Consider the following 443524-nt stretch of genomic DNA (forward strand, 5'->3'; position numbering starts at 1 on the left):
CGAGGACGACGGCGGCCAGGGCGAAGACGGACGTGCGAGGCATGGCGGCGAGCTCCTAAACGGGTGCGGGCGGCCGGGTCACGGCCGCCACCCATTGTCGCCGACCTCACCTCCGGAGCCCGTCCAGGGGTGAGGTCGACACGGCGGGTTCCTGCTCAGACGTCGGTGATCCGCAGGCCCGCGTGGGCCTTGTAGCGGCGGTTGACCGAGATCAGGTTGGCCACCAGCGCCTCCACCTGGTGGGCGTTGCGCAGCCGGCCCGCGTAGACGCCGCGCATCCCGGGGATGCGGGCGGCCAGGCCGCGGACGACGTCGGTGGCCTCCCGGTCGTCCCCGAGCACCATGACGTCGGTGTCGATGGTCTCCACCGACTCGTCCTGGAGCAGCACCGCCGAGAGGTGGTGGAACGCCGCGGTGACCCGGGAGTCCGGCAGCAGCGCGGCGGCCTGCTGGGCGGCGCTGCCCTCCTCCGGCTTCAGCGCGTACGCGCCCTGCTTGTCGAAGCCCAGCGGGTTGACGCAGTCGACGACGATCCTGCCCGCGAGCTCCTCGCGCAGCGCCGTCAGGGTGGCGGCGTGGCCGTCCCACGGGACCGCGATGATCACCACGTCGCTCTCCCGGGCGACGGTGGCGTTGTCGGCGCCGCGCACGCCGTGGCCCAGCTCGGCCGCCGAGGCCCCGGCCCGGGCGGCGTCGCGGGAGCCGATGATCACCTGCTGGCCGGCCTTGGCCAGCCGCAGGGCCAGGCCCCGCCCCTGGTCGCCGGTGCCGCCGAGGACACCGACCACCAGCTGCGAGACGTCCGGCACCTCGTGGGCCGGGTTCGTCACTGAATCGAGGGAAGTCATGGGCCGATCCTGCCAAATCCCCGGCCCGGCGGGACATCCTGGCCCGCATGGACGCGGTGAGAGTTTCGGCACTCCGGGAACGGCTGACGGGAACGGGCTGGCTGGAGGCGGTCGGCGGCTTCGCCGGGGCGCTGCGCCGCTCGGTGGAACGGCGCGGGGCGAGCGGGCTGCTGCTGGTCGGCACCGAGGCGTACGAGCCCTGGCACCTGGCCGCCCACCTGGACGACGAGGCCGCCTGGTCGGACGTCCCCCGGCTGGCACCGACCCTGCTGCGGCACCGACCGCCGGCCGACGCCCCCGCCCACCTGACGCACGACCTGCGGCGGCTGACCGAGGCCGGGCGCGGCGCCACCGTGCTGGTGGTGGTCCCCGAGGCGGTCGGCGCCCCGCTGCTGGAGCGGGTGCACGACGCCCGGCGGCAGGGGGCGACGGTGCTGGCGCTGGACGGGGGCGCCCCGGCCGGGTGCCGCGGGCTCGTCGGCCCTGACGGAGACGGCGCGCCCGGCGGGCCCGCCGACGCCGGCGGCCTGGGCGAACTCCGCGAGCTCGCCCACGAGCGGCTGACCGTCGGCACCGCCGCCGAGCAGCCCTTCGACCTCGCCCAGCACCTGGTCAGCCTCGCCGCCGGGCAGCGGGCCGGCCGCCGCTCCGTCCTGGACCGGCTCGCCGCGCTCGCCGGGCGGCTGACCTCGACGCCCGAGATCAGCCGCTGGTAGCCGGCCGCCGGCCCACCGGGCGGTCGAAAACCCTTTGCGGGAAGGGCGACCGCCGTCCGAGGATGACGGTTCGTGAACGACGACGAACCCCCGCATCCCCCCGTGCCCGGGCGCGCCCGGAAGCTGCTGGGCTCACTGACGCCCGACCTGTCCCCCTGGCGCGCCTCGCGCGACTTCCGCTACCTGTGGACCTCCGGCTGCGTCACCAGCTTCGGCAGCTTCCTGACCCTCGTCGCCGTGCCCACATGTCGCGGGTAAGGGATCTACCGAACACCAAAAAGCCCCGTTGCGCTGCGTAACCAGCGAACGGGGCTCGTGGGTTCTGGGCTACTCCTCGCCCTCCCCGGGCTCGGGATCGCCACTATCGCCGGGCGGCGGCGGCAGCGGGTTGCGGTTCCACAGCGCGGACTCCACTGCCTCCCGCATGAGGCCTTCCATCTCCTCGAAGTACGGCTTGACCTCTTCGGGAAGGCCCTCCCCATTGACGACGAAGGTCGTGCAGTGAGGCGCCTCGAGGCGCGCCACCAAGCGGCCGTTCGGCAGGTGGTCTACCACCTCTATCCGCACAATGGGCGATCGGTCATTGAGGTGCGGCACACGGCCCCCTTCATCTGAGGCTCCGCCACGTGAGGGCATGGCGGAACCAGGGTGCATACGTAGGCGCCCCCAGGCGGTTTCGACATCATGCCGCGCACCACTGACATCCGCTAGATGCGGAGGTGATGAATCCTCATGTACTCGAACCGTGGCCGGGCCTCCGCGAAAACATTTCGGCGATCTGAGCCAGCTCGCGCCGGCCCGTCTCGTCCAGTTCGCCCATACGGTCGACAACCGCACGCACAGTCCCGTCCGCAGACCAGACCGCATCGTCTTCGACATCAAGGAACTGCCGCGCGGCGGCCCGGGCCACGGTCTGATACGAGAGCTGCAGGCCGAGCGCCAGAGCCGCGATGCGCTCCCGGCGGGGGATGTCCCGGAGCTGGCCATTCTCAAGTCGGGTGACCCAGGACGAGGACATCGAGGGGTCCCCGGAGGCTGCGGCCAGCTGGGCCATTGACAGGCCCAACTCCTCGCGCCGGCTCTTGCACAGTCGGGAGAGTTCGCCCCGCTTCACGTCGGTCATGACAGTCATCATCTCTCTACCCCTCGTGGTCGCGTCTACCTGATGGCGCACACATCTCACTGGGCGCACTGGTCATCGTGGCGCGTACTCCACGCCGGGGACAAATTGTCTATCTCACGGGAGTGGCGCGCTAGGGCGCATTGAGGCATGTGGTCGTGTTCACGCCACTCCCGCGCCGATCCGCCAATGCCACTCCCATGGAGTAGACAAGCCGCTCCCGCAGTGCAATGCTTAACCCACTCCCACAGGGGAGCGATTCGCTGCAGGAGGACAACCGACGTGTCCAACACCCTCACGGTGCGCTTCCAGCTCAGGTCTTCCGAACTACTGCGCACGCTCATGCAGCACACGGGAGATGGAACGCGCACCACCACCCGAGAGCTCGCCCAGGTAGCTGGCGTCCATCACAGCTTCGTTGGAAAGCTCCTGATCGGCGCGCAGGAGACCGCAACCGCCGAGGTAGCGGGCGCTATCGCCGACCGCATCGGGGTGGACCTGCTCATTCTCTGGGCCCCGGCCGAGCGCACGACAGCAAGCCGGGCGCTCACCTCGGTACAGAAGGAGGCCAGCTGATGGCCGACCTGTTCGCGATCTACGGGCCCCCGACGCCCGAGCAGGCGAGGCGCCTGGTCCTGCTGCTCGGCCTCCTGCCTCAGCAACAGGAACCGGAGCTCCAGCAGGACTCGCGGCCTCCCAAGTGTGAGCCCGAAGCCGCCTGAGCCACCCCTGACATGGGTCGGGCCTCCGCCCGGCAGCCCGGTCGCACCCGGATGCCGCCCGCGAAGGCCCAGCGGCCCACCACCACACGAACAGCAAGAAGGAGAGGTGGACCTGTGTCCATCATGCCCTACCGCTTCCCGGAGACCGATACCCCGGTCCGGGTGGCGATGACCAACGAGGAGCCGTGGTTCGTTGCGGCCGACGTCGCCACCGTCCTCGGCTACTCCGCTACCTCGGCGATGACCAGGACGCTGGCGGACGACGAGAAGGGTGTGCAGAGTCTGCACACCCCTGGCGGCGAGCAGCAGTTCGTCGTCATCAACGAGCCCGGCCTGTACAGCGCAATCCTGCGGAGCCGCGTCGATGGCGCTCAGCGGTTCAAGCGCTGGGTGACGCACGAGGTTCTGCCGTCGATCCGCCGTACGGGCTCGTACTCGGTGGCGCCGGTCGTGCCGGTGCTGCCGGACATGGCGACGCCGGAGGGGCGTCGGGCGGTGGCTGCCGCGCTGCTGGCGGCGGCGGACCGGGAGATCGAGCTGAACGAGCGGGTCGCGGAGCTGGAGCCGAAGGCGCTCGCTCACGACACGTACCTCGCGGCTCGTGAGGGCGACGTGCTGGTGCGGCAGGCGGCGAAGCTGCTCGGCTGGCGTGAGCGGGACCTGCGGACGTTCCTCGTGGACGAGCACCTGGTGTACCGCCGGCAGGCGGTGTGCGGTGCCAGCCTGTGGGACTTCTACGCGCAGTTCGCGGGGCACTTCACGGCGACGGAGACCGTGGTGACGCACTCGTGGGGGGAGTGCGCGCACTACACGCTGCACGTGACGCCGCGGGGCATGGAGCTGATCCAGAAGCGGATCGCGAAGCGGCAGGCGGAGATGCGCGACGCGATCGGCGGTGCGGCGTGACGGGGCAGGAGTTGGACACGCTGATCGACTCGCTGGTCGAGGAGTTGGCGGTGCCGGTCGTGCAGCTGGTCATGGACGACCCGTGGTTGGAGACGCTGTGCGGGCCGCTGCCGGCGCTGCCGTCCTGGTCGCCGCAGACGGTCGCGCTGGTCGCCGAGTACGAGGCGCGGACGGGCGGTGCCCGGTGAGCGCGCCGGGGGTGATGTCGCTGCAGGAGGCGGCGGATGCCGGCCTGTTGGAGGGGTCGCTGATCGTCGCGGCCCAGCGGGTGGTGGATCGGGCGAACGCCCTGCAGGCCCGTCCGGGCGCGTTCATGGAGTCGGTGGAGGCTGCGCGGCTGTTCGGGTCGATGCAGGCGACGATCGAGGGTCTGGTGCACGAGCTGTGCGTGGCCAAGCTGCAGGTTGCCGGGCTGGAGCGGGTGTTGGGCTCGGGGGTGGCGGCGTGATGGCCGGCGAGTTGCCGGTGCGCCGGGAGATGGCCGCCGAGGTCGACCTGATGGAGCGGTTCATGGACCTCTACGGCGACGACCTGTGGGGGTGGCCGGAGGACGTGCAGTTGCGGTACGCGGCCGAGGTGGCCCGTCTGCGGGAGCGGTGGCTGCGGGGTGAGGTCCAGTGATCGCCCTGATCGGCCTGCTGGTCGGCGCGTTCGTGCTGCTGCTGTGGGCGGACTGGCGGGCTCGTCGCCGGGTGCGTCCGGTGCGGGCCGCCGAGGTGACGCCGGAGCAGATCCGCTACGTGTCCGCCCGTCGCGACAAGGAGAACAACCGATGAGCGTGACCAAGACGTTCTGGACGCCGACCAGCAGCATCGACTACTACACCAGCGGCATCGGAACGCTGATGTTCCGCATGGACAAGCACCCGTTCGGCGCGGACGAGTTCCACATCGAGCAGCCGCCGGGCATGCGCACCGCCGACATGCTCAAGGTCGCCGACAGCCTCCTCGCGGGCGTCCAGGAGTGGCGCGACTCCATCGCTGCCGCGGCCGGCAAGGAGGCCGCGCGATGACGATCACCGAGCTGCCGGGGCGCCTGGCCCCGGCTGCCGGGCCCATCATCACCGAGCCTGGCGTCTACGAGATGACCAACGAGCAGTACCACGCGGACCCGGTGCCGGGTGGCTCCCTCTCGTCGACCGGTGCCCGCCGGCTGCTGGAGTGCCCCGCGAAGTTCCGCTGGGAGCAGGACCACCGGCAGGCCCCGAAGGCGGAGTTCGATTTCGGGACGGCCGCACACCAGGAGGTCCTCGGCCGGGGTGATGGCATCGTGGTGGTCGACGCGGACTCGTGGCGGACGAACGCGGCGAAGGCCGCCGCCGACGAGGCCCGGGCGCGGGGCATGGTGCCGCTGCTGCCGCGGGACTACGCGGTGGTGCAGGCGATGGCCGATGCGATCCGCCGCCACCCGATCGCGGGTCCGCTGTTCAGCGGCGCCGGCGTCGCGGAGGAGTCCCTGTTCTGGCGGGACGAGGCCACCGGGGTGTGGCGGCGGGCCCGTCCGGACTGGCGGGTCGGCCGGATCCTGGCCGACTACAAGACCACGACGGACGCCTCCGACGAGGCGATCTCGAAGACCATCCTGAACTACGGCTACCACCTGCAGGGCGACTGGTACCGGGCCGGTGCCCGCGCTCTCGGCCTGATCGAGGAGCCCGCGTTCCTGCTGGTCTTTCAGGAGAAGGCGGCACCGTACCTGGTGCACGTGGTCGAGATGACCGCGGTGACCCTGCGGATCGGCCACCACCGCAACCGGCAGGCCCTGGCCCTGTACCGCGAGTGCGTGGAGTCCGGGTACTGGCCCGGCTACGGCGAGACCCAGCCCGGCCTCGTGTCGCTTCCCCCGTGGGCCGAGAAGAGCGAACTGGAGAGCATGCAGTGACCGACATCGCTGTTCGTGAAGCGCAGCCCGTGGCGACCGTTGTGGAGCCGCCGGCCGAGAGCGTGCTGATGGCGTGGGCTCGTGAGGCCCAGCAGGCGGAGCGGATCGCCACCAACCTGGCGAACACGTCGTTCGTTCCGGCGTCGTTGCGGGGGAAGCCGGCCGAGATCACCGCGGCGATCCTCGCGGGGATCGAGCTGGGTCTTCAGCCGATGGCGACGCTGCGGTCGATGGACGTCATCCAGGGCACGCCGGCGCTGAGGGCGCACGCGATGCGTGGCCTGGTGCAGTCCCACGGTCACGAGGTCGAGCTGGTCGAGTCGACGCCGCAGATCTGCCGGATGCGCGGCCGCCGGCTCGGTGCCGACGGCTGGCAGGAGGTGACGTGGACGATCGAGCGGGCCCAGCAGCTCGGGCTGACCGGTAAGGACCAGTGGAAGAAGCAGCCCGGCACCATGCTGATCGCCCGGGCGACGGGTGAGATCTGCCGGCTGATCGCCTCGGACGTGCTGTACGCGATGCCGTACGCCTCGGAGGAACTGCGCTCCGACGTTGCGGAGGCGGTCGTGCAGAGCGCCCGCGTCACCCTCGCGGAGATCACCGGCGCGACGCCGGCCGCGGCTCAGGCCGAACCGTCCGACCCGTGGGCCGACGTTGAGTACGACGCCCCGGTCGAGGAGCCGCACCTGCCCGCGTGGCCGCAGGTTGGGGGTGCGGAGTGAGCTGGTGGACGGATGAGTGCCTGGCGGTGGACCTGGAGACCACTGGCCTGAACGTCGAGTCCGACCGAATCGTGTCGGCGGCGACCGCGTGGTGCGTGCGCGGGGTGCCGTTCGAGACCCGGACGTGGCTGGCGGACGCCGGCCGGCAGCCGATCCCGGCCGAGGCAACGGCCGTGCACGGGATCACGACCCGGCACGCGCACCGGTACGGGCAGCCCGCGGGTCAGGTTGCGCACGCTGTCGCGGGCTTGGTCTCGGTGGCCGCCGATGACCAGGCGGCGGTGGTCGTGGCGAACGCCCCGTTCGACCTGACGGTGATCGCCTCCGAGCTCTACAGGGCCTCCTACAAGGCACCTGAGGTACACCCGCGTTGGCCGATGATGGTCCTGGACCCGCTGCTGCTCGACTGGAAGCTCGACCCGGTCCGTGAGGGCCGTCGGCGGCTGGAGGACCTGTGCAGGCACTACGAGGTCGAGCACGAGGGCCCGCATCGGGCTGACGCCGACGCGGCTGCTGCGGCTGCGGTGATGTACCGAATCGTCGGGCACTTTCCGCAGCTGCAGGCCATGACGTTGGCCGAGGTCCACGAGGCGCAGGTCGGCTGGGCGGCGGAGCGGGCGGCGGCTCGGCAGGCGTACAAGCGGAGCCACGGCGACCCGACCGCGGTGGTCGACGGCTCGTGGCCGCTGATCCCCCGGCAGGGGGTGGCGTCGTGACCCCCGAGGAGAACGGCGCCCTCGTGGAACGCCTGATGCCGGTCGCGGCCCGCATTGCCTGCGTCGTCAACGGCGACGGTGACCGGCACGACATCGAGCACCACACCCGTCGCCTGGACCGGCAGGGCCTGCTCGCCGTGATCGTGATCCTCGCCGCCATGGTCGATCCCGACGCCTCAGTTGAGGACGCGCTCGGGTTCATCACCTGGGATGAGCACGGCCGACCCGCGCCGCCGGTCGTGACCGGGCCCCGGTTGCGGATCCGCAGTCTCGCTGCGGACGTCGAGCCACCGGCGGGCCTCGGGGCTGAGCGGGTGCTGCTGTCCGAGCGGATGCAGCTCGCCCGTGAGATCCACCTCGGACAGGGCTACACGATGACGGAGACCGCGCGGCAGCTGGGCGTGGATCCGGACACGGTTCGGAAGTGGTCGGGGCGGTGGGCGGCATGAGCGACGACCTCGACTGGCGCCAGCGGGCGCTGTGCAGCTCGGACCCGGACGGCTGGTTCCCGGAGGAGATTCGTCCTGCGGCGGCAAGGCTCTTCGCTGTTGAGGCGGCGAAGGCCGGATGCCGAAGCTGCCCGGTCCGGCGCGAGTGCGGGACGCAGGCCCTGCGGCTGGAGTCGGGGGTCCCGGCGGACATGCGGTTCGGTGTGCGCGGGGCGATGACCCCGGCCGAGCGGGCCGCGGCCGATCCGGTCGTGCAGGCCCGGAAGCGGGTGGCGGCGTGACGGCGCGGCGGTACACGGATCCGGCGGAGCGGGCGGAGGCGTACAGCGTCTCGCTGGTGGCCCCGCCGCTGCCGGAGGCGACGCTGGCGGCGGCCCGCCGCTACCTCGAGGGCATGGCCCGCGACAAGGCCGACCTGGCCCTGCTGCTGGCCGCGCTCGGCCTCGACCAGGCTCCGGCGTGATCTGCGGCCAGTGGCTGCCCGCGGTGCGCGAGTACTGCAGGCAGCCGGCCCGGCCCTACATCCCGGGGCCCCGCTGCCCCGACCACACACCGGCCGCACAGGCCGGGCGCCCCGAACCACCAGACCCCAAGGAGTGCCAACGATGAGCACCACCCCGATCCGCGCCGCCGAGCTGGCGGCCAGCCTCACCCGTGTCCGCCCGCACGTCAGCCGGGACACCGAGCTCGACGCCCTCAACGCCATTCGCATCGAGGCCAGCAACAACTACCTCTTCACCATCGCCACCGACCGGTACACCTTCGCCATCAACCGGGTCGAGACCGTCGGCAACGGCCCGTGGGCGGCCCACCTCCGCCGGGACGACGTGCCTGTCGTCGTGGCGTGGCTGGAGCGCCTCAACCCGGGCGCCGTCGTCGAGATCGGCACCGAGACCGTCGACGACGACACCGTCATTGTGCTGCAGTCGCTCGTCGGCTCGATGCGGGTGCCCGACAAGACGTCGAACCGCCGGCACTTCCCCGACTGGAGGAAGCTGGCGCGCGACATCCTGCAGAAGCCCCAGAAGGACGCCGGGTTCACCGGCTTCAACAGCAGCTACCTGGCCCGGTTCAAGGGCATCGGCCCGGCGCTCCACGCGTGGCAGGACGGCCCGCGGTCGCCGCTGGTGCTGGCCGAGGAGAGCGGCAGCTTCATCGGCTTCGTGATACCGGCCCACAGCGGCGAGAACCGCGACAGCGTGGTGGAGAAGTGGCTGGCGCCGCTTCGCCGGACCGACGCCATGGTCATGGGCGCGCGCTACGACCTGACGGCCACCTGGACGGACCGACACGGCGACCCGTGGCAGTACTCCGGCCAGGACGGCGAGCACGGCGTGCCGCTGATGGAGTTCGTCGGCATCGACGACGACCCGTGGCTCCTCAGCAGGGTCATCTCCGAGTTCGGGCCGCTCACCCGCGCCGAGGCCTGACCCGCTGTCTGCCTGGGGTGGGGTGACCGTCCCCCGCCCCAGGCCACCAACCCCCGACCGCACAACGACCGGAGACCAGCACATGGCCGAGAAGGACCGGCGCACTTACGTCCGTGTCCACGATGGGCTGACGGACCACCCGAAGATCGTGGAGGTGGGCGGGGAAGCTGCGTGGCTGTACGTCAGCGCGCTCTGCTACTCGTCTCGTCAGTTGACCGACGGCCTGGTTCCGAAGCGTCTGATCCGGCGGCTGACCGACGGAAGCAACCCTGAAGCAAATGCTTCGGCACTGCTTCGCGTTGGCTTGCTTCACGAGGGCGAACACGACTGCGCGCGATGCCCTGTCGGAGGCCCCGACGTGTACGTCGTGCACGACTACCTCGAGCACCAGAGGTCGGCTTCGGAGGTCGCCGCGCTCCGAGAGAAGCGTTCCGCCGCAGGTCAGCGCGGTGGAAAGCGTTCCGGGGAGTCCCGTCGGGCCGCCTCGCAGGCCGAAGCAAACGGTGAAGCAAACGCGAAGCAAGTGCTGAAGCAAACGCGAAGCAAAACCGAAGCAGAGACAGAGACAGAGACAGAGGTAGAAGAAGTACTACGTACTTCTTCACGTGCGCGCCGCAAGGCCGGCCACGATGAGCCGCCGAGGGCCGACGTCGAACGCGTCTGCCGGGCCCTCGCCGACGCCGTCGAAGCCAACGGCTCCAAACGGCCCACCATCACCGACCGGTGGCGCACCTCCGCCCGACTGCTGCTCGACAAGGACGGCCGCACCGTCGAACAGGTCCTCGGCGCCATCGAGTGGTCGCAGTCCTCCGAGTTCTGGCGCGGCGTCGTCCTGTCGATGCCCAAGCTCCGCGACAAGTACGACCAGATGCGCCTCCAGGCCACCCGCAACCAGCAGCCGCCCGGCAGCAGCCTCGCCACCACCGGCGCCCAGAGCCACCTGTCCGGCACCGACGCCCGCATCGCCGAGCACTACGACCTCATGCAGCAACTCCTCGCCGAAGGGAGCAACTAGTGGACCGCCTTGGTGCAGCTGAGCTTCTTATCCACGCCGCCGCGTTCGATAACCGGAAGCCGTCCATGGCCGCCAGCACGGCCTGGGCGGATGCGCTCAAGGACATCCCGGCCGACGCTGACGCCCACGCGGCGGTCGCCCGCTTCTACTCCAAGCCCTCCCGTGACGGCGACCTCGACGGAACCCGGTGGATCCAGCCCCACCACGTCCGGGCCCTCCGCAAGGAGATCCGCGCCGAGCGCACCCCGGAGGTCGACAGCATCATCTACCCGGCCCTCCCGGGCGAGACCGGCGCCCAGTTCGTAGAGCGTCGCCGCCAGCAGATCGCCGCCATCGCCGACGGCCGCATCGAACCCGAGATCAACCGGCAGCTCAAGGGTGGCCCGCACCCGTCCGTCGCCAATGCCCTTGCCGGCGTGGGCTCCATGCCCGACCACGTACGCGAAGCCCTCGCCGACACCATGCCTGGCCGCAAGGCCCGCGAGGAAGCCCGCCTTCGCGGTGACGACGACGCCCTCACGGTTCCGTGCCCCTGGTGCCGTTCCGCCGCCGGCGACCCCTGCAAGCGCCGCCGCAGCGGGACGGCAGGCAAGGCCGGTACCTGGTTCCGCCGCGAGCGCCCCCACCCCGGCCGGATCGACGCCGCAGCCATAGCGGCCCGCGACTGCCCTACCTGCCACGCCGCAACGGGCGCGCCGTGCACCAGGCCCGACGGCCGCATCTACGACGGCGCCCACCCCAGCCGCCTCGACGCCTCGCGGGCCGCGTGATGGGTGCCCCGATGCCCGCCGGCCTCCGCCGCCACCGCGACCGCCCGCCCGAGTGGGCCATCCCCTGCCCCGTCCCCAACTGCCGCGCCAAGGCCGGCACCCCCTGCCACACCCCCACCGGCCGCCGCCTCACCGCCGACAGCCACCCCAGTCGCGCCGACGCCTGGCTCATCCACCAGACCACCCAACCCGCCGCCTGAGGAGACCACCATGCCGCGCCCCCGTCCCAGATGGACGCTCACCCGGGAGAACCTCACCGAGCTCATGGACCTCATCGAGCCGTCCAAGCCGCACTACAAGTCCCGCACGCCCGCTGGCCCGTACGACCTCAGCGTCGAGATTGACGGTCTCACGATCCTCGCCCACCGCGGCCTGCCCCGGGCCGTGGCGCGCTTCGGCGACACCATCACCCAGGCCGCCGGCAGCTGGACCGTCACCCCCGCCGAGGAGACCAGCCGATGAGCGACCTGACCGCCGCGGCCTGGAACGACCGCTACCCGCCCGGCACCCCGGTCACCGCCTACCCCGGCGTCCGACCCGAGTACGCCGCCGAGATCGGCCTCACCGACTACACCCGCCTGGAGACCCGCACCCGCTCTGCCGCCTGGAACCTCGGCCACGGCACCCCGGTCGTCGCCGTCGACGGGTACGCCGGCGGCATCTCCCTCGAACACATCGACCTGCGTGACGCCCAGGAGAGCGCCCGATGAACCAGCAGAGCCAGCCGAGCTACCAGAGCGCCCTCGATGCCGTCCACACCCACTGCGACGTGTGCGACAAGTGCCACACCGCCCGGCGAAGCGGCGCATGGACAACGGTCGCCTGCAGCACCGGGAGGCGCCTTCGGCGAGCCGCCCTAGCTGCCTGGCGGAACAAGCCATGAGACTCCGCTCCGCCCGCTCCGCCGTCGACCACGTCAGCAATCACTACCGCGCCTTCAACCTCAAACCGCTCTACGCCGACCAACCCGGCGGCAACGGCCGACACATCGGCTGGACGTTCCAGATCGCAGGTACTCAGCGCGCCCATGGCTGGGTCCTCACCAGCGGCACCGCCTGCCACGGCCCGGTCCTCGGAGGCCGGGAGTTCGCCGCTGCCGAAGGCCGAATCACCGCCAACCACGAGCAGGAGACCACCCGATGAACCAGCCCCAGCCCGCACCGCCCGACCGCCTGATCATCGAGGTCTGCCGCGACGGGTGGACCAAGAAGCTGCAGATCAACATCGCCAAGGTCGACAAGAACGGCTGCGGCCACGGTTACCGGCTCGCCGGCCCGAAATTCAACGGCAGCAGCACGGGCCTGCTGAAGACCGAACTCGACGAGCGGGACGCCAGTGAGATCCGCTCCTACCTCGACGCCGTGTTCCCGCAGGCGTCCACCCCGCCCCCGTCCGCCGAGGACGTCCCCACCCTGGTTGCCCGGGTCCGGGAGCTGGAGGCCGAGAACGAGCGGCTCCGCGACGTCCTGAAGCGCACCCAAACCCTCGCCAAGATGGACCCGCCCACCTGCGCCGGCTGCGGCCACCTCGAATCCGCCCACGACCCGGCCAACGAGCGCGAGTGCATCGCCTCCGCCGCCCAGATCTGGGACTGCTCCTGCAACCTGTACGTCCCCTGCCACCCGGAGCCCACCACCTGACGGCCCCGTGCGCGGCCAGGACCGGACCCCTACCGGCCGCGCACGGCCCCAGGCACCCCGAGTTCCACCACAACGCCCACAGGCCCCCAGACGAGCCGCCACGCCAGCCGAGGAGCACCCATGGCCACCGTTCACGCCGCTGATCCCATCCCTACCAGCCCCAGTGGCCTAGCCGGCCTCATGTGGGAGCTGGAGCAGAACACCAAGACCGGCGAGCCCGACCCCTGCATCGCTCTGTGGGAGCGCCTGCACGCGCAGGAGGGCTACGACGTGCCGCCCCGCTCTGGGCCGCCGCCTGCGCCCACTACGACCACGACCACGACGACACCGAGGCCTGACCATCCCGACGGCCAGCACCCACCGGCCGCCACGCACACCCACCACGGAGACCCGATGACCAAGCGCACCGCCCGCGAGGAGATCGAGCGAGCGTTCCACGTCTCGTTCAAGTTGCCCGACCAGGCCGCCGAGCTCCTCGACGCCTACCGCGCCGAGGTCCTCGCCGAGGCCGCCGACCACCTCGACCGGATCGCCGACGAGGTCGAGGCCAAGGTCGCCGCCTACTACGGCCCGGCCTCCGGCATCGGCCCCGGATCCGCCGGCCACGTCCGAATGGACGCCCAGACGATCCGCGCCCTGGCCGGCATCAAGCCCACCGAGGACCCGATCATCGCCAACTGGGACCACGCCGTCATCCACCCCGACGACCCGGCCGAGCCGACCATCGTCTGCTGCCGCACCGACAACGGCCAGCCCGTCGCCCTGGTCCTCGACCCCGAGCACCGCGAGGCCCTCGGCCTGCAGCTCGTCGACCCCGACGGGCAGTGACCATGAAGCTCCCCGAACGTCCCTGGAACGGCCGCTACATCCTCGACGCCTACTCCTGCGCCGGCGGCGCCACCATGGGCTACTACCTCGCCGGCTACCGCGTCATCGCCGTCGACATCGACGACCAGCCCAACCACCCCGGGAACCTCTGGCCCGGCCAGGAGATCCGGTTCATCCGCGCCGACGCCGTCGAGTACATCCGCCAGTACGGCACCGCGTTCCACGCCATCCACACCAGCCCGCCATGCCAGCACGACTGCACCCTCACCGCGGGCACCAACGCCCACCTGCGCGGCCAGTACGCCGACCTGCTCGAACCCACCCGCGCCGCACTGGAGTCGACCGGCCGCCCGTACGTGATCGAGCAGCCGCCCGGCCGCGCCTCCCGCCGCATGCGGGTCGACCTCACCCTGTGCGGCGAGCAGTTCGGTCTGCGCGTCATCCGCCACAGGAACTTCGAGGCTGGCGGAGGACTCGTGCTTGACCAGCCGTCCCACGTTCCGCACCGCGGACGCGTCGCCGGCATGCGCCACGGAGTCTGGTACGAGGGCCCGTACTTCGCCGTCTACGGCGAGGGCGGCGGCAAGGGCAGCATCGCCCAGTGGCAGGACGCCATGGGCATGCACTGGACCAGCGTCCGCCGCGAGATCGCCGAGGCCATCCCCCCGGCCTACACCGAGTTCATCGGCCGGCAGCTCGCCGACCACCTCGCCGCCATACCCGCGGCCGCCTGACACCCCGTTGACGCCCGTCAGCCACCCGCCCCGGCCTGCCGCCCACCAGCGGCAGGCCCCACCCCGAAGGAGCACCCGTGACCGACCACCTCGCCGACCTGCTCGCCGCTGCAGCCACCCGGCTCCGCGCCGCCGCCACCGAGGCCACCCACAACGACCGCACCACCTGGCAGCTCGGCCACACCCTCGGCACCCGGACCGCCGTCGTCCTCGACGACCCCGACAAGCCCACCGTACTGATCGAGACGTACGCCGAGCGCCTGGAGCGCGTGAACGCCTACCTGGCGCTGGTCGGCCCCGCCACCGGCCTCGCGGTCGCCGACTGGCTGGCACAGGCGGCCCGTACCCACCGGGCGGCCGAGTCCGCGGCACGACGGGTCTGGCGAGAGGACGGCGAAGACGACCGAGCCGCGTTCGTCGCTGAGCGCACCGACCACCACGCCCTCGCGGTGGCCCGCGCGGTGCTCGGCCAGGACGGCGGCCAGCAGCAGTGATCGCCCTCGTCGCCCTCGCCGTCGGCGGCCCCGCCAGCCTCGTCGGCATCTACTGGCTCGGCGCCATCCGAGCCGAGACCGCCGAAGCACACCACGCGGCCGCCGAACAAGCCCGAGTCGACGCCGAGTTCATCCGCATCGTCACCACGGAGTACCAGCTGTGACCCCGACCGCCGAACAGCTCGACCACCTCATCGGCCACACCGCCAACCACGCCCTCACCCCCGAGGAGCACGCCGCCCTCCGCGCCGGAGTCGCCGAACTCACCGAGCAGCGCGACACCGCCCGCGCCGGGGCCCTGGAGCGAGCCGCCCTTCTGGAGCACGCCCGCGACCTGCTGGAGCCCTTCGGCGGCCACGGCGACGCCTGGCCCGACATCACCCCGGCCATCGAGGCACTGATCGCCCGGGCCACGCAGGCCGAGGCCCGCATCGCCGCCGTCCGGGCGCTAGCTGCCGACATGCGCACCTGGTGCTCGCCCCACGGCATCGCAGCCGACTACGCCGACCGCATCGACGCCGCCCTCGGCGGGCCCGAGCCCGCCCAGCCGTAGCGCTTCGCCCCGCACCCCCAACCCCCCGCACCACCCCGCACCCCCAACCCCCCGCACCACCCCGCCCGACGCCCAGGAGCCACCATGAGCACCCACACCGACCTCACCCACATCGCCACCCAGTGGCCCACGCTCCGCGAGCTCCTCCAGGCCCGCACCCCCCGCACCTGGCCGCCGGCCGGACGCATGGCCGACCACCAGCGCAACCTCGACGACACCACCGACGACACCGAAGCCCTCGCCCAGCAGGCCGCCATCGAGCGCGCCGAGCGCACCGCCCTCGCCCCCGGCGAGCGCCCCGCCCCGCTCCGCGTCGGCGCCCTCGACACCATCCTCGACATCGAGGCCGACCTCCTCGCCCTCGCCGACGGCATCGCCTCCGCCATCCAGCGGCCCGCGTTCACCGTCCGAGCCGCCAGCCCCGACGACACCATCGCCCGCGACATCGCCCTCATCGGCCTCCGCGACGCCCAGGACCCCCGCCGCTGGTCGTTCACCGCCGCCGGCCGCACCGGCGTCCAGGCGGCCACCTGGCTCGCCGCCCGCCTCGGCCCCGCCACCGGGCCGTTCCGCGCGCTCACCGGCGTCCAGCTCGACCAGCTCGCCTCCGACGTCGCCGCGGTCCGCCGCCGCGTCGACCGACTCCTCGACGGCCGCCCCGCCAACGGCGCCCACGCGACCGGCCGGCAGTGCGAGTGCGGCGGCGAGTTCCAGGTCACCAGCGGTCAGGACGACTTCGTCATCGGCTGCCCCAACTGCCGATCGTCCTGGACCGGCACGGCCCTCCTCAACGGCCTCACCGGCGCCGCCTGAAACCCACCCACCGTGAGGGCGCTCACGCCCACGCCGTGAGCGCCCTCACCCACCCGGAGACCACCACCATGAGCCCCCTCACCATCGGCGCCTGGCACGAGGCCGAACTCCACGGCATCGCCGGCCCCTGGACCATCCACGGCCACGCCACCATCCTGAACGTCACCACCGCCCCCGACGGCACCCAGCACACGACCATCGAGGTCAGCACCCCCGGCAGCCGACACACCAGCCCTCACTACGCCTACGCCACCGGCACCGTGAACACGCTCACCGACGGCCGGATCGAGCTCACGGACGTCATCACCCCCCAGCCCGGGCCCAGCCGCATCGTGCTCAGCGCCCAGCCCGAATGTCTCCTAGGCGAAGCCGTCGCCGCCTACCACCACCCCCGCGCCGTGAACACGCTCACGGCCTGGCAGCCGATCCCCGACGACGACAGCCCCCTCGACGTGAGCGCCCTCACGGCCCTCGCCCGAGCCACCCAGCGCGCCGCAGACGCCCGGGAGGCCGGCGCCGAACGCGACCGCCTCGTCCTCCGCCTCGACGCCGGCGGCGTCCCCCGCGACCTCATCGCCCGCACCATCGGCCGCGACCCCTCCCGGATCGCCCAGCTCCGCCGCCGCTCGATAGCCGCTTGACGAATCACCAACCGGTGATCCACACTGGCCCCACGTCCGGCGTGCCCGGACACCAGACCACCGAGAGCCCCACGGCCGAACAGCAGCCGTGGGGCTCTCGCATTCAGATCAGCACAGCGCCAACCCCGCGTTGATCACCCCGCCGATGTCCACCTTCAGCCCGTTTCCTAGCACCAGGTCGTCAGCCCACACCGGGAACGGCTTCGGATACCTGGCCTGCGCAGTACCGTTCACGCCGTACTCGCGACCGCCCACCTCGAACGTCACCATCTGCCCCGGCCGGCACCGCAACGTCCCCGACTCCACGATGAACGGCCACGGGCTGATCCCCGACGTCCGCGTGACGAAGCGCTCGTGCGACCCCGCGACGGGCGCCCCCTGCACCGGCGCCAGCGTCGCCCGCCCCGTAGGCATCGACGACACCACCGACCGCACCGTCGGATACGACGACGGAGCATCGTCACCACTGCCGTCCGACCCCATGTACCAGAACAACGCGAAGAGCACGAGCACCGCGCACCCCAACCCCGCCTGGGCATTGTCCTTCCGCCGCTTCGCCTGCTCGCGGATCTCCCGCGGCGTCAACTCGTCGTCCACGCTTCCTCCCCACTGAGGCGGCTCAGCGTAGAGGCAGGTGATCACCGTGGCCAGACGCCGAGCACTCACCGTCTGCTCCACACCCGGCTGCCCCGAGCTCACCGACAGCGGCCGCTGCCCCGCACACCGAGCCGCCGCCGAACGCGCCCGCGGCACCCGCACCCAACGCGGCTACGGCACCGGCCACCAACGCCGGTTCCGGCCGGGCGTCCTCGCCCGCGATCCTGTCTGCGTCCTCTGCAAGCAGGCGCCCAGCCAGCACGCCGACCACTACCCGCTGTCCCGCCGCGACCTCGTCGCCGCCGGCCACGACCCCGACGACCCAATCCACGGCCGCGGCCTCTGCCACCCCTGCCACAGCCGCGAGACCGCAGCACACCAGCCCGGAGGATGGAACGCATGAGCGCCTACCTCGACCAACTCACCCGACAGCGCGACGAAGCACTGCAGCAACTTCGCGATACCGAGAGGGCCCGGGACGGCGCTTACCGCGAGCGCGCCCACCTCGTCGCCTGGCTCGCCGCCCTCTACCCCGCCGTCCTCGTCCCGGCCCCGGATGTCGAGGAGGACGGCTGGTGCATCGCCTACCTCAGGGTCGGCGACCACCAGCTCTCCTGGCACATCGCCCCCACCGACGCCGGCCTCTTCGACCACGTCGAACGGGTCAGCCTCGACGACGCCAGGGCCCAGTGGGATGGCCACACCACCGAGCAGAAGTACGAGACGATCCGCCTCCTACCCGCCACTACTGACAGTCACTGACCCCTGGGGGGTGACCCCCTCCCGCCAGGCCAGCGGGACCCGCGGGGGAGGTAGCTCGCGGCGTGTACGGGTCTGGGAGTTTCCAGTGGCCCCTTTCAGTAACCGAGCGTGACCTTGCGAGGAGGTGATCCGGCATGGCTGGTGTCGGCCCCACGCCGAGCCCGAACCGGCGACGGCGCAACGGAGACCCGGTCGAGGGCACGGTGCTTCCGGCGGGCGGATTCACCGGCCCGGCGCCGGACCTGCCCGGCGGCCACGACTACGACTCCCGCACGCTGTCCTGGTACGACACCTGGAAGCGCTCGCCGCAGGCCGCGACATTCCTCCCGACAGACTGGCAGCGCCTGCACATGCTGGCCCAGTTGGTCGAGGCCTTCTGGGAGGAGCCGAAGAAGGAGTTGCTCGCAGAAATTCGGCTGAACGAGGCGGCCCTGGGCGGCACCGCGGCGGACCGCATGCGGCTGCGCTGGTCGCTCGGCTCTGCCGAGGTTGGCAAGGGCTCGGCGCGGGCCGCCGAACGCGCGGCCGCCCGCCGCAGCACCGGGGACGTGCGCGACAGGCTCCGGGCGGTCGGTGACGAATGAGGCGGCCCGGCGTCCGGCGCTCCCTCGGGTACGCCGTCGCCGACTGGATCGAGTACTACCTTCTCCACGGTCCCGGCGACGTGCAGGGTCAGCCGATCGAGCTGGACGTCGAGATCCTGCACTTCCTGGCGTGCACGTACGCGATCGACGGCCAGGGCCGTCGTCGCTTCGACGAGGTGCTGCTGTCCCGCGCGAAGGGCCGCGCGAAGTCGGAGATCGCCGGTGCGATCGCGTGCGCCGAGGCTCTGGCGCCGGTGCGCTTCGACCACTGGGCCGAGCCGGGCGAGGTCTCCGACTGGGGCTACGAGTACGCGCCCGGCGAGCCGGTCGGACGGCCAGTCACCTACCCGTTCATCCGCTGCCTGGCCACCGAGGAGACCCAGGCCGGGAACACCTACGCCAACATCACCTACATGCTCGCGCACAGCGAGCGGATCGCCGAGGACTACCCCGGCATCGACATCGGCAAGGACTGGCAAAGCTCGACCCGGGTGTTCCTGCCGGACGGCGGGGAGATCCGGCCCTCGACCGCCAGCTCGGCCGCGAAGGACGGCGGCAAGGAGTCGTTCTCCGTCGCGGACGAGACGCACCTGTACGTGCTGCCCGAGCTGCGGGACATGTACGAGACGGTCGAGCGCAACACGATGAAGCGCAAGGCCGCCGAGCCGTGGTTCCTGCAGACCTCGACGATGTACGCGATCGGCGAGGACTCCATCGCCGAACGGACCCACCGCAACCACCGGGCGGGCAAGGCGCCGCGGCTGTACTTCGACCACAAGCAGGCGCCCGCCGCGTTGCTGGAGGACGAGGCGTACGACGACCCGGCCCAGCTCAAGGCCGGCCTGATCGCCGCGTACGGGCCGTTCGCCGCGCACATGGACCTGGACCGGATGGTGGTCCTGGCCCACAAGCCCACCCAGGACCGGGCCAAGTTCCGCCGCTACTTCCTCAACCTGCCCGTTTCCCTTTCGGAAACGTGGCTGTCCAGGCACCTGTGGGAGCGATGCGCGCTGCCGCAGGAGGTCGACCTGGGCGAGCTGATCACGGTCGGCTTCGATGGCAGCGACCACGACGACTGCACGGCGATCACCGCGTGCCGGGTGTCCGACGGCTACGTCTTCACCCCGACCTTCCCGGACGGGCGGCCGATGATCTGGACGAAGTGGGACGACGGCGACCCGGACGCCTGGCGGGTGCCGCGCGCCGAGGTTCGGGCCGGCATGACGCACGTCTTCGACACCTACCGGGTCGCGCGGGCGTACGGAGACCCGCCGGACTGGCGCGACGAGTGCGACGCCTGGTCCGAGGAGTTCGGCGAGGAGACCTTCCTCATCTTCGAGACCAGGGTCGCGACCCGCATGTGCCCGGCCCTGGACCGGTTCAAGACCTCGGTCCTGGCGGGCGAGCTCACCCACGACGGCCACCCGACGATGGCCGAGCACGTCGGCAACGCCAAGCCAGCCCGCCGCCCGGGCGGGCTGATCGCGATCACCAAGCCGGCCCCGGACCGGAAGATCGACAGCGCGGTGACCGCCGCGCTCGCGGTCGAGGCCCGCGCCGACCACCTACGCCACGAGGCCTCCCACGGCGGCGGATCGTCCTCGTTCACCGGCTACTGACCCAGGAGGTGCGCATGCCCGTTTCCGAGCAGGAGGCGCTTCGGATCACCCGGGTCTTGGAGGAGCAACTCCTTCAGCGGCAGGCCGACATCACCATCTCCAACGAGTTCTACCGCGGCAAGAGCGAGCGCCTCGCCTTCGCCTCAGACCGTTTCCGGGCCGCGTTCGGCGGCCTGTTCGCCGGTTTCAGCGACAACTGGTGCCAGGTGGTGTGCGACGCGCCGGCCGAGCGGATGACGCCGCTCGGCTTCCGCTTCGGCGCCGGCCCCGACGGCGAGCCGGCGGCCGCCGACCGCGAGGCCCAGCGGATCTGGCAGGCCAACGGCATGGACGCCTGGGCCCGCATCGCCCACACGGAGATGATGGTCAAGTCCCGTGCGATGGTGCTGGTCTGGGCGGAGAACCCGGACGACAACGAGACCGAGCCCGAGATCACCGTCGAGGACGCCACACAGTGCATCGTGGCGTACGAGCCGGGCAACCGGCGCCGGCGCAAGGCCGCGCTGAAGCTCTGGGACGGCGACGACGGGTACAGCTACGCGACGCTGTACCTGCCGGACCAGATCTGGAAGTGGCGCCGCTCGGCGGCCGCCTCCCGGCTCATCCTGCCGTCCAGCGCCACCGTCGCCACGTGGTCGCCGCGCGCCGTCGGCAAGCTGGACCAGGCCGTCATCGACAACCCGCTCGGCCGGGTGCCGATGCTGGAACTCGTCAACCGCCAGCGCCTGGTGGACCCGCCGTCGCCCGAGCACGAGCAGGTCATGCCGCTGCAGCGGGCGGTCAACAAGCTGGTCGTCGACATGCTGGTCGCCGCCGAGGCCGGCGCGTTCCCGGCCCGCTGGGGCACCGGCATCGACCTGCCGAAGGATCCGCGCACCGGGCAGGAGATCGACGACCCGGAGATGTGGCGCCTGTCGGTTTCCAAAATGCTCCGCGCGAGCTCGCCGGACGCGAAGTTCGGGAACTTCCAGGCCGCCGACCTGCGCAACTTCGTGACCGGCATCGAGATGCTGATCGAGCACGTCGGGGCGCTGTCCCGCACGCCGCCCAGCTACATGACCGGCAAGCTCGTCAACGTCAACGCCGAGACCCTTGCCGAGGGGGCGGCCGGCCTGGTCGCCAAGACCAAGGACAAGACGACCTTCACCGGCGAGACGTGGGAGGAGGCCATGCGGCTCGCCTTCCTGGTCAAGGGCGACACCCAACGCGGTAGCGACCCGCTGGCCGAGACGGTCTGGGGCAGCGTCGAGTACCGCACCGAGGCCCAGCACGTCGACGCCGTCCTGAAGAAGAAGGCGCTCGGGGTGCCGTGGCGCCAGCTGATGGAGGACCTCGGCTACACCCCGACCCAGATCGACCGCATGGAGGCGATGCTGGAGCAGGACGCCAACCGGGCCGCGCGGGCCCTGGCGTTCTCCGGGGTTGACGACCAGGGCGCGCTCACCGCCGCCGGGGCCGCCAGCCAGGACCAGCCGGTCCCGGCGTGACGGGCCCGGACCCGGTCGCCGAGCGCCGGGCGGCCCGCCAACGAGCGCTTGCCGCGCGGGCGGTGGCGTCCGCAGACGCCCTATGGGCCCGGGTCGACCCGCGGCGCATCCGGGACTCCTGGAACGCGCTGGCCGACCCGATGCTCGCCGCCCTGGCCACCGCCCAGCAGGCCAGCGCCGACGGCGCCCAGGCCTACGTCACCGGCGTGGTCACCGCGGCCGGAGCGACGCCGGACCCGGCCGGAACCCTCGACACCCGGGCGTTCGCGGGCCGGGCCGCCGACGGCCGCCCCCTGGCGTCGCTGCTCGAACGCCCGGCCGTCACGGCACTGACCCAGGTTGCCGCCGGCGCCCCGGCCGACGTGGCCCTGCGCGCGGGCCGCTCCCAGCTGCTGACGATCGTCACCTCCGAGGTCGCCGACGCTGGTCGGCAGGCCACCGGCGTCGCGATCGTCGGGGACCGCACCTGCACCGGCTACGTGCGCGTGATCAGCGGCGGCGCCTGCTCGCGGTGCGTCGTCCTGGCCGGCGCCGTCTACGGCAGCCGGACCGCGTTCCTGCGCCACCCGCACTGCCACTGCATCCACGAACCCACCGTGCGCGGCCGCAAGGCCGCCGCGCACCTGGAGCCGCGCCGCTACTTCGACGGCCTGAGCCGGGCCGAGCAGGACCGGCGGTTCGGCGAGGCCGGCGCCCGGGCGATCCGGGACGGCGCCGACCTCGGGCAGGTGGTCAACGCCCGCCGCAAGGGCGCGATGTACACCACCCGGGACGGCTTCAGGGCCACCCGCGAGGGCACCACCCGCCGCGGCACCTTCAACCAGCGCGAGCGGGCCCGCGCCGCCGCGGCAGGCCGCGCGCCGATCGCCCGCCCCGTACGGCTCATGCCGGAGGAGATCTACCGCCTGGCCGCGACCCGCGACGAGGCGATCGAACTCCTACGCCGGTACGCCTACCTGCGATGACCCCGGGCGGCGCGATGCCGCCCACGACACCACGGAGAGCGCGATGCTCGACACCACCCTGCCCACGCACGCCCTGACCGGCCTGCTCGCCGTCGGCTGGCGCAAGGCCCGCCCGGGCGAGGACGGCCCGCAGCCGATCTGGCCCATCCGCGGCGGCGACGGCACCGGCGACGACGACCAGGGCGATGACGGCCAGCAGGATGACGACACCAAGGACACCGACGACGACCAGGACGACGACCGCGACGGCGGCGACCAGGACGACGACAAGGACCTCGGTGACGCCGGCAAGAAGGCCCTGCGCGAACTGCGCAAGGAGAACCGGGCCCTGCGGGCCCAGATCCGCCAGGGCGCCCAGCAGCAGAGCGGCCGTACGCCGTCCAAGAAGGACGGCGACGGAGACGACGCGGAGGCCCTGCGCGAGCAGGCCCGCGAGGAGGCCCGCGCCGAGGTGTGGACCGAGCGCGTCGAGGCCGCCGCGATCGCGGCCGCCGCCGGCCGCCTCGCCAACCCCCAGCTCGCCGCCCGCCTCCTCGACCTCACCGACATCCCGAAGACCGACAAGGGCCGCCCCGACCGCGACGCGATCAACGAGCTGATCGACGAGCTCCTCGAGGACGAGCCCTACCTGGCCGCGCAGTCCGCGAAGGACACGGACCGGCGATTCCAGGGCGGCGCCGACGGCGGCGCCCGCAAGCCCCCCACCAAGCGCGCGGCCAGCCTCGGCGAGGCAGTCGCCGCCCGTCTGGCCGCCCAGAGCGGCCGATAGGAGACACCCATGCCCGTGACCCTCGCCCAGGCGAAGCTCAACGCGACCGACGACATCGACCGGACCGTCATCGACGAGTTCGCGAAGTCGTCCTTCCTGCTCGACAACATGACCTTCGACGACGTCGTCAACGTCGGCGGCTCCGGCGGCACTCTGACCTACGGCTACATGCGCCTGATCACCCAGGCCAACGCCGACTTCCGCGCGATCAACAGCGAGTACGTCCCCGGCGAGGTCACCAAGCAGCAGTACACGGTCGACCTGAAGCCCCTCGGCGGGTCCTTCCAGATCGACCGCGTCCTGAACGCCATCGCACGGGCCGCCGAAACGACACTGCAGATGCAGCAGAAGATCAAGGCCGCCCGCGCCAAGTTCGCCGACGCCGTCATCAACGGCGACACCGCGGTGGACGCCAACGGCTTCGACGGCCTGTCCAAGATCCTCACCGGCAGCTCCACCGAGTACCTGCCGCTCGGCAACGGCGTGGCCACCGGATACGTCGACTGGACCACGGTCAGCGACAAGGCCACCGCACTGGCCGCACTCCGGCACGTCGACACCTGGCTGTCCACCATGGACGAGGCGCCCGGCGCGATCCTCGGCAACAAGAAGACTTTGGCACTTTTTAAGACCCTGGCGATCTGGACCGACCAGTACGACAAGACCCAGGACGCCTTCGGCCGGCCCGTCGACCGCTACAACGGCATCCCCCTGGTCAACCCCGGCGCCAAGGCCGGCAGCAACAACGACGTCATCGGCCTGGTGACCCGCGACCCCGACGCCGGCGGCGCGGGCGGCAACATCACCAACCTCGGAGACCTCTACGCGATCAGGTTCGGCCTGGACGGCTTCCACGGCGTCTCCATGGCCGGCCAGCCGCTGGTGACCTCCTGGATGCCCGACTTCAGCACCGCCGGCGCCGTCAAGACGGGCGAAGTCGAACTCGGCCCGGTCGCCGTGGTCCTCAAGGCCACCAAGGCCGCCGCCGTCTTCCGCAACATCAAGTCCGCCTGACCGAGAGGAGACCAGCGTGGCCACCATCCGTACGCCCGTGCCCGGCTACACCGGGCCGGGCCCCGGCGGCGTCCACTTCATGGACGGCACCGCCGAGACCGACGACGAGGCCGTCATCGGCTACTGCCGCGGCGCCGGCTACGAGGTCGACGGCGAGGTCCTCAACCCCCTGCGGCCCGTCGCGTCCACCGTGGACGCCCGGGACGTCACGGTGCGGCGCGTCGGCGCCGCGCTGCGGGACGCCGCCGTCGACCCGCGCGACGGCGACCACCAGGCGCCCACCGGCGCCGGTGAGGGAGACCCCCACGGCCCGGCCGTGGTCGCCCCCGGCCTGATCGCCCCGTCCCCGACGGCCCCGAAGGAGGCCCCCTCTCCCACCGAGGAGGGCACCGGCGCGCTCCAGCGCCCGGTGCAGGCCGCGTCCGTCGCCGAGTGGCGGGCCTGGGCGCTCGCCCAGACCAACGAGGACGACGAGGCCGGGCGGGCCGAGATCGAGAAGGCGACCAAGGCGGAGCTGATCAAGGCGTACGGGGCCCAGGGAGGCTGACATGGTGCTGGGGCCGTTCGCCTCGGTGGCCGACCTGATGGCCCGGATGCCGCCCGACCGGGTGCTGAGCGTCGAGGAGCAGGCCCAGGCCGAGCGGCTCCTCGGCGACGCCGCCCACCTGATCCGCATGACCGCCGGCTACCAGCAGATCAGCCGCGTCGACAACGACACCGTCACCCTGCGCGGCTCCGGCGCCCCGCACCTGAAGCTCCCGCAGCGCCCGGTGCTCACGGTCACCGCGGTCGCCGGGCTCAGCGCGGGCCAATGGGAGTGGGACGGCGGCGACAAGATCACCCGCCTCGACGGCTGCGTGTGGCGGGGCGCCACCACCGTCACCTACTCCCACGGCCTCGACGAGGACGAGCCCGCCTACCAGGTCGCCCGGTCGGTGTCCTGCGACGCCGTCAAGCGGGTGCTGCTCAACCCCACGATGATCCGCTCGCACCAGGTGGACGACTTCTCCGAGACCCTCGCGGACGCCCGGGCCTCCCTGCTCGACGGCGAGGCCGAGACGATCCGGCAGGCCTTCGCCGGGCCGGGCTGGGGGGTGGCGGGATGACCACCGAAGCCGCCGCGTTGGTGGCCGGCCGGGCCATGGCCGAGGCCCGGATGCGGGAGACCGGCCGCCTCACCCGACCCGGCCCGGACGTCTACAACCCGGCCACCGGCGAGACGACCACGTCCTCGACCCTGCTCTACACGGGCAAGGCCCGGGTCAAGCCGGCCCAGGCGGTGCCCGAGGGCGTCCAGGCCGAACAGCGCGAAGTGGTGCTCTCCCGGTACGACATCGCGCTGCCCTTCGCCGCCGTCCCGGCGAGCCGGATCGTCCCCGGCGACACCTTCACCGTCGACACCAGCCCCGACCCCCGCATGCCCGGTCTCATCCTGCACGTGACCGGCGTCAACTACAGCGCCACGGCGACCGCCTGGCGGCTCAGCGCGGAGGTGCGGTCGTGAGCATCGACATCTCCGGGCTCGAGGCCCTGGTCGCCGACCTGGCCCGCGTGCCGGCCGAACTGGACCAGCGGACCCGGCAGGTGCTGTCCCGGGGCGCGCTGAACATCAAGCGCGACTGGGCGGCCAACGCCCGCTCGTCCAGCGGCCGGTACGCGCCGCACTACCCCCGCTCGATCTCCTACGACCCGCCGACGGTCGGGCCCGCCGGCGCCTTCGTGGTGATCGGCCCGGACAAGGGCGCCGCGCAAGGCGCGCTCGGCAACCTGCTGGAGTTCGGCAGCAGCAGGAACCCGCCGCACAACGACGGCGGCAGGGCACTGGCCGCCGAGGAACCGCGGCTCGTTGCCGCAGTCGAGCAGCTCGCCCGGGACCTACTGTGAGCACCCCGGTCCCCGAGGACCTGCCGCACGTCCTGGCCGCGAAGGCTGCGATCGAGGCCACCGGCGTCACGGTGTACCTAGGCGGCGCCCCCGCTGGGACCGCCCTGCCCAAGGCCTACGTGGTGCTGTACCCGTCGCCGGGCATCGAGACCGCGGTCTCGCTCGCCGACGACCGCACCGGCCTCGATCTGCCGCTGCAGGCCACGGCGGTCGCCACCACGCCGGAGGGCGCGGTCGGTACGGCCGGGCGCGTCCGCCGCGGCCTCGCCGCCGCCCTGGTGGTGGACGGCCGGGCGTGCTGGCGGCCCGAGCCCGTCGGCGGCCCGCCGCTGCAGCGCGACGACGACGTCACCCCGCCCTGCTGGTACCTGCCGGTGCAGTACCGGCTCCGATCCATCACCTCTTGAGGAGGCCCCCATGGCCACCCTGTCCACCCAGGCCGTCTCCATCGCCGGCCTCGGCCCGACCTACTCTGCCGCCGCCGGCGGAGGCGACAAGGTCGCCTGCTCCGAGCGGACGTTCGTTCACGTGAAGAACGGCGGCGGCAGCCCGATCACCGTCACGCTCACCGCCACCGGCAGCGTGCGCGGCCAGACCGTCACCTCGCCGACCGTCTCGGTCCCGGCGAGTGGCGAGCGCATGATCGGCCCCCTCACCGCCGACCTCTTCGCCGGCGCCACCGACGGCCTCGCCGCCATCGGCTACTCCAGCACGACCACCGTGACCATCGCCGCGCTCCGCATCTGACCCACCCCGCCAACCCCCGTTCAGGGGGCACCACATGCCCAGGAGGGCCCCATGGACCTGATCTCCGACGGCAAGACCCGGGCCACCTGGGCCGCGTCGATCGCCAACCCGAACGCCCCCACCGCCGCCGAGTGCAACGGCGGCATCGACCTCACCGTCCGCCTCACCCCGGACGGGCTCAAGGTCGACCCCACCACCGCCGACGTCGACACCAGCTCGCTGGCCTCGACGTTCGACACCGCCGAGGTCGGCCGAGTCAAGTACGACGCCGAGCTGACCGTGAAGAGGGGAACGACCCCCGCCGAGGACCTGCCGTACAGCACGCTGGTCTACGGCGTGCACGGCTACCTCGTCATCCGCCGCGGTCTCGACTTCGCCACCGCCTACGCGGCCGGCCAGCAGGTCGAGGTGTACCCGATGGTGTGCGGCGAGCGGCAGAACAAGGCACCGGCGGCCAATGAGGTCATGAAGTTCATGGTCCCGCTGAAGGTCACGACCGCCCCGTCCACGAACGCGCTGGTGGCCTGATGGACATCGAGGACGTCATCAAGGGCAGCAGCCTGCGCGAGACCACGGTGCCGCTGTGCCTGGCCGGACAGCTGCAGGGCGAGTACGAGGCCCTGGAACGGCAGCTCACCGACCCGGCCGCGCTGGTCGGCGACTCCCTCGCCGGAAGCCCGAGGACCGCCGTCGCCTCCCGCATGGAGGAACTGCGCGCCGAGATGGCCGAGCACCTGGTCGAGTTCAGGTTCCGGGCCCTGCCCCACGAGGCGTGGTCCGACCTGCTCGCCGCCCACCCCGGTGGTGAGGGGCGGGCGTTCGACCCGGCCACGTTCGGCCCGGCTGCGGTCGCGGCGTGCGCCGTCGAGCCGGCCATGACGGTCGAGCAGTACCAGCGGCTCGCCGAGAAGCTGTCCTTCGGCCAGCAGGAGGCGCTCCTCGATGCGGTGTGGGAGCTCAACACCCAGGTGGTCCGCGCGGTCCCTTTCTCTCTGCTCGCCTCCGCGACCGTAGCGGGCCTTGGCGGCGAGAAGTAGAGGCGGCCCGCGCCTGGGGCGTGCCCCGCAGCGTCTTCCTCGGCCGGGCACCCGCGCCCGGGGAGCCGCTGTGGACCGCCGCCGACCGGGCCTGGGCACTGGCCCTGCTCGCGGTCGAGGACGAGACGTGCCGCGGCTGCGGCCAGCCGATCGGCGAGGCCACCAGCCCCGACAGCGAGGGCCGGTGGGAGGCCGAGGTGATCCGCTGTCACGCCTGCACCACCGCCTCAACGACCACCGCCCGCTTCCAACAGGATGGCGGCGACACACAGGGCGTCCACGTCCACGTCCACCGCAGGGAGGAGCCCCGTGGCCGACCGTAGCGTCACCGTGCGCCTGGGCGTGGACAACTCGTCTGCCCGCCGGGCCACCACCCAGTCCGAGGCCGACTTCCGCCGACTTGCCCAGGCCGCGACCGTCTCGGCAGCCGAGCAGCAGAACGCCTTCCAGCGCGCCTCCACGGCCGAGCAGTCGTCCTTCGAGCGCACCGCCGCCGTCGCCCGCACCGCCGGCCGGGCCACGCAGGAGGCCATGGCCGCCACCACCGTGAGCGTGGGGCGCCTGGCGGCCGCCGCCGAGGAGGTCCCGGCCACCTTCGCCAGCGCGGCCGCGATCTCCTCGCGCGCCATGGGCGAGATGGCCGCTTCCGCGCAGGCCACCGCCACCACCGTCGCCTCGGCGGAGACCCGCATGTCGGAGGCGACCGCCGCCTCGGCGGCCGGCATCCGCGGGTCGCTGGCGATGCGGCTGGCCGCTGCCGAGGCCGTCGTGGCCCAGGAAGCCGCGATGGCCTCGGCCACCACCGCCTCGGCAGCGGCATCCTCGCAGCAGGCCGGCTCGTTCAGCCGTGCGGCAGCGTCGGGCGACCACGCCGAGAAGGTCTTCGGCGGCGTCCGCACGGCTGGGCTGCTGATGCTGGGCATGTTCGCCGCAGCCGTCATCGCCGCGGCCCGGTTCGAGAAGGCCATGAGCGGCGTCGCGGCGGTCGCGGACGCGACCGAGCAGCAGATGGGCAAGCTCCGCGAGGCGGCGCTCATCGCGGGCCGCGACACCGCGTTCAGCGCATCCCAGGCCGCCGAAGCCGAAGCCGAACTGGCGAAAGCTGGCGTGTCGGTGGACGACATCCTCTCCGGCGCGCTCAAGGGGTCGCTCGGCCTCGCGGCTGCCGGACAGCTGGACCTCGCCGAGGCCGCCACGATCTCCGCGCAGGCGATGAACACGTTCAAGCTCAAGGGCGCCGACGTCTCACACATCGCCGACGTGCTCGCGGCAGGCGCGAACAAGAGCGCCGCTGACGTGCACGGCCTGGGCGAATCCTTGCGCATGGGCGGGCTGTTGGCCCAGCAGACCGGCCTCTCCCTCGAGGACACCGTCGGCGTCCTCAGCGCGTTCGCCGACAGGGCGCTCATCGGCTCCGACGCGGGCACCTCACTCAAGACGATGTTGCAGCGTCTGGTGCCCCAGTCGGACGAGGCCAAGGGCATCATGGACCAGCTCGGCTTCTCCGCCTACGACGCCAGCGGGCAGTTCGTCGGCCTGACCAAGCTCGCCGGCAACCTGAGGTCGTCGTTCTCGAACCTCACCCCCGAGGCGCGCAACGCAGCCATGGCGACCATTTTCGGCTCGGACTCGGTGCGCGCGGCAACGATCCTGTACGAGCTCGGCGCCGACGGTGTCGACCGCTACCGCACCGCTGTGAACGACCAGGGCGCCGCCAGCCGCATGGCGGCGGTCCAGATGGACAACCTGGCGGGCGACATCGAGCAGTTGGGCGGCAGCCTCGAGGTCGCGCTGATCTCCGGCGGCACCGCGGCCACCGAGGTCCTGCGGGACCTGGTGCAGTGGGTCACGCAGATGATCAACGCGTGGTCCCAGCTACCCAGCTGGCTGCAGACCGGAACCATCGCCCTGTTCGGCATCGGCGGTGCGCTGGCGCTCGTCGCCGGCGGCCTGATGCTGATCCTCCCGAAGATTGCGGCGTTCCGGGCCTCACTGCTCAGCCTGGCGGAGACGATGCCGATCCTGGCCGGCGCCGCCGGCCGCTTCACCTCGTTCATGTTCGGGCCGTGGGGTGCGGCACTCGGCATCGCCACCACGGCCCTGGCACTCTTCGGGCTATCCACGGTCGACGCGAAGGCGGAGGTCCAGGGCCTGACCGAGGCCGTCAAGGCGGACTCGAACGCGGTCGGCGCCAACGTGCGCGCCTGGCTGGCCCACCGGCTGGAGACCGATGGCGTCCTCAAGTCCGCCAAGCTGTTGGGGATCTCGACTGCCGATCTGACGGAGGCGATTCTCGGCAGCGCCGACGCGGTCGCCCGGGTCAACTCCCAACTGGAGCCGTACCTGCGGCAGGTCGAGGGCGTCGAGGAGGCGTCCACCGACGCCGGCCACGGCGAAGCGAAGTGGGCGGAGTCGCTCCGCAACGTCAACTCCGCTCTGACCGGGCTGTCTCCGGAGATCAACGGCGCGGTGGAGGCGGCCAAGCGCGAAGCGGAGGCCGCCGGCGGCGCCGCAGGCGCCACCAAGGGCCTGGGCGCCGCGGCGCAGACGACCGCCGCCGACATTGCCGACACCCGCACCGCGGTCGAAAAGCTGACCGACTCGCTGGACACGCTGAACGGCAAGAACGTCTCGGCGACGAAGGCGAACATCGCGATGCAGTCGGCGCTGGCCGACCTGAAGGACAAGGTCGCGGAGAACGGCACCGAGCTCGACATCCACAGCCAGAAGGGGCGGGAGAACAAGTCCGCGATCCTGGATGCCGCGTCGGCCGCGCAAGCCCACGCGAAGGCCGTCATGGAGCAGACCAACTCCAGCGAGCAGGCGGTCGCCGTGTTCGGCCAGGACGTCGAGGCCCTCAAGCGGGTCATGGCCCAGGCCGGGTTCACGCAGCAGCAGATCGAGTCCCTGACCTCGGCCTACGCGGCGGTGCCCCCGACCGTGACGACCAAGGTCAGCGACCCGGGAGCCCTGCAGACCATCGCGGACCTGCAGGAGGTCAAGCGCAAGGTTGAGGACGTCCCGCCCGGGAAGAGCATCACCATCCGGGCGCCGTCGGCCGAGGCGATCCAGGACCTGCGGGCGATCGGGTACACGGTCGACGTGCTGCCCGGCGGCAAAGACGTCAAGGTCACGGTTCCGACGAACGATGCCGTCAACGGGACCGCGCGCATCCAGCAGGCGATCAACGGGATTCAGGGCCGCACCGTGACCGTCGGCGTGTCCTACGTCGGCGCGGCCAGCATGCACCAGTTCGGCGACAAGCCCGAAGAGCGAGCCAACGGCGGCATCACGCGGTACGCCGCCGGCGGGATTCGGGCGGCAGCGTCCGGCCTGTCAGCACGCGAGGCGATGATGTCGTCCCGGCCGATCCTGTGGGCCGAGGCTGGGCCGGAGGCCTACATTCCGCTGGACCCGGCCAGGCGCGTCCGGTCGATGTCCCTGCTGGCCGAGGTCGCCGGGATCTTCGGGCAGCAGCTCATCCCCGCGGCCCCGACGGCCAGCCAGCTGATCCCGGCCCGGCAGCTCGCCGCCCCGGTGGCGGCCGCGCGGGCGGGCGGCGGCGACCGCATCACCTACATCACCCTCCACGGCGCCAAGCAGACCGGCTACGAGCAACTCGCGGACCTGCAGCGGCACCAGGAGTTCGTCACCTGACAGGAGGGGTGCTGATGGCCGGTTACCCGCCGGGCCTGGTGCTCGGCCGCCGGGTCACGCTCGGCTCGCTGCAGCTGGGCGTCGTGGACGGTGCGGGGGTGGCGTGGACGGTGGCCCCGGACGGCCTCAAGGGCTGGTCCGGGTCTGCCGTCCGCGCGCAGTACAGCGACCGGGAGGCAGACCACGGCGCGTGGGCGGGGCCGACGTACCTGGGCGCGCGGGTGATCACCGTGGCGGGCACCGTCACCGCGCCGTCCCTGTCCGCCCTGGACGCGGCCGCCGAGCAGCTGTACGCGGCGGCCGCGATCACGGACACGCTGCTGACCGTGGCCGAGACCGTCCCCAAACAGGCCACCGTCCGCCGGTCGGGCGAAGTGCTGCTGGAGTACGTGACCGACCGGGTCGCCCGGTACAGCATGCTGCTGACCGCGGCGGACCCGCGCCGGTACGCGACAACGCTGCAGTCCCAGTCCACCGGCCTGCCGGTGGCCGGGGGCGGCCTCACGCTGCCGATCACACTGCCGCTGGTCATCACGGCCGGCGGCTCCCCGGGAACGCTGACCCTGAGCAACGCCGGGACGATCGCGACCCGGCCGACGTTCACGATCACCGGGCCCGTGCCCGGCTTCGTGCTGCTGGTGCAGTACGCCTCCGGAGAGGTCCGGCAGCTCACCTACACCGACGCCCTGCTCGCCGGCGACGTCCTCGTCATCGACACCGACGCCCACACCGCCACCCTCAACGGCACCGCGTCCAGGCGCCGTTACCTCGCGGGCGCCTGGCCTGAAATCCCTGCCGGGCAGAGCGTCACCGTCCAGTGGACGTCTGCCGGCACGTCCCCCGCTGCTCTGCTGACCGCCACCGCGCGCTCGGCCTGGATGTGAGGAGGCCCAGTTGCCTACCGATCCGCTGTGGCTTCCCTCGACCTCCTACGACGAGACCGAGCTCCGCAAGATGGACCTGCCGTTCGTCATGTCGGATGGCACCTCGCTGGGGGCCCGTCCCGGTATTCGGCCGGGTGACCCGGGGCTGACCGTCTCCCTCAGCGGCACCACGATCAACGTCAGCGCGGGGCCCGCGGTGCTGTGGCGGGCCGGGCAGGGCCTGTACCGGGCCCAGATGCCGGCCACCAGCCCGGGAACGCTGGCCGCCGCGAACGCGACGTGGAGCCGCATCGATCTGGTGTACCTGCGGGTGTGGGACACCGCCGTGGACGGCACCGGCCTCCGTAGAGCCGACGTGGTCTACCTGCCGGGCGTCGCCTCGGCCGCCCCGGCCGCCCCGGTCCCGGGAGCGACCGAGATCTACCTGCCGCTGGCCACCATCACCGTGCCGTCCACGGGCAGCGGCGGCACCGGCGCCGCGACGGTCTCCAGCGCCGTCCGGCAGTTGACCGTCGCCCCGGGCGGCATCCTGCCCGTCTCCTCCGCGGCCGACATCGCCCTCGCCGGCGTGCACATCGGCCAGGCCCGGTTCAACACCGTCCGGATGGTGCCCGAGTACTGGACTGGCACGGTCTGGCAGGCCCAGGGCGACTTCGTGAACCACACCCCGACCTGGGGAGCCAGCCTGATCGCCCCGATCCTGGGCAACGGGGGTCTGATCAGCCGCTGGTCGCGCGTGGGACGGCAAATCACCTGGATGGGAAGCCTCATCCTCGGCAGCACGTCGTCCGGCGGCGACGGGGTCTGGAGCATGAGCGCGCCCGTCCAGGCGGCCGCCAACGGCATCGGGATCCAGCTCGGCCCCGCCGAGTACCTCAACAGCGGGGACAACGAGTACCTGGGCGTCGTCCAGCTCGGCGGCGGCAGCACGGCCGCCGGGTTCCGGGTCAAGACCGGTGCCGGCAGCGGCTCAAGCGGCACCGTCTCCAACACCGTGCCGGTCAACGCCAGTTCCAACAGCCAGGTCCACTGGAACATCACCTACGAGGCGGCGAACTAGGTGGGCCCGGTCGAACTCACCTGGCTCGGCTGCGACCTCCGGACGGGCGCGATCGCGGAGGAGCTGCGGTCGCTGACGCCGTCGGGCGCCCTGTCGCGGCGGCTCGGCGCGGTCACCAGCGCCCAGCTCGACCTGGTGCTCTCCGGCGCCCCGGCCGGCTGGGAGTCCGCGACCGACCCGGGCCGGACCCTGCTGGTCGCCGTCGACACCGCCACCGCCGCGCCCGTGTGGACCGGCCTGGCGCTGGCGCGGGAGGGCGGCTCCGGGAACGTGGTCCAGGTCGGCGCGGCCACCCCCGAGGCCTACCTCGACCGCCGGTACCCCGGCGACTACACCGCCACCGCCACCGACCAGGCCAGCGTGATCGCCGCGCTCGCCGCACCGGCGCTGAGCGGGGGCCCGCCGATCGTCCTGGACACCACCGCCACCGGCACCCTGATCGACTACCGGACCGCCGATGCCGACGACCGCACGATCCTGTCGTACCTGCAGGAGATCGCCGCCATGTCGGGGGGCCCGGAGTGGACCATCGACACCGTGTGGGCGGACGCCGCCCAGACCCGGATCCAGCTCGTCCTGCGGATCGGGCCGACCATCGGCGCTGTCGGCCCGCAGCCGGAGCCGGTGTTCGACCTGCCGGGCTGCATTTCCGAGTACCGGGTCGCCGAGTCGTACGAGCAGCACCGCGGCGCCACGTCGGTGATCGCCCGCGGTGACCGGGCCGACGGGGTCCGCGCGACCAGCAGCACCCACACCGCCTCCGGGCTGATCGCGGCGGGCTGGCCGCTGTGGGAGCGCCGCTGGTCCCCGGCCCAGGGCCTGACCGACGTCGACCTGTTGGAGCGGCACGCCACCGAGGCGCTGGCCCTGATGGGCACCGGCAGCCGGGCCTGGTCGGTCACCGCCACAGCGTCCCAGGCCCCGCGCGTGGGCTCCGCGTGGGGCCTGGGCGACAGCGTCCGCATCGCCATCGACCGCAGCCCCCGGCACCCGGCCGGCACCGACCTCGTGGCCCGCGCGTACGCGTGGGAACTCGACCCGCGCGCCGACCGGCTGTCCCCGATCCTCCTGGAGGACGTGTGAGTACCCGTCTCGACCAGCTGCCGCACGGCCACAACTGGCTGGCCACGAAGGTCCGCGAGCTGGAGACCACCATCGCCCAACTGCGGGCCCAGCAACCGGACATGGCCGCCGCTGACGGTCTGCTCGCGCCGCAGGACGTGGACTCCACCCGGTGGCCGCAGACGACCAGCAGCGCGTACGCGACGGTCGCGCGCTGCTACAACGTGGCTTGGAAGCCCGGGATCCGCGTGATGGTGGCGACCACGGCGGGCGTCGGCACCACCGGCAACGTCCGCGTCCTCGTCAACGGCACGGTGCTGGGCGCCGCCGTCCCGGCCGGCCGGGCCCTCGACGTCACCGCCGCCCTTCCGCCGTCGGCCCCGATCGGCTCCCAGTACCTGCTGACCGTCGAGGCCGCCCGTACGTCCGGCAGCGGCACCGTCGCCGCCCAGGTCCAGCTCATCCGCGCAGTCGACTAGGAGACCTCTTGCGCTTCGTCAACACCGTCCGCGCCGACAACGCCACCCAGCTCGCCGAGCGGCTGCTGCCGTTCGCACTGGACGAGTACCGCGCCGGCCGGGCCGGCCAGTGGTCGGCCCCGTCGGCCGGCCAGCCGCAGCTTCCGGTGGAGCTGTGGTTGCTGGCCGTGCCCCGGATCAGCTCCGACCCCGGGGAGTGGACGATCTACGGTCTCACCTCGGACGAGGACATCCCGGGCTGGCCGTACCAGACCGGCTACTACACCGGCGGGGTGCGGCACCCGCGCGACATCGCGGCCGCCCTGGCCGCCGCCGGCCACCAGGTCATGCTCCGCCACTACGCGTCGTTCGGTGTGACCTGCACCGACCAGGCCGTCCCGCTCACCTGACCACCCACTACCCAGGAGGCCTGATGGCCTGGTACCCCGGAGCCCAGCGCATGGAGCTCCAACCCGAGTCCGACGATCAGCCAGCGATCGTCCCCACGCAGCTCATCTTCCACAGCATCGCGGCGCCGTGGACGCCTGGTCGGACGTACGAGTTCTGGCGCGACTCGACCAATCTGGAGTCGCACTTCGGGGTCGGCTACGACGGGTCCGCCGCCCAGTACATCGGCACCCAGACCCGCGCGGACGCCAACGTGGCGGCCAACCGTCGGCCGGACGGCACCGGCGCCGTGAGCATCGAGACCGCGGCGGACAACGACAACTCCGACCCGTGGACGGACGCGCAGATCGCCACGCTGATCCGGATCGGCGTGTGGATGCACCAGACGCACGGCATCCCGCTGAGGGTCTGCCGCACCGCGTCCGACCCGGGGTTCGGCTACCACCGACTCCACCCGGAGTGGTCCGGCGGCGGCACCGAGTGCCCCGGCGACGCCCGGGTCCGCCAGTTCACCGACCGCGTCATGCCGGGGATCATCGCGGCCGCGAACGGCCAGACCCCGCCCACCACTTCCCCCACCCCCGATCAGGAGGACGACGTGACCGCCGACGAACTGTTCAACACCCGGGTCCCGGAGGCAACGCTGCCCAACGGCTACGTGCCCCGGTTCATCGAGCTGGTCGAGGGCGGGGGCCAGGCGAACGACCTGATCAAGCAGCTCCGCAACGACCTGCCGGAGATCGTGCGATCGGTGCTGTCGGAGCCGATGCCCGAGTACGCAGCCCTGCCCGGCGGATACCGGCCGAGCCTGTCCGAGGCCATCAACGGCGCGAAGACTGCGGACGACCGGCTCGCCGAGCTCACCGGCATGGTGCAGTCGCTGGCCGCCTCCGTGGACCAGCTCAAGGCTCAGTTCACGGGGGGGAACAGCTGATGCGCGACTCGACTCGCAGGACCATCCGCACCACGGTGCAGACCGCTCTCTCGCTCGCTGCGGCGGCCCCGCTGATCGTGGACGCGGCCGGCATCCCGCAGACCGCGTGGGGAGTCGGCGCCGGGCTGGCGGTCGCGGCCGGCATCACCAGGGTGATGGCCCTGCCGGTGGTGGACCGGATGCTGCCGCGCTGGCTGCGGTCTGCGCCGGACCTGGACGCCGACGCGCTTCGTCAGGCGGTGCGTGAGTGACCAGCCCGCCGCCGGACGCCGGGGTGTACATCAGCCCGGCTCAGACCCATGCGGAGGTGAGGCGGATCGCTGATGGTCAGATCCGCATGGAGTCCAAGCTGGACGCGATCCTCAGCGACCAGCGTGAGCACCGGGAGACGATCGCCGACCACGAGACGCGCCTTCGCACCCAGGAGCGGACTGCGTTGACGGAGTCCGACGTTTCCGGCCTTCGGACCGACGTTGAGGCGCTGAAGCGCAACCGGTGGCCGATGGCGACGATCGGTGTGCTCGGTGGCCTCGCCGGTACGGTCGTGGCCGTGATTGCCCTGTTCCGCCTCTGAACCACCACGCCCCCGCTCTCCTTCGGGAGGGCGGGGGCTTCGTCGTGTTCAGGGGCTGTCGCCCACCCACCGCCACACGCCGTGCTCGTCCGGCCGGTACCAGGACCGGCCGCCGGGCCCGTAGGCGCTGCGGGTGCTGATGAGGGCGGTGCCGGGGTCGGGATCGTGCGGGTCGACGACGGCCTGCTCGCCGTCCAGCGGGCCGCCGTGCAGCTCAACCGTGTCCCAGGAGTCCATTCGGACATGATGCCCGAGGCTCAGGCCGTGCCGCCGTCGAGCGCTTCCTTCGCGGCGTTGAGGGACTGCTGCCAGAACTCCTGGTGCTGGCCGGCCTGGCGCCGCTCCTCCCAGAACGGGTGGGCGTGCAGCGCGGCAGCGGCGGTCAGGTACTCCGCGCGGGCGGCCTCGACGTCCGCGCCGGTCTCCCGCGCCGTCGTCATCGCCCGGTCCGCGCGCAGAGCGGCGACGTGGAGGGGCAACAGGTCGGCGGAGAGATCCAGGTCAGCCATGCCGCCATCGTACGACCAGCATCGGACAGCACAGGTCAGGCGGCGGTCAGAGTCCGCGCACGCTCGGCGAAGTCGGCGACCAGGCGGTGCCGACCGAAGGGCTCCATCCGCCGTTGCAGGTCGACCACCGCTTCGATGGCGCGGGACGACTTGACCTTCCCGGCGAGGGAGAGCGTCCGTAGGCCGGCGGCGTGGGCCTGCTCGAGGTCGCGGCGCTGGAGGTGGGTGGAGGCGAGCGCGGCCTGGGAGAGAGCTCCGCGGCGGGCTCGGTTCTGCTGGCGGGCGTGGTCGATGCTCAGCTTGGCGTGCTCGGCTGCTGCGGCATGGTCGCCGACGTCCCGCAGGGTCATGGCGTGCTCGCCGTGGAGGTAGGCCGGATCGATGAACAGCGCCCACTCCTGCTCGGAGTCGGGGTGGATGCGTTCGGCGGCAGCCTCGGACTGAGCAACGGCCTGGGTGGCGGCGGCCTTGTCGCCCATCGCAGCGAGCGCCCGGCCTTCGAGGGCCCACAGGTCGGCGAGCGCGGCGGCCGAGGAGCCGCGGAGGCCATGCCGGCCGGACTGGGCCAGCCTCAGGCCCTCTTCGGGGTGGCCGAGGAGGGTGGCCTGATCGGCCATTCCAGCCAGGACGTGCGCCCCGAGGGGGACGTTCGCTGACTCCTGGGCGAGGCGGAGGGACTGGATGAGGTAGCGCTGGGCGGTGCCGTGCTCGCCGTTGTCGTAGGCCATCCACCCGAGGAGGTAGGTCTGCTCGGCTGCTGCCTCGCACAGGGCTCGGCGGACATCGTCGTCCTGCGGCCGGCGGAGGAGCGGGTAGACGTGGACGTTCATGTAGGCCGCAAGGATCAGTCGGCCGCTGCCGCCGCCCTGGAAGATGTCGATCTTCTGGAACTCGCCGAACATGTTCTTCACGGCGGTGACGTCCTCGAGCCGGACGCGCGGTCCGGGCTCCGGTTCCTGATCGAGGGTGGCGAGGAGCCAGTCCCGGGACGGCCCGGTGGCGGCGACGGCGGCGAACGGTGCGGCGGCAAGGAAACGGCGGCGGTCCACGTCTGCTCTCCCCAGGTCAGAGACGGTTTCCACCGTAACGGCCCAGTCCCGGTTGTACAGCAGCGAGCGGTCCTCGGCCGGGCTCTCGCCGAGTCCGAGTTCGAGGGATGTGACCCGATATCCGACTTTGGCGGAGACGACGTCAGCGATGATTCCCGGCAGCGGCCGACGTGGCTGCATTCCCTGGAGCCACCGTCGTACGGCGGTGGCGTCGGGAGCGATCTGCGGATATCCGGCCTGCTGAGCTGCGGCCTTGACGCGGCGAGCCAACTCGGCGTTGCTCAGGTCCGCGCGCGCCAGCCACTCGGCGAGCCGGGCGTTCGGCGTCTTCGTCGTCGTCATGCCCTCGTCCTACCCTCGTCCGCCACCTGGTGCAGAAGTGCCACCCTGTGCCACCCCCCAGGCGCTTACCGTCGGGTGATCGCGGGTCGACTCTTGGTGGTGATGGTAGTCCCAGCGCTCAAGGAGGGGGCCCGTGTTGACGGCCACCGAACGCCCGCCGCTGTCGTTAGCGGCCTGGACGTGGATCGACTCAACGCCTGATGGGCTGGTCAGCTTCATGTTGATCACCCCGGCACGCGCTGACGCCCCAGGGCTCCGACCCATCGCCTCGCGCGCTGGCCTGGCCACGCCGGACCTGCCCCTGCCATCGCCCGGGATCCGCATCGTCCTCAACGGCCAGGACGCGCTTGTTCTCCTGCCGCACACGGATGGCGCGCTGAGGATCTCCGCTGACGAGGGCTGGGCCGACTTCGCCCGCCGCGGCGGCACCATCGTCCTCCTCATGGGACAGCGCTACCTCGCCCCCGCCGCCCGCCGGATCGAGGTCGAGGAGTACCTGCAGCAGGCGGTGCTTGCGCGCCAGCTCTGGCTCGGCAAGACCACCCTGGCCGCCGACTACACCGACCAACAGCGTCGAGGCGAGGCCTGCATCGTCTGCGAGCACACGGAGCCTCCGCTGCAGCCAGCCGGCCACGCGTACACCGCAACGTCTGGCGCCCCACTGGGCTGGCCGGTCGTCGCGCACCCCTCATGCACCACGGAGGCCTGATGTACGACTACGACGCAGACGATGATGCCGAGGGCCGACGGTTCAACCCGCAGAGCGACGCGTGGCAGTTGGCCGTTGCCGGCGTGGCGGAGATGTACAGCCGTATGCGCCGGAAGTCCCCGCCCGCCCCACAGGAAGCGACGGCGCCGGAACCGGCGACCGTGCCGGAGGTGGAGCAGTGAGCGCCGGCCGTCGCGCCCCCGTTTCTGTGGCCGACCTGTTCCCTCGACCCGTGCTGCCCCAGGCACGCCCCCGCTGTTCCGTGTGCGCCGCCCTGGCCGAAGCCCACGCCGAGGCGGAGCGGGAGTTCGACCGCTCCGCCGCGGTCGACGTGCGCATCCGGATGCGCCGGCACCAGGACGACAAGCACCGGTGATCCACGGCCTGCGGGCCCGCCATCGCGGGGCCGGGTTAGCACTGCCGCCACACACCACTGGTCCACCCTGCGGTACCACCGCAGGACCGAACCCAGCCAAGGAGCAGAGCATGAGCGACGACGCCGAGATGGACGCCTTCATCGACCAGCTGGATGCGGTCGGGGCCGCGGTCGCGGAGTACCGCAGCGCGACGACCGATCAGGGGCGAGACGAGGCCAACGCGCACATCGACGCGGCCACGGAGAACCTCAGGAAGGGGTGAGCGCCCCGGCCGATCTACCCGTAGAACAGGCGCCAGGTCCCGACGCCGAGCACATGGGCCATGGCGGTGAGGTCGTCCAGGTTGGGCGGCGTGGCTCCCCGTTCCCAGCTGGAGACGGACTGTCGATCGCGACCGATGAGTTCGGCGAGCTTCTCCTGGCTCAGGCCCTGCTGGCGGCGTAAGTAGCGCAAGCGGTCGCCGACTCTGCGGCGTTCTTGCAGCTGAAGTGGGGTAGGACGGCCGTACACCCGTCGACACTGGTGCGGCCCAGATCAAAAGTCTGTATGACCAAACCGACAGTGACTCGTCCATGCGTTCGATCTATGATTCGTGCGCTTCCAGACTCCCCGGCCACACGTCCCCCAGGCGGGGCCGGGGAAGAGCCCGGCCCCGTGGTGCACCACGGGGCCGGTGCTACTTCTTGCGGGGCACGAGTCGTTCCGGGTCGAAGAACTTCTTGCCCTCCTTGGACCGGGTGACCGTGAACCCGGGGGTGACCGCTACAGCCACCTCGCGCCGCGCCTGGGCCGTGAGTTTCGCCCATCCGCTGGCAGGATCTGCGAGTAGCGGGCGAACAATCCCTGGCAGGGCAGATGTTGCCAGGCTCCTACTCTGCTCCAGGCGTTCGGCGATGATGGCCCGAGCTTCCTGGTATTCGGCGAAGGTCATCTCCCGCCTCGCCCACATGCCCGCCAACTCCTTCAGCTGCTGTTCATCGGCGGCCGCATCGGACCGCGCACCCGCGATGGAGGACTCGGAGACCGTATCTCGAAGCCTCGCCAGAACAACCGGATTGGCCAGGTAGGCCAGCAGCTGCCGTTCGACCTCGGCCTCGGTCTTCTCGGCATTGATGGCGATGCCGCCGCAGCCGCCCTTAGGGGTGGCGCACCAGTACTCGCCTCCCCATCCAGTCAGCCGGCTCTCGCACATGCTGCAGAAGAGCAGGCCGGTGAGCCAGCGCTTGAAGGTCTGCCGTCCGCGCCGACGGTGTCCCATGTGGTTGGTGATCGCCGCCTGCAGTTCGTCCCAGAGCCCGCGCTTGATGATCGCTGGCCACGCAGCCTGGCCGACGACCTCTCCCCGGAAGACCCGCAGTCCGGCAATCCGGGGGCCAGTCAGGATGGACTCGACGGATCGCTCGCGCCAACGTTCTGCGCTCACGGGGCGTGGGCCGTTGGCGTTGAGGTAGTTGGCCACGTTGTAGTAGCTGGCGCCGTCCATGACCATCTGGGCCATTGTCCTGATCGCGGCGGCCTCGTCCGCCTTGATGGTCATGCCGTCGCGTTCGTAGCCGAAGCGGCGGGCCCCTCCGCCGCCTGGTCGGCCCTGCTTGGCGAGCTCTTCGTGCTTGCGGGCGACGCGGCGACTCGTGTCTCTGCTGCTCTTGTTGGCCACAGCGACCATGACGCGAGCCATCGTGATGTCCGCATCCGTATCGAGACGCAGCGATCCGGTGACCGAGGTGACCGGAACGTGCTGTTGCTCGACGAGGTCGATGAGGTCTTCAAGATCTCGTGGGTCGCGAGTGTATCGATCGAGGTCGTAGGCCATGAGGCCATCGCGCTCGCCGCTCGCGAGGAGGGAGAGAGAGCGCCGCAGCCCAGGACGCACCACTCGGAGGGCCGTTGTGCCGTCGGGCAGCTTGACCCGGCGCCTCTTGAACGCCGACGTGTCGTTCTCGACGATGACCTCGGCGATCCCCCAGCCGATGCGATCGGCATGCACCCGGCCATCAGCCTCCTGTCGACCGACACCGAGGCCTTCGCCCTCACGGTCGTCCGAAATCCGAACAAGCAGGATGGCATGCTGCGGCTTCCTCATGACGCTACCTTACGCCCTACACGTGGGAGTGCCGATGCAGATCAAGGAACTCACCGACTCCTCCCTCGCGGTCGGCCTGATCGGCGCCGTCGAGCTCGTCCCGCTGATCGTCTTCGGCCTCTGGGGCGGCGCCCTCGCCGACGCCATGGACCGCCGGAAGCTGGTGCTGCGCGCCGAGGCCGCGCTCGGCCTGCTGGCCGGGCTGCTGCTGCTCAACGCCCTGCTGCCGCACCCGCTGCTCTGGCCGATCTACCTGGTCGCCGCGCTGGTCGCGGCCGCCGACGGCCTCCAGCGCCCGGCACTGGACTCGCTCACCCCGCGGATCGTCCCGCACCAGCACCTGACCGCCGCGTTCGCGCTCAAGTCGCTGTACCACAACGCCGCTTCGGTGGCCGGGCCGGCGCTGGCCGGCGTCGTGGTGGCCTTCGCCGGGGTGCAGACCGCGTACGCGCTGGACATCCTCAGCTTCGCCCTCTCGCTGCTGCTGCTCGTCCGGATCAAGGCGGTGCCGCCGCCCACCGGCGCCGAACGGCCGTCCGTGCGGGCCGTGCTCACCGGCGTCCGCTACGCGTGGAGCCGCAAGGACCTGCTCGGCACCTACGCGATCGACACCTGCGCCATGCTGTTCGCCTACCCGGTGGCCGTCTTCCCCTTCCTGGCCGCCGAGTTGGGGGCGGACTGGGCGCTCGGCCCCATGTACGCGGCCTCCGCCCTCGGCGCCCTGCTGGTCGGCGCGACCAGCGGCTGGACCTCCCGCGTGCACCGGCACGGGCGGCTGCTGGTCGCCGCCGCCGTCGGCTGGGGCGGGGCGATGGCGCTCGCCGGGCTGTCCGGGCACATCGGGCTGGTGCTGCTCGGCCTGGCGCTGGCCGGCGGCGCCGACGAGATCAGCGGGCTCGCCCGCTCGACGATGTGGAACCAGTCCATCCCGGACGAGGTGCGCGGCCGGATGGCCGGCGTCGAACTGCTCAGCTACTCCGTCGGCCCGCAGCTCGGCCAGGTCCGGGCCGGCACCATGGCCGGGCTGGTCGGCGTGCGCGCCGCCGTCTGGACCGGCGGCCTCGCCTGCGTGGTCGCCGTGCTCGCGGTCGCCGCCACCCTGCCGAAGCTGCTCGCCTACGACGACCGCACCGACCCGCACGCCGCCGCCGTGCGCGCCGAGCACGAACGCGCCGCCCGGGAGGCCGCCGCCGCGGTGTGACAGACTCCGGCCCATGGCAGTCGGGGGATGGCGGAAGTGGGCGGGCGTGGTGCTCGTCCTGACCGTGCTGGCCGGCATCGCGGTCGGCTGGCTGTTCCGGCCGGACGACCGGCCCGTGCGGTCCGCGGCACAGGCGGTCCGGACCACCGGCGGGCCACCACCCGGCCCCCAGGTGCCCGGCCCCCAGGCACCGGCTCCCCAGGCGCCGGGCCCGCGGGTGCCGGACCCGCGGGCGCTGGCCGACTCCCCCGAGGTGGTCGCCGCCGGCCGGGCGCTCGGCGCCGAGATCGACCGCCGGCTGGCCTCGCTCCTCCCCGCCCTCTCCGGCGCCGAGGTGATCGGTGAGGGCGTCCGGGACGGCTGCGCCGTCGGGCCGAGCCGCTCCGACGGCTCCGGCACCCACTGGCCGGCCGCCGAGTGCCACCGACAGGTCGTCAAGTACCTGGCGGTGGCGGGCGATCCGCAGCAGATCCGGTCCCGCTGGGAGCCCGCGCTGACCGCCCAGGGCGCCAGGTCCGCCGACACCAACGCCTCGCCCCGCCCGGGCGAGGAGCTCTGGTACGGGTTCCCCCGGGACGGCCGCGCCGACCTGCTCGGGGTACGCCTGGGCTTCGACGGGCGGAAGGGCCCCGAGGTCGCCGCCACCCCCGGCCTGAACGTCCCACGGCCGCGGTCGCCCGACGACGGTGCGGCGGCCTGGGCGGACCGGGGCTCCCGCCCTCCGGAGCCGCACGACCAGGCGGCCGCCCGGGCCTTCGCGAGCGGGCGGCGCCTCGTCGTGCTGGAGGTCTCGGAGCAGTACTTCACCGGCCCCGAGCCGGGCTGACCGCCGGGCCCCGGCCACCGGCTCCGGGCTCCCGGCTCCCGACCTCCCGCCCGCCGGCTCCCGGCCCCCGCCCGCCCCCGCCCTCGACTACTCGGTCCCGTCCTTCGGCCGGTCGCTCCAGCGCGGGTCGTTCTGCCACTCACGGTTGCGCTCGTCCGCGATCCGCAGGGCCTGGCCGGCCTCCTCCGGGCTGGCGTACGGGCCCAGGCGGTCCTTCGCCGGGCACTCCGGGCCCTCCTCGACCTTGTCGTGCTTGATGCAGTAGAACCACTCGCCGGGTTTGCCGGTCGGCTTGCGGTTGAATCCGAGGGGCATCGCGCTCTCCCGTTCAGAAGGCCAGAAGGATGGGTCGGTACCGATCATTCCCCGCCGGGAGCGGGGTCGCACACCGCCCGGGGCCGGTCCGGCCCGGCGACTAGACTCGCCGCATGGCTCTCGTACCCGGCATCCAGTCCCCCACCCGCAAGGTCCCGGCGCACATCGCGCGCCCCGAGTACGTCGGCAAGCCGGCGCCGACGCCGTACACCGGGCCCGAGGTGCAGACCGCCGAGACGATCGAGAAGATGCGGATCGCGGGCGGGATCGCCGCCCGGGCGATGGAGGAGGCGGCCAAGCTGATCGCCCCCGGCGTCACCACCGACGCGCTGGACGCCGTCGCCCACACCTACATGTGCGACCACGGCGCCTACCCGTCCGACCTCGGCTACCGGGGCTTCCCCAAGTCCGTCTGCACCTCGATCAACGAGGTCATCTGCCACGGCATCCCGGACTCGACGGTGCTCCAGGACGGCGACATCGTCAACATCGACGCCACCGCGTACATCCACGGGGTGCACGGCGACCTCAACGCCACCTACCTGGTCGGCGACGTGGACGAGGAGTCCCGGTTGCTGGTCGAGCGCACCCGGGAATCCCTCGACCGGGCGATCAAGGCGGTCAAGCCGGGGCGCCAGATCAACGTCATCGGACGGGTCATCGAGTCCTACGCCAAGCGCTTCGGCTACGGCGTGGTGCGGGACTTCACCGGACACGGCATCAACACGTCGTTCCACTCCGGCCTGATCATCCCGCACTACGACAGCGACCGGGCCACCGAGGTGATCAAGCCGGGCATGACCTTCACCATCGAGCCGATGCTGACCCTGGGCACCTACGACTACGAGATCTGGGCGGACGGCTGGACGGTCGTCACCAAGGACCGCAAGCGCACCGCCCAGTTCGAACACACCCTGGTGGTCACGGCGGACGGCGCGGAGATCCTCACCCTGCCGTAGGCCCGCGGCTTCGCGGCGCCGTGAAGCCGCGCCGCCGCGAAGCCGCGCCGCCCCGGTGGGCGCCCTAGCCGATCAGCCACTGCTCCTCGGCGACGGCGCCCACCTCGGTACAGGCGTCGGTGAGCACGTCCAGCACGCGCAGCGGGTCCGGCAGTGGCTGCTCGGGCCCGCGCAGCCACCGCACCCGGGAGCCGTCCGGCAGCGCGGCCGGCGGCAGCAGGGTGTACGAGCCGCGGCAGTGCCAGCGCAGGCCGGGGTGCTCGGACATGGTGTCCGGGGTGGAGTCGAGCGCGCTCGGCCACCACTCGTCCTCGTCCTGCGGGGTGCCCCGGGTGGCCGTGAAGAACAGGTAGCGGTCCTCGCCGACGGCGGCGACCGGGCCCTCGACGCCCCCCGCGGTCAGCCGCTCCAGCGCCAGCCGTCCGGCCTCCGCCGGGACGTCCAGCACGTCGTGCACCCGGCCGGTGGCGGTGATGAAGTTGGCCTGCGGGTCCCGGGCGAGCCAGCGGGAGAGCTGCTCGGGGTCGGTGGTGGCCTGGGTCTGCCAGGCGAAGGAGACCGGGTGCTGGGCCGGCGCCGGACACGCCACCCGGTCACAGGAACACCGGTAGCCGGCCGGGTGGGCGGCGGGCGCGAGCGGGAATCCGGCGCGCACCGCGCCGAGCAGCTGATCGAGTCCGGCGGCCGGGCCGTCCGAGCCCCCCGCTCGCTGACGATCACGCTTCTGCCACCAGGTCGTCCACCTGCTGCCGGCTTCCATCGGGCCCCTTCCGCGCAACTGCCGTGCCTGGTGCGACACAGCGTTCGACGTACCACTCCGACGCAACGCACGGCGCCCCCGGCTGCTTCCCGGAGTGCTCGGCCCTGTCGTCCGCGCCCTGCCGGCCGTGGCCCGGGGTCACCGGACGGCCGACGCCCGGGTCACGGTACGCAGTCGCGGCAGCACGCTGTCCGCGCCAAATCGGCCGGAGGGCGCGCGGATTCGCGCCTCGCCCGGCCCGTACGGGCCCGCTGACCCGGGGTGGACCCCGAGGGCGTAACAGGAAGGATAAGGGTGCGGAGGGCTTCCGGATGACCGGGGGCGGTGCCTCTCCGGTCACACTCGCGGTGACGCCCGGGGCGCACCCCGGGCACACTCCCGGCACGCCGCCCTCACGCGACCCGCCGCCCGCCGTCCCCTCCGGGAGCCCCCGGTCGCCCCGCCGCGCCCCCTCCGGCGCCCCCGACCTGGCCGGTCCCCTGGGACGTCCGCGGAGGTGAGACCCTGGAGGGATGAAGAGCGCGGACACCGCATTCGTCGGCGGCCCCCTGGACGGAACGATCCTCCCGATCCCGCTGGGGCCGTTGCTCGGCGTGCCCAAGAAGTACAAGGTCCCGGTCCCCGCGCACGGCGAGGCCCCCGCGCGCACACTGGTGTACGTCCGGAGCAAGCAGGTTCGGGGCCTGAGCTGGTTCTGGCGCTACGAGTACGACGAGGCGGCCTCGGGCTGACGGCCGTCTCCTCCCTCCGCAGTCTCCCCCGGGAGGTCGGCATGGCGAGGACGGTGCGGCACCCGAGGAGCCGCCCCCGGGCGGCGGCGCACCACAACCGGCAGGTGGCCGCCGCCACCGGGGTGCTGCTCCTGGCGGTGTGCCTCTACAGCGTGGTCATCGAGCCGGACGCCTGGCTCTGGTTCGGCTGGGCGGTGCTGCTGCTGGTGTGCGTGGCGCTGTTCGCCGTCCGGCCGTAGGCCGTCCGCCGGGCCGCCCCGGCGGCCGCACCGCCCGTCCCGCTCTTCCGCCGCGGGGCCTCCCCCGGCCCCTGGCAGGTCAGTCATCCTCCGCGAGGATGAGGTACAGCTTCTTGCGGGCCTCGGTCAGCACCGTGAGGCCCTTGGCGCGCTGCGCCTCGGTGCCGGTGGCCATGACCTGGCGGATCGCCTGGTCGACGGCGGCGAGCGCCTGGCCGACCTCCTGGACGGCCTCCCAGTCGACCTCCCGGCCGGCCTCCGCCCACGGCTCGGCCGGCCCGGCGTCGGCCTCGGCCCGGCCCGCCTCGGTGAGCGAGACCAGCCGCTTGCCGCCGACCTCCTCCGCCGTGATCAGGCCCTCCTCCTCCAGCAGTTGGAGGTTGGGGTAGATCGACCCGGGGCTGGGCCGCCAGGCCCCGCCGGTCCGCTCGGCGATCTCGGCGATCATCTCGTAGCCGTGCATCGGCCGCTCCTTGAGCAGCGCCAGCAGCGAGGCCCGGACGTCACCGCGCCGGGCCCGCCCGCCGCGCCGCCCGTGCGGGCCCCCGCGGCGGCCGCCGTGCCCGCCGAAGCCGTGCCCGTACGGGCCGCCCATCGGCCGGCCGGGGCCGCCGAACGGCGGGCCGAACCCGCCGAACGCCTCCCGGCCCTCGGCGCCCTCCCCGGGCATGCCCCGGAAGTCCGGGCCCGGGCCGCGGCGCCGCCCCCCACCGCCACCGCCACGCGGGTCCTCCCAGCGGAAGCGCCGTCCTTGACGTTCTGAGCGCATCGCGCCCACCTCCTCGAATCGCTGAGGTTCAACGAGGCAGTCGAGTCACTGTCTCGATAGTTCGACGATATATCGGTGACTGTCGCTCGTCAACGGATTCCGACACGCCCACGGAGCACGGCGCATCCCCCGTCCAGCCGCTACGGTGACGGGCATGGCCGCAGAACGAGACCTCGCGACACTGCTGCGCGGGATGAGCCCGCAGCTCAACCCGGGGCGGTACGTCTACTGCACGCTCCCCGCGCGGGTGCCCGCCGGCATGCGACCGGTGGTGACCGTCGCCGAGCCCGAGGGGGTGACGATGGTGGTCGCCCAGGAGGAGGCGGACGCGCTCGGACTGCGCTACGAGTACGTGGCGGCCTGGATCACACTGCGGATCCACTCGGCGCTGGAGGCCGTCGGACTGACCGCCGCCGTGTCCGGCCGGCTCGCCGAGGAGGGCATCAGCTGCAACGTGGTGGCCGGCTTCCACCACGACCACCTGTTCGTCGCCGCCGACGACGCCGACCGCGCCGTCCGCGCCCTGGAGGACCTCGCCGCCCGCTCCGCCTGACGCCCTCGCCGAGTGGCCGTCTCCCTCGCCGCCTCCAACACTGGAAGTGACCGCGCGGCCACCCCTGGCCGCCCCACCGGAAGGAGACGGCCGCCATGGCCATCTGCGTCACCTGCGGCAACGACTACTGGCTGGCCTTCGAGATCAAGACGGTCACCGGCGACACCTACACCTTCGACAGCTTCGAATGCGCCATGGAGAAGCTCGCCCCGCGCTGCGAACAGTGCGACGTCCGCATCGTCGGGCACGGCGTCGAAGTGGCCGGCATGTTCTTCTGCTGCGCCAACTGCGCCCGCGTCAACGGCGGGCTCGGCGAGCAGATCCGCGACGCCGTCGGCGCGCACCCCGCCTGACCCGGCGGAGGGGGAAAGGGGGCGGAAGAGTCGGCCTGTACGCCGGGTTCTGTCTCCCGGGTTGCTCGCGCGGCCCGGGGAGGCGGCCATCCATCTAGGGCTGCCGTTGCCGACAGCCTCGTGCGGTCCACCCGCGGACTCGGGCGAGCAGCCTTCAGACGTCCGCGCACGGTGCCCGAGGGCACCGATCTTGACCTTGCTCCAGGTGGGGTTTACCTAGCCGGCCGGGTCACCCCGGTCGCTGGTGGTCTCTTACACCACCGTTTCACCCTTACCCACCACGCGAAGCGGTGGGCGGTCTGTTTTCTGTGGCACTGTCCCGCGGGTCACCCCGGGTGGGCGTTACCCACCACCCTGCTCTGTGGAGCCCGGACGTTCCTCGGCGGGTCTGGGACCCGTCGCGACCGCCCGGCCGGCTCTTCCGCCGTAGTGGTCATCGTAGCCGCTCGGGCGGCGCCTCCCGCACACCGGCCCGGACGGCCGGCGGCTCGGCGCCGAGTCGGGCGGCCACCCGGGCCGCCGTCGCGCCCGCCCGGTCGGTGGTGGTGGCCAGGCCGAGGGCGAGGACGGCGCCGCCGAGGCCGACCAGGATCCACCAGCCGGCGTGGCTGGCCGGGGCGAAGCCGGTCGCCACCGGCCCGGCCACGGCCGAGGTGACGACCGTGCCGATCACCGCCACGCCCAGCGACTGGCCGACCTGACGGCTGGTCGAGGCGACCGCGGCCGCCACGCCCGCCTGGGCGCGCGGCATCCCGGCGACGGCGGCGTTGGTGACCGGCGCGTTCACCAGGCCGAAGCCGAAGCCGAACAGCCCGTACGCGGCCAGCAGCAGCGCCGGCGGGGAGTCGGCGGCGAGCCGGGTGAGCAGCAGGCCGCTCGCGGCGAGGCCGAGCCCGGACGCGACCAGCGGCAGGCGCGGGCCCCGGCCGGCGACGATCCGCCCGGACAGCGGCGCGCAGACCAGCATCATCCCGGCCATCGGCAGCGTCCACAGGCCGGCCTCGACCGGGCCGTAGTGGCGGACGTCCTGGAGGTAGAGGGTGTTGAGGAAGAGGAAGCCGCCGAGCGCGGCGAAGGCGCAGACCGCGGTGACGGTGGCGCCGGTGAACGGCGCGCTGGCGAAGAACCGCGGGTCCACCAGCGGCTCGGCCACCCGCCGCTCCCAGAGCGGGAAGGCGGTCAGCGCGGCCACGGCGGTCGCGGCCAGGGTGAGGATCAGCGGGGAGGTCCAGCCGTTGGCCGGGCCCTCGATGATCGCGGCGGTGCCGCAGCCGAGCAGCACGATCATCAGCAGCTGCCCCACCGGGTCCAGTCGGCGCGGCCGGGGCGCGCGGGACTCCGGGACGTAGCGGGCGGTCAGCGCGATGGCGACGAGCGCCACCGGGACGTTGATCAGGAAGATCGACGGCCAGCCGGCGCTGTCCACCAGGAAGCCGCCGAGCAGCGGGCCGAGCGCCATCGAGATGCCGACCACGCCGCCCCAGACGCCGATCGCCCGGGCCCGTTCCTTCGGGTCGGTGAAGGTGTTGGCGATGATCGACATCGCCACCGGGTTGAGCATCGAGCCGCCCACCGCCTGGAGCGCCCGGAACGCCACCAGCCAGCCCAGGCCGGGCGCCTGGCTGCACAGCAGCGAGCCCAGCGCGAAGCAGACCAGGCCGGTCTGGAACACCCGGCGGCGGCCGAAGCGGTCGGCCACCGAGCCGAACAGCATCAGCAGCGAGGCCAGCACCAGGGTGTAGGCGGCGGTGATCCACTGCAGCCCGGACGCCGGGGCGTCCAGGTCGCGCTGGATCACCGGCAGGGCGATGTTCACCACGGTGTTGTCGAGGCCGACGATGAACAGGCTCAGGCAGCAGATCGCCAGGACGAGCAGGCGGTGGCGGCGCCCGGGGGCTGGCGCGGGCGCGGGCGCGGCGGCGGCGGCGCGGGACTGGGGGTCGGGCACGGACCGATCCTCCCACCGCGGGGCGGGCCGGGGCGGATGGGCGGCGCGTCCGGGTGGCGCGTCCGGGCGGCGCGTCCGGGTGGCGCGTCCGGGTGGCGCTCCCCTTACGGTGGCGGCGCCTGGACCGCGGTGAAGCGGACGGTCCGGGTGAGCGGGTCGGCCGTCGTCAGCCGGACGTCGATCACCCGGCCGAGCGGCAGCCCGCCGGCCGGTCCGTCGCAGCGGGCCCGGACGGCCGGGTCGCGCAGCTGGACGGTGCCGGAGCCGGGCCGCTTCCCGTCCACGTCGACGACCACCGCGGCGAAGTCCTCGCCCTCCCGGCCGGCCAGCAGCTCCGCCTCCACCAGGTCCACGCAGGCCCGTTCGACCTCTCCGGCGCGGCGGTCCCCGCTCGCCATCAGCGCCGGGAGCGCCGGCAGCGCCTCGCGCGCCCAGTCCGGCACGTCCTCCCCGGCCGCCACCGCCGCGCAGACCTCCTGGGCGAAGCGGTCGCCGAGCCGGCGCAGCGGCGCGGTGCAGTGCGCGTACGGGGCGGCGAGCGCGGCGTGGCCCGGCTCGGCGGGGGCGGGCAGGCCGCGGGACTCGTCGAAGGCGTGGTAGCCGGCGCCGCGCAGCAGACCCGTGCAGGCGTTGAGGAAGGCGGCGTTGAGCGGGACCTCCGGGTCCAGCGAGCGGATCAGCTCGGGGTACGGCACGGCCTGCGGCCAGTCGACGTCCAGCGCGGCGGCGATCCGGCGCAGCCGCTCGTACCCGGCGGCGGGCGCGGCGGGCAGGGTGCGCAGCAGGCCGACGCCGGCGTCCAGCATCAGCTCGGCCGCCGCCATGCCGGTGAGCAGGGAGATCTGGGCGTTCCAGCCGTCGGCGGGGCCGGGGGCGCGGTAGCCGAGGACGTAGCCGTGCAGGGTCTCCTCGACCTCCTGCTCCGGCACCGGCAGGCTGATGCCGCCGCGGGCGCGCTCCTGCTCCTCGCGCAGCCGTCCGACGGTGGCGAGCAGGCCGAGCTGCTCGTCGGCGCCGCCGACCGCCACCGCGCGCTCGACGGCGGCGTAGTCCAGGCGGCGGTGCGAGCGGACCAGGGCGCGGCGCAGGTCGGCCAGGACGACGGCGCCGTCGGCGTCCAGGTCGAGCTGCCAGAGCAGGGCGGGGCGGGGCTCGCCGGGCAGCAGGCTGGCGGCGTCCTCGGAGATCCGGGCGGGGTGCAGCGGGACCCGGTGGTCGGGGAAGTAGAGGGTCTCGACCCGGCGGCGGGCCTCGGTGTCGATCGCGCCGCCGGGGTGGACGAAGGCGGCGACGTCGGCGATCGCGTAGTGCACCCGGTAGCCGCCGCCGGGGCGGTGGGCGAGGTGCATGGCCTGGTCGAGGTCGCGGGAGCCGGGCGGGTCGACGGTGAACAGCGGCAGGTCGGTGGCGTCGTGCTCGGGCAGCCGGGGGCGCTCGGCCGCCTCCTCCGCCTCGGCGAGCACGGCCTGCGGCCACTCGGTGTGGATCTCCAGGCGGGTGCGGAGCTCGGCCAGCTCGGTGTTGATCCGGGCGGAGTCGGCGGCCTTGACGCGCAGTTTTCGGCGAGGCATGCCCGCCAGGGTAGAGCGGGACCGGGTGGTTCCGGACGGAGGCTCAACGCCCGGTGGGGACTTCGAACCGCGCCGCGCTGGTGCCCGGGCGCGCGGCGTCGGGCGCGGGAGGTGCGCGGCGTCGGGCGCGGCAGGTGCCCGGGCGCGCGGCGTCGGGCGCGGGAGGTGCGCGGGCGGGAGGTGCGGAAGGCGCGCGGCGGGGTGTGCGCGGCGGGCGCAGTAGGGTTGCCGGGTTCGTCCGCACACGTTGTTGAGGAGTCCGCTGTGCTGGTGCTTTTGCCGCCCTCGGAGGGCAAGGCCGGGTCCGGGGACGGCGGGCCGGTGGCCCTGGACCGGCTGTCGCTGCCCGGGCTGACGGCGGCGCGCGGCGCGGTGCTGGAGGCGCTGGTGGACCTGTGCCGGGGCGACGAGGACACCGCCGCCGAGGTGCTCGGCCTCTCCCCCGGCCTGCGCGGCGAGATCGCCAAGAACGCCGGGCTGCCGACGGCCGGCGCCCGCCCGGCGGGCGAGGTGTACACCGGGGTGCTGTTCGACAACCTCGGCCTGGCCACCCTGGACACCGCCGCGTACGACCGGGCGGAGCGCTCGCTGCTGATCTTCTCCGGTCTCTGGGGCGCCGTGCGGATCTCCGACCGGATCCCGTCCTACCGCTGCTCGATGGGCGTCAAGCTCCCGGGGCTGGGGGCGCTCGGGCCGTACTGGCGGAGCGCGACGGCCTCCGTGCTCCCCGAGGTCGCGGACGGGCTGGTGCTGGACCTGCGCAGCTCCGCCTACGCGGCGGCCTGGAAGCCGGCCGGCGAGGTGGCCGCCCGGACCGCGACCGTCCGGGTGCTCCAGGAGCGGAACGGCAAGCGCACCGTGGTCAGCCACTTCAACAAGGCGACCAAGGGGCGGATCGTCCGGGACCTGCTGGTCACCGGTGCCGAGCCGAAGACCCCGGGCGAGCTGATGGACGCCCTGCTGGAGCTGGGCCACCGGGTGGAGCCGGCGGCGGAGGGCACCGCCCGCAGGCCGTGGCAGCTGGACGTGGTGGTCACCGACGTGCACTGACCGGCTGCCCCGGCGGGGTCAGCGCAGGTGCGAGGTGTCGTTGAGCAGCCGCAGCGAGGCGTTGCCGTCCGCGTAGTACTGGACGGCGCAGACCGAGGCGGCGGCCAGCTCCATCCGGTACATCGAGTCCGGCGGGGCGCCGAGCGCCAGCCGGACCAGGGTCTTGATCGGGCTGACGTGCGAGACCACCAGCACGGTCTTCCCCGCGTACCGGGCGAGGATCTTGTCCCGGGCGACGCCGACCCGGTGGGTGAGCGCGGTGAAGCTCTCCCCGCCGCCGGTCGGCCTGGCCTTGGCGGAGCCCAGCCAGGCGGTCAGGTCGTCCGGGTACCGCTCCCGCACCTCGGCGAAGGTCAGGCCCTCCCAGTCGCCGAAGTCGACCTCGCGCAGCCCGTCCTCGTACCGGACCTCCAGGCCGAGCCGGGCGGCGACGGTCTCGGCGGTCTGCCGGGTGCGGCGCATCGGGGAGGCGACCACCGCCTGGACGCTGCCGCGCGCGGCCAGCGCCTCGGCGGCCCGCTCGGCCTGCCAGCGGCCCTTGTCGGAGAGCTCCGGGTCGGTGCCGCCGCTGCCGGAGAACCGCTTCTCCGGGGTGAGCGGGGTCTCGCCGTGGCGCAGCAGGACGAAGGTGGTCGGGGTGCCGAGGTCGGCCGGGGCGGCCCAGCCGGCCTTGGGGGCGGCGGTCTCCAGCGGGGGTTCCTCGACGGCGGCGGCCGGCTTGCGGGGCTCCCACGCGCGCCCGGCCTTGCCCGCGTCCATCGCCTCGTTGGCCAGCCGGTCGGCGTCCTTGTTCCGCTCGCGCGGGATCCAGGTGTACGTGACCCGGCCGCGCGGGAAGACGGTGCGCGCCTCGGCGGCGAGCGGCTGCATGCCGGGGTGCTTGATCTTCCAGCGCCCGGACATCTGCTCGACGACGAGCTTGGAGTCCATCCGGACGTCCACCGAGGCGTCCGGGTCCAGCTCGCGGGCCGCCTCGAGCCCGGCGATCAGACCCTTGTACTCGGCCACGTTGTTGGTGGCGTGGCCGATGAACCCGGCGGCCTCGGCGACGATCTGCCCGGTGTCCCCGTCCCGGACCACCGCGCCGTAGCCGGCCGGCCCCGGGTTGCCCCGGGACCCGCCGTCAGCCTCGACGATGAAGCGCGCCGTCACCGGCTCAGACGCCCGAGTCGGAGGTGCGGACCAGGATCCGCGAGCAGTTCTCGCAACGGACCACCTTGTCGGCCGGCTCGGCCTTGATGGCGTTCAGCTCGGTGATCGAGAACTCGGTGCGGCAGCCCTCGCAGCGGCGCTGGTAGAGGCGGGCCGCGCCGACGCCCCCCTGGGTCTCGCGCAGCTTGGCGTAGACCTTCAGCAGGTCGGCCGGGATGACGGCGGCGATGGTCTCGCGGTCGCGCCTGACCTTGTCGGCCTCCGCGTCGATCTCGGCGAAGGCGGCGTCGCGGCGGGCCTCGGCCTCCTTGAGCACGACGGTGGAGTGCTCCAGGCGGGCGGACAGCTCCTCGACCCGGGTGACGGCGCTCTCCTGGCGCTCCATGATCTCCAGCACGACCTCCTCCAGGTCGCCCTGGCGCTTGGCGAGCGAGCCGATCTCGTGCTGGAGGTTCTCCAGGTCCTTCGGCGAGGTGATCGCGCCGGAGTCCAGGCGCTGCTGGTTGCGGGCGGCACGGGAGCGGACCTGCTCGACGTCCTGCTCGGCCTTGGTCAGCTCGCGGGCGGTGTCGCCCTTCTGGGCCTCGGCGGCGACGACGAGGTCCTTGAGCGCGGTGTGGTCGGCGGTGGCCTTCTCGATCTCGGCGTGCTCGGGCAGGCTCCGGCGCCGGTGGGCCAGCTGGTCGAGCTTCGAGTCGATGGCCTGGAGGTCGAGCAGGCGGATCTGGTCGGCGGGCGCGGCGTTCAAGCGGGGAGCTCCTGTGAATCGGGTCAGGCGGTGAAGGACATGGGGGCGTGCGCGGTCCACGGGTCGGTGACCCGGTGGGAGACCTTGGTCTCCACGGTCCAGCCGCGCTTGTCGGCGGCGGCCCGCAGGGCCCGCTCGGCCAGGGTGAGCCAGGGCCACTCGGTGGCCCAGTGGGCGGCGTCGAGCAGCGCGACGGGAGCCGCCTCGGCGGCCTCGGAGGCCGGGTGGTGACGCAGGTCGGCGGTCAGGTAGGCGTCCACGCCGGCCGACCGGACGTCGGCGAAGAAGCTGTCGCCCGAGCCGCCGCACACCGCGACCCGGCTGACCAGCCGGTTCGGGTCGCCGGAGACGCGGACGCCGGCGGCGGTGGCCGGCAGGCCCTTCGCCACCTGGGCGGCGAAGGCGGAGAGGGTCAGCGGAGGCTCCAGCAGGCCGATCCGGCCGGTGCCGCGGCGGCCCAGCGGGTCGGTCGGGTCCGGTACCAGCGGGCCGGTCACCCGCAGGCCCACCGCTTCGGCGAGCGCGTCCGAGACGCCGGGGTCGGCGTGGTCGGCGTTGGTGTGGGCGACGTGCAGGGCGATGCCGTTGGTGATCAGCGTGTGCACCACCCGGCCCTTGAAGGTGGTGGCGGCGACGCTGGTGGTGCCGCGCAGGTAGAGGGGGTGGTGGGTGACCACGAGGTCGGCGCCCCACTCCACGGCCTCGTCGACGACCGCCTGGACGGGGTCGACGGCGAACAGGACGCGGCCGACCTCGGCCTGAGGGTCTCCGCAGACCAGGCCGACGGCGTCCCAGGACTCCGCCCACTGCGGCGGGTAGACCTCGTCGAGCGCGGTGATGACGTCGGACAGTTTCGGCACCTGTCGAGACTACCGTGCGCGCGGGGGCGGTCGGGCCTCGGCCGTTCGGCAGGCGGCCGGGGGATCCCTCGCGGCCGTTCGGACGGGGGAGCTGCGGACGTACGGGTGCGCGTCAACCCGCGGCGGGCGGCGCCCGGCCGGGCCCGCGCGTTCCGTACCCGGCCGCGCGCCGGGCGGCCGTTACTCACAGCAGGGTTCTCGCACGAATTCGAAACCACGCCTTGATCACCCTTATGAGTGAAGTGACCGGCTCTGCGTTGAGGCGCCGGTTGGCTCGAAAGTAACTTCACTCCTGCGAACGGGAGTTGCCCTGGCGGCAGCCACGACCAGGGGTCGGGCGGCCACCGCGCCGGGCCGGACGGGATCCGGCCGAGCGCTCCCGCCCCGGGGCGGCGCCGTCGCTCCCCCCGGGAGGTCCGATCAGGCCGGGCCGCCGACCGGGTGCCCCGAGCAGTGGGTACCCGGGCGGCGGCGGAGACGAAGGGATGTGGTGGCGGATGGGAGCGGGCACATCGCTGCGTACGGCCGGGCGCGGAGGAGCGGTGGGGCGCGGAGCGGGCGCGGAGGGTTCGTGGCCGAAGACGGCGCGGGCGGCCCTGTCCGGCGCCGGAGGCCGGGGAGACGGCGGCGGCTGGGACGTCACCGTCGGCGGCTTCTGGTGCACGGCCCGGCCGTCCGGGGCTCCGCCGCTGCCGGAGCGGGGGTGGCAGCTCCGGGTGAGCGCGGCGCCGGCGGCGGGCGAGGCGGTGCTCTCGGCGGTGGTCCGGGTGCTCGCCGCGGACCCGTGCGGCTTCCGGTTCGCCGCCGGGCAGGAGTGCCTGAGCGTGCTCGACTCCGGTACGGACGAGCCGGGTTCGACGGGCGCGTTCATCACCGTCCACCCGGCGGACGATGCCCAGTTCCAGCGGCTGGCGGCCGAGCTGGACCGGGCCACCGCCGGGCTGCCGGGGCCGGTGCTGCCCGCCGACCGGCCGTACCGGGCCGGGAGCCGGGTGCACTACCGGTACGGCGCGTTCGCGCCGCCGGCTGAGCCGGGCGACGACGGGGAGCACCGCCCGGTGCCACGCCGGCCGGGCGGGGAGCGGGGCGAGGACGCGCGCGGGAGGTCGTACCGGACGCCGGGGCGGGGTCGGCTTCCGTTCGGCGCTTCGGGTGCGGAGGCGGTTACGGCCGCGGGCGCGACGGCGGGCGCGACGGCCGGCCCGGGTACGGCCGCGGGCTCGGGCGCTGCCGCGGCCGCCACACGTCGGCGCCGGGGCGGAGCGCTGCCGGCCGGGCGGTACGCGGTGACCGCCGTCGTCCGGCAGTGCGCGCAGGGCGGGGTGTTCCTCGGCCGGGAGGCGTCGGGCGGCGCCGAGGTCGTGGTCAAGCAGGCCCGGGCGCACCCGGCGGCCGGCCGGGCCGGCGCCGACGCCCGCGACGCGCTGCGGCACGAGGCCGCCCTGCTGGCCCGGCTGGCGGGGCAGGGCGTGGCGCCGCGCGCCGTCGAACTGATCGAGCAGGAGGACTCCGTCTTCCTGGTGCAGGAACGAATCGCCGGGCAGCCCCTGGACGGCTGGGTGGCCGCCCGGCTGCGGCGCGACGACGGCCCGGGCGTCGACTGGGCCGAGGCCGGACCGGTGGCGCACGGCCTGCTCGACCTGGTCGAGCGGGTGCACGCCCAGCGGCTGGTACTGCGCGGCCTCTCCCCCGGCAACGTCATGGTCCGCCCGGACGGCACCCTGCGGCTGGTCGGCCTCGGCCTCGCCGTCGAGGCCGGACGGCCCGCCGGCCCGGCCGGCACCCCCGGCTACCGCGCCCCCGAGCACGGGCCCGGCCGGCTCGCCCCCGCCCGCAGCCGCGTCGCCGACCCGGCCGTCGACCTGTACGCGCTCGGCGGGCTGCTCTTCCTGCTGGCCACCGGCCACGACCCGCTGCTGCCGGAGGACCTCCCGCGGGCCCGTCCGGTCCCCGAACGCCTCGGCCGCTGGCTCGCCCTCGCGGCCCGCACCGGCGGGACGGCGCGCCGGCTGGCGCCGGTGGTCCTCGGGCTGCGGGCCGAGCAGCCGCGGCAGCGGTGGGGGACGGCCCGGGTACGGGCGGCGCTGCGCGAGGACTCCCCGGGCCGCACCGACGCCACCCGGCCCGGCGGCAACCCCGGCACCGCCTCCCGCTCCGACGCGGCGGGCCCGTCGGCCGTCCCGCCGCGGCCGCGGCTCGGCGGCCCCCGGCGCCGGCCGGCCCCCGCGCCACCGGCCGTACGCCGGTCCCCGTCCGACACCACCGGGGTGAGCGGAGCATGAACGTGGCCACCCGCACCATGACCCAGGCCCTGCGCCGGCTGGGCTTCGCCTTCGCCGCCGACGGCAGCCACGCCGCCTGCCTCGCCTCCTCCGCCGACAGCGGCTGGTACGTGGAGAGCTGGCGGCTGCCGCAGGACGGCGGTCCCGCCACGCCGACCGCCCTGCCGCTGCCCGGCAACCGCTCGGAGAGCCCGCGCTCACAGCTGGTCGCCCTGCCGGACGGCTCGGTGCTGGCCTGCCGGCACGACGGCGAGCGGCACGACCTGGTCCGCCTCCACCCCGGCGAGCACGGCACCGTGGAGCAGCCGTCGGGCTCGCTGCGGATGGCCGGGCTGCGGGTCCTGCCGCTCCCGGTCCGGGCCGGGGCCGGCCCGCGGACGCCGGTGGCGGTCGCGCTCGGCAGCGACACCCGCCCGGCGACCACCGTCTGGCTGGTGCGCGCGGACGGCAGCGAACCCGAGCAGATCGCCGAGCTCCCGGGGCTGCACGGCGGCGGCACCTGGCTGGACCGTACCGGGGCGCTGCTCGCGCTGGACCGGGTGCACGCGGGCCGGGTCCGCAGCGTGGTGCTCGACCTGCGCGGCGGCTCCGCCACCCCGCTGCTGGAGATCGGCCCGGACAGCAACGACCGCCTGGTGCTGTTCGACCCGGACAGCCGGTTCGCGATGGTGCGCAGCGACGCGCCCGGCACCGACCGGCTCGGCTGGGGCGTCCTCGGCGCCGGGGAGCCGCTGCGGTTCCCGGAGTGCCTGCACGTGGCGGGCATGCTCCTGCGGCCGGTCGCGCTGCGGGTGGCGGCGGACGGCCCGCGGGTCGCGGTGCAGATCGACCACGGCGCGGGCTCGGCGCTCGCCCTGTGGCGGCCCGCGGCCGGGCGGCTGGACCGGCTGCCGGTACCGCCCGGACGGCTCGGCGCGGTCGGGCACTGGGGCGAGGCGGGGCTGCGGCTGCCGTACTCCTCGCCCGACCACCCGACGGCGCTGGCCACCCTCGACGTGGACGCGCTGCTGGCGCACGGCCCGCTGCCGGCCGCCACCGGCCCGATGCCGCTGCCGCTGCAACTCGCGCCGCTGGCCTCGGGCTTGCCCGGCCCGTGGCGGGACACCGTGCCGCCCTGGCAGCCCGGCGGGGTGCGGCCGGTGAGGGCCGAGCCGCCCGGCTGGCGGCTGGACGGCAGCACCCCGCCCGGGGACGGCGGCCGCTGGCAGCCCGCGCAGAGCCTCGAACTGGCGGGCCCGGCCGGCCCGTTGGAGGCCGTGGTGTACGGCGGGGACACCTGGCTGAGCAGCCCGCACCTGGTGCTGGCGCTGCACGGCGGCCCGGCGGACGCCTGGCGGCTGGAGTTCGACCCGGCGCTGCAGCGGATGGCCGCCGAGGGGCTGGCGGTCGTCGCGCCGAACCAGCGCGGCTCCACCGGCTACGGCGTAGCGCACGCGCTGGCCATCCGGGGCGCCTGGGGCGGGCCCGACCTGGACGACGTCCTCCACCTGCTGGACGGCATCGCGGGCCAGCGCGCCGCTCTCGGCCTGGAGCCGCCGGCCCTCTTCGGGGTCAGCTACGGCGCCTTCCTGGCGCTGCTGGCGGCCGCGCACGCACCGGCCGAGCAGGTCGCCCGCTGCGCGGTGGTCGCGCCGTTCCTGTCCGGTGCCCGGCTGCTGGCCGAGGCGGCGCCGCCCGTGGGGGCGCTGACCACCCGGCTGGGCGGCGGCGAGCCGATCGCCGACGCCCGCGGACCGCGCGACGTGCTGCGGCTCGCGCACCGGCTGAGCGCGCCGCTGCTGGTGGTGCACGGCAACCGGGACGAGGTCGTGCCGGTGAGCCAGTCCCGGTCGCTGCGGCACGAGCTGCTGCGGATCGGCCGGGTCGAGGGCGAGGACTTCCGCTACGTGGAGGCGGCCGGCTCCGGGCACGAGGTGCTCGCCGACGAGGGCGCCGCCGTGCTGCACGAGCTGCTGGCCGCGTTCCTGCGGACCGGTCGGCCGGGCTGATCCGCCGCCCGCGGCCCCGGACGGTCGGCGCCCCGCTCGGCTGGGGCCCGGCGCGGCCCGGCGGAACGGCTGGGGCTCGGCGGCCCGGCTGGGGTCCGAACGGCCCGCACGGCTTGCTGGGCGATCCGGGTGAACTCTCCGCACCCGGGCGCCAGTTGCCGGCCCCGGTACGGACCGGCGCGTCCCCCGCCCCGGCCGTGGGTGCCGGGCGGGACGGCCTGCCGTCCGGGCGCTGCCGCGCGGGAGCCGGGCCGGGCGGAGTGCCGCCGCCGGCCCGCTGCCGGGCCCCCGACCACCCCGGGACTCGCGTGATGATCTCGATAGGATCTCGCCCGCCCCGGCCGTTATGGTGGCCGGGGCACGGGCCGTGATCACCGGCCCGGGCGCGTACCGAGCACCCGATCGGGGACCCGACCGTGCGCCACCGGCGCCGGCCGGGCGCCGATGACCCGCACCCTCCGCACGGAAAAGACGATTCTCATGTCCGACACCCTCACCGACACCACCGGACCCGCGGTCACCGGGACCGACGCCGACGAGAAGACGGCCAAGGTCACCGCGTCGCACGGCCGCCACCGCGGTGGCTCCGCCGCCGACGACCGCCCGGAGTCCGACCCGCACGGCCGCCACCGCGCGGCCGGCGCGCGGGGCTGACCGCACCGGCACCGGGGCCACCGGGGCACCGCAGAGCGGGCACCGCACCCGAGGGCCCGCCGGGAGAGTCCGTACTCTCCCGGCGGGCCCTCGGCGCATCCCTGCCCCCTGGCACCCCGGGCCGCGACGCGGAACCCGCGACCCGCGAGGCCCGGTCCGCCGTCAGTCCATCGTCACGACCGTCCGCAGCGCCTCGCCGCTGCGCATCTGCGCGATCGCCTCGTTGACGTCCGCGAGCCCCACCCGGTGGGTGACCATGCCGTCGAGGTCCACCCGCCCGGCCCGCCAGAGGTCCACGACCAGCCCGAGGGTGCGCGCCACCGTCGCCCCGCCGTACAGCGACGGCAGCAGGCGCTTCTCGTTGAAGAACAGCTCGCCCATGGTGAACTGCGCGAGGTCGTCCTGCGCGCCCGCGCCGATGACCACCACCGCGCCGCCGCGCCGGGCGGCCTCGTAGCCGGCCCGGACGGTGGACGCGCGGCCGACGGCCTCGAAGACGTGGTCGAAGCCGCCGCCGGGCAGCCTCTTGGCCACCGCCCTCAGCTCCTCGGGCGCGATCGCCTCGGTGGCGCCGAAGGCCAGGGCGCGCTCGCGGCGCGAGGCGACCGGGTCGACGACGGTGATCCGGGCGGCGCCGCAGACCCGGGCGCCCTGCACGGTGGCCACGCCGACCCCGCCCGCGCCGATCACCGCGACCGAGGCGCCGGGCTCGACCCGGGCGGTGTTCACCGCGGCGCCGATGCCCGTGGTCACCCCGCAGCCGATCAGCGCGGCGGCCTCGTACGGGAGGTCGGCGGGCACCTTGACGACGGCGTTCGCCGCGACCACGACCTCCTCGGCGAAGGCGCCGGTGCCGTAGAAGCCGGAGGCGTCCAGCCCACCCCCGGCGATCCGGAACCCGGGGGCGCCGAGGCCGCGCAGGCTGGCGACGCACAGGTGGCCGCGGTCCCGCCGGCAGTGGTCGCAGTGGCCGCAGGGGGCCATCCAGCAGAGCACCACGCGGTCGCCGACGGCGAGGCCGGTGACGCCCTCGCCGACCTCCACCACGTCCCCGGCACCTTCGTGCCCGGGAACGAACGGGGCGGGCTGCGGCAGCACGCCGCTCATCGCGGAGAGGTCCGAGTGGCAGAGGCTGGCGGCGCGCATCCGGACCCGTACGGTGCCCGGCCCGAAGCCCACGGCCGTCACGTCCTCGCGGACGTCGAGGGTCTCCTGGCCGGTCTTGTGCAGGACGGCTGCGCGCATGGTGCTGCTCCCGGGGTGCCTGGTGTGTTCCTCGGATCCGACGGTCGCGCCGATTCTGGCACGGGCGGCGCGGCGCGACTAGAACGCGTTCCACAACGTCCGACCGGCAGGACTGTACGAATCCGCTGTCCTTCCAGTGCCGGACCACGCCATGATCACCGACGTGTCGACACCTCCGCTGACGTCCCCGCCGACGTCCCCCGCGCAACCCGCACAGCCCGCAGAGTCCTCGGAGTCCGCCCACGGCGCGCCCTGCCCCCGCTGCGGTGAAGCGCTGACCGCCGATCCGCGCTTCACCGCCTGGTGCCCGGCCTGCGACTGGAACCTGGTCCCCGGCCAGGACGCCGCCCCCGGACCCACCCGGCGCGAGCGGGCCGCCGCCGCCCGCTCCGACCGGCTGTTCGAGGAACAGGCCGACGGCCGGCCCTCCCCCACCGCCCGCCGCGACTGGCTGCTGGCCTCCGCCGCCGCCGGCCTGGTCCACCTCCTCACCCTCACGCTGTTCTGCCTGGGTGCCTGGCTGCTCGTCACCGGCACCACCGTGCAGCGCTGCATCGGTGCGGTCGTCCTGGTGATCGACCTCGCGTTGCGGCCCCGGCTGGGCCGGGTGCCGCGCGACGAGACCGTCCTCGACCGCGCCGCGGCGCCGGCGCTGTACGGGCTGGCCGACCGGGTGGCCGCCGAGATCGGCGCCGCGCCGGCGCACGTCATCCTGGTCACCGACGACTTCAACGCCTCGTACGGGCTGGTCGGGCTGCGCCGCCGGCCGGTCCTCACGCTCGGCCTGCCGCTCTGGGAGACGCTGGACGACCGGCAGCGGATCGCCCTGCTCGGCCATGAGTTCGGCCACCACGTCAACGGCGACCACCGGCGCTCGTTCTGGCTGCACAGCGCGGTCTCGGCGCTCGCGGCCTGGTACGCCATGGCGCGGGGCGGCCGGGGCCGCGGCTGGGGGACGTCGGTCGAGTCCGGTGATCCGGGCCCGCGCTTCGACGGAACGCCGTTGCTGATCAAGCTCGGTGCGATCATCGGCATGGCCCTGATGCGGGCGGTCGCCTGGCTGATGTACCAGGGCCTGCTGCTGTTCGACCGGCTCACCTCCCGGGCCGGCCAGCAGGCCGAGTACCGCGCGGACGCCCTCGCCGTCCGGGTCGGCGGCAGCGAGGCGGCCCGCGGCATGCTCGCCGCGCTCATGCTGGGCGGGCCGGTGGGCACCGCCGTCGGCCGGATCCGCGCCGAGGAGCGCCGGCGTCCGCGCGTGGTCCGGCGCGGCCGGGGCCGCGGCGCCGGGCCGTCCGAGCAGGGCGCGAATCCGGTGCCGGCCGCCCCGGAGCTGCTCTGGGACCGGATGCGCGAGCACCTCGCGTCCGTCCCGGCGGCCGAACACGAGCGCCTGCTCCGGCTGAGCGCCCGCGACCGGGCCGCCGTGGACTCCTCCCACCCGCCGACCCACCTGCGGATCGCCCTGGTCGACCGCGCCGGGGCCCGGCCCGCCGCCGTCACGGCCACCGCCGCCGAGACCGGGGCGATCGCCGCCGAGCTGGCCCCGCACCGCACCCGGATCGCCACCGACCTGCTCGCCGGCTGAGCCCGTGCCGGACGGGAGGCCCGGCCGCGCGCTTCCGGCCGCCACGTCCGCGCGGCACCGGACGCCCGGCCGCGCCACGGGACCCCCGGGCCGTGGCCCGCGGCCTGGCACCGCGCGGCCCGGCACCGCGCGACCCGGCGCCACCGCCCCCGCTACCGTCGAGTAGGGTCCGTGCACGTCCGTCCCCCGCCCACCCCCGAGGAGCACCACATGTCCGACCTGCTGCTGAGCGCCGAACCGGCGCCCGAGGTGCTGGCGGCGTTCGAGGGGGCCACCGGTTTCATGCCGGTGGACGAGGGGCTCGCGCTGTACGCGGCGGCGGTGGCGGCGGCCCGGGCCACCGGCCTGCCGGTGCTGGAGATCGGCACCTACTGCGGCCGCTCGGCGATCCTGCTCGCGGCGGCGGCCCGGGAGGCCGGGACGGTCGCGCTGACCGTCGACCACCACCGCGGCTCGGAGGAGCAGCAGCCCGGCTGGGAGTACCACGACCCGACGCTGGTCGACCCCGAGGTCGGGCTGATGGACACCCTGCCGCGGTTCCGCCGCGCCCTGCACGCCGCCGGGCTGGAGGAGCACGTGGTGGCGCTGGTCGGCCGCTCGCCGCGGATCGCCGCGCTGTGGGGGCGCCCGCTGGGCCTGGTGTTCATCGACGGCGGCCACACCGACGAGCACGCGACCGGCGACTACGAGGGCTGGGTGCCGCACCTGGCGCCGGAGGGCCTGCTGGTGGTGCACGACGTCTTCCCGGACCCGGCGGACGGCGGCCAGGCCCCGTACCGGGTGTACCTGCGGGCGCTGGCCGAGGGCTTCGAGGAGGTCTCGGTGACCGGCTCCCTGCGCGTCCTGCGCCGCACCGCCCGGTAGCCCGTCCGGTCCCGCCGCCCCGCGCCGGTGCCCTAACGTCGTGCCGGGGCTGCCGGGCAGGGGTTCGAACGGTACGGTGGCGCGCAGCACCAGGCAGAGCATCGGCGGACGGTGGGGGCCAGCAGCGACATGACGGACCAGCAGAACAGCGCTCCGGCGGTCTGGGACCCCACCGCGCGCGGCGGCGCCGGCGGCTGGGTGCGCGGCCCGCAGCGTCCGGCCGACCCGCAGCCCGCCCCGGGCGCCCCGGCCCCCGCCGACCAGCCGGCCGCCGCGCCCCTGCCGCCCGCGACGCCGGAGTCCGCCGCCCGCCCCGGCCCGATGGCCCCGCCGCCCGCGCCCGGCGGCGTCGGCGACCAGGGCCCGCCGCTGGGCGCCCGCCCGTACCTGGCCGCCTCGCCCGGCTACGACCCGCCGACCGCCCGGCTGTTCCCCGGCGCCACCCCGCCGCCGCCGGCCGCCCCGCCCGCGGCCACGCCGTTCCCCTCCCACGCGGGCCCGCAGGCCCGGGCGCCGCAGCAGGCGCCCGGCCACGACTACCTCCTGCGGCCGCCCGCCGCCCCGCCGCAGCCCCCGTACGGCCGGCCCGACCATCCGACCGGCCCCGGGGACGAGGAGGACCGGCCGGCCAACCGCAGGGCCCCGCTGCTGATCGGCTTCGCGGTGCTCCTGGTGCTGGCGATCGGCGGCGGCCTGCTGTTCGCCGCCCGGAGCGGCGACGAGGAGGACCGGGCCGCTCCCGCCCCGACCGCCGCCCCGGCGACCGGCTCCGACAACCTGCCGCCCGCCCCCGCGCCCACGGGGACGGACGGCGCGCCGAGCGCCGCCGCGAGCGCGTCCGGCGCCCCCGCCGGCACGCCGTCCCCGACCGCGACCGGCCCCGGTCCGGGCGCCAAGGCCCAGGCCCAGGCGCTGGACAGCCTGCTCAGCGAGGGCGAGAACGCCAAGGCCCCGATCGGCAGCGCCGTCGCCAAGGTGACCAGCTGCCCGCCCAAGGCCGACATCGAGAGCGCCGCGCAGACCTTCGACAACGGCGCGACCCAGCGGGCCGCCCTGCTGACCAAGCTCTCCCAGCTGACCGTCACGGACGTGCCGGGCGGTGTCGACGCGGTGAACTCGCTGAAGTCCGCCTGGCAGCTGTCGGCCGACATCGACAAGGCGTACGCGACCTGGGCGCGCGCCGTCGCCGCCCAGGGCTGCACCGGCAGGGCCCCGGCCACCCCGGACAAGAAGCGCGCGGACGAGCTCAACCCGCAGGCCACCCAGGCGAAGACGGACTTCATGAACAAGTGGAACGCGATCGCGAAGAGCTACGGTCTCACTCCGCGCACCCAGGACAGGATCTGACCGACCCGTGACCGGTTCCGCCCCCCGACCGCCCCGCCGCTCCGCCCTGCTGCGCGCCACCACGGCCGCGGCCGTGGCCGTTCCGCTCTGCACCGCGGGCTGGTTCGGCTGGCGGGCCCTCGACCACTCCGATCCGGCGGGCGCCTCGGCGACCGCGACCGCGGCGGCCGCCCCGGCTGGCCCGGCCACGACGGCCCCGACGGCCACGGACCGACCGGGCCCCGCCGACGGGACGACCGCCCCGCCGCTCAGCCCTCCGGTCGCGCCGCCGCCGTCCACCGCGCCCGCCGCGGCGCAGACCCCGCCCGCCGGTGGCGCCGGCACCGCCACCAGCCTGGCCGGCCGCACCGTCCTGCTCGACCCCGGCCACAACCCGGGCAACTCCGCGCACACCGCCGAGATCAACCGTCGGGTGGACATCGGCAACGCCCGCAAGGAGTGCGACACCACCGGCACCGAGACCGACGCCGGCTACACCGAGGCCGAGTACACCCTGGACGTCTCCCGGCGGGCCCGCGCCATCCTGGCCTCCCGGGGCGCCACGGTGGTGCTGGTCCAGGACGGCGACCGCCCCTGGGGCCCGTGCATCGACCAGCGCGCCCGCGCGGGCGCCGACGCGCACGCCGACGTCGCGCTCTCGGTGCACGGGGACGGCGGCCCGGCGGCCGGCCGCGGGTTCCACGTGATCATGCCCGGCCGGGTGGTCGCCGGAAAGGCCGACACCACGGCGATCGTCGAACCCTCCCACCGGCTCGGCCTCCTGCTGCGCGACCGGTTCCGCGCCGCCACCGGCGAGCCGTACGCGGACTACGTCGCCGAGGACGGCCTGGACACCCGCTCCGACCTGGGCGGTCTCAACCTCTCCACCGTCCCCAAGGTGTTCATCGAGTGCGGTAACATGCGCAACTCGACGGACGCGCAACGGATGACGGACCCTCAGTGGCGCCAGCAGGCGGCCCAGGGGATCGCCGACGCACTGACCGCGTTCCTGACGACCCAAGAGAAGGCCGAAGAGCGACACGGGAGTTGAACCGCACACCCCCGGAGGACGACGCTCCGCCCGGACCGCACGGTTTGCAACGACTTCGCCCCATTCCCGGTCCCGCCGTGCACCGGCAGGACGGTTGGGCCTAGGCTTCTGGTCCGTTCGGGAGTTTCGGCCGGTCGGCCCGACCGCACGAATTACCGTCCACGACACGTCAACGAGGGGAACGTTAGTGAATCTGCGCGCTCTCACCAGGGGAGACGCCGCCGTCGCAGGCGCGGCCGTCCTGCTCTTCATCGCCTCCTTCCTGCCCTACCTGACCGCTGACTGCAGCGGCCGGTTCTGTGCGGACGCCTCAAAGAACGCGTGGAGCACGGACCTGTTCCCCGTCCTGCCCTCGATCTACCTGCTCGGCATCGTCGCCGCCGTGCTGATCCTGGTGCAGCGCTTCCAGGGCCAGGCCGCGACCAACCGTCAGGTGCTCGGTCTGCGGCTGGACCAGTGGGGCATCGCCTTCTCCGTCGCGGCGCTGTGGACCTCGGTCTGGTCGCTGGGCGCCAGCCCCTACGGTTCGAGCGTCAGCCACGGCTTCGGCGCCTGGCTCGGCTTCATCGCGCTGATCGTGCTGGCCGGCGCGGCCGCCGCGAGCCCCCTGGTGCCCGCCCTGAAGGCCCCGCTGGCCTCCGACCGCCCGGCGGCCGTCCCCGGCCAGTACGGCTACCCGGGCCAGCCCGGCCACCCGGGCGCGCCCGGCCAGTACGGCTACCCGGCCCAGGGCCAGGACCCGGCGTACGGCGCCGCCCAGGGCGGCTACGGCTACCCGGGCGCCGGCCAGCCGCAGCCCGGCCAGCCGGTCCAGGCCGCCCAGCCGCACGATGCCGCCGCCCCGGCCGCGCAGCAGGCTGCCGCCCCGGCGTCGGACTTCCAGCCGTTCTGGTTCGCCGTCCCGGCGCCGCGCCAGCTGGCCCCGAAGGACAACCCGGCCGGCGCCCCGGTCGGCGAGGTCGTGCCCGGTACCTGGTACCTGGCCGTCGAGCAGCGCGGCGCCGCGCTGGTCGCGCAGCTGCCGGACGGCAGCCAGGGCGTGCTGGCCGACACCACGGGCATCCAGCGCGGCTGACCTCCTCGGACGCACACCGCGAAGGGGCGGGACCGGTTCTCCGGTCCCGCCCCTTCCGTCCGTGCTCCCGGCTCAGCAGCAGTCCTGGACCACCAGCCCGGCGGGCAGCTGCTCCCCGCCGAAGACCGCGACCGTGGCCGGGTCCCCGCCGAGCGCGGCCACCGCGAGCAGCAGCGCCCCGGCCGTCCAGGTGGTGCGCTCCTCCGGCCAGATCGCGTCGTCCTCGAACACGTACCCGGTCCAGTACGAGCCGTCCTCGTGCCGCAGGTGCTTCTGGATCCAGCGCAGGATGTCCACCGCGCGGTCGGACTGGCCGATCGCCCAGAGCGCGAGGGCCAGCTCGGCGCTCTCCCCGCCGGTCACCCACGGGCGGTCGCTGACGCAGCGCACGCCGAGGCCGGGGACGACGAAGCGCTCCCAGTCCCGCTCGATCCGGGCCAGCGCCGCCTCGCCGCGCAGGCCGGTGCCGAGCACCGGGTAGTACCAGTCCATCGAGTAGCGGCCCTTGTCCAGGAACCGCTCGGGGTGGTGGGAGACGGCGTGCCCCAGCCGGCCGGCCGCGAGCTCCCAGTCGGGCTGCGGCTCCTCCAGGTACTCGGCGACGGCCAGGCCGCAGCGCAGCGCGTGCAGGATGCTGGACGAGCCGGTGAGCAGCGCCTCGTCGGTGGCGGCGCCGTCCTCGTCGACCCGCCAGGCGATCGGGCCGCCCGGCAGCCGCAGCCCGACGATGAAGTCCAGGGCGCGCCGGACGACCGGCCAGATCCACTCCAGGAAGGCGTCGTCGCCGGTGCTGAGGTGGTGGTGCCAGACCCCGACCGCGATGTACGCGCAGAAGTTGCTCTCCTTGGCCCGGTCGGTGACCACGCCGTCGGTGTAGGCCGCGTACCAGGAGCCGTCCGGGTTCTGGGTGGCGGCGAGCCAGCGGTAGGCGGCCTCGGCGGCGGCGTGCTCGCCGGCCGTGTCGAGGGCCATCGCCGCCTCGGTGTGGTCCCAGGGGTCGAGGTGGTGGCCGGCGAACCACGGGATGGCGCCGTCCGGGCGCTGCTCGGCCAGGATGCTGCGCACGGTGTCGGCGGCCTGCTCGGCGTCGAGCACCCCGTCGAGCAGCAGCACCTCGGGGACGGCGGCGGTCATGCCGCCCCGCCCGGCGCGCGGTTGGGCTTGGCGGCGTACGCCACGAAGCTCTTGCCGATCACCGGGTTGAGCGCCCGCTCGGCGGCCTTGGTGAGACTGCTGATCACCGGCGTGCCGACGATGTCCCAGACCAGCAGCTTGTGGTACGCCTTGACCGGCAGCGCCTTGTCGTTGTCCACGCCGACCGCGCACTTGATCCACCAGTACGGCGAGTGCAGCGCGTGCGCGTGGTGGGTGCCGTACGGCTCCAGGCCGGCGTCCTTGAGCTTGCCGAGCAGCTCGTCGCCCCGGTAGATCCGGATGTGGCCGCCCTCGACCTCGTGGTACTCGTCGGACAGCGCCCAGCAGATCTTCTCCGGCAGCCAGCGCGGCACGGTGACGGCGAGCAGGCCGCCCGGCTTGAGGACCCGGAACATCTCGTTGAGCACGCCCTTGTCGTCCGGGATGTGCTCCATCACCTCGGAGATGATGATCTTGTCGAAGTACTCGTCCTCGAACGGCAGCGCCAGCGCGTTGCCCTCCATCGCGACCGCCGACGCGCCCTCCGGGGCCTCACCGGCCTGCTCCATCGCCGCGAACCACTTCGTGACCTCGGCGATCTCCTCGGCGTTCTGGTCGAGGGCGATCACGTTGGCGCCGCGGCGGTAGCACTCGAACGCGTGCCGGCCCCCGCCGCAGCCCAGGTCGAGCACCCGGTCGCCGGGGGCGAGCGGGAAGCGCGAGAAATCGACGGTCAGCACTGCTGGACTCCCATTCCTATTGCTACCAAGCGTCCTTGACGCTTCGTCAGGCCTTCTTTCGGCACGTCGTGCTGCGCCGGACGGACCCGACCCGCCGTCACCGGCCGGGCGGCCGACCGGCGACCCGGCACCGCCTAGGCCACGTACCGCCAGCCCGGCCCCGAGCGGGCCCGGGCGCCGGCGCCGGTGGCGATCGCCGCCCGGTAGGCCTCGGCGGTCAGCTCGGCGGCCCGCTCCCAGGTGAACCGGGCGAGCACCCGCTGCCGTCCGGCCGCGCCGAGCCCGGCCCGCAGCTCCGGGTCGTCCAGCAGCCGGCCGAGCGCGGCGGCCAGTGCGTCCGCCTCCCCCGGCGGCACCGCCAGGCAGGTCTCCCCGTCCGGGCCGGCCACCTCGGGGATCGCCCCGCCGGTGGTGGCGACCAGCGGGGTGCCGGTGGCCATCGCCTCGGCGGCGGGCAGCGAGAAGCCCTCGTAGAGCGAGGGGACGCAGGCGACCTCGGCCGAGCGGTACAGGTCGACCAGCTCCCCGTCGGTCAGCCCGCTGCGGAACTCGATGTGCTCCGCCAGCCCGAAGCGGCGCACCGCCTTGGCCACCGGCCCGTCGTCCTTCTGCGGCTTGCCGACCACCACCAGGTGGGCGTCCCGCTCGGTGCGGACCTTGGCGAGCGCCTCGACCAGGAAGACCAGGCCCTTCAGCGGGACGTCCGCGCTGGAGGTGGTGACGATCCGGCCCGGGACGCGCGCGGTCCGCGCCGAGGGCGACCAGAGCCGGGTGTCGGCACCGACCGGGACCACCGAGATCGCGCCCGGCGCGACGCCCAGGTGCTCGGCGATCTCGCGCTGCGAAGTGCCGGAGACGGTGATCACGTGGTCCAGCCGGGCGGCGACCCGGCGCTGCATCCGGGTGAAGGCGTACCAGCGGCGCAGCGAGAGCCGCTTGACCCGGGTGGTGGCGGCGTCCAGCTCCAGCTGCCGGTCCACGGTGATCGGGTGGTGGATCGTGGTGACCAGCGGGAAGCCGTGCCGGGCCAGGCCGAGCAGGCCGTAGCCGAGGGTCTGGTTGTCGTGCACCACGTCGTAGCGGCCCTTGTGGGCGGCCAGGTACCGGCGGGCGCGCAGCGAGAAGGTGAGCGGCTCGGGGAAGCCGCCGGTGCGCATGGTGGCGAACTCCAGCAGGTCCACCGGGCCGCGGAACTCGCCGCGGGCCGGGGTGCGGAAGGGGTCGTCGGCGCGGTAGAGGTCCAGGCTGGGCAGCTCGACCAGGCGCACCGAGCCGGGGCCCTCGACCTCGTCCAGCACCGGGAAGGGCTGGGCGCCGATCACGTCCACGTGGTGACCGAGCCTGGCCAGCTCCCGGGAGAGGTGCCGTACGTACACGCCCTGACCGCCGCAGAAGGGGTCACCGCGGTACGACAGCAGGGCAATCCGCAGCGGCTGCGCGGTCATCCTGGGCCCTCTTCTCTAGCTGCTATCGGTGCTGCCGGTCGTGCTTCCGGTCGCTAAAGTAGATCAGGTTTCAGTGGCCGGGGAACTCGTCGTCGACCACGTGAACAATGAGAGACCTCGAAGATACCGGCCCGTAGCTTTACCTCAGGAGCCAGGGCCGGTGATTCCCACCACGCCGGATCCTGCCGACCATGTGGAGCACCCCGCCACTCTCGCCCGCCCGGGAGCACCCTTGCCGCCACTCTCTCCTCCGACGACGCCGCCGCTCTCCCCGCCCGGCGAGCCGCCGCTGACCGCACGCCAGGCCGAACGGCGCCGGCGCATCCTGCGGGCCGCCACCGCGCTGGCGGTGCGGGGCGGGTACGAGGCGGTGCAGATGCGGGAGGTCGCGGAGAGCGCGCAGGTCGCCCTCGGCACCCTCTACCGGTACTTCCCGTCCAAGGTGCACCTGCTGGTGGCGGTGATGCTGGAGCAGTTGCAGGGCCTCCACGAGCACATCCGGCGGCACCCGCCGACCGACCAGGAACCGGCCCCGCGGGTCGCCGACACCCTCACCCGGGCCTTCCACGCGCTGCAGCGCGAGCCGCTGCTGGCGGAGGCGATGGTCCGGGCGCTGTCCTTCGCGGACCGCTCGGTCGGGGCCGAGGTGGACCAGGTCAGCGTCGCCACCGGACAGCTCATCCTGGACGCGATCGGCCAGTCCGGACCGCCCACCGAGAGCCAGCGCGCGGCGGTGCGGGTGATCGAGCACACCTGGCACTCGGCGCTGGTCGCCTGGCTCTCCGGGCGCGCCTCGATCGCCGAGGTCCGGGCCGACCTGCACACCGCGGCCCGGCTGCTCACGCTGCCGTGAGCGGCCGGCCGGGCGCCGCCGACTGGAACCTGTTCCTGCCGTGGCCCGGGCCGCTCGGACGCTCCGGCGGCCGGCGGTTCCCTGGCGCGGCGGCCGGCTGTTCCCGGGCGGGGCGGCCGGCGGTTCCCGCGCGCGGCGGTGGCTGGACGGTCAGGCCGCTCCGGCGGCTGGACGCTCCCGGCGCCGCGGCGGCTAGAGTCGACGGGCAGCACAACTCCATCCCGCTCCTCCCCCGGGGAAAGCCGGTGCGAATCCGGCGCTGACCCGCAGCCGTGAGTCCGGCGCCGCCCTCGGCCGCCCGGGCGAGTCGGAGCGCCCGGGGGCGGGGCGAGCGGCCAGGCCGGACGCACCCGCCCGGCACCGTCGAGGACTACGGAACGGCCCCGCCCGGGCCACCACCGCTCACCGAAAGGCACACCCGCACCATGCTGACCGCCGCCCGCCTGGGCGCCGCCGCCCTGTCCGCCGCGCTGCTCACCGGCCTCGCCGCCGGGCCGGCCCTCGCCGACAGCCCCGCGCCGACCACCGCCGCCGTCCCCGAGGGGCTGTACGGCAAGAGCGACCCGACGTACGACGGCGTCTGGCGTCAGTCGCTGGCACTCACCGCCCTGACGGCGGCCAAGGTGACCCCGGCCGACTCGGCCGTCGGCTGGCTCACCGGGCAGCAGTGCGAGGACGGCGGCTGGCCCTCCTACCGGGCGCCCGGCGCGGCCTGCGACCCGAAGACCGAGGACAGCAACGCCACCGCCGTCGCCGTCCAGGCGCTGGTCGCCCTCGGCGGGCACCAGGAGGCCGTCGACAAGGGCGTCGCCTGGCTCAAGGCCAACCAGAACGCCGACGGCAGCTGGGCCTACAACCCCGGCAGCCCGGGCGACGCCAACTCCACCGGCCTCGCCGTCAACGCGCTGTTCGCCGCCAGGACCGACCCGGCGGGCGTCGCCAAGGCCGGCCGGTCCGCCTTCGACGGGCTCGCCCTGTTCCAGCTCGGCTGCGCCGCCCCCGCCGACCAGCGCGGCGCCTTCGCCTACCAGCCCGACCCGGCCGGCGGCGCCCTCACCCCGAACGCCCTCGCCAGCGGCCAGGCCGCGCTCGCCGCCGGCGGCGGCCACCTGCCGGTCGCCACCTCGGTGCACGCCGACGCCGCGCCCAAGGCCCTCACCTGCGCCTCCGACGCCGCGGCCGCCGCGGCCCCCGTCCCGCACGCGGACTCCGGCGAGGCCGCCGGCGCCTACCTCACCGCCCAGCTCGCGGCCAACGGCGGCCACCTCAGCCTGGTCACCCCGGGCGCCGAGCCGAAGCCCGACTACACCGCGACCGCCTGGGCCGCCCTCTCCCTCGTCCAGAGCGGCCACCCCCAGCAGGCCGCCGGCGCCGTCGACTGGCTCGCCGAGGAGGGCGCCACCTGGACCAAGGGCGGCACCGACGCCGGCGCCACCGCCACCCTGCTGCTGGTCTCCCAGGCCGCCCACCGCGACACCGCCGCCCTGACCGGCCGGCTCACCGCCCTCGGCCCGGCGCCCAAGGCCGCCGCGGCCTCCGCGGCGGCGACGTCCGCCCCGGCGGAGAAGAAGGACGACGGCGGCATCGGCCAGTACTGGCTGATCGGCGTCGGCCTCCTCGTCGGCATCGGCGGCGGCCTCCTGCTCAGCCTCCAGCGCAAGCGCAACCCGCACCTCTGATGCGCCCCGCACCCCGCCCCGTACTCCTCCCCGCCCTGCCCCAGCGCGTCCTGCACCCCGCCGTCGGCGCCGCCCGGCCCGGCCGTGCGGCCCGCCGGCCCCGGCGGGCCGTCGCCGCGCTGCTCCTCCCCCTCCTCGGGGCGGTGCTGCTGGTCGTCTCCGCCGCGCCCGCGCAGGCGGCCGGGTACCGGTACTGGTCGTTCTGGCGCGGCGTCGAGGGCGGCGGCTGGACGTACCAGCAGCAGGGGCCCGCCGTCGCCGTGCCGCCGGACGGGTCGGTGGACGGGTGGCGGTTCGCGCTCAGCCCTGACGGCGGGCAGGACGCCGCGAAGCCGCGTACGGGCGGGAGCTTCGCGGAGCTCTGCGCGGGCACGCCCGCCCAGGAGGGGCGCAAGCGGGTGGCGGTCGTGCTGGACTTCGGGACCGCCGAGGACGCGGGTACGTCCGACGCCGGTCCGTCCAACGCCGGTCCGTCCGCCGCCGGTCCGGCGCCGGAGCAGCGCACGGCCTGCGCCAGCGTCACGCCCCGCGCCAGCTCGGCCGAGGTGCTGGCCGCCGTCGCCCCGCCGCTGCGCTACGACTCCAACGGGCTGCTGTGCGCCATCGCCGGGTACCCGAAGGCGGGCTGCGGCGACCAGGTCGCGGCGGGCGCCGCCCAGCCGGACACCGGCGGCGGCTCCGCCGACCACGGCAGCGGCCCGGACGTCGGCCTGATCGCCGGCGGCGCGCTGGTCGCCGTCCTCGCCGGCGGCGCCGTCTGGCAGGCGCGCCGCCGCCGTCACTCCTAGCCCCCACCCAGGACAGCACCGTGAGCAGCACCGCCCGTAGCACCCGACCGCCCACCGGACCCCGCCAACTGCACCCCGGGGCCTGGTGGTTGTGGGCGCTCGGGCTGGGCGCGGCGGCCACCAGGACCACCAACCCGGCGATCCTGCTGCTGCTCACCGCCGTCGCCGGGTATGTGGTCGCGGCCCGGCGCGGCGACGCGCCCTGGTCGCGGTCGTACGGGGCGTTCCTGCGGCTGGGCCTGCTGGTGCTCGGCATCCGGCTGGTGTTCGCGGTCTTCCTCGGCTCCCCGGTCCCCGGCACCCATGTGCTGTTCACCCTGCCCGAAGTCCCCCTCCCCACCTGGGCGCAGGGCGTGCGGATCGGCGGCCGGGTCACCGTCGAGGGCCTGCTCGCGGCGCTGTACGACGGACTGCGGCTGGCCACCCTGCTGGTCTGCGTCGGCGCCGCCAACTCCCTGGCCAGCCCGGCCCGGCTGCTGCGCGCCCTGCCCGGCGCGCTCTACGAGGCGGGCGTCGCCGTCGTCGTGGCGATGACCTTCGCGCCGAACCTGGTCGCGGACGTCCGCCGGCTGCGCGCCGCGCGACGCCTGCGCGGCCGCACCGACAGGGGCGTCGCGGCCGTGCTGCGCGTCGGACTCCCGGTGCTGGAGGGCGCGTTGGAGCGGTCCGTCGCGCTGGCCGCCGCGATGGACACCCGGGGCTTCGGCCGCACCGCCGACGTCCCGCGCCGGCTCGCCCGGGCGACGGCCGCGCTCACCCTGGCCGGACTGCTCGGGGTCTGCCTGGCCGCGTACGGGCTGCTGACGGCCGGCGGCGCGGGCTGGGCGCTGCCCGTCCTGCTGCTCGGCCTGGCCGCCGCCTTCGCCGGACTGCTGCTCGGCGGCCGACGCTCCGTCAGGAGTCGCTACCGGCCCGACCCGTGGGCCCTGCCGGAGTGGCTGACCGCCGGCTCCGGGGCCGCAGTGGCGACCCTCACCACCTACCTGGCCGCGCAGGACCCGGCCGCCTTCGCCCCCACCGTCGTCCCGCCGACCGTCCCCGCGCTGCCCCTGGCCGCCGTGCTGACCGTCCTGCTCGGCCTGGTACCGGCGTTCGCCGCCCCGACCCCGCCCCGGAGGGCATCGTGATCACCTTCGAGCAGGTCTCCGTCCGGTACGCGGACTCCGCCGCGCCCGTGCTGAACGGCGTCGACCTCACCGTCCCCGAGGGCGAACTCTGCCTGCTGGTGGGCCCGTCCGGCTCCGGCAAGTCCACCCTGCTGGGGACGGTCAGCGGCCTGGTACCGCACTTCACCGGCGGGGTGCTGCACGGCCGGGTCACCGTCGGCGGCCGGGACACCCGCGAGCACCGGCCGCGCGAACTCGCCGACCTGGTCGGCACGGTGGGGCAGGACCCGCTGGCGCACTTCGTCACCGACACGGTGGAGGACGAACTCGCCTACGGCATGGAGTCGCTGGGCCTGCCGGGCGACGTGATGCGCCGCCGGGTCGAGGAGACCCTCGACCTGCTCGGTCTCGCCGACCTGCGCGACCGCCCGCTCGGCTCCCTCTCCGGCGGCCAGCAGCAGCGCGTCGCGATCGGTTCCGTGCTCACCGTGCACCCGCGCGTCCTGGTCCTGGACGAGCCCACCTCGGCGCTCGACCCGGGCGCGGCCGAGGAGGTGCTGTCCGTCCTCCAGCGGCTGGTGCACGACCTCGGCACCACCGTGCTGATGGCCGAACACCGGCTGGAGCGGGTCGTCCAGTACGCCGACCAGGTGCTGCTGCTCACCCCGGACGCGCCCCCGCTGCTGGGCGAACCGGCCGAGGTGATGGCGCACTCCCCGGTGCACCCGCCGGTGGTCGGCCTCGGCCGGCTCGCGGGCTGGCGGCCGCTGCCGCTCTCGGTGCGCGACGCGCGCCGCAGGGCCGCACCGCTGCGCGCCGAACTCGACGGCCGGACGCCCGCCGCCGCCGGTGCGTCGTCCGGTACCCCCGTCGCCGTTGCCGACCGCCTCGCCGTCCGGCGCGGCCCGGTGCCCGCGCTGCGCGGCGTGGACCTCGCGCTCCGTCCCGGCGAGATCACCGCCCTGATGGGCCGCAACGGCGCCGGCAAGTCCACCCTGCTGGGCAGCCTGGTCGGCCTGCACGCCCCCGCCTCCGGCCGCGTCGAGGTCGGCGGCCGCACCCCGCACCGCACCCGCCCCGCCGAACTGATCCGCGAGGTCGGCCTCGTCCCGCAGGACCCGCGCGACCTGCTGTACGGCGAGTCGGTCGCCGCCGAGTGCGCCGCGGCCGACGGTGACGCGGGCGCCGCCGCCGGCACCTGCCGGGCCCTGGTCGAACGCCTGCTGCCCGGCATCGCCGACGACACCCACCCGCGCGACCTCTCCGAGGGGCAGCGGCTCACCCTCGCCCTCTCCGTCGTGCTCACCGCCCGGCCCCCGCTGCTGCTCCTGGACGAGCCGACCCGCGGCCTCGACTACGCCGCCAAGGCCCGGCTGGTGGAGATCCTGCGCGGCCTGGCGGCGGAGGACCACGCCGTGCTGCTCGCCACCCACGACGTCGAGCTGGCCGCCGAGCTCGCCCACCGCACGGTGATCCTGGCCGAGGGCGAGATCGTCGCCGACGGACCGACGGCCGAGGTCGTCGTCTCCTCCCCGGCGTTCGCCCCCCAGGTGTCCAAGGTGCTGGCGCCCGGGCCGTGGCTCACCGTCGGGCAGGTCGCGGAGGCGCTGGGCGCATGAGCACTCGTCCCGTCCCGCTGGGGCGCCGTTCCGTCGCGGCGCTGCTGGCCGTCACCTTCGTCGGCATCGCCGCCTTCGGCTGGCCGCTGCTCGCGTCGACCGAGTCGGCGCTGGTCGGGCACTCGGCGGACGCGCCGTGGCTGTTCGCGCTGCTGTTGCCGCTGCTGCTCGCCGTGGTCGTCGCCCAGATCTCCGAGGGCCGCTCGGCGGGCGGCGGGGCACCGGGGCTGGACGCCAAGTCCGTGGCCCTGCTGGGCGTGCTGGCGGCGGCGGGCGCGGCACTGCGGCCGCTCGGCGCGGGGACGGCGGGGCTGGAGCCGATGTTCTTCCTGATGGTGCTTTCCGGGCGGGTGCTCGGACCGGGCTTCGGCTTCGTGCTCGGCTCGCTGTCGATGTTCGCCTCCGCGCTGCTCACGGGCGGGGTGGGGCCGTGGCTGCCGTTCCAGATGCTCGCCATGGGGTGGGTCTGCCTGGGCGCCGGGCTGCTGCCGGGGTCTGCTTCCCTGCGCGGCCGCCGCGAACTCGCGCTCCTCGCGGGGTACGGAGCAGTGGCCTCCCTGCTCTACGGCACGATCATGAACCTCCAGGGCTGGCCGTACATCGGCGGCCTGGCCGGCTCCATCTCCTTCGTGCCGGGCGACCCGCTGCCCGACAACCTGGTCCGCTTCGCGGCGTACTGCCTGACCACGTCGCTGGGTTGGGACCTGCCCCGGGCCGCACTCACGGTCGTCCTGTGCCTCACCCTCGGCACCCCCGTCCTGCGCGCCCTGCGCCGCACGACCCGTCGCGCCGCCTTCGACGCCCCGGTCACCTTCCACCCGCCGGAGCGCTAACGGCAACCCCCGCACACCTGCCCTGCGGTGGCGACGGGCCGCCCGCACATCCCGCTCCGCCCGGGGCACTCGTGCCTTCGCGGGCCGTCACCCCCTTGCCGGGGTTTAGGCACCATCGGCACCTTCGCGATCCGCGCTGCCACGATCGCCCCCACGCTGTGCGTGACCCTGTCCGGCAGCGGAGCCGCGATGATCCCCGCCAGCGCGTCCCGCGTCCACCCACCCGCGAGCAACCCCTCCACCCGCGCGGCCTGGTCGCACAGCGGCTTCCCCGCCAGCGCCATCCGGGGCTCCCGGCGCCCGAGTTCGAGCAGCAGCGCCATGCCCGCCGTCAACTTCTCCGGGGGACGGACGGAAGGCTCTTCCACGTCCTTGGTTTTCAGTTCCTTGGAAGGGCTTCCCACCTTCCCGCCGCCTGGCACCCCAGGTCCGGGCCCACCGGCGGCCGGAGGCGCGGGAAGCGGCGGCATCGCATGCGCGGCCTTCCCGTTCGTCACCGGCACCTCATGAACCGAAACGACCGTCCGCACCTGACCAGTGAGCGGATCCCGCAGCGTCCGTCGGACGTAGTGCCCGGCCGCCTCCAACTCCCGCAGCGCGCGGGAGACGGTGGCCCGCCCCTCCACGCTCTTCGCCGCGAGCGTGCGGACGTCCTCCCGTGCCCCGTCCGGCAGGCTGAGGAGGTAGCTCAGCAACCCGCGCGCCGCCCAACTCAGCGAGTGCTTACGGACGACGTGGCCGTTGTCCAGGATCGTGTACCCGGGGGCATGCCGGGGGATACGATGAATCTGCATCGTGGAGCTCTTCTCTCCTGGTGCCGAACCCCGGGGTGTTGGCGCACCGCCGGGGTAACTTCTGCTCACTCACCGAGCGCCCTTCGAGCGACCCGGCATCGCAATCTTCACCGTAATGCCGTAACGCCCCATCAAACGCCGCTCCACATCACCCATCCGGGCGGCGCAAGCGCGCACCCGGGGGCGCGTCCCACAGCACACGCGCCCGCGATCGCCCTGCACCGAATTCCACCGCCCGCTACCTCGCCGCACCCACCCACCCCGCCATCGCGCAGGTCGTCCGCGACGCCGTCTTCCTCGAGAATCAGCGAAGGGGTGAGCATCGCTGGGCCCGCGCGGCCCGGCGCGGGCCCAGCCCACCGGAATCAGCTCGTGACGTGCGCCTGCGGCCTGCCACGGGCGCCCACCTGGAGCACCGCGCGTTCCTGGCGTAGCGTTGCCTCCTTCCTCAGGAGGCGAGTTGAGCGAGATCATCCTCATGTCCGACCCGAAGGTGGCCGCGGTCCCCGTCGGGGAGCGCGGCGAGCAGCTGTTGGACGTACGGGGCGGCAGTGGGCTGCTGGTCGACGGGCGCAAGCAGGACGACGACGGCGCCTTCGCGCGGCTGCGGGCCGGGGTGGTCGAGCGGCTGCTCGACGCGCAGGCGGCGCTGCCGGACGGGCTGCGGCTGCTGTTCGTGGAGGGCTACCGGCCGCCGGAGCTGCAGAGCCGTTACTTCGACGAGTACGCCGCCGAGTTGCGGGCCGCTAACCCCGACTGGCCGGACGGGCGGATCAGGTCGGCGACGAGCCGGTACGTGTCGCCGCCGGAGATCGCGCCGCACAGTGCCGGGGCCGCCGTCGACCTCACCCTCGTCGACTCCGACGGCCGCGAGCTCGACCTCGGCACCAGGGTCAACGCCAGCCCCGAGGAGAGCGCCGGGGCCTGCTACACCCACGCCGAGAACATCGGCGCGCAGGCCCGGGCCAACCGGCGGCTGCTCAGCGACGCCCTGGCCGGCGCCGGGCTCGTCAACTACCCCACCGAGTGGTGGCACTGGTCGTACGGCGACCGCTACTGGGCGCTGGCCACCGGCGCCCCGGCCGCGCTCTACGGGCCGGCGCAGCGGTAGCCGACACGACACGCGGTCCGCGGAGTGCCGAGCGGGCCCGCGGCCCCGGGGCCAAGATGGCGTCGACACCGCCGCCTGCCCGAGGAGCAGCGAGATGACCGAGCAGCACGCCGAGCGACTCCCCGCCGTCGCCGTCGCGATCGTGGTCAAGGACGGCCGGGTGCTGATGGTGCGTCGGCGGGTCGCCGAGGGCGGGCTGTCCTGGCAGTTTCCGGCCGGGGAGGTCGAGCCGGACGAGTCCCCGGAGGACGCGGCCGTCCGCGAGACCGCGGAGGAGACCGGCCTCCACGTCGCCGCCGCCCGGCTGCTCGGCGAGCGAGAGCATCCGCAGAACGGGCGGCGGATGGCGTACACGGCCTGCGAGGTGGTCGGCGGCACCGCCACGGTGGTGGACTCCGACGAACTGGACCGGGTGGTCTGGGCCTCCCGCGCCGAACTCGCCGAGTACGTCCCGTTCCCGCTGTTCCCGCCGGTCCAGGAGTACCTGGACGGCACGCTCGCCGGCTAGGGCACGGCGGACTCGCGTGGGAAGTCGGCCCGTCCGACTTCCCACTCAAGAGCATCAGCGCCGGGGCCCGAAACTCGTCCCCGGGGTAGGGACGTTCGGACGGGAGACCGCTCGCCGCCGCTTCGGAAGGACACGCGTGACACCCGCGCACGGAGCCCCGTCCGGCCACGACCACGCCCTTCCGCGGGCTCGCCGCCCGGGTCGGGAGCCGGTCACCGACGAGACGGTGGCCCGGCTGAGGGTCCTGGCCCGCACCGACCCCGCCTCGGGCCTGCCCGCGCTGGCCGAGGCGCTGCGGGGCCGGGCCTACGGCGAGCCCCGGCCCCGGCCCGAGGAGGCCGTCCCGTTCCTGGAGGAGTCCGCCGCCATCTACCGCACCCTGGTCGCCGACGGCGGCACCGAACACCTGGGCGCCGCCGCCAACGCCCTCGCCTCCCTCGCACTGAAGTGCTCCCTGGCCCACGCCGACGGCCTCGCCCTCGCCGCCCGGCAGGAGGCGGCCGACCTGGCCTCGCGCGCCGAAGCGGCCCGGCCGGTGCCGGACCTCGGCCGGGCCGCCGTCCTGCGCGCCGACCTCGCCCACGCGCTCGCCGAGGCGGGTCGGTTCGACGAGGCCGTGGACGCCGCCCGCGCGGTGGCCGCCCGCTCCCGGGCGGTGACCGAGCCCGGCGGGAGCGACCTGACGCGGCGTCTGCTCGACCTCACGGTGCTGCTCCGCCTCGCGGGCCGCACCGAGGAGGCCGTCGCCGTCGAGCACGAGGCCCTCGCCTGGCTGCACGAGGGCCGTACGGAGCCGGACCGCGGCCCCGTACCCGCCCTGCGCGCCGCCGGCGCCGCGCTGTGGTTCGCCGACCTCGGCGACCCCGCGCAGGGCCGCCTCCTGCTCGCGGAGGCCGCCCGCGCCTGCGAGCGTCTGCCCGGCCGCGGCGAGCGGGGCGACTTCGGCTTCCTCGAAGGCCTGCGGGCCGACCTGTTCGCCCGCTCCGGTGTCCGGGACGAACAGGCCGCGGCCGACGCCCCGGACCCGCTCGCGCTCGGCATCGACCCGAGCCGACACCTCCAGCCCGTGCTGGGCCTGAGCTTCCACCACTGGTCCTTCAGCCTCCGCGACTCCTTCCGGGACGGACTGGTCGTCCTCGCGCGGGCCGTCGAGGCGATCACGGGCGTTCCCGAGCAGACCGACCGCCTCCCTGACGAGGACGACCTGCCCGAGCACACCGACGGCCGGTCGCCCCTGCCGGACGACCCCGGTCTGCTCGCCGCCTTCGGCACACTCACCCGGCGGCTCGACCTGCGCCGGGCGGTCCTGGGGGTGCATCCGGCCTCCTACACCCGCACCGCGCTCCCCCCGGCTGCGGCGGAGCGTCCACATCGAGCGGCGCCTCCACGCGACGGACCCCGCCGCCGGCACCCGGCGCCTGGTCAGGGCACTCACCGACCTGGCCATGGCACAACTCGTCCACGGCGACCACGCCGACGCGATCGCCACCCTGCACGAGGTCCACGCGCTCGCCGGCTGACCGGCGCACTCAGCCGCCGATGCCCGTGCCGGCCCCGAACTTGCCGCCGCGGGAGGCGAGTTCCTTGAGCACGACCCCGCCGCGCCCGGCGAGGTGCGAGCGCCGCAGGCTGTCGTCGCGCCGGGTGAACTGGGCCACCGCGGCGCCCCGCCCGAGGGTGACGGCCCGGGCGACGTAGCGCGGGGTGTACGGCGCGGGCGTGCGGCCGGCGAGCAGGCGGCGCAGGTTGTCCACGGCGCGGACGGCCTGCGGGCCGGCGAGCGCGCAGGCGAAGCGGGCGCCGGGGACGGCCGCGTAGTCGCCGATGACGAAGATCCGCTCGTCGTCGACGCTGCGCAGGGTCGCGTCCACGGCCGCGCGGCCGTCCCCGTCGACGGTGAGGCCGCTGCGGGCGGCGAGGTCGGGGACGCCCGACACGATCGCCCACAGGGTCAGGTCGGAGGGGAGCGCCACGCCCGACCCCAGGTGCACCGCGCCGTCGGCGGCCCGCACCAGGCTGTCGTCCACCACCTCGATACCCAGGGCCGTCAGCCCGTCCCGTACCTTCCGGTGCGCCCGGTCGGTGAAGTCCGCGGCCACCGCCCGTCCAACGATCCGCACCCGCAGGTCCGGCCGCGCCTCGGCGATCTCGGCCGCCGTCTCGATCCCGGTCGCACCGCCGCCGACCACCGTGACCGCGCTCCCGGCGGGCAGCGCGGCCAGCGCGGTCCGGGCCCGCTCCGCGCCCTCCCAGCTGCCCACCGGGACGGTGCCCGGCACCGGCCGCACCGTGCTGCCCGTGGCGAGGAACGCCCAGTCGAAGGGGAGGCCCGTCCCGTCGTCCAGGGTGACGACGCCGTCGCCGATCCGCTCGACGGTGCCGACCCTCAGCGCGGCCCCCGCCCGGAGCATCGACGCGATCGGCGTCGCGGCGGCGTCCGTCCCCGCGATCCGCTGGTGCAGCCGTACCCGCTCCACGAAGTCCGGGCGCGGGTTGACCACCGTCACCTCGGCCGCCCGCACCTTCCTCGCGACCCGGTTCGCCGCGAGCATGCCCGCGTAGCCGGCGCCCACCACGACCACCTTCATCTCCGCTACCGCCTTCATCTCGGCCTCCTGCCGGTGCTGCGTCCGTCCGTTCGGGCAGGAGATGCCGGCCGGCCGCCCGGCGTGACACCGATCCCGGCACAGGACCGGAATGAGACAGGTCACACGGCGCGGGGTGTCACGGACCGGGGCGCTCCGGCGTCCTGTGGGAGGCACCAGCCGACCGGAGGGAGACCCGAGATGAGCGGCGTACACGCGGACGACCACCGCCCCGACCCGGCCACCGAGGCCTTCGTCGCCCACCGCAACCTGCTGTTCACCGTCGCCTACGAGATGCTCGGCTCGGCGGTGGACACCGAGGACGTCCTCCAGGAGGCCTGGCTGCGCTGGGTGGGCGTCGACCTCGACACGGTGCGGGACCGGCGCGCCTACCTGGTCCGGATCACCACCCGGCAGGCGCTCGGACGGCTGCGCGCGATCGGCCGGCGCAAGGAGTCGTACGTCGGCCCGTGGCTGCCCGAGCCGCTGCTCACCTCGCCGGACGTCGCCGAGCAGGTCGAGCTGGCGGACAGCATCTCGATGGCGATGATGACGGTCCTGGAGACCCTCGCGCCCACCGAGCGGGCGGTGTTCGTGCTGCGCGAGGTGTTCGGCCTCGGGTACCAGGAGATCGCGGAGGCCGTCGACAGGACGCCGGTCACGGTCCGCCAGATCGCCCACCGGGCCCGGGCCCACGTCGCCGCCCGCCGGCCGCGCGGCACCGTCTCGGCCGAGGAGGCCCGCACCGCCATCGCCGCCTTCCAACGGGCCGTCGAGACCGGCGACCTGCAGCAGCTGCTGGACCTCCTCGCTCCCGACGTGGTCGCCCTGAGCGACGGCGGCGGCATCAAGCAGGCCATGCCCCGGCCCACCGTCGGCGCCGGCCCGGTGGGCCGCCTGCTGGCCGCCGGCGTGGCGGTGTGGGGGCCGCTGGGGACGTGCGAGCCGGCCCAGGTCAACGGGCACCCGGCGCTGGTCATGCGGATCGACGGGGAGATCGACCTGGTGGTGGCGATGCGGATCGAGGAGGGGCGGATCACCGGCATCTACTCGGTGCGCAACCCGGAGAAGCTGACCCACATGGAGCGCGAGACGGCGGTGAGCCTCTGAGCCCCTCCCGGAAACCTCCGGAACCCTCTGGAGCACACCGGGCCCTTCGCCACCTCCTCCCCCGTACGCTGTCCCGCAGCACCGGGAACGAGGGCGTTCGGGGGAGCAGTGGAACTAGGTCAGTTGCGCGCCTTCGAGGCCGTCGTCACCCACCGCACGGTCACCGGCGCGGCCGGGGCGCTCGGGCTCACCCCGTCCGCCGTCACCGAGCGGGTCCGCACCCTCGAACTCAGCCTCGGCACCGGCCTGTTCGACCGGGCCGGGCGCGAGCTGACCCTCACCCCGGCCGGTGAACGGTTGCTGCCCTGGGCCCGGCGGCTGCTCGACCAGGCCGAGCAGGCCCGCCGCGAGGTCGTCGTCACCCGGGCCCGCCTGCGGCTCGGCGTCCTGGCGGCCGTCGCCGCCACCCAGGTCCCGGCCGTCCTCGCCCGCCTCACCGACCGCCGGCCGGACCTGGACATATCCCTGCACACCGACACCTCCCGGGACGCCCTGCTCGACGGCGTCGCCGCCGGAGCCCTGGACGCCGCGCTCGTCCTCGACGCCCCCGGCCCGCTCGGCGCCCTCGGCTTCCCCCTGCCGCCCGCCCCGCTCGACCACCTCGACGTCCAGGACGTCCCACTCGCCCTGGTGGCCGCCCCCACCCACCCGCTGGCCCGCGTCGGCGCCCTCACCCGCGAGGCCCTCCGCGGCCACCGCCTCCTCGTCAACTCCCCCGCCTGCTCCTTCCACCTCGCGGGCGAACGCCTCCTCGGCCACCACGTCCGACGCCTGCGCACCGGCGCCGTGCCCGTCACCCGAGCCTGCGCCGAACAGGGCCTCGGCATCGCCCTCCTCCCCGCCCACGCCGTCCACGCCCACCTCACCGCCGGCACCCTCGTCCGCCTCCCCCTCGACCCCCCGCCCCTCCACCTCCGCCTCCTCTGGCGCACCGACCACGCGCCCCTCCCCCTCGGCGCCGCCCTCGCCTGAACGGCCCGGGCCCGCACACAGCAGCGCGCCCCGGGGCTCCGAAAGCCCCGGGGCGCGCAACCGCCATACGGACGTCAGGCCTTGGGGCCCGTGGACTGGACGACCTCGAAGGACCAGAGGGTGGAGCCGGTGGCGGCGGGCCGCTTGGGGGCCTCGCCGGAGGGGCCGTTCTGGTGGGCGGACTTCATCGGGCCCTCCATCCAGGCCTTGAAGTCCTCCTCGCTGCGCCAGCGGGTGTAGACGAGGTACTGGTCGGTGCCCTCGACGGGCCGGAGGAGCTCGAACCACTCGAAGCCGTCCGAGTTCTCCACCGCGCCGGCCCGGGAGGCGAAGCGCTGCTCCAGCACCTCGCGCTGCTCGGCCGGCACCGTCAGGACGTTGATCTTGACGACGCTACTCACATGACACCTCTCATCGTTAGGCCCGCTACCTGGGCACTTAATCTTGACCACGTGCGAGCAGTCTCCTACATACGACAGTCAAAGAAGCGTGAGGACGACTCGCAGGCTTCGCCGGCTGCCCAGCGAACGAAGACCGAAGCCCTGATCGTCGCGAAGGGCTGGGAGAACAACGGCCACTTCGAAGACGTCGGCAAGTCGGGTTGGGACCCCAACGTCACTCGGCCCGGGTTCGAGGAGATGATGGCGGCCGTCCGTGCTGGGCAGGTTGACGCCGTGGTCGTGTTCTCCCTCTCCCGCCTCACGAGGCAAGGTGCCTTGGAGGCCATGAAGATCAACGAGGAACTGGCCCGGTACGGTGTGCGCCTGGTCTCGGTCGAAGAGCCCTATCTCGACACCTCCACGCCGATGGGCGTTGCGATCTTCGGTCTGATCGCCGCACTGGCCCAGCAGGAATCCGACTTGAAGTCCGCCTACGTCACGGCGACCAAGGAGACGCTACGCGCGGCCGGGAGCCACGTCTCCGGCATCCCGCCCTACGGTTTCCGGACGGTCCGGGAGCAGCGCGGCGACCTGTCCGTGATGCGGCTGGTCCCCGATCCGGTCGAAGCACCGCACGTGCGCGACATGGCCCGCTGGGCCGCCGATGGCCTGTCCGCCGGAGACATAGCGCGCCAGCTCACCAAGGCGAACGTACCGACGAAGGTGACCACGCTGGGCGACAAGGGCACCAAGCGCCTTGAAGCACGCCGCGCGAACGGCTCGTCCAAGAGCCTCGCTGGCCCCGGGTGGACGACCTCCACCGTTCTGCGCATCCTCCGAGACCCCCGGCTCGCCGGGTACGCCATGGTCTGGGAAGGCCGGAAGCCGCGCACGAAGGACGAGGACGGCAACGTGGTCCCCGGCACACAGGGCAAGCGGACCGTTCTGCGCGGAGACGACGGCTCTCCCGTGGTGTCGCACGAAGGCATCATCACCGCTGTGGAGTGGTGGGCTCTCCAGGAGATCCTGGACGGCCGAACGAAGGTCGTCGCCCGCTCCGGCCGTCGTGTCCCGACGCTGCTCGCCGGCCACGGGATGCTGTTCTGCGATGTCTGCGGTTCGGTCATGGTGGCGGACAAGAGGGGCGACGACGAGAACCCGAAGGCCTACTACAAGTGCAACCGCCCCGCCGGTGTCATCCCCGGGCATGGTGGCCTGGTCATCGACGCAACGGCTGCGGACCATGAGGTGGCCAGCTCCGTGTGGGCGCGCCTGATGGCCATGGACCCCGCGGACGAGGACGACGCCGAGTGGCTGATGGAAGCTGCCCGCCGATTCACCCGCCAGCAGCAGGACCCGACTCATGATGCCGAACGGGCTGCGTCAGAAGCCGAGTTGGTTCACGTCCGGGAGGCCCTTCGCACGCTTTACCAGGACCGGCAGGAAGGTCTGTACGTCGGCGAGACCGGCAAGCGGATATTCGCCGAATCGGTCGCCCGACTGACTGCGCACGAGGAACGCGTATCCGCGCGGGTCGAAGAGTTCCGATCGGCAAGCAACCGAACCGTCACGATCCCGATGGACTGGACAACCCCTGACAGCGACCCGATCGGAGACGGCTCAACCTGGTCAGGCATGTCCCTTGAGCGCAAGCGGGAGTTCCTGTCGCTGTTCGTGGACTCGGTCCGGATCACCAAGGCGATAGGCAGGGGTCGGAACGCGAACACCCAGGACCGTGTAGTCATCAGGTGGGCCAAGAAGCCGTCCACTGACTAACACCAAAGGGGGCCAGTGCCCCTCTTGGGTCTTTCCCAGCCGCGCTTGGCTCCAGCGGCCAAGCGGGGCTTCTTCATGCCCGCAGACGGCCGTCCAGGAACGTGCTGGCTGCTCGGTCCCGCACCCTCCCCAGCGACAGGCAGGCAGCGATGGGGTGACGAGGTGACGTTCGAGGGCTCTGTTTCAGGTTCTTCTATGTGTGCGTGTGTCTAAGAGAAACCAAAACTGACCCTTCGAACGTCACCCCGTCACCCTTGGCACCGGGCAGGACATCGTCCCCCTCTTCTACTCCCGGGAGAAGGAACAGGGACAGTCCGGGCGGCGCCGTTCGGCGGGCCACGGGAATCCCTCCCCCTCTTCTACTGCCGGGAGGTGGGCCGGGGCGGGCCGGATGGGCCCCTCGGCTAGCAGTGGGAATCCTATGCGCTCCCGACACAACAGGGGCAGGAGGCAGGCAGCCGTGCCACGCTCTACCCTTCAGGCCGTCCTGGCCCGGCCTACAGCGGCGAGAGACGTGGCGGGGTGGTGGTTCTCTCCTATTTTTTAGAACACATAGAAAAAATATAGAGAAAGAAGAACTGGGACCACTCTCGCCACCTCGCCACCCACCCCGATCGGGAACCCCATGCTCCCTACTACAACCGGGAGAGAAACCAGCCGAGCACGGGGGGCCGGAAACCACTGCTCCCTACTACTACCGAGGGCGGGTTACCGCGCACCCATCCCGCACGGGGTACTCGGCGGACCGAGTGCCTGCCCTCGGAGCAGCGTCGCCCGTGCACCACGCACCCCGTTTGGGGTGGCCGCCGGAGTCGTGCGGCGACGTGCGGGGGACTGAGCCGCCAGGACGCCCAAGAGGGGTGACGGCTCGGTCCCCACTGTGTCCGGACCGGCTCCGATTCGGCGAGGACGACCACCAGGCCCACAACCCCCGCGGCAGGGGGTACGCGGACACGACCCCACGGGGCGCTGTTCGCGGAGATCCCGAGTTCGAGCCTCGGGGTGGGCACCTTCGCCACATGACGCGATGCACAGAGATCGTGGTCTTCGACCTGATGCAACTGACCACCGAGGGGGTGCCGTGCGCTGTATCGACTGCACGGAGCCGGCGACCCACCGGGGACGCTGCGAGGCCCATCACAGGACCTACGAAGCCCGCCCCTCGGTCCGTGCCCGCCGCCGGCTGCTGGTCCTGGTGGCACGTCGCCACAGTGGGGCGGAACGGCTTCGACGGCGGGTCGATCGGTCGGGTTCCGCGGTGTGCGGGTTGTGCGGCGAGGACTTCCCCGCCGAGCTGGTCGACGTGGACCACCGAGCACCGCTTGCCCTCGGGGGCGAGGACACCGACGACAGCGTGTGGCCGCTCTGCCGTCCGTGCCACAAGGCGAAGACCCGTACCGACATCGGGATCTCGGCACCGCAACCTTTGGATTGCCCTATTTCTCGGAGATGGACCATAGGGCATCTTTCAGCCTCTCTGGGTGATTTGATGCTGAACCTGCAAAGCTGACTGCGGGAATCATGAACGCTCCGAATACGCCAGCGACGGTCAGAGCGATTAGAATTTCTGCGCCCCAAGAGGTTTTTGTTTCGAGGGTGATCCAATAAAAGCTCCTCGCGCTGGCTCCAGCCAACCAGCCGAGGCACACATATTCGGCGAGGATAACGCAAGCGGAATACGCATAGGTGATAATGCTGGCAGCTCTCCACCACTTTACTTCCAAGTCGGTCTGCCTAAGGTAAATTGCTTGGGGGGAGCTACAGGGATAAGTCGCTGTCGTTGCGGATGGACTTGCCAGGGAAAGCGCGAAATTCACCTTTCCATCGAGGGATCTTTCAACAGCTCGAATCTGAACTGCCATTGCGATGGATGCTGCCGGAAGAATGACAGAGCACTGCCGGGCCAGCTCGTTCGTCATGTGCACAATCGCATATTGCGGCTTGTGGCCCGCCGCCACCACTGGAGGTGCCCCATGCCCCGAAGACCCCGCCCCCCGTGCTCGGCGCCCGGGTGTCCTGAGCTGACCGCCCGTGGTGGCCGCTGTCCGAAGCACCAGCGCGAGGCAGAGCAGCAGCGAGGCAGTGCGGCGGAGCGCGGCTACGACTCCCGGCGCTGGGCCCGGGTCCGGCGTGCCTACATCTACGCGCACCCCTGGTGCCTGTTGTGCAGGCGGCCGGCTGTGGTCGCCGACCACTACCCGGAGTCGCGCCGCTCGCTGCTCGCCCGAGGTGTCGAAGACCCGGACGCGTGGTCGCGTCTGCGTCCGCTGTGCACGCAGTGTCACAACCGTGAGACCGCCACCCACCAGCCGGGCGGATGGGCGGCTGAGCGGGTCAAGCCGATCACAGGTCTCTGACCTGCGAGTTCACCCAGGGGGGTGACTCCCTCCCCTCCTGGCCCTGACCGGCAGGGAGGGAAAAAATCGCATGGCCGATTAGAACATTTCGGTGGAGATTGCAATGCGCAATCTGGCCCCTTGATGGGCCGAATCACCAGAATGCGGCGGCATTGCCTGGCCCCAACTCGCCTATTGCCTACGGAAGTTGGAATGCTCCCGCATGTGCATGGCCACAGTCATGCCGGGACCTGGCAACGATTCCGAGATCTGGGGCTGATTACCCCGGAATCAAGTTAAAGAAATTCTGCAATTAGGAGATTCAATCATGGCCCTTACCCTTGCCGAATCCGCGAAGCTCTCCACGGAAGATCTTCAGCGTGGCGTGATCGAAACTTTCGTTCAGGAGTCGCCCATTCTTGATCGCCTCTCCCTCATTGAGACCGAGGGGACGGCGTATCGGTACAATGAGGAGTCCGAGCTTCCCGGGGTTTCCTTCCGCGCTGTCAATGAGGCGTACCCTGAGAGCGTGGGTGCGGTGAACTCCCGCATCGAGACTCTCGCCATTCTCGGCGGTGACTCCGATGTGGACAAGTTTCTCGTACATACTCGCGGCGATATCAACGACCAGCGGGCAATTCAGGAGACGCTGAAGGTCAAGGCCGCTTCGCTGCATTTCTCGGACCAGTTCTTCAACGGCGATACCGCTGTGAACCCGAAGGGGCTTGACGGCCTGCGTAAGCGCCTGATCGGGCGGCAGGTGATCGATGCCAAGGGAGTTGGTCCGGTTGCCAACGGCTATGACTTCTTTGACGCACTCGACGCGCTGACTGCGCAGGTTCGTGGCATCAGCGGGCAGAACGGCGCGCTGTACATGAATGCGGCGATCCTGGCGAAGATCCCTTCCGGGTTCCGCCGGCTCGGTGGTGCGGAGCTGCTGACGTCCGAGATCTACGGCAAGAAGGCCACCATGTGGAACGGCGTTCCGATGCTCGACCCCGGCCAGAAGCTCGACGGTACCGACATCCTCCCGCTCACGGCCGGTACCGGAGGCAACGAGACCGGCGACATTTACGCGGTCCGGTTCGGCGCCAGCGAGGCGGATGCGGGTGTCACTGGTCTGACGAACGGCGGCATTCAGGTGACCGACCTCGGCGAGGCGCACGACAAGCCCGTATACCGGACGCGAATCGAGTTTTACTGCGGCATCGCGCTGTTCGGCGGCAAGGCCGCGGCACGCCTGGTGAACGTCCTCGCTGGCTGATCTGATGGCATGACAAAGAGGCCCCCGTCCCTACTTCCCTTGCGGGTTGTGGGGGCGGGGGCCTCTTTGCGTTCTTGGTCGATCTACGGCGTGTACTCGTAGCCGATGGTAAAATGGGCGGGCAGGCAAGACTCCGTGTACTCAATCACACCTTCGTCGTCCGACCAACGGTGGACGAGCGCCAGGATCGAGCTGCCGACCGGCACTGCCAGGGCGGCGGCTTCTCGCTGGTCCGCGGTTCGCGCGTGCATGTCGTCGCGTGCCGCTGTGATGGTTCGGCCTGTGGCTTCGAGGACCCTTGCTGTGATCCCGTCGTTCCGTCCAGGCGCAGTGTTGAGCAAGTCGGGCACTAGTGCAGCGAAGTGCGCGGGATACCAAGACACCGCGAAGAGGGTTCGCGACTTGCCGCGCCCAGCGATGTACTCACGACGCACCAGTTGGGCCCCGTGCTCCAGGTCGAACAAGTCCGCCACATAGAGCGGCGGGATGACGATTTCGGCAGCCGTCACACGGCTGGTTTCGCCGTCCATGAAGCTGGACTGCACCCTCTGTACCCGGGCAAGGCGATCACGACTGCTGGCGCTCACGCGCGGGTCGTCCGCGACGAACGTTCCACGCGGTGACGTGCGCAGATAGCCCTCCACCTGGAGGTGCTGAAGTGCACGGCTGACCGTGGCCACGGCGACGTTCCAGCGGCCGGCGATCTCCTTGTTGCTGGGCAGCTTTGCGCCCGGCTCCAGCTCTCCCGAGAGGATTCGCTGGCGGTAGTGATCCGCGATCACTGACCACGTCTTCGGCGTCTTGCTCGGCACGTTCGCTCGCTTCCGCTCGGTGGACAATACCCCGCTTGAGCAGACTAGTTCACTCGGAACCGTAGCGGCTGAACTAGGCCACTCTTCATGCTGGACTAGTTCACTGACTGGCCGTCGGTTACGCGGTGACCAGCCCTGTTTCGAGGGAGCACATATGCAGGACACAGAGAACAAGTGCCCGAACGGCGACGAGATCCGCCCGGACCCTCCGGACCCGGACGGCATCGCCACGTGGAAGTGCGAGTGCGGGTACTTCGGCTACCTGCTGCCGCATGACTTCACGGCGACGCACCCAGACGAGACACGGCTTCAGGTCTGCGGCCGGAAGCGGCTCACCCGCGTACCCGCCCCGGTCATGGCGTGAAGGCTCGATCCTGGGGCCGGCTGTGGCTCCACCGGATTACTCACCCGGCGGTCGCGCTTCAGATGCTCTGGGGCTTGCACCTTCAATTCGCCTGGCCCGTCACGATGTTCAGCCAGCGACGGCGCCAGATCATCCGTACCGAACGCACCCACGCGACCCCCCGGCACGTGGAACTTCGCACGGGCCCCGATTGACCCACCTCAGAACTCCCGTCCCGGGCGCGCTGTCATGGCTGACGTTGCACTCGGGATGGGTTCCAACTCCCGTACCGCGCCGTGGGGCTGGACCGTGGCGACGACACCGGTACGGGAAGGGTGGTCCCGTCCGTACGCGCAACAACCCCCGTCGTGGGCGGGCGGGGCCACCACCACCTGAAGACGCCCGGGGTTGCTCCCCGGGTTGGGCCGGTCCCCCTTGTTCTGACACAACGGCCGGGGGACCGGCCCCAAGACTCCCGCCCCGGGTGGTTGTCCATTCCGGCCCGGGGCGGTCCATCTGCCCGACCACTATCAACGGGAACAACCATGGTGCACAAGGACATGCAGCAGCAGCCGCCGCGCCGGATCGGGGCGCTGGTGTTGATCACCGACCCGGATCAACGGGTCTTGCTGGTGGAGCCCACCTACCGGCCCGGTTTTCAGCTGCCCGGCGGCGCCGTCCACCAGGGCGAGCAGGTCGCCGACGCTGCGGCGCGCGAACTCGCCGAGGAAACCGGGCTGAGCCGAATCATCACCCACCACCTGGGCGTCGACCAGATCCCGGCGAACCCGTCGACCGGGGCGTGCGAGGGGTTCAACATCATCTGTGACGGCGGGGAGGCGACCCCCTTGGAACGGCGCCTCCTGGTCGATCAGGGCGTGCCGGTCGGGGTGACGAAGGAGATCAGCGGTCATCGGTGGGTGGCGCTCAAAGAGCTGGACGACGTCACGGAGCCCTACATGGCGCAACGCATCCGGGTCGCCATGGGCATCCGCAACGCCGGGCTTCGTCAGCCGTTGCTGTACATCGGCCAGCCGGCGGACGAACGCCACAGCGCGTGATCGGCGGCGAGACGTCCGGTGGGGGCTTCAACCCCACGGGCAAGGCGTGGCGTGCCGAGTACTGGTTTCGCGGTGAGCCCGGTGTTCCCGGAGTGGTCGCGGGTGGCTCTGACGTCCACGGCTTCGTCGCCAAGCACGAGTTCGTTCCGTTGGCCGTGCACCTGATTTCGGAGATGGCCCGGCGGTGGTGGACGCTGGACGTTCCCTGCGAAGTGAGCAATCTCGGGGAGATCCTTCTTCGCCACGCGCAGCAGGTCGCCCAGGCGCACGGCCGGTGGAAGTACCGTCCGGACGTGTCCCCGGAGTGGGCGGACGTCACCGTGACGTACCACCCCGCCGACTGAGCCCATGGCGACGAAGAAGCGGCGGCCCGGTGAGCTGAGGTTCGAGGGTGCCGTTTACACCGGCGGGAACGGCGCGACGTGCCAGTGCCCCCAGTCCGACAAGTGCGTTCTGCGGCTCCAACTTCCTCCGCCGGACGGGAGCTTCCTCGACGGTCAGCTTCGTCGGTGGACAGTCGTCAGCCGGAATCAGTCCGCCGACCCGGTTACCGGGACGATCAAGAACACGACCATCGTGATCGAGCTGGTCACCGCCAGCGTCCCGGTTAGGCGCACGTACACGTGCGCGGGTCCGGTGAAGGTGGAGAACCGCTACGACCGTCAGCGCCCTGGAAAGCCCCCCAGGGCCCGAAGCTGACGGGCCACAAAAGCCCCCGCTCCGGCCGTCATCCATGGCAGGCAGTCGACCGGAGCGGGTTCCGCAACACCGCACGGCCCGGACGCCAAAAGGTGTCCGGCACTCCGCACGATGTGAGGAGACACCAGTATGACCCTGCCCGACCGTCCGGCCGGTACCGCCGGTCCCGACGTGCGCTCGTTGCTCGACCCGGTGGAGTTCAACGGGGTCGTGTTCACCGTGCTGGACAACAACCCCAAGATGGCCACCGACACGGCCGAGCGCATCGTGACCGAAGCGCTGAAGTTCGTCGCCACTGCCCGCGCGTTCCCCACGGTGCGGATCACCCCGTCCAACGTCGTGGATGAGGGGTGGCACGCGCTCGTTCTGCACACCCGTCTCTACGCCGATCTGTGTGACCGGCTCGGCGGGTTCGTCCACCACTACCCCGAGCGCCCCGACCCGGAGCGCCACGACGAAGCCGCCTTGGTGCGGACGGTCGCGCTCATCGAAGAGGCCGGCTACACCCCCGACCGCGAGCTGTGGACGGGACCGACCCGCGCTCTGGTGGCCGTGGCCGCGAACTGCTCCCACACCCCGGTGCCTGGCGGGTGCGGACCGATCAACCCCGGCGGATGCGCCTCGCACTGCAACGGCGGTGGCGGCGGAGGCGAAGCCCACTAACCTGGGCACACCGAGACGAGAGGGCGGGACGCGTGGACGAGAACGAAGCCCAGCAAGTAGCCAACACCCTTAAGGAGTTGGGAATTCGGGGGATCGTCTCCCCCGAAGACGTCGACAACCCGGACGGGCGTTGGCGGGTGTACGACAGCACCGACCCCGACACCCGCCGGGATATCACGGACGAAGCGCTGACAGTCGCGGCGGTTCGGTCCCGGCAGTCCGGTCCGGCGCGAGGATTCGTCGTCCCGAGGTCCCGCTAGTCAGCCCTCGAACCGGCCCCGTCCGGGTTCGCCTGGGCGGGGCTTCGGTCCGACGGGGCTCCTCCTGGGACGGCCAGGGCGTTTATGTGAGTGGCTTGACACATTCGTTGATCTTGACGACGGACATGGCGCGCTCCTTCTGCTCCGGTGACTGCGTACGGGAGCAGTCTGCTACACCTCACGGGCGGGCGGCCCGCAGGTGTCGGCAGCCGTCCGGGCACGGGCAGCCGGCGGGGGCGGCGTGGGGATCAGGCGATCCACGGCGGGAGGACCCGCTGGTCGTCACGCGGGGCGAGGGCGCAGGCGCCCTCGGGGGTGCGGGCGTCGGGGTTGTAGGCGTAAGCGGGGGACGGGGAGGCGACGACGGCGGTGAAGCCGGTGTCGGTGGCGATCTGGCGGGCGGCGTCGGCGGGAAGGACGACGGTGTCCCCCGCGGCGAGGGCGAAGGCCTCTCCCGCCAGGTCGACCCGGGCGGTGCCGGTGAGCAGGGTCCAGACCTGCTCGGTGTCCATGGCGTGCAGCGGGCCCCGGGCGTCGGCGGCCATGTCGACGTGCCAGACGGCGAGGGCGGTGGATCCCTGGGTGGGCGAGGCGTAGGTGGTCATGACGCCGTTCGGGGTCGCGGTGCGGCGGGCGTCGGTCCGACGGATCACGGGCATGGTGAAGGAACCCCCTAAGATGGACAATGAAGTTGTCTATATAGTCAATGAGGTTGTCCATCGTGTCAAGTGAACCGTCCCCGCCGGGTTTTGAGCTGCCGCTGCGCCTGCTGCTCGCCTTCCGGACGATCATCGACGAGCTGCACGAACGCATCGCCCGCCAGGGCCATCCCGACCTGCGCCCGATGCACGGCTTCGTCTTCCAGGCGATCGGCCCCCAGGGCACCACCGCCTCCGAACTCGGCCGCCGCCTCGGCGTCTCCAAGCAGGCGGCCGGCAAGACCGTCGACCAGCTGGAGCAGCTCGGCTACGTCGCGCGCGTCGCCGATCCGACCGACACCCGGCGCAAGCTGGTCCGGCTCACCGAGCGCGGGGTGGACTGCCTGATCCGTTCGGCGCGGATCTTCGACGAGCTGCGCGAGGAGTGGTCGGAGGTCCTCGGCGAGGAGCAGCTGCGCGCGGTGGAGGACGGCCTGCGCCGGCTCGCCCCCGGCGACCCGTTCCGGTTCGACACCCCGCGCTGGTTCGGTGCGCCGTAGCGGACCGAACGCCTCGGCACGGTCAGGACTTGGGCAGTCCACGGGTCGCGAGGGCCTGGTTCTTGTACGCCTCCACGCCGGTGATCTCGGCGCCGAACCAGTCCGGCGCCGAGAACGCCCGGGCCTCGGCCTCCGAGCCGAACTCGACCTCGGCGGTGCGCAGCCCGGCCAACTCCCCCTGGTAGACGTCCGCGTGGACCGTGACGCCGGACGCGTCGAAGGTGTAGCGGTCCTTGACCAGCCGGGCGCCCTCGGTGGCCGGCCAGAGCCCGGTGAACTCCTCTTCCCCGAGCTCGCGTTCCACCTCGATCCGGACGGGGGACCCCGCCGCGGACGAGGCGCCGCGCTTGACGCCGAGGACGCGGCTGCCGCCGATCCGCCGCAGCCGCACCTCCGTCCCGTCGTCCTTGATCGCGATGTACCCCTGCTCGATGTGCTGCCGCACCGCCGTCTCCGGCGGTTCGAAGGCCTCCAGCAGGAACTTGCGCTCGATCTCGAACGGCATGCCGCACCATCCCTTCCCGGTCGCACCGAGCGGCCGGTTCGCACCGAGCGGCCCGTCGAGTCGTCGAGCCGTCCGGACGAACCCGTCGGGCCGTCAGAAGGACCGCCCCTCGCCACGGTACGGCCGCTCCGGCCCCGCCAGGTCCGGCCGGTCGCGCCGGTCCGAGCAGAGCGAGGAGCTGAGCCGGTTCAGCAGCCCGGCCAGCTCGGCGTACTTCTGCTCGTCCCAGTCCCCCAGCAGCTCGGCGAGCTGGGTGCGCCGGGCGGCGACCAGCCGCAGCGCCGCCGCCTCCCCCGGTTCGGTGAGCCGCAGCGGCAGCCGCCCGACCCGCGCCGCCAGCCCCCGGCCCTCCACCTCCCGGACGGCCTCCTCGATGACGGCGACCGGGACGATCCGCCGCTCGGCGAGTTCGACCGGCTCCACCGAGCCGTGCTGGTGCATCTGGAGCAGCAGCCAGCTGGAGGCGGGCCGCAGGTCCAGCCCGGCGGACTCGGTGATCCGGCGGAAGAGGTCGCGCCGGGCCTCACGGCTGTTCAGCACCGACAGCGCGCGGGCGATCTCGTCCAGCGAGGTGCGCTCGACCGGGTTGACCCCGATGGACTCGCTCAGGTCGGGCGCGGTGACGGTGGAGCGCAGCTTCTGTTCGCGCAGGAACAGCGACAGCACGAAGGCGACCACCGCGACCGGCACCGCGTACAGGAACACCCGGGTGATCGACTCGGCGTACGCGTGGTAGACCCCCGGCTGGACGGCGGCCGGCAGCCGGGGGATGACCCGCGGGTCGGCGGTGATGACCTCCGGCCGGAAGCCGGGCGGCAACGGCACCCCCGCCAGGGCGTCGGCGAGCCGGCCGCGCAGCCCGTTCGCGAAGACCGTCCCGAAGACGGAGACGCCGAAGGAGGCCCCGATGGAACGGAAGAAGGTGGCGCCCGCGGTGGCCACGCCGAGGTCCTCGTAGCCGACCGAGTTCTGCACGATCAGCACCAGCACCTGCATCACCAGGCCCAGCCCGAGGCCGAAGACCAGGAAGTAGCCGCTCATCTCGGCGGTGCCGCTGTGCTCGTCCAGCCGGGAGAGCAGCAGCAGCCCGACGGTGGTCACGGCCGTCCCGGCGATCGGGAAGATCCGGTAGTGGCCGGTGCGGGCGACGATCTGGCCGGAGCCGATCGAGGTGAGCAGCATGCCGAGCACCATCGGCAGCATGTGGATGCCGGACATGGTGGGCGAGACCTGCTGGACCACCTGGAGGAAGGTCGGCAGGTAGGTGAGCGCGCCGAACATCGCGAAGCCGACCACGAAGGAGATCACCGCGACCAGGCTGAACGTCCGGGAGCGGAACAGCCGCAGCGGCAGCACCGGCTCCGCCGCCGTCCGCTCGACCCGGACGAAGGCGACCAGCAGCACCAGGCCGAGCGCACCGAGGCCGACGATCTGCCAGGACGCCCAGGCCCAGGTGGTCCCGCCGAGCGAGGTCATCAGCACCAGGCAGGTGGCGACGGAGGCGATCAGCACGGTGCCCAGGTAGTCGATCCGGTGCTCGCGCCGGACCTCCACCCCGTGCAGCACCGCCGCGATCACCACCAGGGCGACGGCGCCGATCGGCAGGTTGACGTAGAACACCCAGCGCCAGCTGAGGTGGTCGACGAACACCCCGCCGAGCAGCGGCCCGAGCACGCTGGTGACGCCGAACACGGCGCCGAACAGGCCCTGGTAGCGACCGCGGTCCCGGGGGGCCACGAGGTCGCCGACGATCGCCTGGGAGAGCACCATCAGCCCGCCGCCGCCCAGGCCCTGGAGCGCGCGGAAGGCGATCAGCTCGCCCATGTTCTGGGCGATCCCGCACAGCACCGAGCCGAGCAGGAAGATCACGATGGAGGCCTGGAAGAAGCGCTTCCGGCCGTACATGTCGCCGAGCTTGCCCCACAGCGGGGTCGCGGCGGTGGAGGCCAGCAGGTAGGCGGTCACCACCCAGGAGAGGTGCTCCAGGCCGCCGAGGTCGCTGACGATGGTCGGCAGCGCGGTGGAGACGATGGTCTGGTCGAGGGCGGCCAGCAGCATCGCCAGCAGCAGGGCGCCGATCGGCACCCAGAGGTTGGGGACGGTGACCGCCGGCGGGCCGCTCGCGCCCGTGGCGCTCCGGCCGGACCCGGCGCGCGGATCCGTCGTCATGGCGTCTCCAGGGGCATCACGGCACCTCCGCGGACGTCCACGGCACCCGCGCGGGCGTCATCGCGTCTCCGTCGGCATCACGACGTCTCCGTGGGCATGGCGTCTCCAGGGGGTCGCGGGCCCGTCGCCCGGGCCGTGCGGATGATCACTCCCAGCTCACCGCGCTGGTCGGTTCGTCCCGATTCGTTCCGTCGGGTCGAACCGAGCGTAAGCGCCGGGGACGACCGCCGCGCCCCGGGCGTTCCCCGAGGGGCCAACCGGCACCAACCGGCACAACACCCCCGCCGGCGGACGGACGCCCCTGTCCACCCTTCGGGCGGTCCTGCATAATCAGGCGCGATCGTGCGCCCCGGTCCGCCCGGAACGTGCGCCGAACGACCGAACGACCGCCCGCGGAGCCGACGCGGAACCGACGCGAAACCGAGGAGGACCGGCCGATGCCGGACCAGCACTGCCCGACGTGCGGCACCGCACGCTCCACCGGGTGCGGCTGCGTCCCGGACCCGAGCCTCACCGAGACCGCCGTCCTGCCCCACCTCGAAGGGCCGCTGGTCCGCCCGTACGTCCCGCAGACCGCCGACCAGGTGGCCGACGAGGCCCACCCGAACGCGCCCGTGGTGGACCCGTTCGCGACCACGGTGCTGCCGCCCGTCCCCCAGGGACGGCCCGGGCCGCCGGCCGCTCCCCCGCTCGGACCGGACGCGGACGCGTACGCCACCACGGTGCTGCCGCCCGCCGCCCCGGGTCAGGGCTCGTTCGGGCCGGACGCCGGCGCCTACCCGGACGGCGGCTACCCGGAAGCCCACGCCACCACCGTGCTGCCGCCGGTCCCGCCCGCCGGGCCGGGCGGGTACCCGGGGGCCGCGCAGCCGCAGCCACCGATGCCGGGGCCGGGACCGGACGCCGACGAGATCGGCCTCTTCCGCTTCGGCCCGGGCCCGGACTTCGGGTCGGGCCCGGACTTCGGGCCGGGCCCCGGCCCGGGCGCGGGCTCCGGACGGACCCCGGGCTCGCCCGGGCCGCAGGCCGGCGGCGGCCGGGCCGCCAGACGGGCGGCCGAGCAGGCCGACCGGCGGCCGCTCGCCCAGCGCAAGGGGCTGCTCGCCGGGGTCGGTGCCGCCCTGGTGGCGCTCACCATCGGCGTCGCCTACGCCGTGACGCCCTCCGCCGAGCCGCCGGCCGAGCAGTCCCGACCGCTGCCGACCAGCACCCTGGCGCCCGCGCCGGTGGACCCGCCCTCCCTGGCGGCGCCCGCCCCCAGCGCGGCGGCGCCGACCAGCGAGGCACCGAGCCCGACGGCCACCGCCACCCGCAAGCCGAGCCCGACCAGGACGGCCACCCCGACGCCGACCCCCACGCCGACGACGCCGCCTCCTCCCCCGGTCCAGCCGCCCGCGCCGGCCCCCGTCCCGACGCCGACGCCCACCCCCACGCCCACCCCGACGCCCACCCCTCGGCTGCTCCAGCTCGGGATGAACGGGCCGGACGTCAAGGACATGCAGCAGCGCTTGTACGCCGCCGAGTGCGGATTCGTCGACAAGTCGATCATCACCGGCACCTTCGACTACTGGACCCAGTCGGTGCTCAGCAGCTACCAGCGGGAGAACCGGATCAAGGGCGAGAACGGCGTCTACGGTCCCAAGACCCAGGCCGTCCTCACCGCCGACCCGGGCTGCTGACCCCCGCTCGTACGAAGGGGCGGCGGCCGCCCACCGGCGGCCACCGCCCCACTCGTCACCCCGCGGCCGTCAGCCGGTGATCGCCCCGAAGATGCTGATGCCCGCCAGCACCACCATGATCGTCGCCGCCACCCGGACGATCAGCTTCATCGGCACGTGCTTGAGCAGCTTCTGCCCGCCCACGATGGCGATCCCGCCGACCGCGCACAGCGCCAGCCAGGAGCCGAGGCCGACGGCCAGCGGGTCCGCGTACTTGGCCGCCAGGTTGGCGGTCATGATCTGGGTCAGGTCGCCGAACTCGGCGATCGCGACGACCACGAAGCTGGCCCCGGCCACCTTCCAGAAGCTGTTCGAGGACGGCTCCTTGGCCGCGTGCTCGTCGTCGTCCCCGCCGTGGAACAGCAGCATCGCCGCGCCGACCAGGAACAGCACGCCGGTGACGCCCTCCACCCAGCGGTGCGGAAGCAGCGAGAGCAGCTGCCCGGCGACGAGCGCGAGGCCCACTTGGAGGGCGAAGGCGGCGGCGATGCCCGCGAAGACGTAGCTCGCACGGTACTTGGTGCCGAGCACCAGGCTGGCCAGCGCGGTCTTGTCCGGCAGTTCGGCCAGGAAGATGACGCCGAAGGTCAACGCGGCAACGGTAGGACTCATCAGAGGTTTCCTCGGTCGGGCTGCCCGGCCACCGCAGCTCCGTCAGGGGACGCTTCGGCCCGACAGCACTGGTCATGGTCACAGCACTGCGGCCGAAGGTCTCGCCGGCAACGCCCTGTCGAGCGATGCCCCGGGCGCCGGGCCCCTGGGGGCCAGTATGTCGACGGTCCGGTGGAGGGCTACTCCCCTTCAACGACGCCAAGCGTACCCGACGGCGTGAGCCGGCCGGTCCCAGCAGGCCGCCCCCACCCGAGGCCCCCTGCCCGCCGCCGCTACCCGCCGCCCCCGTCCGCCCCGGGCGCGACCAGTCCGCGGCCGACCAGCTCCAGGACCACCACGATCGCCACCGACTCCACCGCCAGCAGCCCGATCAGCACGAACAGCTGCACCGCCCCCGCCTGGACCGGCGAGGCCCCGCCCAGCAGCATCCCGACGAACGCCCCGGGCAGGGTGACCAGGCCGACCGTCCGGGTCTGGTCCAGCGCCGGGACGAGCGAGGTCGCCGCCGCCGTCCGGCAGATCTCCAGCCGGGCGTCGCGCTCCTCGAAGCCGAGCGCCAGCGCGGCCTCCACCTCGCCGCGCCGCAGCCGCAACTCGTCCAGGGCCCGCCGCCCGGCCAGCGAGGTCGCGGTGAGCGCGCCGCCGATCAGGATGCCCGCGACCGGGATGAGGGACAGGCCCCGGGCCGGCAGCAGCCCGACGCCCAGCAGCAGGGCCAGCACCGGCAGCACCCCCGCGCCGATCGGGGCGGCCGCCCAGACCCAGGCCGGGCCCGGGGTCATCCGCCGCCCGGCGGTGCGCACCGCGACCGAGAACATCAGCACCACGAACAGCGCCGACCACCAGAGCGAACCGACCACCCAGGTGATCACCGCGGCGACGGCGGCCAGCTGCACCACCGCGCGCAGCCCGGCCCGCAGCACCGCGTGCCCGTGGCCGAGCAGGCCCCACCCGGCCACCGCGACGGCGGCCGGCAGCAGCACGGCCGTGACCACCCCGAGCACCGGGGTGACCGGCAGCAGCTGCCCGCCGGAGGCCGCCAGGTCCGCGGGGAGCATCAGGTCCGGCCCGTCGGGCAGATCCAGGCCATCGGCCGAGCCCGTCAGATCCAGCTGGTGAACCACATCCGGTCCTGCCAGGACGACATCGGGATCACCTCCGCCGTGTACAGCGGGTAGAAGAACGCGAAGCAGCCGACGATCGCGAGCACGACCGCCCCGGCCCCGATCGCCCCGATCCGGCGGCGCCCGGGGCCGCATCCGGCCGGGCCGAGCATCGCCCCGAGCATCTGGGCGACGGCCAGGCACAGGAACGGCACCAGCACGACCATGTAGAAGGAGAAGATCGTCCGCTCCTGGTACCGGAACCAGGGCAGGTAGATCCCGGCCACCGCGCACAGCACCGCGCCCGAGCGCCAGTCCCGCCGGAAGAACCAGCGCCACAGCAGGTAGACCAGCGCGAAGCAGGCCGCCCACCAGAGGAACGGCGTGCCGAGGCCGAGGATCTGCGCCGCGCAGCCGCCCGAGGAGGTGCAGCCGCGCTGCCCGGCCGGGACCTGCTCCCAGTACATCGAGACCGGGCGGCCGTCGACCAGCCAGGCGAAGGGATTGGACTGGTAGGTGTGCGGGGTGCTCAGACCGGTGTTGAAGTCGTACATCTGCGAGTGGTAGTGCCACAGGCTGCGCAGCGGCGCGGGCACCCAGCTCATCGGGATCTGCGGCAGCGGGATGCCCAGGACGCTGTCCGGGGAGAGCCCGGCGCGCCCGTCGGCCCAGTGCCGGTCGTAGCCGCCCCCGCCGTTGGCGCCGGTACCGCCGGTGGCCAGCCAGCCGCTCCAGGCGCCGACGTACACCACCGCGGCGGAGCCGACCATGGCGAGGAAGGCGGGCACGGCGTCCCGGCGCAGCATGGAGCGCCAGGGGCGGCGGGCGCCGGCGCCGCGGCGGCCGGAACCGTCCCACAGGACGGTGAGGACGCCGAGGGCGGCGAGGATCGGTGCGCCGTTCCACTTGACGGCGCAGGCGGCGCCGAGGAACACCCCGGCGGCGATCCGCCATGGGCGCCACCCCAGCCGGACGGTGTCGCCGCCGGCGGCCTCGGCGACGCGGGCGAGCCGGGCGCGGGCGTGGTCGCGGTCGATCAGCAGGCTGCCGAAGGCGGCGAGCACGAAGAACATCTGGATGCCGTCGAGCAGGCCGACCCGGCTCATCACCAGCTGGAGGCCGTCCACCGACATCAGCAGCGCGGCGGTGCAGCCGACCAGGGTGGAGCCGAAGAGGCGGCGGCCGATCCGGGCCAGCATCAGCACGGTGACGGTGCCGAGCAGGGCGGTCATGAACCGCCAGCCGAAGGGGTCCAGTCCGAACAGCTGCTCGCCGATCGCCATCACCCATTTGCCGAGCGGCGGGTGCGCGATGAACTCGGGTGCGGAGGTCAGCGGGATGGACTGGGGGACGGACAGGATGTCGGCGTTGGCGTGGTCGGGCCAGGTGCCCTCATAGCCCTGCTGGAGCAGCGACCAGGCGTCCTTGGGGTAGTACGTCTCGTCGAAGACGAAGGAGCCCGGGTGGCCGAGGTCCCAGAACCGCAGCAGGCCGGCGAAGAGCGCGACGGCGACCGGTCCGAGCCAGCCCGCGTGGTCGGCCGCCCAGCGGACCAGGCCGCCGCGCGGGGCCGGTGCCGGGGCGGCGGGGGCCGGGGCCGCCGGTGGGTGCGTGAGCGCCGCTTGCGTCATAGCCTCGCCGATTCGCCTGTCTGCTCTGCCCGGGGCCTGGCTCCGCCCGGGTCGTGCCGCCCCGGCCGGGGCAGGGCGGTCGACAGCCACTGACACTATGTGGCGGTGCCCGCGAAGCCAAGCGCGACGGGCGCCGACCAGGTGACCTGGTCGGCGCCCGTTTCGAACGCCCGGACGGGCCGTTCCGCTACGCGGCGGTCTGCAGCTCCCGGACCGGGACGGCGCGGACCACGACCGGCGCCGCGTTGTCCTGCTCCGGCGTGAGGTACGGGCGCAGCCGCAGCGCCATGACGACGATCAGCAGCGTGGAGCCCGCCATGGCCGCCAGGTAGAGCGCCCAGGTGCCGGAGCCGACCAGCAGCACGCCGACGGCCGGGCCGACCGCGATCGCTATCTGCTTCACCAGGGCGTACCCGGCGTTGTAGGTGCCGAGCAGCCGGGCCGGGGCGAGGTCCGCGACGATCGGGCCCATGGTGGGCGCGAGCAGCGACTCGCCGACGCCGAAGAGGGCGTAGATCGAGACGATGGCGACCGTGGCAGCCATGGTCTCGGTCCGGATCAGGCCGGCCACCAGGGCCATCGCCCAGGCGCCGAGCCAGACCAGGCCGGCCGCGGCCATCGCGGTGGTGCGGCGGCGGCGCGCGGTGATCCGCACCATGAACATCTGCAGCACCACGATGGTCAGCGCGTTGGCGCCGATCGCGAAGCCCAGGGTGGAGGGCGCGGTGCCGACGGTGTCGGTGGCGAAGGCCGCGACGCCGGACTCGAACTGGCCGTAGCAGGTGAAGAAGATCAGCCCGGCGAGCAGGCAGAGCCGCAGCATCGCCTTGTCGGCGACCAGCGCGCGCAGCCCCGTCGGGCCGTCGGCCTTGCCCTGGACGACGCTCAGCTGGACCAGGGGCATCCGGGCGGTGCCGGTGACCAGGGCGAGGCCGAGGAACGTCGCCGCCTCGATGGTGAACAGCCGGGTGAGGCTGGCCGGGTCGGAGACGTCCACGATCTGCCCGCCGACCAGCGCACCGATGCCCATGCCCAGGTTGACCAGGGTGAACTGGAGCGCGAAGGCGTGCGAGCGGGTGGCCGCCGTGGAGCAGCGGACGATCATCGTGGCCAGCGCCGGCTGGCAGGTGGTGACGCCCGCGCCGAACAGGAAGGAGGAGACCAGCAGGGCCGGGGTGCCGGTGGCGTGGCCGAAGGCGAACGCGCCGGTGGCGGCGAGCGCCGTACCGGCCAGCAGCACCGGGCGGGGGCCGTACCTGTCGATGCCGCGGCCGGTGAACGGGAGGACGGCGAGGGCCGCCAGCGCGAAGACGGTGAACACCATCCCGGCCGCCAGCGAACCCAGCCCGCGCACCTGGTCCACGTACACGAACATGTACGGCATCGTGAACCCGCTGCCGAACGCGCTGAGCGCGTTGCCGATCTGGACGCGGCGCAGCGGGCCGCCCGCTCCACGCCGCTGCTGCCTCTGCTGCTTCACCGTGCCGGTCACCGTGCACATCCCTTCCTGGTTTCAACTGGATACTCTTAAGTCCAGAAGATTTCAGAGCTAAAGTTTGACGAAATAAAGTCTTAGCACCGGAAGAGTGCGGAGTCAAAGGCTTAAGGGGTGCACGCTCGTGGGAGACTGGTCCGCATGACTACGGACAAGCCGCGGCCGGCTGCCGGCCAGCCCGCCCCGGCCACCCCCCTGGAGTTCGGCATCGCCGAGCAGGTGGCCCTCTACCAGCGGGAGTTCCCCACCGTCGACCCCCAGGTGGAGACGATCGTGCAGACCCTCAACCGGGTCTCCCGGCGGATGGGCGTGGCGTACGACCGGCAGCTGACTGTGCTCGGAATCACCTCCGCCGAGTGGGAGGTGCTCAAGGCCCTGGTGGTCTCCGGCAGCCCGTACCGGCTGGGCCCGGGCGAGCTGGCCAAGCGGCTCGGACTCACCCCGGCGGCGATGACGCACCGGATCGACCGGATGGTGGCCGACGGCCTGGTCACCCGGGACCGGGACGAGACCAACCGGGTGCGGGTGATCATCGAGCTCACCGAGACCGGCCGCGACAAGTGGCTGGAGTCGATGCGGATGGCGGCGGTGTTCGAGGAGGAACTGCTCCAGGACGTCGTGGGCGAGGAGCGCACCGCGCTCTGCGCGACGCTGGGCCGGATGCTGCGGCGGATCGAGGAGAGCCAGCCGGACGCGCTCGGGCGCACCGACGACCTGGTCTGACGCCGGCGGGCCGACACTCCGACGCGCCGGAGCGCCGGAGCGTGCGGGCCCCGCGCGGGCCCCGGGAACGCGAACGGGTCCGGCCCGCCGGGAGGAGGTTCCTCCCGGCGGGCCGGACCCGTCGCTTCAGGTGCTGCGAGGATCCGTCAGGCCCTCGGCGGTCCGTCGGTCGTCAGCAGGGGCCGTTGTCGGTCCAGACGCCCCACTGGCCGCTCAGGCTCGGGTCGTCGCCCTTGGTCCACCACTTGTTGGTGTAGTAGTGGCCCTTCCACGAGACCTTGGTGCCGCCGGCCGCGTAGGTGGTGTTCGCGTCCCAGCTCGGGGCGGCCGGGCAGGAGCTCGGGGTGCCGGTCGGGGTCCCGGTGGGGGTGGTGGTCGGCGTGCCCGTGGGGGTGCTGGTGGGCGTGCCGGTCGGGGTGCCGGTGGGCGTGCCGGTCGGGGTCGGGGTCGGCGTGCCGGTCGGCGGGGCCGGGCAGGCGGAGGCCGAGCCGTTGGTGGCGCTCACCATCTTGTCGAACAGACCGGTCCTGGTGCCCAGGTCGTACAGCGAGAAGGCGAAGGAGCCGCCGAGGCCGTTGCAGTGTGCGTAGTCGATCTTGGCCTGGATCGACTTGGCGTCCTCACCGCTCCAGAAGGTGTTGCCGTCGTAGAAGTACGTGGTCTTCGCGTCGTCGTCCCAGAAGGTCTTGGACGGGTTGTCGACGAAGCCCGCGAGCTCCTTGAACATCTGGATGCCGGGGACGTTGCCGGACATCGCCGCGCCGGCCGCCGGCTGGGTGGCGGGCTGGAACAGGCCGTGCTTGCCGTTGTCCTTCACTCCGGTCCAACCGCGGTAGTAGAACGGCACACCCATGTTGATCTTGTTGGCGGGGAAGCCGCCGGGGATGCCGTACTCCTTGTCACCGGCGGTCCAGGCCTTGATCGCGTTGTCGATCGAGTACTTCCCGTTGCCCGGCTTGGCCGGGGTTGACGGGTCGTTCGGGCCCGAGTACAGCGGCGCCTGGTGGTTGGTCGGCCCCTGCGGGTCCCAGCCGCCGTGCATGTCATAGGTCATGACGTCGAGGAAGGTCAGGTACTGACCGATCTTGTCCGTCTCGACGTTCATGATCTTGTCCTGGCCGGCGCCGACCGCCGCCGACAGGGCGTAGGTCTTGCCGTCGGTCTTGCCCTGCGCGTCCAGCTGGGTGCGGAACTCCTTCAGCAGCGCGGTGAAGTTCTGCTTGTCGGCCGGGCTGGAGATGTTGCCGGTGTGGCCGCCGCCGCCCGGGTACTCCCAGTCGAGGTCGACGCCGTCGAAGATCCCGGCGGCGGAGCCGGGGCCGCCGTAGCCGGCCTCGCTGGGCAGGTTGCCCTTGATGAACATGTCGATGCAGGACGACACCAGGTGCTTGCGCGAGGCGTCCGTGGCGGAGGCCGGCGAGAAGAACTTGGAGTAGGTCCAACCGCCCAGCGAGATCAGGACCTTGAGGTTGGGGTTCTTCGCCTTCAGCTTCTTCAGCTGGTTGAAGTTGCCCGCGATCGGCTGGTTCCAGACGTCGCCGACGCCGTCGACCGAGATGTCCGCGCCGAAGCTCTTCTGGTAGTCGGCGAACGCGTCGCCCGCGCCGTCACCAGCGTTGGGGTTGTTGTCGTTCGTGTCGGCGGCCTTGGTGGCCTCGAAACACCCCAGGTCGGTCGGGTGGATGTTGGCGAACGAGTAGATCAGGTAGTCCAGGTTCTTGGCGACGCCGGTGTCCTGGATCGTCTTGGGGTAGTACGCGTTCGCGTAGATCGACCACTGGTCGAAGTAGGCGACCTTGATGCCGCCGCTGGTGGCGGGCGCGCCGGTGGAGTTGGTGGTCGCGGCGTTGGCGGCGACGCCGCCGGACAGCGCGAGGCCGGCGCCGAGCAGCAGGGAGGCGGTGGTGCCGGCCGCGATGGCGGCCAGGCTCTTGGGGTGGCGTCGGCGGCCGCCCTGCGGGGCCGGGGCCCCGGCCCTTTCAATGCGTGAGCGCAGCATGGGTGCGTGACTCCTGGTTGTGGGGGTACCCGTCGGCCCGGGGGCACGCGTCCGGGGTGGGGCCGGACGACCGGGACATGACAGGCATGGGTGGGGAATCGAGCGGATCAGACCATGACGGACTACCGGGATGTGCCGAACCGGCGCCCGCGGCACACGGCCGCTGACGCCGGTTCAGGGGCTCCCTGCACCTGGGCAATAAAAATGGACTAGACCAACTCAACCGTCAAGGGGGGCTGCCGGGCCTTGAGACCCGCTTAAGGTTCCACCCCCGCGCTGAGCTGGGCGGCTGCGCGCGGAGTCCGCACCTGAGTTCGGGTGCCGGAGCCGGGAGTGCCGGAGCCGGATGCCGGACTCAGTAGCGGACGGCGTTGGCGACCTCGGCCTTGACCGTGCCGGAGAGGCTCCGGTTGGCGTGCGCGGTGGCCTGGGCGCTCTGCCCTGCGGCCACGTCCGGGACGGTCACCGCGGTCGCGTCCAGCACCTTGCCGGACTCGTCGGTGAAGTCCAGCTGGATCACGTACCGGTACGACTGCCGGCCGTGGTTGGTGACGGTCAGCGGCACCTGCGGCTTGCCGTCCGACCCGGTCTCCACCGCCCCCGCGGTGACGTCCCCCTTGGCGTCCAGCCCGCCCTTGATCCCGGCGACGGCCGAGGAGGCCGACGACACCGCCGCCGAGGCCTGCGCCTCCGCCGAGGCGATCGCCGCCCCCGCCCCGCCGGCCGCCGACGCCAGCGCCGAGGCCGCCGCACTCGCGCCCTTCTCCACCGCCGCCGCGGCCGAGGAGGCCACGCTGCTCCCGCTCTTGCCGGAGGAGCAGCCCCCGAGCGCCGCCGCGCCGGCCACCGCCACGGCCAACACCCCTGCCACCGCGCACCGTCGGTGGCGCAGCGGCGGTGCGTCCAGGTCCTGCGCGGTGGTCCTCGGCGGGGTCGGGGAGCCCGGGCCGGTCTTCGGGCCCGCCTCCGCGGGGCGGAGACGGGCCCGGGCGCGGGCGAGCGGCTGGCGGTCCATGCGGTCCCTCGTTTCCGGTCGGCACCGGGCTGCCCGGCACACCTCCCGCCCACCCTCCGAGGGCCGGTGGACCGCCGCCAGCAGGGCTGCTGCCTCCGGGTGACGCGGCCGCGGACGGGTCCGGTGCCGCCCTGGAGGGCCACTGGGGCCTGCCTCGAACTCCCGCCGTGCGCCCGGGCGCCAGGAAGAGCCCGGAGCCCTAGGAGAGCCCGGAGCCCTAGGAGAGCCCGGAGCCCTCCTGCGAGTCCGCCTCCACCGCGGCCCGCTCCTCGCGCAGCCGCACCAGGTGCCGGCGCCGCGCCACCACCCCGTACGCCCCGGCGGCGCTCGCCACGAAGGACGCCAGGCCGACCCACGGCCGGTCGAAGACGTGGCCGGTCAGGTGGTCCAGCGAGTACCGGCCGGCCCCGGCCAGGCCGATCGCCAGCCCGGTCGCGCCGAGGAAGGCCGGGTACTCGTAGCCGCCGGACATCGCGAAGAAGCCGGCCGGGGCGTGCACGGACACCGCGCCCGCCATCGTCCCGGCCACCACCGCGCCGGCCGCCGGGGTGGCCAGCCCGGCCACCAGCAGCGCGCCGCCGCCCGCCTCGCCGAGACCGGCCGCGAGCGCGCTCTGCCGGGCGGGGTGGAAGCCCATGTGCTCCATGGCCTCGGTGGTGGCCTCCAGGCCGCCGCCCCCGAACCAGCCGAACAGCTTCTGGGTGCCGTGCGCGATCAGCACTCCGCCGACCGCGCTGCGCAGGGCCAGCAGGCCCAGGTCCTTACGGTTCAGGCACATCTCGCATCCTCGTTTCCGCGGCGGCGTGGACCTGCTCGGTGGCGGTCCTGTCTCCATAGCAACCGAGAGCGCCCACCGCTTCGAGCCGGGGCCGCCATCCGGGCGAATCCGCCGCCGGCCAGGAATGAACCGTCCGGCGAGAAGATTCACGCCACGCCCGACCGCGGGGGCGTGGCGGACCGGCCACCCGGAGGCCCGCGGCCATGCTTGGCCCATGTTCGTCTTCAACCTGAGCAGCGCCTTCATCACCTTCTTCGCCGTGGTCGGCCCGCCGAAGACCCTGTTGTCCTTCGCCCGGCTGGCCGGGACCCGGAGCAACCTGGAGCTGCGGCGGCTGGCGGCGCTGAGCACGGCCATCTCGGCGGTGATCGGCCTGGTACTCGGCTTCGGGGCCGACGAACTGACCACCCTGTTCCACATCAGCGACCAGTCGCTCCAGCTCGCGGGCGGGGCGATCTTCTTCGTCTACGCCGTCGCGCTGGTCTTCGGCGTCCACCTCGGTTCGGACGGCGACGAGGACGAGCACCTGGCGAACCCACTGGTGGACGGCATCCGCGAACTGCTGCTGCCGTACATCGCCAGCCCGCTCGCCGTCACGGCCGTCCTGGTCGCCTCGCTCAACCAGGACGACTGGGGGTGGAAGGCCGCCGTCGCCGGGGCGTACGTGGCCGTCGCGGTGATCAACTACCTCTGCGTGGCGGTGCTCGCGCCGCTGATGCGACGCACCCACCGCACGTCGCTGGAGGTGCTGTCGCGGCTGCTCGGGATGCTGCTGGCGGCGGTCGGCGTGGAACTGTTCCTGGAGGGCCTGGCCGGGCTGGGGGTGCACCTTCCGGCCGGGCACTGAGCCCGCCGGGCCGCCCGCCGGTCGGTCAGCCGGTCAGCCCTCCTGTCAGCCCTCCTGTCAGCCCGCCGCGAGGCGGGCCAGCACCTCGCCGATCCGCTCCCGCACCAGCGGGTCGGCGACCAGCCCGTCCGGGCCGACGGCCCCGCGTGCCGGCGGCAGCCGGACGCAGGCCTCGTCCAGCACGGCCGCGCCGGTGTAGCCGAGGACGGCGCGCAGGGTGGCCTCGGCCCCCTGGCCGCGCCCCGGGCCGGCGGCGTTGATCCAGCCGGTCGGCTTGTCCGAGATCTCGATGCCGCCGACCGTCCAGTCCAGCAGGTTCTTGAACGCGCCCGGCAGCGTCCCGGCGTACTCGGGGGTGCAGACCAGCAGCGCGTCGGCCGCCCCGATCGCGGCCCGCAGCGCGGCCACCGGCTCCGGCAGCGGGTCGGTGTCGAGGTCCGGGTTGAAGTGCGGCAGCCCGGCCAGTCCGTCGTAGTACGTGGTCCGCAGCCCCGGAGTGGCGGCGGCCACCGCGGCCGCGGTGCGCAGCACGGTCTCGTTGGTGGATCCGGCCCGCAGGCTCCCGGGCAGCAGCAGGATGTGGCGCTCGTTCGGCATGCCGGGAACCTACTCCCTGACGTCCGCGTCAAGGCCGGCGCGCCGGCCGGCCCCGGCGCGACGACGCGGCGGCGGTCAGCGCGGCGGCACCACGGGCCGCCAGGGCACCGGGCTGGAGAGGATCATCGAGCTGGACGGCTGGCCGTAGCGGCCGAGCCGGTCGCACACCCCCTCGAACTCGGCCATCGACGACACCGCGACGAGCAGCACGCAGCACGCCCCGCCGGTGACCCGGTGCAGCTGCACCACCTCCGGCCAGGTCGGCACCTCCGGGTCGCGCAGCACGCAGCGCGGGCCGTAGCACTGGATCTGGACCAGCGCGGTGATCGGCAGCCCTGCCCTGGTGAGGTCCACGTGGGCGTGGTAGCCGCTGATCACCCCCTCGGACTCCAGCCGGCGGACCCGTTCGGCCACCGCGGGTGCGGACAGGCTCACCCGGCGGGAGAGTTCGTTGTACGAGAGCCGGGCGTCGGCCTGGAGCTCGGCGAGCAGACGACGGTCGACGGCGTCCAAGGCGACCTCCCGGGTGGTCGGGATCAAGGGATTTCCGTTCGTAAAGCGAATCGGCGCAACGCCTCGCGAACGACAGCTCCGAACGCGGTTGCGATGCCCGTCGACCATTCAAGCGGGGGGCACCGCCGCCGCACAATGGGCACCCGGTGGAACCCGGCAGTCCGGCTGGATCACCGGACCGGGCGACGGGGCCCGGAGGATCAGGAGGCATCGGGTATGGGGCACGACACGGTGGAGACGCCCAAGCTGTCGTTCGGTCGCGGCGGAGCACCGGGCCGAGGGACCCCGTACGCCCAGTACGCGCGCCTGGACGAACTGCACGGCCTGCAGCACCCGCGCAGCGAGGAGCCCGCCGAGCTGTCGTTCATCGTCACCACCCAGGTGATGGAGCTGCTGTTCGACCTGCTGCGGCACGAGTGGACGCTCGCCGGGCAGGCGCTGCGCGAGGACGACCTGACCGCCGCGCTGGCCGCGCTGCGCCGGGGCACCCACGTGCAGGACGTCCTGGTGGAGTCCTGGGACCTGCTGGCCACCATGACCCCGCACGAGTTCAACTCCTTCCGCGCGCTGTTCGGCGAGGCCTCCGGCTTCCAGTCCTCCGCCTTCCTGCGGCTGGAGTTCCTGCTCGGCAACAAGAACGCCGCACTGCTGAACATGTACGACGGGATGCCCGGCACCCAGGCCGAGCTGGCCGAGGCGCTGCGCTCCCCCGGCCTGTACGACGAGGCGCTGGCCCTGCTGGCGCGCCGCGGCCTCGCCCCCCGGCAGGCCCCCTCCGAGCGGCGGTACCAGCCGTCCGCGGAGGTCGAGGCGGCCTGGCGGCGGGTCTACACCGAGCCGGAGTTCGCCGCGCTCCAGCCGCTCGCCGAGGCCCTGCTGGACGTGGCCGAGCGGGTCACCCGATGGCGCCAGCGGCACCTCTCGGCGGTCAAGCGGACGATGGGCGGCAAGCCCGGCTCGGGCGGCTCCAGCGGGCTGACCTGGCTGCGCAAGTCGGCCGAGCAGGACGTGTTCCCGGAGCTGTGGACGGTCCGGGACGGGCTGTGACGGCGGAGACGGACATGACGGCCACGGCGGCTGCGACGGCCGCGACGGCGGTGGCGGGCACTTCGGGAACGGGACGGGCCGGACACACGGATGACGAGGAAGGGACGGGCATGACCACGCGCGAGGAATGCGAGGCGCTGGACGCCGTCGACCCGCTGGCGGCGTTCCGCAAGGAGTTCGCCCTGCCGGACGGAGTGATCTACCTGGACGGCAACTCGCTGGGCGCGCTGCCGGTGCGCACGCCCGAGCGGGTGCGCCAGGTGGTCGAGGAGGAGTGGGGCCGGGAGCTGATCCGCAGCTGGAACGACGCCGGCTGGTTCGAGCAGCCGTACCGGCTGGGACGGCGGATCGCACCGCTGATCGGCGCCGGTCCGGCGCAGGTGGTCGTCTGCGACACCACCTCGGTCAACCTGTTCAAGGTGCTGTCGGCCGCGCTGCGGCTGCGCCCGGGCCGGCGCACGGTGCTCGGCGACGCCGAGGCCTTCCCGACCGACCTGTACATCGCCGAGGGCGTGACCGGCCTGGTCGAGGGCGCGCGCAGCACGCTGATCCGCCCCGAGGAGCTGGACCGCCACCTGGACGGGGACGTCGCCGCGGTCGTCCTCTCGCACGTGGACTACCGCACCGGCGAGCTGCTGGACGTGCCCGGCATCACCGCCCGGGTCCGGGCCGCGGGCGCCCTGATGATCTGGGACGTGTGCCACTCGGTGGGCGCGCTGCCGATCGAACTCGACGCCGCGGGAGCGGACTTCGCGGTCGGCTGCACCTACAAGTACCTGAACGGCGGCCCCGGCTCACCGGCCTTCCTGTACGTCGCCGAGCGGCACCTGGCGGCCGGCCCGCTCCAGCCGCTGAGCGGCTGGTTCGGCCACGCCCGGCCGTTCGCCTTCGAGCCCGGGTACGACCCGAAGCCGGGCATCGGCCGGTTCCTGACCAGCTCGCCCTCGCTGCTCGGCCAGGCCGCCCTCGGCGCCTCGCTGGACGTCTGGGAGCGGGTCGACCTGGCGGCGGTCCGGGCGAAGAGCCTGGCGCTGACCGACCTGTTCGTCTCGCTGACCGAGCGGCTGGACGGCATCGAGGTGGTGACCCCGCGCGAGCACGCCCGGCGCGGCAGCCAGGTCGCGCTGCGGCACGCCGACGGCTACCCGGTGGTGCAGGCGCTGATCGAACGCGGGGTGATCGGCGACTTCCGGGCGCCGGACCTGATGCGCTTCGGCTTCACGCCGCTCTACCTCTCGTACACCGAGGTCTGGGACGCCGCCCGGCAGTTGGCCGAGGTGCTGGAGACCGGTGAGTGGCGGGCGGAGCGCTTCTCCCGCCGGGGCGAGGTGACGTAGGGCGCGCCCGGTGGATCCCTGCCGTGCACCCGGCAGGGATCCGCGGGACGCGCCCCGGCCCCCGGGCACCGGTGGCGCGCTCCTCCTTCGAGAGGAACCGGCCTGCGCGGGGCGTCAGTTCGTCAGCTCCTCGACCAGCGCGCGGTAGACCGCGAAGGCCGGCTTGGGCGTGTAGTCGTCGCGCAGCAGGCCGAAGTGCGGGAACGGTCCGGCGCCCGCGCTGTCCGCGTCGCGCAGGGCGAAGAACGCGTAGCCGGCGACGTTGAGTTCGGCGGCGAGCCCGGCGACCGTCCGGACCACCTCCGCCACCACCTCGGCCTGCCGCGCCTCGCTGCGCCCGGGGCCGGTGGGCCAGCCGTTCTCGCAGATCCGCAGCGGGACGCCGGGCCCGATCCCGGCCCGCGGCAACGTGTCCCGGCGGAACCCGGTGAGCACCGCCCGTACCGCGTCGGCGAGTCGACCGGGCGGGACGGGGCGGAAGACGTCCGGGAAGAAGTCCAGGCCGACGTAATCCAGGGCCCGGTGGAAGCGCTCGTCGGCGAGCCGGCCGAGCTCGGGCCAGAAGGTGTCCGCGGGGTCGAAGGAGGGCACCGCGTTGAAGCCGACGGCCAGCCGGTCGAATCCGTGGGCCAGCGCCTCCTCCTTGGCCGCGACCACGCCCTCGACCAGCGCCCGGCGGACGTTGGGGATGCTGCCGTCCACGGGCGGGAGGTCGAGGTTGGGCTCCTCGCAGATCTGCAGCAGGGCGAGGCGGTGCCCCTCGGTCCGGACCGTCCGCCGGACGAAGTCCAGCCAGCCCGCCAACTCCCCGCCGCGCTCCCGGTACTGGACCACCAGGTCGAGCCGGCGGCCCTCGACGGCGTACCGCTCGGGCCGCTCCGGGGTGTGCTCGCCGCCCGGGTACGAGCGGTAGGCGCGGACCAGGAACTCCGCCGCGCCGCCCTGGAGCAGGCGCAGGGCGGCGGTGATCCGGGCCGGGTCGTCGGGGCGGGCGGGCGTGATCACACCGGTGTCGTCACCGGCCGCCCCGCCGGGGTAGATGCCGAAGGTGAAGGTCATGCCGCCACCGTAGCCGATATTTTTGGTGTCACTGCAAGTTTGGAGTGACACCACGATCTACGGATAGAATCCGGCCATGGGACTTCGCGAACTCAAGAAGCAGCAGACCCGGGAGCTGCTGTCCGACACCGCCATGGGCCTGTTCGCCGAGCGCGGGTTCGACCGGGTCACGGTGGTCGAGGTGGCCCGGGCCGCCGGGGTCTCGCCGAACACGGTCTTCAACTACTTCCCGACCAAGGAGGACCTCTTCTTCGACCGGCAGGAGGAGGTGGTCGCCCACCTGGCCGCCGTGGTCCGGCACCGCCCGGCGGGCAGCACGGCCGTGGACGCCGTCCGGGACGACCTGCTGACCGCCTTCGCGAACGCGGAGCCGACGGTCGGGCTGGACCCGGGGATGGCGGCGTTCTGGCGGATCGTCGAGGACAGCGCCGCCCTGCGGGCCCGGCTGCTGGAGCTCGGCGAACGGGCCGAGGCGGCGCTCGCGGCCGCCCTGGCCGAGGAGTCGGGGGCCGCACCGGAGGACCCCCTCCCCCGGATCGTGGCCGGAGCCGTCGCGGGGGCGCACCGGGCCGTCCTCGGCGAGGTCCGGCGGGCCGTGGTGGCCGGGGAGCCCGCCGAGACCGTGCGGACCCGGGTGGAGGCGGCGGTGGACCGCGCCTTCGGGCTGCTCGGCTCGGGCCTCGCCCACTACCCGGGCGAGCGGTAGCCGGCCGGAGCCGGGGAACGGGGCGGCGGCGCGGATGGAAGCGGAAGCGGCGCAGGCCACCCGGTCGGTTCGACCCGGGCGGCCTGCGCCGCTGTTCGGCTGCTCGACCGTTCAGCTGCTCGACTGTTCGGCTGTTCAGTGCCTCGGCGCCTCGGCGCCTCCGCCGTACGGTCCGTCAGCTGTGGCGACCGCGACGGCGGGCGGCCAGCACGGCCAGACCGCCGAGGCCGAGCAGGCCGACGCCCGCCAGGCCGAGGACCACCGAGGCGTTGCCCGCGCCGGTGGAGGGCAGCTCACCGCCGCCACCGGGGTGGGGGCTGGTCGGATCCCCGGTCGGGCGGTGGCTGGTCGGGGCCGCACTCGACGTCGTCGCGGTCGCCGACGGCGAGGTCGGCGCGGACGAGGTGGGCGTCGGGCCCGGCGAGGTCGGGCCCGGCGAGGTCGGGCCCGGCGAGGTCGATGACGGGGCCGTCGGCGATGGGAACGTCGGACCCGGCGACGTCGGGGAGGGGGACGGCGTCGGCGAGGTCGGCGACGGGCTGGGCGTCACGGCGCAGTCCGGCAGGTCGCCGTCGAACGGGTAGCTGTGGATCTCGTAGCCGCCGGTGCCGGTGTGGATCAGGTTGCCCGCGAGGTACACCCGGCCGTTCATGCCCGGCTGGGCGATCGTCGTGGTGCCGCTCGGATTGCCGGCCATGACCGAGCCCTGGAACTGGGCGCTGCCGAGGATCCGCGCCGAGCTCGCGGTCGGGAAGTTGTACACCAGCTTGGAGCGCAGCTCGGTGGTCCGGTCGCCCGCCAGACCGGTACCGGTGTAGGTGTTGATGACCGGGCTGTCCCCGAGCATGTTCACCACGACGGTGGCGCCGGCCGGGATGCCGTCGAAGACCAGGCCGATCTGCCCACCGGTCGGCGACGCGAGGCTCCGGGTGACGTTGAAGACCTGCCTCATGCTGGTCCCGTCCCCGGTGAAGGTCGCCTCGTTGGCGGTGACCGCGACGGTGCCGGTCGCGGCGGCCCGGCCGACGCAGTCGGAGACCTCCTGGATCCGGGCCGGCACCGACCGGTAGGGCACGACGGCGTCCGGGTCCTGGATCGACTCGCCCGTCGGGTCGATGCTCACGGTGCCGGTGACCGGGCCGGCGTGGCGCAGGTTGCCGAACGCCGGGCCGTGCGAGTCGCTGCCGCCGATCAGGACGCTGTTGCCGGTCCTGACGTCGACGTCGCCGCCGGTGGTCACGAAGTCGCTGCCGTTCGGCGGCACCACGCGAGAGCCGACGCCGACGACGCCCATGTTGTAGACGCCGCCGCCGTTCTTGTCGACGGTCAGCTTCCCCAGCGTGACGATCTTGCCCTCGGCCTCCGCAGCCCGGCCGTTCACGGTGTAGTCGCCGCCGGTGAAGACGTTGACGGCGGCGTCCCGGCCGGGGAAGTCGCCGTTGTGCGGCGGCGGCCAGGCACTGGGGCAGTCGGACCCGGAGCAGGCACCCGGCGGCGGGGCCAGCGGAGCGGCCGAACCGGTCGTCAGCACCGCGGCCAGCGGCAGCGCGGCGACGGCGGTCGCCACGGCGACCCGGCCGGCCCGGCGCCCGGGCGCGGCCGGGGTCCTCGCGGCGGCGGTCCTGTGATCCGACGAACCGGTGACCTGACCCATCGACAATTCCTCCGTGCGTGAGAAAGGAGCAGGCCCGGACGGACTGCCGCGTTCCGTGCCATCTGCCGGCGATCCAGCAGATCCGGGACATCAAACCTTAAATCGGACTATTCACACCTTACAGATCCTCAGTTCGGAGCTGAAATTCATCCGTACGGAGCAGCGATCGCCCGGGCAAGCGGGAGTTTGGCGGCAGGCCCTTGGGCCTGCCGCCAAACTCCCGTCGTTCGCCCGGAGGGCGGGCGGGGCGGCGTTGGGGTGCGTGCATCGCAAGGCGGAGGAGGGAGCCACTGCGGTGGGGGCACCTCCCGGCCGGAGGCTGGGGGCCATTGGCGACCGACGACAACGCGGCGAGGTGCGTGCCCTGGCGCCGCCCCGCAAACGGGAGTTTGGCGGCAGGCCCTAGGTTGGACGCATGACCACCGAGGCCCAGGAACAGAGCGCGCCGCTCGTCGCCGTCGCGTCCGCCGACGCCGTACTGCGGCACCCCGAGGCGGGCGAACACCTGCTGACCGACCTGGAACGGGAGCGCGCCGCGCGCTTCCGGCACGAGTCCGGGCGGATCGACTTCACCGCCGGGCACCTGCTGGTCCGGCTCTGCGCCGCCCGGCTGCTCGGCGTTCCGGTGGCCGGCCTCGTCCTCGCCCAGCAGTGCCCGGACTGCGGGCTCGCCGACCACGGCAAGCCCTACCTGCCGGACCACCCCGGGGTGCACGTGAGCCTGTCGCACACCCGGGGCGTGGTCGCCGCCGGTGCCGGGTTCCAGCCGGTCGGGGTGGACGTCGAGCTGTCCGCCCGGGGCGGCTCGCTGCGCTCGGTCGCCCGTCGGGTGCTCGCCCCGGCGGAGCTGGCCCTCGTCGAGGCCGACGCGGAGCCGGAGCAGGCGTTCCTGCGGCTCTGGGTGCGCAAGGAGTCGCTGATCAAGATCGGCCGGGCCAGCCTGGACACCCTCGGCCGGGTCGACCTCTCCGGGCTGCCGCTGTCCGTCCCGCCGGGCGCACCGCTGCGCAGCCGGTGGGAGGACCTGCACCTGCTCGACTGGGCCGACCCGGAGCACGCCGCCGCCGTCGCGGCCGTCAGCACCGCCCCGGCCCGGATCGTGGAGCTCACCACGGCGGGCTGAGCACCGGGGCCGGGGGCGGCCCCCGGCGCCCACCCGCGCGGTGGGCCGGTGGATAAGCGGTGTTAGCGTGCCTCGTCGTGGGCACGTCGAACGCGCGTGCCCGCCGACCAGCTGCCCACCGGATTCAAGAGGGTGCCCCCGCCATGGCCAAGTTGCTGCTGAGCCTGCACGTCCTCGTGTCGGTCCTGTTCATAGGCCCGGTCGCGGTGGCCGTCAGCATGTTCCCCCGCCGGGCGAAGGCCGCGCTGGCAGCCGGCGGTCCGGACCGGGCCTCCGACGCCGGTGTGCTGCGGGTGCTGCACCGGATCACCCAGGTCTACGCGCTGCTCGGGGTCGCGGTGCCGGTGCTGGGCATCGGCCTGGCCCAGGTGATGGACGTGCTCGGGCAGTCCTGGGTGATCGTCTCGATGGTGCTGACCGCGGTCGCCGCGCTCGCGCTGCTGCTCTTCGTGCTGCCCGGCCAGCAGGCCGCCGTGGACGCGCTCGAACTCGACCCGTCGGACGAGCAGCACGCCAAGGCCGTCAGCGGCCTGAAGACGCTGCCGATGACCGCCGGGGTGTTCAACCTGCTGTGGGCCGTGGTCGTGGTGCTCATGGTCGTCCGCCCGGGGTCGAGCACCGGCGTCTGACCCCGCTCTCCGGATCCCCGCTGACCACCGCCGCGGGTCACCGCGGGTCCCCGCTGGTCCCCGTCGCCCCCTCCCGTCGACCGGGCTCGTTCGAGTACCGTCCTGGGCCATGACGATCATGGCGGGCATGGGCAGCCCGACGGGAACCGGTGTCGGCCCGCTGCTGCGGGGCTGGCGGGAACGACGGCAACTCAGCCAGCTGGAACTGGCGCTGCGGGCGGACTCCTCGACCCGCCACCTCAGCTTCGTCGAGAACGGCCGCTCCCGGCCCAGCCGGGAGCTGGTGCTGCGGCTCGCCGAGCAGCTGGACGTGCCGGTGCGCGAGCGCAACACCCTGCTACTGGCGGCCGGTTACGCCCCGCACTACCCCGAGACGCCGCTGGACGACCCGTCGATGGCCGCGCTGCGCGCGGGGCTGGAACGGCTGCTGGCCGCCCACGACCCGTACCCGGCGGTCGTGGTCGACGGGTCCTTCCGGGTGCTGGCGGCCAACCGCTCGCTCGGGCTGCTGATGGACGGCGTCGCCCCGCACCTGCTGGAGCCGCCGTTCAACGCGATCCGGGTGACCCTGCACCCGGACGGGCTGGCACCGCGCATCGTCAACCTCCGGCAGTGGCGGCAGCACCTGCTGGAGCGGATGGAACGGCAGCTGGAGCTGGTCCGCGCCGAGCCGCTGCGCCGGCTGTACGAGGAGGTCCGCGGCTACCCCGAACCGGCCGGGGACCAGGGCGACGGGCCGGCCGAGGAAGGGCCCGGCGCCGACGACTTCCCGTTCGCGCTGCCGCTGCGGATCCGGTACGAGGGGCGGGTGCTCTCCTTCCTCTCCACCATCGCGACCTTCAACACGCCGCTGGACGTCACCGTCTCCGAGCTGGCCATGGAGACCTTCCTACCGGCCGACGCGGAGACGGTGCGGTTCCTACAGGCGGTGGTCGGGCCGGAGCGGTAGCCCGGGGCTCGGTCTGCGCCCGGCACTCAGCCCCGCGCCTCAGCCCCGCGCCTCAGTCCCGCTCCTCGGTCCTGCTCCTCAGCCCCGCTCCTCAGTCCCGCGTCCGGGCCTCTCGCCGCAGGGCGGTGATCTGGAGGACGGCGAACAGGGCCACGGTCCCGGCCTGCAGCGGGATCCAGACGAGCCCGGCGGTGGTCGGCTCCAGCCACAGCTCCATCGCGACCAGGCTGAGCACCACCCAGGCCAGGTTGAGGTCGACCACCGCCCGCACCCCGAACACCGGCGGCTGCCGCCGGGCGGCGAGCGCGCCCACCGCGAACGCGTACCCGAGGAGGAAGAGCCCGACGTCGACCAGGGTGGCGCGGCCGGCGCCGAGCAGCTCGCCGAGCGGGCCGGAGAAGGCCAGGTAGGCCAGGCCGTTGCCGCCGGTGACCAGCGCGTCCAGGACGAGCGTGCCGCGCACCGTCCACGGCGAGAAGGCGGAACCGGGCCGGGCGGGCGTGAGGGTGTTCGCGTGGGCGGACATGGCGGATCGCCTCCTGTCGGGGGTGGGAGCCCGGGGCCGTGGCGGCCTCACCGGGTGGCTCCACCCTGCCCGGTGGGGCGGCGGGCGTCGATTACCCCGCAGGTAACGCCCGGTCCGGTCCGCCGGGCATCCGGCGGACCGGCCTGGTGCCGCACCCGTGGTCGGCGGCGCCGCGGGTGCCGCGGGTGCCGCCGAGACCGCAGGTGCCGCAGAGACCGCGGACGGTCAGCCGACCACCGGGGCGGGGAGTCCGAACAGGGCGGCCGCGTTGTCGTGGCAGACCGCCCGCAGCCACTCCTCCCCCAGCCCCAGCCCGGCCAGCGCCTCCAGCTGGTGGACGTACCGGTAGGGGATGTTGGGGAAGTCGCTCCCGAGCAGGACACGGTCCCGGAGCCCGCGCAGGCGCGGCAGTTCCTCCTGCGGGAACGGGGCGTCGGCCTCGGCGAAGTCGGTGAACGCGATGGTGGTGTCCAGCCGGACGGCCGGGTGGCGCTCGGCCAGGTCGAGGAAGTCGCGGTACTCGGGCATCCCGAGGTGGGCGACCACCAGGACCAGGCCGGGGTGCCGCTCCAGCACCGCGCCGATCGGGCCGGGGCCGGTGAACTTGCCCGGCACCGGCCCGGACCCGCAGTGGGTGACCACCGGGGTGCCGGTCTCGGCGAGCAGCCCCCACACCCCGTCCAGCAGCGGGTCCGCCGGGTCGTAACCGCCGACCTGGAGGTGCGCCTTGAACACCCGGGCGCCGTCCTCGATGGCCCGGGCCACGTAGCCCGGCGCCTCGGGCTCGGGGAAGAAGGTCGCGGTGTGCAGGCACTCGGGGGTGCGGGCGGCGAAGTCGGCGGCCCAGGCGTTCAGCCAGCCGGCCATGCCCGGCTTGTGCGGGTAGAGCATCGACGTGAACGCCCGGACGCCGAAGTCCCGCAGTCGCCGGACCCGTTGCTCCTCGGCCTCGCGGTAGGTGATCGGCCAGGGGCGGTTCACCAGCGGGCCGGCCGCGTCGAAGTACGCCCACACCTTGTCGAGGACGTTCTTCGGCATGAAGTGGGTGTGCACGTCGATCAGCCCGGGCAGGCCGAGCGACCGCCAGAACCTCCGTACGCCGTCGGCCTCCTGACCGCTCACGCGATCACCGGGCGGGCGCGGTCGATGACGGCCCCGGTGTCGACCCCGGCCGGCAGGGTGCCGAAGGCCCCGCCGTGGTCGCCGCCCAGCCGGCTCGCGCAGAAGGCGTCGGCCACCGCCGGGCTGCCGTACCGGACCAGCAGCGAGCCCTGGAAGGCCAGCGCCATCGACTCGACCAGTCGGCGGGTGCGGTACTCCAGGTCCCCCGGGTCGGTCAGCTCCTTGCGCAGTGCGGCGACGGCCGCGTCCAGCCGGCGGTCCGCGCCCGCGGCGGCGTCGAGTTCGCCGAGGAAGGCCTCGACGGTCTCCGGGCGCTTGGCCATGGCGCGCAGCGCGTCCAGGGCGGCGACGTTGCCGGAGCCCTCCCAGATCGACACCAGCGGCGCCTCCCGGTAGAGCCGGGGCATCCCGGACTCCTCCACGTAGCCGTTGCCGCCCAGGCACTCCAGCGCCTCGGCGGAGTGCGCCGGACCGCGCTTGCACACCCAGTACTTGGCCACCGCCAGGCCCAGCCGCCGGACCAGCGCCTCGGTCCCGTCCCCGGCGAGGGCCCGGTCGGTGGCCTGGGCGAGCCGCATGGCGACGATCGTGGCCGCCTCGGACTCCACCACCAGGTCCGCGAGCACGTTGCGCATCAGCGGCTGGTCGACCAGCGCCCTGCCGAACGCCCGCCGGTGCAGGGCGTGGTGGACCGCGCGGGTGGCGCCGTAGCGCATGCCGGAGGCCGCGCCGACGGTGCAGTCCAGGCGGGTCATGTTGACCATCTCGATGATGGTCGGGACGCCCCGGCCCTCCTCGCCGACCAGCCAGCCGACCGCGCCGTCGTACTCCAGCTCGGCGGAGGCGTTGGACTTGTTGCCGAGCTTGTCCTTCAGCCGCATCAGCTGCAGGCGGTTGCGGCTGCCGTCCGGCAGGACCCTCGGCAGCGCGAAGCAGCTGAGGCCGCCCGGCGCCTGGGCCAGCGTCAGGAAGAGGTCGGACATCGGCGCCGAGGTGAACCACTTGTGGCCGGTGAGCCGGTAGGTGCCGTCCGACTGCGGAGCGGCGGTGGTGGTGTTGGTGCGGACGTCCGAGCCGCCCTGCTTCTCGGTCATCGACATGCCGGCGATCAGCCCGCGCTTGGTGCGCGGCTCGCGCAGCCCGAAGTCGTACTCCCGGGCGGCCAGCAGCGGCTCCAGCTCGGCGGCCAGCGCGGGGTTGGCGCGCAGGGCCGGGACGGCGGCGTAGGTCATCGAAACCGGGCAGGTGTGGCCGGCCTCGACCTGGCCCCAGACGAAGAACCTGGCGGCGCGGGCGGCGTGGGCCCCGGGGCGCTCGTCGCGCCAGGGCGCGGCGTGCAGGCCGTACGAGACGGCGGTGCGCATCAGCTCGTGCCAGGACGGGTGGAACTCGACCTCGTCGATCCGGTGGCCGAAGCGGTCGTGGGTGCGCAGCACCGGCGGGTTCTCGTTGGCCAGCCGGCCCCACTCGGCGGCCTGCTCGGAACCGGCCAGCCGGCCCAGCTCGCGCAGCTCGGGCTCGGCCCAGCCGGCGCCGGCCCGCTGGAGGGCGGCGAGCAGGGTGGGGTCGGCGGCGGTGTCGTGTCCGTACGGCAGGGGCACCTGGTTGGTGACCTCATGCGTCGCTGTCATCGCGTCCTCCCAGGGCACGCAGGGTGAAGGAGACCAGGGCGGGGACCACCGTGGTGGTGTCGCTCGGCGGGTTGTCGCCGGGGCTGCTGTCGCTCGGGGGGCTGTCGCCGGGGCTGCTGTCGCTCGTTGGGTTGTCGCTGGGGCTGCTGTCGCGCCGTTCGGGATCGGCTTCGAGCGTCGTGGCCGGTGTGGTCCGTGCGGCCGGTGCGGCCGGTGTGACCGGGGCGGCGGCCAGTGGGCCGGCCAGGGCCTCGCCGACCGCTCCGACCAGGGCGGCGGCGGTCAGTACCGGGTCCTGCTCGGGCAGTTCGCCGCTCGCCACGGCGGCGGCGATCTCGGTGGCGATGACGTCCCGGAACGCCCGCCGGAACACCAGGCGCTCCTCGTCCACGACCGCGTCGGCCGGCTCGACCAGCAGCGCGTACGCCAGCCGGGGCGCGCGCAGGGCGCGGGCGGCGAAGGTCTCGACCACGGCGGCGATCCGCCGCTGCGGGGTGTCCCGGACGGCCACCGCCGCGTTGACCGCGTCGATCTCGTGGGTGACCACCCGGCGGAACAGCTGCACCGACAGGTCGGCCTTGCCGGAGAAGTGCTGGTAGAGGCTGCCGGTGGCGATCCCGGCGCGGTCCGCTACGGCGGCCATCGTGCAGCCGCCGTAGCCGCGCTCGGCGAGCAGGCCGACCGCCGACTGGAGGACCGCTTCACGCTGGGCGTCCAGGCGGGCTTGTACGGCGGGGGTGCGTCGGTAGGCCATGGAAGCATTGAAGCACTGATTCACTGCTTCGGGGAGGGGGTGGACAGGCCCGGTCGGGCGGCACTCGCGGAACGCGCGAGGAGGCCGCCCCGGGAACGCGGGGCGACCTCCTCCTCATTGCTCCGTGCCGCGGCCCTGCCGCGCGAGCGCTACAGCGGGCGGCGCTCCTGCTCCAGGCGCCGGCCCTCGACGTCCAGCGGGCCGAACTCGGCGCCCGCCTGCGGCGACTTGGTGAGCGAGCGGGCGGCGTTCGGGTCGCTCAGACCGGCCCACTCCAGCACCTTGGCGACGGCCTGCGCCGACTGGGCGGCGGGCAGCTGCTCGATCTTGGAGCCGTGGTTGCCGCCGGGCACGGTGTAGACGTAGCTGTCCTCGCTGCCCCGGCCGAGGCGGAACGGCTTGGCGCCCCACGGGTCGTTGCCGCCGTAGACGTACATGATCCGCTCGCCCTCGCGCTTCACCCAGCGGTCGATGTCGGGCATCGCGTTCCGGTTGAAGACGGTCGGGATCTCCTTCGGCACGAAGGTGCGGACCGAATAGAGCTCCTTGTAGTCGTAGTGCAGCACGCCGTCGAGGTGCGACACGTCGAAGAACGGCGCGCCCAGCTCGGTGGCGGCCTGGTAGTAGTACGCGGTGTACTTCGCCAGCGACTGGTCGCTGTTGCCGGTGATGCCGGACTGCGCGTCGAACCAGGCGTACAGCTCGTCGTCGGTCGCGGTGGCGGCCACCGGGACCTTGGCGCAGTCGGCCTCCAGGCTGTACTGCCAGAACGCCCAGACCACGTCCAGCACGCCGGCCTCGTACGCACGGTCCGGGGTGCCGAGGGTCTTGAAGGTGGAACCGGCCGCCTGGTTGTCGGCGACGTAGCGGGCCTCCAGGCGGTCGCGGCGCACCAGCAGCTCACGCTGGGCGGCGTTCAGCCTGGCCCGGCACTCGGGGGTGCCGACGGTGCGGAAGAACTCGCTGTAGGGCTCGGAGTCGTTGACGTTGGTGTTGTTCGGCGCGACGTAGGCGATCGTGCCGGACACGTCGTCCGGGTAGAAGCGGCGGAAGTAGGTGGAGGACATGCCGCCCTTGCTGGCGCCGGTGGACAGCCACTCCTCCTGGTAGATCCGCTTGAGCGCGGTCACCAGCCGGTGCGAGTCCGCGGCGCCCTGGCGGATGCCGGCCTTCGACCAGTCCGCCGGCTCCGGGCGGGAGGGGGTGAAGAACCGGTACTCGATGGACACCTGGTTGCCGTCCACCAGCCGGGTCGGCTCGGTGCGGGACGGGTTGGTGCCCAGGGTGTAGCCGTTGGTGTAGAAGACGGTCGGGCGGTCGTAGCCGCGGTGCAGCAGGCTGAAGCGCTGCTGGAAGGTGCCCAGCCAGGGCCGGAAGTGGTCGATCGGCTGGGTGTAGGTGGCGAGGAAGTAGCGGTGACCGGTGGTGGTCGGCTTCTCCTCGGTGATGGTCACCCCGGGGATCGCCGCCAGGCGGTCCTTGATGTCGGCGGTCGGGTCGTCGGCGGGGCTGCGGCCGTGGCGGGACGCCTCGCTCTGCGCGTCCTGGCCCCCCTGGGCGCTCTGGCCGTCGGCGGCGGACGCCGGACTCGCCAGGCCGCCGATCGCGAGCAGCGGTATCAGCAGGGCGGAAGCCAGCAGCCTTCTCACGGTGGTGGTCATCAACTCTCCATCTGTTCAACTGGTATGACTGCCGCCTGCCGGAACGGCCGGGCGGCGTGGGTGGTGCGGCGGCCGACCGATGGACGGCCGAATGGGCCACCCGCTGTTCGCGGATGGCCCATCGGGGAAAAAGTGCTGGTCAGTGGGGTTGCCCTGGCCGCTCGGGGTGCCCTGGCCGTCTTACGGGCGGGGCAGGGTGCACCCGGGGAGGGTAAGGTCGAAGCGGTTGCCGGCGGCGAAGCAGGCCGGGATCCCGTAGGTCTCCTGGGCGTAGCCGATGCCCTGGCGGACCGTCACCGCGCCGTTCTGGTCCACCTCGCACGGGTTGTCCATGGTGCAGCGCTCGCCGTTCTCGTTGATCGTGTTGTTGACGGCGACCACCTGGCCGGTCGAGGCGTCGACCACCGGCGAGCCGGAGGTGCCGCCGATCACGTTGCAGGTGGACGTGTAGCGGACCGAGTCCTTGAAGGTCCAGTCGGCTTCCTTCAACCGGTAGGCGAAGCCGTCGACCGAGCAGGAGTAGATCTTCTTCCAGTAGCCGGAGACGACCCGGATCGAGGTGCCCTGGACCGGGTGGGTGGCGGCGATGGTCAACGGGGCGATCCCGTACCGGGACTGGATCGAGGCGTAGGTGGTGTTCAGCTGGTAGATCGACACGTCGGTGTCGGTCATCGCGCCGTAGACGATCTTGGTGGCGCGCAGGGTTCCGACGCCGCTGCCGCTCCCGTTGAGCAGGGTGAAGGACCGGCTGGAGGTCCGGTTGAGGACCACCTCGCCCGGGCCGGGCATGCCGGTCTCCAGGCAGTGGCCGTTGGAGAGCACGAGGGCCGGGTCGCTCGCGGCCGAGCCGGGCATCCGCACCAGCGAGCCGGAGCAGTTGCTGAGTGCGACCGTCCCGGCGAAGTTGACGGCGGCAACGGGCTCGGCGACCGGCTTGGTCGCGGGGGCTGCGGCCTGGGCCGGGACGGCTCCGACGAGGGCGGTGGCCCCGGCCACCAGGAGCGTCGCGACCGTGCCTATGAGCGGCTTCTTCATGAGAGACCTCTCGGTGTGGGGGGTCCACGGGTGGGGGTCCACCAAAGCTGTCGCGGACATGACCCACTGTCAAGAGTCAAGGCGATACCAAGAACCGCTCAAGCCGCATTGGCCGGTTACCGCCGACGCCCGGCTCGGGGTCCGCGGCGGCGCGGAGCACGGCGGCGCGGAGCACGGCGACGCGGAGCGCGGCCTGCGGCTCGGGGCGGCGCGGCGGCGCGGCCTGCGGCTCGGGGCGTGCGACCCCTGCATCTGGCTCGGCGCGCGGCCTGCGGCCCCGGGCGCCGCCCGGGGGAGCGGCTCGGGCGGCCGTCGCAGGGCCGTCAACTCCCCTGCCGGTACGGTCAACCGGCCTGCCAGTACTCCCGGCCGCGACTGATCAGGCGCAGCTGGAGGCGCGCGGTGGCGGCGATCCGCCGACCCCGGGCCGGGTCCGCCTCCAGCGCCTCCAGGAAGGCGGCGGCCGTGGAGACCATGTGGTCGACGTACAGCTCGGCGAGCATCCGCAGGTCCTGCTCGCTCCACCCCCGCGACACCGGCTGCAGCGCCAGGGCGGCTCCCACCTCGGCGGCGAAGCGGCCGAGTTCGGCGTCGATCGCCTCGCGCACCTGCCGTACCCCGCCGTGCCGCTCGCGCGCCAGGAAGCGGACGTGCCCCCGGTTCTCCCGGACGTGCCGTTCGATCACGTCCACCGCACGGTCGATCAGCTCCTCGGCGTCGCCGGCCTCGGCGAGCACGGAGCGGATCATGACGTGCAGGCTGGCCAGCGACTCCTCGACCAGCGCCACCCCGAGGGCGGCGAGGTCGGGGAAGTGCCGGTAGAAGGCGGCCGGGGAGAGCCCCGCCTCGCGGGTGACCTCGCGGACGCCCAGGCTCGCCAGGTTCTGATCGGCCAACAGGTGCAGCCCGGCGTCGAGCAGGGCCCGGCGGCTCTGCAGCTTCTGGGCCTGTCTGGCCCCAACGGTGTGACTCACGCCATTCAGTAAACAATCGTTTGCTGAACTTGGCCAGTCGTCGTACAGTGGGACCGAAGTCAGTGAACAGTTGTCAACCGAAATCGGCGCAGTCCCAGCCGCAACCGAAGGAGTCAGCCGTGATCCTGTTCTCCGCCCTGGTCGCCATGGGCATCCTGATCGGCACCGCCGCCCACACCTCGCTCCCGGTCTTCCTCGTCGCCTCCGCCGGCATCACCGCCTGGCTGCTCGCCTTCGGCGCCCGCGAGGGCATCTCCCGCCTCCGGCACCGCTGACCCGGCCGCCCCGCCGACCGCACCCGCGGCCACTCCACAGAGAGGACCCGCACCACCATGAGCACCGTCACCGACCGTACCGCCGTCGACCGTCCCACCCTCGGCCGCCAGGGCGTCGGCCGCCTGCGGAGCAGCGGGCAGGAGACCACCGCACCGGAGACCACGGCAGAGGAAGCCGCGGCAGAGGAAACCGCGGCGCAGGAGACCGCCCGTCAGGGCACTGCCGACGCCGACGGCCTGGCCGTCGCCTCCTTCCTCCTCGGCCTGCCCGGCCTGCTGCTGTTCAACATCGTCCTCGGACCGATCGCCATCACCCTGGGCACCCTGGCGCTGGTCCGCGGCACCAGCCGACGCGGCCGCGCCCTCCTCGGCCTGTCCCTCGGCATCGCCTCGCTGGTGATCCTCGCCGTCACCACCGCCACCTCCCACGGGGTGCTCATCGACATCGGTTCCTGACCCGCCTCCCTTCCGTTCCTGGCACCCCGTCCGACCGTTTCGAACGACTGATCCCGTCAACCCGCCCCGCCCGCCCGGCCCGCCACGTAGGGTGGGGCCCATCGGCCGGGCGACCTCAGGGGGCAGGAGTGACTACGGAGAACCGCAGCGACGCACAGCCGGAACGACCCACCCCGACGGGTGGACGGCTGCTCGCCGTGAGCGATCTGCACATCTCCTACCAGGAGAACCGCGACCTGGTGGAGAAGCTCCAGCCGTCCCACCCCGGCGACTGGCTGCTCGTCGCCGGTGACGTCGCCGAGCTCACCACCAGCATCGAGTGGGCCCTCGGTCTGCTCGCCGAACGCTTCGCCCGGGTGGTGTGGGTGCCCGGCAACCACGAGCTGTGGACCCACCCCGAGGACCCTGTCCAGCTGCGCGGGGTGGCCCGCTACGAGCACCTGGTGGAGCGCTGCCGCCGGCTCGGCGTGGTGACCCCGGAGGACCCGTACCCGGTCTGGGAGGGCCCCGGCGGACCGGTCCGCATCGTCCCGCTCTTCCTCCTCTACGACTACACCTTCCGCGCCCCGGGCACGACCACCAAGGAGGCCTCCCTGGCGGCCGCCTACGAGAGCGGCATCGTCTGCGCGGACGAGCGGATGCTCTACCCGGACCCGTTCCCGGACCGTGACTCCTGGTGCCGGGAGCGCGTCCGGCTGACCGAGAAGCGGCTGGCGGAGTGCGACCCGGACGTCCCGCTCGTCTTCGTCAACCACTACCCGCTGGTCCGCCAGCCCACCGAGATCCTCTGGTACCCCGAGTTCGCCCAGTGGTGCGGGACCGAGCTGACCGCCGACTGGCACACCCGGTACAACACCGCGGCGATGATCTACGGTCACCTCCACATCCCGCGCCGGACCACCTACGACGGCGTCCCGTTCACGGAGGTCTCGCTCGGCTACCCGCGCGAGTGGCGCAAGCGCGGGCTGCCGGACCCGCTGCTGCGCGAGGTCTTCCCGCAGTCGGCGGTCTGAGCCTGCCGTCCACCCGCACCTCCTGATCCGCCTTCCGGCGGCCCGGCTCCGCTACACCTTCACCTGCCGGGCCGCCACATCCCGTTCGGCCGCTTCCCGTTCCGCATCGGCCCGTTCTGCCTCGGCCCGCTCTGTCGCCGTCCGGTCCACCACCTCCTACTCCGTCGCTATCGCCCGCAGGACGTCCAGCCGCGCCGCCCGGCCCGCCGGGCGGAGTCCGGCCACCGCGCCCGCCAATAGCCCGGCCGCCAGGACCACGGCCAGCTGCAGCGGCGGTATCGCGAACGATCCCGTTCCCGCGCTGTCCGAGGCCCGCACCAGGGCCCAGCCGAGGAAGGCTCCGAGCCCCAGCCCGCCGACCGTCCCGAAGGCCGCCACCAGCACCGACTCCCAGCGCACCATGCCGCGCAGCTGAGCTCTGGTCTGGCCGACCGCCCGCAGCAGCCCCAGCTCCCTGGTCCGCTCGTGCACCGCCAGCGTCAGGGTGTTGGCGATGCCCAGGAGGGCGATCAGCACCGCCAGCGCCAGCAGCGCGTAGACCACCGAGAGCATCGTGTCGACGCCGGAGGCCGCGCTCTTCGCGTACTCGGCGCGGTCCTGCACCTGCGGACTGCCGTACGGGACCAGTGCCCGTTCCACCGCCGCCTTGCCCTCGGCGGCCGGGACGCCGTCGCGCAGCCCGACCGCGACCATGGTGTCCGCGTCCTGCCCCCGGTGCGGGGCCCAGGCCTGTCGGGTCATCAGGTAGTCGCCGGCCAGGCTGCCGCCCTCGTACAGGGCGCGGATGGTGAACGGGCCGCTCGCGCCGTCGGTGAACCCCACGGTGACGGACTGTCCGAGCCGCCAGCCGTGCTGCTGCGCCTCGCTGCGCGAGACCGCCAGCCCGTCCGTCCCGAGCGCGGCCAGTGAGCCGTCCACCCGGCCGAGGTCGACGATGCCGGACAGCCGGGCGGGATCGGTGACGTCCAGCGTCCGACCGTGCCCGTCGATCCGGGCCACGCCCCGGCCGAGCCCGACGGTCTGCCGCACCTCGGGCAGGGCCGCCAGGGCGTCCGCCACCTTGGGGCTGATCCCGCTGCCGCCGGCCCCGAACGAGGCGGTGGTGACGGCGAGATCGCCGACGAAGGACTTGCTCACGGTGTCGTCCAGGGTGGCCTTGATCGAGGCCCCGAAGACGGTGAACAGCGTGACCACCGCGACACCGATCATCAGCGCGCTCGCGGTGGCCGCCGTCCGGCGCGGATTGCGGGCCGCGTTGCGCCGGGCGAGCACCCCGGAGACTCCGCGCAGCCTGGGCAGCGGCGCCCCCAGCGTCCGTACCGCGAACGCCGCGGCGACCGGGCCGAGCACCACCGTGCCGGCCAGCACCGCGAGTGCCCCGACCGCGGTCAGCAGCACGGACGGTCCGTCGGTCGCACCGAGGACGGCCACCGGTACGCCCCCGGCCAGCAGCAGGCCGCCCAGCACCACCCGGACGGCTCCCGAGCGCCCCTGCGCCGCCCGGTCGACTCCGGTGTCCCGCAAGGCCGCCAGCGGGGCCGTCCGCCCGGCCCGGACGGCCGGCAGCAGCGCGGAGCCCACCGCGACCAGCGTGCCGACCAGCAGCGGCAGCAGGACGGCGGCCGTACTGATCACCATGCCGCCGGTCGGCAGCGTGAAGCCGAGCGCGGAGAAGAGCGCCTTGAGCCCGGCGGCCACGCCGATCCCGCCCAGCAGGCCGCCGAGCGAGGCCAGCAGGCCGACCGCCAGCGCCTCCGCCAAGGTCGCCCCGAGCACCTGGCCGCGCACCGCGCCGAGCGCCCGCAGCAGCGCGTTCTCCCTGGTCCGCTGGGCGACCACGATCGCGAAGGTGTTGTGGATGGTGAACGTCGCCACCAGCAGCGCGATCCCGGCGAAGACCAGCAGCAGCGTGGTGAACATGGTCAGGAACCGCCCGGACAGCAGCTGGGTGGACTCCTGGGTGGCCGCCGTGCCGGTGATCGCCTGGACGCCGGCGGGCAGTCGCGGGGTGATCCGGTCGACCAGCTCCCGCTGGGAGACCCCGCCCGCCGCGCGGACCTGGATCGAGCTGGCCTGCCCCTCGCCCTTGGGCGTGAGGTACCGCTCGGCGTCCGCGAAGGTCATCGCGGTGAAGGTGCTCGGCCCCATGCCGTCCGCGGCCGCCCCGAAGGTGGCGATGCCGACGACGGTGACCGGCACCGGATCCGGGGTGCGCAGCACGGTGGCGGAGCCGAGGTGCAGCCCGCCCGCCTTCGCCGCGCCCCGGTTCACCACGACCTCGCCCGGGGCGGCCGGCGCCCGGCCCTCGGCCAGCCGGTACGGGTTGAGCCGGCCGTCCGCCAGCCAGTTGCCCGCCAGGGTGGGCGGGCCCTGGCCGCCGATGGGCTTGCCGTTGCTCCCGATGAGCTGGCCGGCGCCCTGGACGGACGGCTCGGCGGCCGCCACTCCGGGCACCGTGCGCAGCCGGTCGGCGAGCGCGGCCGCCACCGGCGCCCGCACCCCGCCGGCCGTGCCCGCCGAGTCCAGCACGTCGGCGCTGCGGACCACGACGTCGGTGCCGGCGTTGGCGTCGGCGAAGAGGGTGTCGAAGTTGGCCCGCAGGGTGTCGCCGAGCACCATCGTGCCGGTCAGGAAGCTCACCCCCAGCAGGATGGACAGGAGGGTGCCGGCCAGCCGCCGCTTGTGGGCGCGCAGCGAGCGCAGGCTGAGCCGGAGCGGGACGGTGTTCATGCCCGCCCCCGTTCGAAGGCCTTCATCCGGTCCAGCACGAGGGCGGAGGTGGGCTGCCGCATCCGGTCGACCAGCCGCCCGTCGGCGAGGAAGAGCGCCTCGTCGGCCCAGCCCGCGGCCGTCGGGTCGTGGGTGACCATGACCACGGCCCGGCCCATCTCGTCCACCGCCCGGCGCAGCAGGCCGAGCACCTCGCCGCCGCTGCGGGAGTCGAGGTTGCCGGTCGGCTCGTCGGCGAAGACCACCTGCGGCCGCCCGGCGAGCGCCCGGGCCACGGCGACCCGCTGCTGCTGGCCGCCGGAGAGCTCGCTCGGGCGGTGCCGCAGGCGGTCCCCCAGGCCCACCACGTCGACCAGTGCCTCCAGCCAGGCCCGGTCGGGGGCGGCCCCGGCCAGGTCGAGCGGGAGGGTGATGTTCTCCAGGACGGTGAGAGTGGGCACCAGGTTGAAGGCCTGGAACACGAAGCCGATCCGCTCCCGGCGCAGCAGGGTGAGCCGCCGGTCGCCGAGCGGGCCGAGTTCGGTGTCGCCGATCCAGGCGCTGCCGGCGGTGAGCGTGTCCAGCCCGGCCGCGCAGTGCATCAGGGTGGACTTGCCCGAACCGGACGGGCCCATGATGGCGGTGAACCGCCCGGCCGGGAACTCCACCGTCACGTGGTCCAGCGCCCGGACCTCGGTGCCGCCGACGCCGTAGGTCTTCACGGCGTCGGCGACCCGGGCGGCGGCGCCCCGTACGACGTCCAGGGTGGTCACCTGGCGCCACCTCCCCCGGCGTCGCCACGCGGCGGCTCGCTGAGCACGGCCCGCTTGGCGCGGTACTCCTCGGCGTCGATGTCGCCCTCGGCGTAGCGGCGGCCCAGGACGGCCAGCGGATGCTCCGCCACGGCCCCGGACCCGGCCCCGGACCCGAACCCGCAGCCGTGCCGCCGCCAGACCGTGCGGCGCAGCACCGCGATCACCAGGACCACCACGGCGATCCAGACCAGCGGGATCAGCAGGATCCACGGGCCGGGGCCGTGCCAGTCGGCCAGCTGGGTGTACATGGTGGTTCAACTCCTCGGTGGTGGGCTTCCAGGACCTCGGGTGGTTCCCGAGGTGCCTAGAGCGTCCCGCCGTGGAGCCTCATCACGCGTCCTACCAGCAGCGACAGTTGGGATACTCCCGGGAGAGTAGGAGCCCTCCGCGACACGCCGGGCCGGAAGTAGCGCCCGCACCGCGAAGCCCCGAAGCCACCACCCCGCCCCCCGACCGCCACCGACCGCAACCGCAAGCGCGCGGAAGCCGCTCAGCCCAGCCAGCCCGGCCGCACCAGCCCCGACTCGTAGGCCAGCACCACCAGTTGCGCCCGGTCCCGCGCACCGAGCTTCAGCATCGCCCGGCTGACGTGCGTCTTCGCCGTCAGCGGACTGACCACCAGCCGCCGGGCGATCTCCTCGTTGGACAGCCCCATCCCGACCAGCGCCAGCACCTCGCGCTCCCGCTCAGTCAGCATCGAGACGTCCGAGAGCCCCTCCGGCACCGCCTCGGGCGCCTTCGACCGGGCGGCGAACTCGCCGATCAGCCGCCTGGTGACCCCCGGCGAGAGCAGCGCGTCCCCCGCGACGGCGACCCGGATCGCCCGCAGCAGGTCGGCCGGCTCGGTGTCCTTCACCAGGAAGCCCGCCGCCCCCGAGCGCAGCGCCTCGAAGACGTACTCGTCCAGCTCGAAGGTGGTCAGCACGACCACCCGCACGGAGGACAGCGCCTGGTCCTCGGCGATCCTCCTGGTCGCCTCCAGCCCGTCCATCCGCGGCATCCGGATGTCCATCAGCACGACGTCCGGCACGAGTTCGCGGGCGAGCCGCAGCGCGGCCTCGCCGTCGTCCGCCTCGCCGACCACCGTGAGGTCGTCCTGGAGGTCCAGCAGGGCCCGGAAGCCCGCCCTGACCAGCAGTTGGTCATCCGCCAGCAGTACCCGAATCAATCGCTCTCCGCCTTCGGTGTCGGCAGCTCCGCCCGGACCCGGAAGCCGCCGTCGGGCAGCGGCCCCGCGGTGATGGTGCCACCGAACGCCGCCGCGCGTTCCCGCATCCCGACCAGCCCGCTGCCCGATCCGCCCGCGTCACCGAGCACCGCGGGCCCCGGGTCCTCCACCCGGACGACCAGCACGGCCGGGTCCGTCCAGTCCAGCACCACGACCGCCTGCCGGGCCGCCGAGTGCCGCACGACGTTGGTGAGCGCCTCCTGGACGATCCGGAAGGCGGCGAGGTCGACGGTGGCGGACAGCGCGCGCCGTGTGCCGCGCTCCTGCACCTCCGCCTCCAGGCCCACCCGGTCCGCCTGCTCGGCGAGTTCGTCCAGCCGGTCCAGCCCCGGGGCCGGCCCGCGCGGCGCCGCTCCGGGCCCGCGCAGCGTCGCGAGCACCTGGCGGACCTCGCCGAGCGCCTCCTTGCTGGTCGACTTGATGGTGACCAGCGCGCTGCGGGCCTCCTCCGGCCGCCGGTCGAGCAGCGCCAGCGCGGCCCCCGCCTGGACGTTGATCAGCGACAGGCTGTGCGCCAGGATGTCGTGCAACTCCCGGGCCATCCTGAGCCGTTCCTCGTTGGCCCGGCGCTCCTCCAGCTGCTGCCGGTAGGCCCGGTGGGCGGCGATCCGCTCGCGCCGGAACCGGACCAGCTCGCCCCCCGCCATCACCAGCAGCAGCCAGGCCAGCAGCCCGAGCTCCTGCGGCCAGACGCTGCCGGACGGCGGGGCCGCGCGCTGCCAGCTCTCCGGCAGCACGAAGGTGCCCAGCAGGTGCACCAGGTAGACCCCGCCCACGCCGGCCCAGGCCGCCCGGCGGTGGCCGGACCCGATCGCCACGCAGCAGGCGACCAGCCAGCTCAGGAAGGCCGGCCCGTACGGGTACCCGCCGGCCAGGTACCCGGCGGTGACGGCCGAGGTGCCGGCCACCACCGCGACCGGCCACCGGTCGCGCAGCACCAGCAGGGCCGGCCCGAGCAGCAGCAGCAGGTAGCCGAAGGCGTCCAGCGGAACCCGCCCGTGCTGGTTGTGCGCGGCGAAGGTCGAGCCGACCACCTGGGCCACCGCGGCCACCGCCGCCACCCCGAGCGGGTAGCCCGCCTTGGCCGCGCGCACCCACGGGGGACGCCACGGCTCGGGCGGCTCCTCCGGTGACTGCGCCGCCGAGGGCGGCTCGGGCGGCGGGGACGTGGGCGGCATCATGCCCACAAGCTAGACCGGCGCCGCGTCCCCGCGCGTCCTCCACCAGTGGCGTTCGGGCGTACTCCCGCTGGAGTACGCCCGCAGCTGTTCGCCGTCAGCCCTGTGCGGCGGCCGAGGCGGCCCCGGCCTCCGCCTCCTCGAAAGTCGCCGACGCCTCCGGCCGCGCCAGCGTGACCACCAGCTCCCCGTCGCTCACGTCCGCGATCAGCGTGTCCCCCTCCCGCACCGAGCCGTCCAGCAGCAGGTTGGAGATCCGGTTGTCCAGCTCCGACTGGATCGTCCGGCGCAGCGGCCGGGCTCCGAACTCCGGCTGGTAGCCCCGGTTGACCAGGTACTCCTTGGCCGCCTCGGTGACGTCCAGCTGGACGTCCTGGGCCCGTAGCCGGCGCCGGCTGCGCTCCAGCAGCAGGTCGACCACCGACAGCAGGTCCTTCCGGGTGAGCGCGTGGAAGACGATCACCTCGTCGATCCGGTTGAGGAACTCCGGCCGGAACTGCTGCCGCAGGTCGCGCATCAGGTCGTCCCGGATCTCGTCCACGTTCCCCGCGTGGTCGAGGATCCGCTGCGAGCCGATGTTGCTGGTCATGATCACCACGGTGTTGCGGAAGTCGACCGTACGCCCCTGGGAGTCGGTCAGCCGCCCGTCGTCCAACACCTGGAGCAGCAAGTTGAAGACGTCCGGGTGGGCCTTCTCCACCTCGTCGAAGAGCAGCACGCTGTACGGCTTGCGGCGCACCGCCTCGGTCAGCTGCCCGGCCTCCTCGTAGCCGACGTACCCGGGCGGGGAGCCGACCAGCCGGGAGACGGTGTGCTTCTCCTGGAACTCGCTCATGTCGAAGCGGATCATCCGGTCCGGGTCGCCGAACAGCAGCGCCGCCAGCGCCTTCGCCAGCTCGGTCTTGCCGACGCCGGTCGGCCCGAGGAAGAGGAAGGAGCCGGTCGGCCGCTCCGGGTCGCCCATCCCCGCCCGGCCGCGGCGCACCGCCTGGGCGACGGCGGTGACCGCCTCCTCCTGGCCGATCACCTTCTCGTGCAGGTGCTCCTCCAGCTTGAGCAGCCGCTCCTTCTCGGTCGCGTTCAGCTCCGCCACGGGGATGCCGGTCCGGGAGGAGAGCACCTGCGCGATGTCGTCGGCCGTCACGTCGACGACCTCCTCGCGGGCCTCGGCGGTCGCCGCCAGCTCGTCCTCGGTCTGCCTCAGCTCGGTCTTCAGGTTGGCGGCCCGGACGAACTCCTCGTCCGCGACGGCCTCGTCCAGCTCGCGCCTCAGCTTGGTGATCCGGTCCTGCACCCCGGTCGCCTCGGTGGACCCGCTCAGACTGCGCAGCCGGACCCGGGCGCCGGCCTGGTCCAGGAGGTCGATCGCCTTGTCCGGCAGGAAGCGGTCGCTGACGTACCGGTCGGAGAGCGTCGCCGCCGCGTCCAGCGCCTCGTCGGTGAACCGCACCTGGTGGTGCGCCTCGTACGCGTCGCGCAGCCCCCGGAGGATCTCGACCGTCTCCTCGACGCTCGGCTCGGGCACCAGCACCGGCTGGAAGCGGCGCTCCAGCGCGGCGTCCTTCTCCACGTGCTTTCGGTACTCGTCCAGGGTGGTCGCGCCGACCACGCTCAACTCGCCGCGCGCCAAGGCCGGTTTGAGGATGTTGCCGGCGTCCATCGAACCCTCGCCGCCGCCCGCGCCGACCACGGTGTGCAGCTCGTCCAGGAACAGGATCACGCTCTTCTCGGCCGCGGTGACCTCGTCGATCACGTTCTTCAGCCGCTCCTCGAACTCGCCCCGGTACTTGGAGCCGGCCACCAGCGCGGTCAGGTCGAGCGTCACCACCCGCTTCTCCTTGAGGCTCTGCGGCACGTCCCCGGAGACGATCCGCTGGGCCAGGCCCTCGACGATCGCGGTCTTGCCGACGCCCGGCTCGCCGATCAGCACCGGATTGTTCTTGGTCCGCCGGGAGAGGATCTCGACGGTCTGCTCGATCTCCTCGGCCCGCCCGACCACCGGGTCCAACCGGCCCGAGCGCGCCTCCTCGGTGAGGTCGCGCCCGTACTCGTCCAGCGTCGGCGTCTCGCTCGGGTGGGCGCCCGTGCTGCTGCGCTCGCCGCCGGTGCCGCGCCCCTCCAGCACCGACTTCAGCGCGTCCTGCGAGGGCGCCGCGTTGCGCAGCGCCACCCCCGCGCCCGAGCGCTCCTGGTCGAGCAGCGCGCCGAGGATGTGCTCCGGGCCGATGTACGAGGCTCCGACCGCCTGCGAGCGGGCGTGCGCGGCGAGCAGCGCGCGCTTCGCCGAGGGGGTGAGCGCCGGCCGGCCGTCCACCCCGTCGGCGGTGCCGGACGGCAGCGCGTGCTCCAGGTCCCCGGAGAGCCGGTCCGGGTCGATGCCGGCCCGTTCCAGCATCCGGCGCGAGGGGTCCACCCGGGTGGCCGCCCAGGCCAGGTGCGCGGTGTCCAGGTCACTGGAGCCGTCCTCGGCCGCCCGCCGGGCGGCCAGCGCGAGCAGTTCCTGCGAGGACTCGCTGAGCAGCCGCCCGATCGGCACCCGCTGCACGGCGGGCGGGGACGCCAGCGGGCTCATCCCGAAGAACCGGCTGAGCAGATCGGAGAACGGATCGTTCGATCCGAACGGGGGGATGGTCACGGCGATTCACCTCTCCCAAGCGGTTTGCAGCCACACAAACACAGGCCGCACCGGCTCGCCTGTCGGGCCGACGGGGGCCGTCACGCGGAGTGCCCGGGCCGCACTGCTCCCGGTCGTACGGCGAGGGGAGCATGCCCGCCCGGAGCCTGCTCCCCCGGTTGTACGGGTCCCGCCCTCACCCGGTGACCTGCTCCAGCAGCACACCGCCGCTGTACGTCACCGCCATCGCCAGCAGCCCGCCCACGACGTTGCGCAGGACCGCCCGGGCCGGACCGGCACCCCCCAATCGGGCGCTCGCCCACCCCGACAGGGTCAGCGCGGCCACCACCGACACCACCGTCACCAGCAGCCGCCAGGACTCCGGCGGCAGCAGCACCGCCAACAGCGGCACCAGCGCGCCCAGCGTGAACGCCGCCGCGCTGGCCAGCGCCGCCTCCCAGGGGTTGGTCAACACGTCCGGATCGATGCCGAGTTCGGTCTGCGCGTGGGCGGCCAGCGCGTCCCGCTCGGTCAGCGCCGCCGCCACCTCCCGGGCCAGGTCGTCCTCCAGCCCGCTGCCCCGGTAGTAGTCGGTCAGCTCGTCGAGCTCCCCCTCCGGGTCCTCCGTGAGCTCCCGCCGCTCCCGCGCCAACGCGGCCCGCTCGGTGTCCCGTTGGGTGCTGACCGACACGTACTCACCGGCCGCCATCGACATCGCCCCCGCCAGCAGCCCGGCCAACCCGGCCGCGAGCAGCACCGTCCGGGAACCCTCCGCGCCCGCCACCCCGGTCACCAGACCGGCCGTCGACACCACGCCGTCGTTGGCCCCCAGCACGGCCGCCCGCAGCCAGTTCAGCCGCGACGACAACTCCGCCCGCGACCCCCCGGCCTGCTCAGCCATCCACCCACCGCCTCAGGGGTCCGCCCGCTCCCCCGATCCTCGCCCGCCCCCCCGGGGCCCCGCCACCCCCGGCCTGTCCACCAGGCCGCCCAGAGCCTCCCCCTCAACAGCGGCGCCCGCACCACCGGCACCCCACCGGCTAGGGCCTTTCTTTTGGATCAGCGGGCGGACCAGATGAAGATGCCGGCGATGTGGAGTCCGGCTTGGAAGACGGTCGCGGTCTTCTCGTAGCGGGTGGCCAGGCCACGCCAGTTCTTCAGGCGGTTGATGCACCGCTCGACGGTGTTGCGCTGCTTGTAGGCCTCGCGGTCGAAGGCCGGTGGCCGGCCGCCGGCTCGGCCTCTGCGCTTGCGGTTGGCGATCTGGTCGGCCGGCTGCGGGATCACCGTTCGGATCCCGCGCCTGCGCAGGTGCTCGCGGATCGCCCGTGACGAGTAGACCCGGTCCGCCAGGACCACGAGGGGCCGGGTGCGTGGCCGGCCGATCGTTCTGGGCACACGCAGGTCGGCCATGACGTGCTCGAACGCGGGCGCATCGCCGGCCTGGCCGGGCGTGAGGTGGAAGCACAGCGGGCGACAGCGGCCGTCCGCCGCGAGGTGGATCTTGGTGGTCAGCCCGCCGCGTGAGCGTCCGATGGCGTGGTGGGCGGGTTCGCCGGACGGGGCCCCCTTTGGCGGGCCCCGGCCGCGTTCTCGTGCGCGCGCACGATCGTGGAGTCGACCGAGACGATCCAGTCCAGGTCACCCTCGGCGTCGGCCTGGGCGAGCAGGGCGGTGAAGACCCGCTCCCAGGTGCCGTCGATCGCCCAGTTCCGAAGGCGGGTGTAGACGCCCTTCCAGGAGCCGTACTCGGCGGGCAGGTGCACCCACTGCGAGCCGGTCTGGAACTTCCGGGCGATCGCGTCGATCACCTGCCGGTGATCGCGCCACCGCCCGCCCCGCTTCGGCGTCCGGTCCGGCAACAACGGCTCTATTCGCGCCCACTGCGCGTCAGTCAACGGCACGACCGGACCAACGATCCGATGATCGGAAAGAAACGCCCTAGACCAGCACCGGTGCCAGCACGCGCCGCAGGTCCTCCGGCCCCCGGTAGCGCACCCCGGTCATGCCCAGCGCCACCGCCGCGTCCACGTTCTCCTGCCGGTCGTCCACGAACAGGCACCGCTCCGGCGCCACCCCGGCCCGCTCGGCGGCGATCTCGTAGATCCGCCGCTCCGGTTTGGCACTGCCCACCCGGGAGCTGTTCACCACCTCGTCCGCCAGGTCCGTCAGCCCCAGCAGCGCCAGGTCCTCGTCCAGCCACACCGTCGCATTGGTCACCAGCACCACCGGGCAGTGCTCCCGCACCCGCCGCAGCATCCCCACCACCACCTCGTCCGCCCGGAACGGCGCGTTCGCGAACGCCTCCGCCAGCCCGCGCGCCTGCGCCCACGTCACCCGCCCGGCCAGCCCCCGCGCGATCGAGTCCACCCACTCGGCCCTCCCGATCCGCCCGAGCAACAACGGCCCGTCGTTCTCCGGCGCGAACCCGACCGCCGCCGTACTCCCCTCCCCCATCCCCGCCGCCCGCTCCAACGCCGCCACCCGGTCCCCGTCGAAGAACCGGATCACCCCGTCCACATCACACAGCACCGCATCGAACGCCCTGGTCATCAGCACCCCCCATCCCTACCACCGCCCCACCCACCCCGACAGCCCCACCAACGTGACCCCGAGGGAATCCCCCACCGCCGCGACCTCGCCGCCGCCGGCCGAAACGCCGAGAACGACCGAGGGCCGGTCCAGGAGGGTGTGCACCTCCCGGACGACCCTCGGTCGGTGGGCGCGGAGACGGGCCACAACAGCACCCAGGCGGCGCTGATTTACCAGCAAATGCAGCGACCGGGATCGCGCCATCGCCGACGGGCTGGGGGTGTGGAAACGATCAAGGGCCAGTTCGGGAGGATGCTGCCTCCGAACTGGCCCTTCGTGTCGGTGGGCGCGGACGGTTTCGAACCGCCGACATCTGCTTTGTAAGAGCAGCGCTCTACCACTGAGCTACGCGCCCCCGGTCGTGGCCCGGTGGGCGCACGACGAGAGCCTAGGGTACCTGGTCCCGAGGGGTGGTGTGGGACAGGTGGCGGGTGAGGGGGTGGGCCGGGTGGGCGGGGCTTGGGGTGGATGGGGCGGGAGGGGGTGACGGGCGGGTGGGGGGATCGGGGAGAATGGGGCCGGATCAGCGGGTCGGAGCAGGGAGCGCGCAGTGACGGTGGCCGGCGGGAGCGGGCGGGGGCGGCGTCGGGCGGGGAGTGCGTTGGCGGACGCGTTGGTGTTGCCGGTGGTGCTGGCCGGTGCGCTGGCGGCGGTGGGGCTGGCCTCGGCCGGGAGCAGCGGCTGGTGGGGGCGGCGCGGCGGCGGTGAGGGCGGACGGGCGCAGGCCCGGGAGGCCCGGGCGGCGGCCCAGGAGGCGTTCTACGAGCTGGAGGAGACCCAGCGCGAGGTGCAGCTCGCGGTGGAGACGGTCCGCGCGGCCGAGGAGGGCCAGACGGTACAGCGCGCGCTGGCCGACCTGGCGGCGATCTCCGGCCGGGTCGACCAGGTGACCGTGAACTACCTGGCCGCGCTCGACGCCCACAACCTGGACAGCGAGACCCTGGACGCGGGCGCGGCCGCGCAGGCCCGGCGCCAGCTGGAGGACGCGAAGGGCCAGCTCGGCTCGGCCCGCTCGGAGCTGAACGACTTCCTGCGGCGCCTGCAGCCGACCGTCGAGCACGCCGAGCAGCAGCTGATGCGGGTCACCCCGGCGGTCGAGCAGGCCAAGCGCGCGTTGCTGGCCGCCACCACCGCGCTGGACGAGGCGCGCGGCGCCGGCCTGCGGGCGGACGACCTGGCGGCCCGGCTGGCCGAACTGGCGCCCGAGCTCGGTCGGCTGAACGAGGGCCCGGCCCGGCACGGGGTCGCGGACACCCTGCGGCGCGCGGACGACGTGAAGCAGCGCGCCGAGGCGATCGCCGCCGACGCCGGACAGCTGCCGGAGCGGGCGCGGGAGATCGACCGGCGGCTGGCGAGCCTGCGGACCCGCATCCAGGCGCTGGAGACCAAGGCCGAGACGGTCGCGCCCGCCCTGAGCGAACTGCGCCGCCGGTTCACCACCGCCTGCTGGCAGGACCTCCAGCGGGTGCCGGACCAGGTCGCGGAAACCGGGCGCGCCGCCGAGCGCAAGCTCGCCGAGGCCGCCCGGGCCCGGGACGAGCAGCGCTGGGCGGACGCCACCGGTGCGATCGGGACGGTCCGCGCGCTGCTGGAGACCGCCGACGGCTCGGTGGCCGCGGTGAACGACCGGCTGCGGCAGCTGAACGAGGTGCAGCACGACCCCCACAAGGAGATCGAGCGCGCCCGCTTCGCGATCCGGGACGCGCAGCGGCTGGCGATGGCCGGCCGCAGCGCGCCGGACCCTCGGCACGCCGCCCCGCTGGACGAGGCGGTGGCCCGGCTGGACCGGGCGGTGGCCGCGCTGGAGGAGGCCGGCCGGCACCCCGACTACTGGCACTTCCTGACCGAGCTCGCGGCGGTGCGGGACACCTCGGCACGGGTGATCGAACTGATCCGCGAGGACCTCGGCGGCCACCGGTAGGACGAGAAGGGGAATGGAGTAGAGGGAGAAGGGGGGAGGAGGAGAAGGGGGAAGCAGGAGGAGGGGGACCCGGCGGGCACCCGGCTGGGTACTCTGCCGGTATGCCTCGTTACGACTTCCGCTGCCGCTCCTGCGGCGCCACCTTCGAGCTCCGCCGTCCGATGGCCCAGGCCAACGACCCCGCCGTCTGCCCGCAGGGCCACGAGGACACCGTGAAGCTGCTGTCCACCGTCGCCGTCACGGGCGGCGCGACCGCCGCCCAGCAGGCCCCCGCCGCCGGGGGCGGGGGCGGTTGCTGCGGCGGCGGCTGCTGCGGCTGAGCGGGGGCCGCCCCGGTCAGACCCCGACCGGCAGGGCCGCCGCCCCGGCCAGGAACCGCCGGACGATCTCCTCCCCCGCCGTCACCCCCACCTCCGTGAGGGCGGTGACGCCGGGGGCCGTCCAGCCGCTGTCGGCGAGCTCGCCGTGCCCGGGGCGCCAGCCGGCGTCGGCCGCGAGCAGCAGGTCGGCGTCGAGCAGCGAGTCCCCGGCCGCCAGCACCGTGTCGGCACCGCTGCGCCGGACGACCTCGGCCAGTGCGGCGCTCTTGGTGAGCGGCGCGGGCACCGCGTACACCTTGCGGCCCTGCAGGGAGACCGTCCAACCGCGCTCGGCGCACCAGCCGGTCAGTTCGGCCAGCCAGCCCTCGGGCAGCGCGGCGCGCTCGACCACCAGGTAGGCGAACAGCTCGTCGGCGACCTGCCGCTTGTGGGTCCACTCCGGGTCGGCGCACAGGGCGAGCCGCCGGGTCACCTCCTCCAGCGGGGCCGAGCCGGCGGCGATCCGCGCGGTGATCTCGGCCCGCCAGTCGCGGTCCGGCACGCCGTCCACCAGCAGCTGTCCGCCGTTGGCGCAGATCGCGTACGCGGGGACCCAGTCCGGCGTCGGGCCGGGCAGCTTGACCCGTCCGTACTGCTCGGGCGTCCGGGTGGTGGCCGGGACGAAGCAGGCCTGCCGGGCGAGTTCGGTGAGCAGCTCGGCGGCCCGTTCGGTCATGAAGGACAGCGGCCGCCCCTGGTACACCTCGACGCAGAGCAGCCGCGGCGCGAGCCGGTCGGGCGCGGCCAGGGCCATGGCCCGCTCGGAGTAGATCAGCGTCCGGTCGAGGTCGCTCGCCACCAGAACACCCATCAGGATTCCCTCCCCGTAGTCTCGGGCACGGCGTGCCCGTCCGTCACAACCCGCCCGTCCGTCACAGCCCGCCCGTCCGTGACGGCCCGCCCGTCGCCACCGATCGCCCCGCGGCTGTAGCGGGGGTGGATCAGGCCGACGCAGGTGTACGGCAGCCCGTCCACCTCCTCGACCTCGACGCCGCGCTGGGCGGCGAGCAGCCGGACGTGGTCGAGGTCGGCACCGGCGCCGCGCCGGGCGAGGATCCGCCAGGGGACCCGGCGCAGCAGCACCCGGGTGGTCTCGCCGACGCCGGGCTTGACCAGGTTGACGTTGTCGATGCCGTACTCGGCGCTGATCCGCTCGACGGCGGCCCAGCCCGCCCAGTCGGGCGTCCGGTGCGGGTCGGCGGCGAGCCGGTCGGCGCCCTCGACCGCCGCGGCCCGGACCTCGCCGAAGCGGGCGGCCACCGCGTCCAGGAAGGCCGCCGAGACGTCGCTCCCGGCGAGTTCGGCGTAGTGCTTGGCGCCGTGGAAGTCGTCCGGCCCGATCAGCCCGGCCCGCAGCACGGTGCGCGAAACCAGCCCGGAGACCGTGGAGTTGAGGCAGGCGGACGGGATCAGGAAGTCGTCCCGGGTGCCGTACGTCCGCACGCAGCGGCCCGGGTCGGCGAGCACCGCGAGGTCCGGGTCGAAGTCGGTGCCGGCCAAGGCGTCGGCGAGTTCTCGGGTGATCGCGCCCTTGCCGGTCCAGCCGTCCACGAACACCACGTCCCGCGCGCGGTGGTGGGCCGCCAGGTACCGCAGCGCGACCGGGTCTATGCCGCGGCCGCGCACGATCGAGACGGCGTAGTGCGGTACGGACAGGCCGTGCGCGAAGGCGAGCCAGCGGCGGATCAGGATGCCGACGGGCGTGCCGGCCCGGGCCAGCGAGGCGAGCACCAGGCCGGGGCCGCGCTCGCGCAGCAGGGTCTCGGCGACGGTGCCCACGGCGAGCGCGATCCGGCCGGCGGAGCCGCGCAGCGCCTCGTGGAACAGCGCCTGGTACCCGGGGCCGGGCTGGTATTCCACCGGCAGCGACTCGGCGTAGTGCGCGCCGCCGCTCTGGACGGCCTCCTCGCGCTCCTCGGTCGGGGCTTCGAGCGCGACCCCGGAGAGGTCCTTGAGCAGCCAGGCCACCTCCTCGGCCGGGTACGAGGAGAACGCCGGCCCGTACAACGGCGCGGGGAGCACGACCGGCGCCGACGCAGACGAAGACGAGGACGAAGACGAGGACGACGGCACGGGCAGCGAGGCGGCCGCCCCGGGCACCGGCCGGTGCGAGGGCAGCACGGCGAGCACCACCCGGTCGGTCACCCGCCGCAGCTGTCCGAGCAGCGCGCGCTCGCCCTCGTGCAGCGCCGGGGTGTCGGCCACGTCGTCCACCACCAGCACCACGGCGTCGAACCGCCGCGCCGGGTCGCTGCCGGGGGCGACGTTGTACGCGTAGCGCTCGGGCGAGCCGCCGTCCTGCGGGTCGTCGTGGGCGGGGAAGGCGAGCCGGGTGCGGATGGCGTAGCCGGGGTCGTCCACCGCCAGGACGGGCGAGCGGGTGGTGGTGGAGAACCGGACGCGGTCGCCGCCGAGCCGCTCGCCGAGGGCGTCGGCCAGGCGCAGCGGCGCGTACATCAGCTCCTCGAAGCCGAGCACCAGCACCCGCCGCGCACCGGCGGGCAGGGCTTCGGCCAACTGCCCGGCCAGCCGGGGGAGTACGGCGTCCAGCCGGGCGCGGTCGCGCGCGGTGAAGCCGTGCCGGCCGCCGTCCGGGAGCCCGGCGGGCCAGTCCAGCCCGACCCTGACCAGCGGCGCGGCGGCGGCCGCCGAAGGCCCGACCTCCGGAGTGACGGCGCCCGCCTCCGCGATCAGCCGCTCGGCCCGGTCCAGCAGGTCCGCCGGCAGCTCGACGCCGCCGCTCGCGGTGGCCACCAGGTCCAGTCGGACGCCGAGTTCGGCGGCGGTCCGGTCGAGCCGCCGCCGGTCGGCCGCGGAGCGCAGGTCCACCAGGGCGACCACCACGTAGTGCCCGCGCGGGTGGCGGGCGTGCAGTTCGCGGATGGTGTTGAGCACCGTCTGCCCGGTCGAGAACTCGTCGTCCACCAGCACCAGCGGTCCGTTCCCGGCGAGGAGGCCGGGGTCGGCCGGGAGCAGCAGGTGCGAGGTGGCGTGCGAGTGCTCCTCCTCGAAGCCGCCGACCGGGGTGATGCCGGGCACCGGGCGGCGGGTGGAGTGCAGGTAGGGGGCGTCCAGGCCGTCGGCGACGCTGTGGCCGAGGCCGGTGGCGGTCTCCGCGTAGCCGAGCACGACGGCCCGGGCAGCCGCCTCCGCCCCGAGCAGCTCGCGGACCCGTCGGCCGAGTTCGAGCCCGGCGCCGTGGACCACCGAGGGCCGCTGCGGGACGTGCTTGCCGAGCACGTTGGAGACCAGCAGGTGGGCGCGCTTGCGGTTCTCCCGGAGGGCCAGGCCGACGAGTTCGGGGAGCCGCGCGGAGCCGGTCAGCGCGATCCCGGCCCGGTCGGCGACCCAGCGGCCGGTCCACGTCTGCGGTGTTGCTGTCACTGCTGGTCCTGCCTTCGATGGTGCGATGGTGCGTTCGTCATATCCGCGCTACGGAAACCGGGGGAAACGGCTCGGATTCGACCACGGGAACAATCAGCCGTCCGGAAGACGGTCGCACGGAAGCGGACCGTCCGAGCGCCGGCCACACGGGCGCCGACCGTCCAAGCGCCGGCAACACGGGAGCCGGCCACGCGGAAGCCGGCCACACGGGACTCGGCCGTCCGGGAGTCAGTCGCACAGACAGGCCGACAGCAGTTCCGCAAAGCTCACGTCCTCCCGGGCCACCCCGAACACCTCCGCCCGCAGGAGTACCCGCTCCGCCCAGGCCCGGTGCGGCCTGGCCTCGTTCATCTTGTTGGTGTACGCCGAGCGCAGCACCCCGCCGCCGTCCTGCTCCTGCCGGAGGATGTCCCGGGCGTCGCAGTACTCCTCGTGCGTGACCACGGAGAGGGCGTGCACGGCCGGAACGTGGCTGGGGTGGATGCAGGTCTTGCCGAGCAGGCCGTTGGCCCGGTCGAGTTCGACCTCCCGGATCAGCCCGTCCAGGTCGTGGTCGATGATCCGCCGGCGGACCTCCTCCCCGGAGGCCCGGAGGGCTCCGGCCCCGGCGGGCACCGAGGCCCCGGTGAACGGGGTCCGGCGCAGCTGCGGCTTGAACATCCGCTCCTGCACCGGGAAGTACTCCCAGACCGGCCCGGTGACGGTGTACCCGGTGCCGTCCGCCCGGCCGAGCACGTTGACCACGTCCCCGATCACCGCCGCGACCAGCGCCACGTCGTACGCGGTGAGGTCGGGCGAGCGCCGCAGCCCGTACGCGGAGCAGAGGTCGGTGACGCCGAGCCGGACGGCGAGCACCCGCTCGCGGTGGCCGGCGAGCAGTTCGGCGATGCCGAAGAGCTGGTCCCGCCTGGTCTCCAGGTGGGCGAGTTCGGGCGACTCCAGGACGGGCATGGCGAACAGCCGCCGCCCGGTCGCGGCCTCGGCGGCGGCCAGCGCGGCCAGGTACTCGCCGCCGTTCGCGGGGGTGAACTTCGGCAGCACGAAGCCGCTGAGCAGTTCGACGGCCGGTCCGAGGCGCTCGGCCAGGTCGAGGATCTGGGCGGCGGCACGGACCCTGATGAAGAGGAGGGGATGGCTCTGTGTACAGTCGGTGAAATCCTTGACCAGGTCATTCAACTGCTCGACCAGGTTCCGCTCGCCCGCGTCCACCTCGTGGTCGGCGATCGCGTCCTCCAGGCAGAGCACCATCGACACCACGCCCCGACCAGCCAGTTTACGGATGTCGGCGGCCAGCGCCGGCCTGGTGGCCGGGCTGTACAGGGTGCCGCCGAGGGCGGTGGCGAGCACCGACGGTTCGCTCCGCGCGGTGAACGGGCGCGGCTGTTCCAGGAAGAGCCGGCCGCGTACGTCCTCGGCGAGGTGGCCGAAATGGCGCAAGGTGCTCTCCTCCAGGAAGTGGACCGGCCCCCGGCCCGTTGCCGACGACACCCTGGTCAACCGGCCGACCGGGCGCCATGGTTCCCGGGCACGCCTCCGCCGGACGCCCCTCCGTCGAACCCCCGGGGACCTTTCGACCGCCCATGGTACGGACGGGATCCGGCCGGTCCCGGTTCCCTGGCACTGAACTCCCGGAACATCCCGGTCCACTTCGACGATCATGGTCGCGGCGGGTCCGGACCTCGGAAACGACGGCGGCAAACCTCGGAAAGCGCAAGTCTTGGCAAAGTCCGACCCGGCGCGGACCGGTCCGGTCACGTTGTCCGAAGGGGTGGCGAACAGGCAGGATGGTCGGCTATGACGCACGTGATGGCCAAGGGCGCCAACATCGCACTGCCGGCGGCGGCGGTCCGCGCCGTGCTGCGCTGGAGCGCCACGCCCGGTGCGCCGGACGTGGACGCTTCCGCGCTGCTGCTCGGTGCCACCGGCAAGGTCCGCTCGGACGCCGACTTCGTCTTCTACAACCAGCCCCGCCACCCCTCCGGACTGGTCCGCCACCTGCCCAAGCAGCAGACCTCCGGCGGCGCCGAGATCATCGACACGGTCGAGGTCGAGCTGGGCAAGCTGCCCGCCGACGTGGACCGCGTGGTGCTGGCCGGCTCCTCCGAGGGTGGGCCGTTCCGTTCGGTGCCGGGGCTGCGCCTGCTGCTCTTCGACGCCACGGCCGGCGAGGGCGCGCCCGCGCTCGCCGAGTTCCGGATCGAGGACGCCGAGAACGTCACCGCCCTGGTCGCCGGCGAGCTGTACCGCCGCTCCGGGGCCTGGAAGTTCCGCGCGATCGGCCAGGGCTACACCTCCGGGCTGATCGGACTCGCCACCGACTTCGGCATCACCGTGGACGACGCGGAGGCCGACCCGGCGGCGGCCCGGGCGACCGGCTCCACCGCCACCCCGTCCGCCGGCATGCTCGACCCGCGCAGCATGCCGCTGCCGGACCCTCGCCCGACCACCCCCGAGCCGGGCACCTTCACGCTGGCCCCGGCCGTCCCGCAGGCACCGCCCGCCCAGCCCCCGGCCGCCACCCCGGCACCAGTCCCGGCCACCGCTCCGGCGGCACCGGCCCCGGCCGCCGCCGCGAGCGCGTCGCCCGCGCCGACGACCCCGCCGCCGCCGCCCACGGCCCCGCCGACCATGCCCCCGCCGCCCACCGTTCCCCCGGGCCACCAGCCCGGCACCGGCTACGGCTACCCCCAGCAGCCGACCCCGGGGTACGGCTACCCCCAGCAGCAGCCCACCGGCGGCTACGGCTACCCGCAGCCGGGCACCGGCCAGCAGCCCTACCAGCAGCAGCCGGGCGGTTACGGCTACCCCCAGCCGAACCAGCCCGCCCCGCAGCAGCAGCAGCGCCCCGCGGGCTACGGCTACCCGCAGCCCGGCACCGGCCAGCAGCCGCCCGTCCCACCGCAGCCCGTCCAGCCGCAGCCGCCGACGGCCCAGCCCCCGGCGGCCACCGGCGAGGAGTTCGCGCTGCCCCCGCAGGGCCCGCAGTTCCAGCCCCGCTGACGCCCCCGGCGGGGCCGCCCGGCGATCCCGGCCCCGCCGGCCCCGGAACCCGAAGCCGCACCCGCACCAGGCCCCGCCGCGGGACCACCGACCCCCGTCAGTCGCTCTTGTACCCGCGCTGCCACTGCATCCCGAACCCGTACAGCCGGTCGATGTCCGCCTGGAACCCGTTGACGTACCGCACCTCGCGGCGCACCGTCAGCTGGTTGTCCCCCGCGTTCTCGATCAGCACCACCGCGCAGGAGCGCGCCGCCCGGGCCCGCTCGTCCAGCTTGATCTCGATCCGCGGCCCGGTCTGCGGCACGATCGTGATCACCGCGTTCGACTGTTCGAAGGCCGGCGTGCCGTCGTAGATGTAGACGAAGATCAGCAGCCGCTTGAACTTGTCCTTCTTCTCCAGGTTGACGTACATCGTCTCGCCGGACGGCGCCCCGTACTGGTCGTCGCCGCTGAGCTTGACGTACGGCGCGTTCTGGAGGTCGCCGAACAGCCCGCCGAGCGGCTGCACCACGCCCGTGCTCCCGTCCGAGAGCTCGTACATGCAGGCCAGGTCGAGGTCGACGTTCGTCGGCTCGCTGCCCTGCGGCGAGTCCGGCTCCAGCGGCCGCAGGATCCGCGGACTGAAGAACCGTTTGACGGAGTCCCGGGCGCTCGGCCGGGCGCCGCCCCCGGCGGTCATCGTCCAGTGCAGGTTGACGTAGAGGTAGCCGGTGGTGGCCGCCGACCCGGTGATCGCGTGCTGCGGGGACGACTTGGTGAGTATGACCTTGTGCTGACCCCCGGGGTTGTCGAAGGTGTAGCTCCTGTCCCCGCGCAGGTACTCCCAGATCGAGACCATGCAGTCCTCTCCCCCTGCTCCCGCCAGGCGTTCTGACGGTCCGCCGACCAATGATCGGGCATCGGCCCGGCCGTCGGATACCCCGTCCGGGCCCTCCGCTACCCAACCGGGCCGCACCGGCGGGTCGATTGGCCGGAGGAAGCCGCCCTCCCGTAACATGCCGCCACTTCGGACGCGATATCGTCTAGCCGCACAGGTGTCCCGTCCGCCCCTGCGCGGTCGCGGCGGGCACGCCGTGCGGCGACGAACGATCCGTCAGGCGGTGCCCGCGCGGCGGGTCCTGACCGCCTGTGTCGCGCTGTGATCCTGTCCCCTGCGGAAACCCGAGGCCCGACCCGCAATGAACCTGACCTCCATACAGCTGGTCTGGACCGTCGTCGGCGGCGCAGCCCTGCTGTTCGTCGCCGTCCTGATGGCGACACTGCGCTTCAAGAGCTCGAAGAAGGACGAGTCCGGCGACTCCTGGGAGCGCAGCGAGGAGCGCCGCCGGCGCAAGGAGATGATCTACGGCATCTCCTCGTACACGCTGCTGTTCTGCTGTGCCGGTGTCGCCGCCGCCCTCTCCTTCCACGGCCTGGTCGGCTTCGGCAAGGAGAACCTGGGCCTGTCCAACGGCTGGGAGTACCTCGTCCCGTTCGGTCTGGACGGCGCCGCGATGTTCTGCTCGGTGCTCGCCGTCCGCGAGGCCAGCCACGGTGACGCCGCGCTCGGCTCGCGCCTGCTGGTCTGGGTGTTCGCGATCGCCTCGGCGTGGTTCAACTGGGTGCACGCCCCGCGCGGCGTGTCGCACGACGGCGCCCCGCAGTTCTTCTCCGGCATGTCGATCTCGGCGGCGATCCTGTTCGACCGGGCGCTGAAGCAGACCCGCAAGGCCGCGCTGCGCGAGCAGGGCCTGGTGCCGCGTCCGCTGCCGCAGATCCGCATCGTCCGCTGGCTGCGGGCCCCGCGCGAGACCTACGCGGCCTGGTCGCTGATGCTGCTGGAGAACGTCCGCAGCCTGGACGAGGCGGTCGAGGAGGTGCGCGAGGAGCGTCAGGCGAAGCTGGACGCCAAGGCCCGCGCCCGTACCGCCGACCGCCGCGAGCGGGCCGAGCTGAAGGCCATCTCCCGCCAGGGCGGCATGCTCTCCCGGGGCCGCGGCGGCCGCCAGGTGCCCGCCCTCACGGCTGCCGGAGACGGCCCGAGCGCTACGGAGCCTGCCCTAGCCGCGGAGTCCGAAGCCACCGCCTCGGCCTCCTCGCCGTACTCGGCCTCCTCCTCGTCGTACCCGTCCTCGCACCGGTCCTCCGACCCGTTCGAGCCGGCCGCCCTGGACGCCGGGCGCCGCCCGCGCGCCGCCGTCGGCTCCTCGTACTCGTCGTACTCGTCCTCCCTGTCCTCCTCGTCCTCCTCGTCCTCCTCGGCCTCCGGAACCGGGTCGTCCCGCAGCGACTCGACCGTCGACCTGACGGCCGACGACGACACCCTCTCGATGCCGAAGCTGGACTCGCTGGAGCGCAAGCTGCGCGCGATCGAGCAGCAGCTCGGCTGACCCCGGCACCCCACGGGTACGACCGGGGACACGCGAACGGCCGCCTCCGGGGATCCCCGGAGGCGGCCGTTCCGTCTGCCCTGCGGACTACTTGCCGCTGCCGACCAGCTCCGGTTCCTCGTCCGCGCCCTCACGCCGGTTGCGCAGGATCGACGAGCCGAGCGCCAGCCCGATGAAGGCCACGCCGATCAGGCCGGTGACGATCTCCGGGATGTGGTACTTGATCCCGACCAGCAGGATCACCGCCAGCGCGCCGATCGCGTAGTGGGCGCCGTGCTCCAGGTAGACGTAGTCGTCCAGGGTGCCCTTGCGGACCAGGAAGACGGTCAGCGAGCGGATGTACATCGCGCCGATGCCGAGGCCCAGGGTGATCTGGAAGATGTCGCTGGAGATGGCGAACGCGCCGACCACGCCGTCGAAGGAGAACGAGGCGTCCAGGACCTCCAGGTAGAGGAAGAGGAAGAACGCGGCCTTGCCGCCGACCTGGACGATCGACTTGCCGGACTTCTCCGCCTCCTCCTCGCGCTCCTCCTCGGCCTCCAGGCCCGACTCGAAGATCGAGGAGAGGCCGTTGACGGCGAGGTAGGTGACCAGGCCGAGGACGCCGGCGAGCAGCACGGTCTCCGCGTGCTCCTCGGCGAAGAAGTTGGAGGCGAGCAGCAGGGCGACCAGGGCGACGACGCTGGAGAAGGCCTCCAGCTTGCCGACCTTCTCCAGCGGGCGCTCGATCCAGGCCAGCCAGTTGTAGTCCTTCTCCTCGAAGATGAAGTCGAGGAAGATCATCAGCAGGAAGACGCCGCCGAAGGCCGCGATGGCCGGGTTGGCCGCCTCCAGGTACTGGCCGTAGGTGAGGCCGTCGTGGGTCTTGTCGGAATGCAGCGCGAGGTCGATGACCGTCGTGGGGGTGAGCTTGGCGGTGAGGCCGACGACCAGCAGCGGGAAGACCAGGCGCATGCCGAAGACCGCGATGAGCACGCCGACGGTCAGGAAGATCTTCTGCCAGTACGGGTTCATCCGCTTCAACACCGTGGCGTTGACCACCGCGTTGTCGAACGACAGGGAGATCTCCAGGATGGAGAGGATCAGCACGATGCCGAAGCCTTGGGCTCCCCAGAGCAGTCCGGCCGCGACCAGGCCGATGGCGGTGATCGCGAACGACCAGCCGAATGTGCGGAGGAACACGGGAGTTGACTACCTTTCGGGTTCTGGCCGTGCCGGGGGCGGCCTCGTCCCCGAGACGCCCTGACCGGGCCTCGCCCGGTCAGGTCACCCCCGCACTGCCCTCTGTTCTCATGATCGGGTCGGGTGCGACAAGTCCGATTTCCGCCCTTACTGTACGTTCACGCCGAAGTCGAGCGCGATGCCGCGCAGGCCGGAGGCGTACCCCTGGCCCACCGCGCGGAACTTCCACTCGCCCGCGTAGCGGTACAGCTCACCGAAGATCATCGCAGTCTCGCTGGACGCGTCCTCGGACAGGTCGTAGCGGGCGATCTCCTGGCCGTCGACCGAGTTGACGACCCGGATGTAGGCGTTGCGGACCTGCCCGAAGTTCTGGAGCCGCGCCTCGGCCTCGTAGATCGAGACCGCGAAGATCACCTTGTCGGCCTGCGCCGGGACGAGGTCCAGGTTGACCAGGACCACCTCGTCGTCACCCGTGTCGTCGCCGCCGGTGAGGTTGTCGCCCTGGTGCTCCACCGAGCCCTCGGGGCTCTTGAGGTTGTTGTAGAAGACGAAGTACTCGTCGCCGAGCACTCGCCCGCCGCCGCAGAGCAGGGCGCTCGCGTCGAGGTCGAACGGGGCGCCCGTGGTCGAACGGGCCGACCAGCCGAGGCCGATCTGGACCTGCGTCAGGTTCGGCGCGGCCTTGGTGAGCGAGACGTTGCCGCCCTTGGCGAGCGTGACCACCATGACGTTCTTCCTCCCTTGCTTCTCCCGGGGCGCCATCCAGGTGTATCCCCCGCGGCCCCGGCCGACCGGCTGCGGTCGGCTGAACTTCCTGAACTCACCCATCCTCGCAGCGCGACGGGCCGGCGCCGCACCGGGGCGGACGGAGCCGGGGCGGCCCCGGACCGCGGAGGTCCGGGGCCGCCCCGGGGGGAACGGCGCGAAGCCCGCGCCGCAGGGCGCCGGCGGCGGCTCAGACGTTGACGCCGAAGTCCTGCGCGATGCCGCGCAGACCGGAGGCGTAGCCCTGGCCGATGGCGCGGAACTTCCACTCGGCGCCGTTGCGGTACAGCTCGCCGAAGACCATCGCGGTCTCGGTGGAGGCGTCCTCGGAGAGGTCGTAGCGCGCCAGCTCCGTGTTGTCGGCCTGGTTCACCACGCGGATGAACGCGTTGCGCACCTGGCCGAAGTTCTGGCCGCGGGTCTCGGCGTCGTAGATCGACACCGGGAAGACGATCTTCTCCACGTCCGCCGGCACGCCGACCAGGCTGACCTTGATCGCCTCGTCGTCGCCCTCGCCCTCGCCGGTCAGGTTGTCGCCGGTGTGCTCGACCGAGCCGTCCGGGCTCTTCAGGTTGTTGAAGAACACGAAGTTGCCGTCCGAGGTGACCTTGCCCTGGGCGTTGCACAGCAGGGCGCTGGCGTCCAGGTCGAAGTCCGCGCCGGTGGTGGTCCGGACGTCCCAGCCCAGGCCGACGACCACGGCCGTGAGGCCCGGCGCCTCCTTGGTGAGCGAGACGTTGCCGCCCTTGCTGAGGCTGACTCCCACTAGTCCTCCAAGAATCGGGAGGCACGCCCAGTGGTGCCCCCGGTGGTGCGGTCCCGGGGCGTCGGGAGGCCCATCGGCTCCCGCACCCCACCCCGCCAACGGCCCGAGCGTAGTACGGGGTTCCCGTCCGCACCCCTGATCAGGCCGGACACGTCCCCACGGCACCCGGCCGGCGGGTGCGGCGGAGGCGTTCCGGACCGTCCTGGGCCCCGGCGGGGGCCTCAGAGCGCCGCGAGGACCTTCAGGTACTCCTGCTCGTCCCGGGCGTCCGGGAGGCCGTTGACGACGCTCCAGCGCACCGTGCCCGCGGTGTCGATCACGAAGGTGCCGCGCAGCGGGCAGCCCCGCTCCTCGTCCAGGACGCCGTACGCCCGGGCGACCTCGCCGTGCGGCCAGAAGTCGGCCAGCAGCGGGAACTCCAGGCCCTCCCGGTCGGCGAGGACCCGCTGGGAGAACTGCGAGTCGCAGGAGAGGCCGAGCACCTGCACGGTGTCGTTCTGCAGGGCCGCCAGCTCCCGCTGGATCGCGCCCAGCTCACCGGTGCAGACGCCGGTGAAGGCGAACGGGTAGAAGACCAGGACGACGTTCTTCGCGCCGCGGAGGTCGGAGAGCCGGACGGACTCGCCGTGCTGGTTGTTGAGCTCGAAGTCCGGAGCCGGGGAGCCGACCTCGATGGCCATGAACGGGACCTTTCTGACGCGACCGCGCCGCGCGGCGGGCGCGGCAGGGCACATCCTCGCATTCGTTTACGGCGGTTCGGCCGAACGGATGAGGCGGGCAGCCGCGGCCCGGTCCGTTCGCCGTCCGCGAACGCCCCGGCGGGCCGTCCTGGGCACCGGCCCGCGTGGGGCCGACCACGGCCCGCCAGCCGGCCGGCCGGGCGCCGGACATGCGGCGGGCCCCGCCGGAGGGATTCCTCCGACGGGGCCCGGCGCGGGGGCTTCAGAGCCCGCTCAGCGCTTGCCGCCCTTCGCCGTGGACTTGGTCGCGAGCCGGGTGGCCGCCCAGTCCTTGACGATGTTGATCGAGCTGGTCTGGGAGAGGCCCGCGGTCTTGGCCGCGTCGCTGATGTCGGAGGCCTCGATGTGGCCGTCGCGCCCGGTCTTGGGCGTCATCAGCCAGATCAGGCCGCCCTCGGCGAGGTACTCCAGCGCGTCGACGAGGGCGTCGGTGAGGTCCCCGTCGTCGTCGCGGTGCCACAGCAGAACGGCGTCGGCGACGTCGTCGTAGTCCTCGTCGACGAGATCCGTCCCGGTGAGCTCCTCGATTCCCTCGCGGAGCTCCTGGTCAGTGTCGTCGTCGTACCCCAGCTCCTGGATGATCTGGCCCTCTTCGAAGCCGAGACGGGTCGCCGGGTTGGACTTGTCCGCGGGGTCCGCGGTCGCGCTCACGGGAATAACCTCCAGTATTCGGCTCGGCGTCCATGCCGAGGCTGTGGCCGTAGTCCACACGGGCGCGGCGGTTCGCGCAAGTACCCGACCCCCGATCCCCTCCAAAGGTTGACGTGCCACACCGGGACACGCCGCGCGGCGTGGCGGGAATCACACCGATTTGCCCTTTTCCGCGTCGTCCGAGGATGCTTCGGGTGGTCCCGGCCCACAGGCCGTACGCGTGCCCGAGATGCGAACGGCATTCGGGGTCCGCGCGTGCGCGGGCGTAGAGTCTCCTGTTGGCCCTCACCCCGGCCGCCCGCCATCGGGCGGACGGGACACCAGGTCGGACCACCTCTTTTCGTAACACCCGGGGGTGTGCGGAGCGGACGAAGACGCCCGCGCCGCGCGCCGCCAGACCGGACCGCCCACCGGGCGGAACGGTTACCGATCGGTAGAGATGACGGATCTCCGAGCGCGGTAGCACGATGGAGGCGGCGCGACACACCTCAGTTTCGACCGACAGTGAAGGAACAGCGTGGCTTCCGGATCCGATCGCAACCCGATCATCATTGGCGGCCTTCCGAGTCAGGTCCCGGACTTCGATCCCGAGGAGACCGCGGAATGGCTGGAGTCGCTCGACGCGGCCATCGACGAGCGGGGGCGTGAGCGCGCCCGCTACCTGATGCTGCGGCTGATCGAGCGCGCCCGCGAGAAGCGTGTCGCCGTGCCCGAGATGCGCAGCACGGACTACGTCAACACCATCGCGACCAAGGACGAGCCGTTCTTCCCCGGCAACGAGGAGATCGAGCGCAAGATCCTCAACGCGACCCGGTGGAACGCGGCCGTCATGGTCTCCCGGGCGCAGCGCCCGGGCATCGGTGTCGGTGGCCACATCGCCACCTTCGCCTCCTCCGCGTCGCTGTACGACGTCGGCTTCAACTACTTCTTCCGCGGCAAGGACGCCGAGGGCGAGTCCGGCGACCAGGTCTTCTTCCAGGGCCACGCCTCCCCCGGCATCTACGCCCGCGCCTTCCTGCTGGACCGGCTCACCGAGCAGCAGCTCGACGCGTTCCGCCAGGAGAAGTCGAAGGCCCCGTACGGCCTCTCCAGCTACCCGCACCCGCGGCTGATGCCGGACTTCTGGGAGTTCCCGACCGTCTCGATGGGCCTCGGCCCGCTCGGCGCGATCTACCAGGCCCGGATGAACCGCTACCTGGAGCACCGCGGCATCAAGGACACCTCCGACTCGCAGGTCTACGCCTTCCTGGGCGACGGCGAGATGGACGAGCCCGAGTCGCTCGGCCAGCTGTCGCTGGCCGCCCGCGAGGGCCTGGACAACCTGACCTTCGTGGTCAACTGCAACCTGCAGCGCCTGGACGGCCCGGTCCGCGGCAACGGCAAGATCATCCAGGAGCTGGAGTCGCAGTTCCGCGGCGCCGGCTGGAACGTGATCAAGCTGGTCTGGGACCGCAGCTGGGACCCGCTGCTCGCGCAGGACCGCGACGGCATCCTGGTGAACAAGCTGAACACCACGGTGGACGGCCAGTTCCAGACCTACGCCACCGAGACCGGCGCGTACATCCGCGAGCACTTCTTCGGCGGCGACCTGCGCCTGCGCGCCATGGTCGAGAACATGACCGACCAGCAGATCCAGCACCTGGGTCGCGGCGGCCACGACCACAAGAAGATCTACGCGGCGTTCAAGGCGGCCCGCGAGCACAAGGGCCAGCCGACGGTCATCCTCGCCCAGACGGTCAAGGGCTGGACGCTGGGCCCCAACTTCGAGGGCCGCAACGCCACCCACCAGATGAAGAAGCTGACGGTCGAGGACCTGAAGCGCTTCCGCGACCGGCTGCACCTGCCGATCACCGACAAGCAGCTCGAGGACGGCCTCCCGCCGTACTACCACCCGGGCCGCGACTCGGAGGAGATCCAGTACATGCACGACCGCCGGGAGGAGCTCGGCGGCTACGTGCCGACCCGCAAGGTCCGCCCGCGGAAGCTGGAGCTGCCCGGCGACGACGCGTACAAGGCGGTCAAGAAGGGCTCCGGCAACCAGACCATCGCCACCACCATGGCGTTCGTCCGGCTGCTCAAGGACCTCATGCGGGACAAGGGCATCGGCAACCGCTTCGTGCCGATCGCGCCGGACGAGTACCGCACCTTCGGCATGGACTCGCTCTTCCCGTCGGCGAAGATCTACAACCCGCTCGGCCAGACCTACGAGTCGGTCGACCGGGAGCTGCTCCTCGCCTACAAGGAGTCGCCGACCGGCCAGATGCTGCACGACGGCATCTCCGAGGCGGGCTGTACCGCCTCGCTGATCGCCGCCGGCTCGTCCTACGCCACCCACGGCGAGCCGCTGATCCCGGTGTACGTCTTCTACTCGATGTTCGGGTTCCAGCGCACCGGCGACCAGTTCTGGCAGATGGCCGACCAGCTGGCCCGCGGCTTCGTGCTCGGCGCCACCGCCGGCCGCACCACGCTGACCGGTGAGGGCCTCCAGCACGCCGACGGCCACTCGCACCTGCTGGCCTCGACCAACCCCGGCGTGGTGGCCTACGACCCGGCGTACGGCTTCGAGATCGCGCACATCGTCCAGGACGGTCTGCGCCGGATGTACGGCTCCAGCGCCGAGCACCCGCACGGCGAGGACGTGTTCTACTACCTCACCGTCTACAACGAGCCGATCAAGATGCCGGCCGAGCCCGAGAACGTGGACGTCGAGGGCATCCTCAAGGGCCTGCACAAGTACGCGCCGGGCACCGCCGGCCAGATCCCGGCCCAGATCCTCGCCTCCGGCGTGGCCGTGCCGTGGGCCCTGGAGGCCCAGCGCATCCTCGCCGAGGAGTGGAACGTCAAGGCCGACGTCTGGTCCGCGACCTCCTGGAACGAGCTGCGCCGCGACGCGGTGGAGGCCGAGGAGTTCAACCTGCTGCACCCCGAGGAGCAGCAGCGCGTGCCGTACGTCACCCAGAAGCTCCAGGGCTCCGAGGGCCCGGTCGTCGCGGTGTCCGACTGGATGCGCGCGGTGCCGGACCAGATCGCCCGCTGGGTGCCGGGTCAGTACCAGTCGCTGGGCGCCGACGGCTTCGGCTTCGCCGACACCCGTGGCGCGGCCCGTCGCTTCTTCCACATCGACGCGCAGTCGGTCGTCCTGGCGGTGCTCACCGAGCTCGCCAAGCAGGGCCGGATCGACCGCTCGGCGCTGAAGGACGCGATCGACCGCTACCAGCTGCTGGACGTGGCCGCGGCCGACCCGGGCGCCGCCGGCGGCGACGCCTGATCACCCGCTGGAACTGAAGGGCCGGACTCCCACCGGGGGTCCGGCCCTTCGGCGTCCGCCGTGACTTGACCCTCTCACCGGTGTGAGGTCCTAGGGTCGGCGGCATGACGAGCGACACGAAGGCCGACGGCACGACGAACGACACGAAGGCCGGCGCCGTGCCGGGCGGGACGGGGCCCGGGCCCTCCGGGCGCCACCCCGAACCCGCCGACGGCGCGGGCGAGTTCAACCGCCGGGTGATCGCCGGGTTCCGGAGGGACGGGGGCGTGGTCGGCGGCGATCTCGCCGACGCCACGCTGCTCCTGCTCACCGTGGTCGGCGCCCGCAGCGGGGAGCCGCGCACCACCCCGCTGGTCTACCTGGCGGACGGCGAGCGGCTGGTGGTCTTCGCCTCCAACGGCGGCAGCGCGACGCACCCGGCCTGGTACCGCAACCTGGTCGCGACGCCGGAGGTCACCGTCGAGGTCGGCACCGAGCGCTACCCGGCGCTCGCGGCAGTCATCGACCCGGCCGAGCACGAGGCGCTCTGGGCCCGCCAGATCGCCGCCCAGCCCCAGTTCGCCGGCTTCCGCACGGAGGCCCGCACCGTCCCGCTGGTGGCGCTCACCCGCGTCTGACCGGCGGGGGCACCGCGCACGGGAACCACGACGGCCCCGGACTCCAGCGAGTCCGGGGCCGTGGCGTCGCGCCGCCGTGGCGTTGCGGGGCCGTGGCGTTGCGGGGCCGTCGCGTCGCGCCCCGCCGGGGCGGTGCGCGGGGCGCGTCGCGGGGGGCCGTCAGATGTGCACGGCCGGGCCCGCGTCGGTGGTGCCGCGGCGGGTGAGCAGGCCGAGCACGGCGGCGGCGAAGGCCACCACGGAGGCCACCGCGAAGGCGAGCGACATGCCGCTCACGAAGGACTCGTGGACGGCGCCGGCCATCGCGTCCACCACCTGCTGCGGGGTGCCGGCCGGGGCCGGCGGGGCTATGCCGAGCTGGGCGGCCTGCTTGAGGCCCTCGCCCGCCTCGCCCTCGACCGGCGGCAGGCCGGCCGCGGCCCAGTTGCCCGGCAGCACGTCGCCGACCTTGGCGGCCATCAGCGCGCCCAGCACGGCGGTGCCGAGGCTGCCGCCGACCTGCATCGCGGCCTGCTGGAGGCCGCCGGCCACGCCGGACAGCTCCATCGGGGCGTTGCCGACGATCACCTCGGTGGCACCCACCATGACCGGGCTGATGCCGAGGCCCATCAGGACGAACCAGAGCGACATCACGCCGTTGCCCGAGCCGGTGTCCAGGGTGGACATGCCGAACATCGCGGCGGTGGTGATCAGCATGCCGGCCACGATCGGGATCCGCGGGCCCAGCTTGCCGATCGCCAGGCCGGCCAGCGGCGAGCCGACGATCATCATGCCGGTCATCGGCAGCAGGTGGACGCCGGCCTCGACCGGCTTCATCCCGTGCACGTTCTGGAGGTAGAAGGTCACGAAGAAGATCGCGCCGAAGAACGCGAAGGCCATCAGCACCATCAGCAGCACGCCCGCCGACAGCGGCACCGAGCGGAACAGGCTGAGCGGGATCAGCGGCTCGCGGGCCTTGCCCTGCCAGAGCGCGAACAGCACCATCAGGACCACCGCGCCGCCCAGGAACAGCAGCGTCCTGCCGTCGCCCCAGCCCCACTCGGGCGCCTTGATGATGCCGAAGACCAGCGCGAACATGCCCACCGAGAGCAGCGCGATGCCGGGCAGGTCGAAGGACCTGGCGGCGTTCTCGGCCCGGACGTCCTTGAGGATCCACACGCCCAGCGCCAGCGCGATCAGGCCGACCGGGATGTTGATGAAGAACACCGACTCCCAGTTGACGTGCTCGACCAGCAGGCCGCCGACGATCGGGCCGGCCGCGGTGGAGGCGCCGATCACGCCGCCCCAGATGCCGATCGCCATGTTGAGCTTCTCGGCCGGGAAGGCCCCGCGCAGCAGGCCGAGCGCGGCCGGCTGGAGCAGCGCGCCGAACAGGCCCTGGAGGACCCGGAAGACGATCACGGTCTGGATGTTGCCGGCGAAGCCGATCGCGGCCGAGGTGGCGGCGAAGCCCACCGCGCCGACCAGGAAGGTGGTCTTGTGGCCGAAGCGGTCACCGATCTTGCCGGCGGTGATCAGGAAGACCGCCAGGGCCAGCAGGTAGCCGCTGGTGACCCACTGGATGTCGGCGGGCGCCGCGTGCAGCTTCTCCTGGATCACCGGGTTGGCGATGGCCACGATCGTGCCGTCCAGCGCGACCATCATGACGCCGACCGCGACGGTCAGCAGGGTCAGCCAGGGGTGCCCCTTGAGGCCGCCCCCCGACGGCGGGTTCGGCGGCGACGGTGCGTCCGCCTCGGAGTTCTTGACGACGGACTGGCTCATCTGGGCCCTCCGGGGGCGTGGCTGGGTGCGGGACGTGGTCGTGGCGCCCCGGCCCACCCGTCCCCACAGGTGCCCCGGCCCGACGGGCGCCACTCCGGGCAGATTATGTCAGCTACTGACATTCGGCAAACAGTGACTTCTGGCCACTACTGACATTTGTCAGAGCGCTAAGGTTGTGCTCCCACCCGCCACACCCAGCGCTCCGGAAGGCCCCCGCCATGGCCGCTCACACCCCCCGTACCACCGACGCCCCGGCGGGCCCCGGGCGCACGCCCGGGCTGCGCGAGCGCAAGAAGCAGCAGACCCGGTACGCCCTGATCCAGGCCGCCCACCTGCTCTTCCTCCGCCAGGGCTTCGCCCGCACCACCGTCGACGAGATCGCCTCCGCCGTCGACGTCTCCCAGCGCACCTTCTTCCGCTACTTCGCCAACAAGGACGAGGTCGCGCTCGCCGTGATGGCCGTGGCCGAGGACTACTTCATCGAGTGCCTGCGCCGCCGCCCGGCCGAGGAACCCCCGCTCCAGGCCCTGCGCGCCTCGATCGTCAAGGCCTGGCGCGACCTCGGCAGCGAGGAGACCGCCGGCCCCGGTTCGATCCACAGCGCCCTCGAACTCATGCGGATGATCGAGGAGACGCCCCCGCTGCTCGCCGCCCACCTGCGCCGGGTCACCGAACAGGAGCGGCTGGTGGTCCAGGTGCTCGCCGAACGCGAGGGACTGGACCCGGCCGAGGACCTCCGCCCGGCCGTGCTCGCCGCCGTCTTCGGCAGCCTGCTGCGCTCGGCCCACCTGTCCTGGAGCGCCGAGCACGAACCCGCCGGCCCCGAGGGCATGGTCGCCGTCATCGAGCGCTACTTCGACCAGCTCGGCCCGGCCCTGGCCGGCCACTGGCGCGACCCCTCCTGAGGCCCCCGCGGGGCCCGTCGGCGCACCCGTGTCATACCGGGGTATCACCCGACACCCCGGTACCACCCGGAAGTTCGGGCTCCAGTGCGATGCCCGGCGGGCCCCGCCCTCCTAGGCTGGCCCGCGATGAAGAACCTCACCGCCGCCGACCTCCGCCCGTACGGCCGCCGCCTGCTGCGCGCCTTCCGACACCACCTCACCACCCCGAGCGGCGGCCACACCCCGCTGCTCGGGGAGTCGCCCCGGCCCTGGCTGCGCCGGCTGCCGTACGCCGTCGCCCTCGCCCTGCTGTCCTCGCTGATCCCCACCGGGATCGCCGTCCTGGTCGAGACCTTCGGCCTGGTGCTGCCGGTGGCCGGCGCGCTCACCGTCGCCCAGACCGTCCCGCTGCTGCTCGCCATCACCCGGCCGCTGGCCGCCTGGTGGATCAGCGCGGCCACCCTGGTCACCACCGCCGCCATCACCGCTCGCTACGACATGGCCGGTGGCACCTGGCCGTGGAACGCGCCGATGATCCTCGCGTACATCTTCCTGCTGTTCGCCCTGGCGCTGCGGGAGAGCCGGGCCACCCTGGTCTCCGTCTGGCTGGCCACCGTCGCGCTCACCGCGCTCACCACCACGCTGGGCCTGCCCCGCTCCGGCGACGGCACCACCATGCTGCTGATCGCGCTCAGCGGCGCCGCGCTGCTGCTCGGCTGGGCCGTCCGGGACCGCGCCGAGGCGCGCCGGCTGCTCACCGAGCAGGAGCACATCAGCGAGGTCGAGCGCGAACGGCGTACCCTGCTGGAGGAACGCGCCCGGATCGCACGGGAGTTGCACGACGTGGTGGCGCACCACATGTCGGTCATCGCGGTGCAGGCGGCCAGCGCGCCGTACCGGATCACCGGGGTGCCGGACGACGCCGCCGAGGAGTTCAGCGCGATAGCCGGCACCGCCCGCGAGTCGCTGGCCGAGATGCGCCGACTGCTCGGCGTGCTGCGCAGCGAGGAGTCCGGCGGGGAGAAGGCCCCCCAGCCCGGGGTCGGCCAACTCGCCCAGCTGGTCGAGACGGTGGGTCGGGCCGGGGTGCCGGCCGAACTCACGGTGGAGCCGGGCACGGCGGACCTGGTGCCGCAGGCCGTCGGCCTGTCCGCCTACCGGATCGTGCAGGAGGCGCTGGCCAACGTGGTGCGGCACGCCCCCGGCGCGCGGACCTGGGTGTCGCTGACCACGGACGGCCCGGCGCTGCTGGTGACGGTGGTCAACGCGCCGCCCCCGGAGCGCACCGAGTCGCTGGAGGCCTCGGTCGAGGGCACCGGACAGGGGCTGGTCGGAATGCGGGAACGCGTCCGGCTGGTCGATGGCAGGCTGGACACCGGCCCGCTGCCGGACGGCGGCTTCAAGGTGGCCGCCGTCCTGCCCCTCGACCCTCCAGACACCCCCCGGGAGACCACCGCATGACCATCCGCGTGATCATCGTCGACGACCAGGCCATGGTGCGCGCGGGCTTCGCGGCCCTGCTCAACGCCCAGAGCGACATCGACGTGGTGGGGGACGCGGCGGACGGCGCCCAGGCCCTGGAGGTCAACGGACGCACCCACCCGGACCTGGTGCTGATGGACGTCCGGATGCCCGTCATGGACGGCCTGGAGGCGGCCCGGCGGCTGCTCGACCCGGCCGTGCCCGGCGCCCACCGGCCCAAGGTGCTGATGCTGACCACCTTCGACGTGGACGACTACGTGTACGAGGCGCTGCGCGCCGGGGCCAGCGGCTTCCTGCTCAAGGACGCCCCGCCGGCCGACCTGATCGCCGCGGTCCGGGTGGTCGCGGCCGGCGAGGCGCTGCTCGCCCCCTCGGTGACCCGCCGGCTGATCGAGGACTTCGCCCGCACCCGCCCGGTCAGGCGCCGCGACCCCAAGGTGCGGCTCAACGGCCTGACGCCGCGCGAGACCGAGGTGCTGGGGCTGATCGCCCGCGGCCTGTCCAACCAGGAGATAGCCGCCGAACTGGTGCTCGCCGAGCAGACCGTCAAGACCCACATCGGGCGCATCCTCGCCAAGCTCGGCCTGCGCGACCGTGCCCAGGCGGTGGTCCTGGCCTACGAGTCCGGGCTGGTGGCCCCCGGCCAGTAGGGGGGTTGCCCCCACCCCGGCGACCCCCCTCGCGACCGGGGGAAATCCTCCTGATACCCCGGTAGCACACGGGAGTTGGCCCCGCGGAGTGACGTCCGCGGGGCCGTCGCATTCCTACCTTCCTCCTCGTCGGAAGCCGAACCGAGTCGGCGGCCGAACGGACGAGGGGGAGCAGGGACATGCGCAAGTTTCGGGTCAGGCGGGCGATCGCCGCCACCGCGGTGGCGCTGGGGGTCGCGCTCGGCGCGGGCGGCTGGGCCGCCGACACCCAGACCCCCGTCACCGGCCCGCCGCCCGGCAGCGCCGCCTGGGCGGCGGACACCTCGCTCGGCCTGCGGCTGCCCGACCCGGCCACCGCCGCGCCGGCCCGAGTGGCCGCGTTCTTCGCCGGGTTGGGCCCGGGCCGGCAGGACGCCCTGGCCGTCCGCCACCCGCTGGTGGTCGGCAACCTGGACGGCGCCCCGATCGCCCTGCGCTACCGGGCCAACGCCCTGGCCCTGACCGCCGAGCGCACCCGCGAACTCGCCCGGGCCGCCGACCCCGCCCTCACCCCGCAGGACCACGAGGCCGCCCGCACCCGTGCCGAGCGCTACCGCGCCCTGCTGGACGGCGGCCGGCAGGTCCTCGCCTTCGACCCGCGCGGCCGCGGCCAGGTCGCCGAGGTGTACGGCGACCTCGCCGCCGCCCGCCGCACCGCCGTGGTCGTCCCCGGCTCGGACATCGACCTGCTCCGCTTCGACCGCACCGCCAACCCGTACGGCACCCCCGCCGGGATGGCCCGCGCGCTCCTGGACGCCACCGACCGGCAGACCGCCGTGATCGCCTGGGCCGGCTACACCACCCCGCTCGGCGTCGGCCCGGACGCCGCCACCGAGGACCTGGCCCGGGCCGGCGCCCCCCGCCTCACCCGGCTGCTCGACGGACTCGCCGTCACCACCCGCCCGCAGGCCCCGCCCACCCTGTTCTGCCACAGCTACGGCTCGGTGGTCTGCGGCCTGGCCCGCCCCACCCCCGCGCAGGCCTCCGGCGTGGTGGTGCTCGGCTCGCCCGGCATGGGCGTCGGCTCGGCCGCCGACCTCGACCCGGGCGTCCCGCTCTGGGCCACCGCCCGCAACGGCTCCGACTGGATCGGCGACGTGCCCAACGTCCGGCTGTTCGGCCTCGGCCACGGCGCCGACCCGACCGCCGCCGGCTTCGGCGCCCGCCCGCTGCCCGCCACCGGATCCCACGGCCACAACGGCTACTTCGCCCCCGGCACCGCCTCCCTCGCCGCCTACGCCGCCGTCGCGCTCGGCCGCGCCTGACCGCCCGCACCGGAAGGAGCACCACCATGACCAGCACCCTCACCACCCGGCCCCGCCCCACCCGGGCCCGCACCACGGAGCCCCGCACCCCCCGGCCGCTCACCGCCCTGCGCCGCGCCGCCGCCGCGGTCGACGCCAAGACCCCGGCCGACCGCGACCGCGCCCTGGACGGGCTGCGCGCCCTCGCCCTGCTCGCCGTTCCGGTCGGCCACTGGATGCTCGGCGGCTTCACCCGCACCCCCGACGGCGTCCTGCACAACGCCAGCCCGCTCTCCACCCTCGGCTTCTTCGCCCCGCTCAGCTGGGTGCTGCAGATGCTCGGGGTGTTCTTCCTGGTCGGCGGCCACTCCTCGGTCCGCTCGCTGGAGCGGGCCCGGGCCAGGGGCGTCACCTACGGCGGCTGGCTGCGGGCCCGTACGGTCCGGCTGCTGCGCCCGGTGCTCGGCGTGACGGCCGTCTGGGCGGCGCTGGTCCCGCTGCTGCCCGCGCTCGGCGTCCCCGCGGACACCCTGCGCACCGGCGCCACCCTGGTGGTGCAGCCGCTCTGGTACATCGGCGTCTACCTGGGGCTGACCGCGCTCACCCCGCTCTGCGTGGCCGCCGGGCGCCGGCTGGGCGGCTGGTCGGCGGGCCTGCTGGTGGCCTCGGTCGCCGCCGTCGACCTGCTGCGCTACGGGCCGTGGGCCGGGGCGGTGCCGTCCTGGGTCGCGCTGCTGAACATCCTGCCGGGCTGGCTGTTCGGGTACCAGCTGGGCGTGCTCTGGGCGCAGGGCCGGCTCGGCCGCCCGGCGGCCCGGGTGCTGCTGCTCGGCGGCGGCGCGCTGTTCGCCGCGCTGCTGCTGGTCTTCCACTACCCGGCCAGCATGGTCGGCGTGCCCGGGGCCGCCCGGACCAACTCGCACCCGCCGTCCCTGCTGGTGCTCGCCCTGGCCGCGTTCCAGTGCGGCGCCGCGGTGCTGCTGCGGGAGCGGCTGGGCCGGCTGCTGACCCGCCGTCCGCTGCTCTGGCTGCCGGTCGTGGTGGTCAACCTGTCGGCGATGACGATCTTCTGCTGGCACCAGAGCGCGATGCTCGCGGTCGCCGTGCCCGGCGCGGCGGCCCTGGGCGCCGTCCCGGGGCTGACCACCGCGCCGGACTCGCTCGGCTGGGTGGCCGCCCGGCTGGCGCTGCTGCCGCTGTTCGGCGCCGTGCTGGTGGCGATCGGCTGGTTCACCCGCGGGTTCGACGGCCCGTGGACGGCCTTCTCCCGGGGCGGCAAGGCGCTGGCCGGGGCCGGGGCGGCGCTGTTCGCGGCGTACGCGCTGGGCGTGGTGTGACGATCCGCCGGGCGTGACCGCTCCGAGGGGGCGTGGGCCGATCGGTCCGCGCCCCCTCGGCCGTCGCCACCCGTCCCCGGTGCGCCCCGCAGCGCGCCGGGGGCGCGGTGTCGGTGCCCTGCTCTACCCTGCCGCCATGGTGACGTTCGACGAGTTCCGTGCGATGGCGCTGGCCCTGCCGGAGGCCGCCCAGGAGCCGACCTGGGACATCGAAACGCTGCGGGTCCGCGGCCGGATCTTCGCGATGGGCGCGCCCGACGGGGACCGCGTCACCGTCAAGGCCTCCCCCGAGGACCAGGCCGAACTGCTCGCCTCCGAACCCGAGGTGTTCTCCTCCGCCCCGTACGTCGGACGGCACGGCTGGGTGAGCGTCCGGCTGGACCGGGTGGACCGGGACGAGCTGGGCGACCTGGTCACCGAGGCCTGGCGGCGGACGGCGCCGAAGCGCCTGGTCCGCGAATTCGACGCCTGAGTGCGACCCGCCGGTCCGGTCGCACCGGGGTGGGTGCGGACCACCGCCCGAACCACTGGGAGACGTCGCAAGGACACCCCCGGTTCATGTGATCCATCCCACAGTTTAGGCGTTCCCGCCACCCCTTCGGGCCCCCTAGGCTTGCGCAGGGAAGTCAACAGGTTTATCGCACCCTCCGGGCACCGCCCGCGAAACGGTGACGGGCCCAAGGGAGTTGGTGCGGTGCGCAACCGTCGGCGCTGGAAGCGGGTACTGGTCGGGGCGTTCGCCGGTTGCGCGGTGCTCGCCGACGCCGGAGCCTCCGCCGCCGCGGCCGCGGTCTCCTCCGAACAGCTGGCGATCTCCACGCCTCCGGCCGGCAGCACCGCCTGGGTCGAGGACCACTCCTTCGGCCGCTCCCTGCCCGACCCGGCCACCACCACCCCGGCCGCCGCCGCGGCGTTCTTCGCCTCGCTCGCGCCCACCGAACTGGACCGGCTGATCCAGGCGTACCCGCTGGTCGTCGGCAACTACGACGGCGCCCCGCTGGACCTGCGCTACCGCGCCAACAAGCTCGCCCTGGCCGCCGAGCGCGACCGGGCCCGGGCCCGCGCCGCCGACCACCGACTGGACGCCGACACCCGCGCCCTGGCCGTCTCCCGCGCCAACGACGTCGAGCACCTGCTCGCCCCCGACCGGCAGGTCCTGGCCTTCGACCCGCGCGGCCGCGGCCTGGTCACCGAGGTGTGGGGCGACCTCGCCGACGCCGAGCGGATCTCGGTGCTCGTCCCCGGCTCGGACGCCGACCTCGGCCACCACGACCAGGCGGTCGAGCCGCTGCGCTCCCCGGCCGGCATGGCCCGTGCCCTCCACGCCGAGGAGCGCCGCCAGGCCCCCGGCACCCGGACCGCCGTGATCTCCTGGACCGGCTACGTCACCCCCTCCGGCCTCGGCCCGGACGCCGCCACCTCCCGGCTCGCCGACGTCGCCGCCCCCCGGCTGGAGCGGCTGCTCGCCGGGCTGAAGGAGACCACCCGCCCCGACGCGCCGCCGTCGCTGCTCTGCCACTCCTACGGCTCGGTGGTCTGCGGCACCGCCGCCCCGGACATCCCGCGCGCGGCCGCCTCGCCGTCCGACACCTCCGGCATCACCGACCTGGTGGTCTTCGGCAGCCCCGGCATGGGCGTGCAGAGCACCACCGAGCTGGGCGCCGGCGTGCACGTCTGGGCCACCCGCAACCCCAGCGACTGGATCGGCAACGTGCCGTTCCTGGAGGTCGGCGGGCTCGGCCACGGCGCCGACCCGACGGCGGGCGGCTTCGGCTCCGAGCAGATCTCCTCGGCCCGCGCGGCCGGCCACAACGGCTACTTCGCCGCGGGCACCGACAGCCTGCGCAACTTCGCGGCGATCTCCCTCGGCCACTACCAGGACGTGGTCCGGGCCGCTCCCGACTCCTGAGCCGGGCCGACCCGACCCGACCGGACGGACCGGGGCTAGCCCGACTGGTCCTGGTACAGCCGCAGCGCGTCCGCCGCCGCCCGGACCAGCTCGCGCCGGGCGGCCGGCGGGGCCAGCACCTCGACGTCCGCGCCGAAGGCCAGCAGCGACCGGACGGCCGCCGGCGCCGGGAAGACCATCGTCACCTCGGCCCACTCCTCGACCGGCCCGGCGCCCGGTTCCGGCGGCGGCGCGGTGACCCGGCCGCCGTGGATGCGCAGGAACATGTCCAGCCGTCCGCGCCGGACCCGCACCCGCACCGGCACGTCCACCGGCAGCCGCTCCACCTGCTCGCGCAGCACCGCCCAGACGTCGCCGAGCCCGACCCCGGCCCGGCGGCGCACCGACTCCTCGGTGGTCTCGGCGGCCAGCACCCGGTCGGCCCGGAACAGCCGCGGCTCACCGTGCAGGTCGGCCACCAGGTACCAGACCGCGGCCTTGCTCACCAGCCCGTACGGGTCGACGGTGTACTCCACCGGCGCGGGCGTGCCGCTGTGCCGGTAGCGCAGCCGCAGCCGCCGGTCGGCGAAGACGGCGTACTGCAGCTCGCCCAGGTCCGGCCCGGCGGCGGAGCCGGCCGCGCCGGGCGTCTGCATCCAGCGGGCCGGGTCGACCAGGATCCGTTCGCTGGTCCGCTCCGCGGCCGGCCGGTGCGGGGCCGGCAGCGCCGCCATCACCTTGCGCAGCGCCGAGCCGAGCGCGCCGTCCAGCCCGAGGTCGCTGTGCGCCCCCTGGGCGGAGAGCACGAACAGCGCCCTGGCCTCGTCCGCGGTCAGCCCGGTGACGTCGGTCCGGTAGCCGGGCAGCAGACCGATGCCGCCGTGCCGCCCGCGCTCGGTGAACACCGGCACCCCGGCGGCGGAGAGCGACTCGACGTCGCGGTAGATGGTGCGGACGGACACCTCCAGCCGCTCGGCGAGTTCGGTGGCGGGCACCCGGCCGCGGGTCTGGAGCAGCAGGAGGATCGAGAGCAGGCGGTCTGCCTTCATGTCCCAATGATCCCAGTAATCCTGACGGTAGTTGTCAGGTTTCGCTGGGAGATTGCGTTCCGAGCCCGAAAAACCACCCGACACCAGGGAGTTGAGCGCCATGACCGCCGTCCAGGATGCCCGACCGCAGTACCAGGCCGCCCTCGACCAGCTGGAGAAGCTGTTCGCCACCGTCACCCCGGCCGACCTCGACCGGCCCACCCCCTGCACCGAGTTCACCCTGCGTCAGCTGCTGAACCACGTGGTCGGCGGCATGCACCGGTTCGCGTACATGGGCGAGGGCGGCCGCGCCGGGGACGTCGTGGCCGCCGTCGAGGACCCCTCGGACGAGGGCTGGCCGGCCGCGCTGGGCCGGGCCCGCGCCCGGGTGACGGCCGCCTGGGCGGACGACGCCAAGCTCGGCCGCCCGACCGTCGCCCCCTGGGGCGAGGTGCCCGGCGCGATCGCGGTGGGCGGCTACCTGATGGAACTGGTGACCCACTCCTGGGACATCGCCACCGCGCTCGGCGGCGGCTTCGCGCTGGACGACGACCTGTCGCGGACCGCGCTGGGCATCGCGCAGTCCGTGCTGCCGGACGGGCAGCGGCCGCCGGGCGGCCCGTTCGGCGACGTCCGGCCGGTCGCCGAGGACGCCGACGTGCACGCCCGGCTGGCCGCCTGGATGGGCCGGTCGGTCTGACCCCGCCGGTCGGTCTGACCCCGCCGGACGGCCCGGGGGAGCCACCGCCCCCGGGCCGCCGGTGCCCGCTACTCGCGCGCCGCCGAGGTGGAGCTCATGTCCGCGTAGCGGCTCCCCGCCACCCGGCCGGCCACCGGCTCCAGCAGCGCCAGCTCCTCGGCGGTCAGCCGCAGCGTCGCCGCCGCGGTGTTCTCGGCGAGCCGGGCGCGCTTGCGGGTGCCCGGGATCGGCACGACGGCCAGCCCGTGCACCTCGGCCCGCTGGTGCACCCAGGCCAGCGCGACCTGGGCGAGCGTCACGCCGTGGGCCGCCGCGATCCGCCGCAGCGGGTCGAGCAGCTCGCCGTTGGCGGCCGCGTTGTCGCCGGTGAAGCGCGGGTGGTTGCGGCGGTAGTCGTCCGCCGAGAGCTCCTCGGCGTCCTGGAAGGCGCCGGTCAGGAAGCCCCGCCCGAGCGGCGAGTACGGCACGAAGGCGACGCCCAGCTCCGCCGCGGCCGGCACCGCGGTGCGCTCGACGTCGCGGGCGAACACCGACCACTCGGACTGGAGCGCGGCGATCGGGTGGATCGCGTGCGCCTCGCGCAGCTCGGCACCCGTCACCTCGGACAGGCCGAGGTGGCGCACCTTGCCGGCCTCCACCAGCTCGGCCATGGCGCCGACCGAGTCGGCCAGCGGCACGGCCGGGTCGCGGCGGTGCATGTAGTACAGGTCGATCACGTCCACGCCCAGGCGGCGCAGCGAGGCGTCCACCGCGGTGCGGATGTACGCCGGGTCGTTGCTGATGCCGCGGACGGAGTTGTCCTCCGCCGAGCGCACGATGGCGAACTTGGTGGCGAGCACCACCTTGTCCCGGTTGGCCCGGACGAAGGGGCCGATCAGCTCCTCGTTGTGGCCGGAGCCGTACATGTCGGCGGTGTCGAAGAGGGTGACGCCGGTCTCCAGCGCGGCGTCCAGGGTGGCGAGCGCCTCGTCGGCGTCGGTGGGGCCGTAGAACTCGCTCATGCCCATGCAGCCGAGGCCCTGGACGCCCACCAGCGGGCCCCGGTGCCGAGTTCGACGGTGGGAAGGACGGTCTGAGTCATGCGCTCTGCGCTTCCTCTCCATGGATGTTCCGGTGTTGGACCGGGGCGCCGGTGAGGTCGGCGACCTTCCCGGCGTAGAGGTCGATCTTGTGGTCGAGGACGGCGAGGGTGGCCTGGAGGTCCACGATCCGCTGCCGGACCTCCTCGCGCTGGGCCTCCAGGAGCTGCTGCCGCTCCGGGTAGGTCCGCTCGCCCTGGCGGGCCATGTCCACGTACCTGAGCATGTCCGCCACCGACATGCCGGTCAGCCGCAGCCGGCCCAGGAAGGCCAGCCGGTGCAGGTCGGCGTCGCAGTAGCGGCGCTGGCCGCCCGCCGCCCGGTCGACCGGGTCCAGCAGGCCGATCCGCTCGTACCAGCGCAGGGTGTGGGCGGTCAGCCCGCTCGCCGCGGCGACCTCGCTGATGGTGTGCCTCGGCGTCCGGTCCGGGTCGCCGGTCGGGCGGCTGAACACCTCGGTGCAGCTGCGCCGGTCGATCTCGATGCGTGCGGGTGCGGCCATCGCTCGTCTTCCCCCTGTCCTGTGCGACGTGGACGACGCTACCGAGTTGGAGTGCACTCCAAGCAAGCCCGACATCCGGGTGGCTTCGCCACCACGTTCTCCGGCGGATTTCCCGGCGACTACAGTCGGACCCCATGGAGAGCTTGCGGATGATCGAGAACTGGCCGGTGCCCCACGCCGCGGCGGCCGTGGTCCGGGGGACGGACGGCGCGGTACTGGCCGCGCACGGGCCGCAGCAGCACCTGTTCCCGCTCGCCTCGGTGACCAAGCTGCTCACCTCGTACGCGGCGCTGGTCGCCGTCGAGGAGGGCGTGTTCGAGCTGGACGACCCGGCCGGGCCGCCCGGGTCGACCGTCCGCCACCTGCTCGCCCACACCTCCGGCCTGGGCTTCGACGAGGACCGGGTGTTCGCCGAGCCCGGCAACCGCCGGCTCTACTCCAACGCGGGCTTCGACACGCTGGCCCGGGCGCTGTCCGCGGCCGCCGGGATCGAGTTCTCCCGCTACGTCGCCGAGGCGGTGTTCCAGCCGCTGGGCATGTCGGACACCCTGATCCACACCGCGCACAAGTCCCCGGCCGGCGCCGGCGGCCTGTCCACCGTCGCCGACCTCACCCGGTTCGCCGCCGAGCTGCAGGCGCCGAAGCTGCTGGACCCGTCCACCCTCCGGCAGGCCACCCGCGAGGTCGCCTTCCCCGGCACCAGCGGGGTGCTGCCCGGCTACGGCCACCGGCGCCCGAACGACTGGGGGCTCGGCTTCGAGATCCGCGACGGCAAGAGCCCGCACTGGACCGGCACCGCCAACTCCCCCGGGACCTTCGGGCACTTCGGCCAGTCCGGCACCTTCCTGTGGGTCGACCCGCGGGCGGGCGCGGCCTGCGTCGCGCTCACCGACCGGGACTTCGGGCCGTGGGCGGTCGAGGCCTGGCCGGCCTTCTCGGACGCGGTGCTCGACGAACTGGCCCGCTGACGGGCCCGTCGTCGGACCCGCGCCCGCGGGACGACGCGGGGAGTCCGACGACAGGGCTCAGCCGTACGAGACCGGCGAGTGCATCTCCCAGAGCAGGAGTTCGGCGCCGGTCCCACCCGCCGCCGGGTCGGCGAAGGCGTCGCCGGTGATCCGCACGCTGTCGCCCGGGACCATCGAGCGGCCCGCACCCTTGGGTCCCGGCACGGTGCGGTAGCCGAGCGAGCCGGCCGTCAGGTGCGCGTACCGCCAGGGCGCCTCGGGCAGCCGGGGCAGCGGCTGCCACGGCCCGGCGGTGGCCAGCCAGAGCGCGGCGTCGCCGCGGCGCAGCCGCAGGGCGTCCGTCCCGGCGTCGCGCTCCAGCCCGGAGGCGAGCAGCGTCAACCCGCCGTCCGCCGGTTCCACCTTGCGCAGGCCGTACGCGGGGGGCGCGTCGAACTCGTCCGGCTGGAGCCACATCTGGACGAAGCGGACCGGCCCGGTGGCGCCGCCGACGTTGCGCTCGGTGTGGGTGACCCCGGATCCGGCGCTGAGGTGCTGGACCATCCCCGGGCGGACCACCCCGCTGTGGCCGTGCGAGTCCCGGTGGGCCAGCGCGCCCTCCAGCACCCAGGTGAGGATCTCGGTGTCCCGGTGCTTGTGCTCCTCGAACCCGGCGCCGGGGGCGAGGAGTTCCTCGTTGCACGCGAGCAGCGCGCCGAAGTGGGTGTTCTTCGGGTCGTAGTGGCCGGAGAAGGAGAAGGCGTGCCTGGACTCGACGCCCTCGGCCGGGGCGGAACGGTAGCGCTCGGCGGTGCGGCGCAGGTCGGCACGGGGGCGGTCGGCGGCTTCGGTCACGCCTCCCACCGTAGTGGCTGGGGCGCGGGGTGTGACCCTTGCCACCGCGCCGCTCCGCCGGGGGGTGTGCACGAGCAGTCACTCACGTGAGGCAGTCTTGTCCTTGTGCCAGCCGCTTCCGCGAACTCCAAGAGCGAACCCAGCCCCAGCCCCGCAGCCGAACCGGCCGGGAAGAGCCCGGCCGCCCGGCCGGTCCGTGACCGCCCGGGCCGTGCGGCACCCCGTCTGACCGCGCAGGAGCGCAGAACCGCCGCCGAGCGCGCCGAGCGCCGGGCGGCGACGCTCAAGCGGCTGGAGAAGTCCTCCGGGAAGCTGGCCACCGCCGCGATCTCGCGGATGGACGACCAGCTCGGCTGGTACCGGCGGATGCCGCCGGAGCACCGGTCCTGGATCGGTCTGGTCGCCCAGGCCGGCATCGCCGCCTTCACCGAGTGGTACCGCCACCCCGAGTCCGCGAAGGCGATCTCCACCGACGTCTTCGGCACCGCCCCGCGCGAGCTGACCAGGGCGATCACCCTGCGCCAGACCGTCGAGCTGATCCGCACCACGATCGAGGTGATGGAGGAGGCCATCGAGGAGGTGGCCGCCCCCGGCGACGAGGCGGACATGCGCGAGTCGGTGCTGGTCTACGCCCGGGAGATCGCCTTCGCCACCGCCCAGGTGTACGCCCAGGCTGCCGAGGCGCGCGGCGCCTGGGACGCCCGGCTGGAGGCGCTGGTGGTCAACTCGCTGCTGTCCGGCGACGCCGACGAGGGCGTGCTCTCCCGCGCCGCGGCACTCGGCTGGGGCCAGCCCAGCCAGATCCGGGTGGTGGTGGGCAGCGCGCCGGACGGCGACAGCGAGCTGGTGGTGGAGGCGATCCGCCGGGCCGCCCGGTACGCCAAGCTGAACGTGCTGACCGGGGTGCTGGGCAAGCGCCTGGTGGTCGTGGTCGGCGGCGACAAGGAGCCGGTGCAGGCGGCCCGGGCGCTGATCGGCCAGTTCGCGCCGGGCCCCGTGGTGGTCGGCCCGACCGTTCCCGACCTGCTCTCCGCGACCCGCTCGGCCCACGCCGCCGCGGCCGGCCTGCGCGCCTGCGCGGCCTGGCCGGACGCCCCCCGCCCGGTGCTGGCCGACGACCTGCTGCCCGAGCGGGCGCTCGCCGGCGACCAGGCCGCGCGCCGTCAGCTGGTGGAGGAGATCTACACACCGCTGGACGAGGCCGGCTCCGCGCTGCTGGAGACGCTGAGTGTCTACCTGGAGCAGGCCTCCTCGCTGGAGGGCGCGGCCCGGATGCTCTTCGTCCACCCCAACACGGTGCGCTACCGGCTGCGACGTGTGACTGACGTCACGGGGTACGCCCCCTCCGACGTACGTTCGGCGTTCACTCTGCGGATCGCGTTGGCCCTCGGCCGACTGGGCGGCGTGGGGGAGCCCGGCTGAGCCGGAGTGTAGGGACCATACAATCCCGGATGGTTTTCTTCGTTACCGTCGCCTACCCGCCCCTGGGCGCCTGGCGAGAGAGGGTTGAACCGTGCTCGTAATCGTCGCCCCTGGACAGGGTGCCCAGTCCCCCGGTTTCCTCAGCCCCTGGTTGGAGCTCGACGGCGTCGCCGACCGCCTGCGCGGCTGGTCGGACGTCGCCGGGCTCGACCTGGTGCACGCCGGTACCGAGGCGTCCGCCGAGGAGATCAAGGACACCGCCGTCGCCCAGCCGCTGCTGGTCGCCGCCGGTCTGGTGACCGCCCGGGCGCTGTTCCCGGACGAGGACGCCGCCCGCAAGCTGGTCGGCGCCGTGGCCGGCCACAGCGTCGGTGAGATCACCGCCGCCGCCGGCGCCGGGGTGCTCACCGCCCACGACGCGCTGACCTTCGTGCGCGAGCGCGGCCGGGCCATGGCCGAGGCCGCCGCCGTCACCGAGACCGGCATGCTCGCCGTGCTCGGCGGCGAGCCGGAGGAGGTCGCGGCGAAGCTCGCCGAGCACGGCCTGACCCCGGCCAACAACAACGGCGGCGGCCAGATCGTCGCCGCCGGCACGCTGGCCCAGCTGGAGGCGCTGAAGGCGGACCCGCCGGCCCGCGCCAAGCTGATCGCCCTCAAGGTGGCCGGTGCCTTCCACACCGAGCACATGGCCCCGGGCGTCAAGCGGCTGGCCGAGCTGGCCCCGACGCTGACGGCGGCCGACCCGCAGGTCCGCTACGTCTCCAACAAGGACGGCGCGGTCGTGGACTCCGGTGCCGAGGTGCTCGCGCGCCTGGTGTCGCAGGTCTCCAACCCGGTCCGCTGGGACCTCTGCATGGAGACCATCGGGCAGCTGGGCGCGACGGCCGTGATCGAGCTGTCCCCCGCCGGCACCCTCACCGGGCTGCTCAAGCGCAACCTCAAGGGTGTGGCCACGCTCGCCCTCAAGACCCCCGCCGATCTGGACAAGGCCCGCGAGCTCGTTGCGGAGCACGGCGGTCAGGAGCAGGAGACCCAGGCATGACCAAGCCCCAGATCCGCCCGGTGAGCGGCGCGCAGTACTCGCGCATCCTCGGCGTCGGCGGCTACCGCCCGGTCCGGGTGATCCCCAACTCCGAGGTCCTGGAGTGGATCGACTCCTCGGACGAGTGGATCCGCACCCGCAGCGGGATCGCCGAGCGCCGCTGGGCCGGCCCGGAGGAGTCCGTCGCCGAGATGTCGGTCCAGGCCGCCGGCAAGGCCATCGCCCAGGCCGGGATCTCCCCCGACCAGATCGGCGGCGTGATCGTCTCGACCGTCTCGCACCTCAAGCAGACCCCCGCGATCGCCACCGAGATCTCCGAGCGGCTCGGCTGCGGCACCGCCCCGGCCTTCGACATCTCGGCCGCCTGCGCCGGCTTCGGCTACGGCCTGGGCCTGGCCGACGGCATGATCCGCGGCGGCAACGCCGAGTACGTGCTGGTCATCGGCGTCGAGCGGCTCAGCGACCTGACCGACACCTCGGACCGCTCCACCGCCTTCATCTTCGGCGACGGCGCCGGCGCCGCGATCGTCGGCCCGTCCGACACCCCCGGCATCGGCAAGCTGATCTGGGGCTCGGACGGCTCGCAGGCCGACCTCATCACCCAGACCCAGGCCTGGGACACCGCCTTCGCCAAGTCCGACGCGATCAACGGCGCGGGCGAGGAGGCCAAGTGGCCGGCCCTGCGGATGGACGGCCAGCCGGTCTTCCGCTGGGCCGTGTGGGAGATGGCCAAGGTGGCCCAGCAGGCGCTGGACGCCGCCGGGATCACCGCCGACCAGCTCGGTGCGTTCATCCCCCACCAGGCCAACATGCGGATCACGGATGCCATGATCAAGGCGCTCAAGCTGCCGGAGTCGGTGCCCGTCGCCCGCGACATCGCCGAGACCGGCAACACCTCCGCGGCCTCCATCCCGCTGGCGATGGAACGCATGCTGGAGAGCGGTGAGGCCCACAGCGGGGACCTGGCCCTGATCATCGGGTTCGGGGCGGGTCTCGTGTACGCCGCGGCAGTCGTTACTCTCCCCTAGGCGCATTCGCCCGATTCACAAGCCTGTGTCCGGCCGCCGGCCGGACGCGTTCAACACCGAAGAGGAGCAGCCAGTATGGCTACCAAGGACGAGGTCCTGGAAGGTCTCGCCGAGATCGTCAACGAGATCGCCGGTATCCCGACCGAGGACGTCCAGCTCGACAAGTCCTTCACCGATGACCTGGACGTCGACTCGCTGTCCATGGTCGAGGTCGTCGTGGCCGCCGAGGAGCGCTTCGACGTCAAGATCCCGGACGACGAGGTCAAGAACCTGAAGACCGTGGGCGACGCGGTGGAGTACATCCTCAACGCCTGAGCGATCGACTCGTTCGACCCGGTCGGCCCGTCCGGCGTCCCGTACGCCGGCCCGGACCGACCCGTCGGCCGGGCTCGTCGAGCCTGGCCGACCACTCCGGCCGGGACGCCCTCACCGGGGCGCCCGGCCGGGCCCATCCTCGGCACGCCGCCGACCCCCTGCCACACGTGAGAGAAGAAGAAACCAGTGACCGCTGAAAACCGCACCGTGGTCGTCACGGGTATCGGCGCCTTCACGCCGCTGGGCGCCGACGCCGCCAGCACCTGGGAGAACCTGGTTGCCGGTGAGTCCGGCGTGGCGGCCCTGACCGAGGAGTGGGCCGAGGACCTGCCGGTGAAGATCGCGGCGAGGGCCGCCGTCGAGCCGGGCGAGATCCTGCCCCGCCCGCTGGCCCGCAAGCTGGACCGTTCGGCCCAGTTCGCGCTGATCGCCGCCCGCGAGGCCTGGGCCGACGCCGGCTACGAGACCCCCGCCACCGACGAGTCCTCCAAGCTCGCCCCCGAGCGCCTGGGCGCCGTCATCGCCTCCGGCATCGGCGGCGTGACCACCCTGCTCGACCAGTACGACGTGCTGAAGGCGAAGGGCGCCCGCAAGGTCTCCCCGCACACCGTCCCGATGCTGATGCCCAACTCCCCGGCGGCCAACGTCGGCCTGGAGGTCGGCGCCCGCGCGGGCGTGCACACCCCCGTCTCCGCCTGTGCCTCCGGCGCCGAGGCGATCGGCTACGCGATCGAGATGATCCGCACCGGCCGCGCCGACGTCGTGGTGGCCGGCGGCACCGAGGCGGCGATCCACCCGCTGCCGATCGCCGCGTTCGCCAACATGATGGCGATGTCCAAGAACAACGACGAGCCCCGGCGGGCCTCCCGCCCGTACGACAAGGCCCGCGACGGCTTCGTCCTGGGCGAGGGCGCCGGCGTGGTCGTGCTGGAGTCGATCGAGCACGCCGAGGCGCGCGGCGCCCGGATCTACTGCGAGGCCGTGGGCCAGGGCCTGTCCTCGGACGCCCACCACATCGCCCAGCCCGAGCCGACCGGCGCCGGCGTGGCCCGCGCGCTGGCCGACCTGTTCGAGCGCAACGAGCTGGACAAGGCCGAGATCGTGCACGTCAACGCGCACGCCACCTCGACCCCGCAGGGCGACACCGCCGAGCTGAAGGCGCTGCGCAAGGAGCTGGGCGACGACCTCGACCACATCGCCGTCTCGGCCACCAAGTCGATGACCGGTCACCTGCTGGGCGGCGCCGGCGGCATCGAGACCGTCGCCACCGTGCTGGCCCTGCACCACCGGCTCGCCCCGCCGACCATCAACGTGGACGAGCTGGACGACGACGTGGACGCCGACATCGTCCGCGACGAGGCCCGCAAGCTGCCCGAGGGCCGGATCGCCGCGCTGAACAACTCGTTCGGCTTCGGCGGCCACAACGTGGTGCTGGCCTTCCGCACCCGCTGACGCCCGCGTCGAAGGGGCCGTCGCTCGCCGTGAGCGCCGGCCCCTTCGTCGTACCCGCTTGGTCTCAGACCACCTGGTGCAGCCAGCGCACCGGTGCGCCCTCGCCCGCGTAGCGGAACGGCTCCAGCTCGTCGTCCCAGGGCTTGCCGAGCAGCCGGGCGACCTCGGCCTCCAGGTCGGCGCCCTCGCTGCGGGCGCGCACCAGGACGGCGCGCAGCCGGTCCTCGGGGATCAGGATGTCGCCGTGGATGCCCGTGACGGCGTGGAAGATGCCGAGCGAGGGCGTGCTGCTGTACCGCTCCCCCTCCGCCGTGGCGCAGGGCTCGCTGGTCACCTCGTACCGCATCAGCTGCCAGCCGCGCAGCGCGGAGGCCAGCTTCGAAGCCGTACCGGGCTCCCCCTGCCAGGAGAGCTCGGCACGCCAGTGCCCGGGTGCGGCCGGCTGGCGGATCCAGTCCAGGCTCACCCGCACATTGAGCACCCCGGCGACGGCCCACTCGACGTGCGGGCACAGCGCGCGGGGCGCGGAGTGGACGTACAGAACTCCACGTGTCGTCACCGGGACCTCCAGGCTGTGGACGAGGGTCGCCTTCCCCAGCTGCCTCGTGCCTGCAGTTGATCCGCAGTTACCCACGTTAGCCGACATTAAGCTACTAAAATCGAGCAAAACGGACAGGCTTTCGCTCAATGCTAGTCGAATCCTCAACGAGGTCTACCCCTCGGCCGGATCTCTCCCCCGAACGGCCCCATCGTCGGCGGGACCACCGTACCGCGCGGCGCCGCACGGTGGATGACGCACTTTCGGATCCGACCGGAATGCGGTAGTGCGGCCGGGGCGCCCGCGCCCGACCGCGAACCGTCCACAGCGGACCGCCCCGCCGCCCGGTCGGGGCGGCGGGGCGGTCAGCGCTCCTGACGGTCCGTCAGCCGTCCAGGCGGACGACCATCTTGCCGGTGTTGACACCGCGCAGCAGGTCGAGGAAGGCCTCGGCGGCGTTCTCGAAACCGTCCACCACCGTCTCCTCGGTGCGCAGTTCACCGGACGCCAGCCAGCCGGCCACCTCCGCGACGAACTGCGGCTGGAGCCCGGCGTGGTCGCGCACCAGCATGCCCTCCAGCCGCAGCCGCTTGCCGATGGCCAGCGCGAGGTTGCGCGGGGCGGCGGGGGCGGTGGTCTCGTTGTACTGGGCGATCGCGCCGCAGAGCACCGCACGGCCGTGCACGTTCAGCGCGCCGATCGCGGCCTCCAGGTGGTCGCCGCCGACGTTGTCGAAGTAGAGGTCGATGCCCTCCAGGGCGGCCTCGGCGAGCTGCTGGGCGACCGGGGCGTCCTTGTAGTTGAAGGCCGCGTCGAAGCCGTACTCGTCCACCAGCTTGGCCACCTTCTCCGCCGAGCCGGCCGAACCGACCACCAGCGAGGCACCCTTGAGCTTGGCGATCTGGCCGACCAGCGAGCCGACCGCGCCGGCCGCGCCGGAGACGAAGACCCGGTCGCCCTCCTTGAGGCCGCCGACGGCGAGCAGGCCGGCGTAGGCGGTCAGGCCCGGCATGCCGAGCACGCCGAGGTAGGCGGAGAGCGGGGCGGCGGCCGGGTCGACCTTGACCGCGTGCGCGGCGTCCAGGGTGGCGTACTCGCGCCAGCCGAGGCCGTGCAGCACCGCGTCGCCCGGGGCGAAGCCCTCGGCCCCGGAGGCGACGACGTAGCCGACCGCGCCGCCGTCCATGGCCTGGCCCAGCTGGAACGGCGGGACGTACGACTTCACGTCGTTCATCCGGCCCCTCATGTACGGGTCCACCGAGAGGTAGGCGTTGCGGACCAGGATCTCGCCCGGACCCGGGGTCCGGACCGGGGCCTCGACCAGGGCGAAGTCGGCCGGCACCGGCCAGCCCTGGGGGCGGGCGGCGAGGTGCCATTCACGGGCGGTCGCGGGGGCGGCGGTCTGCTCTGCCATCGGGGGCTCCTTGCGGTTCGGGTGCGGGATTCGCCGCGCGGCCGGGCTCCGGACCCGGATATTCCCGCGCGGTTCAGGTGCATGAAAGGTTGAGCAACTGAAGTAACGATGGGCATGAAAGGTTCACCTTGTCAACTTTTCAGGTAGACTCTGGGCCATGGAGACTCAGCCGATCGAGGACGCCACGCCGCAGCCCGACGAGATCACCCGCGAGGTCGTCGACCTGATGGCCAACCTGGTCGCGCTGTTCCACCGCGAGTACGAGGACGCCGCCGCCGCCCGCTCGCTCACCGGCGCCCAGGCCAAGGTGCTCGCCCTGCTGCGGCGCGGGCCGATGCCGATGCGACAGATCGCCCAGACCCTCAGCTGCGAGCCGTCCAACATCACCGGCATCGTCGACCGGCTGGAATCCCGCGGCTTCGTCACCCGCGAGGCCGACCGGCACGACCGCCGGGTCAAGCTGGTCGCCGCCACCGACACCGGCTCGGCCGCCTCCGAGGAGCTGCGCGAGTCGCTGAACTTCGCCCGCGAGCCGCTGGCCGCGCTCGGCCCGGACGAGCGGACGGCCCTGCGCGACCTGCTCCGGCGGATGCTGGCGGGCGCCTCCGGCCCCGGGGCGTGACCAGCATCACAGGCTCCGGGGGCTGTCCGCGGGCCCCTCGGGGGTAACCGAACCGCCTCCCGGAACGTCTAACGTTCGAACATCGAACGCGAGAGACCTGAGGACGGGGGGCACGGAGGATGAGCAGCAGTACGCGCCGGCGCCGCTACCTGCGGACCGCCATCGGCCTGGCCGCCGTACTGGTGCTGTCGGTCGTGGGTGCCGGGGCGTGGTTCTACCACCGGCTGGACAACAACATCACCACCTTCGACCCGGGCGGCGTCGCCACCGAGCGCCCGCCGGCCCCCGTCCCGGCCACCCCGGGCGCCTCCGTCCCGGTCAACGTGCTGCTGCTCGGTTCGGACACCCGCGAGGCGGGCAACGACTCGCTGGGCGGCGGCGACGAGGGCGTGGGCCACTCGGACACCGCGATCCTGGTGCACGTCTACGCCGACCACAAGCACGCCGTCGGCGTCTCGATCCCCCGCGACACCCTGGTCACCATCCCGTCCTGCAAGCTGCCGAACGGCACCTGGACGACGCCGAAGACCGACCAGATGTTCAACTCCGCCTTCACCGTGGGCCTGGCCCCCAACGGCAACCCGGCCTGCACCCAGAACACCGTCGAGAAGCTCACCGGGCTGCGGATCGACCACACCGTCGTGGTCGACTTCAAGGGGGCGGCCGCGATGTCCGACGCGGTGGGCGGCGTGGAGGCCTGTGTGCCCAACGACGTCGACCAGTACGGCATACACCTCAAGAAGGGCCTCCAGAAGCTCTCCGGCCAGTCCGCGGTGGACTACCTGCGGATCCGCCACGGCCTCGGCGACAACTCGGACATAGGCCGGATGAAGCGCCAGCAGGCCTTCCTCTCCTCGATGATCAAGAAGGTGCAGGGCCAGGGCTTCTCGCTGCCCACCCTGCTGCCGCTGGCCGACGCGGCCACCAAGTCGCTCACCGTGGACGAGGGGCTGGGCACCGCGATGAAGCTGGTGGACTTCGCCCGCTCGATCGAGGACATCAAGCTCTCCGACGTCACCTTCGTCACCGCCCCCTGGCGCTTCGCCGGCGACCGGGTGCGGCTCGTCCAGCCGGACGCCGACACCCTCTGGAAGCTGCTGCGCGAGGACCGCACCCTGGACGGGCAGAGCACCTCCGGGACGGGCCAGGTGACCTCCTCCCCCACCGCCGGTCCGGGTGCCGCGACCGCCCCGGGCGCCCCGTCCACCCCGCTCACGCCGGAGCAGGCCGCGGTGCCGGTCACCGTGGTGAACGGGGTCGGCACGCCCGGCCTGGCCGGCTCCGGCGCCGAGACGCTCAAGGCGCGCGGCTTCCACAACGTCACGCTCGGCCCCAACTCCCCCGGGCAGCAGGCCACCCGGGTCGCCTACGACCCCGCGCTGAAGGCCGCCGCCGACCAGGTCGCGGCGCTCTTCCCCGGCGCCAAGGCGGTCGAGGAGCCCGGCTCGGAGGCGATCACCGTGACCCTCGGCGCCGACTACCGCGCGGCGGGCACCCGGATCGACTCGGCGGCCGCCCCGAGCCCGGAGCCCGGAGCCCCGGCCGGTGCCGCGGCGGGCGCCACCCCGGGCAGCACCCCCGGCGCCCTCCCGAGCGGCGTCCCCACCGGCATAGCGGAGAACACCCGCAACGCCGACACCGACCCGTGCGCCAACCTGACCTTCGGCTGATCCGGCCTTGGGCCGATCCGACCGTCGGCCGGTCGGCTCCGGGTCCGGCCGGCCGCTACTCGGGGTCCGGCAGGCCGGTGACCACGGCGGTCAGCCGGGTGCCGCGCGGGAAGGCGCCCGCCGCCGCCAGGTCGGCCAGCGCGGCGAGCAGCTTGGCGACGTAGCGGCGCTCCAGCGGGACGCCGTGGCGGCGCTCGAACCGCTCGGCGAAGCCGGCCAGCTCGGCCGGGACCCTGCCGTAGCCGCCGCCGTGGTGCCCGTGGTCGATCCGCCAGTTGTCGAAGTCGCGTCCGTAGGCCGCCCGGTGCAGCCGGGCGACCTCCGCCTCCAGGTAGCCCTCGCCGCCGCGCAGCACGGCGACGCCGAGCGCCCGGGCGCCCGCCGGCAGGCCGGCCGCGATGCCGGCCAGGGTGCCGCCGGTGCCGACCGGGCAGCAGACCACGTCCCGCTCGCCGAGACCGGGCAGTTCGGCCGGGATCGCGGCCGCGCCGACGGCGGCCAGGGCGTTGGAGCCGCCCTCCGGGAGCACCAGGCAGGGGCCCCAGCGGCGGAGCAGGGCGTCCGCGCCGGGCTCCCCGCCGGCCCGGCCGGTGGCCTCCCGGTACTCGGCCCGGGTCAGGAACTCCAGCCGCATCCCGGCCGCCTCGGCGGCCCGCAGCGACCAGTTGCGCGGCCGGTCGGCCAGCTCCTCGCCGCGGACCAGCCCGACGCTCTCCAGTCCGAGCGCCCCGGCGGCGGCCGCGACGGCCCGCAGGTGGGTCGAGTAGGCGCCGCCGAAGGTCAGCAGCCGGGTGTGGCCGCGCTCCACGGCGGCGGCCAGGTTGGGCGCCAGCTTGCGCCACTTGTTGCCGGGGACGGTCGGGTGCAGCAGGTCGTCCCGCTTCAGCCGCAGCTCCACCCCGGCGCGGGCGAAGGCCTCGTCGGCGCAGTCCACCAGCGGGGTCGGCAGCAGCGCGGGTTCGAGCATCCGGCCAGCTTACGCGGGCCGCGAACGGCGGGCCCGGCCGCCGGAAGCGGCGGCCGGGCAGGTGGGACGGGCCGGTCGGCCGGGTGCCCGGGAGGGGCCGGTCAGCCCGCCCCTCCGTCCGCGCTCTGCGCGTTGACGGCCCGGCGCAGGGCGCGCGGGACGGGGCCGGCGGCGGGTGCCAGCTTGTCGATCCGGCCGCGGAACTCCCGGCGCTGGCGCCATGTCAGGGCCGAGCCCAGCCGGGCGGCGTCGACCAGCGCGACCAGGGCCGCGTCCGCCGGGTCGACCCGGCTGAACGGGCCGGTCAGCGCCGCCGCGACACCCGCCGCCAGCGCCTTGCGCACCCGGGGCTCCCGCAAGGTGACCCGCACGACCGGGAAGAGCCCGAGCACCCGGTGCTGCTCGACCCGGATCCGGCCGGCGGCCTCGAGCCCGTCGCGGACCACCCGGGCCGAGGCCGCCCGGCGCCCGATCCAGGTCTTCCAACTGCGTCGCCTCTCCTGACGGATCTGCTCCAGCAGCGCGGCCGAGAGCGGGTCGAGGCCGTCCGCCGCGCCGTCCACGCCGACCGGGTGCCGGCCGTCGTCGCGGATCAGCCCGCGGCGGAGGAGTTCGGTGAGCGCCGCCGCCCGCACGGCCAGGTCGAGGTGGAGGGCGGCGGTGACGCGCCCCCGCTCGGGGTCGTAGGCCAGCAGGTACAGCTTCTCGGGAAGGGTGGCGGGCAGGTCCATGTCGGTCTCCGCAAGGTCTCGTGGGCCCGGCCGCCGGGTCAGCTCGGCTCTGAGCCACCGGGTTCGGGGCCGTCCTCGGCCGGGTTCTCCCCGGCCGGGCCGTCCTCGGCCGGGCTCTGCTTGGGTGGGCGTCCGCGCCGGGGAAGCCGGGCCGCGCCACCGGGCATCCGGCCCGCGTCGGTGAGGGCCCGGCGGAGCAGGAACTCGATCTGCGCGTTGGTGCTGCGCAGGTCGTCCGCGGCCCATCGGGCGAGCGCGTCGTGAACTGAAGGGTCCAGTCGCAGCAGGAGCTTCTTCCGTTCCGTCGCCAAGGCCTCGCCTTACTGGTAGAGGGAGCCCGTGTTCACGACGGGCTGGGTGCCGCGTTCGCCGCAGAGCACCACCAGGAGGTTGCTCACCATGGCGGCCTTGCGCTCCTCGTCCAGCTCCACGACATCGCGTTCGGCGAGCCGTTCCAGCGCCTCCTCGACCATGCCGACGGCGCCCTCGACGATCAGCCTGCGCGCCGCGACCACGGCCCCGGCCTGCTGGCGCTGGAGCATCACCTGGGCGACCTCCGGAGCGTACGCGAGCCTGGTGATCCGGGACTCGACGACCCGCACTCCGGCCGAGGCGACCCGGGCGGCGATCTCCGCGGAGAGCATCCGGGCGACCTCGTCCGCGCCGTCGCGCAGCGACAACTGGCCCTCGTGGTGGGCGTCGTACGGGTAGCTGGTGGCGATGTGCCGCACGGCCGTCTCGGTCTGGATGGCGACGAAGTCGGCGTAGTCGTCCACCTCGAACATCGCCATCGCGGTGTCCTCGACCTGCCAGACCACCACGGCGGCGATCTCGATCGGGTTGCCGTCCGCGTCGTTGACCTTGGTGGTCTCGGTCTCGTGGTTGCGGATCCGCAGCGATATGTGCCGGCGGTTGGTGAACGGGTTCAGCCAGGTCAGGCCCTCGGAGCGGACGGTGCCCCGGTAGTTCCCGAGCAGCTGCACCACCCGGGCCTGGCCGGGCGAGACCACGGTCAGCCCGAACGTCAGCAGCAGCGAGCCGAGCACCAGCAGCGGTCCGACGACCACCAGGGCGATGCCCAGACCGCTCGTCCTCCCGGCCAGTTGGGCCGCGCCGACGACGGTCGAGCCGATCCCGGCGAGCAGGCCGAGCAGCGAGCCGCCGAGCACCGGCAGACCGGCCGCCCCGGTGATGACCCGTTCGGTGATCTTGGGGACCGGGAGGTCCAGCACAGGGCCGTCCTCGACGGCGAAAGGCTGTGTGGTCATGGGAGCGACTCCTTCGACGAGCATCCGCATCCGATGGCAAAGTGATATCACTTTTTCGCCGCAGAACGCCAGGGACGGGCACGGGGACGCGTGGACGGACGGCCGCCGAGGGGCGGTGGAAGGCGGTCGGGATCCGCCGGGGCCGATGCCCACGGGCGGGTGAATTCCGGCGCGCCACCCGGGAAAGGCAGTGGCCGCGGCCTAGACTCTGCGACGTCGCAGGAGGTGGGAGAGGTGGCGGGGCTCCGGCCCGACGGCCCGCCCGCGGAGGGTCGTACGACGCTCGTCGCACGCCGAGAAGGTGGGGCGGGTGGGACTCGAACCCACGACCAAGGGATTATGAGTCCTGCGGCCGCTTTAACCAGGGTTCGTCACCTTCCCCTGATTCTCCCTGTTTTCCCAGGTCAGAGACCCTGAGGCAACCTCTGGCCGCATCCGGCTTTCACTGGCTTTCACGGCCCTTCACTGGCGCCATGTCCACTGAATGTCCACTGAAAAGCGGGTCCAACAGGGACGCGCACAGGGAGCGGTTCACCGACCTGCGTCTGCTGTCTACCCAGAAGTGGGTTCCAAGGGATACCCCAACCGAGGCAAACGACTACGGCCGACCAAGCTGCTAGCTAGTGCAGCCGAACCCCCGGCGCACTCCGCACACCGATGATCATACCGGTGCAGGTCCGGCCTCGGAATGACTCAGTCCTCTACCTGAGGGCATGTCCGGCGGTGGCCGGGTGGTCGGCCCTTGAAAGGCATGGACCGGAAGGGCCCGGCCTTTATCGTTCCACGCCGGGTCTCGGCCAGGAGAACCGCTCGCCCTGGACTGGGTTGGTCGCCGACGTCTCGCCCGCGCCTTCGAGGCCACTCACTACGTTCCCGGGCCGCACTCGCCGCGTGACCCGAGGAGGTAGCCGAGCGCGACTTTCACAAGCTTGGGCGCATCGCCGAGTTCACGGCGCTCCAGCGCGGAGTCGCCGCCTGCGGCAGCCGCCAGCGGGCCGGCCTGGTTCGATTCGTACGCCGCAGGCAGCTTGTACGCGGCAAGCCGCCGAAGGGCTTCCTCGGGCAGTCACGTCGCGGCCAGCTCCGGGAACACCCCGCTCCCCGGGCGCCCCGTGTTCATCGGAGCCTTGTAGTTCAGCCAGCTCCAGGCATCGATCAGGATCGAGCGCAGGCCCACAGGCGCCCCCGCGAAGTCGGCCCCACGCCAGGTAACACCCTAAGACCTCATGAAGGTCGATAGCACAGGAAAATGACTTTGTCCCAGGAACAGCCGAGATGGCTGCCACGGCGCCGGGCGGGCGGTCGACTTCCATAGGATCGACCCAATGCACGAGCCGGAGGTGACGGAACTGTCCCCCGCAGTGCGGCCCGTGTAATCCCTACTCATCAGAGTAGGCACGACCGCGCCACACTGCGGAGGACAGCATGACAAGGCACCGCAAACCCGGGCCGGGCAGGTGGTACCCCGAACCGAAGAACGTGTGGATCTTGATGCGGATCCTGATCTGGATCTACACCATCACCCGTTCTTAGGTTCTGTTCGACAGGCCGCCCCACGTTTTTGGCAGAACCGGGCGGCCCTCCGCTCCCCCTGGCACCTCGTGTCGGGGGGAGCGGCACTTAAGGGGCTCTTGTGGCGAAGAGCCGGTCTCATAGATTTAAGTCATCGAAACCAGCGCCAACGCTACCGCCCCCACGGGCGCGCCGCGAGCAAATCGTGGAGCAGTTGACATAGGCGCGGCCGGTGCAGTATTGGCAAAATGGCCATTTTCGCACGACGGCACAGACCGTCCGCGTCTCGGTGCCTCCGGCCTCTACCGTTCCGGCGCTTGGAAGACGCGGCCCGCCTCGAAGGCGTTCCGGTCCAACGCGCGCTGCCGGTCGGGGCGCAGCTTCGCCCACTCCGCCGCGCACAGGTCACGGGACCGGACCTCGCCCCGCTGGACGATGGTCAGCTGGGCGAGGCGGCCGGCCGCCGTGGACTCCTGCTGCCAGCGGTCCCACGCCGGTGTGCCCGGCTCAGGCGCGGCCGCCGCGGGTTCGCTCTCCGGCCAGATCAGCCACGCTGCGCCACCGCCGACAGCCAGGACCCCTGCCACCGCTGCGGCTACGAACCGCCCCCTCAGCTTCATGATCTCGACGCTACCAGCGGCCAGCCGTGCAGCCCGGCGCTACGGCGCACCAAGGCTGGAGGTCGGCGCAGCCTGCGCCTCCTCGGCGATGTCGAGGCGCCGCATCAGCCAGCTGGCGAGCACCAGGGTCTCTGCCGCCTCGGCAAGCTCGTCGGCCTCGTCCGGGCCGTGCGCGCGGGGGTTCCGGAGCGCCTGCATCACGCCGCTGAAGATCGCGGCCATGCCGCGCTGCTCACTCTTCAGGTTCGCGTCCGACGACCGCGTCACGGTGATCCTCACGTTCGGGGGACTGAGCGCCGCACCCATCAGATCGTGGCCGTTGCTCGTCAGGCCGGTCAGCTGCTGGACTCGGTGCTCGACCTCCTTGTAAGCAGCCAGCACTGCAAAGGCGTACTCACCACTGTTGATCCGGCTCGCGGCAACCTCCGCGATTCTCGGGTGCAGGGCGCAGGTGAAGGCGAGTTCAGGCGCCGGGGCAGGGTCGGGCTCCACCGCCGCAGGTCGCAGGAGCTCCTCCACGGTCAGGGCCTCCGGGCGGCCGATGAGCTCCTGGCGGCGCTTCCAGTACCCCACCAGGTCGCTGGGGTCGATCCCCGCGTACTTCCTGACCCGCTTGTTGAACGACAGCTCCCAACCCATCATGCCGTCTGCCCGGCTGAGCCCGGTCGACCACGGCTCGGCAGCGGCGGCATACGCCGCAAGTGCCACCTGAAGCGGGGCGACGGTCCTCCGGTCCCGGCCGACCATGAAGGCCTTGTAGTCGATCACGAGCCTGGTCCCCTGCTGGCCGACCGGGGCGGGCGCCCAGTTCCGTTCGATCTCGACCGCCTGCTGGAGGAGCAGGAGCATCCCCCGAAGTGCGACGCCGGCCTCGGCGCAATTCGCCATACCGGCGGCGGTGAGCTGGACCTGCTGCTGGTCCTGCAGCGCGTGGCGCATTCCCGCGTCGATGCCGCACACCAGGTCGGGAGGCAGTTGCTGGATCGCCTTCTCCGTGTCGATGCCCTTCTGGTACAACGCTCGGTCGAGGTCGTCGAAGGTGGGCCACTGACCGCCCTCGGAGAACCAGGCCCAGACCGTCTCCAGCAGTTCGAACCCGTCCTCGCCCTCCGGGCGCGGCATCCCCTCTGGAGCCGTGATGCGCATGTTCCCCACCTGTCGCTCGTCCCGTGCTGGACGGCAGGGTATCCGTCAACCGGACCGGGATGCACCGTGATTCACCGCCGTCCGGAGAGCCGCTGGTCGTCGGCCTTCCGCGGCGGCGGCATGCTCAGGTCGAGGAGAAGATCCCACACCGCCCAGACAGACGAGTCCAGCAGGTCGGGCGAGTCCTCCGTCTCCCCAAGACCCACGAAGGTGGTCTGCTGCCCCTCCAGCTCCGCGAAGAGCCGGACCGGTCCGACGTAGTGCGCCCGCGCCTGCTCGTACACCTGCGCCACCGGCGCCGACCGGGCGCGCTTGCCGCGAGTCGCGTGCACGATCCGCCAGTTCACGGTCGGGACGACCTCCATCAGCAGCGCCGGCAGGTAGTCACCGCCGTTGTTCGCCTCGATGACGACGCAGTCCGCCTTGTGCTGGTGGTACAGCTCGGCCGCGCGCCGCATCGACGCCGTCGGGGTGTGGCGGCCCTGCTCGGCGTGCAGGAGGTAGGCGTGCGGTCGACTGTCGCCGTAGGTCGATAGGTTAGGGATGCCACGGCCGGCGGCGGTGAACGTGGTCTGGTCCGCGTTCTCATGGCTCTTCGTCGCCGGGTCGATCGAGACGACGACCCGGTCCAGCTCGGGAACGTTTCTCGGCGTGGAGGCCGAAGCCCTCGACCTCGGACATAGACCCCTTCACGGGCGCCTTCGACGTCTTCCAGGTCCTCTCGGTGGTCAGGCGGCGGGCTGGTGGGTGGGGATGCCTTGGCGGAGGCGGGCGTCTTCGGTGAACAGGCGCAGGATCGTTTCGTCGTCGACGGGTGTGGTGTTGCGGGTGTGGGTGTGGTTGGTCCAGGTGCCGTTGGTGCGTTCCCAGATGACCTTGTCGTGGACGACGTGGTCGCCGTCGGTGAAGGCGGCGGGCACTTGGGGGTAGGGGATTTTGGGGAGGGTGTTGGGGTCGACGTGGCGGTGGGCGATGACGGGGACGAGGGTGCTGCCGCTGTGGGACAAGGTGGTGGGGAATTTCCACCAGGTGTCGGGCAGGCTGGTCATGGGGCCGCGGGTGGGCGGGGTGACGGTGCGGGTGGTGCGTCGGTATTCGCCCCGGCCTCGGTGCCGGATGCTGGTGACGACGGACTCGTGGCCGGTGGCGGTGTGCACGATGACGTCGCCGCGGCGTAGGAGGCGGGCGGGGAGGTCCATGACGCCGTAGGCGCCGATCCGGCGTTCGGGGTGGCGGGCGGCCGGGCTGTAGGGCCAGTTGGTGACGTAGGTGGCGATGGTGTCGACGAGTTCGGTGACGGCCTTGGCCGGGTTGTTGCGGCGGTCGAGTCTGCGGTCGACGAGGGTGATCTGCTCCTGGGGGAGGGCGTTGTTGGGGTCGCCGAGGTAGTGGATGGCGTGGAGGCCGCCGATCCCGGCGGCGTCGCGGTCGACGGTGGCGTGGTTGTCGGTGGTCCAGATGACGGTGTTGTCGGGGAGCGTGACGGCGACCCAGGAGGTGTCGGAGGAGGCGTGACCGCCGCAGGTGGTGGTGATGCCGTGCTGGTGGAGGCCGGTGGTGATCAGTTCGCGCAGGGTGTTCACGATGGGTTCCTAGGCTGGCCCCGGGGGAGGTGGGGGTGCTCCCCCGGGTGGGTGTGGTTCGGGTGGCGGGGTGGTTCGAGGGTGGTGTTGGCGGGTCGGTGGGCTGCGGCCGGTTCCGGGGGGCGGGTTAGTTCTGGTTGGTGGATGCGCTGCTGGTCTTGCGGGTGCGGGGCGTGCTGGTGCGGGTGGTCGTCTTCTTCTCGGCGGTGACCTTGGTCGTTGCTTTGCGGGCGGCGGCGGGCTTGGTGCCGGCGGTTTTGGTGGCGGTCTTGCGGGCTCGGGTCGGCTTGTCGGCCGGGGTTCGGGGCGCGGTGGCCGCGCGCTTGCGGGGGGTCTTGGCGTTCGGCTTGAGGGTGTCGGAGGGCTGTGCGGGTGTGGGGCCGGTGGGAATGTCGGTCTCGCTCGCGTCCGGGGTCGTCGGCGCAGGGGCGGCCGGGTCGGTGGTGTCGGCGGGCTTGGGGTTGTATGGGTCGGATTCGGTCGGTGCCGAGGTGTCCGGCTGGTTGGTGGTGGTCTCCCAGGGGCGGTGGCCGACGTAGAGGGGCGCGTCGTCGAAGGTGGGCAGCAGGTCGCGGAGGAGCGTGGCGTGGATGAGCTCGGCCGGGTCGCCGTCGAGGCCGTGGAGGTGCATGACGGCGTGGTAGCTGCTGCCGGGAGGGAGGGCGCCGCGCCGGGCGGGCTGGGTCCCCTTCGGGCGGCGGCCGGGGGCGGTGGCCCAGAGCTGGAGGGTCACGCCGTCGAGTCGGATTCGGGCGCCGATGCTTCGGCCTTCGTGGTTGCTGAGGCGCTGGACGCCGGGGTCGTCACCGGGGCGGGGGCTGGGGGTGTAGCCATCGAGGCGGGTTGCGAGGTCCTGGAAGGTAATGGAGAGGGTGGTGGTGGTGAGCAGCATGGTGTGGTCCCTTCGTGGGTGGGGTGAACCCAACCCATATATTTTAGATTTTATACTCATTTAGGGCAGTGTTATCGGCTTGCCCATCCGGCCCCGCTGGGCTCAGGCTTGGATTTCTCTCGCGAGCGACCCCCCTCCATGGAGCCCCTCCTTCATGTTTCTATTTTATACTCAATCACATGGGCTGTCTACTCCTCTTCCCGTGGTCAGGCCACCTTGTCCGCCACGACTCCGGCGAGCATCGCCTCTGCCTTGCCGACGGCGGCGATCATCGTCGCGCCGCCGAGCAGGTTGTCCCGGTGCCTGAAGATAGCGGCCTTCTCCGCCAGGGCGAGGCGCTCGGTGTCGCCCTCGGCGAGCACGTCCCCGCACCAGACGGTAGTGTTCGGGCCGAGTCCCCAGAGGATCACGTTGACGGCCGCGCCAGCTGCGGCGATCGGGTCGATGTCGTTCAGGTGCCAGCGGCAGGTTGCCGGGTCGATCCGGTGCTCGCGCAGGACCTGGGCTGCGGCGCGGGTCATCCCGCCGGTGCCGCCTGCGGGGTCGCAGAGGCTGTACCCGGGCTGGACATCGGAGCAGTCGCCGAGCTGCATGCGGGCCATGAGCTCGCAGACCTCCGGCGGAGTGTGGTACTCCCCCAGCGCCTCCCTGGAGCCCTCGCTGCGCAGCGTGGTGACCATCCAGGACATCAGGTCGCACTCGGCGAGGTCGTAGGGGTCGCTGGAGCCGGTGACGGTGAACAGGCCGCTTGTGATCGCGGCGTGGGCGACGGCCCGTACGCAGGCGAGTTCGTGCTTGCTCAAGGCCTCTTCCGTCCAGGAGGCGATCGGCGCGGCCCGGTGGACGAGGTCGGGGCGGCGCATCCACCAGTGGGCCCAGCATTCGCGAATCAGACGGAGAAGGTCGGTGGGGCTCAGGCCGAGCATCCAGTCGGCCTGCTTCGGGGCATCCGGGCCCTTGAGGGGCCACAGCGCGAGGGCCGCGACCACGCCGACGGGGATCTCCATCCGACTTCCGCCGTGGTGGCTGTGCCACGCGCGGCTAGCGGCCTCGGCTATGCGCTGCGCCGCCTCGTGCGCTCGGACGCCGGACGGCACCGGGAAGGTCCGGAGCTTCGACTTCGGCGCGGACGGGGGCGCCGGCGGGGCGGCTTCCAGGCTGGGGAGGGCCACGGGGGCCAAGTGCGCGAGGGCGGTTCGCCGGTCGGCGGCGGGCGCAGCCGCGATGCGCAGCCGGGGCTGCGCCTGGGCCGGGCGGGGCTCCTCGTCGTCGAGTTGGGCGAACAGGTCGAGCTGTTGAGACCGCTTCATGATGGTTTGTCCTCTGTTGTTGGGAATGGAGAGGCCCGGCCGGTGGGCTGCGGCCGGCCGGGCCGCGTGGATGTGCTGGGGAGGGGTTCAGGCGGCGGAGCCTTCCTGCGCCGGGCCTATCCGGCAGGGGATCCGGGCTCCGCCTGCTCCAGGGTCCCGGAGCCGCTGCTCGTGCTGTTCGGCGGCGATGAGGCGAGTGTCGAGCTGGGCGTCGGGCAGGCGCCGGATGGCCGGCCGGGCCTTGCCGCAGGCTGCGGCGACGCGCTGCTCGTCGCCGCTGATCACGGCGAGCCGCCATGTGCCTGCCGGGCGATGGCCATTCCCGCGAGGCCCCTGCGGTGGAACGGGGTGGCCTGGTCGAGGGCGGCGGGCCGGGCGTCGTCGGGTGTCCGGTCGCTGCCGCTGCTGGGGAGGGACCCGGGGTTGGCGGGGCTCTGGGCCCCGGCTCTGCTCGGCGTGGAGCGGTTCAGGGCGTGCGGGCGGTCAGGGCGTTGCGGTGGACGATCACGTCGAGGCGGGGCGGTTCCCCCGCAGGGTGCCCGGGCCGGCGAGGGAGAGCACGGTGTCGGTCAGGGTGGTGGCCATGGGGGGGTTCGGGCTTGGTCATGGTGTGCTCCGTCGGTGGTGCCGCTCAGTGGTGGAGGTGAGGGTTGTCGGCGACCACGTCGCCGACGAGGTCGGCGATGTGGTCGACGTCGCGGAGGTCTCCGGCGTGGTGCAGCGCGGTGTGGAACAGGTCGGGGTAGTGGAAGTGGGCGACGAGGTCGAAGTACTGGGTGATGTCGAGGGCGAGCAGGTGGTAGGGGCGGCGGGCCCAGGAGACCGTGGTTGCCAGCTGGAGGAGCGTGCCGGTGGCCATGACGAGTTCGGGGCACGCCGCGTGGCCCACGATCGTCCGCACCACCTCGGTCAGGTGCTGGTCGGGGACGAAGCAGAGTTCCTCGGCGAGGGTGTGGTCGGTTCGGGTGTTGCTGGCGGGCATGGCGGTGTGGCCTTTCGGGACTGGTGGGGAGGGGTGGTCGTGGCCCGGCCGCCGCGGGCGGCCGGGCCGGGTGGTCACGGGTTGAGCTGCGGGTCGTCGATCAGGGCGACGGCGATTCCCGAGGCGACCTCGGTGATGCGGTCGGCGTCGGCGTCCAGTGCGAGGCAGTGCCGGTACAGGTCGGCGTAGTAGCGGTTCCAGACGAGTTCGTGGAACTGGGTGAAGGTCAGGTCCCGAAAGGCGTCGGGCCGGACGGTCCAGCCGACGGTGATGGCGTGCTCGACCATGGTGAAGGCGTTGTTGGCGCCCCGGAGACTGAAGGAGTCGGCCGAGGTGATGGCGTCGAGGATGGCGGCTTCGTGGTGCTCGGGGCCCCGCATCATGACGGTGCCGAGGTAGCTCATGGAGTCGATGCTTCCGAGGATGGTCATGGTGTTCTCCGATCGATAGTTAGCCCGGGGCCGCTGCCTCGGGCCGGGTGGGTTGGTCAGGCGGTGAGGTAGTCGAGGACGGTGAGAGAGAAGTCCCGCGGGAGGGCGCCGGGGCCGGCGTCGCGGCTGGTGGCGTAGTTCTCGGCGAGGGCGAGGGTGTCGAGGACGGCGTCCTCGCGGTCGGGGCGGGCCAGGAGCCGGGCGACCGCGTCGAGCGCGAGAGCGGCGGCGGAGAGGGTGAGGCGATGGATGTCCTGCTCAGAGCGGGCGGCGCGGGAGCGGGCGAGGCTGGCGTAGTGGCGGGCCTCTTCGGCAGCGGCGGTGAGCGCGTTCATGGTGATTCCCTCCCTGGCGGGTGGGGGCCTCTCCCCCTCCCCTTATGTTTAGATTCTATACTCATTAAGGATGGGGGTCCACTCCGCCGGGAAGTTCTCGACGGGTAACCGCTGCTACATTTCCGCAGGCCAGAGCTTCGGCGACGCCGCCACGAGAGCAGCGGCACGGCCAGTGCGCTCCCCGAATTCACTCATCCACCAGGAAGAACCCCGAGCCAGGCCGACGATCGCGCACCCAGCAGCAGTACGACCTCGACCCCCCTCCGGATAGCGGCCGTCCGCACCGCGACCTTCAGCAGCTCGTCGATCAGCGCCGCACGCGAGGGACATCGCACGCCCCAGCAACGCCCGCGCGGGCACCTTGAACCTCGCGATCCGGGATCCCGCCGGTTCACGGGCAGTCCTTGGGCACTGAAGGCATGGACATGATCGAAGGCTCAAGATTCGCTCAACTCCCTATCGGCTAGACGAGGTTCGTGTGAGGATCTGAAGGTCCCTAACCGGGGCTTTCATGAAGGGGGAGATCTAATGCGCATACGTCGAACTGTCTCAGTTCTGGCAATGTCGGCAGCAGTCGTGATGGGGGGCGCGGTCGGCGCCAATGCGGCCACCGTTCCGGCGGTCAACTACGGCCAGTGCGATTACGACGGTCCCGCGGGCTGCACCGACTACTTCCAGCCGACCCGTGAGGCTTGCGAGGGTGTGGTGGCATGGTGGAATACCGGCTACCGCGGTGACGCCTACTTCGCCTACAAGTACCGCACGTGTACGACCAAGTTCGCTGGCGGTTTGGGCGGCCGGGGCTGATCTGACGTTCCGGGGGAAGGGCGCGTGACTTCAGCTCTTCCCCCGGAATAGCTTGGACGCGTGTGCTCGCCCACGGGCGAGCACACGCCTAAGCCGTCGACGCCAGTCGGCGCGATTCGCATCGAGACAAGGAGGGATGCTTTGGGGGTTGTTATTGCGCTCATGGCCGGGCTTGTGGCAGCAGTTGCCTCTGCCGTTGTCGTCCTGGTCCGCCGTGACCGGTCGCGTGGCGGATTCTCCAAGGATCCCGCCGGCTTCCTCATCGAACAGCAGCGCACCGTACAGGCTCGCCATCTACGCGGCACCTATTCCAGTCAAGCTGTCCACCACGGAACCGGCATGGCATCGGACGACCTGTACAAGCACTACCACTAGAGGCGGCCGGACATGGCACGCGGATTCCGGTTCCTCGCGGTGGCAGTGCTGTTGGGTGGACTCTGCCCAGCCTCCTCCGCAGCTCCGGCGGGCGCCGACGCCCTGCCCTGGCCCTTGCGAACCCTGAATGCCGCCTCTGCGTGGAAGAACTCCACCGGTGCGGGTGTGATCATCGCCCTGGTCGACAGCGGAGTACAGGCGGACGCCGCGCTGACCGGACGTCGCCTGCCGGCCATGGACTTCACCGATTCAGGCACCCCCGAGACCGACGATGACCAGGTGGTATCCCACGGCACCATGATGGCGGCTCTGATCAACGGTGCCCAGGGCCTTCCTGGTCTGGCACCCGACGCCACCATCCTGCCGCTGAAAGCGATCACTTCCAACCCCAAGGCCACGGCCCAGGGGGACGCTGCGGCGATCCGGTACGCGGCAGACAATGGAGCGAAGGTCCTCAACCTCTCGTTCGGCCTTCCTGGTTCGCTGGACCCGTGGCGGGACGCGGTGCAGTATGCGCTGAGCAAGGACGTCGTCGTCGTCGCGGCCGCCGGGAACTCGGGTTCCTACAGGTCCCCCATCAGCTATCCGGCGGCCTACGAGGGTGTCCTGGCGGTCAGCGCCATCACGTCCGACGGGCACCTGTCCCCGCTGTCCACGTGGGGCCCCGGGCTCGGGATCTCGGCACCAGGCGCATCCATGCCGCTCTACAGCCGGGGATGCGCCGACACCACCACGGCCTTCGCCATCTGCACCGGAGACGGCGGTACCAGCGCGGCTACCGCCTACACCTCCGCCGCCGTCGCCCTGCTTCGTTCCGCGCACCCGGACTGGGACGCCCGGCGCGTCATCGCCCATCTGCGTGAGACCGCACGACCACCCCACGACGACGTTGAAAAGTACGGGTCGGGAATCCTTGCCCCCGACCTCGCACTTGCCCGGCCTGACACGAACGGACCCCTGTAGCTGACAACATCCTGCCGGGTGGGACAGGCCCACGCTCAACCCAACCGCCGTCTCCACCAATTCCTGGGTGGCCTGGTAGCGGTAGGACTCGGTGCCGGTCTGGATCAGCGTGCAGCGGAAGGTGATCCGGTCGGCGATGGCCGCGCAGAGGCGGGCGTCGCCGAAGGTGGGATCCATCTCGGCGGCAAGCTTTCTTCCACCAATTCCCGCCTACGCCAGACCAGTTGAATCGCTCGCCGTGGGCCGTTGCATCTGTGGCCACGCGACGCCGGGCCCTGACCCCGGATGTTGGACACCAGAGACACTTGGATCTTGATGGTCCGGGTGGACAGGAGTCCTGCACAGATGGTGATGAAGCACTACCCGCCGCAGTTCAAGGTGGACGCGGTCGCGTTGTACCGGTCCCGGCCGGGGGCGACGATCAAGTCGGTCGCCGAGGACCTCGGGGTGAACACCGAGACCCTGCGCAACTGGATTCGGACCGCCGACGGACGCCGTCCCGCCTCGCACTCGGCGGCCGGGGCTCTCGCGGCGGTTCCGGCCGCTGACGCGGTGCAGGCCGAGCTGGCGGCCGCGCGCAAGAGGATCCGCGAGCTGGAGGAGGAGCGCGACATCCTGCGCAAGGCCGCCCGGTATTTCGCAGGGGAGACGCGCTGGTGAACCGCTGCCAGTTCGTTGCCGACCACCAGCGCCGCTACGGCGTCAAGCGGTTGTGCCAGGTCCTGGGCATCGCCCGGTCCAGCTTCTACTACTGGCAGACCACCGCCCCCGACCGCGCCGCCCGGCAGGCCGCGGACGCCGAGGTCACCGCGCGGATACGCGCGGTCCACGCCGCCTCGGACGGCACCTACGGCGTCCCGCGCGTCACGGCCGAGCTCCGCGACCAGGGCGACGTCGTGAACCACAAGAAGGTCGCCCGGCTGATGAACGCCGCCCAGATCGCCGGGCTGCGGCTGCGGCGCAAGCACCGCACCACCATCGCGGACCCCGCCGCGGCGAAGGCCCCGGACCTGGTCGGCCGCGACTTCACCGCCGAGCAGCCCAACCGGAAGTACGTCGGCGACATCACGTATCTGCCGGTCGGCGGCGGCAAGTTCTGCTATCTCGCGACCGTGATCGACCTGTGCTCGCGCCGGCTGGCCGGCTGGGCAATCGCCGACCACATGCGCGCCGAGCTGGTCATCGACGCCCTGGCCGCGGCCGAGCGGACCCGCGGCAGCCTGCACGGGGCGGTGATGCACACCGATCACGGCTCCCAGTACAGCAGCAGGGTCTTCGCCGAGGCCTGCCGCCGGGCCGGCGTCCGGCAGTCGATGAGCGCGGTCGGGTCCAGCGCTGACAACGCGCTCGCGGAGAGCTTCAACGCGACGGCGAAACGCGAGACCCTCCAAGGCCGAAAGAGCTGGTCAAGCGAGCGCGAGGCCCGCCTGGAGCTCTTCCGCTGGCTCCACCGCTACAACACAGTCCGCCGCCACAGCAGCCTCGGATACCGCAGCCCGATCGCCTACGAGACCGCCCTCAGCACAACATCAACTACACTCGCCCAAGCCGCATAACCCCGTGTCCAACATCCGGGGTCAGGGCCCGCCTGCGAGAGCGCGACGGTGCTGTTCGGGTAGGACGGCCACGGGGTGGCCGAGCCAGTCGCGGCCCATGTGCGCGAGGACGGCAGCGTCCGCCTTGTCGTACCGTCCTGGGCCTTCGCACTCCAGGCCGTACCGTTCGGCAACGAGGTCGCGAACCATGCCCTTCGCCACCCGCGCGCGCACCTGCTTGGGGTGGTCCTTGGCCGGGTTGGCGACCCCGCACGCGTAGATCTTCAGCGAGGCCGGCGGAACCTGGGCGTAGGGGATCCCGCTCTCCCACAGCATCTGGGTCACCATCCACCACAGCCCCCCGAGCTCATGGTGCCCGGCCTGCGCGCCGTGCCCGTAGGCCGCCCCTTCGAGGACGACGAGGTCCGCGCGCCGGACCCGGTCGGTGATCTCCCGCTTGTGCCAGTCCAGTCGGGGGTGGCCTCGCAGGTTCCTGGGCCGCAGGGCGTCGGCCCAGTCCACGCCGGCGATGCCGGTGGAGGTAAGGGACAGGTCGAGGCCGATGACCAGAGGGGTGGACCCCTTTGGTGTGCTCGCGATGCTCGCGGTGTTCATTCGGGTTCGTGCTTCCTTGCTGGTGACTGGTGGGCCGCGACCGGCCCCATCCCGGGCGGCGGTGGTACTGCTGAGGTGGTGCGGGCCGGGTCCGGCCGCGGCGTGGGCGGGCTCCGGCCGCACGCCCTCAGCGGTCGCTGGTCGCCGTCAGCCCCTCCCCTTCGGGCCGGTCGGGGTGTTCGTCCGCTGCCGGGGCTTCGGAGGCGGGAGGGTCGCGGCACGGGTCAGGCCGCGATCGCGAGGGTCAGCTGCTCCTGCGCCGGTTCGGTCTCCGGCTCGGCCTGCGGCGGAGAGTCGAAGGCTGCCTGGCAGGGATCGCACGGCTGCTCCCCGACGACGCGGTGCCGCTCGTGGCCTGCGACACTGCCGCAGATGCCGCGGGGCTTGCCGGGCAGGGGCAGGTCGAGGTCGTCGACGCCGTCGACGGTGCCGATGACCTCACCGCCCAGCCACAGGCGGCCGCCGGCGACGCCGTCGAACTTCGATGGGTGGGGGCGGGTCTGGCGGATGCACATGGCCCGGTGCGGGCAGGGCACGCACTTGGGCATGACCGGCGTGCACATCTCGATCAGGTCGCCCTTGTTCGCCCAGCCGCCTTCGGCGGGGCTGAAGAGGGGGTCGCGGTAGCACTCGGGAGTGAAGACGTCGGTGTCGGGCAGGGCGATGAACACGGGCTTGGTGGTCCTTGTCGGTGGGTGCCCTGTCCGGCCGCCCCGGAAGGGGGGCGAGGCGGCCGGGCAGGAGTTCAGGGGCGGTCGGCGGGTCGCCGGTGGAGGCGCAGCAGGATGAGGCGGCGGCTCGGGTCGTGGCACACGCAGGTGACGTAGTCCTCCAGGAGCGGGCTGCCGTCCCAGCCGCCGGCGCCTTCGCAGTGGCGGCATTCCGGGTCGGGGGCCTGCGCGAGGACGAGGGCTCGGCGTGGTGGCGGGTCCAGGCGAAGGCGCCACCGCGGCCGGGGGCCGGTCACAGGACTTCCAGCAGCTGGCGGCCGATCCAGTGGGCGACGTTGCAGGACACCGCGTTGCCCGCTTGCATCGTCTGTTCGGCGCCGGTGCCCAGGACGATGTAGTCGTCAGGGAACCGCTGCCCGGCCAGCTGCTCCTTGGGCTTCAGCATTCTGAACCAGCAGTCCTCGATGCTCTCCGCGGTGACGACGACCGCCGCCGAGTCCCGGGTGGACAGGGCGTGGAGCGGGTAGCCGGCGTGCTTGGCGGTGGCCTTGCGGTACGGGACGACCAGGGTGTTGCGGTCGCGGGGGTCGACGCGGCCTCCCGGCATGACGAGGCCGTGGTGGTTGCCCTGCGCGCTGACCGTGGAGATCGGGGCGTGCACCGAGGAGGTGGAGGCGTTGTTGCGGAATTCCACGATGTACGGGGCGGTGAGGAGGGCTTCGGACTCGCGGGTGGTGCGGGTCCGTAGCGGCTGCTCCGCCGGATACGGTTCGGTGTTCCAGCTGCCGCCGACCGGCACGATCAGCGCCTCGCCCTGCTTGGTGCTGCGGGTCGGCATCGGCCGCTCCGTGACCGCGTAGGCCCGGTCTCCGCCGTCCTTACCGTGGGTGAGGGTGATCGAGTACGGCTCGTACGGGTACTTCGCGCGGCCGGCTTCGATGCGCTGCATGGTGGTGTCGGCGAGCTTCCTGCTGCGGGAGCCGATGCGCTGGCCGAGGTCGGTCCAGTCGATGGCCGCGCTGGCCGGACGCACCCACGGTTCGACGAGGGCGTGGCGGCAGCGCGTGTTGGGGCAGCGGTAGTCGTACTGCTTGCTGTACTTGCCGATCGTGATCTTCGGGTCTCGCCAGGTCTGGACGGCGTTGACCTGCTTGGCGCACTCGAAGCACCACGCCGCCGGGGACGGGGTGAGGTTGGGCTTGCGCATGCCGCGGCGGGTGAACGTGATGTAGATGCGATCGCGCCACTGGGGGGCACGCAGGTTGCTCTCGTCGCCGATGTGCGCTGAACTCACGGATATGATCTGGTAGTTGTAGCCGAGGGCCTTCATCGCGGCTATCCATGCCGTGAACAGGACCCAGTCGGTCGCGAATTCGAGCACGTTCTCCACGACGATCGCCCGGTAGCGGTGGACCTCGGCGGCCCGTACGACGCACCACGCCGTGACCCGGGTCTTCTCGAACGCGGCGTCGGGCAGGACTTTGAACTCGTCGTCGCCGTCGAGGAGGTCGAGCTGCGGGGTCTCTCGGCGGCGGCCGCCGGCGGGGCTGATCTCGGTGCAGATCACCGACGCCCACAGCACGTCGGTTCTGGGCAGGTAGCGCATCGGCATGCCGGAGACGTCGACGCACAGGTGGTCGGCCCGGCTGTGGTTGGCGGCGTGCGTCTCCAGCGCAAGGGCCCAGTGGTTCACGCCCAGGGCGAGTTCAAGCCCTGCCTCGACAAGGCCTGTCGAGGAGCCGCCGGCACCGCACAAGAAGTCGGTGAAGGTGATGGACACGGGGGCTCCTCTCAGTTCTCGGCGCCGTCGGTCGCGGGTCGGGTGGGCGGGCAGGTCGGTTCGGGGCTGCCGTTGCCGGGGCGGCCGGGGTGGGTCCTGGTCGCGAGATGCGAGCGGTTGGCTGCCTGGGGCACGTCGGGCGGAGACGGGGTGTTGTCGGGGGTGGGCATGCGGAGTCCAAGAGGTGATGGCGGGCTCATAGTTGATAGCCCATACAAGTCGAGGGAAGGGGTGCTCAGGTCCGGCGGGCGATGCCGTCGTGGCCGGCGGGGAGGCGCAGAACGTTCAGCCCCAAGGGCGCTGGTGTCGAAGCGGCGGTCCTGGTCGTCGTCAGCGGCGCCGGCAGATCGGATGAGGTGGAAGTGCACCGCCATGGCGGGGGCCTTCGGGTTCAGTTGGAGCGCAGGCCGGCGTGATCGCCGGCCGCGTGGAGGAAGTCGATCCAGGGGTCCCATTCATCGATGAGGGCGCTTACGGCGGCCCGCTCGTCGCGGGGGGCTCGCTGGTGGGCGGCGAGGGCTGCGGTGATCTCGGCGGGGGCGATCAGCCAATTCTCGCCAGTGGCGAGCTTGTGGCGGGGGATGCCGGCCGGGTTGGGGATGCGTGCCGTCAAGATTCCGTGGAGCGTCGCTGCGGCGGCGTCCTGTGAGTGTGCGGGCAGGACCTCGCCGGTGAGGGCGAGGGCACTTTCGTGGGCGCTGGCCGCGAGGGTGAACATCTGGCCGTGCAGGTCCTGGATCATGCCGAGGCGGTCCATGGCGCGCACGACGCGGGCGTGGGTGAAGTGGTCCAGGAAGTAGGTGACGGTGGGGTCGGACAGTTCGAGCTGGTAGGCCCTGCCCATGGCGCTCTCCATAGGGGGTGAGGTCGGGTGATAGGTCCCCGGGCCCGGCGTCGGGCCGGGTCCGGGGTGGTGTGGTGTTCAGGGGCGCTTGCGGGCGCGGAAGGCGGTGCGGACTGCCCAGAGGGGCAGGGTGAAGGCGGCGACGCTCAGGGCGAGGGAGAGGGCCTTGATGGTGGTCACGGGCTGTCGCGCTCCCGGCTTGTCGGTGGCGTAGGCGGTCGTCGTGGTGGCGAGGTCGGCGTGTCCGAGGTGAGCGGCGCACACTCTTGTTGGGCCCGCGGGGGACCAGATGGGCGGGACGGGCGGGCTCGCCCAGAACAGTTCCGTGAAGCGCAGGGGCAGCTCGGGGCCGTCGTCGTGCGGCTGGTCGCCGCCGGGGTCAGCCACGGGCATTCGCCGTCCGCGCGGGGCACTGCGGCGCGGTGAAGAGCCGGAGGCTGGCCAGGTAGACGCCGTGCGCGTCGCCGATCTTGATGCCGTCCGCGATCTGCTGGCCGAGCTGGTCCTCCTCCTCCCGGGTTTGCGGGTGAGTGAAGCGGCAGACGCATGGGCCGTGGGTGGCTTCGCTGGTGTAGGCGAGTTCGGCAAGGGTCATCTGGACGACCCGGGTGTGGTCGCGGTCGGCGAGCGCGTAGCGGGGCCAGTCGGGGCTCAGGTGCTGCTGGGTGAACTCGGCGGGCAGGCTTCGTGCGACCGCCCAGGCGTATCGGGCGGCTTCCCTGTTCGCGCTCGGGAAGGCCTTCCTGATCTCGTAGGCCGCGGGGCCGTGACCGTGGATCGTGGTGACGGTGACGACGACGGGGTGGCTGTGGGGGCCGGTCAGCAGGGCTTGTTCTCGCGCTCCGAGGTAGGTGTCGATGGCGACCAGGAGCGGGGAGAGAAGAGCGCCGTTGAGGAGGTCGGTCCCGTCCGGGGTGGAGTCGTACACGGTGTCGCGGACGGTCGGGTTGTCGCCGCTGCCCCTGATCGCCCGCCAGGCGATGGCGGTGTCGATGTCGTCGGGGAGGTCTCCGATCTCGTCGCCGGTGTCGATTCGCAGGTAGCTGCCGTCGGGCAGTTCGGCGGTGATCGCCTCGGTGTCGCCGTCGGAGGTGATGTCGGTGACGAAGCCGCGGCGACGCAACGCGGAGATCAGGGGACCGAAGGCCTTGTAGCGGGCCTGCCAGTCGGGGTCCGTGACGCGGGGATGGGTGGGCAGTGGCGCGAAGGTCATCAGGGGCTCCAAGAGGTCGTGTCGGCCGGTGGGGTCAGGTGAGGCGCAGGAGGCGGGTCAGGAGGCCGCGTCGTCGGGTGCGGGTGGGCTTCGGGGAGGGTGGGGGCGGCAGGTAGCGGGCGATGGCGTCGAGGACGGGGTTGGGGTTGGTGCCGAGGTGGTGGTGGTCGCCGAGGAGGGTGGAGTCGTAGATGACGGCTCGCTGGCCGGTGGGGAGGGTTCGGGTGATCTGCCAGCCGGTGGCGCCGCTGGGCTTGCGGGCGGCGGCTCCTCCGATGCCGTCGTCGGTGACGGCCAGGAGCGCGCCGTCGGGCAGGTGCAGGTGCAGGCTTGCGTGTCGGCCTTGGGCGGCGAGGTGGAAGGGGATGCCGGCCCGGCGGGCGAGGTCGGTGATCGGCTGGTAGGTGTCGGCGAGGGCGGGGGTGTCGAGAGGTGGCACGCTTCCTCCATTCATGACGTGGAACTCTTTCATGATTTCCCATACAAGTCGGGAGCGGCCGGGGGTGCGAGCCCCGGCCGCGAGGGGGCTAGGCGGCGCGCTCGGCGGAGTGCCGGTCGGACCAGGCGGTGAGCATGGTGGCCATTGCGCGGAGCTGGGCGGCGAGGCGCCGGGCGTTTCGGATGTCGAACTGGTTGGGCTCGGCGGGCAGTTCATGGCGGCGATGGCCGAGGAGGTCGAGGAAGTCGTCGACGCGGTTGGACAGTTCGGCCGCAGGGGCGTCGGCGGCATCCCGGTCGGGGGCGGCGTTGACGCTCTGGGCGAGGGTGGCGAGCTGGTCGAGTTCGTCGTCGATCTCTTCGTTCTCGGCACGCTCGGTGGCGATGGTGCGGACGAGCGGGTCGAGGATGCTGGAGTAGTCGAGGGCATAGGTGGGGCGCCCCTGGTTGTCCTTGACGGCGATGAGCGTGGGCAGCATGTCGATTCCCTTCGTCTGGGGGCTTCCCCCTCTTCGTGTTTAAATTCTATACTCATTAAATGGGGGACACAAGCTCCGCCAGGCAGTTACCTATTCGTGATATTTGGCGCGTTGGCGCGCCGCCCTGACCGCCTCGAACGCCTCCCGTCTCGCCGACTGCACCGCGTCCGAGCCGGCCTCCGCCTGCTCTCGCCGCACCTGGGCGTCCCTTCGGAAGCCGTCCAGCCACTCCTGCTCCCGATGCCTCTGCGCCGCCGCACGGTCCCGCTCCTCTGCCTGCCGCTGTGCCCGGGCGCTGGTTCCGCAGGCCCGGCAGTTCGCCGCGACCTTCCGGTGACGCGAGCACGGCCGCACCTGCGACTCCGCCCGATCCGCCGGCTCCCCCGCGGCGCCAGCCGTGGGGGGTAGGGGGGTAGGTGGGACGTAGGTAGGAGAAGGAAAGGAAGGGGTTCCCCCAGGGGAACCTGGTGGGTTTCCCTGGGGCGACGTGTTGGGTTCCCCCGGGGGAACCTTCGGCCCCGGTGGAGGTGGGTTCCCTTCGGGTGACCCACGGCGCTCGGCCGCCCGAAGTTCCCGCTCCTCGATGTCGCGGGAGGTACGCGCCGGGGCCGCCGGGGCAGCACGCGAGGTCCGGGGCCGTGCCAGGCGAGGGTTGCGCGGCGCGGCGACCGCCGCCCGCTGACGCTCGCCCAGCTCGTCTCTGTCGGGGATGCTCGGCACACCGGACGGGAACACGCGGTAGAGGGCTGCCCGGCCGGGCTTGCCGACCTCCACGCGCTCCACCAGGCCCCTCGCCACCAGGTTGGTGACCAGGGTGATTGTGCGCTTCTCCGACACGCCGGTCCATGCAACCATGCGGCGCAGGCCGGGACGCGCCAGGCGGCTCTCGTCGTCCGCGCTGTCGCAGATCTTCATCAGCGCCAGCTTCTCGGCGGGGTTCTTGCCGATCACCTCCGGCGGCAGGTATGCGGCGGCGACCATCAGTTGTATCGACATGCGGGGCTCCCCCTCGGCGGCACGGTGCGAACTGGTGCTGCACCGCGCTCACTTGGGGGCCGCCTTGACCTCGATCCGGCGGGCGCCCTTCTTCACGACCCTGCGCGTGGGCACCGCGAGGCCAGCGGTCACGAGGGCTTTCACCATGCGGTCCGCGTCGGGGACCATCGGTATCGGCGCGCCGAGGTCGTCGAACAGCTCGATCATGGCGCGCACGTCCGGCTCCTCCACCTCCTTGTCCTCGCCCCGCCACGCCAGGACGTTGCGCCCGTACGTCCCCGCTTCGGCGCCGTCGACGGCCTTGCGCACGAACTTCTTGATCCGGTCGGCCTCCGCCCAGTCCTTGTGCGCGCTGGCGTAGTCCGCCAGGTGCACCGCCACGTCCTCGCGGTTGTGCACGATGTTGGCCTGTACCGGCCGCCCGGGCGCCGGCACGCCCCAGCAGGCCGTCGCGAACGGGCAGTAGTCGCACACGGTGTCGATGCCGGGCCCGTAGAACGAGCGGGGGGCCTGGTCGGGATGCTCGGTCTCGGTGATCCGCTCCAGCCACCACACCGCCTCTTCGGCGATCTCCGGGTCGTAGGGGAACTCCTGGATGAACTCCTCGCCGGAGTCGCGGGAGATGAACCGCATCCGCACCCGTTCGACGTCGATCGGGCCGAGCCGGGCCAGGACCCGCTGGCCGTCCACGTCAGCGAAGCCGCCGGTGCGCAGCAGTCGCACATAGGTCATGACCTGCCGCAGCTCTCCGGCAGTCGCGCCGTAGCGCCGCACCTCGTCCCAGCGGTAGATGGTGCGGGTCTTGATGTCCTCCACGGTGTTCACGTCCGCGGCGACCTTGGGACGCAGGCGGCGCGGGAGCTGGCGGGCGGTGGCCCGGTCGAGCTGGACGATGTCGATGCTGCCGCGGATCGCCGCCGAGGTGACCCGCTTCTCGACGAGCCAGCCGAACTCGCGGCGGGCGGCGGTGGTCAGGCCTTCGTGGATGTAGGTGCCGAGCATCGCGGCCGGGCTGACGACGTGGTCGGACGGCTCCCAGCCGTGGTGGATGTACGCGGCGCGACGCTCGCACACGAGGTCGGACGCGCCGAGCTGGCGCTGCCGGGAGCGCGGTCGGGCCTGGTCGACGGCGTCGGCCGCGACCCAGATGGACGGCGACTCCGGTAGGTCGAGGACGGGGGTGGACATGGGTGTACTGCTCCAAGAGGTCGTGACGGCACGGAGGCCCGCGAGGGGCGGGGCCGTCGGCAGGAGGGCACGCCGAGGTGCCAGCGCGGCTGCGGTGTGCGGCGTGCCGGCCGGGGTACGGTGCGCGTGGGTGACGACGGGGCCGGGCTCCTGGCGAGGAAGCCCGGCCGTGTCGGTCAGGCCGCGGCTGGGGTCTCGCCCACGATTTCGGCGTCGGCTTCGGCCTGCTGTGCCTCGGCGGCGGCACGCAGGCGGGCGGCGTCGCTCTCCGGGACGTCGTCGATGCCGGCCTTCGGGGCGGCGAGTTCGGCGGCACGCGCCTTGACCGCCCCTCGGACGGTGTGCCACTCCATCTCGGACAGGCCGGTCTTCGACCCGGCGTCCAGCTCGTCCCACAGCTTCAGGCAGGCGTCGCGGTCGTCGGCGGCGGCGATGCGCTCCATCCACGGCCCGGTTCGGTCGCCAACCAGGACGGGCATCTGGCGGGGCTGACTGGCGGTGGAGCAGCCGAGCAGGTCGAACACCAGCCGCTCGATGGTGAAGTCGGGCAACTGCATGGGCTTGCCGCTCTCAACGCGGAACTTGAGGGTACGGGCCTTGACGAGCTCAGGAATCTGGTCGCGCCGCATCCGCACCCACATCGTGACGTCGAAACAGAGGTCCTTCTGCGCAGCGACCTTCCACTCGCGCACGGGACGGCGCCGGTCGTCCAGCAGGGGCTGGCCGTCCTCGTTCGTCGCCGAGATCTCCTTACCCCTGGCCAGCATGATCGCCACGCCGGGGAACGTCTGCATGGCGCGGATGACCCGGTCCCAGCGGTTGACGGAGTCGTTCCACAGGTTGCGGGTGACGTCGATGTTCGCGTCGGGGTCGTCGCGCAGCTTGTCCCGGTTGCGCTTGGAGCGGCGGGCCCGGGCGTGTGCCCAGTCGGACAGCATCCGCCACAGGGCGGTGCCGGAGTCGACGATGAGCACGACCGGGGGCTCGCCGGCTGCGGCGGCCCGCCGGGCTTCCTCCTTGACGGCCTCAACCTGCTCGGCGATGTCCACGTAACTGCCGTCGTGCTCGATCACTTCGAACCTGGCGCCGGGGATCGCCCCGTACTCGTCGGCGGTTCCCTCGGACAGGTCGAGGACGTAGCAACTGCCGACACGTTCGGACTTCGTGAACTCGATGGCCGTATAGGACTTTCCGGCGCCTTCCTCGCCTTCCAGCAAGATGAAGGGGAAGGGGATGACGCAGGTGGGCTGGCGGGACTTGATCTTTGGTGGCACGGGTGGTTCTCCAAGAGGTCATGACAGTGCGGTGCTTCAATCCGTACGCAGGGCACGGACTTCGATGCGCGGTGCCCACTCGGGGTGAAGCTCGATGAGTAGGCGGGCGTAGCGCGACCTGAAGTCGTTGTTCAGCCGGAAGTCGCCGTCGGATCCAAGGGTGGCGCGGCCGTAGGAGTAGCGGACGAGCTCGAAGAGCATGCCGAGGCTGATCGTGGCGAAGCGCGCTTCGATGCACTCCGCGGTGAGCCGCTCCAGCTCGGTGAGGACCCACGGGTTCGCCCCATGGAACTGCTCGAACCGTTCCTGGATCGTCCCCGCGCGGGGCGTCCCGGCTGTGGGCACGACGATGCGGCGGACGGTTTCCAGGCCAGGCAGGTGGTCCTGAGTGACAGCGGACACGGCGCTCTCTCCCCTCAACTTGATGGGGATACTAAGCATGAGTTCCCATACAAGTCGAATTTCCGACCATCCCTCTTCATGGAGAGGGATGTCGGGCGACCTCCACTGCGGCGGCGAGCGCACCCCCATGAGCGACCCCCATTTTGGGGGCAGGCCCCTCGCCTGCCCTCTTGTTTGTATTTTATACTCATACATGGAGGTGGTCAACTGCGGTCAGCTCTTCTTCTTGATCCCCCTCGTGAGGATCTTCGATCCGGGGCCGTCGTACCGGCCGCTCTTGAGCGCCTCCACGACCTCGCCATTGATCTCGGGAGTCTTGCTCTTGATCTTGGAGAAGCGGTCCGTGCTCTCCAGGCCGTCGGTGGCGCTGCTCAGCAACCACAGCGGCGAGCCCGACAGGGACCAGTCCGGCCCCGGGAACGCGCTCGCCTTGATCGCGGCGCTCAGTCGGGGCAGGAACGCCGCGGGATCCTCATCGAGGATGGCGACGATCTCCTGCTGGCCGACGATCGGCGGCAGGTCGGCACGCTGCACCGTCAGCGCGGACACGAGACCACGCCCCGGAGACTGTTCCTCCACCAGTTGCTCGACGACCGTCATGTTCGGCTCCTTCGGGCGCGCGAACCTCTCGCCCTGGGCCACCGCGAATCCCAACGTCCAGTAGGCTCGGCCGCTGACGATCACCGCTTCGCTGTAGTCCAGCTGCCCGCGCTGGATCCACTGCGCGACGTTGCGGGCCGTCCCGTCGTAGATCGCGCTGAACTCCTGCTGGCCGACGAGCACCGGCTTCCTCTTGACGCTCACTTCCGCCACTCCCTGCCATCGTGAAAAGTGAGTATTAAGACTATGCCCAGGCTGTGGAAAACCTGGTATCGAGCCCCGGTGATAGAGTATGAAGTCCAAGAGGTCGGGCCCCCATTCCGCAAGGAACGGGGGCCCAACTTGTTCTCGGCTGGCGCCGGCCTTCGGCCGTTATCGGCTCACCCCGTCACGGGGCAGGTAACTCGTGGACGTGGCGCCTTCCAGAGGCTCCGTCCGGCCGGACCGACTGTCACCGGCAGGTGCCACGCCGCCACCCCTACTGGGGCAGCACGGCCTTCACCACCGGGTAGGACGGAGGCTTGGCGTAGCCGAGCAGCCAGCCCCACCGGGGCGACAGGTAGTGCTCCGCCGCCCGGAACACCGCGTAGTAGACGAAGGACACCAGCGGTACCAGGACGCCGGCGAGGGCGGTGGCGTCGATGTCGAGGCCATAGCGGGCGGCGGCGGCCACCAGCCAGCCCGCCAGGGCGGGCACGCCGGTGCGCAGCAGGGACAGGTAGAAGTTCACCGAGCTCCTCTCGGTTGCGGGGGTATCAGTCAGGACCACAGACGGCTCCAGGTGGACGGGCCGGGCAGGCCGTCCGCATCGCCACCGCCCCAGCCCTGCGCGCGCTGGAACGCGGCGACGTTCGCCCGGTCGGCTTCGCCCCAGGACCGCGACGGGCCGACCTTGTAGGCGCCGCCGAAACCCTTGCGCACGAGCTGCTGCCCGAGGGCCAGGATCGAGTCGTTCACCCGGCCGGGCCCGAAGGCGTCCCGGCCGGGGAACGACGGCGGGCCGGACGGCTGCGGGGCGGGCCCGTTGCCGAGGCGGGCGGCAACGCGGGCGCGGAAGTCACCCATGTCGATGCCGCGCGGGTCCGGCTTGCCCGGCTGCCACTCCTTGTGGCCGATGACGGACCGCTCAGACCAGCCGTGCGCCCGGCACACCGCGGCGGCGGCCCGCACCATCGACTCGACCTGCCCGCCCGGCCAGCCCTCGGCCCCCGTCCCGCTGTTGACGCACTCGAAGCCATAGAAGCGCGAGTTGCCATCGGTGTTGGCCTGGTCGGCCGGAGGCAGGGCCCGCTCGGCGATGACGGCCCGCAGAACGTCCCCATCGCCCGCGCCGGCGTGGTTGGTCCGGCCGTAGCCGACCAGGTGCACGCCGCCGTCGCGGTCGATGACGCCATGGCACAACGGGCCCGGCAGGCCGTCGTAGCCGTCGCGGCAGATCTGCACGGAGCTGTCAGTGCCGGAGGTGGCGGTGTGGTGGATCACGATGCCGTGCACCGGACCCCACGCGCCCTTGTGGTTGCGGTTGTGTGCGCGCCAGTCACCGACTTCGGTGACGGAAAGCCCCTCGCCGCGAAGGGCGTTGAGGAAGGCGTCGACACTCAGAGGCGTTGCCAAGATGTGGTTCGCGTTTCTCCCCCGCGCACCATGGTCATGTACTGCTGTCCAACCGGCCCCGCCCGGCCGGTCTACGCGTGGCTGCCTTTCGACAGCAGCCACAGCTGGAGTGCGGCGACGACGAGCGGCGCGATGAACGCGCCGATCATCCACCGCCGGGTGGCGGCTGCAGCGTCCTCGGTGGTCTGCCGGGCACGGACCTCGGCTGCGAGATCCCGCTCCAGGCCGGCGAGCCGTTGATCCACCAGCCGCTGGTCCGACTGGTACACGTCCTTGGTCACCGCCTGCTCGATCCGGCCGGCCAAGACTTGAAGATCACCGCGCAGGTCCTCCCGGAGCCCGGCCATGCCGTCGCGCTGGTCCTCGCGGAGCTGGAGGAGAGCGCGCTGAAGCTCCCACAGGGTGGGCTCGGCGGTCGGCGGCACGGTCAACGGGAAACTCCTGAGCGGCACCCCCGCACCGACAACCATCCTAGGGCCGCCGAGTGACGGTCCCGGATGGAATGCTGTGCGGCACCGAGCAGGGCGAGAACTCCCGGAGGTACAGGTCACCATGAAGGTGGGCGTCACCACTACCACTGCCCGACAGATCGGGGACGGACTTTGGCGGGCTGCGGACGTGCTGCGCCGCCTTGCCACCCATGAAGGCGACGGGGTCGAAACTCCTCTCACTCGGATGCGGGCGGACGAACAGCAGATCCTCAGGATGCTGAACCCGGACGACAAGGTCCGTCTCGCCTACGCGGTCGACGGAGACCGGGCGGCGATCACTGGATACGATCTCGGGGATGGATGGGCCCCCCTTCCCCTTCTGGACATCCCTTTTCAGCAGTCACCTGACCAGGTCGGGCTGATCGAGTCCGAGGGCCGCATCCACGTCGTGTCCGCCAGTTCTGAGGGCGCAGGCACTCTGGAAGGCGCCGATCTCCTCGAACTCATTCGGCTCCGAACGTACGGGGCCGGCGGTTGGCAGGAGCGAGTCCGCGAGCTTGAGGACCTGATCAACGACCCCAAGGTCGAGGAGCTCGCACTCCAGCAGTTCTTCGAAGCCAATCCCGAGTTCCTCCTCGGTGACGCCTACGAGCGGGCGATCCCTCACCTGTACCTCCCGCTTGAGGGGCAGCGGTTCTTGCAGCCGGACTTCGGACTCCGCCCCCACAACCCGAATGCCCTCGGGGACCTGCTGGACCTGAAGCTTCCACAGGCGAAGCTACTGACTGGCATACCAGCCCGACGGAAGCTGTCTGCCAAGGTTGCAGACGCTGCCGCCCAGATGCGGACCTACCAGCGGTACTTCAACGACCCTGCAAAGCGCGACGCGATCAGGCAGCGGTACGACACCCGGTTCTACCTCCCCAGGCTGTTCGTCGTCATCGGACGACGGGCCGACGTGGACCCGATCGACCTGCGCGATGCGGAGTCAGGCTCCCACGGGTTGCAACTCGTCACGTATGACGACGTGCTTGAGCGCGTCCGGTCGAAGGGCAATGCGGTGGAGGGACATTGAGCTGGTGCGGTCCAGGACCTCTAAGTCGAGCCGGTAGGCAACTCGATCTTTCCGTGGCTGATCCAGTCTTTGGGAAGCCATCGGATCGAACGCTCTGCAGCTCGCACAGCGGTCCTGGAGCGGAGCGAGGGCTGACCAAGACGGACGGCCTTCGCCTCGTGGCGGCGGCTGGGTGGTGCAGCAAGTGGGCCCTGACCCCGGATGTTGGACACCAGAGACACTTGGATCTTGATGGTCCGGGTGGACAGGAGTCCTGCACAGATGGTGATGAAGCACTACCCGCCGCAGTTCAAGGTGGACGCGGTCGCGTTGTACCGGTCCCGGCCGGGGGCGACGATCAAGTCGGTCGCCGAGGACCTCGGGGTGAACACCGAGACCCTGCGCAACTGGATTCGGACCGCCGACGGACGCCGTCCCGCCTCGCACTCGGCGGCCGGGGCTCTCGCGGCGGTTCCGGCCGCTGACGCGGTGCAGGCCGAGCTGGCGGCCGCGCGCAAGAGGATCCGCGAGCTGGAGGAGGAGCGCGACATCCTGCGCAAGGCCGCCCGGTATTTCGCAGGGGAGACGCGCTGGTGAACCGCTGCCAGTTCGTTGCCGACCACCAGCGCCGCTACGGCGTCAAGCGGTTGTGCCAGGTCCTGGGCATCGCCCGGTCCAGCTTCTACTACTGGCAGACCACCGCCCCCGACCGCGCCGCCCGGCAGGCCGCGGACGCCGAGGTCACCGCGCGGATACGCGCGGTCCACGCCGCCTCGGACGGCACCTACGGCGTCCCGCGCGTCACGGCCGAGCTCCGCGACCAGGGCGACGTCGTGAACCACAAGAAGGTCGCCCGGCTGATGAACGCCGCCCAGATCGCCGGGCTGCGGCTGCGGCGCAAGCACCGCACCACCATCGCGGACCCCGCCGCGGCGAAGGCCCCGGACCTGGTCGGCCGCGACTTCACCGCCGAGCAGCCCAACCGGAAGTACGTCGGCGACATCACGTATCTGCCGGTCGGCGGCGGCAAGTTCTGCTATCTCGCGACCGTGATCGACCTGTGCTCGCGCCGGCTGGCCGGCTGGGCAATCGCCGACCACATGCGCGCCGAGCTGGTCATCGACGCCCTGGCCGCGGCCGAGCGGACCCGCGGCAGCCTGCACGGGGCGGTGATGCACACCGATCACGGCTCCCAGTACAGCAGCAGGGTCTTCGCCGAGGCCTGCCGCCGGGCCGGCGTCCGGCAGTCGATGAGCGCGGTCGGGTCCAGCGCTGACAACGCGCTCGCGGAGAGCTTCAACGCGACGGCGAAACGCGAGACCCTCCAAGGCCGAAAGAGCTGGTCAAGCGAGCGCGAGGCCCGCCTGGAGCTCTTCCGCTGGCTCCACCGCTACAACACAGTCCGCCGCCACAGCAGCCTCGGATACCGCAGCCCGATCGCCTACGAGACCGCCCTCAGCACAACATCAACTACACTCGCCCAAGCCGCATAACCCCGTGTCCAACATCCGGGGTCAGGGCCCAGTCGGCCGCCCGCGTCGGCACCAGATCGTGAACCGGCAGCGTCCAAACGGGCATCGGGCCTAGCGGTACGCGGCGGACCCGGCTCCTGGGAAAGAGGGGGCCGGACCCGCCGGCTCCAGCACAACTGTCGTCAGTCGATGCTGGACCACTCGACACCGCTGAAGGAGATCCAGCCGCCGAACGACCCGGTCGCGGTCCAGACCTCCAGGTTGCCGTTCGGTTGGAGGAAGAGCGTCGCGGCTGCCGGGTCGGCAGCGGAGACGGTGAAGACTTCGCCGATCTTGGGGCGCAGTGCGGGGTCGTCGATGACGGCGACGACCCCTCCGCCGAAACCTGCCGGTACGGCCGCGATTCCGCGCAGCATCACTGTACCGTCGGGCCTCTTCTTGAGCCCGACCGGGCGCCAGCCGGCGAGCGAGGTACAGCCGTTCTGGAACGTCGGTGTCGTCCACACCGCCGACTCCACCCTGACCACGCCGCTGGTGACGACGACGTCCCCGCCCTGGACGCGGACTCCGGTGCTGCTCTGCAGCAGCATCCCGCCCGCCAGCGCCCTGACGGTCAGGCCGGTCTTGTCGAGGTAGGTGGCGGCGACCTGGTCGACGAGCTGCACGATGTGCTGGGAGCAGCTGAGCAGCTGGATCGCCGACTTGGCGTTGTCCTGGCGCCGGGCGGTGGCGATGACCGACGCCTCGACGGAACCCGACGTCGTTCCGGCGGTGGTGGTGACGGAAGCGCCGCCGGACTGCCAGCCGCCGACGGCTTCCAGCGTGGCACGGCCCTGGGGCGCGTATCCGGCGTCCGGGCCGCCCGCGGACAGCACGAGGCGGCTGGTGTGGGCCCCGTCTGGTGTCACCTGCGGGCTGGACAGGGTGCTGCTCGGCGCGCTTCCGTCGGGGGTGTCCTGGACGTTGGCGGTCAGCCGGGCCGGCGCCCGCTCGGCGGAGGCACCCGAGTAGAGAAGGGTGGACGGGGCGGAGGTGCCGTTCACCGGGTCGGTCGGGATCAGTACGACCCTTCGGCCGGTCGTGCCGGTCTGCAGGGTGCCGCCGGTGACGGTGCCGCCGGTGATGGTGACGCCCTTGATGGTCCGGCCGTCGATGGCGTCGGCGGACAGCGCGGCGGCGGTGATCGCCCCCGCGGCGAGCTTGTCGGCCGTGATCGAGTTGGCGGCGAGCTTGTCGGCCGTGACCGACATGGCCTTGAGCTCCCTACCGGTCACCGAGTCCGCGGCGAGCTTCCCCGCCACCACGGAGTCGGCGGCGAGCTTCGCCGCGGTCACTGAGTTGGAGGCGATCTTCGAGGCGGTGACCGCGCTGGCGGCGAGCTGCCCGGCCGTGACGGCGCCGGCGGCGAGGTTCGCGGTCGTTACGGCCCCTGCGGCGAGTTCACCGGTGCTGATCGCTGCGGCGGCGATCTCCCGCGCGGTGATGGCGTCTGCGGCGATCGTGCCCAGGGTGACCGCGTCGGCGGCGAGCTTCCCCGCGACAACGGCCGCTTCGCCGAGCTTCGCCGCGGTCACGGCGGCGTCGGTGAGCGCCTTCTCGTCGATCGCCCCGGCGGCGACCTTCGCGGCGGTCACGACGTCGTCGGCGAGCTGAAGTTCACCCACGATGCCGGCCAGGACTTCCTGGGCAACGACCGGGGCAGGCCCGGCGGTCGCGGTGCCGGACGGCGTCGATGCCTTGCCGGAGGTGGTGCGCGCCACCAGGGCGACCCACACCGGCACGGTGGTGGGCACGGTGACGGTGCCGCCCTGCGGGGTGGCGATGGTGGTGACGAGGGTGGCGGGCGACGGCACGAACAGCGCGGTGGTTGAGGCGTGGACCTCGACGTGGGCCAGGTCCAGGGGGCTGACTGCCCCGTCGGCGAAGCCTCCGTTCCAGGTGACGCGGACGCCACCGAGGGCCGCGGCCGCGGTCGGCGCGCGCGGCGTGGGAGGGACGGGCCCGTTGACGGCGGTGATGCCCGTGGTGCCGTCGGGCTGCTGGCCGATGATGGCACGGAGCCGGCCGCCGGACGTGACGGTGAGGGCGCCGTCGTCGATGCTGCTGTGGACGAGCCGGGAGGAGCGGGACAGTTCGAGCAGGGCCGTCTCCAGCGTCGCGATGCGCGTCGCGAGGGCGTCCAGGGCGGTGGGCACGGTTCAGGCTCCGGTCGTGTAGGCGCGGTCGAGGCGCAGCGTGGCGGTTTCGGGCTGGTCGCCTTCGGCGGGGCGCAGTGTCCAGCCGGTGATGCGGCACCAGCCGGCGAAGTCGGCCCACTGGTCGTGGAGGGTGACCTGCACGTCGTCGCCGATCCGCCAGGAGCCGATCGGCGCGGCGGGGTGGTCGACGACGGTGATCTCCTCGACGGTGGCGAGCTGCTGGCGGCGGGCTCGTTCGGCGCGGGCGATCTGCGCGAGAGCGGCGGGGTCGGTGACCGAGGGCCGGTCGAGGACGTGTTCGAGACGCAGTCGACCGTCGCGGACCGCGTCCACCGCCCGGACCTTCGCCGAGCCGTCGCCGGCGCCCAGGGCGATGACGACCTGCGCGTAGTCGTCGGCGCTGCTGGTGATCGGCTCTGGCTCGATGACGTTGACGCCGGAAGCGAAGTGCAGGTCGGTGCGGCGCGTGCCCAGGCGGGGCCAGGCGACGAGGATGTGCCGTCCGGGCCGTTCCCCTTCCCAGGCGACGGTCTCCGTCCACTCCGGGCCGCCGTCGAGGGCGGTGGCGTCCCGGATCACCCCGGACAGGGCCGGGGCTTCCCACTCCTTGGTGGTGTAGGGGTGTTCGGCGTCGCCCAGGCGGGCGGGGCAGCCGCCGGGCGGCAGGTCGACGCGCACGCCCAGGTCGCCGTCGGGCTGCTCCTGGAGGTAGGCCCAGGTGTCGGCGATGACCTGGCACGGGTCGGCGCCGGTGTAGGGGCCGCGGCCACCGAGGTTGCCGTGCAGGTCGTGCCGCCGGGTCAGGTAGGCACCGAACCCGGCGGCCTCCAGCTGGAGGGCAGGGCCCTCGGGCTTCGCTGACCAGATCTGGCCGCCCCATACGAGTTGCTGGTCGCGCACCGCCCACGCCAGTACGGTGCCGGCCTCCGCCTGCGCGGGTGCCAGGTGCGCGAACCGGGGGTCGAGGGTGGCGCACAACTGGCCGGGCCCATTGCGTTCGTAGCCGAACGCGACGCCGGACAGCGGCAGGTCCCACGCGAGGACCTCGCCCGTGAGGGCGTGGGTCGTGAAGTACCGGTAGACGGCTCCGGGCATCAGTAGGTGCTCTCCACGAAGTCGACGGCGGCGTGCATCACTGTCGTTCCTGTGAGGGCCACGTTGCCGCTCGTGTCGAGCCGGATGGCCTGGACGGCGAGGGACTGCGTGGTGCCGCGCTGGTCTTCCCGGAACCGGTAGCGGTCCACGATGGTGATGGACTCCCGCGACACCACCGTCAGGGCGTCGGTGTCGAGATAGGAATCCGAACCCGGGCCGCCGCCGAGCACGTTCCGGAAGCCGACATTCACCGATCCTGCTACGCGCAGGCCGTGGAGGCTGGTGGTGACAGATGCTTCCGTGGCCCAGGACGGGATGTCGATGTCGACCTTCGCACCGGCGGACGCCGGCCAGTCCTGCCAGGTCGCCATCCCGGGGACCGAGGAGTCGTCGAACCCGAGGACGGTGCGGACCTGGTGCTGCTGGCGGGGGTTGGCGATCCGGCGCAGGTCGGTGATCATCGCGTCGGTGATCGTCTGGCAGTTCGGCGGCTGGGTGATCCTGGCCAGCGGAATCGCGGTCATGCCGGGCGGCGGCGCGTCGGTGTTCAGCGAGACACCGGGGATGACGTGGAAGTAGCCGACCTCGTCCTTCGCGGGGTCCCGCGAGCCTTCGTACTCGGGGTCTTCGATTCGCAGGCACAGGAGATCGGTTCGGCCGGTGGCGCCGGTCGGGGCGATCGGCACGAGGTGGTCGCCGGTGTTGGCCTGCGTGTAGGAGCCCTGGCCCCAGGTCGCGCCCGCGATGATCGCGGAGCCGTTGCCGACGCGCACGCCGGGCCCTGGGGTGGTGGTGGAGCGGACCTTGAGGTCGCCGCCCAGGGTGATGCCCTGGGAGCCGTTGGACAGGTCCTTCACCATCATGCGAAGGGCGCGTGCCGGGTGGGTGCCGCCCGTGATCATCAGGGGCGGCTGGATGAGCGTCATTGCTTGGTCTGCTTCCGTGCGAGGGGTTACAGGGAGGAGGAGGCGTCGCGCCAGGTGAGGGCGAGGCGAGATGTGCCGGTGGCGTCCTGAGCGGTCCAGCGGACCTCGGAGCGGCCCGGGCCGATGGCGAAGGCGTCGAGGCGGCTCGCTCGGGTGAGGGCTCCGGCGGCGGACCCGAGACCGTTGCGGATCACGGTGCGGATGCCGGGCCGAGTTTCGATGTCGATCGTCTCGCCGTCACCGAGGACGACGGCCAACTCCAAGGTGGCGTCCGCCCCTTCGATCCACACCTTCGGGTTGACGACGGGGCCGGTGATGCGGACCGAAGGCCATGTGGGCCGGTTGCCGGTGTTGAGGGCCCAGCCGGGCCGGGCCTTCGGGTCGGCGGTGCCGGTGGTCATCGGGGCGCGCAGCGGCGCGCCGAAGCCCTGGCCGCGATGGGCGGACACGTCGAGCCCCAGGTTCAGGCCGGACGGGGTGTCGGCGTACCAGGCCGGGTCGAGCGCCACGAAGGTGACGTGGATGGGGATCCAGCCGTGCACGGCGTCGGCGAGGCTGACGGCTTCGACGCCGGCCAGGCGCCCGTACTGGCGGCGTACCGGCTGGCCGGGCCTGCGGATGCGCAGCATGTCGAAGGCGCCCGGGGTGAGGCGAACCGTGGTGTCGGCGGCCCGCTCCAGTTCGGCGAGCCGGTCGAGCGCCGCGCCGGGGTTGCCGGGGGTGCGGATGCCCGCGGTGATGCGCAGGGTGCGCGGAGCGTAGGTGTCCCGGCCCGGGTAGTTGCCGTCTTCTCCGGCTATGGGCCGGTCCCCGGTGCGCCGTTCCGGGGTGCCGATGCCGTCGATGTCCTCGATGAGCACGTCGGTGCCGTGGCCGATGAGGACGCCTCCGACGTCGATCTGCCAGTCGGCCAGCTGGGTGGTGTCGGTGGCCATCAGGCGCGACCTCCCCGCTGGAGGTGGCGCACTCGGCGCATCACCGCGTCGGCGACCTGTTCGCCGCTGACGTTGGCGCCGGTGACGCTGATCGTCATCGAGCCGACCAGCGGCGCCGGGGCGTTGTCCCGCACGAGGACGGCCGTCGCGGCGGCCGGGCGGGCGGGGACGAGCTTCGTCGCGGCGGGCCGGGACGTCCGCGCGATGTGCGCGGTGGCGATGCCGCCGTCAGCGAAGTGCCGCTGCTCGCCGTACAAGACGGTGCCGCCGAACCGGCGGGCGGTCTCCTCCAGGATCGCCTTGGAGCGGGCACGCTTCGCCGGGGCGAGGGGGATGTAGCTCTCCCCCAAAGTCTCCGGCTCCGCCATCACCCGCCAGGTGCCAGCGGGGACGATCTCCGCGACATGGTTCTCCGGGCCACGCGGAGCCCGAAGCCGCCCGTCGCGAATGCCGCCGTTGGCGTAGAACTCGACGATGCCGCCGTCCGCCTGGACCGCCGCGAACGGCGAGTCCCAGGCGCCGCCGTTGAAGTTGGCCGCACCCTTCGGAGAGAGGATCACCGGGATGTCGATCCTCGACGGGGCGTTGACGTTGACGCTGATGGTCTTCGAGCCGGGGATGGACTTCACCGACGCGCCGATGGAGTTCAGCTGCGCCTCGACGGCCGCCATGTCTCCGGACAGCAGCGCGGAGGTGAGGGCCTGCGCGGCCGCGGCGCCCTTCTGCTGGGACACCTGCGCGATCAGTGTCAGCATCGACGACCATTCGGCGTTCGCCGCACCGCCCGCGGTTTTGAACGCCCCGATCACGGCGGACAGGTCGGGGGCGTCGATCGGCTGCTTGGCGCCCCAAATCGTTTTGATCATGTCCATCGCGGCGTTGATGTCGCCTGCGAGCAGCGCCTGAGCGAACGCCTTCGCGCTGTCGAGGCCCTTGAGGCCGGCGATCTGGGTGACCAGGTCGAGGCCGGTGGACAGTTCGGTGCGGGAGGCCTCCGCTCCGGCCCGCGCGGCGTTCGTCATGTCGGTGACGGCCATCTGCTGCATCAGGCGGCCGAACGCGGCGACGTCGTCGGTCTCCGCCGCGCTGGCCCACGCCCTGGCCGTGTCCTTGCCATACTTCTCGGCGATCATCGGGACCTGCTCCAGGCCTGCCCGGTAGGCGTTGGTGGAGCGGGCGGCGCCCTCGGTGACGATCGACTCGAGCTCGTCGGCGACCTGCGTCTGCCCGTTCTTCAGCTGGCCGACGAGCTCGGCGAGCATCCCGGAGCTGGCGACCCCGAGCTTGCTGAAGTGATCGGCGAGGTCGAGGCGACCTTGGACGGCAAGCTCGGACAGGTTCTTCTGGAAGTCGCGCTGCGCCTGGAGCTGGCGGCGCATCTCCCCCATGTAGTCGTCCAGCCCTGCCTTGGCGACCTGGGTCAGCTCGGTGAGCTGCTGCGCGGCTCCGGTCTTCCCGGCCTTGAGGTTGGCGACGAGTTCGTGCGCCATGCCGGCGCTGGCGTCGCCCAGCTTCGCGAAGTGGTCGGCGAGCGGCCCGAAGCCCGCAGAGGTCAGCTCTTCCAGGTCCCGCTGGAAGCCCTTCTGGGCTCCGGCCTGCTCGGTAAGGGCCTTGATGTAGCCGGATGCCGAGGTCTTGGCGAGGTCGAGCTGCATGGCACCGGCACGGCTGGACGAGGCGACGCGGTCCTGCGCGGCTTTGAACGCGTCGGCGGGTTCGACGATGGAGGCCATGACCTTGGCCATGTTCTTCATCTCGTCGGTCCACTTGGGCGTGCCGTTCTTGTCGGTCGGCAGCGCCATCGACGGCGACCACACGTCGAGGTTGGCCTGCACCGACGCCTTGACCTTGGCGTTGACGACGTCCATGGCGGTGGCCTGCTCAGCGTCGGCCTTGATCGCGTCGGACCAGGACTGGCGCCGGTCGCTGAGGATCTTCTTCGCCTTGTCGAAGCTGGCGTCGTACCCGCCGAGGTCGGGGTTCCACGACTTCGCCTTCGCCAGGTCCAGCTTGTCGTTGAGCTGGGCGAGCTTGTCGCCGCCGCTCATGAGACCGTCGATGACCTCGGTCATCTCCAGCCCGGCGGCTTTCAGCTTCTTCATGTCGTCGGAGTTCGCGAGGGACTGCGCGAGGGCACGCATGCCCGCGCCGACGTCGTGCTGCTCCCGTTCGGCGCGCAGTGCCTGGGTGAGGTCGTCGGTGACGGCCTTCGCTTTCTGCTTCGACGAGGAGTAGGCGGCGTAGCCGAGCACGCCCAGGGCGAGGACTCCGGTGAGGCCGGTGACGGCCAGGCTGGTGCCGCGCAGGATCGCGGGCAGCATGGAGCCGCCGGCCTGCGCTTCGGTGACGGCGGTGCGGAACGCCGTGAGCTGGGTGGACAGTTGGGCGATCCCGGCGCGGGTGACCAGGGCGACGGCGCCGAGCGCCACGAGGACGCCGATCGTGGACTTCACCCCGGGCGGCAGGGAGTTGAAGGCGTTGGCGACGATCGACGCGTCCTCGGCAAGGGCCTGGAGTACGGGCAGCAGGACTCGAGCGATGTCCATGCCCAGCGCGGCGGCCCGGTTTCGGAACAGGTCCCACTGACCGGCGGTGGTGTTCATCTGGATCGCGTAGGCGCGCTGGGTGGCGTCCGCGCGGTTCACCGCGATGGCGATGCCCTCGTAGGTGTCGGCGTAGTTCCGGCCGTCGGCAGCGGCCAAGGCCAGAACGGCGCGGACAGCTCTGATGTCCTTGAACAGGTTGACCGTTGCCTCGGCTTGGCCTCCGGTCGCCGCGTTGACCTTGCCCATGACGGCGTACAGGCCGTCCTGCTGGATGGCGCTGGCCGCAGACTCGTAGCCGAGGCTTTTGAAGAGCCCGCCCAGTTCCTTCGTCGGCTTCATGAGCCTGGTCATCAGCATGTTCAGGCTGGTGGCGGACTCGGCCGCGGGGATGCCCGCCAGGGTGATCGCCGCGAGGGCAGCGGACACGTCCTCGAAGGAAACGCCTGCAGCGGCGGCCATCGGGACGACATCGCCGAGCTGCATGCTCAGCTCTTCGAACGAAATGACACCCTTATTGACGGTTTCGAACATAATGTCCATCACGTCGGTGGCCTTCGACGCGGGCATGCCGTACGCCTTCAGGACGCCCAGCAGGCCCGTCGCGGCGGTCTCCGTACTGGTCAGACCGGCGGAGGCACCCATCGCCGACACCCGCAGGATCCCCATGGCCTCCGCGCCGTCGAACCCGGTCGACACGATCTGATACAGGCCCTGCGCCAACTGGCTCGCGGTCTGCGGAAGTTCGGTCGACATCCGCACGATCTCGTCCGTGAACGCGCGAACGTTCCGGCCGTCGATCTGCTCACTGATCGTGAGGACGTTGGCCATCTCCCGCTCCAGGCGGATCGCCCCGACAGCGCCGGCGGCCAGCACCGCGCCGAGGGCGAACCCGCCGGCGACCCAGCCGGACATTCGGGACGCCGTGGCGGCCTGCGCGGCCGCGACGGCCTCGGTCTGAGCGCGGCCGACCTCGGCGGCGGCCACAGCAGCACGCCTCGCGGCCTGCTCCTCGGTGGCGGCGAGCGAGGTGCGGGCCTGCGCCGCGGCGACCCCGGCCTGCGCCGCGGTGGCGCTAGTGCGCTCGGCCAGCCCGGCGGCACGGGCGGCACTCTCCTGAGCGGCGGCGACCCGGGCCGCCTGCACCGCCTGCGCTTCGGCGGCGCGGGCCGCGGACGCGGAAGCGGCTTCGGAGGTGCGCTGCGCCGCGACGGCGCCCGCGCCGGTGGCGGCCTGGGCGCGGGCGGCCATCGTCTGCGCGACTTCCTGGGCGCGGATCGCCCGGGTCGTCGCCTCGATCGCCGCCGCGTGCTCGGCCTCGGCGCGGGCGGCGGCCTGGGAGGCCACCACCTGGGCGCGGCCGGCACGCTCGGCGGCGGCGGTCGCCGCCTGCTGCGCAGCCGCGGAGCGTTCCGTGGCCTCCCGGACGGCGGCCTGGGAGACGGCGGCCTGCTGCGCGGCAGCGACCTGGGCGCGGCCGAGCCGGGCCGCGGCCGCCTCAACCCGCTCCAACTCGGTTCTTGTCGAAGCGAGTTGGCCGTCGAACTGCCTGAGCTGCTGCGCGCCGCCGCGCAGCCCAGCGGTCAACTGCGGGAACGAAGCCTGCAGCTGGACGTAGAGGGTGTAGGCGCCGGACACCCGGCTGCTCCTAACTGGACTGTTTGATCAGCCCGATGCGCACCCCGCGCCCCTCGGCCCCTTCCGGGACCTGCTCCGACTCCATCTCGATCAACTCGCAGCCCAGGCAGCGGCTGGTCTGCGCCACGTAGGCGTGCCGGTTACCGCCCTGCTGCTCGTCCCACTCGGCGCTCCGCGTGCCGCACCCACCGCACACGTCGCGCTGCCACGCGGCCCACGCCAGCGCCTTCGCCCGGTCCAGCGCGCTCCACCGGCCGTCACCCGCTCCCATCAGCTGCGAGTGCGGGATCCGGTAGGCCTCGCACAGCTCCATCTCCGCGCGAAGCTGCGGGTCGGCCTCTAGCCTTTTCCCAGGTCAACCCGGATCTGCTGGTTGACGGCGAGCGCCCCGGTGAACAGCACCTTCGCGTCGGAATCGGACCATTCGTCCAGCAGGACCTGGGCGTCCTCCACCGTCATCCCGTCAACCTCGGCGCCGGTCTCATCCCGCTCGACGTGGGACGCGGCGACCAACGCAGCCGGGAACGTCTCGACGTTGTACTGCATGCCGTGATCGGCCTGCTCCTCCGTCGGCGCGTGCGCCTTGAGCAGCGCCTCCCACGCCGGCCTCGGCAGCGCCCGGAACGTCAGCGATACGGTGGCGTCGGCGAGGGCCTGCTCGGCAGTCGCCAGGACCGAGCGGGCGATGACGACCTGCGGGTGCGCCTCCGTGAAGGCGTCCACCGCGGCATCGTCGACGCCCTGACCGGCTGCGGCGGTGCGGGCCGCCGCGCGGGCCTGCGCCACCTTCATCTGCGCGTCGGTGACGGCGAGCTGCGCCGCGTCGTCGTCGCAGACGGACACCGTGCGCTCCGGTAGGGCCCGCGAACGGAGCCGGGCCATCTTGGCGCGCCAGTGCGCGTCCCGGGCGACCGCCTGAACGGGCGGTTCCACCGTGGTGGTCGTCATCGCCCGCCCCTCAGCCCGCGGCGGCGGCCGGAACCGGCGCGTCGAGGGTCGGCAGGTCGCTGATGCTGAACGAGACCTTGAACTTCGCGGCCTCGGCGCCGGCGCTGTACGACGGCGCGCGGCTGCCCACCCGCACCGGGAAGACGTCCAGGCTCTTGGACTGGGGGACATCGCCCTTGCGGAGGATGCAGACGTAGCCGACGGTGTCCTTCGAGAGCAGGGTCTCGATGGCGTCACCGCTCAGGTCCTCGTAGAAGGTCAGGGAGCTGTTCGCGGCCTTGTCCTCACCCGGGATGGAGGTCGCGAACTTCGCGCCGAGGTCCGGGGTTTCGATCGGGGAGTTCTCCAGGCTCCAGCCTTCGATGTCGGACACCTGCCGGGACAGGTCGGTGCCCGCGGTCAGCTCCTGGCGGGTCGGGATGTTAGTCGCCGCCGCAATCGTGCGGACAAAAACTATCTTGGTGATGCCGCGGCGCATGTACCGCTGCTGCGTGGATGCCACGCTGGACTCGCATTTCCGGGGACACGATCACCCGGAAAGCGTGCGCCGCCGGAGACCCGTCCCCTCGTCGCACCACCCGACTTCGGGGCGGCGGAAGGGAGTCGGCCCGTACCGGTGGTCGGGCGTCCGTGCGGGGGTCTCCACGGTGAGATGCCGCCGAAGCCGGCGGCGGGTTCAGCTGTCAGGTGTCGTCACGTGCAGCAGGAACCGCGAGATGTAACTGTATACGCCGTTGGCGACGGACTGCCCGTCCTCCTTGTCGATCTCCCGGCCGATGACGGCGTGCCCGGCCGGGGCGATGGGCGTCGCGAAGCCGCCCTTCGGGCTCGCGCCCAGGACCGCCGTCCGGACCTTGTCGGCCATCCACTCCGCCTGCTCGCCGGTCGTCGCGACCGAGGTCACCTGGTACAGGAGCCTGCCGTCACCGGCCTGGTCGCCGAACGGCGGCCCGGATGCGGTCCCGCCCAGCGGATACAGCACCGTGTACGGGATCGCGTTGCCCGTCGGCTTGTCGGCCGCCGTCGGCGCCGCCCCGTACCCGCAGCTACGGCCGGTCGCCGCGGCTATCGCGTCCCGCAGCGCCGTCGACACCACTCGTCCCTGAACCGGCATCTACTCGTCCTCCTCTTCGTCTTCTCCCGCGTCGTCGCCCAGCCGGCACGCCGTGATCTGCCCGGCCAGGTCGAGGTCGGCGTAGCGCAGCATCCCGGCCCGGTCCCACACCGGCATGTCCACCGGCGACGTCTCCAGATACAAGCCCAGCTCCCCCGACTCCTCGTTCACGACCTCCAACAGGAACACCGCCCGGGACAGCAGCCCGGCGCCCTGCGCCCGCAGCACCCCGGCCACGGCCCGGTGGATGTCGTCGGTCAGCGGCCGGTTCATCCCGACACCACCGCCTGCGCGACCCGCGCCATCGAGGCGAGGAACAGCGGCTCGACACGCTGCACAGCTGGGCCAACGTGCGGAAGCGGTGGCTGGTGGTACACCCGGCCGAGGCTGTCCGCCCCGGAGAAGCCGTACTCCAGACGCGGGCCCTGCGGGCGGGCGGTTCCGACGACGGCTTCCACGCCGGTGGGGGTGGCGTGGACCTCCGTCGTCCAGGAGCGCCGGTAGTCGCCGGTCTGAACTCCCGGGCCCGGGCGCCCCGACGCGCCGGCGCGGATCGCGGTCTCCAGAATCATCGCGTGATGCCGCACCACCGCAGTCGCCGCAGGCAAAGCGACGGCGGCCCGCGACTCCAGCTGCGCGGCCAACGCACCAGCGTTGCTGGCTACCTGGGCCATCAGCCATTCACCGCCTCGTGCTCGCCGAACTGCCGCACTCCGAGAGCCCACTCGGTGAGTTGGGCGAGCAGCGCGCGGGTGAACTCGTGCGGACCGCCGTCGAGCAGGTCGTGCCGCGCGAGGACAGCACGCTCGGTCTCCACCGGATCGAGGGCGCGCAGGAACACGGCCGCCGAGGGGCCCGCGTCCGGGGCCTCGCCGACGACGACGCGCGCCGTGCCCTCCCACTCGGGCACGGCGGTCGGGCGCAGCAGCAGCTGGAGCTCCGGCAGCTGCCCGGCAATGTGCCGCAGCTCGTACGAGCGAACCTGGTCCGCGATGTCGTGACCGTCGATCTCCAAACGGGCGGTCGGGCCCGTGGCCTTGATGTGGAGATACGGCTGCTCAGGAAGGTTGATGGGAGTCATGGACTTGATCGTAGAAGCCGCGATGGACACCGCGCCCGCCACTGGCTGGCCTTCTCGGGCTCCCCCGTAAACCGGAGTGAAAGATTCACCAGAATGAGCGCAAGAGGTGCTTTTCGGAGGCAATTTGAGCAACATCCAGCCAGGTACAGACCGTCTATGCGCCGCCGACCCCATCGTCTGCCTACGGTCGTCCCCGAGAGCGGCGGATCTGTCCGCACTGGGCGCGACCGTCTATAGCGCCGCTCTGGGGGGTGAACCATGATTCTGCGTCGCGTGATCACGACGATCACCACGCTCGCTGCCCTTTGCACCATTGGAGTGGGCACCTCGGCTGCACAGCAGGAAAAAGGGGAAGTGCAAACTGCACCGGTCCTGAAGCCGGTCCGTCACGGATACCAGCCGGTACCTGGGCCCACCCAGGCCTTCGCCGCCGTAGCGCCGGAAGCCTGCGCAGCCCCTACTGAAGGGAGAACGTCGGCCTGCCTCACCCCGACCAGCCCGGATCACTTGCCGTCGATCGACGCTATAGCTTCGAAGGCCCTGGCGGCAGGCGGCACACCTATCCCTGAATGGTGCACCAAGAACGCCTTCAATGGGCGCCTCGCGACTCGCACCGAGGTATGCGAGATTGCCAGCCTGACCTACACCACCTCCAGGGAAATCAACGGTACGGTCACGAAAACCGGCGAGGCCTATCTCGTGACAACCAACTACCAATTCTCTGACACCGGACTCGACTACTGGGGTCACCAAATCCAGATCGGGGCCGCCGCCGGCTGGGGCGACGCTCTCAACGGCACCATCGAGGGCCTGGCCTACGCCAACGACATGTGCACCACCAAGAAATACGAATTCCCGGCACAGGGCATCTCGCCGGTTCAGACCACCCGGCTCGGAGAAGCATTCTTCGAGACCGTCGCTGTCGCCCCCGGCGCTATCGGCCACTGCACAACATCATGGCAGGTCACCGCACGCAACGCCGGATACAACGACACCACAACGACCTACCACAACGGCGACTTCCGGTGCGACAACGCGACCGCGGGAAACCCCCGTGTTGGGTGCGTCGTGCCGTGGTACGCCTCACCCGTGTTCTACAGCCGCTCGGCTACCCCGTCGCTGGCCAGCCACGTCGAGCAAGCCCAGACGTCCGGCCTGCCCGGCGCCACCTTCGACAACCCCCTGCACCGCACCACCAGCGAAACAATAATCAACACCAACCGGGACCTGGCCTGCGGTGATGCGCCCAGCATCACGGGGTACAGCTGCGACGAGTATCCACTCGCCTCAACCTACGAGGGGCTGAGCGCCGGGGGGACCCGCCGGACCTTCGACGGATGCAACTTCAACCTCCCTGCCGAGACAGGCCTCGTAGGCGTCAGCGTCTGCATGATCCCTGCAACTGAGAACAACTCCCAGGGCGGGACCATGTCACAGTTCTACCGCTCGGAGCGTGTTCTCGACTTTGATCCTTACCGGGTCATAGTCACGAGCTGACTACCGCTGTGAGGCTGTCCGCGGCACAGCTGGAACGCGCCGCGGACAGCCCCTGATCTGATCCATCCGCCACACCCATCAAAAGCACGTAGGCTGAAAGCACTACGTCATGACGGGAGTTGCGATGTCGATGGACTGGTTTCGCGTCCGAGCGGTCGACCACTCGATCAACGTGTCGGACAACGGTTGGATCCCAGTAGACACATCGGACTACTCCACCGGCTTGATCATCCAGATGTCCGCTGGCGCACGGATCTGCACCGGGATCGACACCGGGCCAGTCCGAGTCCAGGCATCAACGCACAACGCCCGACCGCAACTACCAACCGGCATGAACGATGCCTGGTCAGAGATCGTTGAGGCCAGCGTCTTCTCTCCACAAGGCAACCTACGAGTGGACTCCCCTGCCGACGGGCCGATCCCCGGTCTCCCTACCCTCAGCTCATCCGGCCCCGGCTGGTACCGGATGCGGGTATGCGCCCGAGGCCGCGACACGGCATTCGACCAAGTCCGCGAGGAGCCTGTCGAGGACTACCTCCTCATGGCGTGGCCCGAAGACCCGTCACCAGCAGTAATTCTTCAGTCGAAGGACCAGTGCGGACTGGGCCTGCGAGCTTCAGCCTCAACCACGACGCCCACACTCGCGCCCCCGGAAGCCGAACACGCTGCAGCAGTCGCCGCCCAGCAGGACCACCGGGCGGCGCTCAGGCGCAGACTCCAGGACGCCTTTGCCCCTTCCGATCGCCCCTCGGCCGCAGAGTTCAATAAAACGTCCCCGACCACGCTTCAAGAGCCTGCCGCTCCCCCGGCCAACTGGCGGCCAGGTCGGTAAGCTAGCTCTCACCCCATTTGTGACATTGAAGTAGTCGCCAGGATACAGGCCGGGGCCGCCTCCAAGGAGACTTGCCGGATCGCGGCGCGGGGTCTCGGCGAGACCGCGGACATCCCTCCGCTTGATTCCTGCGATCCGCCAGACACAGGGCGGTAAACCGGAGAGAATCAGGTCATGAGCCAATTACCACCGCTCTCACTGGAGCTTGAGAGGCAGCGCATCGAGTACTTGCAGCTTCTCCGCGCCGGGAGGCTCTCGCCGCACTCGCTTCCAGCGGTGGCATCCGCGGTGGAGAGGGCTGTCCTCGCACGCGCATGGGCTCGGACCCGGGATCCCGTCGAGGGCATTGGGAGCCGGATCTACGTCCTCTCCGTGGCAGGGACACACGGGCGAGTCAAAGTCGGAAGAGCGAGCAACGTCCGGGACCGCATTGCCACTCATTTGAATGAATACCATTGCAACGGCCATGGGCTCGTCGATGCGTGGATTTCAAATCCGCTGTTCAATGCCGTCCACATAGAGGCAGCCATGCACAAGATCATGAGAATTATCCACCGGCCGAGCTACCGGCGGGAAGAGTATCCGGACGGCAACTTCGACCGCGTTTGCTCACTCGCAGCCGACTTGGATGTGAAGCACAGTCTCACTGAAGAGCAGATTGAATTTCACCGATGGGAACAGCAGGAGCGTAAAAAGAAGGCGAGCGAAGAGCTCCTTCATGAATTGAGCGGCAAATCGGGCATTCCGTCGACCTTGGTGAAGTCGCCGGAGACCGTCCACAGTCGAGGGGCTGGCGGCGGTGCAACGACCGACTAGCCTCGATCTTTCGTGACGGTCCGTCGGTTCGCCGGCGGGCCGTTTCGGTTTGTGAGGCTGGTGGTGGGCATGCGGATTGCCCGACTGTCGCGCCGGGTGAGCGCCGGGTTCCACGGCTCCGGGTGGTGGGGCTGGTCGTCGGGATGGGGTTACCGCTGGTCAGCCGGGGTTCGGCAGGGCCTGCAGGCGCTCGAACGCGGTGATGATCACGTCGGTCCAGGGCCAGTGGCGGGCGAGGCGGAGGTAGCGGCTGCGGCCGGTGGTGACGAGCTGGGCGGCGGCTGAGAACAGCCGCAGCCGTAGCCGCTTGGGTTCCCAGCGTCGTGGATCGCCGGTCAGGGCGAGCATCGGCATCCAGGCCAGCAGGTCGAGCGCGAGCTGGACGATCTCCAGCCAGACCCGGTTCTGCGCGGCGTCATGAAGGGGGAGGTTGCGCAGACCGGTAGCCCTGGCGGCGCGGATCCGGTCCTCGGCCCGGGCCCGCCGGCGGTGCCGAAGCTCCAGGGCGGCGATCGGGGTGCCGGTGGTGTTGGTGGCGAAGCAGGTCAGCCGCATCCCGTCGGCGTCGGTGAACCGCAACTGCGCTCCCGGGTGCGGTCGTTCCTTGCGCACGATCAGCCGCATCCCTGCCGGCCAGCCGCCCAGGGCGTCGCCGGCGAGTTCGGCGACCCAGGCGCCGTCGCGGACCTGCCCGTCGGGTTCGACCGCCGGCGTCCAGGCCGTGGCCGGCACCAGCAACACGGCCTGGTGGACGGCGTCGGTGATGGTCATGCCGACGGAGTAGGACAGCCATCGCCCGCGTGCGGCGAGCCAGTTCACGAACTCGTGGGTGCCGCCGCCGGAGTCCGTGCGGACGAGGGTGTGCCGTCCGCGCCGGTACTTCTTCGGCAGCTGGCCCAGCGCGAGCCGGGCGGCCTCGATGTGGTCGGCAGCGGTATTGCTGCCCGCGTTCCCTCGCCGCAGCAGACCCGCCACCGGCTCCCCGGACCCCGCCGCCCCGTGGTCGACGAACGCCATGAGCGGGTGATGGCCGTAGGTTTTCTTCCAGGTCGCGGCCGCTGCCTCCTTGTCGGAGTGCGCGATGACGAGCACCCCGTCGATGTCTACGACCACCTGCCCGTCCGCGTCCGGGGCCGCCTGCCCGGCCAGCTTCCACACCCGTTCGCGGACATCGGCCCGCGCCCGTCGGATCGCCGCGAGCGCACGGGGACCGGCCGAGGCCAGCGCGTCGACGAGCCGCGAGACGGTCGGATCGGAGGCGACCGGCCCGAACACGCCGGGCTCGGCCCGCAGCACGCCGACATCGGCCAGGCAGTCGCCGCCCAGGGCCACTGCAAGCGCGACATCCAGCAGGACCTTGCCCGGATCGTGCACCGCCCGGGGCTTGCGCCATGGCTCGAGCGCCTCGGATACCGCGGTATCGAGTCCGGACCTGCGGATCGTCTCCACCAGCAAGACCCCGCCGGCCTGGGAGACCACCCCGTTACCGCCACCCGAGACCCGGACACGCGGGTACGACCCGCTATGGTGACTCACCTGGGAAGTGCCTCCGACAGTGGCAGGAACAAGGACCTCGACAATTCTCATTCTTGCTGGTCAGAGGCACTTTCTACTTTCCTGACCACCCGTCGGACAGTCCGCTTCGTGCATCCCCTCCAGCACGCCAACAGTGGTGTACTGCGGCGGCAACACCGCCCACCAATCCCAGTCTGCGCCTAGCAATGCACGGTCCGCGACTGCAGGAGCGCAAGCACCGAGCGCCAACCGCACAGCACAATCAGACTGCCGTCGGCGCTCGCCCCGCAGGCGCTATTGCGCACTGCCTGAGATGCTGAAGAGGAATGGTGCCGATGATTGACACAACGCTTGCTGACACGGCGTGGGTGCGTCCCGGCCTGGCTAAAGCATCCAGGCTGATACCTGACTGCAACTTCGCGAACTCCACGTAGTCAAGCACCCGGCTGCCGGTCTGCAGAACCGTTCCAAGCGAGGTGCAATTCAAATGTCAACACTGTCCAACAGTCGCGCCTACGGCATTGACGAAGTCATGCAACTTGAGGCGTCGCTCGCAGCGTCCTTGCCTGAACCCGGGGCTGCCGAGACCGTCTGCACAGCGGCCCTGGATCGCCTCCAGGCTGACGCCAGCCGCCGGCAGACACAGTTCAAGCGCGATGCCGAGCTCTTGCGTCCCGTCGCGGACCGCTTGCTGGAGGTCCCGGGCCTGAAGGATGCTTCAGGCCCTATTCGCGCCGACCAAAGAAGCCGGATCGAGACCAAGGCTAAGACCATAACCTCCACCCCGGAATACCTTCCGGCACTCGAAGCGCAGTTCGACGGAAATACTAACTCTGCCGTGAAAACGCCGCCATACGATGGCCAGTTTATCAACACCGGGTCCCACTCGTTCGTCACCGCCCATGACGGACAGTTTGAGATGTCTTTGAATGGAATCGGACTTTCAACCTCGGCTGCCCTGACCATGGGATCATGGTTCTTCACTCCCGTCAACGACTTCGCCTTGCAGCTCACGACTAATATCTGGTTCAACCGAGACTGGCATCAGGATGCGATGGGCTTTGTGGCGCACAGTCATTTCTCGACCGTATTCATGATCTGGGACGACACCGTCAAGCAATTCCTTCCGACGTCCCCCGTGGGGCCGAGTTGGGACGACGGCGTGGGCTGGTTCGAATCTCACGGTGACCACAGAGAGAACGAGTGGGTCGTCGCCGAGACAACTTTCCCGGCCACGGCTGGCCACTGGTACTTCATTCAGGTGTCGCTCTCCGCTTCGGTCGACGCCGAACGCGGCCCCTTGGCTGAATCCGATTCACTGATTCATGTGTGGGGATTCGTTCCGTACCTGATGCTGGGCCCCTATCTCTAACCTCGATTCCTTCGTGACGGTCCATCGGTTCTCATGAGTTCTAGTGGCCCTTACGACGCCCCAGCTCAGGGATGCAGTGGAATTCGATATCCGTGCCCGCTCGGCCACCCAGGGGTAGGGCCGTTTCAAAGTCAATGCCGGATGGCCGCGCTCCTCCGGACAGGGCCAGCTTCCTGGCCTGCCTGCAATCCAAAGAATTAAGAAATTCGTCGATGCGCTGACTGTGCTCGCCGATGTCCGAAATGCCGAGAGCGATGCTCACGGGCACACCACGGATCAGGCCACGGGGCGGTCGGCGCGCGGAGTTGATGACCGCAATCAAGAACGGTGAGCAGTTCGACACGGAGTCCGGTCTGCCGGCGTCCGAGCTGCGGAAGAAGACCGAGGGAACCTGGTTCGAGCATGCGGTGAAGTTCGCGGAGGTGAAGTGGAAGGGTTCATCGGCGAAGAGCCGAGCGGCACGTGCTGACGCGCTCGCCACCATCACCCCCGCGCTCGTGACCGACCATCGGGGCGCTCCCGATCGCCGCGTGCTCCGCCGGGCGTTGTCCTGCTGGGCGTTCAACTTCTCGGAACACCAACCGGAACAGCCCGAGGAAATCAGGGAAGCCCTGGCCTGGCTGGAGCGGAAGTCCGTCCAGATCGGCCAGTTGGAGGACCCCGACACCATCCGGCGTGCTCTGGACGCTCTGTCGCAGTTGCCGAACGGGGTCCGCGACGGGGGTAGCGGCAGGGCGGCGTCGTTCAGGGGTTCTGTCCGGTTTGATCACGTGATGCCGAGGGTGGCGAGCGGTCGGGTGGGGTTCTGGGCCCACGACCATCTCTGCCGCCCGCCGGTGCGGGGCGAAGACAAGAGCGTCGGCGAGCGGCCAGGGCCGCGCGCCTTGATGGGCGTAAAGCCGCAAGAGTGCGCCAACTAGCCTGCCCTGCAAGGTTCCTAGGCGGGGCACTCCATCGGCTCTCACCCGCCGACGTCCCCGAATCCCCACGACTCCCCACGCAACCTGGCACGGCCACCCGCCTGAGAGACCACCCCGGCACCACCCGAGACCCGGACACGCGGGTACGACCCGCTGCGCTGACTCACCTGGGAAGTGCTTCCGACAGTGGCAGGAACAAGGACCTCAACAATCCTCATTCTTACTGGTCAGAGGCACTTTCTGAATTCCTGACCACCCGTCGGACAGCCGGCTTCGTGAAAGCGCGAGGCTAGCGCGCAGGCTGACGCACCGTTCGGCGCCAGTCTGCGTGCCAGGCTCTACGGCGCTACGACCTCGTCGAGGCGGGTGGTCCGGGCGACCTCCACGGTGCTGGCCTCCCCGGGGTCGAGGGCCTGCCAGGTCCGACCGACGGTGCCGGCCTCCGGCGACTTCGCGGCGACGACGGTCACCAGGTCGCCGCGCTGCGGCAGCGGCGCGGACAGCGGGATGACGAGCCCGTACCAGGAGGCGTTGTCCTCCAGCCACCGGCCGCCGACGAGGTGCTCGACCGCGGCAAGGCCGTGCGCGGACAGCACCGCGCCGGCGCCTTCCCAGACCATGGTCGTCGGAGTGGGCCCCACCAGCCCGGTGTCGATGTCCAGGACGGGGGTACCGGTCGGCCTACTGATCCGCACAGTGTCGACCATGACGGTGGTCTCCATGGTGTGGCGGACGACGTCGAGGGCCACGGGGGTGCTCACGCCGCCACGCCTCCGGCCTTCTCGATGCGCATCCAGGTCCGGCGGACCACCGACAGGCCGCCGGACTCCCCCGGGTCCAGCACCTTGAACACCCGGCCGACGGCGCCCGGGTCCGTGCTCTCCACGATCGTCACGGTGTCGCCCTCGGAGGCGACCGGCGCAGACAACGAGCTGAACAACAGGTAGCGGCCGTCGCCGTCATCCTTGTACGGCTGGCCTTCCAGGCGCAGCACGATCCCCGGCCCGCCGGAGGCACGGTGCAGGCCGGGGCCCTCGTACTTCACGACGTCGGGGCCCGGCACGTACTGGCCGGTGTTCGGGTCGAAGATCTGCGGGCCGGTCGAGCCGATCCGAATCTTCTCCGTCAGGAGCAGCCGCTCGACGATGGCGGCGACGCCGCCGGAATCGGGCATGGCGGTGCCGGGATCTGTGGTGGGGGTGGTCATGATCCGAGCCTAGGAACCGCGGCGGACACTGCCGGCGGACCGCCGCCCTCCCCACGGGGCCGGGCGAAGTGCCCTCCCGTACTGTTCGCTTGCCGACGGCAGGCTGGTAGCCTTCCGTTCGCGTAACTGCCACAGACAGTACTGCGGTGCGGCCCGGGGTCAGGGCCCAGCAACGCACGGGGGCGATCAGATGGGCGTAGTTCTTCCTGACGAGCTGGCCTGGCTCCTTGACCTTATCGGCGTCCACTGGCCGAACGTGGACGAGGACGACTTCAACGAGATGGCGACCGGTCTGCGCACCTTCGCCACCGAAGTCGACAACGGCCGCGCCGGTACAGTCGTCGCCGTCCAACGGATGCTCGCCGAGAACATCGGGCCCGCCACCAAGGCGTTCGAGGCGCACTGGAACAAGCTCAACGGCAAGCACCTGCATAACCTCGCCGAGGGTGCACGGATGCTGGCCACCGCCCTTGACGGTGTCGCCCTCGTGATCGCCGGCGCGAAGGGCGCCGCGATCGTGCAGTTGGGCATCCTCTCCGGTGAGGTGATCGCCGCTCAGGCAGCAGCGCCGCTCACCCTTGGCCTGTCGGAGTTCGGCGCCCTGGGCGCGACGCAGGTCACCCGGATCGCGGTGAAGAAGCTCCTCAAGGAGGCGGAGGAGCAGATCGTGGCCCAGCTCATGGAGGTCGCGAAGGCTCCGATCATGAACGCCCTCACGGGCATGGCGGCAGATCTCGCGATTCAAGCTGTCAGTATTTCCGCCGGCGCCCAGGACGGCGTGAATTGGAAATCTGTGGCCAGCTCAGGCGCCGAGGGCGCCAAGAACACTGATCTCGGCGCGGCAGTGACAGGGGGCGGGCATGACGGACATCCGGCATAACCACGAGGAGACCGCGCAACTCGCGCAGCGCATGGGCGCACACGCGGACCACCTTGAGACCACAGCCGGTGGACACACCCACCGCGTCACGAACAAGCTGAAGAAGGTCCGGGGAAAAGACCCGCTGGCAAACGCCGCAGCTAACGCCGCGGAACAGATCATGAATGTCATCCGGAAAGCCGAGAAAGACCTTCATCAGCATCTTCGGGTTGTCCAGCAGGGCCTGGAGCACACGTCGAGGAACCACCACCAGAACGACAAGCGGCTCGCCACTATGCTGGCCAACATTCACAACCGATCAGAAGCCCAGGTGGCGGCGCTCAGAGCGGACTCCAGCAGGGCCCAGGGGCCGGATCCGTCCAAGCCCCCGGTCACGGTGCCGATCCAGTGGAAGCCGGCGATGGACCGGTCCGCGTTCGCGTGGAAAGCCCAGAGCCTCGCCGGAGCCAGCCGAAGAGGCGAGACCTACCGGGCCACCTCAAAGGTGATGCGGGACACTGAAATCACAAAGCAGTACAAGGGCGCCCTGATTCACCTCATCCACAAGAACAATAAGGATAATCCCGAACTCGCCCAGAAGGCCGCCGATGTCGCCCACAAGATGCAGCCTGATCACGTGATCGACCTGCAAGCGGGTGGACGGGATCACTGGGAAAACCTTAGAATGCTCGAAAAAGAGACCAACTTCGACGTCGGAACTAAACAGCTCTGGCAAACCATCAGACCTGTCCCCGACGGAACACCGATCAAGATAAAAGTGAAATGGAAATGACGGACATCGCCAGCACGACGGCGCTACTGCGCAACGTCCTCGCCGAGCACCAGACAGACCTGGAACTGTGGGACCCCTCCATCCCCGCCGGCGCCGACGCCCACGCCATCCCCCAGGAGACCCCCCACGGCGTCGCCGAGCTGCTCCGCGCGTCCGACGGCCTCTACCTCGACCACTCCACGAGGCTGTTCGAAGCCAGCGAAATCATGGACCGGCAGTTCCCTGAAGGCCTGGAGGACGCCGAACTGCCCGACGGATCCTCCTTGGAGGACGCGTCTCGGTTCTTCTTCTTCGGCCTGGCCCGCGAGAACCCGCTGCTCGTCGACCGGGACGGGACCGTTTGGCGAATCCCCGACGACGGCTCCCTCTGGTACACCGGCTGCCGCCTGGAACAGATCGCGGGCAGCATCGACGAGTTCTTCCAGACCTGGGTAGCCTCCCCCCGCTTCCAAGACCTCGCCGGCCTCGACCCCGACGACCTGGACAACAGCCACTGGTACCAGCTGCTGCGACTCAGCGGCCTCGCCGCGTAACCTCTGCCTGAACCACCTGACCGCCCGAGGAGCACCGTGGCCACGCACGCAGAACTCGCGAAGCTGTTCAGCCCCCAAGGGGTGATCACGCTCCCCCGCGAGGAAGCCGTCCGGAACAACCTGCCGGACGCCGACGTCGACGCCCTCGCAGACGTCGGCCTGCCCGCCCACCTCGACGCCCTTTTCACGATCGACGTCACCGGCGAACCCCGTGCGTTCACCCTGGTCCCGATCGACACCGGCGACGCAGTCGTCAACGTGCTGTGCCTCGGCGGCCCCCCCGCCGCCGTCGACGGCCGATTCTGCCTCGACCTGGAGGACGGCTACGTCATCCTGCTCCAGCTCGGAGAGCAGCCCGCCGCCGAGATCGTCAACACCACGCTCGCGCAGTTCACCGATTTCCTGTACCGCATCGGCCTGCGCTACGAGCACCTCCACGGCAAGAGCGACGAAGACGCCGACCACTACACCCGCACACTCCGCGACTATCTCTTCCGCAAGGACCCCCAGGCCTTCGCCGCCGACGACACCTGGTGGAGCATGGTCTTCGACCACCTCCTCGGCAAGGACCTCCAGGCCTGAACCCCAAACCGGCCAACACGGCGCGCACAGCTAGCATCGGCGCCATGAGCAGCAGCGCCCCTTGCGCAGCAGCCGGCACATGGCCGGTGTGCGGCCACGAAGACCCGACCAGCCCCCGCGGCGGCCCGGGTGCCGGCCGTTGCGTGCGCCTGCCCGGGCACCGTGAACGCGCCGACGGCACCGGTCCGCTCATCCACCACGATGGCGTCCGCGAGTGGGAGCAGCAGCCCGACCAGCCGTGGTGGGCCGAACTCGGCCTCGGCGACGACGGCTGATCCCGCCTGCCGGGCGGACGCGGTCAGGTGAGCGTGGAAGGCCTGGGGTAGCCCTTCCGCTCGCAAGTAGCCGCCTCTTCATCGAGGTAGGCCAGGGCGCCCGCGTACCCGTGGGCGTCCAGCAGCATGACCGTGGTGCAGACCGCGATCATGTGGATGCGATCCAGGAAACATAGGCTGGCCATCGCTTTGGCGAAGCCGACCTCCCGAGCGGCAACCCGGCGTACGGCGGCTGTCGTCGCGAACTCGGACTCCGGTGGCGCCAGGGCCGCCACCTGATCGAGGTCTCGTACGTTCATGGGCGGCTCCCCGAGATCGCCGAGCAGATCGTCGTAAGACAAGACCAGCAGGGCGAGTACGAACTCCAGCCGGCCCGTGTCCAGGCCTTCAAGGCACGCTGCGACCTGAGCCCGGTCCCTCGTCACGTAGGCCCGCACCACGTCGATCCCACGCCACTTCGCGTCCACCATCCATGGGTGGCCTATCTCTGTCACGCCTCCATCTCTACCGGACTCACGAAGGCGCTGGAGGCGTTTCAGGGCTGGTTCACCAGTTCGGGGCAGCAGGAACACCTCGGCTCCCTTAACCCGGCACAATGCCCGGCCGCGAGGCCTCGGCCCACCTACCGGACGGTGCTGCCTGAAGCCCGTTTCGGACAGTTACCTATGGGGACAGTAAGCGGCCATCGGCGACCCTTTCTGCTGCGGCGTGGCGGACCTCCCTGCCGCTGCTGTCTGGTTGCCTCGACGATGCCGAGGCGGCGCATCAGCCAACTCGCCAAGACCAGCTTCTGCTCCGCCTCGTCACGGACATGTGACTGGTCAGCGCCATGAGTGCGGGGGAAGCGCCGTCCAGCTCGGCCCCGAACGGCGTCAGCGGCCCTTGTCGGACGACGAGCTGGAGGCATCCGGCGACGTGGCGGACCTGAGCCAGTCAATGCGAGAGGGTCGGTCGCGCAACGACGGCCGAGTCCGCACAGGGCAGGCCCTGGTTCTCGGTGAAGACGGCGTCGCGGACGGTGTCGGCGATGGTGAGGTGGGTGGGCGCGTCGAGGTAGAGGAGGGTGGAGCCGAGGGGGGTGATGTCGTGCTCGTCGACGAGGTCACGCAGGAGGCGCGGCAGGTCGTCAAGGTCCCCGGGAAGTCGGGGCAGATCGAAGGACGGCGCCATGCGGGCGACGGCGTTGCGGGCCTTCACCAGGTTGATCCTCGGCTCCTGAAGGGTGGCCTTGGCCAGATAGTAGGAGACGGGCTGGAGCGCCCAGGCCAGTGCCGTGTGCGCGCTGCCGACGTCAGGACCGGGCGGATCGAAGGCCACGGGACCGAGTCCGAGGCCGTCGCACAGCCACTCGGGCCGCATGCTGGTCCGGTAGTGCGCGTGGCCGGCCGCCTGGAACGCCGCGAGGGTGGTGACGGCAGCCGTCGCCTCGATCTGGAAGGCGTCGGCGATGCGCTGGAGAACCGGCTGCAGCACCGCGCGGGCGGCCGGGGCATCGGCCGCAGTGGCGACGACGGGCACCAGGTCGAGGTCGGAGGTAACGCGTCCACTGCGCCCGGTGCGGTGGTCGCCTCGGGCAAGGGAGCCAGATAGCGCGACGGACATGCCGGGGGTGGCGTGGAACTCGCGGGCCAGCTGGCGCAGGAGGTGGGGCAGGTCGTGGGAGTTCACGGCGTTCCTCGGGTGTCGGCGACGGCGGTGAAGTCGGCGTGGGGGCCGTGGCGCTTCTCGGCCTCGGTGAAGGCCTCCAGCGCGGCGGTGAGCAGCGGCAGGTCGCCCAGCAGGGTTCGGGCGTAGTCGAGGTCCTTGATCATGTGGCGGATGGCGAAGTCCGGGTCCTCGTAGGCGCCGGCTTGGATCCGGGGGAGTTTCTGGGCTGCGAGGGTGGCCATCCAGCCGTCGGTGGTGACGATGCGCGCGGCCTCGGCGTAGTCGGCACCGAGGTGGCGTGGCAGCTGCCGTGCGAACTCCCCTGCGGCGTGGAGGAGCGCGGCTCCCCAGGCGTTGAAGATCAGCTTGAAGCGCGCCGGGTTTCCGGGACGGGCGAAGGTGTAGCGGTGGCGGGTGAAGGCCGCCAGTGCGCGGTCCGCGGCGTCGTGAGCGGCGGGGGCGTGGAGGAACGCGGACAGGGTGCCAGCCCGGGCGCCAGGGCGGGAGCCGGTCACAGGGCACTCCCAGGGGATGCCGCCGAGGGCGGCGATCTCCTGATGCCACTGTTCGGCGCGCTCGGGGCTGATGGTGGACAGGTCCAGGCACGCCGGGTGGTGCTCGGTGACCGCGGCGGTGACGTGCTCGTGGGTCCAGAAGGCGTGTTGGCGACCGTCGGTCTCGAAGCAGCCGATGATCAGGTCGGGACGGGCGGCGACGACTTGGGCCGGGTTGACGAGGGGGATCGCAGGGTGGGGTGCTTGGGTGAGGTGGCGGCTGGCGAGGGCCACCCGGGTGTCGGGCAGGGCTGCGAGGTGGGGCAGGATGCCCGAGGTCAGTGCCCCGTAGCCGGCGACGACGATCGTCGTCGCCGGCCGGGGCGCATGTGAGGCAGGTGTCATCACTCGTCCTTGAGGATGGTGGGGCGGATCTCGATCCAGGCGAGGGCGGCGGCGATGCCTTCCTGGAGGCTGTACTCGGGGGTCCAGCCCAGCAGGGTGCGGGCACGGTCGATGGCGGGGTAAGCGCCCGCGATGTCACCGGGCCGCGGGTCGGCGAGGTGGTGGGAGAGCGGTTTGCCGGTGACGTCCTCGAACGCGCGGATGAGCTCGAAGACGGTGGTGCCGTTGCCGGAGCCAAGGTTGATGGGCAGGTAACGCGGGCCGCTCTCCGGTACGACGGTGTCGAAGCGGCGCACCGCCGCGATGTGGGCCCGGGCCAGGTCCTGGATGTGGACGTAGTCGCGGATGCCGGAGCCGTCGCGGGTGGGCCAGTTCGTGCCGGTGACCGGGTACGGTTCGCCGGCGAGGTAGCGGTCGATCATGACGCCGAGGGCGTGGGTGGGCCTGGTGGTCTGAAGCCCGGTGCGTAGCTTGGGGTCGGCGCCGATCGGGTTGAAGTAGCGCAGGGTGATGACGCGCAGCGGGGATCCGCCGGTGATGTCCTCCAACGCGCCTTCGAAGGCGGCCTTGGTGCGGGCGTACGGGGACAGCGGCCGGAGGGGGGCGTCTTCGGTGATGGCCTGGCCGGAGTCGTAGATCGCGGCCGACCCGGAGAACACCAGCCGGTGGCAGCCGTTGCGCAGCAGGTGGTTGACCAGGGCCAGGCCCTTGGTGACGTTGGTGTCGTAGTAGCCGATCGGGTCGGCGACCGACTCGGGGACGACGATGCGGGCGGCGCAGCCGATGGTGGCCTCGATGTCGGGGTGGTCGCGGAAGATCCGGTCGACCAAGCCGCCGTCGGCGATGTCGCCCCGGTAGAAGGTTCGGCCGGTGACGAACTCGGGCCGCCCGGTGGACAGGTCATCCAGGATGACGGGTTCGATGCCTTCGTCCAGGCAGGTGCTGGCGACGGTGGAACCGATGAATCCGGCGCCACCGGCGATGAGAACCTTGGTCATGTTTTCTCCCAAGTCGCTTTCCGTGCCCTGGAGTTGGGAACGGCGCGCGCAGCCTAGCAGCGATTGGCATGGTTAGTCGCGTTTGCCCCGTTCGACCGGTACGTGGTGGTTGACGGGGCGGTAGAGGCACCAGACCATCGTGGGCTGGAACTCGTGCAGGACGACAAGTCCGGCCTGTTGGACGACGTCGACCGAGCCGATGCAGCCTTCGACGCAGCCCTCGACGACCTGGCGCACGGCCAGAGGCTTGGCGTCGACGTAGCGGTGGTCGGCTCCCGGGAGATAGCGGTCGGCGAACGCCTTGGTCGCCGGGTGGAGTGCCAGGGTGCGGGGCCGCTGCACCGAGGGCGCGACGGCCAGGCACATCCGCTTGGTCGGCGACTCCCACACCCGGACGATCTCGATCTTGCCGAGGTGGCGGAAGTGGAGGTCCACCCAGAGGTCGGAGACCTCGTTGCCCGGTCGGTGCCGCTCGGCGTAGCCGGCCGCGACCATCGCGTGGCAGCCCTCGGTGATCGCGGTCTGCACGGCCAGCTCGAAGGACGGTGCGAGGACGACGTTCCCGAAGTGCCGTCGGGCTTCGGCCTCCGCGTCGGTGCCCTCCGGCCCGAGGGTGGCCACGGCCTGCGCGGGGCCGCCGATGCGCAGGATCCGGCCGGTGGGCCGGGGGCGGCGTTCCAGTGTCCCGGACATGCCGCGGCGAAGGAGGAGTCGGGTGGTCACGGTGAGGGCCTCCAGTTCGGGGTTGTCGGAGAGGGCTTGCCGCGGGAACCAGGCTGCGGCGGCGCCGAGGTCAGGGCGCCGGTCAGGGTGCGCGCGTCGTCGCCGAAGATGGCGGTCTGCGGGTGTCAGGGGGCGCGTCCATGGCACCCGTGGTGCCGGGCCGCGCCTCAGGGACGGGCGCTGTCGTCCTCGGTGGCGGCCTCCGTGACGGCCTCCTTGTGGCGGGTGAGCCACTGCGTCGGGTCCCTCAGGTCGGTGGCGGTCGGGTACAGGGCCTCGCGTCCCAGCGCCAGGCGCAGCAGCGGGTTCCCGCCGGCGCGGACGAGGGCTGCTGCGAACCGCTCCCCCTGGTCGACCTGCCGGGCGTTCGCCGGGTTGGCAGGGTCGGCGCGCAGCTGGGTGTAGAGGTCGCTGGGCCGCGGCTCGTCGGGCAGGGGCCCGGTCACGGCGTGTCCGCACAGGGCCGTGGCGACGAGACGTTCGACGTGCTGGCCGTACCCGGGGACCAGGGCGGCTGGCCTGCGTCGTCGGTGGGGTGGCAGTGTGCTGTCCAGTGCGGCGCACCTGAGTTGGGCCCAGGCCAGTTCGGGGTAGCAGGCGTACTGCGCCAGCGCGGTCAGCTGGTTGGCGAAGACGGTGATGAGCTGGCGGCTGGTGGGGTGCAGGTGCTGGTCGTAGACCTCGGGGATGATGGTCAGCTCGGGCTGTGCCGCGTCGTGGATGATGACCGCCGCCCGGCAGAGCGGGTAGAGGTGTCGGGCGGCCGTGCGGGCGGCGGCGCGGGCTTCGTCGGCCAGCGCGGGCGCGAGCTTCACCGCGTCGGTGTCGGCGGGCAGGCCGGCGATGGCGAGGCGGGTCAGGTACGCGTTGTGCTCGGCCTGCCGGTCGACGTACAGATCGGGGGTCACGGCGCGTACGACGACGCGGGCGGGCAGCGGGAAGGCGGACAGGTCCGTCACGTACGGGGCAGCGGCTTCGACCAGGGCGGCGTAGCGGCCGAGGTCAGCCGGTTCGAGGTGCGCGTCGTTGCGGTAGCGGAAGTCGGTCACGGGCGGTTCACTTCGCGGTCGGTCAGGAACGGGTGGCGGCGGGGTGGCCGGGGCGGCCGGTCGGCAGGGAGTCGGCGCCAATCAGGCGCAGGGCGGGCAGGCGGGAGCGTCCTTCTTCGGTGAGGTGCAGGAGGGTCCAGCCGTGCCAGACCGCGGCGCGGGCGAGTAGGCCGTCGTGGCGGCGTTCCACGGCCCGTGTCATCTCCCCGGGGGTGGCGAGGTAGGCGGTGGTGGTCTTCGGTGCTCCGGGCAGGGCGGCGGCCACGAGCCGCGCGGGGTTGGGGCCGCCGGGAGCGTGGACCTCGGCGCGCAGGCCGCCGCCGTACAGGGTGGTGGTGGAGAGGTACAGGCGGGGGTGGCCGCCGGTGGCGGCGGTCAGGGTCGGCTCGTCGGTGAGGTCGGCCAGCAGCAGCACGGGCAGACCGGTGCGGGTGACAAGGTCGCGCGCGCGGTCGCCCACCGTGCTCGTCGGCCGCGGGGCAGCGGCGGTCACTGTGCGGCCTGCGCTGCGGCGCGGGAGGCGGGCAGCCAGCCCCAGGGGGCGGGAGGGAAGGGGTGGGTGAGGACGGTGGCCAGGCGCCGGTCGGCCTCGTCCTGAAGCTCGGGCTCGGTGCGGGCGCACTCGGCGATGTAGAGCCACGCGGCGATGCCGAAGACCGGGGTCATCAGGCGGTAGGCGTCGTCGGCGGTGACGTCCTCGCCATAGGAGCGCACGAACTCCTCGTACCGCTCCGGCGGTGTGCCGTAGGCGTCGCGCGCCCACGCGGCGGCGGCCTGGTCCCATTGCCTGGGCCCGGTCGCGGTGCGCTCGAAGTCGATCAGTGCGGGACCGTCCGACGTCAGGATGCAGTTCGTCGGGGTCGCGTCGCCGTGGATCACGCACAGAGGGCCCCAGGGTGCGGCGCGCCACGCCTTGCGGGTGTCGGCCAGCACCGCGCGCAGGTGCCGCTCCTGGTCGGGGGCGAGTGTGTCCGGCGGCAGGTCGCGGATGCGCCCGGCCAGGGTTCTGCACGGGTCGAACCGGGTCAGGCCCAGGCCTGCGGGCACGGGCAGGGCGTGCAGGCGCCGCAGGACGCCGGCGAGGTCGGCCGGGCCGGGCGGGCGGTCGCCCAGGTCCTCGGCGAAGCCGACCTGGAGGTGGTAGCGACCGGAGTGGGTCAGCGGGTAGGTGGAGTTGCCGACGGGGCGCGGGGCCCGGATCCCGTTGTGGAGGAGCCACCTGGCGATCCGGGTGTCACGGACGGCCGTCTCGAAGGCGGTGCCCGGGGCCCACACTTTGGCGACGGCCCCGGACTTGGGCAGGCACCACGTGTGATGGGGGCCAGCTTGCAGGAGGACGGCTCCTCGCGGGTCGAGGCCGTTGCGCCGGGCCGTGGCGATGACCGCGGCGCAGCTTTCGTCGGGAGTCACGATGCACCTTCTGGAGAGGACGGGGTTGGAGGGCGCGGGGCCGCTCCCGGGTCGGGGGCCGGCTGGGCGTGCGGGGATGCGGTTTCCGGTGACGCGGTGGGTGACGGCGGCGGTGCTGGGAAGGCGGGCGGGCGATCCCGCGTCACCGGTCACAGAGCGACGCCGAGACGCGTGGCCGCGTTGGTGACGGCCTTGAGGTCGGACGGACTGCCCGCGTAGAACTGGCGGGCGAAGCTCAGGAGTTCGGTGGCCTGTTGCCGGTGGCCGCGGCTGGCGGCCAGTTCGCCGGACCACAGCAGGACGCGGCCCTGCCACAGGTGGGCCCTGTCGGTGACGAAGTGGTTCATCGCCTCGGCGTACGCCGTCTCGGCGGGGCCGGGCGATCCCCGCAGAGCGAGGATGCGGCCCTCCCACGCCCGGGCGCGGCCGGCGTTCAGACCGTCGCCGACGCAGGTCAGTTCCTGGTAGGCGTCGCGTAGGTGCGCGAGCGCGGTGTCGTCCTCGCCGAGATCGTGGAGGGCAGCGGCCAGCGCCACCCTGATGACGCCGGTGTCGCGGACGTTGTCCAGCGCGGAGCGCCGGTTCAGCGCCTCGGTCAGGTAGACGTGCGCGAGTCCCGGGTTGCCGGATTCATGGGTCGCGACGCCGAGGTCGTTCAGGTGCTGTGCCTGGGCGACGGCGTCTTGGTCTTCCGCGGCGAGCGCGAGGGCCGCGCCGCAGTCCTCGATGGCGCCGCCGTACTCGCCCGTCGCGCGCCGCACGGTGGCTCGCGCACCGAACAGCTCACGCAAGAGGAACCGGCCGCCGGGGTCGGGCGCGGTCCGGGCGAGGCGTTGGGCGGCGGGGATCGCGAGTTCGTATGTCAACTGCCACAGCGCGTAGGGGCGCTGGCGCAGCAGCCACGGCCACCAGGCATGGGCGAGGTGCGTGGTGATGTCGTCGAGGCCGTGACGGGTGGAGGTCTCCAGGGCGGTGCGCAGGTGGGTGTCGCAGTGTGCGAACCAGGCCAGGGCCTGCCGCTTGTCGGTGAGGTCGGCGCGGTGGGCCGGCGGGTGGCGCAGGTACGGCTCGACGCTGCGGCGGAAGGGGTGCAGGGTGCGGGAGGCCGCGTGGGCCTCGGCCAGCAGCCAGTCCAGGGCGCGGCGACGGATGGTGTCGACCTCGTCGGCGCCATCCGTCCGTCGGCTCAGGGCGGCGGCTCGGCGGCGGCCGCCCGCGCTGGTGAAGTAGTAGTGCCCGTCACCGTTGTCGGCCGGGTGGATGAGACCGGCCTGCGTGAGGGAGGTCAGGTGGCCGTAGGTGGCCGACGGGTCGAGGGCGGTGGCCGCGCCCGCCATCGCGGCGTCGATCCGGGTGCCGGGCAGCGGCAGCGCACCGAGGGCCCGGTAGACGCGGGCGGTTTCCGGGGCGAGGGCCTGGTAGGTCTGGGCGACGGCTGCGGTCAAGACGGTCTCCAACGGTGTGCCCGGCGGTGTGGTCTGGAGGGTGAACGGACGCCCTGCGGCCAGGTGGGCGCCGGCGAGGGCGAGGGCCAGCGGCACGCCGCGGCAGGTGGCGGCGAGGGCCGCGAGGTCGGACGTGGCACCCGCTTCTCCGGCGGTGGCCGCGAGGAGTTGGTGGGAGGCGTCCGGTGGTAGCGGCCCAAGCGCCCGGTGGTGGGCGCCGTCGGCCAGCAGGCCGGCCAGCGGGCGGCGGGACGTGATGACGACCAGCGACCCGTCGGCGGGCATCAATGCCCGCACTTGCTCGTCGTCGGCGGCGTTGTCCATCAGGACCGCCACCGGCCGGGAGGCGGTGAGTGTACGCAGCAGGGCGCGGGCTTCCTCGGGGTCGGCGGGCGGCTGGGTGATGCCCAGGGCTCGCAGCCAACGAGCGGTGACGTCGTCCGGGTGGGTGGGGCTGGCGGTGGTGTGGGCTCCGAGGTCGGCGAAGAGCTGGCCGCCGGGCGGATGGCCGTGCTGGTGGAGCGTGTGCAGGGCGAGGGTGGTCTTGCCGATGCCCGCCGGGCCGGTGAGCAGCACCGGAATCGGGGCGTCTTGGCGCAGGACTTCGGCGAGGGCGGCGGTCAGGTCCTCGCGGTCCACCATCGGGCGGCGCCGAGGCAGTTGGCGCGGCACTGGGGGCGGGGGCGGGGTGTGTAGGGTGATGCCGCCGAACACGGTGTGGGCCTGTACCGTCGCCCCGAAGACCGTGGCGCCCGTGATCGAGTTGTGGGTCACCACGGAGCCGTCCCCGGGAGGTCTCCGGCGCGAAGGCGCGCTCGTCCGGCGCCCGGCCCGGTGGCGTGGGTGGCGATCTCCTCCAGGCACACGAGCGTCACACACACGCGGCGCACCAGGTCCAGCGCCGACCAGTGCTCGCCCTGCCGCAGCGCCGAGTCGGCGTCGTGGAGTTGGTGGGCCAGCATGGTCAGCAGAACGGGCCGCGGGCCGTCGCCTTCGGTACGGCGCAGTCGGCAGGCGGTGACCTCCAGTGCCTCTGCGAGCCGCTCCACCGATGGATCAGCCAGGTGCGGGCCGCCCAGGCGCGACACTTCGTCGGCGATCCGGTCGAGTGAGACTCCCAGCGGAAGCAGCGGCACGCCGTTCGCGAACGGCACACTCCCCAGCTTCTTCGCGGCCCATAACTGAAGGACCTCGAAGCACGGACCGTCGGTTGTCACCGGTGCTCTCCTGTATCGGCGCGAGATGGGGAGGTGTGTCGGGGGCGGGAGGTTCACGGGGGCGGGTCTGTCACCCGGCCGCGGCGAGCGGGCTGTGGGAGAGGGCCAGGGCTTCGGCGAGGCGGTGCGGATTGGTGAGCACCGCGCAGTGGCCCGGCAGCGCCCTCGGGGGGCGCAACCACCGGCGCCCGACCGCCCGCCTGCCGGGCGAGGGGCACATGACCACCGGTGGCGGGTCCTGGCCCGGGCCGATCAGCTCGACGTCGCCCCTCTGCGGCACAGGCGGGGCACCGGGCACGAAGACGTCGACGACGCCGGCCCACTCGTCGACGATCACCGGGCCGACCAGCTCGGGAGCGTGCGCGACCAGCACGGCGATGGCGGCTCGGCCCAGCGGTTCCGGTATTCGTACTACCGCGGCGGAGGTTCCGAGCGGAACGGGGACTGCGTGACCGTGTGCCCAGGCCAGCCAGGTACCTCCGGGGTCACGGGTGAGCCCGGCAATCCAGCGCATGCCCTCGATCACCTGACGCAAGTGGGTTTGTGGAACGAAAGGGGTGGGTGTCATCTCGGTCTCTGTGTCGAGTAGTTGGTTGGCGGCCCGGCGTGCGGGGCTGGTGCTTCCGGCCTCGGGCATGCGGGGCCCGCCCGGGGCGACTTCGCCGTGTGGCCGTGACCGGCGCTCCCCCGGTGGTGATCGGGGGCAGGCGGCCGTGGTTCCTCGTTGCCGACCGCGAGCTGTTCGGCGGTCGGCAACGGGGTCCTCGGGTGCCCGCGTGGCGGGCCTTCCGTCAGGGGCGTTCAGGGGTGAGTTGCCCGGCCGCCCCTCGCCGGGGGGACTTGGGAGCGGCCGGGCAGCTGCTGCCTTCCCGCTGTGCGGGCAATGGGAAGGCTGCAGCATGGGCGCCGGGGCCGAAGTCGTGGTCGGCCCCGTTGCGCGGCCGCCGCCGGAGGCGGGCCGCGCCTGCCCTCGACAGGGCGGTGTGAGCCCGGCTGGCCTACCGGCGGGGGCGGAGGCCAGCCGGGAGCTGGGTGGTGGGCTCCGGCGCATGCCGGGTCTGCGGGCGCCGGCTACGCGGCGGTGCGCCCCCTGTGGCGCCGGCTCGGCCAGTGCCGCCTGGCCGCACCCTTGCGGGCGAAAACCGGCACGGAGCCCAGGCCCCGCGTCGGGGCCGGTATGACGGACTCCGGTGGCACTTCCGCCGTCGTGGCGGTGACCTCGCCGAAGGCCCTCGATTCCAGTTCCACGTTGACGTCGAACCAGACCGACCAGCCGGTGGGAGTCCCCCGGGCGTCGAGGCGCTGGTGCCAACCGACGTCCTCGGCGTAGCCGATGGCAACGGTGATCCCTCGGCCGCCGAGCGCGGTCAGGTCCTCGGCTCGACTGCCCATGTCGGGCACCGTTACACACGGGTCGGTGACGGTGATCCGAAGCCGGCCAGTCTGGAGGTCGAGGTCGCCCTCGATCAGCAACTCGGCGTCGAGGGCGGCGCGTTCAGCGCCGTACTTCACCGCGTTGTCGACGAACTCGGATGCACACAGGCGGACGGTGTACGCCTGGTCGGAAGTGAGGGCGACCCCGCAGAGGCTCCTCACCCGTTCGAGGAGCAGGTTGCGGATGGCGCCCGCCGAGGCGGTTCTCAGCGGGGTCTTGATCTGTAGGACACGGCGGTACATGGCAGATCCTCCGGGCTGTGCATGGGCAGATGTTCCCGGGCCGTTGGCGAGGGTGTTGGCTCGCGGCGGTCATCGCGTGTTCACAGAGACTCGCTGCACCGGACCGGGGAGGCAAACAGAAGAAATTGCTGGTCTGGAATGAAGTTGCTGATTTGCACGCGCCCGTTTGCCGAACCAGTAAGTATTTACTGCTTTTGACGTTCAGTCAGTAACGCTCGACAGCTAAGCTGCCTACAGATGGCAGAGATGAGGTGAACCATGAGCCACGGACCGTCCTGTGCAGCGCGCATCCGGGCCAACGCCGCGGCAGCCGGATGGACGGCTGACGAGACGGTGAGCCTGATCGTTGAGTGCTGCGAGGTGACACTTCTGCGCGGCCACCGGCTCGCAAGAGGGTGGACGCGCCAGCAGGCCGTCAAAAAGCTAGTCGCCCTGTGCGACGAACTGGCACTCAACCGCCCCAGCTTGGATGCCGAGCAACTGGGCGCGTGGGAACGAAGCGCCCGCGTGCCTCGCGCTCAAACCATCGATCTGCTGTGCCGCCTCTATCAAACCGACGCAGAAGGGCTGGGATTCACCGGCGGCTACCGAACGGGCACACACGCCTCGGCGACCGCGTTCTCGCCGCCCACCCCGCCAGGTACTCTGCCAGCGAGGCGTCCAGCCATGACCGCGCCGCTTGGGCCCAGTGACCCGCTCGATGCCGCGGCCCGTTTCCATCGGCGCGCCATTGAACGCACGCTGGCCAGCACGACGCTCACTACGGGTGAGCTGGAGTCTCTTGACGGAAAGCTCTTCGCCCTGAGGCGCGACTACATCTTCGATCCACCCATGGTGATGCTGGCCCGGTTGCTGAACACCGTGGAGGAGGTCCGGCAATACTCCGAGGAGAGGCAGCCGGCGCTCGTCCAGGTTCGGCTGTCCGAGATGATCGCGGTGCTGTCCACTCTGATCGCGGACTCGCTGATGAAACTGGGACGGCGGGAGCACGCCGAGGATTGGTATGGGACCGCCAAGTCGGCTGCGGATGACAGCGGCAATCGCGAACTGCGGACACGAGTGCGGGTGCAAGCAGCAATGCTGCCCTTCTACTACGGGCCCTTGGCCGAGGCGGCAGCCCTCACTCACGAGGCCGTGCTTCTCAACCGTGGGCGGCCGTCCGCAACGGGAGCGTTCGCCGCTGCGGCAGACGCGCGGATCAAGGCCCGTCAGGGAGATGTCGAAGGCGCTCGCGCCGCAATCGCGCAGGCCCGCGCACTGTTCGAGCGCACCCCGCAAGCCGCCCCGGAAGACGACGCCTGGGCATTCCCCTACCGCCGACTCCAGCTGTACCTGTCTGGCGCCTTCACCGCACTCGGAGATACGGTGCACGCCGGCCGGGCCCAAGAGGAGGCGCTGCGCTTGTACCCCGACCACACTGGCATCGACCCGGCGCGGGCCCTGACCCCGGATGTTGGACACCAGAGACACTTGGATCTTGATGGTCCGGGTGGACAGGAGTCCTGCACAGATGGTGATGAAGCACTACCCGCCGCAGTTCAAGGTGGACGCGGTCGCGTTGTACCGGTCCCGGCCGGGGGCGACGATCAAGTCGGTCGCCGAGGACCTCGGGGTGAACACCGAGACCCTGCGCAACTGGATTCGGACCGCCGACGGACGCCGTCCCGCCTCGCACTCGGCGGCCGGGGCTCTCGCGGCGGTTCCGGCCGCTGACGCGGTGCAGGCCGAGCTGGCGGCCGCGCGCAAGAGGATCCGCGAGCTGGAGGAGGAGCGCGACATCCTGCGCAAGGCCGCCCGGTATTTCGCAGGGGAGACGCGCTGGTGAACCGCTGCCAGTTCGTTGCCGACCACCAGCGCCGCTACGGCGTCAAGCGGTTGTGCCAGGTCCTGGGCATCGCCCGGTCCAGCTTCTACTACTGGCAGACCACCGCCCCCGACCGCGCCGCCCGGCAGGCCGCGGACGCCGAGGTCACCGCGCGGATACGCGCGGTCCACGCCGCCTCGGACGGCACCTACGGCGTCCCGCGCGTCACGGCCGAGCTCCGCGACCAGGGCGACGTCGTGAACCACAAGAAGGTCGCCCGGCTGATGAACGCCGCCCAGATCGCCGGGCTGCGGCTGCGGCGCAAGCACCGCACCACCATCGCGGACCCCGCCGCGGCGAAGGCCCCGGACCTGGTCGGCCGCGACTTCACCGCCGAGCAGCCCAACCGGAAGTACGTCGGCGACATCACGTATCTGCCGGTCGGCGGCGGCAAGTTCTGCTATCTCGCGACCGTGATCGACCTGTGCTCGCGCCGGCTGGCCGGCTGGGCAATCGCCGACCACATGCGCGCCGAGCTGGTCATCGACGCCCTGGCCGCGGCCGAGCGGACCCGCGGCAGCCTGCACGGGGCGGTGATGCACACCGATCACGGCTCCCAGTACAGCAGCAGGGTCTTCGCCGAGGCCTGCCGCCGGGCCGGCGTCCGGCAGTCGATGAGCGCGGTCGGGTCCAGCGCTGACAACGCGCTCGCGGAGAGCTTCAACGCGACGGCGAAACGCGAGACCCTCCAAGGCCGAAAGAGCTGGTCAAGCGAGCGCGAGGCCCGCCTGGAGCTCTTCCGCTGGCTCCACCGCTACAACACAGTCCGCCGCCACAGCAGCCTCGGATACCGCAGCCCGATCGCCTACGAGACCGCCCTCAGCACAACATCAACTACACTCGCCCAAGCCGCATAACCCCGTGTCCAACATCCGGGGTCAGGGCCCCGCTGCTGCGTCTGGAACAGGCCATGTGCCTCGTTCGCCAGCGAAGCGTATCCGAGGCCTGCCAGCTGGCCAGGGACACCTACTTGGCGGTGCCCGAGGACCACCGCACTCAGATCCTCGGCGCCCGCGCAGCGGATATCATCAAGATAACGCCGCGGGAAGTGCGGCCCCGTGCGGCTCGAGAACTCGGCGAACTTCTCGCTCTCCCACTCGGCCGGACGTGACAGATAGTTGCCCTGCCAGGCAGCCTGGCAAGTATGAGTGCTCCGGTTGTCCGGATCGGCGGCTTCGCCGAATCCGACGTTGTCACAGTCCTCAACGCCGCATGCGACCAAGCCGGGCTTGACCCGGCCGGTGCGGAGATGTTGCGCGGCCACACCAACGCCGTCTACCTGCTGCCGGCCGCCGGGGCGGTCGCCAAGATTGCGAGAGCGGGCACGCCCCTGCAGAGCGTCCGCCGTACGGTCCAGCTCGTTCGGTGGCTCACCAGCATGAACTTTCCGACCGTCGAGTTGCTGCGGGTGCAGCAGCCGGTAGTGGTCTCCGGTCATGCCGTGACGTTCTGGCAGTACCTCCCCCAGCACCGGCCGGTTCCGGCCGCGTACCTTGCCGCTCCGCTGCGTCTTCTTCACAGCCTTCCGATGCCTCCCTTCGAGGTTCGCCCCGTCGACACCGCCGGGGCAATCAGGCAGTCGATCTCGGCGATCAGCGCGTTGCCGCCGGAGCATCTTGCTTTCCTGGCGGGCCGGTTGAACGAACTGGAAGCGGATCTCGCCCAGGTGCAGTACGTCCTACCTCCTGGGCTAGTGCAGGGTGACCCTCAGCACCGGAATGCCCTGCACTGCGGAAACGCTGCGGTCCTGTGCGACTGGGACACCGCATGCGTCGGGCAGCCTGAACTCGACCTCGTCACAGTCGAGATCCACTGTCGCCGCTTCGGCTACGGCCGCTCCCACTACCGCGACTTCGCCGACGGATACGGCTTCGATGTGACGTCGTGGCAGGGCTTTCCCGTGCTGTCCGGGCTCCGGGAGCTGCGGATGATCACGACGAATGCCAAACGGGCAACCGTCGGCAGCTCGACTCTCGCTGAGGTGTGTCGCCGGATCGAAGGTCTACGCTCCAGCGACGACGAGCTCCACTGGAACATCCTCTGATCCAACAGCTGGCCGATACTGCCTGACGCGCTGCCTAGACCGAGCTGCCGGGGAACTGTCGTGCGATCTCGATGGCGAGCGCGCCGCGCTGTTCCTTCTCCGCCGGATAGATGCCGCGCAGGGCCGCGAGGATGCCGTTGCGGTCGGTGGTCGGGTTGATCACGCGGGGGTCTTCGTGGTCGAGGAGTGCGACGAAGTCCGGGTAGCGGTCGACGCGGACGACGGCGCAGGCAACCGGACTGGCGTCGTCGGTGCGGAAGGAGATGCGGTCGCCGGGCCTGATCGCGGTCTTGGCCGGGCTGGCGGTTCGGACTTCGACGGTCTTCTCCCCGGAGGCGACGAGGCGGTGGTACTCGGGCAGGAGGTGCAGGTCGTGCGTCGCGCCGGAGGCACGGGAGTCGGGCAGGGCGCGGCGGGCGATCCGGTCCAGGTGCGCGCGGAAGACCGTCGCCGCCTGCGGGGTGCGGCTGCGCAGCGCGACCATGGCGGTGATGATCACGTCGCACAGCTCGGCCTGGACGTCGGCTTCGGTGTGGCTGCGGCCCTTGCGCGGGTTGGTGCCGAGCACCCCGGCGAGGGCTTCGGTGACTTCGCCGACCTCCTCACTGAGTTTGAGGATGCGCATCAGCTGTTCCTGTTCGGCCGGCAGGGCGGCGTTGGCGTCGTGCCATTCGACGAGCCGGGCAACGGTGTCCCAGGGGTACGTCACGGGCTTTCTCCTTACGGGCCGGAGCTGCCCGTCGCGGTGTGGACGGGGCAGCCGGGTCGTAATCGACCGTAGCGGCTAGGTCACTCAGGGTGGCGCACGGTTGCGAGTAGTTGCGTGCCGTCACTGGTGGCGTTTGAGTGCGGAGGCGATCCTGTGCCGTGCCGCGTGTCCGAACAGCGCCATCTCGGCGAAGGTGGCGAACGCGTCGGCGTACATGGCGATCTCGTGAGGTTGGGTCAGTCGGAGGTGGCCGCTGATCAGTTCGACGGAGGTCTGCGTGTCGTCGAACATGTAGAAGTCCTCGGCCGGGGAGCGGCGTCGGCCGGTGTGGATGGGAATGATGCCGAGGCTCACGGTGGGTCTGGTGCTGAACTCGATGAGGGTCCCGAGCTGGCTAGCCATCGTCGCGGCGTCAGCAACGGAGCCATGGAGTACCGATTCCTCGATCACAACCGCAAAGGTGCGGCGGCCATGGTGCAGCATGGCCTGGCGGTCCATCCGGGCGTCAACGGCGGCTTCGACGTCGTCGGCCGTGTTGCGGGCACGCTGCACCGCGGTGAGGACTGCCCGGGTGTACTCGCGGGTCTGGAGCATCCCGGGCAGCACGCGGTGTGCGTACACACGGAAGTGCCGGGTGCGGCGGTACAGGTCGAGGACGGAGTCCTGGGCGTGGCGCAGGCCGGTCTTCTCCAGGCGGCGCCACTCGACGTACATGGAGTCCACGGCGCGGGAGGCCGCGATCAGGTCATCTGCCTGGCCGGGTGCGTTGCAGGCCCGACACCAGGCGCGGATGTCGGCGTCGGAGGGGCCTGCCTTTCCGTCCTGGATGCGGGACGTCTTGGCGGGGTGCCAGCCGCAGCGTCGGGAGAGTTCGCGGCCGGTGATTCCGGCGTCCCGGCGCAGGTCACGCAGCCGCTCGGCCAAGGCCTTGCGGGCGGCGATGACGCTGGAGGAGGGGGTGTAGGAGGGCACGGAGGTCAGCTGGTGGTGGGCGCGGCGGGTCCTCGCTGCCGGTCAGAAGGTGAACTGGTCGTGCGGGAGCGCGCGGGTCCAGACGTCGTCGAACGCCCGCGAGCACAGGGCGACCGCGGCGGGGTCGTCCGTGAGCTCCCCGCCGAGGGAGTCGCCGTCGCCGTTGAAGTGGCCCCAGCGCACCAGGCGATCGTCGAACAGCCAGAAGTCGTTGCCAGGCAACGCGATCAGCGACGCGTCCTTGCGAGGCAGCCAGCGGACCTGCTCGCCGGCCACCACGTTCGGGAACGTCACGTCGTACTCGTAGCGGATGTACTCGCTCGGAGGCATCGACACGATCCGGGCGCGCCGGACCTCCACTCCGCGTCCGACGGCCTCGGCGATGACGTCGAGCCAGGGCCGCCACCACGAGGAACGGTCACTGGGGTTGACCCGGTGCCCTGCCCTCCAGGCGTCGAGTGCGGGGTCGTTCTGCGTGTATCCGTCACGCATCTCCAGGTGAACGGCCGTCCGTACCGTGGCCTTCAGCAGCTCGTCGATCCGCGCCGCGCTCGGCGACATCGCACGCCTCCCTCAACGCCCGCACCATCCGTACGGGCACCCTGAACACGCCCTCGTGATCCGGGATTCGGCCGGTTCGCCGGCACTCCTCGACCGTGCCGTCATCGGCCGTCCAACCTTGGATCACGAGGTCCGAGTTCTCCTCGTCGACCCACACCGTCGGCGACTCGCCGTCCGGGCTGTCCGGGTCCTTCGCAATGAACCGTAGCCGCATGACCTTCCCCATCGCCGAGAGGTTGCGAGAAGTTGTGCCGGTCGCCATCGTCTCCCGCCGACGGTCGGCCTGTCAGGTACATCGACATCCTGTGGGCCTTTGGACCGTACGGCGGGCAGGAGGCGGTGACAAGGTGGCGAAGCGGTCTCCCCTGCGAACGGGTCAGCAGGCCCCGCTCGTGCCTCGTAGCCGCGGTGACCTTCCCGGTGATCCACAGTGCGCAACTTCTCGCAACCTCGTTGAGCCACACACTGGTTGACTCGTAATTTCGGAAAGCCGCCGGGCAGCGCCCGACGCCACCAGGTACCCCAACAGCAGTTGGAGGAAGCATGGTAACCGCAGTTGCACTCGCCGCCCCGATCCTCGGCCCGCTCCGGAACGTGCGCGACCACGTCCCCACCGATCTGTGGGACAAGCAGATCGGTCTCCTGATGCGCGACTACCCGTACGACTCGGTCATGGCCGCCCGCGTCCTCGGACAGGGCTACGCCTACTTGCTGACCGCGATGGCCCACCGCGGCGAGCAGCTGAGCCTCGGCCCCAGCTCGCTGGTCGACATCGGCGTCCACACGATCATCCTGGACACCGTCGCCTACGCCGAACTCTGCCGGGCCCACAACGACGGCCAGTTCCTGCACCACGTGCCGGCCGTCGAGTTCAAGAACGACGGCACCGTCCTGCGCACCGCCCAGCTCATCGCCGCCGATGGCTGGGACGTGGACTTGCCGCTGTGGGCGGACTCCGCGAAGTGCAGCCCCTGTCACCCGGGCAACGACTCGCACTGACAGGAGGATTGCGGTGGGCCCGGCCGGGCCGGGCCCACCATGACGCGGTCGGGTGGTCTTCGGTCAAATTCCTGCGGCCGGACGCACCGGGTACCAGGATGACCTGGGTGAAGACCACCTCCCCCGCCCAAGGCACAGCGCCAGACCTGTGGCACCACTACGGCCGCACCCGCGCCAGCACCGACCGGTCCGTCCCCGGTTCCTTCTCCTGGGTCTGGGCTCAGGACGGAGGTCCGGGGGCCGAGGCACTGGGTGACCTCACCGGCCTCGTCGTGGCCGACCTCGGCGCGGGCGCCGCGCGGCACGCCGCTCACCTCGCCACCCACCATTGCCCGGCCCGGGTCGACGCCATCGACGCCTCCCCCGCCCAGTACGCCATGGCCCGTGACCTCTACGGTCACCTCGCGCCCCGCCTGCGCCCGGTGCTTGCCGACGTGGCCACGCACCTGGACGGGCGCCAGCTCGAGTACGACGTCGTCTACTCCGTGTTCGGCGCCGCCGACTTCACCGACCCCCGCCTGCTGCTGCCGGCGGCGGCCCGCGCACTGCGCCCCGGCGGGCTGTTCGCCGCCTCCACCCTGGGGCACTACCTCAGTGGAGCTCCCGCCGAGCCGGACGCGGTGCACGCCGACATCCCGGCCCTCGCACCAGACGGCACTCCAACGACGATGCGTCGCTGGGTCCTCCAGGAGCACGTCTGGACAAAGCTCTTGTACGACGCCGGGTTCACCGCGATCAGCATCGATCGGATTCCTCCTGCGGCTGCTGGTGCCCGCTCGGCCGACACGCTGCTCATCCTTGCCCACCGCCAGCCGTGAGCGCCGCGTGTCACTGATCGGTTGTGAGCCAGAATCGGCGGCTGCACCGCGGGTGGGAAATCGGCCATTCTGCGGCGTCCTCGATGGTGCGCGGGGTCTGCGTGGCCTTGTCCGGGTCGGCGTGGCTGGTCCAGCCGCAGTCGTATCCGTCGAGGACGTGGATGTGCTGGATGCCGTACTCACGGGCGGCGTTGAGGGTGCCGGCGTTGTAGGCGACGGCGGAGCGGGTGAGGACGGCGGCTTCGGCCCAGGCACGGACGGGCATGCGGGTACCGTTTCGGTAGACGATGCGGTCGAGGCGGTAGGCCGCGGCGAGCCGGTCGGCGAGGGCCCTGGCGGCGGCCGCAGCTCCGGCGCGGTCGACGGCGAGGAGCGGCAGGTCGTGGCGGGCGGCGGCCCGGGCGGACCGGTAGAAGGCACCCGCCGTCCGGACGGCCTCCTGCGAGCGGTACAGCAGTTCGCCGTAAGTGTCGGCGCTCAGTGCCCGCACGGCGTCCTGGTGGGCCGGTGTCCACGTGAAGGTGCGGCCGAGGCTCGCGGCGGCGTCCCGGGCGGCCTGTTCGTAGAGGCGTGCGACTTCGCGGTGCGCGTAGTCGCGGACCACGTCGTCCACCGCGTGGCGGAACGTGCGGATCGCGTCAGCGAATTCGGCGAGGGCAGCGGCCGGTCGGGCGGTGCGCCGGCCTTGGGCGAGCACGGCGAGGACGGTGGCCTGGGCGGCTGCGAGGTGCTGCCAGGCGAGGTCGAGCGCGCCCGCGGCATCTGCCGTACCGTCTGGGTCCTCGTCGGAGGTGTCGGTGGCGTGGTTCATCGGGTGCGGTGGGCGGGGACGAGGGTGCTGGTGTCGAGGTGGGGGGTGGTGTCGTCGCCTGGCGCGGCTTCGTCCGGTCCCAGGGTGGTCTGGAGCAATGCGAGTTGGCGTTCGATGCCGGTCAGGTTGGCCGTGCGGTCCACGGTGACCACACCGTCCACGACAAGACGCAGCGGGTCGGCCAACAGGGTGGCGCGGCGTTCGGCCAGGACTTCGCTGGCGACGGCGCGGGCGGTACGGAGTCGCTGGTAGCGGGTGTTGAGGTCGTCGGTGGTGGTTGTGGGGCCGAGTTGGGCTCGGAGCCAGGCGAGGGTGGCGGGGTCCACGGGCGGGTCCGGTTCGTTGGTAGCGGCAGGACCGGCCCCCTGTGGTGTGAGCGGGGTGCCGGTCCTGCTGTGAGTGGCGGCTATTCGGTGTCGTCGGTTCGGGGCTTGCGGGCCCGGGCGGGCTTGGCCTCCGGCTCGTCCTCGTCGGTCTCCTCGTCCTGGTCGTCCTCCTCCTCGGTGGGCTGCCAGGCGTCGGGGTTGGCGATGAGGGTGGCCAGTTCCCGGGGCGGGATGTGGTCGGGCAGCAGGACGAGGTGGTCCCCGGTGCCGGGGTGGTCGAGGTGGACCGCGTAGGCCAGGCGTCGCTTGCCCATCACAGGACCTTGGCCACGATGTGGCAGTCCGGGGTGTGCAGGACCGGCATCGCGACGGCCGCGCCCTTGGTCCAGATCTGCACCGGGTCGTCCTGGACACCGCGGGTCAGGATGATGCCGGGGGCGTCTTCCTTCACGATCTCGGGGTTCGTTCCGCGGCTGAGGACCAAGGCTTCGGCGGTGATGCCGTACTGGGTCTGGCCCCACTTCGCGCGGTCCGGCGGCAGCATGATCCACCGGTCGTCGGGCAGGACCTTGGTGGCGGTGCCGTCGACGTTGACCTGCGCCTTGTACAGCGTGACCGGGGGCAGGCCGTAGTCGTTGCGGACCGCGTTGACCTCGGACACGGTCAGGGTCCGCGTCGGCGTGTTGGAGGGGTTGACGGAGCGGTAGTAGGCGGCCCGGTAGGCGTTGTTACGGGCGAGCGTGGTGAACGCCTTCTTGGAGGTGATGACCATCTCCGGCTCGGGGGCACCGAGGTCGTCCAGGTAGGACATCCAGCCGAGTTCGTCGGCGAGCGGGTCCGACGTCGGGTCCGACCAGGCCTTCGGTGCGACCGGCATGTTGCCGGCGGGCACGCCGAAGTCGATCTCGATGCTGAGGCCGTTCTCGGTGGCCGCGTCGAGGGTGAACCGGCCGTCGAGCAGCACGTCGCCGGCGGCGAGTTCGAGCCGGGATCGGATCGCTTCGATGTGCCGTTCGGCGTCGTCGAACAGCAGCTCCAGCAGCCGGTCCTGGTCAGCGCCGTGGGCCTGCTCCAGGAGGATCTGCTGCTGCTCGCCCACGATGAGCTTCTGGCCCAGAGCGGGGAGCAGACCTTCGCGGGTGGTCTCCCACGCGGTGCGGTCGGCGAACGCTACCGACGCGTCGTAGGCGCGGTACTTGGCGGTATTGACGCGTCGGCCGTTCTGCTTGATGCGCCACTTGATCTCGTTGGTGACCAGGGTCGGGAACACGGTGCTGGTCAGCAGGAAGTCGGCCGGGGCGGGGATGGCGCGGGCGAAGGTGGTGAGGTCGGCCGCAGACACACCCTTGACGAGGTCCTGAATCGTCATCGCTCAGGCCCCCTAGACCCACCGGATCAGGGCGCCGCCGGGCGAGGCCGTGATCTTGGTGGTGTCGATCCCGCCGGGGATCTTGGAGGCTCGCGCGACGCCGTGCCACAGCAGGGCGCACGGGATCTTCGGCTGGTTCGGCGTGAACAGGGCCTCGTCAAAGACCAGGCCGGCGAGGACCTGGCGGCCATCGGTGGCGGCCGGGTCGTACGGGCCGTACAGGCCGGACGCGGTGATCTTGCCGAGGGGCAGGCCGGACAGCAGGCGGCTGTAGGGCTGAGTGGAGTCGGTGGACGCGACGTAGTGGGTGTTGGCGACGAGCTTGGACGCGTCAATGGTGACGGTCTCGGTCTGGTCGGTGCCGTGGGTTGACGCGAGCCAGGGGCGTCCGGCGGTGTACGTCGCCGAGGTGGTGATCGGCTGGGTGGTCAAGGGGTGTGATCGCCTTTGTGGAGCTGGCGGTCACGCACTCACCGGCTGGTGGTGCCGTCCACGGTGCGGGTGGGGCGTGGTCCCCTGGTCCCGGTTCGCTGCCGGGTCAGATGATCGAGGGCGGCCGGGTCGTCAGGCCGTGAGGTAACCGCGGCGCTTGGCCATGTCCAGGCCGAAGGAGGCGATGGCGGGGGCCTGTCCGCGCGGTGGCGGCCCGCCAGCGGGCGAACCGCTGGGCGCGGGCGGCGCCGTGATCGGCGTGGCAGGGCCGAACAGCTCCGGCCGCCGGGTGGCGAGCGCGGTCGCGGCGTCGGCGACGGTCTGCTCATCGGCGTCGGCGGGCACGTCGAGGAGCCGGATGGCGTCGTCGAGGTTCTGGCCGCTCGCGCCGAGGCGGCTGAGGGAGGCGTGCCGTACGGCCTGGTTCAGGCGGTCGACGGCCTGCTGCTCTCGCTGGAGGGCGGCCTGTTCGCGCTGTGCGGCGGCCTGTTCGCGGCGCTCGATCTCGCTGAGGGCGGCCTGCTCGGCAGTGCGCTGCGCCTCGACCCAGGCCTGAAGGGAGGCGGCGTCGGTGAAGCCGAGGTCGGTGACGAGCCGCTTCACGCCGGCGCGGGAGCCCTGGTCTTTCTCGCGGCTCAGGAGCCGCGACAGGGTGTCCTGGGTGATGAGGGCGCTGCCCGCGTCGGTACTGGCCGGGGTCTGCACGGCGACCGGGTCTCCAGCGGGCGGGTTCGCCTGGGGCAGGGGGGCAGTCATCGGATTCCTCCGGCACAGCGCCCCCGCGCCAGTGACCAGTGTAACCAGGCCCGGTTCCGGGTCGGGTGGTGTGCGGCGGCCCGGTGTGGGTTCAGTTCTCGTCGGGCTCCGTGAACTCCTTGCCGTCGGAGTTGACGATCTTGGAGACCGCGGCCTGGCTGATCTCGGCGGCGGCCGCGAGGTCGTCTTGCGTCCAGCCGCCTTCAGCGTAGGCCGACCGGATGACCCGAGCCCTTTCCCGCCCGGCCCTCTCGCCGTCCTCCACCTTCAGCGTCAGGCCTGCGAGGTGCGCACGCGTCAGCATCCTGGCGGTCTCGGGGCTGCCGAGAGCCGCCCGGGCACGACGACTGCGCTCCTCCGGGCTGATCTGCTCGCGGTCGCCGGTGCTATCGCGATGGCTCATCGGCACTCCCCATGATCGATATAACGAGGTTATACAACCAAGTTATACCAGAGGGGCGGGGCCACTAACCCCGCCGTCTCCCCTGCGGGTTCCCCCACGGGAACCCATGACCGACAGGCCCGTGGGTTCCCGTCCGGGAACCCAGCAGGTTGCGTTCGGGGAACCTGCCGGGTTCCCCGAAGGGAACCCCTTCCTTCCTTCTTCCTTACCTACTTCCTTCCTTACCCCCCTTCCCCCCACGGCTGACGCCGCGGAGGGCCACTGGGAAGCCCCTGCCCCGACAGCCCCAAAGGGCCTGGGGTGCCTTCTACAGGCCTTGCGGGTCATCCGGAGTGATCTTCTGCCCAGGGGCGTCCGAAAGCGGAGCAGAGGGCACGTCAGGGCCTCCGCCGGGCAGTCCGAGGAAGTCCCTGACCACCCGGGTGTCGCCGGTCGCATCGGCGAGGCGCGTGGCCGCGTCGAACGCGCGGGCCTGGATTCGACGGATCTCGTCGGCGATGTCGCGCACAGGGAACCCGGCGTCGGACAGCATCCGCACGCACGTCTCCAAGCTGAGCAGCCCAGCCTCGTGGCCCCTGGCCGCGAGGTCCAGGGCCTCTGCCTTGTCGGTGGGCAGATGCGGCCCCCACACGATCTGAGCGGCCGGCAGCTCCCCCACGGGCCAGCCCACCCGACCTGCCTGGAACAGCCGCCCGGCCATCTTCAGCAGCAGCCCGTACTTGTGGGCGCGGGCGAGGCGCATCTCCCCCACCAGGGAGCCCAGCGGGCCAAGCGACAGCGACAGGGCGTAGCCCGAGGGCACCTCCGACGGCTTCACCACCCCGAGGCCGGAGGCGGTCAGCCTGCTGTTCGCGGCGACCCGGTCGAGAAGGTGGTCGGTGCGCTCGCGCAGCTCCCGCAGCTGCGCGGAGGTGTCGAGGGCACTCATCGACCCGCCTTCGTTGAGCGACCACACGGTGCCCGCCTCGACCTTCAGCGGCACCGGGGCTCCGGTGGTGCGGTCCTTCGGCAGCCGCACCCCCGACAGGGCGACGATCGGCGTGCCGGTCGTGCCCGAGGCAGCCGAGGAGTCCGTGTCCGTGGCCGCGAGTTCGTCGAGAGCCTGCATCACGCGGGAGATCACCGGCTGCCCCCAGTGCTCACCGACCTCGACGATGCTGTTCGTGATGTGCACGACCGGCACGAAGTCGATTTGTAGATCCAGTGCCTGGAGGACTTCGCCGTCGCGCCTCACCCGGTAGCGGGCCTTGTCTGCGGGCAGGTTGTAGACGGTGTGCGCGGCCTTGAGGTCTTCGAGCAGCCACTCCGCGTCGGTCAGGTAGCAGGTCGTGTACGACGACCGGTCCGGCGCCCACGGGTACGTCCGGGAGATGGCGCCCGTGGCCGCGTCCGCGCGGTCCCCCGGCAGCAGCGCCCTCTGCCCGTCCTGCCCCGTCGCCCACTCCCGGTGTGGTCCGCCCTTCTCGGGGACCACCGAGTGCGTCGCGCCGGCGATCGGCCCCAGTTCGTAGGTGATCCGCCGCAGGCTCGGCTTCCGGCCGGTGGCCGGGTCCTCGGGCAGCTCCCATGCGAAGTGCACCGTCGTGGGGAATTCGCCGCCGGCGGGCTCGTCGTCGGTCCACTCCGGGAAGTACCAGCCCGGGTCCATCGTGCGCAGTTGCGGCCGCCCGGCCGCCGCGTCCCAGGCCAGCGTGTAGATGCCGTCGCCGTAGCGCACCGCGGACCGCTCGCACTGCTGCATCCGCATCGGCAACAGCTCCCGCCGCGCCCACTCCCGCAGCCGGTCCTGCACCTCCCGGGCAACCGCGGCCTGCGGTCCCACCCCCGCGCCGTCGCCCTCAGCGCCCGGCACGACGATGGACTGCGACGGCCCCAGCAGGTAGCCGAGCGCGGCCGCGACCACCTTCGCCGGGTCGCCGAGTTCCCGCCGGTCGAGGCCCTTCTCGTCCCCGGCCGCGACCGCCAACTGTCCGGCCTGATTTTGGTCGTAGGCGGCCAGAACCTTGTACGCCTGGAGTCGGCGCAGATCCTCCAACGGCACCCAGCTGGATACGAGTTCGCCAAACGGTCCGATACCGCGCCGCAGCGGCTGAGACATGATCGGCTTGTAGTTCAGCCACGACCACGCATCGATGATCAACTCACGCAGGCCCACGGATGCTGCCCTCCCAGGCAACCAGGCCCCACGCCTCCCACCAGCCTAGACGCCGCGGTGATCAGCCGATCTGCGCGGCGGTCCGCATCGCTCGCCGCCCCAACACGAGGGACAGCGCATCGGGCCCGGCCGCTGAAGAGCGAGGACGGCGCGGGCGACGCCCGGTGCCCGGCGCACTGGTGATCGGACGTCCACTGCTGGAAGCTCGGAGGACAGTCATGGCGGGCGCCGGTGCGGTCCGGTGGCCGTACGCGCCACCCGGCGTTGGAGTGGCGTCCGGCCGCCGCCCGGGGGACGCATGGTTCTGGCGGCTGGGGACGGCGGGCCCGTGGGAACGGATGGGGCCCGGGCGCTTCGGCGCCTGTGCTCTTGTCCCCGAGCCGTGGAGCTTCCATGTCGTTCGTCCCCGCGACGCTGGGCCGCCTGTTCGTCGTCCTTCTTCCCCTGCTCGTCTTCGCCACGGTGTTCGGAGGACCGGGAGCGCCGCCCGCCGTCGGAGCAGCGACGGGGGCAAAGGCGGGGACCGACTGGGACGCCCTCGCCCGCTGCGAGAGCGGTGGACGGTGGGGCGTCAACACCGGCAACGGCTACTACGGGGGCCTGCAGTTCGACGTGGCGACCTGGCGTGCCAACGGCGGGCTCGCCTACGCGCCGCGCGCGGACCAGGCGACGAGGGAACAGCAGATCGCGGTGGCCGAGCACCTCGCCGAGCGGCGGGGCCTGGCGCCGTGGCCGGTGTGCGGCGCCCGGGCGGCCCGGGGCACCGACCGTCCCACCTCCCACCACGGTGCCGACGCGCGCGGCCACCGCCTTGCGCAGGCCCGCCCGCACGCCACCGTCCCGCACGCGACCGCCCCGCACGCGGACACCTCGGACACCTGGACGGTGGAGGAGGGGGACACCCTCAGCGGCATCGCCCAGGAACTCGGCTTCCCCGGCGGATGGCCCGCCCTCCACGACCTCAACCGCAACAGCGTCGGTGACGACCCCGACCTGCTCGTCCCCGGCCAGGTACTCGCCCTGAACTCCTGACCCCGGCCCTGGCTCCGGCCGACCACCGGCGCCCCCTGCCCGGCCCACCCACGGGGACCGCGAAACACTGCCGGACGCCGACGCCGCCGCCCGCACGTCCAGGGCAACCGAGCCTTCGCCCTGGCACACCGACGACATCAGGTGCGCCTCATGGGCTCCCCCAGGAAACCGCCCCACACGGAACCGTGTCACCGCTTCCGACGCTCTGCCCGCTTCGGCAGGCTAGCGCCTGGCCTGCGGGACGGATCGTCGTCACGGTCGCGATCCTTCGCTACGGGTGGGCCCTGGTGTAGCTCTAGAGCTACACCAGGGCGCAGCCGGTCACCGACGGCCAGCCAGCCGGTTGTCGTCCATGCCCTGCGCGAGCGCGTCGAGCTGCCCGGCGCCGGCCAGTTCCGTGAGGCCGTGCACGGCGGCGTCCATCCGGTCGGGGCTGTCCATCCCGGCGACCCATGTCACCATCTGGCTCTCCAGCTCCGGGTAGTGCCCGACGTGGTGCACCCGGGCCTGCTCGTACAGCTGCGCCACCGGCTCCGCACGCAGCCTCTTGCCGACCTTCGCGTTGACCTCGACGACCAGCGGCATCAGCTGGCCGCGGGTCTCGCCTTCGCGCGCGAGCTGGTCCCACGCCTGGGCGAGGATCTGGCGGGCCATGTTCCCTCCGTAGTTCGCCTCGACCACGATCGCGTCGGCGCGCAGCCGCAACGCGAGCCGGCAGGCGGTCAGGCCCCAGTCGTTCGCGCCGAGGCTGCCGGACTCGTCGGCGAGAACGTACAGGTGGTCCTGGTAGTCGAGGCCGACGCCGATGATGCCGGTCTCGTCGTTGACGGAGCTTTCTCCGCCGGACGGGTCGACCGCAACGACCACCCGGGCCAGTCCGATGCCCGAGAACTCGACGGCCGTGATCCGCGCGCTGTCGACCCATGCCCGCCGCCACACCCCGCCTTCAACTGGGCGTGGCTTCTGCTGGAACAGGCTCGCCCACACCCGCTCGCCGACGGCTCGGCGGATCCCGGCGAGCGCCTTCTTCCCGTACCGGGCAGGCCACAGCGGTTCGCCGACCTTCCGGCCGAGCGCGTCGCTGGGACTGTCCGCGATGGCGGGCAGGTCGATGATCGTCCAGTCGGATGCGGTCTCGCCCGCGAGGATCCGGCCCGCGAGATCATCTTCGTCCCAGCGCGTCTGGATGACGATCACGCTGCCGCCCGGCTCGACGCGGGTCAGGAGAACGGCCTGCCACCATTCCCACAACCGACGTCGCATGGTGGGCGATTGGGCGTCTGCGGCGTCCTTGATCGGATCGTCGATGATCGCCAGGTTCGCGCCCTTGCCGGTCAGGCCACCGCCCACACCCGCCGCGAACAGACCGCCCTCCCGGCCCGCGAGGTCGAACCTGTTCGCGGCCTTGCTGCCCGGGTGCAGGGTGACGCCGAGCTGCTCGCCCCAGGTGGTGATCGCGTCCCTGATCCACCGGCCGTGGTCATCCGCGAGATCGGACGAATACGACGCGATCATGACTCGGTGGTCCGGCCGCTGGAGCAGGTACCACAACGGCGCCCACCTGGCGGCCCTCCTGCTCTTGCCATGCCGCGGCGGCATCGTCAGCAGCAGGCGAATCGTTTCTCCTGCGGCGATGCGCCGGAACGCATCGTCGATCAGGTCCAGGTGCGCGGCCTGCATCTCCCGGCCGTCGGTGAGGAGCGCGGCGAGGGAGCCCGGCGAATGGCGCAGCGCGAGGTCACGCTCCACCGCCGCGAGCCTGGTGCGCAGCGCCGGCGACGCCTGCTCGGCGATAGCCCGGCGGCGCTCAGCGGGAAGGAGACGGTACTGCTCGACCAGGCCGTCAGCCCCGGTCACTCCTCACCCCGGGCAGCAGTCGGGTCGGTCAAGGCGATCAGCGCGGCCAGCTCATCGCCGGTGGTGTCCGCCGCGACTTCGATCGGGCCGCCGTCGTGCCCGCTGATCTCGGTGCGCGCCGGCTGATCCAGGCCGAGCAGGCGAGCCCGGCGTTCCATGATCCGTAGCGCCCGGTCGATGGCCTGAAGTTCGCCGTCGCGCACCGCCCGCCGGTAGGCGACGAGGTACAGCCGGTCGAGGCGGGCGTCCTCCAGCGCACGCAGCGCCTCGACATCGGCCTGCGCGGCGGCGAGTCGGTGACCAAGGGCCTCCGTCACGTCCCGGTTGGCAGAGCGCACCAGCGTCTCGTCGTCCGGACCGGGGCGGCCCTTGGAGTACAGCTCGTAGCCGTACCCGAACGGATAGGCGACCCTGTCGGCGTTGATGGCCGGATCCGCGGCGAGCTTCCGGCCGACAGTCAGGGGGTCGGCGCCGGCGAGACGCAGCTCGACGGCATCAGCCCGCCGCTGGGCAATCGCGGCGCGCTGGGCCCGGGTGGGGCGGGGCATGGGCGCAGTTCCTCCGTGGTGCGCCCCCGCGCCACCACCCATGATCCACCACGTCTGAGGGTGCCCCAGAGTGCACCTCCGTGGCCGGCCACGGGCCGGGCGAGTCAAGACAGCTCCGCCTCCCTGGCGGAGACCAACACCCCTCGGGGAACGACGTGCACCACGTCCGCGAATCGCTGTACTCCAACGCGAGCGTGACGAAGCTGGCCGTACCGGTCATCGGCACCCTTCTAGATCTTCTGCGCCAGGTCCTGGCGCAGAAGCGGAAGCGGTCCGATGCCGCACGCAAGACCGCCAGCCGGGACCGACGTACCCGTCCCGGCGGATCGGCGAACTGCACCGGGCCGCTGCGCGCCGGCGCAGCGGCCCGACTACGCACCGGCTGGCAGCCGAGGTCCGGATCGTGGCGCAGGGCCCAGCGGTCCCCCGCGCCGAAGGGCCGCAGCGTAAGCCGCCGCCGTCCCGGCAACGGGCCCTGACCCCGGATGTTGGACACGGGGTTATGCGGCTTGGGCGAGTGTAGTTGATGTTGTGCTGAGGGCGGTCTCGTAGGCGATCGGGCTGCGGTATCCGAGGCTGCTGTGGCGGCGGACTGTGTTGTAGCGGTGGAGCCAGCGGAAGAGCTCCAGGCGGGCCTCGCGCTCGCTTGACCAGCTCTTTCGGCCTTGGAGGGTCTCGCGTTTCGCCGTCGCGTTGAAGCTCTCCGCGAGCGCGTTGTCAGCGCTGGACCCGACCGCGCTCATCGACTGCCGGACGCCGGCCCGGCGGCAGGCCTCGGCGAAGACCCTGCTGCTGTACTGGGAGCCGTGATCGGTGTGCATCACCGCCCCGTGCAGGCTGCCGCGGGTCCGCTCGGCCGCGGCCAGGGCGTCGATGACCAGCTCGGCGCGCATGTGGTCGGCGATTGCCCAGCCGGCCAGCCGGCGCGAGCACAGGTCGATCACGGTCGCGAGATAGCAGAACTTGCCGCCGCCGACCGGCAGATACGTGATGTCGCCGACGTACTTCCGGTTGGGCTGCTCGGCGGTGAAGTCGCGGCCGACCAGGTCCGGGGCCTTCGCCGCGGCGGGGTCCGCGATGGTGGTGCGGTGCTTGCGCCGCAGCCGCAGCCCGGCGATCTGGGCGGCGTTCATCAGCCGGGCGACCTTCTTGTGGTTCACGACGTCGCCCTGGTCGCGGAGCTCGGCCGTGACGCGCGGGACGCCGTAGGTGCCGTCCGAGGCGGCGTGGACCGCGCGTATCCGCGCGGTGACCTCGGCGTCCGCGGCCTGCCGGGCGGCGCGGTCGGGGGCGGTGGTCTGCCAGTAGTAGAAGCTGGACCGGGCGATGCCCAGGACCTGGCACAACCGCTTGACGCCGTAGCGGCGCTGGTGGTCGGCAACGAACTGGCAGCGGTTCACCAGCGCGTCTCCCCTGCGAAATACCGGGCGGCCTTGCGCAGGATGTCGCGCTCCTCCTCCAGCTCGCGGATCCTCTTGCGCGCGGCCGCCAGCTCGGCCTGCACCGCGTCAGCGGCCGGAACCGCCGCGAGAGCCCCGGCCGCCGAGTGCGAGGCGGGACGGCGTCCGTCGGCGGTCCGAATCCAGTTGCGCAGGGTCTCGGTGTTCACCCCGAGGTCCTCGGCGACCGACTTGATCGTCGCCCCCGGCCGGGACCGGTACAACGCGACCGCGTCCACCTTGAACTGCGGCGGGTAGTGCTTCATCACCATCTGTGCAGGACTCCTGTCCACCCGGACCATCAAGATCCAAGTGTCTCTGGTGTCCAACATCCGGGGTCAGGGCCCAACCGCCGGTCATAGCAGTACCCACCTCGCCAGCGGCCCGGCACCATCCCAGTGCCGGGCCGCTGCACTCTCGCCACCAAGACCCCGCGCATCGCGGTCGGCCACTCTGACTGCCCGGCCCGCCCGCGCACCGCGTTGAGCACGGGCGAACCGATCAGGCGATGAACGCCCGGGAAGCGGGCATTCGGACGGTTCAACGAGGCCTCGTGGTTGAAGGTGCGGCGAGACCTCGGCACGTCCCTCCACAGCACGCCCCCTGTGTCACCACCCCGCGCCATTGCCGTCCGCGCGTGGCCCCTGACGCGGCAGCGCGAAGACCGGCACCGTGGAGGCTGCAGAGAGCGGCGCCCCGCCTTCGAGCCCACGCGGCGCGCTCGCTAGCCTGGGCCCGGTGCCTGCCGGTACCGCGAGACGCACATCTTGAGGGCCATCACCGGCAGGCACCTGTTGGACCGCAGTGCAGCGAGCCGGGTAGCGGCCAGCTGCACTGCCAGGTCGTTCACCGTGATGGTCGGGTCGTCCCGGCGGTTCTGTCCGGGGCGTCGACGCACCGGCCGACGTCTGCCACCGCGGACTCACCTTCCTCACGGCTTCGCCTCCCTTCCACACGGGCCAGGCCACCCGTGCCGCCGTGACCAGCTCCCGCCGCCCCCCTGTCCCTCCATCGCCTCAGCGGTGATATCACCACACTATTTTGCTCACCCGTTTGGCGGGTCCGGCGTTCGAATTCCAGTGACTACGCTTCATTCTCTCGCTTAGGAAATTTCCTGCGGGAAATTTCCTAACGCACTCACCTGCACCGCTGGGCTCCGGTCATATTTTCTTTGGATCCCGGCTAATCGAACATGAGAGGGGATGGTCGCAATGACGGACTACTGGAACGGCATGCCGGCCGGTTCGATCGACGCGGTCTGGATCAAGAGCAGCGCAAGCAATGCGAACGGCCAGTGCGTGGAGCTGGCACTGACCGAGGACGGGGAGATTGCTGTTCGGAACTCACGCGATGCTCGGGGGCCCGCCCTGCTGTTCACGTGCGGCGAGTGGGAGGCGCTACTGGCAGGGGCGAAGGGCGGGGAATTTGATCACCTGATTACCGCCTAGTATTCAGGAGGAAAAGCCATCGACAAGCGCGTGGGCCCCGGGTTATGAGACGATGGGAACGTTTACTTTCCGGTCTCTCTCAACACTGGGGCCCGCGTGTCCGTTTTTGACGCTTCTGACGCATTCAAGCGGTATGTTCCGGCTGACCGTCCGGAGGCCGACCCGGGGCAGAACTCCACCGTAGCGGCCGTGCTGGTCAGTGCCACATTCCGCTCGCTACGGCTGGCCCGAGGTCTACAGCAGAACCACGTCGCCGCCGGCAGCAAGATGTCAGCTTCGAAGCTCTGCAAACTCGAGCGCGGGACCGCCCTGCCGCAGCCCCAGGACGCGGAGATCCTCGCCGACTTCTTCAAACTGCTTCCCGCCGAGAGGGCGTGGCTCGTGCTACTCGCCAAGCAAGCCCATCAGCCGCCGGCCTGGCAGAGGGCAGGCCTCGTCGTGCGACCCTTCATGGAACAGCTGGTCGGGCTGGAGCCCGCGGCCGACAGGCTGTGGACGTTCGAGCCGATGTTCATCTCCGGACTCCTGCAGACCGAGGCCTACATGAGGGCCGTCATGTCCAGCAGTCACCCTCCGCTCGACCCCGACGAGATTGAACGGCGAGTCAACCTCCGTCTCTACCGGCAGGAGAAGCTCTTCGCCAACCTTCCCGAGTGCATCTTCCTCTTCGACGAGAGCATGCTGCTCCGCCGCATCGGCAGTCGCCAGACGATGGTCGAGCAGCTGGACCGTCTCATCGACGCTGCCGAGGACCCCCGGCTCCAGATCCGAGTTCTCCCGCTGGACGGCAAGCAGATCGTGACTGATCTGACTTCCATGACACGGCTCGAGTTCGGAAAAGAAGCGACGGGACTACCCTCCATGCTCTATCTGGAGGTTGGCGAGAGCAGCAAGTACTTCATCAAGGGAGCCGAGCCGGAGGAGAAGGGCACGCCATCATTCGAACGCTACAGCACCACTATGACGCTGCTGTTGGGGGAAGCCGCGGGCCGCGACGAGAGCCTGGAGATGATGAAGAGGGCCCGGCAGCGGTTTGTCCGCTGACAGGCCCCGTCCTCATCTGATTCGGGCCACACCTCCGAACTCCAGCCACTCATGGGTCAGTTGAGGTCGACGCTGACGGAGTTCGTTATCTGGCCGCCAGTGGGTCACGTCCACTAGGTACGGTTCGAGGACGGTCAGACCGTCGAAGTACCGCCGCACGTCACACTTCTCCCGGACTCGGCCCCAGTGGTCGTCGGTGCTCTGCTTCATCAGCTTGGTGACTTCGTCCCGGACCATCTTGTCGTCGCTCACAAGCTGGCAGATGACCATGTAGCTGCCGGGGGCCAAGTGGTCCCGCATGCGCCGGATCATCTCCTCGGGCTTCTCACTGTCTTTCAGGCAGTGGATCACCGAAACGTAGAGGGCGGCGACGGGCCGACTGAAGTCGATGAAGCCGCCACGGGAGGCCTGTTCGATAATCCGCTCGGTGTCGGTCATGCTGGCCTCGATGAAGCGCGTGCCGCTGTTCACGTCCAGCGAGGTGCGGCCATGTGCGATCACGATCGGGTCGATGTCTATGTAGGCGACCCGGGCGTCCTCCGGGTGGATGTCCTGCGCGGTCTGGTGCACGTTGGGCCTGGTCGGCAGGCCGGAACCGTGGTCGATAAACTGGGTAATCCCGCGTTCACGGGCAAGGAACCGCACGACGCGCTCCAGGAACCACCTGTTGTTCAAGGCCAGTTCGCGACTGCTGGGAGCGATCTCCAGGAGGTCCTGGCAGGCCTTTCGGTCCGCCTCGAAGTTCAGCTCTCCGCCCAGTAGCCAGTCGTACATGCGTGCTGCACTCGGGATTGAGGTGTTAATGGCATGCGCATGCCCATCCTCTGTACCCACGGCGCCCCTTCCGTGGTCGGACAACCCAGGGGGTCCCCTGAGGAGTTGGGGCCCAATCGTAGGCAGTTGCAAGGGCCCACGCCATGCGGCCAACCGGGTGATCGAAGCACCCGGTAGCGCGCCCTAGCGAACAGGGGGCGGATTCGCGCAGGTCGCGCGCCACCCTACGCATCGAGACATCTCCGCTGCGGCGTTAGAATTTTAACGCTGCCCTCGGGACTGCGTATTACGCACGAGCAAGCATGCGAAGTGCCGCACGCAGCTCGACCTCGACGACACCCTCGCTGACCCCCATAAGGTGAGCGGCGTCCGGAAGTTGGAACCCCAGCCGGTAGCGCAGAAGGAGCACATCGGCGGCGGGTGCAGGCAGCACGGTGTGCAGCCAATCGCCGGCGCGTCGGCCCGGCATGCTGCGGCGCCCAACCGCCTCTCGCAGCAGAGACCAGCACTCGGCCGTCGGCTCAGGGCTGGCAAGCAGTGACTCCCAGTCGGCCTCGACATAGCCAAGAGTCCACGCCACCGCTTCTGCGCCAAGCTTGGCGTCGTCCAGGCGAGCCCGCGCGTACCTGCTGTATCTCGTCCCGAACAGCTGCACGAAACCCTCAAAGCCGCTGCGCGCCCGAGAGCTTGGCGGCCGGCCTCCGGCCGCCAGCGGGCAGCCCGACGATCTGGTCCATGGATACGTCCGCAATGTCTCCGCCTTGCCGCTCCTCACCCCGTCCGCGAAAGCGGGGCGGCCCTCCTCATCAGAGAAGAACCGCCCCTCGGAAGTCAGACCACCCTCACCCGCCGGACCCGGACCACCACCTCGCCGGTGCACCGCAACAGGCACAGGAGCAGGGCCACCCGGGAGGCGGCGACCGGGCCGTCACCCAGAACAACCCAGGCGAGGAGCGGCACTGCGAGCACGCCGCTTAAACGTGCGACGACATCGATTACCCCGATCGAGCGCAGGCCGCGGCCGGGAGGGAAATTGCTGGTAGCTTGAGAGGAGGCGGAGTGCGGCAGAATACGCTGCCAGTCTCCGCGGAATCGTTCGAGCATGCCTGATCTCGTCATTCTTGATCGGTTTCGCTTGGAGCCCGGGCACGGCGGGGCAACCGCGCCCGGGGCCATGCCGGTTGACCGGCATGGCCATCAACCTACCGGCAGTTCCGGGCCGAACGGCGCTTGAGGCCAGACCCCGCAATTTCCGCTTGCGGGGCCACTTTTACTCGAACTGATGGTCGCTCAAGCAGTTGGGGACGGCGGCATCTACCAGCCTCCACACATCCGTCACGCTCGAATTCGCACAGCCTCGCCCGCCCGACGGTCGACTCAGGGTGCCCTGCCGCACGTGCGGCAGGGCGTCAGAGCGCGGGCGGCTGGTCGGCGTCGGGCATCCCGAGGATGCGGGCGGCGGTAGAGCCATCGCGGTCGTTGTACTTCAGTCCGAGGTAGAGCAGCACGGGGACGTCGAGGGTCCAGGTGCGGTTCGGGTTGATCTTGCCGTCGATCACCACGGTGTACGTGTTCCGGCTCTGTCCGTTGACCTTCTCAATAAGCTCGGCGATGTAGGTGTCGCTGGTGCGCGGGCCCAGCGAGGTGATCTCGCCGACCCGGCCGCTCCCGCGCTGTGACGGCGGGTAGAACAGGACTCGTGCGCAGGCATATGGGTCGGCCTGCTCAAGTCCTTGCTGAGCCAGAACCTCCTGCCGGGCGGCTTGGATGGTTTCGGCGTTCGTGCGGCCGCCGGAGACGGTCGTGTCCGTGCTATCACCGTTCTCCTTCGTGCCGGCCACCGGGCCGGTGGCCTTCGGCGTCGAGGAGCATCGTCGCCTCCTGGACGTGACGCAGGGCCTCCTCGGCCCGGGTCTCAGCAGCGTCCCGCTCGGCCTCGCTCTCGGCCAGTGCTTTGCCCGCGGCCTCGGCGTGCTTGAGCGCGGCGTCCAGGGACACCCAGGCGCGTTCGACCCGGCCGGAGGCTTCGTTCCGCTCCACGGCCAGGTGCTGCACCTGGCGTTCCAGCCGGTCGCGGTCGCGCACCGCCACCTCGTGGGCGTGCCGGGCGGCGGCGAGTGCGGCTTCGGCCTGCTCCCGCCGACGCTTCGCCTCCCGCTCCCGACGAGCCCGTCCTTCTTGCCGGGCGGCTGTCTGACCCGAACCATGTTCACGCTCACCGGCAGCTACCGATCTCGGCGACCTGCTCCGCGCCTCCCTACCCGGCGGCCCGGCCGCAGACTCGGCGGGTACGCCCGGGAGCACGGACGGCTCCTCCAGAGCGGCAGCCAGGCAACCGCCAGCCAGCGCCTCGGCCGCGTCCGCGTCTGCGAGCGCAGCCCGCAGACTCTGTTCCACCTCCCGAAGCTGCGCCTCCGAAAGGCGGACTCCCGAAGCACTGGCCGCGTCGGAGGCCCTCGCGGTGAGCGCGGCGACCAGCCGGTGCCGACGGGTGGACAGCTCCCGCAGGTCCGTCCCGGCCAGCCGGGCCTGCGCCCTCCGCAGGGCCTCGCCCAGCTCCAACACCTCGCCGACCTCGCCGCGGTCATCCCGGACGAGCCGGTTAAGCGCGTACGCGGCCACCGTGGGCCGGTGCAGTGCCTTGATCCGGGCAGCGAGCTGCCGGTCGCCGCTCCGCCGGGCCTCGGTCACCGCCGCATCCCGAGCCACAGTGAACTCGGAGGGCGGCAGGCCGTACAGCGTGGCTGCAGCCTCGGCCACGCCCTTCTCCTGGGCAGAGTCGGGTGGTGTCCCGCTCATGAGGAGCGCAGCGCCCGTTCGCAGTCGAGGCAGCGCCGGTCGGCTAGCGCCGCCGGGTACCAGGGCTCCCTCGGACGCGTCGGCCGGTAGTGGGCATGCTCCATCGGGCCGGTGTCCAGGCCGCACAACGTCGCCGGCTGCGGGTCCTCCGGGACCTCGGGGTCGGCACCAGCGGCGTGCACGGTCAGCACCTACGGCTCCACATCCGGCCCCAGCGCCTCATCCGGATCCATCTCGAACAGGACGACGATCGATCCCATGAAGCCGAGCATCAACCACCCCGATGCGGGCCACCGCCGGGCGTAGGCCGTCCGGGCGCCGGTGTCAGGAGTCCGTGGTGCAGGTCGGCGGAGAGCCACGGACCAACCCCAGGTCAGCAGCTCGGCCACACCGGCGACGCCCCGGCCTCCTGACGGCCGCCGACCCGGCGAACAGCCGCGCGTCAGCCAACCCCGACCAGCGGCCTCGGCCGTGGGAGGGCGCTGTGCCGCCGCCAGCGGCCACCTCGAAGAGGTCACTGTTCCCAGCGCCTAGTCTCGGCCCGAGCCCCAACGCGTACGGGCCGGGCTGGAGGTCCGGCGGAACCAGCCACACGAACCGGCCGTAGGCGCCGTCGACGGTGTCGTTGATGGTTTGCGTGGTGAACAGCACGGTCTCGTCGCCTGCGAATCGGGTCAGCACCTGGTGGGATGAACGAGAGCTAAGGCCGAGCCGGGGACCGGGGACGGCCGGTCCTGGCCGGTCGTCCCCGGGCCTATACGGCCGTCTGGGCCTGCCTCAGCCAGTCGGCCGCGGGGGTCCACGGGCCCTGGGGTATGGCCACCAGGTTGTCCAGGGCGCCGAACGCGTGGGCGTCGGCGTCTGCAGGGGCGAAGACCCGGGACAGGAGGCCGATGGACAGGTCCCGGCTGCGGGGGCGGACCCGTTGCTCCAGCAGCCGGTACTCCTGAACCTCGGCGACTTGCAGGTCGCCGCCGCGGTGACCGGTGATCAAGTGCGGGCACACCTGGATCGCGTAGGAGGCACAGGAACAGTGAAGGGGAGCTTCGATGACGAATCCCGGGCCGTCGCCTTCCGGCGCTCCCGCCACGAACACCACCCGGAAGCGGTACTTGATGCGAAGCCCGCACAGCTGGCACCGCCGCTCGTTCATGCAAGCGCGCTGACGCTGCGGACACACCTGCCCGAGCAGAGGCCGGCCACAGCCGGGCACGCAGGTGCAGACCAGGGTGGGGCCGGTGCCGGCGACGATGCGGAGCGTCCGGGTGCCGCTCTCCCACAGAGTCGCCCATCCCACGGGGTACCCGCGCGGGTCCCGTGGCAGAGCCTTCACCTCGGCGGGCATCGGGACCTGGCGCCAACCCGTCGACGTCGTCGTCATGGGCACCATCCTCGCATCGTGCACCGCCCGCATCGCCGGGCTCCAGGAACTGGTAGCACCGTGACCGGGACGGTCCGCCAGCTTCACGGTACGGTCTTCGTGCCTCAACTACCCAGCGCCTCGAACGCGCTGGTGGGGCGGGCCGCTCACCCCACCCACCCCGCCGCCTGACGGACACACCTCCTGGCCTCAGCCGACGACGGCCAACGGCCTCGGGCGCGGGAGCGACAGCGCGTCGCCGCTGCTCACCACCTCGAACATTCCGCTGGTTCCGGCGCCCGGTCTCGGCCCAAGCCCAAGCGCGTACCGACCGGGCTGCAGGTCCGACGGCACCAGCCACACAAACTGGCCTGAGGTGCCATCGACGGCGGCGCTGATGGTCTGGACAGCGAACAGTGCGACCTCGTCACCCACGAACAGGGTCAGCACGCGATGGTTGTCCGCTCCACCATCCCAGGTCACCAGGTAGGGCTGCCCCGCCCAGACGATCTCACCCGGTGTCGGACCGGTGAAGGCTGGCCGACAGGCCGAACGCTCCGGAAGGCGACTGGTCAGACCCACCGCCGCCAACGCCACAATCCCAAGACGCAACAGGCCACCAGGTATCACGGCATTCATACCGCCATTGAACGACACGACCCCACGCCGCGCAGGCGGAAGTCCAGGAAACGCCGCCCCCGACTGTGCGACCTGACCGCAAGCTGCCGAGCAACAGACACCGGACAGAAGACATTTCGCGGTTTCGGTGGTGCCCGCGCATCCGGTGCGGGATCGTCAATCCTGCGCCACCGCACGGGCGCACCGGGCAAGCGGATCACTGGAGGGGTGCCATGCGTTGGGAAACGTGGACAACGGAGGAGTTCGGGGCCTCACACGAAGGCTCTGTCGGGGTACTCCTACCTGACGGCACCGTTCCCAAGCCCGTGTACATCCAGACGACGGAACGCGGGGCCGGGGAGACCACCTCGCAGTGGTACGTCTACGACGGCGGTGACCACCTCACGTACAAGGCCCCGCGGGCGGACAAGCTGCGCGGCGTGTGCTCCTGCGGCTGGACAGGCCCCTCGTACCAACTCGACTGGGACCAGATCGGCGAGGAAAGCCTCCACGAGGCAGCCGGAGAACAGGCAGCCGCATGCGAGCAGGACTGGGACGGGCACGCCGCCGAGGTCGACAAGTCCGCTATCGCCCTACCGGACGATATCGCCGAACTCGTAAGCCTCCTCGGGGAAAAGCTCGAAACCCTGGGGCAGACCTCCCCCCTGGCGGCGCTAAGGGCCGCCCGCCAACTGGAGGTGACCGCTGAACGGACCGCCTACTGGCCCGCTCACGACGTCCGTCGCGACATCGGCCTGGAGCAGGCCGCCGCCGCCCTCGGCCTGAACGAAGACGGAGCCCGTAGCCTGCTGGGCCGCTTCGGCCGCTGGAGCCCGTACAGCTGAGGACCCGGTCATCCCCACCAGAGCCCAGGCATCGCGAGCACGGGTGGTACCTGCCGAACGACGACTAGACGGTCTGGTCCAGCACATGGTCGCCAGGGTGTGGGCGACGCCCAGGACCGCCCACACGGCGCCGAAGGTCGCGAGCAGGATCATGTGGCGGTTCACCTCAAGGGGTTCTTCTCTCTCAGTCCGGCCAGGCGATCGGCCCAGCCTGCGGAAATGCAGGTAGGGGGCCAGCACCGGAGTGCTGGCCCCCTACCCGTGGGAAGTTGCTGCGGGCTTCCAGCTCCTTGCTGGGCTCGCCGTTGCCGGCCGCCACACAGCGTCGGCCTGTTCGAACGCGGGTACTGCGGCTTCGAGTTCATCGTGCTCCTGACCCCATGGCCCAAATATGCATCCCATACATGGGCGGTCCAAGCGCGATCTCACAAGCATGCGGCAGGACCCACATTGGCTCGCTGCCGGGCGAGTGCGACCTTGCACATCCTCTGCGCTTCGACTGGCGGCTACCGGCCATGCGTACACGAGATATCGGCCATTCCACAGGCAAACGCCACCCACCTCTCCCCTTGAGTGGCAGCATGCTTGGTGTCCCCGCACATCTGGCCGAGTGCCGATTCCGGCAATTCGATTCGGGACAGAGGCGGAGCACGGCACGCACCGGCCGGGCAGTGGTAGATCATCAGATCCACCGCCTGTATCACCCTGGGACAGATTTCCATTTGTCGCCCGCTTGGCCACTTCCAAGCAGGACGTCGCGCGAAAGAACCATCCCTCAAATTACAGCGTCAGGGGACTGCCATGAACGCCAAGGCCAAAATCGTAAACGCGATCCACCTTGCCCGAGTAGGCGCAGTCGGGATCTCGATCGTTCTCAGTCTCACGGTCACGGACTCGGCGGTCGCCAAGAGTCCCGAACGGGTCATCGCCGCTGGCACAGCCGATTCTCCTGGCGCCCTCGAAGGCAGCGTGCTGGAGGACCGCAGGGACAGCTACATGAACAAATTCACATCCCGGTGCATGGATAGCAGCATTAACGGACTCCAGGCCCTGGAGTGCAACTGGCTGGAATGGCAGAGCTGGATACGAACCCCCGCCCACGGCTCGTACATTCTAAAGAATCGCAGCACTGGACTATGCCTGGACGACAGCGACCAATATCACCTTCGCGCTATTCCATGCAATGCAACGCCCTTTCAGCTGTGGAACATATACGATCGGGCCGACGGAGCAGTCCAGATCACCAACGAGGAGACGGGCAACTGCCTGGACGACAGCTTCGAATTCGGGATTCGCGCTATTGGCTGTAACGGCATGGGTTTCCAACGCTGGTGGCCCCGATATGGGGCATAGAACTCGCGGCATAGCGGCGTGACCGAGAGGCCGAAGTCGGCCGCAACTCCAAACTGCCCTCGCCCTCGGGGACCGCGGTCTCCGAGGGCGACTGGAGGCCAGCCGGCTCAGCGGCCTGGTCGGCGACCGAGGGGTTCCCCGGTCGTTCGGCCGACGGGACCCTGGACCATTGGGGTCTACTCGATCCCGTCGAGTCGAAGTCGATGTGGTCGCCAGGGTGTGGGCGACGCCCAGGACCGCCCACGCGGCGCCGAAGGTCGCGAGCAGGATCATGTAGTGGTTCCCGTCAAGGGGTTCTTCCCTTTCAGTTCGGCCGGGCGATCGGCGCGGCCGCGGAATGCGGAAGGGGGCCAGCACCGGGGTGCTGGCCCCCTTCCTGTGGGGAGTTGCTGCGGGCTTCTCGCTACTTGCTGGGCTTGCCGTTGTCGCCCTTCTTCGACTTCTCTGGCTTCTTCTTGGGCTTCTTCGGCTTCGGGACACCGTCCCGCTTGTCGAGTTCGAGGAGCCGCGCCCAACCGTCGCGGAGCGCCTGTCCCGGGGGTTCTTGATCCCCGAAGAGCAGGTCGCGGGTCTGGAACCGGGCGTCCTTCGTGAGGAGGTCCAACACCTCCGGGGGAAGGGGGATCTTCCTCGACTCGCGTGGCCGGGCGAGGGTGCGGCTGATGGTGCTCTGGTCGAGGTTGAGCAGTGGTGCGGCAGCGGTCTGGCCTACCAGGTTGACAACGCCTCTCATCGCGTCCGTACGGTCGGAGGCGGCGGAGTCGAGGAGTGCCTTGATCGCCTGCCACACGGCGTCGGCCTGTTCGAACGTGGCTACTGCGGCTTCGAGTTCATCGTGTTCCTGGCTCATGATCCTAATTATGTATCCCATACATGAGCTCCCAAGTGCGAGGCTCAGTCCTGTGGCTGAGCTACGGGGCGTCCATCGCGAGGCCAGCGGGCGGCCCACCCGATCACACCCAGGAAGGCCGCACGCCTGTAGCACGCGACGCATCGGCAGCGCGGGAATATCACCGAGATCCCATCGGCCGGGCGACGCTCACGCTACTTGATCGCATACTCGACGCCGGCCCGGAAACAAGGTCCACGGACTCAGCGGGCTCGGTCGCCTCCGGGGCCGTCCCCACGGCAGAACAGGAACGACCGTGCCCTCCCACCTCACCGCCCCGCTGCACCGAATCGCATCCCCGGAATGCGGGCCTCGGCTCACGGCTCTGCCGGACGGCACGCCTATGTGGCTCGTGACCCGGTACGACGACGTCCGCCAGGTCCTCACCGACGCCCGCTTCGGCCGCTCACCGCTCGGGCCACCGGACAACGCCCCCGTCGACGACGGACCGAGCCTGATGGACAGTCGCGACGCCATCGGCCGGCAGGACGGCGACGCGCACCTGCGCCTGCGGCGCGCCATCGGCCGCGCCTTCACCCCGCGCGCGATCGCCCGGCTGCGCCCGTGGGTCGCCTCGGTCATCGACGGCCTCCTCGACGAACTGGTCGACCACGGCCCGCCCGCCGACCTCGCCACCGACTTCGCCCTGCCTCTGCCCTGCGCCGTCATCCACCGGCTCCTCGCCATCGATGACGTGCCCATCGAGCAGGTGCTCTACTGGGCCGAGCACGCGTTCGCCGATGTCGACGCGGCAGCAGAGTCGGGCGGCCATGCCCGGGACGAGCTGAACGCCTTCACCGCCGAGCTGATCCTCAAGCGCCGACGAACGCCCGGCGACGACGTGGTCAGCTCCATCGTCCAGGCCGCCGACCTCGAAGGCGGCATCCCTCACGCCCAGCTCGTCAACCTGATCGCCACCATGGTCGTCGGCGGCCACGACACCACCATGACCGTGATCAGCAACGCCCTGCTCTACCTGCTGACCGAGCAGCAGCAGGCCTGGGCCAGGCTCGGCGCCGACGAGGACGCCGCCGCGCTCCTCACGGAGCGGGTACTCCACCGGATCCCCATCGGCGACCGGCTGGAACGCGGCCGCGTCCTCGTGGCCGTCGAAGACGTCGACCTCGGCGGCGTGACGGTCCTGGCCGGTGAACTCGTCACCGCGGACCGCGTGGCCGCCAACCGCGACCCCGAGGCGTTCCCTGGCGACCCCGACGACCTGTTCGCCCCGCTGCCGAACCCGTCCCTCGTCTTCGGCGTCGGCCGGCACTACTGCCTGGGAACGTGGCTCGCCCGAGCCGAACTCCAACTCGCTCTCCACCACCTCGCCCGGCGCGTACCCACGCTGCGCCTCGCCGTCGATGTCGACGGCATCCGCTGGCGGCGTGGCACCGTCACCCGCAGCCCGCTCCACCTGCCAGCGACCTGGGGGTGATGGACCTCCGCCGGACACGTGCCGACGTTGTCGGGGTGCACCGACTTCGGCAGGGCCGCGGACATCTGTGCACGGAGCGCGCCTCCCCGAACGGGCCCGCCGGCGGGCGAGGACGGCGGGCCCTGGACCGCTACCCGGCGGTCGGGGTGGCGAGTTCGTCGATTCGATCGGCGATCGGGCTGTGGGGTTCGCTGAGTTGCGGTTGGTGTACGGCGAGGTCGAGCTGCTGGTGCCGGTCGACCTGGCGGGTAGGCCACGCGCTGGTGCTGCCGACGCCCTCATCTCTGGCTTTCACGGTGCGGGGTGGCCGCGGGAGGAGTTCGCCTTGCCCGTTGCCGGGCCGCAGGGTGGTGACGCGGGGCCGGTCGCCGTGGACGTTGGGGACGCCACGGTTGTGGAGGTAGTGGGCGAACTGCCAGTTGCGGCAGGACCGGAAGGCGTGTTCGCGGGCGTGGGGGTCGTCGGCGGGGATCTCGGCGCTGCTGATGGGGATGGGTCGGACGCCGTCGAGGTGCACGGTGAGGTCGTGCACTGTGAGGTTCTGGGTGTGGCCGGGTGCGAGCTCTAGGGCGAGGTGAGGGTTGTCCTCCCACCGGTAGGGGCTAGAGGTGACGCCGCAGAGGTACCAGGCGAGGGCGTGGGGGAATTCGTCGAGTTCGACCGTGGCCTCGCGGGTGGTCTCGTTGATGTGCCGGCTGTAGCGGCCGTGGAGGGCGACCGCGCAGTGGCGGCTGAGGTCGATGCCGGTGATGTATTTGAGCCACAGGTAGCGGTACTTGCGCTCCCCCACCAGGAGGGTGATCGATGGCAACTGGGTTGTCCTATCTGTGAGTTGAAGTTGTCTCTCTACTTATATTTTATACTCACAGAGGGTGGTTGCCTAACCGCCGTCACGCTCCCGGCAAGCCCGCATCAGGGCCTCCACCAGCGGCCGGTGCCGGTTGTGCCGGTACGAGCCGGGGTACTCCATGTTGAACTCCAGCTCCAGCGCCGCGCGCCGCTCCCCCTCCGGCAACGCCTTCGGCCTGCGGCACACTGCGTAGATGTTCCCGCCGTTCGGATTGCCGCGGATCTCCACCTCCTCGAAGTACTTCTCCATCAGGGCGCGCAGCGAGTTCGGGTCGTGGAACCGTTGCATCGTCCACACGCCGGCCCTGAACGTCGCTGTGAAGCCGTTCTCGTCCAGGAATTCGATGCTGCGCCGGTAGCGGCCGTTGTTGCGGGCCTTCCGTCCGCTGACCCGCCGCTCGACCGAGCCGAGCGATCTGGTCCCCGTGTAGAAGGTGCCGTCCTTCGCGAGCAGTGAGTTGCATGTGGCGACGACCGCGTTCTCGAACTCGAGCGAGGTGATGGAGTTGATCACCGAGTCGAGGACGACGACGTCGTACAGGCCGTTCGCGGGGACGTCCCGCTGGAGGTCGCGGATGTGGGCGACTGTCGCCGCGACGTCCAGGGCGTTCTGCTTGCCGGCGGCCTTGACGTGCGGCTCGTACCAGTGGGCGTCCCAGCCCTGCGACTTGATCCGCTGGATGTACGCCAGCTCGCCGGCGCCGAAGTCCATGACGCGCTGGCCGGGGCGCAGCGCGGGCAGGACGTGCTGCTCGTACGTCGTGCTCTTGTTGGAGGCGCCGTCGTCGCCGCCGAGGCGGTGCATCTGGCACCAGTGCTGGTTGTAGGCGCGGATGCCGAGCTGGGTGTAGTCGTAGACGCCGTAGTCGCCGTCCAGCCACACCGCGAGTTCGTCGGCTTCCTGTACGGACAGGCGGTAGCACAGCAGTGGCAGCTTGAGGTCGGCGACGACCACCGCGTAGTCGTTGTTGAGGATGACCCTGCCGGCCGAGTCGGCGACGACGGAGCCCCAGGTGCCGTAGCGGGTGACCAGGCGGCGGATCTCGGCTTGGATCGCCGGGTTGGAGCGGGACACCGCGGTGACGTCCTCAGGTTGGATCCACTCCCAGCCGTGCGCGTCCGGCCCGGACTCGGGCACCCGCACCTTGGAACCGTCGGTCTCGATCGAGTTGTGCAACAGGTTGAACTGGACTTCGTCCTGGGTGGACACGTGCCCGTCAAGGAGAACCGCCGGGGCGGTCGCCTGGCCGATGGCCTTCAACGACTTGGTGCGCTGGTGGCCGGCCACCAGGATGCCGTTGCCGTTGACGATCACCGGCTTCACGCATCCGAACAGGGCCAGGGACCGCTGGAGCCGGTCGAAGGCCTCCTCGCTCAGGCGGCGCGGGTTGTACGGGGCAGGCTTGAGCCCGACCAGCGGGTACGCCTCTACGAACTCAGGCACCAGCGGCCTCCCGCTGCGCCTCGTGCTGGTCGAGGAGGTAGTGCGCGAAGCCGGTGTCCGTACCGCGGGCGTCGTAGAACGCCTCATGGATGTTGTTCAGACGCTCGACCTCGTCCTTGGTGATCTGCACGCGCGTGGTGCCCCACTGCACGAAGCCCCACTGGAGGTGCTCGTCGGCCGTCTTGTCGCCTTCGCGGTCAGTGGTCTCGGCGGCGAGCTGGGACGGCAGCTCGATGCCGTCGAGGAGGTCGTCCACGGCATCCTGGTCGTAGCCGGTGCCGTCCAGGTCGGGGAGGCCGGACAGGATGTCGGCCAGCAGCTCGGTGTCGTACCCGGCCAGGTCGGAGGTGCGGTTGTCGACGATGACGATCTTTGCCGCGTCATCGTCGTCGACGTCGACCCAGGACACGGCGATCTGGTCCCAGCCGCGCTCCTGGGCGGCGTCCCAGGTGTGGTTGCCGGCCAGAATCTCGTTGAGGCGGCCGGTCAGGGTGCCGCGGTTGACGACGATGGGCTTGAACTGGCCGTGCACCCGAAGCGACTCGGCGACCGCAGCGACGTCGCCGCGCCGCGGGTTGCGGTAGTACCGGGTGAGGTTGCTGATCGGGACGGCGAGGGGCAGCAGGGAGTCAACGATCCGGTCGATCGGGTCGGGTCGCACGCGGTGGGTCCTTCGTAGGCCGAATCCCCGCGCCCTACGCCGTAACAGCCTAGACGGTCCCTGGCCGGTGCCCTGTTCCCGTTGGCGTCCGGCCCCCGGTTGGACTGGCTGTCAGCAGTATCCAGCGCCTTGGGCCGGTGAACGGTGGCCAGGTGCTCAGGCTGCGGCCTCGCCGGGAGTTTCCTCCTCCAGGGAGTCGCATCGCCGGTGCTTTGAGCGGTAGGTGGTGCCCGTGAGAAGGTCTTCTCCGGTCGCCTCCTTGTACGCCTCCTTGCGCCCCTCGCTGGCGTTGTAGCCGGGAGGGAGCTTCACCACGGCTGCGGCAACGTCGTGCCCCGCCGCGGGCTTGCGCGTCGGGGGGCCCATGTTCTCCCGCCCGGGGGACGGCTCTCCCTCAGCATCCTGATGTTCGGTGCCCTGCTCTTCGTTCCGGTTGGCGGTCAAAGCGACAGCCACGGCCACGATGCCGACGGCCGCGATGGCGGTGACGATCTTCCCTTTGTGCTTGTGGAAGAGGCCCTTCGCCTTCTCTCCGAAGGACGTGGACTCGCTGTCCTCGGGAGGTGGATCGGGGATGGAGTCGTTCATTCGATTAGGTCTACCAAACTCGCCTCTCGCTGTCAGGCGATCGTCCGACACGGCCCACCAGGCCGAGCGAGGGAGCCGGAAGTCACAGCCTGCGGCCCGCGCGGAAAGATCATCAACCGAGAACCATCTAGATCAACTTGACGACACATCAGGCCAGTCGCCAGGATCGACGCGGTCTTGCGGTCCACAAGCACCATCCCGAGCGCGGGAATCGCTCGGGCGTGCGATTTGGCACTGTGGCACACCCACCGCCGGCGCGGTGGGGCTTCAGTTCCAACCCCCATGGCTTACGGGGAGCACGTAGCGTGGTGGCCGTCCAGCCGCAGCCCTGCGCATCGTTCATGCGCAGTACGAGATCGCGCGCCGGCGTGTCTCGATTCGAGCTGTCCGCAGGCGCGGAGGTCGGATCGAGCCCGCCCTGCGCAGGGTCAGCTCCGCCTCCTGTGAGATCCGTGAGGTAGGGGACTGATGGGTAGTGCTGGCTGGGTCGCAATGACCCTTGCCTTCGTGATGGGCATCGCGACGCTGCTGGGCGCGGTGTTCGATCAGATCTCGTCGCTCAGCCGGAAGGCGCTCGGCGCGCTCGCGGCGATCCGCGAGGTGCGCGCCGCTTGGCGCGATCCGGGGAGGGAGGAGGGGCCCAGGCATGGGCCCGCCCATTGCGATGCACCCCGCTAGGGCGTTTCTTTCCGATCATCGGATCGTTGGTCCGGTCGTGCCGTTGACTGACGCGCAGGGGGCGCGGATAGAGCCGTTGTTGCCGGACCGGACGCCGAAGCGGGGCGGGCGGTGGCGCGATCACCGGCAGGTGATCGACGCGATCGCCTGGAAGTTCCAGACCGGCTCGCAGTGGGTGCACCTGCCCGCCGAGTACGGCTCCTGGAAGGGCGTCTACACCCGCCTTCGGAACTGGGCGATCGACGGCACCTGGGAGCGGGTCTTCACCGTCCTGCTCGCCCAGGCCGACGCCGAGGGTGACCTGGGCTGGATCGTCTCGGTCGACTCCACGATCGTGCGCGCGCACCAGAACGCGGCCGGGGCCCGCCAAAGGGGGCCCGGCCGACGAACCCGCCCACCACGCCATCGGACGCTCCCGCGGCGGGCTGACCACCAAGATCCACCTCGCGGCGGACGGCCGCTGCCGCCCGCTGTGCTTCCACCTCACGCCCGGCCAGGCCGGCGATGCGCCCGCGTTCGAGCACGTCATGGCCGCCCTGCGTGTGCCCAGGCCGATCGGCCGGCCACGCACCCGGCCCCTCATGGTCCTGGCGGACCGGGCCTACTCGTCACGGGCGATCCGCGAGCACCTGCGCAGGCGCGGGATCCGGGCGGTGATCCCGCAGCCGGCCGACCAGATCGCCAACCGCAAGCGCAAGGGCCGAGCCGGCGGCCGGCCACCGGCCTTCGACCGCGAGGCCTACAAGCAGCGCAACACCGTCGAGCGGTGCATCAACCGCCTGAAGAACTGGCGTGGCCTGGCCACCCGCTACGAGAAGACCGCCACCGTCTTCCAAGCCGGACTCCACATCGCCGGCATCTTCATCTGGTCCGCCCGCTGATCCAAAAGAAAGGCCCTAGGGGAGCTCTTCGTCGCCGCGGTCGACGGCTCTGGCCTGCCGTGGGGTGATCTCTCCTGCGCAGAGGCGGCGGACGATGTCCATCCGCTCGGTGAAGGCGGTGCGGCCGGCTGCGATGAGGTCGGCTGCGGCCTGGAGGCGGGCTTCGGCGTCTTCGGCGCGCTGCCACAGGCGGTCGAGTTCGGGGTCGGTGATGGTGCTGGCGTTGGCCCGTCGGCGTGGGGTGGCGGGGTTGTCGGTCGCTTCGGTATCCCGTTCCGCTGGGGGTTCGACCAGCCGGTAGCCGGTTCGGCGTGGTTGGCCGTTGGCGGTGGTGGGGGTCGGGTGGAGCGAGGTGAGGAGGACGTTTCGGCGGCGGGCCGGGCCCGGGCCGAGGGTTTCGACCTCGGCCCGGTTGCCGGTGACGATGAGGACGCGGATGCGCCGCTGTTCGTCGAGGGGGTGGCAGGCCTCATAGACCTGTCCTTCGGTCACCTGGTGCATGGTCATCGATTGTTGCAGCGGCAGAGGCTGGAGACGGGGTCGCACCAGGAGTCGCAGGACTTGCACCAGACGGCCCCGGGGCGGGGCGGGGTGCGCTCGGCGGGCTGGGTGGTCGGGTTGGTGGTCACTTTCTTGTTCCTCTGCTGGTGGGAGTGGAGGGCTCGGAGGAGCTGTTCGCGGTGCCAGGCGGCCTTCGGGTCGGGCCATCGGCTGCTGTGGCGGCGGTTGCGGGCTGCCGGCGGGGGTGGTGGGGATGGCCTGTGCTGCTCGGCGCGGAGTGCGGACAGGGGCCCGTAGCGTTCCTGCATCAGCCGGGCGTAGGCCTCGGGGTCGGTGGCGCCGTGGGCGGTGTAGGTGTCGTGCACGGTGGTGTGCTCCTTGGGCATGCGCAGGCCCGCCCGACGGGGAGGTGTCGGGCGGGCCTGGTCGTGACGTGCTGGCTGGCGGTCCTCTCGTGGCGTGCTCTTGGGAGCTGCCCGTTCCTGGCAGGTGGGGCGCGGGGGGAGTGCCGCCTGCTAGGACCGTGAGAGGGGTGTCACGGCGCATGCGTCGGGGGTGGGTCCGGGTGGGGCCGGACCCCCAGGTTCCGACGACATGCTGACCGTATCATCGATGAGTGCCCATACAAGTCATGGATGTGCGGAAGGGCGCTCGGCCGGACTCGCCTCCCCCTTCAGCTCCTGGGCCGTGCAGCCTTCGAAGGGCGTCGTCCCGAAGGCGTCGCTGTCCGGGTCGTGACCGGGGGGATCGAACAGCGCATCCTGCCTGCCGGTGCCGTACCAGGCGGCGGGGGGCATCTGGAGCCAGTCGGGGCGGGGCATGATCCGTACCTTTCGTGCGCGGGGTGGTGCGAGTCATTTGTAGCGGGTGCGGGCCGCGCGGCGGCGGGCCCCGGGGTCGGAGGCGGCGGGTTGGGCCTTCTGCCCGTGCCCCCCGGCGGGGCCTCGTGGGTCGTCCGGGTCAGGCGGCGACGGGCACCGAGGCGTCGGCGCCCTGGGCCGTGCCGGCGTCCTCGGCGATGATCTCGGCGAGCATGTCGGCGAACTCGGCCTCAAGCAGGGCGTCGGGGTTGCCCAGACTGGCGTTGCCGTCCTCGTCGGGCGTCTCGGAGAGAGTGGGGGCCACGGCCGCGCTGGAGGCCACGATCTGGCGGGCGTCGGCGTGGGCCTTGGCCTGCCGGATCTGGAACTTGGCGTCCTGGAGGCTCTTGGCGGTGCGCTCCAGCTGGTCCAGGCGGGCAACGATCTGGCCCTCCAGGGCCACGGCCAGCTCCTCGACCGGGGTCTTGGCGAGCCCATCCAGGAGTTCGCGGACCCGCTCGATCTGGTCCAGCTTGTTGCGGGTGGCTCGCCGGGCGGCGGTTCGCTCGACCTTCTCGTCCTCGGTCAGCTCCTCGACGTCGAACATGCCAGGCTGGCGCTCCTGCTCGCGGACCTGGTGGGCGAAGTGGAGCAGTTCGTTCTCGTCCATCGCCTGGCCGTCGTCGCCGCCGTTCGCCCACTTCTTGATGACGGCCTCCTGGTTCTCCGGCTTCAGCTCGGAGATGCGGTGCGCGGCGGCGACTCCGATATGGCCGTGGGTCAGGTGGTGCCGGACGGAGGGGATCAGGCTGAGCAGCTGCAGGCGCATCTTGACGAAGCGGGGGGTCTTGCCGAAGGCCTTGGCGACGTCCGCCTCGGTGAGCTCGCCGCCGTCCTCGTTCCGGTCCTCGTCGAGGATTCGCCGGAATCCCGACGCCTCCTCCAGCGGGGTCATGTCGGCGCGCCCGAGGTTCTCCGCCATCGAGCGCCGGAAGGCCTTGATGTCGGAGGCGGTGTCGACGATCTCCGCCCGGATGGTCGTGTTGCCGACCTCCATGTTGGCGCGGTAGCGGCGCTCGCCCATGACGATCTCGTAGCCGCCCTGAGGGCGCCGGCGGACCTCGATCGGCGTCATGACTCCGAACTCCTCCACGGAGCCGCGGAGTTCGGCCATCTTCTCCTCGTCGAAGTACTCGCGGGGCTGCTTCGGGTTCGGGTGGATCTGGGTCATCTTCAGCGTCTTCGCCATGGTGTAGCTCCCATCGAGGTTTCCGGGGCGCTCCCCGCCCTTCATGTTTAGATTCTATACTCATTCATGGCGGGGCGCAATCTCGGCGAAGAATAATTTGAGGCAGTTTCAGCCAGGCCCTCCAGGGTAGAGATAAGCCCGCATCCAGGCGGTACGGCCCTCAGTCGGGAAAGTCACCTTCGGTGCCATCGGAGCGGCCCGTCGGCGACTGCCCGAAATCTCGAAGATCGATTCGTCCGGAATCTGCGAGGAGAATAAGGGCACTGACGGCTTCCCGCCCAGAGATGGGGCTATCGCACTCGGCCTCGGCGGTCAGGCCGGCCCGGCGCCGCTCCGCGAGCACGCGCAGTACGCCTTCACAGCTGATCGCCATCGGAAAGTCCCCTCATGCCAGCGCGCGGGCTCGACAGCGAGCCTGTGCGACCCGATCCACGGTGCCGTTCACTGCGGATCCTCAGGCCGCCGACCTGGTCGAATGGCGCGACCGGCGGCCACAGCTTGCACCGAGATCAACAAACTGTCAAAGGAAGATCCTTTGGATTCCGGGCGCCACCGGCATGTACCGTACCTGTTGCCGATCGCCAACAAGATTTCTTTTGTGGCGCGTACAACAGGGGGACTCCAATGATCACGCCAGCCGATAAGGCCGACGGGCTATGGAGCCTCGCAGGCAAGCTCAAGTACCTACGCGCAAGACTCACCAGGGACGGCGACAAGCCACCCACTACTCGTGACCTTGCGTCCCGTACAGCCGACGAAGCCGGAAAGCCAGCACTGGATCACACCGTGATTCACGCCACGCTTTCCGGCACGAAGACCAACCCCCCCTTGAAGACGCTCTTGGGGCTGGCCCACGCGTTCGACTGTCCGCCTCCGTACCTGATGCCGGGAGAGCACGATCTGACCTCGCTGGAGGTCTACTACGAGCACCCGGCCGCCCGCGAGGCCCTGCGCCTAGTCGCCGAGCTCGGAGACAGCGGCGCCGACGCGCTTCTCCAAGCCGCCCGCGCTTTGCGCGAAGCACGCGGTCTGGACACCGCGACCAAGACGCGCCGCCGTGGGCGCCTTTCCCGTGCCGAGGCCGCCGAGGCGAGCTTCCGGGAAACAGAGCTGTTCCTGAACAGCTAGGCCCCGCCCCGCTTCTGCTACCCGCCGCCCGCCGCCCGCCGCGGCGGCAACCCGAAACGAGTACCACCACCGTGCACATCGCAGCCCTGCTGCTGGGCGCCGCCCTGGTCGCGCTATGCGTCACCGCCGCCGTCATGATCCGGATGACGCTGCACAGCACGCACTCACTGGCCCGCTGGAGCCGCGCCACCTCTGCAGGTGCCGGCCTGTTCGCTCTTCTGTTCACCCTGCCCGGCATCTCGGCCGGCATCGACTCGGCCTCCGGCGTCGGCAACCTCCACATGCTGCTCGCGCACCTGTGCGGAGTTCTCTCCCTGGTCGCGATCCGTGTCTTGCTGGTGGCCTGGACACACCCCCGTGAGGCGCGAGCCTCGGCGCTCAGCGTCCGGCTCGGCGTGGCGGGCGCCACCACGGTCGCGGCCGCCGCCGTGTTCGCGCTGGCCGACAGCAGCGGCCTGAAGCTCATCAATACCTACGCGGACAACAGTGGAGTAGCTGCCTACCTGCTGATCATCGACGCGTACTGGGCGCTGGTCGGGGCCTCCATCGCCCGGGACTGCGCTCCCCTGGCCCTCTACAACTTGCGGGCGGGCCGCCGCGTCTTCGGCACCGGCCAAGCCTTGATCGCCCTTGGCGGCGCGGCCTGCGCGGTGTGGGGCGCCACCGAAGGAGTATTCGTCGCGGTCACGCAGGCAGCTGGCACCATGTGGAGCCCTGGCCTTCAGGATGCGCTCAGCTCGTCCGCCGCCGGGCTGTTCGCCCTGAGCCTGTTCTCCGGGATCGCGGTCTCTTCCACTCCTCGCGCGCTGCCCCGCAGGTGACCAGCAGGGGACGGCGGCTAAGGGACGCGACGGATGGGCGGCGGCGCCGGGTTGTCCCGCCACCACAGCACGACGCGTCCCGGTCGGAGCGTGCGGACTCCTTGGCCACCGGGGTGGACGTCGACTCGGTGCAGCATGAGCTTCGCCAGCCCGGCCTTGGCCTCCGTGGGCGCCGAGTTCCACCAGTCGACGAGCTGCTTGATGCTGCCGCTCACCGGAGTGGCCGCCGCTCGTTCCAGAAGGCGGATCCGGCGACGCAGGACCTTCTGCTCCTGGACGCCGCTCTGGCGCGCCTTGGCGGCGCTGGTGGCCGTGATCTCGTGGCGCAGCACCATGTCGGCGAGACTGTCGAGACCCTGGGTGACCGCGGCCAACTCCGCCCTGGCGGCGGCGACCTCCTTCTCCACCTCGGTCCGCGCGGCCTCCAGGGCTTTCTGGGTGCCGGGCTCCAACAGCCGGGCAACGATCTCTTCGCCGAGGTGGTCTTCCAGGACCTGCGCGGAGATCCGGACCTTCCCGCAGTCTCCGGGCCGGTCGGCGCGGGGCCCGGCCGAGCAGCAGTAGCCGGGGTTCCCGGAGTTGGTGCGCAGGCCCTGGTGGTTGGCTCCGCACAGGCCGCACACGACGAGGTCGTTGCCGCTGAAGGCGTAGTCGTAGTCGGGCTGGGGGTTGGCCTTCCGGCTGGCCTCGCGCTTCTCGGCCTCAGCCACATCCATGGCCTGGAGCTGCGCGAACTGCTCTGGGGTGATGGCTCCCGGGTGCCCGGCATCAACGAGCTCGCCGTCCGGACTGACCTTGAGCCCGGCGATCGTCGGGTTGCGGAAGAGCCTGGCGACGGTCTGTCCGGTGAACGGGGAGCCGAGCGTGCCGACGACGCCGCGGGAGCTCAGGTAGGCGGCGACGCCGGCGCGGGTACTCCCATCGATCCGGCGCTGAACGGCCTCCCTCAGGGCCTGCGCTTCGTCTTCCACCAGCGCGCTCTTGTCGCCGGTGAACCCGAAGGTCCTTGCCGCCACTCTGCGCCCCTTCCCGTCCTGGACACCCTCAACGTGATGGAGACTCGTCCACGAGTCTCCATCACGTTGCACGTATCAAGCTGCAACAAGGCCATCGATCTGGAGATGCCTCCACAGCGACGCCGTGAGGACCCTCTTCGAGCCCCCGACGCTGATCATGTCCAGCGGGAAGGTCTCGTCCCGGATCGCCGCGTACGCCGTATTGGGGCCCACGCCCAGCGCCTTCGCCGCGGTCACCACGTTGATGGTGACCGGCAGGCCGAGCACCTGCTCCAGGGTCATGCCCCGACCGGGCTCGTCGGTCTTGTCGATCTTCATTTTGAGTCGTCGCGTTTCTCCCCCGCGCCAACCTGTGCCCAGCGTACCCGCCCGATAAGAACAGGTGCAGATGACGCCAGAGCGTCAAGGATAGCGCCCCGCACAGACGGGGCGGTAGGCGTGAGCAAGGCGAGCGAAGGGGACGTGGGATTCCCCAAAACTCAAGCTCAGAAGGCTTGTTGCGTGTACAGCTGGTCAAGAATGAGGCAAAATAGAACACACATTCGTGTTGCTCTATGTAGCTATTCGCTTCGAAGCGCCACCGGCTGAAAGGGGAAGGCCCGGACATGTTCGACGCTCGGACGTACAAGCGGTGCATGTGCAAGGGGCCACTCGTGCACCGGCGGGGCAAGCTGAAGGGCCAGCCGGTCGTCGACGAGGACGGGGTGCAGAAGATCGGCTACCTCGGTACCGGCTGCCCCGACCTGGAGAAGCGAGACCACGGCACCTGGAGCTTCTATATCGAGCTGCCGGCCGCCGCCGATGGCGTCCGCAAGCGCGTACGCCTGGGCGGCTTCCGCACGCAGACCGAAGCCTCGACGGAGTGCAAGAAGGTCTGGGACCAGCACCAGGCCGGCCTCGACGTCGGTGTGCGGGAGACCGTCGCCCAGTTTCTTGAGCGGTGGATCATCAGCAAGCAGGACCTCGCGGTGTCCACCGCGGCGAAGTACACGGAGCACATGACGCTCCACATCAACCCGTACATCGGGCACCTGGACCGCAAGGAGCTCCGCAAGCACCACATCGAAGCGATGTTCGCATCGATCGTGGACCGCAACACCGAGATCGAAGTCCACCGCGAGTACGTCTCCGTCCTGGCGGCCGCCTGCCAGCAGAAGAAGCAGGCGTGGCGCGACGCCTCCCCCGAAGACCGGCCGATCCTTCGCGCGGCCTGGCACGAGGCCCGCGAGCTGCTCGCCGTCGAACGCAAGAAGGTTCGGCGCGTCACCGGCATCACCACCCAGCACCGGATCCGGGCCACCCTCTCCAGCGCCCTCGAAGACGCCCTCCGCGCCGAGGAAGTCACCAAGAACTGGGCGCACCTCGTACGCCTGCCGAAGGCCAAGGCCCCCAAGCCGCTGCTGTGGACCCCTGCCCGCGTCGCCCGGTGGCGCGAGACCGGCGTGGTCCCCGGCAAGGTCATGGTGTGGACCCCGTCACTCCTCGGCCAGTTCCTCGACGCCTACGTCGACGACGAGCTGTTCGACCTCTTCCACTTCATGGCCATCCGAGGCCCCCGCCGCGGCGAAGCCTGCGCCCTACCCATCTCCGAGATCGACCTCGACGAGATGCAGGTCACGATCAGCCAGCAGGTCGTCTACGTCGCCAAGAAGCTGTTCGGAACCACCCCCAAGGCCGACTCCGAACGCATCATCGATCTCGACCCTGAGACCGCCCGGCTTTTCGCCGACCGCATGGAACGACGCGCCAAGATGCGCGAGAAGGCCGGAGCCGCCTGGGTAGAGACCGGCTTCTTCTTCACCAAGGAGAACGGGGAGGGCTACCACCCCGACCACCTCACCTACCGGTTCAAGAAGATGGTCGAGGACGCCGACCTGCCGCCCGTCACCCTCCACGGGCTGCGTCACGGCGCTGCCTGCATCGCCCACGCGAGCGGCGCCGAGCCCAAGGACATCTCCGAGCAGCTCGGCCACTCCGGCATCCAGATCACCATGGACACCTACACCACCGTCTTCGAGGAGGCCAAGAAGGCGCAGGCCGCAGCCGCCCTCGCTGTCGTCCCCCGCGCCGGCCGCCCCACCCTCGAACCCGCCACGGAGGAGGAGGCCACCCAACCCGAACGGACCGAGGCCCCTGCCTCCGTCCTGGCACAGTCCGGCCCGCACCCCACGTCGGCCACCGTGCCGACTCTGGCACCGGTTCCCGCCCCGAGCAGCGGCGGGCGGCTCGCCGCGCTGCGCCGGGCTCGCGAGAAGAAAGCCGCCAAAGCCAGCGAGCTCACGGCAACGTAGAGGGATGACAAGTGGTGGAAGGCTTGCTACTGGCCTTCCACCACAGACAGATCACCCCAGCGGGCCGCGTTGTCGACCCAGGCCTCCGGCTCTCGCCATCCAGCACCGAACCGTTGGAAGTGCTCTCGAACTTCGCGCCACGTCCTCTCCGTCAGCGCGTCCACTGCGTTCACCCGCTCCGGGTTGTGCAGACCATGCCAGGGCAGGAACCTGCCCCTGAGGTCTCCGCTGAAGGACCTGCTGGTAAAGCCGGTCAGCGTGACGTTCCAGAGCGGCATGTGATCGCGAATCAATAGTTCACGCGCAGGTCGCACAAAAATATCTTCAACTAGGAGGAACCGGACTCGGAAGTCTGCGACGGCAAGGTTCTCGCTGTCATCGATCAGCCGGACCTTATTCCTCAGATCCCTCCAAAGCCCATACTCATGTGGGTGAGCACCCCTGCTCCCCGAGCCGACGTAGAGTGGGGTCTCGCAGCCTTCCGAGGCCGCTTGGGCATAGGCCTCATGATCTCCCGCGTAGTAGAGCGCGTAGAGACCTCCGCCTGGCGGGAACCGGCGGGGGCGCAGCCTGTGGTCGTCCAATCGGATCGGCTCGGTGCTCCTCAAGGCCCAGCTGACGCTTCGAACGAGGTTCTCCTGCCTCAGGGGGTTGAAGAACCGCTCCAGGGGTTCCGAGGCATCAGAAGTCGTGATCCATTGAGACTGCACCGGCAACGCCACGGCCTGGTTCACGCCACCTCTCCGGTGGAACTTCGCCGCGCGGTGCAGAAGGAGAGCTCGCTCAAGATCTCCCCCGCAGGCGCGGACGATCTTCGTGAGCGTGTCAGTCGAAGGAGGCTTCCTGCCTGCCTGCGCGTTGAGCGCCGCGCTGACCGTGTTCCGGGAGAGGCCAGAGGCTTTAGCCAACTGCGTCACGCTGAGGCCCGCGCCGGCACGCATCCGATCCAGCTCGCTTCCCAGCGCATCCAGAGCGTCTTCGTTCGCCACGGCCCTCCCCAGCCATGCCCAATTTCGCCAAGCATTGCACGAACTGGCGGTCTGTGGGCGTCGCCCGCCTCAACGATGGACATAGCAACCGTTCGCTTCGGAAGGGCATCCATGACATCCCAGCTGCACGGCATCGTGCTCACTCTGCTGCTCGTCATCACCGCGTTGGTGGCGCTGCTCGCCGGCGTGTGCGCCGCGTGGCTCCGCACGCTCGAAGGGGCCACGCCGGCGGCCGCCGTGCTCCGCGGCGGAGCCGCGTTTGGCACGACGCTCGCTGTCAGCGCCGCCTTGCTTGCAGTGGTAGCCCGCTAGCCCCGCCTGAACCAGCGCAAGTGCGCCCACCCGCACCATGTCCACTCAATGTCCACTGGCGGGTGAATCTCGGCGTGGCACCAGGCTGACAGCCTGCCCCATGCCCTACAGTTCCACTCGCAGAAGCCAGCTTTTCCGCTGGTCAGGACCCCTATTGGCACAACGGCTTGGATGGGCCGGAGGTGGGGCGGGTGGGACTCGAACCCACGACCAAGGGATTATGAGTCCCCTGCTCTAACCGGCTGAGCTACCGCCCCGGTTCGCCGCACGCGCCGGTCGTCGGCACGGCAGCAGCAGACGGCCCCAGCGAGGCCGTCCCGGGCAGCATAGCCGGTCGATCACCCGTGGTGCGCGCCGGGGGCGCACCTGGGTGCGCGACGGTGCGCACCCCCCGGCGGCGCAACCCGGGTGGCGGCGGGGCACCCGTTCGGGGCAGCCTGGGCGGATGACGACACGTGGGACGGGGGCGGCGGCCGCGGCGTTGGCCCTGGTGCTGGCCGCGGCGGGCTGCACCACCGCGGCGGGACCGGTCGGCGGCGCCCCGACCGTCAGCTCGGCACCGCCCACGGCCGCCGCCCCGGTCGACGGCCACGGCTGGAACCGGCAGCGGCTCAAGGCCGCGGCCGGCCGGCACACCGGGGTCACCCGCACCGCCAAGCCCACCGTGCTCAACGGCCTGGTCGGCGCGGTGTTCACGCGCACCGCCGACGGCGACCACTTCTGCACCGCCAGCGTGGTCGACAGCGCCGGGCTCAACCTCGTCGTCACCGCCGCCCACTGCGTCTGGGACCCGGGGCTCGGCCGGCGCGCCGACCTGGTCTTCGTCCCCGGCTACCGGGACGGCGAGACCCCCAGCGGCGTCTGGCCGCTGCTGGCCGTCACCGTGGACGACGGCTGGAACGACCACGCCGACCCGGACCTGGACGTCGCCTTCGCGGTCGTCCAGGCGCAGAACGGCCGGCAGGTCCAACAGGTGCTCGGCGCCAACCGACTGGGCGTCAACCGGGGCTACCGCCTCCCGGTGAAGGTCACCGGCTACCCGAGCAGCAGCGGCGTCCCGATCACCTGCTCCAACACCACCGCCCGGCAGAGCCCCACCCAGCTGCGGATCGACTGCCCCGACTACACCGGCGGCACCAGCGGCAGCCCCTGGGTCACCGACTTCGACCCGGCCACCAGGACCGGCACCGTGGTCGGCGTGATCGGCGGCTACCAGGAGGGCGGCGAGAGCCCGGACGCCTCGTACAGCAGCTACTTCGGCGACCGCGTCCAGGCGCTGTACGACCGCGCCACCGGCTGACCGGACGGCGGGCGGGCACCCGGTGGTGGCGCCGCCGGGCACGGCCTGGTAGATCTTCCTCACGAACGGCGGAACGCACGGCCCCGGTGCCCGCCCCGAGGAACGAGACGGAGCCCCGATGGACTCCCGCCCGGCACGGCCCGCGCGCACGGCGCGGACGGTCGCGCTGGCCGCCCTGCTGCTGGCCGTCGGCACCGGGTGCGGCGGGCAGGACGGGGCGCCCACGGCCGAGGTCGCGCAGCGGAGCCCCGCCCGGGACCGGATCGGCACCCTCTCCGTCCACACCGCGCAGGGCCCGCGGGCCTGCACCGCGAGCGTGGTGCGCAGCCCCCGGCGCAACCTGCTGGTCACCGCGGCGCACTGCGTGCAGTCCCGGCGGATCGGCCTGCTGGACGGCCTGGTGTTCACCCCCGGCTACCGCAACGGGTCGACCCCGTACGGGACTTGGCCGGTGCAGGCGATCACCGTCGACCCGCGCTGGGCGGCCGGCGACGACCCGGAGTACGACGTGGCGTTCGTCACCGTGGGCAGCGTCGACGGCCGGCAGGTCGAGGACGCGGTCGGCGGCAACCCGATCGGCACCGGCCAGGGCTTCGGGCTGTCCGTCTCGGTCACCGGCTACCCGAACGAGAGCGACGAGCCGATCACCTGCGCGGCCCGGACCCGCTCGCAGAGCGCCACCCAGGAGCGCTTCGACTGCGGCGGCTACACCGACGGCACCAGCGGCAGCCCGTGGATCGCCGGGGACGGCGCGGTGGTCGGCGTGATCGGCGGCTACCAGGAGGGCGGGAGCACCCCCGGCACCTCGTACAGCATCACCTTCGACCAGCGGGTCGCCGACCTCTACCGGAGGGCGACCGCCTGACCCGGCAGCCGGCCGGGCGCCGGGCGGGGCAGCCGGGCGGGCCGCCGGGCGGTGTCGCGTACGTCACGCCCCGGAGCCGGGCGACGACAACACGAAGGCCCCCCGGTCGACCGAGGGGCCTTCGCTCTGAGCAGTCACCGGGCGGACCCGATGCAGCTCCCGCAATTGGACTCGAACCAATAACCTGCCGGTTAACAGCCGGCTGCTCTGCCAATTGAGCTATGCGGGATCGCGGTACTGAACTTCCGCACCACGGACGGGAGTCGAGCCCCGAAGGGCCTTATCCCGAGCTCCCCCAATTGGACTCGAACCAATAACCTGCCGATTAACAGTCGGCTGCTCTGCCAATTGAGCTATGGGGGATCGGCTTCCGCTCCGGCCCCCGGTTTCCCGGGCTCCTCGGCGCTCGCTGCGGGACATACATTAGCGCACTCGGGGGGGTGGTCCGCCAATCGCTTTCCCCGGTTGCCGCCGGGCCGCCGCCCGGCGTGCCCCGCGCGCGCCCGGCGACGGGGCCGGGGATGCTGGGGCACGGACGGTTCGCCGTCCCGACGGACGGGTAGGGCAATGCGGCAGAAGCCGCCAGGAGAGGGTGGATCCGACCATGTGGAAGCTGTCGTTGGCCGCGGGTTTCGCGGCCGGCTACGTCCTGGGCTCGCGGGCCGGGCACCGGCGCTACGAACAGATCGCCAAGGTCACCCGGCAGATCGCCCGGAACCCCGCGGTCCAGGGCGCGACCGACCGGGCCCGGCAGCAGGCCGGGGCGGTGGCCGGGAAGGCCGCCGGCGCGGTCGCCGACCGGGTCGGCGACCGGCTGCCGAGCGCCGTCACGGACCGGGTGCCGTACTTCAACCGCTCCCGGACGGAGGACGACGGCTGGGGCACCTTCCGCCCCTGACGGGAGGGTGACACCAGGGCCGAGCGGGGCCCGGCCCGGTGTCGCGAACCGGCAACGGCTCACCCGGCCCGGACGCGTCCCGGGCCGGGCTGAGGCATGATCTCGGCATGGCCATCGTCGCGGGGATAGACAGCTCGACCAACCGCACGCGGATCGTCGCGTGCGACGCCGACACCGGCGCCGTCCTGCGCTCCGGCAAGGCGCCGCACCCCGTCCCCGAGGACCAGGACCTGCGCCCGGGCGAGGCCGATCCGCAGGTCTGGCTGCACTCGCTCGGCGACGCCGCGACCGGCGGCCTGCTGGAGGGCGTCCGGGCGATCGGGGTCAGCGCCCAGCAGCACGGGATGATCGGCCTGGACGCGGGCGGGGTGCAGGTCCGCCCGGCGATCCTGTGGAACGACCCGCGCTCCAGCGGCGCCGCCGCCAAGCTGCTGGACGCCCTCGGCGGCCGGGCCGCCTGGACCGCCGCGATCGGCGCCGTGCCCGCCCCCACGTACACCATCGCCAAGCTGCGCTGGCTGGCCGAGTTCGAGCCGGCCAACGCCCGCCGGGTCGCCGAGGTGCTGCTGCCGCACGACTGGCTGGTCTGGCAGCTGCTCGGCCACCCCAAGCGCCGCACCACCGACCGCGGCGACGCCTCCGGCACCGGCTACTGGTCGCCGATCACCGGCGAGTACCGGCAGGACCTGGTCGAGCTGGCACTCGGCCACGAGCTCAGGCTGCCCGACGTCCTGCCCCCGGCCGAGCCCGCCGGGCACACCCCCGAGGGCCTGCTGATCTCGGCCGGCACCGGGGACAACATGGCCGCCGCGCTGGGCCTGGGCCTCGGCCCGGGCGACGCGGTGGTCTCCCTCGGCAGCGCCGGGACGATCTTCGCGGTGCACGAGGAGGCCGTGGTGGACGCCTCCGGCCTGGTCTCCTCCTTCGCCGACGCCAGCGGCCGGCACCTGCCGATGGTCGCCACCCTCAACGCCGCCCAGGTGCTGCGCTCCACCGCCGACCTGCTCGGCCGGGACCTGGACGGCCTGAGCGACCTCGCCCTGCACTCCTCCCCCGGCTCCTACGGCCTGGTGCTGCTGCCCTACCTGGACGGCGAGCGCACCCCCGCGCTGCCGCACGCGGCCGGCACCCTGACGGGCCTGCGGGCCGAGGCGATGACCCCTCAGCACCTGGCCCGGGCCGCCGTCGAGGGCATGCTGTGCAACATCGCCGACGCCCTCGACGTACTGCGCGCCCAGGGCGTGCCGGTGAAGCGGGTGTTCCTGCTCGGCACGGCCGGGCGGCTGCCCGCCGTCCGGCACGTCGCCCCGATGCTGTTCGGCGTCCCGGTCGTGGTGCCGCCGCCCGGCGCGCACGCCGCCCGCGGGGCCGCCCGGCAGGCCGCCTGGGCGCTGGCGGGCACCCCGGAGCCCCCGGAGTGGGAGCTGCCGGACGCCGAGACCGTGGAGCCCGACGGGGAACAGGACCTGGCGATCGGCTCGGCGGTGCGTCAGCAGTACCGGGCCGCCCGCGACCAGATCCACCCGGAGGCGGCGGCCTGACCCCCGGTCCGGGGCGACGGACGCCCCGTCGGGGGCGACGGACCGCGCGGATGCGTCGCCCGGCACCCGGTGGCAGCGTGGGTCGGGACACGGCCACCGACGCGAAGGGCGGCAGGACGCCATGGCGCTGCACAAGGGGGCCGGCGGCGACCGCCGGCTGAGCACCGGCCCGTACCCGACCGTCGCCGACCCGCTGGGCGCGATGGAGCTGGCCCCGCCGCTGCACCGGCTCGGCGACCGCCCGGTCGCGGCCGACACCGCGTACCAGCTGATCCACGACGAGCTGATGCTGGACGGCAACGCGAAGCTCAACCTGGCGACCTTCGTCACCACCTCGATGGAGGCGCAGGCCACCCGGCTGATGACCGAGTGCCTCGACAAGAACATGATCGACAAGGACGAGTACCCGCAGACCGCCGAACTGGAGCGGCGCTGCGTGGCGATCCTCGCCGACCTCTGGCACGCCCCCGACCCGGACCGCGCGGTCGGCTGCTCCACCACCGGCTCCAGCGAGGCCTGCATGCTGGCCGGCATGGCGCTCAAGCGCCGCTGGACGCGCCGCAACGCCGACCGCTACGCCGCCGGGGCCCGGCCCAACCTGGTGATGGGCGTCAACGTGCAGGTCTGCTGGGAGAAGTTCTGCAACTTCTGGGAGGTCGAGGCGCGTACCGCGCCGATGGAGGGCACCCGCTTCCACCTGGACGCCGAGCGGGCGGTCGCGCTGTGCGACGAGAACACCATCGGTGTGGTCGGCGTGCTCGGCTCCACCTTCGACGGCTCCTACGAGCCGGTCGCGGAGATCTGCGCGGCGCTGGATGCCTTCCAGGAGCGCACCGGCACCGACGTCCCGGTGCACGTGGACGGCGCCTCCGGCGGCATGGTGGCGCCCTTCCTCGACCCCGGACTGGTCTGGGACTTCCGGCTGCCCCGGGTGGCCTCGATCAACACCTCCGGCCACAAGTACGGCCTGGTGTACCCGGGCGTGGGCTGGGCGCTCTGGCGCGACCAGGAGGCGCTGCCGGAGGAACTGGTCTTCCGGGTCGACTACCTGGGCGGCGAGATGCCGACCTTCGCGCTCAACTTCTCCCGGCCCGGCGCCGAGGTGGTGGCCCAGTACTTCGTCTTCCTGCGGCTCGGCCGGAAGGGCTTCCGGGCCGTCCAGGGCGCCTGCCGCGAGGTCGCCACCCACCTGGCCGGACGGATCGGGGCACTGGACGGCTTCCGGCTGCTGACGAGGGGCGACCAGGTCCCGGTGTTCGCCTTCACCACCGAGGGGGACCTCCCGTTCGACGTGTTCGACGTGTCCCGGCGGCTGCGCGAGCGCGGCTGGCAGGTGCCCGCGTACACCTTCCCGGCGAACCGGGAGGACCTGTCGGTGCTCCGGGTGGTCTGCCGCAACGGCTTCTCCCGGGACCTCGCCGACCTGCTGCTGGGCGACCTCGAGCGGCTGCTGCCGGAGCTGCGGCGCCAGCCCGTCCCGCTCAGGCGGCTCGGGGTGCCGGCCCGCCCGGGCTTCCACCACTGACCGTCCGCCCGGGGAAACCTCACGACCGGGAGGGCGCAGTGAAGCGCCCTCCCGGCCGGAGCGTCCCGGACGGTCCGGGGCAGCCTCCCCCCGCGAGGCTGCCCCGGACCGGTGGGGGGCCGGGAGCGGGTGCGGTCCGACGACGGGTGATCGATCGGCGTCCGAACGGTTCCACCGTCGGGTGGACCGCACCGGCCAGAGAACTCTGCACGATGACCACGGGATTGTTCGAGCGCCTCCGGGGGTTGTGAGACACTTCCGTCCGTCTCAGCGCCATGACCTGGGGTTTGGGACGCCAGGCCGATCGGGTTGGAGACGCCGAGCGGCCCGGGCCGGGGCCCTGCCGCTCATCCGTCCCCCTCCCGTTTCCCTCAATTGGAGCGCCCCATTGGGTTCCGCCTGGAAGCAGCTGCCCGAGGAGCTGTCCGAACCCGCCAGACGCCTGGCGGAGGAGCTCCGGGCCGTCAAGGACACCGCCGGGCTCTCGCTGTCCGACCTGGCCGCCCGGACGCACTACAGCCGGGCCTCCTGGGAGCGCTGGCTGAACGGCAAACGGATCGTCACCGAGCAGGCGCTGGAGGCACTGGTCGGGGCGGTCGAGTGCGACGGGGCCGCACTGCGGGCGCTGTGGCGGCAGGCGACGGCCGCCGCCCCCGGTGAGGCGGTGAAGCGGCCGACCGCCGCCGGCGAGCCCGCGGGCCCGGCCGAGCCCGCTGCCGGGGAGCCCGCGAGCCCCGCGGAGCCCGCTGCCGGGGAGGAGAGCGCCTCCGGCGAGGAGCCGCCCGTTCCGGAGCCCGCCGTCACCGACGCGCCGGTGACCGGGCAGGAGCCCGGGCCCGCCGCCGTCCGCTGGTCGCGGCGCCCGGTGGCACTGGCCTCCGGGGCGGCCGTGCTGGCGCTGCTGCTGGTGCTGGTGGGCCTGCGGATCAGCCGGCACGACGGGCAGGCCGCGGCGGCCGACCAGGCCGCCGCCACGGCCGGCGTCTCCCCCAGCGCCAAACCCGGCCCCACCTCCCCGGCCTGCCGGGCCGTCGGCTGCGCCCACAAGGACCCGAAGACCACCGGCTGCGGCAAGGACGCCCGGACCCTGCAGACCCAGGTGATCGGCAAGGTGGTCGTCTACCTCCGGTACAGCCGGACCTGCCAGGCCGCCTGGGCGGCCATCACCGAGGGCGAGCCCAAGGACTACGCGACGATCAGCGACAACACGGGCGACAGCGAGACGGCGCTCATCCACTGGGGCTACGACAACTACTCGCCGATGCTGAACGCGGCGGACCCGACCGTCGCCTTCCAGGTCTGCGGCTACCAGCCGGCCGGCCACGACTGCACCGCGGTGGTCTCCGACCTGGCCATGGTGGTGGCCTCCACCCCGATCCCGATCGGGCCCGCCTCGCCCCCGCCGGGCACCGGCGCGGGGGCGCCCACCACCCCGGTCCCGGCCACCCCGGCCGAACCGCCGGCTCCGGCCGATCCCGCTCCGGCCGACCCGGCGGCTCCGGCGGCTCCGGTCGACCCCGCGGCGCCGACGGGCTCCGCGGGTCCGTCCCCGTCCCCGTCGCCGTCCGCGTCCACGTCCTAGCACCGGTCACCGGTCACCGGTCAGTCGAGGTAGCCGCGCAGCTGCTCGGCGTAGGCGTGGTCGCGGAGCTTGACCAGGGTCTTCGACTCGATCTGGCGGATCCGCTCCCGCGTCACGCCGAACACCGCGCCGATCTCCTCCAGGGTGCGCGGACGGCCGTCGTCCAGCCCGTAGCGGAGCTGGACCACCTGGCGCTCCCGCTCCCCCAGCGTGGCCAGGACGGCCTCCAGGTGCTGGCGCAGCAGCAGGAAGGTCGCGGACTCGGCCGGCGAGGCGGCGTCGGCGTCCTCGATCAGGTCCCCCAGCGCGACGTCCTCCTCCTCGCCGACCGGGGTGTGCAGCGAGATCGGCTCCTGGGCCAGCCGGAGCAGCTCGCGCACCCGCTCCTCGGTCAGCTCCAGGGCGACGGCGATCTCGGCCGCCGTCGGCTCCTGGCCGCGTTCCTGGAGCAGGGAGCGCTTCGCCCGGACCACCCGGTTGATCAGCTCGACCACGTGCACCGGCACCCGGATCGTCCGGGCCTGGTCGGCCAGCGCCCGGCTCATCGCCTGCCGGATCCACCAGGTCGCGTACGTGGAGAACTTGAAGCCGCGGGTGTAGTCGAACTTCTCCACTGCCCGGATCAGGCCCAGGTTGCCCTCCTGGACCAGGTCCAGCAGGGTCAGCCCGCGGCCGACGTAGCGCTTGGCCACCGAGACCACCAGCCGCAGGTTCGCCTCGATCAGCCGGCGCTTGGCGATCCGGCCCCGCACCACCAGGGCGTCCAGCTCGCCGGCCAGCGGGTCGGGCGGCGGCGGGTCGGTGTTCAGCCGCTCCTCGGCGAAGACGCCCGCCTCCACCCGCCGGGCCAGCTCGACCTCCTCCTCGGCGGTGAGCAGCCGGATCCGGCCGATCTCCCGCAGGTACTGGCGCAGCAGGTCGGCGGTCGGCCCGGTGTCGTCCACGGGGCCGCGGCGCTCCTCCGGGTCCTCGGCCCCGAGCTGGACGTCGGGGTCCGGGTCCGGGTCGAGGCTGTCCGGGTGGCCCTCCGGCAGGCCCTGGGCGGGAACCCGGGCACCGTCCGGGAGCACCGCCCCGGCCCGGTCGTGGTGGGTCTCCTGCTCCCCGGGGCCCTGCTCCCGGCCGTCGGCCGGTTCGGCGGGGCTCGCTCCCCTGCTGGTGGTGGTCGCTGAGACGAGGCCTTGGTCCACGGGCATCCCCTCGGGGCGGGCGCGACTCTGGCGGACCCGCGCTGTACGGAGGTGGGCGGCCTCCAGTGTGCGGTACGCCACACTCCGTGGCCGAGACTCGTGCGCCGATTTTCTGTGTGCAGGTCCTGCGACGGTGCCGCAGCGGAGGCTACAGCGCCGCCGCGCCCCGGCTGCGCAGCTGCTGCCCGTACTGCTGGAGCTGCCACAGCTCGGTCTGCACCGCGTGCAGCTGCTCGGCCTCGACCCGGGGGCCGAGCCGCTGGAGGTAGCCGCGGACCTCGGTGATCCGCCGGTCCACCGCCAGCAGGCGCAGCTTGACCAGGAACTCCCCCGCGTAGACCGCGTCCGCCTTGCGGCGCGAGCGCACCGGCTCGACGGTCAGCTCGGTGACCAGCGAGCGCACCTGGTCGTCCGGGGCCGCCTCGCGCACCGCGCTGGTGAAGTCGGGCAGGGTCGCCCCGTACGCGGCGCCGCCGGCCTTGGCGACGGCTTGCCGCACCGCGGTGTACGGCGGCGTCGGGAACTCGTCGTCGCCGTAGTGGTCGAAGGCCGGGCTGACCAGGTCCGGGTGCTGGAGCGCCAGCTTGAGCAGTTCCCGCTCGACGAACTGGGCCGGGTCGCGCGGGTTGAGCCGGAAGGCGGGCCGCGCGGGGCGCTGCGGCTGGGCCGGCTCGGGGCGGCGCTGGGCGGCCGCACCGCGCGGGTTCTGCTGGCGCTCGCGGTCCCAGCGGGCCAGCTGGGAAATCCGGCGGACGACGAACTGCTCGTCCAGGATGCCGAGCATGCCGGCCAGCCGGACGGCGTACTCGTGCTGGATCGAGCGGTCCTTGATCTTGGCGACGATCGGGGCCGCCTCCTCCAGCGCCGCCGAACGCCCCTCCGGGGTGTCCACCCGGTGCCGGGCCACCACCGAGTTCAGCGCGAACTCGAACAGCGGGACCGGGTTGTCGATCAGGTGCTTGACCGCCTCGTCGCCCTGGGCCAGGCGCAGCTCGCACGGGTCCATGCCGCCCGGGCTGACCGCGATGGAGGTCTTGGCGGCGAACTTCTGGTCGTCCTCGAAGGCGCGCAGGGCGGCCTTCTGGCCGGCCGCGTCGCCGTCGAAGGTGAAGACGGTCTCGCCCCGGTACTGCGAGGTGTCCATCAGCAGCCGGCGGATGATCTTGATGTGGTCCTCGGCGAAGGCGGTGCCGCAGGTGGCCACCGCCGAGGTGACCCCGGCCAGGTGGCAGGCCATCACGTCGGTGTAGCCCTCGACCACCACCGCGCGGCCCGACTTGGCGATCTCCTTCTTCGCCAGGTCGATGCCGTACAGCACGTGGGACTTCTTGTAGATCGGCGTCTCGGGGGTGTTGAGGTACTTCGGGCCGTTGTCGTCCTCGCGCAGGCGGCGGGCGCCGAAGCCGACCACCTCGCCGGCGATGTCCCGGATCGGCCAGACCAGCCGACCCCGGAAGCGGTCGATCAGGCCGCCGCGCTGGCCCTGCGAGGCGAGGCCGCCCAGCAGGATCTCCTTGTCGGTGAAGCCCTTGCCGCGCAGGTAGCGGACCAGGTGCTCCCACCCGGCGGGGGCGTAGCCGACGCCGAAGGTCCTGGCGGCCTCCTCGTCGAAGCCGCGCTCGGCCAGGAAGCGGCGGCCGATCTCCGCCTCCGGCGAGGCCAGCTGCTCCTGGTACCAGGCGGCAGCCACCTTGTGCGCCTCGACCAGCCGGGTGCGCTCGCCCTGCTGGTGGCGGGGGCTGTAGCCGCCCTCCTCGTAGCGCAGGGTGATGCCGGCCTGGGCGGCCATCCGCTCGACGGCCTCGGCGAAGGTGAAGTGCTCGATCTTCATCAGGAAGGCGATGGTGTCGCCGTTCTCCTGGCAGCCGAAGCAGTGGAAGACGCCCTTGGCGGGGTTCACGTAGAAGGAGGCGGACTTCTCGTCGTGGAAGGGGCAGACGCCCTTGTACTCGCCGCCGCCACCGTTGGTCAGCTGTACGTAGTCGCCGACCACCGCGTCGATCGGCAGTGCGCTGCGCACCGCCTGTACGTCTTCGTCCCTGATCCGCCCGGCCACCCCGGAAGTCTACTGGGGCGGCCGCGCTTCCCGGCTGGCACGGCCCACGGGGCCGGCTCAACCGCCCGGGCCGGCGGGGGCGGTCACGCCCAGGCGGCGCCGACGAGTCGGGCGTGCAGGGCGAGGGCCGAGGCGTCCGTGAGGGTGGCGATCTGGTCGACGACCGTGCGGAGCGCGGCGCGGTCGTCCTCGGCCTCGCGGTACATGGCGGCGAACACCGGGTCCAGCCCCTCGGGGGCGCGCTGGGTGAGGACGTACGCCAGCTCGGCGATCACGATCCGCTGGCGGGCCCGCAGCTGGGCCTGCTCGTCGCGCTGCATCACGTAGCGGACGGCGACCGCCTTGAGCACCGTGCACTCCAGCCGGACGTGCCTCGGCACCACCAGCTCGGCGGCGTAGCGGGTGAGCCGGCCGGGGCCGTAGCGGGCGCGGGTGGCCTGCTCGGCGGCCAGGCAGAAGCGGCCGATCAGCTGGCTGGTGAGGTCCTTGAGCCCGGCCCGGGCGCGGGCGGTGCCGTCGTAGGAGCGGGGCCACCACTCCTGGGCGAGCAGCCGGTCCAGGGCGGCGGCGAGCTCCTCCGGCCCGGCGTCCGGGGCGTAGCGCTCGGCGACCTCGAAGAGCTCGGCGCGCTCGCCGGGGGCGCGCAGGGCGGCCGGGTCGATGTGGCCCGCCTGGAGGCCGTCCTCGACGTCGTGGGTGGAGTAGGCCACGTCGTCGGACCAGTCCATCACGGTGGCCTCGAAGCACTTGCGCCCGGCCGGGGAGCCGGCCCGCAGCCAGCGGAAGACCGACAGGTCGTCGGCGTAGACGCCGTACTTGGGCGAGGCCGGGTCGGTGGGGTGGGCGCCCTTGCTCCACGGGTACTTGGTGGCGGCGTCCAGGGCGGCCCGGCTCAGGTTGAGGCCGACGCTGCGGCCGGGCCAGGGGGCGAGCCGGGCGGCGGGCTGCTCGTCCTGGGGCGCGAAGCGCTTGGGTTCGAGCCGGGTGAGGATGCGCAGCGACTGGGCGTTGCCCTCGAAGCCGCCGCAGGCCTCGGCGGCCTGGTCGAGCGCCTCCTCGCCGGTGTGGCCGAACGGCGGGTGGCCGATGTCGTGGGCCAGGCAGGCGGTCTCCACGAGGTCCGGGTCGCAGCCCAGGGCCGCGCCCAACTCCCGCCCCACCTGGGCGCATTCGAGGGAGTGGGTGAGCCGGGTGCGGGGGAAGTCACTGCGCATCGGGGCGACCACCTGGGTGGTGCCGGCCAGCCGGCGCAGCGCGGCCGAGTGCAGCACCCGGGCGCGGTCGCGCTGGAAGGCCGTGCGGCCCGGGCGTTTGTCTGGTTCGGGGACCCAGCGGGCCTCGGCGGCGTGGTCGTACGGGAGCGGGGCGGCGAGGCGGTGCGTGGTGTCGTCCATATGCCCCTCACGGTACGCCGCGCCCCCGACACGCGGGGGGTGCCGCGCGCGAAGGAGCGCGGGCCGGGGCGTGAACGGCGCGCGGCGCGCGGGTGCCCGCCCCGGTGAGTCGGCCCCACCCGGACGGCGCAGCCCCGCGCGCCCCGTACGCCCCCCGGCCGGGAGTCCTCAGCCCTTGATCGCCTTCAGGACCACGCCGGACACCGCCTCCTGGCCCTTGGCGTTGGGGTGGATCGGCGCCAGCCCCTGGGCCGGGAACGGCGGCTCCACCCAGCGCTTGTCCTCCCCCGCGCACATGTCGTGCCCGGCCGAGGGCCCGGAGAGGTCCACGAACACCGCGCCGGCGGCCTCCGCCCGCTTCCTGAGCATGCCGTTGAGCTGTTGCTCCTTCTCCACCAGGAAGCCCAGGTCGGCGGCGGCCACGGCGTTGCCGAGCACCGGCAGGCAGCTCGCCGGGTCGGCCGGGAGCAGCCCGGGGTAGCCGATCACGTACACCCTGGCCTTCGGGGAGCGCTTCCTGACGTCCTGGAGCACCTGGCCGAGCCGGTCGCCGGCCGTGTCCACCTTGCGCTGGACCTCGTCGGTGCCGTTGCCGACGGCGTAGCGGTCACGGCAGGGCGAGTCGCTGATCCGGTGCTCGCTGTCGGTGATCACGCCCTTGACGATGTCCACCAGGTTCTCCTTGGCGCACTCCGTCACGACCTCCATGAAGCCCGCGTCGTTCCCGCCGATCCCCAGGGTGACCAGCCGGGTGTCCGCGGTCAGCGCGTCCAGCTGGGCCGGGTTGGTGCCGTCGGCGACCTTCTGCGGGCTGCTCAGGTCCCCGGTGCGGGCGCCGCTGCAGCTGACGTCCTTGAACTGCCCGGCGGCGAGCGAAAGCCCCTTCGCCACCAGGGACGGGTAGTTGGCCCCGGAGCGGTGGCAGCCGCCCGGCTCGCCGATCTGCGGCTGGATCCTCATCCCGGCGGTGTACGAGTCGCCGAGCGCGACGTACGGGCCGGTGGGCGCCGGGGCGGCGGCCGGCGACGAGGCCACTCCGGCCTGGACGCGGGCGGGCGTCACGCCCGCGGCGGCGCTCCCCCCGCTGTCCGAGCCGGCGTTGTCGGTGCAGCCGGCCAGCAGCACTGCGGCCAGTCCGACGGTCAGGGCGATGGTCGGGCGTGCGGTCCTCGGCATGGTCTCCCCCCGGGGATACGGGTCACGGTCGGCTCCTCACGGCGGCCCGTCCCCCGAGCGCACCAGGGGGCCAACGAACGGCCGTGGCCGATGACTCCCAGCCCGGCGAAATGGCCGTCCGGCGTACCCGAACCGGCCGGAATCCGACCCCGGCCCGACCGGCCCCGGCCGACCGCGGCCTCCGCCGCCCGCTTTCCGCCCGCCCCGCGCCGGCTACTCCGCGCCGCGCTCGTGCTCGGCCAGGAACTGCTCGAAGCGCCGCCCGAGTTCGTCCGCCGAGGGCAGGTCGACCGGCTCGGCCAGCAGACTCTCCCGGCCCTCCGCCCCCGCCACGGCGTCGTACTGGCCCTCCATGCCGCGGATCGCCGAGCGCAACTCGCCGTCCCCCTGGGCCAGCTGCTCCTCGATGTCCGCGTAGACCTCGGAGACCTGCTCGCGCAGCCGGGTGCCGGGCAGCACCAGCCCGGTGGCGGACTGCGCCGCCTCCAGGATCTGCACGGCCGCCGCCGGGTAGGCGGAGCGGGCCACGTAGTGCGGGACGTGCACGGCGAAGCCCAGGACGTCGTGCCCGGCCTCGGCCAGGCGGTACTCCACCAGCGCCTGGGCGCTGCCCGGGACCTGCGCCTGCTCGAACCACTGCGGGTAGCCCGGGGCGAGGTCCAGCCGGTTGCCGTGCGGCGTCAGGCCGACCGGGCGGGTGTGCGGCACGCCCATCGGGATGCCGTGGAAGTCGATCGAGAGCCGGACCTCGAAGCGCTCCACCAGCTCGCGGACGGCACGCGCGAAGCGCTCCCACTCGACGTCCGGCTCGGGGCCGGTGAGCAGCAGGAACGGCGCGCCGGCGGCGTCGTGGACGAGCTGGAGCAGGATCTCCGGCGGGTCGTAGGACGTCCAGCGGTCGTGGTCGAAGACCATCGCCGGGCGGCGAGCCCGGTAGTCCACCAGGCGGTCGTGGTCGAAGCGGGCCACCACCTGCGGCGAGCCCGTCTCCAGCAGGTGGGCCACCACCTGGCCGCCGGCCTCCCCGGCGTCCATGAAGCCCTCGAAGTGCTGGAGCAGCACGAGGCCGGCACCGGTGTCGCGCAGCTGCTCGTTGGCCGCGGCGACGGCGGCCACGCCCCGCTGATCCAGCTCGTACAACGCCTGGAAGTCACGCACCGCGCACCCAACCCCGTTCTCTGCTCGTTCCGGTCGACCGGCTTCTCGTCCTCTCCAGCGTGCCGGGCGCCGCCGGAATTCCCGCTCCGGTGCCCGTCCTGCGGACACCCCGTCCGGGGACCGCCGCACCGGCCGCTCCGCGGGCGGCTCCCGGCCCGTCCGGCGGCTCCCCGCGGGACGCGCCCGACGGCCTCGGCCGACCGCTCCGGACCATGATCGCACCCGACGGAAGAGCCCCTGGTCACAGCCCTGTAAGGGGGCCGTCCGCAGGACCCGGGAGCGGCCCGCGCGCCCATTCGCGCGCCGCGAAGTGACGCACCGCCTTCTGGCGGGTATCGTCCTCTCGCTGCCTCGCATCGTCGCGTCGTCGTCACGTCGTCCGTAACGCCGTCGACCACGTCCCGGTCCGGTGCTCGGCCAGCCACCCACGACGCATCTTGCCTTCACCTGGCCGCCTGCTTCCCTTCGCGCTCTCGTTCCCTCTTCGGCCATTTCGCGGACGCACACTGTCCCCTCGCACGTCCCGCCGGACCGGTCCGAGGATCCGTGTCCGTTCCGGCACCCCGCGCCGCCCGTTCCGGGCCGCCGCCCCCGCCCCGTCCGACCGGCTCTCCGGCGTGCGCGGGTACCCGGCGGACGGACCCGGGCCCAGGCGTACCCAGACCAGCGCACCCCGTGCCGCACCCCGGCGTGGGAGGCTCCCTCCGACCGATGAAGGACCGAAGGTTCCGTGCCCGTACCTGTCATCCTCACCGGCCGCACCGTGCGGCTGGAGCCCCTCGCCGCGCACCATGCCGAGGCCATCGCCGAGGCCGGCGCCGAGGACCGTACGACCTACGCCTTCACCCCCGTCCCGCACGGCCTGGAGGCCGCCCGCGACTACGTCGCCCGGGCGCTCGCCGACCAGGCCGCGGGCCGTTCGCTGCCGTTCGCGACGGTGAACGCCGCCGACGGCCGGGTGGTCGGCTCCACCCGGTTCCTGGAACTCGACTACTGGCAGGGCCCGCTGGTGTGGCCGCCCGCGCCCGGGGTCCCGTTCGGCGATCCGGCCACGGCCGTCCCGGACGCGGCCGAGATCGGCAACACCTGGCTCTCGCCGCGCGCCCAGGGCACCGGCATCAACACCGAGGCCAAGCTGCTGATGCTCCGCCACGCCTTCGAGACCTGGGGCGTGCAGCGGATCTCGCTGCGCGCGGACGCCCGCAACCTGCGCTCGCGCGCCGCCATCGAGCGGCTCGGAGCGACCTCCGAGGGCGTCCGCCGGGCGCACTCGCGCGGGCTGGACGGGGTGGTGCGCTCCACCGCCTTCTACTCGATCCTCGACGACGAGTGGCCGGCCGTCCGGGACATCATCGAGCTGCGGATCGCCGCCGCGACCTCGCCGAGCGCCCCGGATCCGGCGATCAACCAGGAGTGCCTTAGACCGGGCGGCAGCGGCGCCGGGCAGCTGATGATCACGGTCTGAAGCCGGTCCCCGGCGGGTCGTAGCCGACGATCGCCAGTGACAGGACGAGCGGCAGGGCGTCGGGGTCGTCCCACGCCCGGTGGTACGCCGGGTCCGCCTCGACCAGCGCCGACACCGGCCGCCAGCCGCCGCCCGGCACCGGGGCGACCCGGACCCGGTAGACCTCCCGGCCGCCCACCCCGCGGTACAGGTGCAGCGTGCCCTCGGAGGTGACGGAGACCCAGCGCTCCTCCACCGCCCGGGGCCGCAGGCCGCGCCTGATCCGCTCCCAGTCGTGGTCGGACCAGATCCGGTCCGGCACCGGGCACGGGCGGGGCAGGCTCATCGGCAGCAGGTGCGGTTCGCCGGCCGCGCGGACGCCGCCCGGCTCAGGGAACGCCCAGGCGGGCAGCGGCTCGCAGGCGGCCAGCCAGGCCCGCGGGATGCCGCCGGTGCCGGTGTGCGCGGCGACCACCCCGCCGGTGATCGCGGCGACGGTGTCCACGTCGCCGCCGGCCGCGATCGCGTCCCACACGGCGGCGCGGTAGTCGGCCAGGTTCCGGGCGGCGCACCACAGCGCGTACGGGACGGTGTCGGCCGCGGACGTCCGGCTGCCGTTGCCGAGCACCCCCGCGACGAACCGGACGTCCGACCGGCCGAGCAGTGCCCGGGCCTCCTCGAGGCCGTCCTTGACCGGCCCGTTCGGGGTGAGGTCGGCCACCGACTCCAGGAAGCGCTCCGGCGTCGGCGGCCGGCTGCGGGTCCGCGCGGCGTACGCGGCCGCCACCGCGACCGCGATCGCGCCGTCCACGGCCTGCGGGTGGGTGTGGGTGATCAGGGCGGTGTCGGCGGCGGGGCGCACCACCGCCTTCGGGTCCTCGGCGTGCGCGGCGCCGAGCGGGGCGACCCGCATCGCGGCGCCGTTGCCGTACGAGCCCTGGCCGTCGAAGAGTTCGGCGGCCAGCCGGCTCGCGTCGCCGCCCTCCCGGACCAGCCGCAGCAGCCGGTTGGCGGCCGGGCCGTAGCCGCGGTCGAAGTCGTGGCGGCGGGCGAAGGCGTGGGTGAGGTCGAAGGTGTCGATCGCGCCGCGCTCGGTGTGGGCGGCGTACACCGAGCAGGCCGTCTCGGTGTCGTCGGTCCAGGGCCAGGGGCTGTCTCTTGGACTTTGTCGGATCAGGGCGCGGCGGTGGGGTGCGTGCATCGCAAGGCGGAGGAGGGAGCCACTGCGGTGGGGGCACCTCCCGGCCGGAGGCTGGGGGCCATTGGCGACCGACGACAACGCGGCGAGGTGCGTGCCCCGGCGTCGCGCACCCGGCAAGGGTCCAAGAGACAGCCCCTACGGTCCTGGAGGTTCGGTGCGGGCGGCGAGGTGGGCCCGGGCGGTCTCCGGGACGAAGAACTGGGCCCCGAGGGCGTCGCCGACGGAGAGGCCGAGGAGCGCGTCCAGCGCCGGACCGGCGTGGGTGAATGGAATGGTCATATGGCCCCCAGCTCAACGGTTCCTCCGCCGATCCGTCAACACCCGCGACCGCCGCCCCCACCGACGGGGGACGTTTCGCATACCTCCGATCCCGGCGGGCAGGCCCCGGGGCATGACCCGCGCGAATCCCCTCGACCCGGTCGCCCTGCTCGGCGCCGACCAGCAGCACATCGCCACCCGGGCGCAGCTGCGCCGGCTCGGGGTGCCCTCCGGCACCATCGCCCACCGGCTGCGCCCGGGCGGCCCCTGGCAGCAGGTGCTGCCCCGGGTGATCTGCCTCCAGAGCGGCCGGCTGACGATCCACCAGAAGATGCGGGCCGCCCTGGCGTACGCGACGCCGAAGGGTTGCGACGCGCGGGCCGGGGAGGTGCTGCTGACCGGCTTCGCGGTGCTGGCCGAGGCCGGGCTGCCGAGCGCCGGGCACCCGTCCGACCTGAGCTCGGTCGATGTCCTGATCCCCGCTCAACGGCGGGTCGGCGACCGGGAGTTCGTCCGGATCCACCGGGCCTCGGGGGCGATGCCGGGCGGCTTCGAGCGGGACGACGGGCTGTGGAGCACCACCGTCGCCCGGGCGCTGGCGGACCTCGCGCCGAAGGAGACGGGGCAGCGCCGGTTCCGGGCGCTGTGCGCGGAGGCCGTGCAGCGGCGGCACTGCGAACTCGGCGAACTGCTCGACCAGTTGCTGTCCCGCCCGGGTGCGCTCGGGCTGCCCCAGGTGGCCGGGGTGGTGGAGGACCTGACGGTCGGGGTGCGGTCGGTGGTGGAGGGCGAGGCCCGTGAGCTGCTGGCGCACGCGGGGCTGCCGGAGCCGCTGTGGAACCCGGTGCTCTTCCTGGACGGCCGCTTCCTCGCCGTCCCGGACGCCTACTGGCCGCACGCCTGCGTCGCCCTGGAGATCGACTCCCGCGCCTGGCACCTGCGCCCGGCCGAGCACGAACGGGGCATGATCCGCGCCAACCGCCTGACCGCCGCCGGCCTGCCGGTGGTCCGCACCACCCCGGCCCAGCTGCGCCGCGACCCGGCCCCGGTGCTCCACGAGCTGACCGCCCTGGTCACCACCGGTCCGCACGAGCCGCACCCCCGGATCACCTGGCGGCGGGCGCGGTGAGGGGCCGTCGCACGCCCGGGCCGGGGCGGCCTGCCGCGGCCCGCTCAGCAGCGGGAGTCGATCTCCTGGAAGGTGGCGTAGTGGTCGGCGGACCAGTACTGCTCGCCGGAGCCGCCGGTCACCACCCGGCGGGTGCCGCGGTCGTTGGAGCCCGGGGTGACCACGGTGTACTCGTGGTAGTAGCCGCCGGCCTTCCTGGGGAGGCGGTTCTCCCGGTTCTCGAAGACGACGCCGTCGCGGCTGTACGGGTAGGGCCCGCCCTTGGCGATCAGCGTGAGGGTGTCCACGGCCTGGCTGGGCAGCTTGGTGCGGCAGACGTCGGCCATGGCCGGGTCGGTCGGGACCCAGCCGGCGGCCGGGGCGGAGGTGGCGGCGCCCCCGGCGGGCGGGCTCGGCTTGGGGGCCGAGGGCTTGGCCGCCGCGGACCCGGCCGTCGACGGTCCGGCGGTGGCGGCCGCGGTGGGGCTCGCGCCGGCCCCGGGGTGGCCGCTGCCCCGGTCCGTGAGGAGGTACCCGATCCCGGCCAGGACCGCCAGGAGCAGCACGGCCACGACGACGAGCGGGTTCTTGCGGTTGGTCATGCGGTCCAGCTTGGCAGGCGGCCGGTCCGCGCCGGGCGAGCCACCCGCGTGGCCGCCGCCACACCCGGGCCGGACGCGCTCCGCGCCCCGTCCGCGGGCAGACGTACGGCCGGGCGGGAACGGACGCCGTTGTCCGTTCCCGCCCGGCCGTGTCACGTACGCCGGTTCTCCTGCGCCGAGCTCCGGTGTACGCCCTCCCGACGGGAGGGGGAGCGGTCAGTCGTACCCGCGCGTGCGGAGGGGATGCCTACCCTCCTCAGCGCGAGTCGCTGCCCGCCGACTCGATGGCGGCGCGGCCTGCCTCCAGGCGCGCCACCGGGATCCGGAAGGGGGAGCAGGAGACGTAGTCCAGCCCCACCTCGTGGAAGAAGTGGACCGAGTCCGGGTCGCCGCCGTGCTCGCCGCAGACGCCGAGCTTGAGGTCGGGGCGGGTGGCCCGGCCGGCCTCGACGGCGTGCCTGACCAGCGAGCCGACGCCGTCGCGGTCGATGGTCTCGAACGGGGAGACCCCGAAGATGCCCTTCTCCAGGTAGGCGGTGAAGAACGAGGCCTCCACGTCGTCCCGGGAGAAGCCCCAGACCGTCTGGGTCAGGTCGTTGGTGCCGAAGGAGAAGAACTCGGCGGCCTCGGCGATCTGCCCGGCGGTCACCGCGGCGCGCGGCAGCTCGATCATGGTGCCGAGCTTGATGTCCAGCGTCACGCCGGTGGACTTGGCGACCTCGGCGAGCACCCGCTCGCACTCGTCGCGGACCAGCTCCAGCTCCTGGACGGTGCCGACCAGCGGGATCATCACCTCGGGGCGCGGGTCCCCGCCGGCCAGCTTGCGCTCGGCGGCGGCCTCGGCGATGGCCCGGACCTGCATGCCGAACAGGCCGGGGATGACCAGGCCGAGGCGGACGCCGCGCAGGCCGAGCATCGGGTTCTGCTCGTGCAGCTTGTGCACCGCCTGGAGCAGCCGCAGGTCGTTCTCGTTCGGGTCCTTGCGGGCCTCGGCGAGGGCGACGCGCACCGACAGCTCGGTGATGTCCGGCAGGAACTCGTGCAGCGGCGGGTCGAGCAGGCGGACGGTGACCGGCAGGCCGTCCATCGCCTGGAACAGCTCCAGGAAGTCGCCCTTCTGCAACGGCAGCAGGGTGGAGAGGGCGAGCTCGCGGTCCTTGTCGTTGTCCGCCAGGATCAGGTGCTCGACCTCCTTGCGGCGCTCCTCGCCGAGGAACATGTGCTCGGTGCGGCACAGGCCGATGCCCTGGGCGCCGTAGCGGCGGGCGCGCGAGCCGTCCTCGGCGTTGTCGGCGTTGGCCCGCACGGCCAGCCGACGGCGGCCGTCGGCGTGCGACATCAGCCGGTGCACGGCCTGGACCAGCCCGCCCTGGACGTCGGCGCCGGCGTGCAGGGTGCCCTCGAAGTACTCGACCACGGGGGACGGCAGGACGGGCACCTCGCCGAGGTAGACCTTGCCGGTGGCGCCGTCGATCGAGACGACGTCGCCCTCGTGGATCACCTGGCCGTCGGCGGTGGTGAACTTGCGGGCCTTGGTGTCGACCTCCAGCTCCTCGGCGCCGCAGACACAGGTCTTGCCCATGCCGCGGGCGACCACGGCCGCGTGCGAGGTCTTGCCGCCGCGCGAGGTCAGGATGCCCTCGGCGGCGATCATGCCGTCCAGGTCGTCCGGGTTGGTCTCGCGGCGGACCAGGATGACCTTCTCGCCGGAGCGGGACCACTTGACGGCGGTGTACGAGTCGAAGACGACCTTGCCGATCGCGGCGCCCGGCGAGGCGGCCAGGCCCCAGGCGATCTGCTGCGACTCGGCGTTCGGGGCGAAGCGGGGGAACATCAGCTGCGAGAGCTGGCCGCCGGTGACCCGCATCAGGGCCTCGTCCAGGTCGATCAGGCCCTGGTCGACCAGCTGGACGGCGATCCGGAAGGCGGCCGCGGCGGTGCGCTTGCCGACGCGGGTCTGCAGCATCCAGAGCTTGCCGCGCTCGATGGTGAACTCGATGTCGCAGAGGTCGCGGTAGTGGTTCTCGAGCGTCTGCATGATCGCCATCAGCTCGTCGTACGACTTCTTGTCGAGCTTCTCCAGCTCGGACAGCTGCAGGGTGTTGCGGATGCCGGCGACGACGTCCTCGCCCTGGGCGTTGGACAGGTAGTCGCCGTAGACGCCCTGGGCGCCGGTGGAGGGGTCGCGGGTGAAGGCGACACCGGTGCCGGAGTCCTCGCCGAGGTTGCCGAAGACCATGGTGCAGACGTTGACCGCGGTGCCCAGGTCGTTCGGGATGCGCTCCTGGCGGCGGTACAGCCGGGCGCGGTCGCCGTTCCAGGAGTGGAAGACGGCGTGGATCGCCAGGTCCATCTGCTCGCGCGGGTCCTGCGGGAAGGCCCGGCCGGTCTCGCGCTCGACGATGCCCTTGAAGACCTCGACCAGGTCCCGGAGGTCGGCGGCGTCCAGGTCCAGGTCGTTGACGGTGCCCTTGGCGTGCTTGGCCTCGTCCAGGGCCTCCTCGAACAGCTCGCCGTCGACGCCCAGCACGGTCTTGCCGAACATCTGGACCAGGCGGCGGTAGGAGTCCCAGGCGAAGCGCTCGTTGCCGGACTGGGCGACCAGGCCGGCCACCGAGGCGTCGGAGAGGCCGATGTTGAGGACGGTGTCCATCATGCCGGGCATGGAGAACTTCGCACCGGAGCGCACCGAGACCAGGAGCGGGTTGTCGGCCTGCCCGAGCTTCTTGCCCATCTCCTGCTCGAGGGCGTCCAGGTGGGCGCTGATCTCCTCGTGGAGGGAGGTGGGCTCGCTACCGGTCTCCAGGAAGACCTTGCAGGCCTCGGTGGTGATGGTGAACCCCGGAGGGACGGGGAGGCCCAGGTTGGTCATCTCGGCCAGGTTCGCGCCCTTGCCGCCAAGAAGATCCTTGAGGTCCTTGTTTCCTTCGGTGAAGGAGTAAACAAACTTCTGCTGGGACGGCACGGGTCGGTCTCCTCGTACGCGGTTGCCCTGACGCCGGAGAACATACCCATTTCGAAGGCGCTTCTCTGCCCTGAATAGGCCACCCGAGGCCGGTACCAAGCGGTAACCCGCTAGATCGAAAGCGCATAAAGGCGTTCACCTCTGTTGGTGAAATCGTCCGCCTGACGCTAGGCAGTGTTCAAGTCTTGAAGACAAGCAAACCCGAAGATCACACGATCCGGACGCAGGGTAACGACCGCGCGTCGGTGGCGTTGCCCCGGCTTGATTTCCTGCACCCGGATCGCCCGATCACCGGCCGACCGGCTTCGGGAAGCGATTCACAGTCGACCTGTCCATTTCGTCCACTGACCGGCCGTCAGTCCTCAGCCTATGTGGCAAGCGTCACCAGCGCATCTCACGGGTCGGGCGTAGAGCGCCTCCGCCGATCGTCGCACTGCGTCCAGAAAGATGCCCGCTCCGTGACGTCCGGACGACGAAAAGGAGCCCTCTTGTCCAGGATGGACAAGAGGGCTGGGACCTAGTGGCAATCACCCCGGAACGGGTGTTTTCGCCGGTCCGTACAGATCATCCGCCAGAGGTGTCCGATTCGGCGTCCGCGCCCGGGCGGGCGCAGTCATACGGATCGTCCAACCAGCCCTCCGGCAGGACCACCCGGTTGTTGCCGCTGGTGCGCCCGCGCGGGCCGTCCGCACCGGTCGGCCAGCCCTGGGACTGCTCCACCTGGGAGAGGGTTTCGGCCAGTTCGGCCAGCGAGGAGGAGTTGGCGAGCCGCACCCGCAGCTCGGAACCGACCGAGAAGCCCTTGGTGTACCAGGCGACGTGCTTGCGGAAGTCGACCACGCCGCGGGCCTCGTCGCCCAGCCACTCGCCGAGCAGCTGCGCGTGCCGCACCATCGCCTCGGCCACGTAGCCGAAGTCGGGGCGGGCGTAGTCCACCTCGCCCTCGAAGATCGCGACCAGGTCCCGGAACAGCCACGGCCGGCCCAGGCAGCCGCGGCCCACCACCACGCCGTCGCAGCCGGTCTCGCGCATCATCCGCACCGCGTCGTCGGCCGACCAGATGTCCCCGTTGCCCAGCACCGGGATGTGCGCCGGGACGGACTCGCGCAGCCGGGCGATCGCCGACCAATCGGCCGTCCCGCCGTAGTGCTGGGCGGCGGTGCGCCCGTGCAGGGCGATCGCGGCCACGCCCTCCTCGGCGCCGATCCGGCCGGCGTCCAGGTAGGTCAGGTGGTCGTCGTCGATGCCCTTGCGCATCTTCATGGTCACCGGCAGGTCGCCCGCGTTGGCGACGGCCTCGCGCAGGATCTCGCGCAGCAGGTTGCGCTTGTACGGCAGCGCCGAGCCGCCGCCCTTGCGGGTGACCTTGGGGACGGGGCAGCCGAAGTTGAGGTCGATGTGGTCGGCCAGGCCCTCCTCGGAGATCATCCGGGCGGCCTTGCCGACGGTCACCGGGTCCACCCCGTACAGCTGGATCGAGCGGGGCTTCTCGCTCGGGTCGAACTTGATCAGCTGCATGGTCTTGGCGTTGCGCTCGACCAGCGCCCGGGTGGTGATCATCTCCGAGACGTACAGGCCCCGGCCGCCGCTCTGCTCGCGGCACAGGGTGCGGAACGGCGCGTTGGTGATGCCGGCCATCGGAGCCAGCACGACGGGCGGCCACACCTGGATCGGGCCGATGTCCAGCGGCGCGAACTCGGCGTCGGACGCGGTGGGTGCGGGCGTGGCTGTCATGCGCGGCTGACCTCGGGTGGTGGGGATGGGACTCTCCATTGTCCCCTACCCGGGTGAGCGGCCTCCGCCCGCTCCGGGGCGCCCCCGTCACGGCGACGGCGACGGCGCCTCGGGGAGGGACGACGGCGACGACGGGAGCGCCGGCTGCGGCGACACCGACGGCTCCGGCGACATCGACGGTTCCGCCGGTTCCGCCGCCGCCGCGGTCTTCGACGGGTTGATCGAGATCGAACCGGAGGTGACCGCGGCGTGCACCCGGTTCGGGCTGGCGGAGTCCGCCAGCACCGGGTCGATCCGGCCGTGGCCGCTGCCCACCTCGCTGGAGAAGGCGTACCGGCTGTCCTTCGGCACGGTCATCTCCACCGAGCCGGAGGTGGCCGTGGCGTCCACCGCGCGCGGGACCCCGGCGAAGCCCAGCGTCACCGAGCCCGAGCCCACCCGCGCCGTCACCCGCCGGGAGCCGAGGTCGGTGCCCTGCACCAGCCCGGAGGTGGCCTGCACGGTCACGTCCCCCGAGGTGTCGGACAGCAGCAGCCGGCCGGAGGTCAGCTCCATCCGCACGGCCCCGCTCAGGCCCTCCACCTGGACGGAGCCGGAGCCCACCGAACCGGACACCTCGGTCGCGGCCGGCACCTCCAGCTCGATCTCGGCCCCGCAGCCGGCGCCCGTGAAGGGCAGGATCAGGCGGCAGCGCATGGAGACGTCGAGCACCCCGTCGACGACGACGGCGGACACCACCGGCTTGCGCACCAGCCAGTCCAGGCTCTGGCGGACCACCACGTGGCCGTCCCGGCCGGCCCGCACCCGAACCGAGGCGCTGCCGGTCTCCAGGTGGACCCGGTGGATCGCCACGTCGTACGGCCGGCTGGTGCTGGTGCGCTGCTGCACCGCCATCGACCAGGTCTGCAGTCCGGCGCCGATCATGACCAGGACGATCACGACCGTCCCGGTGACCCGCCAGCCCTTCGCCCCCTTCACGGCTACCCGACCTCCAGGAAGCGCAGCACCGCCATCACCCGGCGGTGGCTGTCCTCGGCCGGCGGCAGGTGCAGCTTGGTGAAGATCGAGTTGATGTGCTTGGCCACCGCGCTGTCGCTGACCACCAGCGAGCCGGCGATCGCGGCGTTGGAACGGCCCTCCGCCATCAGGGCGAGCACGTCGCGCTCGCGCGGGGTCAGCTTCTCCAGCGGGTCCCGGTGGCGGCGCACCAGCAGCTGGGCGACCACCTCCGGGTCCAGCGCGGTGCCGCCCTCGGCGACCCGCTGGAGCGCGTCCACGAAGTCGTCGACGTTGGCCACCCGCTGCTTGAGCAGGTAGCCGACGCCGCTGGTGTTGGTCGCCAGCAGGTCCGCGGCGTAGCGCTCCTCCACGAACTGGGAGAGCAGCAGGACGGCGGTGTCCGGCCACTGCCGGCGGATCACCATCGCCGCCTTCACCCCCTCGTCGTGGAAGCCCGGCGGCATCCGGACGTCGGCGACCACCACCTTCGGACGGTGCTCCTCGACGGCGGCCAGCAGTTCGGTGGCGTCCCCGACGGCGGCCACCACCTCGAAGCCCACCGCCTCCAGGACCTTGACCAGACCGACCCTCAGCAGGACCGAGTCCTCGGCGATCACAGCGCGCACGGCAACTCCACGGTGATGGTGGTGGGGCCCCCGAGGGGGCTGAGAACGGACAGCGTGCCGTCGACCGAGGCGGCGCGCTTGCGCAGGCCGGTGAGCCCGGTGCCGCGGGACGGGTCCGCGCCGCCCACGCCGTCGTCGCTGATGACCAGGCGCAGCCGGCCGCCGGCCGTCCGCACGGAGAGGTCGACCCGGTTGGCCCTGGCGTGCCTGGCCACGTTGGTGAGCGCCTCGGAGACGGTGAAGTAGGCGACCGCCTCGACGGTCGGGGCGATCTGCTCGGAGAGGTCGACGTCCAGGCGCACCGGCAGCGGGGCCCGGGCCGCGATGCCGGACAGCGCCGCGTCCAGGCCGCGGTCCTCCAGGACGGCGGGGTGCAGCCCGCGGACCAGGTCGCGCAGCTCGTCGATGGCCGCCTGGGCCTCCTCGTGCGCGTCGACGATCACCTGCATCACCTCGGGCGGCACGTCCTTGAGGGTGCGCCGGGCCAGGCCCAGGTTCATCGCGAGGGAGGTGAGCCGCTGCTGGGCGCCGTCGTGCAGGTCGCGCTCGATCCGGCGGCGTTCGGCGTCCACCGCGTCGACCAGCCCGGCCCGGCTCTCGGCGATCTCCTCGACCCGCCGTTCCAGCGCCTCCGCCCGGTCCGGGCCGAGCAGCCGGCGGGCCGCCCACGCCTCCAGCCGGGCCAGCTGCGTCCCCGGCAGCGGAAGGACAGCCAGCAGCAGCACCCCGCCGACGGTGAGCAGGACGTCCTCCCCGGCCAGGCCGGAGCGCAGCGCGGTGCCGGCGGGCAGCAGCCAGATCCAGCCGTACACGGTGGCCAGCACAAGGGCGGTCGCCCAGGCGTACAGCACCCCCAGCGCGGCCACCGCCAGCAGCGGGCCGACCACCAGGTGGTGGAGGACCTGACGCCAGGTCAGTCCGAGCAGGAGGCGCCGGAGTCCGGTCGGCGGCCGCAGCGGCGGCACCTCCACCCCGCGCAGGGCCCGCAGCCGACCGCGCTGGACGCCGGTCAGCGCGCGGGTGCAGAGCAGGACGGCGGCGAGCACGGGGAAGAGCGTTCTCGAGTCGGTGACGGCCAGCCAGACCGGCGCCGCCATGGGTATTCCGGCGGCTGTGAAGCGGACGTCCCGCCAGACCTCGGGCGACCACGGTGGGCGCCGAAGGCTCCTGACGAGCGCTCGGCGCAGCGTGGTGGAGGGCATGCCCGACAGCGTAGGGCCCGGTGATCACGGGCCGCCATGAAGGGGGGTTCCGGGTGGGGGTGTAGCTAGGTACACCCCCGATTCGGTGTAGGGCACCACCGACAGGACGGGGGTCCCGGCGGAAGGCTTGAGGGCATGACGAGCACTGCATCGCACTCCGCCACTCCGCCGCACGGGCGGCCCGGTCCGGGGAGTGCTTCCGGGACGCAGGCGCCGACGAGGGCGCTGCCCGGGGGGCGGCTGTCCGACGGGGGGCTGCTGTCCCCCGGGGCGCCGCTGTCCGACGGGGGGCTGCTGTCCCGTGGGGCGCTGCCGGACGGGGCGTCGACTGAGAGGGAGCTGCCTGAGGGGGCGTTGCCGACGGGGGGCGGGCCCTGGTCGGTCCGCGGCGTCGGGCCCGGTCGCGGCCGGGCCGCGCTGGAGGTGTACCAGTACGGGGAGTTGACCGACGTCCTGGTGGCCGCCCGGCTCACCCCGCACCTGCTGCGCGGGGCCCGGCACTGCCCGTCCACCGGGCGGAACCGGCACGTGCTCGCCTGGGGCCGGCTCGCGGCCGACGGCGCGGCGCCCGCGGTGGTGTTCAGCGGTCGGCGGCCGTTCCGCCGGGTGCGGTCAACGGCCGAAGTGGCCACGGTGGCCGGGCGGTTCTGGGTCGCCTGGGCCGAGGGCCCCTTCGACGCGGTACGGGTCGAACACCCGGCGGGCGGGACGGCCGAGCGGCTGCCGCTGGAGCGGGTGCGGGACCGGCACCGAGACCGGGACCGGGGTGCGGCGTGACCGCCGCCGTCCTCGCCGCCCGCTCCGACCGCTCCGCGGCCTCGTACGTCCTGCCCGCGCGCTTCGCCCAGGTCCCGGTCATGGCCGCGGTAGCGCTGCTGCCCTGGCTGGCGGTCCTCGCCGTCTGCCACGAGACCCCGTGGGTCGTGCTGGACCTCACCGAGTTCGCCGCCCTGATCTCGCTGGACGCGCTGCTGCGCCGGCGCAGCCCCGCCGCGCTGTGGGCGGGCGCGGCGGTGGCCCTGCTGCTCACCGGGGACGCGCTGGCCGACATCGCCTGCGCCGGTCCGGGCCACGCCGTGCTCGCCGCCCTGGTGATGGCCGGCTGCATCGAACTGCCGCTCGCCGTGGTGTGCCTCTGGCTCGGGCGGGACGCGGCGGCGCGGGCCTGGGGCCGGTCGGGCCCGGGTCGGTTGGGCCCGGGCCGGTTGGGCTCGGGCCTGGCGAGTTAGAACCGGGTGGCCGGTACCGGGTTGGCCGCTACCGGACGGCTGCTACCGGATGGGCAGCGCGTCCATCAGCGCGCGGGTCTCGTCGTCCAACGGGGTGTACGTGATCATCCGGGTCCCCCGCTGCGGGCCCAGCCAGAAGTTGGTGTACTCGCAGCGCAACAGCCCGACGCCCGGCACCTGGAAGCGCTTGATGCCGTTGCCCGGCCGCATCACGTCGTGCCGCTGCCAGAGCTCGGCGAAGTCCGGTGAGGCCTTGAGCACCCGGGCCAGCAGCGCCTTCCAGGCCGGCTCCGAACTGTGCTCGGCCATCGCCGAGCGGAACCGGGCCACCATGCCCAGGCGTTCGGTGCGGTAGTCGACCAGCACCTCGCGGAACTGCGAGGGCGTGAAAGCCATCCACATCAGGTTCCGGTCCTCGGGCGCCAGGGCACCGAGGTCGCCGACGATCGCGGTGTACTGGGCGTTGTGCGCCAGCACGTCGTAGCGGGAGTTGACCACCACGGCCGGGTAGGGCGCCAGTTGCTCCAGCAGCAGCCGCACGCTCGGGGTCACCGAGGGGCACTCCCTCACCGGCGCCGGGTCGTCCGCGCCGGCCAGGGTGAACAGGTGGGCGCGCTCGCTCGGGTCCAGCAGCAGCGCCCGGGCCACCGAGTCCAGCACCTGGGTGGACACCTGGATGTCCCGCCCCTGCTCCAGCCACGTGTACCAGGTCACCCCGACCGCGGCGAGCTGCGCGACCTCCTCCCGGCGCAGCCCCGGCGTCCGGCGGCGGCCGGTCATCGGCAGGCCCACCTGCTCGGGCGCCAGCCGCTCGCGGCGGCTGCGCAGGAACGCGGCCAGCTCGTGGCGGCGGGCTTCGCCGGGGGTGGTCCGGTGCTGCGCGGCGGCCTGCGCGGCGGCGGTGGCGACCGGACGGGCTTGCGCGGCGGCTCGCGCGGCGGCGGCCGGACGGGCTTGCGCGGAGGGTGTGGCGAGGCTCATGCTCCCCAGCATGCGGCAGCGGCCAGCCTGTTGCCAGGTACTTCTTATACCTGGATAACCACACTCTGGTACCAGGGTACGGCGCGGCGGATCGTAGGACCCGTGACCCAACCACTCGCCGTCGCCCCCGCATCGGGCCGCACCGCCACCACCCCGGGCGCCGCGGCCACCGCCACCGGACCCGCCGGATCAGCCGGATCGGCCACCGGCCCCGCCGCCGCCCTCGGCACCGCCGGGCTGGTCACCGTCCTGCTCGGGGCCTTCCTGCCGATGCTCGACTTCTTCATCGTCAACGTCGCCCTGCCCACCATCGACCACGACCTGGCCGCCGGGCCCGCCGTCCTCGAACTGGTCGCCGCCGGCTACGGCATCGCCTTCGCCGTGCTGCTCGTCCTCGGCGGGCGCCTCGGCGACAGCTACGGCCGCCGCCGGCTCTTCGTCGTCGGCGCCGTCGCCTTCGCCCTCACCTCGCTGGCCTGCGGCCTGGCCCCCGACGCGTGGTCGCTGGTCGCCGCCCGGGCCGCCCAGGGCGCCTCGGCCGCGCTGCTGATCCCGCAGGTGCTCGGCACCATCACCGCCGCCACCGAGGGCGCCCGGCGCGGCCGCGCGCTCAGCGTCTACGGCGCGGTCGGCGGGATCTCCGTGGTGATCGGGCAGGTGCTCGGCGGGATGCTGGTCGCCGCCGACCTGTTCGGCACCGGCTGGCGCTCGGTGTTCCTGCTGAACGTGCCGTTCGCGCTGCTCGCCGTGGTGCTCGCGGTCCGCTACGTCCCGGAGAGCCGGGCCGCGACGGCCGCCCGGGTCGACGTGCCCGGCACCGTCCTGCTCACCGGCACGCTGCTGTCCCTGCTCATCCCGCTGATGGAGGGCCGGGCGGCCGGCTGGCCGCTCTGGTCCTGGGTGCTGCTGGCGCTGTTCCCCGTCCTCGCCGTCGCCTTCGGCGCCGTGGAGCGCCGCGCCGAGCGGCGCGGGGACACCCCGCTGGTGCCGCCGTCCCTGCTGCGCATCCCGGAGATGCGGCGCGGCCTCGGCATCGCGCTCCCCTACTTCGCGGGCTTCGGCGGCTTCATGTTCGTCATCGCGGTGGCCCTCCAGCAGGGCCTGCGGCTCGGCCCGGTGGCAGCCGGCTGGGCGCTCGTCCCGATGGCGGTCGGCTACTTCTCCGCCTCGCTCGCCGGCCCGCGGCTGATCGGCCGCTGGGGCAGCCGGGTGCTCAGCGCGGGTGCCCTCGTCCAGGCCACCGGCCTCGCCGTCCTCGCCGTGACCGTACTGGCCGACTGGGCGCACTTCTCCCCGCTGCGGATGGCGCCGGGCGTCGCCCTCGCCGGCATCGGGCAGGGCCTGATCGGCACCCCGCTGTTCAGGGTCGTCCTCGCCAAGGTGCCCGCCGCCCGGGCCGGCGTCGGCAGCGGCGTCCTCGCCACCGGTCAGCAGTCCAGCCTCGCCCTCGGCGTCGCCACCCTCGGCACCCTCTACCTCTCCCTCTCCCCCGTCCTCGGCATGGACCGGGCCCTCGCCCTCTGCCTGGGCATCCAGCTCCTCGGCTCCTTCACGATCCTCTACCTGACCACCCGCCTTCCCCGCTCCATCGGCTGACGCCGGGCCTCGGGGTCCTGGCCCCCAGGCCTCGGCCCCGGCGATGGCGCTCTGCGATGGCGACGCGTGGCCTCCCGACCGGTACGACTCGTACGACCGGTCGGGAGGCCGTCGGCGTCCCCGGCACCACGGGTTCCGTGCCCCAGCCGGTCGAGCCAGTGGCCCAGCAGGATGCGGAGGGTTTCGCCGGCCTCCTCCTCGACCAGGCCGGCCCGACCGCCCTGCCCTGGCCCGCCCTCACCCTCCTCACCGCCGCCCTGGCCACCACCCTCACCGGGCGGCGCCACGGCTTCCCGGCGCTGGGTGGCACTCGTTCGCGTGAAATCGACGCACCTTCCTCGTGACAGCCGTACGGGGTGCCGTACCGTGAGCCACATGCCGGTCAACGTCACCATCAGCCAACTCCAGCAGCACACCGACGAGTTGATCGACCGTGTCGCGGCCGGCGAGCGCATCGGGATCACCCGCGACGGTCGGGTGGTCGCCGTCCTCGCGCCGCCCGGCCCCGAGCAGCGGGGACTGGACGGCCTCGTCCGCGACGTCGGCAAAGCCCCCGAGAACGCCGCCACCGCACGCGGCCCGGCCGACGGGACGGCCCTCGGGCCCGGCGCCCGGCCCGGATCGGGGCACCCCGCCCGTTGATCCGGATCGGCGCTCCGTCGGGTCCGACGGGCACGGTGCCCGGCCCGTTCGGGGTGCCCGGCGGATCCCGGCTGGACGAGTAGTTCCGAAGTCGGCTGGGTCTGAAGAGCTGGACGCCCTCCTGACGGCACTCCACGTGCAGATCGACGATCACCTGCCCCGAACGCGAGGGTTGGGGCGCCCGCCACGGCTGACGGACTCCGAGCTGGTCCGCCTGGCCGTGGCCCAGGCCCTGCCCGGCTTCCACTCCGAGGCCCGCTGGATCCGCTTCGCCCGCGCCCGTCTGCGTGAAATGTTCCCGAACCTGCCCGGCCGGCCCGGATACGACAAGCGCCTGCGGGCCGCCCGGCCGCTGCTCCAGCAGGCCGTCCGCGACCTGGCCCGGGCGACCGACCTGTGGGGTGACCCGGTGTGGATCACCGACTCCACGCCGGTGGAGTGCGGCCGCTCCCGCGACACCGTCCGCCGCTCGGCACTGGCCGGCTGGGCCGACCGGACCGGCTACGGCTACAGCCGTTCGCAGTCGCGCCGGTTCTGGGGACTGAAGCGGCACCTGGTCTGCACCCCGGCCGGGCCGCCCGTCACCTGGGCCCTGGCCAATCCGAAGGTCGACGAGCGCGAGGTCCTGGCCGCGCTCGTCGAGACCGAGCCCAATCTCGTGCGTGAGCGGCCCGGGCCTGCTGATCGTCGCCGGCAAGGGCTACGTCTCCGCCGAATTCGACCGCGTCCTCGACCAGTACGGCATCCAGCTCCTGCGGCCGTCCTCCCACAACCTCGCCGCTCGCCCGGGCGAGGGGCTGCTGAAGTCGGTCCGCCAGCTGATCGAGTCCGTCAACGACACCCTCGAAGGCCGGCTCGGCCTCGAACAGCACGGCGGTCGCACCATCGAAGGCGTCGGCGCCCTGGTCGGCCAGCGGCTGCCGGCGATGACCTGCGCGATCCGGCACAACCGCACCACCGGCCAACCCGTCACCCGATCGCTGATCGCCTACGACCACGGACCGACATCGGAACCACTCGTCCCACTTCCCGTACCCAGGGCGGCGATGAAGCGGTCCAGTCGCGAGGTGACCTGCCGGAGGACGTCGATCGAGCCCAGGGGGTCGTCGGGCAGTTCGAGGCCGTGGTCGGCGGCGGGCAGTTCGAGGACCTGGTGGCCGGTCGCGTCGGCGGTCGGGCGGTCCCACAGCTTGTCGGCGGTTCCGCCGACGAGGAGGGTCGGCGCCCCGGAGCGGTGCAGGGCGCGGGACACCTGGTCGACGGTCAGGAGGGGGGTGAGCCAGGCCGCCGGGAGGTTCCGGTCGGCCGCGACGGACGCGGCGAGGGAGCCGAGGGACTTGCCGACGAGCAGCCGGCAGGCGCCGCGCTCGGCGTCGACGGCTCCGGCGACCTGCCGCTCGACCCACGCGATCCGGTCCTCCGTCGCCAACTCGGCGAAGCCGTCCGGCACGTGCCACCACAGCTCCTGGACCGTCCAGCCGTGCCGGAGGAGGACGGACCGGGCGAAGTGCAGCAGCGGCCGGGCGGGCGAGTAGCCGACGCCGGGGACGATCAGCGCGACCCGGTCGGGGTCGCCGTCGAAGCGGGTGGGGACGGTCGGCGCGTTGGGGACGGACATGGCCGCAGAGTACCCGCGGGCCTCCGGTGAGACGTTGTCAACCCTGACCATGGTCATGGTCGTTGCCTGACTTTCGGGTCGGGTGGAAAGGGCTCCTCGACCTCTACCGTCCGGACCATGACGTACACGGACAGGAAATCCAGGGATTCCGGGGCCGCCGGACGGAGGGCACCGAGGGTGGGTCGGGCAGCCGTCCGGGGCAGGCCCGTCCTCGCCGCGGCCCTGCTCTGCGCGGGGGCCGGGGTGGTGGCCTGGCTGGCGCCGGAGCGGGGCGGCGGCGCGGGGCCGGTGCGGGTGTCGGCCGGGTGGTCGGCCGACGGCTACCGGCGGGTGGCGGAGGCCGTCGCCGACGCCCCGCACGCGGTGGCCTCGCTGTCGGAGCCGGCCACCGAGGCCGGGCTGCTGGTGCTGGGGCTCCTGCTGGCGTTCTGCTGGTGGACGGCCCGGGCCCGGCGGGCCGTCGGGGTGGTCGTGGGGGTGGCGCTGGTCGGGCTCGGCACGGTGCTGGCGTACGGGGCCAGCGAGGTGCTGAAGGTGGTCCTCGACGAGGAGCGTCCCTGCCGGGCCCTGGTCGGGCTGCCGGGCACGGCGGTCGCCGAGTGTCCGACGCCGGGCGACTGGTCGTTCCCCAGCAACCACGCCACCCTGGCGGTCGCGCTGGCGACGGGGCTGGTGCTGCTGCGCCCGCGCTGGGCGCTGCTGGTCATACCCGTCGGCGGCGCCACGGCGGCGCTGCGGGTGGCGGCCGGGGTGCACTATCCGCACGACGTGCTCGCCGGTGCCGCGCTCGGCGGCACGGTCACGGCGGCGGTGGTCCTCGCCCTGCGGCCGGTGGCCACCACCGCGGTGACGGCACTGACCGGGGTGCCCGTCCTCGGGCGGCTGCTGTCGGCGCCGCCTGCACCGCCGATACCGCCGGCCCCGGGCTCGGGAACGGCCCCGGACTCGGGCACGGGAACGGGCACGGGCACGGGCACGGTCCCCGCCCCGGCGGTCTCAGTCCCGTGGGCCGCCCGCGCAGGTCGCGCCGAGGGTCAGCCCGGCCTCGTGCGCGAGCACGGCGGCGGCCGCCCGGTTGGCCACGCCCAGTCGCGCCAGGATGGAGCTCACATGGGCCTTCACGGTGCCTTCCACCAACCCCAGCCGACGGGCGATCTGACCGTTGGACAGGCCGGCGGCGATCAGCGTCAGGACGTCCCGTTCCCGGGTGGTCAGGGCGGCCACCTGTTCCCGGGCGCCGGCGCGCCGGTCGGCGGGTCCGCCGGCCCCGGTGGCGGCCAGGTGGGCGACCACCCGGGCGGCCACCTTGGGTGAGAGGTAGGCCGCTCCGCCCGCCACCGCGTGCACCCCGGCGAGCAGTTCCTCGGGCTCGCCGGACTTGATCAGGAAGCCGTTCGCGCCGCCGCTGAGCGCGCGCAGGATGTAGTCGTCCTCCCCGAAGGTGGTCAGCATGAGAACTCCGGTGGCCAGGCCGTTCCGGCGGATCTCGGCGGCGGCCGTGATGCCGTCCGTGCCGGGCATCCGGATGTCCAGCACGGCGACGTCCGGCCGGTGGCGGCGGACGAGTTCGACGGCCTCCCGGCCGTCCCCGGCCTCGGCGACGATCTCGATGCCCGGGTCGGTGGCGAGCACCGCGCGCAGTCCGGCGCGGATCATGGGCTCGTCGTCGGCGAGCAGCACCCGGATCGGTGCGGTGGTCATCGTCGGCTCCTGTCGTTCGGTCGGTACGGAGGTGATGGGGAGAGGGAGGTGCGGCGGGAGGTCAGGAGGCGAGCATGTCGCGGGAGACCAGCCGGGAGTCCTGGAAGCAGAGCCGGTAGGCGTCGCCGGACCGGTCCACGAACAGTTGGGCGGTGATGGCGTAGTACGCGCACGAAACCCCTTCCCCCGACGGCGGCGCGGGCGTCGACGGCCCGCTCGGCGGGTGGTACGGCAGCCGGTGGCCCGGCAGCACCCGCTCGACCGAGGCCTGGTCCTGCCCCACCCGGAGGGAGGCGTAGACCTCCGGGTCGAGCACCGACAGGCTGACGACGTAGAGCGTCCATACTCGCAGCACCACGATCAGCAGCACGGCCGTCGCCAGCGGGACGAGCACCACGGCGGCCAGCGTCCGGCCCACCCTGCGGCGGGCCTGTCGCAGCTCGCGCACCGGCGACGGCGGGGCGGCGGGCGGCGGCGCGACGGGCCCGGCGGTACGGCGGGGCAGGTCGGCCACGACCTCGAACCCGCCGTCCGGGCGGGGCCCGTGGACGAAGGTGCCGCCCGCGAGCCGGACCCGCTCGGCCAGCCCGACCAGTCCGCGACCGCCGGTGGGCGGCACGGCAGGAGCCGGGCCGGGCCGTCCGCCGCGCGCCGCGGTGGAGGTGCCGGCGAACGGCCCGGTGAACGCTCCGGAGATCGTCCCGGTGGGCGTTGCGCTGCGCGGGGTTGACACGGACTCCGGCGAAACGGGCTCCGACCATGCGGGTGCCGGCGAAACGGGTGCCAGCGAAACGGGCGTCGGCGGAACGGGTGCCGGCGACGACGACGCAGGGACGGTGGACGCAGGGACGGTGGCCCCGGGGACGGTGGGTACGGCCGCGGGGCCGTTAGCCACCCGGACACGGGCGCCCTCGGCCGAGTACGCCAGCTCCACGGTGACGGCCGCTCCCGGTGCGTGCTTGGCGGCGTTGGTCAGCGCCTCCTGCACCACCCGGTACGCGGCGTGCTCGGTGGCGCGCGGGAGCCCGTCCGGCTCGCCGGTGACGTCCGAGCGGACGTCCAGGCCGGCGGCGGCCGCCTCGGCGACCAGGTGCGGGATGTCCGAGTCGGCCGGCCCCCGGGTTGCCGAGGTGCCGCCGCCCTCGTCCTCGTCGCGCAGGATGCCGATCACCTCGCCGAGCCGGTCGACGGCGGCGGCCGCGCCCGCCCGGATCTCCTGCACAGCCTCCCGGTGGGGCGGCGCCAGGTCGGGGGCGAGCTTGAGGGCCCCGGCACGCAGGGCGATCAGGCTGAGGTCGTGCCCGAGGGCGTCGTGCATGTCCTGGGCGATCCGGGCCCGTTCGCGCAGCCGGGCCTGCTCGGCGATCAGCTGCTGCTCGCGCTCCAGCCGTTCGGCCCGCTCCCACCCGGCACGCACGAGCTCCTGCGACTGCCGCCAGAACCGGCCCAGCAGCCACGGGCCCATCCCGGTGCTCACGGCGAGCGCGATGAACAGCAGGCCCCGAACGATCCAGGAGGGCACCGCTCCGACCACCAGCACACCGGCCGTGACCAGGACGGCGAACACCACCGCCGCCGGCCGTACCCGCTCCGTCCGCAACCCGGCCAGGAAGGAGAACCCGATCGCCGGAAGCGCCCACCAGAGGCTCGTGACACCGAGCCCGATACACACCGACGCCACCACGGGCAGCGCCGCCCCTCTCATCCTCATGCCCACGACCCTACGAGGGCCGCCGTCGCAGCGGATCTGTCGAAAGTCATGTCCGGAGCCGTCACCCGACTCACCTCCCGGGCCGGTTCCCGTCCCGACTCCGGCTCCGGCTCCGACCGGCGGCTCGTAGAACAGTAGCCATGGACATACTGGGGCTGACCCACGCCCAGTACGTGGTGCTGGCCTCGTTGTCCGGCATGTCGCGCTCCGGGCTGCGGCCCAGCCAGCGCCGGCTCGCCGACCGCACCGGGCTCGAAGCCCTCTACGTCTCCAAGCTCGCCAGCGCCCTGGAGGCGGGCGGGCTGGTGGCCCGCACCCGGGATCCGGACGACCCGCGCGCCATGCAGCTGTCACTCACCGAGCAGGGCGGCGACGTCACCCGCCGCGCGATCACGGTGGTCCAGGGTCTCCTGGACCAGTTGCTGGCGCCGCTCGGCGGCCGGCACAGCCCTCGCGCCCGGGGGTTCACCTGCGAACTGACCACCCTGCTCGACGCACCTCTTGATCCGCACGCCGAGAACGACGAGGAGCCGACATGACCACCGCCGCCACCAGCGACACCACCGCCCCCGCCACACCTGCCGCACCCGCACCGTCAACGGCCGGGTCGTCGCCCTGGCCCACTACGCGGCGCGCGCCCTCCTGGAGGCGTACTGGAGCGCCACGGCGTCACCTTCCACCAGAGCGTGACGCTCCGGGCCGTCGTGGTCGCGGACGGCGCCATCGCCCGGGACGCGCTCGTCCGCGAGGCCACCGGCTCACTCAAGGCCGAGGAGTCGGTCGTCCACGGCGTGCTCGACGGCCTGACGGCCGCCGGGCTGCTGGAGCAGGACCCGGCGAAGCCGTCCCGGCTGCGCCTCACCGCACCCGGCCGCGAACTGTACGCGCGCACCACCGCCGAGTCCGCCGAGATCACCGCCCGCCTGTACGCCGGCATCCCGGCCGAGGACCTCGCCGCCGCGGGCCGCGTCCTGGCGCTGGTCACGGAACGCGCGAACGCCGAACTGGCCGGCGTCTGAGTCCCGCACGACCGGATTGGACGCACCCGAACCGGGGGAAGGCTGGCGTCATGGGTCTCGTCCTGGTGTTCCTGCTCGTCCTCGTCGCCACCGTCGTCGGCGCCACTGCCTTCCTGCTGCTCCGGGAACGCGCCCGGCGGCACGCGTTCGACACCTCCGAGGGAACGCTGATCGAACAGCAGCGGACGGCCCAGGCCGCACGCATGCGGGCGACGTACTCGAGCCTGTCCGTCCACCACGGCAACGGCGTGGTCGGCGACGAGGGGAACCGCCACCGTTCCTGACCCCACCTGACCCGGCCTCGCCGCAGCAGCCCCGCCCCGGCCCCGCCCGGCAACCCGCTCAGCGGCAGAGGGCGGCGTCCACGACGGCTTCGAGGTGCCGGGCGACGGCGTAGTCGGTCGGGACGGTGGTGACCGCGATGTTCACGGCGCGCCCGTCGTCGGTGGCGCCGCCCCGGGTCTCGTAGCCCGGGATGTCGCCGCCGTGGCCCCAGTAGACGCCGCCGCAGGAGAGCGGCCGGCTGAAGACGCCCAGTCCGGAGCCGACGCCGCTGCCCCCGATCGGGACGGTGGTGCGCATCTGGGCGAGCTGGGCCGCGGGCAACAGGCGGTCCGGGACCAGCAGTGCGGTGAAGAAGCGGTCGAGGTCGGCATTGGTGGAGATCATCTGCCCGGCCGCCCAGCCCGCCGACGGGTCCATCTCCGTGAAGTCGGTCAGCGGCCCGTCGGCGGAGTCCCGGCGGTAGCCCCTGGGGTGGGCTTCGCGGATGGACCGGTCGCCCGCGGCCGGGAAGTAGGTGTGCCGCAGCCCGATGCGCCGGACGATCCGCCGGTCGATCTCCTCGGCGAGCGGCCGGCCGGTCACCCGCTGGACGATCAGCCCGGCCAGCACGTAGTTGGTGCTGCTGTAGCCGAACCTCTCACCGGGCGCGAAGACGGGCTTCTGCCGGAGGGCGAGGTCCAGCAGCTCCCGGGGCTCGAAGTACCGGTTCCGGAGGGAGGCTTCGTCCAGCAGCCCCTCGTAGTCGGCCAGGCCGCTGGTGTGCTGGAGGAGCTGCCGGACGGTGACGCCGCTCCCGTCGACGCCCTCGCCTCGGGCCAGGCCGGGGAGGTAGGTCCCGACGGAGGCGTCGAGGTCGACCTTCCCCTCCCCCACCAGCTGGAGCACGACGACGGCGGTGAAGGTCTTGGTGTTGCTGCCGATCCGCACCTGGCCGTCGGCGGGGACCTCGGCGCCGGTGGCCAGGTCCCCCACGCCGGCGGTGTAACCGCGGGTCCGGCCCCGCCCGTCCCGGACGGTCGCGAGCGCGGCGGGCACCCCGTCCGTCCGCACCAGCGCGTTAAGCCCCTGCTGGACGACGTCCGGCGGGGCCGCGGCCGAGGCGGCGGGCGGTGTCTGCATCCCGACGACCGCGGCGGTCGAGAGCGAGAGGGCGAGTGCCATGTGGCGGATGCGCGAACGACGCACGGGTCAACTCCACGGGAATCGTGGGGAGTAGCGAGGAACCCCCCGGTCACGACCGCCAGTCTGGTCGCGCGGCGCTCACCCGGCCTCCCCCGATCGAGGGAGCGCCGGGCGCCCGGCGTCAGGGCCGGCCGGGCCCGCGGAGCGGCAGCGTCCGGCTGTAGACGACGCTCGTGGTGGTGCTGCCGAAGCCGGCCAGCTCGTCCACCAGGGTTTCCAGGTGCTCCATGGAGGTCGCCGCCACCTTCAGGGTGTAGCAGTCGTCGCCGGTCGTGCGCAGGCACTCCAGCAGCTCCCGCCGCTCGGCGAGCAGCCGGCGCAACGGCTCGTGGCGGTTGCCCGGGTACTTCAGCCGGACGACGGCGAGCACCGGGTAGCCGACCTTCGCCAGGTCCACCGTCGCGTGGTAGCCGGTGATGACGCCCAGGGACTCCAGGTTGCGGACCCGTTCCGTGGTCGCCGACGGGCTGAGGGACACCCGCCGCCCCAACTCGCTGAGGGAGAGTCGGGCCTCCCGCTGCAGCTGATCGATGATCGCCCAGTCGGTGTCGTCAAGATTCACGGCCATGACGGGAATCTACCGGGAAAACCACGACGGCCGGCCCGTCATGCCAGGAGGATTCCGTTCCGTCCGCCATGATCACGGGGATAGCCTCGACCCATGCGACTCGGCGTCAACGTACCGAACTTCGGCCCCGGGACGGACCCCGGCGTGCTGCGCGAGTGGGCCCGGACGGTGGAGGGCCTCGGCTTCGACCTCCTCATGGTGTCGGACCACGTGGCGGTCACCCCGGACGTGGCCGCGCGGTACCCGGAGCCGTTCTACGAGCCCTTCACCACGCTGTCCTGGTTCGCCGGGGCGACCACCGGCCTGCGGCTGGGCACCACCGTGCTCGTCCTGCCCTACCGGAACCCGCTGCTGGTGGCCCGGATGGCGAGCACCCTCGCCCGGCTCAGCGGCGGCCGGTTCGTCCTCGGCGTGGGGGCCGGCTGGGCGCGCCAGGAGTTCGACGCCCTCGGTGTGCCGTTCGGCGCGCGCGGCACACTGACCGACGAGTACCTGGGCACCCTGCGGGACGCCTGGGCGGGCGAACCCGACCGCCGGGCGGTGCCGGTCTGGGTCGGCGGCCACAGCGGCGCGGCGCTCCGCCGGGCGGTCCGGTTCGGCGACGCCTGGCACCCGCTGCGGCTCCCCCTCGCCCGGATGCGGTCGGTCCTGGCCGAACACCCGATGCCCGGCTTCGCGCCCCGCATCGCCCTGCGGCCGACCACCGCACCGGTCGACGACCCGGAGCGGCCGGCCGGCGTCGGCACCGTCGACCAGATCCTGGACGACCTCCGCCGGCTGCGCGACCTCGGCGCCGAGACCGTCGTGTTCGACCCGTACCACGGGGATCCGGAGGAGACCCGCCGACCGCAACAGGCCTGGCAGGCGCTCACCACCGTCGCCACCCGCTGGAGGACCGCGTGATCACCGAAGCCGACGAGACCCTGCTGCGCCGCGCCATCGCCATCGCCGCCCGCGCGGTGGCCCTGGGCGACGCCCCGTACGGCTCCCTGCTGGCCGGCCCGGACGGCGAGGTCCTCGCCGAGGCCCACAACACCGTACGGCGCGACGACGACATCACGGCCCACCCCGAACTGAAGCTCGCCCGCTGGGCCGCGCGCGAACTCGCCCCGGACGCCGCCGCACGCACCACGCTGTACACCAGCTGCCAGCCCTGCGGCATGTGCGAAGGGGGCATCCTCCGCTCGGGCATCGGCCGCGTCGTGTACGCGCTCTCCACGGAGCAGCTCGTGGGGCTCAACCCCGACTCGGGCGCGTGGCCGGCGGTGACGACGGACGGCCCGGCGCTGCCCGAGGAGGCCCGGGCCCCGATCCGGTCCTACTACCGGCCCGCCTGAGAAAGTGTTGGGTTAGCTGATGACTACTGGCTGTTGAGGTCGTCGGCGAGGCGGCGTGCTGCTTCGGTCTCGATAGGGCCGCGTGGTTCGATCTCCTCGCCGGCGAGTCGGGCGGCCATGAGCCGGATCATGGCGACCTTGATCATCGCTTCGGCGTGCGCGGTCTTGCGCTCGTAGTCCCGTGCCAACCGTCTGCACCGTCCCAGCCAGGAGAATGTCCGCTCGACCACCCACCTGCGGGGCAGTACCCGGAAGCCTTCCACATCCGCGTTGCGGGGCACTGCGACGATCTCCAGGTTCTCGTGCTCCGCTGCCCAGCCGACCAGGCCGGCATCGACGACATTGACGTAGCCGCCGTCGACCCAGACCAGCCCGACCCGCGGGAACAGCTCGCGGACACCCGCCAGCACCAGCTTCGCGCCCGCCCGATCCTGGACCGAGGCCGAGTGCACGACCTCACGAAGCACAAGTCCGCAGGTGTCCACCAGTAGGTGCCGCTTGCAGCCCCGGACACGCTTGCCCGCGTCGTAGCCGATCGCCTGCCCGCCCTGGTGGCTGCGGGCCGACTGCGAGTCCAACACCGCCGCCGAAGGCTGCGGGTCACGGCCGTCCACCACACGTACCCGCTCGCGCAAGGCATCGTGGACCCGGTTCCAGGTCCCGTCCGCAGTCCAGGCACGGACCCACCGGTAGGCCGCGTCCCACGGCGCCAGATCATGAGGCACCAGTCGCCACGCACACCCGCTGACCAGCACGTACAGCACGGTGTCCACGACCAGCCGACGGGGGAACTTCAGCGGACGGCCACCCCGGCGCGGATCCCGCTCCGGCAGCAGCGGCTCGATCACCGCCCACTGAGCGTCCGTCAACGACGAGTCATACGAGAGCTTGCACGAACAGACACACATGGCGGTGATCTTCGCGGACACCCCGACCGCGATGATCACCGCCAGCGCGTCACGGCACGCAGTTGATCACTTACCCAACACTTTCTGAGCCGCCCTCCCGGCTCCGTGGCCGGGATGTCAGAGGCATGGGGGACGCTCGGTGGCCACTACCATCGAGAACGGGAGCCCACGCATGCCGATCCGCGTCGCCGGCCGCCGCCGCACGACGGCCTCACTGACCGCCGCGCACCCCGGCGCGGAGATCATCGACGTGACCTCCAAGGCGCCGGACCCCTGGGTGCGGCTGAGCCCGTTCTACCCGCACGGCGGCATCCCGGTCCCCTACGGCGACGGCGTGACCAGCCAGTCGGTGGAGGGGATCTGGCAGGCCCTCAAGGTCTTCCGGGACGCCGACGTCGACCCCGCGAAGCTGCGCGTCACCACGATGAAGGGCCTCAAGCGGACGGTACGGCGGTTCGGCCCCGTCCGGGGCCACCGGACCGGCCCGCACGGCGACCGGCTGCTGCCCTACGAGACGGCCCGCCGCCGCATCTACCTGCCGGCCTACCGCTGGGTCCTCGAACACCGCGCCGCCGACCTGGTCGACCGGCTCCGGGAGAAGGAGGAGGTCGTGCTCCTGGACTACACCACCAACGGCGACGTCGCCGACACCTCCAGCCCGCTCTCCCACGCCGCGCTCGTCCGGCTGTACGTGGAGGGCCGCTGGCCCGACGAAGAGCGGGAATGAACCCGCCGGCCGCGGGGCCCGTCCGGGAGCACCGCCGGTGCGACCACGCCGGACGCGGGCGCCCGTCCGCACGCTCGCGCCCGTCCGGGCGCGGGCCCTCGTCCGCGCGCGATCACCCGCCCGTGCGCGGGAGTTCGTCGAGGTGCTCGCGGGCCCAGGCGCAGGCCACGTCCATCGGGCCGAGCAGCGATCGCCCGAGTTCGGTGAGGGCGTACTCGACCCGCGGCGGGTTCTCGTCGTACGAGGTCCGGGTGAGCCAGCCGTCGCGTTCCATCGCGCGCAGCGTCTCGGTCAGCACCTTCGGGGCGACGCCCCTGAGCGGCGCCTTCAGCTCGGTGAACCGGCGGGGGCCGTCCTCCAGGCAGCGGAGGATCATGCCGGCCCACTTGTCGCCGACCCGGATGGGCATCCGGTGGCTGCAGTGCGGGTCGAACGGGTCGGTGTCCACGCGGGCGGTCATGGCTCCACGATAGGGCCGGTTCCGTTGAAGTAACCGGGCACCTCCCGCTTACCGTCCTCGTGCATCAGGCCCGAACGGGCCGTCGAGGGAGGAACCATGAGCAGGATCGTGATCTTCGGCGCGGGTGGACGCGTGGGGCGCGCGGCCGTGGCCGAAGCGGTGCGGCGGGGGCACACCGTGACGGCGGTGGTGCGGGACCCCGGGAAGTACCGGGAGCTCGGCACGCCGGACGCGGTGACGGTGGTGCGCGGCGACGCGACGGACGCCGAGTCGGTGGCGGCGGTCGCGGCCGGGCACGACGCGGCCGTGAACGCCTCGGCGCGGCTGGACCTGCCCGCCGAGGAGTACTTCACCGCGGCCGCGCGGGCGCTGGTCGAGGGGCTCGGACGGGCGGGAGTGGGACGGCTCCTGGTGCTGGGCATCGCGACCACGCTGGAGGTGTCGCCGGGCGTGCGGGTGATGGACGACCCGCTGTTCCCGGCGGAGTACCGGCTGTTCTCCCAGGGCCACGTCGCGGAGTTCGAGCTGCTGCGGTCCGCCGCGACGGACCTCGACTGGCTGATGGTGGTGCCCCCGATGGACCTGAACGCGGAGGCCGAGGCCACCGGGCGCTACCGCGGTGCGGTCGGCGCGGTGGTGGGGCAGGGCCGGATCTCGCACGCGGACCTGGCGGTGGCGCTGCTGGACGAGATCGAGACGCCGCGGCACCACCGGGTGCAGTGGGCGGTGTCGCACTGAGGCCCGCGGCCGGGCTCGGCACCGCTGTCGGCGGCGGCCGCTAGGGTCCTGCGGACCGTCACCCACGACCGCCGCACCGCCTCGGAGGACACCGTGTCCGCGCTCCACGACTTCGCCACCTGGGAGCCGCTGCTGACGCTCCTTCGCGCCGAGCACGCCGACCGCCCCGCGGCCGGCACCGGCCACCTGGCGGGGACCGTCAGTTCGACGGGGTGGAGTCTGCCCCTGGACCACCGGTCGGTGCAGCCCCATCGCCGTCAGGCCGTCGCCCGGGCCGGGGCGCCGGTGCAGCGCGCGCTCGCGGAGGCGGGCCTGCGCGAGGCGATGTTCGCGGCGGACGTCTCGCCGGACGGGCGGACGGTCCTGCACGTGTTCGGCGACAGCCCCGCCGTGGAGTCCGGGTCCGAGCTCCCGAGCCCGGGCACGCTCGTCCTGGTCGAGGGCGCCGTCGCCGAACCGTGGCGCCGCCTGCCGTCACCGGCTCCCGGAGCGGCGCCGGCGCCGTCCGCGGACCCGGCCCTGCTGGAGCGGACGCTCCGCGAGCGGCTGCCCGACGCCGTCGGCGCGACCGAGGAGGAGATCGCCGCCGCCGAGGAGCGGCTCGGCGTCGCGCTGCCCGAGGAACTCAAGGCGCTCTACCGCGTGACCAGGGTGAGCCCGGCGGGGCCGGGCGGATCGGGGGACTGGGAGGCCGACTTCGCGGAGATCCAGGCCGCCGGGTCCGCCGTCGGCTGCGAACTCAGCTCCCTGGACGGGCTGTTCGTCGCCGACGCGGCCACCCGGCCGTGCCCGTGGCAGTACGCGGCGACGAAGGCGGCCGCCACCCCGCCCGACGCCGCCGTGCAGGCCCTGGTCGGCTCGCCCGGCTGGATCGCCTTCGGCGGCAACGGCGGTGACACCTTCGCCGTCGACCTGACGCCGGGCCCGCGCGGCCACCTCGGTCAGGTCATCCTGATCGACCACGAGCAGAGCATCGGCGCCGAACTGTACGGCGAATCCCTGACGGAGCTGGTCCTGAGCCGCTTCTCGAACGAGGCCCCGGCCGACCACCACGAACGGCGGCCACCGGTCGCGGCCCGGGTGGGCGACCACCACGAGCTGGACGACCTCGCGTCCGCCGCACACCCCGACCTGGAGGTCGTGAGGATCTTCCGCCGGAGCGGCGCGCCCCTCGGCCTCGCCCCCGTCGCCGGGCTGCCTCGGGTCCGTACCCTCACCGCCCATCCCGGCACCCTCGCCGACCCGTTGGAGGTCACCGGCCTGCCCGGGCTGGAGTACCTGGGCCTCGGTCCCGACGAGTGGCGCGTCCTCCTCGACGCCGGGGCGGTCCCGAGCGGACTGTCCGCGGCCGGCGTCGAGGTGCGGGGCGACGAGCACCCACTGGCGGTCGTGGCCGTGGCCAACGACCTCCTCGCCCTGCGGGACCGCCCGCCGATCCCCCACACCACCGTCGAGGGACACCTCGGCCCCGCACCTCGACCCCGCGCCCCGCACGCCTGACCCCGCATGCCCCACCCCAGACACCACATCCCGCACCCGCACCCGCACCCGCGGTGAAACGGTTCGCGACCCCGGACCCTTTATGTCAGACTGACGATATGAGCGAGATGCACGTGGGGGGCCTGGCCGCCGTCCGCAGCCGCGAGGAGTTGGCCGCGGCGATGGCCGACGGGGTGCGCCCGAAGTGGGTGATGTTCTGGGGGCACACCGAGCGCAAGGGCGGCGGGACGCGACAGGAGTGCCTGAGCCAGTGGTGGCCCGGCGAGTTCACCGTCGACGGCGTGGCGTACGCCTCCGCCGAGCACTGGATGATGGCCGGCAAAGCCCGGATGTTCGGTGACGAGGAGATCGTGCGGCAGGTGCTGGCGGCCCGGACGCCCGCCGAGGCGAAGAAGCTGGGCCGACTGGTCAAGGGATTCGACGACGAGACGTGGACGGCCGGCCGGTTCGAGCTGGTGGTGGCGGGCAACGTCGCGAAGTTCGGGCAGGACGAGGCGCTGCGCGACTACCTGCTGGGCACGGGTGACCGGGTGCTGGTCGAGGCCAGCCCGCTGGACCGGATCTGGGGCATCGGGCTCGCCGCCGACGACATCCGGGCCCAACAGCCGACCGAGTGGCGCGGGTTGAACCTGCTCGGCTTCGCGCTGATGGAGGCACGGGCGCGGCTGGGCGGCGCGTGAGCGTCATCGCTCCGCTGCTGGACGGAACGGTGGTGGCCTCGGCCGCCGCCGCCCTGTTCCTGGCACCGAGGGTGCTGCGGCGCACGGCTCCTCCCCGGCCGCCCGGCCGCGTGTCGGGTCCGGAGCCGGTGCTGGCGGTCGTCGTCGCGCTGATCTACCTCAACCAGGTGCTCGTCGCGGTCTACGTGAACCGGGTGCACCACGGGGACGTGTCCTTCATCGCCCGCCATCTGCCGCCCGGCTGGTTCGACGTGCCACGCCTGGACGCCCTCGCCGCCCGCTTCCCGGCCCCGGAGCTGCTGGCCCCGTCGGTGCTCCGGGTGCCGGCCCTCCTCGAACTTCCGCTGGTGCTGCTGGCGTTCGTCGCCGTCGTCCGGCGGCTGGACCGCGCGCTGTACGTCCGGTTGGCCCGCTCCCCGCTGATCCCGCTCGCCGCCGCCTCCTACACGGTGGCGTTCTGCGCCGTGGAGTGGGACCTGCGGAACCCGTACACCGTGGACGACCTCGTCCTGCGCGTGGTCGCGGCCTGCCTCACCCCTCCCCTGATCGCCCGGCTGGCCCGGCACGAGCCCGTGCCCGAGGGTGAGGGAGGGGCCGACCCCGCCCGCAGCCTGTTCCGCTTCGCGCTCGACCTGTGGGCGTACGGCCAGCTGATGCTGGTGCTGTACGACACCGCGCTGCTCTACAACCTCGCCCGGCTCGGCGGCCACCTCCCCTCCGCCGCGGTCGCGTTGGCGGTGCTGGTCGCGACCCGGGCCGTCCCGGCCCGGTCGGCCGACCCGAGTCGGCCGACCGGCCCGCACAGCGCCGCCCTCGCCGGGACGATCGGCCGGGCACTCGCGCTGTTCCTCGTCCCCGCCCTGTCGATCCGCTACGCGGAGTCCTTCGGCACGCCCGAACTCGCCGCCCTGGCGGGGCTGCTGGTGATCGGGGCGGCGGCCCGCCGGGACGCGACCCGCCTGCTGCTGCCCGCCCTCGCGGGCGCGGTGGTCGGATACGTCGTCGCGACGCTCGCCCCCGGCCCGTACTACGAGGCGACCCTGCTGCGGAGCGCGACCGGCGCACTTCTCGCAACGACCGCCGTCTGTGCGCTCCTTGACACCACTCCGACACGACTGGTCGTGCGCTCTTAACTCCTCAGCCACATACTGACGTCAGGATGTCACGCAGTCAGGGTCTGGATGGACGGGGTGGGGCGATCATGCGCATGCGGCCGACGGCAGAATCCGCAGGCCAGCAGCCGGGGGGCGAGCAACAGGCCGACGAACTGCGAGCGGAACTGGACGAGTTACTCCGTGCGAGCCGCTACGCGAGCCAACGTGAACGACGTCTGAACGAGGCGGTCCGGGCCACCCCCGGCCGCCAGCGGCCGGACGGGGACCTGCTGCGGCAGCTCGCCCAGGCCCGCACCCTCCGCGAGGGCCTGGGTGCCCGCTGCCTCCAACTCAGCGACCAGCTGGAGGCGTTGGAGAGCCGGATCAGACACCAGCAGCAGCCACCGCCACCCGGACACGAGCAAGAGCAAGAGCAACAGCAAGAGCAGCAACAGCGACGACAACAGCAACAGCGGGCTTCGCGGCAGCAGTACCAGCAGCAGCCGGCGCAGCAGCAGGCCCCGCCACCGCCCGCCCGCCCCGACCTCGGCGCCCTCACCGAGCGGATCAACGCCCTCCACCGGTCCGGCTCCCTCACCGAGGCCACCGAGGTGATCGACGCGGCCGCCGCCCGCCTCGCCACCGCCGACGCCGCGCTGCTGGTGGGCATGCTGGCCCGGTACGGCCCGACCGGCGCCTCGCTCCACCTCGCCCGCGGCATCGCCCGGGCCGCCCCCGACCACTGCGTCGCCGTGCTCGCCGAGCTGCGCGAACTGGGCCTGGCCGAGGAGGCGGCCGAGGTGTTCCACGCCTTCTGGGGCTACCCGGCCGCCTCCGTCCCCGGTCTGCTCTCCGCGCTGGACCGGGCCGGACTGGCCGCCGACAGCGCGACACTGCTCTGGGAGTGGGGGTCGGCGCCGGTGCCCGAGCTGACCTCGCTGGCCGCCTGCCTCCAGCAGCACGGCCGGGCCGAGGACGTCCGGACCCTCCTGCGCCAGGCCGCCGGCCGCTCCACCGCCGACCTCGCCGACCTCGCGGCCGGCCTGCCGACCGTCCTCGCCACCCTCCTGCTGAACGAACTGGCCGTGCTGCGCCCGCCGGCCGAGGTGGTCCGGCTGGCCTCCGCCCTGAACGGCGCCGGCCACGCCGAGCTGTACGCGCAGTTGCTGGCCGCGATGCTCGCCGACGAGACCCGCCACCGCACCACCCTCGCCGCCCTGCGCACCGCCGGCCTGCCGACCCGCCCGCCAGCGGCCCCGCGCTCCCGCTGGGGATGGCGGTAGCCGGCAGCCGGCACCCGACCTGCCCGGAACACCGTCCGGAACGGCAAGGAGCCCTCGTCCGCCCCGACAGGGCGGACGAGGGCTCCGAGCGGGAACCTGCTAGCAGCCGATCAGCCGCGCGCCCAGGTACGCCTTGACCTGGTCCAGCGACACGCGCTCCTGCGACATGGTGTCGCGGTCGCGGACGGTCACCGCGTTGTCCTCAAGGGTGTCGAAGTCGACCGTGACGCAGAACGGCGTGCCGATCTCGTCCTGGCGGCGGTAGCGCTTGCCGATGGCGCCGGCGTCGTCGAACTCGACGTTCCACGCGGTGCGCAGGTCGGCGGCCAGGCCGCGGGCCTTCGGGGACAGCTCGGCGTTGCGCGACAGCGGCAGGACGGCGACCTTGACCGGGGCCAGGCGCGGGTCGAGCCGCATGCCGACGCGCTTCTCCATGACGCCCTTGGCGTTCGGCGCCTCGTCCTCGAAGTAGGCGTCGATCAGGAAGGCCAGCATGGCGCGGTTGAGGCCCGCCGCCGGCTCGATGACGTACGGGAAGTACCGCTCGCCGGACTCCTGGTCGAAGTACTTCAGGTCCTGGCCGGAGGCCTCGCTGTGCACCCGCAGGTCGTAGTCGGTGCGGTTGGCGACGCCCTCCAGCTCGGAGAACTCGCTGCCGCCGAAGTTGAAGCGGTACTCGATGTCCACGGTGCGCTTGGCGTAGTGGGAGAGCTTCTCCTTCGGGTGCTCGAAGAAGCGCATGTTCTCGGTGCGCAGGCCGAGGCCGACGTACCAGTCCCAGCGCTGCTGGAGCCAGTACTCGTGCCACTGCTCGTCCTCGCCCGGCTTGACGAAGAACTCCATCTCCATCTGCTCGAACTCGCGGGTACGGAAGATGAAGTTGCCGGGGGTGATCTCGTTGCGGAAGCTCTTGCCGGTCTGGGCGATGCCGAACGGCGGCTTCTTGCGCGAAGTGGTCTGGACTGCCTTGAAGTTGGTGAAGATGCCCTGGGCGGTCTCCGGGCGCAGGAACGCCAGGCCGCTCGCCTCCTCGGTGACACCGAGGTGGGTCTTCAGCATGCCCGAGAAGTCCTTGGGCTCGGTGAACTGGCCCTTGGTGCCGCAGTCGGGGCAGTTGACGTCCTTGAGGCCGTTCGGCGGCGGGAAGCCGTGCTTGGCCTCGTACTTCTCCTCCAGGTGGTCGGCCCGGTGGCGCTTGTGGCAGGAGAGGCACTCGGTCAGCGGGTCGTTGAAGGTGGCGACGTGGCCGGAGGCCTCCCAGACCTCGCGGGCGAGGATCACCGACGAGTCGAGTCCGACGACGTCCTCACGGGCCTGGACCATCGCGCGCCACCACTGGCGCTTGATGTTCTCCTTGAGCTCGACACCCAGCGGCCCGTAGTCCCAGGCGGCACGCGTGCCGCCGTAGATCTCGCTGCAGGGGTAGACGAAGCCACGGCGCTTGCTCAGGCTGACGATCGTGTCGATCTTGTCGGCGGCCACAGTGCTCTCTTCAGTACGTACGGCACGGTCAGGGCACGGCTGGTTGCGCGTACCCGAATACCTCAGGTTACCGGCCATACGGGTACGTGATTCAAATCGGTACGGTCCGGCCGCCCCCACCCTCCGTCACCTGCTGTTCACCCTTTCGAGTGATTTGACAATCATTTCCATGTGAGATGAGAATGATTGTCATGATGATCGGACTGCCTCGACTCGGACTCTCCCGCCGCGCCCGCCGCTCCCTGGCCTTCGGCACGACCGCTCTCGCCGCCTCCCTCGCCCTCACCGCCTGCGGAGGCAGCAGCAGCGCCGACAGCGGCAACGGTCGGCTGAAGGTCGTCGCGTCCTTCTATCCGATGGAGTTCCTGGCCCAGCAGATCGGCAAGGAGCACGTCGCGGTCACCGACCTCACCGCGGCCGGGGTCGAGCCGCACGACCTGGAACTCACCGCCAAGCAGGTGGGCACGGTCCAGAAGGCCGACGCGATCATCTACCTCAAGGGCCTCCAGCCCACCGTGGACCAGGCCGTCGCGCAGTCGTCCAGCAAGCACAAGGTCGACGCCACCGCAGCCAGCCCGCTGGTCGACCACCACCTCGACGAGGGCACCGAGGGCGAGGGCGAGGGCCACGGCGACGAGGGCCACAAGCACGAGGAGCCGGCCGGCGACCCGCACGTCTGGCTCGACCCGACCCGCTACGCGGCCATCGCCAAGAGCGTCGGCGACGAGTTCGCCAAGGCCGACCCGGCCCACGCCGAGGACTACCGGAAGAACACCGACGAGCTGGTCACCAGGCTCACCGCGCTCGACCAGGAGTTCCGGGCCGGGCTGAAGGACGCCGGGACCAGGACCTTCGTCACCAGCCACGCCGCCTTCGGCTACCTCGCCGACCACTACGGCCTGACCCAGGTCGCCATCAACGGCGTCGACCCGGAGTCCGAGCCCACCCCGGCCCGCCTCGCCGCGGTGCAGAAGGCCGCCAAGGACAACGGCGTCACCACGGTCTTCTTCGAGACCCTGGTCAGCCCCAAGCTCGCCGACACCGTCGCCAAGGACCTCGGCCTCAAGACCGCCGTCCTGGACCCGCTGGAGGGCGTCAAGGACCCGTCCAAGGACGACTACCTGACGGTCATGAAGCAGAACCTGGCCAACCTCCGGGCCGCCCTCGGCGCCCCGGCCACCCCCGCTCCGGCGGGCACCGCCCCGGCCGCCCCCGCCCCGACGGGCACCGCCCCTGCCGCGACCGCCGGGGCCGACGCCACCACCCCTGCCGCCACCAGCTGACGGGACCGAGCACCATGACCGACCCGATACCCCCGGCCGTCCGCCTCCGTGACGCCGTCGCCTCGCGCGGCGGCCGACCGGTGCTGCGCGGCGTCGACCTCACCGTCCGGCCCGGCGAGGTCGTCGCCCTGCTGGGCGCCAACGGCTCCGGCAAGTCGACCACCGTCAAGGCCGTGATCGGCTCCGTCCCGCTGGAACAGGGCACCCTGGAGCTGTTCGGCACCCCGTACGGCTCCTTCCGCGCCTGGCACCGGATCGGTTACGTCCCGCAGCGCACCACCGCCGCCTCCGGCGTCCCCGCCACCGTCCGCGAGGTGGTCTCCACCGGACGGCTGCCGCAGCACCGGCTGCTGCCCTTCCGCCGCCGGGACCGCGAGGCGGTGGACCGCGCACTGGCCGCCGTCGGCATGCTGGAGCGGGCCTCGGACGGCGTCGCCGACCTGTCCGGCGGCCAGCAGCAGCGGGTGCTGATCGCCCGCGCCCTGGTCGGCTCCCCCGACCTGCTGATCATGGACGAGCCGATGGCCGGCGTGGACGCCGCCAGCCAGCAGGTCCTCGCCGACACCCTGCGCGCCGAGGTCGGCCGGGGCGCCTCCGTCCTCCTCGTGCTGCACGAACTCGGGCCGCTGGAGCCGCTGATCGACCGCGCGGTGGTGCTGCGGGACGGCTGCGTCGCCCACGACGGCCCGCCCGTGCCGAACACCGGCCTGCACGCCCTGCCCGGCCACGACCACGTCCACCCGCACGCCGACCTGACCCCGCCGAGGCTGCTCGCATGACCGAGATGTTCTCCTACGACTTCATGCAGCGCGCCCTGCTCGCCGCCGTCCTGGTCGGGATCACCGCGCCCGCCGTCGGCATCTACCTGGTGCAGCGCCGCCAGGCGCTGATGGGCGACGGCATGGGCCACGTCGCGATGACCGGCGTCGGCCTCGGCTTCGTCTTCCAGACCAGCCCGGTCTGGATGGCCGTGCTGGTCTGCGTGCTCGGCGCCGTCACCATGGAGCTGGTCCGCTCGCGCGGCAACCAGCGCGGCGACATCGCCCTCGCGATGCTCTTCTACGGCGGCATGGCCTGCGGCAAGCTGCTGGTCTCGCTCTCCGCCCAGGCCGGGGCCGGCTCGCTGGAGAGCTACCTGTGGGGCTCGATCCTCACCGTCGCCCCCGCCGACCTGGCCGCCATCGCGGTGCTCGGCGCGGTGGTCGTCGCGGTCACCGTCGGCCTGCGCCGCCAGCTCTTCGCGATCTGCCAGGACGAGGACTTCGCCCGGGTCACCGGCGTGCCGGTGCGCACCCTCAACCTGCTGCTCGCGGTGATGGCCGCGGTCACCGTCACGGTCGCCATGCGGGTGGTCGGGCTGCTGCTGGTCAGCGCGCTGATGGTGGTCCCGGTGGTCGCCGCCCAGCAGCTCACCCGGTCCTTCGCCGCCACCCAGGCCGCCTCGATCGCGCTCGGCGTGGTGGTCTCGCTGGCCGGCGTCACCGGCTCCTACCACCTCGACGTGCCCTCCGGCCCGGCCATCGTGCTGCTCGCCATCGCGGTCTTCGCGGTGTTCAGCCTGCTCGCCGCGCCGCTCGCCCGCCGGCGCCACCGCGGCCCGGGCGAGCACGGGCCGCAGGTGTGCGACGTCGAACTGCCCGGACAGGCCGCCTCCGGGCCGTCCGGCCCGACCACCCCTGAGCGACGTGCGGGGCTGGCACAATGATGTGCGAGACGCCCACGACCCCAGGAGGACCCACGGTGACCACCGCAGGCCCGTCGCCGCGCGCCCGCTCGACCCGGCAGCGTGCCGCCGTCTCGGCGGCCCTGGACGAGATCGCGGACTTCCGCAGCGCCCAGGAGCTCCACGACCTGCTCAAGCACCGCGGGGACTCCGTCGGTCTGACCACGGTCTACCGCACGCTCCAGTCGCTCGCGGACGCCGGCGAGGTGGACGTGCTGCGCACGGCCGACGGCGAGGCGGTCTACCGCCGGTGCAGCAGCGGGCACCACCACCACCTGGTCTGCCGGCACTGCGGCGCGACCGTCGAGGTGGAGGGCCCCGCGGTGGAGCGCTGGGCCAACTCGGTCGCCGCCGAGCACGGTTTCAGCGACATCGCGCACACCCTGGAGATCTTCGGGACCTGCGCGGAGTGCGCCAAGAAGGTCTGAGTCCGGCTCGGACGACGGAAAGGACCCACCGGGAACAGCCCGGTGGGTCCTTTCCGTCGTCCGGTACGGCCTCAGCGCTGGGACGGCACCGGCGCGCCGACCTCGTTCGGGATCGCCCCGCCGAAGCGCCGGTCGCGCATCGCGTACTGCTCGCAGGCGCGCCACAGGTCACGGCGGTCGAAGTCCGGCCAGAGCACGTCCTGGAACACGAACTCGGCGTAAGCGGACTGCCAGAGCAGGAAGTTGGAGGTGCGCTGCTCGCCGCTGGGGCGCAGGAACAGGTCCACGTCCGGCATGTCCGGGTGGTACATGTACCGGGCCAGGGTCTTCTCGTTGACCTTCTTCGGGTCGAGCTTCCCGGCCGCCACGTCCCGGGCGATCGCCTGCGCCGCGTCGGCGAGTTCGGCCCGCCCGCCGTAGTTGACGCACATGTAGAGGGTGACGGCGTCGTTGCCCTTGGTCTGCTCCTCGGCGACCTGGAGCTCCTGGACGACGCTCTTCCACAGCTTGGGCATCCGGCCGGCCCAGCGGATCCGCACGCCCATCGCGTCCATCTCGTCGCGGCGGCGGGCGATGACGTCCCGGTTGAAGTTCATCAGGAACTTCACCTCGTCGGGCGAGCGCTTCCAGTTCTCGGTGGAGAACGCGTACAGCGAGATGTTCTTGACCCCGAGCTCGATGGCGCCCTTGAGGACGTCCAGCACCACGGACTCGCCGACCTTGTGGCCCTCGGTGCGGGGCAGCCCGCGCTCCTTGGCCCAACGGCCGTTGCCGTCCATCACGATGGCGACGTGGCCGGGGACCAGCTCGCCGGGGAGCTTCGGGGGCCGTGCGCCGCTGGGGTGCGGGGTCGGGGGGACGTACGTCCTCTGCTTGCCGCCGCCGAAGAGCCGTCGCGCTGCCATGTGCTCACTTCTCCACGTATCTCATCGAGCGGATTCCCCGCTCCAGGTGCCACTGCAGATAGGCCGCGACCAGGCCGCTGCCCTCCCGCCAGTACCGCGGCTCACAGGCGTCGGCCGTCTGCCAGTCCCCTGACAACAGCGCCCCGAGCAGTACCAGTGTCTCAGGGGAGGGTACGGCACATCCGGGCACTCGGCAGTCCCCGCACAGCACCCCGCCCGCGGGGAGGGAGAAGAAACGGTTCGGCCCCTCCAGGCCGCACTTGGCGCAGTCGGTGAAGCTCGCGCCGTACCCGTTCACCGCGAGCGAGCGCAGCAGGAAGGCGTCCAGCACCAGGTGCGACTCGTGCAGCCCGGCCGCCAGCACGCGCAGCCCGCCGACCAGCAGCAGGTACTGCTGGACGGCCGGCTCGCCCTCGTTCTCGGCGAACCGCTCGGCGGTCTCCAGCATCGCGGTGCCGGCCGTGTAGCGGCCGTAGTCGGTGACGATCGAACCGCCGTACGGCGCGATGGTCTCCACCTGGGTGCAGAGCGGCAACCCGCGGCCGACCAGCTCACTCCCCCGGCTGAAGAACTGCACGTCCACGTGCGAGAACGGCTCCAGGCGGGCACCGAACTTGGACTTGGTCTTCCGCACCCCCCGCGCGACCGCCCGCACCTTGCCGTGCTGGCGGGTCAGCAGGGTGATGATCCGATCGGCCTCGCCGAGCTTCTGCGCCCGCAGCACGACGCCGTCGTCCCGGAAAAGACTCATGGGGACCATTGTCCCCCACCCGCGCCCGGCGCCGGACAGCCGTGTTGCCCGCACCGGCGGCCGTGGGGGAGGCCCACAACGGTGCGGGTCACGGCGGGCCCGAGGTGGGGCGCAGGCCCGTTTTGTGGGGGATTCGAGATGGTCTACGGGGAGTCGGTCCACGGTGCTCGTGGACGGCCTACGGGTTCGCGGGCGGCCTTCGGGACGGAACGCCGCTACTTGTACGGCGCCCTGGTCGCCGCCTCCAGCAGCGCCCCGACCCGGGACTGCGGCAGGTCCAGGCAGCGCCCGACCGCGGCCAGCGCCTCGCGCTCCTGCGGCAGGTAGCGCCCGTCCGCCAGCGCGATGGCCGCGCCCTGCAGCAGCAACCGCTCGCGGCCCTGCCGGGCCAGGTGCGGGGTGAGCGGTTCGAGCACCGCGTGCAGTTCGACGGCCAGGCCGCCGGACATCCCGTGGGCCTCGTGGAGTTCACCGCCGAGCCCGGAGAGCGCGGCGAGCGAGGCCAGCACCTGGGCCTCGCCGCAGTCCTCGAACCCGGCCTCGCGCACCGCCGCGCAGGCCGCGTCGCGGGCCGCGCGGTGCGCGGTGCCGCCGGCCGCGAGCAGGGCCAGCGCGACGGTGTACTGGGCGTCCCGCAGCATCGCGCCGAGGCGCACGCAGGTGGGCTGCTCCAGGCTCTCCACGCCGTACCTGCCGTGGCAGCTGGTGCACTGCACACTGCCGATCACCGGGCCGAGCGGGGCCACCGGGGCCCCCAGCAACCGCAGCCACCGCCGGCCGTGCTGCCGGCGGTAGTTGCGGTCCCCGCCACAGCCCGGGCAGAAGAAGTCACCGAGAACGTCAGTCCGCCACCGCGGGCGAACACCCCACAACCTGGTCACGGCGCCACTCCCCAGACATGGCAGGCGGCCTGCTCGACGATGGGCAGGTCACGCGACCGGACACCGAGGCCGTCCCACCGACCCGGCTTTCCGGTGGATCGATGTTGCCACGGTTACCGGCACGTGTCAGTACCTCGAACGGCTTCCGATTCGAAAAAATGTGGCGCAGGCCACAACGGCAGGTGGACACGGCGAAGGGCCGCCCCGCGGGACGGCCCTTCGCACACCACCCGTTCGAATTAGCCCCGCTGCGAGCGGTTGACGGCGCTGATCATGGCCTTCAGCGAGGCCAGCACGGTGTTGCCGTCGATGCCCACGCCCCACAGCACCTTGCCGTCCACCGCGCACTCCACGTACGCGGCGGCCTGGGCGTCGCCGCCCTCGCTCAGCGCGTGCTCGGCGTAGTCCAGGACGCGCACGTCCACGCCGATCCGGGCCAGCGCGTCGGCGAAGGCCGAGACCGGGCCGTTGCCGGCACCGGTCAGCGTCACCGGCGCGCCGTCCACCAGGGCCTCGGCGGTCAGCGCGTCCCGGCCGTCCTCGGTGGTCAGGGTGCGCGAGCCGCTCAGCGAGATCCGGCCCCACGGGTTGTCGGTGGTCGGCAGGTACTCGTCCTCGAAGACCCGCCAGATCTCGGCCGGGCTGACCTCGCCGCCCTCGGCGTCGGTCTTGGCCTGGATGATCCGGGAGAACTCGATCTGCATCCGGCGCGGCAGGTCCAGCTTGTGGTCGTTCTTCAGCACGTACGCCACGCCGCCCTTGCCGGACTGGCTGTTGACCCGGATGACCGCCTCGTAGGTGCGGCCGACGTCCTTCGGGTCGATCGGCAGGTACGGCACGCCCCAGGCGTGCTCCTCCACCGGCACGCCCGCGGCCGCGGCGTCCGCCTCCAGGGCGTCGAAGCCCTTCTTGATGGCGTCCTGGTGCGAGCCGGAGAAGGAGGTGTACACCAGGTCGCCGGCGTACGGGTGGCGCGGGTGCACCTCCATCTGGTTGCAGTACTCGGCGGTGCGGCGCACCTCGTCGATGTCGGAGAAGTCGATCTGCGGGTCGATGCCCTGCGAGAACAGGTTCATCCCCAGCGTCACCAGGTCGACGTTGCCGGTCCGCTCGCCCTGCCCGAACAGGCAGCCCTCGATGCGGTCGGCACCCGCCAGGTAGGCCAGCTCGGCGGAGGCGACGGCGGTGCCGCGGTCGTTGTGCGGGTGCACCGACAGGCAGACGAACTCCCGGCGGGACAGGTGGCGCGACATCCACTCGAACTGGTCGGCCTGGACGTTCGGGGTGGCCCGCTCGACGGTGGCGGGCAGGTTCAGGATGATCTCGCGGCCCTCGCCCGGCTGCCAGACGTCCATGACCGCCTCGCAGACCTCCAGCGCGAAGTCCAGCTCGGTGTCGACGAAGATCTCCGGCGAGTACTGGTAGCCGAAGACGGTGTCGTCGCCCAGCAGCTTCTCCGCGTACTCCATCACCAGCCGGGTGCCCTCGGTGGCGATCGCCCTGGTGGCCGCCCGGTCGTTGCGGAACACCACCCGGCGGAACAGCGGCGCGGTCGCGTTGTACAGGTGGACGGTCGCCCGCGGGGCGCCGACCAGCGACTCCACGGTCTTCTCGATCAGTTCCTCGCGGGCCTGGGTCAGCACCGAGATGGTGACGTCCTCGGGGATCGCCCCCTCCTCGATCAGCGACCGTACGAAGGCGTGGTCGGTGGCCCCGGAGGACGGGAAGCCGACCTCGATCTCCTTGTAGCCCATCTTCACCAGCAGGTCGAACATCATGCGCTTGCGGGCCGGCGACATCGGGTCGATCAGCGCCTGGTTGCCGTCCCGCAGGTCGGTGGACAGCCAGCGCGGCGCCTTGGTGATCACCTGGTCCGGCCAGGTGCGGTCCGGCAGGTCGACGGTGCCGAACGGCTGGTAGCGCCCGTACCGCATGCCGGAGGAGTGCTGGCGCACCGAGGCGGCGGTGATCGGGGTGGGGCGGTCCACGAAGGGACGGCCGGCGGGGGCGGACACGGCGGAGTTCTGCTCGGTCATGGAGGTGACTCGGCTTCCTGTGATGCGTGGAGCGGGCGGGTCGGGGGTGGTCAACACCTGGTTGACACCGACTGGCCGGCCTCTGCTGCCGCTCGCGATACACCGTCGGATCGCCGATCGCGCGCACAGCACGTTCCCCGCGGCGAGGGTGCCGGCCCCAGTGGACTACAGGCCCTCGACGCGGCAGCTAAGAAGAAGCAGCCCGTTGCGCATGATGGCCCCAGCGTAACCCAGCGCCGCGCGCCCCCGAAGTGATCCGGGCTACCGTTCCACTCCTTGAGACACCGATCGGTCCCGACAAAGCTGGTGACAACCGGTCACCATGGCCTCACCCTGGGCGACATGACTGCAGCAGCACCGATCTGCACGATCGTCCCGCCGTACGTCCTGGACCGCCTCGCCGAGGCCGGTCACGAACCCGCCGCCCACTCCCTGGCCCTCGACGCCGCGCACCGCACGGCCCGACTCTCCCCCGCCCCGCCGGCGGCCGCCGTCCCGCCGGTCGCCGCCGCCCCGGGCCTGGACCGGGTGGTCTACGACGCCGGCCACGGCCAGCGGCTGCCCGGCCGCAGCGTACGCGGCGAGGGCGCGCCCGCGTCCTCCGACCGCTCCGTCAACCAGGCCTACGACGGCCTCGGCGCGACCTTCGCGCTCTACGCGGACGTCTTCGGCCGCCACTCGATCGACGACCGGAACCTGCGGCTGGACGCCAGCGTCCACTACGGCCGCAACTACGACAACGCCTTCTGGAACGGCCACCAGATGGTGTTCGGCGACGGCGACAACGTGGTGTTCGGCGACTTCACCGCCTGCGTCGACGTCATCGGCCACGAACTCACCCACGGCGTCACCCAGTTCACCGCCGGGCTGGACTACCAGGACCAGCCCGGCGCGCTCAACGAGTCGGTCTCCGACGTCTTCGGCTCGCTGGTCAAGCAGTACGCGCTGCACCAGGGCGCCGCCGACGCCGACTGGCTGATCGGCGCCGGGCTGCTCGCCCCGGGCGTCCAGGGCGTGGCGCTGCGCTCGATGAAGGCGCCCGGCACCGCCTACGACGACCCGCAGCTCGGCAAGGACCCGCAGCCCGCGCACATGCGGGACTACGTGAACACCACCCGGGACAACGGCGGGGTGCACATCAACTCCGGCATCCCCAACCACGCGTTCTACCTGCTGGCCACCGCGCTCGGCGGCTCGTCCTGGGAGCGCGCGGGGCGGATCTGGTACGACGCCCTGACCGGGGGCGCGCTGCCCGCCGACGCCGACTTCACCGCCTTCGCCCGGGCCACCGTGGCCGCCGCCGGGGCCCGCTACCCCGACGACCGGTCGGTCGCGGACACCGTCACGGCGTCCTGGGCCCAGGTCGGGATCAGCCCGACCTGACCTCCGGCGCCGGTCCGGGGCGGCGGGGGGCGCGCCTGAAGGGTGGTTGAGACCGGGTTGAGGCGGGCTTAAGGTCACGGTCCGGGAAAAGCCCGGCAAACCCCCTCCCTGCGTAGCACCATGGACACCATGCGCATCCAGGTGACCCGGACCGGCGGCTTCGCGGGGATCGTCCGCCAGGCGGAGATCGACACCGCCGACCGCACGGACGCCCCGCACGTGCACGCACTCGCCCGCGAGGCCGTCGCGGGCGGGCTGCGCGCGCCCTCGTACGGGGTGCCGGACGGCTTCCACTACGAGATCACCGTCGACGGCCGGTCGGTGTACTGCGCCGACCCGAAGCTCACCGACTCGCAGCGGGAGCTGGTCTCCCTGGTGCTGCGCGAGGGCGCCTAGCACCCGGCGCGACGGCGCGTCGCACCCCGGCGCGAGGGCGCTCAGCACCAGGGAGCCCCGGCGGTCAGAGCCAGCCGTCGAGCGCGGCCAGGAAGCCGGCCGGGTCGTCCCGGTGGACGGTGTGGCCCGTGCCGGGGACGGTGCGCACCTCGAAGCCCCGGGCGCGCAGTGCCTCGGCGCTCGCCGCGTCCACCAGCAGGCTGCGGTCGGCCAGCACCACCAGCGAGGGCACCGCCGGCCGGGCCGGCAGGTCCGAGCCGCGTTCGGCCATGGCCTGCGCCGAGTCCGGGTCCCAGGCGGCCACGGCGGCGAGTTCGGCGTCCACGTCGGCCGGTTCCCACTTGGGGCTGAGCGCGACGACCTGCTCCCGGGTGAGGTGCCTCAGCTCCGCCATCACCCGCGGGTCCATGCCGGACTGGGCGAACCGCCAGGCCGGGTCGACGTACACCGCGCGGGCCGGCTTGAGCCGCTCGACCGCGTCGGCCAGCGCGATGCCGCCCAGCGAGTGGCCGATGGCCAGCTCCGGTCCGGCCGGCACGGTCTCCAGCAGGTCCTCGGCGTACGCCTCCAGCGGGTAGCGCTCCAGCGGGCTCGCGCCGGTGCCGCGCGGGCTGGCGCCGTGCCCGCGCAGGTCGACGGCGACCACCCGGTAGCCCCGCTCGGCCAGCGCCGGGCCGACCAGCCGCCAGGTCCGGTGGTCGGACATGATGCCGTGCACCAGCACGGCCAGCCGGTCCCCGCTGCCCCACTCCCGGGTGTGCAACTTCATCGCGGTGTTCCCCTTCTGACGTCGCGTACGGCCGGGCCACGGCGAAGGCCCGCCCGGACGCACAACGTCCGGACGGGCCCCAGGCCTCCCGGCGGCGCGGACTCCCGCGCCCCGGGCTCGGATTCCGGGCTCAGAAGCCCAGCTTGCGCAGCTGCTTGGGGTCGCGCTGCCAGTCCTTGGCGACCTTGACGTGCAGGTCCAGGTAGACCGGCGTGCCGAGCAGCGCCTCGATGTGCTTGCGGGCGGTGGTGCCGACGTGCTTGAGCCGCGAGCCCTTGGCGCCGATCACGATCGCCTTCTGGCTCTGCCGCTCGATGTAGACGTTGGCGTGGATGTCCAGCAGCGGGCGGTCCGCCGGGCGGCCCTCGCGCGGCAGCATCTCCTCGACCACCACGGCCAGCGAGTGCGGGAGTTCGTCGCGCACGCCCTCCAGCGCGGCCTCGCGGATCAGCTCGGCGACCATGATCTGCTCGGGCTCGTCGGTGAGGTCGCCCTCCGGGTAGAGCTGGTCGCCCTCCGGCAGCAGCTTGGTGAGCAGGTCGGCGACCAGCTCCACCTGCTTGTCGCCCACCGCGGAGACCGGGATGATCTCGGCCCACTCGAAGCCCAGCTCGACGCCGAGCTGCTGGATGGCGATGAGCTGTTCGGCCAGGCGCTTGGAGTCGACCAGGTCGGTCTTGGTGACGATGGCGACCTTCGGGGTCTTCTTGATCCCGGCGATCTCCTTGGCGATGAACTTGTCGCCGGGGCCGATCTTCTGGTCGGCGGGCAGGCAGAAGCCGATCACGTCGACCTCGGCCCAGGTGGTGCGGACCAGGTCGTTGAGGCGCTCGCCGAGCAGGGTGCGCGGCTTGTGCAGACCGGGGGTGTCGACCAGCACGAGCTGGGCGTCCGGGCGGTGCACGATGCCGCGCACGGTGTGCCGGGTGGTCTGCGGGCGGTCGGAGGTGATCGCGACCTTCGTCCCCACCAGGGCGTTGGTCAGGGTCGACTTGCCCGCGTTGGGCCGGCCGACGAAGCACGCGAACCCGGAGCGGTACGAGGAGGAAGGGGCATTCATGGGCTCCATTCTCCCTGATCACCGGAGCCCCGCTGTCCGGGCCCACCCCCCGGGGGCGCCCGGGGGGGGGCGCTCAGCCCTTCTTCCCGCCCTTCCCGCCGGTGCCGTCGGTGGGGATCAGCGAGACCACCACCAGCACCAGCAGGAAGCCGAGCGAGCCGAACAGCCAGACCTCCGACCCGGTCTCCTGCCACTTGCCCAGCCCCATCACGAACAGCAGCAGCCCGGCGAAGAACGCCACCGCCCCCATGCCCCCAGCCCCCTCAGCGAGTCCCACTCCCCCGGTGAGATTATCCGCCGCCGGACCTGGCCGGGACCGTGCCGGGCGGTACCGCCGCCGAGGGCCCGCCCCGGGCCCCGGCCGGCCCTCGGCAGCCACGACGCCGGCCCCTCGCCGGCCCCGCACCGGGCCCCGGCACCAGCCCCGTACGGGCCCTCGCCGGGGACGGTCTCAGCGCGCCTCGGCGGACACCCGCAGCGTCCCGTCCGGCCCGGCCAGCAGCACCGGCGTCCCGGCCCCGCCCAGGTCCCGCACGGCCGCGAGGTCCGCCTCGGCGGGCTGCTGCGCCTCGCTCACCACGGCCGCCGCCTCCAGCGACCGGGCGCCGCTGGCCACCGCCATCGCCACCGCCGTCTGCAGGGCGCTCAGCCGCAGCGACTCCAGCGCGACCGTCCCGGCCACGTAGGTGCGTCCGGTCTCGTCACGCACCGCGGCCCCCTCGGCGACGCCGTTGCGGGCGCGGGCCGAGCGGGCCAGGGTGATGATCTTCTTGTCTTCGGGGTCGAGCTCGACGATGTCACTCATGCCGCCGAGCATAGGCACCCGGCGCCGGTCAGTGGCCGACCGGGTGGGTCCGCCCCGGGTTCGGCCTGAGGACCTTCACGAAGGTCTTCGGCCCGGTCGGCAGCGGCTCCTCCTGCTCGACGCGCTCGCGCCAGAACGGGTTGTCGTGCGGCAGGTGGCTGCTCACCCGGCCGTACATCCCGAAGGTCGTCAGGACGATTCCGAAGACGAACGCGAACAGCACGTTCGACATCCGGAAGTTGAGGATGTTCGCGTCCGGCCGCCCGAGCACCGTCAGCCCGTAGAAGCCGGACAGGACGAACAGCACGCCCGCCGCCATGTTGAGGTTGGACGCGAAGTTCCCGCCGATCACCGCCCCCAGCACCAGGATCGCGCCCACCACGATGGACAGGATGCTCAGCGCCCCGTTGGTCGACAGCCCGGCGATCCGGTCACCGTGGGTGGCCAGGAAGCCGGGGTGGTCGGCCAGCCCCAGGCATCCGAACACGATCAGGAAGATCCCCCCCAGCCCCGCTCCGATCCGCCACACCAGGGCGAGTCGGCGGTCGACGGGCTTCAGCGAGTCTTGCAGCTTCATGGCGGCCTCCAGAGCCCGGCCGTGGTCCGGCCGTGCCTAGCTGTAGGGATGGAGCTTCTCCATGTGCGGCGTCTCGTGCATGTAGAGCGAGCCGCACTGCTGGCAGCAGCGCAGCCCGGTGCCCCACTCCTGCTCGGGCCGCGTCTCGGCGTCGTCGGACACCGTCCGGCCGCAGAGCGCCGTCGACAGGTCCTCGTCCCGCACCACGTGCCAGGACTTGACTCCGCCGGCCGCCCCCTGCGGGCCGTACTCCGCGCGAAGTTTGTGCGTCATGCCCTCCATGGTCGCTCGGCGACCGCCCACCCGCTACTCGCCCGCCGGGACCCCGGCCCCGTCGGTGCCCCGGACGGGGGCGGCGACCATGGAGCCGATCCGGTTGCGGCGGCCGGCCGAGGACTCGGCGGTCAGCAGGATGCCGGTCAGGCCGCCGTCGACCGGCTCGGGCAGCGGGATCTCGCAGGACGAGCCGGGGATCGGCACCCGGCCCAGGTGCTTGGCCAGCAGGCCGCCGACGGTCTCGACGTCCTCGTCCTCCAGCTCGATGCCGAACAGCTCGCCCAAGTCCTCCACCAGCAGCCGGGCGGTGATCCGGTACGAGCCGTCGCCGAGGTCCTCCACCGGGGCGATCTCCCGGTCGTACTCGTCGGTGATCTCGCCGACGATCTCCTCCAGGATGTCCTCGATGGTGACCAGGCCGGCCGTGCCGCCGTACTCGTCGATCACGATCGCCACGTGCGAACGGCGCTGCTGCATCTCGCGCAGCAGGTCGCCGGCCGGCTTGGAGTCCGGGACGAAGACGGCCGGGCGCATCACCGCGCCGACCTCCTCGGACTCCGCCTCCCGGTTGATGTGGGTGCGCCGCACCAGGTCCTTGAGGTAGACGATGCCGACCACGTCGTCCTCGCTGTCGCCGACCACCGGAATCCGCGAGAAGCCCGAACGCAGGGCCAGGGTGAGCGCCTGCCGGACGGTCTTGTGCCGCTCGATCATCACCAGGTCGGTGCGCGGCACCATCACCTCGCGCACGATGGTGTCGCCCAGCTCGAAGACCGAGTGCACCATCCGGCGCTCCTCGTCCTCGATCAGGTCGTCCTTCTCGGCGAGGTCCACCAGGGACCGCAGCTCCGCCTCGGAGGCGAACGGGCCCTCCCGGTAGCCCTTGCCCGGGGTCAGCGCGTTGCCGAGCAGGATCAGCAGCCGCGGGATCGGGCCCAGCACCGCCGCCAGCGGCAGCAGCACGAAGGAGGCCGCGGTCGCGGTGGTGAGCGGGTGCTGGCGCCCGATCGTGCGCGGCGAGACCCCCACCGCGACGAAGGACACCAGCACCATCACGCCGAACGCCAGCAGCACGGCCTGCCAGGTCGGGCTCACGTTGCGCACGCAGACCACGGTGACCAGGACGGCCGCCGCCATCTCGCTGGCCACCCGGATCAGGGTGGCCAGGTTGAGGTAGCGGATCGGGTCGGAGGCGACGGTCAGCAGCCGCGCGGAGCCGCGCCGGCCGCTGCGCACCGCCTCCTCCGCCCGGAACCGGGAGACCCGGGAGATGCCCGCCTCGGCGCACGCGGCCAGCCAGCCGAGCACGACGAGCAGCACGGCACCGAGGATGAAGCTCGTACTCTCACCACTCACAGGGGTTCGGGCTCCGCGCTCAGTGGGTGGTGGGGGCCGGGGAGATGCCGCCGAGGCCGCGGCCCGCCCGCCAGTCGTCCAGGATGCGCTTCTGGAGGGCGAACATCTCCTCCTCCTCCTCGGGCTCCTCGTGGTCGTAGCCGAGGACGTGCAGCACGCCGTGCACGGTGAGCAGTTGCAGCTCCTCGTCCATCGAGTGCTTGGAGGGGGCCGCCTTGCCCTGCTGCTCGGCGACCTCGGGGCAGAGCACGATGTCGCCGAGCAGGCCCTGCGGCAGCTCCTCGCCCTCCTTGCCGGGACGCAGCTCGTCCATCGGGAAGGACATCACGTCCGTGGGCCCGGGGAGGTCCATCCACTGGATGTGCAGCTCCTCCATCGCCGCACCGTCCACCAGGATCACGGACAGTTCGGACTGCGGGTGGATCCGCATCTTGTCCAGGGCGAAGCGGGCGACGTCGAGGATGGCTTCCTCGTCGGCGTCCCAACCGGACTCGTTGGCGATGTCGATCGACATGACGGGCTGTGTGCTCAGCTTTCGGTGCGATGGGACTGTCGGGGTGCGCGGGGCGCGGTGGCCTTGCCGGTGCGCCGCTGGGCGGGCTTGCGGGCCGCCGGTGCGGCGTCCTCGGCCTCCTGGCGGGCGTCCCAGCGCTCGTAGGCGTCCACGATCCGGCCGACCAGCTTGTGGCGGACCACGTCGGTGCTGGTGAGGACGGAGAAGTGGATGTCGGGCACGTCGGCCAGGATCTCCTGGACGACCTTGAGGCCGCTGCGGGTGCCGCCCGGGAGGTCGATCTGGCTGGTGTCGCCGGTGACCACCACCCGGGAGTTGAACCCGAGGCGGGTGAGGAACATCTTCATCTGCTCGGGCGAGGTGTTCTGGGCCTCGTCGAGGATGATGAAGGCGTCGTTGAGGGTGCGGCCGCGCATGTACGCGAGCGGGGCGACCTCGATGGTGCCGGCCGCCATCAGGCGCGGGATGGAGTCCGGGTCCATCATGTCGTGCAGCGCGTCGTACAGCGGGCGCAGGTACGGGTCGATCTTCTCGTAGAGGGTGCCGGGCAGGAAGCCCAGCCGCTCCCCCGCCTCGACCGCCGGACGGGTCAGGATGATCCGGTTGACCTCCTTGGCCTGGAGGGCCTGGACGGCCTTGGCCATCGCCAGGTAGGTCTTGCCGGTGCCGGCCGGGCCGAGGCCGAAGACGATCGTGTGCTTGTCGATCGCCTCGACGTAGCGCTGCTGGTTGAGGGTCTTCGGGCGGATCGTGCGGCCCCGGTTGGACAGGATGTTCGCGGTGAACACCTGGGAGGGCGCCGGGCTGTCCGGGTCCTGCTCCTGGCTGCGGAGCATGGCGATGGAGCGCTCCACGGAGTCCTCCGTCAGGGGCTGGCCGGTGCGCAGCACCAGCATCATCTCGTTCAGGAGCCGCTGGACGAGGGCGACCTCGGCCCGGGCCCCGGTGGCGGTCACCTCGTTGCCGCGCACGTGGATGTCGGCGGCGGGGAAGCCCCGCTCGATCACGCGCAGCAGCGAGTCCGCGGTGCCGAGCAGGGTGACCATCGGGTGCTTCTCGGGGATGACGATCCGGGTGCTGACGCGGCCGTCGTCGGCCGGTTCGGGGCGCGGCTGTCCGTTGGTACGGGTCTGCGATGTGTCACTCATAGGTCGGCGCTGGGGCCTGCCTCATCCCATCCGTGGTGTCGGGTGCCGCTCGGTGTCTCCGGGGCACCAGGGTACGCCGCGACCGTGATCGCCGTGGCGGGCGGCGGGGCCGCACCCGACGATGCTGCGGCAGTTCGCGGGCCGACGCGAACCCTTTTTCGGGCTGTTCACGACCTTCACAGCGCTCGCGGCGCGCCCGGTCTTCCCGACCCCGGCGCCGGGGGCGCTCGCGGCGGCCGCGGCGGTGGCGGCCGTCATGACGGGCGGCGGGCCGGGACGGGCACCCGGTCGAGGTCGGCGGCCAGCACCAGCTCCCCGTCGAAGTGCTTGCGGGCGTCGGCCAGGTGCTGGCCGAGGTCCGGGTAGCGCTGGGAGAAGTGGGTCAGCACCAGGGTGCGCACCCCGGCCTCGGCGGCGACCTTGGCCGCCTGCCCGGCGGTGAGGTGGCCGTGCTCCTCGGCGAGCCGGGCGTCGGCGTCGGTGAAGGTCGCCTCGACGACCAGCAGGTCGGCGCCCTCGGCGAGCGCGTGCACGCCCTCGCACAGCCGGGTGTCCATCACGAAGGCGAACTTCTGGCCCGGCCGCGGCTCGCTGACCTCGCCCAGGGTGACGGTGCGGCCGTCCACCTCGATCGCGCCCTCGTGCTGGAGGCGGCCCACCGCCGGGCCGCGCACGCCGGACGCGGCGAGCCGCTCCGGCACCAGCCGGCGGCCGTCCGGCTCGGACAGCCGGTAGCCGAAGGACTCCACCGGGTGGTCCAGCCGGACGGCGTCCAGCGCGAAGCGGGCGCCGGGCGCGGGCAGCGGCCCGGCCTCGTCGATCGGCCGGGGCCGCAGCACGGCCGTCTCGTGGTAGGCGGTGGAGTGCCGCAGCCGCTCGAAGTAGACCTCACCGGAGGCCGGGAAGTAGACGTCGACCGGGTGCGGGACCCGGTCCAGGTTGATCCGCTGGATCACCCCGGCGAGGCCCAGGCAGTGGTCCCCGTGGAAGTGGGTGACCGCGATCCTGGTGATCTGGGTGGCGGTGACCCCGGCGTGCAGCATCTGGCGCTGGGTGCCCTCGCCGGGGTCGAACAGCAGGCCCTCGCCGTCCCAGCGCAGCAGGTAGCCGTTGTGGTTGCGGTGCCGGGTGGGCACCTGGCTGGCGGTGCCGAGGACGACGAGTTCGCGCTGGGACACCCGCGGTCAGACCATGCGCTCGGTCATCGGCTTGCCGCCGAGCACGTGGACGTGCGCGTGGAAGACGGTCTGCCCGGCGCCCGCACCCGTGTTGAAGATCAGCCGGTAGTCCTCGATGCCCTCGTCCCTGGCCACCGCGCCCGCCTCGGCGAGCAGCTCGCCGGCGGTCTCCGGCTCGGCGGCGGCCAGCGCGGCCGCGTTCGGGTAGTGGACGTGCGGGATCACCAGCACGTGCACGGGCGCCTTGGGGGCGATGTCGCGGAAGGCGAGGATGCGCTCGGTCTTGCGCACCACGGTCGCCGGGATCTCGCCCGCCACGATCTTGCAGAACAGGCAGTCGGGCTGCGGCTCGCCGGCCATGGCTCTCTCCTCGGGATCGGTACGTCGGGTGGTGGGGCGGTACGGGCGCAGCCTAGCCGAGCCGGGCGACGGCCTGCTGGTACTCCTGGAGGTGCTTCCAGCGCACCGCGCGCATGCCGACGACGTCGCCGTCGTCGGTGTCGAAGTCCTCGGCGAGGAAGGCGACCGCGAGGATGACGAAGCCGAGCAGCCAGCGCCTGGTGAGCCGCCAGGTGTTCGGCCGCATCACGCCCTTGCGGCGCACCAGCCGCATCGCCATGATCCCCTTGCCCACGCTGAAGCCGGTCAGCCGGGCGAGCACCACCTGGTTGAGGAAGGACGTGCCGAGGCCGACCACCAGCAGCGCCACGAAGTAGGGCACCACCGGCCCGCCGCTCTGCACCGCGTGGCCGGCCATGTGCCGGGTCTTCGGGCGGCTGGCGGCGTTGGCGGCGACGAAGCCGAGGCCGACCGCGAACAGCCAGTCCAGCACGATCGCCAGGAACCGCCGGCCGCCGCCCGCCTCCTTGGGGCACGGCGGCAGTGCCGCCCGCCGCGGCTGCTCGGGCCGCGGGTGGGGGTTCGGGTACGGCTGGGCGTACCCCCGCGGCGGCTGGGCCTGCGGCGACGGGTAGCCGCCCTGCGGCGGGTACGGCTGCGGTGGGTACGGCTGGGCCGGCGGGTAGCCCTGCGGCCGCGCCGGCGGATGGGGCTGCGGCTGCTGTGCGTAAGGATTCTGGCCGTACTGCGGCGGCGGGTAGCCCTGCGCCATGTGGTTCCCCCGTGAGCTGTGGATCAAGAGCAGCCCCGCATCCTACCCACGCCCCGGGCTCCGGAGCAGGAGGTCGGACGGGCCGACTTCCCGCTCCGGAGCGCCGCCCGGCCGGCCGGTCAGAGCCAGGGCAGCGGCGGCGCCGTGCGGGCCGGGGTCTCGGCCAGCCCCGCCAGGGCGATCCGGACGCCCTCGGCCAGCTGCGGGTCCTCGCCGGCCGCCCAGTGGTGCGGGGCGAACGGCACCTCGACGTCCGGGTCGACCCCGTGGTTCTCCAGGCCCCAGCCGTAGTTCTCCAGCCAGAGCGCGTACTTGGGCTGGGTGACCAGGGTGCCGTCGACCAGCCGGTAGCGGCTGTCGATGCCGATCACCCCGCCCCAGGTGCGGGTGCCGACCACCGGGCCGATCCCGAGCGCCTGGACGGCGGCGTTGACCACGTCGCCGTCCGACCCGGTGAACTCGTCGGCGAGCGCGACCACCGGCCCGCGCGGGGCGTCCGCCGGATAGGGCACCGGGTGGTCGGTGTCCCGGATGACGTCCCAGCCGATGATCCGGCGGGCCAGCTTCTCGATCACCAGCTGCGAGGTGTGGCCGCCGCGGTTCCCCCGGACGTCGACGACCAGGCCCTCCCTGGCCATCTCGGTGCTCAGGTCGCGGTGCAGCTGCGCCCAGCCGGCCGTCTGCATGTCGGGCAGGTGGAGGTAGCCCAGCCGCCCGCCGGACAGTTCGCGCACCGCGGCCCGCCGCCCGGCCACCCAGTCGTGGTAGCGCAGCGCCTCCTCGTCGGCGAGCGGGACGACCACCGGGTGGCGCCGGTCGGTGCCGTCCTTCCCGGCCACGGTCAGCTCGACCGGCTGCCCGGCGGTGCCGGCCAGCAGCGGGGCCGGCCCGGTGACCGGGTCCACCGGGCGGCCGTTGACGGCGAGCAGCGCGTCGCCCGGGCGGATAGCGGCGCCGGGCGCGGCCAGCGGCGAGCGGGCCCTGGGGTCGGAGGACTCCCCGGGCAGGATCCGCCCGATCCGCCACCGCTCGCCGTCCCGGACCAGGTCGGCGCCGAGCAGGCCCTGGCGCCGGGCCGGCTCGGTGTACCGGCCGTACGGCATCACGTAGGCGTGCGAGGTGCCGAGTTCGCCGTGCACCTCCCAGAGCAGGTCGACCAGTTCGTCGTGCGAGCCGACCCGCTCGACCAGCGGCCGGTAGCGCTCCAGCACCCCATCCCAGTCGACGCCGGAGAGGTCGGGGCGCCAGAAGTTGTCCCGCATCAGCCGGCCGTTCTCGGCGTACATCTGCCGCCACTCGGCGGCCGGGTCGACGGTCACCCGCAGCCGGGCGAGGTCGACGGCGGTCTCCTCGTCGTCGCCGCCCTTGTGGTCGGCCGGGACGACCCGCAGCTCGCCCTCGTCCAGCACGGCCACCCGGGTGCCGTCCGCGCTGACCGCGAAGTCGTCCAGGCCGTGCACCAGCTGCTCGACCCGGCGCTTCCTCAGGTCGAAGCGCTCCAGCACCGGGCGGGGCCGGTCGTCGTCCAGGGACGCGGCCCCGTCGCCGAGTTCGCCGGTCAGCGGGGCCCTGGTCCAGAGCACGCCGTCCTTGGCCGCGGCCAGTTCCTCGAAGCGGCCGCCCTCGACCGGGAAGGGGACGATCCGGTCGGCGATGCCGTCCAGGTCCACCCTGGTCACCGGCGCGGCGCCGGCCGCCGCCTCCTCTCCGTCGGCCTTCCCGGCCTTCGGCTCGTCCTCCTCCCCGCCGAGCGGGCGCCCGGCCCGCTGCGGCCCGAACGGGGACGGCGTGTCGGCGGCCAGCGTGACCAGGTAGGGGCGGCAGCCGTTCGGGAAGGACAGGTCGAAGACGTGCGCGTCGTACACCGGGTCGAAGTTGCGCACCGACAGGAAGGCCAGGTAGCGGCCGTCCGCGGTGAAGGAGGGCGAGGTGTCCACGAAGCGCGGCTGGGTGACCTCGCCGACCGTCCGGGTGGCCAGGTTGGCCAGCACGATCTGGCGCAGCGAGTGCGGGCCCATCCCGCGCACCGGGCGCGACCAGGCCAGCCAGGCCGAGTCCGGGCTGAAGGCCGGCCCGCCGGGCTCGCCGTCGGCGCTGCGGTCCAGCTCGTGCACGGCGCCGTCGGCCAGCGTGACCAGCAGCAGCCGGCCGTCGTGCACGCCGAGCGCGGCCTGCTTGCCGTCCGGGGAGACCACCAGCGAGTTGACCCGGCCCAGCTGCCCCGCGGCGAGCCGGCGACGCTCCTCGCCGTGCAGGTCGGGGGCGAACTCCAGGGCGTCCTCGCCCTCGGCGTCGGTCACCCACAGCACGCCCTGGGCGCCGTCCTCGCCCGGCACCACCCGGACCAGGCGCCCGCGTACGCCCGGGGTCTCGTCCAGCACCCGGGCCGGGCCCTCGCGGTGGGTCAGCCAGTGCACGCTGCCGCGCACCACCACGGCGCTGCCCCGGCCGGTGCGGTCGGGGGCGACGGACTCCAGCCAGTGCGCGGCGGGCACCGGGCGGGGGCGGCGCCCGGCCCGGGGGCCGGCCAGCCGGACGTCCAGCCGGCGCGGCTCGGCGCCCTCCAGGTCGTCCAGCAGCCACAGGTCGCCGGCCCGGTGGAAGACCACCCGGGTGCCGTCGGTGGTGGCGTTCCGGGCGTAGAAGCCGTCGGGGTCGGTGGTGTGGCGGCGCAGGTCGGTGCCGTCCGGGCGGCTGGACCACAGCTCGCCGACGCCCTCGTGATCGGAGAGGAAGGCGATGCGCTCCCCGACCCAGAGCGGCGAGTCCAGCTGCCCGTCCAGCTCCGCGTGGACGCGGACGAACTCGTCCCGGCCGAGCCACAGCTTGCCGGCCCGCCCGCCCCGGTACCGCTTCCACCAGGCCGGGTCACGGCCGTTGACGCTGGCCAGCAGCACCCTCCCCCGGCCTTCGGCCGGGGGCGCCCCCATGTCGCCCGGCTCGAAGGCGATGCCGCCGACCGGCCCGTACGGCAGCCGCCGCGGCTCGCCGCCGTCCAGCGGCACGGCGTGCGCCCAAGTGCGGCGGAAGCCGGACTCGCCGGCGGCGGTGACCGCGATCGGGCGGCCGTCGGCGGCCCAGCCGAGCACCCGGGTCTGGTGGCTGCCCCAGTGGGTGAGCCGGCGCGACGGACCGCCGTCCACCGGCACCACGTGCACCTCGGGGGCGCCGTCCCGGGTGGAGGTGAAGGCGAGGTGCCGCCCGTCCGGGGAGAACCTCGGGTGGTGGACCGGCAGGTGGTCCGCCGTCAGCCGCCAGGCCCGGCCACCGTCCAGCGGGGCGAGCCAGAGGTCGTCCTCGGCGACGAAGGCGACCAGGTCGCCGTGCAGGTGGGGATGGCGCAGGTAGGCGCCGGCCGGGGTGCTCAGGGAGTCCGTCACCCGGCCAGCCTAGGCAGCCGCGCGTACGGTCCGCGCCGTTTTCGGCAGACTCCCGGCGCCGCCCGCGGACGGCCGTGACGCGCTCGCGCCGGGCGCCGTCCCGGGCGCCCCGGGCGCCCTGCGGGCGCGGTCAGGACCAGCGGCCGCTGCGCCCGAGCAGAAGTGCGCCGGCGGCCACCCCGGCGGTGGAGGTGCGCAGCACCGAGGGGCCCAGCCGGTACGGCTCGGCGCCCGCCTCGGCGAAGGCGGCCAGCTCCTCCGGGGAGACCCCGCCCTCGGGGCCGACCACCAGGACGATGTCCCCGGTCTCCGGCAGCCCGGCGTGCGCCAGCGGCTCGGCGCCCTCCTCGTGCAGCACGGCGGCGAACGCGGCCTGCGCCAGGACGGGGGTCAGCTGCCGGGTGGTCATGACGTCCCGGACCACGGGGAAGCGCAGCCGGCGGGACTGCTTGCCCGCCTCCCGGGCGGTGGCCCGCCACTTGGCGAGGGCCTTGCCGCCGCGCTCGCCCTTCCACTGGGTGATGCAGCGCGAGGCGGACCACGGGATCACCACGTCCACGCCGACCTCGGTCATGGTCTCCACGGCCAGCTCGCCGCGGTCGCCCTTGGGCAGCGCCTGGACGACGACGATCCGCGGCGCGGGCTCCGGCTCCCGGCGCACGGCGGCGACCGCCACGTCGATCTCGTCCTTGCCGAGCACCTCGGCGACCGTGCCGTCCACGCCGAGCCCCAGCCCGTCGGCCAGGGTCACCGCCTCGCCCGGCTGCAGCCGCTTCACCGCGGCCGCGTGGCGCCCCTCCGGGCCGTCCAGGCGCACCACGGCCCCGGGCACGGCGGCGGCGATCCGCTCGGTCTCGACGAAGAAGACGGGCGCGGTCATGGCGGGGACCTTTCCAGGAGGGGCCTGCGGCCGGAGAGGGGGAAACACCGGAGGGGTGCCGGGGGCTTCCCCCCGGCACCCCTCCGCGGACGGCTACCGGCCGTTGAAGGCGTCCTTCAGCCGGGAGAACAGGCCCTGCTGGCCCGGCGCGAACTGGCCGGACGGCCGCTCCTCGCCGCGCAGCACCGCGAGGCGGCGCAGCAGCTCCTCCTGCTCGGCGTCGAGCTTGCTGGGCGTCTTCACCTCGACGTGCACTATCAGGTCGCCCCGGCCGCCGCCCCGCAGGTGCGTGATGCCCCGGCCGTGCAGCGGGATCGACTGGCCGGACTGGGTGCCGGGCCGGATGTCGACCTCCTCCAGGCCGTCCAGGGTCTGCAGCGGCACCTGGGTGCCGAGCGCGGCCGCCGTCATCGGGATGGTGACGGTGCAGTGCAGGTCGTCCCCGCGCCGCTGGAAGATGTTGTGGGTGGTCTCGGCGATCTCCACGTACAGGTCGCCGGCCGGGCCGCCGCCGGGGCCGACCTCGCCCTCGCCGGCCAGCTGGATCCGGGTGCCGTTGTCGACACCGGCCGGGATCTTGACGGTCAGGGTGCGGCGGGCGCGGACCCGGCCGTCGCCGGCGCACTCCGGGCACGGGGTCGGCACGACGGTGCCGAAGCCCTGGCACTGCGGGCAGGGGCGGGAGGTCATGACCTGGCCCAGGAAGGACCGGGTGACCTGGGAGACCTCGCCCTTGCCACGGCACATGTCACAGGTCTGCGCCGAGGTGCCGGGGGCCGCGCCCTCGCCACTGCAGGTGGTGCAGGTGACGGCGGTGTCGACCTGGAGCTCCTTGGTGGTGCCGAAGGCGGCCTCCTCCAGGGTGATCTCCAGCCGGATCATGGCGTCCTGGCCGCGGCGGGTGCGCGAGCGCGGGCCGCGCTGGCCGGCCGCGGCGCCGAAGAAGGCGTCCATGATGTCGGAGAAGCCGAAGCCGGCCGCACCGGCCCCGAAGCCGCCCGCTCCGCCGCCGCCCGGGGACAGCGGGTCCCCGCCGAGGTCGTAGACCTGGCGCTTCTGCGGATCGGAGAGCACCTCGTAGGCGGCGTTGATCTCCTTGAACCGCTCCTGCGTCTTCGGGTCCGGGTTGACGTCCGGGTGCAGTTCGCGTGCCAGGCGCCGGAACGCCTTCTTGATCTCGTCCTGCCCCGCATCCCGTCGGACGCCGAGTACCGCGTAGTAGTCCGTGGCCACCAAATGCTCCGCTTGTTCCGCCTGTAGTAGTGCTGCGACTGGTCGCCGCCGCCGGATTTCCGGCGACGGCCGCTTGCTAGGACTCGGCCAGGATCTGGCCCACGTACCGCGCCACCGCTCGCACCGCCCCCATTGTGCCCGGATAGTCCATCCGGGTCGGACCGATCACACCCAGTTTCGCCACGCTCTCGTCGCCCGAACCGTAGCCGACCGAGACGATCGACGTGGAAGTCAGCCCCTCGTAGGCGTTCTCCCGCCCGATCCGGACCGTCATCGCGGCGTCCGCGGTCTCACCCAGGAGGCGGAGCAGGACGACCTGCTCCTCCAGGGCCTCCAGCACCGGCTGGATGGAGAGCGGGAAGTCGTGCCCGAAGCGGGTCAGGTTGGCCGTGCCGGCCAGCATGATCCGCTCCTCGTTCTGCTCGGCGAGCGTCTCGAACAGGGTCGCCAGGACCGTGCTGACGGTCGGCCGGTCGGCCTGCTCGAACTGCGCGGGCAGCTCCTCCAGCAGCCCGGGGACCTCCGGGAGGCGCTTGCCGGCGGCTCTCGCGTTGATCCGGGCCCGGAGGTCCGCCAGCACCGTCTCGCCGACCGGGCCCGGGCAGTCGACCATCCGCTGCTCGACCCGGCCGGTGTTGGTGATCAGGACCAGCATCACCTTCGCCGGGGCGAGCGCCACCAGCTCGATGTGCCGGACGGTGGAGCGCGTCAACGACGGGTACTGCACCACCGCGACCTGCCGGGTCAGCTGGGCGAGCAGCCGCACCGTGCGGGCGACCACGTCGTCCAGGTCGACCGCGCCGTCCAGGAAGTGCCGGATGGCCCGGCGCTCGGGGGCGCTCATCGGCTTGATCTCGGCGAGCTTGTCGACGAAGAGGCGGTACCCCTTGTCGGTCGGGATCCGGCCGGCGCTGGTGTGCGGCTGGTGGATGTAACCCTCCTCCTCCAGCGCCGCCATGTCGTTGCGGACGGTCGCCGGCGAGACCCCGAGGTTGTGCCGTTCCACCAGGGCCTTGGAGCCGACCGGCTCCTCGGTGCCCACGTAGTCCTGCACGATCGCGCGGAGCACGGCGAGCTTGCGTTCGTCCAGCTGGCGGACCTCACCGGCCATGGGGCACGCACCTCCGTCTTCGCACGTTGTCCGACTGTGTCCCTCGTTGCTGCGGGCCGCTCCGGAAGGCCCTCGGCCTTGGCACTCTGAACACGCGAGTGCCAAAACCGTACCTGCCAGTGTACGGCCCGGGTCCTACGGCAGGAACGGCCCGACCGGGGTGATCCTCCCCGCAGTTCCGCCCACGGCCCGCGGGGCCCCCGCGGTTCGGTCGTTCCGGCGCCGGGGTGGTGCCGGGAGGCCGTCCGGGTGGCAGCATCGAAGGCGACGGCGAACGGAGGAGCAAGCGATGTCGAGCTCGGGCCAGCACACCCGTTTCGCGCCCGACCGCGGCCTGACCGGCCGCATGGTCGCCACGATGTTCGTGATCGGGCTGCTGTACGTCGGTTTCACGGGCCTGCTGATCGCGCTGATGCGCGGCGCCTGGCCACTGATCGTGCTGATCTCCGGCGGGCTGTTCGTGGCCCAGTTCTGGTTCAGCGACCGGATCACCGAGCGGGCGATGGGCGCCCACCGGGTGTCCCCCGAGGAGTTCCCCCAGCTGCACGGCACCGTCGACCGGCTCTGCGCCCTGGCCGACATGCCCAAGCCCCGGGTGGCGGTCGCCGACAACGACATGCCGAACGCCTTCGCCACCGGCCGCAACCCGGGCAACGCGGTGGTCTGCGTGACCACCGGGCTGCTGCGCCGGCTGGAGCCGGAGGAGCTGGAGGGCGTCCTCGCGCACGAGCTGTCGCACGTCGCCCACCGGGACGTGGCGGTGATGACGATCGCCGGCTTCCTGGGCGTCCTCGCCGGGGCGATGACCCGGATCGCCGTGTACGGCGGGTTCATGGGCGGCGGGCGCAACAACAACGACCAGAACGCGGCCGTCCTGGCGCTGGTCGTCCCGCTGGTGTCGATGGTCGTCTACGCGGTCAGCTTCCTGCTCACCCGGCTGCTGTCCCGCTACCGCGAGCTGGCCGCGGACCGGGCCGCCGCCCAGCTCACCGGCCGGCCCAGCGCGCTGGCCTCCGCGCTCACCAAGGTGACCGGGCAGATCGCGGCCATCCCCGGCAAGGACCTGCGCCAGGCGCAGCCGTACAACGCCTTCTACTTCGCCCCCGCGCTGAGCGCCCGGGAGACCGCCTCGCAGCTGCTGTCCACCCACCCGAGCCTGGAGAAGCGGCTGGCGCAGCTGGCGAGGATCTCCGAGCAGCTCGGCCGCTGACCCCCGAACCCGAGAGGACCGCCGTGGGAATCCTGGACGCCCTGTTCGGCCGCACCAAGCCCGTCAAACCCGACCTCGACCAGCTGTTCGGCGTGCCGTCCGCCGCGCTCACCCTGGAGGCCGGAGCCGGGTTCACCCCCACCGGGCTCGGCTCGGTCTGCTTCGCGGCCGTCGAGGGCGCGGCCTTCGTCCAGGTCGAGCAGCAGGTCCGGGCGCTGCTGGACGCCGACACCGGGCGCGGCGGCGTCCCGGTGGAGGCCTCCAAGGACGCCTACGGCTACTCCTGGCTGCTCGCCCGGCACCGGCCCGAGGAGCTGCCGGAGCTGGTGAACGACCTGCACGCGGTCAACAGCGAGCTGGAGGCGAACGGCTTCGGGCCGCAGCTGCTCTGCTCGCTGGTCGCCTTCCGGAACCCGCAGGGGCAGTCGCTGGCCCTGGTCTACCTGTACAAGCGCGGCACCTTCTACCCCTTCGCGCCGGTGCCCGGCGGAGGGGAGAAGCGCAACAGCCCGCTGGAACTGCAGGTCAACGCGATGCTGGGGAACGACCTGCGGCTGGAGAAGGACCTCGGCCGCTGGTTCCCGGTCTGGGGCGCGCCGGGACTCTGACGGGCCGTCCGCCCTCCCTATGATCACCCGTATGCGCAGCCGCCAGTACGGACCCGACCTGACCCCGCCGTGGAAGAAGCAGCAGGCCGCCCCGGAGGTGCCCGCCGAGCGGGACCTGGTGGTCGAGGAGGCGGCGACCGGCTTCTGCGGGGCGGTGGTGCGCTGCGAGAAGACCGCCGAGGGGTTCACCGTCACCCTGGAGGACCGGTTCGGCAAGCACCGGGTGTTCCCGCTGGTGCCGCGCGGCTTCCTGCTGGAGGGCAGGGCCGTCACCCTGGTGCGCCCGGCCGGCCCGGCGGCGCCCCGCACCCCGGGCCGTACCGCCTCGGGCTCGATCGCCGTCCCCGGCGCCCGCGCCCGGGTCGCCCGCGAGTCGCGGATCTACGTCGAGGGGCGGCACGACGCCGAGCTGGTCGAGCGGGTCTGGGGCGACGACCTGCGGATCGAGGGCGTGGTCGTCGAGTACCTGCGCGGCATCGACGACCTGCCCGCGATCGTCGCCGACTTCGCCCCCGGCCCGGGCCGGCGCCTGGGCGTCCTGGTCGACCACCTGCTCCCGGGGACGAAGGAGCACCGCATCGCCGCCCAGGTCACCGGCGAGTCCGTGCTGGTCGTCGGCCACCCCTTCATCGACATCTGGCAGGCCGTGAAGCCCGCCAGCGTGGGCATCCCCGCCTGGCCCGCCGTCCCGCGCGGCGAGGACTGGAAGGAGGGCACCTGCCGCCGCCTCGGCTGGCCGGTGGACACCCCGGCGGCCTGGAAGCACATCCTGTCGAAGGTGGACAGCTACCGGGACCTGGAGCCCGAACTGCTGGGCCGGGTGGAGGAGTTGATCGACTTCACGGCCCTGCCGGGCCAGGAGTAGGTCTGGAACTCCGAGGTGTCGAGCGTGACGCCCAACAGGCCTGAAGTAGTCACGCAGACACGACAGGTCCTCGATCAGTCCACCAGGTCACGGACGACGGCGTCGGCCAGCAGCCGGCCCTGGAGGGTGAGGGCGGCGCGGCCGTCGGCGTACGGACCCGCGGCGAGGAGGCCGTCGGCGAGGTGCCGGTCCGCGGCCTTGCGGCCGGTGTCCGTCAGCAGGTCCAGGGGGATGCCGTCCACCAGCCGCAGCTCCAGCAGGATGCGCTCGACGCGGCGGTCCTCGTCGGCCAGCACCTCGCGGGCCAGGGCCGGGGTGCGGCCCTCGGCGAGGGCCCGGGCGTAGGCGGCGGGGTGCTTGGCGTTCCACCAGCGGACGCCGCCGACGTGGCTGTGGGCGCCGGGGCCGGCCCCCCACCAGTCGGCGCCGGTCCAGTAGAGCTCGTTGTGGCGGCAGCGGCCCTCGGGGGTGGTGGCCCAGTTGGAGACCTCGTACCAGGAGTAGCCGGCGGCGCTGAGCGCCTCCTCGGCGATCAGGTAGCGGTCGGCGTGGACGTCGTCGTCGATCATCGGCAGTTCGCCGCGCTTGACCCGGGCGGCCAGCCGGGTGCCCTCCTCGACGATCAGCGAGTACGCGGAGACGTGGTCGGGCCCGGCGCCGATGGCGGCGTCCAGGGAGGCCCGCCAGTCGTCGTCGGACTCGCCCGGGGTGCCGTAGATGAGGTCGAGGTTGACGTGGTCGAAGCCGGCCGCGCGGGCCTCGGCGACGCAGGCCTCGGGGCGGCCCGGGGTGTGGTGGCGGTCGAGCAGCCGCAGGACGTGCGGGCGGGCGCTCTGCATGCCGAAGGAGAGCCGGTTGTAGCCGCCCTCGCGCAGTTCGGCCAGGTAGGCCGGGTCCACCGACTCCGGGTTGGCCTCGGTGGTGACCTCGGCGCCCTCGGCGAGCCCGAACTCCTCGCGGATCGCGGCGAGCATCTTCACCAGGTCGCGGGCGGGCAGCAGGGTCGGGGTGCCACCGCCGAGGAACACGGTCCGCACCGGGAGGTCCGTGTCCCCCAGCACCTTGCGGGCGAGGCGGATCTCGGCGACCACGTTGTCCGCGTACGTCTCCTGCGAGGCGACCGCCCCGGAGGAGCGCAGCTCGGTGGCGGTGTAGGTGTTGAAGTCGCAGTAGCCGCAGCGGCTGGCGCAGTACGGCACGTGCAGGTAGAAGCCGAAGGGTCGCGGGCCCAGCCCGGCGAGGGCGTGCGCGGGCAGGGAACCGTCGGACGGCACCGGATCGCCGTCGGGAAGTGCGGAGGGCATGGACCCATTGTCCCGTACGGCCCGGCCTGACCGGCGGGCCGTACGGGAGCGGGGCGGATCAGGCCTCGTTGGCGCCCGCGTACATCGCGGTCACCGCGTCCGCGTAGGTCCGCTCGACCACCGGGCGCTTGATCTTCAGGCTCGGGGTGAGCTCGCCGTGCTCGATGTCGAGGTCGCGCGGCAGCAGGTGGAACTTCTTGATCGTCTGCCAGCGCTGGAGGTCGCCGTTGACCCGCTTGACGAAGCCCTCGATCAGCTCGTGCACGGCCGGCTCGGCGGCCAGCTCGGCGTAGCTCCGCCCGGCCAGGCCGTGCTCGGCGGCCCACGGCATCAGGACCGCCTCGTCCAGGCCGATCAGCGCGGTGCAGTAGTTGCGGCCGTTGCCGATCACCAGGATGTTGCTGACGAACGGGCAGACCGCCTTGAACTTGCCCTCGACCTCGCTGGGCGCCACGTACTTGCCGCCGGAGGTCTTGAACAGGTCCTTCTTGCGGTCGGTGATCCGCAGGAAGCCGTCCGGGGTGAGCTCGCCGATGTCCTCGGTGTGGAACCAGCCGTCCGGCTCCAGCACCTCGGCGGTCTTCTCCGGCAGGTTGTGGTAGCCGCGCATGACGCCCGGGCCGCGCAGCAGGATCTCGCCGTCCTCGGCGATCCGCACCTCGGTGCCGGGCAGCGGGCGGCCCACGGTGCCGATCCGCACGTCCTCCGCGCGGTTGACGCAGGAGCCGGCGCTGGTCTCGCTCAGGCCGTAGCCCTCCAGGATCGGCACCCCGGCGCCGAGGAAGAAGTAGCCGATCTCCGGGGCCAGCGCGGCGCTGCCGGAGACGGCGCCGCGCATCCGGCCGCCGAAGGCCGCCCGGATCTTCGCGTACACCAGCCTGTCGGCCAGCGCGTGCTGCAGCCGCAGGCCCAGCGGGGCGGTCCCGGCCCCGGTGGCGACCCGGTTCTCCTGGACCACCCGGGCGTGCTCGCGGGCGACCTTGGCCGCCCACAGGAAGATCTTGTACTTGGCGCCGCCCTCGGCCCGGGCCTTGCCCGCGATGCCGTTGTAGACCTTCTCGAAGATGCGCGGCGCCGAGGCCATGATGGTCGGCCGGATCGCCGGCAGGTTGTGGATGATCCGGTCCACCCGGCCGTCCAGCGCCATCACGTGCCCGGTGGCGATCTGCCCGGAGATCAGCGTCTTGCCGAACACGTGCGACAGCGGCAGCCACATGAACTGGACGTCGTCGGGGCCCAGCAGCCCGCTGGCCTCCTGCGCCCGGCCCTCGTACGCCCAGCAGTCGTGCACCAGGCGCACGCCCTTGGGACGGCCGGTGGTGCCGGAGGTGTAGATGAGGGTGGCCAGCTGCTCCCTGCCGAGCCCGTCGACGGTCTTCTCCACCGCGTCGGGGTGCTCCGCCAGGTACCGGGTGCCGCGCTCCTCCAGCTCGGCGAGGGTGATCACCTCCAGGCCCGCGGTCCCGGGGGCCTCGGCGGGCGCGTCGAAGAGGATCACGGTGCGCAGCTCGGGCAGTTGGTCGATCTGCTCGACGGCCTTGGCCAGCTGGGCCGCGTTCTCGGCGAACATCGCCCGGGAGCCCGAGTCGGACAGGATGAACGCGGTCTCGGACGCGTTGGTGCTCGGGTAGACGGTGGTGATCGCGGCGCCCGCGCACATGGCGCCGAGGTCGGTGAGGACCCACTCCAGCCGGGTCGAGGAGGCCAGGGCCACCCGGTCCTCGGGCCGGATGCCGAGCGCCATCAGGCCGGCGGCCACCGCCTTGACCCGGGTCGCGGTCTGCGCCCAGGTGAGCGAGCGCCACTGCTCGGCGCCGGGCGCGCCGTCGGCGGCCTGCTCGTCCACCGGCGAGGGGTAGCGGTAGGCCTCGGCGTTCGGGGTCAGGGCGACCCGCTCCAGGAACAGGTGGGCGACGGAGGCGGGGCGCCCGGCGACGAGGTCGGGCCTGCCGGAGTCGATCAGGGACTGCGCGGAACTCAACGAGGACCTCCGGGGGCGGGTGGCCGTCTGAGGGATTGTCGCGGCGTCCGTGGGGGCGGTCGCCGGGCCCCCGGTTCACCTGAGCGGTACCGGTCAGTAACAAAGGGGCAATCAGCAGCCTAGGGGGAAACCGGTCAATCCGTAAGAGGGCAGCGGCCGACGGCACACCGCCGCGGCACCCGTGCCGCACCCGGCCATTCGGCAAAAGCCCGGCAAACCTCCGGCTCCCGCACGCCGAATCGCCTGCGCGACGCTTGGGAACATCGAGAATTGGGGTGCGAACCCGACCGGCGACCGACAAGAGTGTGCTAGTGCTGATCAGACTGCTGAGGGCGTACCTGCGCCCGTACTCCCGACCGATCACCCTGCTGGTGCTGCTCCAGCTGGTGTCCACCCTCGCGGCGCTCTACCTGCCGACGCTCAACGCCGACATCATCGACGACGGGGTGGTCAAGGGCGACACCGGCTACATCCTGCGCGTCGGCGGGGTGATGATCGCGGTCACCGTCCTGCAGGCCCTGTGCTCGATCGGCGCCGTCTTCATCGGCGCCCGCACCGCCATGGCCTTCGGCCGCGACCTCCGCGCCGCCGTCTTCGACCGGGTGCAGGGCTTCTCCGCCCGGGAGGTCGGCCAGTTCGGCGCCCCCTCGCTGATCACCCGCACCACCAACGACGTCCAGCAGGTCCAGATGCTCGCCCTGATGAGCTTCACGCTCATGGTCGCCGCGCCGATCATGTGCGTCGGCGGCATCATCATGGCGCTCAACCAGGACGTCCCGCTGTCCGGCCTGCTGCTCGCCGTCATCCCGGCGCTCGGCGTCGTCGTGGTCCTGCTGGTCCGCGCACTGCGCCCCAGGTTCCGCAGCATGCAGGAGCGGATCGACACCGTGAACCGGGTCCTGCGCGAGCAGATCACCGGCATCCGGGTCATCCGCGCCTTCGTCAAGGACGACCAGGAGCAGGCCCGCTTCGCCGGCGCCAACGAGGACCTCACCCAGGTCGCCCGCCAGGTCGGCCGGCTGATGTCCATCATGTTCCCCGCCGTCATGCTGGTGGTGAACGTCTCCAGCGTCGCCGTGCTCTGGTTCGGCGCCCACCGCATCGACGACGGCGCCATGGAGATCGGCGCGCTCACCGCGTTCCTCTCCTACCTGATGCAGATCCTGATGAGCGTCATGATGGCCACCTTCATGTTCATGATGGTGCCGCGCGCCGAGGTCTGCGCCGAACGCGTCCAGGAGGTCCTCGGCACCCACAGCAGCGTCGTCCCGCCCGCCGCCCCCGTCACCGAGGTGCTGCGCCGCGGCAACCTGGAGCTGCGCGACGTCGACTTCCGCTACCCCGGCGCCGAGGCCCCGGTGCTGCGCGGCATCGAGCTCACCGCCCGCCCCGGCGAGACCACCGCCATCATCGGCTCCACCGGCAGCGGCAAGTCCACCCTGCTCGGCCTCGTCCCCCGGCTCTTCGACGCCACCTCCGGACAGGTCCTGCTCGACGGCGTGGACGTCCGCGAACTCGACCCCGCCGTGCTCGCCGAGAACGTCGGCATCGTCCCGCAGAAGCCCTACCTCTTCTCCGGCACCGTCGCCAGCAACCTCCGCTACGGCCGGCCCGACGCCACCGACGAGGAGCTCTGGCACGCCCTGGAGATCGCCCAGGCCAAGGAGTTCGTCGAGAAGCTGCCCGAGGGCCTGGACGCCCCCATCGCCCAGGGCGGCGGCAACGTCTCCGGCGGCCAGCGCCAACGCCTGGCCATCGCCCGGACCCTGGTGCGCCGGCCCTCCGTCTACCTCTTCGACGACTCCTTCTCCGCGCTCGACTACGCCACCGACGCCAAGCTCCGCAAGGCCCTCGCCCGCGAGACCTCCGACGCCACCGTCCTGATCGTCGCCCAGCGCGTGTCCACCATCCGCGACGCCGACCGGATCATCGTCCTCGACGAGGGTGCCGTCGTCGGCACCGGAACCCACCACGAGCTGATGGACGACAACCCGACGTACCGGGAGATCGTGCTCTCCCAGCTCACCGAGCAGGAGGCGGCGTGAACGACCGAAGCGAGCGAATCATCAAGAGGTGCGCACGGGCGAAGGCCCCTGCCGAGCGCAGCGAGGTGGGCGCGTGACCAGCCCCGGCAAGAAGCCCGACCTGAACAAGGGCCAGGCCCCGAGAGGCGCCGCCCCCGAGGACGCCCGGAAGAAGGACGCCGCGAAGGACGCCGACCTGCCCAGTGACTCGCAGGCCGCCGCCGCCCGCCGCGGACCGGCCGGCCCCGGCCGCTTCATGGGCGGCCAGGGCACCGAGAAGTCCATGGACTTCAAGGGCTCCGGCAAGCGCGTCCTCGGCCTGCTGCGCCCCGAACGCAACACCCTGATCGGCGTCCTGATCCTCGGCGTGCTCGGCATCGGCTGCGCCGTCATCGGCCCCAAGATCCTCGGCGACGCCACCGACCTGATCTTCGCCGGCGTCGTCGGCGCCCGCTTCCAGTCCGGCGCCTCCAAGGACCAGGTCGTCGACGGGCTGCGCGCCCACGGCGAGGGCGGCGTCGCCGACCTGCTCTCCTCCGTCGACTTCGTCCCCGGCCAGGGCATGGACTTCGGCGCCATCGGCACCGTCCTGCTCTGGGTGCTCGGCGTCTACGTCGCCTCCGCCGTCCTCGGCGTCTTCCAGGGCCGGCTGGCCACCCACGCCATCCAGGCCGCCAGCTACCGGCTGCGCCAGGACGTCGAGGCCAAGCTCTCCCGGCTGCCGCTCAGCTACTTCGACAAGCAGCCGCGCGGCGAGGTGCTCAGCCGGGTCACCAACGACATCGACAACATCGGCCAGTCCATGCAGCAGACCCTCGGACAGGTCGTCAACTCGCTGCTCACCGTGGTCGGCGTGCTCGCGATGATGTTCTGGATCTCCCCGCTGCTCGCCCTGATCGCGCTGATCTCGGTGCCCGTCTCGGTGGTCGTCGCCACCAAGGTCGGCAAGCGGGCCCAGCCGCAGTTCGTCCAGCAGTGGAAGTCCACCGGCCAGCTCAACGCCCACATCGAGGAGATGTACACCGGCCACACCCTGGTCAAGGTGTTCGGGCGGCAGCACGAGTCCGCAGAGACCTTCCGCGAGCACAACGAGGCGCTCTACCAGGCCAGTTACAAGGCCCAGTTCATCTCCGGCATCATCCAGCCCGCGATGATGCTGATCGGCAACCTCCAGTACGTGCTGGTCGCCGTCGTCGGCGGCCTGCGGGTGGCGAGCGGCGCGCTGTCCATCGGTGACGTCCAGGCGTTCATCCAGTACTCCCGGCAGTTCAGCCAGCCGCTCACCCAGGTCGCCAGCATGGCCAACCTGGTGCAGTCCGGCGTCGCCTCCGCCGAGCGCGTCTTCGAGCTGCTGGACGCCCCCGAGCAGAGCCCCGAACCGGCTATGCCCGAACGGCCCGACGTGGTCCGCGGCCGGGTCGCCTTCCAGGACGTGACCTTCCGCTACGACCCCGAGAAGCCGCTCATCGAGGACCTCTCGCTCAAGGTCGAACCCGGCCAGACCGTCGCCATCGTCGGCCCCACCGGCGCCGGAAAGACCACCCTGGTCAACCTGCTGATGCGGTTCTACGAGGTCAGCTCCGGGCGGATCACCCTCGACGGCGTCGACATCGCCGCGATGTCCCGCGAGGAACTGCGCTCCGGCATCGGCATGGTGCTCCAGGACACCTGGCTGTTCGGCGGCACCATCGCCGACAACATCGCCTACGGCGCCGAGTCGGCCACCCGCGAGCAGGTCGTCGAGGCCGCCAGGGCCGCCCACGTCGACCGCTTCGTGCGCACCCTGCCGGACGGCTACGACACCGTCATCGACGACGAGGGCACCGGCGTCAGCACCGGCGAGAAGCAGCTGATCACCATCGCCCGGGCGTTCCTCGCCCAGCCGTCCATCCTGGTCCTGGACGAGGCCACCAGCTCCGTCGACACCCGCACCGAGGTGCTGATCCAGCGGGCCATGGCCCGGCTGCGCACCGGCCGCACCAGCTTCGTGATCGCCCACCGGCTCTCCACCATCCGGGACGCCGACGTGATCCTGGTGATGGAGAACGGCTCGATCGTCGAGCAGGGCTCGCACGACCGGCTGATCGCCGCCGACGGCGCCTACGCGCGGCTCTACCAGGCGCAGTTCGCCGAGGCCGCGGTCGAGGTCGACTGACGCCCGGCCGACCGGCGGGCCGGGGCGGGGACTTCCCGCCCCGGCCCTTCGCGTTCCGGGCCTTCGCGTTCCGGCCCTTCCCGCCCCTGCCCTGCGCGTTCCGGACGCCGCGCGCTACCTTGGGCCCGTGATCGACGACCAGGCCCCCGACCACCCGGACACCCCGGAGACCTCGTCCGCCCTGTCGGCCCCGGACGCCCCGTCCGCCCCGGAGGCCCCGGAGGCGTCGGAGGCCTCGGACGCCTTCGAGGCCAACCGCCGCTACCTGGGCTCGGTCGCCTACCGGCTGCTCGGCTCGTTCACCGACGCCGAGGACGTCCTCCAGGACGCCTGGCTGCGCTGGCAGGGCGCCGACCGCACCGCCGTCGCCGACCCGCGCGCCTTCCTCACCACCGTCGTCACCCGGCTCTGCTACGACCAGCTGGGCTCCGCCCGCGCCCGCCGCGAGGCCTACTACGGCGAGTGGCTGCCCGAACCGGTCGTCAGCTACGCCGACGTCCCCGACTCCCCCGCCGAACTGGCCGAACGCGGCGAGTCCGTCTCGCTCGCCCTGCTCGCCGTGCTGGAGCAGCTCACCCCCGCCGAGCGGGCCGCCTTCGTGCTGCACGACGTCTTCGCGGTCGGCTTCGACGAGATCGGCGCCTCCCTGGAGCGCAGCCCCGACGCCGCCCGCCAGCTCGCCTCCCGGGCCCGCCGCCGGGTCCGCGACGGCGGGCGGGCCCAGGAGGGCGCCCGGCGCACCGGCGGGGCGGGCCCGGCCGAGCACCGCCAGGCCGTCGAGGCCTTCGCCGCCGCCAGCACCCGCGGCGACATCCTCGCCCTGATGGAGGTCCTCGACCCCGACGTGGTCTGGCACTCCGACGGCGGCGGCATCGTCCGCGCCGGCGTCCGCCCGATCCGCGGCGCCGACCGGGTGTCCCGACTGGTGGCCGGCCTGGTCGCCAAGTGGTTCACCCCCGACGCGGCCATCGGCCGCGCCGTGGTCAACGGCGAACCCGGACTGGTCTGGTACGAACGGACCACCGGCCGGGTCGGCGGCGTCCTCGCCTTCACCGTGGCCGACGGCCGGATCGCCGAGGCCTACGTCGTGGTCAACCCCGAGAAGCTCGCCCGCATCCCCGCCGTGGAGCTGTGACCCGGCTCACGGTCACACCCCGGGCCGCCGCGTCGTCCCCTTCCCGAACAGCGCTCCACCGGAGCGCCCTCGCGAGGAGGCGGACGAGATGAGCAGCACCACCACCGGCCGGCGGATCGTCGTACTGGGCGCCGGGTACGCCGGCCTGACCGCGGCCAACGGCGCCGGACGGCGCCACGCCGTCACCCTGGTCGCCCCCGAGGACCGGATCCTGCACCGCATCCGCCAGCACGAGACCGCCGCCGGCCGCGGCCGCGACTGGCCCACCATCGGCGAACTCACCCGCGGCCGCCGGATCACCCACCGCCGGGCCCGGGCCGTCGGCATCGACCCGGACGCCCGCGAGGTCCGGCTCGACGACGGCACCACCCTCGCCTACGACACCCTGGTCCACGCCCTCGGCAGCCGCACCGCCTGGCACGGCGTCCCCGGCGCCGAACAGCTCGCCTACTCGGCGGAGCGCGCGGCCGAACTGCGCCGCCGGATCGACGGGGCCGACCGGCCCGGCACCATCGCCGTGGTCGGCGGCGGCGCCACCGGCATCGAACTGGCCACCGAACTCGCCGAGGCCCACCCCGACTGGCGGGTCCGGATCGTCGCCTCCGGCCCGGTCGGCGGCGTCTACTCCGCCAAGGGCCGGGCCCACGTCCGGCGCGTCCTCGCCCGGCTCGGCGTGGCCGTCCACGAGGGCACCACCGTCACCGAGGTCACCGCGGACGGGCTGCGCACCACCGCCGGGCCGGTCGGCGCCGACCTCGTCGTCTGGGCCGCCTCGCTGGAGCCGCACCCGCTGGCCGCCGAGGCCGGGCTCGCCGTGGACGAGCGCGGCCGGGCCCTGGTGGACGACCGCCTGCGGTCGGTCTCCCACCCGGACGTCCACGTCATCGGCGACGCCGCCGCGGTGACCGTCCCCGGCGTCGGCACCCTGCGGATGGGCTGCGCCACCGCCCTGCCGCAGGGCCGGTACCTCGGCCGGCTGCTGGCCGGGCGCACCGGGAAGCCCTTCTCGTTCCGGTACGCGGTGCAGTGCGTGAGCCTCGGCCGGCGGGACGGGCTGCTCCAGGTGGTCCGCCCGGACGACTCGATGCGGCCCACCGTGTTCACCGGCACCGCGGGGCGCCTGGCCAAGGCGGCGATCGTCTTCGCGGTCCGCGGCAGCCTGAAGTAGACCCCGGGACGCCCCGCGGACGCCGGAAGGGCCCGGGCGGGTGCCCGGGCCCTTCCGGCGTGCGTCACCGCCGTGCCGTGGCTACTTCTTGTCCTTCGGTGTCTCGGCGTCGGTGGACAGCGCGGCGATGAAGGCCTCCTGCGGGACCTCCACGCTGCCGACCATCTTCATCCGCTTCTTGCCTTCCTTCTGCTTCTCCAGCAGCTTCCGCTTGCGGGAGATGTCACCGCCGTAGCACTTGGCGAGGACGTCCTTGCGGATCGCGCGGACCGTCTCACGGGCGATCACCCGGGAGCCGATCGCGGCCTGGATCGGCACCTCGAACTGCTGGCGGGGGATGAGCTTCTGGAGCTTGCCCGCCATCATCACGCCGTAGCCGTAGGCCTTGTCCTTGTGGACGATCGCGGAGAAGGCGTCGACCGCGTCGCCGTGCAGCAGGATGTCGACCTTCACCAGCTGGGCGGACTGCTCGCCGATGGGCTCGTAGTCCAGCGAGGCGTAGCCGCGGGTCTTGGACTTCAGCTGGTCGAAGAAGTCGAAGACGATCTCCGCGAGCGGCAGGGTGTAGCGCAGCTCGACCCGGTCCTCGGACAGGTAGTCCATGCCCTGCAGGCTGCCGCGGCGGGACTGGCAGAGCTCCATGATCGCGCCGACGAACTCGTTCGGCGCCAGGATGGTGCCGCGCACGACCGGCTCGAAGACGTCGGAGATCTTGCCGGACGGGAACTCGCTCGGGTTGGTGACGGTGTGCTCGGTGCCGTCCTCCATCACCACCCGGTAGACCACGTTCGGGGCGGTGGAGATCAGGTCGAGGTTGAACTCGCGCTCCAGGCGCTCCCGGATGATCTCCAGGTGCAGCAGGCCGAGGAAGCCGCAGCGGTAGCCGAAGCCGAGCGCGACCGAGGTCTCCGGCTCGTACACCAGGGCGGCGTCGTTGAGCCGCAGCTTGTCCAGGGCGTCGCGCAGCAGCGGGTAGTCCGAGCCGTCCAGCGGGTAGAGGCCGGAGAACACCATCGGGCGCGGGTCCTTGTAGCCGCCGAGCGGCTCGGTGGCGCCCTTGTGCATCGAGGTGATCGTGTCACCGACCTTGGACTGCCGGACGTCCTTCACACCGGTGATGATGTAGCCCACCTCGCCGACGCCCAGGCCGTCGGCGACCTTCGGCTCGGGCGAGATGACGCCGATCTCCAGCAGCTCGTGGGTGGCGCCGGTGGACATCATCGAGATCCGCTCGCGCTTGGTGAGCTGCCCGTCCACCACACGGACGTAGGTGACCACGCCGCGGTAGGAGTCGTACACCGAGTCGAAGATCATCGCGCGGGCCGGGGCGTCCTTGACGCCGACCGGGGCCGGGATGGTGTTGACGATGTGGTCCAGCAGGTCCTCGACGCCCAGGCCGGTCTTGGCGCTGACCTGGAGCACGTCGGACGGGTCGCAGCCGATGATGTGGGCGATCTCGGCCGCGTACTTCTCCGGCTGGGCGGCCGGGAGGTCGATCTTGTTGAGGACCGGGATGATCGTGAGGTCGTTCTCCAGCGCCAGGTACAGGTTGGCGAGGGTCTGCGCCTCGATGCCCTGGGCCGCGTCGACCACCAGGATGGTGCCCTCGCACGCGGCGAGGGAGCGGGACACCTCGTACGTGAAGTCCACGTGGCCGGGGGTGTCGATCATGTTGAGGATGTGCGTCGTCCCGGCGTCCGGCCCGGTCTTCGGCGCCCACGGGAGGCGGACCGCCTGCGACTTGATGGTGATGCCGCGCTCACGCTCGATGTCCATGCGGTCGAGGTACTGGGCACGCATCTGCCGGGGGTCGACGACGCCGGTGATCTGCAGCATTCGGTCTGCGAGCGTCGACTTGCCGTGGTCGATGTGGGCGATGATGCAGAAGTTGCGGATCAGCGCCGGGTCGGTACGGCTGGGCTCTGGCACATTGCTGGGGGTCGCGGGCACCTTGGTCCGATTCTCCGTTGGTCCGGGGCCGGGGGTGTCCGGGTCATCGCTGACCGGTTTTTCCCGGGGACCGGACGGTCTCGTCCGATCGAAATAGTTCCTCCCATCCTCCCACGAGCGCGGGGTGGACCGCCGGTCGGCACCGGGGGCGGCCGTCGCCCACGGCCGGTTTGGGCCACGGAGCGGGCCCCTGGTAGCGTGGTCAGCTGCACCCGGCCTCGGCATGCCCTCTCAGCTGGTCCGAAGGCCGCCGGGTGCGACCCCGTTCAAACCTTTCAGACAGACTGAGGCTCCTTCGTGGCGAACATCAAGTCCCAGATCAAGCGCAACAAGACCAACGAGAAGGCGCGCCTGCGCAACAAGGCCGTCAAGTCCTCGCTGAAGACCGCTCTGCGCAAGGCCCGTGAGGCCGCTGCCGCCGGCGAGACCGAGAAGGCCACCGAGCTGGCCCGCGCCGCCTCCAAGGCGCTGGACAAGGCCGTGAGCAAGGGCGTCATCCACGCCAACCAGGCCGCCAACAAGAAGTCGGCCATCACCAAGCGCGTCAACACCGCCGTCCAGGCCTGACGCCCCGGGGGCTTCCGCCCCCACCGCTTCGGGACGACCCGGCCCTCTACCCGGACCCCCGAGGCGCGCGAGACTCGCACCGCACGCGGCCTGCGTTCGCCACGCGGGTGCGGTGCAACGAAGCAGTACGGCAGGCGTCGCAGTCGGCCTCCTCCCCGGAGACCACTGCGGCGCCTGTCGCGTTCCGTGGTCCGGCCGCTAGGGTCGGTGCCCGAGGACCGGCCCCCGGGCCGGTCAGGTCCGATCGGGGCGCGGGGAGCACCCCGACGCCAGGCCCAGGGGGAACCTCGATGTCGACGCCACCGCCGCCACCGCCGTCACCGGCACCGAACGGGCCGGGATACGGCTACCCGCAGCAGCCGGGCGGGGGCGCGCAGCCCGTACCGGGCGTTCCCGGGCCCGGGGGTGCCACCCGACCCGGAGGCGCGGCCGGCTTCGGCCCGCCGCCCGGGCTGCCCACGGTGCCGCGGCCCGCTCCGCGCGGGAACCTGCGGCGCAACGCCGTCTGGGCGTTCGTCGGCGCGGTGATCGTCTCGGTCGGCTGGACCGCCGCCGTGCTGGCCGTCCCCGGGCTGGTCAGCAGCGAGTCCTCGCCGCGCGGACTGCGCGGCTACCACCTCTCCGACGACTTCTGCACCACCGCGAAGCCCACCAGGATCCTCCAGACGTACGCCGTCTCGGACACCTCCGCGCCGACCCACCACACCGACCGGCACCCGGCGCTGGACAGCATGAACTGCTCGATGTCGCTCAAGCGCACCGGCGGCGGCGACAGCGAGTACGCCAACCTCTACCTGCGCGCCGACCTCCACAAGGCGGTCAACCCGGCGCCCGAGCTGGAGGCCAACAAGGAGCTCTACCGGGCGCGCGGCTACCAGGCCAGCACCGTCCCGGGGCTCGGCGAGGAGGCGTACTTCCTGTACCAGGACGACGGCTCGGACCAGTACCACAGCGTCTACGCCGAGCTGGACGTCCGCGACGGCGGGATGACGTACTACATCACCTTCTCGGCCAGCTACACCGAGGGCAAGGGCAAGCCGCCGTCCCAGGAGGAGCTGCGCAGCGCCCTCGAGTCCGACGCGCGGGACGCCGTCCGGGCCATGAAGAAGTAGGCCCGGGCCAGGCCGTCGGTCGGCCCGGTCGGCCGGCCGTCAGTACGAGGGCCGGGAGCCGGCCCGGGCGGCGCGGGCGACGGCGACCACCGCGCGCTCCAGGGCGAAGGCCGGGTCGTCCGAGCCGCCCTTGACGGCGGCGTCGGCCTGGGCGATCGCGGTCAGCGCGGCGGCCACCCCGTCGCCCGTCCAGCCGCGCATCTGCTGGCGGACCCGGTCGACCTTCCACGGCGGCATGCCCAGCTCACGGGCCAGGTCGCCCGGGCGCATGTTCCGCCCGGCGCTCGCCAGCCGGCCGATGCTGCGCACGCCGGAGGCCAGCGCGTAGGTGATGCCGGTCGGCGGCTGGCCGACGGCCAGCGCCCAGCGCAGCCGCTCCAGCGCCTCCGCGGCCCGGCCGGTGACGGCCAGGTCGGCCACCTCGAAGCCGGTCGCCTCGGCCCGGCCGCTGTAGTAGCGGGCCACCACCGTCTCGTCGATCGCGCCCTCGACGTCCGAGGTCAGCTGGTGGCAGGCGGCCGCCAGCTCGCGCAGGTCGCTGCCGAGCGCGTCCAGCAGCGCCTGGCAGGCCTCCGGGGTCGCGGAGCGGCCCAGGGTGCGGAACTCGCCCTTGACGAAGGCCAGCCGCTCGCTCGCCTTGGCCAGCTTGGCGCAGGCCACCTCGCGCCCGCCGGCCTTGCGCCCGGCGTCCAGCAGGCCCTTGCCCTTGGCGCCGCCGGCGTGCACCAGCACCATGACCACTTCCTCGGCCGGCTCCTCGATGTACGCCTTGACCTCCTTCACCGAGTCGGCGGAGAGGTCCTGCGCGGCCCGGACCACGATCACCTTGCGCTCGGCGAACAGCGAGGGCGTGGTCAGCTCGGCCAGGCTGCCGGGCTGCAGGCCGCCGGGGGGGATGTCCCGTACGTCGGTGTCCGGGTCCGCGGCCTTCGCCGCCGCCACCACCTGGGCGACCGCGCGGTCCAGCAGCAGCTCCTCCTGGCCGACCGCGAGGGTCAGCGGGGCGAGCAGGTCGTCGGGTGCACTCTTCCTGGCCATCGCGTACCAGCATCCCACGGGCCGCGGACACTCCCGCCCGACGGAGCGGGCCGCCCGACCTGGACAATGGCCGGGTGACCGAGAACCACACCGCCGACCTCCCGACCGCCGACCAGCCGGCCGTCTCCGACCCGTACGCCCGGCAGCTGCTCGTCCTGCCCGACCGCGACACCGCCGAGGAGGCCTCCGAAGAGCTCGCCGCCACCCAGCCCGACCTCGGCGAGCTCGAAGTCGTCCGCGACGCGCTCGCGGGCGAGGACGACGCCGAGGACGCCCAGTGGCTGGTCGTGGCCGAGGCCCCGGAGAGCGGCTGGACCCCTGCCCTGCTGCACGTCCTCGACACCCTCGCGGCCGGCTACGAGGGCTGGCGCGAGGAGGCCTGAGGGCGGGGCCCCTGGGGAGCCCCGGCGGCTCCCCGGGGCTCCGGTCCGCTCCGGTCCGCTCCGGTCAGAAGTGCGGCGAGCCGGGGGTGCCCCCGAGCCGCAGGTCGCCGACCCCGTCGAGGATCCCCTCCGCCGAGGCGACGTGGCGCCCCGCGGTGATGACGTCGCGCAGGCAGCGGTCCAGCGGGGTGCGCTCGGTGTAGACCGCGGCCGATCCCACCACGTCGTACAGGAGTTGGACCGCCTCCCGGCAGGCCCGGTGCGCGAACCGGCGGGCCAGCGCGGCGGTGCCGCGCTCCGGTGCCAGACCCGCCGCCTGGGCGGCCCAGGCCCGCTCCAGCGTGGCGTACACGTAGGCGTCGGCCGCGCCGATCAGCGACTCGGCGTGCGCGAGGTCGGCCGGGGCGCCCGGGAAGGGCAGCGCGCTGCGCCGGGCGGACAGCAGCTCCCGGGCGCAGTCCAGCGCGGCCCGGCCGATGCCCAGCGGCACGCCCGCCATCTTCAGGGCGAGGTTGTCGGCGCGCAGGTGGAGCGGCTGCGGCCGGGTGCCGGACGGCGCCAGGGCGAAGGTGTGCCGCTCCGGGACGAACAGGTCGGCCACCTCGAAGTCGTGCGAGCCGGTGCCGCGCAGCCCGGTGGTGTGCCAGGTGTCGAGCACCCGGGCGTGCGCGGCGTCGAGGACGGCGATCCGCGGGGTGCCCTCCGGGGTCTGGAACCCGGCCATCACCCGGTCGGCGTGGGTGATCCCGCTGGCGTGGGTCCAGCGGCCGGTCAGCAGGTAGCCCCCGCCGTGCCGGACCGCCCGCCCGGCTGGCGGCAGCACCGTCGCGGTGATCAGGTCCGGGTCCGGGAACAGCTCGGCGAAGACGTCCTCGGGCAGCGAGACCACGGCCAGCGAGGCGTTCAGCGCGACGGAGGCGCACCAGGCGACCGAGGCGTCCCCCGCGGCCAGCAGGTCGATCGCCCGGGTGGTCTCCGGCACGGTCATCTCGACCCCGCCCAGCCGCGGCGGCAGGGCGGCCCGCAGCAGCCCGGTGGCCTTCAGGCCGTCGAGGACGTCAGCGGGGATCCGGCCCAGCCGCTCGGTCTCGGGCGCGGTGGCGGGCAGTCGGGCGGCGTAGCTCCGTACGCGTTCCAGGACCGATGCGGCGGTCCGGGCCGACCCGGTCCGGGGCGTCTCGGTCCGGGGCGTCTCGGTCCGGGGCGTTCCGGCCCGGGGCGGCAGTTCGAGGGTGGTCATCCGGTCCTCCGGGTTCGACGAGGGCGTCGGGCGATGGGTTCGGGTCGTTGCGCTGGTCCGGGTCACAGGTCGTTCAGCGCCTTGTCGAGCTCGGCCGCCAGGGTGTGGAGGTAGGGGGCGCGCATGACGCTGTAGTGGTCGCCGGGCACGTCGACGCTCTCCGCCCGCTCGCCGAGCAGGTCCAGCCACTGCCGGGTGGCGGCGGTGGTGGCCCCGTCCATCGCCCGCAGCAGCCGGACCCGGCCCCGGTACGGGACGGGGTCGTGCTCGGCCAGCGCCCGGCTGAGGCGCAGGAACCGGCCCGCGAGCCGCTCCAGGGTGGCGGCGTCGATCTCCTCCGGCAGCACCCCGGCCCGCCGGGCGCGGGTCAGCAGCTCCTCGACCGGGGAGCGGCCGCCGGTGGACTCGAACTCGGCCGGACCGGGGTTCCAGTCGCGGCCGGCCAGCCCGGCCAGGTCGCGGGCGAACCGGGCCAGCAGCGCCGGCTCGGCGGCGGGCTCGGTACGGCCGGGCGGTTCGAGCAGGTCCACGGCGGCGACCAGCTCGACCACCGCGCCCCGCCCGGTGAGCAGCCGGGCGGTCTCCAGGGCGATCACGCCGCCCATCGACCAGCCGCCGAGCCGGTACGGGCCGTCCGGGAACCGGGCGGTGATCGCGTCGGCGTAGTGCGCGGCGAGCTCGGCCACGGTGAGCGGCGCGGGTTCCGCGGCGGGGTCGCGCCGGGGGTCCTGCTCGGAGTCCTGCCGGAGGTCCTGCCCGGGGTACTGGAGGGCGTGGACCGGCTGGTCCTCGTCCAGCAGCGCGCCGAGCCCGGCGTAGCAGAGCACGTCACCGCCGACCGGGTGGACCAGGAACAGCGGCGGCCTGGTCCCGGTGCCCCGGACGGTGACCAGGGCCGACCGGCCCTCGTCGCCGGTCCGGCCGTCCTCGCCCGCCCGGTCGCGCAGTTCCTCGGCCAGCGCCTCGACGGTCGGCCGGGCGAGCAGCGCGGCCACCGGCAGCGAGCGGCCGGTGCGCTGCCGGATCCGGGCCATCATCCGCACCGCGAGCATCGAGTCGCCGCCGAGGTCGAAGAAGTTCGCGCTGACGTCGAAGCCGTTCGCGGGGACTCCGGAGTCGTCCGCGGTGACGCCGGAGTCAGGGGAGTCCGGGCGGCCGCCGTCGGGGTCGGCCGGGCCGCCGAAGGGGTCGGCGGCGCCGTCGGCCGTCCCGCCGCGGGCGCCGAAGAACTCGGCCCAGATCCCGGCGAGCAGCCGCTCGGCGGCGTCGCGCGGGGCGACCGGCCCGCCGGAGCGCGGGGCCGCCTGCCCGGGCGAGGGCAGCCGGCGGCGGTCCACCTTGCCGTTGTCGGTCAGCGGCAGCTCCGCCAGCGGGACGATCCGGGCGGGCACCATGTAGCCGGGCAGCTCCCGGCCGAGCGCCGCGCGCAGCTCCTCCTCGGAGGCGTCCGCCACCGCGTACCCGACGAGCCGCCGCGGTCCCCCGCGCTCGCCCTCGGCCACCACGGCCGCCGCCCGGACCCCCGGGTGGCGCAGCAGCGCCGCCTCGACCTCGCCGAGCTCGATCCGGTGGCCCTGGATCTTCACCTGGAAGTCGGCGCGCCCCAGGAACTCGATGTCGCCGTCCGGCAGGTAGCGGCCGAGGTCGCCGGTGCGGTAGAGCCGCTCCCCCGTCGCCGGGTGGCGCAGGAAGGCCGCCCGGGTCTTCGCCTCGTCACCGAGGTAGCCGCGGGCCAGGCCGGTGCCGGCGATGTACAGGTCGCCGGGGACCCAGGTCGGGCGCGGCCGCAGCGCCTCGTCCAGCACATGGAAGCGCTGGTTCCGCATCGGTCGGCCGTACGGGATGCTCGTGCGGTCCGGGTCCACCTGGGTGACGGGGTGCAGGATCGACCAGATGGAGGCCTCGGTCGCGCCGCCCAGACTGTGGATCCGCGCCTGCGGCAGGATCCCGGCGATCGCGCCCGGGAGGGTGACCGGGATCCAGTCGCCGCTCATCATCACCACCCGCAGCGAGGACGGGCCGCCGCCGAGCGCCCGCAGGTGCTCGACGAACATCTCCATCAGCGCGGGGACGCTGTTCCAGACCGTCACCCGGTGCCGGTGCACCAGCTCCAGCCAGGCGGCCGGCTCGCGCTGCGCCGAGGCGTCGGGCAGGACCACCGCGCCGCCGGCCGCGAGCAGGCCGAACACGTCGTAGACCGAGAGGTCGAAGTTGAGCGCGGACAGCGCCAGCACCCGGTCGTCCTCGGTCACGCCGAAGCGGTCGTTGACGTCCTGGATCGTGTTGACCGCGCCGGTGTGCTCGATCATCACGCCCTTCGGCACCCCCGTGGAGCCCGAGGTGAAGATCACGTACGCGAGGTCCTCGGGCCGGGCCGGGGAGGGCGGCAGCGGACCCTCCGCGCCGGTGTCCTCCGGCTCGGTGTCGACGTGCAGCGCGCGGATGCCGTCCGGCAGGTCGAGCCCGGCCGCCACGGCCGAGCGGGTCAGCACCAGGCCGATCCCGGCGCTCTCCACGATCATCCGCAGCCGGGGCCCGGGCATCGCGGCGTCGACCGGCACGTAGGCGGCCCCGGTCTTGAGGACGGCCAGCGCCGCGACGACCTGCTCCCAGCCCTTGTCCATCACGATGCCGACCAGCGCGCCCGGTCCGGCGCCGTACCCGATCAGCCGGCGGGCGATCCGGTCGGAGCGGCGGTCCACCTCGCGGTAGCTGAGCGTCCGGGCGGCGGTGATCACGGCGGGCGCGTCCGGCCGGGCCGCGGCCTGCCGCAGGAACCCGTCGTGCAGCAGCTCTGCGGGAACGGGGCCGTCGGTGGCGTTGACGGCCCGGCGGACCTCCAGGTCGGCCGCCGGCACGGGCACCGACGGCGGGCGGCGCCACGCCCCCTCGTCGCAGAGGTCCCGCACCAGGTCCAGGTAGGCCTCCCACATCCCGTCCACCACGCCGTCGGGGAACACCTCCTCCACCACGTCCCAGTTCAGGACCAGCTCCCCGGCCTCCTCCAGGGCCTGGTGGTCGAGCCACACCTGCGGGGTGCGCACCGAGCTGGAGGCCAGCTGGCCGGCGGTGCCGAGGGTGGTCAGCGCGGTGAGCGCCCCGCGTTCGGCGTCGTCGGCGAGGCCGGCCCCGGAGAGGCCGCTGCCGACGAGGCCGCCGTCGCCGTCGCCGGCGAAACCGTCACTGGCGAAGCCGCCGCCGGAGAAGCCGATCGTGCTGGTGAAGACCACCGGCATGCCCGCCAGGCCCGTCCCGCCCCGGGTGCGGTTGAGCTCGCGCAGCACCTCGACGCCGCTGACGTGGCCGTGTTCGAGGTCGGCCAGCAGCTGGTCCTGCAGGCGTGTGGCCCCGTGGACGAAGGCCTCGCCGGGAGCGGCGTCGACCTCCAGCAGGGTGGTGGAGCTGAGGTTCCCGACCACCCGGCCGGCGTCCTCGTGCAGCGGCCGCCGGTGGAACGCCAGCAGGTTGAGCGTGAAGCGCGGCGAGGCGCTCCAGGCCCCGAGCACCTGCGCGTACGCGGCGCACAGCGCGGCCGAGGGCGAGAGGCCCGCCACGGCGGCGTGCTCCTTGAAGCGCCGCCACGCCCCGGACTCCACCCGGGCCGTGCGGTGGACGAACAGCGGCTTCCGGGGCGCCGGGCCCGGGCGCAGCGGCAGGGCGGGGGCGGGCGGCAGCGAGTCGACCCGGGCCCGCCAGTACGCGAGCGAGGTCTCGCGCCGCTCGGCGTCCGCCTCGGCGGCGGCGAGCACGTAGTCGCGGTAGGTGACGCCCGGGGCGGGCGTCGCGGGCGTCCCGTCGCGGTAGGCCTGCGCCCACTCCCGGAACAGCAGCCCGGAGCTGCGGCCGTCGACGATCAGCGCGTCGAAGTTGAGGTGCAGCCGGGTGGTGCGGGCGTCCAGCAGGGTGGCCCGGACGTCGAACAGCGGCCAGACCTCGGTGTCGAAGACCTGGTCCCGCATCTCCCGGTGGATCCCGGCCAGGCGTTGCTCCCGGTCGGCCCGGTCGCAGGCCCGCAGGTCGACGGTGGCGATCCGGTAGTCGGGGACCTCGGCGAGCACCCGCTGGTGCCCGTCCCGGGAGACGACCGCGCGGAGCATGTCGTGCCGGTCGACGAGCTGTCGGAAGGAGGCGGTCAGCCGGTCGAGGTCGGTGTCCGTCAGGTCCACCTCGACCAGGAAGGAGGTGGAGACGTTGCCGAGTTCGAAGGCGTCGGTCCGGCCGACCAGGTAGGCCTGCTGGAGGTCGGTGAGCGGGAACGGCTCGTGGCGGGCCGCCGGGTCGGCGACCAGCGCCGCCCCGGGCCGGCCGCCTTCGCCGCCGCTGCCGCCGTCGTTGTTGTGAGCGGTCTGGGCGGCTTGGACGGCCCGGGCGATCGCGGTGACGCTGCGGCCGTCCAGCAGCTCGCGCAGCGGCAGGTCCACGCCGAGCCGCCGGGCGAGGGTCTGCCGGATGTCCGTCGCGATCAGCGAGTCGACGGCCAGGCGGCGCAGCGGCAGGTCCCGGTCGTCGCCGGTGACGGCCGCGCCGCGCGCCCGGCCGACGATGCCGGCCACCAGCTCGACCACGTCCTCCGGCCCGGGAGAGGCGGGCTCCCGCTCCCCCGCCGCCCGGGTGGGCGCGGGGGCGTCCGGCACCGCTTCCAGGCGCACCCCGTCGGCGAGCGCCACCGGCGCGCCGTCGGGGCCGACCAGCCGTACCTGCGCGACCAGCGACCCGTCCGGGGCAGCCGGAGCCCCGCCCCGGCGGGGGCCGCCGGTCCAGAGCCAGTAGCGCTCGCGCTGGAACGGGTACCCGGGCAGCGGCACCGGCGGCCCGCCGGGCTCGCCGTGCACCCGTGCCCAGTCGATCCGCACGCCCCGGGTGTAGAGCGCGCCGAGGCCGTCCAGCAGGGTGCGCCGGGCGTCCTCCCCCGGGCGCAGCGACGGCAGGACGGCGGTGTGCCCGGCCGCCCGGACCTCGTCGAGCAGTGGCGAGGCGGGCCCGAGCTCCACGAAGGTGCGGTGGCCGTCCCGCAGCAGCGCGGCGAGGCCCGCCCTGAACCGCTCCGGACCGGCGGCGTCCGGCCCCGCGGCGTCCGGCACGCTCCGGGCCGCCACCAGCGCGTCCTCCGGGCTCATCGTGCCCGTGACGCACGCGGCCACCAGCTCGCCGGTGCCGTGGCCGAGGACGGCGGCGGGCCGCACCCCCCACGAGCGCCACAGCTCGGCGAGCGCGTACCCGACGGCGAACGGCGAGAGCCGGCCGCCGGGCGCCTCGGTGCACTGGTCCAGGGCGCGGCGGAAGACCGGCTCGGCCTCGGCCAGGACGGCGACCGCCTCGGCGTCCGGCCCGTCCAGGGGGCCGTCGGCCCCGGTCAGGAGGAACACCGGGCCCCGGCCGCTCTCCGGCGTCCGGGTGCCGACGCGGACGCCGGGCGGCGGCTCCTCGCCCCGGCGCGTCCGCAGGAGGAGGTCCCGCAGCTCGGAACAGGAGGAGGCGACGGCCGTGAGCCGGTGCGGGAAGTGCGCCCGGCCGAGACTGGTGGCGCGGCAGATCGCACCGAGCGGATCACCGGCTCCGCCCGCTTCGCCCGCTTCGCCCGCTTCGCCCGCTTCGCCCGCTTCGCCCGCTTCACCCGCTTCACCCGCGAGCAACTCGACGTAGCGGTCGGTGAGTTCGGCGAGCGCCGCGGGCGTCCTGGCCGACAGCGTCAGCAGCCGCGGACCGCCCGGCCCGGCCTCCTCGGACGGCTCCGCCGCCGGGGCCGCCGGGGCCTCCTCGATGATCACGTGGGCGTTGGTGCCGCTGATGCCCTGCGAGGACACCCCGGCGCGCCGGGGCCCCGACGTCTCGGGCCACTCCGTCTGCTCGGCGACCAGTTCGACCGCGCCCGCCGACCAGTCGACGTGCGGGGTCGGATCGTCCGCGTACCGGGTGGCGGGGAGGGTGCCGTGACGCATCGACAGCACCGTCTTGATGACCCCGGCGACGCCCGCCGCCGCCTGGGAGTGCCCGATGTTGGGCTTCAGCGAGCCGAGCTTCAGCGGCCGCTCCCGGTCCCGGCCGTAGGCGGCCAGCAGGGCGCGCGCCTCGATCGGGTCGCCGAGCTCGGTACCGGTGCTGCTCGCCTCCACCACCTGGACGTCTCCGGGCGACAGCCGCGCGTCCGCCAGCGCCTGCCGGATGACCCGCTGCTGCGCCGCCCCGCTCGGCGCGGTGAAGCCGTTGCTGGCACCGTCCTGGTTCACCGCGCTGCCGCGCACCACGGCCAGCACCTGGTGGCCGCGCCGCCGCGCGTCCGACAGCCGCTCCAGCAGCAGCACGCCCATGCCCTCGGAGAGCCCGCTGCCGGCGGCGCCGGCCGAGAAGGGGCGGCACCGCCCGTCCGGTGACACGCCCTGCATCCGGGTGAACTCGGTGAACAGCTGCGGGGTGGACATGATCGTCGCACCGCCCGCCAGCGCCATCTCGCACTCGCCGCCGCGCAGCGACCGGACGGCCAGGTGCAGCGCGACCAGCGAGGACGAACAGGCCGTCTCCACGGTCATCGCCGGGCCGCGCAGGCCGAAGGTGTAGGAGATCCGGCCCGACGCGGCGCCGCCCACCGCCCCGGTGGTCAGGAAGCCCTCGGCCTCCTCCGGCACCTCGCCGAGCCCCAACCCGTAGTCGAGGTTCGACAGGCCGGTGAACACGCCGGTCTCGGTGTCGCGCACCGACTCCGGGTCGATCCCGGCGTCCTCGAAGGCCCGCCAGGCGGTCTCCAGCAGCAGCCGCTGCTGGGGGTCCATGGCCAGCGCCTCGCGCGGGCTGATGCCGAAGAAGCCGGCGTCGAACTCGGCCGCGTCGTAGAGGAACCCGCCCGAGCCGGTCAGGCTCCGCCCGCCGTTGTCGGGGTCGTACAGCCCCTCCTCCCAGCCCCGGTCGCGGGGGAACTCGCCGACCGTCTCCCCGCCCGAGGCCAGCAGCCGCCACAGCGCCTCGGGCGAGTCGACCCCGCCCGGGTACCGGCACGCCATGCCGACGATCGCGATCGGCTCCCGCTCCCCCTCCTCCAGTTCGCGCAGGCGCCCGCGCGCCTCGTGCAGGTCGAGGGTGAGGCGCTTGAGGTATCCGAGCAGCTTCTCGTCCGATGCTGATGCCATGACGGATCGGTCCTTCCTCCGTGGGGGTGCGGTGGGCTCGCGGCGGGGTGGGGCGGGGGTCAGATGAGTTCGCGGTCGATGAAGTCGAGGAGTTCCTCGGCGGTCGCGGCCTCGACGAGCGCCGCCACGTCCTCGTCGAGGTCCCCGGCGGACGGCTGCTCGGGGGTGGACGGGCTTCCCTGGACGGACGGCGCTCCCTGGACGGGCGCGGTGTCCTCGACGGGTCCGGCGGCCTCGACGGATCCGGCGGCCTCGACGGGCGGCACGAGCCCGTCGTCCAGGACGGCGACCAGCTCGGGCAGCGTCGGCGCCTCGAACAGCAGGGTGAGCGGGAGCTTGAGCCCCGTCGCCGCGCCCAGGCGGTTGCGGAACTCGACCGAGGTGAGCGAGTCGAAGCCGAGCTCGCCGAACGGCCGGTCGTCCGGGATCGCCTCGGGCCGGGAGCCCAGGACGGCGGCCATGTGGGTCCGGATCAGATCGGCCAGCACGTCGGCGCGTTCACTGGCCGTCCGGCCGCTCAGCTCCTCGCGCAACGGCCGGTTCCGCCGCCGGCCGGGGCCGTTCCCGGCCTTCCCCGCCCCGGCGGCCGCCACCACCTCGCGCAGGACCGGCGGGAGGTCCGGCCCGAGGTCGCGCAGGACGTCCCGGTCGAGCCGGGCGGGCACCAGGACGGCGTGCGGCGACGGCAGCGCCGCGTCCAGCAGGGCCAGGCCGTGCTCGGGGGCGATCTCCACCAGTCCGGCCCGGGCGAACCGGGCGCGGTCGGCGTCACCGAGGGCGCCCAGCATGCCGTCCTGGTCGCCCCACAGGCCCCAGGCCAGCGCGAGGGCGGGCAGGCCCTGCGCCCGGCGGTGCCGGGCGAGCGCGTCGAGGAAGGCGTTGGCGGCGGTGTAGCCGCCCTGGCCGGCGCCGCCGAGCGTCCCCATCACCGAGGAGACCAGGACGAAGGCGGTGAGCGGGTGGCCGGCGGTCAGCTCGTGCAGGTGCCAGGCGCCGTCGGCCTTGACCCGCATCACCCGGTCGATCTGCGCGGGGGTGAGCGAGGTGACCGGCGCGTCGTCGACCACGCCGGCCGCGTGGATCACGGCGGTCAGCGGGTGCCCGCCGGGGACGGCCGCGATCATCGCGGCGACGGCGGCCCGGTCCGCGACGTCCACGGCCGCGAACGCCACCTCGGCGCCGAGCCCGGTCAGTTCGGCCGCCAGCTCGGCCGCTCCCGGCGCGTCGCCGCCGCGGCGGCCGGCCAGCAGGAGCCGTCGGGCGCCGTGCCCGGTGACCAGGTGCCGCGCCAGGGCCCGGCCGATGGCGCCGGTCCCACCGGTGATCAGCACGGTTCCGTCCGGGTCGAGGACCGGCGGGACGGTGAGTACCACCTTGCCGACGTGACTGCCCTGGCGCAGCAGCCCGAGGGCCTCGGGCGCCCGCCGGACGTCCAGGTCGGTGACGGCGGGCCAGCCGAACGCGCCCCGGGCGAACAGCTCGACCGTCCGGCCCAGCAGGCGGGCGAGGTGCTCGGGCGGCAGCTCCAGCAGGTTGAACGCCCGGTAGTGCACGCCGGGGTGCGCGGCAGCCACCTCGGCGGGGTCGCGCTGGTCGGTCCGGCCCAGTTCGACCAGGAGTCCGCCGGGGCGCAGCAGCCGCAGCGACTCGTCGACGAGCTCGCCGGTCAGCGAGTTCAGGACGAGCGCCATGCGGCGGCCGTCCGCGGCGAGGCGGGCGCCGAAACGGGCGCCGAAGCCCGGCTCGCGGGAGGACGCGAGGTGGTCGTCGTCCAGGCCGAGGGCGCGCAGCGCCGGCCACTTGGCGGGGCTGGCGGTCGCGAAGACCTCCGCGCCCAGGTGCCGGGCCAGCTGGACGGCCGCCAGGCCGACGCCGCCCGCACCGGCGTGGATCAGCACCGGGTCCCCCGCGCCCACACCGCCCAGTTCGACCAGGGCGTGCAGGGCGGTCAGGTGGGCGACCGGCACGGCGGCGGCCCGGGTGAAGGACCAGTCGTCCGGGATCCTGACCAGGGTGCGGTGGTCGGCCTGGGCCACCGTGCCGAACGCGGCGGGGAACAGGCCCATCACGCGGTCGCCGACGGCCAGGCCGGTCACCCCGGGGCCGGTGGCGGTGACCACGCCCGCGCCCTCCAGGCCGAGCGGGCCGGGGTCGCCGGGGTGCATGTCGAGCACGCCCAGGACGTCGTGGAAGTTGAGCCCGGCGGCGCGGACCGCGATCCGGACCCGGCCGGGGCCGGGTCCGGCGGCGGCCTCGGGGCAGGGGCGCAGCTCCAGGCCGCTGAGGGTGCCGCGCTCGGGGATGTCCAGGTGCCAGGCCGCCGCGTCCTGCGGGGGCCGCAGGGCGGGGTCGCCCGCGGCGGAGACCAGCCGGGGCACCAGGACGGCGCCGTCGCGGACGGCCAGCTGGTTCTCGTCCGGGGTCAGTGCGGCGGCCGGGACCGCCGGGGTGCGCTGCGGGGTGCGCTGCGGGTTTCCCGTCGGGTCGGTCTTCGGGTCGGTCTTCGGGTCGGCCTTCGGGTGGGCCTCCGGGGAGGTGGTGCCGGGGGCCAGGTCGACCAGGGCGAACCGGCCCGGGTGCTCGACCTGGGCGGTCCGCACCAGGCCCCAGACCGCCGCCTGGGCGAGGTCCCGGACGGTCTCGCCGGGCCGGACGGCGACCGCGCCCCGGGTGACCAGCACCAGGCGGGCGCCGGCGAGCCGGTCCTCGGCGAGCCAGCGGCCGAGCAGGTCACGGGTGCGGTGGACGGCGGTCCTGGCCGCCGCCGCCGGGTCGGGGCGGGCCTCGTCGTCTTCGGGTCCTCCGGCCGCCCCGGCCTCTCCGGTGGGGCAGGTCACGGCGGTGGGTCCGGCCGGGTCGACGGTGTCGAGGTCGAGGGTGTCCCAGGGGACGACCGGCACCTGACCGTCCGTCGGTCCGGGCGCCGGTCCGGAGGCCGATCCGGGCAGTGGTCCGGGCGTCGGCTCGGGCAGCGGTTCCCAGCCGAGGGCGAACAGCGAGTCGCGCGCGGCGGCCGCCGGGTCGGCCGGGCGGCCCGTCGCGACCGGACGCAGCTCCAGCGACTCGACCCGGCCCACCGGCTCCCCGGCGGCGTCGAGCAGGGTCAGCGGGAGGCCGCCGTCCACGGCGGGCCCGGCGTGCACCCGCAGGGACGTACGGCTGCCGGGCGTACCGGTGGTACCGGCCGTGCCGTGTGAACCGCTCAGACCGTTCGTACCGCTCAGACCGTTCATACCGTTCGTCAGGGACACTCCGCGCCAGCGCAGCGGCTGGACGGCCCGCCCCTCGTGGTCCGCGGCGGCGGCGATCAGGCCGTGCAGGGACGCGTCGAGCAGGGCGGGGTGCAGCCGGTAGGCCCCGGCGTCGGCGGCCGCCGGCTCGGGCAGGACGGCCTCGGCGTACTGCTCACCGCCGTCGCGCCGCCAGGCGGCCCGCAGGCCCTGGAAGGCCGGCCCGTGCTGGTGGCCGCGCAGGGTGAGGTCCTCGTACATCCGGGCCAGCGGCACCGGCGTCGCACCGGCCGGCGGCCACGCGGCGGGGGCCGGGACCGTGCCCGGAGCCGGAGCCGGAGCCGAGGCGGACGCGGACGCGGACGCGGACGCGAGAGCCGATGCCGGAGCGCGGTCGGTGCCCAGGGTGCCGGTGGCGTGCTCGATCCACTCCCCGCCGGTCGCCCGGCCCGAGATCCGGCAGGTCCGCAGCCCGTCACCGTCCGCACCCGACACCCGTACGCGCAGGTCGACGGAGCCGTCCGCGGGCAGCTCCATCGGTGTGCCGACGGTCAGTTCCTCGATCCGCGGCGTCCCGGCCTTGGCGCCCGCGTGCAGGGCCAGTTCCAGGAACGCGGTGCCCGGCACGACGACCGTCCCGGCGAGGGCGTGGTCGGCCAGCCAGGGGTGGCTGCGGGCCGACAGCCGTCCGGTGAACACCGTTTCGCCGTCGCCGAGTTCGACGGCCGCGCCGAGCAGCGGGTGGTCGGCCGGGGCCTGGCCGAGGCCGGCCGTACCGGACGGTCCGGCCGCGCCGGTGAGCCAGTAGCGGCGGCCCTGGAACGGGTAGGTGGGCAGGTCGACGGGGCCGGCGGCCGTCCCGGTCAGCCGCTCCCAGGCGACGGGCAGGCCGCGGACGTGGGCCTCGGCGACGGAGGTGAGGAAGCGGCGCAGGCCCCCGTCGTCGCGGCGCAGCGAGCCGGTCACGATCCCTTCGGCGCCGGCCTCCTCCAGGATCTGGCCGATGCTGCCGCTCAGCACCGGGTGCGGGCCGACCTCGACGAAAGTGGTGTGCCCGGAGGCGACCAGTGCCTCGACCGCCTCCTGGAAGCGCACGGTGTGCCGCAGGTTCCGGTACCAGTAGGAGGCGTCGAGCCCGGCGCCGTCCTGCCAGTCGGCGGTGACCGAGGACATCAGCGCGATCCCGCCGGTGCGCGGCGTCAACGGCGCCATCCCGGCCAGGAGCTTCTCCCGGATCGGCTCGACCGCCGGGCAGTGCGAGGCGTAGGCCGCCGGGATCACCCGGGCGTTGACGCCCTCGGCCCGGTACCCCTCGACCAGGGCGGTGATCGCGTCCGGGGCGCCGGCCACGGCGGTGGTGGCCGGCCCGTTGACCGCGGCGATGCTCAGCGCACCGCTCACCGCCCCGGTCAGCGTGCCCAGGCGTTCGCGCACCCGCGCCGCAGGCAGCGGGACGACGGCCATCATCCCCCGGCCCATCAGGTCGACGGCCAGGGCGCTGCGCAGCGCGATGGCGCGGGCGCCGTCCTCCAGGGAGAGCGCCCCGGCCACGACGGCGGCGGCGATCTCGCCCTGGGAGTGGCCCACCACGGCGTCCGGGACCACCCCGGCCTCCCGCCACAGCTCGGCCAGCGACACCATCACCGCCCACAGCGCGGGCTGGACGACGTCGATCCGGTCGAGCAGCGGCGCGCCGGCCAGGACGTCGGTCAGCGACCAGTCGACGTACGGGTCGAGCGCCCGCTCGCACTCGGCCAGGCGGGCCGCGAACACCGGGCTCTCGGCGGCGAGTCGCGCCGCCATCCCGCGCCACTGGCCGCCCTGCCCGGGGAAGACCAGCACGGTCCGGCCCGGCTCGCCGGCCCGGCCGGTGACCAGGCCGGGGGCCTCCTCGGCGCGGGCCAGCGCGGCCAGGGCCCGCTCGGCCTCCGACCGGTCGGCGGCGACCACCACGGCGCGCTCGTCCAGGGCGGCCCGGGCGGTCAGGGCCGGCGCCGCGGCCACCGGGTCGAGCCGCCCGGACGCCAGCCGCCGGGCCTGCTCGCGCAGGGCGTCCGCGGTCCGGGCCGACAGGACGACCGGCACCACGGCCGGCCGCACCGGCTCGTCCACGGCCTCCGCGCCGGGCTCGGCCGGCGGCTGGGCCAGGATCACGTGCGCGTTGGTGCCGCTGATCCCGAACGAGGAGACGCCGCCGCGCCGCGGCTCACCGGTCTCCGGCCAGGGCCGGGCCCGGTCGAGCAGGGCCACCGAGCCCGCCGTCCAGTCCACGTGCGGGGACGGCTCGTCGACGTGCAGGGTGGCGGGCAGCGCGGACTTCCGGATCGCCTGGACCATCTTGATCACGCCGCCGACGCCCGCCGCGGCCTGGGCGTGCCCGATGTTGGACTTGAGGGACCCGAGCCACAGTGGGCGCTCCCGGTCCCGCCCGTAGGCGGCCAGCAGGGCGTTGGCCTCGATCGGGTCGCCGAGGGCGGTGCCGGTCCCGTGCGCCTCCACGGCGTCGACCTGGCGGGGCGCCAGCCCGGCGTCGGCGAGGGCGTCCTCGATCACGCGCTGCTGGGCGACGCCGCTGGGCGCGGACAGCCCGTTGGAGGCGCCGTCGGAGTTGACGGCGCTGCCGGCCACGACCGCCAGCACCGGGTGGCCGTGCCGGCGGGCGTCCGAGAGCCGCTCGACCACGACCATGCCCGCGCCCTCGCCCCAGCCGGTGCCGTCGGCCCGGGCGGAGAAGGCCTTGCAGCGGCCGTCGGCGGCCAGCACCCGCTGACGGGACAGCTCAACGAACATGCCGGGGGTCGCCATGACGGTGACCCCGCCGGCCAGGGCGAGCGAGCACTCGCCGGCCCTCACCGCCCGTACCGCCTGGTGCAGGGCGACCAGCGACGCCGAGCACGCGGTGTCCACGGTCAGCGCGGGCCCGTTCAGGCCGAGGACGTAGGCGATCCGACCGGAGACCACGCTCACGCTGGTGCCGGTCAGCAGGTGCCCGGCGACGCCGTGCCCGGCCGTCTCCATGCTCGGCCCGTAGCCGGAGTGCATCGCCCCGGCGAACACGCCGGTCCGGCTGCCCTTCAGCGTCGTGGGGTCGATCCCGGCGCGCTCCAGCGCCTCCCAGCCGACCTCCAGCAGGAGCCGCTGCTGCGGGTCCATCGCGAGGGCCTCGCGCGGGCTGATCCCGAAGAACTCCGCATCGAAGTCCGGCACGTCCCGGACGAAGCCGCCCCGGCGGACGTAGGAGGTGCCGACCCGGTCCGGGTCCGGGTGGTGGAGCGCCGCCAGGTCCCAGCCGCGGTCGTCGGGGAAGTCGCCGATGGCGTCGGTGCCGGCGTCGACCAGGTCCCACAGGTCCTCGGGCGAGCGCACCCCGCCGGGGAAGCGGCAGGCCATGCCGACGATGACCACGGGGTCGTCGGCCTCGGCGGCGGCGCGTTCCGGCACGGCCACCGCCGGGGCGGCGGCGGTGGCCGCGAGCCCGGCCACCGCGGCGGCCAGCGCGGCCGGGCTCGGGTGGTCGTACAGGACGGTGCTCTCCAGGTTCAGCCCCGTCGCGGCCGCCAGCCGGTCGCGCAGTTCGAGCGTCATGGCCGAGTCCAGGCCCATCTCGCGGAACGTCCTCCCGGGCCGGACGTCGGCGGCCGAGCCGGCGCCCAGCACGACGGCGGTCAGGCTCCGGACCAACTCCAGGGCCGACCGTCCGTCGGGGGGCGGGGTCTTCCCGGCGGGCCGTCCGGTGCGCCGTCCGATCTGCTGCTCGGCCGACTCTTCCGCCGTCTGCTCGGCCGTCTGCCCGGCCGTCCGCTGGACCGGCTGCTGGGCCGACTGCTCGACCGGCTGTCCGGTCGCCGGCCCGGTGGCCCGCTCGGCCGCCTGCTCGGACTCGGTGAGCCCGGCCCCGGTCATCCCGGTCGGCCAGCAGGAGCGGCGCTGGAACGGGTAGGTCGGCAGGTCGGCGAGCGGTGCCGAGTCGGGCAGCAGCGCCGACCAGTCCACCCCGACACCGCGGACGAAGGCCTCGGCCACCGCCGTGAGGAACCGGCGGCGGCCGCCGTGGCCGCGCCGGAGCGTGCCCAGCGCGGCGCCCTCCCCGCCGCGCAGGTCGATCGCTTGCCGGACGCCCATCGCCAGCACCGGGTGCGGGCTGATCTCCAGGAAGGTCGAGTGGCCCGCGTTCAGCAGGCGCTCGACGGCCGGCCCGAACCGCACCGGTTCGCGCAGGTTGCGGAACCAGTACCCGGGGTCCAGCTCGGCGGTGTCGATCGGTTCGGCGGTGACGGTCGAGTGGAACGGCACGCCGGTGGAGCGGGGGGCGATCCCGGCGAAGGCGGCGAGCAGGTCCTCCCGCAGCCCCTCGACGGCCGCGCTGTGCGAGGCGTAGTCGATCGCGAGCCGCCGGGTGCGCACCTGCTGCCCGTAGTGGGCGGCCAGCGCGTCCAGCGCGGCCGTCGGCCCGGCGACCACCGTGTACGCGGGCCCGTTGACCGCCGCGATCGACAGCCCGGAGCCGCCTGCCGTCGCCGGGGCGCCCGCCGTGAGGCCGACCGTCGCGAGATCCCTCTCCACCCGTTCGACCGGCAGCTCCACCGACAGCAGGCCGCCGTCGCCCGCGATCCGGTTCAGCACCCGGCTGCGCAGGGCCACGATCCGCGCACCGTCCCGCAGCGACAGAGCGCCCACGGCGGTGGCGGCGGCGATCTCGCCCTGCGAGTGGCCCACCACGGCGGCGGGCTCCACCCCGGCCGAGCGCCACAGCGCGGCCAGCGACACCATCACCGCCCACAGCGCGGGCTGGATCACCTCGTCGCCCTCCAGCGCCGGCGCGCCGGGGGCGCCGCGCAGCACGTCGGCCAACGACCAGTCCACGTACGGGCGCAGGGCCTCCGCGCACTCGTCGATCCGCTCGGCGAAGAACGGGGAGGTCTCGATCAGCTCCGCCGCCATGCCCGTCCACTGCGAGCCCTGGCCGGGGAAGACGAAGACCGGCCGGACCGCCGCTCCCTCGTGCCGGCCCTCCACCACGGCCGCCGACGGCTGCCCGGCCGACCGGGCCGCCAGTTCGGCGAGGAAGCCGTCCCGGTCGTCCGCGACGACGACGCAGCGGTGCTCGAACGCGGTGCGGGTCACGGCCAGCGACCGGGCCACCGAGGCCGCCCCGAGCTCCGGGCGCGCCGCCACATGGGCGCGCAGCCGGTCGGCCTGGTCGCGCAGCGCGGCCTCGTCACGCCCGGACAGGACCCAGGGCAGTGCCCCGGCCTCCTCCTGCTCGTCGACGGCCCCAACATCCGGCCAATCCGAGAGGATCACATGGCAGTTGGTCCCGCCGATCCCGAACGAGCTCACTCCCGCCACCAGTCGGCCGCCCGACTCCAGCGGCTTCCCTCCCGCCTCCGCCGGTTGCCCGCTCGGCTCCGCCGGTTGTCCGCTCGGCTCCGCCGGTCGTCCATCCGCCTCCGGCGGAGCGGGCCAGGGGCGGGTCTCGGTGTTGACCCGCAGCCGCAGCTCGTCCAGCGGGACCCGCTCGCCGGGCCCGACGTGGTTCAGGCTGGGGACGAGCTCGCGCTCGCCGAGGCACAGGATGGTCTTGATGAACCCGGCGATCCCGGCCGCGCCCTCCAGATGACCGATGTTCGTCTTCACCGACCCGACCAGCAGCGGGAGTTCGGCCGGACGGGCCGAGCCCAACGCGGCGCCGAGCGCGGCGGCCTCGACCGGGTCGCCGGCCCGCGTCCCCGAGCCGTGCAGCTCGACGTACTGGACCTCGCCCGGCTCGACGCCCGCGTCGGCGCAGGCCGCGAGGACCACCCGTTCCTGCGACGCGCGGCCCGGGGTGGGCAGCGTCTCGGTCGCACCGTCGTTGTTCAGCGCGCTGCCGCGGATGACGGCGTGGATGCGGTCGCCGTCCCGGACGGCGGCCTCCAGGAGCTTGAGGACCACCACCCCGCCGCCCTCGCCCCGGACGTAGCCGTTGGCGCGGGCGTCGAAGGTGAAGCAGCGCCCGTCCGGCGACAGCGTTCCGGCCCGCTCCAGTGCCAGGGTGCTCTCCGGCGCGAGGATCAGGCTCACCCCGCCGGCCAGGGCCAGCTCGGACTCGCCGCTGCGCAGGCTCGCGCACGCCAGGTGCACGGCGGCCAGCGAGGACGACTGGCCGGTGTCCACCACCAGGCTCGGGCCGTTCAGGCCCAGCGTGTAGGAGATCCGGTTGGCGGTCACCCCGCGCTGCAGCCCGGTCAGCGTGTGCCCGGTCACCGCCTCGGGGCCCATCCCGTGCAGCAGCGTCGCGTAGTCGTCCGCGATCACCCCCAGGAAGACGCCCGTCCGGCTGCCCGCCAGATCGCCCGGCAGGGTCCGGGCGTCCTCCAGCGCCTCCCAGGCCAGTTCCAGGGCCAGCCGCTGCTGCGGGTCCATCGCCACGGCCTCGCGGCGCGATACGCCGAAGAACTCGGGGTCGAACCCGTCCACCCGGTCCAGGAACCCGCCGCGCACCGGCCCCCGGCCACCCCGCCGCTCGGACACCGCGTCACCGCCGCCGCGCAGCAGCCGCCAGAACGCCGCCGGCCCGTCCGCCTGCGGAAAGCGGCAGCCGATCCCGACCACCGCGACCGCGTGCGGCGGAAGAGTACCCGCGCCACGACAACCAGCACTGTCCACCATCGATGCACCCCGCAGTGAATCCAGAGAAAGGCCCCGACAAACCGCCGAACGGCCCACCCGGGGCCGCTCCTGAAATTCCTTCGGTTTCCGCGAACCGGCATGCCGAACTCCCCGAACGGCGACTCCGGTCACGAGAAAACACCGGCCCCCACCTGGGCACCGGCACCCGCCCCACGAGGATGCCCCCGGGCCGAACACCACCGGAAGCCGTCCCGGGGGTTCATGATCGTGCGTTGCTGAACCCCGAAGGGGCCCACACATCCCCGACATACCGGGCACGGCCACCCTCCGGCCCGCGGACCGTCCGCCCGAAACCCCGGCCGCCGCCTGGCCAGGAGGTGAGGCTTTTCTGTGGCGCGCTCCGGGCCTGCCCGGAGCGCGCCACAACTGCCTTGCGGCTACTTGCGATTCCTGCGGCGCCTCGCTGCGGGGTGCCCTTTGTCCCCGGGCTTGCGTTCTTTTCACCGGCGCGCTCCGGGCTGAGCCCGGAGCGCGCCGGAACGTTTCTGCCAGCTTTGCGCCGCACCTCCTCCCACAACCCCCTTCACCCTTCCCATGCCCCACCTGGTTAATGGGAGGAGGCGAGCGCGGGGGTTACGCGGGCGGGGCTCGCGGGGCGGAGGACGTCCGCTCGGGGTGGGCGTGGGCTACGGAGGCGTGGGCGCCGGACCCTCCGGGCCCGCCGTGGCTACGGGGGCGGTGGGCACTGTGCGCGGGCTGGGGGTGGACGGCCACGCCCAGGGTGGCCGGGGAATCACCCGTCACCGCGATGTCTCCCTCCCGGTCGGTGCGCAGCACGGTGGCGCCGAGCGCGCGCAGGTGGTCGACCGTCCTCGGGGACGGGTGGCCGTACGCGTTGCCCTCTCCGCAGGAGATCAGGGCCAGTCGGGGCCGCAGGACGCCGGCCAGGTCCCAGTCCTGGTGGGCCGATCCGTGGTGCGCCACCTTCACGACGTCCGCCCTCCCGACCCGGCCCAACAGGGCCGACTGGGCCTGCGGTTCGAGATCTCCGAGCAGCGCCATCCGTAGTCCTCCTGTCAGTGACACCATCAATGCGACGCTTGCGTTGTTCGGCCCCGGCGCCTCGGCAGTCGCGCCGGGGACGGGCCACACCACGTCCCAGGCCAACTCCGCGCCGGCCGAGCGCCGTTCGCCCCGACCGGCTCTCAGCAGCGGGAGGCCGGCACCTGCCGCCCAGCCCGCCACCCGGGCCGCCTCGCCGGGTGGGTCGTCCAGCGTGGTGCCTTCGACCGCGCCGACCCTGCGGCCCCGCAGCACCCCCGGCACGCCCTCGACGTGGTCGGCGTGGAAGTGCGTCAGCAGCAGTAAGGGGACCGCCGTGATGCCGAGGTCGCGCAGGCACCTGTCCGCGGCGTTCGGATCCGGGCCGGTGTCGATCACCACCGCACTGCCCGGCGTCCCCGTCGCGAGGGCCAGCATGTCGCCCTGCCCGACGTCGCACATCACCAGCCGCCACCCCGGCGGCGGCCAGCCGGTGGCGATCCGGGTGAGCTGCGGCGGGCGCAGCAGCACGGCCAGCAGGACCGCCGTCAGCGCCCCGGCCGCCAGGGCTCGCACCCAGCGCCGGCGAGCGGGCGCCGGGCTCCCCGGCGCCGGCCGTCGGGGCAGCAGGAGTGGTGCCGCCCAGCAGGCTCCCAGGACGGCCAGCGCGACTGTCACCGTCCCGAACCACCCTCCCGACCAAGTCAGTTGGCTGCCCGGCAGTTCGGCGCCGCGGCGCGCCACCAGGGCGAGCCAGCCGACCGGCACCCCGGCCGGTTCCGCGAGCAGACGGGCCAGGACCGGGAGGAGCGGCTGCAGGACGAGAACTCCGAATCCGAGCAGCGTCGCCGGGGCCACCGCCACCTCGGCCAGCAGGTTGCAGGGGATGCCGACCAGGCTGATGTGCCCGGACAGCACCACCGTCACCGGCGCGCACAGCGCCTGAGCGGCCGCCGTCGCCGCGAGCGCGCCCGCCAGGTGGCGGGGCCAGCGGCGGGCCCGCAGGGCCTCGGCCCAGTGCGGTCCGAGGATCAGCAGCCCGGCGGTGGCGAGCACCGAGAGCAGGAAGCCGAACGAGCGCGCCAGGAACGGGTCCAGCAGGACCAGGACCAGGACCGCCCCGGCGAGCGCGGGCACCGCCCGGCGGGGACGGCCGGTGGCCAGGGCCAGCATGCCGATCAGCCCTGTCCCGGCCGCCCGCAGCACGCTGGGTTCGGGCCGGCAGACGGTGACGAAGGCCAGCGTCAGCGCCGTGCCGAACAGGGCGCCGGTGCGCAGCGACAGCCCCAGCACCGCGGCCAGCCCGCGCCGCTCCGGAGTGCCGGCCTGCCCGGGCGCGCCCAGCAGCGCGCCGAGGACGATCGCCAGGTTGGCCCCGCTGACCGCCACCAGGTGGACCAGGTCGGTGGCCCGGAAGGCGTCTTCGAGGTCGTCGGGCAGCCGCGAGGTGTCGCCGACGACCAGCCCCGGGAGCAGCCCGCGCGAGTCCGCCGGCAGTCCGTCGGTGGCCGAGCGCAGGCCTTCGCGCAACCGGCCGGCGATCCGCTGCGGCAGGCTCGGCGGCGCCAGCTGCCGGAGCGGCCCGTGGACGACCAGCAGCGCGGCGGACTCGGTGTCGTGGCCCTCCCCCGCCGGCTGCACCTCGGCCTCCACCGCCAGCCGCTGGGACGGGAGCAGTCGTTGCCAGGGCCCGCCCTCCGCACCGCGGACCATGACGGTCACCGGCGTGCGCGTGCGGGTGGTCGGCCCGGCCGGGACCAGGGTGACGCGGTCGGCCACCGCGTCGACGGTGAGGAGCGTCTGCCCGCCCGTGGGGCCGCCCCGGGAGGTGTGGGTCTTCGGGTCCCCCGCGACGGTCAGCTCCACCTCCACCACCGGGGACGGCGCCCGCGGCTCGGCGGCCACGGACGCACGGGCGAGTTCCGGCAGCGGCCCCCGGTGGAGGTCGGCGGTGTGCAGCGGGGTGGCGATCGCGGCCGCCGCGCCGGTGAGCAGGACTGCGGCCAGCGTCGCCGTGGGCCCGCGCCGGCGCAGCACCCCCGGCCTGGTGAGCAGCAGGACGCCCGTGAGCACGGCAAGGCCCGCCGCGGCGAGGACGAGGGCCTCGTACCCCGGCTCCAGGCGCAGCAGCGCCGCCGTGACCGCCCACGCCGAGACGGCCGGCAGCAACAGCCGGAAGTCGGCTCCCGGAGAGCGGGGTGCAGCGGCCGGACCCACCGGCGCGGCGGCGACGGACATGGTGGCACCTCCCTTCGGTGGCCGGGGAAACGGACGGAGAGACGGACGGGGAAACGGACGGGGAGACGGACGGGAAGCGGGCAGGGAACGCAGGAGAGGGGACCGGGCAGAGCCGACGGGCGTCGCGGCGTCAGAGCGTGAGCAGCGGACGGAGTTCCGCGTACGTGCGGGCGCCGATGCCGCTGACCTGCCGGAGCTGGTCGAGGGTGCGGAAGGAGCCGTGCGAGGCGCGGTAGGCGAGGATGCGCTGGGCGAGGGTGGGGCCGACGCCGGGGAGGGTGTCGAGCTGTTCGAGCGTGGCGCGGTTGAGGCTGACGGGCGGTCGGGGCGCGGCGGGGCCCGGAGGTCCGCTCCCGCTCCCGCTTCCGCTTCCGACGCCCTGGGCGGGCACGGGCGTCTGTTCGCCGACCAGGATCTGCTCGCCGTCCACCAGGACGCGGGCCAGGTTGAGGTTCCTGGTGTCCGTATCCGGCAGTGGACCGCCTGCCGCCCGTAGGGCGTCGGCGACCCGGGAGCCGGCGGGCAGGGTGTGCAGGCCGGGGACGTGGACCCGCCCTCCGATGTCCACCACGACGCCCGCCACGGCACCGCCGGCGGCCTCGGCAGCGGTGCCGGGCCCGGCTCTGGAGTCGACGGCAGCGGCGTCGGCGGGGACGGACGGTTCGGCCCCCGACGGTGCCGCGACCGCCGCCAGCGCGGGCACGGCGACCGTCTGCGGCCGGGCCAGCCAGAAGTGCTGCACGGCGTAGCCGACCGCGAACAGCAGCAGGATGGCCAGCCCGGCCACCGCACGCCGGTCGAGCGCCAGCGCCGAGGCGTACGAGGGAAACGGGGAGAACGGGGAGAACCGCGGGCGCGCCCCCGCCTCCGCCGGGTCCGCCGCAACATCCGCATCCGACGGCACCGGCACGCCAACCGCCGACGGCGACGGCGACGGCGACGGCGACGGCGACAGCGACAGCGATGGCTGCAGCGACGGAGGCCCGGTGGCAGCCACCGCCCGCTCCCCCGCCGCCGGCGGGGCCGCCCCCGGTGAACCGCCACCCGCACCACCGGCCGAACCACCGGCCGAACCACCGCCCGAGCCGCCCTCCGGCTCGTCCCCCGCCGCCGGCAGCAGCGCGGCCATCCGCAGCCGTACCGTCTCGTTGATCGCATGGCGCTTCGCCGCGCCCAGGCCCAAGGTCGTCATGCCGAGGACGGTAGGAGTCCTCCGGCGAGCGCGCGGAGAATAACCAAACCCTGTGGATAACCCAGGGGTTGTGGATAAAAAGTGTCACTCACGGGAGTGATCAGGACCGTCCGAAATTGACCACTCGCCGATCAGCCTGACCGACCGGCACCACCGACCGACCGCCTCAGCGCGGCGCGACCACCACCGCGAGCAGCCCCGGACCGACGTGCGCGCCGATCACCGCCCCCACCTCGCCCACGTACAGCTCCCGCAGCCCCGGCACCCGGGCCCGCAGCCGTTCCGCGAGCGGTTCGGCCCGGTCCTCGGCGGCCAGGTGGTGCACGGTGATGTCGACCTCCTGCTCCCCCGACCGCTCGACCGCGATCTCCTCCAGCCGCGCGATCGCCCGCGACGCCGTCCGCACCTTCTCCAGCGGCTCGATCCGCCCGCCGTCCAGGTGCAGCAGCGGCTTGACCGCCAGGGCCGAGCCGAGCAGTGCCCGCGCCGCCCCGATCCGGCCGCCCCGGCGCAGGTGCTCCAGGGTGTCGACGTAGAAGAAACCGCTGCTCCGGGCCGCCCGTCGGCCGGCCGCCCCGGCCGCCTCGGCCAGGCCCTGCCCGGCCGCGATCGCCTCGGCCGCCGCCACCACCCCGTACCCGAGGGCCATTCCGACCAGTCGGCTGTCCACCACCCGCACGGGTACGGGCGCCTCGGCGGCGGCCAGCCGGGCGGCCTCGACGGTGCCGGACAGCTCGCCCGAGATGTGCACGGAGACGATGCCCTTCGCCCCGGCCTCGGCGGCCGCCCGGTAGGTGGCGGCGAAGGTCTCCGGGTTCGGCCGGGAGGTGGTCACCCGCTGTTTGCCGCGCAGCGCCTCGGCGACGTCCTTCGGGGAGATCTCGACGCCCTCGCTCAGCACCGAGTCACCGACCGCGACGCTCAGCGGGACCACCGTGATCCCGTGCCGGTCGAGGGTCTCCTGCGGCAGATAGGCCGTGGAATCGGTGACGAGGGCGAGGTCGGAGGGCATGAGCCGGAGGTTACTCCCCGCCGGTCCGGGAGGACAGCGCCCGGTCCGGGCACCGGCCGGGGGCGCCGCGACGCACCGCCGGCTCAGCCCGCGGACGGCCCGGCCGAGGGCTTGCGCAGTCGCTGCGCCAGCTTGGCCAGCGGATCGGCGAGCCCGAGCAGCTCCTCAGCACTCGGGCGCCCCTTCCCGTCGGTCAGCCCGGCCCGCGCCGCACCCGCGGAACCGCCGGAACCCGAGCCCGACGCCCCGGCCGCAGACGAAGCCGACGGAGCCGACGCCCCCGACGACGCCCCGCCCCCCGCGACATCCCAGTGCCGCAGGGCCCCCGCCTCGCTCTCGCACTCCTGGCTCAGCCGGCTCAGTTCGTCGTCCGCGAACCGGTGCATCCGGTCCTGCGCCGCCCAGCGCATGGTCTCCGCCGAGTGCGTGATCCGCTCAGCCCGCTCGCGCAGCTCCGGCAGCTTGGCGGCGATCCGCGCCGTGTCCGGCTCGCGCTCCAGCGTCCGCAGCTCGCCGTCGAGCTCGGCGGCGTGCGCGTCGAGCCGGTTGAGCAGGGCGAGCGCCTCGCCGAGCTGGCCGTCCTGGGCGAGGCCGCTCTCCAGCACCTGCCGGGTGCCGTCGAGCGAGGTCCGCAGGCCCAGCCGGACGGAGGCGATCTGGGCGGGCGGGCCGACCTTGGTGTACGTCTTCGCCTTGAGCGTGGCGTTCTCCACGGCGCGCCGGGCGTTGGCCTCGTGCTTCTCGATCTTCGCGCCGACGGCCTTGGCGGCCTTGACCGTGCCGACCACGGCCAGCACCATCACCGCGACCCCGAAGAGCAGGACCAGGCCGATCATCACGCCGAACACGTCCATCGCGCGCCACCTTCCGCCGTCGTTCCGGCCCTCACCGGGCCCAACGCGGGCCGCATCGCCGAGGTTTCCACGGTAGCCGCCGGGACCCGCCCGGGGGCAGCCCGAGAGGCCCCGGCGGACGGAGATCAGGGTCAGATCCGGGATCTCCCCGAGGGCCCCCGACGACCACGAAACCGCCGGGCGAGCGCCCCGAAACCGCCGGGCGAGCACCCCGAAACCGCCGAGCGCCCGCCCCGCAAACGCCGGTCGGAGGCCCCCCGCAAACGCCGGGCGGGCGCCCCGAAGGACGCCCGCCCGAAAACTGCCGAAGCAACAGCGGCAACAGCGACCACGGCAACATCGGCTACAGCCGCCGCAGCCTCACGACGGCACTCAGCCGGTGACGATGTTCACCAGCTTCGGCGCCCGCGCGATCACCTTCCGCACCTCGGCCCCGCCGATCGCCGCGACGACGGCCGGCTCCGCCAGCGCCAGCGCCTCCAGCTCGGCGTCCGAGATGCCCGGCGCGACCTCCAGCCGCGCCTTGACCTTGCCCTTGATCTGGACCACGCAGGTCACCGTCTCGTCCACCACGTACGCCGGGTCGGCGACCGGGTAGTCGGCGTGCGCCAGCGACTCGCCGTGGCCCAGGCGGCGCCACAGCTCCTCGGCGACGTGCGGGGCCAGCGGAGCGACCATCAGCACCAGCTGCTCGGCCACCGTCCGCGGCGTGGAGCCGCGCTTGACCAGGTAGTTGTTCAGCTCGATGGCCTTGGCGACGGCCGTGTTGAAGCGCAGCCCGGCCATGTCGCCGCGGATGCCGTCGATCGCCTTGTGCAGGGCGCGCAGCGTCGCGTCGTCCGGCTCCTCCTCGGTGACGACCAGCTCGCCGGTGGTCTCCGAGACGATGTTGCGCCACAGGCGCTGCAGGAAGCGGTACGAGCCGACGACGGCGCGGGTGTCCCACGGACGGGAGACGTCCAGCGGGCCCATCGACATCTCGTACAGGCGCAGCGTGTCGGCGCCGTACTCGTCGGCGATGTCGTCCGGCGCGACGGCGTTCTTCAGGGACTTGCCCATCTTCCCGGCCTCGCGCTTGACCGGCTCGCCCTGCCAGGAGTACTGGCCGTCGCGCTCCTCGACCTCGGCGGCGGGCACCGGGAAGCCGCGCTCGTCGCGGTAGACGTCGGCGGTGATCATGCCCTGGTTGAACAGCTTGTGGAACGGCTCGACGGACGAGACGTGGCCCAGGTCGTGCAGCACCTTGTGCCAGAAGCGCGCGTACAGCAGGTGCAGCACGGCGTGCTCGGCGCCGCCGACGTACAGGTCGGCGCCACCGGCCGGCTTGGTCTCCGTCGGGCCCAGCCAGTACTTCTCGTTGGCCGGGTCGACGACCTTCGCGGTGTTCGACGGGTCGACGTAGCGCAGCTCGTACCAGCAGGAACCGGCCCAGTTGGGCATGGTGTTGGTCTCGCGGCGGTACTTCCTGACGCCGTCGCCCAGGTCCAGCTCGACGTTGACCCAGGCCTCGTTGCGCGACAGCGGGGTCTCCGGCGAGGAGGCGGCGTCGTACGCGTCGTAGGTGCGCGGCGAGTAGTCGTCGACCTCGGGGACCTCGACGGGCAGCATCGACTCGGGCAGCGCGTGCATGACGCCGTCCTCGTCGTAGACGATCGGGAAGGGCTCGCCCCAGTACCGCTGGCGGCTGAACAGCCAGTCGCGCAGACGGTAGTTGACGGTGCCCTCGCCGATGCCGCGCTCGGCCAGCCAGGCGGTGGCGGCGGCCTTGGCGTCGACGACGCTCAGGCCGTCCAGCGACAGGTCGCCCTCGGCGCGGGCGGAGTCGACGATGACGGAGTCGTAGGTGTCGAACGCGTCGTCCCACTCGGCCGGGTCGGTGCCGCGGCCGTCGGTCGGCTCGACGACGCAGCGCATCGGCAGCGCGAAGGCGCGGGCGAAGGCGAAGTCGCGGTGGTCGTGGGCGGGGACGGCCATGATGGCGCCGGTGCCGTAGCCCATCAGCACGTAGTCGGCGATGAACACCGGGACGGACGCGCCGCTGACCGGGTTGACGGCGTAGGCGCCGGTGAAGACACCGGTCTTGACCTTGGCCTCGACCTGCCGCTCGACGTCCGACTTGGCGGCGGCCGCGGCGCGGTAGGCGGCGACGGCCTCGGCGGGGGTGGCGGCGCCGCCGGTCCACTCGGCGGGCACGTCCGCGGGCCAGGCGGCGGGGACGATCGAGTCGACCAGGCCGTGCTCGGGGGCCAGCACCATGTAGGTGGCGCCGAACAGGGTGTCGGGCCGGGTGGTGAAGACGGTGATCTTCTGGTCGCCGGGAGCGGCGAAGTCGACCCGGGCGCCCTCGGAGCGCCCGATCCAGTTGCGCTGCTGCAGCTTGATGGCCTCGGGCCAGTCCAGCAGGTCCAGGTCCTCGATCAGCCGGTCCGAGTACGCGGTGATGCGCATCATCCACTGGCGCAGGTTGGACTTGAACACCGGGAAGTTGCCGCGCTCGGAGCGGCCGTCCGCGGTGACCTCCTCGTTGGCCAGTACGGTGCCCAGGCCCGGGCACCAGTTGACCGGCACCTCCTTGGCGTAGGCCAGGCGGTACTCGCCCAGCACCTCGTCGCGCTCGGCGACGGACAGCTCGGCCCAGGCGCGCCCGCCCGGCAGCTCACGCGCGCCGGACTCGAACTCGGCGACCAGCTCGGTGATCGGACGGGCCTTGCGGGCGTCCGCGTCGTACCAGGAGTTGAAGATCTGCAGGAAGATCCACTGGGTCCAGCGGTAGTAGTCCGGGTCGATCGTGGAGATCGAGCGGCGCGGGTCGTGGCCCAGGCCCAGCCGGCGCAGCTGCTGGCGCATGTTGGCGATGTTGGCCTCGGTGGAGACCCGCGGGTGGGTGCCGGTCTGCACCGCGTACTGCTCGGCGGGCAGGCCGAAGGCGTCGTAGCCCAGCGTGTGCAGCACGTTGTGGCCGGTCATCCGCTGGTAGCGGGCGAAGACGTCGGTGGCGATGTAGCCCAGCGGGTGGCCGACGTGCAGGCCCGCGCCCGAGGGGTACGGGAACATGTCCATGATGAAGCTGTGCGGCTTCGCGGCGACGTCGCCGGCCGCCGGGTCGGCCAGCGCACCGGTGGGGTTGGGGGCGTGGAAGGTGCCCTCCTTCTCCCAGATGTCCTGCCAGCGGGACTCGATCTCGGCCGCCAGCGCGGCGCTGTACCGGAACGGCTCGGTCACGGTCTCGGCCGCGCCGGACGCAGGGGTCGTCTCGCTCATGGTCCTTCAAGCTCCATCGATGTCAGTTGGCGAACCGGACGGGCGGCCGGCCCGGAGGACCCGGCCCGGTACGGGGTCGGGGGCGGAAAACAAAAAATCCCCTCGCAGGAGGGGACGCCACGCCGACTCCGGCACCGCCCGAGGGCTCAGCCGGTCCTGGTCAGCGCGGCCGGCTAAGGAGCAGGCGCACGGTTCGCATGGGCTCAGGGTACCGCAAGCGGGTCGACGCGCTCCCGGGTGCACCGCCCGGCCGACGACCCCGCACCCCCGCCCCCACCCCCACCGGCACCCGCACCCGCACCCGCACGCCGGGTCACCGCGCGGCCGCCCGCCCCGCCGCGTCGAACTCCCGCAGCGCCTTCGCCAGCCGCTCGGACTGCATCCCCGCCGCCAGCGAGCGCGCGAGCGCAGCGGTGCGGGCCGCCTCCCGCTGGTCGCCGAGCCTGCGGTGGGCCTCGGCGAGGCGCACCATCAGCAGCGCCTTGGAGCGGGCCCGCCCCGGCCCGAGCCCGGCCACGGCCTCGGCGAGCAGCACCTTGGCCAGCCGGTGCTGGCCGAGCGCCAGCCGCCCCTCCCCCACCATCCCGGCGAGGGCGGCCCGGGCCTCCTCGGCGCCGGGCAGGCCGTCCAGCTCGGCGAAGGCCCGGGCGGCGGCGGCCTCGGCCCGCTCGGCCTCGCCCCGGCGGCCGTACGCGCGGGCGAGCCGGCCGTACTGGCGGGCCCGGGCGGTGGGGCTGAGCGCGGCGCCGTGGGTGTCCAGGGCGGTGGCGAGCGCGGAGACGGCCTCCAGCCCGCGGCCGCCGGGGCCCTGGGTGGCGAGCACGACCAGCGCGCCGAGCACGGCGACCCCGAGCCGGGGGTCGCCGCCGACGTGGGCGGCGCGCAGCGCGGCGACGAAGGCGCGCTGGGCGGCCGCGTCGTGGCCGAGGTCGTACGCGGCCCAGCCGGCCAGCCGGGCGAGTCTGCTGGCCGTGCCGTACAGCTCGCGGCCGAGCCGTTCGTCGTACGCGCCGAGTTCCAGCAGCTTGGCCAGCATGGCGAGTTCGGCCCGGACGGGGCCGAGGACGAGGCCGCCGCCGCAGGCCCGTTCGAGCTTCTGCTTGCTGCGGTAGGACAGGCCGAGTTCGCCGACCAGCCCGGGTTCGACGCGCAGCGCGCCCTCGCCGCCGCCGACGGGCGGTGGCGGGGAGTCGAGGCGGGCGGCGGCCTGGTCGAGGTCGGCGCTGCGGAACAGGTCGGTGAGGCGGACCGGTCCGGCGTCGGTGGCGGCCTCGCGCAGCGCGGTCTGGGCGGTGTCGGCGGTCCACGGGTCGGTGAGCAGCCGGGGCGAGAGGATCTTGGCGCCGCGGTGGCCGCCCATCCGGCCCCAGAGCTGTTCGTAGGTGACGGCGATGCCGAGGGTGCGGCTGAGCACCTCGCAGACGGCCTGGTCGTGCGGGCTGCGCGGCACCATGCCGCGGTCGCGCCACTTGTACGGGGCGGTGGAGCTGATGGCGAGGCCCGGCGGCAGGGCGAGGCTCACCTCGCGGGCGAGCCGTTCCGGACTCCAGCCGAGCTGGTGGAGTATCCGGGCCAGTTCCTCGTTCCGCCTTCGCTCCAGATCGGCCATGGCACGACGGTAGCGGGATTCCGGGCCCGCCGACCGGTGGCGCGGGCAGAACGGCGAAGAGCCGCCTCCCGTTTCCGGGAGGCGGCTCTCGACTGCTGTGGAGCTATGGGGAATTGAACCCCAGACCTCTTGCATGCCATGCAAGCGCTCTACCAACTGAGCTATAGCCCCTTGACCTGCGATGTCACCGTGGTTCCCGGTTGTTTCCGGCCGTTTCCCTCGGCGACATCGACTACTTTACACGGTCCGGGGCGTGCTCCAGAAATCCGTTTCCCGAGGTCCGCACCACACGCCCCGGGAGCCCCCGCCGCCCCCGCCCCCGGAGCCCCGCCGACCCGCGCCCCGGGCGTACGCCTCACGCCCGGGGCGCGCAGCCACGCACACGCGCCTCGCAACACCCCCCAAGGCCGCCTCCCCGCACCACCTCCGCTACCGCACCACGTCCGCTACCGGACCCTCCCCGCTACCGCGCCGCCCGCCGGCCGCGCGCCGCGAAGCCCGCCGCGACCAGCACCGCCGCGGCGTCGACCAGCAGGGTGGTCCGCAGCGCCGCCCCCGACGCCGCGGCCGGCGCCGGCAGGTCGACCTGGCCCAGGAACACCGAGCCCAGCACCGCGACCCCGATCACCTGGCCGAGCTGGATGACCGTCACCATCACGCCGCTGGCGTCGGCCGCGTCCTCGGGCGCCACCCCCGCGAGCGCCCGGGCGAACAGCGGCGAGTACGCGCAGCCGGCGGCCAGGCCGAGCCCGGCCATCTCCACCAGCGGCCCGGCGCCGATCCCCGCCCCGCCGCCGAGCATCAGCCCGAGCAGCAGGTAGCCGCCGCCCAGCAGCGCCCCGGCGAGGGCCGGCAGGGCCCGGTGCAGCCGGCCGGGCAGCCGGTGCCAGTGCAGGCTGGACAGGCCGAAGCCGACGGCGACGGGCGCCGAGCAGAGCCCGGCCTCCAGCGCGGTGTGGCCGAGCCCGGACTGCTGGTGCAGGGCGAAGGCGAACATGAAGCCCGCGAAGGCCGCCATGATCGCGAACAGTCCGGCGGCCGCGGGCCGCAGCCCGGGGGCGCGCAGCACCCGCCCGGAGATCAGCGGCTGTCCGCCGCGCCGGGCGACCCGGCGCTCGACGGCCACGAACACGCCGAACAGCAGCACGCCGGCCGCGATCATCACCCAGCCCCAGAGGGGCCAGCCCAGCTCGTGGCCGAGGACGAGCGGGACCACCAGCAGGCCGAGGGCCGCGCCGAGCACCACCAGGCCGGGGACGTCGAAGCCCCGGGTGGCGTCGCCGGGCAGCCGGGGCAGCAGCCGGGCGCCGGCCGCCAGCAGCAGCACCCCGATCGGCACGTTGACCAGGAACACCGGCCGCCAGCCGCTGCCGAACAGGTCGGCGCTGACCAGGACGCCGCCGAGCACCTGGCCGAGCGCCATGCCGCCGGCCAGCACCGCCGAGTAGAGGCCGAGCGCCCGGGTGCGGGCGGCGCCGGTGAAGGTGCGCTGGAGCAGGCTCATCACCTGGGGCACCATCAGGGCCGAACCGGCCCCCTGGAGCAGCCGGAAGGCGATCAGCCAGCCGGTCGCCGGGGCGAGGCCGCAGGCCAGCGAGGCGGCGGTGAAGACGGCCAGGCCGAGCTGGAAGAGCCGGCTGTAGCCGTACCGGGCGCCGAGCCTGGCCCCGGTGATGAGCAGCACGGCGTAGGCGATGGTGTACCCGGCGATGACCAGTTGGAGGGCGGCGCCGGAGGCGCCCAGGTCGGTGCGGATGGTGGGGACCGCGACGTTGACGATGGAGAGGTCGAGCACGGCCATGAACTGCCCGCCCAGGACGAGCGCGAGGAGCAGCCCGGGCCGGATCGCCGGGGCCCCGGTGGTGCGTCCGGCCGCGTCGGGCCGGATCTGAAGGTCCGTCATGGCAGCCAGCCTCGGGCCGCGCCGGTACTGGTGGTTAGAGCCTGCCGATCCTGGTACTGGCAGCACCTGTATCGGTGGGCCGGGCTGCGGCACGATGGGGCCATGACCGTCCTGGAGGAACTGCCCACCGCGACCGGCGGGCGCGACCGCCGCCGCACCGAGCTGGCCCGCTTCCTGAAGGCCTGCCGGGCGCGGGTCACCCCCGAGGACGTCGGGCTGCCGCCGGGGCTGCGCCGCCGTACGCCGGGGCTGCGGCGCGAGGAGGTCGCGCAGCTCGCCGGGGTCGGGGTCACCTGGTACACCTGGCTCGAACAGGGGCGGCCGATCAACGCGAGCGAGCAGGTGCTGCTGGCGGTGGCCCGGGCGCTGCGCCTGGACGGCACCGAGCGCCGGCACCTGTTCCGGCTGGCCGGGGTGTCCGTCTCGGCGCGGGCGCTGCCGGCCGCGCCGGAGCTGTCGCCGTCGATCCAGGTGATCCTGGACTCGCTGGCCCCGCTGCCGGCGGCGGTCTCCAACACCCGGTTCGACGTGCTGGGCTTCAACGGCCCGTACCGCGCGATGTTCGGCACCGACCGGATGCGCCCGTCCCGCGGGGTGGTGTTCAACAGCCTCTGGTGCATGCTGACCGCCCCGCCGTGCTGCAATCCGTGCGAGAACCGGGAGGAGACCCTGCCGCGGATGGTGGCGGTGCTGCGCTCCGCGTACGGCAGGCACGTGGGCGAGCCGGCCTGGGAGGAGCACGTGCAGCGGATGTCGGCGGGCAGCGAGCTGTTCCGGGAGCTCTGGGAGCGCCAGGAGGTCGCGCCGCCGGAGACCTGGCTGCGGGTGTTCCGCCACCCCGAGGTCGGCGTGCTGCGGCTGAACGCGACCTATCTGACGATGCCGGGCGTCGCCGAGTGCTACATCGTGGTGTACGTGCCGGCCTCGCCGGAGGACCGGGCCCGGGTCGAGCTGCTCGACTCGCTGCCGCCCGGCGGCTGGTCCCACGTCTGCGAGGCCTGAGGCGCGCGGCCCGGAACGCCGGAAGGCCGCCACCCTGGGGTGACGGCCTTCCGAAACACTGTGGAGCTATGGGGAATTGAACCCCAGACCTCTTGCATGCCATGCAAGCGCTCTACCAACTGAGCTATAGCCCCGCGACACGGGCGACCCTGGCTGACCACGACCGCCGATGCGGAGTGGAGCTATGGGGAATTGAACCCCAGACCTCTTGCATGCCATGCAAGCGCTCTACCAACTGAGCTATAGCCCCGCACTCACCGGATCTCCCGCTTCCCTTCCGGGCCGCGTTCCTTCCCTGCGAACGAGGAAGACTCTAGCTGGTCAGGGCCGGAACTGCGAAATCCGCTCCCCCCGGCCCCGGTCGACGGCCCCGCCGAGCCCCGGCCGACGGCCCCGCCGAGCGCCCGCCGAGCGCTCCTTCGAGCGCCCCGGGAGGCCCGCCGGACCGGCGCCGGGACCGGCCCCGGAGTCATCCCCCGGTGCCGCCCGGGAGCCTTCACCCGGTGCCGCCCGCGCCGGGACCGCTCAGGTGTCGTCGCCGATGACCGGCTGCGGGAGCGTGCCCGCGTTGTGCTCCAGCAGGCGCCAGCCGCGCGCCCCCAGGCCGAGCACCGACCAGCAGCAGTTGGACAGCCCGCCGAAGCGCTCCCACTGGGGCGGTTCCAGGTCGAGCAGCCGCCCGAGCATGGTGCGGATCGTCCCGCCGTGGCTGACCACCACCAGCGTGCCGTTCTCCGGGAGCTTGCCTACGGCCTCCAGGACCACCGGCACCGAGCGGTCGGCGACCTCGGTGGCCAGCTCGCCGCCACCGCCGCGCCGGACCGGCTCGCCGGCCGACCAGGCCTCGTACTCCTCCGGGAAGCGCTCCCGGATCTCGGCGTTGGTCAGGCCCTGCCAGGAGCCCGCGAAGGTCTCCCGCAGTCCCTCGTGGTGCTGCACGTCCAGCCCGGTGACCGCGGCCAGCTCCGCGGCGGTGCGCCGGGCGCGCTGGAGGTCCGAGGAGATCAGCAGGTCGGGACGGAGGCCGGAGAGCAGCCGGGCCGCCCGCTGGGCCTGCAGGACACCCTGGCCGGTCAGCTCGATGTCCGTGGTGCCCTGGAAACGCGATTCGAGGTTCCAGGCGGTCTGGCCGTGCCGCCAGAAGACGATGCGCGGGCCGCGCGCACCCCGGCTCAGTGCAGGTCCTCGGGCTTGCCGAAGTCGTCGGCGGGGGCGAGGGCGTTGCCGGCCTCGTCGGTGTGGGCGTCCGGACGGTTGCGCGAGGCCAGGGCGTCCTCGGGCAGCGGCAGCTCGGGGCAGTCCTTCCAGAGCCGGTCCAGCGAGTAGAAGGAGCGCTCCTCGGAGTGCTGGACGTGCACGACGATGTCCAGGTAGTCGAGCAGGATCCAGCGGCCCTCGCGCTCGCCCTCGCGGCGCACCGGCTTGATGTCCAGCTGCTCGCGCAGCTGGTCCTCGATCTCCTCGGCGATCGAGCGGACCTGGCGGTCGTTGTTCGCGGAGGCGATCAGGAAGGCGTCGGTGATCGACAGCACCTCGCTGACGTCGAAGGCGATGATGTTGTGCGCGAGCTTGTCGGCCGCCGCCTGCGCGGCGACGGTGATGAGCTGCTGGCTGTGGTCGGTGACGGTCACGGTGTTCTTCCGGCTCGGCGGCTTGGGGCGCCCCGGCGCGCGGCCGGGGTCGCCTTCCAGGATCTCACGCCGCCCGGGCGGGCCCGGAACCGTTTTCCGCGCCCGCCCGGGCCACCGCTCCGGGGCTCCCGGGCCGCGCGGGCCCGGGCCACCGCCCTACTGGGCCTTCGGCGGCTGGTAGTCCTTGCCCAGCACGACCAGCAGGTCCGCGTTCTGGGTGTCCCCGGTGACCTTCTTCACCGCCGTGTCCGGCAGGCCGAGGCTGGTCGCCAGCGACTTCGCCGCGCCCTGCCGGGCGTCGTCGGTGTAGCGGATCTCACTGGTGGGCTGGGGCGCGGCCTTGGCTCCGCCCGGGATGAAGGTCAGACCGGAGTTGACGATCTGGACCTGCGCGGCGGCCGCCGCGGCGTCGCTGCCGCTGGCGTCCTGGACCGCGACCCGGGCCGGGGCGTCCCCGGCGGCCGCGGACTTCACGGTGCCGCCCAGCACGTCCTTGACCTGCTTGCCCGCGGTCGCCTCGTCCAGGCTGCCGTCCGGCTTGACGGTCAGCGCGGTGGTGCCGAAGTGGCCGTCCTTCGCCTGCTGGGCGAGCTGGACGAGCACCCCGGCGAGGGCGTCCTCGGGCAGCGAGGGGTCGAGCACCGCGTTCATCCGGTGCACGTCGTCCTTGGCGTCCTTGAACTCGGTCGGCATGGTGCGCACCACCGCGTCCATGACCTGCCCGAACCGGGCCAGCTGGGCGTCCCGGTTCTCGCCGGGGTTCTGCAGGGTGGCGTACGCGACCGCGGCCTTCCCGCTGAGCAGGGTGTTCTTCCCGGCCGCGGACAGCAGCTTGCCGTCCGGCCTGCCGCCCTCGTGGGTCTCGGCGTTGGTGTCCACCCGGACGCCGCCGAGCTGGGAGACCAGCAGTTCCAGGTACGGGGTGTCCAGCCGCCAGGTGCCGGCCACCGGGGCGCCGAGCACGGTGGACAGGCCCTCCCGGGTCGCCGAGGCGCCGATGCCGTCCATGGACTGGCCGACCGTGGTGACCGGCGGGTCGCCCGGCCCGGGCAGCCGCAGGTTGTCGGGCAGCAGCAGCACCGTGCCCTTCTTCCCGGAGGCGTCGTTGACCAGCAGCGCGCTGGACACCTTGCCCTGGAGGTCGCGCAGGTGGACGACGTTGACCTGGCGCCCGCCGGCGGCGGCGGCCGCGGTCGGCTTGTCACCGGTCAGGAAGAGGTAGCCGCCGACGCCGCCGGCCGCGAGCGCCACCACCACACCGAGGCCGATCAGCCGGTTGCGCAGCTTGCGGCGGCGCTCGGCGCGCACCTCGCTGCGCGACTCGGCGAACTTCAGCCAGTCGATGACGTCCTCGGTCTCCTCCGCCTCCTCGTCGACGAAGGTGAACTCGCCCGTGGTGTAGCTGTCCTTGGGTGCCTTGCTCCCGGCCTTCCCGGCCCGCGCCCCGGCGACCTGCTCGGACGGCGGCTCGGCCTTGGCCGGCGCCGGCTCCGCGGCGGGCCGGGGCACCCGCGGCCGCGCCGGCGCGGCGGCAGCGGCACCGGCAGCGGCGGCCGGTGCCGGGGACGACGCCGGCGCCTGCGGCTCGGCGGCGACCGGTTCGGCGGCCTGGTACGGCTGCTGCTGGTACCCGTCGTACCCCTGGTAGCCCTGCTGCTGGTAGCCGTACGGGTCCTGCCCGTACACCGGCTGCCCGTACTGGTCGTACTGCTGCTCGTACGGCTGCTGCTCGTACGACTGCGGCTGCTGGAACTGCCCGGCCTGGCCGCCCTGGCCACCCTGCTGGTACCCGTCGTACCCCTGGTAGCCCTGCTGCTGGTAGCCGTACGGGTCCTGCCCGTACACCGGCTGCCCGTACTGGTCGTACTGCTGCTCGTACGGCTGCTGCTCGTACGACTGCGGCTGCGGCTGCGATTGCTGCTGCTGCGGCTGTTGCTCGTAGCCCTGGTACGGCTGCTGGTACTGCCCGGTGGACCAGTCCTCCGGCCGCCGGCCGTCGTTGCGATCAGTCATGCACCGCTCCTGGATCAGTCCCCGCGCGGCGCGTACAGCGCCCGCTTGTCGATGTAGCGGACCACGCCGTCCGGGACGAGGTACCAGACCGGCTCGCCCTTGGCGACCCGGTTGCGGCAGTCCGTGGAGGAGATGGCCAGCGCCGGGACCTCCACCAGGGAGACCCCGCCCACCGGGAGCCCGGCGTCCGACAGAGTGTGCCCCGGGCGGGTGCATCCGATGAAGTGGGCCAGCGAGAAGAGTTCGTCGGAGTCGCGCCAGGACAGGATCTGGGCGAGCGCGTCGGCGCCGGTGATGAAGAACAGGTCGGCGTCCGGGTGCAGCGCGTGCAGGTCGCGCAGGGTGTCGACGGTGTACGTCGGGCCCTCGCGGTCGATGTCGATCCGGCTGACCGAGAACTGCGGGTTCTCGGCGGTGGCGATGACCGTCATCAGGTAGCGGTCCTCGGCCGGGGTGACGTGCCGGTCGCTCTTCTGCCACGGCTGCCCGGTCGGCACGAAGATCACTTCGTCCAGGTGGAACGCGCTCGCGACCTCACTGGCGGCGACGAGGTGGCCGTGGTGGATCGGGTCGAAGGTGCCGCCCATCACGCCGAGGCGCTTCTTCACCGGTTCCGGTCCGCCGGGATTCCCGGCCTGCTCTCCCATGCCGCCACACCTTACGCGACGCCCGTTACGGTGCGGGAACGGCCGGGTGAGGGTTCTCACCCCATGCGTGAGGGAGCGGCCGGCCCGGTGGCCGGACGCTCCCCGAGCGGCCCCAGGAGCAGGTTCAGCGGTCCCGGTTGAAGCGGGTGGTGATGTAGAGCAGGACCAGCAGGATGACCAGCGCGGCGCCACCGGTCAGGGCCGGGTTCAGGCTGTCGTGGTTGCCCCCCTCGCCCTCGGCGAGAAGGTTCAGAACGGGGAGTGCGGCAGCAGTGCTCATGGTCGGCGGGACCTTCTCGGCTCGGTGAACGGACCTGGGGGTTTGTTCCGGGCCGGTGAGGGCCCACCCGTCATCGTACGGGGGGTCACACGGCAACCGCTCGGCGGCCCACCGCCGCTGACCGGGCGTGAGCGCGAGCCGGCCGGAGCACCGGGACCGGGCCGGGGACGGCCGCGGAGGGGCCGGTCCTAGTTGTTCTTGAACGCGCGGGCCATGAGCCAGACCAGCAGCCCGATCCCCACGAAGGACGCGACCACGATGATCCGCAGGAACAGGCCCGGGCCGGCCTCCTCGGAGATGGGCGCGGCCAGGCTGACAAGGGTGTCGGTGGACATCTGCGGGGGCTCCTCGAACTGCTCGGTACCGCGGCCGGGTCCGGTCTCGGTCGTCCAGTCCTCAGGTTAGACCGGCCTCACACCGGCGCCACCCACCGGCCCCGACGGCCCGCCCGTCGGGGCCACCCGCACCGCCCGCCGCCCCACCGGCACCACCCGCCGCCGCCCGCCGCCCGCCGCCCACCGCCCGCACGGCGGACCGCGCGTACGCTGACCCCGGGGACGAGTACGCAACCACGCGCGTTGCAAAGACAGTCGTTGCAGGCGAAGACCAACGGGGGGCGGGCCAGCGGGCCGCGGCCGCCGTCGACCAGGAGGTACTCAGACCATGACCGACACGACCGCGAAGAGCCCGAGCCGCCGCCGCGAGCGCTTCCCCGGGATCTCCACCCGGGCCTGGGAGCACCCGGCGGACCGCTCGGCCCTGGTGGCGCTGCGCAAGCTGACCGGCTTCGACGACATCCTGAAGAAGCTGGCCGGCCTGGTGTCCGAGCGGGCGATCCGGCTGATGTTCCTGGCCACCGCCGTGAAGACCTCCGAGCGCCAGTTCCCGGAGCTGCACGAGATGGTGCGCGACGCCGCCTACGTGCTCGACCTGGAGAAGGTCCCCGACCTGTACGTCTCCCAGGACCCGGCGGTCAACGCGTACTGCATCGGCATCGACACCCCGATCATCGTGGTCACCAGCGGCCTGGTCGAGCTGCTCGACGAGGAGGAGCTGCGCTCCGTGATCGGCCACGAGGTCGGCCACGCGATGTCCGGCCACGCCGTCTACCGGACGATGCTGATGATCCTCACCAACATCGCCGCCCGGATCGCCTGGGTGCCGCTCGGCAACCTGGCGATCACCGCGATCATCACCGCGCTCAAGGAGTGGTTCCGCAAGGCGGAGCTGTCCAGCGACCGGGCCGGCCTGCTCGCCGGGCAGGACCTCCAGGCGTCCATGCGGGCCCTGATGAAGCTGGCCGGCGGCCACAACCTGGCCGAGATGAACGTCGACGCCTTCCTGGAGCAGGCCGAGGAGTACGAGAAGGCCGGCGACCTGCGCGACGGCGTGCTCAAGGTGCTCCAGCTGCTGCCGCAGACCCACCCCTTCGCGGTGGTCCGGGTCGCCCAGCTGAAGAAGTGGGCGGAGAGCGACGACTACCGCTCGATCATGGCCGGTGCCTACCCGCGCCGCTCGGACGACCCGGACGCCTCGGTCGGCGAGCAGTGGAAGGCCGCCGCCGAGCACTACACGACCTCGGTCAAGGAGAGCAAGGACCCGCTGATGGGCCTGCTCCGGGACGTCGCCGGCGGCGCCGCGACCGTCGGCGGCAAGCTCCGCGACACCTTCACCGGCGGCGCCGGCCGCAACGGCTCCTCCGGCGGCAGCTCCACGGGCAGCGGCTCCGCGGACCGCGACGGCAGCTGACCCCACCGGGACCGCGACGGCGGCCGGTGTCCCGCCCGGGGCACCGGCCGCCGCGCCGTTCCACCGCCCGGGCGGGTGCGCTCAGCCGCCCGCCAGCACCCCGCACACCTGCCAGCCCGGCCGGGCGTGGTCGGCGGGGTCGACCGGCGCCGGCGGCGCGACCACGGTGCCCTGCTCGGTGGCCAGCACCGGCTGGAGGAAGCCCGCCATCGAGGTGCCGCAGGGCTGCGGCCCGGCCTGCACCACCGAGTCCACCAGCCGCAGCTGCGCCGAGGCCAGGTCAACCCGGTCGAACTGGAAGGTCAGCTGCCGCCGCACGGTCTCCAGGGTGACCGGCGCTCCGGCCGGGGCCCCGGCCGGCTTCAGCGCGTAGACGAAGGTGTGGTCGGTGGTGATCCGCAGGGTCCCGCCGTCCGCCTCGTCGATCAGCATCGCGCCGGCCACCCTCACGGTGTTCGACGCCAGCGCGACCTTCGCCGGGTCGAAGCGCACCATCCAGCCGGTCGCCGCGTGGTGCCGGTCGTCCACGGGCTGCGCCACGCTCGCGTCGAACTCCGCCAGCTCACCGGGCGTCACGAAGGCCCGTACGTCGGCGGTGGCGCCCTGGACCAGCACGGTCGGGGACATCGAGGACGCGACCAGGTAGCGCTGGACGGTGTCGAGCGCCTTGGTCACCTCGACCCGGCTGAAGTGCCCGGTGGGGGCCCCGGTCGGGGTGTTCAGCCCGAGCGCGCCGTCCCCGTACCCGGCCGGCAGGGCGGCGAACGGGTTCGCCGGGTCGGCGACCGGGTGGACGGCCGAAGCCGGGCTCAACGCGACCAGACTGACGGTCAGTTGACTGCCCTCGGGCCGTGCCGCGGTCCCCTTCGGGGAGCTCACCCCGAAGTACACCGCGGTCCCGAAGGCGAGCAGGATCAGCAGCAGCAGGATCAGCGCCTGGCGCGGGACGGTGCCCAGCGGGCCGAGCCGCACCCGCGGCCGGGTGGCCTTGCCGAAGGAGCCCGCCAGCCGCTCCCGGGCGGACAGCTCCTGGATGCGGGCAGCCCGCACGAACGATTCGTCGAAGACGACGGACCGGAATTCGTCCTCGTTGCCGGAACCGCCCTCGGGCGTACCCTCAGGAGGTTCTCGCGGGTCACCCACACCACCAGGGTAGGCGGACACCAGCGCCGCCACGAGGGTCCGGGCGCACTTTCCCGGGAACGCTCCGTGACCACCGCCCCGGGCGTGCGCCCCGGAGCGCCCTAGCCGGCGGGTGCGGTGACCACCAGCGGCGGCTCGGCCGGGGCCTGCCCCGGGTCGACCCCGGCGCTGCTGCTGCCGGACTCGGGGCGCCGGGGCGTGCCGGCGGAGCCGCCCACGCCCTGGTAGACCGCCGCGACCGCGACCGCCACCAGGCTCACACCCATGATCACCGCGAGCACCCAGGCCACCGGCCGGTGCCAGCGCTGCTGGGCCACGTAGCGGCCGTGGGCGCGCACCGGGTCGTAGCCGCGTCGCCACCGCCGCCGGACCCTGCGGTCGGCCGCCCGGCCCGGCCCCGACCAGGGATCGGGGTAGAGGTGGTCCGCGTCGAGCCCGCTCGGGTACGGGCGCAGCTCCAGCGGGAGCCCGTCCCCGGCCGCCGGAACGTCATAGCCCCAGCCCGGGCCCGCGGTGTCCGGCTCGAACCGGGCCTCGGCGGCGGCGAGTTGCCGTTCCTTGGCGGTCGGCTCGTGCACGGCGGCGGACCGGACGAAGGCCTCATCGAAGACCACGGTGGCGAACTCGTCGTCCGCACCACCGTGGTCGGCGCCGTCGGGGTACGGAGAGCCCCCCACATCCTCAGCCACGGATTCAGCGTATTACCGGCCGGACGATTTGTCTGTGGCTCCCGGCAGTTGGTCCGTCACACGTGTGACGGCCGCCCCTCACGCGCCCCTCACCCGGCGTTCAGCGGGCGTCCGCGTCGCCGCCCACGGTCTGCGTCGCCTCGCCCCGGACGTGCCCGTCACCAGTGACGATGTACTTGGTGCTGGTCAGCTCGGGCAGGCCCATCGGGCCGCGGGCGTGCAGCTTCTGGGTGGAGATGCCGATCTCCGCGCCGAAGCCGAACTCACCGCCGTCGGTGAAGCGGGTGGAGGCGTTGACGGCCACCGTGGTGGAGTCCACCAGCCGGGTGAAGCGGCGGGCGGCGGCCTGCGAGGTGGTGACGATCGCCTCGGTGTGGCCGGAGGACCAGCGGCGGATGTGCTCGACGGCGGCGTCCAGCGAGGGCACCACGGCGGCGGCCAGGTCCAGCGAGAGGTACTCGGCGCCCCAGTCCTCCTCGGTGGCCGGCACCACGGTGGCCGGGCCGCCCTCGGCGGCCTTCAGCACCGCCTCGTCGCCGTGCACGGTGACCCCGGCCTCGGCGAGCGCCGCCAGCGCGAGCGGCAGGAAGGCCTCCGCGACGTCCTGGTGGACCAGCAGCGTCTCGGCCGCGTTGCAGACGCTGACCCGCTGCGCCTTGGAGTTCAGCAGGATCCCGACGGCCATCGCCAGGTCGGTCTCGGCGTCCACGTAGACGTGGCAGTTGCCGGTGCCGGTCTCGATCACCGGGACGGTCGAGCCCTCGACCACGGTACGGATCAGCGAGGCGCCGCCGCGCGGGATCAGCACGTCCACGTGGCCGCGGGCGCGCATCAGCTCCCGCACCGAGTCCCGGCTCTCCCCCGGCACCAGCTGCACCGCGTCGGCGGGCAGCCCGGCCGCGGCGACGGCGTCGCGCACCACGGCGACCAGGGCGGTGTTGGAGCGGTAGGCGGAGGCGGAGCCGCGCAGCAGCACCGCGTTGCCGGACTTGAGGCAGAGCGCGGCGGCGTCGGCGGTGACGTTCGGACGGGCCTCGTAGATGATGCCGACCACGCCGAGCGGCACCCGGACCTGCCGCACGTCCAGGCCGTTGGGCAGGGTGTAGCCGCGCACCACCTCGCCGACCGGGTCGGGCAGGCCGGCCACGTCGCGCACGTCGGAGGCGATCGCGGCGATCCGCTCGTCGGTCAGGGTCAGCCGGTCGATCACCGACTCCGGGGTGCCGGCCGCCCGGGCCCGCTCCACGTCCTCGGCGTTGGCCGCGACGATCTCGGCACCGCGGGCCACCAGCGCGTCCGCGACCGCCAGCAGCGCGGCGTCCTTCGCCGCGCGCGGCAGCGGGGCGAGCACGGCGGCGGCCTCCCGGGCTCGGCGCGCTACGGCGAGGACGGGGCTGTCGGCGGTGGCGAGGTCGCTGGTCATGCCGCCAAGGGTAGCGACTTCACCGGCCCCGCCCGGGCGGTATTTCGCCCGGTGAGACGCCACCGCGACGATCCGGCCGGACGGGGCCGCCCGTCCCGGCGAAGCGTCCGGCCGGACGGGGCCGCCCGTCCCGGCGGAGCGTCCGGCCCGACGGGGCTGCCCGACCCGTCGGGCCGGCTCAGTACGGGTGCACGCCGCCCGGGTGCGGCGGTGGATCGCCGAAGCCCTCCGCCACCCGCTTGCGGTACGTCGCCCGGTCGACCACCTCCAGCCCGACGATCTCCCAGGGCGGCAGGTTCGCGGTGACCTTGTGCTCGCCCCACAGCCGCAGCGCGATGGCCGCCGCGTCGTGCAGGTCGCGGGCCTGCTCCCAGTAGCGGATCTCGGCGTGGTCGGCCGCGTAACGGGCGGTCAGGAAGAACGAGTGGTCGTGCGCCAGCTGCTCCAGCGAGGCCCGCAGCGACGGCAGCGGGGTGACCTGCCCGGCCACGCTGAGCACCACGTGCCACAGCCGCGCCTGCTCGGGCACGGTCGGCGGCTGGGCCGCCCGGTCACGGTCGGGCCGCAGCCTGCGCACCCCGCCGGGCTTCTGCGACGGCGGACCGGCCGGCTCGGCGGGGCCGTCCCCGCGTCCGCCGTCGATGCTGGTCAGCCGCCGGCCCGCCGTCCCTGCGGTCAGCGCTGCCTCGCGCCTGCGTTCCACCGGCGGCCTCCTGTTCGGCGATGTCGTGTCGTCCCCACCGGCCCCGTCGGCGCCCTGCCGACGGGTACGGCTGCGCCCCTCCTCGCCCGTGGCCGGGCCGCTCCCGGTACGGAGCGGCCCGCCGTCCGCGCTGCGCCGATCGGCCGGGCGGCCGGTGCCGGCCCGCCGGGCCGGTCAGCCGCGCAGAACGACCAGGTCGTCGCGGTGGACGACCTCGCGCTCGTACGCGGCGCCGAACTCCTGGGCCAGGTCGCGGGTGGACCGGCCGAGCAGGCGGGGCAACTCCCTCGCATCAAAGTTGACCAGTCCGCGCGCCACGATGTGGCCGTTTTCGGCAAGAAGGTCCACCGGATCACCCGCGGCGAACTCCCCGTCGACCCTGGTGACCCCGGCGGGCAGCAGCGAGGCGCCGCCGGAGACGACCGCCCGGACGGCGCCCTCGTCCAGGTGCAGCGTCCCGCGCGGGCTGCTCGCGTGGGCCAGCCAGAGCATCCGGTCGGAGGTCCGGCTGCCGGTGCGCAGGAAGAGGGTGCCGGTGGGCCGGCCGGCCAGCGCGTCGGCGGCCTGGCTGGCGGCGGTGAGCACCACCGGGATGCCCGCGCCGGTGGCGATCCGGGCCGCCTCGACCTTGGTGACCATGCCGCCGGTGCCGACCCCGGCCTTGCCGGCGCTGCCGATCTCGATGCCGTCGAGGTCCTGCGGTCCGCGCACCTCGGCGATCCGGCTGGTGCCGGGGCGGGACGGGTCGCCGTCGTACAGGCCGTCCACGTCGGAGAGCAGCACCAGCAGGTCGGCGCGGACCAGGTGGGCGACCAGGGCGGCGAGCCGGTCGTTGTCACCGAACTTGATTTCGGCGGTGGCGACGGTGTCGTTCTCGTTGACGATCGGCATCGCGCCCATCGCCAGCAGCTGGTCCAGGGTGCGGTAGGCGTTGCGGTAGTGGGCGCGCCGGCTGGCGTCCTCGGCGGTGAGCAGCACCTGGCCGACCCGGATGCCGTACCGGGCGAAGGAGGCGGTGTAGCGGGCGACCAGCAGGCCCTGGCCGACGCTGGCGGCGGCCTGCTGGCGGGCCAGGTCCTTGGGCCGCCGGTCCAGGCCGAGTGGGGCGAGCCCGGCGGCGATGGCGCCGGAGGAGACGAGCACGACCTCCGGTGCCTCGGGGCGGGCGCGCAGCTTGGCGAGCGCGTCCACCAGGGCGTCGACGCGGTCGGCGTCCAGGCCGCCGGCCGCCGTGGTCAGGGAGGAGGAGCCGACCTTGACGACGATCCGCCGCGCGGTCAGCACCTCCTCGCGCAGGGAGTCCTCGCTCATCTCGCTGTACGCCCTTCCGGTGTGGTGCGGGTGCGACGGGGCCCGGGCCCGGCCGTCACCCCCGAAATCTACGCGATCCGCGCAGGTCGCCCGCAGGGTGTTTCACCGGCTGGACCCGGGCCGGTCACGGCCTCGCCACAGCCCGTCCGGCAATCCGGATGACTGGTATGGTCCCTGACCGCAAGCCAGATCGGGGGACGGCTTCTTGCCCGCTGGACCCATGTCGTCATCGACCCTTCCTGTCACGACGGGCGGCGCCGCACTGGGCAAAGGCCGGCAACGGCCGCGGCCGCGCGCCCAGGAGAAAAGCGCATCATGCGTTCGTACACCACCAAGCTGACCGTCGCCGCGCTCGCGGCGGCCACCGCCCTGTCGCTCGCCGCCTGCGGGCCGGAGAACGCGGACACCCCGGCCGGTACCGGCGGCGCCACCGGCGCGGCCCCGGCCCAGACCGGAGCGACCCCGGGGGCCACCGCCGGGGGTGCGGCCGCGGGCGGCGCGGCCGGCGGTTCCACCGCGGCGCCGTCGGGCGCGGCGAGCGGCGGTGCGACGCCCGGCGGCGCCGCGGGCGGTGCCGGCACGGCCGGGGCCGCGGGCGGCGGGGCCGGAGCCGGGGCGGGGGCCGTCCCGGCGGCCGCCACCAGCGTGAAGATCGGCCAGAGCGCCACCGTGGACTTCGCCGACAAGACCGCCAAGGTCGCCACCAAGCTGGAGATCACCGTCACCGGCGTCGAGGTCGGCTCGATCCAGGAGCTCACCGCCGCCAAGGTCAACACCGTCGGCCTGGACGGCCGCACCCCGGTGTACGTCAGCTACACCATCAAGAACGTCGGGGACGCCAGCCTCTCCTTCACCGCCCCGGACTCGAAGTTCGTCCTCTTCGACAGCTCCGGCAAGAAGGGGCTCAACGTCATGTCCGCCGCCAACCCGCTGCCCAAGTGCACCAGCGCGAAGGTCCAGGGCGTGACCAAGGGTGCCGAGACCAAGGGCTGCACCATCATCTCCATCGCCGGGAACACCCCGGCCGCGGTCGGCTACACCGACCTGGCCGACCCGCTGAAGCTCCAGGCCTCCTGGACCAAGTGACGCCGCGTCGACGCGCAGCACGCCGAACGGCCCCCGCCACCTCGACAGGTGGCGGGGGCCGTTCGGCGTGCGGAGCTCGGCAGGCTCAGTGGTCCTCGTCGTCGTCGCCCTCGATGGCGGCCTGGCGGCCGCTGGAGAGCGCCTCGAAGGCGAGGAACTCGGCCTCGGCCGCGTCCCGGCCCTTCTGCTTCTCGCGGCGGCGGTCGACCGCCGGGCGGGGGGACTCGAAGCGGTGGTCCTCACCGCGGCGGCCGAGCATCTCGGCGCCGGCGGCCATGGTCGGCTCCCAGTCGAAGACGACGGCGTTCTCGTCCGGGCCGATGATGACGGTGTCGCCCTCGTGCGCCCCGACCTTCCACAGCTTGTCCTCGACGCCGAGGCGGGCCAGCCGGTCCGCGAGGTAGCCGACGGCCTCGTCGTTGCTGAAGTCGGTCTGGCGGACCCAGCGCTCCGGCTTGACGCCGCGGATGCGGTAGGCGCCGTCCTCCTCGGTGATGGTGAAGCCGGCGTCGTCGACGGCCTTGGGGCGCAGCACGATCCGGGTCGACTCCTCGACCGGCTTGGCGGCGCGCGCCTCGGCGACGATCCCGGCCATCGCGAAGCTCAGCTCGCGCAGGCCCTTGCGGGAGGCGGCGGAGACCTCGAACACCCGGTAGCCGCGCTCCTCCAGGGAGGCGCGGGTCAGGTCGGCGATGTCCTGGCCGTCCGGGACGTCCACCTTGTTGAGCGCGACCAGGCGCGGGCGGTCGTCCAGGCCGCCGTACTCGGCGAGTTCGGCCTCGATGGTCTCCAGGTCGGTCAGCGGGTCGCGGCCGGGCTCCAGGGTGGCGCAGTCCAGCACGTGCACCAGCACCGAACAGCGCTCGACGTGCCGCAGGAACTCCAGGCCCAGACCGCGGCCCTGGCTGGCGCCCGGGATCAGACCGGGCACGTCGGCGACGGTGTAGACGGTGTCGCCCGCGGTGACCACCCCGAGGTTGGGGATCAGGGTGGTGAACGGGTAGTCCGCGATCTTCGGCTTGGCGGCGGAGAGCACCGAGATCAGCGAGGACTTGCCGGCGCTCGGGTAGCCCACCAGGGCCACGTCGGCGACGGACTTGAGCTCCATCACGATGTCTCGGGCCTCGCCGGGCTCGCCGAGCAGCGCGAAGCCGGGCGCCTTGCGGCGGGCCGAGGCCAGCGCGGCGTTGCCGAGGCCGCCGCGGCCGCCCTGGGCGGCGACGAAGCTGGTGCCGTGCCCGACCAGGTCGGCCAGCACGTTGCCCTGGCGGTCCAGCACCACGGTGCCGTCCGGCACCAGCAGGACGAGGTCCTCGCCGTCCGCACCGGTGCGGTTGCCGCCCGCGCCCGGCTTGCCGTTGGTGGCCTTGCGCTTGGGCGAGTGGTGGTACTCGAGCAGGGTGGTGACCTGCGAGTCCACGGTGAGGATGACGCTGCCGCCCTCACCGCCGTTGCCGCCGTCCGGGCCGCCGAGCGGCTTGAACTTCTCGCGGTGCACGGAGGCGCAGCCGTGGCCCCCGCTACCCGCGGCGACGTGAAGTTCGACGCGGTCCACGAAGGTGGTCATGGGTGTGCCTCCAGTGCGCGAGAGTCTGCTTGCTACCTGCGTAAAGCGCGAAGGGTGGACCGGAGAATTCCGGCCCACCCTTCACTGTGGGTCTTCTCAGACCCGGTGAGTCCGTCCGGACCCGGCGGGTCCGTTCAGACTCGGGAGTCCGCGGGGACTCAGGCCTCGACGGCCACGATGTTGACGACCTTGCGGCCGCGACGGTTGCCGAACTGCACCGCACCGGCGGTCAGCGCGAACAGGGTGTCGTCGCCACCGCGACCGACACCGGCACCCGGGTGGAAGTGGGTGCCGCGCTGGCGGACGAGGATCTCGCCGGCGGAGACGACCTGGCCACCGAAGCGCTTCACGCCGAGGCGCTGGGCGTTCGAGTCACGGCCGTTACGAGTAGAGCTTGCGCCCTTCTTGTGTGCCATTTTTCGCTATCCCCTTACTTGCTGACCGAGTCGATGCTCGTGATGCGCACCGCGGTGTGCTGCTGACGGTGACCCTGACGACGGCGGTAGCCGGTCTTGTTCTTGTAACGCAGGATGACGATCTTGTCACCCTTGGTCTGGTCGACCACCTCGGCGTGAGCCTTCACGCCGGCCAGGACCCACGGGTCGGAGGTGACGGCGTCACCGTCGACGACCAGGATGGTCGAGAGCTCGACCGAGTCACCCGGCTTGGCCTCGATGCGGTCGATCTCCAGCACGTCGCCCACGGCGACCTTGTGCTGGCGGCCGCCTGCGCGAACGATCGCGTACATGCGGTACCTGCTTTCCTTGCTCGGTCGGAACCCCCGACGCCAGCCACCTGGGTACGGACACAGGAGCCTCTCCCCGGCCCCCCGCGCGGACGCGGCGACCTCGGGAAGGTGATGTGCTCGGGAGCAATGGCGTAGACACGCCGATGGTCAAGAATACGGACCGGCCGCCCGGGGGGCAAACCGGCCCGTACGGCCCGGGGCGGGATCGCTCCCGCCCCGGGCGTGGGCACTACTCGGACGCCGTATCACCCTCGGCGGCCGCGGCCTTCTTGGCCGCCGCGCTCGTCCGCTTGGTGGCGGTCTTGCGGGCGGTGGTCTTCTTGGCCGCCGTGGTGGTCTTCTTGGCGGCCGTCTTCTTCGCGGCGGTCTTGCGGGCGGCCCGCTTCTTCGGCGCCGGCGCCTCCTCGGCCGGAGCCTCGGCGGCCTCGGCGGCATCCTCGGTGGCCGCAGCGGCCTCGGCGACCTCAGCGGTCTCCGGGGACTCGGCGGCGACCGCGGCCTCCGCGGCCGCGACCGGCTCGCCCGGCGCCTCGACGACGGCCTCGGCGGCGGCTTCCGCGACCGCCGGGGCGGCGGCCTCCAGGGCCGCCTCCAGCGCCGCCTCGGCCTTGGCCTGGAGCACCACGATCTCGGCGGTGTCCGGGGAACCGGCCGGAGCGGTCGCCTTGCGCACCGCCCGGCGGCGCGGACGGCCCGCCGGAGCGGCGGCCGGGGCCTCCGCCACGGGAGCCTCCACGACGGGGGCCGGCACGGCCTCCGCGGCGGCCTCGGCCGGGGCCTCGGCGCCCGGGACCTCCAGGGCCAGCTGGCCCTCGATCTCCTCGCGCACCGGCTCCGCCAGTTCGGCGACGTCCTCCACGGTCAGCGGCCCGGCCTCGGCGGCCACCGCGGCCTCCACGGCCTGCGGCTCCTCGTGGCCCGCGCCGCCCTTGCCCCGGCGACGGCGCTTGCCGCCCGAACCGGCCTCGCCCGCCGCCACCGGGGCGTGGACGTGGGCGCTCGGCTGCTCCATGTGGACGATCACGCCGCGGCCGTTGCAGTGCACGCACGGCTCGGAGAAGGACTCCAGCAGGCCCTGGCCGACCCGCTTGCGGGTCATCTGGACCAGGCCCAGCGAGGTGACCTCGGCCACCTGGTGCTTGGTCCGGTCCCGGCCCAGGCACTCCAGCAGACGGCGCAGCACCAGGTCGCGGTTGGACTCCAGCACCATGTCGATGAAGTCGATCACGATGATGCCGCCGAGGTCGCGCAGCCGCAGCTGGCGCACGATCTCCTCGGCCGCCTCGATGTTGTTCCGGGTGACCGTCTCCTCCAGGTTGCCGCCCTGGCCGACGAACTTCCCGGTGTTGACGTCGATGACGACCATCGCCTCGGTGCGGTCGATCACCAGCGAACCGCCGCTGGGCAGCCAGACCTTGCGGTCCAGCGCCTTCATCAGCTGCTCGTCGATCCGGTAGGTGGCGAACACGTCCACCTCGGAGGTCCACCGCTGGAGCCGCTCGGCGAGGTCCGGGGCCACGTTGGAGACGTACTCGTGGATGGTCTTCCACGCCTCGTCGCCGGAGACGATGACCTTGCTGAAGTCCTCGTTGAAGATGTCGCGGACGACCCGGACGGTCATGTCCGGCTCGCCGTACAGCAGCGCCGGGGCGTTGCCGGTCGCGGCCTTCTTCTGGATGTCCTCCCACTGCTGCTGGAGGCGCTGGACGTCGCGGGTCAGCTCCTCCTCGGAGGCACCCTCGGCGGCGGTGCGCACGATCACGCCCGCGTCGTCCGGGACGATCTTCTTGAGGATCTGCTTCAGCCGGGCGCGCTCGTTCTCCGGGAGCTTGCGCGAGATGCCGGTCATCGAGCCCTCGGGCACGTACACCAGGTAGCGGCCGGGCAGCGAGATCTGGCTGGTCAGGCGGGCGCCCTTGTGGCCGATCGGGTCCTTGGAGACCTGCACCAGCACGGACTGGCCGGACTTCAGCACCGACTCGATCCGGCGCGGGCCGCCGTGGCCGCCCAGCGCGCCGAAGTTGACCTCACCGGCGTACAGCACCGCGTTGCGGCCCTTGCCGATGTCGACGAAGGCGGCCTCCATCGACGGCAGCACGTTCTGGACCTTGCCCAGGTAGACGTTGCCGACGTACGAGGTGGCCTGCTCCTTGTTGACGTAGTGCTCGACCAGCACGCCGTCCTCGAGCACGCCGATCTGGGTGCGCTGGCCGCTCTGGCGCACCACCATGACGCGCTCGACCGACTCGCGGCGGGCCAGGAACTCCGCCTCGGTGATGATCGGCACCCGGCGGCGGCCCAGCTCGCGGCCCTCGCGGCGGCGCTGCTTCTTCGCCTCCAGACGGGTCGAGCCCTTGATGGACTGCACCTCGTCCGGGTCGAAGGACGGCTCGGTGGAGCGGCGGCGCGGCTCGCGCACCTTCACCACCGTGCGGACGCCGTCCTCGGTGGTCTCGGCGGCCTCGACGGCGCCGGCCTCACCGCTGCGGCGGCGACGGCGACGGCGGCGGCGCGACGAGGACAGGCCGGCGGCCAGGTCGTCGTCCTCCTCGCCCTCCTCCTCGGCGACGGCCTCGGCCGACTCCTCGGCGGGCTGCTCGGTCTCGACGGCCTCGGCGGCCTCGAAGTCCTCGGCCTCGCCACGGCGGCGGCGGCGGCCGCCCCGGCGGCGACGGCGCGACGGACGGCCGTCCTCCTCCCACTCGCCCTCGGTCTCCGGACCGGCGGCGGGCGCGGGCGCCTCCACCGCGGGGGTCTCGACGACGGGCGCGGGAGCCTCGACGACGGGCGCGGCGACCGGCGCGGCGGCCTGGGCCCTCGCGGGCGCCTTCGCCTTCGCCTGGGCGCCCTTGCGACGGGTCGGCTCGACCCGGGTGCGGACCCGGCGACGGCGGCCGACACCGCTGTACTCGAACTCGTCCTCGTCCTCGCGCTCGGCCTCCACCTTGGCCTCGGCCTCGGCCGGAGCCTCGACCTGCGCGGGGGCGGCGGCGGGCTGCTGCGGCGCGGCGGGCGCCACGAACGGGGCCGGCTCCTGGAACACCGGGGCCTGGAAGACCGCGGTGGCCGGACGGACGGCGCGACGGCGCACCCGGTGCGGCGGCTCGGCCTCGGCCGGCGCGGCAGCCGGGGCCGGAGCGGCGGCGGCAGGGGCGGGCGCGGCGGCGGGGGCCTCGGCGACGGCCTCGGCGACGGCCTCGGCGGCCTCCTCCTCGGGCTCCTCGGCGACGGCGGGCTCCTCGACCGGCGCCTCGACGACCGGCGCGGCCTCGACCACACGACGGCGGCGGGGGCGACGGGCCGGAGCGGCGGGAGCCTCCTCGGCCACCGGCTCGGCGACGGGAGCGGGGGCGGCCTCGGCAGCCGGCGCCTCGGCGGCCGGAGCGCCAGCGGCCTCCGCCTCGACGGCGGGGGCGCCGGCGGGCGCCTCGGCACGCTTGCGGGTACGGCGCGCCCGGGCGGGCTTCTCGGCCGGCTCCGACGTCTCCGCCGTCCCGGTCATGTCGGCCGTCCCGGCCTTGTCGACCTTCGCGGCCCTGGCCTTCGCCGGGGCCTTCGCGGCGGCCGGCGCGGCCGGTTCGGCGGCGGCGTCCGGCGCGGTCACCACGATCGCGGTGGCCTCCGGCGCCCCGGCCGGGGCCTCGGCGCGCTTGCGGGTCCGACGGGCCCGGACCGGCTTCTCGGCGACCGGCTCGGCCGCCGGCTCCACGGCCGGAGCCGCAGCGGCCTCGGCCGCCGGCGTCTCGGCCGGCAGGACCGTCTCGGCCGCCTCGGCGGCCGCGCCCTGCGGGGTGCCCGCCGGGCGGGACACCGCACGGCGACGGCGGCGCGGCGGCGCGGCGGACGCGCCCTCACCACCGGTCGCGGCGGATTCGTTCTGTTCCGTGGCCGCAGTCTGCTGCGGATCGGTGTTATCGAGCATGCGGGTGGATCTCCCGTCAGGCCCCCGGGCTCCGCATCCGGGCACGGCGCGGCACCGCTGGGCGGCCGGCATCGCTGACGATGCCCGGACCGGACCCTTTGACGGTGCCGCCGCGCGGACGCGAGGCCGCACAGGGGCTCGTAGTCTCGCTCGGCGCCCCGCACTCGGCGGGGTGTCGAAAGTCTTCTGGTCTGACCAGTCTTCTGAGGTTTTCCCAAGCTGCGCCGTCCCCCAACCCCGGGTGGCTCCCGGACGGGGTCCCGGGCCGGCCGACCTTCCTGGTCGGCAGGCCCCGGGTGGCAGGCCTGCGCTGCGACGACGCTCGCTCCCCTGGGGAGCCGCGGGAACCCTGGAGGACCGTCGGGCCCAGTGAGTCACTGGACCCGGCCTCCCCCCGCTAGGCGGACGCGGTAGCGTGCGGCCCTGCGGCAGGCTCCGAGCCGGCCGGGGCCGCGGCGCGGTCGAGCGCCAGCGGGTCGGTCACCGTGCCGGCCTCCTCGTCGAGCGGCCCCTGCGCCAGCCTGGTCACCTCTGCGGGGACCGGCGGCGCCAGGTCGGCCGTCGCACGGAGACCGGACAATACGTCGTCGGGTCGTACGGCGGGTGTGGCGTGTCGTACTACCAGGCGCAGTATCGCACAGGGACGGCCGGTCCGAACATCGTGGTCGGTTCCGGCCCCGCCGTCCGCACCGGCCTCGACCTGCGTCGAGACGGATTCCAGCGCCGCCACCGCGCCCCGCGCGTCGAAGACCCGCAGGCCGTTCTTGGTGCGGCGCTCGACCTCGACCCGCTCGGCGGCGAGGAACCGCGCGACCGCGTCGGCGGCCACGTCGGGCTCGACGCCGTCCAGCCGGACCAGCCACTCGGAGGCCTCCAGGCGCTCCACGAAGTTCGGCGTGCGCACCTCGACCGCGTCGATCACGTCCAGGCCGGCCGGCAGCGACTCGTCCAGCTGCGCCCGCAGCTGCTCGGGGTCGCGCACGGCGGCCAGGCCGATCTCCAGGTACTCCGCCTCGCTCGCCACCCCGGTGGGGGCCGCGTTGGCGTAGGACACCTTCGGGTGCGGGGTGAAGCCGGCCGAGTAGGCCATCGGAACGGCGGACCGGCGCAGGGCGCGCTCGAAGGCGCGCTGGAAGTCGCGGTGGCTGGTGAAACGGAGCCGGCCGCGCTTGGTGTAGCGGAGACGAATCCGCTGCACCGTCGGCGCGGGCGGCGGACCGTCGGGCGTACGGCGTGCCAGGGTCGCTCAGTCCTTAGTCAGTTGTCCCCGTCCGGCGTGGCGTCTTCCCGCCACTGTCCGGACTCTGTCACCTCAAAGGGTACGCGCCCCGCCGCCCGCCTCGCTCCGCCCCTGGTCAGAGCCCGTTCTCAGTCCAGCGACCCCGGCTCGGCCAGCCATCTGGCCCGCAGGTCGGTGTGCTTGGCGATGACCTCGAAGTCCCGGTCGTAGTGGAGCACGGTCAGCCCGTGGTGCATCGCCGTGACGGCGACCATCAGATCGGCGATCCCCGCCGACCGATGCTGGCCCACGTTCACCAACTGCTGCTGGATCTCCAGAAGTCGACGCCACGCACCGCTCGGCACAGGGCGCCATACGTACATGTCCGCCAGGGCGTCCTTGAGCTCCGTGTAGTGCCGTTTCGACTGCGAGGAGTAGAGCAGCTCCGCCTCGGTCGGCTCGCACATCCCGATCCGCCCCTGGTCGATCACCTCGCCCCAGATCTCCTCGGCCTTCGGCCGAACGATCCGGACATGCGCGGAGGTGTCGATGAGGAACTGCTCAGCACCGCTCATTCAGCTCCATGCCTCTTCCTTGAACCCCGGCTCCAGCGCCTTGTCGAACACACCCTCGTCCGCCAGCGCTCGCATCCGCTCCCGGGCACGCCGACGACGCTCACGCATGCCGACCTCAGCGAGGGCCGCGTTGACCGTGTCCTTCTTGGTGGTCGTGCCAAGCACCTCAGCCGCCAACGACAGGGCCTCTTCATCGATGTCGATCATCGTTTTGGCCATACCATACACCTCCATTCCCCAATCCAGCGATAGCGATATATTTTATACTCACTCCCGCACTTCATCTACCCAAATACTGGATTGACATACATCCAGAAATGATCAACCCCCGACCGAAAGAGATCGGCCGGGGATTGGTCTTGTCAGTTTCTACTTGTTGACGACCGTCAGCGGGAGCAGCTTCTTGCCGGTCGGGCCGATCTGGATGTCGAGGCCGAGCTGCGGACACACCCCGCAGTCGAAGCACGGCGTCCAGCGGCAGTCGTCGACCTCGACCTCCTCCAGGGCGTCCTGCCAGTCCTCCCAGAGCCAGTCCTTGTCGAGGCCGCTGTCCAGGTGGTCCCAGGGCAGCACCTCCTCGTAGGAGCGCTCGCGGGTGGTGTACCAGTCGACGTCGACGCCGGTGCCGGCCAGGGCCTTGTCGGCGCAGGCCATCCAGCGGTCGTACGAGAAGTACTCGCGCCAGCCGTCGAAGCGGCCGCCGTCCTCGTAGACCTCGCGGATGATCGCGCCGACCCGGCGGTCGCCGCGGGAGAGCAGGCCCTCGACGATGCCCGGCTTGCCGTCGTGGTAGCGGTAGCCGATGTTCTTGCCGTACTTGCGGTCGCCGCGGATCGAGTCGCGCAGCTTGGCCAGGCGGGCGTCGGTGGCCTCGGCGGACAGCTGCGGGGCCCACTGGAACGGGGTGTGCGGCTTGGGCACGAACCCGCCGATGGAGACGGTGCAGCGGATGTCGTTCTGGCCGGTGACCTCGCGGCCCTTCTGGATGACGTTCTTCGCCATCTCGCCGATCTGGAGCACGTCCTCGTCGGTCTCGGTGGGCAGGCCGCACATGAAGTACAGCTTCACCTGGCGCCAGCCGTTGCCGTACGCGGTGGCGACGGTGCGGATCAGGTCCTCCTCCGACACCATCTTGTTGATCACCTTGCGCATGCGCTCGCTGCCGCCCTCGGGGGCGAAGGTGAGGCCCGAGCGGCGTCCGTTGCGGGACAGCTCGTTGGCGAGGTCGATGTTGAAGGCGTCGACGCGGGTGGACGGCAGCGACAGGCCGATCTTGTCCTCGGTGTAGCGGTCCGCCAGGCCCTTGGCGATGTCGCCGATCTCGGTGTGGTCGGCGCTGGACAGCGACAGCAGGCCGACCTCCTCGAAGCCGGTCGCCTTCAGCCCGCGCTCCACCATCTCGCCGATGCCGGTGATGCTTCGCTCCCGCACGGGGCGCGTGATCATGCCGGCCTGGCAGAAGCGGCAGCCGCGGGTGCAGCCGCGGAAGATCTCCACGGACATCCGCTCGTGCACCGTCTCCGCGAGCGGGACCAGCGGCTGCTTCGGGTACGGCCACTCGTCCAGGTCCATCACGGTGTGCTTGGACACCCGCCACGGCACGCCCGGGGCGTTCGGCACGACGCGGCCGATCCGGCCGTCGGCCAGGTACTCCACGTCGTAGAACTTGGGGACGTAGACCCCGCCGGTACGGGCCAGGCGCAGCAGCAGCTCGTCCCGGCCGCCCGGGCGGCCCTCGGCCTTCCAGGCCCGGATGATCTCGGTGATGTCGAGCACGGCCTGCTCGCCGTCGCCGACCACGGCGCAGTCGATGAAGTCCGCGATCGGTTCCGGGTTGAAGGCCGCGTGGCCGCCGGCCAGGACGATCGGGTCCTCGTCGGTGCGGTCGCGGGCCTCCAGCGGGATGCCGGCCAGGTCGAGCGCGGTCAGCATGTTGGTGTAGCCGAGCTCGGTGGAGAACGACAGCCCGAAGACGTCGAAAGCCTTCACCGGGCGGTGGGCGTCCACCGTGAACTGCGGGACGCCGTGCTCGCGCATCAGCGCCTCGAGGTCCGGCCAGACGCTGTAGGTGCGCTCGGCGAGCACGCCCTCACGCTCGTTCAGCACCTCGTAGAGGATCATGACGCCCTGGTTGGGCAGGCCGACCTCGTAGGCGTCGGGGTACATCAGTGCCCAACGGACGTCGCAGGCGTCCCAGTCCTTGACGGTCGAGTTCAGCTCGCCGCCGACGTACTGGATCGGCTTCTGGACGTGCGGGAGGAGGGCCTCCAGGCGTGGGAAGACCGATTCGACAGTCATGTACTAGGAACCCTTACGACGTGATTCGGTGCCGCGAGTCGGCACGGGAGGGGTGACCCTCAAGGGTAGCCCAATCCGGGGAACGGGCCGTCAGCCGGATCAGGGCCCCCTCCGTGCCCCGGCGCGACCCGGCCGCCGGGTGTCCGCCCGCACCCGCCGTTGCCCGCCCCGGCACGCGCGGTGCGCACCCGCCGGCCGGTGCCGTCCGCCGTTGACACGCCCGAACGGGCCGTGCGGTACTGACAGGGCTCCGCCAAAGAGACCTGCACCCCTTCCGGACAAGGAAGTTGAGTCGTACGCTCGGCCCTCGTCGGTTTTCCGGCCGGCACGACCCCTCCCTCACCACGGGCCACC

The 443524-nt window shown here is 72.8% G+C and carries 443 protein-coding genes, 7 tRNA genes, 1 other RNA gene and 5 pseudogenes (1 of these 456 cut by a window edge); 207 read left to right on the forward strand and 249 right to left on the reverse strand.

The features are described 5' to 3' along the window. Together ACZ5GH_RS09925 and npdG are read right to left on the reverse strand one after the other, a co-directional pair. Nucleotides 1-43 carry the start of a hypothetical protein gene (locus ACZ5GH_RS09925; protein WP_387748700.1) on the reverse strand. It extends 143 nt beyond the left edge of the window, so only the first 43 of its 186 coding nucleotides appear in the window; the start codon lies at nucleotides 41-43; its stop codon lies beyond the left edge, outside the window. Nucleotides 44-155: 112 nt separating this feature from the next. Next, nucleotides 156-848 (reverse strand): NADPH-dependent F420 reductase, encoded by a 693-nt coding sequence (npdG, locus tag ACZ5GH_RS09930; protein ID WP_387748698.1) that lies wholly within the window; start codon nucleotides 846-848, stop codon nucleotides 156-158. Nucleotides 849-895: 47 nt separating this feature from the next. Between npdG and ACZ5GH_RS09935 the strand changes: the two genes are divergently transcribed. Both ACZ5GH_RS09935 and ACZ5GH_RS09940 read left to right on the forward strand, forming a co-directional pair. After that, nucleotides 896-1564 (forward strand): hypothetical protein, encoded by a 669-nt coding sequence (locus tag ACZ5GH_RS09935; protein WP_464333949.1) that lies wholly within the window; start codon nucleotides 896-898, stop codon nucleotides 1562-1564. A gap of 72 nt (nucleotides 1565-1636) precedes the next feature. Then, entirely contained in the window at nucleotides 1637-1822 is a 186-nt protein-coding gene (locus tag ACZ5GH_RS09940) for a hypothetical protein (protein WP_464333950.1), read from the forward strand. 69 nt (nucleotides 1823-1891) lie between these two features. Here the strand turns inward: ACZ5GH_RS09940 and ACZ5GH_RS09945 are convergent, their stop codons facing one another. Then, a complete protein-coding gene (locus tag ACZ5GH_RS09945) occupies nucleotides 1892-2161 on the reverse strand; it encodes a hypothetical protein (protein WP_464333951.1) in 270 nt (89 codons plus the stop codon). A 133-nt stretch (nucleotides 2162-2294) separates the two neighbouring features. Further along, entirely contained in the window at nucleotides 2295-2687 is a 393-nt protein-coding gene (locus tag ACZ5GH_RS09950; protein WP_464333952.1) for a helix-turn-helix domain-containing protein, read from the reverse strand. 279 nt (nucleotides 2688-2966) lie between these two features. On the opposite strand from ACZ5GH_RS09950, the gene ACZ5GH_RS09955 reads away from it, so the two are divergent. The 29 genes from ACZ5GH_RS09955 (at nucleotide 2967) to ACZ5GH_RS10095 (ending at nucleotide 16998) form a co-directional block, all read left to right on the forward strand. Further along, complete coding sequence (locus ACZ5GH_RS09955) at nucleotides 2967-3260, forward strand: helix-turn-helix domain-containing protein (RefSeq protein WP_464333953.1); 294 nt, start codon at nucleotides 2967-2969, stop codon at nucleotides 3258-3260. Continuing rightward, nucleotides 3260-3406 carry a hypothetical protein gene (locus ACZ5GH_RS09960; RefSeq protein ID WP_464333954.1) on the forward strand — a complete coding sequence of 49 codons (147 nt, stop codon included), beginning with the start codon at nucleotides 3260-3262 and terminating at the stop codon, nucleotides 3404-3406. Before ACZ5GH_RS09955 ends, ACZ5GH_RS09960 begins: the two co-directional genes overlap by 1 nt. Nucleotides 3407-3529: 123 nt before the next feature. Next, nucleotides 3530-4312 carry a phage antirepressor gene (locus ACZ5GH_RS09965; protein WP_464336812.1) on the forward strand — a complete coding sequence of 261 codons (783 nt, stop codon included), beginning with the start codon at nucleotides 3530-3532 and terminating at the stop codon, nucleotides 4310-4312. 11 nt (nucleotides 4313-4323) lie between these two features. After that, entirely contained in the window at nucleotides 4324-4500 is a 177-nt protein-coding gene (locus ACZ5GH_RS09970) for a hypothetical protein (protein ID WP_464333955.1), read from the forward strand. A 14-nt stretch (nucleotides 4501-4514) separates the two neighbouring features. Then, a complete protein-coding gene (locus ACZ5GH_RS09975; protein ID WP_464333956.1) occupies nucleotides 4515-4760 on the forward strand; it encodes a hypothetical protein in 246 nt (81 codons plus the stop codon). Next, nucleotides 4760-4933, forward strand: coding sequence for a hypothetical protein (locus ACZ5GH_RS09980; RefSeq protein WP_464333957.1), 174 nt, complete (start codon nucleotides 4760-4762; stop codon nucleotides 4931-4933). Before ACZ5GH_RS09975 ends, ACZ5GH_RS09980 begins: the two co-directional genes overlap by 1 nt. Beyond that, on the forward strand, nucleotides 4930-5088 hold the full coding sequence (locus tag ACZ5GH_RS09985) for a hypothetical protein (RefSeq protein WP_464333958.1): 159 nt from the start codon (nucleotides 4930-4932) through the stop codon (nucleotides 5086-5088). The genes ACZ5GH_RS09980 and ACZ5GH_RS09985 overlap by 4 nt, the downstream gene beginning before the upstream one ends. Then, nucleotides 5085-5324, forward strand: coding sequence for a hypothetical protein (locus tag ACZ5GH_RS09990; RefSeq protein ID WP_464333959.1), 240 nt, complete (start codon nucleotides 5085-5087; stop codon nucleotides 5322-5324). The genes ACZ5GH_RS09985 and ACZ5GH_RS09990 overlap by 4 nt, the downstream gene beginning before the upstream one ends. Then, nucleotides 5321-6193 carry a PD-(D/E)XK nuclease-like domain-containing protein gene (locus tag ACZ5GH_RS09995; protein WP_464333960.1) on the forward strand — a complete coding sequence of 291 codons (873 nt, stop codon included), beginning with the start codon at nucleotides 5321-5323 and terminating at the stop codon, nucleotides 6191-6193. Before ACZ5GH_RS09990 ends, ACZ5GH_RS09995 begins: the two co-directional genes overlap by 4 nt. 29 nt (nucleotides 6194-6222) lie before the next feature. Further along, complete coding sequence (locus ACZ5GH_RS10000) at nucleotides 6223-6915, forward strand: hypothetical protein (protein ID WP_464333961.1); 693 nt, start codon at nucleotides 6223-6225, stop codon at nucleotides 6913-6915. Next, nucleotides 6912-7631 (forward strand): exonuclease domain-containing protein, encoded by a 720-nt coding sequence (locus tag ACZ5GH_RS10005; RefSeq protein ID WP_464333962.1) that lies wholly within the window; start codon nucleotides 6912-6914, stop codon nucleotides 7629-7631. The genes ACZ5GH_RS10000 and ACZ5GH_RS10005 overlap by 4 nt, the downstream gene beginning before the upstream one ends. Further along, on the forward strand, nucleotides 7628-8080 hold the full coding sequence (locus tag ACZ5GH_RS10010; protein WP_464333963.1) for a hypothetical protein: 453 nt from the start codon (nucleotides 7628-7630) through the stop codon (nucleotides 8078-8080). The genes ACZ5GH_RS10005 and ACZ5GH_RS10010 overlap by 4 nt, the downstream gene beginning before the upstream one ends. Next, nucleotides 8077-8361: a WhiB family transcriptional regulator gene (locus tag ACZ5GH_RS10015; RefSeq protein WP_464333964.1), complete on the forward strand. Its 285-nt coding sequence runs from the start codon at nucleotides 8077-8079 to the stop codon at nucleotides 8359-8361. Before ACZ5GH_RS10010 ends, ACZ5GH_RS10015 begins: the two co-directional genes overlap by 4 nt. After that, nucleotides 8358-8543, forward strand: coding sequence for a hypothetical protein (locus tag ACZ5GH_RS10020; RefSeq protein ID WP_464333965.1), 186 nt, complete (start codon nucleotides 8358-8360; stop codon nucleotides 8541-8543). Before ACZ5GH_RS10015 ends, ACZ5GH_RS10020 begins: the two co-directional genes overlap by 4 nt. Nucleotides 8544-8685: 142 nt before the next feature. After that, nucleotides 8686-9510: a phiSA1p31-related protein gene (locus ACZ5GH_RS10025; protein ID WP_464333966.1), complete on the forward strand. Its 825-nt coding sequence runs from the start codon at nucleotides 8686-8688 to the stop codon at nucleotides 9508-9510. 82 nt (nucleotides 9511-9592) lie between these two features. After that, nucleotides 9593-10525, forward strand: a complete 933-nt coding sequence (locus ACZ5GH_RS10030; protein WP_464333967.1) for a hypothetical protein — start codon at nucleotides 9593-9595, stop codon at nucleotides 10523-10525. A 65-nt stretch (nucleotides 10526-10590) separates the two neighbouring features. Next, nucleotides 10591-11295 (forward strand): zinc finger domain-containing protein, encoded by a 705-nt coding sequence (locus ACZ5GH_RS10035; protein WP_464333968.1) that lies wholly within the window; start codon nucleotides 10591-10593, stop codon nucleotides 11293-11295. An 11-nt stretch (nucleotides 11296-11306) separates the two neighbouring features. Continuing rightward, complete coding sequence (locus tag ACZ5GH_RS10040) at nucleotides 11307-11495, forward strand: zinc finger domain-containing protein (RefSeq protein WP_464333969.1); 189 nt, start codon at nucleotides 11307-11309, stop codon at nucleotides 11493-11495. Nucleotides 11496-11505: 10 nt separating this feature from the next. After that, nucleotides 11506-11757: a hypothetical protein gene (locus ACZ5GH_RS10045; RefSeq protein ID WP_464333970.1), complete on the forward strand. Its 252-nt coding sequence runs from the start codon at nucleotides 11506-11508 to the stop codon at nucleotides 11755-11757. Then, nucleotides 11754-12005: a hypothetical protein gene (locus tag ACZ5GH_RS10050; protein WP_464333971.1), complete on the forward strand. Its 252-nt coding sequence runs from the start codon at nucleotides 11754-11756 to the stop codon at nucleotides 12003-12005. Before ACZ5GH_RS10045 ends, ACZ5GH_RS10050 begins: the two co-directional genes overlap by 4 nt. Before the next feature lie 169 nt (nucleotides 12006-12174). Next, nucleotides 12175-12438, forward strand: a complete 264-nt coding sequence (locus ACZ5GH_RS10055; protein WP_464333972.1) for a hypothetical protein — start codon at nucleotides 12175-12177, stop codon at nucleotides 12436-12438. Beyond that, entirely contained in the window at nucleotides 12435-12935 is a 501-nt protein-coding gene (locus ACZ5GH_RS10060; RefSeq protein ID WP_464333973.1) for a hypothetical protein, read from the forward strand. Before ACZ5GH_RS10055 ends, ACZ5GH_RS10060 begins: the two co-directional genes overlap by 4 nt. Before the next feature lie 393 nt (nucleotides 12936-13328). Continuing rightward, the gene (locus ACZ5GH_RS10065) at nucleotides 13329-13763 is read left to right on the forward strand and encodes a hypothetical protein (RefSeq protein WP_464333974.1); all 435 of its coding nucleotides are present in this window, start codon (nucleotides 13329-13331) and stop codon (nucleotides 13761-13763) included. A 2-nt stretch (nucleotides 13764-13765) separates the two neighbouring features. After that, nucleotides 13766-14497 carry a DNA methylase gene (locus ACZ5GH_RS10070; protein WP_464333975.1) on the forward strand — a complete coding sequence of 244 codons (732 nt, stop codon included), beginning with the start codon at nucleotides 13766-13768 and terminating at the stop codon, nucleotides 14495-14497. Nucleotides 14498-14574: 77 nt separating this feature from the next. After that, a complete protein-coding gene (locus ACZ5GH_RS10075; protein ID WP_464333976.1) occupies nucleotides 14575-14991 on the forward strand; it encodes a hypothetical protein in 417 nt (138 codons plus the stop codon). Next, nucleotides 14988-15155 (forward strand): hypothetical protein, encoded by a 168-nt coding sequence (locus ACZ5GH_RS10080; protein WP_464333977.1) that lies wholly within the window; start codon nucleotides 14988-14990, stop codon nucleotides 15153-15155. The genes ACZ5GH_RS10075 and ACZ5GH_RS10080 overlap by 4 nt, the downstream gene beginning before the upstream one ends. Then, complete coding sequence (locus ACZ5GH_RS10085) at nucleotides 15152-15544, forward strand: hypothetical protein (protein WP_464333978.1); 393 nt, start codon at nucleotides 15152-15154, stop codon at nucleotides 15542-15544. The genes ACZ5GH_RS10080 and ACZ5GH_RS10085 overlap by 4 nt, the downstream gene beginning before the upstream one ends. A gap of 84 nt (nucleotides 15545-15628) precedes the next feature. After that, complete coding sequence (locus ACZ5GH_RS10090; RefSeq protein WP_464333979.1) at nucleotides 15629-16357, forward strand: hypothetical protein; 729 nt, start codon at nucleotides 15629-15631, stop codon at nucleotides 16355-16357. A gap of 35 nt (nucleotides 16358-16392) precedes the next feature. Further along, nucleotides 16393-16998: a hypothetical protein gene (locus ACZ5GH_RS10095; protein ID WP_464333980.1), complete on the forward strand. Its 606-nt coding sequence runs from the start codon at nucleotides 16393-16395 to the stop codon at nucleotides 16996-16998. Nucleotides 16999-17106: 108 nt separating this feature from the next. On the opposite strand, the gene ACZ5GH_RS10100 is transcribed toward ACZ5GH_RS10095, so the two are convergent. After that, nucleotides 17107-17595, reverse strand: coding sequence for a YebY family protein (locus tag ACZ5GH_RS10100; protein WP_464333981.1), 489 nt, complete (start codon nucleotides 17593-17595; stop codon nucleotides 17107-17109). A gap of 46 nt (nucleotides 17596-17641) precedes the next feature. Here ACZ5GH_RS10100 and ACZ5GH_RS10105 point away from each other — a divergent pair, with 46 nt between their 5' ends. From ACZ5GH_RS10105 to ACZ5GH_RS10230, 26 genes are all read left to right on the forward strand, one after another. Further along, complete coding sequence (locus tag ACZ5GH_RS10105; protein WP_464333982.1) at nucleotides 17642-17998, forward strand: holin; 357 nt, start codon at nucleotides 17642-17644, stop codon at nucleotides 17996-17998. Next, a complete protein-coding gene (locus ACZ5GH_RS10110) occupies nucleotides 17995-18357 on the forward strand; it encodes a hypothetical protein (RefSeq protein WP_464333983.1) in 363 nt (120 codons plus the stop codon). The genes ACZ5GH_RS10105 and ACZ5GH_RS10110 overlap by 4 nt, the downstream gene beginning before the upstream one ends. A gap of 134 nt (nucleotides 18358-18491) precedes the next feature. Continuing rightward, nucleotides 18492-18941, forward strand: coding sequence for a phage terminase small subunit (locus ACZ5GH_RS10115; RefSeq protein WP_464333984.1), 450 nt, complete (start codon nucleotides 18492-18494; stop codon nucleotides 18939-18941). Continuing rightward, nucleotides 18938-20560, forward strand: a complete 1623-nt coding sequence (locus tag ACZ5GH_RS10120; RefSeq protein ID WP_464333985.1) for a terminase TerL endonuclease subunit — start codon at nucleotides 18938-18940, stop codon at nucleotides 20558-20560. The genes ACZ5GH_RS10115 and ACZ5GH_RS10120 overlap by 4 nt, the downstream gene beginning before the upstream one ends. Before the next feature lie 14 nt (nucleotides 20561-20574). Beyond that, nucleotides 20575-22047: a phage portal protein gene (locus tag ACZ5GH_RS10125; RefSeq protein WP_464333986.1), complete on the forward strand. Its 1473-nt coding sequence runs from the start codon at nucleotides 20575-20577 to the stop codon at nucleotides 22045-22047. Beyond that, complete coding sequence (locus ACZ5GH_RS10130; RefSeq protein WP_464333987.1) at nucleotides 22044-23012, forward strand: VG15 protein; 969 nt, start codon at nucleotides 22044-22046, stop codon at nucleotides 23010-23012. The genes ACZ5GH_RS10125 and ACZ5GH_RS10130 overlap by 4 nt, the downstream gene beginning before the upstream one ends. A gap of 43 nt (nucleotides 23013-23055) precedes the next feature. Next, entirely contained in the window at nucleotides 23056-23781 is a 726-nt protein-coding gene (locus ACZ5GH_RS10135; RefSeq protein ID WP_464333988.1) for a hypothetical protein, read from the forward strand. Nucleotides 23782-23790: 9 nt separating this feature from the next. After that, nucleotides 23791-24795 (forward strand): major capsid protein, encoded by a 1005-nt coding sequence (locus ACZ5GH_RS10140; protein WP_464333989.1) that lies wholly within the window; start codon nucleotides 23791-23793, stop codon nucleotides 24793-24795. A gap of 16 nt (nucleotides 24796-24811) precedes the next feature. Then, nucleotides 24812-25342 (forward strand): hypothetical protein, encoded by a 531-nt coding sequence (locus ACZ5GH_RS10145; RefSeq protein WP_464333990.1) that lies wholly within the window; start codon nucleotides 24812-24814, stop codon nucleotides 25340-25342. Nucleotide 25343: 1 nt separating this feature from the next. Then, entirely contained in the window at nucleotides 25344-25901 is a 558-nt protein-coding gene (locus ACZ5GH_RS10150) for a hypothetical protein (protein WP_464333991.1), read from the forward strand. Further along, nucleotides 25898-26299, forward strand: coding sequence for a DUF6093 family protein (locus ACZ5GH_RS10155; RefSeq protein ID WP_464333992.1), 402 nt, complete (start codon nucleotides 25898-25900; stop codon nucleotides 26297-26299). Before ACZ5GH_RS10150 ends, ACZ5GH_RS10155 begins: the two co-directional genes overlap by 4 nt. Beyond that, entirely contained in the window at nucleotides 26296-26679 is a 384-nt protein-coding gene (locus ACZ5GH_RS10160) for a hypothetical protein (protein ID WP_464333993.1), read from the forward strand. The genes ACZ5GH_RS10155 and ACZ5GH_RS10160 overlap by 4 nt, the downstream gene beginning before the upstream one ends. Then, nucleotides 26676-27086 (forward strand): hypothetical protein, encoded by a 411-nt coding sequence (locus ACZ5GH_RS10165; protein WP_464333994.1) that lies wholly within the window; start codon nucleotides 26676-26678, stop codon nucleotides 27084-27086. The genes ACZ5GH_RS10160 and ACZ5GH_RS10165 overlap by 4 nt, the downstream gene beginning before the upstream one ends. 10 nt (nucleotides 27087-27096) lie before the next feature. Beyond that, entirely contained in the window at nucleotides 27097-27426 is a 330-nt protein-coding gene (locus ACZ5GH_RS10170) for a hypothetical protein (RefSeq protein WP_464333995.1), read from the forward strand. 51 nt (nucleotides 27427-27477) lie between these two features. Beyond that, nucleotides 27478-27954, forward strand: coding sequence for a phage tail tube protein (locus tag ACZ5GH_RS10175; RefSeq protein ID WP_464333996.1), 477 nt, complete (start codon nucleotides 27478-27480; stop codon nucleotides 27952-27954). After that, nucleotides 27954-28463, forward strand: a complete 510-nt coding sequence (locus ACZ5GH_RS10180; RefSeq protein WP_464333997.1) for a hypothetical protein — start codon at nucleotides 27954-27956, stop codon at nucleotides 28461-28463. The genes ACZ5GH_RS10175 and ACZ5GH_RS10180 overlap by 1 nt, the downstream gene beginning before the upstream one ends. A 20-nt stretch (nucleotides 28464-28483) precedes the next feature. After that, entirely contained in the window at nucleotides 28484-28786 is a 303-nt protein-coding gene (locus ACZ5GH_RS10185) for a hypothetical protein (RefSeq protein ID WP_464333998.1), read from the forward strand. Continuing rightward, nucleotides 28773-32120, forward strand: a complete 3348-nt coding sequence (locus ACZ5GH_RS10190; protein WP_464333999.1) for a phage tail tape measure protein — start codon at nucleotides 28773-28775, stop codon at nucleotides 32118-32120. The genes ACZ5GH_RS10185 and ACZ5GH_RS10190 overlap by 14 nt, the downstream gene beginning before the upstream one ends. A 14-nt stretch (nucleotides 32121-32134) precedes the next feature. Next, nucleotides 32135-33004: a phage distal tail protein gene (locus ACZ5GH_RS10195; RefSeq protein WP_464334000.1), complete on the forward strand. Its 870-nt coding sequence runs from the start codon at nucleotides 32135-32137 to the stop codon at nucleotides 33002-33004. 10 nt (nucleotides 33005-33014) lie between these two features. Next, nucleotides 33015-34064, forward strand: coding sequence for a hypothetical protein (locus tag ACZ5GH_RS10200; RefSeq protein ID WP_464334001.1), 1050 nt, complete (start codon nucleotides 33015-33017; stop codon nucleotides 34062-34064). Continuing rightward, complete coding sequence (locus tag ACZ5GH_RS10205; protein WP_464334002.1) at nucleotides 34065-35147, forward strand: hypothetical protein; 1083 nt, start codon at nucleotides 34065-34067, stop codon at nucleotides 35145-35147. After that, nucleotides 35144-35605 carry a hypothetical protein gene (locus ACZ5GH_RS10210; RefSeq protein WP_464334003.1) on the forward strand — a complete coding sequence of 154 codons (462 nt, stop codon included), beginning with the start codon at nucleotides 35144-35146 and terminating at the stop codon, nucleotides 35603-35605. Before ACZ5GH_RS10205 ends, ACZ5GH_RS10210 begins: the two co-directional genes overlap by 4 nt. A gap of 8 nt (nucleotides 35606-35613) precedes the next feature. Then, a complete protein-coding gene (locus ACZ5GH_RS10215) occupies nucleotides 35614-35994 on the forward strand; it encodes a hypothetical protein (RefSeq protein ID WP_464334004.1) in 381 nt (126 codons plus the stop codon). Nucleotides 35995-36017: 23 nt separating this feature from the next. Beyond that, nucleotides 36018-36926, forward strand: a complete 909-nt coding sequence (locus ACZ5GH_RS10220; RefSeq protein WP_464334005.1) for an N-acetylmuramoyl-L-alanine amidase — start codon at nucleotides 36018-36020, stop codon at nucleotides 36924-36926. After that, complete coding sequence (locus ACZ5GH_RS10225) at nucleotides 36926-37177, forward strand: hypothetical protein (RefSeq protein ID WP_464334006.1); 252 nt, start codon at nucleotides 36926-36928, stop codon at nucleotides 37175-37177. The genes ACZ5GH_RS10220 and ACZ5GH_RS10225 overlap by 1 nt, the downstream gene beginning before the upstream one ends. Beyond that, complete coding sequence (locus ACZ5GH_RS10230; RefSeq protein WP_464334007.1) at nucleotides 37174-37500, forward strand: hypothetical protein; 327 nt, start codon at nucleotides 37174-37176, stop codon at nucleotides 37498-37500. The genes ACZ5GH_RS10225 and ACZ5GH_RS10230 overlap by 4 nt, the downstream gene beginning before the upstream one ends. A gap of 48 nt (nucleotides 37501-37548) precedes the next feature. Here ACZ5GH_RS10230 and ACZ5GH_RS10235 read toward each other — a convergent pair whose 3' ends face one another. The 3 genes from ACZ5GH_RS10235 to ACZ5GH_RS10245 are packed head-to-tail and all read right to left on the reverse strand — an operon-like array spanning nucleotide 37549 to nucleotide 39400. Next, a complete protein-coding gene (locus ACZ5GH_RS10235; protein ID WP_464334008.1) occupies nucleotides 37549-37737 on the reverse strand; it encodes a hypothetical protein in 189 nt (62 codons plus the stop codon). Nucleotides 37738-37757: 20 nt separating this feature from the next. Beyond that, nucleotides 37758-38009, reverse strand: a complete 252-nt coding sequence (locus ACZ5GH_RS10240; protein WP_464334009.1) for a hypothetical protein — start codon at nucleotides 38007-38009, stop codon at nucleotides 37758-37760. A gap of 35 nt (nucleotides 38010-38044) precedes the next feature. Then, the gene (locus ACZ5GH_RS10245) at nucleotides 38045-39400 is read right to left on the reverse strand and encodes a transcriptional regulator (protein ID WP_464334010.1); all 1356 of its coding nucleotides are present in this window, start codon (nucleotides 39398-39400) and stop codon (nucleotides 38045-38047) included. 133 nt (nucleotides 39401-39533) lie between these two features. Between ACZ5GH_RS10245 and ACZ5GH_RS10250 the strand changes: the two genes are divergently transcribed. From ACZ5GH_RS10250 to ACZ5GH_RS10265, 4 genes are all read left to right on the forward strand, one after another. Continuing rightward, entirely contained in the window at nucleotides 39534-40109 is a 576-nt protein-coding gene (locus ACZ5GH_RS10250; RefSeq protein WP_464334011.1) for a hypothetical protein, read from the forward strand. Beyond that, nucleotides 40109-40291 carry a hypothetical protein gene (locus tag ACZ5GH_RS10255; RefSeq protein ID WP_464334012.1) on the forward strand — a complete coding sequence of 61 codons (183 nt, stop codon included), beginning with the start codon at nucleotides 40109-40111 and terminating at the stop codon, nucleotides 40289-40291. The genes ACZ5GH_RS10250 and ACZ5GH_RS10255 overlap by 1 nt, the downstream gene beginning before the upstream one ends. A gap of 50 nt (nucleotides 40292-40341) precedes the next feature. Next, nucleotides 40342-40485, forward strand: coding sequence for a hypothetical protein (locus tag ACZ5GH_RS10260; RefSeq protein ID WP_464334013.1), 144 nt, complete (start codon nucleotides 40342-40344; stop codon nucleotides 40483-40485). Between the two features lie 110 nt (nucleotides 40486-40595). Further along, entirely contained in the window at nucleotides 40596-40748 is a 153-nt protein-coding gene (locus ACZ5GH_RS10265; protein WP_464334014.1) for a hypothetical protein, read from the forward strand. 14 nt (nucleotides 40749-40762) lie between these two features. Here ACZ5GH_RS10265 and ACZ5GH_RS10270 read toward each other — a convergent pair whose 3' ends face one another. Together ACZ5GH_RS10270 and ACZ5GH_RS10275 are read right to left on the reverse strand one after the other, a co-directional pair. Further along, nucleotides 40763-40939 carry a helix-turn-helix transcriptional regulator gene (locus ACZ5GH_RS10270; protein ID WP_464334015.1) on the reverse strand — a complete coding sequence of 59 codons (177 nt, stop codon included), beginning with the start codon at nucleotides 40937-40939 and terminating at the stop codon, nucleotides 40763-40765. A gap of 223 nt (nucleotides 40940-41162) precedes the next feature. Next, nucleotides 41163-42569: a recombinase family protein gene (locus tag ACZ5GH_RS10275; RefSeq protein ID WP_464334016.1), complete on the reverse strand. Its 1407-nt coding sequence runs from the start codon at nucleotides 42567-42569 to the stop codon at nucleotides 41163-41165. Between ACZ5GH_RS10275 and ACZ5GH_RS10280 the strand changes: the two genes are divergently transcribed. Together ACZ5GH_RS10280 and ACZ5GH_RS10285 are read left to right on the forward strand one after the other, a co-directional pair. Next, nucleotides 42457-43770: an MFS transporter gene (locus tag ACZ5GH_RS10280; protein ID WP_464334017.1), complete on the forward strand. Its 1314-nt coding sequence runs from the start codon at nucleotides 42457-42459 to the stop codon at nucleotides 43768-43770. The two genes, ACZ5GH_RS10275 and ACZ5GH_RS10280, sit on opposite strands and share 113 nt — an antisense overlap. A gap of 13 nt (nucleotides 43771-43783) precedes the next feature. Then, on the forward strand, nucleotides 43784-44596 hold the full coding sequence (locus tag ACZ5GH_RS10285; RefSeq protein ID WP_464334018.1) for a hypothetical protein: 813 nt from the start codon (nucleotides 43784-43786) through the stop codon (nucleotides 44594-44596). A gap of 87 nt (nucleotides 44597-44683) precedes the next feature. Here ACZ5GH_RS10285 and ACZ5GH_RS10290 read toward each other — a convergent pair whose 3' ends face one another. Then, nucleotides 44684-44911 (reverse strand): hypothetical protein, encoded by a 228-nt coding sequence (locus tag ACZ5GH_RS10290; protein ID WP_387748690.1) that lies wholly within the window; start codon nucleotides 44909-44911, stop codon nucleotides 44684-44686. 113 nt (nucleotides 44912-45024) lie between these two features. Here ACZ5GH_RS10290 and map point away from each other — a divergent pair, with 113 nt between their 5' ends. After that, entirely contained in the window at nucleotides 45025-45870 is an 846-nt protein-coding gene (gene map, locus ACZ5GH_RS10295; RefSeq protein WP_387748688.1) for a type I methionyl aminopeptidase, read from the forward strand. Between the two features lie 64 nt (nucleotides 45871-45934). Here the strand turns inward: map and ACZ5GH_RS10300 are convergent, their stop codons facing one another. Beyond that, nucleotides 45935-46630 (reverse strand): bifunctional DNA primase/polymerase, encoded by a 696-nt coding sequence (locus ACZ5GH_RS10300; RefSeq protein WP_464334019.1) that lies wholly within the window; start codon nucleotides 46628-46630, stop codon nucleotides 45935-45937. A gap of 512 nt (nucleotides 46631-47142) precedes the next feature. Here ACZ5GH_RS10300 and ACZ5GH_RS10305 point away from each other — a divergent pair. Then, nucleotides 47143-47361 carry a hypothetical protein gene (locus tag ACZ5GH_RS10305; protein WP_387748684.1) on the forward strand — a complete coding sequence of 73 codons (219 nt, stop codon included), beginning with the start codon at nucleotides 47143-47145 and terminating at the stop codon, nucleotides 47359-47361. Nucleotides 47362-47402: 41 nt separating this feature from the next. Continuing rightward, complete coding sequence (locus tag ACZ5GH_RS10310; RefSeq protein WP_387748682.1) at nucleotides 47403-47600, forward strand: hypothetical protein; 198 nt, start codon at nucleotides 47403-47405, stop codon at nucleotides 47598-47600. A 79-nt stretch (nucleotides 47601-47679) separates the two neighbouring features. Here the strand turns inward: ACZ5GH_RS10310 and ACZ5GH_RS10315 are convergent, their stop codons facing one another. Beyond that, nucleotides 47680-48369, reverse strand: a complete 690-nt coding sequence (locus ACZ5GH_RS10315) for a PadR family transcriptional regulator (protein ID WP_387748680.1) — start codon at nucleotides 48367-48369, stop codon at nucleotides 47680-47682. Nucleotides 48370-48523: 154 nt separating this feature from the next. On the opposite strand from ACZ5GH_RS10315, the gene ACZ5GH_RS10320 reads away from it, so the two are divergent. Further along, complete coding sequence (locus ACZ5GH_RS10320) at nucleotides 48524-48922, forward strand: ACT domain-containing protein (protein ID WP_224273954.1); 399 nt, start codon at nucleotides 48524-48526, stop codon at nucleotides 48920-48922. Between the two features lie 95 nt (nucleotides 48923-49017). Next, complete coding sequence (locus ACZ5GH_RS10325) at nucleotides 49018-49275, forward strand: Prokaryotic metallothionein (RefSeq protein ID WP_387748676.1); 258 nt, start codon at nucleotides 49018-49020, stop codon at nucleotides 49273-49275. A gap of 22 nt (nucleotides 49276-49297) precedes the next feature. Here the strand turns inward: ACZ5GH_RS10325 and rnpB are convergent. From rnpB to ACZ5GH_RS10340, 3 genes are all read right to left on the reverse strand, one after another. Further along, nucleotides 49298-49695: RNase P RNA component class A (rnpB, locus tag ACZ5GH_RS10330), an RNA gene on the reverse strand. A gap of 13 nt (nucleotides 49696-49708) precedes the next feature. Continuing rightward, a complete protein-coding gene (locus ACZ5GH_RS10335) occupies nucleotides 49709-51223 on the reverse strand; it encodes an MFS transporter (protein WP_464334020.1) in 1515 nt (504 codons plus the stop codon). Between the two features lie 104 nt (nucleotides 51224-51327). Further along, nucleotides 51328-52794, reverse strand: a complete 1467-nt coding sequence (locus ACZ5GH_RS10340) for an RNB domain-containing ribonuclease (RefSeq protein ID WP_464334021.1) — start codon at nucleotides 52792-52794, stop codon at nucleotides 51328-51330. A 264-nt stretch (nucleotides 52795-53058) separates the two neighbouring features. Here ACZ5GH_RS10340 and yaaA point away from each other — a divergent pair, with 264 nt between their 5' ends. Then, nucleotides 53059-53844, forward strand: coding sequence for a peroxide stress protein YaaA (yaaA, locus tag ACZ5GH_RS10345; protein WP_464334022.1), 786 nt, complete (start codon nucleotides 53059-53061; stop codon nucleotides 53842-53844). A gap of 18 nt (nucleotides 53845-53862) precedes the next feature. On the opposite strand, the gene ACZ5GH_RS10350 is transcribed toward yaaA, so the two are convergent. Genes ACZ5GH_RS10350 through ACZ5GH_RS10360 form a run of 3 tightly spaced genes read right to left on the reverse strand, consistent with a single transcriptional unit; the run spans nucleotide 53863 to nucleotide 56604 of the window. Then, on the reverse strand, nucleotides 53863-54996 hold the full coding sequence (locus ACZ5GH_RS10350; RefSeq protein WP_387748668.1) for a bifunctional RNase H/acid phosphatase: 1134 nt from the start codon (nucleotides 54994-54996) through the stop codon (nucleotides 53863-53865). A gap of 4 nt (nucleotides 54997-55000) precedes the next feature. Continuing rightward, complete coding sequence (locus ACZ5GH_RS10355) at nucleotides 55001-55744, reverse strand: zinc ribbon domain-containing protein (protein ID WP_387748666.1); 744 nt, start codon at nucleotides 55742-55744, stop codon at nucleotides 55001-55003. 23 nt (nucleotides 55745-55767) lie between these two features. Continuing rightward, entirely contained in the window at nucleotides 55768-56604 is an 837-nt protein-coding gene (locus ACZ5GH_RS10360; RefSeq protein ID WP_387748664.1) for a Nif3-like dinuclear metal center hexameric protein, read from the reverse strand. Between the two features lie 497 nt (nucleotides 56605-57101). Here ACZ5GH_RS10360 and ACZ5GH_RS10365 point away from each other — a divergent pair, with 497 nt between their 5' ends. The 3 genes from ACZ5GH_RS10365 to ACZ5GH_RS10375 all read left to right on the forward strand — a co-directional run bounded on the left by ACZ5GH_RS10365 (nucleotide 57102) and on the right by ACZ5GH_RS10375 (nucleotide 61528). Beyond that, a complete protein-coding gene (locus tag ACZ5GH_RS10365) occupies nucleotides 57102-58886 on the forward strand; it encodes a class III lanthionine synthetase LanKC N-terminal domain-containing protein (protein WP_464334023.1) in 1785 nt (594 codons plus the stop codon). Continuing rightward, on the forward strand, nucleotides 58883-60874 hold the full coding sequence (locus tag ACZ5GH_RS10370; protein WP_464334024.1) for a S9 family peptidase: 1992 nt from the start codon (nucleotides 58883-58885) through the stop codon (nucleotides 60872-60874). Before ACZ5GH_RS10365 ends, ACZ5GH_RS10370 begins: the two co-directional genes overlap by 4 nt. A gap of 480 nt (nucleotides 60875-61354) precedes the next feature. Further along, nucleotides 61355-61528, forward strand: a complete 174-nt coding sequence (locus ACZ5GH_RS10375; protein ID WP_387748658.1) for a hypothetical protein — start codon at nucleotides 61355-61357, stop codon at nucleotides 61526-61528. A gap of 162 nt (nucleotides 61529-61690) precedes the next feature. On the opposite strand, the gene ACZ5GH_RS10380 is transcribed toward ACZ5GH_RS10375, so the two are convergent. Further along, nucleotides 61691-62773 carry an alcohol dehydrogenase catalytic domain-containing protein gene (locus ACZ5GH_RS10380; protein WP_464334025.1) on the reverse strand — a complete coding sequence of 361 codons (1083 nt, stop codon included), beginning with the start codon at nucleotides 62771-62773 and terminating at the stop codon, nucleotides 61691-61693. Between the two features lie 163 nt (nucleotides 62774-62936). On the opposite strand from ACZ5GH_RS10380, the gene ACZ5GH_RS10385 reads away from it, so the two are divergent. The 5 genes from ACZ5GH_RS10385 (at nucleotide 62937) to ACZ5GH_RS10405 (ending at nucleotide 68677) form a co-directional block, all read left to right on the forward strand. Beyond that, complete coding sequence (locus tag ACZ5GH_RS10385) at nucleotides 62937-64361, forward strand: M48 family metalloprotease (protein ID WP_387748654.1); 1425 nt, start codon at nucleotides 62937-62939, stop codon at nucleotides 64359-64361. A gap of 210 nt (nucleotides 64362-64571) precedes the next feature. Further along, nucleotides 64572-65225, forward strand: coding sequence for a class I SAM-dependent methyltransferase (locus ACZ5GH_RS10390; RefSeq protein WP_387749281.1), 654 nt, complete (start codon nucleotides 64572-64574; stop codon nucleotides 65223-65225). A 129-nt stretch (nucleotides 65226-65354) separates the two neighbouring features. Continuing rightward, on the forward strand, nucleotides 65355-66572 hold the full coding sequence (locus ACZ5GH_RS10395; protein ID WP_464334026.1) for a hypothetical protein: 1218 nt from the start codon (nucleotides 65355-65357) through the stop codon (nucleotides 66570-66572). Between the two features lie 7 nt (nucleotides 66573-66579). After that, complete coding sequence (locus ACZ5GH_RS10400) at nucleotides 66580-67602, forward strand: N-acetylmuramoyl-L-alanine amidase (protein ID WP_464334027.1); 1023 nt, start codon at nucleotides 66580-66582, stop codon at nucleotides 67600-67602. A 187-nt stretch (nucleotides 67603-67789) separates the two neighbouring features. Further along, a complete protein-coding gene (locus ACZ5GH_RS10405; RefSeq protein WP_464334028.1) occupies nucleotides 67790-68677 on the forward strand; it encodes a hypothetical protein in 888 nt (295 codons plus the stop codon). A gap of 72 nt (nucleotides 68678-68749) precedes the next feature. On the opposite strand, the gene ACZ5GH_RS10410 is transcribed toward ACZ5GH_RS10405, so the two are convergent. The 3 genes from ACZ5GH_RS10410 to ACZ5GH_RS10420 form a co-directional block, all read right to left on the reverse strand. Beyond that, nucleotides 68750-69811: a prenyltransferase/squalene oxidase repeat-containing protein gene (locus tag ACZ5GH_RS10410; protein WP_387748646.1), complete on the reverse strand. Its 1062-nt coding sequence runs from the start codon at nucleotides 69809-69811 to the stop codon at nucleotides 68750-68752. After that, nucleotides 69808-70551, reverse strand: a complete 744-nt coding sequence (locus tag ACZ5GH_RS10415) for a class I SAM-dependent methyltransferase (protein ID WP_387748644.1) — start codon at nucleotides 70549-70551, stop codon at nucleotides 69808-69810. The genes ACZ5GH_RS10410 and ACZ5GH_RS10415 overlap by 4 nt, the downstream gene beginning before the upstream one ends. A gap of 134 nt (nucleotides 70552-70685) precedes the next feature. After that, the gene (locus ACZ5GH_RS10420; protein WP_464334029.1) at nucleotides 70686-71996 is read right to left on the reverse strand and encodes a glycosyltransferase family 4 protein; all 1311 of its coding nucleotides are present in this window, start codon (nucleotides 71994-71996) and stop codon (nucleotides 70686-70688) included. Between the two features lie 232 nt (nucleotides 71997-72228). Between ACZ5GH_RS10420 and ACZ5GH_RS10425 the strand changes: the two genes are divergently transcribed. The 6 genes from ACZ5GH_RS10425 (at nucleotide 72229) to ACZ5GH_RS10450 (ending at nucleotide 78874) form a co-directional block, all read left to right on the forward strand. Next, nucleotides 72229-72849: a TetR family transcriptional regulator gene (locus tag ACZ5GH_RS10425; protein ID WP_464334030.1), complete on the forward strand. Its 621-nt coding sequence runs from the start codon at nucleotides 72229-72231 to the stop codon at nucleotides 72847-72849. 425 nt (nucleotides 72850-73274) lie between these two features. Beyond that, complete coding sequence (locus ACZ5GH_RS10430; protein ID WP_387748638.1) at nucleotides 73275-74528, forward strand: prenyltransferase/squalene oxidase repeat-containing protein; 1254 nt, start codon at nucleotides 73275-73277, stop codon at nucleotides 74526-74528. Beyond that, nucleotides 74528-75316: an SCO2322 family protein gene (locus ACZ5GH_RS10435; protein ID WP_387748636.1), complete on the forward strand. Its 789-nt coding sequence runs from the start codon at nucleotides 74528-74530 to the stop codon at nucleotides 75314-75316. The genes ACZ5GH_RS10430 and ACZ5GH_RS10435 overlap by 1 nt, the downstream gene beginning before the upstream one ends. Nucleotides 75317-75336: 20 nt before the next feature. Continuing rightward, on the forward strand, nucleotides 75337-76443 hold the full coding sequence (locus ACZ5GH_RS10440; RefSeq protein WP_464334031.1) for an energy-coupling factor transporter transmembrane component T: 1107 nt from the start codon (nucleotides 75337-75339) through the stop codon (nucleotides 76441-76443). Further along, complete coding sequence (locus ACZ5GH_RS10445; protein WP_464334032.1) at nucleotides 76440-78041, forward strand: ABC transporter ATP-binding protein; 1602 nt, start codon at nucleotides 76440-76442, stop codon at nucleotides 78039-78041. The genes ACZ5GH_RS10440 and ACZ5GH_RS10445 overlap by 4 nt, the downstream gene beginning before the upstream one ends. Then, on the forward strand, nucleotides 78038-78874 hold the full coding sequence (locus ACZ5GH_RS10450; RefSeq protein ID WP_464334033.1) for an ECF transporter S component: 837 nt from the start codon (nucleotides 78038-78040) through the stop codon (nucleotides 78872-78874). Before ACZ5GH_RS10445 ends, ACZ5GH_RS10450 begins: the two co-directional genes overlap by 4 nt. Here ACZ5GH_RS10450 and ACZ5GH_RS10455 read toward each other — a convergent pair. Continuing rightward, on the reverse strand, nucleotides 78871-79668 hold the full coding sequence (locus ACZ5GH_RS10455) for a helix-turn-helix domain-containing protein (protein WP_464334034.1): 798 nt from the start codon (nucleotides 79666-79668) through the stop codon (nucleotides 78871-78873). The genes ACZ5GH_RS10450 and ACZ5GH_RS10455 overlap by 4 nt on opposite strands. A gap of 460 nt (nucleotides 79669-80128) precedes the next feature. Here ACZ5GH_RS10455 and ACZ5GH_RS10460 point away from each other — a divergent pair, with 460 nt between their 5' ends. From ACZ5GH_RS10460 to ACZ5GH_RS10470, 3 genes are all read left to right on the forward strand, one after another. Then, complete coding sequence (locus ACZ5GH_RS10460; protein ID WP_464334035.1) at nucleotides 80129-80779, forward strand: M15 family metallopeptidase; 651 nt, start codon at nucleotides 80129-80131, stop codon at nucleotides 80777-80779. A 94-nt stretch (nucleotides 80780-80873) separates the two neighbouring features. Continuing rightward, nucleotides 80874-81287: an NUDIX hydrolase gene (locus ACZ5GH_RS10465; RefSeq protein ID WP_464334036.1), complete on the forward strand. Its 414-nt coding sequence runs from the start codon at nucleotides 80874-80876 to the stop codon at nucleotides 81285-81287. A gap of 136 nt (nucleotides 81288-81423) precedes the next feature. Beyond that, entirely contained in the window at nucleotides 81424-82875 is a 1452-nt protein-coding gene (locus ACZ5GH_RS10470; protein WP_464334037.1) for a hypothetical protein, read from the forward strand. Here ACZ5GH_RS10470 and ACZ5GH_RS10475 read toward each other — a convergent pair. Continuing rightward, the gene (locus ACZ5GH_RS10475; RefSeq protein ID WP_464334038.1) at nucleotides 82817-83893 is read right to left on the reverse strand and encodes an NAD(P)/FAD-dependent oxidoreductase; all 1077 of its coding nucleotides are present in this window, start codon (nucleotides 83891-83893) and stop codon (nucleotides 82817-82819) included. The genes ACZ5GH_RS10470 and ACZ5GH_RS10475 overlap by 59 nt on opposite strands. A gap of 180 nt (nucleotides 83894-84073) precedes the next feature. Between ACZ5GH_RS10475 and ACZ5GH_RS10480 the strand changes: the two genes are divergently transcribed. Next, nucleotides 84074-84982, forward strand: coding sequence for an RNA polymerase sigma-70 factor (locus tag ACZ5GH_RS10480; RefSeq protein ID WP_464334039.1), 909 nt, complete (start codon nucleotides 84074-84076; stop codon nucleotides 84980-84982). Between the two features lie 123 nt (nucleotides 84983-85105). Next, a complete protein-coding gene (locus ACZ5GH_RS10485) occupies nucleotides 85106-85954 on the forward strand; it encodes a LysR family transcriptional regulator (RefSeq protein WP_464334040.1) in 849 nt (282 codons plus the stop codon). Nucleotides 85955-86028: 74 nt separating this feature from the next. On the opposite strand, the gene ACZ5GH_RS10490 is transcribed toward ACZ5GH_RS10485, so the two are convergent. Further along, on the reverse strand, nucleotides 86029-86355 hold the full coding sequence (locus ACZ5GH_RS10490) for an antibiotic biosynthesis monooxygenase family protein (RefSeq protein WP_401107412.1): 327 nt from the start codon (nucleotides 86353-86355) through the stop codon (nucleotides 86029-86031). Nucleotides 86356-86406: 51 nt separating this feature from the next. Between ACZ5GH_RS10490 and ACZ5GH_RS10495 the strand changes: the two genes are divergently transcribed. Beyond that, nucleotides 86407-88110 carry a recombinase family protein gene (locus ACZ5GH_RS10495; protein WP_464334041.1) on the forward strand — a complete coding sequence of 568 codons (1704 nt, stop codon included), beginning with the start codon at nucleotides 86407-86409 and terminating at the stop codon, nucleotides 88108-88110. A 1027-nt stretch (nucleotides 88111-89137) separates the two neighbouring features. Then, nucleotides 89138-89620, forward strand: a complete 483-nt coding sequence (locus ACZ5GH_RS10500) for an HNH endonuclease (protein WP_464334042.1) — start codon at nucleotides 89138-89140, stop codon at nucleotides 89618-89620. On the opposite strand, the gene ACZ5GH_RS10505 is transcribed toward ACZ5GH_RS10500, so the two are convergent. Continuing rightward, nucleotides 89547-90029 (reverse strand): hypothetical protein, encoded by a 483-nt coding sequence (locus ACZ5GH_RS10505; protein WP_464336948.1) that lies wholly within the window; start codon nucleotides 90027-90029, stop codon nucleotides 89547-89549. The two genes, ACZ5GH_RS10500 and ACZ5GH_RS10505, sit on opposite strands and share 74 nt — an antisense overlap. A 745-nt stretch (nucleotides 90030-90774) precedes the next feature. Here ACZ5GH_RS10505 and ACZ5GH_RS10510 point away from each other — a divergent pair. Next, nucleotides 90775-91710 carry a major capsid protein gene (locus ACZ5GH_RS10510; protein ID WP_464334043.1) on the forward strand — a complete coding sequence of 312 codons (936 nt, stop codon included), beginning with the start codon at nucleotides 90775-90777 and terminating at the stop codon, nucleotides 91708-91710. An 83-nt stretch (nucleotides 91711-91793) separates the two neighbouring features. On the opposite strand, the gene ACZ5GH_RS10515 is transcribed toward ACZ5GH_RS10510, so the two are convergent. Then, a complete protein-coding gene (locus tag ACZ5GH_RS10515; RefSeq protein WP_464334044.1) occupies nucleotides 91794-92522 on the reverse strand; it encodes a GntR family transcriptional regulator in 729 nt (242 codons plus the stop codon). Nucleotides 92523-92676: 154 nt separating this feature from the next. On the opposite strand from ACZ5GH_RS10515, the gene ACZ5GH_RS10520 reads away from it, so the two are divergent. The 5 genes from ACZ5GH_RS10520 (at nucleotide 92677) to ACZ5GH_RS10540 (ending at nucleotide 95288) form a co-directional block, all read left to right on the forward strand. Beyond that, the gene (locus ACZ5GH_RS10520) at nucleotides 92677-92886 is read left to right on the forward strand and encodes a hypothetical protein (RefSeq protein ID WP_464334045.1); all 210 of its coding nucleotides are present in this window, start codon (nucleotides 92677-92679) and stop codon (nucleotides 92884-92886) included. A 524-nt stretch (nucleotides 92887-93410) separates the two neighbouring features. Further along, entirely contained in the window at nucleotides 93411-93926 is a 516-nt protein-coding gene (locus tag ACZ5GH_RS10525) for an NUDIX domain-containing protein (protein ID WP_464334046.1), read from the forward strand. Further along, entirely contained in the window at nucleotides 93923-94270 is a 348-nt protein-coding gene (locus ACZ5GH_RS10530; protein WP_464334047.1) for a hypothetical protein, read from the forward strand. Before ACZ5GH_RS10525 ends, ACZ5GH_RS10530 begins: the two co-directional genes overlap by 4 nt. 4 nt (nucleotides 94271-94274) lie before the next feature. Beyond that, on the forward strand, nucleotides 94275-94625 hold the full coding sequence (locus ACZ5GH_RS10535) for a hypothetical protein (protein ID WP_464334048.1): 351 nt from the start codon (nucleotides 94275-94277) through the stop codon (nucleotides 94623-94625). Between the two features lie 129 nt (nucleotides 94626-94754). Then, nucleotides 94755-95288: a glycine-rich domain-containing protein gene (locus tag ACZ5GH_RS10540; RefSeq protein WP_464334049.1), complete on the forward strand. Its 534-nt coding sequence runs from the start codon at nucleotides 94755-94757 to the stop codon at nucleotides 95286-95288. 508 nt (nucleotides 95289-95796) lie between these two features. Here ACZ5GH_RS10540 and ACZ5GH_RS10545 read toward each other — a convergent pair. Beyond that, the gene (locus tag ACZ5GH_RS10545; RefSeq protein WP_387748612.1) at nucleotides 95797-96207 is read right to left on the reverse strand and encodes a cupin domain-containing protein; all 411 of its coding nucleotides are present in this window, start codon (nucleotides 96205-96207) and stop codon (nucleotides 95797-95799) included. Nucleotides 96208-96254: 47 nt separating this feature from the next. On the opposite strand from ACZ5GH_RS10545, the gene ACZ5GH_RS10550 reads away from it, so the two are divergent. Beyond that, on the forward strand, nucleotides 96255-96746 hold the full coding sequence (locus tag ACZ5GH_RS10550) for a MarR family winged helix-turn-helix transcriptional regulator (RefSeq protein WP_464334050.1): 492 nt from the start codon (nucleotides 96255-96257) through the stop codon (nucleotides 96744-96746). Nucleotides 96747-96768: 22 nt separating this feature from the next. Here ACZ5GH_RS10550 and ACZ5GH_RS10555 read toward each other — a convergent pair whose 3' ends face one another. Next, the gene (locus tag ACZ5GH_RS10555; RefSeq protein WP_387748609.1) at nucleotides 96769-97251 is read right to left on the reverse strand and encodes a CYTH domain-containing protein; all 483 of its coding nucleotides are present in this window, start codon (nucleotides 97249-97251) and stop codon (nucleotides 96769-96771) included. Nucleotides 97252-97344: 93 nt separating this feature from the next. Then, nucleotides 97345-99420, reverse strand: a complete 2076-nt coding sequence (locus ACZ5GH_RS10560) for an MDR family MFS transporter (protein ID WP_464334051.1) — start codon at nucleotides 99418-99420, stop codon at nucleotides 97345-97347. Between the two features lie 437 nt (nucleotides 99421-99857). Here ACZ5GH_RS10560 and ACZ5GH_RS10565 point away from each other — a divergent pair, with 437 nt between their 5' ends. Beyond that, nucleotides 99858-101099, forward strand: coding sequence for a peptidoglycan-binding domain-containing protein (locus ACZ5GH_RS10565; RefSeq protein ID WP_464334052.1), 1242 nt, complete (start codon nucleotides 99858-99860; stop codon nucleotides 101097-101099). Nucleotides 101100-101168: 69 nt separating this feature from the next. On the opposite strand, the gene ACZ5GH_RS10570 is transcribed toward ACZ5GH_RS10565, so the two are convergent. From ACZ5GH_RS10570 to ACZ5GH_RS10585, 4 genes are all read right to left on the reverse strand, one after another. Further along, nucleotides 101169-101753, reverse strand: a complete 585-nt coding sequence (locus tag ACZ5GH_RS10570) for a TMEM165/GDT1 family protein (protein ID WP_464336813.1) — start codon at nucleotides 101751-101753, stop codon at nucleotides 101169-101171. A gap of 269 nt (nucleotides 101754-102022) precedes the next feature. Continuing rightward, nucleotides 102023-102808: an ABC transporter permease gene (locus ACZ5GH_RS10575; RefSeq protein WP_387749275.1), complete on the reverse strand. Its 786-nt coding sequence runs from the start codon at nucleotides 102806-102808 to the stop codon at nucleotides 102023-102025. 44 nt (nucleotides 102809-102852) lie between these two features. Next, nucleotides 102853-104484, reverse strand: a complete 1632-nt coding sequence (locus ACZ5GH_RS10580; protein WP_464334053.1) for a dolichyl-phosphate-mannose--protein mannosyltransferase — start codon at nucleotides 104482-104484, stop codon at nucleotides 102853-102855. A 187-nt stretch (nucleotides 104485-104671) separates the two neighbouring features. Next, nucleotides 104672-105976 (reverse strand): MFS transporter, encoded by a 1305-nt coding sequence (locus tag ACZ5GH_RS10585; protein WP_387748602.1) that lies wholly within the window; start codon nucleotides 105974-105976, stop codon nucleotides 104672-104674. 144 nt (nucleotides 105977-106120) lie between these two features. Here ACZ5GH_RS10585 and ACZ5GH_RS10590 point away from each other — a divergent pair, with 144 nt between their 5' ends. After that, nucleotides 106121-106702 carry a MarR family winged helix-turn-helix transcriptional regulator gene (locus ACZ5GH_RS10590; protein WP_387748600.1) on the forward strand — a complete coding sequence of 194 codons (582 nt, stop codon included), beginning with the start codon at nucleotides 106121-106123 and terminating at the stop codon, nucleotides 106700-106702. Between the two features lie 172 nt (nucleotides 106703-106874). Here the strand turns inward: ACZ5GH_RS10590 and ACZ5GH_RS10595 are convergent, their stop codons facing one another. The 3 genes from ACZ5GH_RS10595 to ACZ5GH_RS10605 all read right to left on the reverse strand — a co-directional run bounded on the left by ACZ5GH_RS10595 (nucleotide 106875) and on the right by ACZ5GH_RS10605 (nucleotide 110494). Beyond that, complete coding sequence (locus ACZ5GH_RS10595) at nucleotides 106875-108701, reverse strand: glycosyl hydrolase family 18 protein (protein ID WP_387748598.1); 1827 nt, start codon at nucleotides 108699-108701, stop codon at nucleotides 106875-106877. 355 nt (nucleotides 108702-109056) lie between these two features. Then, nucleotides 109057-109716 (reverse strand): FxLYD domain-containing protein, encoded by a 660-nt coding sequence (locus tag ACZ5GH_RS10600; protein WP_387748596.1) that lies wholly within the window; start codon nucleotides 109714-109716, stop codon nucleotides 109057-109059. A 217-nt stretch (nucleotides 109717-109933) separates the two neighbouring features. Further along, nucleotides 109934-110494, reverse strand: coding sequence for a DoxX family protein (locus tag ACZ5GH_RS10605; protein WP_387748594.1), 561 nt, complete (start codon nucleotides 110492-110494; stop codon nucleotides 109934-109936). A gap of 214 nt (nucleotides 110495-110708) precedes the next feature. Here ACZ5GH_RS10605 and ACZ5GH_RS10610 point away from each other — a divergent pair, with 214 nt between their 5' ends. Next, a complete protein-coding gene (locus tag ACZ5GH_RS10610) occupies nucleotides 110709-111341 on the forward strand; it encodes a MarC family protein (RefSeq protein ID WP_387748592.1) in 633 nt (210 codons plus the stop codon). 57 nt (nucleotides 111342-111398) lie between these two features. On the opposite strand, the gene ACZ5GH_RS10615 is transcribed toward ACZ5GH_RS10610, so the two are convergent. Next, on the reverse strand, nucleotides 111399-111938 hold the full coding sequence (locus ACZ5GH_RS10615; RefSeq protein ID WP_464334054.1) for an NADPH-dependent FMN reductase: 540 nt from the start codon (nucleotides 111936-111938) through the stop codon (nucleotides 111399-111401). Nucleotides 111939-112013: 75 nt separating this feature from the next. Continuing rightward, entirely contained in the window at nucleotides 112014-112478 is a 465-nt protein-coding gene (locus ACZ5GH_RS10620; protein ID WP_387748588.1) for an Lrp/AsnC family transcriptional regulator, read from the reverse strand. 189 nt (nucleotides 112479-112667) lie between these two features. Here ACZ5GH_RS10620 and ACZ5GH_RS10625 point away from each other — a divergent pair, with 189 nt between their 5' ends. Together ACZ5GH_RS10625 and kynU are read left to right on the forward strand one after the other, a co-directional pair. Continuing rightward, nucleotides 112668-113498 (forward strand): tryptophan 2,3-dioxygenase, encoded by an 831-nt coding sequence (locus tag ACZ5GH_RS10625; RefSeq protein ID WP_387748586.1) that lies wholly within the window; start codon nucleotides 112668-112670, stop codon nucleotides 113496-113498. A 110-nt stretch (nucleotides 113499-113608) separates the two neighbouring features. Continuing rightward, nucleotides 113609-114835: a kynureninase gene (kynU, locus tag ACZ5GH_RS10630; protein WP_464334055.1), complete on the forward strand. Its 1227-nt coding sequence runs from the start codon at nucleotides 113609-113611 to the stop codon at nucleotides 114833-114835. Nucleotides 114836-114949: 114 nt separating this feature from the next. Here the strand turns inward: kynU and ACZ5GH_RS10635 are convergent, their stop codons facing one another. Further along, the gene (locus tag ACZ5GH_RS10635) at nucleotides 114950-115894 is read right to left on the reverse strand and encodes a hypothetical protein (RefSeq protein WP_387748582.1); all 945 of its coding nucleotides are present in this window, start codon (nucleotides 115892-115894) and stop codon (nucleotides 114950-114952) included. 76 nt (nucleotides 115895-115970) lie between these two features. Here ACZ5GH_RS10635 and ACZ5GH_RS10640 point away from each other — a divergent pair, with 76 nt between their 5' ends. Then, nucleotides 115971-116600 carry a TetR/AcrR family transcriptional regulator gene (locus ACZ5GH_RS10640; protein WP_387748580.1) on the forward strand — a complete coding sequence of 210 codons (630 nt, stop codon included), beginning with the start codon at nucleotides 115971-115973 and terminating at the stop codon, nucleotides 116598-116600. A 175-nt stretch (nucleotides 116601-116775) separates the two neighbouring features. Here ACZ5GH_RS10640 and ACZ5GH_RS10645 read toward each other — a convergent pair whose 3' ends face one another. Then, nucleotides 116776-118254 carry a choice-of-anchor A family protein gene (locus ACZ5GH_RS10645; RefSeq protein WP_387748578.1) on the reverse strand — a complete coding sequence of 493 codons (1479 nt, stop codon included), beginning with the start codon at nucleotides 118252-118254 and terminating at the stop codon, nucleotides 116776-116778. Between the two features lie 415 nt (nucleotides 118255-118669). Between ACZ5GH_RS10645 and ACZ5GH_RS10650 the strand changes: the two genes are divergently transcribed. The 3 genes from ACZ5GH_RS10650 to ACZ5GH_RS10660 all read left to right on the forward strand — a co-directional run bounded on the left by ACZ5GH_RS10650 (nucleotide 118670) and on the right by ACZ5GH_RS10660 (nucleotide 120955). Then, nucleotides 118670-119377 carry a 4'-phosphopantetheinyl transferase family protein gene (locus ACZ5GH_RS10650; RefSeq protein ID WP_464334056.1) on the forward strand — a complete coding sequence of 236 codons (708 nt, stop codon included), beginning with the start codon at nucleotides 118670-118672 and terminating at the stop codon, nucleotides 119375-119377. Between the two features lie 143 nt (nucleotides 119378-119520). Further along, a complete protein-coding gene (locus ACZ5GH_RS10655) occupies nucleotides 119521-120006 on the forward strand; it encodes a DUF2269 family protein (RefSeq protein ID WP_464334057.1) in 486 nt (161 codons plus the stop codon). A gap of 109 nt (nucleotides 120007-120115) precedes the next feature. Beyond that, nucleotides 120116-120955 (forward strand): helix-turn-helix domain-containing protein, encoded by an 840-nt coding sequence (locus ACZ5GH_RS10660; protein WP_464334058.1) that lies wholly within the window; start codon nucleotides 120116-120118, stop codon nucleotides 120953-120955. Nucleotides 120956-121046: 91 nt separating this feature from the next. Here ACZ5GH_RS10660 and ACZ5GH_RS10665 read toward each other — a convergent pair whose 3' ends face one another. From ACZ5GH_RS10665 to ACZ5GH_RS10695, 7 genes are all read right to left on the reverse strand, one after another. Further along, a complete protein-coding gene (locus tag ACZ5GH_RS10665) occupies nucleotides 121047-121481 on the reverse strand; it encodes a hypothetical protein (RefSeq protein ID WP_464334059.1) in 435 nt (144 codons plus the stop codon). Between the two features lie 225 nt (nucleotides 121482-121706). Next, nucleotides 121707-122603 carry an amidohydrolase family protein gene (locus tag ACZ5GH_RS10670; protein ID WP_387748570.1) on the reverse strand — a complete coding sequence of 299 codons (897 nt, stop codon included), beginning with the start codon at nucleotides 122601-122603 and terminating at the stop codon, nucleotides 121707-121709. Then, nucleotides 122600-124234 carry an acyl-CoA dehydrogenase family protein gene (locus ACZ5GH_RS10675; RefSeq protein WP_387748568.1) on the reverse strand — a complete coding sequence of 545 codons (1635 nt, stop codon included), beginning with the start codon at nucleotides 124232-124234 and terminating at the stop codon, nucleotides 122600-122602. Before ACZ5GH_RS10675 ends, ACZ5GH_RS10670 begins: the two co-directional genes overlap by 4 nt. After that, nucleotides 124218-124988 carry a TetR/AcrR family transcriptional regulator gene (locus ACZ5GH_RS10680; RefSeq protein ID WP_464334060.1) on the reverse strand — a complete coding sequence of 257 codons (771 nt, stop codon included), beginning with the start codon at nucleotides 124986-124988 and terminating at the stop codon, nucleotides 124218-124220. The genes ACZ5GH_RS10675 and ACZ5GH_RS10680 overlap by 17 nt, the downstream gene beginning before the upstream one ends. A gap of 149 nt (nucleotides 124989-125137) precedes the next feature. Continuing rightward, nucleotides 125138-126649 (reverse strand): S28 family serine protease, encoded by a 1512-nt coding sequence (locus ACZ5GH_RS10685; protein WP_387748564.1) that lies wholly within the window; start codon nucleotides 126647-126649, stop codon nucleotides 125138-125140. Between the two features lie 180 nt (nucleotides 126650-126829). After that, nucleotides 126830-127684, reverse strand: coding sequence for a S1 family peptidase (locus tag ACZ5GH_RS10690; protein ID WP_464334061.1), 855 nt, complete (start codon nucleotides 127682-127684; stop codon nucleotides 126830-126832). Nucleotides 127685-128028: 344 nt separating this feature from the next. Beyond that, the gene (locus ACZ5GH_RS10695) at nucleotides 128029-128658 is read right to left on the reverse strand and encodes a TetR family transcriptional regulator (RefSeq protein ID WP_464334062.1); all 630 of its coding nucleotides are present in this window, start codon (nucleotides 128656-128658) and stop codon (nucleotides 128029-128031) included. Between the two features lie 119 nt (nucleotides 128659-128777). Here ACZ5GH_RS10695 and ACZ5GH_RS10700 point away from each other — a divergent pair, with 119 nt between their 5' ends. From ACZ5GH_RS10700 to ACZ5GH_RS10710, 3 genes are all read left to right on the forward strand, one after another. Continuing rightward, nucleotides 128778-128933 (forward strand): hypothetical protein, encoded by a 156-nt coding sequence (locus ACZ5GH_RS10700; protein ID WP_464334063.1) that lies wholly within the window; start codon nucleotides 128778-128780, stop codon nucleotides 128931-128933. Nucleotides 128934-128990: 57 nt separating this feature from the next. After that, nucleotides 128991-129389, forward strand: a complete 399-nt coding sequence (locus tag ACZ5GH_RS10705; RefSeq protein WP_464334064.1) for a hypothetical protein — start codon at nucleotides 128991-128993, stop codon at nucleotides 129387-129389. 128 nt (nucleotides 129390-129517) lie between these two features. Beyond that, nucleotides 129518-130402, forward strand: a complete 885-nt coding sequence (locus ACZ5GH_RS10710; protein WP_387748554.1) for a metallophosphoesterase family protein — start codon at nucleotides 129518-129520, stop codon at nucleotides 130400-130402. A gap of 156 nt (nucleotides 130403-130558) precedes the next feature. Here ACZ5GH_RS10710 and ACZ5GH_RS10715 read toward each other — a convergent pair whose 3' ends face one another. The 10 genes from ACZ5GH_RS10715 to ACZ5GH_RS10760 all read right to left on the reverse strand — a co-directional run bounded on the left by ACZ5GH_RS10715 (nucleotide 130559) and on the right by ACZ5GH_RS10760 (nucleotide 141893). After that, nucleotides 130559-133132, reverse strand: coding sequence for an FtsX-like permease family protein (locus ACZ5GH_RS10715; RefSeq protein WP_464334065.1), 2574 nt, complete (start codon nucleotides 133130-133132; stop codon nucleotides 130559-130561). Continuing rightward, nucleotides 133129-133884 (reverse strand): ABC transporter ATP-binding protein, encoded by a 756-nt coding sequence (locus tag ACZ5GH_RS10720; RefSeq protein WP_464334066.1) that lies wholly within the window; start codon nucleotides 133882-133884, stop codon nucleotides 133129-133131. Before ACZ5GH_RS10720 ends, ACZ5GH_RS10715 begins: the two co-directional genes overlap by 4 nt. Beyond that, nucleotides 133881-134174 (reverse strand): SHOCT domain-containing protein, encoded by a 294-nt coding sequence (locus tag ACZ5GH_RS10725; protein ID WP_464334067.1) that lies wholly within the window; start codon nucleotides 134172-134174, stop codon nucleotides 133881-133883. Before ACZ5GH_RS10725 ends, ACZ5GH_RS10720 begins: the two co-directional genes overlap by 4 nt. Before the next feature lie 242 nt (nucleotides 134175-134416). Further along, nucleotides 134417-135094: a response regulator gene (locus ACZ5GH_RS10730; RefSeq protein ID WP_464334068.1), complete on the reverse strand. Its 678-nt coding sequence runs from the start codon at nucleotides 135092-135094 to the stop codon at nucleotides 134417-134419. Next, nucleotides 135091-136335 carry a sensor histidine kinase gene (locus ACZ5GH_RS10735; protein WP_464334069.1) on the reverse strand — a complete coding sequence of 415 codons (1245 nt, stop codon included), beginning with the start codon at nucleotides 136333-136335 and terminating at the stop codon, nucleotides 135091-135093. Before ACZ5GH_RS10735 ends, ACZ5GH_RS10730 begins: the two co-directional genes overlap by 4 nt. Before the next feature lie 94 nt (nucleotides 136336-136429). Beyond that, a complete protein-coding gene (locus ACZ5GH_RS10740; RefSeq protein WP_464334070.1) occupies nucleotides 136430-138967 on the reverse strand; it encodes an ATP-dependent Clp protease ATP-binding subunit in 2538 nt (845 codons plus the stop codon). Between the two features lie 175 nt (nucleotides 138968-139142). Further along, a complete protein-coding gene (locus tag ACZ5GH_RS10745; protein WP_464334071.1) occupies nucleotides 139143-139847 on the reverse strand; it encodes a VIT1/CCC1 transporter family protein in 705 nt (234 codons plus the stop codon). A gap of 158 nt (nucleotides 139848-140005) precedes the next feature. Beyond that, nucleotides 140006-140850 (reverse strand): IS5 family transposase gene (locus tag ACZ5GH_RS10750; RefSeq protein ID WP_464334072.1). Its coding sequence is split into 2 segments (ribosomal slippage): nucleotides 140006-140520 and nucleotides 140520-140850, totalling 846 coding nucleotides; the frame shifts between segments, so codons are not numbered across the junction. Between the two features lie 37 nt (nucleotides 140851-140887). Then, on the reverse strand, nucleotides 140888-141499 hold the full coding sequence (locus ACZ5GH_RS10755) for an HAD family hydrolase (RefSeq protein ID WP_464334073.1): 612 nt from the start codon (nucleotides 141497-141499) through the stop codon (nucleotides 140888-140890). A 322-nt stretch (nucleotides 141500-141821) separates the two neighbouring features. Next, nucleotides 141822-141893 (reverse strand) — tRNA-Val (locus ACZ5GH_RS10760). 246 nt (nucleotides 141894-142139) lie between these two features. On the opposite strand from ACZ5GH_RS10760, the gene ACZ5GH_RS10765 reads away from it, so the two are divergent. Further along, nucleotides 142140-143459, forward strand: coding sequence for a hypothetical protein (locus tag ACZ5GH_RS10765; protein ID WP_464334074.1), 1320 nt, complete (start codon nucleotides 142140-142142; stop codon nucleotides 143457-143459). A gap of 101 nt (nucleotides 143460-143560) precedes the next feature. Beyond that, complete coding sequence (locus ACZ5GH_RS10770; protein ID WP_464334075.1) at nucleotides 143561-143779, forward strand: FmdB family zinc ribbon protein; 219 nt, start codon at nucleotides 143561-143563, stop codon at nucleotides 143777-143779. 16 nt (nucleotides 143780-143795) lie between these two features. On the opposite strand, the gene ACZ5GH_RS10775 is transcribed toward ACZ5GH_RS10770, so the two are convergent. The 3 genes from ACZ5GH_RS10775 to ACZ5GH_RS10785 all read right to left on the reverse strand — a co-directional run bounded on the left by ACZ5GH_RS10775 (nucleotide 143796) and on the right by ACZ5GH_RS10785 (nucleotide 148639). Then, nucleotides 143796-144629 carry an HAD family hydrolase gene (locus ACZ5GH_RS10775; RefSeq protein WP_387748488.1) on the reverse strand — a complete coding sequence of 278 codons (834 nt, stop codon included), beginning with the start codon at nucleotides 144627-144629 and terminating at the stop codon, nucleotides 143796-143798. Beyond that, nucleotides 144629-147202 (reverse strand): phosphoribosyltransferase, encoded by a 2574-nt coding sequence (locus ACZ5GH_RS10780; RefSeq protein WP_464334076.1) that lies wholly within the window; start codon nucleotides 147200-147202, stop codon nucleotides 144629-144631. The genes ACZ5GH_RS10775 and ACZ5GH_RS10780 overlap by 1 nt, the downstream gene beginning before the upstream one ends. 228 nt (nucleotides 147203-147430) lie before the next feature. Continuing rightward, nucleotides 147431-148639: an HpcH/HpaI aldolase/citrate lyase family protein gene (locus ACZ5GH_RS10785; RefSeq protein ID WP_387748484.1), complete on the reverse strand. Its 1209-nt coding sequence runs from the start codon at nucleotides 148637-148639 to the stop codon at nucleotides 147431-147433. Between the two features lie 357 nt (nucleotides 148640-148996). Between ACZ5GH_RS10785 and ACZ5GH_RS10790 the strand changes: the two genes are divergently transcribed. Next, nucleotides 148997-150202 carry a TerD family protein gene (locus ACZ5GH_RS10790; RefSeq protein WP_464334077.1) on the forward strand — a complete coding sequence of 402 codons (1206 nt, stop codon included), beginning with the start codon at nucleotides 148997-148999 and terminating at the stop codon, nucleotides 150200-150202. Between the two features lie 97 nt (nucleotides 150203-150299). Here the strand turns inward: ACZ5GH_RS10790 and ACZ5GH_RS10795 are convergent, their stop codons facing one another. Further along, a complete protein-coding gene (locus ACZ5GH_RS10795; RefSeq protein ID WP_387748480.1) occupies nucleotides 150300-151040 on the reverse strand; it encodes a Tellurium resistance in 741 nt (246 codons plus the stop codon). Between the two features lie 340 nt (nucleotides 151041-151380). On the opposite strand from ACZ5GH_RS10795, the gene ACZ5GH_RS10800 reads away from it, so the two are divergent. Further along, on the forward strand, nucleotides 151381-152571 hold the full coding sequence (locus ACZ5GH_RS10800; protein ID WP_387748478.1) for a DUF2637 domain-containing protein: 1191 nt from the start codon (nucleotides 151381-151383) through the stop codon (nucleotides 152569-152571). An 87-nt stretch (nucleotides 152572-152658) separates the two neighbouring features. On the opposite strand, the gene ACZ5GH_RS10805 is transcribed toward ACZ5GH_RS10800, so the two are convergent. From ACZ5GH_RS10805 to ACZ5GH_RS10825, 5 genes are all read right to left on the reverse strand, one after another. Continuing rightward, entirely contained in the window at nucleotides 152659-153753 is a 1095-nt protein-coding gene (locus ACZ5GH_RS10805; protein WP_387748476.1) for a DUF475 domain-containing protein, read from the reverse strand. Between the two features lie 147 nt (nucleotides 153754-153900). Then, on the reverse strand, nucleotides 153901-154479 hold the full coding sequence (locus tag ACZ5GH_RS10810) for a TerD family protein (RefSeq protein ID WP_387748474.1): 579 nt from the start codon (nucleotides 154477-154479) through the stop codon (nucleotides 153901-153903). Between the two features lie 229 nt (nucleotides 154480-154708). Continuing rightward, on the reverse strand, nucleotides 154709-155284 hold the full coding sequence (locus ACZ5GH_RS10815) for a TerD family protein (protein ID WP_387748473.1): 576 nt from the start codon (nucleotides 155282-155284) through the stop codon (nucleotides 154709-154711). Between the two features lie 221 nt (nucleotides 155285-155505). Then, the gene (locus tag ACZ5GH_RS10820; RefSeq protein WP_464334078.1) at nucleotides 155506-155964 is read right to left on the reverse strand and encodes a peroxiredoxin; all 459 of its coding nucleotides are present in this window, start codon (nucleotides 155962-155964) and stop codon (nucleotides 155506-155508) included. A 273-nt stretch (nucleotides 155965-156237) separates the two neighbouring features. Then, nucleotides 156238-156675: a DUF3052 domain-containing protein gene (locus tag ACZ5GH_RS10825; protein ID WP_401107559.1), complete on the reverse strand. Its 438-nt coding sequence runs from the start codon at nucleotides 156673-156675 to the stop codon at nucleotides 156238-156240. A 517-nt stretch (nucleotides 156676-157192) separates the two neighbouring features. On the opposite strand from ACZ5GH_RS10825, the gene aceE reads away from it, so the two are divergent. Both aceE and ACZ5GH_RS10835 read left to right on the forward strand, forming a co-directional pair. Next, on the forward strand, nucleotides 157193-159943 hold the full coding sequence (gene aceE, locus ACZ5GH_RS10830) for a pyruvate dehydrogenase (acetyl-transferring), homodimeric type (RefSeq protein ID WP_387748467.1): 2751 nt from the start codon (nucleotides 157193-157195) through the stop codon (nucleotides 159941-159943). Nucleotides 159944-160047: 104 nt separating this feature from the next. Next, complete coding sequence (locus ACZ5GH_RS10835) at nucleotides 160048-160560, forward strand: nitroreductase/quinone reductase family protein (protein WP_387748465.1); 513 nt, start codon at nucleotides 160048-160050, stop codon at nucleotides 160558-160560. Between the two features lie 159 nt (nucleotides 160561-160719). Here ACZ5GH_RS10835 and ACZ5GH_RS10840 read toward each other — a convergent pair whose 3' ends face one another. Continuing rightward, complete coding sequence (locus tag ACZ5GH_RS10840) at nucleotides 160720-162324, reverse strand: MFS transporter (RefSeq protein ID WP_387748463.1); 1605 nt, start codon at nucleotides 162322-162324, stop codon at nucleotides 160720-160722. A 218-nt stretch (nucleotides 162325-162542) separates the two neighbouring features. Here ACZ5GH_RS10840 and ACZ5GH_RS10845 point away from each other — a divergent pair, with 218 nt between their 5' ends. From ACZ5GH_RS10845 to ACZ5GH_RS10875, 7 genes are all read left to right on the forward strand, one after another. Next, a complete protein-coding gene (locus tag ACZ5GH_RS10845; protein WP_387748461.1) occupies nucleotides 162543-163229 on the forward strand; it encodes a TetR/AcrR family transcriptional regulator in 687 nt (228 codons plus the stop codon). Between the two features lie 126 nt (nucleotides 163230-163355). Beyond that, entirely contained in the window at nucleotides 163356-164669 is a 1314-nt protein-coding gene (locus ACZ5GH_RS10850) for a histidine kinase (RefSeq protein WP_387748459.1), read from the forward strand. Beyond that, a complete protein-coding gene (locus tag ACZ5GH_RS10855; RefSeq protein ID WP_464334079.1) occupies nucleotides 164666-165340 on the forward strand; it encodes a response regulator in 675 nt (224 codons plus the stop codon). The genes ACZ5GH_RS10850 and ACZ5GH_RS10855 overlap by 4 nt, the downstream gene beginning before the upstream one ends. Nucleotides 165341-165519: 179 nt before the next feature. Next, on the forward strand, nucleotides 165520-166644 hold the full coding sequence (locus ACZ5GH_RS10860; RefSeq protein WP_387748455.1) for an alpha/beta hydrolase: 1125 nt from the start codon (nucleotides 165520-165522) through the stop codon (nucleotides 166642-166644). 26 nt (nucleotides 166645-166670) lie between these two features. Beyond that, a complete protein-coding gene (locus tag ACZ5GH_RS10865; RefSeq protein ID WP_464334080.1) occupies nucleotides 166671-167960 on the forward strand; it encodes an acyltransferase family protein in 1290 nt (429 codons plus the stop codon). A gap of 136 nt (nucleotides 167961-168096) precedes the next feature. Further along, nucleotides 168097-168432: an MmcQ/YjbR family DNA-binding protein gene (locus ACZ5GH_RS10870; RefSeq protein WP_387748451.1), complete on the forward strand. Its 336-nt coding sequence runs from the start codon at nucleotides 168097-168099 to the stop codon at nucleotides 168430-168432. A 222-nt stretch (nucleotides 168433-168654) separates the two neighbouring features. Further along, nucleotides 168655-169869, forward strand: coding sequence for an alpha/beta hydrolase (locus tag ACZ5GH_RS10875; RefSeq protein ID WP_387748449.1), 1215 nt, complete (start codon nucleotides 168655-168657; stop codon nucleotides 169867-169869). A 35-nt stretch (nucleotides 169870-169904) separates the two neighbouring features. Here the strand turns inward: ACZ5GH_RS10875 and ACZ5GH_RS10880 are convergent, their stop codons facing one another. Then, nucleotides 169905-170897 carry a helix-turn-helix transcriptional regulator gene (locus ACZ5GH_RS10880; RefSeq protein WP_387748447.1) on the reverse strand — a complete coding sequence of 331 codons (993 nt, stop codon included), beginning with the start codon at nucleotides 170895-170897 and terminating at the stop codon, nucleotides 169905-169907. 100 nt (nucleotides 170898-170997) lie between these two features. Here ACZ5GH_RS10880 and ACZ5GH_RS10885 point away from each other — a divergent pair, with 100 nt between their 5' ends. After that, nucleotides 170998-171576, forward strand: coding sequence for a TIGR03086 family metal-binding protein (locus ACZ5GH_RS10885; RefSeq protein WP_387748445.1), 579 nt, complete (start codon nucleotides 170998-171000; stop codon nucleotides 171574-171576). Nucleotides 171577-171644: 68 nt separating this feature from the next. Here the strand turns inward: ACZ5GH_RS10885 and ACZ5GH_RS10890 are convergent. After that, nucleotides 171645-172657: pseudogene (locus ACZ5GH_RS10890) on the reverse strand (aldo/keto reductase). After that, entirely contained in the window at nucleotides 172654-173157 is a 504-nt protein-coding gene (locus ACZ5GH_RS10895; protein WP_387748441.1) for a MerR family transcriptional regulator, read from the reverse strand. The pseudogene ACZ5GH_RS10890 and the gene ACZ5GH_RS10895 overlap by 4 nt, the downstream one beginning before the upstream one ends. 134 nt (nucleotides 173158-173291) lie before the next feature. Between ACZ5GH_RS10895 and ACZ5GH_RS10900 the strand changes: the two genes are divergently transcribed. Then, on the forward strand, nucleotides 173292-174125 hold the full coding sequence (locus ACZ5GH_RS10900; protein ID WP_464334081.1) for a serine hydrolase domain-containing protein: 834 nt from the start codon (nucleotides 173292-173294) through the stop codon (nucleotides 174123-174125). 57 nt (nucleotides 174126-174182) lie between these two features. Here the strand turns inward: ACZ5GH_RS10900 and ACZ5GH_RS10905 are convergent, their stop codons facing one another. After that, complete coding sequence (locus tag ACZ5GH_RS10905) at nucleotides 174183-174959, reverse strand: pirin family protein (RefSeq protein ID WP_464334082.1); 777 nt, start codon at nucleotides 174957-174959, stop codon at nucleotides 174183-174185. A 225-nt stretch (nucleotides 174960-175184) separates the two neighbouring features. On the opposite strand from ACZ5GH_RS10905, the gene ACZ5GH_RS10910 reads away from it, so the two are divergent. The 5 genes from ACZ5GH_RS10910 to fabF all read left to right on the forward strand — a co-directional run bounded on the left by ACZ5GH_RS10910 (nucleotide 175185) and on the right by fabF (nucleotide 180218). Beyond that, nucleotides 175185-176381 (forward strand): PucR family transcriptional regulator, encoded by a 1197-nt coding sequence (locus tag ACZ5GH_RS10910; protein ID WP_387749266.1) that lies wholly within the window; start codon nucleotides 175185-175187, stop codon nucleotides 176379-176381. Between the two features lie 91 nt (nucleotides 176382-176472). Continuing rightward, complete coding sequence (locus ACZ5GH_RS10915; RefSeq protein ID WP_387748435.1) at nucleotides 176473-177423, forward strand: ACP S-malonyltransferase; 951 nt, start codon at nucleotides 176473-176475, stop codon at nucleotides 177421-177423. Beyond that, the gene (locus ACZ5GH_RS10920) at nucleotides 177420-178451 is read left to right on the forward strand and encodes a beta-ketoacyl-ACP synthase III (protein WP_387748433.1); all 1032 of its coding nucleotides are present in this window, start codon (nucleotides 177420-177422) and stop codon (nucleotides 178449-178451) included. Before ACZ5GH_RS10915 ends, ACZ5GH_RS10920 begins: the two co-directional genes overlap by 4 nt. A gap of 75 nt (nucleotides 178452-178526) precedes the next feature. Continuing rightward, the gene (locus tag ACZ5GH_RS10925) at nucleotides 178527-178766 is read left to right on the forward strand and encodes an acyl carrier protein (protein WP_387748431.1); all 240 of its coding nucleotides are present in this window, start codon (nucleotides 178527-178529) and stop codon (nucleotides 178764-178766) included. 186 nt (nucleotides 178767-178952) lie between these two features. After that, nucleotides 178953-180218: a beta-ketoacyl-ACP synthase II gene (gene fabF, locus ACZ5GH_RS10930; RefSeq protein ID WP_387748429.1), complete on the forward strand. Its 1266-nt coding sequence runs from the start codon at nucleotides 178953-178955 to the stop codon at nucleotides 180216-180218. A gap of 64 nt (nucleotides 180219-180282) precedes the next feature. Here the strand turns inward: fabF and ACZ5GH_RS10935 are convergent, their stop codons facing one another. Then, nucleotides 180283-180777: a DUF3145 domain-containing protein gene (locus ACZ5GH_RS10935; RefSeq protein WP_387748427.1), complete on the reverse strand. Its 495-nt coding sequence runs from the start codon at nucleotides 180775-180777 to the stop codon at nucleotides 180283-180285. Between the two features lie 364 nt (nucleotides 180778-181141). Continuing rightward, nucleotides 181142-182170: an NADP-dependent oxidoreductase gene (locus ACZ5GH_RS10940; protein ID WP_464334083.1), complete on the reverse strand. Its 1029-nt coding sequence runs from the start codon at nucleotides 182168-182170 to the stop codon at nucleotides 181142-181144. A gap of 157 nt (nucleotides 182171-182327) precedes the next feature. Between ACZ5GH_RS10940 and ACZ5GH_RS10945 the strand changes: the two genes are divergently transcribed. Together ACZ5GH_RS10945 and ACZ5GH_RS10950 are read left to right on the forward strand one after the other, a co-directional pair. After that, on the forward strand, nucleotides 182328-182792 hold the full coding sequence (locus ACZ5GH_RS10945) for a MarR family winged helix-turn-helix transcriptional regulator (RefSeq protein ID WP_387748423.1): 465 nt from the start codon (nucleotides 182328-182330) through the stop codon (nucleotides 182790-182792). A gap of 119 nt (nucleotides 182793-182911) precedes the next feature. Beyond that, nucleotides 182912-184462 (forward strand): LCP family protein, encoded by a 1551-nt coding sequence (locus ACZ5GH_RS10950; RefSeq protein ID WP_464334084.1) that lies wholly within the window; start codon nucleotides 182912-182914, stop codon nucleotides 184460-184462. Nucleotides 184463-184517: 55 nt separating this feature from the next. Here ACZ5GH_RS10950 and ACZ5GH_RS10955 read toward each other — a convergent pair whose 3' ends face one another. The 14 genes from ACZ5GH_RS10955 to ACZ5GH_RS11020 all read right to left on the reverse strand — a co-directional run bounded on the left by ACZ5GH_RS10955 (nucleotide 184518) and on the right by ACZ5GH_RS11020 (nucleotide 196239). Then, entirely contained in the window at nucleotides 184518-185429 is a 912-nt protein-coding gene (locus ACZ5GH_RS10955; protein WP_464334085.1) for a 1-aminocyclopropane-1-carboxylate deaminase/D-cysteine desulfhydrase, read from the reverse strand. A gap of 101 nt (nucleotides 185430-185530) precedes the next feature. Then, nucleotides 185531-186160, reverse strand: coding sequence for a GOLPH3/VPS74 family protein (locus ACZ5GH_RS10960; protein WP_464334086.1), 630 nt, complete (start codon nucleotides 186158-186160; stop codon nucleotides 185531-185533). 38 nt (nucleotides 186161-186198) lie between these two features. Next, nucleotides 186199-186471 carry a type II toxin-antitoxin system antitoxin gene (locus ACZ5GH_RS10965; RefSeq protein WP_387748415.1) on the reverse strand — a complete coding sequence of 91 codons (273 nt, stop codon included), beginning with the start codon at nucleotides 186469-186471 and terminating at the stop codon, nucleotides 186199-186201. A gap of 9 nt (nucleotides 186472-186480) precedes the next feature. Further along, nucleotides 186481-187428 carry an SPFH domain-containing protein gene (locus tag ACZ5GH_RS10970; protein ID WP_387748413.1) on the reverse strand — a complete coding sequence of 316 codons (948 nt, stop codon included), beginning with the start codon at nucleotides 187426-187428 and terminating at the stop codon, nucleotides 186481-186483. A 1814-nt stretch (nucleotides 187429-189242) separates the two neighbouring features. Then, nucleotides 189243-189560: a hypothetical protein gene (locus ACZ5GH_RS10975; RefSeq protein WP_464334087.1), complete on the reverse strand. Its 318-nt coding sequence runs from the start codon at nucleotides 189558-189560 to the stop codon at nucleotides 189243-189245. Nucleotides 189561-189599: 39 nt separating this feature from the next. After that, on the reverse strand, nucleotides 189600-190706 hold the full coding sequence (locus tag ACZ5GH_RS10980; RefSeq protein WP_464334088.1) for a TIGR02391 family protein: 1107 nt from the start codon (nucleotides 190704-190706) through the stop codon (nucleotides 189600-189602). A gap of 71 nt (nucleotides 190707-190777) precedes the next feature. Then, nucleotides 190778-191338 carry a phage terminase large subunit family protein gene (locus ACZ5GH_RS10985; protein WP_464336814.1) on the reverse strand — a complete coding sequence of 187 codons (561 nt, stop codon included), beginning with the start codon at nucleotides 191336-191338 and terminating at the stop codon, nucleotides 190778-190780. A gap of 96 nt (nucleotides 191339-191434) precedes the next feature. After that, the gene (locus tag ACZ5GH_RS10990; RefSeq protein ID WP_464334089.1) at nucleotides 191435-192289 is read right to left on the reverse strand and encodes a hypothetical protein; all 855 of its coding nucleotides are present in this window, start codon (nucleotides 192287-192289) and stop codon (nucleotides 191435-191437) included. Nucleotides 192290-192416: 127 nt separating this feature from the next. After that, the gene (locus ACZ5GH_RS10995; protein WP_464334090.1) at nucleotides 192417-193181 is read right to left on the reverse strand and encodes a hypothetical protein; all 765 of its coding nucleotides are present in this window, start codon (nucleotides 193179-193181) and stop codon (nucleotides 192417-192419) included. A gap of 206 nt (nucleotides 193182-193387) precedes the next feature. After that, nucleotides 193388-194491, reverse strand: a complete 1104-nt coding sequence (locus tag ACZ5GH_RS11000) for an N-6 DNA methylase (protein WP_464334091.1) — start codon at nucleotides 194489-194491, stop codon at nucleotides 193388-193390. An 87-nt stretch (nucleotides 194492-194578) separates the two neighbouring features. Further along, complete coding sequence (locus ACZ5GH_RS11005; RefSeq protein WP_464334092.1) at nucleotides 194579-194776, reverse strand: hypothetical protein; 198 nt, start codon at nucleotides 194774-194776, stop codon at nucleotides 194579-194581. Between the two features lie 346 nt (nucleotides 194777-195122). After that, nucleotides 195123-195473 (reverse strand): hypothetical protein, encoded by a 351-nt coding sequence (locus tag ACZ5GH_RS11010; RefSeq protein WP_464334093.1) that lies wholly within the window; start codon nucleotides 195471-195473, stop codon nucleotides 195123-195125. A gap of 74 nt (nucleotides 195474-195547) precedes the next feature. Beyond that, a complete protein-coding gene (locus tag ACZ5GH_RS11015; RefSeq protein WP_464334094.1) occupies nucleotides 195548-195904 on the reverse strand; it encodes a hypothetical protein in 357 nt (118 codons plus the stop codon). Between the two features lie 56 nt (nucleotides 195905-195960). Beyond that, on the reverse strand, nucleotides 195961-196239 hold the full coding sequence (locus ACZ5GH_RS11020; RefSeq protein WP_464334095.1) for a hypothetical protein: 279 nt from the start codon (nucleotides 196237-196239) through the stop codon (nucleotides 195961-195963). Nucleotides 196240-196800: 561 nt separating this feature from the next. On the opposite strand from ACZ5GH_RS11020, the gene ACZ5GH_RS11025 reads away from it, so the two are divergent. Genes ACZ5GH_RS11025 through ACZ5GH_RS11035 form a run of 3 tightly spaced genes read left to right on the forward strand, consistent with a single transcriptional unit; the run spans nucleotide 196801 to nucleotide 198384 of the window. Next, entirely contained in the window at nucleotides 196801-197046 is a 246-nt protein-coding gene (locus ACZ5GH_RS11025) for a hypothetical protein (RefSeq protein WP_464334096.1), read from the forward strand. Between the two features lie 60 nt (nucleotides 197047-197106). After that, the gene (locus ACZ5GH_RS11030; protein WP_464334097.1) at nucleotides 197107-197421 is read left to right on the forward strand and encodes a hypothetical protein; all 315 of its coding nucleotides are present in this window, start codon (nucleotides 197107-197109) and stop codon (nucleotides 197419-197421) included. A 12-nt stretch (nucleotides 197422-197433) separates the two neighbouring features. Continuing rightward, the gene (locus tag ACZ5GH_RS11035; RefSeq protein WP_464334098.1) at nucleotides 197434-198384 is read left to right on the forward strand and encodes a S8 family serine peptidase; all 951 of its coding nucleotides are present in this window, start codon (nucleotides 197434-197436) and stop codon (nucleotides 198382-198384) included. A gap of 78 nt (nucleotides 198385-198462) precedes the next feature. On the opposite strand, the pseudogene ACZ5GH_RS11040 reads toward ACZ5GH_RS11035, so the two are convergent. Next, nucleotides 198463-198561: pseudogene (locus ACZ5GH_RS11040) on the reverse strand (ATP-binding protein); the annotation flags it as partial. A 168-nt stretch (nucleotides 198562-198729) separates the two neighbouring features. Here ACZ5GH_RS11040 and ACZ5GH_RS11045 point away from each other — a divergent pair. Beyond that, a protein-coding gene (locus tag ACZ5GH_RS11045; protein WP_464334099.1) for an IS3 family transposase occupies nucleotides 198730-199940 on the forward strand; the annotation gives its coding sequence in 2 pieces (ribosomal slippage) (nucleotides 198730-199024 and nucleotides 199024-199940; 1212 coding nt in all). A gap of 21 nt (nucleotides 199941-199961) precedes the next feature. Here ACZ5GH_RS11045 and ACZ5GH_RS11050 read toward each other — a convergent pair. From ACZ5GH_RS11050 to ACZ5GH_RS11130, 17 genes are all read right to left on the reverse strand, one after another. After that, complete coding sequence (locus tag ACZ5GH_RS11050) at nucleotides 199962-200534, reverse strand: hypothetical protein (protein WP_464334100.1); 573 nt, start codon at nucleotides 200532-200534, stop codon at nucleotides 199962-199964. 224 nt (nucleotides 200535-200758) lie between these two features. Next, a complete protein-coding gene (locus ACZ5GH_RS11055) occupies nucleotides 200759-201205 on the reverse strand; it encodes a hypothetical protein (RefSeq protein ID WP_464334101.1) in 447 nt (148 codons plus the stop codon). A 292-nt stretch (nucleotides 201206-201497) separates the two neighbouring features. Further along, nucleotides 201498-202985, reverse strand: a complete 1488-nt coding sequence (locus ACZ5GH_RS11060; protein ID WP_464334102.1) for a DNA cytosine methyltransferase — start codon at nucleotides 202983-202985, stop codon at nucleotides 201498-201500. A gap of 11 nt (nucleotides 202986-202996) precedes the next feature. Continuing rightward, nucleotides 202997-203155 carry a hypothetical protein gene (locus ACZ5GH_RS11065; RefSeq protein WP_464334103.1) on the reverse strand — a complete coding sequence of 53 codons (159 nt, stop codon included), beginning with the start codon at nucleotides 203153-203155 and terminating at the stop codon, nucleotides 202997-202999. A gap of 221 nt (nucleotides 203156-203376) precedes the next feature. Then, entirely contained in the window at nucleotides 203377-203829 is a 453-nt protein-coding gene (locus ACZ5GH_RS11070) for a hypothetical protein (protein ID WP_464334104.1), read from the reverse strand. 78 nt (nucleotides 203830-203907) lie between these two features. Further along, nucleotides 203908-204222: a hypothetical protein gene (locus ACZ5GH_RS11075; protein ID WP_464334105.1), complete on the reverse strand. Its 315-nt coding sequence runs from the start codon at nucleotides 204220-204222 to the stop codon at nucleotides 203908-203910. Beyond that, nucleotides 204209-205042, reverse strand: coding sequence for a hypothetical protein (locus ACZ5GH_RS11080; RefSeq protein ID WP_464334106.1), 834 nt, complete (start codon nucleotides 205040-205042; stop codon nucleotides 204209-204211). Before ACZ5GH_RS11080 ends, ACZ5GH_RS11075 begins: the two co-directional genes overlap by 14 nt. A gap of 34 nt (nucleotides 205043-205076) precedes the next feature. After that, a complete protein-coding gene (locus ACZ5GH_RS11085; protein WP_464334107.1) occupies nucleotides 205077-205481 on the reverse strand; it encodes a hypothetical protein in 405 nt (134 codons plus the stop codon). 88 nt (nucleotides 205482-205569) lie between these two features. Next, nucleotides 205570-205959: a hypothetical protein gene (locus ACZ5GH_RS11090; protein ID WP_464334108.1), complete on the reverse strand. Its 390-nt coding sequence runs from the start codon at nucleotides 205957-205959 to the stop codon at nucleotides 205570-205572. A gap of 90 nt (nucleotides 205960-206049) precedes the next feature. Then, a complete protein-coding gene (locus ACZ5GH_RS11095; RefSeq protein WP_464334109.1) occupies nucleotides 206050-206955 on the reverse strand; it encodes a helix-turn-helix domain-containing protein in 906 nt (301 codons plus the stop codon). A 48-nt stretch (nucleotides 206956-207003) separates the two neighbouring features. Further along, a complete protein-coding gene (locus ACZ5GH_RS11100) occupies nucleotides 207004-208143 on the reverse strand; it encodes a PD-(D/E)XK nuclease family protein (protein WP_464334110.1) in 1140 nt (379 codons plus the stop codon). Between the two features lie 176 nt (nucleotides 208144-208319). Beyond that, the gene (locus ACZ5GH_RS11105) at nucleotides 208320-209360 is read right to left on the reverse strand and encodes an AAA family ATPase (protein WP_464334111.1); all 1041 of its coding nucleotides are present in this window, start codon (nucleotides 209358-209360) and stop codon (nucleotides 208320-208322) included. A gap of 93 nt (nucleotides 209361-209453) precedes the next feature. Next, nucleotides 209454-209819 (reverse strand): hypothetical protein, encoded by a 366-nt coding sequence (locus tag ACZ5GH_RS11110; protein ID WP_464334112.1) that lies wholly within the window; start codon nucleotides 209817-209819, stop codon nucleotides 209454-209456. Nucleotides 209820-210032: 213 nt separating this feature from the next. Continuing rightward, nucleotides 210033-210623, reverse strand: coding sequence for a hypothetical protein (locus tag ACZ5GH_RS11115; RefSeq protein WP_464334113.1), 591 nt, complete (start codon nucleotides 210621-210623; stop codon nucleotides 210033-210035). Nucleotides 210624-210897: 274 nt separating this feature from the next. Then, on the reverse strand, nucleotides 210898-211149 hold the full coding sequence (locus ACZ5GH_RS11120) for a hypothetical protein (RefSeq protein WP_464334114.1): 252 nt from the start codon (nucleotides 211147-211149) through the stop codon (nucleotides 210898-210900). Nucleotides 211150-211178: 29 nt separating this feature from the next. Further along, the gene (locus ACZ5GH_RS11125; protein WP_464334115.1) at nucleotides 211179-212033 is read right to left on the reverse strand and encodes a peptidoglycan-binding protein; all 855 of its coding nucleotides are present in this window, start codon (nucleotides 212031-212033) and stop codon (nucleotides 211179-211181) included. Between the two features lie 71 nt (nucleotides 212034-212104). Then, nucleotides 212105-212464 carry a hypothetical protein gene (locus ACZ5GH_RS11130; RefSeq protein WP_464334116.1) on the reverse strand — a complete coding sequence of 120 codons (360 nt, stop codon included), beginning with the start codon at nucleotides 212462-212464 and terminating at the stop codon, nucleotides 212105-212107. A 121-nt stretch (nucleotides 212465-212585) separates the two neighbouring features. On the opposite strand from ACZ5GH_RS11130, the gene ACZ5GH_RS11135 reads away from it, so the two are divergent. Then, nucleotides 212586-213539, forward strand: a complete 954-nt coding sequence (locus tag ACZ5GH_RS11135) for a Shedu anti-phage system protein SduA domain-containing protein (protein ID WP_464334117.1) — start codon at nucleotides 212586-212588, stop codon at nucleotides 213537-213539. 261 nt (nucleotides 213540-213800) lie between these two features. Next, nucleotides 213801-215011 (forward strand): IS3 family transposase gene (locus tag ACZ5GH_RS11140; RefSeq protein WP_464334099.1). Its coding sequence is split into 2 segments (ribosomal slippage): nucleotides 213801-214095 and nucleotides 214095-215011, totalling 1212 coding nucleotides; the frame shifts between segments, so codons are not numbered across the junction. 161 nt (nucleotides 215012-215172) lie between these two features. Here the strand turns inward: ACZ5GH_RS11140 and ACZ5GH_RS11145 are convergent. The 12 genes from ACZ5GH_RS11145 to ACZ5GH_RS11200 all read right to left on the reverse strand — a co-directional run bounded on the left by ACZ5GH_RS11145 (nucleotide 215173) and on the right by ACZ5GH_RS11200 (nucleotide 227468). After that, nucleotides 215173-217185: a hypothetical protein gene (locus ACZ5GH_RS11145; protein ID WP_464334118.1), complete on the reverse strand. Its 2013-nt coding sequence runs from the start codon at nucleotides 217183-217185 to the stop codon at nucleotides 215173-215175. A gap of 3 nt (nucleotides 217186-217188) precedes the next feature. Further along, nucleotides 217189-218283, reverse strand: coding sequence for a hypothetical protein (locus tag ACZ5GH_RS11150; RefSeq protein ID WP_464334119.1), 1095 nt, complete (start codon nucleotides 218281-218283; stop codon nucleotides 217189-217191). Continuing rightward, a complete protein-coding gene (locus ACZ5GH_RS11155) occupies nucleotides 218283-219209 on the reverse strand; it encodes a hypothetical protein (RefSeq protein ID WP_464334120.1) in 927 nt (308 codons plus the stop codon). The genes ACZ5GH_RS11150 and ACZ5GH_RS11155 overlap by 1 nt, the downstream gene beginning before the upstream one ends. A gap of 26 nt (nucleotides 219210-219235) precedes the next feature. After that, nucleotides 219236-220144, reverse strand: a complete 909-nt coding sequence (locus tag ACZ5GH_RS11160) for a phage tail family protein (RefSeq protein WP_464334121.1) — start codon at nucleotides 220142-220144, stop codon at nucleotides 219236-219238. Beyond that, complete coding sequence (locus ACZ5GH_RS11165; RefSeq protein ID WP_464334122.1) at nucleotides 220144-224325, reverse strand: phage tail tape measure protein; 4182 nt, start codon at nucleotides 224323-224325, stop codon at nucleotides 220144-220146. The genes ACZ5GH_RS11160 and ACZ5GH_RS11165 overlap by 1 nt, the downstream gene beginning before the upstream one ends. A 10-nt stretch (nucleotides 224326-224335) precedes the next feature. After that, nucleotides 224336-224638, reverse strand: coding sequence for a hypothetical protein (locus ACZ5GH_RS11170; protein ID WP_464334123.1), 303 nt, complete (start codon nucleotides 224636-224638; stop codon nucleotides 224336-224338). A 26-nt stretch (nucleotides 224639-224664) separates the two neighbouring features. Beyond that, on the reverse strand, nucleotides 224665-225273 hold the full coding sequence (locus tag ACZ5GH_RS11175; protein ID WP_464334124.1) for a hypothetical protein: 609 nt from the start codon (nucleotides 225271-225273) through the stop codon (nucleotides 224665-224667). A gap of 10 nt (nucleotides 225274-225283) precedes the next feature. Next, nucleotides 225284-225775, reverse strand: a complete 492-nt coding sequence (locus tag ACZ5GH_RS11180; RefSeq protein ID WP_464334125.1) for a phage tail tube protein — start codon at nucleotides 225773-225775, stop codon at nucleotides 225284-225286. 174 nt (nucleotides 225776-225949) lie between these two features. Continuing rightward, on the reverse strand, nucleotides 225950-226387 hold the full coding sequence (locus ACZ5GH_RS11185) for a hypothetical protein (RefSeq protein WP_464334126.1): 438 nt from the start codon (nucleotides 226385-226387) through the stop codon (nucleotides 225950-225952). Further along, nucleotides 226388-226660, reverse strand: coding sequence for a hypothetical protein (locus ACZ5GH_RS11190; protein ID WP_464334127.1), 273 nt, complete (start codon nucleotides 226658-226660; stop codon nucleotides 226388-226390). Next, complete coding sequence (locus tag ACZ5GH_RS11195; protein WP_464334128.1) at nucleotides 226657-227031, reverse strand: hypothetical protein; 375 nt, start codon at nucleotides 227029-227031, stop codon at nucleotides 226657-226659. The genes ACZ5GH_RS11190 and ACZ5GH_RS11195 overlap by 4 nt, the downstream gene beginning before the upstream one ends. Nucleotides 227032-227060: 29 nt before the next feature. Beyond that, a complete protein-coding gene (locus tag ACZ5GH_RS11200) occupies nucleotides 227061-227468 on the reverse strand; it encodes a hypothetical protein (protein WP_464334129.1) in 408 nt (135 codons plus the stop codon). Between the two features lie 273 nt (nucleotides 227469-227741). Between ACZ5GH_RS11200 and ACZ5GH_RS11205 the strand changes: the two genes are divergently transcribed. Together ACZ5GH_RS11205 and ACZ5GH_RS11210 are read left to right on the forward strand one after the other, a co-directional pair. After that, nucleotides 227742-228965 (forward strand): NucA/NucB deoxyribonuclease domain-containing protein, encoded by a 1224-nt coding sequence (locus tag ACZ5GH_RS11205; RefSeq protein ID WP_464334130.1) that lies wholly within the window; start codon nucleotides 227742-227744, stop codon nucleotides 228963-228965. 1006 nt (nucleotides 228966-229971) lie between these two features. Then, nucleotides 229972-230613 (forward strand): GIY-YIG nuclease family protein, encoded by a 642-nt coding sequence (locus ACZ5GH_RS11210; RefSeq protein ID WP_464334131.1) that lies wholly within the window; start codon nucleotides 229972-229974, stop codon nucleotides 230611-230613. Between the two features lie 159 nt (nucleotides 230614-230772). Here ACZ5GH_RS11210 and ACZ5GH_RS11215 read toward each other — a convergent pair whose 3' ends face one another. Then, the gene (locus ACZ5GH_RS11215; protein WP_464334132.1) at nucleotides 230773-232149 is read right to left on the reverse strand and encodes an IS1380 family transposase; all 1377 of its coding nucleotides are present in this window, start codon (nucleotides 232147-232149) and stop codon (nucleotides 230773-230775) included. A 466-nt stretch (nucleotides 232150-232615) separates the two neighbouring features. Between ACZ5GH_RS11215 and ACZ5GH_RS11220 the strand changes: the two genes are divergently transcribed. Next, nucleotides 232616-233500 (forward strand): hypothetical protein, encoded by an 885-nt coding sequence (locus ACZ5GH_RS11220; RefSeq protein ID WP_464334133.1) that lies wholly within the window; start codon nucleotides 232616-232618, stop codon nucleotides 233498-233500. A gap of 40 nt (nucleotides 233501-233540) precedes the next feature. On the opposite strand, the gene ACZ5GH_RS11225 is transcribed toward ACZ5GH_RS11220, so the two are convergent. Next, nucleotides 233541-233762 carry a hypothetical protein gene (locus ACZ5GH_RS11225; RefSeq protein ID WP_464334134.1) on the reverse strand — a complete coding sequence of 74 codons (222 nt, stop codon included), beginning with the start codon at nucleotides 233760-233762 and terminating at the stop codon, nucleotides 233541-233543. 46 nt (nucleotides 233763-233808) lie between these two features. Here ACZ5GH_RS11225 and ACZ5GH_RS11230 point away from each other — a divergent pair, with 46 nt between their 5' ends. Beyond that, entirely contained in the window at nucleotides 233809-234420 is a 612-nt protein-coding gene (locus ACZ5GH_RS11230; protein WP_464334135.1) for a hypothetical protein, read from the forward strand. A 338-nt stretch (nucleotides 234421-234758) separates the two neighbouring features. Here the strand turns inward: ACZ5GH_RS11230 and ACZ5GH_RS11235 are convergent, their stop codons facing one another. Beyond that, nucleotides 234759-235181, reverse strand: coding sequence for a DUF6093 family protein (locus ACZ5GH_RS11235; protein WP_464334136.1), 423 nt, complete (start codon nucleotides 235179-235181; stop codon nucleotides 234759-234761). Next, the gene (locus tag ACZ5GH_RS11240; protein ID WP_464334137.1) at nucleotides 235178-235627 is read right to left on the reverse strand and encodes a DUF6093 family protein; all 450 of its coding nucleotides are present in this window, start codon (nucleotides 235625-235627) and stop codon (nucleotides 235178-235180) included. The genes ACZ5GH_RS11235 and ACZ5GH_RS11240 overlap by 4 nt, the downstream gene beginning before the upstream one ends. A gap of 190 nt (nucleotides 235628-235817) precedes the next feature. Here ACZ5GH_RS11240 and ACZ5GH_RS11245 point away from each other — a divergent pair, with 190 nt between their 5' ends. Genes ACZ5GH_RS11245 through ACZ5GH_RS11265 form a run of 5 tightly spaced genes read left to right on the forward strand, consistent with a single transcriptional unit; the run spans nucleotide 235818 to nucleotide 238669 of the window. Beyond that, on the forward strand, nucleotides 235818-236507 hold the full coding sequence (locus ACZ5GH_RS11245) for a WXG100-like domain-containing protein (RefSeq protein ID WP_464334138.1): 690 nt from the start codon (nucleotides 235818-235820) through the stop codon (nucleotides 236505-236507). Beyond that, entirely contained in the window at nucleotides 236488-237279 is a 792-nt protein-coding gene (locus ACZ5GH_RS11250) for a hypothetical protein (protein ID WP_464334139.1), read from the forward strand. Before ACZ5GH_RS11245 ends, ACZ5GH_RS11250 begins: the two co-directional genes overlap by 20 nt. Further along, the gene (locus ACZ5GH_RS11255; RefSeq protein ID WP_464334140.1) at nucleotides 237270-237812 is read left to right on the forward strand and encodes a hypothetical protein; all 543 of its coding nucleotides are present in this window, start codon (nucleotides 237270-237272) and stop codon (nucleotides 237810-237812) included. Before ACZ5GH_RS11250 ends, ACZ5GH_RS11255 begins: the two co-directional genes overlap by 10 nt. 36 nt (nucleotides 237813-237848) lie before the next feature. Then, the gene (locus ACZ5GH_RS11260) at nucleotides 237849-238394 is read left to right on the forward strand and encodes an SUKH-4 family immunity protein (protein ID WP_464334141.1); all 546 of its coding nucleotides are present in this window, start codon (nucleotides 237849-237851) and stop codon (nucleotides 238392-238394) included. A 44-nt stretch (nucleotides 238395-238438) separates the two neighbouring features. Continuing rightward, the gene (locus ACZ5GH_RS11265) at nucleotides 238439-238669 is read left to right on the forward strand and encodes a hypothetical protein (RefSeq protein WP_464334142.1); all 231 of its coding nucleotides are present in this window, start codon (nucleotides 238439-238441) and stop codon (nucleotides 238667-238669) included. Nucleotides 238670-238692: 23 nt separating this feature from the next. Here ACZ5GH_RS11265 and ACZ5GH_RS11270 read toward each other — a convergent pair whose 3' ends face one another. The 12 genes from ACZ5GH_RS11270 to ACZ5GH_RS11325 all read right to left on the reverse strand — a co-directional run bounded on the left by ACZ5GH_RS11270 (nucleotide 238693) and on the right by ACZ5GH_RS11325 (nucleotide 249734). Continuing rightward, on the reverse strand, nucleotides 238693-239139 hold the full coding sequence (locus ACZ5GH_RS11270; RefSeq protein WP_464334143.1) for a hypothetical protein: 447 nt from the start codon (nucleotides 239137-239139) through the stop codon (nucleotides 238693-238695). Between the two features lie 463 nt (nucleotides 239140-239602). Next, nucleotides 239603-240337, reverse strand: coding sequence for a hypothetical protein (locus ACZ5GH_RS11275; protein ID WP_464334144.1), 735 nt, complete (start codon nucleotides 240335-240337; stop codon nucleotides 239603-239605). Then, nucleotides 240334-241215 (reverse strand): NAD-binding protein, encoded by an 882-nt coding sequence (locus ACZ5GH_RS11280; protein ID WP_464334145.1) that lies wholly within the window; start codon nucleotides 241213-241215, stop codon nucleotides 240334-240336. The genes ACZ5GH_RS11275 and ACZ5GH_RS11280 overlap by 4 nt, the downstream gene beginning before the upstream one ends. After that, complete coding sequence (gene galE / locus ACZ5GH_RS11285; protein WP_464334146.1) at nucleotides 241215-242213, reverse strand: UDP-glucose 4-epimerase GalE; 999 nt, start codon at nucleotides 242211-242213, stop codon at nucleotides 241215-241217. Before galE ends, ACZ5GH_RS11280 begins: the two co-directional genes overlap by 1 nt. A gap of 72 nt (nucleotides 242214-242285) precedes the next feature. Beyond that, nucleotides 242286-242936 carry a hypothetical protein gene (locus ACZ5GH_RS11290; RefSeq protein ID WP_464334147.1) on the reverse strand — a complete coding sequence of 217 codons (651 nt, stop codon included), beginning with the start codon at nucleotides 242934-242936 and terminating at the stop codon, nucleotides 242286-242288. A gap of 167 nt (nucleotides 242937-243103) precedes the next feature. After that, nucleotides 243104-243985, reverse strand: coding sequence for a hypothetical protein (locus ACZ5GH_RS11295; protein WP_464334148.1), 882 nt, complete (start codon nucleotides 243983-243985; stop codon nucleotides 243104-243106). Nucleotides 243986-244007: 22 nt separating this feature from the next. Beyond that, nucleotides 244008-244445, reverse strand: coding sequence for a hypothetical protein (locus ACZ5GH_RS11300; RefSeq protein WP_464334149.1), 438 nt, complete (start codon nucleotides 244443-244445; stop codon nucleotides 244008-244010). 29 nt (nucleotides 244446-244474) lie between these two features. Continuing rightward, entirely contained in the window at nucleotides 244475-245395 is a 921-nt protein-coding gene (locus ACZ5GH_RS11305; RefSeq protein WP_464334150.1) for a phosphotransferase family protein, read from the reverse strand. A gap of 149 nt (nucleotides 245396-245544) precedes the next feature. After that, on the reverse strand, nucleotides 245545-247617 hold the full coding sequence (locus ACZ5GH_RS11310) for a hypothetical protein (RefSeq protein ID WP_464334151.1): 2073 nt from the start codon (nucleotides 247615-247617) through the stop codon (nucleotides 245545-245547). Beyond that, nucleotides 247611-248057, reverse strand: coding sequence for a hypothetical protein (locus ACZ5GH_RS11315; RefSeq protein ID WP_464334152.1), 447 nt, complete (start codon nucleotides 248055-248057; stop codon nucleotides 247611-247613). The genes ACZ5GH_RS11310 and ACZ5GH_RS11315 overlap by 7 nt, the downstream gene beginning before the upstream one ends. 70 nt (nucleotides 248058-248127) lie before the next feature. Next, on the reverse strand, nucleotides 248128-248430 hold the full coding sequence (locus ACZ5GH_RS11320; RefSeq protein ID WP_464334153.1) for a hypothetical protein: 303 nt from the start codon (nucleotides 248428-248430) through the stop codon (nucleotides 248128-248130). Nucleotides 248431-249128: 698 nt separating this feature from the next. Next, nucleotides 249129-249734: an ATP-binding protein gene (locus tag ACZ5GH_RS11325; RefSeq protein ID WP_464334154.1), complete on the reverse strand. Its 606-nt coding sequence runs from the start codon at nucleotides 249732-249734 to the stop codon at nucleotides 249129-249131. Between the two features lie 1510 nt (nucleotides 249735-251244). Here ACZ5GH_RS11325 and ACZ5GH_RS11330 point away from each other — a divergent pair. After that, a protein-coding gene (locus ACZ5GH_RS11330; RefSeq protein WP_464334099.1) for an IS3 family transposase occupies nucleotides 251245-252455 on the forward strand; the annotation gives its coding sequence in 2 pieces (ribosomal slippage) (nucleotides 251245-251539 and nucleotides 251539-252455; 1212 coding nt in all). Nucleotides 252456-252742: 287 nt separating this feature from the next. Continuing rightward, nucleotides 252743-253642 carry a phosphotransferase family protein gene (locus tag ACZ5GH_RS11335; RefSeq protein WP_464334155.1) on the forward strand — a complete coding sequence of 300 codons (900 nt, stop codon included), beginning with the start codon at nucleotides 252743-252745 and terminating at the stop codon, nucleotides 253640-253642. Nucleotides 253643-253676: 34 nt separating this feature from the next. On the opposite strand, the gene ACZ5GH_RS11340 is transcribed toward ACZ5GH_RS11335, so the two are convergent. The 3 genes from ACZ5GH_RS11340 to ACZ5GH_RS11350 form a co-directional block, all read right to left on the reverse strand. Next, nucleotides 253677-254351 (reverse strand): ASCH domain-containing protein, encoded by a 675-nt coding sequence (locus ACZ5GH_RS11340; protein ID WP_464334156.1) that lies wholly within the window; start codon nucleotides 254349-254351, stop codon nucleotides 253677-253679. 120 nt (nucleotides 254352-254471) lie between these two features. Then, nucleotides 254472-255323 (reverse strand): helix-turn-helix domain-containing protein, encoded by an 852-nt coding sequence (locus tag ACZ5GH_RS11345; RefSeq protein ID WP_464334157.1) that lies wholly within the window; start codon nucleotides 255321-255323, stop codon nucleotides 254472-254474. A gap of 42 nt (nucleotides 255324-255365) precedes the next feature. Beyond that, nucleotides 255366-255884, reverse strand: coding sequence for a DUF6879 family protein (locus tag ACZ5GH_RS11350; protein ID WP_464334158.1), 519 nt, complete (start codon nucleotides 255882-255884; stop codon nucleotides 255366-255368). Between the two features lie 543 nt (nucleotides 255885-256427). Here ACZ5GH_RS11350 and ACZ5GH_RS11355 point away from each other — a divergent pair. Next, nucleotides 256428-256883 (forward strand): glycine-rich domain-containing protein, encoded by a 456-nt coding sequence (locus ACZ5GH_RS11355; RefSeq protein ID WP_464334159.1) that lies wholly within the window; start codon nucleotides 256428-256430, stop codon nucleotides 256881-256883. Nucleotides 256884-256990: 107 nt separating this feature from the next. Then, nucleotides 256991-257701 (forward strand): class I SAM-dependent methyltransferase, encoded by a 711-nt coding sequence (locus tag ACZ5GH_RS11360; RefSeq protein ID WP_464334160.1) that lies wholly within the window; start codon nucleotides 256991-256993, stop codon nucleotides 257699-257701. 10 nt (nucleotides 257702-257711) lie between these two features. Here the strand turns inward: ACZ5GH_RS11360 and ACZ5GH_RS11365 are convergent, their stop codons facing one another. The 8 genes from ACZ5GH_RS11365 to ACZ5GH_RS11400 form a co-directional block, all read right to left on the reverse strand. Continuing rightward, complete coding sequence (locus tag ACZ5GH_RS11365; RefSeq protein ID WP_464334161.1) at nucleotides 257712-258512, reverse strand: hypothetical protein; 801 nt, start codon at nucleotides 258510-258512, stop codon at nucleotides 257712-257714. Beyond that, a complete protein-coding gene (locus ACZ5GH_RS11370; protein ID WP_464334162.1) occupies nucleotides 258509-258838 on the reverse strand; it encodes a hypothetical protein in 330 nt (109 codons plus the stop codon). Before ACZ5GH_RS11370 ends, ACZ5GH_RS11365 begins: the two co-directional genes overlap by 4 nt. 80 nt (nucleotides 258839-258918) lie before the next feature. After that, a complete protein-coding gene (locus ACZ5GH_RS11375) occupies nucleotides 258919-259152 on the reverse strand; it encodes a hypothetical protein (RefSeq protein WP_464334163.1) in 234 nt (77 codons plus the stop codon). After that, nucleotides 259152-260207, reverse strand: coding sequence for a major capsid protein (locus ACZ5GH_RS11380; RefSeq protein ID WP_464334164.1), 1056 nt, complete (start codon nucleotides 260205-260207; stop codon nucleotides 259152-259154). Before ACZ5GH_RS11380 ends, ACZ5GH_RS11375 begins: the two co-directional genes overlap by 1 nt. A gap of 12 nt (nucleotides 260208-260219) precedes the next feature. Beyond that, nucleotides 260220-260639, reverse strand: coding sequence for a head decoration protein (locus ACZ5GH_RS11385; RefSeq protein ID WP_464334165.1), 420 nt, complete (start codon nucleotides 260637-260639; stop codon nucleotides 260220-260222). 132 nt (nucleotides 260640-260771) lie between these two features. Next, nucleotides 260772-261395 (reverse strand): hypothetical protein, encoded by a 624-nt coding sequence (locus ACZ5GH_RS11390; protein ID WP_464334166.1) that lies wholly within the window; start codon nucleotides 261393-261395, stop codon nucleotides 260772-260774. Between the two features lie 91 nt (nucleotides 261396-261486). Then, nucleotides 261487-261798: a helix-turn-helix domain-containing protein gene (locus ACZ5GH_RS11395; protein WP_464334167.1), complete on the reverse strand. Its 312-nt coding sequence runs from the start codon at nucleotides 261796-261798 to the stop codon at nucleotides 261487-261489. Nucleotides 261799-262105: 307 nt separating this feature from the next. Then, nucleotides 262106-263953: a hypothetical protein gene (locus tag ACZ5GH_RS11400; protein WP_464334168.1), complete on the reverse strand. Its 1848-nt coding sequence runs from the start codon at nucleotides 263951-263953 to the stop codon at nucleotides 262106-262108. Between the two features lie 393 nt (nucleotides 263954-264346). Between ACZ5GH_RS11400 and ACZ5GH_RS11405 the strand changes: the two genes are divergently transcribed. Continuing rightward, on the forward strand, nucleotides 264347-264985 hold the full coding sequence (locus tag ACZ5GH_RS11405) for a transglycosylase family protein (RefSeq protein ID WP_464334169.1): 639 nt from the start codon (nucleotides 264347-264349) through the stop codon (nucleotides 264983-264985). Between the two features lie 321 nt (nucleotides 264986-265306). Here ACZ5GH_RS11405 and ACZ5GH_RS11410 read toward each other — a convergent pair whose 3' ends face one another. The 3 genes from ACZ5GH_RS11410 to ACZ5GH_RS11420 all read right to left on the reverse strand — a co-directional run bounded on the left by ACZ5GH_RS11410 (nucleotide 265307) and on the right by ACZ5GH_RS11420 (nucleotide 269101). Next, nucleotides 265307-266842, reverse strand: coding sequence for a terminase large subunit domain-containing protein (locus ACZ5GH_RS11410; RefSeq protein WP_464334170.1), 1536 nt, complete (start codon nucleotides 266840-266842; stop codon nucleotides 265307-265309). After that, entirely contained in the window at nucleotides 266839-267390 is a 552-nt protein-coding gene (locus ACZ5GH_RS11415) for a hypothetical protein (RefSeq protein ID WP_464334171.1), read from the reverse strand. Before ACZ5GH_RS11415 ends, ACZ5GH_RS11410 begins: the two co-directional genes overlap by 4 nt. Nucleotides 267391-267890: 500 nt before the next feature. Next, nucleotides 267891-269101, reverse strand: a protein-coding gene (locus ACZ5GH_RS11420) for an IS3 family transposase (protein ID WP_464334099.1) whose coding sequence is annotated in 2 segments (ribosomal slippage) — nucleotides 267891-268807 and nucleotides 268807-269101 — 1212 coding nt in all. Because the reading frame shifts where the segments join, the coding sequence is not laid out codon by codon here. 939 nt (nucleotides 269102-270040) lie between these two features. Between ACZ5GH_RS11420 and ACZ5GH_RS11425 the strand changes: the two genes are divergently transcribed. Then, entirely contained in the window at nucleotides 270041-270277 is a 237-nt protein-coding gene (locus tag ACZ5GH_RS11425; protein ID WP_464334172.1) for a DUF397 domain-containing protein, read from the forward strand. 189 nt (nucleotides 270278-270466) lie between these two features. Next, nucleotides 270467-271321: a helix-turn-helix domain-containing protein gene (locus ACZ5GH_RS11430; RefSeq protein WP_464334173.1), complete on the forward strand. Its 855-nt coding sequence runs from the start codon at nucleotides 270467-270469 to the stop codon at nucleotides 271319-271321. Between the two features lie 12 nt (nucleotides 271322-271333). Here the strand turns inward: ACZ5GH_RS11430 and ACZ5GH_RS11435 are convergent, their stop codons facing one another. The 7 genes from ACZ5GH_RS11435 to ACZ5GH_RS11465 form a co-directional block, all read right to left on the reverse strand. Then, the gene (locus ACZ5GH_RS11435) at nucleotides 271334-272155 is read right to left on the reverse strand and encodes an SAM-dependent methyltransferase (protein ID WP_464334174.1); all 822 of its coding nucleotides are present in this window, start codon (nucleotides 272153-272155) and stop codon (nucleotides 271334-271336) included. A 771-nt stretch (nucleotides 272156-272926) separates the two neighbouring features. Next, complete coding sequence (locus tag ACZ5GH_RS11440) at nucleotides 272927-273199, reverse strand: hypothetical protein (RefSeq protein WP_464334175.1); 273 nt, start codon at nucleotides 273197-273199, stop codon at nucleotides 272927-272929. Between the two features lie 305 nt (nucleotides 273200-273504). Further along, nucleotides 273505-273936 (reverse strand): hypothetical protein, encoded by a 432-nt coding sequence (locus ACZ5GH_RS11445; protein ID WP_464334176.1) that lies wholly within the window; start codon nucleotides 273934-273936, stop codon nucleotides 273505-273507. Further along, nucleotides 273911-274855, reverse strand: coding sequence for a hypothetical protein (locus tag ACZ5GH_RS11450; RefSeq protein ID WP_464334177.1), 945 nt, complete (start codon nucleotides 274853-274855; stop codon nucleotides 273911-273913). Before ACZ5GH_RS11450 ends, ACZ5GH_RS11445 begins: the two co-directional genes overlap by 26 nt. 35 nt (nucleotides 274856-274890) lie before the next feature. After that, entirely contained in the window at nucleotides 274891-275085 is a 195-nt protein-coding gene (locus tag ACZ5GH_RS11455; protein ID WP_464334178.1) for a hypothetical protein, read from the reverse strand. 563 nt (nucleotides 275086-275648) lie between these two features. Next, a complete protein-coding gene (locus ACZ5GH_RS11460) occupies nucleotides 275649-276275 on the reverse strand; it encodes a hypothetical protein (RefSeq protein WP_464334179.1) in 627 nt (208 codons plus the stop codon). 189 nt (nucleotides 276276-276464) lie between these two features. Beyond that, nucleotides 276465-276893, reverse strand: a complete 429-nt coding sequence (locus ACZ5GH_RS11465) for a Ser-Thr-rich GPI-anchored membrane family protein (RefSeq protein ID WP_464334180.1) — start codon at nucleotides 276891-276893, stop codon at nucleotides 276465-276467. A gap of 305 nt (nucleotides 276894-277198) precedes the next feature. On the opposite strand from ACZ5GH_RS11465, the gene ACZ5GH_RS11470 reads away from it, so the two are divergent. After that, nucleotides 277199-277717 (forward strand): hypothetical protein, encoded by a 519-nt coding sequence (locus ACZ5GH_RS11470; protein WP_464334181.1) that lies wholly within the window; start codon nucleotides 277199-277201, stop codon nucleotides 277715-277717. An 801-nt stretch (nucleotides 277718-278518) separates the two neighbouring features. Next, entirely contained in the window at nucleotides 278519-279070 is a 552-nt protein-coding gene (locus ACZ5GH_RS11475; RefSeq protein ID WP_464334182.1) for an RICIN domain-containing protein, read from the forward strand. A gap of 403 nt (nucleotides 279071-279473) precedes the next feature. Here ACZ5GH_RS11475 and ACZ5GH_RS11480 read toward each other — a convergent pair whose 3' ends face one another. Continuing rightward, nucleotides 279474-279920 (reverse strand): hypothetical protein, encoded by a 447-nt coding sequence (locus tag ACZ5GH_RS11480; RefSeq protein ID WP_464334183.1) that lies wholly within the window; start codon nucleotides 279918-279920, stop codon nucleotides 279474-279476. Nucleotides 279921-280302: 382 nt separating this feature from the next. Between ACZ5GH_RS11480 and ACZ5GH_RS11485 the strand changes: the two genes are divergently transcribed. Then, the gene (locus ACZ5GH_RS11485; RefSeq protein WP_464334184.1) at nucleotides 280303-281394 is read left to right on the forward strand and encodes a cytochrome P450 family protein; all 1092 of its coding nucleotides are present in this window, start codon (nucleotides 280303-280305) and stop codon (nucleotides 281392-281394) included. Between the two features lie 130 nt (nucleotides 281395-281524). On the opposite strand, the gene ACZ5GH_RS11490 is transcribed toward ACZ5GH_RS11485, so the two are convergent. The 4 genes from ACZ5GH_RS11490 to ACZ5GH_RS11505 all read right to left on the reverse strand — a co-directional run bounded on the left by ACZ5GH_RS11490 (nucleotide 281525) and on the right by ACZ5GH_RS11505 (nucleotide 284936). After that, nucleotides 281525-282205, reverse strand: coding sequence for a hypothetical protein (locus ACZ5GH_RS11490; protein WP_464334185.1), 681 nt, complete (start codon nucleotides 282203-282205; stop codon nucleotides 281525-281527). A gap of 69 nt (nucleotides 282206-282274) precedes the next feature. Then, a complete protein-coding gene (locus tag ACZ5GH_RS11495) occupies nucleotides 282275-283687 on the reverse strand; it encodes a ParB N-terminal domain-containing protein (RefSeq protein ID WP_464334186.1) in 1413 nt (470 codons plus the stop codon). Further along, a complete protein-coding gene (locus ACZ5GH_RS11500) occupies nucleotides 283680-284348 on the reverse strand; it encodes a ParB N-terminal domain-containing protein (protein ID WP_464334187.1) in 669 nt (222 codons plus the stop codon). Before ACZ5GH_RS11500 ends, ACZ5GH_RS11495 begins: the two co-directional genes overlap by 8 nt. 156 nt (nucleotides 284349-284504) lie before the next feature. After that, the gene (locus ACZ5GH_RS11505; protein WP_464334188.1) at nucleotides 284505-284936 is read right to left on the reverse strand and encodes a hypothetical protein; all 432 of its coding nucleotides are present in this window, start codon (nucleotides 284934-284936) and stop codon (nucleotides 284505-284507) included. 492 nt (nucleotides 284937-285428) lie between these two features. Here ACZ5GH_RS11505 and ACZ5GH_RS11510 point away from each other — a divergent pair, with 492 nt between their 5' ends. Both ACZ5GH_RS11510 and ACZ5GH_RS11515 read left to right on the forward strand, forming a co-directional pair. Next, a complete protein-coding gene (locus tag ACZ5GH_RS11510) occupies nucleotides 285429-285614 on the forward strand; it encodes a hypothetical protein (protein ID WP_464334189.1) in 186 nt (61 codons plus the stop codon). Then, a pseudogene (locus ACZ5GH_RS11515) lies at nucleotides 285601-286495 on the forward strand (IS5 family transposase). Before ACZ5GH_RS11510 ends, ACZ5GH_RS11515 begins: the two are co-directional and overlap by 14 nt. Before the next feature lie 15 nt (nucleotides 286496-286510). On the opposite strand, the gene ACZ5GH_RS11520 reads toward ACZ5GH_RS11515, so the two are convergent. From ACZ5GH_RS11520 to ACZ5GH_RS11535, 4 genes are all read right to left on the reverse strand, one after another. Beyond that, nucleotides 286511-286996 carry a hypothetical protein gene (locus tag ACZ5GH_RS11520; protein ID WP_464334190.1) on the reverse strand — a complete coding sequence of 162 codons (486 nt, stop codon included), beginning with the start codon at nucleotides 286994-286996 and terminating at the stop codon, nucleotides 286511-286513. A 629-nt stretch (nucleotides 286997-287625) separates the two neighbouring features. Next, a complete protein-coding gene (locus ACZ5GH_RS11525) occupies nucleotides 287626-287817 on the reverse strand; it encodes a hypothetical protein (RefSeq protein WP_464334191.1) in 192 nt (63 codons plus the stop codon). A 139-nt stretch (nucleotides 287818-287956) separates the two neighbouring features. Continuing rightward, nucleotides 287957-289045, reverse strand: coding sequence for a ParB/RepB/Spo0J family partition protein (locus tag ACZ5GH_RS11530; RefSeq protein WP_464334192.1), 1089 nt, complete (start codon nucleotides 289043-289045; stop codon nucleotides 287957-287959). A gap of 160 nt (nucleotides 289046-289205) precedes the next feature. Continuing rightward, nucleotides 289206-289418, reverse strand: coding sequence for a hypothetical protein (locus ACZ5GH_RS11535; RefSeq protein WP_464334193.1), 213 nt, complete (start codon nucleotides 289416-289418; stop codon nucleotides 289206-289208). Nucleotides 289419-289669: 251 nt separating this feature from the next. Between ACZ5GH_RS11535 and ACZ5GH_RS11540 the strand changes: the two genes are divergently transcribed. Both ACZ5GH_RS11540 and ACZ5GH_RS11545 read left to right on the forward strand, forming a co-directional pair. Beyond that, nucleotides 289670-290173 carry a hypothetical protein gene (locus ACZ5GH_RS11540; protein ID WP_464334194.1) on the forward strand — a complete coding sequence of 168 codons (504 nt, stop codon included), beginning with the start codon at nucleotides 289670-289672 and terminating at the stop codon, nucleotides 290171-290173. A 71-nt stretch (nucleotides 290174-290244) separates the two neighbouring features. After that, complete coding sequence (locus ACZ5GH_RS11545; protein ID WP_464334195.1) at nucleotides 290245-290994, forward strand: hypothetical protein; 750 nt, start codon at nucleotides 290245-290247, stop codon at nucleotides 290992-290994. Nucleotides 290995-291011: 17 nt separating this feature from the next. Here ACZ5GH_RS11545 and ACZ5GH_RS11550 read toward each other — a convergent pair whose 3' ends face one another. Next, complete coding sequence (locus ACZ5GH_RS11550; RefSeq protein ID WP_464334196.1) at nucleotides 291012-292010, reverse strand: recombinase family protein; 999 nt, start codon at nucleotides 292008-292010, stop codon at nucleotides 291012-291014. A gap of 75 nt (nucleotides 292011-292085) precedes the next feature. Beyond that, nucleotides 292086-292328 (reverse strand): DNA-binding protein, encoded by a 243-nt coding sequence (locus ACZ5GH_RS11555; RefSeq protein ID WP_464334197.1) that lies wholly within the window; start codon nucleotides 292326-292328, stop codon nucleotides 292086-292088. 317 nt (nucleotides 292329-292645) lie between these two features. Here ACZ5GH_RS11555 and ACZ5GH_RS11560 point away from each other — a divergent pair, with 317 nt between their 5' ends. Continuing rightward, nucleotides 292646-294301 carry a site-specific integrase gene (locus ACZ5GH_RS11560; RefSeq protein WP_464334198.1) on the forward strand — a complete coding sequence of 552 codons (1656 nt, stop codon included), beginning with the start codon at nucleotides 292646-292648 and terminating at the stop codon, nucleotides 294299-294301. 26 nt (nucleotides 294302-294327) lie between these two features. Here ACZ5GH_RS11560 and ACZ5GH_RS11565 read toward each other — a convergent pair whose 3' ends face one another. Then, entirely contained in the window at nucleotides 294328-295290 is a 963-nt protein-coding gene (locus ACZ5GH_RS11565) for an Eco29kI family restriction endonuclease (RefSeq protein WP_464334199.1), read from the reverse strand. A 111-nt stretch (nucleotides 295291-295401) separates the two neighbouring features. Between ACZ5GH_RS11565 and ACZ5GH_RS11570 the strand changes: the two genes are divergently transcribed. Beyond that, the gene (locus tag ACZ5GH_RS11570; protein WP_464334200.1) at nucleotides 295402-295602 is read left to right on the forward strand and encodes a hypothetical protein; all 201 of its coding nucleotides are present in this window, start codon (nucleotides 295402-295404) and stop codon (nucleotides 295600-295602) included. Nucleotides 295603-295785: 183 nt separating this feature from the next. Here the strand turns inward: ACZ5GH_RS11570 and ACZ5GH_RS11575 are convergent. Then, nucleotides 295786-295859, reverse strand: a tRNA-Ile gene (locus tag ACZ5GH_RS11575). A gap of 188 nt (nucleotides 295860-296047) precedes the next feature. Between ACZ5GH_RS11575 and ACZ5GH_RS11580 the strand changes: the two genes are divergently transcribed. Beyond that, complete coding sequence (locus ACZ5GH_RS11580; protein ID WP_464334201.1) at nucleotides 296048-296902, forward strand: trypsin-like serine peptidase; 855 nt, start codon at nucleotides 296048-296050, stop codon at nucleotides 296900-296902. A 118-nt stretch (nucleotides 296903-297020) separates the two neighbouring features. Further along, complete coding sequence (locus ACZ5GH_RS11585) at nucleotides 297021-297767, forward strand: trypsin-like serine peptidase (protein ID WP_387748409.1); 747 nt, start codon at nucleotides 297021-297023, stop codon at nucleotides 297765-297767. Between the two features lie 156 nt (nucleotides 297768-297923). Here ACZ5GH_RS11585 and ACZ5GH_RS11590 read toward each other — a convergent pair. Together ACZ5GH_RS11590 and ACZ5GH_RS11595 are read right to left on the reverse strand one after the other, a co-directional pair. Beyond that, nucleotides 297924-297996: transfer RNA gene (locus ACZ5GH_RS11590), tRNA-Asn, on the reverse strand. Nucleotides 297997-298057: 61 nt separating this feature from the next. Beyond that, a tRNA-Asn gene (locus ACZ5GH_RS11595) sits at nucleotides 298058-298130 on the reverse strand. Between the two features lie 229 nt (nucleotides 298131-298359). Between ACZ5GH_RS11595 and ACZ5GH_RS11600 the strand changes: the two genes are divergently transcribed. From ACZ5GH_RS11600 to ACZ5GH_RS11615, 4 genes are all read left to right on the forward strand, one after another. Beyond that, a complete protein-coding gene (locus tag ACZ5GH_RS11600; protein ID WP_464334202.1) occupies nucleotides 298360-298665 on the forward strand; it encodes a hypothetical protein in 306 nt (101 codons plus the stop codon). Nucleotides 298666-298772: 107 nt separating this feature from the next. Then, nucleotides 298773-300206 carry an FGGY family carbohydrate kinase gene (locus ACZ5GH_RS11605; protein ID WP_464334203.1) on the forward strand — a complete coding sequence of 478 codons (1434 nt, stop codon included), beginning with the start codon at nucleotides 298773-298775 and terminating at the stop codon, nucleotides 300204-300206. 121 nt (nucleotides 300207-300327) lie between these two features. Further along, a complete protein-coding gene (locus ACZ5GH_RS11610) occupies nucleotides 300328-301731 on the forward strand; it encodes a glutamate decarboxylase (protein WP_387748405.1) in 1404 nt (467 codons plus the stop codon). Nucleotides 301732-302119: 388 nt separating this feature from the next. Further along, nucleotides 302120-303313: a helix-turn-helix domain-containing protein gene (locus tag ACZ5GH_RS11615; protein ID WP_464334204.1), complete on the forward strand. Its 1194-nt coding sequence runs from the start codon at nucleotides 302120-302122 to the stop codon at nucleotides 303311-303313. A 20-nt stretch (nucleotides 303314-303333) separates the two neighbouring features. Here the strand turns inward: ACZ5GH_RS11615 and ACZ5GH_RS11620 are convergent, their stop codons facing one another. From ACZ5GH_RS11620 to ACZ5GH_RS11640, 5 genes are all read right to left on the reverse strand, one after another. After that, entirely contained in the window at nucleotides 303334-304383 is a 1050-nt protein-coding gene (locus tag ACZ5GH_RS11620; protein ID WP_464336815.1) for an RNA polymerase sigma factor, read from the reverse strand. A gap of 268 nt (nucleotides 304384-304651) precedes the next feature. Beyond that, nucleotides 304652-306559 (reverse strand): DNA primase, encoded by a 1908-nt coding sequence (gene dnaG, locus ACZ5GH_RS11625; protein ID WP_464334205.1) that lies wholly within the window; start codon nucleotides 306557-306559, stop codon nucleotides 304652-304654. 83 nt (nucleotides 306560-306642) lie between these two features. Further along, the gene (locus ACZ5GH_RS11630; RefSeq protein WP_464334206.1) at nucleotides 306643-307953 is read right to left on the reverse strand and encodes a deoxyguanosinetriphosphate triphosphohydrolase; all 1311 of its coding nucleotides are present in this window, start codon (nucleotides 307951-307953) and stop codon (nucleotides 306643-306645) included. A gap of 168 nt (nucleotides 307954-308121) precedes the next feature. Next, nucleotides 308122-309129: an SGNH/GDSL hydrolase family protein gene (locus ACZ5GH_RS11635; protein WP_464334207.1), complete on the reverse strand. Its 1008-nt coding sequence runs from the start codon at nucleotides 309127-309129 to the stop codon at nucleotides 308122-308124. Between the two features lie 213 nt (nucleotides 309130-309342). Next, nucleotides 309343-310287, reverse strand: a complete 945-nt coding sequence (locus tag ACZ5GH_RS11640; protein WP_387748393.1) for a PAC2 family protein — start codon at nucleotides 310285-310287, stop codon at nucleotides 309343-309345. Nucleotides 310288-311017: 730 nt separating this feature from the next. Here ACZ5GH_RS11640 and ACZ5GH_RS11645 point away from each other — a divergent pair. Further along, nucleotides 311018-311752 carry a GNAT family N-acetyltransferase gene (locus tag ACZ5GH_RS11645; RefSeq protein WP_387748391.1) on the forward strand — a complete coding sequence of 245 codons (735 nt, stop codon included), beginning with the start codon at nucleotides 311018-311020 and terminating at the stop codon, nucleotides 311750-311752. Here the strand turns inward: ACZ5GH_RS11645 and ACZ5GH_RS11650 are convergent. Together ACZ5GH_RS11650 and ACZ5GH_RS11655 are read right to left on the reverse strand one after the other, a co-directional pair. After that, nucleotides 311742-312932, reverse strand: a complete 1191-nt coding sequence (locus ACZ5GH_RS11650) for an ADP-ribosylglycohydrolase family protein (RefSeq protein ID WP_464334208.1) — start codon at nucleotides 312930-312932, stop codon at nucleotides 311742-311744. The genes ACZ5GH_RS11645 and ACZ5GH_RS11650 overlap by 11 nt on opposite strands. A 135-nt stretch (nucleotides 312933-313067) precedes the next feature. Further along, nucleotides 313068-313211 carry a hypothetical protein gene (locus ACZ5GH_RS11655; protein ID WP_464334209.1) on the reverse strand — a complete coding sequence of 48 codons (144 nt, stop codon included), beginning with the start codon at nucleotides 313209-313211 and terminating at the stop codon, nucleotides 313068-313070. A 112-nt stretch (nucleotides 313212-313323) separates the two neighbouring features. Between ACZ5GH_RS11655 and ACZ5GH_RS11660 the strand changes: the two genes are divergently transcribed. Beyond that, nucleotides 313324-314319 carry a hypothetical protein gene (locus ACZ5GH_RS11660; protein ID WP_464334210.1) on the forward strand — a complete coding sequence of 332 codons (996 nt, stop codon included), beginning with the start codon at nucleotides 313324-313326 and terminating at the stop codon, nucleotides 314317-314319. A gap of 44 nt (nucleotides 314320-314363) precedes the next feature. Here ACZ5GH_RS11660 and ACZ5GH_RS11665 read toward each other — a convergent pair whose 3' ends face one another. From ACZ5GH_RS11665 to ACZ5GH_RS11690, 6 genes are all read right to left on the reverse strand, one after another. Next, nucleotides 314364-314900: a ribonuclease gene (locus ACZ5GH_RS11665; protein ID WP_387748387.1), complete on the reverse strand. Its 537-nt coding sequence runs from the start codon at nucleotides 314898-314900 to the stop codon at nucleotides 314364-314366. Between the two features lie 256 nt (nucleotides 314901-315156). Beyond that, on the reverse strand, nucleotides 315157-317865 hold the full coding sequence (gene ppdK / locus ACZ5GH_RS11670; protein WP_464334211.1) for a pyruvate, phosphate dikinase: 2709 nt from the start codon (nucleotides 317863-317865) through the stop codon (nucleotides 315157-315159). A 564-nt stretch (nucleotides 317866-318429) separates the two neighbouring features. Beyond that, on the reverse strand, nucleotides 318430-319599 hold the full coding sequence (dusB, locus tag ACZ5GH_RS11675) for a tRNA dihydrouridine synthase DusB (protein WP_387748383.1): 1170 nt from the start codon (nucleotides 319597-319599) through the stop codon (nucleotides 318430-318432). A gap of 87 nt (nucleotides 319600-319686) precedes the next feature. Beyond that, nucleotides 319687-320577 (reverse strand): DUF4097 family beta strand repeat-containing protein, encoded by an 891-nt coding sequence (locus ACZ5GH_RS11680; protein WP_464334212.1) that lies wholly within the window; start codon nucleotides 320575-320577, stop codon nucleotides 319687-319689. Between the two features lie 2 nt (nucleotides 320578-320579). Next, a complete protein-coding gene (locus ACZ5GH_RS11685) occupies nucleotides 320580-321224 on the reverse strand; it encodes a response regulator transcription factor (RefSeq protein WP_464334213.1) in 645 nt (214 codons plus the stop codon). Next, complete coding sequence (locus tag ACZ5GH_RS11690; protein ID WP_387748377.1) at nucleotides 321212-322426, reverse strand: sensor histidine kinase; 1215 nt, start codon at nucleotides 322424-322426, stop codon at nucleotides 321212-321214. The genes ACZ5GH_RS11685 and ACZ5GH_RS11690 overlap by 13 nt, the downstream gene beginning before the upstream one ends. 354 nt (nucleotides 322427-322780) lie before the next feature. On the opposite strand from ACZ5GH_RS11690, the gene ACZ5GH_RS11695 reads away from it, so the two are divergent. Together ACZ5GH_RS11695 and ACZ5GH_RS11700 are read left to right on the forward strand one after the other, a co-directional pair. After that, the gene (locus ACZ5GH_RS11695) at nucleotides 322781-323203 is read left to right on the forward strand and encodes a hypothetical protein (RefSeq protein ID WP_464334214.1); all 423 of its coding nucleotides are present in this window, start codon (nucleotides 322781-322783) and stop codon (nucleotides 323201-323203) included. Next, a complete protein-coding gene (locus ACZ5GH_RS11700; RefSeq protein WP_464334215.1) occupies nucleotides 323200-323655 on the forward strand; it encodes a hypothetical protein in 456 nt (151 codons plus the stop codon). Before ACZ5GH_RS11695 ends, ACZ5GH_RS11700 begins: the two co-directional genes overlap by 4 nt. Before the next feature lie 42 nt (nucleotides 323656-323697). Here the strand turns inward: ACZ5GH_RS11700 and ACZ5GH_RS11705 are convergent, their stop codons facing one another. After that, on the reverse strand, nucleotides 323698-324636 hold the full coding sequence (locus ACZ5GH_RS11705) for a helix-turn-helix transcriptional regulator (RefSeq protein ID WP_464334216.1): 939 nt from the start codon (nucleotides 324634-324636) through the stop codon (nucleotides 323698-323700). Between the two features lie 102 nt (nucleotides 324637-324738). Here ACZ5GH_RS11705 and ACZ5GH_RS11710 point away from each other — a divergent pair, with 102 nt between their 5' ends. The 4 genes and pseudogenes from ACZ5GH_RS11710 to ACZ5GH_RS11725 form a co-directional block, all read left to right on the forward strand. Further along, nucleotides 324739-326232 carry an MFS transporter gene (locus ACZ5GH_RS11710; protein ID WP_387748369.1) on the forward strand — a complete coding sequence of 498 codons (1494 nt, stop codon included), beginning with the start codon at nucleotides 324739-324741 and terminating at the stop codon, nucleotides 326230-326232. 158 nt (nucleotides 326233-326390) lie between these two features. Next, a complete protein-coding gene (locus ACZ5GH_RS11715) occupies nucleotides 326391-326576 on the forward strand; it encodes a hypothetical protein (protein WP_464334217.1) in 186 nt (61 codons plus the stop codon). A gap of 31 nt (nucleotides 326577-326607) precedes the next feature. Beyond that, nucleotides 326608-326874 carry a type II toxin-antitoxin system Phd/YefM family antitoxin gene (locus tag ACZ5GH_RS11720; protein ID WP_464334218.1) on the forward strand — a complete coding sequence of 89 codons (267 nt, stop codon included), beginning with the start codon at nucleotides 326608-326610 and terminating at the stop codon, nucleotides 326872-326874. Nucleotides 326875-326938: 64 nt separating this feature from the next. After that, nucleotides 326939-327872, forward strand: a pseudogene (locus tag ACZ5GH_RS11725) (IS982 family transposase); the annotation flags it as partial. Here the strand turns inward: ACZ5GH_RS11725 and ACZ5GH_RS11730 are convergent. Next, a complete protein-coding gene (locus tag ACZ5GH_RS11730) occupies nucleotides 327863-328492 on the reverse strand; it encodes an alpha/beta fold hydrolase (protein ID WP_464334219.1) in 630 nt (209 codons plus the stop codon). The pseudogene ACZ5GH_RS11725 and the gene ACZ5GH_RS11730 overlap by 10 nt on opposite strands. A 117-nt stretch (nucleotides 328493-328609) precedes the next feature. Here ACZ5GH_RS11730 and ACZ5GH_RS11735 point away from each other — a divergent pair. After that, nucleotides 328610-329251: pseudogene (locus tag ACZ5GH_RS11735) on the forward strand (phosphatase PAP2 family protein); the annotation flags it as partial. A 237-nt stretch (nucleotides 329252-329488) separates the two neighbouring features. Here ACZ5GH_RS11735 and ACZ5GH_RS11740 read toward each other — a convergent pair. Next, complete coding sequence (locus ACZ5GH_RS11740) at nucleotides 329489-330193, reverse strand: response regulator (protein ID WP_387748363.1); 705 nt, start codon at nucleotides 330191-330193, stop codon at nucleotides 329489-329491. Between the two features lie 61 nt (nucleotides 330194-330254). Beyond that, the gene (locus tag ACZ5GH_RS11745) at nucleotides 330255-331904 is read right to left on the reverse strand and encodes a sensor histidine kinase (RefSeq protein WP_464334220.1); all 1650 of its coding nucleotides are present in this window, start codon (nucleotides 331902-331904) and stop codon (nucleotides 330255-330257) included. A gap of 140 nt (nucleotides 331905-332044) precedes the next feature. Here ACZ5GH_RS11745 and ACZ5GH_RS11750 point away from each other — a divergent pair, with 140 nt between their 5' ends. From ACZ5GH_RS11750 to ACZ5GH_RS11760, 3 genes are all read left to right on the forward strand, one after another. Then, a complete protein-coding gene (locus ACZ5GH_RS11750; RefSeq protein WP_464334221.1) occupies nucleotides 332045-332443 on the forward strand; it encodes a MarR family winged helix-turn-helix transcriptional regulator in 399 nt (132 codons plus the stop codon). Nucleotides 332444-332590: 147 nt separating this feature from the next. Next, complete coding sequence (locus ACZ5GH_RS11755) at nucleotides 332591-332923, forward strand: MarR family transcriptional regulator (protein ID WP_464334222.1); 333 nt, start codon at nucleotides 332591-332593, stop codon at nucleotides 332921-332923. A 50-nt stretch (nucleotides 332924-332973) separates the two neighbouring features. Beyond that, nucleotides 332974-333207 (forward strand): hypothetical protein, encoded by a 234-nt coding sequence (locus ACZ5GH_RS11760; protein WP_387748355.1) that lies wholly within the window; start codon nucleotides 332974-332976, stop codon nucleotides 333205-333207. Between the two features lie 58 nt (nucleotides 333208-333265). Here ACZ5GH_RS11760 and ACZ5GH_RS11765 read toward each other — a convergent pair whose 3' ends face one another. Next, nucleotides 333266-334369: a serine hydrolase domain-containing protein gene (locus ACZ5GH_RS11765; protein ID WP_464336816.1), complete on the reverse strand. Its 1104-nt coding sequence runs from the start codon at nucleotides 334367-334369 to the stop codon at nucleotides 333266-333268. 142 nt (nucleotides 334370-334511) lie between these two features. Then, nucleotides 334512-334958, reverse strand: coding sequence for an Lrp/AsnC family transcriptional regulator (locus ACZ5GH_RS11770; RefSeq protein WP_464334223.1), 447 nt, complete (start codon nucleotides 334956-334958; stop codon nucleotides 334512-334514). 93 nt (nucleotides 334959-335051) lie between these two features. Here ACZ5GH_RS11770 and ACZ5GH_RS11775 point away from each other — a divergent pair, with 93 nt between their 5' ends. Further along, nucleotides 335052-335861 carry an LLM class flavin-dependent oxidoreductase gene (locus ACZ5GH_RS11775; protein WP_464334224.1) on the forward strand — a complete coding sequence of 270 codons (810 nt, stop codon included), beginning with the start codon at nucleotides 335052-335054 and terminating at the stop codon, nucleotides 335859-335861. Beyond that, entirely contained in the window at nucleotides 335858-336295 is a 438-nt protein-coding gene (locus ACZ5GH_RS11780; protein ID WP_464334225.1) for a nucleoside deaminase, read from the forward strand. Before ACZ5GH_RS11775 ends, ACZ5GH_RS11780 begins: the two co-directional genes overlap by 4 nt. Nucleotides 336296-336318: 23 nt before the next feature. On the opposite strand, the gene ACZ5GH_RS11785 is transcribed toward ACZ5GH_RS11780, so the two are convergent. Beyond that, the gene (locus ACZ5GH_RS11785) at nucleotides 336319-337242 is read right to left on the reverse strand and encodes an IS5 family transposase (protein ID WP_464334226.1); all 924 of its coding nucleotides are present in this window, start codon (nucleotides 337240-337242) and stop codon (nucleotides 336319-336321) included. A 133-nt stretch (nucleotides 337243-337375) separates the two neighbouring features. On the opposite strand from ACZ5GH_RS11785, the gene ACZ5GH_RS11790 reads away from it, so the two are divergent. Next, the gene (locus tag ACZ5GH_RS11790) at nucleotides 337376-337930 is read left to right on the forward strand and encodes a DUF6939 family protein (RefSeq protein ID WP_464334227.1); all 555 of its coding nucleotides are present in this window, start codon (nucleotides 337376-337378) and stop codon (nucleotides 337928-337930) included. 112 nt (nucleotides 337931-338042) lie between these two features. On the opposite strand, the gene ACZ5GH_RS11795 is transcribed toward ACZ5GH_RS11790, so the two are convergent. Then, the gene (locus ACZ5GH_RS11795) at nucleotides 338043-338390 is read right to left on the reverse strand and encodes a winged helix-turn-helix transcriptional regulator (RefSeq protein ID WP_387748345.1); all 348 of its coding nucleotides are present in this window, start codon (nucleotides 338388-338390) and stop codon (nucleotides 338043-338045) included. Nucleotides 338391-338486: 96 nt separating this feature from the next. Here ACZ5GH_RS11795 and ACZ5GH_RS11800 point away from each other — a divergent pair, with 96 nt between their 5' ends. From ACZ5GH_RS11800 to ACZ5GH_RS11820, 5 genes are all read left to right on the forward strand, one after another. Continuing rightward, nucleotides 338487-339128 (forward strand): NAD(P)-dependent oxidoreductase, encoded by a 642-nt coding sequence (locus ACZ5GH_RS11800; protein WP_464334228.1) that lies wholly within the window; start codon nucleotides 338487-338489, stop codon nucleotides 339126-339128. Between the two features lie 93 nt (nucleotides 339129-339221). After that, nucleotides 339222-340628, forward strand: coding sequence for an SMI1/KNR4 family protein (locus ACZ5GH_RS11805; RefSeq protein ID WP_464334229.1), 1407 nt, complete (start codon nucleotides 339222-339224; stop codon nucleotides 340626-340628). Between the two features lie 98 nt (nucleotides 340629-340726). Further along, nucleotides 340727-341308 carry an NADAR family protein gene (locus ACZ5GH_RS11810; protein WP_464334230.1) on the forward strand — a complete coding sequence of 194 codons (582 nt, stop codon included), beginning with the start codon at nucleotides 340727-340729 and terminating at the stop codon, nucleotides 341306-341308. Continuing rightward, nucleotides 341305-342441 carry a hypothetical protein gene (locus tag ACZ5GH_RS11815; RefSeq protein ID WP_464334231.1) on the forward strand — a complete coding sequence of 379 codons (1137 nt, stop codon included), beginning with the start codon at nucleotides 341305-341307 and terminating at the stop codon, nucleotides 342439-342441. The genes ACZ5GH_RS11810 and ACZ5GH_RS11815 overlap by 4 nt, the downstream gene beginning before the upstream one ends. A gap of 68 nt (nucleotides 342442-342509) precedes the next feature. After that, nucleotides 342510-343685: a hypothetical protein gene (locus ACZ5GH_RS11820; protein ID WP_464334232.1), complete on the forward strand. Its 1176-nt coding sequence runs from the start codon at nucleotides 342510-342512 to the stop codon at nucleotides 343683-343685. Between the two features lie 99 nt (nucleotides 343686-343784). Here the strand turns inward: ACZ5GH_RS11820 and ACZ5GH_RS11825 are convergent, their stop codons facing one another. Then, nucleotides 343785-345167 carry a glycine--tRNA ligase gene (locus ACZ5GH_RS11825; RefSeq protein ID WP_224279482.1) on the reverse strand — a complete coding sequence of 461 codons (1383 nt, stop codon included), beginning with the start codon at nucleotides 345165-345167 and terminating at the stop codon, nucleotides 343785-343787. 194 nt (nucleotides 345168-345361) lie between these two features. On the opposite strand from ACZ5GH_RS11825, the gene ACZ5GH_RS11830 reads away from it, so the two are divergent. The 4 genes from ACZ5GH_RS11830 to ACZ5GH_RS11845 are packed head-to-tail and all read left to right on the forward strand — an operon-like array spanning nucleotide 345362 to nucleotide 348601. Then, nucleotides 345362-346450, forward strand: coding sequence for a metal ABC transporter substrate-binding protein (locus ACZ5GH_RS11830; protein ID WP_387749259.1), 1089 nt, complete (start codon nucleotides 345362-345364; stop codon nucleotides 346448-346450). 14 nt (nucleotides 346451-346464) lie between these two features. Further along, complete coding sequence (locus ACZ5GH_RS11835; protein ID WP_387748333.1) at nucleotides 346465-347229, forward strand: metal ABC transporter ATP-binding protein; 765 nt, start codon at nucleotides 346465-346467, stop codon at nucleotides 347227-347229. Beyond that, complete coding sequence (locus ACZ5GH_RS11840) at nucleotides 347226-348155, forward strand: metal ABC transporter permease (RefSeq protein WP_387748331.1); 930 nt, start codon at nucleotides 347226-347228, stop codon at nucleotides 348153-348155. The genes ACZ5GH_RS11835 and ACZ5GH_RS11840 overlap by 4 nt, the downstream gene beginning before the upstream one ends. Before the next feature lie 35 nt (nucleotides 348156-348190). Continuing rightward, nucleotides 348191-348601: a Fur family transcriptional regulator gene (locus ACZ5GH_RS11845; RefSeq protein ID WP_049651097.1), complete on the forward strand. Its 411-nt coding sequence runs from the start codon at nucleotides 348191-348193 to the stop codon at nucleotides 348599-348601. Between the two features lie 71 nt (nucleotides 348602-348672). Here the strand turns inward: ACZ5GH_RS11845 and ACZ5GH_RS11850 are convergent, their stop codons facing one another. The 4 genes from ACZ5GH_RS11850 to leuA form a co-directional block, all read right to left on the reverse strand. Continuing rightward, entirely contained in the window at nucleotides 348673-349506 is an 834-nt protein-coding gene (locus tag ACZ5GH_RS11850; protein ID WP_387748328.1) for an isoprenyl transferase, read from the reverse strand. Nucleotides 349507-349510: 4 nt separating this feature from the next. Beyond that, nucleotides 349511-350257 carry a DNA repair protein RecO gene (recO, locus tag ACZ5GH_RS11855; protein WP_401107739.1) on the reverse strand — a complete coding sequence of 249 codons (747 nt, stop codon included), beginning with the start codon at nucleotides 350255-350257 and terminating at the stop codon, nucleotides 349511-349513. Nucleotides 350258-350472: 215 nt separating this feature from the next. Then, nucleotides 350473-351138, reverse strand: a complete 666-nt coding sequence (locus tag ACZ5GH_RS11860) for a TerB family tellurite resistance protein (protein WP_387748324.1) — start codon at nucleotides 351136-351138, stop codon at nucleotides 350473-350475. A gap of 239 nt (nucleotides 351139-351377) precedes the next feature. Further along, a complete protein-coding gene (gene leuA / locus ACZ5GH_RS11865) occupies nucleotides 351378-353174 on the reverse strand; it encodes a 2-isopropylmalate synthase (RefSeq protein ID WP_387748322.1) in 1797 nt (598 codons plus the stop codon). A gap of 342 nt (nucleotides 353175-353516) precedes the next feature. Here leuA and ACZ5GH_RS11870 point away from each other — a divergent pair, with 342 nt between their 5' ends. Together ACZ5GH_RS11870 and ACZ5GH_RS11875 are read left to right on the forward strand one after the other, a co-directional pair. Further along, the gene (locus ACZ5GH_RS11870; protein WP_464334233.1) at nucleotides 353517-354557 is read left to right on the forward strand and encodes a M4 family metallopeptidase; all 1041 of its coding nucleotides are present in this window, start codon (nucleotides 353517-353519) and stop codon (nucleotides 354555-354557) included. 129 nt (nucleotides 354558-354686) lie between these two features. Beyond that, nucleotides 354687-354953, forward strand: coding sequence for a protealysin inhibitor emfourin (locus ACZ5GH_RS11875; RefSeq protein WP_049651101.1), 267 nt, complete (start codon nucleotides 354687-354689; stop codon nucleotides 354951-354953). Nucleotides 354954-355017: 64 nt separating this feature from the next. Here ACZ5GH_RS11875 and ACZ5GH_RS11880 read toward each other — a convergent pair whose 3' ends face one another. The 16 genes from ACZ5GH_RS11880 to hrcA all read right to left on the reverse strand — a co-directional run bounded on the left by ACZ5GH_RS11880 (nucleotide 355018) and on the right by hrcA (nucleotide 370351). Further along, entirely contained in the window at nucleotides 355018-355722 is a 705-nt protein-coding gene (locus ACZ5GH_RS11880; RefSeq protein ID WP_387748318.1) for an alpha/beta fold hydrolase, read from the reverse strand. Nucleotides 355723-355852: 130 nt separating this feature from the next. After that, entirely contained in the window at nucleotides 355853-356782 is a 930-nt protein-coding gene (gene era / locus ACZ5GH_RS11885) for a GTPase Era (RefSeq protein WP_030290771.1), read from the reverse strand. Between the two features lie 73 nt (nucleotides 356783-356855). Then, on the reverse strand, nucleotides 356856-357059 hold the full coding sequence (locus tag ACZ5GH_RS11890) for a hypothetical protein (RefSeq protein WP_387748316.1): 204 nt from the start codon (nucleotides 357057-357059) through the stop codon (nucleotides 356856-356858). Between the two features lie 174 nt (nucleotides 357060-357233). After that, complete coding sequence (locus tag ACZ5GH_RS11895; RefSeq protein ID WP_387748314.1) at nucleotides 357234-357587, reverse strand: cytidine deaminase; 354 nt, start codon at nucleotides 357585-357587, stop codon at nucleotides 357234-357236. A gap of 28 nt (nucleotides 357588-357615) precedes the next feature. Beyond that, nucleotides 357616-358164, reverse strand: coding sequence for a DUF4383 domain-containing protein (locus tag ACZ5GH_RS11900; protein WP_387748312.1), 549 nt, complete (start codon nucleotides 358162-358164; stop codon nucleotides 357616-357618). 36 nt (nucleotides 358165-358200) lie between these two features. Further along, the gene (locus tag ACZ5GH_RS11905) at nucleotides 358201-358437 is read right to left on the reverse strand and encodes a hypothetical protein (RefSeq protein WP_464334234.1); all 237 of its coding nucleotides are present in this window, start codon (nucleotides 358435-358437) and stop codon (nucleotides 358201-358203) included. A 33-nt stretch (nucleotides 358438-358470) separates the two neighbouring features. Continuing rightward, nucleotides 358471-359796 carry a hemolysin family protein gene (locus tag ACZ5GH_RS11910; RefSeq protein ID WP_387748308.1) on the reverse strand — a complete coding sequence of 442 codons (1326 nt, stop codon included), beginning with the start codon at nucleotides 359794-359796 and terminating at the stop codon, nucleotides 358471-358473. Between the two features lie 19 nt (nucleotides 359797-359815). Beyond that, nucleotides 359816-360310, reverse strand: a complete 495-nt coding sequence (gene ybeY, locus ACZ5GH_RS11915) for an rRNA maturation RNase YbeY (protein ID WP_030061268.1) — start codon at nucleotides 360308-360310, stop codon at nucleotides 359816-359818. 14 nt (nucleotides 360311-360324) lie between these two features. Next, the gene (locus ACZ5GH_RS11920; protein ID WP_387749256.1) at nucleotides 360325-361356 is read right to left on the reverse strand and encodes a PhoH family protein; all 1032 of its coding nucleotides are present in this window, start codon (nucleotides 361354-361356) and stop codon (nucleotides 360325-360327) included. Nucleotides 361357-361712: 356 nt separating this feature from the next. Further along, nucleotides 361713-362636, reverse strand: a complete 924-nt coding sequence (locus ACZ5GH_RS11925; protein WP_464334235.1) for a ribonuclease Z — start codon at nucleotides 362634-362636, stop codon at nucleotides 361713-361715. A 6-nt stretch (nucleotides 362637-362642) separates the two neighbouring features. Further along, nucleotides 362643-362996 (reverse strand): histidine triad nucleotide-binding protein, encoded by a 354-nt coding sequence (locus tag ACZ5GH_RS11930; RefSeq protein WP_387748304.1) that lies wholly within the window; start codon nucleotides 362994-362996, stop codon nucleotides 362643-362645. A 52-nt stretch (nucleotides 362997-363048) separates the two neighbouring features. Further along, nucleotides 363049-363747, reverse strand: a complete 699-nt coding sequence (locus tag ACZ5GH_RS11935) for an RDD family protein (protein WP_387748302.1) — start codon at nucleotides 363745-363747, stop codon at nucleotides 363049-363051. Between the two features lie 119 nt (nucleotides 363748-363866). Next, on the reverse strand, nucleotides 363867-367127 hold the full coding sequence (locus ACZ5GH_RS11940) for a S41 family peptidase (protein ID WP_387748300.1): 3261 nt from the start codon (nucleotides 367125-367127) through the stop codon (nucleotides 363867-363869). Between the two features lie 130 nt (nucleotides 367128-367257). Next, complete coding sequence (locus ACZ5GH_RS11945; RefSeq protein WP_387748298.1) at nucleotides 367258-368007, reverse strand: 16S rRNA (uracil(1498)-N(3))-methyltransferase; 750 nt, start codon at nucleotides 368005-368007, stop codon at nucleotides 367258-367260. A 93-nt stretch (nucleotides 368008-368100) separates the two neighbouring features. Further along, nucleotides 368101-369240, reverse strand: coding sequence for a molecular chaperone DnaJ (gene dnaJ / locus ACZ5GH_RS11950; RefSeq protein ID WP_387748296.1), 1140 nt, complete (start codon nucleotides 369238-369240; stop codon nucleotides 368101-368103). A gap of 76 nt (nucleotides 369241-369316) precedes the next feature. Continuing rightward, nucleotides 369317-370351, reverse strand: a complete 1035-nt coding sequence (gene hrcA, locus ACZ5GH_RS11955) for a heat-inducible transcriptional repressor HrcA (protein ID WP_387748294.1) — start codon at nucleotides 370349-370351, stop codon at nucleotides 369317-369319. A 289-nt stretch (nucleotides 370352-370640) separates the two neighbouring features. On the opposite strand from hrcA, the gene htpX reads away from it, so the two are divergent. Genes htpX through ACZ5GH_RS11970 form a run of 3 tightly spaced genes read left to right on the forward strand, consistent with a single transcriptional unit; the run spans nucleotide 370641 to nucleotide 373034 of the window. Further along, complete coding sequence (gene htpX / locus ACZ5GH_RS11960; protein WP_387748292.1) at nucleotides 370641-371561, forward strand: zinc metalloprotease HtpX; 921 nt, start codon at nucleotides 370641-370643, stop codon at nucleotides 371559-371561. Between the two features lie 23 nt (nucleotides 371562-371584). Further along, on the forward strand, nucleotides 371585-372169 hold the full coding sequence (gene pspAB / locus ACZ5GH_RS11965) for a PspA-associated protein PspAB (RefSeq protein WP_387748290.1): 585 nt from the start codon (nucleotides 371585-371587) through the stop codon (nucleotides 372167-372169). A gap of 31 nt (nucleotides 372170-372200) precedes the next feature. Beyond that, complete coding sequence (locus ACZ5GH_RS11970; protein ID WP_387748288.1) at nucleotides 372201-373034, forward strand: DUF3097 domain-containing protein; 834 nt, start codon at nucleotides 372201-372203, stop codon at nucleotides 373032-373034. A gap of 74 nt (nucleotides 373035-373108) precedes the next feature. On the opposite strand, the gene hemW is transcribed toward ACZ5GH_RS11970, so the two are convergent. Beyond that, nucleotides 373109-374338 carry a radical SAM family heme chaperone HemW gene (gene hemW / locus ACZ5GH_RS11975; protein ID WP_387748286.1) on the reverse strand — a complete coding sequence of 410 codons (1230 nt, stop codon included), beginning with the start codon at nucleotides 374336-374338 and terminating at the stop codon, nucleotides 373109-373111. Between the two features lie 58 nt (nucleotides 374339-374396). Further along, on the reverse strand, nucleotides 374397-376319 hold the full coding sequence (locus ACZ5GH_RS11980) for an AMP-dependent synthetase/ligase (RefSeq protein WP_387748284.1): 1923 nt from the start codon (nucleotides 376317-376319) through the stop codon (nucleotides 374397-374399). Between the two features lie 311 nt (nucleotides 376320-376630). On the opposite strand from ACZ5GH_RS11980, the gene ACZ5GH_RS11985 reads away from it, so the two are divergent. The 4 genes from ACZ5GH_RS11985 to ACZ5GH_RS12000 all read left to right on the forward strand — a co-directional run bounded on the left by ACZ5GH_RS11985 (nucleotide 376631) and on the right by ACZ5GH_RS12000 (nucleotide 382801). After that, entirely contained in the window at nucleotides 376631-378364 is a 1734-nt protein-coding gene (locus ACZ5GH_RS11985) for an ABC transporter ATP-binding protein (protein ID WP_387748282.1), read from the forward strand. A 235-nt stretch (nucleotides 378365-378599) separates the two neighbouring features. Further along, nucleotides 378600-380498: an ABC transporter ATP-binding protein gene (locus ACZ5GH_RS11990; RefSeq protein WP_387749254.1), complete on the forward strand. Its 1899-nt coding sequence runs from the start codon at nucleotides 378600-378602 to the stop codon at nucleotides 380496-380498. 127 nt (nucleotides 380499-380625) lie between these two features. Beyond that, nucleotides 380626-381633 (forward strand): RNA polymerase sigma factor SigJ, encoded by a 1008-nt coding sequence (sigJ, locus tag ACZ5GH_RS11995; RefSeq protein ID WP_464334236.1) that lies wholly within the window; start codon nucleotides 380626-380628, stop codon nucleotides 381631-381633. An 88-nt stretch (nucleotides 381634-381721) separates the two neighbouring features. Then, complete coding sequence (locus ACZ5GH_RS12000; protein WP_387748278.1) at nucleotides 381722-382801, forward strand: NAD(P)/FAD-dependent oxidoreductase; 1080 nt, start codon at nucleotides 381722-381724, stop codon at nucleotides 382799-382801. 81 nt (nucleotides 382802-382882) lie between these two features. On the opposite strand, the gene lepA is transcribed toward ACZ5GH_RS12000, so the two are convergent. Beyond that, entirely contained in the window at nucleotides 382883-384751 is a 1869-nt protein-coding gene (gene lepA / locus ACZ5GH_RS12005) for a translation elongation factor 4 (protein ID WP_387748276.1), read from the reverse strand. A 297-nt stretch (nucleotides 384752-385048) separates the two neighbouring features. On the opposite strand from lepA, the gene rpsT reads away from it, so the two are divergent. Together rpsT and ACZ5GH_RS12015 are read left to right on the forward strand one after the other, a co-directional pair. Next, nucleotides 385049-385318, forward strand: a complete 270-nt coding sequence (rpsT, locus tag ACZ5GH_RS12010; RefSeq protein ID WP_030309778.1) for a 30S ribosomal protein S20 — start codon at nucleotides 385049-385051, stop codon at nucleotides 385316-385318. A 461-nt stretch (nucleotides 385319-385779) separates the two neighbouring features. Next, on the forward strand, nucleotides 385780-386430 hold the full coding sequence (locus ACZ5GH_RS12015; protein WP_464334237.1) for a hypothetical protein: 651 nt from the start codon (nucleotides 385780-385782) through the stop codon (nucleotides 386428-386430). 39 nt (nucleotides 386431-386469) lie between these two features. Here the strand turns inward: ACZ5GH_RS12015 and holA are convergent, their stop codons facing one another. Further along, nucleotides 386470-387468 carry a DNA polymerase III subunit delta gene (holA, locus tag ACZ5GH_RS12020; RefSeq protein ID WP_387748272.1) on the reverse strand — a complete coding sequence of 333 codons (999 nt, stop codon included), beginning with the start codon at nucleotides 387466-387468 and terminating at the stop codon, nucleotides 386470-386472. Between the two features lie 146 nt (nucleotides 387469-387614). Between holA and ACZ5GH_RS12025 the strand changes: the two genes are divergently transcribed. Continuing rightward, entirely contained in the window at nucleotides 387615-387851 is a 237-nt protein-coding gene (locus tag ACZ5GH_RS12025; protein ID WP_387749251.1) for a hypothetical protein, read from the forward strand. A gap of 64 nt (nucleotides 387852-387915) precedes the next feature. Here the strand turns inward: ACZ5GH_RS12025 and ACZ5GH_RS12030 are convergent, their stop codons facing one another. The 11 genes from ACZ5GH_RS12030 to ACZ5GH_RS12080 form a co-directional block, all read right to left on the reverse strand. Beyond that, nucleotides 387916-389091, reverse strand: a complete 1176-nt coding sequence (locus ACZ5GH_RS12030) for an acyl-CoA dehydrogenase family protein (RefSeq protein ID WP_464334238.1) — start codon at nucleotides 389089-389091, stop codon at nucleotides 387916-387918. A gap of 62 nt (nucleotides 389092-389153) precedes the next feature. Beyond that, nucleotides 389154-396212 carry a hybrid non-ribosomal peptide synthetase/type I polyketide synthase gene (locus ACZ5GH_RS12035; protein ID WP_464334239.1) on the reverse strand — a complete coding sequence of 2353 codons (7059 nt, stop codon included), beginning with the start codon at nucleotides 396210-396212 and terminating at the stop codon, nucleotides 389154-389156. A gap of 59 nt (nucleotides 396213-396271) precedes the next feature. Beyond that, nucleotides 396272-406093, reverse strand: coding sequence for a type I polyketide synthase (locus tag ACZ5GH_RS12040; protein WP_464334240.1), 9822 nt, complete (start codon nucleotides 406091-406093; stop codon nucleotides 396272-396274). Nucleotides 406094-406687: 594 nt separating this feature from the next. Beyond that, the gene (locus ACZ5GH_RS12045; protein ID WP_464334241.1) at nucleotides 406688-409333 is read right to left on the reverse strand and encodes a ComEC/Rec2 family competence protein; all 2646 of its coding nucleotides are present in this window, start codon (nucleotides 409331-409333) and stop codon (nucleotides 406688-406690) included. A 130-nt stretch (nucleotides 409334-409463) separates the two neighbouring features. Further along, a complete protein-coding gene (locus ACZ5GH_RS12050; protein ID WP_464334242.1) occupies nucleotides 409464-410525 on the reverse strand; it encodes a ComEA family DNA-binding protein in 1062 nt (353 codons plus the stop codon). Nucleotides 410526-410691: 166 nt separating this feature from the next. Then, nucleotides 410692-411537, reverse strand: coding sequence for a DegV family protein (locus tag ACZ5GH_RS12055; RefSeq protein ID WP_464334243.1), 846 nt, complete (start codon nucleotides 411535-411537; stop codon nucleotides 410692-410694). Nucleotides 411538-411620: 83 nt separating this feature from the next. After that, nucleotides 411621-412391 carry a hypothetical protein gene (locus ACZ5GH_RS12060; RefSeq protein ID WP_464334244.1) on the reverse strand — a complete coding sequence of 257 codons (771 nt, stop codon included), beginning with the start codon at nucleotides 412389-412391 and terminating at the stop codon, nucleotides 411621-411623. A 372-nt stretch (nucleotides 412392-412763) separates the two neighbouring features. Continuing rightward, on the reverse strand, nucleotides 412764-415652 hold the full coding sequence (gene leuS / locus ACZ5GH_RS12065) for a leucine--tRNA ligase (RefSeq protein ID WP_387748256.1): 2889 nt from the start codon (nucleotides 415650-415652) through the stop codon (nucleotides 412764-412766). A 313-nt stretch (nucleotides 415653-415965) separates the two neighbouring features. Then, nucleotides 415966-417261, reverse strand: coding sequence for a hypothetical protein (locus tag ACZ5GH_RS12070; protein WP_387748254.1), 1296 nt, complete (start codon nucleotides 417259-417261; stop codon nucleotides 415966-415968). 98 nt (nucleotides 417262-417359) lie between these two features. Beyond that, a tRNA-Ala gene (locus tag ACZ5GH_RS12075) sits at nucleotides 417360-417432 on the reverse strand. Nucleotides 417433-417724: 292 nt separating this feature from the next. Then, nucleotides 417725-419164 carry an MFS transporter gene (locus tag ACZ5GH_RS12080; protein ID WP_464334245.1) on the reverse strand — a complete coding sequence of 480 codons (1440 nt, stop codon included), beginning with the start codon at nucleotides 419162-419164 and terminating at the stop codon, nucleotides 417725-417727. A gap of 102 nt (nucleotides 419165-419266) precedes the next feature. On the opposite strand from ACZ5GH_RS12080, the gene ACZ5GH_RS12085 reads away from it, so the two are divergent. Then, nucleotides 419267-420166, forward strand: a complete 900-nt coding sequence (locus ACZ5GH_RS12085) for a helix-turn-helix transcriptional regulator (protein ID WP_464334246.1) — start codon at nucleotides 419267-419269, stop codon at nucleotides 420164-420166. 61 nt (nucleotides 420167-420227) lie between these two features. On the opposite strand, the gene ACZ5GH_RS12090 is transcribed toward ACZ5GH_RS12085, so the two are convergent. The 8 genes from ACZ5GH_RS12090 to ACZ5GH_RS12125 all read right to left on the reverse strand — a co-directional run bounded on the left by ACZ5GH_RS12090 (nucleotide 420228) and on the right by ACZ5GH_RS12125 (nucleotide 425072). Further along, nucleotides 420228-420300: transfer RNA gene (locus ACZ5GH_RS12090), tRNA-Ala, on the reverse strand. A 43-nt stretch (nucleotides 420301-420343) separates the two neighbouring features. After that, nucleotides 420344-420416, reverse strand: a tRNA-Ala gene (locus ACZ5GH_RS12095). Nucleotides 420417-420691: 275 nt separating this feature from the next. After that, nucleotides 420692-421342 (reverse strand): histidine phosphatase family protein, encoded by a 651-nt coding sequence (locus ACZ5GH_RS12100; RefSeq protein WP_387749248.1) that lies wholly within the window; start codon nucleotides 421340-421342, stop codon nucleotides 420692-420694. Further along, nucleotides 421339-421797, reverse strand: a complete 459-nt coding sequence (gene rsfS / locus ACZ5GH_RS12105; RefSeq protein ID WP_387748248.1) for a ribosome silencing factor — start codon at nucleotides 421795-421797, stop codon at nucleotides 421339-421341. Before rsfS ends, ACZ5GH_RS12100 begins: the two co-directional genes overlap by 4 nt. Before the next feature lie 156 nt (nucleotides 421798-421953). Continuing rightward, nucleotides 421954-423810 (reverse strand): LCP family protein, encoded by a 1857-nt coding sequence (locus tag ACZ5GH_RS12110; protein WP_464334247.1) that lies wholly within the window; start codon nucleotides 423808-423810, stop codon nucleotides 421954-421956. A 14-nt stretch (nucleotides 423811-423824) separates the two neighbouring features. Beyond that, complete coding sequence (nadD, locus tag ACZ5GH_RS12115) at nucleotides 423825-424457, reverse strand: nicotinate-nucleotide adenylyltransferase (RefSeq protein ID WP_049658574.1); 633 nt, start codon at nucleotides 424455-424457, stop codon at nucleotides 423825-423827. Nucleotides 424458-424581: 124 nt separating this feature from the next. Continuing rightward, nucleotides 424582-424737 carry a hypothetical protein gene (locus ACZ5GH_RS12120; protein WP_387748244.1) on the reverse strand — a complete coding sequence of 52 codons (156 nt, stop codon included), beginning with the start codon at nucleotides 424735-424737 and terminating at the stop codon, nucleotides 424582-424584. Nucleotides 424738-424925: 188 nt separating this feature from the next. Next, nucleotides 424926-425072 carry a hypothetical protein gene (locus ACZ5GH_RS12125; RefSeq protein ID WP_387748242.1) on the reverse strand — a complete coding sequence of 49 codons (147 nt, stop codon included), beginning with the start codon at nucleotides 425070-425072 and terminating at the stop codon, nucleotides 424926-424928. Between the two features lie 328 nt (nucleotides 425073-425400). On the opposite strand from ACZ5GH_RS12125, the gene ACZ5GH_RS12130 reads away from it, so the two are divergent. Next, on the forward strand, nucleotides 425401-426486 hold the full coding sequence (locus tag ACZ5GH_RS12130; protein WP_464334248.1) for a M48 family metallopeptidase: 1086 nt from the start codon (nucleotides 425401-425403) through the stop codon (nucleotides 426484-426486). Nucleotides 426487-426567: 81 nt separating this feature from the next. Here the strand turns inward: ACZ5GH_RS12130 and ACZ5GH_RS12135 are convergent, their stop codons facing one another. The 5 genes from ACZ5GH_RS12135 to proB all read right to left on the reverse strand — a co-directional run bounded on the left by ACZ5GH_RS12135 (nucleotide 426568) and on the right by proB (nucleotide 431755). Next, nucleotides 426568-427629, reverse strand: coding sequence for an SCO2583 family membrane protein (locus ACZ5GH_RS12135; protein ID WP_464334249.1), 1062 nt, complete (start codon nucleotides 427627-427629; stop codon nucleotides 426568-426570). Nucleotides 427630-427730: 101 nt separating this feature from the next. Further along, nucleotides 427731-428318 carry an SCO2584 family spore wall biosynthesis protein gene (locus tag ACZ5GH_RS12140; RefSeq protein WP_387748236.1) on the reverse strand — a complete coding sequence of 196 codons (588 nt, stop codon included), beginning with the start codon at nucleotides 428316-428318 and terminating at the stop codon, nucleotides 427731-427733. Nucleotides 428319-428418: 100 nt separating this feature from the next. Beyond that, on the reverse strand, nucleotides 428419-429741 hold the full coding sequence (locus tag ACZ5GH_RS12145; RefSeq protein WP_387748234.1) for a glutamate-5-semialdehyde dehydrogenase: 1323 nt from the start codon (nucleotides 429739-429741) through the stop codon (nucleotides 428419-428421). Between the two features lie 178 nt (nucleotides 429742-429919). Beyond that, a complete protein-coding gene (locus ACZ5GH_RS12150; RefSeq protein ID WP_387748232.1) occupies nucleotides 429920-430444 on the reverse strand; it encodes a hypothetical protein in 525 nt (174 codons plus the stop codon). Nucleotides 430445-430618: 174 nt separating this feature from the next. Continuing rightward, nucleotides 430619-431755, reverse strand: coding sequence for a glutamate 5-kinase (proB, locus tag ACZ5GH_RS12155; RefSeq protein WP_387748230.1), 1137 nt, complete (start codon nucleotides 431753-431755; stop codon nucleotides 430619-430621). A gap of 315 nt (nucleotides 431756-432070) precedes the next feature. Between proB and ACZ5GH_RS12160 the strand changes: the two genes are divergently transcribed. After that, nucleotides 432071-432841 carry a hypothetical protein gene (locus ACZ5GH_RS12160; RefSeq protein WP_464334250.1) on the forward strand — a complete coding sequence of 257 codons (771 nt, stop codon included), beginning with the start codon at nucleotides 432071-432073 and terminating at the stop codon, nucleotides 432839-432841. Between the two features lie 85 nt (nucleotides 432842-432926). Here ACZ5GH_RS12160 and obgE read toward each other — a convergent pair whose 3' ends face one another. From obgE to ACZ5GH_RS12200, 8 genes are all read right to left on the reverse strand, one after another. After that, a complete protein-coding gene (obgE, locus tag ACZ5GH_RS12165) occupies nucleotides 432927-434408 on the reverse strand; it encodes a GTPase ObgE (protein ID WP_464334251.1) in 1482 nt (493 codons plus the stop codon). A gap of 158 nt (nucleotides 434409-434566) precedes the next feature. Next, the gene (gene rpmA, locus ACZ5GH_RS12170; RefSeq protein ID WP_030058248.1) at nucleotides 434567-434824 is read right to left on the reverse strand and encodes a 50S ribosomal protein L27; all 258 of its coding nucleotides are present in this window, start codon (nucleotides 434822-434824) and stop codon (nucleotides 434567-434569) included. A 14-nt stretch (nucleotides 434825-434838) separates the two neighbouring features. Beyond that, entirely contained in the window at nucleotides 434839-435156 is a 318-nt protein-coding gene (rplU, locus tag ACZ5GH_RS12175) for a 50S ribosomal protein L21 (protein WP_045696828.1), read from the reverse strand. Nucleotides 435157-435385: 229 nt separating this feature from the next. Beyond that, the gene (locus tag ACZ5GH_RS12180) at nucleotides 435386-439078 is read right to left on the reverse strand and encodes an Rne/Rng family ribonuclease (RefSeq protein ID WP_464334252.1); all 3693 of its coding nucleotides are present in this window, start codon (nucleotides 439076-439078) and stop codon (nucleotides 435386-435388) included. Between the two features lie 397 nt (nucleotides 439079-439475). Next, a complete protein-coding gene (locus tag ACZ5GH_RS12185; RefSeq protein WP_387748222.1) occupies nucleotides 439476-440276 on the reverse strand; it encodes a TIGR03936 family radical SAM-associated protein in 801 nt (266 codons plus the stop codon). Nucleotides 440277-440446: 170 nt separating this feature from the next. After that, a complete protein-coding gene (locus ACZ5GH_RS12190) occupies nucleotides 440447-440872 on the reverse strand; it encodes a PIN domain nuclease (RefSeq protein ID WP_387748220.1) in 426 nt (141 codons plus the stop codon). Continuing rightward, complete coding sequence (locus tag ACZ5GH_RS12195; protein WP_387748218.1) at nucleotides 440873-441091, reverse strand: type II toxin-antitoxin system VapB family antitoxin; 219 nt, start codon at nucleotides 441089-441091, stop codon at nucleotides 440873-440875. Nucleotides 441092-441241: 150 nt separating this feature from the next. Beyond that, nucleotides 441242-443170: a TIGR03960 family B12-binding radical SAM protein gene (locus tag ACZ5GH_RS12200; protein WP_387748216.1), complete on the reverse strand. Its 1929-nt coding sequence runs from the start codon at nucleotides 443168-443170 to the stop codon at nucleotides 441242-441244. Nucleotides 443171-443524 lie beyond the last annotated feature (354 nt).

It is taken from the genome of Kitasatospora sp. Xyl93, assembly GCF_055383135.1.

What these genes read in the sequence shown, in the direction of transcription:
- ACZ5GH_RS11705 (WP_464334216.1), bottom strand. Translation starts at nt 324,636, where the DNA reads ATGAGCCTCGCCACACCCTCCGCGCAAGCCCGTCCGGCCGCCGCCGCG.
- ACZ5GH_RS10715 (WP_464334065.1), bottom strand. Translation starts at nt 133,132, where the DNA reads ATGAACACCGTCCCGCTCCGGCTCAGCCTGCGCTCGCTGCGCGCCCAC.
- ACZ5GH_RS11525 (WP_464334191.1), bottom strand. Translation starts at nt 287,817, where the DNA reads ATGCCCCGCCCCGACTGGCTCCAGATGCCCCCCGCCGCCTGGTACGGC.
- ACZ5GH_RS10870 (WP_387748451.1), top strand. Translation starts at nt 168,097, where the DNA reads ATGGTGACGTTCGACGAGTTCCGTGCGATGGCGCTGGCCCTGCCGGAG.
- ACZ5GH_RS10605 (WP_387748594.1), bottom strand. Translation starts at nt 110,494, where the DNA reads ATGTGCCTGAACCGTAAGGACCTGGGCCTGCTGGCCCTGCGCAGCGCG.
- ybeY (WP_030061268.1), bottom strand. Translation starts at nt 360,310, where the DNA reads ATGTCGATCGACATCGCCAACGAGTCCGGTTGGGACGCCGACGAGGAA.
- ACZ5GH_RS11505 (WP_464334188.1), bottom strand. Translation starts at nt 284,936, where the DNA reads ATGAACGACTCCATCCCCGATCCACCTCCCGAGGACAGCGAGTCCACG.
- ACZ5GH_RS10325 (WP_387748676.1), top strand. Translation starts at nt 49,018, where the DNA reads ATGGCCATCTGCGTCACCTGCGGCAACGACTACTGGCTGGCCTTCGAG.
- ACZ5GH_RS12200 (WP_387748216.1), bottom strand. Translation starts at nt 443,170, where the DNA reads ATGACTGTCGAATCGGTCTTCCCACGCCTGGAGGCCCTCCTCCCGCAC.
- ACZ5GH_RS11905 (WP_464334234.1), bottom strand. Translation starts at nt 358,437, where the DNA reads ATGACGCACAAACTTCGCGCGGAGTACGGCCCGCAGGGGGCGGCCGGC.
- ACZ5GH_RS10520 (WP_464334045.1), top strand. Translation starts at nt 92,677, where the DNA reads ATGCAGGACACAGAGAACAAGTGCCCGAACGGCGACGAGATCCGCCCG.
- ACZ5GH_RS11920 (WP_387749256.1), bottom strand. Translation starts at nt 361,356, where the DNA reads ATGGTCACCCTGCTCGGCACCGCGGACTCGCTGCTGCGCGTGATCGAG.
- ACZ5GH_RS10155 (WP_464333992.1), top strand. Translation starts at nt 25,898, where the DNA reads ATGACCACCGAAGCCGCCGCGTTGGTGGCCGGCCGGGCCATGGCCGAG.
- hrcA (WP_387748294.1), bottom strand. Translation starts at nt 370,351, where the DNA reads ATGGCCGGTGAGGTCCGCCAGCTGGACGAACGCAAGCTCGCCGTGCTC.
- ACZ5GH_RS11835 (WP_387748333.1), top strand. Translation starts at nt 346,465, where the DNA reads ATGACCGACCCGATACCCCCGGCCGTCCGCCTCCGTGACGCCGTCGCC.
- ACZ5GH_RS11605 (WP_464334203.1), top strand. Translation starts at nt 298,773, where the DNA reads ATGGCCATCGTCGCGGGGATAGACAGCTCGACCAACCGCACGCGGATC.
- ACZ5GH_RS10565 (WP_464334052.1), top strand. Translation starts at nt 99,858, where the DNA reads ATGCCGGACCAGCACTGCCCGACGTGCGGCACCGCACGCTCCACCGGG.
- ACZ5GH_RS10660 (WP_464334058.1), top strand. Translation starts at nt 120,116, where the DNA reads ATGACGATCATGGCGGGCATGGGCAGCCCGACGGGAACCGGTGTCGGC.
- ACZ5GH_RS11850 (WP_387748328.1), bottom strand. Translation starts at nt 349,506, where the DNA reads ATGGCAGCGCGACGGCTCTTCGGCGGCGGCAAGCAGAGGACGTACGTC.
- ACZ5GH_RS12055 (WP_464334243.1), bottom strand. Translation starts at nt 411,537, where the DNA reads ATGCCCTCCGACCTCGCCCTCGTCACCGATTCCACGGCCTATCTGCCG.
- ACZ5GH_RS11465 (WP_464334180.1), bottom strand. Translation starts at nt 276,893, where the DNA reads ATGAATGCCGTGATACCTGGTGGCCTGTTGCGTCTTGGGATTGTGGCG.
- ACZ5GH_RS11610 (WP_387748405.1), top strand. Translation starts at nt 300,328, where the DNA reads ATGGCGCTGCACAAGGGGGCCGGCGGCGACCGCCGGCTGAGCACCGGC.
- ACZ5GH_RS10180 (WP_464333997.1), top strand. Translation starts at nt 27,954, where the DNA reads ATGGACATCGAGGACGTCATCAAGGGCAGCAGCCTGCGCGAGACCACG.
- ACZ5GH_RS11770 (WP_464334223.1), bottom strand. Translation starts at nt 334,958, where the DNA reads ATGGCCGTGAATCTTGACGACACCGACTGGGCGATCATCGATCAGCTG.
- ACZ5GH_RS10580 (WP_464334053.1), bottom strand. Translation starts at nt 104,484, where the DNA reads ATGACGCAAGCGGCGCTCACGCACCCACCGGCGGCCCCGGCCCCCGCC.
- ACZ5GH_RS10475 (WP_464334038.1), bottom strand. Translation starts at nt 83,893, where the DNA reads ATGAAGGCGGTAGCGGAGATGAAGGTGGTCGTGGTGGGCGCCGGCTAC.
- ACZ5GH_RS11160 (WP_464334121.1), bottom strand. Translation starts at nt 220,144, where the DNA reads ATGGCCACCGACACCACCCAGCTGGCCGACTGGCAGATCGACGTCGGA.
- ACZ5GH_RS11200 (WP_464334129.1), bottom strand. Translation starts at nt 227,468, where the DNA reads ATGACTCCCATCAACCTTCCTGAGCAGCCGTATCTCCACATCAAGGCC.
- ACZ5GH_RS11325 (WP_464334154.1), bottom strand. Translation starts at nt 249,734, where the DNA reads ATGTACCGCCGTGTCCTACAGATCAAGACCCCGCTGAGAACCGCCTCG.
- ACZ5GH_RS10245 (WP_464334010.1), bottom strand. Translation starts at nt 39,400, where the DNA reads ATGACGACGACGAAGACGCCGAACGCCCGGCTCGCCGAGTGGCTGGCG.
- ACZ5GH_RS10070 (WP_464333975.1), top strand. Translation starts at nt 13,766, where the DNA reads ATGAAGCTCCCCGAACGTCCCTGGAACGGCCGCTACATCCTCGACGCC.
- ACZ5GH_RS10365 (WP_464334023.1), top strand. Translation starts at nt 57,102, where the DNA reads ATGGGAGCGGGCACATCGCTGCGTACGGCCGGGCGCGGAGGAGCGGTG.
- ACZ5GH_RS12145 (WP_387748234.1), bottom strand. Translation starts at nt 429,741, where the DNA reads ATGACCAGCGACCTCGCCACCGCCGACAGCCCCGTCCTCGCCGTAGCG.
- ACZ5GH_RS11230 (WP_464334135.1), top strand. Translation starts at nt 233,809, where the DNA reads ATGACCGCAATCAAGAACGGTGAGCAGTTCGACACGGAGTCCGGTCTG.
- ACZ5GH_RS10645 (WP_387748578.1), bottom strand. Translation starts at nt 118,254, where the DNA reads ATGGGTCAGGTCACCGGTTCGTCGGATCACAGGACCGCCGCCGCGAGG.
- ACZ5GH_RS11540 (WP_464334194.1), top strand. Translation starts at nt 289,670, where the DNA reads ATGATCACGCCAGCCGATAAGGCCGACGGGCTATGGAGCCTCGCAGGC.
- ACZ5GH_RS10775 (WP_387748488.1), bottom strand. Translation starts at nt 144,629, where the DNA reads ATGGGTGTTCTGGTGGCGAGCGACCTCGACCGGACGCTGATCTACTCC.
- ACZ5GH_RS11185 (WP_464334126.1), bottom strand. Translation starts at nt 226,387, where the DNA reads ATGCCGGTTCAGGGACGAGTGGTGTCGACGGCGCTGCGGGACGCGATA.
- ACZ5GH_RS11380 (WP_464334164.1), bottom strand. Translation starts at nt 260,207, where the DNA reads ATGACGATTCAGGACCTCGTCAAGGGTGTGTCTGCGGCCGACCTCACC.
- ACZ5GH_RS11485 (WP_464334184.1), top strand. Translation starts at nt 280,303, where the DNA reads ATGTGGCTCGTGACCCGGTACGACGACGTCCGCCAGGTCCTCACCGAC.
- ACZ5GH_RS11530 (WP_464334192.1), bottom strand. Translation starts at nt 289,045, where the DNA reads ATGGCGAAGACGCTGAAGATGACCCAGATCCACCCGAACCCGAAGCAG.
- ACZ5GH_RS10315 (WP_387748680.1), bottom strand. Translation starts at nt 48,369, where the DNA reads ATGCGCTCAGAACGTCAAGGACGGCGCTTCCGCTGGGAGGACCCGCGT.
- ACZ5GH_RS11990 (WP_387749254.1), top strand. Translation starts at nt 378,600, where the DNA reads ATGGGCGGCCAGGGCACCGAGAAGTCCATGGACTTCAAGGGCTCCGGC.
- ACZ5GH_RS10685 (WP_387748564.1), bottom strand. Translation starts at nt 126,649, where the DNA reads ATGACCACCACCGTGAGAAGGCTGCTGGCTTCCGCCCTGCTGATACCG.
- ACZ5GH_RS11750 (WP_464334221.1), top strand. Translation starts at nt 332,045, where the DNA reads ATGGACATACTGGGGCTGACCCACGCCCAGTACGTGGTGCTGGCCTCG.
- ACZ5GH_RS11895 (WP_387748314.1), bottom strand. Translation starts at nt 357,587, where the DNA reads ATGAGTGACATCGTCGAGCTCGACCCCGAAGACAAGAAGATCATCACC.
- ACZ5GH_RS11580 (WP_464334201.1), top strand. Translation starts at nt 296,048, where the DNA reads ATGACGACACGTGGGACGGGGGCGGCGGCCGCGGCGTTGGCCCTGGTG.
- ACZ5GH_RS10125 (WP_464333986.1), top strand. Translation starts at nt 20,575, where the DNA reads ATGCCCGTTTCCGAGCAGGAGGCGCTTCGGATCACCCGGGTCTTGGAG.
- ACZ5GH_RS10555 (WP_387748609.1), bottom strand. Translation starts at nt 97,251, where the DNA reads ATGCCGTTCGAGATCGAGCGCAAGTTCCTGCTGGAGGCCTTCGAACCG.
- ACZ5GH_RS12080 (WP_464334245.1), bottom strand. Translation starts at nt 419,164, where the DNA reads ATGACGGACCTTCAGATCCGGCCCGACGCGGCCGGACGCACCACCGGG.
- ACZ5GH_RS11635 (WP_464334207.1), bottom strand. Translation starts at nt 309,129, where the DNA reads ATGCCGAGGACCGCACGCCCGACCATCGCCCTGACCGTCGGACTGGCC.
- ACZ5GH_RS11250 (WP_464334139.1), top strand. Translation starts at nt 236,488, where the DNA reads ATGACGGACATCCGGCATAACCACGAGGAGACCGCGCAACTCGCGCAG.
- ACZ5GH_RS10380 (WP_464334025.1), bottom strand. Translation starts at nt 62,773, where the DNA reads ATGCGCGCAGCCGTCCTGCACAAGACCGGCCAGGAGACCCTCGACGTC.
- ACZ5GH_RS11395 (WP_464334167.1), bottom strand. Translation starts at nt 261,798, where the DNA reads ATGAGCCATCGCGATAGCACCGGCGACCGCGAGCAGATCAGCCCGGAG.
- holA (WP_387748272.1), bottom strand. Translation starts at nt 387,468, where the DNA reads ATGGCCAGGAAGAGTGCACCCGACGACCTGCTCGCCCCGCTGACCCTC.
- ACZ5GH_RS10430 (WP_387748638.1), top strand. Translation starts at nt 73,275, where the DNA reads ATGCTGACCGCCGCCCGCCTGGGCGCCGCCGCCCTGTCCGCCGCGCTG.
- ACZ5GH_RS11460 (WP_464334179.1), bottom strand. Translation starts at nt 276,275, where the DNA reads ATGACGACGACGTCGACGGGTTGGCGCCAGGTCCCGATGCCCGCCGAG.
- ACZ5GH_RS10655 (WP_464334057.1), top strand. Translation starts at nt 119,521, where the DNA reads ATGGCCAAGTTGCTGCTGAGCCTGCACGTCCTCGTGTCGGTCCTGTTC.
- ACZ5GH_RS09990 (WP_464333959.1), top strand. Translation starts at nt 5,085, where the DNA reads ATGAGCGTGACCAAGACGTTCTGGACGCCGACCAGCAGCATCGACTAC.
- ACZ5GH_RS12050 (WP_464334242.1), bottom strand. Translation starts at nt 410,525, where the DNA reads ATGACGACCTTGGGCCTGGGCGCGGCGAAGCGCCATGCGATCAACGAG.
- ACZ5GH_RS10090 (WP_464333979.1), top strand. Translation starts at nt 15,629, where the DNA reads ATGAGCACCCACACCGACCTCACCCACATCGCCACCCAGTGGCCCACG.
- ACZ5GH_RS10745 (WP_464334071.1), bottom strand. Translation starts at nt 139,847, where the DNA reads ATGGCTGAGCAGGCCGGGGGGTCGCGGGCGGAGTTGTCGTCGCGGCTG.
- leuA (WP_387748322.1), bottom strand. Translation starts at nt 353,174, where the DNA reads ATGACCGAGCAGAACTCCGCCGTGTCCGCCCCCGCCGGCCGTCCCTTC.
- ACZ5GH_RS11245 (WP_464334138.1), top strand. Translation starts at nt 235,818, where the DNA reads ATGGGCGTAGTTCTTCCTGACGAGCTGGCCTGGCTCCTTGACCTTATC.
- ACZ5GH_RS11265 (WP_464334142.1), top strand. Translation starts at nt 238,439, where the DNA reads ATGAGCAGCAGCGCCCCTTGCGCAGCAGCCGGCACATGGCCGGTGTGC.
- ACZ5GH_RS11355 (WP_464334159.1), top strand. Translation starts at nt 256,428, where the DNA reads ATGGTAACCGCAGTTGCACTCGCCGCCCCGATCCTCGGCCCGCTCCGG.
- ACZ5GH_RS11765 (WP_464336816.1), bottom strand. Translation starts at nt 334,369, where the DNA reads ATGGCACTCGCCCTCTCGCTCTCGACCGCCGCGGTCGTCGGGATGCAG.
- ACZ5GH_RS10610 (WP_387748592.1), top strand. Translation starts at nt 110,709, where the DNA reads ATGTTCGTCTTCAACCTGAGCAGCGCCTTCATCACCTTCTTCGCCGTG.
- ACZ5GH_RS11150 (WP_464334119.1), bottom strand. Translation starts at nt 218,283, where the DNA reads ATGCCCGGAGCCGTCTACCGGTACTTCACGACCCACGCCCTCACGGGC.
- ACZ5GH_RS09950 (WP_464333952.1), bottom strand. Translation starts at nt 2,687, where the DNA reads ATGACCGACGTGAAGCGGGGCGAACTCTCCCGACTGTGCAAGAGCCGG.
- ACZ5GH_RS10600 (WP_387748596.1), bottom strand. Translation starts at nt 109,716, where the DNA reads ATGGACCGCCAGCCGCTCGCCCGCGCCCGGGCCCGTCTCCGCCCCGCG.
- ACZ5GH_RS10690 (WP_464334061.1), bottom strand. Translation starts at nt 127,684, where the DNA reads ATGAAGAAGCCGCTCATAGGCACGGTCGCGACGCTCCTGGTGGCCGGG.
- ACZ5GH_RS10050 (WP_464333971.1), top strand. Translation starts at nt 11,754, where the DNA reads ATGAGCGACCTGACCGCCGCGGCCTGGAACGACCGCTACCCGCCCGGC.
- ACZ5GH_RS11935 (WP_387748302.1), bottom strand. Translation starts at nt 363,747, where the DNA reads ATGGCGCAGGGCTACCCGCCGCCGCAGTACGGCCAGAATCCTTACGCA.
- ACZ5GH_RS10770 (WP_464334075.1), top strand. Translation starts at nt 143,561, where the DNA reads ATGCCTCGTTACGACTTCCGCTGCCGCTCCTGCGGCGCCACCTTCGAG.
- ACZ5GH_RS10665 (WP_464334059.1), bottom strand. Translation starts at nt 121,481, where the DNA reads ATGTCCGCCCACGCGAACACCCTCACGCCCGCCCGGCCCGGTTCCGCC.
- ACZ5GH_RS12180 (WP_464334252.1), bottom strand. Translation starts at nt 439,078, where the DNA reads ATGCTCGATAACACCGATCCGCAGCAGACTGCGGCCACGGAACAGAAC.
- ACZ5GH_RS12000 (WP_387748278.1), top strand. Translation starts at nt 381,722, where the DNA reads ATGAGCAGCACCACCACCGGCCGGCGGATCGTCGTACTGGGCGCCGGG.
- ACZ5GH_RS10235 (WP_464334008.1), bottom strand. Translation starts at nt 37,737, where the DNA reads ATGGACTCCTGGGACACGGTTGAGCTGCACGGCGGCCCGCTGGACGGC.
- ACZ5GH_RS11035 (WP_464334098.1), top strand. Translation starts at nt 197,434, where the DNA reads ATGGCACGCGGATTCCGGTTCCTCGCGGTGGCAGTGCTGTTGGGTGGA.
- ACZ5GH_RS11795 (WP_387748345.1), bottom strand. Translation starts at nt 338,390, where the DNA reads ATGACCGCCCGCGTGGACACCGACCCGTTCGACCCGCACTGCAGCCAC.
- ACZ5GH_RS10420 (WP_464334029.1), bottom strand. Translation starts at nt 71,996, where the DNA reads ATGACCGCGCAGCCGCTGCGGATTGCCCTGCTGTCGTACCGCGGTGAC.
- ACZ5GH_RS11440 (WP_464334175.1), bottom strand. Translation starts at nt 273,199, where the DNA reads ATGCTCGAACGATTCCGCGGAGACTGGCAGCGTATTCTGCCGCACTCC.
- ACZ5GH_RS11510 (WP_464334189.1), top strand. Translation starts at nt 285,429, where the DNA reads ATGACCCTTGCCTTCGTGATGGGCATCGCGACGCTGCTGGGCGCGGTG.
- ACZ5GH_RS10370 (WP_464334024.1), top strand. Translation starts at nt 58,883, where the DNA reads ATGAACGTGGCCACCCGCACCATGACCCAGGCCCTGCGCCGGCTGGGC.
- ACZ5GH_RS11535 (WP_464334193.1), bottom strand. Translation starts at nt 289,418, where the DNA reads ATGGCGATCAGCTGTGAAGGCGTACTGCGCGTGCTCGCGGAGCGGCGC.
- ACZ5GH_RS11390 (WP_464334166.1), bottom strand. Translation starts at nt 261,395, where the DNA reads ATGACTGCCCCCCTGCCCCAGGCGAACCCGCCCGCTGGAGACCCGGTC.
- ACZ5GH_RS11220 (WP_464334133.1), top strand. Translation starts at nt 232,616, where the DNA reads ATGTCAACACTGTCCAACAGTCGCGCCTACGGCATTGACGAAGTCATG.
- ACZ5GH_RS12070 (WP_387748254.1), bottom strand. Translation starts at nt 417,261, where the DNA reads ATGGCCGATCTGGAGCGAAGGCGGAACGAGGAACTGGCCCGGATACTC.
- ACZ5GH_RS09995 (WP_464333960.1), top strand. Translation starts at nt 5,321, where the DNA reads ATGACGATCACCGAGCTGCCGGGGCGCCTGGCCCCGGCTGCCGGGCCC.
- ACZ5GH_RS11280 (WP_464334145.1), bottom strand. Translation starts at nt 241,215, where the DNA reads ATGACACCTGCCTCACATGCGCCCCGGCCGGCGACGACGATCGTCGTC.
- ACZ5GH_RS10390 (WP_387749281.1), top strand. Translation starts at nt 64,572, where the DNA reads ATGTCCGACCTGCTGCTGAGCGCCGAACCGGCGCCCGAGGTGCTGGCG.
- ACZ5GH_RS11655 (WP_464334209.1), bottom strand. Translation starts at nt 313,211, where the DNA reads ATGACCATTCCATTCACCCACGCCGGTCCGGCGCTGGACGCGCTCCTC.
- ACZ5GH_RS10510 (WP_464334043.1), top strand. Translation starts at nt 90,775, where the DNA reads ATGGCCCTTACCCTTGCCGAATCCGCGAAGCTCTCCACGGAAGATCTT.
- ACZ5GH_RS10820 (WP_464334078.1), bottom strand. Translation starts at nt 155,964, where the DNA reads ATGGCCATCGAGGTCGGCTCCCCGGCTCCGGACTTCGAGCTCAACAAC.
- galE (WP_464334146.1), bottom strand. Translation starts at nt 242,213, where the DNA reads ATGACCAAGGTTCTCATCGCCGGTGGCGCCGGATTCATCGGTTCCACC.
- ACZ5GH_RS12195 (WP_387748218.1), bottom strand. Translation starts at nt 441,091, where the DNA reads ATGGCCAAAACGATGATCGACATCGATGAAGAGGCCCTGTCGTTGGCG.
- ACZ5GH_RS10320 (WP_224273954.1), top strand. Translation starts at nt 48,524, where the DNA reads ATGGCCGCAGAACGAGACCTCGCGACACTGCTGCGCGGGATGAGCCCG.
- ACZ5GH_RS09975 (WP_464333956.1), top strand. Translation starts at nt 4,515, where the DNA reads ATGTCGCTGCAGGAGGCGGCGGATGCCGGCCTGTTGGAGGGGTCGCTG.
- ACZ5GH_RS10615 (WP_464334054.1), bottom strand. Translation starts at nt 111,938, where the DNA reads ATGCCGAACGAGCGCCACATCCTGCTGCTGCCCGGGAGCCTGCGGGCC.
- ACZ5GH_RS10040 (WP_464333969.1), top strand. Translation starts at nt 11,307, where the DNA reads ATGCCCGCCGGCCTCCGCCGCCACCGCGACCGCCCGCCCGAGTGGGCC.
- ACZ5GH_RS12035 (WP_464334239.1), bottom strand. Translation starts at nt 396,212, where the DNA reads ATGGCATCAGCATCGGACGAGAAGCTGCTCGGATACCTCAAGCGCCTC.
- ACZ5GH_RS10450 (WP_464334033.1), top strand. Translation starts at nt 78,038, where the DNA reads ATGAGCACTCGTCCCGTCCCGCTGGGGCGCCGTTCCGTCGCGGCGCTG.
- ACZ5GH_RS11585 (WP_387748409.1), top strand. Translation starts at nt 297,021, where the DNA reads ATGGACTCCCGCCCGGCACGGCCCGCGCGCACGGCGCGGACGGTCGCG.
- ACZ5GH_RS10840 (WP_387748463.1), bottom strand. Translation starts at nt 162,324, where the DNA reads ATGAGCCAGTCCGTCGTCAAGAACTCCGAGGCGGACGCACCGTCGCCG.
- ACZ5GH_RS10015 (WP_464333964.1), top strand. Translation starts at nt 8,077, where the DNA reads ATGAGCGACGACCTCGACTGGCGCCAGCGGGCGCTGTGCAGCTCGGAC.
- ACZ5GH_RS10940 (WP_464334083.1), bottom strand. Translation starts at nt 182,170, where the DNA reads ATGGCAGAGCAGACCGCCGCCCCCGCGACCGCCCGTGAATGGCACCTC.
- ACZ5GH_RS11875 (WP_049651101.1), top strand. Translation starts at nt 354,687, where the DNA reads ATGCGCATCCAGGTGACCCGGACCGGCGGCTTCGCGGGGATCGTCCGC.
- ACZ5GH_RS11425 (WP_464334172.1), top strand. Translation starts at nt 270,041, where the DNA reads ATGACGGACTACTGGAACGGCATGCCGGCCGGTTCGATCGACGCGGTC.
- ACZ5GH_RS10835 (WP_387748465.1), top strand. Translation starts at nt 160,048, where the DNA reads ATGACGAGCGACACGAAGGCCGACGGCACGACGAACGACACGAAGGCC.
- ACZ5GH_RS11900 (WP_387748312.1), bottom strand. Translation starts at nt 358,164, where the DNA reads ATGAAGCTGCAAGACTCGCTGAAGCCCGTCGACCGCCGACTCGCCCTG.
- ACZ5GH_RS11090 (WP_464334108.1), bottom strand. Translation starts at nt 205,959, where the DNA reads ATGCTGCCCACGCTCATCGCCGTCAAGGACAACCAGGGGCGCCCCACC.
- ACZ5GH_RS12040 (WP_464334240.1), bottom strand. Translation starts at nt 406,093, where the DNA reads ATGGTGGACAGTGCTGGTTGTCGTGGCGCGGGTACTCTTCCGCCGCAC.
- ACZ5GH_RS11255 (WP_464334140.1), top strand. Translation starts at nt 237,270, where the DNA reads ATGGAAATGACGGACATCGCCAGCACGACGGCGCTACTGCGCAACGTC.
- ACZ5GH_RS10675 (WP_387748568.1), bottom strand. Translation starts at nt 124,234, where the DNA reads ATGACAGCGACGCATGAGGTCACCAACCAGGTGCCCCTGCCGTACGGA.
- ACZ5GH_RS10950 (WP_464334084.1), top strand. Translation starts at nt 182,912, where the DNA reads ATGAGCAGCAGTACGCGCCGGCGCCGCTACCTGCGGACCGCCATCGGC.
- ACZ5GH_RS10975 (WP_464334087.1), bottom strand. Translation starts at nt 189,560, where the DNA reads ATGAAGCTGAGGGGGCGGTTCGTAGCCGCAGCGGTGGCAGGGGTCCTG.
- ACZ5GH_RS10030 (WP_464333967.1), top strand. Translation starts at nt 9,593, where the DNA reads ATGGCCGAGAAGGACCGGCGCACTTACGTCCGTGTCCACGATGGGCTG.
- ACZ5GH_RS09980 (WP_464333957.1), top strand. Translation starts at nt 4,760, where the DNA reads ATGGCCGGCGAGTTGCCGGTGCGCCGGGAGATGGCCGCCGAGGTCGAC.
- ACZ5GH_RS11820 (WP_464334232.1), top strand. Translation starts at nt 342,510, where the DNA reads ATGCGCATGCGGCCGACGGCAGAATCCGCAGGCCAGCAGCCGGGGGGC.
- ACZ5GH_RS10540 (WP_464334049.1), top strand. Translation starts at nt 94,755, where the DNA reads ATGACCCTGCCCGACCGTCCGGCCGGTACCGCCGGTCCCGACGTGCGC.
- ACZ5GH_RS10650 (WP_464334056.1), top strand. Translation starts at nt 118,670, where the DNA reads ATGACCACCGAGGCCCAGGAACAGAGCGCGCCGCTCGTCGCCGTCGCG.
- ACZ5GH_RS10960 (WP_464334086.1), bottom strand. Translation starts at nt 186,160, where the DNA reads ATGGACCTGCCCGCCACCCTTCCCGAGAAGCTGTACCTGCTGGCCTAC.
- ACZ5GH_RS10680 (WP_464334060.1), bottom strand. Translation starts at nt 124,988, where the DNA reads ATGGCCTACCGACGCACCCCCGCCGTACAAGCCCGCCTGGACGCCCAG.
- ACZ5GH_RS10635 (WP_387748582.1), bottom strand. Translation starts at nt 115,894, where the DNA reads ATGACCTTCACCTTCGGCATCTACCCCGGCGGGGCGGCCGGTGACGAC.
- ACZ5GH_RS10980 (WP_464334088.1), bottom strand. Translation starts at nt 190,706, where the DNA reads ATGCGCATCACGGCTCCAGAGGGGATGCCGCGCCCGGAGGGCGAGGAC.
- ACZ5GH_RS11240 (WP_464334137.1), bottom strand. Translation starts at nt 235,627, where the DNA reads ATGACCACCCCCACCACAGATCCCGGCACCGCCATGCCCGATTCCGGC.
- ACZ5GH_RS11660 (WP_464334210.1), top strand. Translation starts at nt 313,324, where the DNA reads ATGACCCGCGCGAATCCCCTCGACCCGGTCGCCCTGCTCGGCGCCGAC.
- ACZ5GH_RS11870 (WP_464334233.1), top strand. Translation starts at nt 353,517, where the DNA reads ATGACTGCAGCAGCACCGATCTGCACGATCGTCCCGCCGTACGTCCTG.
- ACZ5GH_RS10310 (WP_387748682.1), top strand. Translation starts at nt 47,403, where the DNA reads ATGGCGAGGACGGTGCGGCACCCGAGGAGCCGCCCCCGGGCGGCGGCG.
- hemW (WP_387748286.1), bottom strand. Translation starts at nt 374,338, where the DNA reads ATGCCCTCCGCACTTCCCGACGGCGATCCGGTGCCGTCCGACGGTTCC.
- ACZ5GH_RS10945 (WP_387748423.1), top strand. Translation starts at nt 182,328, where the DNA reads ATGGAGACTCAGCCGATCGAGGACGCCACGCCGCAGCCCGACGAGATC.
- ACZ5GH_RS10995 (WP_464334090.1), bottom strand. Translation starts at nt 193,181, where the DNA reads ATGCTGCTCACCACCACCACCCTCTCCATTACCTTCCAGGACCTCGCA.
- ACZ5GH_RS10175 (WP_464333996.1), top strand. Translation starts at nt 27,478, where the DNA reads ATGGACCTGATCTCCGACGGCAAGACCCGGGCCACCTGGGCCGCGTCG.
- ACZ5GH_RS11075 (WP_464334105.1), bottom strand. Translation starts at nt 204,222, where the DNA reads ATGCCCGTGGCTGACCCCGGCGGCGACCAGCCGCACGACGACGGCCCC.
- ACZ5GH_RS10865 (WP_464334080.1), top strand. Translation starts at nt 166,671, where the DNA reads ATGACCAGCACCCTCACCACCCGGCCCCGCCCCACCCGGGCCCGCACC.
- ACZ5GH_RS10790 (WP_464334077.1), top strand. Translation starts at nt 148,997, where the DNA reads ATGACGCACGTGATGGCCAAGGGCGCCAACATCGCACTGCCGGCGGCG.
- ACZ5GH_RS11730 (WP_464334219.1), bottom strand. Translation starts at nt 328,492, where the DNA reads ATGTCCGTCCCCAACGCGCCGACCGTCCCCACCCGCTTCGACGGCGAC.
- ACZ5GH_RS11800 (WP_464334228.1), top strand. Translation starts at nt 338,487, where the DNA reads ATGAGCAGGATCGTGATCTTCGGCGCGGGTGGACGCGTGGGGCGCGCG.
- ACZ5GH_RS10220 (WP_464334005.1), top strand. Translation starts at nt 36,018, where the DNA reads ATGGCCTGGTACCCCGGAGCCCAGCGCATGGAGCTCCAACCCGAGTCC.
- rpmA (WP_030058248.1), bottom strand. Translation starts at nt 434,824, where the DNA reads ATGGCACACAAGAAGGGCGCAAGCTCTACTCGTAACGGCCGTGACTCG.
- ACZ5GH_RS10845 (WP_387748461.1), top strand. Translation starts at nt 162,543, where the DNA reads ATGGCCGCTCACACCCCCCGTACCACCGACGCCCCGGCGGGCCCCGGG.
- ACZ5GH_RS10885 (WP_387748445.1), top strand. Translation starts at nt 170,998, where the DNA reads ATGACCGCCGTCCAGGATGCCCGACCGCAGTACCAGGCCGCCCTCGAC.
- ACZ5GH_RS12045 (WP_464334241.1), bottom strand. Translation starts at nt 409,333, where the DNA reads ATGTCCGTCGCCGCCGCGCCGGTGGGTCCGGCCGCTGCACCCCGCTCT.
- ACZ5GH_RS10705 (WP_464334064.1), top strand. Translation starts at nt 128,991, where the DNA reads ATGAGCACCGTCACCGACCGTACCGCCGTCGACCGTCCCACCCTCGGC.
- htpX (WP_387748292.1), top strand. Translation starts at nt 370,641, where the DNA reads ATGTCGAGCTCGGGCCAGCACACCCGTTTCGCGCCCGACCGCGGCCTG.
- ACZ5GH_RS10265 (WP_464334014.1), top strand. Translation starts at nt 40,596, where the DNA reads ATGAGCGACGACGCCGAGATGGACGCCTTCATCGACCAGCTGGATGCG.
- ACZ5GH_RS11830 (WP_387749259.1), top strand. Translation starts at nt 345,362, where the DNA reads ATGATCGGACTGCCTCGACTCGGACTCTCCCGCCGCGCCCGCCGCTCC.
- ACZ5GH_RS11945 (WP_387748298.1), bottom strand. Translation starts at nt 368,007, where the DNA reads ATGACCGCGCCCGTCTTCTTCGTCGAGACCGAGCGGATCGCCGCCGCC.
- ACZ5GH_RS10170 (WP_464333995.1), top strand. Translation starts at nt 27,097, where the DNA reads ATGGCCACCCTGTCCACCCAGGCCGTCTCCATCGCCGGCCTCGGCCCG.
- ACZ5GH_RS10560 (WP_464334051.1), bottom strand. Translation starts at nt 99,420, where the DNA reads ATGACGACGGATCCGCGCGCCGGGTCCGGCCGGAGCGCCACGGGCGCG.
- ACZ5GH_RS11810 (WP_464334230.1), top strand. Translation starts at nt 340,727, where the DNA reads ATGAGCGAGATGCACGTGGGGGGCCTGGCCGCCGTCCGCAGCCGCGAG.
- ACZ5GH_RS11350 (WP_464334158.1), bottom strand. Translation starts at nt 255,884, where the DNA reads ATGTCGCCGAGCGCGGCGCGGATCGACGAGCTGCTGAAGGCCACGGTA.
- ACZ5GH_RS10035 (WP_464333968.1), top strand. Translation starts at nt 10,591, where the DNA reads ATGGCCGCCAGCACGGCCTGGGCGGATGCGCTCAAGGACATCCCGGCC.
- ACZ5GH_RS12125 (WP_387748242.1), bottom strand. Translation starts at nt 425,072, where the DNA reads ATGTCCACCGACACCCTTGTCAGCCTGGCCGCGCCCATCTCCGAGGAG.
- ACZ5GH_RS10810 (WP_387748474.1), bottom strand. Translation starts at nt 154,479, where the DNA reads ATGGTGGTCACGCTCGCCAAGGGCGGCAACGTCTCGCTCACCAAGGCC.
- ACZ5GH_RS10640 (WP_387748580.1), top strand. Translation starts at nt 115,971, where the DNA reads ATGGGACTTCGCGAACTCAAGAAGCAGCAGACCCGGGAGCTGCTGTCC.
- ACZ5GH_RS10755 (WP_464334073.1), bottom strand. Translation starts at nt 141,499, where the DNA reads ATGACCAGGGCGTTCGATGCGGTGCTGTGTGATGTGGACGGGGTGATC.
- ACZ5GH_RS11270 (WP_464334143.1), bottom strand. Translation starts at nt 239,139, where the DNA reads ATGGTGGACGCGAAGTGGCGTGGGATCGACGTGGTGCGGGCCTACGTG.
- ACZ5GH_RS10535 (WP_464334048.1), top strand. Translation starts at nt 94,275, where the DNA reads ATGGCGACGAAGAAGCGGCGGCCCGGTGAGCTGAGGTTCGAGGGTGCC.
- ACZ5GH_RS11790 (WP_464334227.1), top strand. Translation starts at nt 337,376, where the DNA reads ATGCCGATCCGCGTCGCCGGCCGCCGCCGCACGACGGCCTCACTGACC.
- ACZ5GH_RS11775 (WP_464334224.1), top strand. Translation starts at nt 335,052, where the DNA reads ATGCGACTCGGCGTCAACGTACCGAACTTCGGCCCCGGGACGGACCCC.
- ACZ5GH_RS10970 (WP_387748413.1), bottom strand. Translation starts at nt 187,428, where the DNA reads ATGACCACACAGCCTTTCGCCGTCGAGGACGGCCCTGTGCTGGACCTC.
- nadD (WP_049658574.1), bottom strand. Translation starts at nt 424,457, where the DNA reads ATGGGAGAGCAGGCCGGGAATCCCGGCGGACCGGAACCGGTGAAGAAG.
- ACZ5GH_RS10920 (WP_387748433.1), top strand. Translation starts at nt 177,420, where the DNA reads ATGACCAAGCCCCAGATCCGCCCGGTGAGCGGCGCGCAGTACTCGCGC.
- ACZ5GH_RS10195 (WP_464334000.1), top strand. Translation starts at nt 32,135, where the DNA reads ATGGCCGGTTACCCGCCGGGCCTGGTGCTCGGCCGCCGGGTCACGCTC.
- rplU (WP_045696828.1), bottom strand. Translation starts at nt 435,156, where the DNA reads ATGTACGCGATCGTTCGCGCAGGCGGCCGCCAGCACAAGGTCGCCGTG.
- ACZ5GH_RS11560 (WP_464334198.1), top strand. Translation starts at nt 292,646, where the DNA reads ATGTGCAAGGGGCCACTCGTGCACCGGCGGGGCAAGCTGAAGGGCCAG.
- ACZ5GH_RS10340 (WP_464334021.1), bottom strand. Translation starts at nt 52,794, where the DNA reads ATGCCTCGCCGAAAACTGCGCGTCAAGGCCGCCGACTCCGCCCGGATC.
- ACZ5GH_RS09965 (WP_464336812.1), top strand. Translation starts at nt 3,530, where the DNA reads ATGCCCTACCGCTTCCCGGAGACCGATACCCCGGTCCGGGTGGCGATG.
- ACZ5GH_RS11135 (WP_464334117.1), top strand. Translation starts at nt 212,586, where the DNA reads ATGAAGGTGGGCGTCACCACTACCACTGCCCGACAGATCGGGGACGGA.
- ACZ5GH_RS10925 (WP_387748431.1), top strand. Translation starts at nt 178,527, where the DNA reads ATGGCTACCAAGGACGAGGTCCTGGAAGGTCTCGCCGAGATCGTCAAC.
- ACZ5GH_RS11020 (WP_464334095.1), bottom strand. Translation starts at nt 196,239, where the DNA reads ATGAACGCGCTCACCGCCGCTGCCGAAGAGGCCCGCCACTACGCCAGC.
- ACZ5GH_RS10955 (WP_464334085.1), bottom strand. Translation starts at nt 185,429, where the DNA reads ATGCTCGAACCCGCGCTGCTGCCGACCCCGCTGGTGGACTGCGCCGAC.
- kynU (WP_464334055.1), top strand. Translation starts at nt 113,609, where the DNA reads ATGACCACGCGCGAGGAATGCGAGGCGCTGGACGCCGTCGACCCGCTG.
- ACZ5GH_RS10055 (WP_464333972.1), top strand. Translation starts at nt 12,175, where the DNA reads ATGAGACTCCGCTCCGCCCGCTCCGCCGTCGACCACGTCAGCAATCAC.
- ACZ5GH_RS12120 (WP_387748244.1), bottom strand. Translation starts at nt 424,737, where the DNA reads ATGAGCACTGCTGCCGCACTCCCCGTTCTGAACCTTCTCGCCGAGGGC.
- ACZ5GH_RS11025 (WP_464334096.1), top strand. Translation starts at nt 196,801, where the DNA reads ATGTCGGCAGCAGTCGTGATGGGGGGCGCGGTCGGCGCCAATGCGGCC.
- ACZ5GH_RS10500 (WP_464334042.1), top strand. Translation starts at nt 89,138, where the DNA reads ATGCACAGAGATCGTGGTCTTCGACCTGATGCAACTGACCACCGAGGG.
- ACZ5GH_RS10525 (WP_464334046.1), top strand. Translation starts at nt 93,411, where the DNA reads ATGGTGCACAAGGACATGCAGCAGCAGCCGCCGCGCCGGATCGGGGCG.
- ACZ5GH_RS11015 (WP_464334094.1), bottom strand. Translation starts at nt 195,904, where the DNA reads ATGACCATCCTCGGAAGCATCGACTCCATGAGCTACCTCGGCACCGTC.
- ACZ5GH_RS10110 (WP_464333983.1), top strand. Translation starts at nt 17,995, where the DNA reads ATGAGCGCCTACCTCGACCAACTCACCCGACAGCGCGACGAAGCACTG.
- obgE (WP_464334251.1), bottom strand. Translation starts at nt 434,408, where the DNA reads ATGACCACCTTCGTGGACCGCGTCGAACTTCACGTCGCCGCGGGTAGC.
- ACZ5GH_RS10275 (WP_464334016.1), bottom strand. Translation starts at nt 42,569, where the DNA reads ATGAGGAAGCCGCAGCATGCCATCCTGCTTGTTCGGATTTCGGACGAC.
- ACZ5GH_RS10410 (WP_387748646.1), bottom strand. Translation starts at nt 69,811, where the DNA reads ATGACCGCCGCCGTCCCCGAGGTGCTGCTGCTCGACGGGGTGCTCGAC.
- ACZ5GH_RS11880 (WP_387748318.1), bottom strand. Translation starts at nt 355,722, where the DNA reads ATGAAGTTGCACACCCGGGAGTGGGGCAGCGGGGACCGGCTGGCCGTG.
- ACZ5GH_RS11010 (WP_464334093.1), bottom strand. Translation starts at nt 195,473, where the DNA reads ATGCCCGCCAGCAACACCCGAACCGACCACACCCTCGCCGAGGAACTC.
- ACZ5GH_RS11475 (WP_464334182.1), top strand. Translation starts at nt 278,519, where the DNA reads ATGAACGCCAAGGCCAAAATCGTAAACGCGATCCACCTTGCCCGAGTA.
- ACZ5GH_RS10045 (WP_464333970.1), top strand. Translation starts at nt 11,506, where the DNA reads ATGCCGCGCCCCCGTCCCAGATGGACGCTCACCCGGGAGAACCTCACC.
- ACZ5GH_RS11760 (WP_387748355.1), top strand. Translation starts at nt 332,974, where the DNA reads ATGGGTCTCGTCCTGGTGTTCCTGCTCGTCCTCGTCGCCACCGTCGTC.
- npdG (WP_387748698.1), bottom strand. Translation starts at nt 848, where the DNA reads ATGACTTCCCTCGATTCAGTGACGAACCCGGCCCACGAGGTGCCGGAC.
- ACZ5GH_RS10735 (WP_464334069.1), bottom strand. Translation starts at nt 136,335, where the DNA reads ATGATGCCGCCCACGTCCCCGCCGCCCGAGCCGCCCTCGGCGGCGCAG.
- ACZ5GH_RS12060 (WP_464334244.1), bottom strand. Translation starts at nt 412,391, where the DNA reads ATGGACGTGTTCGGCGTGATGATCGGCCTGGTCCTGCTCTTCGGGGTC.
- ACZ5GH_RS11720 (WP_464334218.1), top strand. Translation starts at nt 326,608, where the DNA reads ATGCCGGTCAACGTCACCATCAGCCAACTCCAGCAGCACACCGACGAG.
- ACZ5GH_RS11570 (WP_464334200.1), top strand. Translation starts at nt 295,402, where the DNA reads ATGACATCCCAGCTGCACGGCATCGTGCTCACTCTGCTGCTCGTCATC.
- ACZ5GH_RS10120 (WP_464333985.1), top strand. Translation starts at nt 18,938, where the DNA reads ATGAGGCGGCCCGGCGTCCGGCGCTCCCTCGGGTACGCCGTCGCCGAC.
- ACZ5GH_RS11190 (WP_464334127.1), bottom strand. Translation starts at nt 226,660, where the DNA reads ATGAACCGGCCGCTGACCGACGACATCCACCGGGCCGTGGCCGGGGTG.
- ACZ5GH_RS11840 (WP_387748331.1), top strand. Translation starts at nt 347,226, where the DNA reads ATGACCGAGATGTTCTCCTACGACTTCATGCAGCGCGCCCTGCTCGCC.
- ACZ5GH_RS10465 (WP_464334036.1), top strand. Translation starts at nt 80,874, where the DNA reads ATGACCGAGCAGCACGCCGAGCGACTCCCCGCCGTCGCCGTCGCGATC.
- ACZ5GH_RS10375 (WP_387748658.1), top strand. Translation starts at nt 61,355, where the DNA reads ATGTCCGACACCCTCACCGACACCACCGGACCCGCGGTCACCGGGACC.
- ACZ5GH_RS10290 (WP_387748690.1), bottom strand. Translation starts at nt 44,911, where the DNA reads ATGCCCCTCGGATTCAACCGCAAGCCGACCGGCAAACCCGGCGAGTGG.
- ACZ5GH_RS10280 (WP_464334017.1), top strand. Translation starts at nt 42,457, where the DNA reads ATGCGATCGGCATGCACCCGGCCATCAGCCTCCTGTCGACCGACACCG.
- ACZ5GH_RS10225 (WP_464334006.1), top strand. Translation starts at nt 36,926, where the DNA reads ATGCGCGACTCGACTCGCAGGACCATCCGCACCACGGTGCAGACCGCT.
- dusB (WP_387748383.1), bottom strand. Translation starts at nt 319,599, where the DNA reads ATGACAGCCACGCCCGCACCCACCGCGTCCGACGCCGAGTTCGCGCCG.
- ACZ5GH_RS11405 (WP_464334169.1), top strand. Translation starts at nt 264,347, where the DNA reads ATGTCGTTCGTCCCCGCGACGCTGGGCCGCCTGTTCGTCGTCCTTCTT.
- ACZ5GH_RS11630 (WP_464334206.1), bottom strand. Translation starts at nt 307,953, where the DNA reads ATGGACGACACCACGCACCGCCTCGCCGCCCCGCTCCCGTACGACCAC.
- ACZ5GH_RS10140 (WP_464333989.1), top strand. Translation starts at nt 23,791, where the DNA reads ATGCCCGTGACCCTCGCCCAGGCGAAGCTCAACGCGACCGACGACATC.
- ACZ5GH_RS10435 (WP_387748636.1), top strand. Translation starts at nt 74,528, where the DNA reads ATGCGCCCCGCACCCCGCCCCGTACTCCTCCCCGCCCTGCCCCAGCGC.
- leuS (WP_387748256.1), bottom strand. Translation starts at nt 415,652, where the DNA reads ATGAGCGAGACGACCCCTGCGTCCGGCGCGGCCGAGACCGTGACCGAG.
- ACZ5GH_RS10880 (WP_387748447.1), bottom strand. Translation starts at nt 170,897, where the DNA reads ATGAAGGCAGACCGCCTGCTCTCGATCCTCCTGCTGCTCCAGACCCGC.
- ACZ5GH_RS11520 (WP_464334190.1), bottom strand. Translation starts at nt 286,996, where the DNA reads ATGCACCAGGTGACCGAAGGACAGGTCTATGAGGCCTGCCACCCCCTC.
- ACZ5GH_RS10305 (WP_387748684.1), top strand. Translation starts at nt 47,143, where the DNA reads ATGAAGAGCGCGGACACCGCATTCGTCGGCGGCCCCCTGGACGGAACG.
- ACZ5GH_RS11065 (WP_464334103.1), bottom strand. Translation starts at nt 203,155, where the DNA reads ATGCCCACCCCCGACAACACCCCGTCTCCGCCCGACGTGCCCCAGGCA.
- ACZ5GH_RS11155 (WP_464334120.1), bottom strand. Translation starts at nt 219,209, where the DNA reads ATGACGCTCATCCAGCCGCCCCTGATGATCACGGGCGGCACCCACCCG.
- ACZ5GH_RS12030 (WP_464334238.1), bottom strand. Translation starts at nt 389,091, where the DNA reads ATGACCACCCTCGAACTGCCGCCCCGGGCCGGAACGCCCCGGACCGAG.
- ACZ5GH_RS10795 (WP_387748480.1), bottom strand. Translation starts at nt 151,040, where the DNA reads ATGGTCTCGATCTGGGAGTACCTGCGCGGGGACAGGAGCTACACCTTC.
- ACZ5GH_RS11170 (WP_464334123.1), bottom strand. Translation starts at nt 224,638, where the DNA reads ATGGAGCTGTGCGAGGCCTACCGGATCCCGCACTCGCAGCTGATGGGA.
- ACZ5GH_RS11100 (WP_464334110.1), bottom strand. Translation starts at nt 208,143, where the DNA reads ATGTCCACCCCCGTCCTCGACCTACCGGAGTCGCCGTCCATCTGGGTC.
- ACZ5GH_RS11415 (WP_464334171.1), bottom strand. Translation starts at nt 267,390, where the DNA reads ATGCCCCGCCCCACCCGGGCCCAGCGCGCCGCGATTGCCCAGCGGCGG.
- ACZ5GH_RS10135 (WP_464333988.1), top strand. Translation starts at nt 23,056, where the DNA reads ATGCTCGACACCACCCTGCCCACGCACGCCCTGACCGGCCTGCTCGCC.
- ACZ5GH_RS11000 (WP_464334091.1), bottom strand. Translation starts at nt 194,491, where the DNA reads ATGAAGCGGTCTCAACAGCTCGACCTGTTCGCCCAACTCGACGACGAG.
- ACZ5GH_RS10115 (WP_464333984.1), top strand. Translation starts at nt 18,492, where the DNA reads ATGGCTGGTGTCGGCCCCACGCCGAGCCCGAACCGGCGACGGCGCAAC.
- ACZ5GH_RS11745 (WP_464334220.1), bottom strand. Translation starts at nt 331,904, where the DNA reads ATGAGGATGAGAGGGGCGGCGCTGCCCGTGGTGGCGTCGGTGTGTATC.
- ACZ5GH_RS11080 (WP_464334106.1), bottom strand. Translation starts at nt 205,042, where the DNA reads ATGACCTTCGCGCCACTGCCCACCCATCCCCGCGTCACGGACCCCGAC.
- ACZ5GH_RS10545 (WP_387748612.1), bottom strand. Translation starts at nt 96,207, where the DNA reads ATGCCCGTGATCCGTCGGACCGACGCCCGCCGCACCGCGACCCCGAAC.
- ACZ5GH_RS10300 (WP_464334019.1), bottom strand. Translation starts at nt 46,630, where the DNA reads ATGGAAGCCGGCAGCAGGTGGACGACCTGGTGGCAGAAGCGTGATCGT.
- ACZ5GH_RS10575 (WP_387749275.1), bottom strand. Translation starts at nt 102,808, where the DNA reads ATGCTCCCCGCGGACCTGGCGGCCTCCGGCGGGCAGCTGCTGCCGGTC.
- ACZ5GH_RS10060 (WP_464333973.1), top strand. Translation starts at nt 12,435, where the DNA reads ATGAACCAGCCCCAGCCCGCACCGCCCGACCGCCTGATCATCGAGGTC.
- ACZ5GH_RS10550 (WP_464334050.1), top strand. Translation starts at nt 96,255, where the DNA reads ATGAGGTTGTCCATCGTGTCAAGTGAACCGTCCCCGCCGGGTTTTGAG.
- ACZ5GH_RS10395 (WP_464334026.1), top strand. Translation starts at nt 65,355, where the DNA reads ATGACGGACCAGCAGAACAGCGCTCCGGCGGTCTGGGACCCCACCGCG.
- ACZ5GH_RS10900 (WP_464334081.1), top strand. Translation starts at nt 173,292, where the DNA reads ATGGAGAGCTTGCGGATGATCGAGAACTGGCCGGTGCCCCACGCCGCG.
- proB (WP_387748230.1), bottom strand. Translation starts at nt 431,755, where the DNA reads ATGAGCGAGGACTCCCTGCGCGAGGAGGTGCTGACCGCGCGGCGGATC.
- ACZ5GH_RS10855 (WP_464334079.1), top strand. Translation starts at nt 164,666, where the DNA reads ATGACCATCCGCGTGATCATCGTCGACGACCAGGCCATGGTGCGCGCG.
- ACZ5GH_RS11480 (WP_464334183.1), bottom strand. Translation starts at nt 279,920, where the DNA reads ATGAGCCAGGAACACGATGAACTCGAAGCCGCAGTAGCCACGTTCGAA.
- ACZ5GH_RS10025 (WP_464333966.1), top strand. Translation starts at nt 8,686, where the DNA reads ATGAGCACCACCCCGATCCGCGCCGCCGAGCTGGCGGCCAGCCTCACC.
- ACZ5GH_RS10895 (WP_387748441.1), bottom strand. Translation starts at nt 173,157, where the DNA reads ATGGCCGCACCCGCACGCATCGAGATCGACCGGCGCAGCTGCACCGAG.
- ACZ5GH_RS10255 (WP_464334012.1), top strand. Translation starts at nt 40,109, where the DNA reads ATGTACGACTACGACGCAGACGATGATGCCGAGGGCCGACGGTTCAAC.
- ACZ5GH_RS09960 (WP_464333954.1), top strand. Translation starts at nt 3,260, where the DNA reads ATGGCCGACCTGTTCGCGATCTACGGGCCCCCGACGCCCGAGCAGGCG.
- ACZ5GH_RS11070 (WP_464334104.1), bottom strand. Translation starts at nt 203,829, where the DNA reads ATGGGCAGGGCCTACCAGCTCGAACTGTCCGACCCCACCGTCACCTAC.
- ACZ5GH_RS11930 (WP_387748304.1), bottom strand. Translation starts at nt 362,996, where the DNA reads ATGGCCGGCGAGCCGCAGCCCGACTGCCTGTTCTGCAAGATCGTGGCG.
- ACZ5GH_RS12085 (WP_464334246.1), top strand. Translation starts at nt 419,267, where the DNA reads ATGACCGTCCTGGAGGAACTGCCCACCGCGACCGGCGGGCGCGACCGC.
- ACZ5GH_RS11050 (WP_464334100.1), bottom strand. Translation starts at nt 200,534, where the DNA reads ATGAACACCGCGAGCATCGCGAGCACACCAAAGGGGTCCACCCCTCTG.
- ACZ5GH_RS12160 (WP_464334250.1), top strand. Translation starts at nt 432,071, where the DNA reads ATGCGTTCGTACACCACCAAGCTGACCGTCGCCGCGCTCGCGGCGGCC.
- ACZ5GH_RS10480 (WP_464334039.1), top strand. Translation starts at nt 84,074, where the DNA reads ATGAGCGGCGTACACGCGGACGACCACCGCCCCGACCCGGCCACCGAG.
- ACZ5GH_RS10860 (WP_387748455.1), top strand. Translation starts at nt 165,520, where the DNA reads ATGCGCAAGTTTCGGGTCAGGCGGGCGATCGCCGCCACCGCGGTGGCG.
- era (WP_030290771.1), bottom strand. Translation starts at nt 356,782, where the DNA reads ATGAATGCCCCTTCCTCCTCGTACCGCTCCGGGTTCGCGTGCTTCGTC.
- ACZ5GH_RS11335 (WP_464334155.1), top strand. Translation starts at nt 252,743, where the DNA reads ATGAGTGCTCCGGTTGTCCGGATCGGCGGCTTCGCCGAATCCGACGTT.
- ACZ5GH_RS10590 (WP_387748600.1), top strand. Translation starts at nt 106,121, where the DNA reads ATGACTACGGACAAGCCGCGGCCGGCTGCCGGCCAGCCCGCCCCGGCC.
- ACZ5GH_RS11095 (WP_464334109.1), bottom strand. Translation starts at nt 206,955, where the DNA reads ATGTCGATACAACTGATGGTCGCCGCCGCATACCTGCCGCCGGAGGTG.
- ACZ5GH_RS10625 (WP_387748586.1), top strand. Translation starts at nt 112,668, where the DNA reads ATGGGGCACGACACGGTGGAGACGCCCAAGCTGTCGTTCGGTCGCGGC.
- ACZ5GH_RS11650 (WP_464334208.1), bottom strand. Translation starts at nt 312,932, where the DNA reads ATGCACGCACCCCACCGCCGCGCCCTGATCCGACAAAGTCCAAGAGAC.
- ACZ5GH_RS12130 (WP_464334248.1), top strand. Translation starts at nt 425,401, where the DNA reads ATGACCGACACGACCGCGAAGAGCCCGAGCCGCCGCCGCGAGCGCTTC.
- ACZ5GH_RS11555 (WP_464334197.1), bottom strand. Translation starts at nt 292,328, where the DNA reads ATGAAGATCGACAAGACCGACGAGCCCGGTCGGGGCATGACCCTGGAG.
- map (WP_387748688.1), top strand. Translation starts at nt 45,025, where the DNA reads ATGGCTCTCGTACCCGGCATCCAGTCCCCCACCCGCAAGGTCCCGGCG.
- ACZ5GH_RS10150 (WP_464333991.1), top strand. Translation starts at nt 25,344, where the DNA reads ATGGTGCTGGGGCCGTTCGCCTCGGTGGCCGACCTGATGGCCCGGATG.
- ACZ5GH_RS10455 (WP_464334034.1), bottom strand. Translation starts at nt 79,668, where the DNA reads ATGCAGATTCATCGTATCCCCCGGCATGCCCCCGGGTACACGATCCTG.
- ACZ5GH_RS10595 (WP_387748598.1), bottom strand. Translation starts at nt 108,701, where the DNA reads ATGCTGCGCTCACGCATTGAAAGGGCCGGGGCCCCGGCCCCGCAGGGC.
- ACZ5GH_RS11365 (WP_464334161.1), bottom strand. Translation starts at nt 258,512, where the DNA reads ATGAACCACGCCACCGACACCTCCGACGAGGACCCAGACGGTACGGCA.
- ACZ5GH_RS11740 (WP_387748363.1), bottom strand. Translation starts at nt 330,193, where the DNA reads ATGACCACCGCACCGATCCGGGTGCTGCTCGCCGACGACGAGCCCATG.
- ACZ5GH_RS10285 (WP_464334018.1), top strand. Translation starts at nt 43,784, where the DNA reads ATGGCAGTCGGGGGATGGCGGAAGTGGGCGGGCGTGGTGCTCGTCCTG.
- ACZ5GH_RS11175 (WP_464334124.1), bottom strand. Translation starts at nt 225,273, where the DNA reads ATGACGACCACCACGGTGGAACCGCCCGTTCAGGCGGTCGCCCGGGAC.
- ACZ5GH_RS11375 (WP_464334163.1), bottom strand. Translation starts at nt 259,152, where the DNA reads ATGGGCAAGCGACGCCTGGCCTACGCGGTCCACCTCGACCACCCCGGC.
- ACZ5GH_RS11665 (WP_387748387.1), bottom strand. Translation starts at nt 314,900, where the DNA reads ATGACCAACCGCAAGAACCCGCTCGTCGTCGTGGCCGTGCTGCTCCTG.
- ACZ5GH_RS10240 (WP_464334009.1), bottom strand. Translation starts at nt 38,009, where the DNA reads ATGGCTGACCTGGATCTCTCCGCCGACCTGTTGCCCCTCCACGTCGCC.
- ACZ5GH_RS10065 (WP_464333974.1), top strand. Translation starts at nt 13,329, where the DNA reads ATGACCAAGCGCACCGCCCGCGAGGAGATCGAGCGAGCGTTCCACGTC.
- ACZ5GH_RS12190 (WP_387748220.1), bottom strand. Translation starts at nt 440,872, where the DNA reads ATGAGCGGTGCTGAGCAGTTCCTCATCGACACCTCCGCGCATGTCCGG.
- ACZ5GH_RS10505 (WP_464336948.1), bottom strand. Translation starts at nt 90,029, where the DNA reads ATGACGAACGAGCTGGCCCGGCAGTGCTCTGTCATTCTTCCGGCAGCA.
- ACZ5GH_RS09935 (WP_464333949.1), top strand. Translation starts at nt 896, where the DNA reads ATGGACGCGGTGAGAGTTTCGGCACTCCGGGAACGGCTGACGGGAACG.
- ACZ5GH_RS11970 (WP_387748288.1), top strand. Translation starts at nt 372,201, where the DNA reads ATGCGCAGCCGCCAGTACGGACCCGACCTGACCCCGCCGTGGAAGAAG.
- ACZ5GH_RS12110 (WP_464334247.1), bottom strand. Translation starts at nt 423,810, where the DNA reads ATGACTGATCGCAACGACGGCCGGCGGCCGGAGGACTGGTCCACCGGG.
- ACZ5GH_RS11210 (WP_464334131.1), top strand. Translation starts at nt 229,972, where the DNA reads ATGAGCCAATTACCACCGCTCTCACTGGAGCTTGAGAGGCAGCGCATC.
- recO (WP_401107739.1), bottom strand. Translation starts at nt 350,257, where the DNA reads ATGAGTCTTTTCCGGGACGACGGCGTCGTGCTGCGGGCGCAGAAGCTC.
- ACZ5GH_RS10850 (WP_387748459.1), top strand. Translation starts at nt 163,356, where the DNA reads ATGAAGAACCTCACCGCCGCCGACCTCCGCCCGTACGGCCGCCGCCTG.
- ACZ5GH_RS10800 (WP_387748478.1), top strand. Translation starts at nt 151,381, where the DNA reads ATGAACCTGACCTCCATACAGCTGGTCTGGACCGTCGTCGGCGGCGCA.
- ACZ5GH_RS10725 (WP_464334067.1), bottom strand. Translation starts at nt 134,174, where the DNA reads ATGTACACCCAGCTGGCCGACTGGCACGGCCCCGGCCCGTGGATCCTG.
- ACZ5GH_RS11690 (WP_387748377.1), bottom strand. Translation starts at nt 322,426, where the DNA reads ATGCCCTCCACCACGCTGCGCCGAGCGCTCGTCAGGAGCCTTCGGCGC.